Annotated in this window: 392 protein-coding genes and 5 pseudogenes (2 of these 397 cut by a window edge); 224 read left to right on the top strand and 173 right to left on the bottom strand. The window is 65.5% G+C overall.

Annotation, left to right across the window (positions count from 1 at the left end):
- The 10 genes from ACVIJ6_RS36915 to ACVIJ6_RS36870 form a co-directional block, all read left to right on the top strand.
- Window positions 1-1243, top strand: partial view of a CsoS2 family carboxysome shell protein gene (locus tag ACVIJ6_RS36915; protein WP_456776787.1) — the 3' portion only. The gene continues 455 nt to the left of window position 1, outside the view; 1243 of the gene's 1698 nt are visible here — the last part of the coding sequence; its start codon lies off the left edge, out of view; the stop codon is at window positions 1241-1243.
- Entirely contained in the window at window positions 1240-2769 is a 1530-nt protein-coding gene (locus ACVIJ6_RS36910) for a carboxysome shell carbonic anhydrase (RefSeq protein ID WP_456776786.1), read from the top strand. The genes ACVIJ6_RS36915 and ACVIJ6_RS36910 overlap by 4 nt, the downstream gene beginning before the upstream one ends.
- Window positions 2766-3056, top strand: a complete 291-nt coding sequence (locus tag ACVIJ6_RS36905; RefSeq protein WP_456776785.1) for a carboxysome peptide A — start codon at window positions 2766-2768, stop codon at window positions 3054-3056. Before ACVIJ6_RS36910 ends, ACVIJ6_RS36905 begins: the two co-directional genes overlap by 4 nt.
- Complete coding sequence (locus ACVIJ6_RS36900) at window positions 3046-3306, top strand: carboxysome peptide B (protein ID WP_008961423.1); 261 nt, start codon at window positions 3046-3048, stop codon at window positions 3304-3306. The genes ACVIJ6_RS36905 and ACVIJ6_RS36900 overlap by 11 nt, the downstream gene beginning before the upstream one ends.
- A gap of 87 nt (window positions 3307-3393) precedes the next feature.
- Complete coding sequence (locus ACVIJ6_RS36895; RefSeq protein ID WP_283813086.1) at window positions 3394-3702, top strand: BMC domain-containing protein; 309 nt, start codon at window positions 3394-3396, stop codon at window positions 3700-3702.
- Between the two features lie 143 nt (window positions 3703-3845).
- On the top strand, window positions 3846-4142 hold the full coding sequence (locus tag ACVIJ6_RS36890) for a BMC domain-containing protein (protein WP_011925335.1): 297 nt from the start codon (window positions 3846-3848) through the stop codon (window positions 4140-4142).
- A gap of 35 nt (window positions 4143-4177) precedes the next feature.
- Window positions 4178-4456, top strand: coding sequence for a hypothetical protein (locus ACVIJ6_RS36885; protein WP_456776784.1), 279 nt, complete (start codon window positions 4178-4180; stop codon window positions 4454-4456).
- A complete protein-coding gene (locus tag ACVIJ6_RS36880) occupies window positions 4453-5400 on the top strand; it encodes an NUDIX domain-containing protein (protein WP_456776783.1) in 948 nt (315 codons plus the stop codon). The genes ACVIJ6_RS36885 and ACVIJ6_RS36880 overlap by 4 nt, the downstream gene beginning before the upstream one ends.
- Complete coding sequence (locus tag ACVIJ6_RS36875) at window positions 5397-7025, top strand: NADH-quinone oxidoreductase subunit L (protein WP_456776782.1); 1629 nt, start codon at window positions 5397-5399, stop codon at window positions 7023-7025. The genes ACVIJ6_RS36880 and ACVIJ6_RS36875 overlap by 4 nt, the downstream gene beginning before the upstream one ends.
- Entirely contained in the window at window positions 7022-9562 is a 2541-nt protein-coding gene (locus ACVIJ6_RS36870) for a YbcC family protein (RefSeq protein WP_456776781.1), read from the top strand. The genes ACVIJ6_RS36875 and ACVIJ6_RS36870 overlap by 4 nt, the downstream gene beginning before the upstream one ends.
- Window positions 9563-9657: 95 nt before the next feature.
- Here ACVIJ6_RS36870 and fabI read toward each other — a convergent pair whose 3' ends face one another.
- The 4 genes from fabI to ACVIJ6_RS36850 are packed head-to-tail and all read right to left on the bottom strand — an operon-like array spanning window position 9658 to window position 15513.
- On the bottom strand, window positions 9658-10485 hold the full coding sequence (gene fabI / locus ACVIJ6_RS36865) for an enoyl-ACP reductase FabI (protein ID WP_456776780.1): 828 nt from the start codon (window positions 10483-10485) through the stop codon (window positions 9658-9660).
- 12 nt (window positions 10486-10497) lie between these two features.
- Window positions 10498-12855: a DUF3141 domain-containing protein gene (locus tag ACVIJ6_RS36860; RefSeq protein ID WP_456776779.1), complete on the bottom strand. Its 2358-nt coding sequence runs from the start codon at window positions 12853-12855 to the stop codon at window positions 10498-10500.
- 15 nt (window positions 12856-12870) lie between these two features.
- Window positions 12871-14088: an acetate/propionate family kinase gene (locus tag ACVIJ6_RS36855; RefSeq protein ID WP_456776778.1), complete on the bottom strand. Its 1218-nt coding sequence runs from the start codon at window positions 14086-14088 to the stop codon at window positions 12871-12873.
- A gap of 3 nt (window positions 14089-14091) precedes the next feature.
- On the bottom strand, window positions 14092-15513 hold the full coding sequence (locus tag ACVIJ6_RS36850; protein WP_456776777.1) for a bifunctional enoyl-CoA hydratase/phosphate acetyltransferase: 1422 nt from the start codon (window positions 15511-15513) through the stop codon (window positions 14092-14094).
- A gap of 214 nt (window positions 15514-15727) precedes the next feature.
- Here ACVIJ6_RS36850 and ACVIJ6_RS36845 point away from each other — a divergent pair, with 214 nt between their 5' ends.
- The 8 genes from ACVIJ6_RS36845 to ACVIJ6_RS36810 all read left to right on the top strand — a co-directional run bounded on the left by ACVIJ6_RS36845 (window position 15728) and on the right by ACVIJ6_RS36810 (window position 25602).
- Entirely contained in the window at window positions 15728-17356 is a 1629-nt protein-coding gene (locus ACVIJ6_RS36845) for an inorganic phosphate transporter (RefSeq protein ID WP_456776776.1), read from the top strand.
- 2 nt (window positions 17357-17358) lie between these two features.
- Window positions 17359-18366: a transporter gene (locus ACVIJ6_RS36840; protein ID WP_456776775.1), complete on the top strand. Its 1008-nt coding sequence runs from the start codon at window positions 17359-17361 to the stop codon at window positions 18364-18366.
- A gap of 10 nt (window positions 18367-18376) precedes the next feature.
- Window positions 18377-19735, top strand: coding sequence for a carbohydrate porin (locus ACVIJ6_RS36835; protein WP_456776774.1), 1359 nt, complete (start codon window positions 18377-18379; stop codon window positions 19733-19735).
- A 544-nt stretch (window positions 19736-20279) separates the two neighbouring features.
- Entirely contained in the window at window positions 20280-21428 is a 1149-nt protein-coding gene (locus ACVIJ6_RS36830) for a PepSY-associated TM helix domain-containing protein (protein ID WP_456776773.1), read from the top strand.
- An 8-nt stretch (window positions 21429-21436) separates the two neighbouring features.
- Window positions 21437-21655, top strand: coding sequence for a hypothetical protein (locus ACVIJ6_RS36825; RefSeq protein WP_456776772.1), 219 nt, complete (start codon window positions 21437-21439; stop codon window positions 21653-21655).
- A gap of 409 nt (window positions 21656-22064) precedes the next feature.
- The gene (locus ACVIJ6_RS36820) at window positions 22065-24425 is read left to right on the top strand and encodes a TonB-dependent receptor (RefSeq protein WP_456776771.1); all 2361 of its coding nucleotides are present in this window, start codon (window positions 22065-22067) and stop codon (window positions 24423-24425) included.
- A 375-nt stretch (window positions 24426-24800) separates the two neighbouring features.
- Window positions 24801-25145: a hypothetical protein gene (locus ACVIJ6_RS36815; protein WP_012042835.1), complete on the top strand. Its 345-nt coding sequence runs from the start codon at window positions 24801-24803 to the stop codon at window positions 25143-25145.
- A gap of 220 nt (window positions 25146-25365) precedes the next feature.
- On the top strand, window positions 25366-25602 hold the full coding sequence (locus tag ACVIJ6_RS36810) for a hypothetical protein (protein WP_456776770.1): 237 nt from the start codon (window positions 25366-25368) through the stop codon (window positions 25600-25602).
- 21 nt (window positions 25603-25623) lie between these two features.
- Here the strand turns inward: ACVIJ6_RS36810 and ACVIJ6_RS36805 are convergent, their stop codons facing one another.
- A complete protein-coding gene (locus ACVIJ6_RS36805) occupies window positions 25624-25974 on the bottom strand; it encodes a RidA family protein (RefSeq protein WP_456776769.1) in 351 nt (116 codons plus the stop codon).
- A 302-nt stretch (window positions 25975-26276) separates the two neighbouring features.
- Here ACVIJ6_RS36805 and ACVIJ6_RS36800 point away from each other — a divergent pair, with 302 nt between their 5' ends.
- The 5 genes from ACVIJ6_RS36800 (at window position 26277) to ACVIJ6_RS36780 (ending at window position 31475) form a co-directional block, all read left to right on the top strand.
- Window positions 26277-27254, top strand: a complete 978-nt coding sequence (locus ACVIJ6_RS36800) for an ABC transporter substrate-binding protein (protein ID WP_456776768.1) — start codon at window positions 26277-26279, stop codon at window positions 27252-27254.
- A 30-nt stretch (window positions 27255-27284) separates the two neighbouring features.
- Window positions 27285-28991 carry a dihydroxy-acid dehydratase gene (gene ilvD, locus ACVIJ6_RS36795; protein ID WP_456776767.1) on the top strand — a complete coding sequence of 569 codons (1707 nt, stop codon included), beginning with the start codon at window positions 27285-27287 and terminating at the stop codon, window positions 28989-28991.
- Between the two features lie 104 nt (window positions 28992-29095).
- Window positions 29096-29941, top strand: a complete 846-nt coding sequence (locus ACVIJ6_RS36790) for an ABC transporter ATP-binding protein (RefSeq protein ID WP_456776766.1) — start codon at window positions 29096-29098, stop codon at window positions 29939-29941.
- Window positions 29938-30714: an ABC transporter permease gene (locus ACVIJ6_RS36785; RefSeq protein ID WP_456776765.1), complete on the top strand. Its 777-nt coding sequence runs from the start codon at window positions 29938-29940 to the stop codon at window positions 30712-30714. The genes ACVIJ6_RS36790 and ACVIJ6_RS36785 overlap by 4 nt, the downstream gene beginning before the upstream one ends.
- Complete coding sequence (locus tag ACVIJ6_RS36780) at window positions 30711-31475, top strand: ABC transporter permease (RefSeq protein WP_456776764.1); 765 nt, start codon at window positions 30711-30713, stop codon at window positions 31473-31475. The genes ACVIJ6_RS36785 and ACVIJ6_RS36780 overlap by 4 nt, the downstream gene beginning before the upstream one ends.
- A gap of 13 nt (window positions 31476-31488) precedes the next feature.
- On the opposite strand, the gene ACVIJ6_RS36775 is transcribed toward ACVIJ6_RS36780, so the two are convergent.
- Both ACVIJ6_RS36775 and ACVIJ6_RS36770 read right to left on the bottom strand, forming a co-directional pair.
- Window positions 31489-32433, bottom strand: coding sequence for a 3-hydroxybutyryl-CoA dehydrogenase (locus ACVIJ6_RS36775; protein ID WP_456777171.1), 945 nt, complete (start codon window positions 32431-32433; stop codon window positions 31489-31491).
- A gap of 38 nt (window positions 32434-32471) precedes the next feature.
- Window positions 32472-33566 (bottom strand): NAD/NADP octopine/nopaline dehydrogenase family protein, encoded by a 1095-nt coding sequence (locus ACVIJ6_RS36770; RefSeq protein ID WP_456776763.1) that lies wholly within the window; start codon window positions 33564-33566, stop codon window positions 32472-32474.
- 285 nt (window positions 33567-33851) lie between these two features.
- Between ACVIJ6_RS36770 and ACVIJ6_RS36765 the strand changes: the two genes are divergently transcribed.
- From ACVIJ6_RS36765 to ACVIJ6_RS36750, 4 genes are all read left to right on the top strand, one after another.
- The gene (locus tag ACVIJ6_RS36765; RefSeq protein WP_456776762.1) at window positions 33852-34613 is read left to right on the top strand and encodes an SDR family NAD(P)-dependent oxidoreductase; all 762 of its coding nucleotides are present in this window, start codon (window positions 33852-33854) and stop codon (window positions 34611-34613) included.
- 36 nt (window positions 34614-34649) lie between these two features.
- Window positions 34650-35486, top strand: a complete 837-nt coding sequence (locus tag ACVIJ6_RS36760; RefSeq protein WP_456776761.1) for an enoyl-CoA hydratase family protein — start codon at window positions 34650-34652, stop codon at window positions 35484-35486.
- An 85-nt stretch (window positions 35487-35571) separates the two neighbouring features.
- Complete coding sequence (locus ACVIJ6_RS36755) at window positions 35572-37920, top strand: bifunctional salicylyl-CoA 5-hydroxylase/oxidoreductase (RefSeq protein ID WP_456776760.1); 2349 nt, start codon at window positions 35572-35574, stop codon at window positions 37918-37920.
- 54 nt (window positions 37921-37974) lie between these two features.
- On the top strand, window positions 37975-39222 hold the full coding sequence (locus ACVIJ6_RS36750; RefSeq protein WP_456776759.1) for a flavin-dependent oxidoreductase: 1248 nt from the start codon (window positions 37975-37977) through the stop codon (window positions 39220-39222).
- A 115-nt stretch (window positions 39223-39337) separates the two neighbouring features.
- Here the strand turns inward: ACVIJ6_RS36750 and ACVIJ6_RS36745 are convergent, their stop codons facing one another.
- Both ACVIJ6_RS36745 and ACVIJ6_RS36740 read right to left on the bottom strand, forming a co-directional pair.
- Window positions 39338-39796: a cupin domain-containing protein gene (locus ACVIJ6_RS36745; protein ID WP_172111799.1), complete on the bottom strand. Its 459-nt coding sequence runs from the start codon at window positions 39794-39796 to the stop codon at window positions 39338-39340.
- A 20-nt stretch (window positions 39797-39816) separates the two neighbouring features.
- The gene (locus ACVIJ6_RS36740; RefSeq protein ID WP_456776758.1) at window positions 39817-40989 is read right to left on the bottom strand and encodes an ABC transporter substrate-binding protein; all 1173 of its coding nucleotides are present in this window, start codon (window positions 40987-40989) and stop codon (window positions 39817-39819) included.
- 293 nt (window positions 40990-41282) lie between these two features.
- On the opposite strand from ACVIJ6_RS36740, the gene ACVIJ6_RS36735 reads away from it, so the two are divergent.
- From ACVIJ6_RS36735 to ACVIJ6_RS36720, 4 genes are all read left to right on the top strand, one after another.
- Window positions 41283-41777, top strand: a complete 495-nt coding sequence (locus ACVIJ6_RS36735; protein WP_456776757.1) for a MarR family winged helix-turn-helix transcriptional regulator — start codon at window positions 41283-41285, stop codon at window positions 41775-41777.
- Between the two features lie 177 nt (window positions 41778-41954).
- Window positions 41955-43658, top strand: a complete 1704-nt coding sequence (locus ACVIJ6_RS36730) for a benzoate-CoA ligase family protein (RefSeq protein WP_456776756.1) — start codon at window positions 41955-41957, stop codon at window positions 43656-43658.
- Between the two features lie 21 nt (window positions 43659-43679).
- Window positions 43680-44126, top strand: a complete 447-nt coding sequence (locus ACVIJ6_RS36725; RefSeq protein WP_456776755.1) for a RidA family protein — start codon at window positions 43680-43682, stop codon at window positions 44124-44126.
- 693 nt (window positions 44127-44819) lie between these two features.
- The gene (locus ACVIJ6_RS36720; protein ID WP_456776754.1) at window positions 44820-45095 is read left to right on the top strand and encodes a hypothetical protein; all 276 of its coding nucleotides are present in this window, start codon (window positions 44820-44822) and stop codon (window positions 45093-45095) included.
- Between the two features lie 411 nt (window positions 45096-45506).
- Here the strand turns inward: ACVIJ6_RS36720 and ACVIJ6_RS36715 are convergent, their stop codons facing one another.
- Entirely contained in the window at window positions 45507-46883 is a 1377-nt protein-coding gene (locus ACVIJ6_RS36715; protein WP_456776753.1) for a vWA domain-containing protein, read from the bottom strand.
- A 5-nt stretch (window positions 46884-46888) separates the two neighbouring features.
- Window positions 46889-47848, bottom strand: coding sequence for an AAA family ATPase (locus tag ACVIJ6_RS36710; RefSeq protein WP_456776752.1), 960 nt, complete (start codon window positions 47846-47848; stop codon window positions 46889-46891).
- 273 nt (window positions 47849-48121) lie between these two features.
- On the opposite strand from ACVIJ6_RS36710, the gene ACVIJ6_RS36705 reads away from it, so the two are divergent.
- The 10 genes from ACVIJ6_RS36705 (at window position 48122) to ACVIJ6_RS36660 (ending at window position 57256) form a co-directional block, all read left to right on the top strand.
- Window positions 48122-48535, top strand: a complete 414-nt coding sequence (locus ACVIJ6_RS36705; RefSeq protein WP_456777170.1) for a TspO/MBR family protein — start codon at window positions 48122-48124, stop codon at window positions 48533-48535.
- Window positions 48536-48783: 248 nt separating this feature from the next.
- Window positions 48784-49683, top strand: coding sequence for a LysR family transcriptional regulator (locus tag ACVIJ6_RS36700; RefSeq protein ID WP_456776751.1), 900 nt, complete (start codon window positions 48784-48786; stop codon window positions 49681-49683).
- 303 nt (window positions 49684-49986) lie between these two features.
- Window positions 49987-51363 (top strand): MFS transporter, encoded by a 1377-nt coding sequence (locus tag ACVIJ6_RS36695; RefSeq protein ID WP_456776750.1) that lies wholly within the window; start codon window positions 49987-49989, stop codon window positions 51361-51363.
- 60 nt (window positions 51364-51423) lie between these two features.
- Window positions 51424-52449, top strand: coding sequence for an amidohydrolase family protein (locus tag ACVIJ6_RS36690; RefSeq protein WP_456776749.1), 1026 nt, complete (start codon window positions 51424-51426; stop codon window positions 52447-52449).
- A gap of 15 nt (window positions 52450-52464) precedes the next feature.
- Entirely contained in the window at window positions 52465-53160 is a 696-nt protein-coding gene (gene ligK / locus ACVIJ6_RS36685) for a 4-carboxy-4-hydroxy-2-oxoadipate aldolase/oxaloacetate decarboxylase (RefSeq protein WP_456776748.1), read from the top strand.
- A 6-nt stretch (window positions 53161-53166) separates the two neighbouring features.
- On the top strand, window positions 53167-54105 hold the full coding sequence (locus tag ACVIJ6_RS36680; protein ID WP_456776747.1) for a DUF1932 domain-containing protein: 939 nt from the start codon (window positions 53167-53169) through the stop codon (window positions 54103-54105).
- 8 nt (window positions 54106-54113) lie between these two features.
- Window positions 54114-55028 (top strand): amidohydrolase family protein, encoded by a 915-nt coding sequence (locus tag ACVIJ6_RS36675; protein WP_456776746.1) that lies wholly within the window; start codon window positions 54114-54116, stop codon window positions 55026-55028.
- A 13-nt stretch (window positions 55029-55041) separates the two neighbouring features.
- Window positions 55042-55431 (top strand): protocatechuate 4,5-dioxygenase subunit alpha, encoded by a 390-nt coding sequence (ligA, locus tag ACVIJ6_RS36670; protein WP_009030426.1) that lies wholly within the window; start codon window positions 55042-55044, stop codon window positions 55429-55431.
- Entirely contained in the window at window positions 55432-56295 is an 864-nt protein-coding gene (locus tag ACVIJ6_RS36665) for a class III extradiol dioxygenase subunit beta (RefSeq protein WP_456776745.1), read from the top strand. It begins immediately after the preceding gene.
- A 1-nt stretch (window position 56296) separates the two neighbouring features.
- Window positions 56297-57256: a Gfo/Idh/MocA family oxidoreductase gene (locus tag ACVIJ6_RS36660; RefSeq protein WP_456776744.1), complete on the top strand. Its 960-nt coding sequence runs from the start codon at window positions 56297-56299 to the stop codon at window positions 57254-57256.
- A gap of 70 nt (window positions 57257-57326) precedes the next feature.
- Here the strand turns inward: ACVIJ6_RS36660 and ACVIJ6_RS36655 are convergent, their stop codons facing one another.
- Genes ACVIJ6_RS36655 through ACVIJ6_RS36645 form a run of 3 tightly spaced genes read right to left on the bottom strand, consistent with a single transcriptional unit; the run spans window position 57327 to window position 60223 of the window.
- Complete coding sequence (locus ACVIJ6_RS36655; protein ID WP_456776743.1) at window positions 57327-58481, bottom strand: ABC transporter substrate-binding protein; 1155 nt, start codon at window positions 58479-58481, stop codon at window positions 57327-57329.
- 24 nt (window positions 58482-58505) lie between these two features.
- Window positions 58506-59357: an amidohydrolase family protein gene (locus ACVIJ6_RS36650; RefSeq protein ID WP_456776742.1), complete on the bottom strand. Its 852-nt coding sequence runs from the start codon at window positions 59355-59357 to the stop codon at window positions 58506-58508.
- 23 nt (window positions 59358-59380) lie between these two features.
- On the bottom strand, window positions 59381-60223 hold the full coding sequence (locus tag ACVIJ6_RS36645) for a shikimate dehydrogenase (protein ID WP_456776741.1): 843 nt from the start codon (window positions 60221-60223) through the stop codon (window positions 59381-59383).
- Between the two features lie 261 nt (window positions 60224-60484).
- On the opposite strand from ACVIJ6_RS36645, the gene ACVIJ6_RS36640 reads away from it, so the two are divergent.
- Window positions 60485-62002 carry an AMP nucleosidase gene (locus ACVIJ6_RS36640; protein WP_456777169.1) on the top strand — a complete coding sequence of 506 codons (1518 nt, stop codon included), beginning with the start codon at window positions 60485-60487 and terminating at the stop codon, window positions 62000-62002.
- A gap of 48 nt (window positions 62003-62050) precedes the next feature.
- The gene (locus ACVIJ6_RS36635; RefSeq protein ID WP_456776740.1) at window positions 62051-63028 is read left to right on the top strand and encodes an MBL fold metallo-hydrolase; all 978 of its coding nucleotides are present in this window, start codon (window positions 62051-62053) and stop codon (window positions 63026-63028) included.
- Window positions 63029-63117: 89 nt separating this feature from the next.
- Here the strand turns inward: ACVIJ6_RS36635 and ACVIJ6_RS36630 are convergent, their stop codons facing one another.
- Window positions 63118-63441, bottom strand: a complete 324-nt coding sequence (locus ACVIJ6_RS36630; RefSeq protein WP_456777168.1) for a winged helix-turn-helix transcriptional regulator — start codon at window positions 63439-63441, stop codon at window positions 63118-63120.
- 181 nt (window positions 63442-63622) lie between these two features.
- On the opposite strand from ACVIJ6_RS36630, the gene ACVIJ6_RS36625 reads away from it, so the two are divergent.
- On the top strand, window positions 63623-64741 hold the full coding sequence (locus ACVIJ6_RS36625) for an NADH:flavin oxidoreductase (RefSeq protein ID WP_456776739.1): 1119 nt from the start codon (window positions 63623-63625) through the stop codon (window positions 64739-64741).
- Between the two features lie 209 nt (window positions 64742-64950).
- Here the strand turns inward: ACVIJ6_RS36625 and ACVIJ6_RS36620 are convergent, their stop codons facing one another.
- Window positions 64951-66114 carry a cytochrome P450 gene (locus ACVIJ6_RS36620; protein WP_456776738.1) on the bottom strand — a complete coding sequence of 388 codons (1164 nt, stop codon included), beginning with the start codon at window positions 66112-66114 and terminating at the stop codon, window positions 64951-64953.
- 134 nt (window positions 66115-66248) lie between these two features.
- Here ACVIJ6_RS36620 and ACVIJ6_RS36615 point away from each other — a divergent pair, with 134 nt between their 5' ends.
- The 10 genes from ACVIJ6_RS36615 to ACVIJ6_RS36570 all read left to right on the top strand — a co-directional run bounded on the left by ACVIJ6_RS36615 (window position 66249) and on the right by ACVIJ6_RS36570 (window position 79047).
- Window positions 66249-67166: a helix-turn-helix domain-containing protein gene (locus ACVIJ6_RS36615; protein ID WP_456776737.1), complete on the top strand. Its 918-nt coding sequence runs from the start codon at window positions 66249-66251 to the stop codon at window positions 67164-67166.
- A gap of 162 nt (window positions 67167-67328) precedes the next feature.
- Window positions 67329-68501, top strand: a complete 1173-nt coding sequence (gene pobA / locus ACVIJ6_RS36610; RefSeq protein ID WP_456776736.1) for a 4-hydroxybenzoate 3-monooxygenase — start codon at window positions 67329-67331, stop codon at window positions 68499-68501.
- A 94-nt stretch (window positions 68502-68595) separates the two neighbouring features.
- Window positions 68596-70263, top strand: a complete 1668-nt coding sequence (locus ACVIJ6_RS36605; RefSeq protein WP_456776735.1) for a tannase/feruloyl esterase family alpha/beta hydrolase — start codon at window positions 68596-68598, stop codon at window positions 70261-70263.
- 920 nt (window positions 70264-71183) lie between these two features.
- Entirely contained in the window at window positions 71184-72212 is a 1029-nt protein-coding gene (locus ACVIJ6_RS36600; RefSeq protein ID WP_456776734.1) for a LacI family DNA-binding transcriptional regulator, read from the top strand.
- 121 nt (window positions 72213-72333) lie between these two features.
- On the top strand, window positions 72334-73791 hold the full coding sequence (gene xylB, locus ACVIJ6_RS36595) for a xylulokinase (RefSeq protein ID WP_456776733.1): 1458 nt from the start codon (window positions 72334-72336) through the stop codon (window positions 73789-73791).
- A complete protein-coding gene (xylA, locus tag ACVIJ6_RS36590; RefSeq protein WP_456776732.1) occupies window positions 73788-75110 on the top strand; it encodes a xylose isomerase in 1323 nt (440 codons plus the stop codon). Before xylB ends, xylA begins: the two co-directional genes overlap by 4 nt.
- A 16-nt stretch (window positions 75111-75126) precedes the next feature.
- Window positions 75127-75912, top strand: coding sequence for an ATP-binding cassette domain-containing protein (locus tag ACVIJ6_RS36585; RefSeq protein WP_456777167.1), 786 nt, complete (start codon window positions 75127-75129; stop codon window positions 75910-75912).
- Complete coding sequence (locus ACVIJ6_RS36580) at window positions 75912-77009, top strand: ABC transporter permease (RefSeq protein WP_456776731.1); 1098 nt, start codon at window positions 75912-75914, stop codon at window positions 77007-77009. Before ACVIJ6_RS36585 ends, ACVIJ6_RS36580 begins: the two co-directional genes overlap by 1 nt.
- 87 nt (window positions 77010-77096) lie before the next feature.
- Window positions 77097-78032 carry a sugar-binding protein gene (locus ACVIJ6_RS36575; RefSeq protein WP_456776730.1) on the top strand — a complete coding sequence of 312 codons (936 nt, stop codon included), beginning with the start codon at window positions 77097-77099 and terminating at the stop codon, window positions 78030-78032.
- Window positions 78033-78174: 142 nt separating this feature from the next.
- Window positions 78175-79047, top strand: a complete 873-nt coding sequence (locus ACVIJ6_RS36570; protein ID WP_456776729.1) for a bifunctional helix-turn-helix transcriptional regulator/GNAT family N-acetyltransferase — start codon at window positions 78175-78177, stop codon at window positions 79045-79047.
- On the opposite strand, the gene ACVIJ6_RS36565 is transcribed toward ACVIJ6_RS36570, so the two are convergent.
- The 3 genes from ACVIJ6_RS36565 to ACVIJ6_RS36555 all read right to left on the bottom strand — a co-directional run bounded on the left by ACVIJ6_RS36565 (window position 79001) and on the right by ACVIJ6_RS36555 (window position 81080).
- Window positions 79001-79768, bottom strand: a complete 768-nt coding sequence (locus ACVIJ6_RS36565; protein ID WP_456776728.1) for an alpha/beta hydrolase — start codon at window positions 79766-79768, stop codon at window positions 79001-79003. The two genes, ACVIJ6_RS36570 and ACVIJ6_RS36565, sit on opposite strands and share 47 nt — an antisense overlap.
- Window positions 79769-79791: 23 nt before the next feature.
- A complete protein-coding gene (fabA, locus tag ACVIJ6_RS36560; RefSeq protein WP_456776727.1) occupies window positions 79792-80322 on the bottom strand; it encodes a bifunctional 3-hydroxydecanoyl-ACP dehydratase/trans-2-decenoyl-ACP isomerase in 531 nt (176 codons plus the stop codon).
- Between the two features lie 146 nt (window positions 80323-80468).
- Window positions 80469-81080, bottom strand: coding sequence for a helix-turn-helix domain-containing protein (locus tag ACVIJ6_RS36555; RefSeq protein WP_456776726.1), 612 nt, complete (start codon window positions 81078-81080; stop codon window positions 80469-80471).
- A gap of 179 nt (window positions 81081-81259) precedes the next feature.
- Here ACVIJ6_RS36555 and ACVIJ6_RS36550 point away from each other — a divergent pair, with 179 nt between their 5' ends.
- The 3 genes from ACVIJ6_RS36550 to ACVIJ6_RS36540 all read left to right on the top strand — a co-directional run bounded on the left by ACVIJ6_RS36550 (window position 81260) and on the right by ACVIJ6_RS36540 (window position 84403).
- Window positions 81260-82192: a pyridoxal phosphate-dependent decarboxylase family protein gene (locus ACVIJ6_RS36550; RefSeq protein ID WP_456776725.1), complete on the top strand. Its 933-nt coding sequence runs from the start codon at window positions 81260-81262 to the stop codon at window positions 82190-82192.
- A complete protein-coding gene (locus tag ACVIJ6_RS36545; RefSeq protein ID WP_456776724.1) occupies window positions 82110-82679 on the top strand; it encodes a pyridoxal phosphate-dependent decarboxylase family protein in 570 nt (189 codons plus the stop codon). Before ACVIJ6_RS36550 ends, ACVIJ6_RS36545 begins: the two co-directional genes overlap by 83 nt.
- Before the next feature lie 173 nt (window positions 82680-82852).
- Window positions 82853-84403, top strand: coding sequence for a L,D-transpeptidase family protein (locus ACVIJ6_RS36540; RefSeq protein ID WP_456776723.1), 1551 nt, complete (start codon window positions 82853-82855; stop codon window positions 84401-84403).
- Between the two features lie 170 nt (window positions 84404-84573).
- On the opposite strand, the gene ACVIJ6_RS36535 is transcribed toward ACVIJ6_RS36540, so the two are convergent.
- Window positions 84574-85251: a hypothetical protein gene (locus tag ACVIJ6_RS36535; protein ID WP_456776722.1), complete on the bottom strand. Its 678-nt coding sequence runs from the start codon at window positions 85249-85251 to the stop codon at window positions 84574-84576.
- Window positions 85252-85538: 287 nt separating this feature from the next.
- Between ACVIJ6_RS36535 and ACVIJ6_RS36530 the strand changes: the two genes are divergently transcribed.
- Window positions 85539-86444 (top strand): PaaI family thioesterase, encoded by a 906-nt coding sequence (locus ACVIJ6_RS36530; protein ID WP_456776721.1) that lies wholly within the window; start codon window positions 85539-85541, stop codon window positions 86442-86444.
- Between the two features lie 36 nt (window positions 86445-86480).
- Here ACVIJ6_RS36530 and ACVIJ6_RS36525 read toward each other — a convergent pair whose 3' ends face one another.
- Complete coding sequence (locus tag ACVIJ6_RS36525; protein WP_456776720.1) at window positions 86481-88013, bottom strand: serine aminopeptidase domain-containing protein; 1533 nt, start codon at window positions 88011-88013, stop codon at window positions 86481-86483.
- 173 nt (window positions 88014-88186) lie between these two features.
- Between ACVIJ6_RS36525 and ACVIJ6_RS36520 the strand changes: the two genes are divergently transcribed.
- The 4 genes from ACVIJ6_RS36520 (at window position 88187) to ACVIJ6_RS36505 (ending at window position 93085) form a co-directional block, all read left to right on the top strand.
- The gene (locus ACVIJ6_RS36520; RefSeq protein WP_456776719.1) at window positions 88187-88906 is read left to right on the top strand and encodes a RibD family protein; all 720 of its coding nucleotides are present in this window, start codon (window positions 88187-88189) and stop codon (window positions 88904-88906) included.
- The gene (locus ACVIJ6_RS36515; protein WP_456776718.1) at window positions 88899-90176 is read left to right on the top strand and encodes a flavin monoamine oxidase family protein; all 1278 of its coding nucleotides are present in this window, start codon (window positions 88899-88901) and stop codon (window positions 90174-90176) included. Before ACVIJ6_RS36520 ends, ACVIJ6_RS36515 begins: the two co-directional genes overlap by 8 nt.
- A gap of 331 nt (window positions 90177-90507) precedes the next feature.
- Window positions 90508-92553: an alkaline phosphatase family protein gene (locus ACVIJ6_RS36510; RefSeq protein ID WP_456776717.1), complete on the top strand. Its 2046-nt coding sequence runs from the start codon at window positions 90508-90510 to the stop codon at window positions 92551-92553.
- Between the two features lie 145 nt (window positions 92554-92698).
- A complete protein-coding gene (locus ACVIJ6_RS36505; protein ID WP_456776716.1) occupies window positions 92699-93085 on the top strand; it encodes a VOC family protein in 387 nt (128 codons plus the stop codon).
- 25 nt (window positions 93086-93110) lie between these two features.
- On the opposite strand, the gene ACVIJ6_RS36500 is transcribed toward ACVIJ6_RS36505, so the two are convergent.
- Window positions 93111-94043 carry a LysR family transcriptional regulator gene (locus tag ACVIJ6_RS36500; RefSeq protein WP_456776715.1) on the bottom strand — a complete coding sequence of 311 codons (933 nt, stop codon included), beginning with the start codon at window positions 94041-94043 and terminating at the stop codon, window positions 93111-93113.
- 121 nt (window positions 94044-94164) lie between these two features.
- On the opposite strand from ACVIJ6_RS36500, the gene ACVIJ6_RS36495 reads away from it, so the two are divergent.
- The gene (locus tag ACVIJ6_RS36495) at window positions 94165-94518 is read left to right on the top strand and encodes a protocatechuate 4,5-dioxygenase subunit alpha (protein ID WP_456776714.1); all 354 of its coding nucleotides are present in this window, start codon (window positions 94165-94167) and stop codon (window positions 94516-94518) included.
- Window positions 94519-94523: 5 nt separating this feature from the next.
- A complete protein-coding gene (locus ACVIJ6_RS36490) occupies window positions 94524-95360 on the top strand; it encodes a class III extradiol dioxygenase family protein (RefSeq protein WP_456776713.1) in 837 nt (278 codons plus the stop codon).
- Between the two features lie 241 nt (window positions 95361-95601).
- Here ACVIJ6_RS36490 and ACVIJ6_RS36485 read toward each other — a convergent pair whose 3' ends face one another.
- The 5 genes from ACVIJ6_RS36485 to ACVIJ6_RS36465 form a co-directional block, all read right to left on the bottom strand.
- A complete protein-coding gene (locus ACVIJ6_RS36485; RefSeq protein WP_456776712.1) occupies window positions 95602-95904 on the bottom strand; it encodes a DUF3861 domain-containing protein in 303 nt (100 codons plus the stop codon).
- A 29-nt stretch (window positions 95905-95933) separates the two neighbouring features.
- Window positions 95934-96632, bottom strand: a complete 699-nt coding sequence (locus tag ACVIJ6_RS36480) for a PadR family transcriptional regulator (RefSeq protein ID WP_456776711.1) — start codon at window positions 96630-96632, stop codon at window positions 95934-95936.
- Window positions 96633-96748: 116 nt separating this feature from the next.
- On the bottom strand, window positions 96749-99829 hold the full coding sequence (locus ACVIJ6_RS36475; protein WP_456776710.1) for an efflux RND transporter permease subunit: 3081 nt from the start codon (window positions 99827-99829) through the stop codon (window positions 96749-96751).
- Between the two features lie 28 nt (window positions 99830-99857).
- Window positions 99858-100973, bottom strand: coding sequence for an efflux RND transporter periplasmic adaptor subunit (locus tag ACVIJ6_RS36470; RefSeq protein WP_456776709.1), 1116 nt, complete (start codon window positions 100971-100973; stop codon window positions 99858-99860).
- A complete protein-coding gene (locus ACVIJ6_RS36465; RefSeq protein ID WP_456776708.1) occupies window positions 100973-102535 on the bottom strand; it encodes an efflux transporter outer membrane subunit in 1563 nt (520 codons plus the stop codon). The genes ACVIJ6_RS36470 and ACVIJ6_RS36465 overlap by 1 nt, the downstream gene beginning before the upstream one ends.
- 102 nt (window positions 102536-102637) lie before the next feature.
- Here ACVIJ6_RS36465 and ACVIJ6_RS36460 point away from each other — a divergent pair, with 102 nt between their 5' ends.
- Window positions 102638-103363 (top strand): TetR/AcrR family transcriptional regulator, encoded by a 726-nt coding sequence (locus ACVIJ6_RS36460; protein WP_456776707.1) that lies wholly within the window; start codon window positions 102638-102640, stop codon window positions 103361-103363.
- Between the two features lie 3 nt (window positions 103364-103366).
- On the opposite strand, the gene ACVIJ6_RS36455 is transcribed toward ACVIJ6_RS36460, so the two are convergent.
- The 4 genes from ACVIJ6_RS36455 to ACVIJ6_RS36440 form a co-directional block, all read right to left on the bottom strand.
- On the bottom strand, window positions 103367-104287 hold the full coding sequence (locus ACVIJ6_RS36455; RefSeq protein WP_456776706.1) for a PepSY domain-containing protein: 921 nt from the start codon (window positions 104285-104287) through the stop codon (window positions 103367-103369).
- A 247-nt stretch (window positions 104288-104534) separates the two neighbouring features.
- On the bottom strand, window positions 104535-105848 hold the full coding sequence (gene dctA / locus ACVIJ6_RS36450; protein WP_456776705.1) for a C4-dicarboxylate transporter DctA: 1314 nt from the start codon (window positions 105846-105848) through the stop codon (window positions 104535-104537).
- A 40-nt stretch (window positions 105849-105888) separates the two neighbouring features.
- Window positions 105889-106860 carry an amidohydrolase family protein gene (locus ACVIJ6_RS36445; protein ID WP_456776704.1) on the bottom strand — a complete coding sequence of 324 codons (972 nt, stop codon included), beginning with the start codon at window positions 106858-106860 and terminating at the stop codon, window positions 105889-105891.
- 94 nt (window positions 106861-106954) lie between these two features.
- On the bottom strand, window positions 106955-108403 hold the full coding sequence (locus ACVIJ6_RS36440; RefSeq protein ID WP_456776703.1) for an MmgE/PrpD family protein: 1449 nt from the start codon (window positions 108401-108403) through the stop codon (window positions 106955-106957).
- A 467-nt stretch (window positions 108404-108870) separates the two neighbouring features.
- On the opposite strand from ACVIJ6_RS36440, the gene ACVIJ6_RS36435 reads away from it, so the two are divergent.
- The 3 genes from ACVIJ6_RS36435 to ACVIJ6_RS36425 all read left to right on the top strand — a co-directional run bounded on the left by ACVIJ6_RS36435 (window position 108871) and on the right by ACVIJ6_RS36425 (window position 113618).
- Window positions 108871-110103, top strand: a complete 1233-nt coding sequence (locus ACVIJ6_RS36435; RefSeq protein ID WP_456776702.1) for an acetyl-CoA C-acetyltransferase — start codon at window positions 108871-108873, stop codon at window positions 110101-110103.
- A gap of 296 nt (window positions 110104-110399) precedes the next feature.
- Window positions 110400-112196 carry a chloride channel protein gene (locus ACVIJ6_RS36430; RefSeq protein WP_456776701.1) on the top strand — a complete coding sequence of 599 codons (1797 nt, stop codon included), beginning with the start codon at window positions 110400-110402 and terminating at the stop codon, window positions 112194-112196.
- Between the two features lie 90 nt (window positions 112197-112286).
- Window positions 112287-113618, top strand: a complete 1332-nt coding sequence (locus ACVIJ6_RS36425) for a PQQ-dependent sugar dehydrogenase (protein WP_456776700.1) — start codon at window positions 112287-112289, stop codon at window positions 113616-113618.
- A 153-nt stretch (window positions 113619-113771) separates the two neighbouring features.
- On the opposite strand, the gene ACVIJ6_RS36420 is transcribed toward ACVIJ6_RS36425, so the two are convergent.
- Window positions 113772-114494 carry a thermonuclease family protein gene (locus ACVIJ6_RS36420; RefSeq protein WP_456777166.1) on the bottom strand — a complete coding sequence of 241 codons (723 nt, stop codon included), beginning with the start codon at window positions 114492-114494 and terminating at the stop codon, window positions 113772-113774.
- A gap of 197 nt (window positions 114495-114691) precedes the next feature.
- On the opposite strand from ACVIJ6_RS36420, the gene ACVIJ6_RS36415 reads away from it, so the two are divergent.
- The 3 genes from ACVIJ6_RS36415 to ACVIJ6_RS36405 all read left to right on the top strand — a co-directional run bounded on the left by ACVIJ6_RS36415 (window position 114692) and on the right by ACVIJ6_RS36405 (window position 118518).
- A complete protein-coding gene (locus ACVIJ6_RS36415) occupies window positions 114692-115723 on the top strand; it encodes a S1C family serine protease (protein WP_456776699.1) in 1032 nt (343 codons plus the stop codon).
- Window positions 115724-116091: 368 nt separating this feature from the next.
- Window positions 116092-116778, top strand: a complete 687-nt coding sequence (locus ACVIJ6_RS36410) for a cysteine hydrolase family protein (RefSeq protein WP_456776698.1) — start codon at window positions 116092-116094, stop codon at window positions 116776-116778.
- Window positions 116779-116862: 84 nt separating this feature from the next.
- The gene (locus tag ACVIJ6_RS36405; RefSeq protein ID WP_456776697.1) at window positions 116863-118518 is read left to right on the top strand and encodes a regulator; all 1656 of its coding nucleotides are present in this window, start codon (window positions 116863-116865) and stop codon (window positions 118516-118518) included.
- A 52-nt stretch (window positions 118519-118570) separates the two neighbouring features.
- On the opposite strand, the gene ACVIJ6_RS36400 is transcribed toward ACVIJ6_RS36405, so the two are convergent.
- The 3 genes from ACVIJ6_RS36400 to ACVIJ6_RS36390 form a co-directional block, all read right to left on the bottom strand.
- On the bottom strand, window positions 118571-119062 hold the full coding sequence (locus ACVIJ6_RS36400; protein WP_456777165.1) for a TlpA family protein disulfide reductase: 492 nt from the start codon (window positions 119060-119062) through the stop codon (window positions 118571-118573).
- 106 nt (window positions 119063-119168) lie between these two features.
- Window positions 119169-119633 (bottom strand): DsrE family protein, encoded by a 465-nt coding sequence (locus ACVIJ6_RS36395; protein WP_456776696.1) that lies wholly within the window; start codon window positions 119631-119633, stop codon window positions 119169-119171.
- 61 nt (window positions 119634-119694) lie between these two features.
- Window positions 119695-120132 (bottom strand): DoxX family protein, encoded by a 438-nt coding sequence (locus tag ACVIJ6_RS36390; RefSeq protein ID WP_456776695.1) that lies wholly within the window; start codon window positions 120130-120132, stop codon window positions 119695-119697.
- 101 nt (window positions 120133-120233) lie between these two features.
- Here ACVIJ6_RS36390 and ACVIJ6_RS36385 point away from each other — a divergent pair, with 101 nt between their 5' ends.
- Window positions 120234-121193 carry a LysR family transcriptional regulator gene (locus ACVIJ6_RS36385; protein WP_456776694.1) on the top strand — a complete coding sequence of 320 codons (960 nt, stop codon included), beginning with the start codon at window positions 120234-120236 and terminating at the stop codon, window positions 121191-121193.
- A 219-nt stretch (window positions 121194-121412) separates the two neighbouring features.
- Here ACVIJ6_RS36385 and soxA read toward each other — a convergent pair whose 3' ends face one another.
- The 9 genes from soxA to ACVIJ6_RS36340 all read right to left on the bottom strand — a co-directional run bounded on the left by soxA (window position 121413) and on the right by ACVIJ6_RS36340 (window position 129697).
- Window positions 121413-122189: a sulfur oxidation c-type cytochrome SoxA gene (gene soxA / locus ACVIJ6_RS36380; RefSeq protein ID WP_456776693.1), complete on the bottom strand. Its 777-nt coding sequence runs from the start codon at window positions 122187-122189 to the stop codon at window positions 121413-121415.
- Window positions 122189-122509 carry a thiosulfate oxidation carrier complex protein SoxZ gene (gene soxZ, locus ACVIJ6_RS36375; protein ID WP_456776692.1) on the bottom strand — a complete coding sequence of 107 codons (321 nt, stop codon included), beginning with the start codon at window positions 122507-122509 and terminating at the stop codon, window positions 122189-122191. Before soxZ ends, soxA begins: the two co-directional genes overlap by 1 nt.
- Window positions 122509-122997, bottom strand: coding sequence for a SoxY-related AACIE arm protein (locus ACVIJ6_RS36370; RefSeq protein ID WP_456776691.1), 489 nt, complete (start codon window positions 122995-122997; stop codon window positions 122509-122511). The genes soxZ and ACVIJ6_RS36370 overlap by 1 nt, the downstream gene beginning before the upstream one ends.
- A gap of 6 nt (window positions 122998-123003) precedes the next feature.
- Window positions 123004-123450 (bottom strand): sulfur oxidation c-type cytochrome SoxX, encoded by a 447-nt coding sequence (soxX, locus tag ACVIJ6_RS36365; RefSeq protein WP_456776690.1) that lies wholly within the window; start codon window positions 123448-123450, stop codon window positions 123004-123006.
- Window positions 123434-124711: an FCSD flavin-binding domain-containing protein gene (locus tag ACVIJ6_RS36360; RefSeq protein WP_456776689.1), complete on the bottom strand. Its 1278-nt coding sequence runs from the start codon at window positions 124709-124711 to the stop codon at window positions 123434-123436. Before ACVIJ6_RS36360 ends, soxX begins: the two co-directional genes overlap by 17 nt.
- Before the next feature lie 55 nt (window positions 124712-124766).
- Window positions 124767-126950, bottom strand: a complete 2184-nt coding sequence (locus ACVIJ6_RS36355) for a molybdopterin cofactor-binding domain-containing protein (protein WP_456776688.1) — start codon at window positions 126948-126950, stop codon at window positions 124767-124769.
- Between the two features lie 10 nt (window positions 126951-126960).
- Entirely contained in the window at window positions 126961-127410 is a 450-nt protein-coding gene (locus ACVIJ6_RS36350) for a (2Fe-2S)-binding protein (protein WP_456776687.1), read from the bottom strand.
- A 140-nt stretch (window positions 127411-127550) separates the two neighbouring features.
- Window positions 127551-128945 carry an MFS transporter gene (locus ACVIJ6_RS36345; RefSeq protein WP_456776686.1) on the bottom strand — a complete coding sequence of 465 codons (1395 nt, stop codon included), beginning with the start codon at window positions 128943-128945 and terminating at the stop codon, window positions 127551-127553.
- 119 nt (window positions 128946-129064) lie between these two features.
- On the bottom strand, window positions 129065-129697 hold the full coding sequence (locus ACVIJ6_RS36340; protein ID WP_456776685.1) for a GntR family transcriptional regulator: 633 nt from the start codon (window positions 129695-129697) through the stop codon (window positions 129065-129067).
- A 122-nt stretch (window positions 129698-129819) separates the two neighbouring features.
- Between ACVIJ6_RS36340 and bioB the strand changes: the two genes are divergently transcribed.
- From bioB to ACVIJ6_RS36315, 5 genes are all read left to right on the top strand, one after another.
- Entirely contained in the window at window positions 129820-130872 is a 1053-nt protein-coding gene (gene bioB, locus ACVIJ6_RS36335; protein ID WP_456776684.1) for a biotin synthase BioB, read from the top strand.
- 90 nt (window positions 130873-130962) lie between these two features.
- Window positions 130963-132129 carry an 8-amino-7-oxononanoate synthase gene (locus ACVIJ6_RS36330; protein WP_456776683.1) on the top strand — a complete coding sequence of 389 codons (1167 nt, stop codon included), beginning with the start codon at window positions 130963-130965 and terminating at the stop codon, window positions 132127-132129.
- A complete protein-coding gene (bioD, locus tag ACVIJ6_RS36325; protein ID WP_456776682.1) occupies window positions 132111-132743 on the top strand; it encodes a dethiobiotin synthase in 633 nt (210 codons plus the stop codon). Before ACVIJ6_RS36330 ends, bioD begins: the two co-directional genes overlap by 19 nt.
- Entirely contained in the window at window positions 132740-134005 is a 1266-nt protein-coding gene (locus ACVIJ6_RS36320; protein WP_456776681.1) for an adenosylmethionine--8-amino-7-oxononanoate transaminase, read from the top strand. The genes bioD and ACVIJ6_RS36320 overlap by 4 nt, the downstream gene beginning before the upstream one ends.
- 85 nt (window positions 134006-134090) lie before the next feature.
- Window positions 134091-136034, top strand: coding sequence for an alkyl/aryl-sulfatase (locus tag ACVIJ6_RS36315; protein WP_456776680.1), 1944 nt, complete (start codon window positions 134091-134093; stop codon window positions 136032-136034).
- A gap of 59 nt (window positions 136035-136093) precedes the next feature.
- Here the strand turns inward: ACVIJ6_RS36315 and ACVIJ6_RS36310 are convergent, their stop codons facing one another.
- Window positions 136094-137164 (bottom strand): glycosyltransferase family 4 protein, encoded by a 1071-nt coding sequence (locus tag ACVIJ6_RS36310; RefSeq protein ID WP_456776679.1) that lies wholly within the window; start codon window positions 137162-137164, stop codon window positions 136094-136096.
- A gap of 275 nt (window positions 137165-137439) precedes the next feature.
- Between ACVIJ6_RS36310 and ACVIJ6_RS36305 the strand changes: the two genes are divergently transcribed.
- The 4 genes from ACVIJ6_RS36305 (at window position 137440) to ACVIJ6_RS36290 (ending at window position 143379) form a co-directional block, all read left to right on the top strand.
- Window positions 137440-139203: an ABC transporter ATP-binding protein gene (locus tag ACVIJ6_RS36305; protein WP_456776678.1), complete on the top strand. Its 1764-nt coding sequence runs from the start codon at window positions 137440-137442 to the stop codon at window positions 139201-139203.
- A gap of 68 nt (window positions 139204-139271) precedes the next feature.
- A complete protein-coding gene (locus tag ACVIJ6_RS36300) occupies window positions 139272-141473 on the top strand; it encodes an amylo-alpha-1,6-glucosidase (RefSeq protein WP_456776677.1) in 2202 nt (733 codons plus the stop codon).
- Complete coding sequence (locus tag ACVIJ6_RS36295) at window positions 141470-141961, top strand: PRC-barrel domain-containing protein (RefSeq protein WP_456776676.1); 492 nt, start codon at window positions 141470-141472, stop codon at window positions 141959-141961. The genes ACVIJ6_RS36300 and ACVIJ6_RS36295 overlap by 4 nt, the downstream gene beginning before the upstream one ends.
- A 98-nt stretch (window positions 141962-142059) precedes the next feature.
- On the top strand, window positions 142060-143379 hold the full coding sequence (locus ACVIJ6_RS36290) for an MFS transporter (RefSeq protein WP_456776675.1): 1320 nt from the start codon (window positions 142060-142062) through the stop codon (window positions 143377-143379).
- A gap of 26 nt (window positions 143380-143405) precedes the next feature.
- Here ACVIJ6_RS36290 and ACVIJ6_RS36285 read toward each other — a convergent pair whose 3' ends face one another.
- The 4 genes from ACVIJ6_RS36285 to fixL all read right to left on the bottom strand — a co-directional run bounded on the left by ACVIJ6_RS36285 (window position 143406) and on the right by fixL (window position 146818).
- A complete protein-coding gene (locus ACVIJ6_RS36285) occupies window positions 143406-144104 on the bottom strand; it encodes a helix-turn-helix domain-containing protein (RefSeq protein WP_456777164.1) in 699 nt (232 codons plus the stop codon).
- A gap of 110 nt (window positions 144105-144214) precedes the next feature.
- Entirely contained in the window at window positions 144215-144619 is a 405-nt protein-coding gene (locus ACVIJ6_RS36280) for a response regulator (RefSeq protein WP_456776674.1), read from the bottom strand.
- A gap of 77 nt (window positions 144620-144696) precedes the next feature.
- Window positions 144697-145314: a response regulator FixJ gene (gene fixJ, locus ACVIJ6_RS36275; protein WP_456776673.1), complete on the bottom strand. Its 618-nt coding sequence runs from the start codon at window positions 145312-145314 to the stop codon at window positions 144697-144699.
- Window positions 145307-146818 carry a sensor protein FixL gene (gene fixL / locus ACVIJ6_RS36270; protein ID WP_456777163.1) on the bottom strand — a complete coding sequence of 504 codons (1512 nt, stop codon included), beginning with the start codon at window positions 146816-146818 and terminating at the stop codon, window positions 145307-145309. The genes fixJ and fixL overlap by 8 nt, the downstream gene beginning before the upstream one ends.
- Before the next feature lie 281 nt (window positions 146819-147099).
- Between fixL and ACVIJ6_RS36265 the strand changes: the two genes are divergently transcribed.
- From ACVIJ6_RS36265 to ccoS, 10 genes are all read left to right on the top strand, one after another.
- The gene (locus tag ACVIJ6_RS36265) at window positions 147100-147933 is read left to right on the top strand and encodes a universal stress protein (protein ID WP_456776672.1); all 834 of its coding nucleotides are present in this window, start codon (window positions 147100-147102) and stop codon (window positions 147931-147933) included.
- A 36-nt stretch (window positions 147934-147969) separates the two neighbouring features.
- Window positions 147970-148395, top strand: a complete 426-nt coding sequence (locus ACVIJ6_RS36260) for a CBS domain-containing protein (RefSeq protein WP_012042947.1) — start codon at window positions 147970-147972, stop codon at window positions 148393-148395.
- 216 nt (window positions 148396-148611) lie between these two features.
- Window positions 148612-150258 carry a cytochrome-c oxidase, cbb3-type subunit I gene (ccoN, locus tag ACVIJ6_RS36255; protein WP_041750606.1) on the top strand — a complete coding sequence of 549 codons (1647 nt, stop codon included), beginning with the start codon at window positions 148612-148614 and terminating at the stop codon, window positions 150256-150258.
- Between the two features lie 11 nt (window positions 150259-150269).
- A complete protein-coding gene (ccoO, locus tag ACVIJ6_RS36250; protein ID WP_172236801.1) occupies window positions 150270-151004 on the top strand; it encodes a cytochrome-c oxidase, cbb3-type subunit II in 735 nt (244 codons plus the stop codon).
- 18 nt (window positions 151005-151022) lie between these two features.
- Window positions 151023-151187 (top strand): CcoQ/FixQ family Cbb3-type cytochrome c oxidase assembly chaperone, encoded by a 165-nt coding sequence (locus ACVIJ6_RS36245; RefSeq protein ID WP_041750607.1) that lies wholly within the window; start codon window positions 151023-151025, stop codon window positions 151185-151187.
- Window positions 151188-151194: 7 nt separating this feature from the next.
- Window positions 151195-152067, top strand: a complete 873-nt coding sequence (gene ccoP / locus ACVIJ6_RS36240) for a cytochrome-c oxidase, cbb3-type subunit III (RefSeq protein ID WP_456776671.1) — start codon at window positions 151195-151197, stop codon at window positions 152065-152067.
- Between the two features lie 112 nt (window positions 152068-152179).
- Window positions 152180-153661 (top strand): cytochrome c oxidase accessory protein CcoG, encoded by a 1482-nt coding sequence (gene ccoG / locus ACVIJ6_RS36235; protein WP_456776670.1) that lies wholly within the window; start codon window positions 152180-152182, stop codon window positions 153659-153661.
- 11 nt (window positions 153662-153672) lie between these two features.
- Window positions 153673-154173 (top strand): FixH family protein, encoded by a 501-nt coding sequence (locus ACVIJ6_RS36230; RefSeq protein ID WP_456776669.1) that lies wholly within the window; start codon window positions 153673-153675, stop codon window positions 154171-154173.
- Between the two features lie 13 nt (window positions 154174-154186).
- Window positions 154187-156388, top strand: coding sequence for a cation-translocating P-type ATPase (locus tag ACVIJ6_RS36225; protein ID WP_456776668.1), 2202 nt, complete (start codon window positions 154187-154189; stop codon window positions 156386-156388).
- Window positions 156379-156561: a cbb3-type cytochrome oxidase assembly protein CcoS gene (gene ccoS / locus ACVIJ6_RS36220; protein WP_456776667.1), complete on the top strand. Its 183-nt coding sequence runs from the start codon at window positions 156379-156381 to the stop codon at window positions 156559-156561. The genes ACVIJ6_RS36225 and ccoS overlap by 10 nt, the downstream gene beginning before the upstream one ends.
- Here ccoS and ACVIJ6_RS36215 read toward each other — a convergent pair.
- Complete coding sequence (locus ACVIJ6_RS36215) at window positions 156531-157760, bottom strand: MFS transporter (RefSeq protein ID WP_456777162.1); 1230 nt, start codon at window positions 157758-157760, stop codon at window positions 156531-156533. The genes ccoS and ACVIJ6_RS36215 overlap by 31 nt on opposite strands.
- Before the next feature lie 79 nt (window positions 157761-157839).
- Window positions 157840-158286: a cupin gene (locus tag ACVIJ6_RS36210; protein ID WP_456777161.1), complete on the bottom strand. Its 447-nt coding sequence runs from the start codon at window positions 158284-158286 to the stop codon at window positions 157840-157842.
- Between the two features lie 287 nt (window positions 158287-158573).
- Here ACVIJ6_RS36210 and ACVIJ6_RS36205 point away from each other — a divergent pair, with 287 nt between their 5' ends.
- Complete coding sequence (locus tag ACVIJ6_RS36205; protein WP_456776666.1) at window positions 158574-158858, top strand: hypothetical protein; 285 nt, start codon at window positions 158574-158576, stop codon at window positions 158856-158858.
- Window positions 158859-159295: 437 nt separating this feature from the next.
- Window positions 159296-160009, top strand: coding sequence for a peroxiredoxin-like family protein (locus ACVIJ6_RS36200; protein WP_456776665.1), 714 nt, complete (start codon window positions 159296-159298; stop codon window positions 160007-160009).
- A 48-nt stretch (window positions 160010-160057) separates the two neighbouring features.
- Here the strand turns inward: ACVIJ6_RS36200 and ACVIJ6_RS36195 are convergent, their stop codons facing one another.
- Window positions 160058-160954, bottom strand: a complete 897-nt coding sequence (locus tag ACVIJ6_RS36195) for a LysR substrate-binding domain-containing protein (protein ID WP_456776664.1) — start codon at window positions 160952-160954, stop codon at window positions 160058-160060.
- 187 nt (window positions 160955-161141) lie between these two features.
- Here ACVIJ6_RS36195 and ACVIJ6_RS36190 point away from each other — a divergent pair, with 187 nt between their 5' ends.
- The 3 genes from ACVIJ6_RS36190 (at window position 161142) to ACVIJ6_RS36180 (ending at window position 165548) form a co-directional block, all read left to right on the top strand.
- Window positions 161142-161963: a 3-hydroxybutyrate dehydrogenase gene (locus tag ACVIJ6_RS36190; protein ID WP_456776663.1), complete on the top strand. Its 822-nt coding sequence runs from the start codon at window positions 161142-161144 to the stop codon at window positions 161961-161963.
- Between the two features lie 66 nt (window positions 161964-162029).
- On the top strand, window positions 162030-163184 hold the full coding sequence (locus ACVIJ6_RS36185) for a DUF3734 domain-containing protein (RefSeq protein ID WP_456776662.1): 1155 nt from the start codon (window positions 162030-162032) through the stop codon (window positions 163182-163184).
- 240 nt (window positions 163185-163424) lie between these two features.
- A complete protein-coding gene (locus tag ACVIJ6_RS36180) occupies window positions 163425-165548 on the top strand; it encodes a methyl-accepting chemotaxis protein (protein ID WP_456776661.1) in 2124 nt (707 codons plus the stop codon).
- A 71-nt stretch (window positions 165549-165619) separates the two neighbouring features.
- Here ACVIJ6_RS36180 and glgA read toward each other — a convergent pair whose 3' ends face one another.
- Window positions 165620-167038, bottom strand: coding sequence for a glycogen synthase GlgA (gene glgA / locus ACVIJ6_RS36175; protein WP_456776660.1), 1419 nt, complete (start codon window positions 167036-167038; stop codon window positions 165620-165622).
- Window positions 167039-167376: 338 nt separating this feature from the next.
- On the opposite strand from glgA, the gene ACVIJ6_RS36170 reads away from it, so the two are divergent.
- From ACVIJ6_RS36170 to ACVIJ6_RS36160, 3 genes are all read left to right on the top strand, one after another.
- Window positions 167377-168444: a CaiB/BaiF CoA transferase family protein gene (locus tag ACVIJ6_RS36170; RefSeq protein ID WP_456777160.1), complete on the top strand. Its 1068-nt coding sequence runs from the start codon at window positions 167377-167379 to the stop codon at window positions 168442-168444.
- Between the two features lie 237 nt (window positions 168445-168681).
- Entirely contained in the window at window positions 168682-169749 is a 1068-nt protein-coding gene (locus ACVIJ6_RS36165) for an alcohol dehydrogenase (RefSeq protein ID WP_456776659.1), read from the top strand.
- A 122-nt stretch (window positions 169750-169871) separates the two neighbouring features.
- Complete coding sequence (locus ACVIJ6_RS36160; protein WP_456776658.1) at window positions 169872-170951, top strand: isocitrate/isopropylmalate dehydrogenase family protein; 1080 nt, start codon at window positions 169872-169874, stop codon at window positions 170949-170951.
- Here ACVIJ6_RS36160 and ACVIJ6_RS36155 read toward each other — a convergent pair.
- The 4 genes from ACVIJ6_RS36155 to ACVIJ6_RS36140 form a co-directional block, all read right to left on the bottom strand.
- Entirely contained in the window at window positions 170948-171769 is an 822-nt protein-coding gene (locus ACVIJ6_RS36155; protein ID WP_456776657.1) for an enoyl-CoA hydratase, read from the bottom strand. The two genes, ACVIJ6_RS36160 and ACVIJ6_RS36155, sit on opposite strands and share 4 nt — an antisense overlap.
- 349 nt (window positions 171770-172118) lie before the next feature.
- Window positions 172119-172514 (bottom strand): helix-turn-helix domain-containing protein, encoded by a 396-nt coding sequence (locus ACVIJ6_RS36150; protein WP_012042961.1) that lies wholly within the window; start codon window positions 172512-172514, stop codon window positions 172119-172121.
- A gap of 1 nt (window position 172515) precedes the next feature.
- Window positions 172516-173754, bottom strand: coding sequence for a LysR family transcriptional regulator (locus ACVIJ6_RS36145; RefSeq protein WP_456776656.1), 1239 nt, complete (start codon window positions 173752-173754; stop codon window positions 172516-172518).
- Between the two features lie 498 nt (window positions 173755-174252).
- The gene (locus ACVIJ6_RS36140; protein ID WP_456776655.1) at window positions 174253-174486 is read right to left on the bottom strand and encodes a hypothetical protein; all 234 of its coding nucleotides are present in this window, start codon (window positions 174484-174486) and stop codon (window positions 174253-174255) included.
- Window positions 174487-174851: 365 nt separating this feature from the next.
- Here ACVIJ6_RS36140 and ACVIJ6_RS36135 point away from each other — a divergent pair, with 365 nt between their 5' ends.
- Window positions 174852-175586 carry a cytochrome c biogenesis CcdA family protein gene (locus ACVIJ6_RS36135; protein WP_456776654.1) on the top strand — a complete coding sequence of 245 codons (735 nt, stop codon included), beginning with the start codon at window positions 174852-174854 and terminating at the stop codon, window positions 175584-175586.
- 16 nt (window positions 175587-175602) lie between these two features.
- Here ACVIJ6_RS36135 and ACVIJ6_RS36130 read toward each other — a convergent pair.
- Window positions 175603-177121 (bottom strand): annotated as a pseudogene (locus ACVIJ6_RS36130) (sensor histidine kinase).
- Window positions 177122-177360: 239 nt separating this feature from the next.
- Window positions 177361-178635, bottom strand: coding sequence for a serine hydrolase domain-containing protein (locus tag ACVIJ6_RS36125; protein WP_456776653.1), 1275 nt, complete (start codon window positions 178633-178635; stop codon window positions 177361-177363).
- A gap of 149 nt (window positions 178636-178784) precedes the next feature.
- Here ACVIJ6_RS36125 and ACVIJ6_RS36120 point away from each other — a divergent pair, with 149 nt between their 5' ends.
- From ACVIJ6_RS36120 to ACVIJ6_RS36075, 10 genes and pseudogenes are all read left to right on the top strand, one after another.
- Entirely contained in the window at window positions 178785-179705 is a 921-nt protein-coding gene (locus ACVIJ6_RS36120) for an intradiol ring-cleavage dioxygenase (protein WP_456776652.1), read from the top strand.
- Window positions 179706-180031: 326 nt separating this feature from the next.
- On the top strand, window positions 180032-181348 hold the full coding sequence (locus ACVIJ6_RS36115) for a CmpA/NrtA family ABC transporter substrate-binding protein (RefSeq protein ID WP_456776651.1): 1317 nt from the start codon (window positions 180032-180034) through the stop codon (window positions 181346-181348).
- Window positions 181349-181412: 64 nt separating this feature from the next.
- On the top strand, window positions 181413-182327 hold the full coding sequence (gene ntrB, locus ACVIJ6_RS36110; protein WP_456776650.1) for a nitrate ABC transporter permease: 915 nt from the start codon (window positions 181413-181415) through the stop codon (window positions 182325-182327).
- 10 nt (window positions 182328-182337) lie between these two features.
- Complete coding sequence (locus ACVIJ6_RS36105; RefSeq protein ID WP_456777159.1) at window positions 182338-183132, top strand: ABC transporter ATP-binding protein; 795 nt, start codon at window positions 182338-182340, stop codon at window positions 183130-183132.
- A gap of 87 nt (window positions 183133-183219) precedes the next feature.
- The gene (locus ACVIJ6_RS36100; RefSeq protein ID WP_456776649.1) at window positions 183220-183645 is read left to right on the top strand and encodes a globin family protein; all 426 of its coding nucleotides are present in this window, start codon (window positions 183220-183222) and stop codon (window positions 183643-183645) included.
- 5 nt (window positions 183646-183650) lie between these two features.
- Window positions 183651-184865, top strand: coding sequence for an NAD(P)/FAD-dependent oxidoreductase (locus ACVIJ6_RS36095; protein WP_456776648.1), 1215 nt, complete (start codon window positions 183651-183653; stop codon window positions 184863-184865).
- A gap of 17 nt (window positions 184866-184882) precedes the next feature.
- On the top strand, window positions 184883-187573 hold the full coding sequence (locus ACVIJ6_RS36090; protein ID WP_456776647.1) for a nitrate reductase: 2691 nt from the start codon (window positions 184883-184885) through the stop codon (window positions 187571-187573).
- A 213-nt stretch (window positions 187574-187786) separates the two neighbouring features.
- Window positions 187787-188626, top strand: coding sequence for an aldo/keto reductase (locus ACVIJ6_RS36085; RefSeq protein ID WP_456776646.1), 840 nt, complete (start codon window positions 187787-187789; stop codon window positions 188624-188626).
- 197 nt (window positions 188627-188823) lie between these two features.
- Window positions 188824-189778: pseudogene (locus tag ACVIJ6_RS36080) on the top strand (DMT family transporter).
- Between the two features lie 104 nt (window positions 189779-189882).
- The gene (locus ACVIJ6_RS36075; protein ID WP_456776645.1) at window positions 189883-191055 is read left to right on the top strand and encodes a fumarylacetoacetate hydrolase family protein; all 1173 of its coding nucleotides are present in this window, start codon (window positions 189883-189885) and stop codon (window positions 191053-191055) included.
- Between the two features lie 204 nt (window positions 191056-191259).
- On the opposite strand, the gene ACVIJ6_RS36070 is transcribed toward ACVIJ6_RS36075, so the two are convergent.
- Window positions 191260-192519, bottom strand: a complete 1260-nt coding sequence (locus ACVIJ6_RS36070; RefSeq protein ID WP_456776644.1) for a 2Fe-2S iron-sulfur cluster-binding protein — start codon at window positions 192517-192519, stop codon at window positions 191260-191262.
- A 55-nt stretch (window positions 192520-192574) separates the two neighbouring features.
- Entirely contained in the window at window positions 192575-193678 is a 1104-nt protein-coding gene (locus ACVIJ6_RS36065; protein WP_456776643.1) for a ferredoxin, read from the bottom strand.
- Between the two features lie 249 nt (window positions 193679-193927).
- Here ACVIJ6_RS36065 and ACVIJ6_RS36060 point away from each other — a divergent pair, with 249 nt between their 5' ends.
- The gene (locus ACVIJ6_RS36060) at window positions 193928-194233 is read left to right on the top strand and encodes a hypothetical protein (protein ID WP_456776642.1); all 306 of its coding nucleotides are present in this window, start codon (window positions 193928-193930) and stop codon (window positions 194231-194233) included.
- Window positions 194234-195142: 909 nt separating this feature from the next.
- Here ACVIJ6_RS36060 and ACVIJ6_RS36055 read toward each other — a convergent pair.
- Window positions 195143-195604 carry an Lrp/AsnC family transcriptional regulator gene (locus tag ACVIJ6_RS36055; protein ID WP_456776641.1) on the bottom strand — a complete coding sequence of 154 codons (462 nt, stop codon included), beginning with the start codon at window positions 195602-195604 and terminating at the stop codon, window positions 195143-195145.
- Between the two features lie 140 nt (window positions 195605-195744).
- Here ACVIJ6_RS36055 and ACVIJ6_RS36050 point away from each other — a divergent pair, with 140 nt between their 5' ends.
- The gene (locus ACVIJ6_RS36050; protein WP_456776640.1) at window positions 195745-198114 is read left to right on the top strand and encodes a transketolase; all 2370 of its coding nucleotides are present in this window, start codon (window positions 195745-195747) and stop codon (window positions 198112-198114) included.
- 510 nt (window positions 198115-198624) lie between these two features.
- Window positions 198625-200055 carry an aldehyde dehydrogenase family protein gene (locus ACVIJ6_RS36045; protein ID WP_456776639.1) on the top strand — a complete coding sequence of 477 codons (1431 nt, stop codon included), beginning with the start codon at window positions 198625-198627 and terminating at the stop codon, window positions 200053-200055.
- A gap of 127 nt (window positions 200056-200182) precedes the next feature.
- Here the strand turns inward: ACVIJ6_RS36045 and ACVIJ6_RS36040 are convergent, their stop codons facing one another.
- A complete protein-coding gene (locus ACVIJ6_RS36040; RefSeq protein ID WP_456776638.1) occupies window positions 200183-201151 on the bottom strand; it encodes an SMP-30/gluconolactonase/LRE family protein in 969 nt (322 codons plus the stop codon).
- 88 nt (window positions 201152-201239) lie between these two features.
- On the opposite strand from ACVIJ6_RS36040, the gene ACVIJ6_RS36035 reads away from it, so the two are divergent.
- A complete protein-coding gene (locus ACVIJ6_RS36035) occupies window positions 201240-202058 on the top strand; it encodes an NAD-dependent epimerase/dehydratase family protein (protein ID WP_456776637.1) in 819 nt (272 codons plus the stop codon).
- Window positions 202059-202160: 102 nt separating this feature from the next.
- Entirely contained in the window at window positions 202161-203867 is a 1707-nt protein-coding gene (locus tag ACVIJ6_RS36030; RefSeq protein WP_456776636.1) for an IlvD/Edd family dehydratase, read from the top strand.
- 8 nt (window positions 203868-203875) lie between these two features.
- Here the strand turns inward: ACVIJ6_RS36030 and ACVIJ6_RS36025 are convergent, their stop codons facing one another.
- Window positions 203876-204661, bottom strand: a complete 786-nt coding sequence (locus tag ACVIJ6_RS36025; protein ID WP_456776635.1) for an enoyl-CoA hydratase/isomerase family protein — start codon at window positions 204659-204661, stop codon at window positions 203876-203878.
- 113 nt (window positions 204662-204774) lie between these two features.
- On the opposite strand from ACVIJ6_RS36025, the gene ACVIJ6_RS36020 reads away from it, so the two are divergent.
- Window positions 204775-206010, top strand: coding sequence for an NAD(P)/FAD-dependent oxidoreductase (locus ACVIJ6_RS36020; RefSeq protein ID WP_456776634.1), 1236 nt, complete (start codon window positions 204775-204777; stop codon window positions 206008-206010).
- Here ACVIJ6_RS36020 and rbsK read toward each other — a convergent pair.
- The gene (gene rbsK, locus ACVIJ6_RS36015; RefSeq protein WP_456776633.1) at window positions 206007-206915 is read right to left on the bottom strand and encodes a ribokinase; all 909 of its coding nucleotides are present in this window, start codon (window positions 206913-206915) and stop codon (window positions 206007-206009) included. The two genes, ACVIJ6_RS36020 and rbsK, sit on opposite strands and share 4 nt — an antisense overlap.
- Window positions 206916-206944: 29 nt before the next feature.
- A complete protein-coding gene (locus ACVIJ6_RS36010; protein ID WP_456776632.1) occupies window positions 206945-207838 on the bottom strand; it encodes a sugar kinase in 894 nt (297 codons plus the stop codon).
- Between the two features lie 205 nt (window positions 207839-208043).
- Between ACVIJ6_RS36010 and ACVIJ6_RS36005 the strand changes: the two genes are divergently transcribed.
- The 4 genes from ACVIJ6_RS36005 to ACVIJ6_RS35990 all read left to right on the top strand — a co-directional run bounded on the left by ACVIJ6_RS36005 (window position 208044) and on the right by ACVIJ6_RS35990 (window position 212789).
- A complete protein-coding gene (locus ACVIJ6_RS36005) occupies window positions 208044-209303 on the top strand; it encodes a Glu/Leu/Phe/Val family dehydrogenase (protein WP_456776631.1) in 1260 nt (419 codons plus the stop codon).
- Window positions 209300-210148, top strand: a complete 849-nt coding sequence (locus ACVIJ6_RS36000) for a VOC family protein (RefSeq protein ID WP_456776630.1) — start codon at window positions 209300-209302, stop codon at window positions 210146-210148. The genes ACVIJ6_RS36005 and ACVIJ6_RS36000 overlap by 4 nt, the downstream gene beginning before the upstream one ends.
- A 306-nt stretch (window positions 210149-210454) precedes the next feature.
- Window positions 210455-211402, top strand: coding sequence for an NAD(P)H-binding protein (locus tag ACVIJ6_RS35995; protein WP_456776629.1), 948 nt, complete (start codon window positions 210455-210457; stop codon window positions 211400-211402).
- 694 nt (window positions 211403-212096) lie between these two features.
- Window positions 212097-212789, top strand: a complete 693-nt coding sequence (locus ACVIJ6_RS35990) for a hypothetical protein (RefSeq protein ID WP_456776628.1) — start codon at window positions 212097-212099, stop codon at window positions 212787-212789.
- 31 nt (window positions 212790-212820) lie between these two features.
- Here ACVIJ6_RS35990 and ACVIJ6_RS35985 read toward each other — a convergent pair whose 3' ends face one another.
- The 3 genes from ACVIJ6_RS35985 to ACVIJ6_RS35975 all read right to left on the bottom strand — a co-directional run bounded on the left by ACVIJ6_RS35985 (window position 212821) and on the right by ACVIJ6_RS35975 (window position 214830).
- On the bottom strand, window positions 212821-213195 hold the full coding sequence (locus tag ACVIJ6_RS35985) for a helix-turn-helix domain-containing protein (RefSeq protein ID WP_456776627.1): 375 nt from the start codon (window positions 213193-213195) through the stop codon (window positions 212821-212823).
- A 9-nt stretch (window positions 213196-213204) separates the two neighbouring features.
- Window positions 213205-213444, bottom strand: coding sequence for a type II toxin-antitoxin system RelE family toxin (locus ACVIJ6_RS35980; protein ID WP_456777158.1), 240 nt, complete (start codon window positions 213442-213444; stop codon window positions 213205-213207).
- A gap of 165 nt (window positions 213445-213609) precedes the next feature.
- Complete coding sequence (locus tag ACVIJ6_RS35975) at window positions 213610-214830, bottom strand: cytochrome P450 (protein WP_456776626.1); 1221 nt, start codon at window positions 214828-214830, stop codon at window positions 213610-213612.
- A 280-nt stretch (window positions 214831-215110) separates the two neighbouring features.
- Here ACVIJ6_RS35975 and ACVIJ6_RS35970 point away from each other — a divergent pair, with 280 nt between their 5' ends.
- The 3 genes from ACVIJ6_RS35970 to ACVIJ6_RS35960 all read left to right on the top strand — a co-directional run bounded on the left by ACVIJ6_RS35970 (window position 215111) and on the right by ACVIJ6_RS35960 (window position 220167).
- On the top strand, window positions 215111-215797 hold the full coding sequence (locus ACVIJ6_RS35970) for a TetR/AcrR family transcriptional regulator (RefSeq protein WP_456777157.1): 687 nt from the start codon (window positions 215111-215113) through the stop codon (window positions 215795-215797).
- 1 nt (window position 215798) lies between these two features.
- Complete coding sequence (locus ACVIJ6_RS35965; protein ID WP_456776625.1) at window positions 215799-216989, top strand: efflux RND transporter periplasmic adaptor subunit; 1191 nt, start codon at window positions 215799-215801, stop codon at window positions 216987-216989.
- Between the two features lie 79 nt (window positions 216990-217068).
- On the top strand, window positions 217069-220167 hold the full coding sequence (locus tag ACVIJ6_RS35960; protein WP_456776624.1) for a MexW/MexI family multidrug efflux RND transporter permease subunit: 3099 nt from the start codon (window positions 217069-217071) through the stop codon (window positions 220165-220167).
- Between the two features lie 78 nt (window positions 220168-220245).
- Here ACVIJ6_RS35960 and ACVIJ6_RS35955 read toward each other — a convergent pair whose 3' ends face one another.
- The 10 genes from ACVIJ6_RS35955 to ACVIJ6_RS35910 form a co-directional block, all read right to left on the bottom strand.
- Complete coding sequence (locus ACVIJ6_RS35955) at window positions 220246-221076, bottom strand: ABC transporter permease (RefSeq protein WP_456777156.1); 831 nt, start codon at window positions 221074-221076, stop codon at window positions 220246-220248.
- Window positions 221077-221140: 64 nt separating this feature from the next.
- A complete protein-coding gene (locus ACVIJ6_RS35950) occupies window positions 221141-222082 on the bottom strand; it encodes an ABC transporter permease (RefSeq protein ID WP_456776623.1) in 942 nt (313 codons plus the stop codon).
- Window positions 222083-222305: 223 nt separating this feature from the next.
- On the bottom strand, window positions 222306-223778 hold the full coding sequence (locus ACVIJ6_RS35945) for an ABC transporter substrate-binding protein (protein ID WP_456777155.1): 1473 nt from the start codon (window positions 223776-223778) through the stop codon (window positions 222306-222308).
- Between the two features lie 121 nt (window positions 223779-223899).
- The gene (locus ACVIJ6_RS35940) at window positions 223900-224610 is read right to left on the bottom strand and encodes a DUF1028 domain-containing protein (protein ID WP_456776622.1); all 711 of its coding nucleotides are present in this window, start codon (window positions 224608-224610) and stop codon (window positions 223900-223902) included.
- 13 nt (window positions 224611-224623) lie between these two features.
- Window positions 224624-226426, bottom strand: a complete 1803-nt coding sequence (locus ACVIJ6_RS35935; protein WP_456776621.1) for a gamma-glutamyltransferase family protein — start codon at window positions 226424-226426, stop codon at window positions 224624-224626.
- A 168-nt stretch (window positions 226427-226594) separates the two neighbouring features.
- Complete coding sequence (locus tag ACVIJ6_RS35930; RefSeq protein WP_456776620.1) at window positions 226595-227602, bottom strand: ABC transporter ATP-binding protein; 1008 nt, start codon at window positions 227600-227602, stop codon at window positions 226595-226597.
- Window positions 227599-228582 (bottom strand): ABC transporter ATP-binding protein, encoded by a 984-nt coding sequence (locus ACVIJ6_RS35925; RefSeq protein ID WP_456776619.1) that lies wholly within the window; start codon window positions 228580-228582, stop codon window positions 227599-227601. Before ACVIJ6_RS35925 ends, ACVIJ6_RS35930 begins: the two co-directional genes overlap by 4 nt.
- Before the next feature lie 30 nt (window positions 228583-228612).
- Window positions 228613-229581, bottom strand: coding sequence for an ABC transporter permease (locus tag ACVIJ6_RS35920; RefSeq protein WP_456776618.1), 969 nt, complete (start codon window positions 229579-229581; stop codon window positions 228613-228615).
- A gap of 2 nt (window positions 229582-229583) precedes the next feature.
- Entirely contained in the window at window positions 229584-230564 is a 981-nt protein-coding gene (locus ACVIJ6_RS35915; RefSeq protein WP_456776617.1) for an ABC transporter permease, read from the bottom strand.
- Window positions 230565-230670: 106 nt separating this feature from the next.
- Window positions 230671-232269, bottom strand: a complete 1599-nt coding sequence (locus tag ACVIJ6_RS35910; protein WP_456776616.1) for an ABC transporter substrate-binding protein — start codon at window positions 232267-232269, stop codon at window positions 230671-230673.
- Window positions 232270-232795: 526 nt separating this feature from the next.
- Between ACVIJ6_RS35910 and ACVIJ6_RS35905 the strand changes: the two genes are divergently transcribed.
- Together ACVIJ6_RS35905 and ACVIJ6_RS35900 are read left to right on the top strand one after the other, a co-directional pair.
- Window positions 232796-233056, top strand: a complete 261-nt coding sequence (locus ACVIJ6_RS35905) for a DUF6489 family protein (protein ID WP_012043007.1) — start codon at window positions 232796-232798, stop codon at window positions 233054-233056.
- 160 nt (window positions 233057-233216) lie between these two features.
- Complete coding sequence (locus tag ACVIJ6_RS35900) at window positions 233217-234221, top strand: alpha/beta fold hydrolase (RefSeq protein WP_456776615.1); 1005 nt, start codon at window positions 233217-233219, stop codon at window positions 234219-234221.
- A gap of 267 nt (window positions 234222-234488) precedes the next feature.
- On the opposite strand, the gene ACVIJ6_RS35895 is transcribed toward ACVIJ6_RS35900, so the two are convergent.
- A complete protein-coding gene (locus ACVIJ6_RS35895) occupies window positions 234489-235409 on the bottom strand; it encodes an alpha/beta fold hydrolase (RefSeq protein ID WP_456776614.1) in 921 nt (306 codons plus the stop codon).
- 147 nt (window positions 235410-235556) lie between these two features.
- Here ACVIJ6_RS35895 and ACVIJ6_RS35890 point away from each other — a divergent pair, with 147 nt between their 5' ends.
- The 8 genes from ACVIJ6_RS35890 (at window position 235557) to paaE (ending at window position 241908) form a co-directional block, all read left to right on the top strand.
- Entirely contained in the window at window positions 235557-236339 is a 783-nt protein-coding gene (locus tag ACVIJ6_RS35890; RefSeq protein ID WP_456776613.1) for a hypothetical protein, read from the top strand.
- A 152-nt stretch (window positions 236340-236491) separates the two neighbouring features.
- Window positions 236492-236965 carry a phasin gene (locus ACVIJ6_RS35885; RefSeq protein ID WP_456776612.1) on the top strand — a complete coding sequence of 158 codons (474 nt, stop codon included), beginning with the start codon at window positions 236492-236494 and terminating at the stop codon, window positions 236963-236965.
- A 93-nt stretch (window positions 236966-237058) separates the two neighbouring features.
- The gene (gene paaX / locus ACVIJ6_RS35880; RefSeq protein ID WP_456776611.1) at window positions 237059-237940 is read left to right on the top strand and encodes a phenylacetic acid degradation operon negative regulatory protein PaaX; all 882 of its coding nucleotides are present in this window, start codon (window positions 237059-237061) and stop codon (window positions 237938-237940) included.
- A 78-nt stretch (window positions 237941-238018) separates the two neighbouring features.
- On the top strand, window positions 238019-239008 hold the full coding sequence (gene paaA, locus ACVIJ6_RS35875; RefSeq protein ID WP_456776610.1) for a 1,2-phenylacetyl-CoA epoxidase subunit PaaA: 990 nt from the start codon (window positions 238019-238021) through the stop codon (window positions 239006-239008).
- A 16-nt stretch (window positions 239009-239024) separates the two neighbouring features.
- Window positions 239025-239312: a 1,2-phenylacetyl-CoA epoxidase subunit PaaB gene (gene paaB, locus ACVIJ6_RS35870; RefSeq protein WP_456776609.1), complete on the top strand. Its 288-nt coding sequence runs from the start codon at window positions 239025-239027 to the stop codon at window positions 239310-239312.
- A 134-nt stretch (window positions 239313-239446) separates the two neighbouring features.
- Window positions 239447-240223 carry a 1,2-phenylacetyl-CoA epoxidase subunit PaaC gene (gene paaC, locus ACVIJ6_RS35865; protein ID WP_456776608.1) on the top strand — a complete coding sequence of 259 codons (777 nt, stop codon included), beginning with the start codon at window positions 239447-239449 and terminating at the stop codon, window positions 240221-240223.
- Window positions 240217-240720 (top strand): 1,2-phenylacetyl-CoA epoxidase subunit PaaD, encoded by a 504-nt coding sequence (paaD, locus tag ACVIJ6_RS35860; protein WP_456776607.1) that lies wholly within the window; start codon window positions 240217-240219, stop codon window positions 240718-240720. The genes paaC and paaD overlap by 7 nt, the downstream gene beginning before the upstream one ends.
- Before the next feature lie 108 nt (window positions 240721-240828).
- A complete protein-coding gene (paaE, locus tag ACVIJ6_RS35855) occupies window positions 240829-241908 on the top strand; it encodes a 1,2-phenylacetyl-CoA epoxidase subunit PaaE (RefSeq protein WP_456776606.1) in 1080 nt (359 codons plus the stop codon).
- A gap of 389 nt (window positions 241909-242297) precedes the next feature.
- Here the strand turns inward: paaE and paaK are convergent, their stop codons facing one another.
- On the bottom strand, window positions 242298-243626 hold the full coding sequence (gene paaK, locus ACVIJ6_RS35850) for a phenylacetate--CoA ligase PaaK (RefSeq protein WP_456776605.1): 1329 nt from the start codon (window positions 243624-243626) through the stop codon (window positions 242298-242300).
- Between the two features lie 43 nt (window positions 243627-243669).
- Window positions 243670-244128 (bottom strand): hydroxyphenylacetyl-CoA thioesterase PaaI, encoded by a 459-nt coding sequence (gene paaI, locus ACVIJ6_RS35845; protein ID WP_456776604.1) that lies wholly within the window; start codon window positions 244126-244128, stop codon window positions 243670-243672.
- Window positions 244129-244334: 206 nt separating this feature from the next.
- On the opposite strand from paaI, the gene ACVIJ6_RS35840 reads away from it, so the two are divergent.
- Window positions 244335-245408, top strand: coding sequence for a YeeE/YedE family protein (locus ACVIJ6_RS35840; RefSeq protein ID WP_456776603.1), 1074 nt, complete (start codon window positions 244335-244337; stop codon window positions 245406-245408).
- A 221-nt stretch (window positions 245409-245629) separates the two neighbouring features.
- On the opposite strand, the pseudogene ACVIJ6_RS35835 reads toward ACVIJ6_RS35840, so the two are convergent.
- The 5 genes and pseudogenes from ACVIJ6_RS35835 to ACVIJ6_RS35815 all read right to left on the bottom strand — a co-directional run bounded on the left by ACVIJ6_RS35835 (window position 245630) and on the right by ACVIJ6_RS35815 (window position 251284).
- A pseudogene (locus ACVIJ6_RS35835) lies at window positions 245630-246848 on the bottom strand (bifunctional alpha/beta hydrolase/OsmC family protein).
- A 796-nt stretch (window positions 246849-247644) separates the two neighbouring features.
- Entirely contained in the window at window positions 247645-248010 is a 366-nt protein-coding gene (locus ACVIJ6_RS35830; RefSeq protein ID WP_456776602.1) for a hypothetical protein, read from the bottom strand.
- 192 nt (window positions 248011-248202) lie between these two features.
- The gene (locus tag ACVIJ6_RS35825; RefSeq protein WP_456776601.1) at window positions 248203-248865 is read right to left on the bottom strand and encodes a sulfite oxidase-like oxidoreductase; all 663 of its coding nucleotides are present in this window, start codon (window positions 248863-248865) and stop codon (window positions 248203-248205) included.
- Between the two features lie 138 nt (window positions 248866-249003).
- Window positions 249004-250428: an amidase gene (locus ACVIJ6_RS35820; RefSeq protein WP_456776600.1), complete on the bottom strand. Its 1425-nt coding sequence runs from the start codon at window positions 250426-250428 to the stop codon at window positions 249004-249006.
- A 79-nt stretch (window positions 250429-250507) separates the two neighbouring features.
- Window positions 250508-251284 (bottom strand): SDR family oxidoreductase, encoded by a 777-nt coding sequence (locus tag ACVIJ6_RS35815; protein ID WP_456776599.1) that lies wholly within the window; start codon window positions 251282-251284, stop codon window positions 250508-250510.
- A gap of 157 nt (window positions 251285-251441) precedes the next feature.
- On the opposite strand from ACVIJ6_RS35815, the gene ACVIJ6_RS35810 reads away from it, so the two are divergent.
- Complete coding sequence (locus tag ACVIJ6_RS35810; protein WP_456776598.1) at window positions 251442-252515, top strand: tartrate dehydrogenase; 1074 nt, start codon at window positions 251442-251444, stop codon at window positions 252513-252515.
- A gap of 317 nt (window positions 252516-252832) precedes the next feature.
- Here the strand turns inward: ACVIJ6_RS35810 and ACVIJ6_RS35805 are convergent, their stop codons facing one another.
- The 3 genes from ACVIJ6_RS35805 to ACVIJ6_RS35795 form a co-directional block, all read right to left on the bottom strand.
- Window positions 252833-253747 (bottom strand): NAD(P)-dependent oxidoreductase, encoded by a 915-nt coding sequence (locus ACVIJ6_RS35805; RefSeq protein WP_456776597.1) that lies wholly within the window; start codon window positions 253745-253747, stop codon window positions 252833-252835.
- A 209-nt stretch (window positions 253748-253956) separates the two neighbouring features.
- On the bottom strand, window positions 253957-255207 hold the full coding sequence (locus tag ACVIJ6_RS35800; protein WP_456776596.1) for an allantoate amidohydrolase: 1251 nt from the start codon (window positions 255205-255207) through the stop codon (window positions 253957-253959).
- Window positions 255204-256166, bottom strand: a complete 963-nt coding sequence (locus tag ACVIJ6_RS35795) for a LysR family transcriptional regulator (RefSeq protein ID WP_456776595.1) — start codon at window positions 256164-256166, stop codon at window positions 255204-255206. The genes ACVIJ6_RS35800 and ACVIJ6_RS35795 overlap by 4 nt, the downstream gene beginning before the upstream one ends.
- 113 nt (window positions 256167-256279) lie before the next feature.
- On the opposite strand from ACVIJ6_RS35795, the gene ACVIJ6_RS35790 reads away from it, so the two are divergent.
- From ACVIJ6_RS35790 to ACVIJ6_RS35765, 6 genes are all read left to right on the top strand, one after another.
- On the top strand, window positions 256280-257098 hold the full coding sequence (locus tag ACVIJ6_RS35790; RefSeq protein ID WP_456776594.1) for a putative hydro-lyase: 819 nt from the start codon (window positions 256280-256282) through the stop codon (window positions 257096-257098).
- A 79-nt stretch (window positions 257099-257177) separates the two neighbouring features.
- Window positions 257178-258422 carry an ABC transporter substrate-binding protein gene (locus ACVIJ6_RS35785; RefSeq protein ID WP_456776593.1) on the top strand — a complete coding sequence of 415 codons (1245 nt, stop codon included), beginning with the start codon at window positions 257178-257180 and terminating at the stop codon, window positions 258420-258422.
- 156 nt (window positions 258423-258578) lie between these two features.
- The gene (locus ACVIJ6_RS35780) at window positions 258579-259457 is read left to right on the top strand and encodes a branched-chain amino acid ABC transporter permease (RefSeq protein ID WP_041750618.1); all 879 of its coding nucleotides are present in this window, start codon (window positions 258579-258581) and stop codon (window positions 259455-259457) included.
- The gene (locus ACVIJ6_RS35775; RefSeq protein WP_456776592.1) at window positions 259457-260461 is read left to right on the top strand and encodes a branched-chain amino acid ABC transporter permease; all 1005 of its coding nucleotides are present in this window, start codon (window positions 259457-259459) and stop codon (window positions 260459-260461) included. The genes ACVIJ6_RS35780 and ACVIJ6_RS35775 overlap by 1 nt, the downstream gene beginning before the upstream one ends.
- Window positions 260458-261189, top strand: a complete 732-nt coding sequence (locus ACVIJ6_RS35770) for an ABC transporter ATP-binding protein (protein WP_456776591.1) — start codon at window positions 260458-260460, stop codon at window positions 261187-261189. The genes ACVIJ6_RS35775 and ACVIJ6_RS35770 overlap by 4 nt, the downstream gene beginning before the upstream one ends.
- Window positions 261173-261877, top strand: a complete 705-nt coding sequence (locus ACVIJ6_RS35765; RefSeq protein ID WP_456776590.1) for an ABC transporter ATP-binding protein — start codon at window positions 261173-261175, stop codon at window positions 261875-261877. The genes ACVIJ6_RS35770 and ACVIJ6_RS35765 overlap by 17 nt, the downstream gene beginning before the upstream one ends.
- Before the next feature lie 193 nt (window positions 261878-262070).
- On the opposite strand, the gene ACVIJ6_RS35760 is transcribed toward ACVIJ6_RS35765, so the two are convergent.
- The 7 genes from ACVIJ6_RS35760 to otnC form a co-directional block, all read right to left on the bottom strand.
- On the bottom strand, window positions 262071-262358 hold the full coding sequence (locus ACVIJ6_RS35760) for a GIY-YIG nuclease family protein (protein WP_456777154.1): 288 nt from the start codon (window positions 262356-262358) through the stop codon (window positions 262071-262073).
- A gap of 488 nt (window positions 262359-262846) precedes the next feature.
- The gene (locus ACVIJ6_RS35755; RefSeq protein ID WP_315714960.1) at window positions 262847-263749 is read right to left on the bottom strand and encodes an ABC transporter permease; all 903 of its coding nucleotides are present in this window, start codon (window positions 263747-263749) and stop codon (window positions 262847-262849) included.
- A 2-nt stretch (window positions 263750-263751) separates the two neighbouring features.
- The gene (locus ACVIJ6_RS35750) at window positions 263752-264687 is read right to left on the bottom strand and encodes an ABC transporter permease (RefSeq protein WP_456776589.1); all 936 of its coding nucleotides are present in this window, start codon (window positions 264685-264687) and stop codon (window positions 263752-263754) included.
- Window positions 264688-264782: 95 nt separating this feature from the next.
- The gene (locus ACVIJ6_RS35745; RefSeq protein ID WP_012043041.1) at window positions 264783-266072 is read right to left on the bottom strand and encodes an ABC transporter substrate-binding protein; all 1290 of its coding nucleotides are present in this window, start codon (window positions 266070-266072) and stop codon (window positions 264783-264785) included.
- Window positions 266073-266107: 35 nt separating this feature from the next.
- The gene (locus ACVIJ6_RS35740) at window positions 266108-267145 is read right to left on the bottom strand and encodes an ABC transporter ATP-binding protein (protein ID WP_456776588.1); all 1038 of its coding nucleotides are present in this window, start codon (window positions 267143-267145) and stop codon (window positions 266108-266110) included.
- Window positions 267146-267640: 495 nt separating this feature from the next.
- Entirely contained in the window at window positions 267641-267853 is a 213-nt protein-coding gene (locus ACVIJ6_RS35735) for a hypothetical protein (RefSeq protein WP_456776587.1), read from the bottom strand.
- Between the two features lie 23 nt (window positions 267854-267876).
- Entirely contained in the window at window positions 267877-268539 is a 663-nt protein-coding gene (otnC, locus tag ACVIJ6_RS35730; protein ID WP_456776586.1) for a 3-oxo-tetronate 4-phosphate decarboxylase, read from the bottom strand.
- 127 nt (window positions 268540-268666) lie between these two features.
- Between otnC and ltnD the strand changes: the two genes are divergently transcribed.
- The 16 genes and pseudogenes from ltnD (at window position 268667) to ACVIJ6_RS35650 (ending at window position 294533) form a co-directional block, all read left to right on the top strand.
- On the top strand, window positions 268667-269581 hold the full coding sequence (gene ltnD / locus ACVIJ6_RS35725) for an L-threonate dehydrogenase (RefSeq protein WP_456776585.1): 915 nt from the start codon (window positions 268667-268669) through the stop codon (window positions 269579-269581).
- Window positions 269582-269603: 22 nt separating this feature from the next.
- Window positions 269604-270386 carry a 2-oxo-tetronate isomerase gene (gene otnI / locus ACVIJ6_RS35720; protein WP_456776584.1) on the top strand — a complete coding sequence of 261 codons (783 nt, stop codon included), beginning with the start codon at window positions 269604-269606 and terminating at the stop codon, window positions 270384-270386.
- Complete coding sequence (gene otnK, locus ACVIJ6_RS35715) at window positions 270383-271660, top strand: 3-oxo-tetronate kinase (protein ID WP_456776583.1); 1278 nt, start codon at window positions 270383-270385, stop codon at window positions 271658-271660. Before otnI ends, otnK begins: the two co-directional genes overlap by 4 nt.
- Window positions 271661-271891: 231 nt before the next feature.
- Window positions 271892-273919: a methyl-accepting chemotaxis protein gene (locus tag ACVIJ6_RS35710; protein ID WP_456776582.1), complete on the top strand. Its 2028-nt coding sequence runs from the start codon at window positions 271892-271894 to the stop codon at window positions 273917-273919.
- A gap of 304 nt (window positions 273920-274223) precedes the next feature.
- Entirely contained in the window at window positions 274224-276248 is a 2025-nt protein-coding gene (locus tag ACVIJ6_RS35705) for a methyl-accepting chemotaxis protein (protein ID WP_456776581.1), read from the top strand.
- A 244-nt stretch (window positions 276249-276492) separates the two neighbouring features.
- On the top strand, window positions 276493-278184 hold the full coding sequence (locus ACVIJ6_RS35700) for a methyl-accepting chemotaxis protein (protein WP_456776580.1): 1692 nt from the start codon (window positions 276493-276495) through the stop codon (window positions 278182-278184).
- A gap of 219 nt (window positions 278185-278403) precedes the next feature.
- Window positions 278404-280110, top strand: a complete 1707-nt coding sequence (locus tag ACVIJ6_RS35695) for a methyl-accepting chemotaxis protein (protein WP_456776579.1) — start codon at window positions 278404-278406, stop codon at window positions 280108-280110.
- Between the two features lie 234 nt (window positions 280111-280344).
- Entirely contained in the window at window positions 280345-282051 is a 1707-nt protein-coding gene (locus ACVIJ6_RS35690) for a methyl-accepting chemotaxis protein (RefSeq protein ID WP_456776578.1), read from the top strand.
- A 221-nt stretch (window positions 282052-282272) separates the two neighbouring features.
- A complete protein-coding gene (locus ACVIJ6_RS35685; protein WP_456776577.1) occupies window positions 282273-283979 on the top strand; it encodes a methyl-accepting chemotaxis protein in 1707 nt (568 codons plus the stop codon).
- 328 nt (window positions 283980-284307) lie between these two features.
- Complete coding sequence (locus tag ACVIJ6_RS35680; RefSeq protein WP_456777153.1) at window positions 284308-285936, top strand: methyl-accepting chemotaxis protein; 1629 nt, start codon at window positions 284308-284310, stop codon at window positions 285934-285936.
- A 215-nt stretch (window positions 285937-286151) separates the two neighbouring features.
- Window positions 286152-287846 carry a methyl-accepting chemotaxis protein gene (locus ACVIJ6_RS35675; protein WP_456776576.1) on the top strand — a complete coding sequence of 565 codons (1695 nt, stop codon included), beginning with the start codon at window positions 286152-286154 and terminating at the stop codon, window positions 287844-287846.
- 253 nt (window positions 287847-288099) lie between these two features.
- Window positions 288100-289771, top strand: a pseudogene (locus tag ACVIJ6_RS35670) (methyl-accepting chemotaxis protein).
- Window positions 289772-290024: 253 nt separating this feature from the next.
- Window positions 290025-291710 (top strand): methyl-accepting chemotaxis protein, encoded by a 1686-nt coding sequence (locus ACVIJ6_RS35665; protein WP_456776575.1) that lies wholly within the window; start codon window positions 290025-290027, stop codon window positions 291708-291710.
- A gap of 259 nt (window positions 291711-291969) precedes the next feature.
- Window positions 291970-292965, top strand: a complete 996-nt coding sequence (locus ACVIJ6_RS35660) for an MBL fold metallo-hydrolase (RefSeq protein ID WP_456776574.1) — start codon at window positions 291970-291972, stop codon at window positions 292963-292965.
- A gap of 39 nt (window positions 292966-293004) precedes the next feature.
- Window positions 293005-294084, top strand: coding sequence for a tetratricopeptide repeat protein (locus ACVIJ6_RS35655; protein WP_456776573.1), 1080 nt, complete (start codon window positions 293005-293007; stop codon window positions 294082-294084).
- Window positions 294085-294194: 110 nt separating this feature from the next.
- Window positions 294195-294533 (top strand): hypothetical protein, encoded by a 339-nt coding sequence (locus tag ACVIJ6_RS35650; RefSeq protein WP_456776572.1) that lies wholly within the window; start codon window positions 294195-294197, stop codon window positions 294531-294533.
- A 49-nt stretch (window positions 294534-294582) separates the two neighbouring features.
- Here ACVIJ6_RS35650 and ACVIJ6_RS35645 read toward each other — a convergent pair whose 3' ends face one another.
- Complete coding sequence (locus tag ACVIJ6_RS35645) at window positions 294583-296097, bottom strand: acetyl-CoA acetyltransferase (RefSeq protein ID WP_456776571.1); 1515 nt, start codon at window positions 296095-296097, stop codon at window positions 294583-294585.
- A 183-nt stretch (window positions 296098-296280) separates the two neighbouring features.
- Between ACVIJ6_RS35645 and yghU the strand changes: the two genes are divergently transcribed.
- Entirely contained in the window at window positions 296281-297156 is an 876-nt protein-coding gene (yghU, locus tag ACVIJ6_RS35640) for a glutathione-dependent disulfide-bond oxidoreductase (protein ID WP_456776570.1), read from the top strand.
- Window positions 297157-297425: 269 nt separating this feature from the next.
- Here yghU and ACVIJ6_RS35635 read toward each other — a convergent pair whose 3' ends face one another.
- Window positions 297426-298037, bottom strand: a complete 612-nt coding sequence (locus ACVIJ6_RS35635; protein WP_456776569.1) for a flavin reductase family protein — start codon at window positions 298035-298037, stop codon at window positions 297426-297428.
- Between the two features lie 183 nt (window positions 298038-298220).
- Between ACVIJ6_RS35635 and ACVIJ6_RS35630 the strand changes: the two genes are divergently transcribed.
- The gene (locus ACVIJ6_RS35630) at window positions 298221-298514 is read left to right on the top strand and encodes a hypothetical protein (RefSeq protein ID WP_456776568.1); all 294 of its coding nucleotides are present in this window, start codon (window positions 298221-298223) and stop codon (window positions 298512-298514) included.
- Window positions 298515-298608: 94 nt separating this feature from the next.
- Here the strand turns inward: ACVIJ6_RS35630 and ACVIJ6_RS35625 are convergent, their stop codons facing one another.
- Both ACVIJ6_RS35625 and ACVIJ6_RS35620 read right to left on the bottom strand, forming a co-directional pair.
- A complete protein-coding gene (locus tag ACVIJ6_RS35625; RefSeq protein WP_456776567.1) occupies window positions 298609-299442 on the bottom strand; it encodes an alpha/beta hydrolase in 834 nt (277 codons plus the stop codon).
- A 169-nt stretch (window positions 299443-299611) separates the two neighbouring features.
- Window positions 299612-300391: an SDR family NAD(P)-dependent oxidoreductase gene (locus ACVIJ6_RS35620; protein WP_012043065.1), complete on the bottom strand. Its 780-nt coding sequence runs from the start codon at window positions 300389-300391 to the stop codon at window positions 299612-299614.
- Between ACVIJ6_RS35620 and ACVIJ6_RS35615 the strand changes: the two genes are divergently transcribed.
- The 4 genes from ACVIJ6_RS35615 to ACVIJ6_RS35600 are packed head-to-tail and all read left to right on the top strand — an operon-like array spanning window position 300384 to window position 302736.
- Window positions 300384-300560, top strand: coding sequence for a hypothetical protein (locus ACVIJ6_RS35615; protein WP_456776566.1), 177 nt, complete (start codon window positions 300384-300386; stop codon window positions 300558-300560). The two genes, ACVIJ6_RS35620 and ACVIJ6_RS35615, sit on opposite strands and share 8 nt — an antisense overlap.
- A 9-nt stretch (window positions 300561-300569) precedes the next feature.
- Window positions 300570-301364 (top strand): enoyl-CoA hydratase/isomerase, encoded by a 795-nt coding sequence (locus tag ACVIJ6_RS35610; protein WP_456776565.1) that lies wholly within the window; start codon window positions 300570-300572, stop codon window positions 301362-301364.
- The gene (locus ACVIJ6_RS35605) at window positions 301361-302350 is read left to right on the top strand and encodes a phosphotransferase family protein (RefSeq protein ID WP_456776564.1); all 990 of its coding nucleotides are present in this window, start codon (window positions 301361-301363) and stop codon (window positions 302348-302350) included. The genes ACVIJ6_RS35610 and ACVIJ6_RS35605 overlap by 4 nt, the downstream gene beginning before the upstream one ends.
- Window positions 302350-302736, top strand: coding sequence for a DUF6285 domain-containing protein (locus tag ACVIJ6_RS35600; RefSeq protein WP_456776563.1), 387 nt, complete (start codon window positions 302350-302352; stop codon window positions 302734-302736). The genes ACVIJ6_RS35605 and ACVIJ6_RS35600 overlap by 1 nt, the downstream gene beginning before the upstream one ends.
- A gap of 247 nt (window positions 302737-302983) precedes the next feature.
- On the opposite strand, the gene ACVIJ6_RS35595 is transcribed toward ACVIJ6_RS35600, so the two are convergent.
- On the bottom strand, window positions 302984-303763 hold the full coding sequence (locus ACVIJ6_RS35595) for an enoyl-CoA hydratase-related protein (RefSeq protein ID WP_456776562.1): 780 nt from the start codon (window positions 303761-303763) through the stop codon (window positions 302984-302986).
- 169 nt (window positions 303764-303932) lie between these two features.
- On the opposite strand from ACVIJ6_RS35595, the gene ACVIJ6_RS35590 reads away from it, so the two are divergent.
- Complete coding sequence (locus tag ACVIJ6_RS35590) at window positions 303933-305207, top strand: acyl-CoA dehydrogenase family protein (RefSeq protein WP_456776561.1); 1275 nt, start codon at window positions 303933-303935, stop codon at window positions 305205-305207.
- A gap of 149 nt (window positions 305208-305356) precedes the next feature.
- On the opposite strand, the gene ACVIJ6_RS35585 is transcribed toward ACVIJ6_RS35590, so the two are convergent.
- The gene (locus ACVIJ6_RS35585; RefSeq protein WP_456776560.1) at window positions 305357-306937 is read right to left on the bottom strand and encodes a fatty acid--CoA ligase; all 1581 of its coding nucleotides are present in this window, start codon (window positions 306935-306937) and stop codon (window positions 305357-305359) included.
- Between the two features lie 120 nt (window positions 306938-307057).
- Window positions 307058-307933: an SDR family oxidoreductase gene (locus tag ACVIJ6_RS35580; RefSeq protein WP_456776559.1), complete on the bottom strand. Its 876-nt coding sequence runs from the start codon at window positions 307931-307933 to the stop codon at window positions 307058-307060.
- 102 nt (window positions 307934-308035) lie between these two features.
- Between ACVIJ6_RS35580 and ACVIJ6_RS35575 the strand changes: the two genes are divergently transcribed.
- The 3 genes from ACVIJ6_RS35575 (at window position 308036) to ppc (ending at window position 313407) form a co-directional block, all read left to right on the top strand.
- Complete coding sequence (locus ACVIJ6_RS35575; RefSeq protein ID WP_456776558.1) at window positions 308036-308845, top strand: crotonase/enoyl-CoA hydratase family protein; 810 nt, start codon at window positions 308036-308038, stop codon at window positions 308843-308845.
- Between the two features lie 93 nt (window positions 308846-308938).
- Entirely contained in the window at window positions 308939-310483 is a 1545-nt protein-coding gene (locus ACVIJ6_RS35570; protein WP_456776557.1) for an acyl-CoA synthetase, read from the top strand.
- 137 nt (window positions 310484-310620) lie between these two features.
- A complete protein-coding gene (gene ppc, locus ACVIJ6_RS35565) occupies window positions 310621-313407 on the top strand; it encodes a phosphoenolpyruvate carboxylase (protein ID WP_456776556.1) in 2787 nt (928 codons plus the stop codon).
- Window positions 313408-313489: 82 nt separating this feature from the next.
- On the opposite strand, the gene ACVIJ6_RS35560 is transcribed toward ppc, so the two are convergent.
- The 4 genes from ACVIJ6_RS35560 to ACVIJ6_RS35545 all read right to left on the bottom strand — a co-directional run bounded on the left by ACVIJ6_RS35560 (window position 313490) and on the right by ACVIJ6_RS35545 (window position 317487).
- Window positions 313490-314605, bottom strand: coding sequence for an SMP-30/gluconolactonase/LRE family protein (locus tag ACVIJ6_RS35560; protein ID WP_456776555.1), 1116 nt, complete (start codon window positions 314603-314605; stop codon window positions 313490-313492).
- Window positions 314606-314731: 126 nt separating this feature from the next.
- On the bottom strand, window positions 314732-315646 hold the full coding sequence (locus tag ACVIJ6_RS35555) for an SDR family oxidoreductase (protein WP_456776554.1): 915 nt from the start codon (window positions 315644-315646) through the stop codon (window positions 314732-314734).
- A gap of 283 nt (window positions 315647-315929) precedes the next feature.
- The gene (locus tag ACVIJ6_RS35550; RefSeq protein WP_456776553.1) at window positions 315930-317069 is read right to left on the bottom strand and encodes a thiolase C-terminal domain-containing protein; all 1140 of its coding nucleotides are present in this window, start codon (window positions 317067-317069) and stop codon (window positions 315930-315932) included.
- Window positions 317070-317073: 4 nt separating this feature from the next.
- Window positions 317074-317487 (bottom strand): Zn-ribbon domain-containing OB-fold protein, encoded by a 414-nt coding sequence (locus tag ACVIJ6_RS35545; RefSeq protein ID WP_456776552.1) that lies wholly within the window; start codon window positions 317485-317487, stop codon window positions 317074-317076.
- Window positions 317488-317681: 194 nt separating this feature from the next.
- Between ACVIJ6_RS35545 and ACVIJ6_RS35540 the strand changes: the two genes are divergently transcribed.
- The 4 genes from ACVIJ6_RS35540 to alkB all read left to right on the top strand — a co-directional run bounded on the left by ACVIJ6_RS35540 (window position 317682) and on the right by alkB (window position 320856).
- A complete protein-coding gene (locus tag ACVIJ6_RS35540; RefSeq protein ID WP_456776551.1) occupies window positions 317682-318005 on the top strand; it encodes an AtuA-related protein in 324 nt (107 codons plus the stop codon).
- A gap of 6 nt (window positions 318006-318011) precedes the next feature.
- The gene (locus ACVIJ6_RS35535) at window positions 318012-319364 is read left to right on the top strand and encodes an amidase (RefSeq protein ID WP_456776550.1); all 1353 of its coding nucleotides are present in this window, start codon (window positions 318012-318014) and stop codon (window positions 319362-319364) included.
- Between the two features lie 89 nt (window positions 319365-319453).
- The gene (locus tag ACVIJ6_RS35530; RefSeq protein ID WP_456776549.1) at window positions 319454-320197 is read left to right on the top strand and encodes a 2OG-Fe(II) oxygenase; all 744 of its coding nucleotides are present in this window, start codon (window positions 319454-319456) and stop codon (window positions 320195-320197) included.
- Window positions 320198-320202: 5 nt separating this feature from the next.
- Window positions 320203-320856, top strand: coding sequence for a DNA oxidative demethylase AlkB (gene alkB, locus ACVIJ6_RS35525; protein ID WP_456776548.1), 654 nt, complete (start codon window positions 320203-320205; stop codon window positions 320854-320856).
- Window positions 320857-320862: 6 nt separating this feature from the next.
- On the opposite strand, the gene ACVIJ6_RS35520 is transcribed toward alkB, so the two are convergent.
- From ACVIJ6_RS35520 to hpaH, 5 genes are read right to left on the bottom strand one after another with little or no spacing between them, the layout of a single operon-like run.
- Complete coding sequence (locus tag ACVIJ6_RS35520) at window positions 320863-322488, bottom strand: thiamine pyrophosphate-dependent enzyme (protein ID WP_456776547.1); 1626 nt, start codon at window positions 322486-322488, stop codon at window positions 320863-320865.
- A 15-nt stretch (window positions 322489-322503) separates the two neighbouring features.
- Complete coding sequence (locus ACVIJ6_RS35515; RefSeq protein WP_456776546.1) at window positions 322504-323376, bottom strand: fumarylacetoacetate hydrolase family protein; 873 nt, start codon at window positions 323374-323376, stop codon at window positions 322504-322506.
- 13 nt (window positions 323377-323389) lie between these two features.
- Window positions 323390-324928 carry a 5-carboxymethyl-2-hydroxymuconate semialdehyde dehydrogenase gene (gene hpaE, locus ACVIJ6_RS35510; protein ID WP_456776545.1) on the bottom strand — a complete coding sequence of 513 codons (1539 nt, stop codon included), beginning with the start codon at window positions 324926-324928 and terminating at the stop codon, window positions 323390-323392.
- On the bottom strand, window positions 324921-325319 hold the full coding sequence (locus ACVIJ6_RS35505) for a 5-carboxymethyl-2-hydroxymuconate isomerase (protein ID WP_456776544.1): 399 nt from the start codon (window positions 325317-325319) through the stop codon (window positions 324921-324923). Before ACVIJ6_RS35505 ends, hpaE begins: the two co-directional genes overlap by 8 nt.
- A 47-nt stretch (window positions 325320-325366) precedes the next feature.
- Entirely contained in the window at window positions 325367-326173 is an 807-nt protein-coding gene (gene hpaH / locus ACVIJ6_RS35500; RefSeq protein WP_456776543.1) for a 2-oxo-hept-4-ene-1,7-dioate hydratase, read from the bottom strand.
- A 113-nt stretch (window positions 326174-326286) separates the two neighbouring features.
- Between hpaH and hpaR the strand changes: the two genes are divergently transcribed.
- The 4 genes from hpaR to ACVIJ6_RS35480 all read left to right on the top strand — a co-directional run bounded on the left by hpaR (window position 326287) and on the right by ACVIJ6_RS35480 (window position 330608).
- Entirely contained in the window at window positions 326287-326802 is a 516-nt protein-coding gene (hpaR, locus tag ACVIJ6_RS35495; RefSeq protein ID WP_456776542.1) for a homoprotocatechuate degradation operon regulator HpaR, read from the top strand.
- A gap of 167 nt (window positions 326803-326969) precedes the next feature.
- Window positions 326970-328055: a malate/lactate/ureidoglycolate dehydrogenase gene (locus ACVIJ6_RS35490; protein WP_456776541.1), complete on the top strand. Its 1086-nt coding sequence runs from the start codon at window positions 326970-326972 to the stop codon at window positions 328053-328055.
- Window positions 328056-328195: 140 nt separating this feature from the next.
- Window positions 328196-328975 carry an HpcH/HpaI aldolase family protein gene (locus ACVIJ6_RS35485; protein ID WP_456776540.1) on the top strand — a complete coding sequence of 260 codons (780 nt, stop codon included), beginning with the start codon at window positions 328196-328198 and terminating at the stop codon, window positions 328973-328975.
- A 109-nt stretch (window positions 328976-329084) separates the two neighbouring features.
- Window positions 329085-330608 (top strand): UxaA family hydrolase, encoded by a 1524-nt coding sequence (locus tag ACVIJ6_RS35480; RefSeq protein WP_456776539.1) that lies wholly within the window; start codon window positions 329085-329087, stop codon window positions 330606-330608.
- A 97-nt stretch (window positions 330609-330705) separates the two neighbouring features.
- Here ACVIJ6_RS35480 and ACVIJ6_RS35475 read toward each other — a convergent pair whose 3' ends face one another.
- Complete coding sequence (locus ACVIJ6_RS35475; protein WP_012043093.1) at window positions 330706-330903, bottom strand: hypothetical protein; 198 nt, start codon at window positions 330901-330903, stop codon at window positions 330706-330708.
- A gap of 436 nt (window positions 330904-331339) precedes the next feature.
- Here ACVIJ6_RS35475 and ACVIJ6_RS35470 point away from each other — a divergent pair, with 436 nt between their 5' ends.
- From ACVIJ6_RS35470 to ACVIJ6_RS35450, 5 genes are all read left to right on the top strand, one after another.
- Entirely contained in the window at window positions 331340-334651 is a 3312-nt protein-coding gene (locus ACVIJ6_RS35470; protein ID WP_456776538.1) for a transglutaminase family protein, read from the top strand.
- 30 nt (window positions 334652-334681) lie between these two features.
- Entirely contained in the window at window positions 334682-337216 is a 2535-nt protein-coding gene (locus ACVIJ6_RS35465; RefSeq protein WP_456776537.1) for a circularly permuted type 2 ATP-grasp protein, read from the top strand.
- Window positions 337213-338091 carry a transglutaminase family protein gene (locus ACVIJ6_RS35460; RefSeq protein WP_456776536.1) on the top strand — a complete coding sequence of 293 codons (879 nt, stop codon included), beginning with the start codon at window positions 337213-337215 and terminating at the stop codon, window positions 338089-338091. Before ACVIJ6_RS35465 ends, ACVIJ6_RS35460 begins: the two co-directional genes overlap by 4 nt.
- Before the next feature lie 102 nt (window positions 338092-338193).
- Entirely contained in the window at window positions 338194-338571 is a 378-nt protein-coding gene (locus tag ACVIJ6_RS35455) for a hypothetical protein (RefSeq protein ID WP_456776535.1), read from the top strand.
- 426 nt (window positions 338572-338997) lie between these two features.
- Complete coding sequence (locus tag ACVIJ6_RS35450; protein ID WP_456776534.1) at window positions 338998-339492, top strand: DUF2867 domain-containing protein; 495 nt, start codon at window positions 338998-339000, stop codon at window positions 339490-339492.
- Between the two features lie 3 nt (window positions 339493-339495).
- Here ACVIJ6_RS35450 and ACVIJ6_RS35445 read toward each other — a convergent pair whose 3' ends face one another.
- The 10 genes and pseudogenes from ACVIJ6_RS35445 to ACVIJ6_RS35400 all read right to left on the bottom strand — a co-directional run bounded on the left by ACVIJ6_RS35445 (window position 339496) and on the right by ACVIJ6_RS35400 (window position 350187).
- Window positions 339496-340389, bottom strand: a complete 894-nt coding sequence (locus tag ACVIJ6_RS35445) for an SMP-30/gluconolactonase/LRE family protein (RefSeq protein ID WP_456777152.1) — start codon at window positions 340387-340389, stop codon at window positions 339496-339498.
- Between the two features lie 148 nt (window positions 340390-340537).
- Window positions 340538-342583: a PQQ-dependent sugar dehydrogenase gene (locus tag ACVIJ6_RS35440; RefSeq protein ID WP_456776533.1), complete on the bottom strand. Its 2046-nt coding sequence runs from the start codon at window positions 342581-342583 to the stop codon at window positions 340538-340540.
- Window positions 342584-342591: 8 nt separating this feature from the next.
- Window positions 342592-343875 carry a sodium:proton antiporter NhaD gene (gene nhaD, locus ACVIJ6_RS35435; protein WP_456776532.1) on the bottom strand — a complete coding sequence of 428 codons (1284 nt, stop codon included), beginning with the start codon at window positions 343873-343875 and terminating at the stop codon, window positions 342592-342594.
- Window positions 343876-343975: 100 nt separating this feature from the next.
- Window positions 343976-345274: a cryptochrome/photolyase family protein gene (locus ACVIJ6_RS35430; RefSeq protein ID WP_456776531.1), complete on the bottom strand. Its 1299-nt coding sequence runs from the start codon at window positions 345272-345274 to the stop codon at window positions 343976-343978.
- A pseudogene (locus tag ACVIJ6_RS35425) lies at window positions 345186-345503 on the bottom strand (cryptochrome/photolyase family protein); the annotation flags it as partial. The gene ACVIJ6_RS35430 and the pseudogene ACVIJ6_RS35425, both read right to left, overlap by 89 nt.
- A gap of 10 nt (window positions 345504-345513) precedes the next feature.
- Window positions 345514-346110, bottom strand: a complete 597-nt coding sequence (locus tag ACVIJ6_RS35420) for an RNA polymerase sigma factor (protein WP_456776530.1) — start codon at window positions 346108-346110, stop codon at window positions 345514-345516.
- 188 nt (window positions 346111-346298) lie between these two features.
- On the bottom strand, window positions 346299-346949 hold the full coding sequence (locus tag ACVIJ6_RS35415) for a ChrR family anti-sigma-E factor (protein ID WP_456776529.1): 651 nt from the start codon (window positions 346947-346949) through the stop codon (window positions 346299-346301).
- Window positions 346946-347491 carry a sigma-70 family RNA polymerase sigma factor gene (locus ACVIJ6_RS35410; RefSeq protein ID WP_012043104.1) on the bottom strand — a complete coding sequence of 182 codons (546 nt, stop codon included), beginning with the start codon at window positions 347489-347491 and terminating at the stop codon, window positions 346946-346948. Before ACVIJ6_RS35410 ends, ACVIJ6_RS35415 begins: the two co-directional genes overlap by 4 nt.
- A gap of 203 nt (window positions 347492-347694) precedes the next feature.
- Entirely contained in the window at window positions 347695-348315 is a 621-nt protein-coding gene (gene folE, locus ACVIJ6_RS35405) for a GTP cyclohydrolase I FolE (protein ID WP_012043105.1), read from the bottom strand.
- A gap of 135 nt (window positions 348316-348450) precedes the next feature.
- Complete coding sequence (locus ACVIJ6_RS35400) at window positions 348451-350187, bottom strand: methyl-accepting chemotaxis protein (RefSeq protein WP_456776528.1); 1737 nt, start codon at window positions 350185-350187, stop codon at window positions 348451-348453.
- A 542-nt stretch (window positions 350188-350729) separates the two neighbouring features.
- Here ACVIJ6_RS35400 and ACVIJ6_RS35395 point away from each other — a divergent pair.
- Window positions 350730-352316, top strand: a complete 1587-nt coding sequence (locus tag ACVIJ6_RS35395; RefSeq protein WP_456776527.1) for a B12-binding domain-containing radical SAM protein — start codon at window positions 350730-350732, stop codon at window positions 352314-352316.
- Between the two features lie 359 nt (window positions 352317-352675).
- Window positions 352676-355033 carry an efflux RND transporter permease subunit gene (locus tag ACVIJ6_RS35390; protein ID WP_456776526.1) on the top strand — a complete coding sequence of 786 codons (2358 nt, stop codon included), beginning with the start codon at window positions 352676-352678 and terminating at the stop codon, window positions 355031-355033.
- Window positions 355034-355267: 234 nt separating this feature from the next.
- Here ACVIJ6_RS35390 and ACVIJ6_RS35385 read toward each other — a convergent pair whose 3' ends face one another.
- Window positions 355268-355762, bottom strand: a complete 495-nt coding sequence (locus ACVIJ6_RS35385; RefSeq protein WP_012043109.1) for a hypothetical protein — start codon at window positions 355760-355762, stop codon at window positions 355268-355270.
- A 471-nt stretch (window positions 355763-356233) separates the two neighbouring features.
- Between ACVIJ6_RS35385 and ACVIJ6_RS35380 the strand changes: the two genes are divergently transcribed.
- From ACVIJ6_RS35380 to ACVIJ6_RS35355, 6 genes are all read left to right on the top strand, one after another.
- Window positions 356234-356467: a hypothetical protein gene (locus ACVIJ6_RS35380; protein WP_012043110.1), complete on the top strand. Its 234-nt coding sequence runs from the start codon at window positions 356234-356236 to the stop codon at window positions 356465-356467.
- A 226-nt stretch (window positions 356468-356693) separates the two neighbouring features.
- The gene (hpnC, locus tag ACVIJ6_RS35375) at window positions 356694-357572 is read left to right on the top strand and encodes a squalene synthase HpnC (protein WP_456776525.1); all 879 of its coding nucleotides are present in this window, start codon (window positions 356694-356696) and stop codon (window positions 357570-357572) included.
- On the top strand, window positions 357569-358408 hold the full coding sequence (gene hpnD / locus ACVIJ6_RS35370) for a presqualene diphosphate synthase HpnD (protein WP_456776524.1): 840 nt from the start codon (window positions 357569-357571) through the stop codon (window positions 358406-358408). The genes hpnC and hpnD overlap by 4 nt, the downstream gene beginning before the upstream one ends.
- A complete protein-coding gene (hpnE, locus tag ACVIJ6_RS35365; protein WP_456776523.1) occupies window positions 358408-359658 on the top strand; it encodes a hydroxysqualene dehydroxylase HpnE in 1251 nt (416 codons plus the stop codon). The genes hpnD and hpnE overlap by 1 nt, the downstream gene beginning before the upstream one ends.
- A 348-nt stretch (window positions 359659-360006) precedes the next feature.
- Entirely contained in the window at window positions 360007-360771 is a 765-nt protein-coding gene (locus ACVIJ6_RS35360) for a phosphorylase (protein ID WP_374050100.1), read from the top strand.
- Window positions 360772-360938: 167 nt separating this feature from the next.
- Window positions 360939-362096 carry an IS481 family transposase gene (locus tag ACVIJ6_RS35355; protein ID WP_456771077.1) on the top strand — a complete coding sequence of 386 codons (1158 nt, stop codon included), beginning with the start codon at window positions 360939-360941 and terminating at the stop codon, window positions 362094-362096.
- 259 nt (window positions 362097-362355) lie between these two features.
- Here ACVIJ6_RS35355 and hpnH read toward each other — a convergent pair whose 3' ends face one another.
- Window positions 362356-363504: an adenosyl-hopene transferase HpnH gene (gene hpnH / locus ACVIJ6_RS35350; protein ID WP_456776522.1), complete on the bottom strand. Its 1149-nt coding sequence runs from the start codon at window positions 363502-363504 to the stop codon at window positions 362356-362358.
- Between the two features lie 34 nt (window positions 363505-363538).
- On the bottom strand, window positions 363539-364465 hold the full coding sequence (gene ispH / locus ACVIJ6_RS35345; protein WP_456777151.1) for a 4-hydroxy-3-methylbut-2-enyl diphosphate reductase: 927 nt from the start codon (window positions 364463-364465) through the stop codon (window positions 363539-363541).
- Window positions 364466-364953: 488 nt separating this feature from the next.
- On the opposite strand from ispH, the gene hpnN reads away from it, so the two are divergent.
- Window positions 364954-367542: a hopanoid transporter HpnN gene (gene hpnN / locus ACVIJ6_RS35340; protein WP_456776521.1), complete on the top strand. Its 2589-nt coding sequence runs from the start codon at window positions 364954-364956 to the stop codon at window positions 367540-367542.
- A 78-nt stretch (window positions 367543-367620) separates the two neighbouring features.
- On the opposite strand, the gene ACVIJ6_RS35335 is transcribed toward hpnN, so the two are convergent.
- Window positions 367621-368244 (bottom strand): DUF2147 domain-containing protein, encoded by a 624-nt coding sequence (locus tag ACVIJ6_RS35335; protein ID WP_456776520.1) that lies wholly within the window; start codon window positions 368242-368244, stop codon window positions 367621-367623.
- 101 nt (window positions 368245-368345) lie between these two features.
- Here ACVIJ6_RS35335 and hpnO point away from each other — a divergent pair, with 101 nt between their 5' ends.
- Window positions 368346-369737 (top strand): aminobacteriohopanetriol synthase HpnO, encoded by a 1392-nt coding sequence (gene hpnO / locus ACVIJ6_RS35330; protein WP_456776519.1) that lies wholly within the window; start codon window positions 368346-368348, stop codon window positions 369735-369737.
- A gap of 258 nt (window positions 369738-369995) precedes the next feature.
- On the opposite strand, the gene ACVIJ6_RS35325 is transcribed toward hpnO, so the two are convergent.
- The 4 genes from ACVIJ6_RS35325 to ACVIJ6_RS35310 form a co-directional block, all read right to left on the bottom strand.
- On the bottom strand, window positions 369996-370778 hold the full coding sequence (locus tag ACVIJ6_RS35325; protein ID WP_456776518.1) for an anti-sigma factor family protein: 783 nt from the start codon (window positions 370776-370778) through the stop codon (window positions 369996-369998).
- Between the two features lie 3 nt (window positions 370779-370781).
- Window positions 370782-371330 carry a sigma-70 family RNA polymerase sigma factor gene (locus ACVIJ6_RS35320; protein ID WP_456776517.1) on the bottom strand — a complete coding sequence of 183 codons (549 nt, stop codon included), beginning with the start codon at window positions 371328-371330 and terminating at the stop codon, window positions 370782-370784.
- A gap of 97 nt (window positions 371331-371427) precedes the next feature.
- Window positions 371428-371760, bottom strand: a complete 333-nt coding sequence (locus tag ACVIJ6_RS35315; protein ID WP_456776516.1) for a cupredoxin domain-containing protein — start codon at window positions 371758-371760, stop codon at window positions 371428-371430.
- A 12-nt stretch (window positions 371761-371772) separates the two neighbouring features.
- Window positions 371773-372717, bottom strand: coding sequence for a metallophosphoesterase family protein (locus tag ACVIJ6_RS35310; protein ID WP_456776515.1), 945 nt, complete (start codon window positions 372715-372717; stop codon window positions 371773-371775).
- Between the two features lie 190 nt (window positions 372718-372907).
- Between ACVIJ6_RS35310 and ACVIJ6_RS35305 the strand changes: the two genes are divergently transcribed.
- Window positions 372908-374113 (top strand): acyltransferase family protein, encoded by a 1206-nt coding sequence (locus tag ACVIJ6_RS35305; protein ID WP_456776514.1) that lies wholly within the window; start codon window positions 372908-372910, stop codon window positions 374111-374113.
- Window positions 374114-374360: 247 nt separating this feature from the next.
- On the opposite strand, the gene ACVIJ6_RS35300 is transcribed toward ACVIJ6_RS35305, so the two are convergent.
- The gene (locus ACVIJ6_RS35300) at window positions 374361-375980 is read right to left on the bottom strand and encodes a GMC family oxidoreductase (RefSeq protein ID WP_456776513.1); all 1620 of its coding nucleotides are present in this window, start codon (window positions 375978-375980) and stop codon (window positions 374361-374363) included.
- A 187-nt stretch (window positions 375981-376167) separates the two neighbouring features.
- Between ACVIJ6_RS35300 and ACVIJ6_RS35295 the strand changes: the two genes are divergently transcribed.
- Window positions 376168-377337, top strand: coding sequence for a M20 aminoacylase family protein (locus tag ACVIJ6_RS35295; protein ID WP_456776512.1), 1170 nt, complete (start codon window positions 376168-376170; stop codon window positions 377335-377337).
- A gap of 72 nt (window positions 377338-377409) precedes the next feature.
- Here ACVIJ6_RS35295 and ACVIJ6_RS35290 read toward each other — a convergent pair whose 3' ends face one another.
- A complete protein-coding gene (locus tag ACVIJ6_RS35290; protein WP_456776511.1) occupies window positions 377410-378909 on the bottom strand; it encodes a UdgX family uracil-DNA binding protein in 1500 nt (499 codons plus the stop codon).
- A gap of 105 nt (window positions 378910-379014) precedes the next feature.
- A complete protein-coding gene (locus ACVIJ6_RS35285) occupies window positions 379015-380253 on the bottom strand; it encodes a putative DNA modification/repair radical SAM protein (RefSeq protein WP_456776510.1) in 1239 nt (412 codons plus the stop codon).
- 173 nt (window positions 380254-380426) lie between these two features.
- Between ACVIJ6_RS35285 and ACVIJ6_RS35280 the strand changes: the two genes are divergently transcribed.
- The 5 genes from ACVIJ6_RS35280 (at window position 380427) to ACVIJ6_RS35260 (ending at window position 391496) form a co-directional block, all read left to right on the top strand.
- On the top strand, window positions 380427-381221 hold the full coding sequence (locus ACVIJ6_RS35280) for an ImuA family protein (RefSeq protein WP_456776509.1): 795 nt from the start codon (window positions 380427-380429) through the stop codon (window positions 381219-381221).
- A complete protein-coding gene (locus ACVIJ6_RS35275) occupies window positions 381115-382704 on the top strand; it encodes a Y-family DNA polymerase (RefSeq protein ID WP_456776508.1) in 1590 nt (529 codons plus the stop codon). Before ACVIJ6_RS35280 ends, ACVIJ6_RS35275 begins: the two co-directional genes overlap by 107 nt.
- Before the next feature lie 334 nt (window positions 382705-383038).
- Window positions 383039-386707 (top strand): error-prone DNA polymerase, encoded by a 3669-nt coding sequence (locus ACVIJ6_RS35270; protein ID WP_456776507.1) that lies wholly within the window; start codon window positions 383039-383041, stop codon window positions 386705-386707.
- Window positions 386708-387083: 376 nt separating this feature from the next.
- Complete coding sequence (locus ACVIJ6_RS35265; RefSeq protein ID WP_456776506.1) at window positions 387084-388334, top strand: efflux RND transporter periplasmic adaptor subunit; 1251 nt, start codon at window positions 387084-387086, stop codon at window positions 388332-388334.
- A gap of 39 nt (window positions 388335-388373) precedes the next feature.
- Entirely contained in the window at window positions 388374-391496 is a 3123-nt protein-coding gene (locus ACVIJ6_RS35260; protein WP_012043133.1) for an efflux RND transporter permease subunit, read from the top strand.
- Here ACVIJ6_RS35260 and ACVIJ6_RS35255 read toward each other — a convergent pair.
- The 7 genes from ACVIJ6_RS35255 to ACVIJ6_RS35225 form a co-directional block, all read right to left on the bottom strand.
- A complete protein-coding gene (locus ACVIJ6_RS35255; RefSeq protein WP_456776505.1) occupies window positions 391493-392194 on the bottom strand; it encodes an ABC transporter ATP-binding protein in 702 nt (233 codons plus the stop codon). The two genes, ACVIJ6_RS35260 and ACVIJ6_RS35255, sit on opposite strands and share 4 nt — an antisense overlap.
- Window positions 392191-393951: a branched-chain amino acid ABC transporter ATP-binding protein/permease gene (locus ACVIJ6_RS35250; RefSeq protein ID WP_456776504.1), complete on the bottom strand. Its 1761-nt coding sequence runs from the start codon at window positions 393949-393951 to the stop codon at window positions 392191-392193. The genes ACVIJ6_RS35255 and ACVIJ6_RS35250 overlap by 4 nt, the downstream gene beginning before the upstream one ends.
- A 46-nt stretch (window positions 393952-393997) precedes the next feature.
- Entirely contained in the window at window positions 393998-394834 is an 837-nt protein-coding gene (locus ACVIJ6_RS35245) for a branched-chain amino acid ABC transporter permease (protein ID WP_012043136.1), read from the bottom strand.
- Window positions 394835-394895: 61 nt separating this feature from the next.
- Window positions 394896-396059: a substrate-binding protein gene (locus ACVIJ6_RS35240; protein ID WP_456776503.1), complete on the bottom strand. Its 1164-nt coding sequence runs from the start codon at window positions 396057-396059 to the stop codon at window positions 394896-394898.
- 44 nt (window positions 396060-396103) lie between these two features.
- Window positions 396104-396979 (bottom strand): nitrilase family protein, encoded by an 876-nt coding sequence (locus ACVIJ6_RS35235; RefSeq protein ID WP_456776502.1) that lies wholly within the window; start codon window positions 396977-396979, stop codon window positions 396104-396106.
- Between the two features lie 240 nt (window positions 396980-397219).
- Window positions 397220-397843 (bottom strand): ANTAR domain-containing response regulator, encoded by a 624-nt coding sequence (locus ACVIJ6_RS35230; RefSeq protein WP_041751433.1) that lies wholly within the window; start codon window positions 397841-397843, stop codon window positions 397220-397222.
- A gap of 14 nt (window positions 397844-397857) precedes the next feature.
- Window positions 397858-399033 carry a transporter substrate-binding domain-containing protein gene (locus ACVIJ6_RS35225; protein ID WP_456776501.1) on the bottom strand — a complete coding sequence of 392 codons (1176 nt, stop codon included), beginning with the start codon at window positions 399031-399033 and terminating at the stop codon, window positions 397858-397860.
- Between the two features lie 443 nt (window positions 399034-399476).
- On the opposite strand from ACVIJ6_RS35225, the gene ACVIJ6_RS35220 reads away from it, so the two are divergent.
- The 4 genes from ACVIJ6_RS35220 to ACVIJ6_RS35205 all read left to right on the top strand — a co-directional run bounded on the left by ACVIJ6_RS35220 (window position 399477) and on the right by ACVIJ6_RS35205 (window position 406153).
- Window positions 399477-400556, top strand: a complete 1080-nt coding sequence (locus tag ACVIJ6_RS35220; RefSeq protein WP_456776500.1) for an AI-2E family transporter — start codon at window positions 399477-399479, stop codon at window positions 400554-400556.
- Between the two features lie 432 nt (window positions 400557-400988).
- On the top strand, window positions 400989-402113 hold the full coding sequence (locus tag ACVIJ6_RS35215; protein WP_456776499.1) for a fatty acid desaturase: 1125 nt from the start codon (window positions 400989-400991) through the stop codon (window positions 402111-402113).
- A gap of 730 nt (window positions 402114-402843) precedes the next feature.
- Complete coding sequence (locus ACVIJ6_RS35210; RefSeq protein WP_456776498.1) at window positions 402844-405015, top strand: DUF3141 domain-containing protein; 2172 nt, start codon at window positions 402844-402846, stop codon at window positions 405013-405015.
- A gap of 19 nt (window positions 405016-405034) precedes the next feature.
- A complete protein-coding gene (locus ACVIJ6_RS35205; protein ID WP_456776497.1) occupies window positions 405035-406153 on the top strand; it encodes a CBS domain-containing protein in 1119 nt (372 codons plus the stop codon).
- A gap of 110 nt (window positions 406154-406263) precedes the next feature.
- Here ACVIJ6_RS35205 and ACVIJ6_RS35200 read toward each other — a convergent pair whose 3' ends face one another.
- The 4 genes from ACVIJ6_RS35200 to ACVIJ6_RS35185 form a co-directional block, all read right to left on the bottom strand.
- A complete protein-coding gene (locus ACVIJ6_RS35200; RefSeq protein WP_456776496.1) occupies window positions 406264-407226 on the bottom strand; it encodes an amidohydrolase family protein in 963 nt (320 codons plus the stop codon).
- Between the two features lie 149 nt (window positions 407227-407375).
- The gene (locus ACVIJ6_RS35195) at window positions 407376-408785 is read right to left on the bottom strand and encodes a TolC family outer membrane protein (RefSeq protein ID WP_456776495.1); all 1410 of its coding nucleotides are present in this window, start codon (window positions 408783-408785) and stop codon (window positions 407376-407378) included.
- A gap of 452 nt (window positions 408786-409237) precedes the next feature.
- Window positions 409238-410017, bottom strand: coding sequence for an enoyl-CoA hydratase (locus ACVIJ6_RS35190; RefSeq protein WP_456776494.1), 780 nt, complete (start codon window positions 410015-410017; stop codon window positions 409238-409240).
- Between the two features lie 83 nt (window positions 410018-410100).
- A complete protein-coding gene (locus tag ACVIJ6_RS35185) occupies window positions 410101-410481 on the bottom strand; it encodes a hypothetical protein (protein ID WP_012043148.1) in 381 nt (126 codons plus the stop codon).
- Between the two features lie 342 nt (window positions 410482-410823).
- Between ACVIJ6_RS35185 and ACVIJ6_RS35180 the strand changes: the two genes are divergently transcribed.
- Both ACVIJ6_RS35180 and ACVIJ6_RS35175 read left to right on the top strand, forming a co-directional pair.
- Window positions 410824-411369, top strand: coding sequence for a sigma-70 family RNA polymerase sigma factor (locus tag ACVIJ6_RS35180; RefSeq protein ID WP_172236585.1), 546 nt, complete (start codon window positions 410824-410826; stop codon window positions 411367-411369).
- A gap of 3 nt (window positions 411370-411372) precedes the next feature.
- Window positions 411373-412011: an NrsF family protein gene (locus tag ACVIJ6_RS35175; RefSeq protein WP_456776493.1), complete on the top strand. Its 639-nt coding sequence runs from the start codon at window positions 411373-411375 to the stop codon at window positions 412009-412011.
- Between the two features lie 18 nt (window positions 412012-412029).
- Here the strand turns inward: ACVIJ6_RS35175 and ACVIJ6_RS35170 are convergent, their stop codons facing one another.
- Both ACVIJ6_RS35170 and ACVIJ6_RS35165 read right to left on the bottom strand, forming a co-directional pair.
- Window positions 412030-413139 carry a DUF2336 domain-containing protein gene (locus ACVIJ6_RS35170; protein ID WP_456776492.1) on the bottom strand — a complete coding sequence of 370 codons (1110 nt, stop codon included), beginning with the start codon at window positions 413137-413139 and terminating at the stop codon, window positions 412030-412032.
- A 15-nt stretch (window positions 413140-413154) separates the two neighbouring features.
- Complete coding sequence (locus ACVIJ6_RS35165; protein WP_456776491.1) at window positions 413155-414303, bottom strand: GGDEF domain-containing protein; 1149 nt, start codon at window positions 414301-414303, stop codon at window positions 413155-413157.
- 426 nt (window positions 414304-414729) lie between these two features.
- Between ACVIJ6_RS35165 and ACVIJ6_RS35160 the strand changes: the two genes are divergently transcribed.
- Both ACVIJ6_RS35160 and ACVIJ6_RS35155 read left to right on the top strand, forming a co-directional pair.
- On the top strand, window positions 414730-415299 hold the full coding sequence (locus ACVIJ6_RS35160; protein WP_012043153.1) for a sigma-70 family RNA polymerase sigma factor: 570 nt from the start codon (window positions 414730-414732) through the stop codon (window positions 415297-415299).
- A complete protein-coding gene (locus tag ACVIJ6_RS35155) occupies window positions 415296-416177 on the top strand; it encodes a hypothetical protein (RefSeq protein WP_456776490.1) in 882 nt (293 codons plus the stop codon). Before ACVIJ6_RS35160 ends, ACVIJ6_RS35155 begins: the two co-directional genes overlap by 4 nt.
- A 314-nt stretch (window positions 416178-416491) precedes the next feature.
- On the opposite strand, the gene ACVIJ6_RS35150 is transcribed toward ACVIJ6_RS35155, so the two are convergent.
- Entirely contained in the window at window positions 416492-417382 is an 891-nt protein-coding gene (locus tag ACVIJ6_RS35150) for an ATP-grasp fold amidoligase family protein (protein WP_456776489.1), read from the bottom strand.
- 486 nt (window positions 417383-417868) lie between these two features.
- Here ACVIJ6_RS35150 and ACVIJ6_RS35145 point away from each other — a divergent pair, with 486 nt between their 5' ends.
- A complete protein-coding gene (locus ACVIJ6_RS35145) occupies window positions 417869-418441 on the top strand; it encodes a TIGR03809 family protein (RefSeq protein WP_456776488.1) in 573 nt (190 codons plus the stop codon).
- 35 nt (window positions 418442-418476) lie between these two features.
- On the opposite strand, the gene ACVIJ6_RS35140 is transcribed toward ACVIJ6_RS35145, so the two are convergent.
- Window positions 418477-419853, bottom strand: coding sequence for a TIGR03808 family TAT-translocated repetitive protein (locus tag ACVIJ6_RS35140; protein ID WP_456776487.1), 1377 nt, complete (start codon window positions 419851-419853; stop codon window positions 418477-418479).
- Window positions 419854-420149: 296 nt separating this feature from the next.
- Here ACVIJ6_RS35140 and ACVIJ6_RS35135 point away from each other — a divergent pair, with 296 nt between their 5' ends.
- Window positions 420150-420437 carry a GlsB/YeaQ/YmgE family stress response membrane protein gene (locus ACVIJ6_RS35135; RefSeq protein ID WP_434902571.1) on the top strand — a complete coding sequence of 96 codons (288 nt, stop codon included), beginning with the start codon at window positions 420150-420152 and terminating at the stop codon, window positions 420435-420437.
- A gap of 17 nt (window positions 420438-420454) precedes the next feature.
- On the opposite strand, the gene ACVIJ6_RS35130 is transcribed toward ACVIJ6_RS35135, so the two are convergent.
- From ACVIJ6_RS35130 to ACVIJ6_RS35080, 11 genes are all read right to left on the bottom strand, one after another.
- Complete coding sequence (locus ACVIJ6_RS35130; RefSeq protein ID WP_456776486.1) at window positions 420455-421111, bottom strand: pyroglutamyl-peptidase I family protein; 657 nt, start codon at window positions 421109-421111, stop codon at window positions 420455-420457.
- On the bottom strand, window positions 421108-422100 hold the full coding sequence (gene meaB, locus ACVIJ6_RS35125; protein ID WP_456776485.1) for a methylmalonyl Co-A mutase-associated GTPase MeaB: 993 nt from the start codon (window positions 422098-422100) through the stop codon (window positions 421108-421110). Before meaB ends, ACVIJ6_RS35130 begins: the two co-directional genes overlap by 4 nt.
- Window positions 422101-422135: 35 nt before the next feature.
- Window positions 422136-422912, bottom strand: a complete 777-nt coding sequence (locus ACVIJ6_RS35120; RefSeq protein WP_456776484.1) for a DUF3298 domain-containing protein — start codon at window positions 422910-422912, stop codon at window positions 422136-422138.
- 122 nt (window positions 422913-423034) lie between these two features.
- Complete coding sequence (gene scpA, locus ACVIJ6_RS35115; protein WP_456776483.1) at window positions 423035-425191, bottom strand: methylmalonyl-CoA mutase; 2157 nt, start codon at window positions 425189-425191, stop codon at window positions 423035-423037.
- Window positions 425192-425210: 19 nt separating this feature from the next.
- Complete coding sequence (locus tag ACVIJ6_RS35110) at window positions 425211-425675, bottom strand: GFA family protein (RefSeq protein WP_456776482.1); 465 nt, start codon at window positions 425673-425675, stop codon at window positions 425211-425213.
- A 2-nt stretch (window positions 425676-425677) separates the two neighbouring features.
- Window positions 425678-427543 carry a methylmalonyl-CoA mutase family protein gene (locus tag ACVIJ6_RS35105; RefSeq protein WP_456776481.1) on the bottom strand — a complete coding sequence of 622 codons (1866 nt, stop codon included), beginning with the start codon at window positions 427541-427543 and terminating at the stop codon, window positions 425678-425680.
- 100 nt (window positions 427544-427643) lie between these two features.
- Complete coding sequence (folK, locus tag ACVIJ6_RS35100; RefSeq protein ID WP_456776480.1) at window positions 427644-428135, bottom strand: 2-amino-4-hydroxy-6-hydroxymethyldihydropteridine diphosphokinase; 492 nt, start codon at window positions 428133-428135, stop codon at window positions 427644-427646.
- Window positions 428136-428139: 4 nt separating this feature from the next.
- Window positions 428140-428508 carry a dihydroneopterin aldolase gene (gene folB / locus ACVIJ6_RS35095; RefSeq protein ID WP_456776479.1) on the bottom strand — a complete coding sequence of 123 codons (369 nt, stop codon included), beginning with the start codon at window positions 428506-428508 and terminating at the stop codon, window positions 428140-428142.
- Window positions 428505-429362: a dihydropteroate synthase gene (folP, locus tag ACVIJ6_RS35090; RefSeq protein WP_456776478.1), complete on the bottom strand. Its 858-nt coding sequence runs from the start codon at window positions 429360-429362 to the stop codon at window positions 428505-428507. Before folP ends, folB begins: the two co-directional genes overlap by 4 nt.
- Window positions 429363-429441: 79 nt before the next feature.
- A complete protein-coding gene (locus ACVIJ6_RS35085; RefSeq protein WP_012043168.1) occupies window positions 429442-429849 on the bottom strand; it encodes a DUF4332 domain-containing protein in 408 nt (135 codons plus the stop codon).
- Between the two features lie 38 nt (window positions 429850-429887).
- Window positions 429888-430124: a hypothetical protein gene (locus tag ACVIJ6_RS35080; protein ID WP_456776477.1), complete on the bottom strand. Its 237-nt coding sequence runs from the start codon at window positions 430122-430124 to the stop codon at window positions 429888-429890.
- A gap of 323 nt (window positions 430125-430447) precedes the next feature.
- Here ACVIJ6_RS35080 and ACVIJ6_RS35075 point away from each other — a divergent pair, with 323 nt between their 5' ends.
- Both ACVIJ6_RS35075 and ACVIJ6_RS35070 read left to right on the top strand, forming a co-directional pair.
- Entirely contained in the window at window positions 430448-432058 is a 1611-nt protein-coding gene (locus ACVIJ6_RS35075) for a helicase HerA-like domain-containing protein (protein ID WP_456776476.1), read from the top strand.
- A 145-nt stretch (window positions 432059-432203) separates the two neighbouring features.
- The gene (locus tag ACVIJ6_RS35070; RefSeq protein ID WP_456776475.1) at window positions 432204-433607 is read left to right on the top strand and encodes a M20/M25/M40 family metallo-hydrolase; all 1404 of its coding nucleotides are present in this window, start codon (window positions 432204-432206) and stop codon (window positions 433605-433607) included.
- An 18-nt stretch (window positions 433608-433625) separates the two neighbouring features.
- Here the strand turns inward: ACVIJ6_RS35070 and ACVIJ6_RS35065 are convergent, their stop codons facing one another.
- Complete coding sequence (locus ACVIJ6_RS35065; RefSeq protein ID WP_456776474.1) at window positions 433626-434843, bottom strand: diguanylate cyclase; 1218 nt, start codon at window positions 434841-434843, stop codon at window positions 433626-433628.
- Between the two features lie 149 nt (window positions 434844-434992).
- Window positions 434993-436090, bottom strand: coding sequence for a trypsin-like peptidase domain-containing protein (locus ACVIJ6_RS35060; protein WP_456776473.1), 1098 nt, complete (start codon window positions 436088-436090; stop codon window positions 434993-434995).
- A gap of 222 nt (window positions 436091-436312) precedes the next feature.
- Between ACVIJ6_RS35060 and groES the strand changes: the two genes are divergently transcribed.
- The 5 genes from groES (at window position 436313) to ACVIJ6_RS35035 (ending at window position 440101) form a co-directional block, all read left to right on the top strand.
- Complete coding sequence (gene groES, locus ACVIJ6_RS35055; protein WP_012043173.1) at window positions 436313-436627, top strand: co-chaperone GroES; 315 nt, start codon at window positions 436313-436315, stop codon at window positions 436625-436627.
- A 43-nt stretch (window positions 436628-436670) separates the two neighbouring features.
- A complete protein-coding gene (gene groL, locus ACVIJ6_RS35050) occupies window positions 436671-438293 on the top strand; it encodes a chaperonin GroEL (protein ID WP_456776472.1) in 1623 nt (540 codons plus the stop codon).
- A gap of 309 nt (window positions 438294-438602) precedes the next feature.
- On the top strand, window positions 438603-438785 hold the full coding sequence (locus ACVIJ6_RS35045) for a hypothetical protein (RefSeq protein ID WP_316197839.1): 183 nt from the start codon (window positions 438603-438605) through the stop codon (window positions 438783-438785).
- A gap of 217 nt (window positions 438786-439002) precedes the next feature.
- The gene (locus tag ACVIJ6_RS35040) at window positions 439003-439452 is read left to right on the top strand and encodes an Hsp20 family protein (RefSeq protein ID WP_456776471.1); all 450 of its coding nucleotides are present in this window, start codon (window positions 439003-439005) and stop codon (window positions 439450-439452) included.
- Window positions 439453-439540: 88 nt separating this feature from the next.
- On the top strand, window positions 439541-440101 hold the full coding sequence (locus ACVIJ6_RS35035) for a hypothetical protein (protein ID WP_456776470.1): 561 nt from the start codon (window positions 439541-439543) through the stop codon (window positions 440099-440101).
- 126 nt (window positions 440102-440227) lie between these two features.
- On the opposite strand, the gene ACVIJ6_RS35030 is transcribed toward ACVIJ6_RS35035, so the two are convergent.
- A complete protein-coding gene (locus ACVIJ6_RS35030; protein ID WP_456776469.1) occupies window positions 440228-441007 on the bottom strand; it encodes a class II aldolase/adducin family protein in 780 nt (259 codons plus the stop codon).
- A 293-nt stretch (window positions 441008-441300) separates the two neighbouring features.
- Here ACVIJ6_RS35030 and ACVIJ6_RS35025 point away from each other — a divergent pair, with 293 nt between their 5' ends.
- Window positions 441301-442692 (top strand): NAD-dependent succinate-semialdehyde dehydrogenase, encoded by a 1392-nt coding sequence (locus ACVIJ6_RS35025; protein WP_456776468.1) that lies wholly within the window; start codon window positions 441301-441303, stop codon window positions 442690-442692.
- Between the two features lie 76 nt (window positions 442693-442768).
- On the opposite strand, the gene ACVIJ6_RS35020 is transcribed toward ACVIJ6_RS35025, so the two are convergent.
- A complete protein-coding gene (locus ACVIJ6_RS35020; RefSeq protein WP_456776467.1) occupies window positions 442769-444421 on the bottom strand; it encodes a glycosyltransferase family 39 protein in 1653 nt (550 codons plus the stop codon).
- A gap of 443 nt (window positions 444422-444864) precedes the next feature.
- On the opposite strand from ACVIJ6_RS35020, the gene ACVIJ6_RS35015 reads away from it, so the two are divergent.
- Together ACVIJ6_RS35015 and ACVIJ6_RS35010 are read left to right on the top strand one after the other, a co-directional pair.
- Window positions 444865-445830 (top strand): hypothetical protein, encoded by a 966-nt coding sequence (locus tag ACVIJ6_RS35015; RefSeq protein ID WP_456776466.1) that lies wholly within the window; start codon window positions 444865-444867, stop codon window positions 445828-445830.
- A gap of 200 nt (window positions 445831-446030) precedes the next feature.
- Window positions 446031-446447 (top strand): MucR family transcriptional regulator, encoded by a 417-nt coding sequence (locus tag ACVIJ6_RS35010; RefSeq protein WP_012043182.1) that lies wholly within the window; start codon window positions 446031-446033, stop codon window positions 446445-446447.
- Window positions 446448-446456: 9 nt separating this feature from the next.
- Here the strand turns inward: ACVIJ6_RS35010 and ACVIJ6_RS35005 are convergent, their stop codons facing one another.
- A complete protein-coding gene (locus tag ACVIJ6_RS35005) occupies window positions 446457-446882 on the bottom strand; it encodes a SufE family protein (RefSeq protein WP_456776465.1) in 426 nt (141 codons plus the stop codon).
- Window positions 446883-446955: 73 nt separating this feature from the next.
- Window positions 446956-447417: a DUF5330 domain-containing protein gene (locus ACVIJ6_RS35000; protein ID WP_456776464.1), complete on the bottom strand. Its 462-nt coding sequence runs from the start codon at window positions 447415-447417 to the stop codon at window positions 446956-446958.
- Between the two features lie 455 nt (window positions 447418-447872).
- Between ACVIJ6_RS35000 and ACVIJ6_RS34995 the strand changes: the two genes are divergently transcribed.
- From ACVIJ6_RS34995 to ACVIJ6_RS34985, 3 genes are read left to right on the top strand one after another with little or no spacing between them, the layout of a single operon-like run.
- A complete protein-coding gene (locus tag ACVIJ6_RS34995; RefSeq protein WP_456776463.1) occupies window positions 447873-449636 on the top strand; it encodes a PAS domain-containing sensor histidine kinase in 1764 nt (587 codons plus the stop codon).
- Window positions 449629-450324 (top strand): peptidoglycan-binding domain-containing protein, encoded by a 696-nt coding sequence (locus tag ACVIJ6_RS34990; RefSeq protein WP_456776462.1) that lies wholly within the window; start codon window positions 449629-449631, stop codon window positions 450322-450324. Before ACVIJ6_RS34995 ends, ACVIJ6_RS34990 begins: the two co-directional genes overlap by 8 nt.
- 59 nt (window positions 450325-450383) lie before the next feature.
- Window positions 450384-450734 (top strand): DUF1491 family protein, encoded by a 351-nt coding sequence (locus tag ACVIJ6_RS34985; protein WP_012043187.1) that lies wholly within the window; start codon window positions 450384-450386, stop codon window positions 450732-450734.
- An 85-nt stretch (window positions 450735-450819) separates the two neighbouring features.
- Here ACVIJ6_RS34985 and ACVIJ6_RS34980 read toward each other — a convergent pair whose 3' ends face one another.
- A complete protein-coding gene (locus ACVIJ6_RS34980; protein ID WP_456776461.1) occupies window positions 450820-451785 on the bottom strand; it encodes a DUF2336 domain-containing protein in 966 nt (321 codons plus the stop codon).
- Window positions 451786-452183: 398 nt separating this feature from the next.
- Here ACVIJ6_RS34980 and ACVIJ6_RS34975 point away from each other — a divergent pair, with 398 nt between their 5' ends.
- Together ACVIJ6_RS34975 and ACVIJ6_RS34970 are read left to right on the top strand one after the other, a co-directional pair.
- Window positions 452184-452372, top strand: a complete 189-nt coding sequence (locus tag ACVIJ6_RS34975; RefSeq protein WP_456776460.1) for a hypothetical protein — start codon at window positions 452184-452186, stop codon at window positions 452370-452372.
- Between the two features lie 18 nt (window positions 452373-452390).
- On the top strand, window positions 452391-453152 hold the full coding sequence (locus ACVIJ6_RS34970; RefSeq protein WP_456776459.1) for a hypothetical protein: 762 nt from the start codon (window positions 452391-452393) through the stop codon (window positions 453150-453152).
- Window positions 453153-453265: 113 nt separating this feature from the next.
- On the opposite strand, the gene ACVIJ6_RS34965 is transcribed toward ACVIJ6_RS34970, so the two are convergent.
- From ACVIJ6_RS34965 to ACVIJ6_RS34945, 5 genes are all read right to left on the bottom strand, one after another.
- The gene (locus tag ACVIJ6_RS34965) at window positions 453266-454756 is read right to left on the bottom strand and encodes an acetyl-CoA hydrolase/transferase family protein (RefSeq protein WP_456776458.1); all 1491 of its coding nucleotides are present in this window, start codon (window positions 454754-454756) and stop codon (window positions 453266-453268) included.
- 109 nt (window positions 454757-454865) lie between these two features.
- Window positions 454866-455369 (bottom strand): CYTH domain-containing protein, encoded by a 504-nt coding sequence (locus ACVIJ6_RS34960; protein ID WP_456777150.1) that lies wholly within the window; start codon window positions 455367-455369, stop codon window positions 454866-454868.
- Window positions 455370-455490: 121 nt separating this feature from the next.
- The gene (locus ACVIJ6_RS34955) at window positions 455491-456075 is read right to left on the bottom strand and encodes a DUF1254 domain-containing protein (protein ID WP_456776457.1); all 585 of its coding nucleotides are present in this window, start codon (window positions 456073-456075) and stop codon (window positions 455491-455493) included.
- A complete protein-coding gene (locus ACVIJ6_RS34950; RefSeq protein ID WP_012043194.1) occupies window positions 456072-456653 on the bottom strand; it encodes a DUF1214 domain-containing protein in 582 nt (193 codons plus the stop codon). The genes ACVIJ6_RS34955 and ACVIJ6_RS34950 overlap by 4 nt, the downstream gene beginning before the upstream one ends.
- 14 nt (window positions 456654-456667) lie before the next feature.
- The gene (locus ACVIJ6_RS34945; RefSeq protein WP_456776456.1) at window positions 456668-458947 is read right to left on the bottom strand and encodes a transglycosylase domain-containing protein; all 2280 of its coding nucleotides are present in this window, start codon (window positions 458945-458947) and stop codon (window positions 456668-456670) included.
- 338 nt (window positions 458948-459285) lie between these two features.
- Here ACVIJ6_RS34945 and ACVIJ6_RS34940 point away from each other — a divergent pair, with 338 nt between their 5' ends.
- Complete coding sequence (locus ACVIJ6_RS34940) at window positions 459286-459798, top strand: YcgN family cysteine cluster protein (protein WP_456776455.1); 513 nt, start codon at window positions 459286-459288, stop codon at window positions 459796-459798.
- Between the two features lie 169 nt (window positions 459799-459967).
- Window positions 459968-460308: the 5' portion of an MDR family MFS transporter gene (locus tag ACVIJ6_RS34935; RefSeq protein WP_456776454.1), read on the top strand. Its footprint extends 1243 nt past the window's final position; only the first 341 of its 1584 coding nucleotides appear in the window; the start codon lies at window positions 459968-459970; the stop codon falls past the right edge of the window.

Here is a 460308-nt window from a genome sequence, read left to right as displayed (position 1 = left end):
TCAGATCACCGGTGATCTGCGCGGCGGCCGGCAGCCGGTGTCGGGGACGGCGTATTTCGGGCCGAGCTCCGGCGCGGCCTGCGCCGGCGGTGCAGCCAAGGTCGGGCTGTCGCGCACCGCCGGCGGACTCGTCGTGTCCGGCACGCTGACGCGCAGCGCCGTGACGATCACCGGCGACGAGCCCGGACATGGCGTGACGATCACCGGCGAGGTCGAGCAGACGCCCGACGACGATCTGACGCGCCGCCCGGCGCCGATGGCCGCTCGCGGCGCGCGTCAGCGCGTGCGGCCGCCGCGCATGGAGATGACTGAACTGGGGCAACCCGTCACCGGCGGCTCGCCTGGCTGCTCGCCGCGCATCACCGGCGACGACGTCGTTGCCGGTGGCCGACAGGTCACCGGCGTGCAGCATCTCAACCGCTGGGGCGTGCCACCCGGAGCCGCCGCGCGATCCAAGGTGGCGGTGGCGCAGAGCTGGGGCGGACAGCGCATCACCGGCTCGGATGTCGAGCACCATTCGCGCGTGACCGGTGACGCACCGGCCGCAGCCACGCTGCTGACCGGGAGCCAGTACCAGGGACCGGCGACGGCGGCGCAGTGGGCGGAGCCCGAGGCTGCCGCGCGCCGGCAGCGCCGCGCATCGGCGGCGGCCGTCACCGGCGACACGCCGCGGCCGGATCAAGGCGTCACCGGTACGGCGCGCGGGTCCACGCGTGACATCACCGGCACGCCGTATTACCGCGCCGACAGCCGCGGCACGACGGCGGATGCGGCGATCTCGGTCGACGCCATCGGCCAGCGCTTCTCGATCCGCTCGCCCCAACGTGCCGCGCAACTGCGCGCGGCCGGAACGGCCACAGCAGCAGCGAGCGAGCGCATCACCGGCGCGTTCGCAGCCGGCGGCAGCAAGGTGACCGGCAATCTCGAATTCGCCGGCCGGCCGCGGCTGCGGCAGGCCGGCGACATGGCCGGGCATGGCCGCCTCACGGGCGAAGGCATCAGCCACGGCCATGTCACCGGTGACGCCTGGAGCGAACAGTCGCGCGTCACCGGCACCGAAGGCGCCTTCGCCGCCGCGCGCAATCCGAGCGAGCGCGGCCCGCGCGCCAAGCCGTTTGCCGGCGCAGCCAGGTTCAAGCAGCAGGCGTCTCACGAGGAGGCCAAACAGCTCGTGACCGGGATGTTCGGCTATTTCTCCAAGACCGGCGCCCGCGTCACGCTATCCGGGGGAGCGCAAAGTTGAGAGGGACAGCACTCCATGCGGCGCGCCGCGCCGCCGCGGCTGGACCACGCCATCGCCCGCCGCCGCGCGGCTGGGACGGATGGCCGGCACGCCCCAGCGAGCCTGAGGCGGGACGCCATCCGCTCGCCGACCGCACCGTCAGCCAGACGCTGCGTCGCCGGGCCGACGAGATCGAAGCCGCCTTCGGCGCGATCGCGCCGACGCTGCAGGAGCTGGCGCCGCGCCAGTTCGCGCCTGATTTCGCCGCGCATGCCGCGGCGACGCTGCATGCGCGGCTGCAGCTCGACATTCCGCCCGCTGCGCTGGTGGCGAGCTGGACCGCGCCGCTCGACCTGCGCACGCTGCATGCGCGCTGCGTGCTCGGCACGTTCTGCCGCCTGATCGAGCGCGCCTTCGATCGCGGGCTGTCGCATCTCGTTGACGGCGAGCCGGCGGATGCGCTGATCCGCCGCTGGGGCTTCCATGCGATCGACATCACGCCCTGCGCCGACGGCCGGCTGAGCGGCGTCACCGACTACATCCTGCGGGTGCCGCCGAGCATCGTCGCTTTCCGCGAATCCCATGCCGGCGCGATGTTCGACGTCGCGCAGTCCGTGCGGCACTGGGAAAGCGTCGAGCTGCAGCGCTGGCGCAACGGCACGCCGAACGCCGCCGAGGCGCCGACGCGCTTCCTCAAGATCGGCGTCTATCATTTCAGCAGCATCGCGCCGCGGCACGAAGGCTGCGCCGCGCATGGCAGCGACGATGCGCGCGCCGCCGGCACGCTGTTGGAGCGGCTGAACCAGTTCGAGCAGGCGATGCGCACGCTGCACGGCGCGCGCTGTGCGGTGGCGACGCTGCTGATCGGCGTCGACACCGACACCGATGCGATCCGTGTCCACGTGCCCGACGCGGCCGGGCGGGTGGACATCCTGCGCCACGCCGGCAGCGCGATGCTGTACGACGCCACCGCGCACCTGCCGCGCGAGCACGCCAAGGAGGCGATCCGTGATGCGGTGGCGGGCTGCGCTGGCGTGACGGCTGACGATGTCGAGACCGAGGGCATGCGCTGGTTCTGCGGCTATCTCCTGAAGAACAATATCGGCCAGGTCGAGGCGGTGCGCGACTGGCACCGCGGCCGCTACGCCGATGCCGGGCATACCGAGCGCCTGATCGTGGTCGGCGATCCCGTCGACGATGTGCAGCTGCGCAATCTCGCATTCCAGGCGCAGATGCGCACCGTGGAGGAGGGCGCCGCCGATCTCGATGTCGGCATTCGCATTCTGCGCACGCATCACGCGCCGCAGCACCTGCCGGTGCCGGTGTTGGCGCATATCCGCTTCGATCCGCGCATTCCCGGCGCCGCGGTCGCTGCGGAGCAGCAGGCCCGGCGGCTGGCGGCCGCGATCCTGGCGCGTCATGCGGCGCTCGCCGCGCGCGGCGAACTCATCGTTGCGGCTGTGGTGCGTGCCGCGGATGGCAGCGCGCTCACCCCGATCGATCTGACGGCGTCGCATGGCGACGCTCCACCGGAGGCCCACCCATGAAGATCTGCCAAGTGGAAGGCACGCTGGTCGCCACCGCGCGCATTCCGGGATTGCTGAACCGGCGGCTGCTCGTGGTCAAGGAGCGCGGCAGCAGCGCCAAGCAGGTCGCGGTCGATCCTGTCGGCTGCAAGCCCGGCGACTGGGTGATTGCGGTCGGCAGCTCGGCCGCGCGCGACGCCGCCGGCAGCAAGGATTTTCCGAGCGACCTGACCATTGTCGGCATCATCGACTATTGGGACGATCCGGCCGGTCGGGCGGCGCAGAAGGTGGCCGCCAATGCAGATTAGCCGTGTCGTGCGCGACCTCGTCACCACCAAGCGGGTGTTCTGGCTCGCGTCGAAATCGCTGCGCGTGGTCGAGGACCCCGCCGGCAATCTGGACGTGGTGGTGGATCCGATCGGCACCAAGCCGGGCGATTACGTCATCACCATCGGCTACTCGGCGGCGCGCGCAGCCGCGGGCAATCCGAACATCACGACCGATCTCACCATCGGCGGGATCATCGACGATTGGAGCGAGGAACGCTGGCGCGCCTGACCAGCGGACGACCGACTGAACCATCAACAGCAGAGCAAGCGGAGGAGAGCACTGATGGCAACCGAGAAGATGGGAATTGCCTTGGGCATGATCGAAACGCGCGGCCTGGTGCCGGCGATCGAGGCAGCGGATGCGATGACGAAGGCGTCCGAGGTGCGGCTGATCGGCCGGCAGTTCGTCGGCGGCGGCTATGTCACGGTAATGGTGCGCGGCGAGACCGGTGCGGTCAACGCCGCGGTGCGGGCCGGCGCCGATGCCTGCGAGCGGGTCGGTGATGGCTTGGCCGCGGCGCATATCATCGCCCGCCCGCATATCGAGGTCGAGCACGTGCTGCCGAAGCCCGGCATGACCCGCCTCGAGGACCAGAGCCTGGCGCGCATTCCCGCAGCGGAATAGCGCCGACATCGTCGCGCGCTTCGCCGCCGCCACGGCATGCGGCAGACGCGTGCCGATAACGACGTGATGAATTGAATTCCCCTCACAGCAAGATCGGACAGGAGAGAGAGATGGCAAGCGAGCGGTTCGGGATAGCGCTGGGCATGATCGAGACACGCGGCCTCGTGCCGGCGATCGAGGCGGCGGATGCGATGACGAAGGCGTCCGAGGTGCGGCTGATCGGCCGGCAGTTCGTCGGCGGCGGCTATGTCACGGTGATGGTGCGCGGCGAGACCGGTGCGGTCAACGCCGCGGTGCGCGCCGGCGCCGATGCCTGCGAGCGCGTCGGCGACGGGCTCGCGGCCGCGCACATCATCGCTCGCCCGCACAGCGAGGTCGAGCACATCCTGCCGCTTTATCCGCAAGGCGAACTGCTGAGCGATGAAGTCGCTGCGCAATGACGCCGACAGCCGCTTGTTGATCACGGAGGCGAGAAATGCAGCCCACCATCGAACTGCCCGAGGCGTGGAAGGCCGTGAGCCAGCCGCCATCCTTGTTCTGTCGCTATGAGTTCAAATCCTACGCAGAGACGCGCGAGTTCCTGGATGGCCTGGCCGTGCTGTCCGAGGAGACGCGTCTGTTCCCCGATCTCGGCTTTGCCCGCACCTTCGTCAACATTACCCTGCGGGGCCGCGACGGCGCGGCGCCGGGGGCGGCCGAAATCGATTATGCGCGGCGCGCCGCGGTGCTCGCCGCGGCCTGGACCGGGCCATGATCGGCCTGTCGTCCCACCACGCCGCGCAGCGGCCGCGCGCGATGAGCTCGCCGGTGATCGAGGTCGCTGTTGCCGTCGTGCAAGACGATCGCGGCCACGTGCTGCTCGCCGAGCGTACGACGCGGCAGATGGCGGCGGGGTTCTGGGAACTGCCCGGCGGCAAGATCGACAGCGGCGAAAGCGCATCCGCCGCCGCGGTGCGCGAGCTCGACGAGGAGACCGGCATCCGCGCCACCGCGCTCCGCCCGTGGCTTTGCTACATGCATGCGTTTCCGACCAAGCGGGTGCGCCTGCATATCTTCCGTGTCGAGCGCTGGCGCGGCACGCCGGCCGGCCGGGAAGGTCAGCGCCTCGCCTGGGTCGACCCGGCTGCACCCGGCGTGGCACCGCTGCTGCCGAGCAATGCCCGCGCGATGTTCGCGCTTGGCCTGCCACAGTTGCTGGCCGTGGTCGATCACGACGATCCGGCGCGCGCCGCTGCGGCGGCCGTCGCGGCATGCGGTCGCGGCGCCGGCCTGATCGTCATCCGGGCGCAACGCTACGCCCCCGACCAGCGGATCGCGCTGACGCGGAGGATCATCGCTGCGGTCGCGCATGCCGGGCCGCGCGTACTGCTGCAAGGATCTGCGCTCGAAGCGCAGCGCGCCGGTGCGCATGGCGCGTTCGCCTGTTCCGTCGCCCTGCGGCGCAGCGCGGCGCGGCCGTCCGTGCGGCTCTGGGGCGTTGCCTGTGACGATGCCAGAGATCGTGCGCTCGCCGCGCAGCGCGACGCCGATTTCGCGATCGAGACGCCGCCGCTCTTGCTCGTGGCAAACAACCGGCGGGCAGGCCTGACGATGCTGCAGGCCGATCTCACAGCTGCGGAGCTGCCGCTGTTCAAGCCCGCCGCGACCGCCGCCCGTGACACATCTCGTTTTCCTGCGACAACGGGAGTCCTGACATGATGATCTCCTCGCTCTGGCTTGCAATGTCCGGCCCTGCGGCACTGCTGGCCGCCTCTCTCGCGCCCGCGATCAAGCCGGACCTATCGTACCAGGCCGTGAACCGGATGGCCGCGATGGCCTCCGGTGTCGCCGGCGCAGCAGCATTCGTCACCGCAATCGGGGTGGCGACCTCGGGCGCGCTGCATACGCCGGCGCTGGCCATCAGCGGCATCGGCTTCGGCCTCTATCTCGACAGCGTCAGCGCGACGATGTTCTGCTTGGTGTCGTTCATCGGCGCCATCGTGCTGCGCTACAGCTTCACCTACATGGATGGAGATCCCGGCCAGATCCGCTTCATCCGCCTGATGTGCCTGACCCTGGCCGCGGTGCTGACGCTGGCGATCTCGGGCAATCTCCTGCAGTTCACCTTGGCCTGGTCGGCCACCAGCCTGGCGCTGCATCGACTCCTGGTGTTCTACGCCGAGCGGCCGGCGGCGGTGATCGCGGCGCGCAAGAAGTTCCTCGCCAGCCGGCTCGGCGACCTGTTCCTGGTCGCGGCGATGCTCCTGCTCTACGCGGCGTTCGGCAGCCTCGACTATGAGAGCATGTTCTCGGCCGCCCAGGCGATGCGCGGGCACGGCGCGATACCGCTCGGCGTCCAGATCGCGGCGGTGCTGATGGTTTTCGCCGGCCTGTTGAAGTCGGCCCAGTTCCCCGTGCATGGCTGGCTGATCGAGGTGATGGAGACGCCGACCCCGGTCTCCGCGCTGCTGCATGCGGGCATCATCAATGCCGGCGGCTTCCTGGTGCTGCGCTTCACCGATGTCATCTCGCTGTCGCTCACCTCAATGGATCTGCTCGCGGTGATCGGCGGCTTCACCGCGCTGTTCGGCTCGGTGGTGATGCTGACGCAGACCTCGATCAAGGTCTCGCTGGCCTGGTCGACCATCGCGCAGATGGGATTCATGATGATGGAATGCGGCCTCGGCGCATTCGCGGCCGCGCTCCTGCACATCGTCGCGCACTCGCTCTACAAGGCACATGCCTTCCTGTCCTCGGGCAGCGTCATCGACATCGCCCGCGCGTCCTGGACGCCGAGCCCCGGCGGCAAGCCGCACCCGTTCCGGCTGATCTTCTCGATCGCCGGCGTGTTGCTGGTGACCTTGCTGTTCAGCGTGCTGACCGGGGCGACGCCGGCCCGCCAGCCCGGCGTGTTCGCGCTCGGCGCGGTGCTGCTGCTCGGCTTGATCCACCTCGTCGCCAACGGCATCGACGAACGGCCGAATGCCTATGTCGTCGTGCGCACGCTGGCGCTCGCGGCCGTGGTCGCGGCGGCCTATTTCGGCCTGCAACTCGTCGCCGAGCAGATGTTCGCGGGCGCGCTGCCGAAGACCGAGGCGCTGCGTGGGCCGCTCGGCATCGCCATCGTCGCGCTGATCGTGCTGTCCTTCGCGACCGTCACCTTCCTGCAGGGCATGGTGCCCAAGCACGCGACGGAGCCGCGCTGGCAGGCGCTGTACGTCCATGTCGCCAACGGCTTCTACGTCAACACGATCACCAACCGTCTCGTGCTGCATTACTGGCCCGGGCCGGCGCCGACATCCGTCCCCGTTCGTCTTCCAATCGTGCTGAGGGAACACCCATGAGCGATGTGATCGACCGTGAGGCGCCGGCCGCCGTCCTGGCCCCGACGCCGCTGCTGCGACACGCCATCGAACGCGCCTGCCGCCGTATCGCGCCGGTGTGGCCGCTCAAGAACTTCGTCGCCGTCAACCCGTTCCTGGGCTTCAGCGACCGCAGCTTCCACGCGACCTGCGCCATGCTGCATCGGGTCGCCCGCATCGATACGCTGATGCCGCGGGCGTTCTACCGCGAGGCCATTCGCAACGGCACGATCGAAACGGCGGATCTCGCGGCGGCGCTTGCCGCCGCGCCTGCGGATTGGCGTCTGCCGACCGAGGCCGCGGAACTGCTCAAGCTCGCTGACAACGACCGGATCGCGCGCAAGCCTCCGGCGGTGGTCGCGACAGTGGCCGAAGTGCTCAATGAGCTCGCGGCCGGCGATCGCCATGTGGCGCGCACCGCGTTCATGACCGACGAGATCTCGCGCTGGTGCGCCGCCTATTTCGACGAGGGCCAGTCGGTGTGGCGGATGCCGGCGCGCGGGCTGCGCCCCTATGCGGCCTGGCGCGCCTGGGTGCGCTACGACCGTAGTCCGGAGATGATGGGCATTGCGCGGTTCCGCGCCCTGGTCGCCGACATGCCCGACGACTACGTCGCCGCCATTGCCACGGTGGTCGAACGGCTCGGCATTCCCGCACGTGCGGTCGAGGATTATCTGCACCAGGCGCTGCTCGAGATCGGCGGCTGGGCCGCCTATGCGCGCTACCTGATGTGGAACCACGAGCTCGCCGGCGATCGCGATGACACGCTGGAGCAGCTGCTGGCGATCCGCGTGGTGTGGGGCTACACGCTGTTTGCGCAACGCACGGACACGGCGTTCCGCGAGGCTTGGCGCCGCGCGATGGAGCAGGCGGCGCTGCCGCCGCTCGACGATCAGCTCGGCGGCGATCCCGACTTCTGCATCAACGTGGTGCTGCAGGAAGCCTTTGAGATCGCGTTCCGACGCCGCCTGCTCGATCGTCTCGCCGGGGCGCCCGCGGCGCGCACCGCCGGCGCGCGGCCGGCGGTGCAGGCCGCGTTCTGCATCGACGTGCGTTCCGAGGTGTACCGGCGGACTATGGAGTCAGTCGGCGACGGCGTCGAGACCGTCGGATTCGCCGGCTTCTTCGGCTTCCCGATCGAGTTCGTGCCGATCGGTCATGTCACCGGCCGCGCTCATTGCCCGGTGCTGCTGCGGCCGCAATTCACGGTATGCGAGGCCGTCGGCGGAACGTCCGAGGAGGAGGACTCCGAGATCCTGGTCATGCGCCTGCTGCGCCGCCGCGTCAGGAAGGCCTGGAAGTCCTTCAAGCTGTCGGCGGTGTCGTCGTTCATCTATGTCGAGACGGCGGGGCTGCTGTTCGCCGGCAAGATCCTCAGCGACAGCCTTGCGGTGACCCGCACCGTGCACGACCCGAACACTGACGGGCTGGACGACGACCTCATCGGCAGGCTTGGCCCACGCATCGAGCCGCGCCCGGTCGGCGGTCGCGCCACCGGCTTCGATCCGGCTCAGCGGGTCGCGATGGCCGAGGCGGTGCTGCGGGCGATGTCGATGACCGGACCGTTCGCGCGCCTGGTGATGCTGACGGGCCATGGCAGCACGACGGTCAACAATCCGCATGCGTCAGGATTGGACTGCGGCGCCTGTGGCGGACATACTGGCGAGGCCAATGCGCGGGTCGCGGCGGCCATCCTCAACGATCGCGACGTTCGCGTCGCGCTGCGCCAGCGCGGCATCGACATTCCGGACGACACCGTCTTCCTCGGCTGCCTGCACGACACCACGACCGACGAGATCAGGCTGTTTGACATCGAGCAACTGCCCGCGTCTCACGCCGACGACCTGCGGCGCCTGCGGGCGCTGTTGGCCAAGGCAACCTCGCTGACGCGGCTCGAGCGCGCGGCGCTGCTCGGCATAGCTCGCGGCGCGGCGACGGAGCAGCAGGTGGTGACGCGAAGCCGCGACTGGGCCCAGGTCAGGCCGGAATGGGGCCTGGCCGGCAATGCCAGCTTCATCGCGGCGCCGCGCATCCGCACCAGAGGAATCGATCTCGGTGGCCGCAGCTTCCTGCATGATTACGACTGGCGCCAGGACAAGGACTTCGGCACGCTGCAGCTGATCATGACCGCGCCGATGGTGGTGGCGAGCTGGATCAACCTTCAATACTATGGCTCGACGGTCAACAATGCCGCGTTCGGCGCCGGCAACAAGGTGCTGCACAATGTCGTGGGCACGCTCGGCGTGCTCGAGGGCAATGCCGGCGACCTCAAGGTCGGGCTGCCCTGGCAGTCCGTGCATGACGGCAGCCGCTTCGTCCACGAGCCGCTGCGCCTCACGGTTCTGATCGAGGCCCCGCTCGAGGCGATCAACGGCGTGATCGCGAAGAATGACATCGTGCGCGAGCTCGTCGACCATCACTGGCTGCATCTCTACGCGATCTCGCCGCAAGGCCGGGTCTCGCACGCTTATCGCGGCCATCTGCTCTGGCAGCAACTCGATGAGCGGGCAGAAGCCTGAGCGTCGGAGGGGGATGCGCTGATGCCGCTTGGGGCGGCCCGCGCGGTAGCTTGCTTTTGCCGATGAATTGCGACCGAGATCAGCGCGGCCGATGCTCACGCGATATTGTGCAGCCCGGCGTCGACATAGATCGTGTCGCCGGTCATGCCAGAGGCGCCCCCGCCGACGAGGAACGCGACCACCCGGCCGATCTCGGCGATGTCGACCAGGCGGTGTCCCGGGCTGCGGTTCATGGCGGCCTCGATCAGCTCGTCGAAATGGGCGATGCCGCTGGCGGCGCGGGTCTGCAGCGGGCCGGGGGAGACGGCATAGACGCGGATGTTCTTCTCGCCGAGCTCCGCGGCGAGATAGCGCACGGCGGCCTGAAGCGAGGCCTTGGCGAGGCCCATGATGTTGTAGTGGTTCACGACCTTGTCGGCGCCGTAATAGCTCATCGTCAGCAGTGCGCCGCCCGCCGTCATCAGCGGCTCGGCGGCACGCGCGAGCTCCAGGAACGAATGGACCGAGATCCGCATCGCGCGGGCAAAGCCGTCAGCGGAGCAATCGATCACGCGGCCGTGCAGATCGGCCTTCGGCGCGAACGCGATCGAATGCACGACGAAATCGAGCCGGCCCCATTCGCGCTTGATGCGCTCGAACACCGCGTCCAGTTCGCCCGGCTGCTCGACATTCAGCGGCAGCAGCATGCCGGCGCCGATGTGCTCGGCGAGTGGCGCGACGAAGCCGCGGGTGCGGTCGTCCGCATAGGTGAGCGCCACCTCGGCGCCGAAGGCGCGCAGTTTGGCGGCGCAGCCGAAGGCGATCGAGTTCTCATTGGCCACGCCGAGCACGAGGCCGCGCCGCCCCTTCAGCATGTCGCCGATCCGGTCGTCGGGATTCCAGACGATCGGCAGCGGGTCGGGCGAGCGAGCGTTGTCCGGCATCGTACTCTCCTGTCAGGCGACGTCGCGGATCGCGCCGTTTTCCTTGAGCGGATCGGCCGCTACGGCGGCCAGCGCCAGCGGCGGCAGGCCGAGCGCCTCGCGCAGCCGCTGCAGGGTGCGGATCGTGTTCGGCTCCATGTCCTCGGCGCTGCCTGCGATGAACTCGACGACGTCGATGGCGCGATTGCGGTCGTCGACATCGGGCAGCAGCTCGACCAGGGTCGCAACAGCCTGGTCGGGCTCGAACTCGACGATGATCGATTGCTCGCGGATCAGCGCGGCGCGGCGCTCGGCGCCCAGCGAGGCAAACGGCTCGTCCTTGGTCAGCACCTTGGCGGAACGCTCCAGCCGGTCGCGGCGGACCGAGCCGCGGGAGTCCGCGAGCAGGACCAGCATCCGGATGACCGCTTCCTCGAAGCCGCCGCGCGCGATGCCGAGCAGGATTGCCTGCACCTCGGGGAGGAAGCGCAACTCCTTGGGCTCGCGGTGAACCCGCTGGAAGGCGTGGGTCGAGGCGATCGCATCCATCAGCGGCGAGCTGTAGATCGACAGGAACGTGGCCTCGTAGAGGCTGTCGCGGATGTCGCGGAACACGTCGAACGCCTGCACCGCGCTCTTGGCCCAGAACTGCTCGAGCGCCAGGAACGGATTCGACGGTTCTGCCGTCTTCCGTGCCGCGCGGGCCTCATCCGCTGCGTTCCGGATGGTGTGGGCCATGGCATTGTCGCCGCCGAAGCCGCGGCGCATCAGGCGTGCCGGATGCGCGTCGCTGATCAGCTTGGCCATTTCATCGGTCACCATCGACTGCACCAGCGGACGCGCGGTGAGGTCGTACAGCTCTGCGCCGAGCTCGGACAGGCGCGCGACTGCGGCAAAGCCGCGCTCCTCGCTGCGGTCATTGTCGTCGATCGCCAGGATGTCGGAGATCTTGCGCTCATGGAACGACACGTGGAAGCGCGCGGCGATGCCTTCACCGATCTGCTCGTCGATCGTCATCTCATAGAGACCGGGCGCCAGCGCCTCGATCGTCTTCATCGTCGAGGCGACCTCGGTGTGCTCCTTCTTCGCGATCGAGGACGATACGAAGATGCCGAGATGGCCGACCTTGTCATGCACCATGTAGATGATGCGCTGACCGCGGATGCGGATTTCGTGCTCGTCGGCATAGGTGTCGACGATCCAGTTCAGCGCCTGCTGCGGCGGCGTGATGTTGTCGCCCCAGCTCGCGAATACGATGATCGGCGAGCGGATCGCCTTGAGATCGAGCTGGCGGCCGCGCTCGATGCGCGCCTCGCCGCGCGACAGCCGGTTGCCGATGAACAGCTGCTCGACGATCCAGCGGATCTCCTGCTCGTTCATGAAATGGAAGCCGCCCCACCAGCGCTCGAATTCGAGAAAGCTCGCGCGGCCCTTCTCCGGATCGGCATAGAGGTCGAAATACTTTCCGAAATAGTTGCGGCCGGGATTGAGCAACTCGAAGTTGGAGACGAGGTGCACGCCGTCGAACTCGCCGCCGCCGAGATCGGACAGCATCAGCGCCGGCAGAATGCCGCCGAGCAGGCCGCCATTGTAGCGCATCGGGTTCTCGCCGAGCCGTCCGGACCAATAGGCGACCGGCGCGCCGTTGACGACCAGCGGCCCGGTGATGTCGGGATTTGCCGCTGCCAGGATCAGGGTCGCCCAGCCGCCCTGGCAATTGCCGACGATGATCGGCTTCGGCGCCTCGGGATGGCGGCGATGGACCTCCGCGATGAACTCCGCCTCGGCGCGCATGACGTCGGCGAGCGTCTGGGTGGGCTCCGGATGCGGCCTGAACACGACAAAATAGACGGAATGGCCGTCATGCAGGGCGACGCCGACCTGGCTGTCCTGCTTGAAGCCGCCGATCCCCGCGCCATGGCCGGCGCGAGGATCGATGATGACATACGGACGCTTCCAGTCGTAGGTGACCACGCCGGCCGGCGGCAGGATCTTCAGCAGCATGTAGTTGACCGGACGGCCCAGGCTGCGGCCATCGAGCGCGACCTCATGGTCGTAGATCAGCACCGGCGGAGTCCCCGCGGCCTCGTGTCGGGCATCATTGTCGGCGCGCTCGCGCAGCACGTCCAGCGTCAGGACCATGCGCTGGCCTGCGTCAATCCAATAGTCACGGGCCTGGTCGAATAGATTGCCTTGCGCGGCGCTGCTGAATGACCGTGTCAAGCCGGCGCTCTCGCTGATCAGGTCCTGCACCCGCTTGCCATGCTCGCGGGCGAACTTGTCAAGGTGCCGGCTGAGGCTCTGCGAAACGCGTTGCGTCTGGGTCGTGGTGATGCCGGCTGCGCCGAAGCTGCGGGCGAGGGCGGTCGCGGGGCTGTAGGGGGAAGACATTGACGGTCCCTTCGGTCAGGCTGTCAGGCGCGTCGAGTTCGCGGGGCTGTGCATCAGGCCCAGGATCTCGGCGGTGTGCTCGGCGATCATGCGATCTTCATCGGTCGGAATGACGAGCACGGCGACGCGGGAGTCCGGCAGGCTCACGGTCTGCGCGTTGCGCGCGTTGGCGTCCCGGTCGAGGCTGACGCCGAGCCAGCCCATGTCGCCGAGGATCTGCTCGCGCACGCGAAAGGCATGCTCGCCGATGCCGCCGGCGAACACGATGGCATCGACGCCACCGATAGTGGCCGCGAGCCCGGCGATCTCGCGGCGCACGCGCGCAACGAAATAGTCGATCGCCTCGCGCGCTGCCGGCGCGTCGGAGGCCTCGAGCTCGCGCATGTCGTTGGAGACGCCCGACAGGCCTTTCAGTCCGGAGTCGTGATACAGGAGATGGGTGATCTCGTCGGCGCTCATGCCCTTCTCGGTCAGGAGATAGAGCACGACGCCGGGATCGAGCTGGCCGCAGCGGGTGCCCATCGGCAGGCCGTCGAGCGCGGTGAAGCCCATGGTGGAGGCGACCGAGCGGCCGTCGTGCAGCGCGCAGACCGAGGCGCCATTGCCGAGATGCGCGATGATCGCGCGCCCCGACGCCAGCCCGGGGGCCACGCTGCGCAGCCGGCGCGAGACATATTCGTAGGACAGGCCGTGAAAGCCGTAGCGGCGCACGCCTTCATCATAGAGCCGCCGCGGCAGTCCGAACGTGTCGGCGATGAACGGGTGCTGGCGGTGGAACGCGGTGTCGAAGCAGGCCACCTGCGCGGCGTCGGGAAACGCATGCAGCGCCGCGGCGATCCCGGCAAGATTATGCGGCTGATGCAGCGGGGCCAGCGGCACCAACTTGCGCAGGCGCTGCAACATGCCGTCGTCGATCACCACCGGCTCGGCATGATCCGGCCCGCCATGCACGACGCGATGGCCGACGGCCACGACATGGCAGCCGTCCTCATGCCGGCGCAGCCAATCGACGGCGAGCTCCAACGCAGAGCGGTGATCGATCGCGCCCTTGGGCGCATCGATCGGCTGTCGCTCGGCTGGACCGTCGGCCGGACCGGCCGTGAACGTCGTGTCGTCGCCGATGTCGTCGATATGTCCCCTGGCCAGCGGGCGCAGCGCGGCGGTTGCGATCTCATAGGCCGCGAACTTGATCGAGGACGAACCGGCATTGATGGTCAGAATGGTGTCGGTCATCGGCTACTCCGCCGCCTTCGCCTGAGTCGAGCCGGCAAAGGCGCGGCCCTCGCGCCGCCAGTGATTGTAGAGCTGCGCGAGGGCGCAGGAGGCGAGCCGCGCGCGGTCGTTATCGGCTCGGCTGGTCAGCATCAGCGGCACGCGCGCGCCGATCACAAGCCCGGCGGCCTCGGCGCGAGCGATGAAGGTCAGCTCCTTGGCCAGCATGTTGCCGGCCTCGAGGTTCGGTACGATCAGCACGTTGGCATGGCCGGCGACCAGCGAGGCGATGCCCTTGGTCTTTGCAGCTTCCATGTCGATGGCATTGTCCATCGCCAGCGGACCGTCGACGATGCCGCCCTTGATCTGGCCGCGCTCGGCCATCTTCGACAGCACCGCGGCGTCCAAGGTCGAGGGGATGTTCGGGTTGATGGTCTCGACCGCCGACAGCACGCCGACGCGCGGCCGGTCCAGCCCGCAGGCACGTGCCAGATCGATGGCATTCTGGACGATGTCGACCTTCGCCATCAGGTCGGGCGCGATGTTGATGGCGGCGTCGGAAATGAACAGGATCTCGTCCAGCGTCGGCACGTCGAGGGCAAAGACATGGCTGATCCGGCCATTGGTGCGCAGCCCGCCATCCTTCTTCACCACCGCCGCCAGCAGCTCGTCGGAATGGATCGCTCCCTTCATCACCGCATGGGCGTCGCCGGCCAGCACCATCGCCACGGCGCGGGCGGCGGCAGCACGGTGGTCGGTCTCCGGCACCAGCGTCCAGCCGCTGATGTCGGCCTCGATCTCGCGCGCCGCGGCCGAGATGCGATCGGGATCACCGATCAGCACCGGGTGGATCAGGCCGCGGTCGGTGGAGAGCAGGGCGCCGCCAAGCGAGTTGCGGTCTTCAGGACAGACGATGACGGTCTTGAGTGGCGGCAGCTGCGCAGCGAGATCGACCAGCTTGGCGAAATGATCGGCATGATCGACGATCAGCGCCGGCAGCTCGCGCACCGGCGTCTCGATCGACACTGTCGGCGCATCGACCTCGGCGATCCCCGTGCAGACGAGATCGCCGGCCTGGTCGGTGATCTCGGCGCGAAACACCGCGACCGGCGCCTCGCGCTTTTCGCAGCAGGTCACCGTGATGCGCAGGCGGTCGCCGACATGCACACGTTTCTTGAAATCAAGCGATTGCGAGCGATACAGCGTGCCCGGACCGGGCATCACGTTGCCAAGCACGGCCGAGATCAACGATCCGACCCACATCGACGGCGCAATGACCTCTTTCGAACCATGGTCGGCGCTGCCGTCCGGCAGCATCATCGGATTGGTGTTGCCGGAGACATGGGCGAACAGGATCAGGTCCTGCACCGCGCATGTACGTTCGATCGCTGAGTTGTCGCCGACCTGCAGCTCCGCCCAGCTCTTGTTGCGTATGGTCTGGGTCATTTTGCGCTCCGTTGCCGAAATTTGCATCGTTTTGTTGCGCCTGCTGATCGACGGAGCGCAAGCGTGATACGACTGCACCATTATACGATCTGACCGTGACGACTTATTGACCCGATCATTTGTTATCCGCTCACACTGTTGCGAGCGCATGTCATCCACGCTTCAAATCTTCGTTCCACTATGGGGCTCCAAGTGGAGCGGTATGGGGAGCGACATGGCCGAAATCACAGTCAATCAATCGGTCGGCGACGAACGGCCAATTCAGCCGGCCGGACGGCCGAATCTCGACAAGGGCTTCAACCCGCTGACGATGATCCTCTTCTTCGGCGTCCTCGCCGCAGGATTGCTGTTCGTCGCCTACAGCATCTATGTCGACGTCGACGCCACCGGCGTGAAGGTGACGACATACCTGCCTTACATGCTGCTGTTCGTCGCGCTGCTGATCGCGCTCGGGTTCGAGTTCGTCAACGGCTTCCATGACACCGCCAATGCGGTGGCCACCGTGATCTACACGCATTCGCTGCCGGCCGAGTTCGCCGTGATGTGGTCCGGCTTCTTCAATTTCCTCGGCGTGCTGCTGTCGAGCGGTGCGGTCGCGTTCGGCATCGTCTCCCTGCTGCCGGTTGAGCTGATCCTGCAGGTGGGATCGAGCGCCGGCTTCGCCATGGTGTTCGCGCTGTTGATTGCCGCCATCGTGTGGAATCTCGGGACCTGGTATTTCGGCCTGCCTGCCTCGTCCTCGCACACGCTGATCGGGTCGATTATCGGCGTCGGCGTGGCGAATGCTCTCCTTCGCGGCCGCGACGGCACGTCCGGCGTGGACTGGAGCAAGGCGACCGAGATCGGCTATGCGCTGCTGCTGTCGCCGCTGGTCGGTTTCATCTGTGCCGCTGCGCTGCTCTATTTGCTCAAGTTTCTCGTTCGCAACCCCGCGCTCTACGCCGCTCCGGAAGGCCCGAAGCCGCCGCCGATCTGGATCCGCGGTTTGCTGATCCTGACCTGCACCGGCGTCTCCTTTGCCCATGGCTCGAATGACGGCCAGAAGGGCATGGGCCTGATCATGCTGATCCTGATCGGCACTGTGCCGACCGCCTATGCGCTGAACCGCACGCTCCCCGAGGCGCAGATCGCGAAATTCCAGGAGACCTCGCAGGCCGCCTCCAAGGTGATCGCAGCGAAGGCCGCCGGCCATAATGTGATCGGCGATCCCCGTCCTGCGGTCACTCTCTACGTCGCGCAGCGCAAGATCAACGAGGGCACCTATCCGTCCCTCGCCGTGCTGGTGAAGGATGTCGGCGACCAGGTCCGCACCTATGGCTCGCTGAACAAGGTGCCGGCGGAAGCCGTCGGCAACACCCGCAACGACATGTACCTGACCTCGGAGGCGATCCGCTTCCTGATGAAGGACAAGGAGAACGACCTCAACAAGGAGGAGGTCGCTACGCTGAACGCCTATAAGGCTTCGCTCGACAGCGCCACCAAGTTCATTCCGAACTGGGTGAAGATCGCGGTGGCGATCGCGCTGGGCCTGGGCACGATGATCGGCTGGAAGCGCATCGTGGTCACGGTCGGCGAGAAGATCGGCAAATCGCATCTGACCTATGCGCAGGGCGCCTCCGCCGAGCTGGTCGCCGCCGCGACGATCGGCGCGGCCGATGTGTTCGGCCTGCCGGTGTCGACCACCCACGTGCTGTCGTCCGGCGTCGCCGGCACGATGGCGGCCAACGGCTCCGGCCTGCAGATGGCCACGGTGCGCAACCTGCTGATGGCCTGGGTCCTGACCTTGCCGGCGGCGGTCCTGCTGTCGGGCTCGCTCTACGTCATCTTCAGCCGGATCTTCTGACGATGCGCGCAGACAGGGCGGCCCTCGCAGCGATGACGGCGCCGCCCCTGGAGGGGCTGGTGTGGGCCTTCCGCTTCACCGCGGACGGCAGACTCCAGCCGCTTGCGCATGACGAGCCGTTCCATCTCGGTCATGACGGATGGCACTGGCTGCATTTCAACCTCGCCGATGCGCGCGCCGTGCAGTGGCTGGCGAACGCCGAGCTGCCGCCTGCGGCACGAGCGCTGCTGTTGTCGAAAGACAGCTATCAGCAGCTCCACGGCTCCGACGACTGCGTGCATGGCGTGATCGCCGACCTGGCCCGCGATATCGGTGGATCCACCGAGGACACGGCGCTGCTCCGCTTTGTCATGACAGAGCGTCTGCTGGTCAGCGGACGCTATCAGGCGCTGCATGCGGTGGACGCGACGCGACGGGCGCTGGAAGGCGGCCAGCGCGCCCAGAGCGCGGCCGTGCTGTTCGAGCGGATCGTCCACAACGTCGCCGAGGGGATGGAGCACATCATCGACGGCTTCGAGCAGCAGCTCGACGAGATCGAGGAGAAGCTGCTGTCAAATGCCGGCGAAAATCAACTCTCGGCGCTCGGTCGTCTGCGCCGGACCTGCGTCAGGGTGCACCGGCATCTGTCGGAGCTGCGTGTCGTGCTGCATCGTTTCGACCGAAATGCCCCGACCGAGATCAAGCCGGCGCTGCAGCTGCGCACCCGTCGTCTCGCCGAGCGGCTCGACGGTCTCGACCACATGGTGGTCGAACTGCGCGACCGCAGCCGTCTGCTGCAGGAGGAGCTGCATCTGCAGATGGAGGAGCAGACCAACAACAGCCTCCGCGTCTTGTCGGTGTTGACCGCGCTGCTGCTGCCGCCGACCCTGGTCACCGGCATCTTCGGCATGAACACCAAGGGATTGCCGCTGACCGATACCGAAACCGGCTTCATGTGGGCGGTCCTGCTGATGGCCCTCACGGCGGGCGGCGCGTTCTGGCTGATGAAGCGCATCGGCCTGATCAGATAGCGAGCATCGCGTGACCGCCCGAACCTTGGTGAGAAGTCGGCTCGCATCATGTGCGCTGGCGCTGTCGATGGCGACGATGCTGCCGCTCGGGACGCGCGCCCAGGATCGAACCGGCGCGACCGGGCAGAAGGACGTGCGCCAGCAGCTGGCCGATTGGGGCGTGCAGTTCAACGTCACCTATATTGGCGAGACCTTCGCCAACCCCGTCGGCGGCGTCCGGCATGGCGCGATCTATACCGGTCGTCTCGACGTCGGCGCGACGATCGACCTCGAGAAGCTCGTCGGCTGGAGCGGCGCGACCTTCCATGCCAACGCCTTCCAGATTCATGGCGACGGCCTGTCGCGCAGCTATGTCGGCAATCTGATGCTGGTCAGCGGCGTCGAAGCCCTGCCGGCGAGCCGCTTGTACGAATTCTGGGTGGAGCAGGCGCTGCTCGGCGGCAGACTGCAAATCCGGGTCGGCCAGCAGCCATCCGACGTCGAATTCATCGACAGCAAATATGACGACCTGTTCGCCAATTCGGCGCTCGGATGGCCGGGGATCACCGGCATCATTCTGCCGAGCGGCGGACCGTCGCCGCCACTGGCGGTGCCCGGCATCAGGGTGAAGGCGCAGCTGTCTGACAGGATCACCGGCTATCTCGCCGTGTTCGATGGCGACGCGGCGCCGCCGGGACCTGGCGATCCGCAGCTCAAGAACCCGCACGGCACCCTGTTCCGCGTGCAGGACCCGCCATGGGTGGTCGGCCAGGTCAGGTATAAGTTCGAGCTTGGCGCCGCGGCCTTGCCCGGCACGATCGCGGCCGGCGCCTGGTATCATTTCGGCTCGTTCGATCACCAATATCTCGATAGCGGCGGCCGGTCGCTTGCCGATCCGCTCAGCTCCGGCGAGCCGGCGCAGATGCGTCGCAATCAGGGTGTGTTCGGCGTGTTCGAGCAGCTCGTGGCGCGCAGCCCCCTGGATCCAGCGAAGGGCGCCGGCCTGTTCATCCGGACGTCGGTCAGCCCGTCCGACCGCAACCTCATCCGTTTCTATCTCGATGGCGGCATCCAGGTCACCGGCTTCAGCGCTGCGCGTCCCGATGACAAATTCGGCATCGCCGCGACCTATGCGCGGATCTCGCATGACGTCCGCCGGTACGATCAGGATCTGCAGCTGTTCACAGGGATTGCAACGCCGATCCGCGACTTCGAAGCGATTTTCGAGGCGAGTTATTCGTTCCAGGTCACGCCGAATGTCGCGGTGCAGCCGATCGTCGAATATGTCATGCACCCCGGCGGCGGCAGCGTCGATCCCAACGATCCGACCCAGACGCGACGCATCCGCGATGCGATCGTGCTTGGCTTGCGTACCACCACGGCGTTCTGAACGGTGATGGCGGCATATCCCGAACCTGTGCCGCGTTCTGTCGCTTTCGCGCGCGAGGCATGTTTGTCGCCTGTTTCAGTCGGACGATGAGCCTACGTCCTGCAGGGCATTCGAGCGGCGAACTGCACGGCTTGCAATATTCGGCCGCATCGCCGCCACGTCGACGCTCGATCTGCGGCTGCGCGACGATCCGACATGCCGCAGCTCGTGCTCTACCTTAAAGATATTCCAGCATCGGTCCCGTCGAATTCGTTTGATGCAGGGAAGACGATCGGCGAGATAGGGATCTCGTTGCGGCCGCGATAGGTGTCGCCGCCACGGCTGCTTTAGCCCGACGGGTCATTGGGACTCGATGTCATGGTACACCGGAGCGTGGTGAAGCTCACGCGCTCGTCAGGGGGACCGCTCGCATTGTATTTGGCTCTTTCCGGCTCGATTGTATTTGAGCGAAGTCGAGATCGAAGCAGCGAGATGTGGTTGCGACATCGGCAGCGAGCAGATCCTGTCGGATGCAGGTCGCGACGTTGGAAAGTGGTGGTGAAGCATGGTGAGTGCGCGTGCGACCCGGATATGGCTGCAGATTCATACGTGGACGTCGCTGATCAGCATGGTCTTTCTGCTCATGCTCTGCGTGACCGGGTTGCCGCTGATCTTCCATCATGAAATCGACGAGCTGCTGGAACACCCGATTGTGGCGCCGCCGATGCCTGCGGATACGCCTGTGCTGTCCCTCGATCGCTTGATCGAATCAGCGCGCAATCAATTGCCTGGCCAGCATGCATTGTTTGTCACGCTCAAGGAGGCGGAGCCGCTGGTCACGGTCGCGATGTCAGCGACCCCGATTCCCGTTCCCGGCCAGTTTCATCGCATCACGGTCGATGCGCGCACGGGCGCTGTGCTCGGCGAGGAACCGCCGCACCAGGACGTGATGGATATCATTCTGCAGATCCATCGCGACATGTTCACCGGGTTGCCGGGCGAGTTGTTCCTCGGCTTGATGGGGCTCGTGTTCGTCGTCTCGATCGTGTCGGGGATCGTCGTCTATTGGCCCTTCATGCGCCGTCTCGACTTTGGCACGATCCGCGACCGCTCGTCGCGCGTCAAATGGCTCGACATGCATAATCTGCTCGGCATCGTCACGGTCAGCTGGGCGCTCGCGGTCGGGCTGACCGGAACGATCAACACGCTTGCCGTACCGCTGTCAGATCTGTGGCGTGCGCGGACCATGCCGGCGCTGCTCGCTCCCTATCAGGGCAAGCCGATCGCTACATCGGCTGCTGTCGATGCCGCTGTGACGGCGGTCCGACAGGCGTTTCCGGACCGGCGGGTCAGCTCGGTGACGATGCCCACGACAGCCCGTTTCGGCAGTCCGCAGCATCTGATCGTGTGGACCAAGGGCAGGACGGCGCTCACGGCGCGCATGTTCCAGCCTGTCATGGTCGACGCGCAGGATCATACCAAGCTGACGGCGCCGCCGGTCGCCTGGTATCTTTACGCCCTGCAGTTGTCGCGTCCGCTGCATTTCGGTGATTACGGCGGCCTGCCGCTGAAGATCATCTGGGCTCTGCTCGATATCATCACCATCATCGTGCTGAGCAGCGGCCTGTATCTGTGGACCGCCAAACGATGGGGCAGCAGGAAGAAGCCTGCTGTCGTTGTTGGTTCGACGGCTCCGGCCGTGGTTTCGCCATGAAAGGTCCGGTGAGCAGTGCGATCGCGTCGGATGGTGACGCGCGACGCTCGGCATGGCAGGTCTTCCGGGCGCCGCTGATGATCAGTGTTGTCAGCGCGGCGGGGTTGGCATTCGGGCTGTTCGGTGACGGTCTCTGGGACAGTCTGTGCTGGCTGGGCCTGTCAGTCCCGATCCTGCTGTCGTTGATCTATGGCGCGCCCTGGAAGCGGAGCGCCAAGCAGGCCTGACGCGCGCGGGAGACGGCGACGCTCGGAGGTCACGCGCGACCGTGAAGCACTCCGAAGGCTTGAACTACGAGGCCTGGTCGACATCGGAGCAGATGCCGCTGTGGCGGGATCGTGGTCGTGTTGTTGCTGTCCGTTAAAAAGCCCGCCATATGACCGAATGCTGTTAGTTGTAGTCGGACGATGCGATGCGTCGGTCGCGACTTCGCTTGAAGGATGTTGCGCTTCTTTAGAAAGCTTCAACGAAAGCCAGTCGCCGAATTTCTGCTGCGACGGCAAAAACTTGATGAGTGGATCGTGTCAAACCTGTCGTTCGTTAGATGGGTTCTATGATCGGCGACGCCATCCCCGGATACCCGTGTGTTAGGAGCGCCAAGGACCAGCGTGGAACTTGGTAGTACGGGGTGTCAAAATGGCTTGTCGCGATGCGGGCGGAAATGCCCGACGTTTGTTCTTGTTGACTGCTGTAAGCACAATTGCGTTGACGTTAGATTCGGGCGGAGTACGGCCGCTTTTTGCTCAAACCCAATTGCCGGATGTGACGGTGGACGCGCCCAAGCAGAAGCCGCGACAATCTGTCCAGCGCTCGCAAGCATCGCCGAGCCGGACCGTCCAGCGCCGCGCCGAGACCCGAAATCGCCCGCCGCCGGCGACGGCTCCCGTCCCCTATGTCACCCCCTCGACCGGAACGATCGGCGCGCCGCCGGCGCCCTATGCCGGTGGGCAGGTGGCGAGCGGCGGCGGACTTGGACTGCTCGGCAATCGCGGCGTGATGAACACGCCCTTCAATCAGACGAGCTTTACCGCGCAGTTGATCCAGAACCAGCAGGCGCGCACGATCCGCGACGTCCTCGTCAACGACCCGTCGGTGCGGGTGACCCAGGCCGCCGGCGGCGGCGCCGACGGTCTCTTCATCCGCGGCTTCTTCTACGACAGCGGCGACTATGCGCTGAACGGGCTCGCCGGGATCGCGCCCTATTATTCGACGGGGGCGAACTTCATCGAACGCGTCGAGCTGTTGAAGGGGCCGAGCGCACTTCTCAACGGCATGACCGTGGGCGGCACCGGTGCGTCCAGCGGTGGCGCGGTGGGCGGCAGCGTCAACCTGATCACCAAGCACGCGCCCGATGTCGACATCACGCAGCTGACGGGAACCTACGCCTCCAAATCGCAATTCGGCGAGCAGATCGACGTCAGCCGCCGCTATGGCGAGCACAAGGAGTGGGGCGTCAGGCTGAACAGCTCCTATTCGAACGGCAACACGCCCTGGAACCGGCAGACCGACGAACTGGGCAACGTGGCGCTTGGGCTCGACTACCGCGGCGAAAACGCGCGTCTGGCTGTCGACATCGGATACCAGGCCGACAATCTGAAGCCACCGCTCCGCTTCTTTGGCGTTGGTGCCGTCACCCAGATCCCAGACCCGCCAAAGGCCGGACTGAATTTCCAGGTGCCATGGGCCTATTACGCGCCGACCGATTTCTTCACCACCGTGAAGGGCGAAGTCGATCTCAGCGATCGCATCACGGCCTACGCCTCGTTCGGGTACCACGATAGCAATATCAACTATTCCTATCCTTCGCCGACCCTCAACTCCAACGCCGGCGCCTTGTCGGCGGTCCCAGGGCAGGGCAAGGAGACCTACGAGACATTTGCTGGCGAAGCCGGCGTCCGGATCAAGGTCGATACCGGACCGGTCAACCACGCCATCAATGTTGGCTATTCGATCGTTGACCGGACGTATAATCAGCGCGTCCTCTGGCCGGTCAGCAGGCCCGGCGCGGCGACAGCCGCATTGGCGGGGGCGATCTCGACGAGCTGGAATCTCTATACGGAGCCGGTGAACGCGCCTGCGCCAAACTACAATTACGTGCGTCTCAACCAGATGACCGGAGTTGATCTGTGGAGCGTCGGCGTATCTGACACCATGTCGCTGTTCAACGATCGTCTTCAGTTCGTCGTAGGCGCTCGACGTCAGACGGCGGGCACGGAGGTGACGGATTATCTGACGGCGGCAAACAGCAGGCCCTTCAAGGACGCGTCGGTGTGGACGCCGGCCTATGCCGTGATCGTCAAGCCGGTCGATCGCGTCTCGCTCTATGCCAATTACGTCGAGGGATTGCAGACGCCGGTCGTCGTTCCCGGAACGTTTGCCAATGGCGGAACCATATTCCCGCCGACGTCGACCAAGCAGACGGAGACCGGCATCAAGGTCGACTTCGGTCGTATTACGACGACCGCCAGTCTGTTTGACATCAGCCAACGTAACGCCATCACGGTCGTCAGCGGGAGCAGCTCGACGCAACAACTCGATGGCATGCAGCGAAATCGGGGCGCAGAGTTCAACATATTTGGCGAGATCACGCCGGAGTTCCGCGTGCTGGGCGGCGCGACCTACATCCACGCCGTGCAGGAGAAGACGACCAACGGGACCTATGACGGAAAGCGCGCCATCGGTGTTCCGCAACTGGCGGTGAATCTCGGGGCCGAATGGGATACGCCGTTCGTGCGCGACCTGACTTTGACGGGGCGGGTGATCTACACAAGTGCGCAATACGTCAATCAGGCGAATACGTTGTCGCTGCCGGACTGGACCCGGGTCGATCTGGGCGCCCGCTATACGTTCACCTCGCCGTGGAACGGCAAGCCGATCGTGGTGCGGGCTAGCGTCGAGAACGTATTCAACAAAGCCTATTGGGCGTCTGCCTATAGCGGCGTGATCACACTGGGGGCACCACGGACATATCTCGTCTCCACGACCTTCAACTTCTGAGGGATCGATCCGGCGAAAGAGCAATGATCCGCCGCGCGCCGGATGCGCGGCGGGGTCTTGCTTGTTGGGCATCATGCGAACTGAGTTTTTGTGGCGTGATGTCAAGTCGTGAACGATGCGGATCGGCTGCGCCGACGTGAATTCAGCTTGATGTTGGTCTCTCGCGATTGCGGCCCGCTGGCGCCCCCTGACTGATGCGCAGGGGCGGCCGGACAAGCCGAACGTCGGCCTGCAACCTTTATCCAAGCGGAGTTCGTCATCGGCGTTCGCCGAGGAGAGGCGGTCGCATGATCATCGGTGAACGTCGTGATGGCTCATGCCGGCGGCCCACAGGCCTGTCTCGGCGGGCACGCACGGCGGGTTTGGGAATGGAAGATGGGTAAGCCGGAGCTGCCTGAGAAGATTATAGATTTATTGCTTGCAAGCGATTACGCACAGCTCGTCGGCCGTACTCCGTCGGAGCGGCTCGACTACATCGTCGACATTGCATCGCTTCACACGCGTGATGAGCTGTCGCGCCGATTCGAGCTTGCTCGGGTCCATGTTCGACAGGTCGAGAGGTGGCTTGGGTTCCATGGTCGACGACTGCGGCTGCCGCATGAGAGCATCGATGTCGTGATGTGCGGCTTGGAGTTTCGAAAGCGCCGCATCCGCGGGTCACGGGTTGCGTCGAAGCGGCGTCGGACCGCTGTCAAGGCGTTTCCGAAGAAGGCTGATTGAAGAGTCGTTGGCCTCCGTATCTGCTGCGGCGAGGTGTCGCGATGATCTGTCACAGGGCTAAGGCCGCGCCGGCGCTCGCGTGGCTCCTCGTCCGAGGTTGGCCGCGATGTCCGGAGCGGAGCTTGCCACGCCGAACCCAGATTATGCGGTCGTGACTTTGGAGTGGTTTTGGTGGGCCGGCGACCAGGAACGACTGCGCGACCATGCTTGTTGAGAGGGCATGACAGGCAGAGACACGCGCGACCTGCGCTCCGGCGCCTACGACCCCGTCAGCAAGGACGGTCTGCCGCAGCCGCAACAGGTCAAGGACGACACGACGCCCCGCCAACGGGAGCAGTGGGGCGCCGATGTGCGCGCCGAACCGCTTCCGGGCACCGAGCCGGTGCTGCCGGAAGGGCTCACGCGCGAGCGGCGCGATCCGCTCAATCGCAACACCGGCCGCCGCGGCACCGACTGATGCCGCGGCCGCCGCAGCGGCTTACTTGGCCGCGATCACCATGATCTCGACCGTGTATTGCGGCGCCGCGAGCTTGGCCTCGACGGTGGCGCGCGCCGGGGTGTTGCCGGTCGACACCCAGCCATCCCAGACTGCATTCATCTCGCCGAACGTCTTGATGTCGGTGAGGTAGATGGTCGCGGACAGCAACTTCGACTTGTCGGTGCCGGCCTTGGCGAGATGACCGTCGATGATCGAGAGGATCTCCTCGGTCTGTTTGGTGACGCTCTCGCCGGCCGTCTTCTGCGCCACGACGCCCGCGAGATAGACGGTATTGCCGTGAACGACCACCTGGCTCATGCGCGGGCCGGTTTCAAAACGCTGGATCGACATCGAGAGAACTCCTGGAAGGATCAATTCGGGGCCTCTCCCTAGCGCGTGCGGCGCTGCAGCGCCAGTCGGCTGAACGGCCGGAATCGCCGGCCCTGTTCGGTTCGACGGTGTGCGACCCTGCGTTGCCGGAGGCGGTACGGCACACGGAGGGCGGCATTCCTGATGGCCGCAGCCTTGTCGCGCTGCGAAGCAGTTCTTGCTCACGGGGCAGGCAAGGCGAGGGCGTTTTCCGCGCTTGCACCGATATTTGAGACATGAAACATTCTCCGCGAGGTTCCTTGATGGATTGGCGGAGGGGCGTGATGCGGAAACAGGTGATGCTGGCAGCGCTGGCAAGTATAGCGCTGGCGACGAGTGCGGGGCCGACATTTGCTCAACAGACGATCCGCGTCGGCTGGACCATTCCGGCGGAGGAATCGAAGTACTGGATGATGAAGCGTCCCGCCGAGTTTCCCGACCTCGGCAAGACCTACACCATCGAGTGGACGCAGTTCCAGGGAACGGCACCGATGACCCAGGCGCTGGCCGCCGGTGCGCTCGACTGCGCCACGCAGGCGCCGCTGTCGCTGTCGAATGGTGTGGTCGGCGGCGGGCTCAAGGCCTACATCGTCGCCCAGCACGTCTACGAGAAGCCGGGCGGCTTCTCGGTGTATTGGGCGGTCAAGGATGATTCGCCGATCAAGACCATTGCCGATCTCAAAGGCAAGACGGTCGGCATCTCCGTGATCGGAGGCGGCACGCAGGGGCCGTTCAATCTGCTGTTGAAGCAGGCCGGGCTCGATCCCGCCAAGGATATCAAGCTCGTCGAGGTCGGCTTCGCCGTGGCCGAGGATGCGCTGCGCCAGGGCCGTGTCGATGCGGTCAACATGAACCAGCCGTTCGCGGCGCGCGCCGAGGCCAAGGGCGGCACGCGCAAGCTGTTCCAGCTCTCGGAGGCGATGCCGAACATCGTCCATATCCTCGAAGCCTGCCGCGCCGACTTTGTCGACAATAACCCGGATCTGGTGAAGGCCTATGTCCGCGACATCACCGCAGGCATGAAAAAGGCGCTGGCCAATCGCGACGAGACCTTGAAGGTCGTCTCCGAAGTGATGAAGGTGCCGGTGCCGGTGATCGAGACCTATCTCCTGAAGGACAATGATTTCGGCCGCGATCCCGTGGCCGCGCCGAACTTCCCGGCGATCCAGAAGATGCTCGACATCTACGCCGAGACCGGCATGCTGCCGAAACTCGACGTCGCCCAGTTCAAGCATCCCACCATCGTCGCGCCGATCCAGTAAAGAAGCGGACGCTCTGCGCGGAGGTCGTCGATGAGGAAGCTGCGCTCGCGCGTCACGGTGGAGGGGCTCGATCGTGCCCCGCACCGCGCCTTCATGCGCGCGATGGGGCTGGATGATGCCGACATCGCCAAGCCGATGATCGGCATCGTCAGCCAGAAGGGCGAGCAGACGCCCTGCAACATGACGCACGACTTCCAGGTCGATGCCGCCAAGACGGGCGTCTCCGAAGCCGGTGGCACGCCGCGTGAATTCGCGACCATCTCGGTGTCCGACGGCATCAGCATGAACCATGAGGGAATGAAGTTCTCTCTGTTCTCGCGCGAGCTGATCGCGGATTCGATCGAGGCCGTTGTCCATGGTCTGGCTTATGACGCGCTGATCGGCTTTGGCGGCTGCGACAAGACCTTGCCTGGCGTCATGATGGGCATGGTCCGTTGCAACGTGCCGTCGATCTTCATCTATGGCGGCAGCGCTCTGCCCGGCAAGTTCCAGGGGCGGACGCTCACGGTGCTCGATTCGTATGAGGCGGTCGGCAGCTACATGACCGGCGAGATCGATGCCGCAGCGCTCGAAGGCATCGAGCGGTCGTGCCTGCCGACCATCGGCGCCTGCGCCGGGCAGTTCACCGCCAACACGATGGGCATGCTGTCGGAGGCGATGGGCCTGTCGATGCCCAACGTCTCGATGATCCCCGGCGTCTATGCCGAGCGCGCCCATGTCGCGCGGCAGGCCGGCCGTCTGATCATGCAGATGATGGCTCGTGGCGGGCCGCTGCCGCGTGATATCGTGACCCGCAAGGCGCTGGAGAACGGTGCGGCGATCGTCGCGGCCACCGGCGGCTCGACCAACGCCGCGCTGCATCTGCCAGCGATCGCCAACGAAGCCGGCATCCGTTTCACCCTCGACGATGTCGGCGAGGTCTTCGCCCGCACGCCGCTGATCGGCAATCTCAGGCCGGGCGGCAAATATACGGCCAAGGATGTGTATGACATCGGCGGCGCGGCCGTGGTGATCCGCGCGCTGATCGAAAGCGGCCATATCGACGGCTCCTGCCTCACGGTGACCGGCCGCACGCTTGCCGAGGACTACGGAGCGGCCAATGCGCCCGATGGCGAGATCGTGTTTCATCCGGCCAGGCCGATCATGGCGGATGGGGGCGTCGCCGTGCTCAAGGGCAATCTCGCGCCTGATGGCGCGGTCATCAAGGTGGCCGGCTTGAAGAGCCTCGTCTTCGAGGGGCGGGCCCGCGTGTTCGAGGATGAGGAAGCTTGCGTCGCCGCCGTCCGTGCGCGCAACTATCAGGCTGGCGAGGTGCTGGTCATCCGCAACGAGGGGCCGGTCGGCGGTCCGGGCATGCGCGAAATGCTCGGCGTGACCGCACTGATCTATGGCCAGGGCATGGGCGAGAAGGTGGCGCTGATCACCGACGGTCGCTTCTCCGGTGCGACGCGCGGCATGTGCATCGGCTACGTTTCGCCGGAAGCCTTTGTAGGCGGTCCGTTGGCACTTCTGCGCGACGGCGATCCGGTTCGCATCGATGCAAAAGCGCGCAGGCTCGATGTTCTTCTCGACGACGCTGAGCTCGCGGCCCGTCGCGCCGTGTGGTCGCAGCGGCCGCCGCGGCATCGCGCCGGCGCGCTGGCGAAATATGCCAGGCTCGTCGGCCAGGCACCGCTCGGCGCCGTGACGCATGAAGGACCCGCGGACTGGCCGTGGTTCGACCAGGAGCAGGAATGAGCCGGGCCAGGGCGACGATTGGCAGGTTTCTTGCTAACCTAGCGGTCTGTCATGCCTGACATCATGGAGCGTTTGAGCGTGCCGCACCGAAAAGAGAAGCCGATATGGGCGTGACCCCGATTCGACCCGGCGAGCTCGCGGGCGTTCCGCTCGGTCGTCGTCCGGCCGAGCCGATCATCGAGATCGATAGCGTGTCGCAGGTGTTCAAGACGTCGTCGCGCCGCGACCATACCGCGCTGTCGAACATCTCGCTGTCAGTCGAGGACGGCGCCTTCGTCTCGATCCTCGGCCCCTCCGGCTGCGGCAAATCCACCTTGCTCTATATCGTCGGCGGCTTCGTCAGCCCGACCAGCGGCACGGCGAAGATGAAGGGAAAGGCGATCACCGGCCCTGGCACCGATCGCGGTCCGGTGTTCCAGGAATTTGCGCTGTTTCCGTGGAAAAGCGTGCTCGGCAACGTGATGTACGGTCCGTTGCAGCAGGGCATGAATTCCGCGAAGGCGGAGGCCCGCGCGCTGGAGCTGATCGCCATGGTCGGGCTGACCGGGTTCGAGAAGTTCTATCCGAAGGAGCTCTCCGGCGGCATGAAGCAGCGCGTCGCGCTGGCGCGCACGCTCGCTTATGGACCTGAAGTGCTGCTGATGGATGAGCCCTTCGGGGCGCTGGACGCGCACACGCGGACGCGCCTGCAGAACGATCTGCTGGAGATCTGGGAGCGCGATCGCAAGACGGTGCTGTTCGTCACGCATTCGGTCGAGGAAGCGGTGTTCCTGTCCGATAAGGTCGTGATGATGTCGCGCTCGCCCGGCCGCATCCGCGAGGTGATCGACATCGACCTGCCGCGGCCGCGCCGCCGCGAGGAGCTGCTGCTCGATCCGCGCTATCAGAACTACATCGTCGAGATCGAGCGCATGTTCGACGATTCCGGCGACAACGAGCTGCCGTCATGAAGGGCGCTCTGAAGCATTTGTCGCCGGCGTTGGCCTGCTGCGGCCTGCTGTTGGCCTGGCAATTGGCCTCGCTCGGGTTGAAGAATGACAGCTTTCCGACGGCGCTGGAATCGCTGCGCGCCATCCCGCCGATCCTCACCGACAAGGAAGCGCTGATCAACATCCTGGCCTCGCTGCGGCGAATGGCGATCGGCTTCGCGCTGGCGCTCGCGTTCTCGATTCCGCTCGGGCTGCTGATGGGGCGGAGCAGGGCGACCGCCGCCTTCTTCAATCCGCTCCTGATGCTGGTCTACCCGGTGCCGAAGGCGGCGCTGATGCCGATCATCATGCTGTGGCTCGGCGTCGGCGACATCTCCAAGACCCTGGTGATCTTTCTCGGCGTCAGCCTTCCCGTGATCTATCACAGCTTCGAGGGTGCCAAGGCCGTGGAGGAGAAGATGCTGTGGTCGGGCGCGGCCATGGGCCTGTCCGCCGGCGAACGCCTGCTGCGCATCGTCCTGCCGGCCGCGCTGCCGGAGATCCTGACCGGATGCCGCACCGGCCTCGTGCTGGCGCTGATCACGATGGTCACGAGCGAGATGATCGCGCGGCAATCCGGCGCCGGCAACATCCTGTTCAATGCGCTCGACATGGGACAATACGACACCGTGTTCGCGATGATCATCATCATCGGCGCGATGGGGATCTGCCTGGACGCGGTGTTCGAGACGATCCGGAGGTGGCTGGTGCGCTGGTCGGAGCCGCAATTCGACATGCCCTTGAGCTTCTCATGATCACGACCCGCGCCAACGAATGGCTGCTCGGCGCTGCACCGATCGTGCTGGTCCTGCTGCTGTGGCAGGGCCTCGTGTCGTTCGGCTATGCGCCGGCTACGCTGCTGCCGCCGCCGGTGCAGGTGTTCCTGCGCATGGGGCAGCAGCTCTCCAGTGCCACATTTCAGCAGGATATCGCGGCAACGCTGTTCCGGCTGTTCGCTGGCTTTGCCATCGCGGTGGTGCTCGGCGTGTCCATCGGCATTGCCGCGGCGGTCAGCCCGCCGGTCAATGCCGTGGTCAGGCCGATCGTGCGCGTGCTGGCGCCGCTGCCGAAGGTCGCGCTTTATCCGGCCTTCCTGTTGTTGCTCGGCTTCAACCACGAGTCCAAGATCATGCTGGTGGCGGCGGACGCGCTGTTCCCGATCCTGCTGTCGACCTATTACGGCGCGACCATCGTCGAACAGAAATTGATCTGGTCGGCGCTCGCGGCCGGTACGCCGCCGCGCGACGTGTTGTGGAAGGTGGTACTGCCGGCGGCGATGCCCTCCATCCTGACCGGCTGTCGCATCGGCCTCGTCATCTCATGCATCGTGGTGTTCCTGGCCGAAATGATCACCTCCACCGATGGGCTCGGCCATGTGCTGGTCACGGCCGCGCGGACCTTCCAGGCGGTCGACATGTTCGTCCCGCTGATCACCATCTCGCTGCTGGGGCTCATCCTCAACGGCCTGTTGCAGGGGCTGCGCGCCTACCTGCTGCGCGGGTTTCCGTCGGTGTGATCAGTCCGCGCGCTCAATCCACCACTGGCGGACGCGCCAGCTTGTGGTGGCGGAGCATGTCGACCAGCGCGCCGAGCCGCTGCTCGCGATAGGCCGTGACGTCCAGCCCGGAATAGTCAAGGAAGCCGGCACCGCTGCGCAGGCCGATGCGGCCCTCGGCCATGTTCTTCTCGATCACCTCGGGAGCGCGGTAGCGGTCGCTGTGCAGCGCGCCTTCGAGATAGCGGCTGGCGTAATAGAGAATGTCGCCGCCGCCCCAGTCGATGAATTCGAGCAGGCCGAGCACCGCGAAGCGGAAGCCGAAGCCATAGCGGATCGCCTTGTCGATCTCCTCGGCACTGGCGACGCCTTCGCCGACCATCCGCGCGGCCTCGTTCATCGCGAGCGCCTGAATGCGCGGCACGATGAATCCCGGCGTGGCGGCACAGACCACCGGCACTTTGCCGATCCCCTCGAGCAGCGTCTTCAGGCGTGCAGTGATGTCGGGATCCGTCGCCAGCCCCGGCGAGATCTCGACCAGCGGGATCAGATAGGCTGGATTGAGCCAGTGCGCATTGAGGAAGCGCTCCGGCCGCTCCACGGCGCCCGAGAGATCGTCGACCAGGATGGTCGACGTCGTCGACGCGATGATCACGTCGGATGCGACCGCGCGTGAGGCTGCAGCCAGCACCTCGCGCTTGAGATCGACGATCTCCGGGACGCCCTCGAACACCAGCGTCGTGCGCGCCAGGACATCGTCACCCGCGTCGGCGGGGGCGACGGCGACCTTGTGCATCAGCTTCGCGGCATCCGTGGCTTGCAGCAATCCCAGCCGTGTGAGCGTGGCGAACGTGGCCTCGATCTCGCCGAGCGCCTCGCGCTGCAGCCGCGCGAATTCCTCCGACGTCCGCTGCTTGATGTCGATCATCGTGACGGGATGGCCGGCATAGGCGAAGGCTACCGCAATGCCGCGGCCCATGCGGCCTGCACCGAGACAGGCAACGTGACCGCGCGGGATCATGCCGCATATCCTTCACGCAACAGCGCTTGCAATGCGGCGCGATCGAGACCGCCGAGGCCGAGGCTCGCGAGCGTCCGCCCCGTCGCCATGAAGTCCTCGCCGCAGATCGCGCCGCCGATGGCGAGAAAGGCGCGGGCGAGCGGTGCAGGCGTGCCGGTCAGTTCGGCGGCCGAGATCAGCAACGATAGGCCGAGCCGCAGATCTTCCCGCATATAGCGGTGCTGCGTGAGCACCAGCTGCTCGCGCCAATCGCCGGAATCCGTCAGCCGGTCATGCGAGCCGCGGCCATACATCCAGATCTCGCCCTCCTCGGCATAGTGATGCGCCAGCGGAAAATGCGGCGCGCCATAGCCGAGCGCCTCGCGCACCGCGATCCGTTCGTTGTCGAGCGCATCGGTCACGCGACGGATCGAGGGCTGCGTGCCTTCCTTGTGGATGTCCCAGCGCTCGAAATGTTCAATTGGCCCGGCATTCATCACGATCAGCGGCGGATGAATGATGCACCCCGCATTCATCAGTGCGCCCGACAGCGCGTCGCCGCATGGCTCGATGATTCCGGGAAAGGCGCGGCCGACGATCGCGAGCGCGTGCTCCGCCGTCTTGAGCGGGAACACGCCGACCGGGAGCCGCTTGGCCCGGATCGTGATCGCGACCTCGAACGGGCCGTGCTTGCGCGTCAGCCAAGGCAGGGTGCCGGTCTCTGCGTAGCTGACGACGGACCTGTTGCCGGCATCGCGCGCGGCCGCCGCGAAGATCATGGTGCCGAACGTGGCCGGCGGGAGGAACACGACCTGGCCGTCCGCGAGGTGCGGCGCGAGTTGGCGCGCAATGTCGGCTTGCGCGAAAGCCGGCGCGGGGCAGAGGATGAGCTCAGCCCCGCCAACGGCCGCACTGATGTCGGTCGTGACCAAAGCGAGCCTGGCCTCGTGCCGGCCGTTGACGTCCTTGACGATGATCGTCGATCCCGCCGCTCTGTGCTGGGCGACCAGCTCCGCATCACGGCGCCACAGCCGCACCTCGTGACCACCGAGGGCGAAATCGCCTGCGGCCGCAAAGGAGCCGTTGCCGCCCCCCAGCACTGCAATCTTCAAGATCGAGTCTCCCTGTCCAAACCGCAGCTCGCAGATCCGCCTGCCGCCGGAGCGCGTTCGACGCCGGTCTTCCAGCCGGCAGAACCCTCGTCTTAGAACCCGCGACAAGCACGCGGGGGCATGGGAAAGTGCGCGCCGATCGGCAGAGCTGTTCTTAGCAGACGCAGGAACGCTAGCCGGGGAGGCAAGGGAGTCAAGCCGCATCAGGCGCGTTGTTGCAAAAATTTGAAGGTTAAAATAAATTGCGGGGTGAGGCCTGCCAATGAAATCGGAGGAGACGCGCGCATGTCCGGACTTCCCCACGCCGCACATGCCATTGTGACGGGCGGTGGACGCGGCATTGGCCGCGAGATCGCGCGGGCGCTCAGGCAGGCCGGCGCAATTGTCACGATCGTCGGCCGCAACGGCGCGACTCTCGATGAAGCGGTCGCGGCTGGATGTGCAGATCACACAGCGGTCGCCGACGTGGCCGATCAGGCTGCGCTGAGTGCAGCGGTTGCCGTGGCTGCGGCACGTCAGCCGATTGACATCCTCGTTGCCAATGCGGGCAGCGCAGAATCGGCGCCGTTCCTGAAGTCGGACGCCGCGTTGTTCCGTCGCATGATGGACATCAACTTCATGGGCGTCGTGCATGCCGCGCAGGCGGTGCTGCCTGCCATGAAGAGCAGGCCCTACGGCCGCATCGTCGCAGTGGCGTCCACGGCAGGCTTGAAGGGATATCCTTATGTCAGCGCCTACACCGCGGCCAAGCACGCGGTGGTCGGTCTCACGCGCTCGCTGGCGCTGGAGTTGGCTGCCACGCGCGTCACGGTGAACGCCGTCTGTCCTGGTTTCACCGACACGGATCTCGTCGCGGATAGCGTCGACAACATCATGAAGAAGACCGGCCGCAGCCGCGAGCAGGCGATCGCTGAGCTCGCCAAGCATAATCCGCAAGGGCGGCTTATCATGCCGCAGGAAGTCGCCGACGCCGTCGTGTGGCTGTGCGGTGCCGGCGCGGGCGCCATCACAGGGCAGGCGATCGCGGTCGCAGGCGGCGAAGTCTGATCGGCAACACCCGACGATAACAGGAAGGAAACAATCATGTCGAAACCGGCCAATCCCGTCACCCTGCCGTTGGCGGACTACCAGCCCCATCATTTCCTGCTGGCGGTGAAGGACCGTGTCGCGACGGTCACTTTGAACCGGCCGGAGCGCAAGAATCCGCTGACATTCGACAGCTATCGTGAGTTGACCGACTTCTTCCGCGCCTGCGCTTTCGATGACGACGTCAAGGCGGTGGTCGTCACCGGAGCAGGCGGCAATTTCTCCTCCGGCGGCGACGTGTTCGAGATCATCGGCCCGCTGGTGAAGATGGATACTAAAGGCCTGACGGCCTTCACCCGGATGACCGGCGATCTCGTCAAGGCGATGCGCGCCTGTCCGCAGCCTGTCCTCGCCGCCGTCGAGGGCATCTGCGCCGGCGCCGGGGCGATCGTCGCGATGGCCTCCGATATCCGGCTCGCCGCGACCGGCGCCAAGGTGGCGTTCCTGTTCAACAAGGTCGGTCTCGCCGGCTGCGACATGGGCGCGTGCGCGATCCTGCCGCGCATTATCGGACAGTCCCGGGCCTCGGAGCTGCTTTATACCGGCCGCTTCATGAGCGCTGACGAGGGCGAGCGCTGGGGCTTCTTCAGTCGGATCGTCGCGCCGAGCGAGGTGCTGGCACAGGCCGTGGCGCTGGCCACGGAGATCGCGAACGGCCCGACCTTCGCCAACACGATGACCAAGCGCATGCTGGCGATGGAATGGGCGATGTCGGTGGAGGAGGCGATCGAGGCCGAGGCAGTTGCCCAGGCCTTGTGCATGACAACAGAGGATTTCACTCGCGCTTTCGAAGCTTTCGCCGCCAAATCCAAGCCGGTGTTTCAGGGGAATTGACCGGGCAAGGAACCGGAGGGGCTTGCCAGGATATATTTTAGGGTTAAAATAATTTCATTGGCTCGGCTCTCGTGCGGAGGCGTTCATGAAGATCGCGATCATCGGTGGCGGACCCGCGGGTCTCTATGCGGCAATCTTGCTCAAGAAGCAGCGGCCGAGCGCCGACATCGCGGTCTACGAACGCAACCGCCCCGATGATACGTTCGGCTTCGGCGTGGTGTTCTCCGACGCCACGCTCGATAATTTCGAGAAATACGACCTGCCTAGCTATCAGCGCATCACCCAGGAGTTCGCCTATTGGGACGATATCGCGGTGCACTTCCGCGGCACGGTGCACCGGGTCGGGGGCAACGGGTTCTGCGGTTGCTCGCGCCGCACGCTGCTGATGATCCTGCAGGAACGGGCTCGTGAGCTCGGCGTCACCCTGCAATTCGAGGTCGACATCGACAACGAGGCGCTGTTTGCGGGGGCCGATCTGATTCTGCTCTCCGACGGCATCAACAGCCGCTTTCGCGAGAAGCACGTCGACCATTTCCAGCCCGAGGTCGACTTGCGGGCCAACAAATTCGCCTGGATGGGATCGACCAAGCCGCTCGACGCCTTCACCTTCATCTTCCAGGAGACCGAATGGGGGCCGTTCATCGCGCATGCCTATCAGTATGAGGCGGGGCATTCGACCTGGATTTTCGAGACGGATCCGGCGACGTTCGAGCGGGCCGGCCTCACCGGCTTGGACGAGCGGCAATCCGCGGATCGCATGAAGGAGATCTTCGGCTGGTTCCTCGGCGATCATCCGCTGCTGATCAACCGCTCGATGTGGCGAAACTTCCCGATGATCCGCAACAAGCGCTGGGTCAAGGACAACATGGTCCTGCTCGGCGATGCCAAGTCGACGGCACACTTCTCGATCGGCTCGGGGACCAAGCTTGCGATGGAGGACGCGATCGCGCTCGCCGATGCGATGGCACGCGCGCCCAGCATCGCTGCCGCGCTCGAGCTTTACGAGAATGGCCGTCGCGAGGAAGTCGAGAAGATCCAGCACGCCGCGGACGTCTCGCTGGTGTGGTTCGAGCATGTCGATCGCTTCTGGGACTTCGATCCGGTGCAGTTCGCGTTTGGCGTGATGACGCGCTCGAAGGCCATCACCTACGACAATCTGACCCTGCGGGCGCCGGACTTCGTTGCCGAGGTCGACAAGGCCTTTGCGCGGCAGGTCCGTGCCAAGGGCTTTGACGTCGATGTCGACAAGCCGGTCGCGCCGATGTTCCAGCCGCTCAAGCTGCGCGAGATGACGGTGGCCAATCGCGCGGTGCTGTCGCCGATGTGCATGTACTCGGCCGAGGAGGGCATCCCCGGCGATTTTCACCTCGTGCATTACGGCTCGCGCGCGATCGGCGGCGCCGGCCTGCTGTTCACCGAGATGACCTGCGTCAGCCGCGATGCGCGTATCACGCCCGGCTGCGCCGGCCTGTGGAACGACGCGCAGGAGGCGGCCTGGACGCGCATCGTCGATTTCGTCCACGCCAACTCGCAAGCCAAGTTCGCGCTGCAGCTCGGCCATGCCGGCCGCAAGGGCGCGACCAAGCTGATGTGGGACGGCATGGACCGGCCGCTGGAGCAGGGCGGCTGGGACGTCGTGTCGGCGTCGCCCTTGCCCTATTTCCCCGATAGCCAGGTGCCGCGCCAGCTCGACCGCGCGTCGATGGATGCCATCAAGGCCGACTTTGTCGCCGCGGCCGAGCGTGGCCATCGTTGCGGCTTCGACATGCTCGAACTGCACTGCGCCCACGGCTATCTGCTGGCGAGCTTCATCTCGCCGCTGACCAACAAGCGCACCGATGCCTATGGCGGCTCGCTGGAGAACCGCTTGCGCTTTCCGCTGGAGGTGTTCGCGGCGATGCGCGCGGCGTGGCCGGCGCACAAGCCGATGTCGGTGCGCATCTCCGCCACCGACTGGGCCGACGGCGGGATCACCGGCGACGACGCGGTGCTGATCGCTCGCGCGTTCGGCGAGGCAGGCGTCGATCTCGTCGACGTTTCGACCGGCCAGACCGTGCGCGAGGCGAAGCCGATCTACGGCCGCATGTTCCAGACGCCGTTCTCCGATCAGGTCCGCAACGAGGCGCATGTCGCGACTATGTGCGTCGGCAACATCACCTCGGCCGACCAGGTCAACACCATCCTTGCCGCCGGCCGCGCCGATCTCGTCGCGCTCGGCCGCCCGCATCTGGTCGATCCCGCCTTCACGATGAAGGCCGCCGCCTGGTATGGCGCTGACATGTTCTGCCCGCCGCAATATCTGCCGGGAAAAGAGCAGATCTTCCGCAACAGCGTGCGGGACCGGCTGGATTTCGAGGAGCTGAAGATTAAGGCTAAGCCGAAAACGCGGGCGGAGCTGAGGGCCGAGGCTGCGAAGCCGCTTGCGGCGGAGTAAGCCTCCATGCGACGCTGCTGCCCTATGCGTTCGGCGCGAGTGGAGTAGAGGGCGATGAAGGCGATCATCGTTGGCGGCGGTATCGGTGGACTGACCACGGCCTTGATGCTGCGGGCGCGCGGCATCGACTGCGAGCTGTTCGAGCAGGCGGATGCGATCCGCGAGCTCGGCGTGGGCATCAACACCCTGCCGCATGCCATCCGCGAGCTGGCCCAGCTCGGGCTGCTCGACCGGCTCGATGAGGTCGCGATCCGGACCTACGAGCTGTTCTATCTGACCCGGCGGGGCCAGGAGGTCTGGCACGAGACCCGCGGCGTCGAGGCCGGCCATGACGTGCCGCAATTCTCGATCCATCGCGGTCGGCTGCAGAGCGTGATCCATCAGGCGGTGATGCAGCGGCTCGGGCCGGACAAGGTCCACACCGGCTGCCGGCTCGGCGCCTTCATCCAGGACGAGGGCGGGGTGACCGCCTATTTCTTCGACCGCAGCGGCGCCCATGTTCACACCGTCCGTGGCGACGTGCTGATCGGCGCCGACGGCATTCATTCCAAGGTCCGGCAGACGCTGTTCCCCAACGAGGGGGCGCCGTGCTGGAACGGCCTGATGCTGTGGCGCGGCGCCACCGACTGGCCGGTGTTCCTGACCGGCCGGTCGATGATCATTGCCGGCGGCCTCAACGCGAAGGCGGTGATCTATCCGATTGCCGAGGGCTCGAGCCACGCGACCCGCCTCACCAACTGGGCCGTGCTGGTGCGCATCGGCGATGCCAATACCACCCCGCCGCGGCGGGAGGATTGGTCGCGGCTCGGCAAGGCCGACGAACTGATGCCGCATGTCAACGGCTTCTCCATTCCCCAGGTCGACTTCGCCGCGATGGTGCGGGCGACGCCGGAGTTCTGGGAATACCCATGCTGCGACCGTGACCCGCTGCCCTATTGGTCGAGCGGCCGCGTCACGCTGCTGGGCGACGCTGCCCACCCGATGTATCCGGTCGGCTCCAACGGCGCCTCGCAGGCCATTCTCGATGCCCGCGCGCTCGCCGATGCCTTGGCCCGCTCCGAACATCCGCGCCAGGCGCTGATGGCCTATGAGCAGAAGCGGCTGCCGATGACCGCCGACATCGTGGCGTCCAACCGCCGTGGCGGGCCGGAAGGCGTCATCGACGCGGTCGAGCAGCTCGCGCCGCAGGGCTTCACCGACATCAACACCATCCTCAACTACGAGGCTCGCGAAGCCATCGTGCGCGGTTATGCCAACCGGGCCGGCTTTGCCGCGCGGATGGTGACGCGGCAGGCCTCGTAGCCGAGCCCATATACAACACCGTCGTTGGGGCTGCCCCTCACCCCGCCCCTCACCCCGTAAGGACGGGGAGAGGGAGTGCACCGCATGCCGCGCGATAGCCAAGTTCTCAGCCGAACTACGCTCCCGGAGGCGGCGGCAGGAAGTGGATGTTGTGCTCGGCGGCGAGCTTGACCACATCGTCCGGGTTCTGCTCGCGCATGTTGTGGATCGCCCAGAACAGCTCGTAGAGCCGCCGCGTCGGCGATACCCAGAACAGCGTCTTCGCGGTCTGCTGCGACTTGTTGAAGATGCCGTGCGGCTTGCCCATCGGCAGCCGCACCGTGTCGCCGGCAGTCGCATATTCCTCAGCGCCGTCGAGGAAGAAATCGAGCCGGCCCTCCAGGATATAGAGGTACTCATCCTGGTCGGGATGGATGTGCGGCGGCACGAAGGTGCCGACCGGGAAGGTTGCGTGCCAGGAGAAGCTGTGCTCGGTGCGATTCTTCGGCACATAGACCTGGCCAAGGATGTTCCAGGAGATGCCCTGGATGCCCTCATTGGCGCGGGTAATGCCGGCGATTTCAGGATGACTCATGGTGGTTTCGCTCCCTGTTGTTACTTGGCCACGCAGTCCTTGGCGTAGCGGTCGGCGTAGTTCTCGAACACCTTCTGCACGATCTCGGTCTGGAACTTGCCGTCCGGACGCTTGGCGACCTTGGTCAGATAGAAGTCCTGGATCGGATAGCCATTGGTGTTGAACTTGAAGTTGCCGCGCAGCGAGGTGAAATCGGCCTTCTTCAGTGCTGACGCCACCGCGTCCTTGTTGGCGAGATCGCCGCCGACCGCCTTCACGGCGCTCTCGATCAGCAGCGCCGCATCATAGGCCTGCATTGCGTAGGTCCCCGGCACGCCGTTGTAGGCGGCTTCATAGCCGGCGACGAACTTCTTGCTCTGCGGATTGTCGAGATTGGGGGCCCAGTCGGCGCCGCCGAACATGCCCACTGCCGCATCCTGCTGCGCTGGCAGCGTGGATTCGTCGACCGTAAAGGCCGACAGCACCGGAATGGTGTCCGCAAGGCCAGCCTGCTTGAACTGCTTGACCAGGTTCACGCCCATGCCGCCCGGCATGAAGGTGAAGACCGCGTCCGGCTTCTGCGAGGAGATCTTGGAGAGCTCGGGCTGGAAGTCGAGCGTGTTGAGCGGAACATAGGATTCCTCGACGATCTCGCCCTTGTAGTCGAGCTTGAACCCGGCGACGGAATCGCGCCCGGCCTGATAGTTCGGCACCAGCAGATACATCCGCTTGTAGCCGCGGTCCTGCGCGACCTTGCCGAGGATCGCATGGACCTGGTCGTTCTGATACGACGTGACGTAGAAGAACGGGCTGCACTCCTTGCCGGCATAGGAGGAGGGGCCGGCATTCGGGCTGATCAGGAAGGTCTTGTTCTCGGTGACCGGACGGTGGATTGCCTGGAGCATGTTGGAGAAGATCGGGCCGACGATGAAGTCGACCTTGTCGCGCTCGAGCAGGCCCTTGACCTTGGTGATCGCGGCGTCCGGCTTGAGCTCGTCGTCGGCGACGATCACCTCGACGTCCTTGCCGCCCATCTTGCCGCCGAGGTCCTTGATCGCGAGATTGAAGCCGTCGCGGACTTGGCCGCCAAGCGCGGCAGCCGGCCCGGACAGAGTGACGATGACGCCGATCTTGATCTTGTCGGCGGCCAGCGCCGGCTGCGCCAACAGGCTCGCGGCCAGGCCCAGCCCCGCCAGCTTCGAACTCACTTTCATGACAACTCCCCCGGATTCTGAAATTCAGGACGATGCGTTGTGCACCTGACCAGACGGCAAGTCCGGCTCAAGCCTAGTCTGATGCCGCCCCTGGCCGCAAGCGAGCTGCTCGTGCCGCAGGGCGGTTCAGGCGCGCATGCAAGCGCCGCGCCAATTGCTTGAAGGTTAAAGGAATTGTTGTGCCTCGGTCGGTGCCGTGGTGATGGTACGTTTTTCCTTGCTCCGGGAAGGCCCGAAAGGTCAAACTCCGAGGTCTCGCCCGTTCGGGCTGAACGTCCGCATGTGATTCCATCATGACTCTTGATTCCGAGACCAAGGCCGTCGAGCTGCCAGAGGACCATGCCGAGGAGTTGCGGCTGTGGCTGCGGCTCCTCACCTGCACCACGCTGATCGAGGGTGAGATCCGCACCCGGCTGCGCGAGCGGTTCGACGTCACGCTGCCGCGGTTCGACCTGATGGCTCAGCTCGACAAGGCCCCTGACGGCATGACCTTGTCGGACGTCTCCAAGCGCATGATGGTGTCGAATGGCAATGTCACCGGGCTGGTCGAGCGCCTGGTCGATTCCGGTCATCTCGATCGCCGGACCTCCGAGACCGACCGGCGTGTCCAGGTGATCCGCCTGACCAAGCTCGGCCGCGCCGAGTTTCGCAAGATGGCGGCCGAGCATGAAACCTGGATTGCCGATCTGTTCAGCGAGTTGACGCCCAAGGATGTGCGTGAGCTGATGCGGCTGCTCGCCAAGACCAAGGGATCGGCGCAAAGGGCCGTGCAGCGCCGGCAGAGTTAAGGCTCCGGCAGCGCGGTTGCCTGGCAGCGCCGCCGCGCCGGGCGGCAAACGCTCAAACAATTTGCGGGCAGTGCACAATCTTCAACTCTCCTCCGCTCTTGCGTCCAGATGTTTTAAGTCTAAAATGTTTAGGACTGAAACGTGCCGGGTGTCCTTTCCTTCAGACAGGAGCGTGAGATGGCCACTGCCGCCAGTGCTCAGATCCACGACGAGGCTCAACTTCCGGACGGAACGAAGGCGCATAGCGCCCACGTCGACACGTTCGCGCAGGACCATCTGCCGCCGCGCGAGCTGTGGCCCGACTTCGTGTTCAGCCGGCCGGAATACCAGTATCCGTCGCGCCTGAACTGCGTGACCCATTTCGTTGACCGCTGGGTCGACGAGGGGCGAGGCGACTCGCCATGCATCATCAGCACGGAGGTGAGCTACACTTATCGCGAGCTTCAGGCGCTGGTGAACAGGATCGCCAATGTGCTCGTCGGCAAGCTGGGCCTCGTGCCCGGCGGCCGAGTGCTGCTGCGCTCCGCCAACAATCCGATGATGGTGGCGACCTATCTCGCCGTCATCAAGGCGGGTGGGATCGTCGTCGCCACCATGCCCCTGCTGCGCGCGAAAGAGCTGTCCTATCCGATCCAGAAGGCGCAGATCGCGCTGGCGCTTTGCGACGGCAAGCTGTCGGACGAGATGGAAAAGACCCGCGCGGTCGCGCCCGCGCTGCAAAAGGTGGTGTATTGGGGCAGCGGCCAGCCCGATGGCTTGGAGGCATTGATCGCGGATGCGAGCCCCGAGTTCACGGCGGTCGATACGGCCTCCGACGATCTCTGCCTGATCGCCTTCACCTCGGGGACGACCGGTGATCCCAAGGGCACCATGCACTTCCACCGCGACATGCTCGCGGTGTGCGATGGGTACGCCCGCAACGTGCTGCGTGCGAACCAGAGCGACCGCTTCATCGGTACGGCGCCGCTGGCCTTCACTTTCGGCTTCGGCGGCGTGCTGTTTCCGATGCATATCGGCGCATCCTATGTGGTGCTCGAAAAGACCTCGCCGGACGATCTCCTCGCCGCCATCGAGCGCTACAAGGCCACGATCTGCTTCACCGCGCCCACGGCCTATCGGGCCATGCTCGCCAAGCTTGGAGGGCGCGATATCTCCTCGCTGCGCAAATGCGTCTCGGCCGGTGAGACGCTGCCAAAGCCGACCTTCGACGCCTGGCTCAAGGCGACCGGCCTGAAGCTGATGGATGGCATCGGCTCGACCGAGATGCTGCACATCTTCATCAGCGCCGTCGAGGACGAGATCCGGCCCGGTGCCACCGGCAAGCCGGTGCCGGGCTATGAGGCGAAGATCGTCGATGACGAGGGCCGCGACGTGCCGCCGGGGACGATGGGACGCCTCGCGGTGCGCGGACCAACCGGCTGCCGCTATCTCGCCGACGAGCGCCAGCGCAAATACGTCCAGAACGGCTGGAACGTCACCGGCGACACCTATGTCATGGATGACGACGGCTACTTCTGGTACCAGTCGCGGTCGGATGACATGATCGTCTCCTCCGGCTACAACATCGCCGGCACGGACGTCGAGGCGGCGCTGCTGACCCACCCGTCGGTGGCCGAATGTGGCGTGGTCGGCGCGCCGGACGAGGCCCGCGGCATGATCGTGAAAGCCTATGTGGTGCTGGCGCCGGGCGCGGCGGGCACCCCCGCGCTGGTGACCGAGCTTCAGGAGCATGTGAAACGCGAGATCGCGCCCTACAAATATCCGCGGGCGATCGACTTCGTGACGCAGTTGCCGAAGACCGAGACCGGCAAGCTCAAGCGGTTTGCTTTGCGGCAGATTGCGCAGGCCGCAGCCTCGCCGTCGTCCGGCACTGCCGCGTAGAATAGACAAGGAGAGACGTTTGTGAGCACGACCAAAGCGCCCATCGCGGCCGTGGCGAGGCAGGACGAGAGCGAAGGCCTGCGCGTGCTGCAGCCGAGCGGCTGGCCAATGCCGAAAGGCTACGCCAACGGCATCAGCGCCGAGGGCCGGATCGTGGTCACGGGCGGCGTGATCGGCTGGGACGAACACGAGAAGCTAGCTGACGGCTTCCTGGCGCAGGTACGCCAGACGCTGCAGAACATCGCAGCCATCCTGGCCGAGGGCCAGGCACGGCCTGAGCATCTGGTGCGGCTGACCTGGTACGTGGTCGACATGGACGAGTATCTCGGCAATCTGAAGGAACTCGGCAGGATCTATCGCGAGATCTTCGGCAGCCACTATCCGGCGATGGCGCTTGTGCAGGTGGTGCGACTGGTCGAGAAGGCGGCGCGGGTCGAGATCGAGGCCACCGCGGTGGTGCCGCGCTGAGCGTGGGGTCCGAAGGCGCAGGCCGACTGAGATCAGAACATGTGACATCGCGTTCTCGCGGCGCCGCTGCGTCCGAGCCTTGCTGATCGATGACCCCCGGTGAAATCGAGGGCGCAGGAAAGGCCGGGTGTCCACCACACCCGCGGCCCCCGTGCGATGAAAAATGCACGGGGCAGGAACCACAGGTGGGCCGAACATTCCGGCCTTCCCTGCGCGATGGTCTGACGGCTTATACGTGGTCTCCCTGGTGCGCCGGGCTTGTTGGCCACCATTGCGCGCGCCATGCGCCTGCATGGCTGCGCGCGTGACACCAGCATCGGGGTGTCAGGACATCACGACTTCACCGTACGCCACAGCACCACTCGTCCGCGCAACAAGCGCATGATGCAATGGCGTCCACCGCAGCCTGCCTCACGTCACGTGACGACGCGTACGCCCCTTTTCGTCGAGCCAGGTTGGGCGCAACCATCGTCGTGATTTGCCCGACGGTACAAGGCCTGATTGCTGCGACATGGTAACGCGACGGGCAATCACACAGGGATCACAGTTCTTGCGCCGTCCGCAATCACAGACCGCACAAATGTGGTCGGGGGGCGCGCTTGCTGCCGAACGAACGGCCCAGGATGGCCATGTGGCAGACACGAACCTGTTCGAGCGTGGCGGCGCAGTGGCGGATGAGAGCAGGGGGCCTAGGTGGACTGGAAACTATTTCTCACGACGGCGCTGGCGGCCGGCATCGGCGCTGCCGCCGGCGCATTCGCATTGGCGAGTGCCGGTGGCGGCGGCATCGAGCATCAGGCCGACGCCAAGATGCTGGAGATCGGCGTCGCCATCCTGCGCGAGCCGGCGCGGGTCGATGATGATCCGATGCGGTCATGGGCGGTGAAAGTGGTCGAGAAGAAGTCGGGCGTGAGCTTCACCGATCAGCAGCGAGCGGCGTTGTTGAAGCGGGCGGCGGGGGGACGGTAAACGAGCAGGCTCTGCTTGCATCGGGAAGTGAGATGTCGTCCCGGCGAACGCCGGGACCCATACCGCGTGATGATGCGAGGAATGTCACTGCCAGTTGCCTGTCACATTCGGGCCGGTGGCTATGGGTCCCCGCTTTCGCGGGGACGACCGTTGTGAGTGTGGCGCAGCGTGGTATGTCGCGCATGTCGCTGCGTGTAGGGTAGGCAAAAGCGCGCCCGCCTCGTTATGATTTCCCGCGCTGTCTGAGCGCGGCGTGCCCACCGTCCACGGATGTGGATCGCTGGTGGGCACTCCCTGCGGACTATACTGACCGCGTCATTGCGAGGAGCGCAGCGACGAAGCAATCCAGAATTTTTGCTTCAGCCCTGGATTGTTTCGCTGCGCTCGCAATGACGGGGTGAGAGCGGGGGCTTACTGATAGGCCGAGACGATGTCGCTGACGGCGCGCTCGAGTTGTTGCGCGGTGGCGCAGGGGCGGACGACGTTGCAGAAGGTCTGGTAGCGCGGCATTTCGGAGTCGCCCCAGCCCCAGGTCATGCGGCCCTCGGGATTGAGCCAGACCACGCGCTTGGCGCGTTCGGCGATGGCTTTCAGGATGTCGGCGCGCGGGTCGAGCTTGTTGCTGCGGGCGTCGCCGAGCACGATCACGGTGGTCTGCGGGGTCACCGAGGCCATGAACTGTTTCTCGAAATCCACCAGCGAAGAGCCATAGTCGGACGAGCCGAAGCCGACCTTGTGCATGATCTCGGCCATTGCCTCCTCGGCGGATTTCTGCTCCAGGATCTCGCTGACCTCGATCAGATGGCCGGAGAAGGCAAAGGAGCGGACGTCGCTGACGACGTCGTGCAGGCTGTGGATCAAGAGCAGGAAGAAGTCGGACACGCGAGCGACCGAGCCGGAGACGTCGCACAGCGCCACGATCTTCGGGCGATCGCGATGCCGGCGTTTCCACGCGGTGAGGAAGGGGACGCTGCCCCAGGCGGCGTTGCGGCGCAGCGTGCGGCGGACGTCGAGATGGCCGCGGCGCTGGCGCTTGCGCGGCTTGCTGTAGCGCTCGCGCAGCCGGCGGGCGATCTGCCGGATCAGCGCACGCATCTCGGCGACCTGGCGCGGCTCGATCCGCGACAGCTGCGCGTTGCGCAGGATCTCGTGACGCAGATTCTCGGTCTCCTCACGGCCGTACAGCGTCAGCGCCTGCGCGACCGCATCGCGCACGGTGTCGCGCAGGCCGTCGAGCGCGGCCTGCAGCCGCTCGGCCTGGGCCTGGTTGGTGTCGTTCAGCGCATCCAGATCGTCGCGCAGCCGCTGGATGCCCATCGTTTCCAGCATGCGGCTCGAGAACAAGCCGCGCTGGGTGAAATAGCGGATCTCGGACAGGCCGACGGCGCTGGAGGCGTTGGCGATGGCGGCCGAGATGTCGGCGCTGTTCTGCGCCAGCAGCATCTGGGCGAGAGGTCCGAGCTCGGCATTCGCTTCGTCTTGGACCGGCTGGTCTGATGGCTGCGCTGTCTGGGCCTCGCTGGACGCCGCGTCCTGCGGCGCCTCGTCGTCCTTGGCCTCGGGCTGCGCCGGGTCGATATGGGCGAAGAACAGGTCGAAGCAGGCGCCAAGCGCCTTCTTCTCGTCCTCGCTCTTGGCCAAGGTCAGCAGCAGGCTGTCACGCAGCACCGTGCGGTCGGACAGGCCGACGCTCGCGACCGCGCGCATGGCGTCGATGCTCTCGGCCGGCGAGACATGCACGCCGGCGCCGCGCGCCGCCCGGAAGAACCGATGCAGGTTCTCCTGCATGGCGCTTACCCGAAGATGTTCTGGCGCTGCGCCTTGGCGACGAAGGTCGTCACCTGCGGCAGCGCCACCTCAATGTCGGATTCGTATTTCAGCAGCACGTTGAGCGTGTCCTTCACCAGCTCATGGCCGAGCTCGGCCGCCTGCAACAGCACCAGCACGCGCGCCCAGTCGATTGTCTCGCTGACCGAGGGCTGCTTCTTCAGGTCGAGCGAGCGGATGTCATGGATGAAGGCCACGAGCTGCCGCCGCAAGGTCTGCGAGATGTCGGGCACGCGGCTCTCGACGATGCGCTCCTCCAGCCTCTGCTCGGGGAAGCCGATATGCAGATGCAGGCAGCGCCTTTTCAGCGCGTCGCCAAGATTGCGCTCGGAGTTGGAGGTGAGGATGACGGTCGGCGGCTTGGCCGCGGCGATGCTGCCGAGCTCGGGGATCGTGACCTGGAAGTCGGAGAGGATCTCCAGCAGCAGCGATTCGAACTCGGCGTCGGACTTGTCGATCTCGTCGATCAGCAGCACGCAGCCATTGGGCTCGAGCAGGGCCTGCAGCAGCGGCCGCGGCTCGACGAACTCCTTGGAGAAGAACACGTCGCCGAAATCATGCAGCTGGGCGAGCGCGGCATGCAGGGTCTGCGCGCCGCCCAGCACCTCGCCGAGCTTGTCCTTCAGGATCTGGGTGTAGAGCAGCTGCTTGGCGTATTTCCACTCGTACAGCGCCTTGGCCTCGTCGAGCCCCTCGTAGCATTGCAGCCGGATCATCTTCAGGCCGCGCCAGGCGGCGATCGCCTTGGCGAGCTCGGTCTTGCCGACGCCGGCCGGGCCTTCGACCAGGATCGGCTTGTCGATCGCCTGCGACAGGTAGACCGCGGTGGCGATCTGGCGGCTCGCGATATAGCCCTGCGCGGCGAGGCCGGCTTCGACGGCCGCGATCGAGGCGATGGCTGAAGAGGGAGCCGGGGAAGCAGCCACTGACGAAACTCCGTTCCTGGTCTCAGGACCCCGGCGCAGACGTGGTCGGCGTTCCGGTCCCTGGACGTAAGCGTCAGGCGAAAACCCTGACTTTTCCTCGCATTGTGTTATGTCCTGGCTACGCGCACCGGGCAGCCCTGTCCAGTGCGCGCGTGGGTGTCTCGGCCGCATGGCTGCCGATCGCCAGCGACGGGCCGAGACTCTCCTCCTGCAAATCACGCCGAGCGGAATATGAACCGATCCATCCTGCATCTCCTCGTCCTCCTGGCGCTCGTGGTCGGAGGCGGCTGGATCATCGGCGCCTCCAACCTGCCCGGAGCCTGGTACGGCTCGCTGAACAAGCCCTGGTTCACCCCACCGGGCTGGCTGTTTCCGATCGCCTGGACGGTGCTCTACATCATGATCGCGGTGGCGGGCTGGCGCACCTATGAGCGGGTGGTCAGCGGTGCCGTGATGCAGGTGTGGTGGGGCCAGCTGGTGTTGAACTTCGCCTGGTCGCCGGTGTTCTTCACGGCGCATCTGATGTGGCCGGCCTTCGTGATCATCGCCAGCATGTTCGTGCTGATCGTGACCTTCATCGTGATGCAATGGCGCGCGGATCGCATCGCGGCGCTGCTGTTCGTCCCCTACGCCTGCTGGGTCGGGTTCGCGTCGGTGCTGAATTTTGCGGTGAACGTGCTGAATTGAGATGGGGCGGCGTTGATGGGGCGGGGCTGGACACGATTGGGCACGGCGCGGCTCCACGCTCCGCTGTCGTCCCTGCGAACGCAGGGACCCATACCGCGGACGGCCGATTGTTGGAAAAGACTCCGTGTCACCTTCCTTTGCCAACAACCACGGCCGGTGGCTATGGGTCCCTGCGTTCGCAGGGACGACAGTCGGGGGTGGGGCGGGCAGCCGGGCAAACTGACGGGCAATATTCGGGTCCCCTGCCCATGAACCTCAAGCAGCTCGAATATTTCGTGCAGGTCGCCGAGCTCGGCTCGTTCAGCAAGGCCGCGAGCGTGCTCGACGTGGCGCAGCCGGCGCTGTCGCGGCAGGTGCGGGCGCTGGAATCGGAGCTGAAGCAGCAGCTGTTCGCGCGCAACGGCCGCGGTGTCGAACTGACCGAAGCGGGAAAGCGGCTGCTCGATCACAGCGTCGGCGTGCTGCAGCTGGTGGCGCATGCGCGCGAGGATCTCGGCGCCAGCCGCGATGCGCCGGTCGGCCGCGTCACCATCGGCCTGCCGCCGAGCATCGCGCGGCAATTGACGTTGCCGCTGATCGACCGCTTCCGGAAGGAGTATCCGGCGGCGCGGCTGGCCGTCGTCGAGGGGTTGTCGACGCATGTGGTGGAGTGGGTCACCACCGGACGCATCGATGTCGGCATGGTCTACAATCCGGAAGCCCAGGCCGGCATCGAGATCACGCCGGTGCTGCAGGAGCCGCTCGCGCTGGTGAGCCATGCGCCCAAGGGCAAGCGCCGCATCACCGCGCCGCTGCCGATGGCCGAACTGTCGCGCTACAGCCTGATCATGCCCGAGCGCGTGCATGCCATGCGCAGATTGCTGGAGACCCAGGCCGCACTCGCCGGGATCAAGCTCGACATCGCCTGGGAGGTGTCGAGCGTGCCCTCGATCATCGACCTCGTCTGCGCCGGCTACGGCCACGCCGTGCTGACGCCGAGCGGCGTCGCTGCCTCGGGCCGTGCCGGCGAACTCGCCATCCGCCCCCTGACCGAGCCCGCCCCGACCAGCGTGCTGTGCTTCGTCACCTCGGCGCACAAACGGCCGACCCCGCTGGCGCAGCAGACGATCAAGCTGGCGACCGCGCTGATCAGGAAGCTGCCGCGGTAGGCTGACTCGCTCGGCTTGGGCAGTGTCACCCTCCCCCTCCAGGGGAGGGTGGCACCTGGGGCGCCGCCGTCACGCGCAATCCGCGGTCCGGCGCGTTCAGACCCATTCTAAAATCAGCATGGCTCATTTGGTATCTTATGCCGATATGGAATAGCTGATAGAAGCCCCCCGGCGCTGGTGTGCCCTGGCGCGCTCGGTCACATAGCCGGTCAAGCCGCCGAAGCAGCAGGGCCGATTGCGCGAGGAGCGCGCCTGCAGACCTCGGTTGACGAGCCAGAAACAGCACCCAGGGAAGCAGAAGCGATGCCAACGACCGGCCGTGTCGACGTCCAGGCCTTTCTCGACGATCACCCGTTCTCCGCCTTCCAATGGCTGATCTTCGCCCTCGGCTTCAGCATCGTGCTGCTCGACGGCTTCGACACCGCGGCGATCGGCTTCATCGCGCCGTCGCTGTTGAAGGAGTGGGGCATCGAGAAGTCGGCGCTCGGGCCGGTGCTGAGTGCGGCGTTGTTCGGACTTGCCGCCGGCGCGCTGCTCGCCGGCCCCGTGGCGGACCGGCTCGGCCGCAAGCTGGTGCTGGTCGGCTCGGTCCTGGTCTTCGGCGTCGCCTGTCTCGTCTCGGCCTTCGCGACCAATCTGACGGAGCTCACCGTGCTGCGCTTCGTCACCGGTCTCGGCCTCGGCGCGGCCATGCCGAACGCCGTGACGCTGCTCAGCGAGTATTGTCCGGGCCGGCTGCGCGCCACCATGACCAACCTGATGTTCTGCGGCTTCCCGCTGGGCGCGGCCTGCGGCGGCTTCCTCGCGGCCTGGATGATCCCGCAATGGGGCTGGCGCAGCGTGCTGGTACTCGGCGGCGTCACGCCGCTGGTGCTGACCGTGCTGCTGATCGCGATCCTGCCCGAGTCCGTGCATTACCTGCTGTCGCGCGGCGCCGGTGTCGAGCGTGTCCGCAAGGTCATGCGCCGGATCTCGCAGGCCGCGAACGATGTCGGTCAGTTCGTGATGCTGGAGCCGGAGCATGCCGAGACGACGCGGCGCGTCAACGCGACCGGCATCGGCATGGTGCTGTCGCCGGTGCTGCGCATCGGCTCGCTGATGCTGTGGATCACCTATTTCATGGGGCTCGTGATCTTCTATTCGCTGATCAACTGGATGCCGATCCTGTTCAAGGATGTCGGGCTGAGCCCGCAGACGGCGACCTTGATTTCGGCGCTGTTCCCGCTCGGCGGCGTCGGCGCGGTGTTCTTCGGCTTCCTGATGGACCGCTTCAACGCCAACCGCATCGTCGCGGTCGGCTATGCGCTGACCGCGGTAACGATCTTCCTGATCGGTCAGGCCGCCGGCAATATGGGCTTCCTGGTGGTGATCGTGTTCGTCGCCGGCGTCGTCATGAACACCGCCCAGTCGTCGCTGCCGGCGCTGGCCGCCGCCTTCTATCCGACCCAGGGCCGCGCCACCGGCGTCGCCTGGATGATGGGCATCGGCCGTTTCGGCGGTATTGCCGGCTCCTTCCTGGTCGCCGAATTGACCGCGCGGCATCTGACCTTCAGCGAGATTTTCACCGTGATCGCAGTTCCCGGCTTGATCGCGGCGCTCGCCCTTGTGGTAAAGCAGGTCGTGGGACCGGGAGGCCGCGCCAGCGGCAAGGATGTCGGCGCCCCCGTGGCGGCGCATTGAGCGGATCGTTGCTGAGCCGATCGCTGCTGGCTCGCGAGACAATCTGAGGGAGAGACTGACGTGATCATCGACGTGCACGGCCATTACACGACGGCTCCGAAGGCGCTGGAAGAATGGCGCAACCGGCAGATCGCGGGCATCAAGGACGCTTCCGTGATGCCGAAGGCCTCCGAGCTCAAGATCAGCGACGACGAGCTGCGCGAGAGCATCGAGGCCAACCAGCTCAAGAAGATGAAGGAGCGCGGCAGCGACCTCACCATCTTCTCGCCGCGCGCGAGCTTCATGGCGCACCACATCGGCGACTTCCAGGTGTCCTCGACCTGGGCCGCGATCTGCAACGAGCTGTGCTACCGCGTCAGCAAGCTGTTCCCGGACCATTTCATCGGCGCCGCGATGCTGCCGCAGTCGCCCGGCGTCGACCCCAAGACCTGCATTCCCGAGCTGGAGAAGTGCGTCAAGGAGTACGGCTTCGTCGGCATCAACCTGAACCCGGATCCGTCGGGCGGTCACTGGACCTCGCCGCCGCTGTCGGACCGGCACTGGTATCCGATCTATGAGAAGATGGTCGAGCTCGACATCCCCGCGATGGTCCACGTCTCGACCAGCTGCAACGCCTGTTTCCACACCACGGGCGCGCATTATCTCAATGCCGACACCACGGCGTTCATGCAGTGCCTGACCTCGGACCTGTTCAAGGACTTCCCGACCCTGAAGTTCCTGATCCCGCATGGCGGCGGCGCGGTGCCGTATCATTGGGGCCGGTTCCGCGGCCTCGCCCAGGAGCTGAAGAAGCCGCTGTTGAAGGATCATCTGCTCAACAACATCTTCTTCGACACCTGCGTCTATCACCAGCCCGGCATCGATCTGCTGACCGGCGTGATCCCGGTCGACAACATCCTGTTCGCGTCGGAGATGATCGGCGCCGTCCGCGGCATCGATCCGGAGACCGGCTTCTATTACGACGACACCAAGCGCTACATCGAGGCCGCCAGGCTGACTCCCGAGCAGCGCCACCAGATCTACGAAGGCAACGCGCGGCGTGTGTTCCCGCGGCTCGACGCCGCGTTGAAGGCCCAGGGCAAGTGATTTAGGACCATCGCGATGAGCATTCCCATGAACAATCTCGGCATCGTCAAGACGAAGATCACCCGCGCCGACAAGGTGGCGGTGGAGAAGCTGTCCAAGTTCGGCGTCGCCACCATCCACGAGGCGATGGGCCGCGTCGGCCTGATGCAGTGCTACATGCGCCCGATCTATCCCATGGCGAAGATGTGCGGCACCGCGGTCACCGTGCTGCTGCAGCCCGGCGACAATTGGATGCTGCATGTCGCGGCCGAGCAGATCCAGCCTGGCGACGTCGTCGTCGCGGCCTGCACGGTCGAGAACACCGACGGCTTCTTCGGCGACCTGCTCGCCACCAGTTTTCGCGCCCGCGGCGCTCAGGGCCTTGTGATCGACGGCGGCGTGCGTGACGTCGCCGATCTCACCGAGATGCAGTTCCCGGTGTTCTCGCGTGCGATCTCGGCGCGCGGCACGGTCAAGGCGACGCTCGGCTCGGTGAACATCCCGATCGTCTGCGCCGGCGCGGCTGTCAATCCGGGCGACGTGATCGTCGCCGATGTCGACGGCATCGTCGTCGTGCCGGCCGCGGTCGCCCACCAGGCGGCGGATGCGGCCGCCGCCCGCGAGGCCAACGAGGCCGACAAGCGCGAGAAGCTGGCGTCCGGCGTGCTCGGTCTCGACATGTACAAGATGCGCGAGCCGCTGGCGAAGGCCGGGCTCAAATACATTGATTGATCCACGATGAGTGCGGCGTCCACCCCCAATCCTTCGAACCGATGGCATGTCGGGCTGATCGGCTATGGCGAGGTCGGCAAGATCCTCGCCGAGGATCTGCGCAAGGACGGCGTGCGCGTCTCGGCCTATGATGTGAAGCTCGCGGATTCGCGTGGCGACGCGATGCGCGGCCACGCCGAGAGCATCGGCGTGGCGCTCGCAGCCTCGCACGCCGAGCTGGCGGCGCAGGCCGACTTCGTCGTGTCCGCCGTCACCGCGAGCCAGGACGTCGCGGTCGCCGAGGCCTGCGCTGCGACCATCAAGCCGGGCGCCTGGTTCCTCGACTTCAACTCGGCCTCGCCCGGCGCCAAGCAGCGCGCCGCGGCGCTGATCGATGGGGCAGGCGGGCGCTATGTCGAGGGCGCCGTGATGACCTCGGTGCCGCCCTATCGCATCAAGGTGCCGCTCCTGCTCGGCGGCGCCGGCGCGCGCGAGCTGGCGCCGCTGCTCAACGAGCTCGGCTTTGCGGCGAAGCCTGCCAGCGACAAGCTCGGCGTCGCCTCGGCGACCAAGATGTGCCGCAGCATCATGATCAAGGGCCTCGAGGCGATGGTGATCGAGAGCTTCACCACCGCGCGCGCCTATGGCGTCGAGGATGCGGTGATCGCCTCGCTGCAGGAGACCTTTCCCGGCATCGACTGGGAGAAGCAGGGCGCCTATTTCTTCCAGCGCGTGATCGAGCATGGCCGCCGTCGCGCCGAGGAGGTGAGGGAGGTCGCCGAGACCGTGCGCGACATCGGGCTGAGGCCGTGGTCGGCGCAAGGCACCGCCGAGCGCCAGGCCTGGGTCGCCGATCTCGCCGATGACGGCCTGTTCGGTCCGCGTGGCACGAAAGAATTCGCGCGCAGCCCGGACTGGCGCACCGAGGCCGATCGCATTCTCAACAAGATCAAGTCCAAGGAGTAGGGAACCTCATGGAGTTCCAGAAGACCCCGGGATGGCTCGACTGGTACGACGGCCCGTCGAAGCCGCGCTTCAAGGTGCCGGCCGGCAGTGTCGACGCGCATTGCCACGTGTTCGGCCCGGGCGCCGAATTCCCCTATGCGCCCGAGCGGAAGTACACCCCCTGCGATGCTTCGAAGCAGCAGCTGTATGCGTTGCGCGACCATCTCGGCTTCGCCCGTAATGTCGTGGTGCAGGCGACCTGCCACGGCGCCGACAATCGCGCGATGGTCGATGCGCTCGTGCATTCCAACGGCAAGGCCCGCGGTGTCGCCACCGTCAAGCGCAGCGTCACCGACGCCGAGTTGCAGGCGATGCACGAGGCCGGCGTGCGCGGCGTCCGCTTCAACTTCGTCAAGCGGCTGGTCGACTTTACGCCCAAGGACGAGCTGATCGAGATCGCCAACCGCATCAGCAAGCTCGGCTGGCATGTCGTGATCTATTTCGAGGCGGTCGACCTGCCGGAACTGTGGGACTTCTTCACCTCGCTGCCGACCTCCGTGGTCGTCGACCACATGGGTCGCCCCGATGTGACCAAGCCGGTCGACGGTCCGGAGTTCGAGCTGTTCGTAAAGTTCATGCGCGAGCACCAGAACGTCTGGTCCAAGGTGAGCTGCCCGGAGCGTCTCTCGGTCAAGGGACCGCCGGCGCTGAATGGCGAGCAGAACGCCTATCGTGACGTGGTGCCGTTTGCGAAGCGCATCGTCGAGACCTTCCCGGATCGCGTGCTTTGGGGCACCGACTGGCCGCATCCGAACCTGAAGGACCACATGCCGGATGACGGCCTGCTGGTCGATTTCATTCCGCATATCGCCGTCACCGCGGAGCTGCAGCACAAGCTCCTGGTCGACAACCCGATGCGGCTGTACTGGCCCGACGAATCCTAAGAGGAGGGAAGCGATGTCGCTCGACAAACCCTATACCGACGTTCCCGGCACGACCATCTTCGACGCGGACATGTCGCGGATGGGCTATCACCTCAATCAGTTCTGCATGTCGTTGATGAAGGCGGAGAACCGCGCCCGCTTCAAGGCCAATGAGCGTGCCTATCTCGACGAATGGCCGATGAGCGAGGAGCAGAAGCAGGCGGTGCTCGACCGTGATCTGAACCGCTGCATTGCGCTTGGCGGCAACATCTACTTCCTCGCCAAGATCGGTGCGACCGACGGCAAGAGCTTTCAGCAGATGGCCGGCAGCATGACCGGCATGACCGAAGACCAATATCGCGAGATGATGATCAAGGGCGGCCGCTCCCCCGAGGGCAACCGCTACACCGGGGAGAAGAAGTAAATGGCCCATATCTCCGCAAGCGTTTTCACCTCGCACGTTCCGGCGATCGGCGCAGCCCTCGACCTCGGCAAGACCGGCGAGGACTATTGGAAGCCGGTGTTCGCCGGCTACGACTTCGCCAAGCAGTGGGAGAAGGAGCAGAAGCCCGACGTCGTGTTCCTGGTCTTCAACGACCACGCGACCGCCTTCAGCCTGGAGATGATCCCGACCTTTGCGATCGGCACCGCCGCCGAATATCAGCCGGCCGACGAAGGCTGGGGCCCGCGTCCCGTGCCGAAGGTGATTGGCCACCCCAGGCTCGCCGCGCATATCGCGCAGTCGGTGATCCAGGACGATTTCGATCTCACCATCGTCAACAAGATGGATGTCGATCACGGCCTCACCGTGCCGCTCAGCCTGATCTTCGGCGAGGTCGATGCCTGGCCGTGCCCGGTGATCCCGTTCGCCGTCAACGTCGTGCAATATCCGGTGCCGTCGGGCCGCCGCTGCTTCATGCTGGGCAAGGCGATCCGCAAAGCGATCGAGAGCTATGACGAGCCGCTCAACGTGCAGATCTGGGGCACCGGCGGCATGAGCCACCAGCTGCAGGGCCCGCGCGCCGGCCTGATCAATCGCGAATGGGACAACATGTTCCTGGATAAGCTCATCAACGATCCCGAAGGGCTCTCCAAGGTGCCGCATATCGATTACGTGCGCGAGGCCGGCAGCGAGGGCATCGAGCTCGTGATGTGGCTGATCGCACGCGGCGCCATGAGCGACGTCAACGAGACCAAGAAGGGCAACGCGCCGACCGTGCGTCACCGCTTCTACCATGTGCCGGCCAGCAACACTGCGGTCGGCCATCTGATCCTGGAGAACAACTGATATGGGCAAGACCATCAAGGTCGCGCTTGCCGGCGCCGGCGCCTTCGGCATCAAGCATCTCGACGGCATCAAGAACATCGACGGCGTCGAGGTAGTGTCGCTGGTCGGCCGCCGCTTTGACCAGACCAAGGAAGTCGCCGACAAATACGGCATCAAGCACGTCTCGACCGAGCTCGCCGACAGCCTCAAGCTGTCGGAGGTCGACGCTGTGATCCTCTGCACGCCGACGCAGATGCATGCGGCGCAGGCGGTCGACTGCCTCAAGGCCGGCAAGCATGTTCAGGTCGAGATCCCGCTCGCGGATTCGCTGAAGGACGCGCAGCAGGTCGTTGAGCTGCAGAAGGAGACTGGCTTGGTCGCGATGTGCGGCCACACCCGCCGCTTCAATCCCAGCCATCAGTTCGTGCACAAGAAGATCAAGGCCGGCGAGTTCCACATCCAGCAGATGGATGTGCAGACCTACTTCTTCCGCCGCACCAACATGAATGCGCTGGGCCAGCCGCGCAGCTGGACCGATCATCTGTTGTGGCACCACGCCGCCCATACCGTCGACCTGTTCGCCTATCAGGCGGGCTCGCCGATCGTGAAGGCCAACGCGATCCAGGGACCGATCCACCCGACGCTGGGCATTGCCATGGACATGTCGATCCAGCTCAAGGCCGCCAATGGCGCGATCTGCACCCTGTCGCTGTCGTTCAACAATGACGGCCCGCTCGGCACCTTCTTTCGCTACATCGGCGATACCGGGACCTACATCGCCCGCTACGACGATCTGGTGAACGGCAAGGAGGAGAAGATCGATGTCTCCAAGGTCGATGTCTCCATGAACGGCATCGAGCTGCAGGACCGCGAGTTCTTCGCCGCGATCAAAGAGGGTCGCGAGCCCAACGCTTCGGTGGCCCAGGTGCTGCCCTGCTACCAGGTGCTGCACGACCTCGACGAGCAGCTCGCCAAGGGCTGACACATTCCCTCCTCGCGCGCGTTGCGTGCGGCGCGGGGAGGGCGCTCTCAGACGTCGATCCCGCGATCGCCTACGGCGCCTTGGCCGGCTTCAGCTTCGGCAGCGTCGCTACGATCTTCTGCTTGCCGTCGACGATCTCGGCCAGGAAGCTTTCGCGGTCGATGTCGCCGTTCTGGTCCCAGCTCGCCTCCATCAGCATGCCCGGCGCCTTGTCCGGGGTCAGCGTCAGGCCCTTCATGGTGGCGCCGAAGGCGTGGCCATCGAACTTGCCGATCATCTCGGTCACGTATTTGACGAGATAGACCGCGGTATAGCCCTTGATGCCGTTATGGTCGGGCCAGTAGCGGTAGCGGTCGTTGAACTTCTTCGCAAAGGCCTGGATGGCAGGGACAGGCGCATCGGCGCTCAGGCCGACATGGCCGCGCACGCCGTTGGCCGCCTGGCCCGCGAGCTCGACGACCTTCTGGCTGAGCAGCGTCGTCTCGCCGAACAGCGGCACCGACAATCCCTGACGTTTTGCTTCGATCAGGAAGCGCGCGCTCTCCTCTTCATTGGTATAGACGAAGATCGCGTCCGCCTTCACGTTCTTCAGCTTGATCACGTCGGAGCCAAAATCGACCTGGCCCTGCTCCGTGGAGATATCGGACACCACTTCGATCCCGCGCGTCTTCATCTCCTTGACGAAGCTGTCGCGCCCGCCCTTGCCGAAATCATTGTTGACCCAGACCACCGCGACCGATGTCACCTTCAACTGGTCATGCAGATAGTTGGCGATCTTCGGCATGCTGAACTGCTGGCCGAAGGCGGTACGAAAGATCCAGGGATTGCCCTGCGTGGTGATATCGGCGGCCTCAGCACCGACGATCTGCGGCACCTCGGCCTGCTGGGTCAGCGCCATGTTGACCTTGACCGAGCCGGAATAGATCGGGCCCAGCACCACATAGGGCTCTCGGTCGAGCACCTTCTGGACCTGGGCGCGGGAGACGCCGGGATTGCTCTGGGTATCGAGGTGCTCGGTTGCGATTCTGCGGCCGAGAATGCCGCCGGCAGCGTTGATCTCGTCGACCGCGAGCGCGACGCCATCGCGCCAGTTCGTGCCCGATACGGCACCGGGGCCGGACAGTTCGACAACGTCGGGGATGTAGACCGTGTTCTCCGCCTGGGCCAGCCCCGTCCACAGTGACGCCGCGATCGCCACACTGCTCAGTCGCCCCAAATGCCTCATGACGTCCTCCCGATTGTTTTTTGCTTATGCTGATGAACTCATCGACGTCTCTGCAAAGCCCAGCAGTCGTGACGGGGTTCGCCACAGCAGCCGGTGCTGATCGTTCGGGTCTGGAAAAATCTCTGCGATGAGGGCCAGCAGCGGCCCGTAGTCGAGGCGTTCGGGCGCGCGCAGGAAAGGCCAGTCCGAGCCCCAGACGCAGCGATCGAGCGTGAAGGCCTCGACCAGCGCGGCGATGAACGGCCACGTATCCGCATGAGGGTAGGGCTGCCGGGCGAATTTGTAGGGACCGGACAGCTTCACATAGGCGTCGCGATTGCGGCCCAGCGCAAGCAGGGCCTGGAAGGACGGTGCCTGCAGCCCGCGTTCGATAGTGGGCCGGCCGCAATGATCGATCACCAGGCGGACCTTCGATCTTTCGATCAGCGGCAGCAGATCGAGCAATTGGTCATGCTCGACCTGGATCTGCAGGAACAGGTCGAGCTCGACGAGCTTGTCGAGGAGTGGCGCGGCGTCGGTGTAATAGTCGGTGCCGTGAAAGGGGGTGTTGAACGCGATGCCAATGACACCCGCGGCCTTCAACCGCGCGAGATCGTTGATGTCGACGTCCTTCTCGACGACCGCGACGCCCTTGAACCTGCCATTCGCGCGCGCGAGCGTATCGAGCAGAATGCGGCTATCGGACCCGTAGCCGGAATTGGTCGCGACGACGAGCGCGTGCCGGACGTCGAAGACGTCGAGAACGCGGATCAGATGCGCAGCGGGCGCGATCTCCTGCCCGCCCGGACGATAGGGCGTGTCCGCCGCGTAGGGAAACCGCGCGGGATCGATGACGTGGAGGTGGCAATCGATCCTGGGCCCTGTCGGAAGTACCATGCAAAGCCATGCCTAATCAGGGGTCAGAACGTCGCTTGAATGGCCTTGATCAGCTCGGGCGTCACGTCGGGCAGCACGCCGAACCAGGCCTGGAAAGCGAGACGCGCCTGGTTGAGCAGCAGGCCGAGCCCATTGACCGTCGTGCAGCCGCGCTTACGCGCATCCGCCAGGAATGGTGTCTCGAGCGGCGTGTAGATCAGGTCCGCGACCAGCGTCCGTGCGGAGAGTTGTGCGAGGTCGATCTCGAGCGCCGGCTTGCCGATCATGCCGCGATCGGTGCTGTTGATCAGCAGGGCGACATCGGCGACCGCGCGCGAGCGGTCGTCCCACGGCAACGTGCTGATCGCCGGTCCGAACTCGGCCGCGATGGCATGCGCCTTCTCGGCGGTGCGGTTGGCGATGCGGATGTCGCGGGCGCCGTTCTCCAGCAACGCAACGACCACCGCGCGCGCGGCGCCGCCGGCGCCAAGCAGCAGGATCGGGCCTTCGTCGGCGCGCCAGCCCGGCTTGGCGTCGCGAAGGCTCTGGACAAAACCATTGCCGTCATTGTTGAAGCCGCTCAGCGTGCCGTCGGCCTCGACGACGATGGTGTTCACGGCGCCGATGCGGCGTGCGGTCTCGTTGACGCGATCGAGCAGCGGCATCGCCGTCTGCTTGTGCGGCATGGTGACGTTGCAGCCGCGAAAGCCGAGGGCAACCAGGCCTGCGAGCGCATCCTTGAGCCGTTCCGGCTGCACCGCCAGCGGCACATAGGCGCCGCGCAGGCCATGCGCGTTCAGCCAGAAATTGTGAATGGTGGGGGAGCGGGAGTGCGCGACGGGCATCCCGATGACGCCGGCCAATCCAAAACCGTTTGCTTGCGACATGCGACGCAACCGCTCCTCACCTCTGGGCTTCGACCTGTGCCGGCCGATATTGAAACCGTCTTAAGCGGAACGGCCAACGCGGGCAATTGAAACGTTTAGGCATGATCTCCGCTTGCAGTATGTCTCTTCGCGATGCAGCGTATCCAAGGGATCGATGCCCCGTCCGTATTCAGCGTCGCGTGACGCATCCCCTGGGCAAAGCGAGGTGCAGTTTCTATGATCGTGCCGCGCCGCATCGAGCATCCCGGATCTGCCGGTGTCATGCAGATCGGGCCAGACAGCAAAGGATCGCCATTGACCGTGCAAGCCCCGCCACCTGTGGCAACCGAAGCCTTCACCGACGCCGCCGCCGCGGTGGCCCGCCTCGAAGAGATCTATGAGCGCAACACGGCATATCTGCGCGGCCATTTCGAGGCCTATGCCAACGGCGTCGTGCCGGCGACGCGGATCCGGGCGACCTATCCGTTCGTGCGGCTGACCACTGCGAGCCATGCCCGGCTCGACTCGCGGCTCGCCTATGGCTTCGTCGCCGGGCCCGGCGTGCACGAGACCAGCATCACGCGTCCGGACCTGTTCCGCTCGTATCTGACCGAGCAGATCCGCCTGCTGATCGAGAACCATGGCGTCCCCGTCGAGATCGGCGAGTCCGCCGAGCCGATCCCGGTGCATTTCGCCTATCGCCGCGACATCAACATCGAGACGGCGCTGCCGCATCACGAGAGTCCGCTGGTGACGCGCTCCCTGCGCGACGTATTCGATGCGCCGGATCTTTCGACGATGGACGACACGATTGCCGACGGCACGCTCGAGCTGAAGCCGGGCATGCCGGAGCCGCTGTCGCTGTTTCGTGCCGCGCGTGTCGACTACTCGCTGCGCCGGCTCTATCACTATACGGGCACCGATCCCGACCACTTCCAGAACTTCGTGATCTTCACGAACTATCAGTTCTATGTCGACGCCTTCGCGGATTGGGGCCGCCAGCAGCTCGCATCGGGGCAGGCCGGGCCCGAGGCCTTCGTCGAGCCGGGCAACGTCATCACCCGCAACGCGCGCCTCGGCGGCGGCACTACTGGCTCTCCGCCGGTGCGCACGCCGCAGATGCCGGCGCTTCATCTCATCGAGCCCGGGCACCAGGGCATCACGCTGATCAATATCGGCACCGGTCCGTCGAATGCCCGCAACGTCACCGACCACATCGCGGTGCTGCGGCCGCATGCCTGGCTGATGGTGGGCCATTGCGCAGGCCTGCGCAACACGCAGCGGCTCGGCGACTACGTGCTGGCGCACGGCTATGTCCGCGAGGATCACGTACTCGATCAGGAGCTGCCGCCCTGGGTGCCGATCCCGGCGCTGGCCGAGGTGCAGGTCGCACTCGAGGAGGCGGTAAAGACGGTCACCGGCTATTCCGGCTTCGAGCTCAAGCGGGTGATGCGCACCGGCACGGTGGCCAGCGTCGACAATCGCAACTGGGAGATCTCCGGTCCCGCCGTGATCCGGCGGCTGTCGCAGTCGCGCGCGATCGCGCTCGACATGGAATCGGCCACCATCGCCGCCAACGGCTATCGCTTCCGCGTGCCCTACGGCACCTTGCTCTGCGTCTCCGACAAGCCGCTGCATGGCGAGATCAAGCTCGCGGGCATGGCGAGCGACTTCTACCGGCAGCGCGTCGGGCAGCACCTCCAGATCGGCCTGAAGGCGCTCGAGCTCTTGAAGCAGCAGGAGTCGGAGCGGCTGCATTCGCGCAAGCTGCGCAGCTTCGCCGAGGTGGCCTTTCAGTAGAGATCTTGGCCCGGCCAAGAAGACTCACAAGAAAAGGGAAGAGACAGAATGAGAACCGTGTTGACGCTCATGGCGGTCGCCATGCTCGCATCCGGACAGACGGCGAGTGCCGATACGATGAAGGTCACGTTGCTCGGTACGGGAACGCCAACGCCGCGCGTGAATAGCTTCAGCGCATCGACGTTGATCGAGGCCGGTGCCGAAAAGCTGCTGTTCGACTTCGGCCGCGGCTCGACGATCAGGCTGTTTCAGAAGCGCGTCGCTCTCGGCTCCATCACCGCGCATTTCATCACCCATCTGCACTCCGATCACCTCGTCGGACTGCCGGACATGTGGCTGAGCGGCTGGATTGGAACGCCCTGGGCGTCGCGCAAATCTCCCATGATCGTCTTTGGTCCCAAGGGGACGGTGGCCATGACGGAGAACCTGACCAAGGCTTTCGCGGATGACATTCGGATTCGCGAGGACGACGAGCATCTTCCTCCAGAGGGAGTCGCCTTCGCTGCCAAGGATATCGAGCCCGGACCTGTCTATGACAAGAACGGCGTCAAGGTGACGGCGATCGAGGTCAATCACGGTGAGAAGATCAAACCATCCTTCGGCTATGTGATCGAGTATGACGGGAAGAAGGTCGTGCTCTCTGGGGACACCAGATACGACGAGCGGATCGCTAATGCGGCGAAAGGCGCCGATCTGCTCGTTCACGAGGTTGCCGTGATCGAGCCGGAGCTGTCGAAGAGCTATCCGTCCTATCGCGAGATCGAAGCGCACCACTCCTCTCCTGAAGAGGCGGGCAAGATCTTCTCGATCGCAGGCACGAAGCTTGCGGTCTACTCGCACATCGTCTTCGCGACGTTGAAGCCACTGCAAGACGTTCCTGAGGACACGCTGATCGCGCGGACGAGAACGACGTATCGCGGCCCGTTGGTCGTCGGGCACGACCTCGATTCGTTCGCGATTGGTGAGGATGTGCAAGGATCGGATGCCAATAATCAGGCCATCCGCCCGCTGCGTGCGGATCAGTAGGCTGCTGGCGTCGACAAGCTGGGTGCAGCTCCGGTGCCATTGGTTCTTCAACAGCAGCGGGAGCGCCCGGCGGGCGCTGTGTGCCGATATCAGCGGCCCCAGCGCTGGTCGAAAGCCTGCCGGGCCTGCTCGACCTCGGGCATCTTGGCGATGGTCCAGGCGTAGAGCGCGCGGAACGGCGGCTGCAGGGTGCGGCCGAGCGGCGTGATCTCGTATTGGACCGCCACGGGCGAATCCGCGATCACCTCGCGCGAGACGAGGCCGTTGCGCTCGAGACGGCGCAGGCACTGCGTCAGCGCCTTCTGGGTGACGCCTTCGAGCTGCTTCTTGATGGCGTTGAAGCGCAGCGGGCCGGAATCGAGCACGGCCAGCACCATCATCGACCATTTGTCGGCGATCTGGTCGATCAGCACCCGGCTCGGGCATTCCGACGAGAAATGCTGCGGCTTGCAGCGCGGCGGGGTGGTTTCTGCATTCGGCGCGGCCGTCACGGCAGTGGTTTCCTCGGATATACCTGAGCGACTTCAGGTGCCTGATTGACTTCAGGTTTACGAAGTATACTGGAGCGGTTCCGAACGCAATGGAGCCTTCTGAATGTCCGATCTCGATACCAGCGTGCTGTTTCGTCCCTTCCGCCTGAAGACGCTGGAGCTGAAGAACCGTATCGTCATGGCGCCGATGACGCGCAACGCGGCGCCGAATGGCATTCCCGGCGAGGCCAACGTCGCCTATTACCGCCGCCGCGCTGAAGGCGGCGTGGGGCTGATCCTGACCGAGGGCACGGTGGTCAACCGCCCGGCCTCCAAGAACGAGCCCAACATTCCCTTCTTCCACGGTGATGCCGCGCTGGCCGGCTGGCAGAGCGTGGCGAGCGCCGTGCACGCCGCGGGTGGCCGCATCGCGCCGCAGATCTGGCACACCGGCTCGACCAAGGGCATGAGCCGCTGGGAGCCGGATGCGCCGGTGGAGAGCCCGTCGGGCCTGGTCGCGCCGGACAAGCCGCGCGGCAAGGTGATGACCGAGAACGACATCGCCGACACCGTCGCGGCGTTCGCGCAGGCCGCGGCCGACGCCAAGCGCACCGGCTTCGACACCGTCGAGATCCATGGCGCGCACGGCTACCTGATCGACCAGTTCTTCTGGTCCGGCACCAACAAGCGCGAGGACCGCTATGGCGGCGCGTCCATCAAGGAGCGCTCGCGCTTTGCCGGCGAGATCGTCGCCGCCATCCGCAAGGCGGTCGGCCCGGACTTCCCGATCATCCTGCGCGTCAGCCAGTGGAAGCAGCAGGACTACGCCGCGCGTCTCACCGAGACGCCGGCGCTGATGGGCGACTGGCTGCAGCCGCTGGTCGATGCCGGCGTCGACATCCTGCACTGCTCGCAGCGCCGCTTCTGGGAGCCGGAATTCCCTGAGATCGACGGCGAGAAGGGGCTGAACTTCGCCGGCTGGGCGAAGAAGATCACGGGCGCGGCCACCATCAGCGTCGGCTCTGTCGGCCTGTCCGGGGACTTCTTCTCGGCGTTTGCCGGCAAGCCGTCGACGACGGCCGATCTCGACGCACTCCTGGAGCGGATGGCCAAGGACGAGTTCGACCTCATCGCCGTCGGCCGCGCGCTGATCAGCGATGCCGGCTGGGTCGCCAAGATCAAGTCCGGCGACAAGACGGACCTCAAGGGCTTCAACGCCGCGGATCTCGGCGCGCTGGTTTGAGCGCCTGCTTGTCGATCTATTCTCGCCTCTCCCCGCTCGCGGGGAGAGGCCGGATTGTATCGGAGATGCCATCCGGGTGAGGGGGACTCTCCGCGAGCCAGCTTTGCGGCGGCAGCCCCTCACCCCGACCCTCTCCCCGCAAGCGGGGCGAGGGAGCACGCTGTCAGCGCGGCGCGAGCTTGTGCCTGTCATCGATTCCTTGCGATCAACTAATGCACCGTCAGTTCGAGATAGAGCGGGCTGCGGAAGGTCGATGACGGCATCCAGGGCAGTTGCTCCTGGGTCCGGCGATAGTCCGGCACGACCTTGTGCAGTTCGTCAAAGGCTATTCTGATCGCCATGCGCGCGATCGCAGATCCCAGGCAGGCATGCACGCCGCCGCCGAAGCCGAGATGGCCGCGCGGCTTGCGCGTGATGTCGTAGACATCGGGATTGGGAAACTGCCGTTCGTCTCGATTGGCGGAGCCGTAAGCGAGGCAGACGAAGTCGCCTTCGCGCATGGTCTGGCCATGCAGGGTGACGTCCTTCTGCAGGCAGCGGCGGAAGCGCTGGGCCGAGGTGTTGAAGCGCAGCGACTCTTCCACCGCGTCGGCCAGGAGATCGGGATTGGCTACCACGGCCCGGCGCGCGTCGGGGTGATCGGCGAGATTGTAGGCGAGCATGCTCATGAAGCCGCCGAGCGACTCGATGCCGGCCATGATCAAGGTCGTCGTCGTCAGCAGCACCTCGCGCTCGTCGAGCCTGTCGCCATCGATCTCGGCCATGCTGAAATGCGAGATCAGGTCGTTCTGCGGCCGCGCGCGGCGCTCGGCGATGACGCACGCCGCATAGTCCTGCATCCAATTATAGGCGGCGATGTGCTGCGGTCCCTTGGCGCGGCTCACGGGATCGCTCTGCACCATCAGCACTGCCTTGTCGCGCACCGTCTGCTCATCGCCGAGCGGCAGGCCAAGCGCGGCGAACAGCACGCGCACGGTGAATTTCGAGGAGAACGCCTCGATGAAGTCGAAGCGCTCCTGGCCGCGCAGCGCTTCGGCGGCGGTGCGTGCGATGTCGCGGATCGGGCCGGACAGACTTTCCAGATTGCGCTTCATGAAAGCGTGCTGAACCAGGCCACGCAGCCGGTCATGGCGCGGCGGGTCGGTCGTGCCGAGCGTCGCGCCGGCGCGGTTCGGCAGCTCGGTCATCAGGTTGCCCTTGGCCGAGGAATAGGTCTGCCAGTTGGTGCCGGCCGCCGCGACATCGGCGTAGCGCGACAGGATCCACATCTGCGCTTGCTGGCTCCAAAAGCAGGGATGCGCGTCGCGCAAGATCTTGTAGAACGGGAACGGGTCGGCATCGACCGCAGCCGAATACGGGTCGAACGTGAACATCTCGGGGCCTCCTCTCCATTGAGTGTGGTCGTTGTTGTTCTTGTCACGAACCTATCCGGGCCACCGGCGCGGCGCGAGACACGAACCCCGGTCAAGACTTGTACTTTTCCGACATTCCGGTGTAGCTCTCGCTCATGCCGCGCTTTCGCACCAAGCCGTCGATCCCTGCCTTTGCGCTGTATGGCGAGGCCTCCGCCGCGCAGCCGGACATGCTGCACATCGAGCCGATCCAGGTGCGCAGCCGGCTCTATCGCTGGGAGATTGAGGCCCACACCCATCAGGGTCTGCACCAGATCCTCTGGGTCGGCTCCGGACCCGCCGAGATCGCCTTGGACGAAAGCCGCGAGCGTTGCACCGGCCCGGTCGCGGTGATCATCCCGCCCGGCGTGGTCCACGCCTTCCGTTTCTCGCGCGAGACCGACGGCTTCGTCCTCACGTTCAATCCGCGCGCTGTGGTCGAGGGCGATGTGCCGGCGACGGGCGAGGCGTTGCGCGACTTGTTTGCAACGCCGCAAATCCTGCATCTCGATCCCAAGGCCGTCGCGACGGTCCGCATCGGCGCGCTGTTCGTCGACCTCGCCGATGAGTTCGCTGCCGCGGATTCCGCAGCCTCGCCGGTGCCGCATTGGCTCGGGCGCTCGATCGTGTGGCGGCTGGCGCAGCAGAGCGCACGGCAGTCGCAGGGCGCGCGGCGCGGCAGCGGGCATGCGGCGCTGTTCACCCGGTTCATCGTGCTGGTCGAGGCGCACCACCGCGACCACTGGTCGGTGGCGCGCTATGCCGACGAGCTCGGCATGACGCCGGAGCGGCTGAACCGTCTGACGCGGGCCGAGACCGGCCAGTCCGCGCTCGACATCGTGCATGCGCGGCTCGCCCGCGAGGCCTGCCGCCGGCTCACTTATATTGCAGCGCCAGTGTCCAAGCTGGCGTTCGAGCTCGGCTTCAAGGATCCGGCCTATTTCTGCCGCTTCTTCAAGCGCCATACGGGGGCCAGTCCGCGCGACTACCGCCGCGCGATGGGCGTTTCGACCGAGGCCGGGGCGGCCGGCTGATCCGGCTGGGTCTGGATACCACTGTGCCGTTCCGGCGCGATGCCGGAAAAGTGCAAGAGAATCCTGCGTCCATCCAAGTGGGCGAGCGCAATCCTTGCTAAATTCCGCGACTGACAAGCAAACCCAAAAATCGGCCCTTCGCGAATCCGGGAGAGATGCCTCATGAAAGTCCAAGTCTGTATCATCGGCGGCGGCCCTTCGGGCCTGATGCTGTCGCAGCTCCTGCATCTGCAGGGGATCGATACGATCATCCTCGAAAAGTCCAGCCGCGACTACGTGCTGTCACGCATCCGCGCCGGCGTGCTCGAGCACGGTTTCGCCAAGCTGATGCGCGAAGCGCAGTGCGGCGAGCGCATGGACCGCGAGGGCGAGATCCATCACGGTTTCTACATCGCCCATGACGGCGTGCTCGATCGCGTCGACCTGCACAAACATTCCGGCGGCAATTCGGTGATGGTCTACGGCCAGACCGAACTGACCCGGGATCTCTATGAGGCGCGCGACAGGCTCGGCGGCAAGGTCGTGCACAATGCCCACGACGTGACCCCGCACGACATCGCCTCCGACGCGCCTTACGTGACCTACCGCAGTGGCGACGAGCTGATCCGCGTCGACTGCGACTACATCATCGGCGCCGACGGCTTTCACGGTGTCAGCCGCAAGTCGATCCCGCAGGACAAGATCAAGGAATATGAGCGAGTCTATCCGTTCGGCTGGCTCGGCGTGCTCTCCCGCACCAAGCCGGTGTCGCCGGAACTGATCTACGCCAAGCACGAGCGCGGCTTCGCTTTGTGCTCGCTGCGCTCGCAGGTGCTGAGCCGCTACTACATCCAGGTGCCGCTCACCGACAAGGTCGAGGATTGGAGCGACGACGCGTTCTGGGAGGAGCTGAAGCAGCGCCTGCCGGCGGAGATCGCGGCCAAGCTGATCACCGGGCCGTCGATCGAGAAGAGCATCGCGCCGCTGCGCAGCTTCGTCGCCGAGCCGATGCGCTACGGCCGGATGTTCCTCGCCGGCGATGCCGCCCACATCGTGCCGCCGACCGGCGCGCGCGGGCTGAACTCGGCCGCGTCCGACATCTATTATCTCTACCACGCGCTGGTCGATCACTACAAAAAGGGCGACGACCGCGGTATCGATGGCTATTCGCAGCGCGCCTTGGCGCGGATCTGGAAGGCGCAGCGCTTCTCCTGGTGGATGACGACCCTGCTGCATCGCTTCCCCGATCGCCTGCCTTATGAGGACAAGCTGCAGGACACCGAGTTCGCCTATCTGTTCTCGTCCGAGGCCGCGCAGCGGTCGCTCGCGGAGAACTATGTCGGGCTGCCGTTCTAGACATCGATCTGCTAGAGCACGACCAGGGAATCCGCGCCGCGACGGCGCGGATTCGAGATCCCGGCTCAACGGGACGGACAGTGAGGAAACAGACATGACGACATTCACGAGCTTGCCGCGCGCGAGCGTGCTCGCCGGCCTGCTGACGCTGACGACGATCGGTTCCGCGAGCGCTGCGGCCCTGGTCGGCGACGCCGCGGCGACCTGCAGCGGCTTGGCAAACCTCTCCGATGGCGCGATGCGGATCGACAGCGCCGCCATGCAGGCGCCGTCGCAACTGACTGTGGCGGAGAAGGCCGGATCGCCGGCGGCGCGGGTTGCGCCCGCAAATCCGGCGTTCTGCAAGCTGCTCGGCCATATCGCGCCGAAGGATCCTGCGGCGCCGCCGATTAAGTTCGAGGTCAATCTGCCAGCCGACTGGAACGGGCGCGCGCTGCAATATGGCGGCGGCGGCTTCAACGGCGTGCTGATCACCGGTCTCGGCCTGCCGCCGGCCTATCCGTTCGACAAGGCCTCGCCGCTCGCGCGTGGCTTCGTCACCTACGGCACCGACTCCGGCCACGAATCCAAGCAGGGCGAGCCGCCGCAGACCTTTGCGCTCAACGACGAGGCGTTCGAGAATTTCGCGCATGTCGCCTACAAAAAGGTGCGCGATGCGGCGGTCGGCATCGTCAAGCGCGCCTATGGCAAGGCGCCCGACAAGATGTACTTCATGGGCTCGTCGGAGGGCGGCCGCGAGGCGCTGACCATGGCGCAGCGCTACCCGGACGATTTCGACGGCATCTTTGCCCGCGTGCCGGTCATCAACTGGGTCGGGCTGCAGCATGCTGGCACGCGCGGCGGGCTGATGACGATGGGCGAGGGCTGGATCAGCCCGGCGCAGGTCAAGCTGGTGGCGGATGCGGTGCGCAGGGCCTGCGACAAGGCTGACGGTGCCGAGGATGGCCTGGTCGCGGACGCGGTCGGCTGCAAAGCGAGCTTCAAGCCGGAGAGCCTGCGCTGTCCCGACGGCAACAGCGGCGACGCCTGCCTCAGCGATGCGCAGGTGAAGGCGATCGCGACCTTGCATGCGTCCTACAAATTCCCGTTCCCGCTCGCCAACGGCCTCGACGACTATCCCGGATGGGGCCTCTCCGGCGAGGACACCGAGGGCTTCGCGTCGGCCGGCGGCTGGATCTCGTGGTGGCTCGGCAAGGCGGCGCCGACGCAGCCGCCGACGCCCGCGAACGGCATCGCCTGGGTGTTCGGCGCTGGCGGCACGCAATATGTGTTCGCCCGGGATCCCAAGCTCGACGTCACCAAATATCGCCCGGAGGACTACAAGGACCGCCTGCTGCAGGTCTCGCAGCTGATGGACGCCACCGATCCGGACCTGAGCCGCTTCCGCGCGCGGGGCGGACGGCTCGTGATCCTCGAGCACATGGCCGACTACGCGCAGAGCCCTTACGCCGGCATCCGTTATTTCGAGGCGGTCGAGCGCAAGCTCGGCAAGGCCGAGACGGCGGAGTTCGCGCGGCTCTACACCGCGCCGGGCGTCGACCATGTCGGCAATGGCGCGCCGGCCAATGTGGACATGCTCAGTGTGCTGGTCGACTGGGTCGAGAGCGGCAAGGCGCCGGGCGATCTGGAGGTCGTCGAGCAGGCGATCGAAGCGCCCGCGTTCACCGTGGCACGCAGCCTGCCGCTGTGTCGCTGGCCCTCCTGGCCGCGCTACAAGGCAGGCCCGGTCGCGCAGGCCGCAAGCTTCAGCTGCACGCCGTAGTCGTTTGAGGAGGGACGAGGGCCTTCGGACAACGCAGGCTCTCTCCTCCGTCATCGCATCTCTCCGTTGTCGCTGCGCTCGCAATAACGCGTGGCGAGACGGAACGCTCGCGCTACAAACCGCGCTGTCGTCCCGGCCTTGCGCCGGGACCCATAATCTCAGGGAGCGGCTTGGGGCACGCCGTCGGCAATACCTCATCACATAGGCCGCAGCCTATGGGTCCCGGGTCGGCGCCGCGACGCGCTTGCGCGTCACGGCTTGTGCGGGACGACAGCGGTGGGGAGGTCGGATTCACGGCTCAAACAGCGATCGACATGAAGACCTGTTCTCGCGGCCGATCAGGCCCGAGTTCTGCGATCAGTTCGTCCCTCGCGAATGGTGAGAGGGCGCAGGGAATGCCGGGTGAAGGCCTCACCCATGGCCCGCCTGCGAAAAAAGCAGGCGGCAGGTACCACAGGTGCAGCCGAGCATCCGGCATTCCCTGCGCGGTGTCTTCACGCTTATACGCAGTCGCCCTGGTGCGCCGGGCTGGTTGGCCACCATGATCCGCGCGGCGCCTCGGGCGCCGTGAACGTGACACCAGCTTCGGGGTGTCAGGCCGCTGCGATTTCGCGTCCGCAAGCGATCGTTCGTCCGCACCCTCTTGGAAGAGAATGCTGCGATCCCTCGCGGCCACCGCATCCCCGCCTCGCGTGTCGTGACGATCGCGCGCAACGCCCCTTGTTGAGGCGGGATGGCGAGAGATAAGCATGATTTCCGAAAAGACGAAGGCAAAATCTTCTGGAAAGCGGAAATTTCTCGATGGGACGAGGTCCGATCGCGTTCAATGCCATCCCTGCGGCCCATGATGGTCTCACCTCAGAAATGAGTTGCGCACCTCAAAAACCGCGCTAAGGTTATTCAACCATACGGGGAGGAGCATGAACGCGCCGCTGACATTGCGGGACATCGCGCGGCAGGCGGGCGTCAGCCTCGCCACGGTCGATCGCGTGCTCCACAACCGGCCGGGGGTACGACCTGATACGGTTCAGCGCGTCAAGGATGCGATGGCGCGGAGCGCGTTTCAGCCCCATGCGGCGGCGTCGGAGCTAGCCAGGGCGCGCTCGCGGCGCTTTGCCTTTGTAATGCCGGCCGGCATCAACCTGTTCATGCAGCAGATCCAGGCGCATCTCGGCGAGCTGGCGACCTGGATGGCCGCACGCCGGCTGTCGGTCGATATCGTCACCACCGATGTATTTGATCCAAGCGTGCTGGCCGGCAAGCTCGAAGATCTGGTTGGCCGCGTCGATGGCGTCGCCGTGGTCGCGCTCGATCATCCGAGCGTGCGCGCCGCCATCAATGACCTTGTCGAGGCCGGCGCTAAGGTGGTGACGCTGGTGTCGGATGTGCCCTCGTCGCGGCGGCACCATTATGTCGGGATCGACAACATCGCCGCTGGCCGCAGTGCCGGCGCGCTGGTGGGGCGCTTCGTCGGCGGCAGGACGGGACGGCTGGCGATCATGGCCGGCTCGCAAGGCCTGCGCGACCATGCCGAACGCATCTTCGGCTTCACCCAGGTCATCGCTGCCGAGCATCGGCAACTTGAGGTTTTGCCCGTTCTTGAGGGGCACGATGAGGATGATCGCTCAGAACACCTCATGGGCCAGCTGCTGGCCCGGCATGGCGACATCGTCGGTCTGTACAATGTCGGTGCCGGCACGGCTGGCGTCGCCAAGGCGCTGACCGACTCCGGCCGCGCCGGCGACATCGTGTTCGTCGGCCATGACGTGACCGCGGTGACGCGCAAGCTGCTGCTGAACGGCGTGATGGATGCGGTCATCTCGCAGAACCCGGGGCACGAGGCGCGGTCGGCGGTGCGCGTGCTGCTGGCGTTGGCGCGGGGCGAGCCGCTGCTGAGTGAACAGGAAACGATCCGCATCGACATCGTGATGCGGGACAATCTGCCCTGAGCCGGCCGCCGCTCCTGGCGCGGCGTCGCTGAGCACTGGGCAGAAAGAAAAGAGGGAACGCTGGTTTCGAAGCGACGCAGATCGCTCACGACCGGTGCACCGTGTGGGAGGAGTGAGTATCGTGTTTCTCGGACTGGATGTCGGCACATCCGGCGTGAAGGCCGTGTTGGAGGACGAGGCGGGCGCGCTGGTCGCGACTGCGTCGCGTCCGCTGGCGCTGTCGCATCCGAAGCCGCTGTGGTCCGAGCAGAATCCGGATGATTGGGTGGCGGCAAGCGTCGGCGCGGTCGATGACCTCGCCCGGCTTCATCCGCGCGAGACCGCATCCGTCCGCGGCATCGGCCTGTCCGGCCAGATGCACGGCGCGACCCTGCTCGGCCGCGACGGGCGTCCGTTGCGGCCGGCGATCCTGTGGAATGACGGCCGCTCGCAGACCGAATGCGCCGAACTCGAGCGCCGCTGTCCGGAGCTGCACGCCATTGCCGGCAATCTCGCAATGCCAGGCTTCACCGCGCCGAAGCTCGCCTGGGTCGCCAAGCACGAACCGGCGATCTTCGCCGAGGTGGCGACGGTGCTGCTGCCGAAGGCCTATGTCCGCTACCGGCTGTCCGGCGAGATGGTCGAGGACATGTCCGACGCGGCCGGCACGCTGTGGCTCGACGTCGGGGCGCGGCGCTGGTCGGAGGCGCTGCTCGCGGCGACCGGGCTCGATCTCAGCCACATGCCGCGGCTGGTCGAAGGCAACGAGCCGAGCGCGGTGTTGTCGCCCGAACTGGCGCAGCGCTGGGGCATGGCCGCCAATGTCGTCATCGCCGGCGGCGCCGGCGACAATGCCGCGAGCGCGATCGGCCTCGGCGCCATCACGCCGGGTGATGCGTTCCTGTCGCTGGGCACGTCGGGCGTGTTGTTCCGCGTCACCGACCGGTTTGCGCCGGCGCCGAAGGCGGCCGTGCATGCGTTCTGTCACGCGCTCGGCGGTCTTTGGCACCAGATGGGCGTGATGCTGTCGGCGGCCGCGTCGCTGACGTGGCTGGCGCGGATTCTCGAGGCGCCGGAGGCTGCGTTGCTCGCGCCGCTGGGGGCGACGGTCGAGCGGCCAAGCCCGGTGCAGTTCCTGCCCTATCTCGACGGTGAGCGCACGCCGCATAATGATGCCCATGCCGATGGCGCCTTTGTCGGCCTGCGCAGCGCGGCCGGCCGCGGCGATCTCGTGCAGGCGGTGCTCGAGGGCGTCGCCTTCGCCGCGCGCGACATGCTCGCTGCGCTCGGCCGCAGCGCCCAGCCGATCACCGAGGTCGATCTGGTCGGCGGCGGCTCGCGCTCCGTGGTGTGGGCGCAGATCATGGCCGATGTGCTCGGTGTCCGCGTCCATCGCGTCGAGGAGGGCGAGGTCGGCGCCGCAATCGGCGCCGCGCGGCTCGGCCGCCTTGCCGCGACCGGCGCTGCGCCGGCCGATGTCTGTCGCAAGCCGAAGCGGCTGCAGAGTTTCGAACCTCGCCCCGCCCAGCGCGCCGCCTATGACGATGCTTATGCGCATTGGCGCAAGCTCTATCCCGCTCTCAAGGAGTGCACCTCGTGAACGTCCAGCCTCCCTTCTTCCAGACCGGCGCGACCATTGCTTATGGCGGCGCCGACGCCCGCAGCCCGCTGGCGTTCCGCTGTTACGACAAGGATCGCATCGTCAGGGGCAGGCGGATGGAGGACCACCTGCGCTTTGCGGTCTGCTACTGGCACTCGTTCTGCTGGCCCGGCAGCGATCCGTTCGGCGGCGAGACGTTCCTGCGGCCCTGGCAGCATGGCGATGACGCCATGGCCATGGCGCGCGCGAAAGCCGATGTCGCGTTCGAGCTGTTCCGCCTGCTCGACGTGCCGTTCTTCACCTTCCACGACGTCGACGCGGCGCCGGAAGGCGCGACGCTGACGGAGTCCGTCGCCAACCTCAACGCGATCGCCGATCTGTTCGAGCAGAAGATGGCCGCGGCCAAGGTGCGGCTGCTGTGGGGCACGGCCAATCTGTTCTCGCACCGCCGCTACATGGCGGGCGCCGCGACCAATCCCGATCCGGACGTCTTCACCTATGCGGCCGGGCAGGTCCGCGCCGCGCTCGAGGTGACGCATCGGCTCGGCGGCGCCAACTACGTGTTGTGGGGCGGCCGCGAAGGCTACGAGACCTTGCTCAACACCGACCTCAAGCGCGAGCTCGACCAGCTCGGCCGCTTCGTCTCGCTGGTCGTCGAGCACAAGCACAAGATCGGCTTCAAGGGGCCGCTCTTGATCGAGCCGAAGCCGAAGGAGCCGACCAAGCACCAATATGATTTCGACGTCGCCACCTGCTACGGCTTCCTGCAGCGCTATGACCTGCTGGACGACGTCAAGCTCAACATCGAGCAGAACCACGCCATCCTCGCCGGCCATTCGTTCCAGCATGAGGTCGCGCTGGCGCAGGCGCTCGGCGTGTTCGGCTCACTCGACATCAATCGCGGCGACGATCTGCTCGGCTGGGACACCGACCAGTTTGCGATGAACGTGCCGGAGCTGGCGCTGGTGTTTCACGAGCTCCTCAAGGGCGGCGGCTTCACCACCGGCGGGCTGAATTTCGACGCCAAGATCCGGCGGCAGTCGATCGACCCGGATGATCTGCTGCACGCCCATGTCGGCTCGATGGATGCATGCGCGCGCGCGCTGCTCGCCGCCGATGAGATGCTCGCGGCCGGCGCGCTGACCGCGCCGCTCACGGCGCGCTATGCCGGTTGGGACGGCGAGGAGGGGCAGGCGATCCTCGCCGGCCGCCGCTCGCTCGCCGAGCTCGCCGACCGTGCCCTCACGTCCGGACTCGATCCGCAACCGCGTTCGGGCCGGCAGGAATATCTGGAAAGTGTGGTGAACCGTTATGTCTGATGACAATAGCCTGCGCATGTCGGTGAATGAAGGCGGCGGAGCGGCGATCAGCCCGGCCGCTCAGCCGGTCCTTGAGCTCAAGGGCGTTGGCAAGCAATTCGGCGCGATCCGCGCGCTGCAAGGCGTGGATCTTTCGATCGGCGCCGGCGAGGTGGTCGGCCTGATGGGCGACAATGGCGCCGGCAAATCGACCCTGGTGCGGATCATCGCCGGCAATTTTCCGCCGAGCCAGGGCACGATCCATTTTTGCGGCCGCGAGGTGCATTTCCATCGCCCGATGGATTCGCGCAGCGTCGGCATCGAGGTCGTCTACCAGGATCTCGCACTCGCCAACAATCTGACCGCCGCCGCCAACGTGTTCCTCGGCCGCGAGCTGAAGCGCAATTTCGGACCGCTGGTGCTGCTCGATCACAAGGGCATGGAGGCGCGCGCGCTGGAACTGTTCCGCGAGCTGCGCTCCGAGACGCGGCCGCATGACCTCGTCAAGGACATGTCGGGCGGTCAGCGCCAGGCGGTCGCGATCGCGCGCACCCGGCTCTCCAACGCCAAGCTCGTGATGATGGATGAGCCGACCGCCGCGATCTCGGTGCGTCAGGTCGAGCAGGTGCTGAGCCTGATCCATCGGCTGAAGGAGCAGGGGATCGCCGTGATCCTGATCTCGCACCGCATGCCCGACATCTTTGCGGTGTGTGATCGCGTCGTGGTGATGCGGCGCGGCGAGAAGAAGGCCGACAAGCCGGTCGGCGAGACAAGCCCGGACGAAGTCACCGCCCTGATCACCGGCGCCAAGGAGGCTGCGTGATGTCTATCCCGTCGGAGACGCCCGTGGCGAACAGCGAGGTTACCTTCACCAATGTCGGCGCCATCAGATGGTGGCATCGCGGCCTGTTCGCGTCGCAGACAGCCTATGTGACCCTGGCACTGATCGCTCTCATCATCCTGATGAGCTTCGCGAGTCCCTATTTCCTGACGGAAGGGAATCTGCAGAACGTCGCCAAGAACTTCTCCTTCATCGCCATCGCCACGCTCGGCATCACCTTCGTAATCATCACCGGCGGCATCGACTTGTCCGTCGGCTCGCTGATGTGCTTCGCGGCGATGATCACCTCGATGGTGATGACGACGCTGTCGACCCCCGGCGCGCCGCTGTCATCGCTGTTCGTGCATCTGGCCGCCGACGGAAAGACCGTGGTCGCCAATGTGCCCGGCCTGATCCTGGTCGTGTCGGTGCTCGCGGGCCTCCTGGTGTCGGTGCTCGTCGGCCTCGTCAACGGCATGTGCATCGCCATCCTCGGCCTGTCGCCATTCGTGACCACGCTCGGCATGCTGTCGATCGTGCGTGGCCTCTGCTACGTGATCTCCAACGGCAGGGGCAGCTTTCCCGGCGGTCCTGACGCCGAGTATTTCTACGCGCTCACCCAGGGCGACCTGTGGGGCCTGCCGGCGCCGTTCATCTATCTGGTCATGCTCGCGCTGGTGATGGCCGTGGTGCTGCATCACAGCGCGTTCGGCCGCCACGTGTTCGCGATCGGCGGCAACGAGAAGGCTGCGGAGCTCACCGGCATCTCGGTGACGCGGGTCAAGATCGAGGTCTATGTGATCGGCGCGCTCGCCGCCGGGCTGCAGGGCATCATCATCTCTGGCTGGCTCGGCTCGGCGCCGGCCAACATGGCGACGTCCTACGAGCTCAACGTGATCGCGGCCGCGGTGATCGGCGGCGCCAATCTGGCCGGCGGCATCGGTGGTCCGCTCGGCGCGATCGTCGGCTGCGTGCTGCTCGAAGTGATCCGCAACGGGCTGGTGCTGGCGCAGGTCAACTCCTACTGGCAGCAGACGCTGGTCGGCGTGATCATCATCGCCGCGGTGCTGGTCGACCGCATTCGCGCGCGGCTGATGTAACGAAATACTGTCCGGGATGTGACTGATCACGTCTATCCGCGCCCGGCACAGACAATCAGCAGGGATAGACATGGAGGAGGGAAGCTCATGAAGAAGTTGCTGTATGCGGTCGCGTCGCTCGCGATCATGCTGGCCCCGGCCCAGGCCGAGACCAAATATCGCTTCGCCGTCGTGCCGAAGGCGATGAACAACCCGTTCTTCGACGTCGCGCGCGACGGTTGCCTCAAGCGCGCCAAGGAGCTCGGCAATGTCGAGTGCATCTACAAGGGGCCGATCGAGCACGAGCCGGCCACGCAGGCGCAGATCATCCAGGATTTCATCACCCAGAAGGTCGACGGCCTTGCGATCTCGGTGGCCGATGTCGCGGCGATGTCCAAGTCGATCGACGCGGCGACGGCGGCGGGCATTCCCGTCATCACGTTCGACGCGGATGCGCCCGGCTCGAAGCGCCTCGCTTACATAGGCACCAACAACAAGGATTTCGGCCTCGCGCTCGGCAAGCAGCTGCTGCAGCTCAAGCCTGAAGGCGGCAAATACGCCGTCGTCTCGGGCGGCCCGGGAGCCAAGAATCTCGCCGAGCGCGTCGACGGCGTGCGTGAGGCGCTGAAGGGCTCGAAGTGGACGGAAGTGGCAGGCTCGCCGACCTTCTGCAACGACGATCCCGCGCTCGCCGTGCAGCAGATGGCCGATCTGCGCACCGCGACGCCCGACCTCGCCGCGATCGTGCCGGTCGGTGGCTGGCCGATGTTCGCGCCCGAAGGCTACAAGGCCTTCGTCAACAAGAACCGCAAGGACATCGACGCCGGCAAGCTGACGCTGGTCGTCGCTGATACGCTCAAGATGCAGCTCGAACTGCTGCGCGACGGCTATTCCAACGCGCTCACCGGCCAGCGCCCGTTCGAGATGGGTGAGAAGGCGATGGATACGCTGCTGGCGATCAAGAAGGGCGAGAAGGTGCCGGACGTGATCTATACCGGCCTCGATCTTGTCACCAAGGACAACGTCGCCAAGCTTCTGAACTGAGTTCCTCCCGGGGAAACCTGGCGGTCTGGCATCCGGCCCTGGCCGGCGGCCGGACCGCCTTTTTTGTCAAGGAGGCCGCCCCGGCGAGCGCGAGGGGCCAGCGCGCTTGACAGCAGCTAATGTCTGACTTAGGTCAGATATTATGCTCGATCCGATCTCCCGCGTCCGCCGCTTCAACCGCGCCGTCACATCGGAGGTCGGCGCGCTCGACACCTCCTTCCTCGGCCGCGGACGGCCGCTCGGCGCGGCGCGCGTGCTCAACGCCATCGGCCATGGCCGCAGCGACGTTGCCGAGCTGCGCGACTATCTCGCGCTCGATTCCGGCCTGATGAGCCGGCTGCTGCGCAGCCTGGAGGAGGAGGGGCTGGTGACGACCACGCCGCATCCGGAGGATGCGCGCCGCCGCATCACCAGGCTCACCGCCGCCGGCCGGCGCGAGTTCGAGGCCTATGAGACGCTCTCGAATGCGCAAGCGGAGTCGATGCTGGCGCGCCACAGCCAGCCCGAGGCGCTGCTGGCCGCGATGGACATGGTCGCCGCCGCGCTCGGCCGCAGCCGCATCAGCATCAACCTGGTCGACCCGCGGTCGGAGCAGGCGCGCTATTGCCTCGGCGAATATTACGCCGAGCTGTCGCGCCGGTTTGCGCGGGGCTATGACGTGGCGCTGTCGCGCGATCCCGACGCCACCGACATGGTGTCGCCGCGGGGCGCGTTCTTCGTGGCGCTGTCGGACGGGCTGCCGCTCGGCTGTGTCGGGCTGAAGGGCACCGGCGGCCAGCTCGCCGAGATCAAGCGGCTGTGGGTCGCGCCCGCCGCGCGCGGCCTCGGCGTCGCCCGCCGCCTGATGGACGCCGCCGAGGACGCCGCGCGCAAGCTCTCGATCACCACGCTGCGGCTCGACACCAACAGCGCGCTCGGCGAGGCGATGCAGCTCTATCGCCGCACCGGCTGGACCGAGATCGAGCGCTTCAACGACGATCCCTATCCGGATCTGTTTTTCGAGAAGCGTCTGTGAGATGCGTTCGGCCAGAGCCCGCATCGAGCTGATGGACCAGCGACATGATGGCTTGCGCGGTATCGGCTGGACAAAGCGTGGGGTGGAGATGAGTTCCGCCGAGTCGCGCGACCGGCCAGCCGCGCCGGAGCGCCTCGGCCGTCGCGTGATCATAGATCGGCGAGGCCTGGATGAAACCGGCTGGGACGTGATCCCAGCGCGCCAATTCGATCGAGTCGTCGAACCAGTCGATATGCATGACCGGCAGCCCGTCCTCGAACCTGGCGAGAGCAACAGGGTCCTGAGCCAGACGGTCCAGGCCGATCAGCGCGGCGCGCTGGGGATCGTGCAAGAACCAGCGTGACCAGACCGGAAGCGCTCCATCTGCGTCCGCCAGGTTGCGGATGACATCATGCAGTGCGGGCCGCACCGGCGACGCGCGGCCTTGCTCCGGCGGGATGTCGCCATCAACGATGATGAGACCGCCGGCCGGCAGCTTTGTCGCGAGATCGGCGACCAGCGCGCTCGCCGAACTATGGCCGACCAGGATCGGAGCCTCCGTTGGTGTGATGTGGTCCAGCAAGTGCCGGGACCAGGCGCGCCAGGCGGGAGGCGTCACGCGATGCGCGAGCAGATCCGGCACCTGGACCGACCAGCCGGCCTGACGCAGATGGGCGGCTGTGGGCTGCCAACTCGACGCCCGCACCATCGGACCCGCGATCAGCACGAGCTGTTTGCTCATGTCGCCTCCGACGGATCGGGGCGTCAACCCGCCGCTCCAACCAGCGCGACCTTCATGTCGCGGGCCTCGTAGACACAGCGGTCATTCGCCAGCACGCGGCCATCGGCGATGCCGAGCACCAGCCGGCCACGCTTCACCTGGCGGATGTCGACCTCGTAGCGCACGCAGCTGACATCCGGCGTGATGGCGCCTCGGAAGCGGACTTCGCCGACGCCGGTGGCGCGGCCCTTGCCGGGCGAGCCCGACCAGCCGAGCCAATAGCCGACCATCTGCCACATCGCATCGAGGCCGAGGCAGCCCGGCATGACCGGATCGCCGCGAAACAGACAGTCGAAGAACCAGAGCTTGGGCGTGATGTCCAATTCGCCGACCACGTGACCCTTGCGGTAGCGACCGCCATCCAGGCTGAGCGCGGTGATCCGATCCATCATCAGCATCGGCGGCGCCGGAAGTTGGGCGTTGCCGGGCCCGAAATAGCCGCCGTCGCTGGATCTGAGCAGGTCTTCCTTGGAATAGGACGGCTGCGGCTTATGGAAATCGTGGGGGTTGGGCACGGCCATCGCTCCGCTTTCGGCGATCGGGAGGTGAAGGGCTGCCGACCATCGGCCTTGCCCGGGCTACCATCACAGCATGGGAGCGCAGCACGGTGTGTTCAAGCCGGGTGGACCAAATAATTGGAGCACGATGCCCGCCGGCCGATCTAAGTCCTCTTAGATCGAGGAGCCTCGTCACAGCGGAAACAGCCGCTCGAACTCGCGCAGCCCGTTGTGACTGAACAGCACGGCTCGGCTGTGTGTTGATCTCGGCGCGCCCATTTGAGCGCGAAAATGCGGTCAAGATAGGCGCAGCCGAGCCGTCCCGCGAGATGATCGCGGCGCTCACTCCAATCGAGACAGCTGACGCAAATGGTCCGGTCCGCGGCGTGAAGTGTGCGGAGATCGATTCCGAATTGTTCGGTGAAGCGCCGTCCTGCGTTTGTCAGCGCGACATGGCCGTCGCGACATTCAACAAGCTTGCCGCGCGCCATGCTTTCGAACATCTGCACGCCGCGGGCGCCGGCGAGATGATCGTAACAGACGCGTGCCTCGCGCAGCGCCGGGTCACGCGGGCCGGTCCGCACCCGCCGGTGTCCGGTGCGCGCCGCGAGCAGCATGAGTGTCTCCAACGTGTGGACGACGTCTTCTCCGGACAGGCGCACATAGCGATGGCGTCCCTGTCTGACCGTCACGAGCAGTTCGGCCTGCTCCAGTTTGCTGACATGGGCACTGGCAGTCGGGAGGCCGATGCTTGCTGATTTGGCGAGCTCGCTCACGGTCAGTGCACGCCCATCCATCAGCGCGCTCAGGATGTTGGCGCGCGCTGGATCGCCGATCAGCGCAGCAATGGCTGCGAAGTTGGGACCATCTCTCATGGTGTGGTCGATAGCGAAGCATCGGGAGGGTTTCAACGCATATAAGGCTGCCTACGCAACGCAGACAGGATTGAATCTCAATGGGAGTTACCGATGAATGGACGGGCGCCTTGGAATTGGCGTTCAAACACGCCGTCGCGTACCTGCGCCATCGCGATATCCAGCCCATCGCCGCGACGGCGTCGCTCGACGATCTTCGCAGGCGGTTGAATCGCGCGCTGACGGATGACGGCGTCGCCGCAGAGAACGTGATTGGGGACATCGTTCGTGATGTGGACGGGGGAATCCTCGGCAGCGGCAGCGGGCGTTTCTTCGGCTGGGTCATCGGCGGGACACTGCCGGCGGCGCTCGCGGCCGATTGGCTGGTTGCTGCCTGGGATCAGAATGCCGCGATCCATGCCTGCGGTCCGGCCGAGGCGGTGATCGAGGAGATTGCCGGCGCGTGGCTCAAGCAGCTGTTCGGCCTGCCGAAGACGGCGAGCTTCGCCTTGGTGACGGGAACGCAGATGGCTCATGTCACGTGCCTCGGCGCAGCGCGTCATCGTTTGCTGGCGCGCTGCGGGTGGGACGTCGAGGATCAAGGGCTGTTCGGCGCACCCGCGCTGCGCGTCATCACCAGCACTGAGCGGCATGGCTCCGTCGAGCGCGCATTGCGCATTCTCGGTCTTGGCAAGAGTGCGGTTCAGCCGCTCCCCTGCAATCATGCGGGACAGCTCGAGCCCGCGGCGCTCGCGCGGGCCCTGGCGGGAGAGAAGAGGCCCACCATCCTGATCTTGCAGGCCGGTGATCTCAACATCGGCGCGTTCGACCCCTTCGCCGAATTGATCCCGATCGCTCATGCGCATGATGCATGGGTCCATGTGGACGGCGCCTTCGGCCTGTGGGCCCGCTGCGAGCCCCCGCTACAGGCATCTGCTGCACGGGTCCGAGTTGGCGGATTCCTGGACCTGCGACGGACACAAATGGCTCAACACCCCGTTCGATTGCGGCTATGCGTTCGTTGCCGATCCTGACGCGCATCGCGGCGCGTTCTCGCACCGAACGAGCTATACGATGCTTTCCGACGGCGCGCGTGATCAGATCGATTGGACTCCGGAATGGTCACGGCGTGGCCGCGCCGTGCCGACCTATGCCGCCATCCGTCAGCTCGGTCGGCGCGGCATTGCCGACCTCGTCGAGCGGAGTTGTGCTCATGCTCTCGCTTTGGTCACCCGGATCGGTGCATTGCCGGGCGCTGTTGTGGCCTGGATGCCGACCCTGAATCAGGGATTGGTGCGGTTCCTGGATCCGCAGCCCTCCGCCACCGAGGCGGATCATGACCGGCGCACCGACGCAGTGGTCGCCGCCATCGTCGCGACCGGAGAGGCGTTCTTCGGCGGCACGACCTGGCGAGGCAGGCGCTGCATGCGGGTGTCCGTGTGCAACTGGCAGACCAATGAGGCCGACGTGGACCGAGCGGTTGCCGCAGCGAGGCGGGTATTGGACGATCGATCATTTTGAACACCAGACGGCAAGCATCAGGGGGCCGCGCGCCGTGATTGTGGCGATTGGGGCGGCTGCGGACATCGGAGGCTTTCACCCAAAAAACACGATCCGGCGTATAACTGAGAACGCGATGCGGTCTTCGCGCGTTGCAGCCGGACCGGCATTGAACCAGGACACCGAGGCAGGACATGGCGAACAGAGTCACGGCGGCGCATTTCATTCCAGCCAGGCGGCATTGGGGAAGTTCCGTCTTCGTGATGCTGGCAACCCTGGCCGCGCTGACACTCTCTGGCCCTGCGGCGACCGCGCGGCAGGCGCGGCCTGCGCCGGTGACCGAGGCGACGGCGCCGCGGGCGCATGGCGAGCCGATCATGGCGATCGTGTCGATCAAGGCGCAGAAGGTGACGTTCTACGACGCGGAGGGCTGGATCTGGCGCGCGCCGGTCTCGACCGGCGTGGCTGGACGTGAAACGCCCGCCGGCGTGTTCGCCATCATCGAGAAGGACAAGGATCACCATTCGACGCTGTATGACGATGCCTGGATGCCGAACATGCAGCGCATCACGTGGAACGGCGTCGCGCTGCATGGCGGGCCGCTGCCCGGTTATGCCGCCTCGCATGGCTGTGTGCGGATGCCATATGGCTTCGCGGAGAAGCTGTTCGACCGGACCTGGATCGGCATGCGGGTGATCATCGCGCCGGGCGACGTAGCGCCGGTCGAGTTCTCCCATCCGGCCTTGTTCGTGCCGCAGGCTTCGGCGCTCGCCGCCGTGCCGTCGCGTGCTGCGACACTCGGCCGCGAGGCCGAGGACGCGGCCAAGAGCGCCGACGAGACCAAGGCGGCGGCCACCGCCGCCGAGCGGGACGCCAAATCGCTGAAGGCGTCGCTGCGCAAATTGGAGCAGGCCAAGGCCCGCACCGAGGCTGACCTCAAGATGATCGACCGCAAGCTGGCTGCGGCCAAGACCGAGGAGGCCAAGGCCCAGCTCGCGGAGGCCCGGCAGAAGCTGGCGACGCAGGCCGGCGACGCCGCGACGCAGCTCGACGCCGCCAAGGCGGACGCGGCGGCCAAGCTCGCCGCCGTCGCGAGCACGAAGGAGGCGGCCAAGGCCGCCGCCGCCCGGAAGGCCGACGCCACCAAGGCAGCGACCGATGCGCAACTCGCGACCGAGCCGGTGTCGGTCTATATCAGCCGCTCCACGCAGATGGTCTATGTCAGGCGCAACACGCACAAGCCGGCGCGTGACGGCGGCGGCGAGGTGTTCGACACCTCGATCGAGGCCCCGGTGGAGATCCGCGATCCGGAACGGCCGATCGGCACGCACATCTTCACGGCGGTGGCGCAGGGCAATGCGGGCCTGCGCTGGACGGCGGTGACGATCGACGACGGCGACGACGCCAAGGACGCGCTCGACCGGATCACGATTCCGACAGAGGTCCTGGACCGTATCGCGCCGACGGCGGTGCCGCGCTCGTCGATCATTGTCTCTGACGAGCCACTGTCGAGCGAGACCAATTATCGGACAGAGTTCGTCGCTGTGCTGAGCAATCAGCCGCAGGGCGGCTTCGTCACGCGCCGGCCGACGACGAATGTCGATGTCGTTGCGAGCGGCGACGAATATGACGACGGATTCGGCAATGTCTTCCAGCGCAGCTGGGACGGCCAGCCTGTCGCTCAGCCGCGTCGGCGTGGACCGCCTCCGACCTATTTCCGGCCGGTGCAACCGGGCTGGTGGTAACCTGCGTGGCGCCGACCGCGGCGCAACGCGCGGTCAGGTTCGCGGCTGTTGGATAGCAGAATGGGACAGATCATGATGCGGCTGCTGAGCGGCGCATCATGATCTGTCGGCTCGTTCACGCTCGATCTTCTCGAAAGACCGATGGCCGGTCTGCGGACCGCGCGTCAGGATCAGTTGCGGCCGGCAGGTGCTGCGGCCGGCCACTGGGCGAGGAGCGGCTGCACCAGCTGCGGCTCTGTCTCGGAGGCGCGGGCAATCCGCTTGACACGATGCTTGTGGGCGCGGCCGATCGAGCCGGTCGCCTCGCGTACGGTCTCGATGCGCGCGACGTGCTGACGAATTTCACCGGTGGTCGTGCGGAGCTGCTCGATGCCGATTTCGCTGTTGGCTGCGGCGGCGCGCAGCCCGCTCATCTCGGTCGACGCGTCCTCCTGCGCGGTCCGCAGACGAATGGTCTGGCGCTTCAGCAAGGCAATGTCGGACTCGATCTTGTCGGCCGTGTCGCGGCGGATCGCCTCGGTCACATCAGCCGCCGTGCGCAAGCTCGCCAGGCCCGTCTCGGCACTGGTCAGGGTCGCGCGCAGCTGCACGATCTCTCCGGACGTGTCGTTCTGCCGCTCGCGCAACTGCGCCGTCTCGGCCTTCAGCTGGGTGAGCTCCGAGCTCAGCGCGGCGACGCGGGTCTCCAGCGAGGGCGATCCGTCGTAGGCGAAGGACAGGCTCTTGGCTCCGCCGCTGCTCCACCATATCGCACCGGCGCTGGTGGCGAGGGCCAGGCTCATGACGATTCGTAAAGAGGCGGCGCCGCGGCTCGGCGGGACGTCCGGTGTCTTGATGGGCTTGCGCATCGGCAGGTCTCCGGGATTTGATTGAGACCATTATTCTCATAGCAAGGTTGCCAATGTTCTAAGTCCGCGCGACCCGCGAAACTTTTCGTCTACGTAGATTACCGGGGCGCGCGCAATCAGCATCACAAGATCCTGTCACGGACGGCGAATGCCATGACGGATATCAGCGCAACCTTCCACGGTGCGGCTGAGCGGACTGCCGCGCCCGCTACGCGATGGACGCAGGTCTTCCGTCGGCATCGGAAAACACTTCGCCCTGTCGGCGGATCATGCTCTAAACTCGCGCCATGACCGACACGCAACCGCCCACCGCACCACCATCCTTCGACGCACTCGCCGAGGCAATCAGGCATCGTCGCTCGGTGTACGGCCATCTCAGCGGGCTCAGGATGGATCGCTACGCCCCCGGTGAGGCCTGGTCGACCTTGCCCTATCGGCCGGTGTTCGTCGGCGACAGCGACACCGGCGTGATCCATGGCGGCGTCGTCACCGCGATGCTCGATGAAAGCTGCGGCATGGCGGTGCAGCTTGCGCTCGACGGCACGCGGGCCGTTGCGACCCTCGATCTGCGCATCGACTATCAGAAGCCGGCGACGCCCGGCCTCGATATCAAGGCGCATGCGGTATGCTTCCGTGTCACGCGCTCGATCGCCTTCGTGCGTGCGACGGCCTATCAGGAGCAGGAGAGTGAGCCTGTCGCGACCGCGACCGCCTGCTTCATGGTCGACGCCAACCGCACCAACATGCTCGTCGACCGGCCGGTCTTCGCCGGTGAACCGGCGCCGCTCGAAGCTCCCGAGGATGGCAGCGGGCTGTTTGCGTCCAGCCCGTTCGCGCGCTGTCTCGGGATCCGCGCCGGGGAGGGCGACACGCTGCTGATGCCGTTCTCGCAGCGGATCATCGGCAATCCGGTGCTGCCCGCGATCCATGGCGGCATGACCGGCGCATTCCTGGAAACCACGGCGATCATCACCGTCATGCGCGAACTCGGTGTGTCCGCGCCGCCCAAGCCGATCGGTCTCACCATCAACTATCTCAGGTCGGGCCGCGCGCTCGACAGCGTGGCCTCAGCCTCGATCGTCAAGCAGGGCCGCCGCGTCGTCGCGTTCGAGGCCCGTGCCTGGCAGGACGACGCATCCAAGCCGATCGCCACCGCCTTCGGCCATTTCATGCTGCGGCAGGAGCAGGACTGACGGAGCTGGGTCCTGCACGAGTGATCGGATCGCCGCTCACCCCGCGACGAACAGCGGGAACGTCACCCCGAGCGACCACGCCAGGATCAAGCCGAGGCCGATGCCTTCGGCCATGGGCGAGCCGGTCCTGCGACCGACGCAACCGCCGATCAGCCCGAACACGATGAAGAACAGCACGATCACGGGGATGATGATCAGCAGGAAGAACAGCCGCCGGACATCGAGCGCCACCGCGCCGCCGAGCGAGGCGAGGAATGCGGCGCGGATCCAGAGTGTGCGCCACAGCGCGGCGTGGCCGCCCTGATTGGCGATGCTGTCCGCCAGCATATAGGGCACCGCGCCCACAGCGATCGCCGCGATGATCGGCAGGCGGGCCGCGATCGGCATGAAGGAGGCGACATAGCGGTCGAGCGCGGTGCCGAATCCGATGATGCCATAGGCGGCGAGTGTCAGCGCGCCGAGCCAGGCGATGCGGCCGAACCGAACGGCTTGCAGCCGAAGCAGCGCCAGCGACAGCGCGCCATAGACGACCAGATGCGCGGCGAGATAATCCGCGACCAGCACCGGCAAAAACCGGGTGTCGACAAATCTCAGCACGATCGGCGTCACCACCGCCGGCACCAGCGTGGCGATGGCGAGGCTGCGCAGCGGAACCACAAGCGGGGCCGCACCGCCCTTCGGCAGAAATGCGGCCAAGGGCCAGGCCAGCAGCACGATGCCGGTGAGCAGCAGCGCGATCGGGCCGCCGGTCGCGGCCACCGGGCCGCTGCTGGCGCGGCCGAACACCCGGTCGAGCCAGTCGCGGGCCTCGCGCAGGGCGGCCGATGAATAGAGCACGCTGACATGCTCGACGCCCGGCGCCACGACGGCGCGGCGCCCGCCTTGGCCTGCGGGATCGCCGACCGTGTCGCCTTCCTGCGCGGCGGGATCGGCGAGCTTGAGATTGCGCAGGCCGTCCTGGCGCAGCGCGACCTCCCATTCGCCGGTGATGATCAGCAGGTTGCGCGGCGCGCTTGCCGTGACCGCTTCGGAAAACATCGAGATCGCGACCGTTGCGCCGATCCGCGGATCGGCGCTGGCCTGGCGTACGATGATGTCGGAGGCCATCGAATGACCGAGCAGTGCCACCCGGCCATCGGCGCCCGGCAACGACAAGGCGACGTCGGTGACGCGGCCGATCTCGCTCATCAGCTTGCTTGTCGTACCGTCGACGCGCGTGACGTCACCGGCCATCGGCGTAGGATTGCGGCCGTGGCCCTCGAAATCGAAAGTGACGGCGAGATAGCCTGCATGCGCCAAAGTCAGCGCATAGGCCTCCATGAACTGGCGTGAGCCGGCGAAGCCGTGGGCGATGACCACCACCGGCGAGGCTGCGGCGCCGTCGCGCCGATACACTGTGAGGGGCGTCGTCCCGGCCTGCAGCCGGGTGATCGTCACACCGGCGCGCGCGGCCTCGAGCCGCCAGATCCCGGCGAGGCAAAGCGCGAGGCCGGCGAGCGTCGCGATCAGCAAGGCTGCACCGCGCGTACCTATGCCATTACGCCATTTCGGCGCGATCCCGCGTGCCATGACTTGCTCCGTCTTCCGTCAAGTCTAGCGCAGCGATAGGCGGCGTGACAGCGCCTGGCGCACGCAGGCGTTCCAGGTCGCCGCAGCGTCGTCGAACGAAATCCGGCCCGCTTCGTTGACAACGCCGCGGGAGCGATATTCGGTGGCTCCCATCAGCGACGACAGGAGGATGCATGAAACCGGACGTCATCTGCCTGATGGCCTCGAGCGTCGATGGCCGGACTTTGCCGAGCCGTTGGCGACCAAAGGGCTCGGGTGATCTGTTCGAGCAGGTCCATGAGCAACTCGGCGGCGACGCCTGGCTGATCGGCCGCGTCACCGGCCAGGAATTCGCCAAGGGTACGGCCTATCCGGCAACGACCTCCGAGCGTTTTCCGCGCGAGAACTGGATCGCCCGGCGCGACGCCAGGGGCTATGGCGTCGTGCTCGATGCGCACGGCAAGATCTGCTGGGGACGCGCCGACATCGGCGGTGATCCGATCGTGGTCGTGCTCACCGAGGCGGTGTCGGATGCGCATCTTGCGGGCCTGCGCAGCGAGGGCGTGTCGTACATCTTCGCCGGCCGGTCGCAACTCGACCTGGCTGTGGTGCTCGACGTTCTCGCGCGCGAGCTCGGCGTGAAGCGGCTGCTGCTCGAAGGCGGCGGTGGCGCCAATGGCGCGTTCCTGCGCGCCGGGCTCGTCGACGAGTTCAACCTCGTTCTGTGTCCGGCCATCGACGGCGCCAAGGGCGCACCCAGCGTGTTCGATTCGCGCGAGAGCGAGTCGGATCAGCGAGCGCCGATCACTTCCATGACGCTGGAGAGCAGCACGGCCCTTGCGGGCGGCGCGCTGTGGCTGCGCTACAAGATCACCAACGGTCCGTCCGCGCCGGCTCAGGCCAGCCATGGCTGAGAGAAGAGATCATATCATCGTCGTCGGTGCCGGCGCTGCGGGCCTGATCGCGGCGCGTGAGCTCGCCTCCGCCGGCCGGAAAGTAACGGTCCTCGAAGCCCGCGATCGTTGCGGCGGCCGTATCCATCCGCTCGCCGAAAGCTCCTTCGGCTACAGAGCGGACGCCGGCGCGGAATTCATCCATGGCGAGGCGCCGGTGACCTATCAGCTGCTGGCCGAGGCAGAGCTGAAGGCGCAACCGGTCGATGGTGCGCGCTGGCATGTCGAGAACGGGACCTTCTCCTCCGACGATCCGTCCGACCGGGAGATGGCGAGACTGCACGATGTGCTCGCCAGACTCGATCACGATCTCACCGTGACCGCGCTGCTCGAGCGCCATTTCGCGGGCGCGCAGTTTGCCAGCCTGCGCAAATCCGTGCTCGGCATGGTGCAAGGCTACGACGCCGCCGACCCCGATCGCGCCAGCGTGTTCGCATTGCGCGACGAGTGGATGGGCGGCCACCGCGGCGGCCAGGCCCGCGTCGTCGGCGGCTACGGGGCCCTGGTCGATGACCTCGAAGCCGCGTGCCGCGCGCGCGGCGTCACGTTCGCGTTCGAATCCGTCGTGGCGGCGGTCGAGAGTGCAGATGGCGTTGCGATCGTGCATTGCGCCGACGGACGCACGTTTCGCGGCGATGCGGTCATTCTGACCGTGCCGCTGCCGCTGCTGCGGACCATCGCGCTGCCGGCGGCGATGCACGGGCAGGTGGCGGCTGCCGCCGACATCGGGTTCGGCAACGTGATCAAGCTGCTGCTCCGCTTCGAGCGCCGCTGGTGGATGGCGACGCCGGCGCGCGATCTCTCGGATATGCTGTTCGTCTTGTCCGATGCCGCGGTACCGGTGTGGTGGACGCAGCACCCGAGCGATCGTGACGTGCTGACCGGCTGGCTCGCTGGGCCGCCGACGCACGCGTTTGCGGCGCGCGATGAGCACGCGCTGATCGAGACCGGACTTGCGGCTCTTGCTGATATCTTCGCGAAGCCCGTGAGCCTTCTCAGGGAGGATCTCACCGCGGCGCATGCGACAGATTGGGCAAACGACCCGTTCGCGCGCGGCGCCTATTCCTATGCGACGCTCGCCACGCGGATCGCACAGGACGTGCTGACACGCTGGGATGGCGGACCGGTGCTGATATCCGGTGAGGCGCTCTATCGCGGGCGCGATATGGGCACCGTCGAGGCGGCCCTGGCGAGCGGGCGGCAGACGGCGCGAACGATCCTTGCAGGATAGATGCATGATGTCGCGCGAGCCGTTTGTCGCGCGACCGTCACATGTGTCGTGCGGACGTCACATGCGCGTCAGCCAAGGCCGATAAGCGGTACCCCCGTTAAGAATGAACGCGCGAAGGTTGCGCGACCTGGGGGGCCATCACATGCATTCGAAGAGTTGTCTCCGAGCGCTGTCGGGCGCGGCGCTCGCGGCTTTGCTTGCGGTTATTTCGACGCCGGCGTGGACGGCGGATCATGACGCACATGGTGATCGCGCATTCCATGATCATGACGACGATCGCGACCGTGACGATGACCGTGATCACGACCGGCAGGGCCGGAGATCGCCACGTGTGGTGCTGATCTCGCTCGACGGCGCGAAGCCCGACTTCATCGAGAAGTTCATCGAGGAGGGTGTGCTGCCGCGCGACGGCGGGCTGGCGCGGCTGAGCCGCCGCGGGGCCGTGGCCAAGCAGAACGTCACGGCGTCACCCTCGCTGACGGCGGTGTCGCATATCGAGATCGCGACGGGATCCACGGCGGTCCACAACGACATTCCCTCGAATACGTTCCAGGCGATTGCGGCTCCGATCACGTCCAGCATCAGCGGCTTCGCCGCGCCGATCGGCGGCTACCGCCTGAGTCCGCTCGGGCCGAGCCCGCAGCCGACCGCGCAGCCGCTTTGGGTGCAACTGCGTCAGCACGGCAAGAAGGTGGTCACTGCGACCTGGCCGGGCGGCGACGGCGCCGACATCTCGATCAACAACACGGTGGTGCAGCAGGCCGAGCCGACCCGCGTCACCGACTACACGGTGCCGTTCGGCGCGTTCGGCGGTCTCTCGGCCCAGGGCTTCTCGCTGTCGCGCAGCGATTTCGTGTCGGACCCGGCGATCGTCGCAGCACTGCAGTCGGCCGGACATTCCTCCTACAGCCCGGTGCTGGCCACCGCCGCGCCGATCGAGACCTTCTCCTGCGCGTCGGCCGCGCCGGCGACCTGCACGGCCGCAGCGACGCTCGACCTCAAATATGCGATCCGTGTCGCCGCGATCGATACCACCAATGACGGCAAGGTGAACTACGACACATTGGTATTCTTCGATGTGACGCGCGGCATCGCCGCGGGACCGTTCCAGGCTCCTTCCACTGGACCTGCCTTCGCCAAACTGGGCGGCGAGAATGCGCCGTTCTTCTTCGAAGGCAGCGGCGCCAAGGTCGGCACGGCCTATTTCGTCTCGGCGCTTGCTCCTGATCTGTCGGTGGTGCGCTTCGCCCGTTACGGCGCCAACTACATCCCGCGCAATGCCGCGGTTCTGGCCGATGTCGACGATATCAACACCAATATCGGCTTCTGGCGTCCGCAGGCCGACTTCCGCATTCCCGAGCGGCTCGGCCCGGGCTTCACCAGCTTCCCCGATGTCGAGATCGAGGCGATGTTCGAGGACATGGTGAAGACCTTCGTGCGCTATCAGGCGGCGATCGGCGAGCGCGCGATCCGCAAGCACCGCGATGCCGACCTCGTGATGATCTATATCGAGCAGCCGGACGGCTCCGAGCACCAGTTCCTGCTGACCGATCGTCGCCAGGGCACCAACCCGAAGGACCCGAACTCGATCGGTGCCAATCAGGATCCGGCCAAGGTCGCGCGCTACGCGTCCTATATTCGTGCGGCGTATCAAGCGGCTGACAAGGCGGTGAAGCGGATTGCCGACACGGCGGGCCGCGGCAGCAACGTCATCGTGGTGTCGGATCACGGCTTCGCCCCGTTCCATACGTCGGTGAGCATGCTCAACATCCTGCGCAACGCCGGCATCGATACGTCGAAGCTCGCGATCCGCACCTCGGGACCTGCCGTCAACATCTATGTCAACCTGCAGAATCGAGAGGCGGGCGGCACCGTCGATCCGGCGAGCTACAACGCGCTGGTGACGCAGGTCGCCAATGCCGTGAAGAACGCCGTCGATCCCAATCCGCGGTTCAACGCCTCGCTCAAGGACGGGCGACTGTTTACGGTGGTCGAGAGCCGGCCGCTGCAATGCGACGCCGGCACCGGCCTGTGCACCAGCAAGGCCATCGGCCAGGATTTCGGCGACGTCTTTGCGCTGATGGCTCCGGGCTACAATTTCGACGGCATCCAGAGCCCCGGCGTGGCCCGCCTCGGTGACGCCGCGTTCAACGCGACCACGACCGCGCTGTCGATGCCGAACTTCTATGGCGCCCATGGCCACGACCCTCTGTTGTCGGAAATGAGCGCGACGTTCATCGCCGCCGGGCCCGACATTCGCGACGGCGCGACGATCCGGCGCATGCGCAACATCGACGTGGCGCCGACCATCATGAGGATCCTGGGCGTCAAGCCGCAGCAGGTCGATGGCGAGGTGCTGCATCACATTCTGCGCTGAACGACGCGCAGCGTCGGTGCGGGGCGCATGTGCTCCGCACCGGCCACGGTCCTGCGCCGGCGCTGCCGGGGTGACCGCGTTGCGACCGCGGTGAAGCCGTCCTATCGTCGGCCGGTCTTCGCCTGATCACGCCAGGAGGATCGTCATGCTCGATCACGTCGGCTTCCCCGTCTCCGACTTTGCCCGCAGCAAGGCCTTCTATGCGGCCGCGCTTGCACCGCTCGGCTATGTGCTGATGATGGAGATCACCGACGCGCAGACCGGCGGCCATGGCGATCACGCCGGCTTCGGCGACGGCCGTCCGGATTTCTGGATCGGCACCGGCGGTACGGCGGCGACATCGACGCATATTGCCTTCCACGCCAAGGATCGCGCCACGGTCGACGCCTTCTACCGCGCGGCCATCGCGGCCGGCGGACGTGACAACGGCGCGCCGGGGCTGCGGCCGCATTACCACGCGCATTATTACGGCGCGTTCGTGCGCGACCCCGACGGCAACAATATCGAGGCGGTCTGTCACACCCCGGAGTGAGACCGGTGGATCGCACTGCCGCCGGTCACACCGTCACCGGCATGTATTCGGCGGCAGCGGCCAGGCTCGGCGCGACCACGATCTCGAGCTGCTGGCGCAGCCAGCGGTGCATCGGATCGTCGTGGTGGCGCAGATGCCAGACCATGTACATCGGCATGGGCGGGCAGGGGACCGGTACCGGTGCCACCGCCAGGCCGCGTAGCATATAGGCGCGCAGCAGGCTCGGCAGCGTCGCGATCATGCGGCTGCCGCGCAGGAACGGACCGACGCCGCCGAAGCCCGGCACTTGTGCAACGAAGCGTCGGACAATGCCCCGCTCGGCAAACACCTCGTCAATGTCGAGCCGACGCCGCGGCTCATACAGCACCGTGACGTGGTCGCTCGCCAGATAGTCCTCGAGGGATTGCGGCGGCTCGCGCTGGCTGGAATCGTAGAACACGCGGTAGCTGTCCTCGAACAACCGCTTCTGCAGGATGTCGCTGCCCTCGGGTGGGCGGGGGGTGATGATCAGCTGACAATGTTCCTCGCGCAGCATGTCCGGCGTGGGGGCGCCGGAGGGAATGACGCGCAGGCTCAGGCCTGGCGCCTGCGCGCGGGTGTAGCGGAGCAGGGACGGCAGCAGCAGGTCGCGCTGCAGGTCGTTGGCGGCGATCGTCACCTGCGCCGAGACCTGCGCCGGATCGAACGCCGCGGCATGCGAGAAGCTGCGGAGATCGTCGAGCAGAGCCCGCGCCCGCAGCGCCAGCAATTGCGCATGCGCTGTCGGCACGATGCCCCGTCCGGATTTGACGAACAGCGGATCGCCGGTGATCACCCGCAGCTTGTCGAGCAGGTGGCTGACCGCCGATTGCGTCACGCCAAGCCGCTGCGCCGCGCGCGTCACCGAGCCTTCTTCGATGACGGCGAGCAGCAGCTGCAGCAGGCGGCCGTCGAGGTCCAAATGATCGAATTGGCTCATGGATCGGATCGGGCGCGCGGCCTTTATTGATGCTGTCGGAGCGCGATACTGGCGGCACGACGCTGGCCGCCTTTGATCCAGATCAAACGCGGCCCGCCGAAACATCACAGGGGAGGTCAAGATGTCCGCCACGTCAGCCCGGCAGCCCGTGCCCGGCACCACCATCTTCGACGGCGAGCAGGCCCGCAAAGGCTACGCGCTCAACAAGATGTGCTACTCGTTCAATGACGCTGCCAATCGCAAGGCCTTTGTCGCCGACGAAGACGCCTATTGCGCCAAGTTCGGCCTCAACGCGCAGCAGCGCGCGGCGATCAAGCACCGCAACGTGCTGGAACTGATCGAAGCCGGCGGCAACGCCTATTACCTCGCCAAGTTCGCCGGCATCTTCGGCCTGGACATGCAGGATATCGGCGCGCAGCAGACCGGGCTCACCAAGGATCAGTTCAAGGCCAAGCTTCTGGCGGCCAAGGGGTAATCATCATGGCAAAGATCGTCGGCGCAATCACGACCTCCCACGTTCCGGCCATCGGCGGCGCGATCGCCAAGGGGCTGCAGCAGGATCCCTATTGGAAGCCGTTCTTCGACGGCTTCCCGCATGTGCGCGAGTGGCTCGCCAAGGTGAAGCCGGATGTCGTTGTGCTGGTCTATAACGACCACGGGCTCAATTTCTTCCTCGACAAGATGCCGACCTTCGCGGTCGGCGCCTGCGACAGCTACAGCAATGCCGACGAGGGCTGGGGCATTCCGCAGACCGCGCCGTTCAAGGGCGATAGCGAATTGTCCTGGCACCTGATCGAGCATCTGGTGAAGGAGGATTTCGACCTCACCACCTGCCAGGAGATGGTGGTCGATCACGCCTTCACCTTGCCGATGGCGCTGTGCTGGCCGGACCAGAAATGGCCGGTGCGCGTGGTGCCGGTGGTCGTCAACACCGTGCAGGCGCCGCTGCCCTCGGCCGCCCGCTGCTACAAGCTCGGCCAGGCGCTGGCGTGCGCCATCGAATCCTGGCCGAAGGACGAGCGGGTGGTCGTCATGGGCACCGGCGGCCTGTCGCACCAGCTCGACGGCGAGCGCGCCGGCTTCATCAACAAGGACTTCGATGAGAAGTTCATGGCCAGCATGGTCGACGATCCCGCCTGGGCGACGAAGTACTCGACCACCGAGCTGGTCGAGCTGTCGGGCACGCAGGGCGTCGAGCTCCTGAACTGGATGGTCGCGCGCGGCGCCCTGCCGCAGAAGGTGCGCAAGGAGCATTCCAACTATCACATCCCGATCTCCAACACGGCGACGGGATTGATGGTGCTGGAGCCGGTGTAGCGGCCGCGGTACTCTATCGGCTCACGCGGGCGGCTTGCTATTGCTCACCGCTTGCGACAACCACAACTGTCGTCCCCGCGAACGCGGGGACCCATACCGCGGATCCTATCGCGGGACGTTGCTGCCAGCGGCCTGCCTCGTCACGGCCGGTGGTTATGGGTCCCGGCTCAAGGCCGGGACGACAGGGGAGTGTGTGACGAGACGGCGCCCCACCAATGGGGGCCGTCTTCAACGTCCAGTGCTACGCCTGCACCTCCTGAGTCTTGGCGCCCGACTTCAACTTCTTCATGAACTCCTTGAACGCCGGGCCGAACTCGGCGAACAGCGGTTCGCCGCGATGGTTCAGCATCACGCCGCCGAGCAGCTTCAGCCCGGTGACGAACGCCTTGCTCTCGTTCTGGTCGAACAAGCCGCGGCGCTGGACGCGCGCGACGATCTCGTTGAGATCGTCATGGCTGGTGAAGGTGAAGTCGTAGCTGGGCCCGGCGCTGCCGTCCGCACTTGGGGTGATGTCGCTCACTTCGATGGCGTAGGCGTGGGGCATCTGTTGCCTCCTTGTGCAAGGGGTGTTGTTCAGGTTGCGGTGCCCTCGTCATCGCCCTGGATCTCGGCGATGGCGCGGGTGAGAATGTCGCTGACGCGCTTCGTTTCCGCATCGCTCCAGCCGGAGCGGTGCATCTTGAGCGCCATCTTCAGCGTCTGCACGGCCTGCAGCACCGGCTCCGGCGGCCGCATGCCGCCCATCGTGCGCGCCATGATGCGCATCCGGCTGAGCAGGCCCTCGATCGCGGCTGCATCGTCCTTCAGTGCCTGGCGTCCGGCGTCGGTGATCGCGAACAGCTTCTTGCCGCCCTCGGCCGACGCCGCTTCGATCTGACCCATGTCCTCGAGCAGGCTGAGGATCGGGTAGACCGAGCCGGGGCTCGGCGAGTAGGCGCCGCCGACCAGCTGCTCGACCGCCTTGATCAGCTCATAGCCATGGCGTGGTTTCTCGCCGATCAGCCACAGCAGCAGGCTGCGCAGGTCGCCGGGGCCGAAGAAGCGACCTCCGCCGCCCCGCCCGAACTCGTCGCGACCGCCGCGGCGGCCGTCGCCTTCGAACAGGCCCGGTCCGCGGTGGCGGCCGAAGCCCGGGCCACGGCCGGCAAGACGAACCTCTTCGCAGCTTTCGTCAGAACGATGCTGGCCGAGGCGATGGCCGCGATGGCCCCAGCCGCGGACCTCACGGTCGTCGTCAAAACCCGCGCGGCCGAATTTCCAATGATGTCTCATACGATATGATCTCCGTTTCTAACGAACGATATATCGAGATTGTGTATCGTTTGTCAATTCGCCGACTTGCGGCTGGCGAGACTGATATCAAGTATCTGATAAGATTCGATTTTTTATCATGAGGCCGCGGCAGGCGCCTCCTTGCTGTGCGCCGTTGCCTCGATCGCCGTGCCGCGATGGGCAATCAGCGCGTAGGCAACGGGGACCACGAACAGCGTGAACAGGGTGCCGATGGAGAGGCCGGTTGCGATGACCAGGCCCATGTTGAAGCGCGACACCGCGCCGGCGCCGCTCGCGGTGATCAGTGGGATCACGCCGAGCACCATCGCCGCCGTCGTCATCAGGATCGGCCGCAGCCGGATCGTCGCGGCTTCGATGATCGCCTCGGTGCGGTCCTTGCCCTGCTCGCGCTGCTCGTTGGCGACCTCCACCATCAGGATGCCGTGCTTGCTGACGAGGCCCATCAGGGTGACCAGGCCGACCTGGGTGTAGATGTTGATGCTGGCGCCGCCGATGCCGAGGCTGATGAAGATCAGCGCGCCGGCCAGCGACATCGGCACCGAGACCAGGATGATGATGGGATCGACGAAGCTGTTGAAGAGGGCGGCGAGCGCCAGGAAGATGATGATCAGCGCGAAGACGAAGGTGGTGACGAAGCCGCCGGATTCCTGTTCGAGCTGCCGCGAGGCGCCGCCATAATCGATCGAATAGCCGGATGGCAGCGACTTCCCGAGCTCCTTCAGCGTCGCCAGCGCATCTCCCATCGCGACACCTGGCATCGCGACGCCGGAGATGGTCGCGGCGTTGATCTGCTGGAAGTGGTTGAGCGACTCCGGGATGGTCTTGTGCTCGAGATGCGCGACCGTCGCCAGCGGCACCATGGTGCTGCTGCCGGCGCGGATCGAATAATCCAGGAGCTGCGCGTCGGTCAGGCGGTCGTTCTGTCTCACTTGGGGGATCACCTTGTAGGAGCGGCCCTCGAGGCTGAAATAGTCGAGATAATTGCCGCCCAGCATGGTGGCGAGCGCGCCGCCGAGATCGCTCATCTTGAGGCCGAGATCGGCGGCCTTGTCGCGGTCGAACACGACGGTGGTCTGCGGCTTGTCGATCTTGAGGTCGCTGTCGAGGAAGATGAACTTGCCGCTGGCGAGTGCCTTGCTCATGAGATCGCGCGACACGTCATTGAGCTCGTTGAAGGTGCCGGTACTGCCGATCACGAACTGGATCGGCAGGCCGTTGCTGCCCGGCAGCGGCGACGGCTGGAAGGCGACCGAGCGCGCGCCGGCAATGCCATTCAGCATCTGCTGGAATTCAGGCTGCAGGGTCTTCGTCGTTGCCTTGCGCTGATCCCAGGGCTTCAGCACCCAGCCGCCGATCACCTGCGTGGAGGCGTCGATCTGGAACACCGTGCGTGTCTCCGGCCGATCCGCGATCAGGTCATGCATTTGCTGCGCATAAAACTGGCGTTGCTCCAGCGTGGCCGAGGGGGCCGAGTTGGTCAGCGACAGCACCACGCCCTGATCTTCGTCCGGTGCGAGCTCGCTGGTGGAGCTGACATAGAGCCAGGGGATCATCGCGAGCAGCAGAACGGCGAACACCACGACGACAGGCTTGGTCGAGAACACGCTTTCTAGGCAGCGGCGATAGGCATGCGCGAGCCGCTCCAGCACGTGGTCGATCGCACGCACGAGCCGAGCCTCCAGCGTGGTCGAACCGCGCTCGGTCCGCCGCAGCAGCCAGGCGCAGTTCATCGGCGATAAGGTCAGCGCGATCACCGCCGAGACGGTGACCGCGCCGGCGAGGGTAAAGGCGAACTCGGTGAACAGCGCGCCGGTGAGGCCGCCCTGGAAGCCGACGGGCACATAGACCGCGATCAGCACCACCGTCATCGCGATGATCGGGCTCGCCAGGGCCCGCGCCGACTGGATTGCCGCCTCGACCGGCGACACACCCTCGTCGATCAGCCGATGCACGGCCTCGACGACGATGATGGCGTCGTCGACGACGAGGCCGATAGCGAGCACCAGGGCCAGCAAAGTGAGCAGGTTGATGGAAAAGCCCATCAAGAGCATCAGGCCGAAGGTGCCGATCAGCGACAAGGGAATGGCGATGACCGGGATCAGGACCGAGCGCCACGAGCCCAGGAACATGAACACGACGACGATGACGATCCCGATCGCCTCCGCCAGGGTATGCTCGACCTCGTCGATCGAGGAGTTCACGAAGTCCGTGGAATCGTAGATGATCTCGCTGCGGATGCCGTTGGGCAGCTGCTGCTGCAGATCCGGGAAGACGGCCTTCACGCCATTGATCACGTCGAGCAGATTGGCCGTCGGCGCCACCTGAATGCCGATATAGACCGCGGTCTTGCCGTTGAAGCGTGTCGCCGTGTCGTAGTCGTCATTGCCGAGGGTGACGCTGGCGACGTCACGCAGGCGGATGATGGCGCCGTTCACCTGCTTCACGACCAGGTTGCGATATTGCTCCAGCGAATGCAGGTTGGTTGCCGCGGCGAGGTCGACCTGCACCAGCCGGCCCTTGGTCGTGCCGAGACCGGAGATGTAGTCATTGCCGGACAACGCGGTCGACACGTCCGTGGCGGTCAGGCCATAGGCGGCGAGCTTGTCGGGATCGAGCCAGGCGCGGAGCGCGAACTTCTTGGCGCCGATCAGCTCGGCGGTCTGCACGCCCGAGACCGCCTGCAGCTTCGGCTGCACCACGCGGGTCAGATAGTCCGTGATCTGGTTGGGCGCGAGCACGTCGCTGGCAAAGCCAATATACATCGCATCGATGGTCTGGCCCACCTTGAGCGTCAAGGTCGGTTGCTGCGTGCCCGTCGGCAGCTGATTCAAAACCGAGTTCACCTTGGCGTTGATCTCGGTCATCGCCTTGCCGGAATCATAGTTGAGCCGCAGGTTCACCGTGATGGTGCTGCTGCCGGTGACGCTGGTCGAGGTCATGTAGTCGATGCCGTTGGCCTGGGCGATCGCATTCTCGAGCGGTGTCGTGATGAAGCCCGCGATGATGTCGGAATCGGCGCCGGCATAGGCGGTGCTCACCGTGACGATCGCGTTCTGCGTCCGCGGATATTGCAGGATCGAGAGCGTCGTCATCGAGCGCAGGCCGAGGACGAGGATCAGGGCGCTGACCACGAGCGCCAGTACCGGCCGGCGGATGAAGATGTCTGTGAAACGCATGGAAGTTCTCTGAACGAGGGCGCGGGGCTTACTGGTCGACGATGTTCGGCGCGGCCTCGGCCACCGGAACGTGCGAATTGTCGATCTTCACCAGGCTGCCATTGCGCAGCTTGAGCTGGCCCGCGATCACCACGGTCTCGCCTGGCTTGACGCCGTCGGTGATGGCGACACGGTCGCCCTTGGCCGGCCTGCTCTTGATGAACATCTGGCGTGCCTTGCCCTGGCCGTCCTTGAGATCGTCGACGATGTAGACGAGATCGCCATAGGGATTGCTGACGACCGCCGTCAGCGGCACATTGACCAGCTGCTCGGGGTTGCCGGTCGCGATCTCGACTTTGGCGAACATGCCCGGCAGCAGCCGGGCCTGATTGTTGCGCAAGGTGGCGCGGACCTGGACGTTGCGGCTGGTGGAATCGACCTTGGCGTTGATCGCCGAGATCTGGCCGGTGAAGCGCTCGCCCGGAAAGGCATCGACGGCGATGCCGACATCCTGGCCGATCCGGATCTCCGCGAGCGACTGTTGCGGCAAATAGAAATCGATGAAGATCGGATCGAGACTCTGCAGCGTCACGATCGTGGTGCCGGCACTGAGATACTGGCCGAGATCGACGGCGCGGATGCCAAGCCGGCCGGCAAACGGCGCCTTCAGCGTCTTCTGCTCGACGATCGCCTTCTGCTGGGTGACCAGCGCCTGGGCGTTCTTCAGATTGGCGCGGTCGCTGTCGAGCGTCGCCTGGCTGACGGCGTTGAACTTGATCTGCTCCTCGTCGCGCTTGACCACGATGGCGTAGTTCTCGGCCGTCGCCTGCAGCGATTGCAGCTTGGCGACGTCGTCGGTGGCGACCAGCTGCAGCAGCGGCTGGCCCGCCTCGACGCTGTCGCCGGAATTGAACTGGATGCTCTGCACGATGCCGGCGACCTGCAGCGCCAGGTCGGCACCGTTGACGGCACGCAGCGAGCCGACCGCGGTGAGATTGGTGCGCCAGGGCGCGGTCTCCGCGGTGACCGTCGAGACCGTCTGCGGCGGGTTCGCCATGGCGCCGATCGCCTTTGCGATCATGATGCCCTTGAAGGTCTGAAAGCCGTAGAGGCCGCCGAACAGAACAGCCATGGCGGCCAGCATGATGGTCATGCGCTTCTTCATTACATTGCTTCCTGGGTCGTCCGATTGGGGCCGGCGAAATAGCCGGGATTGGCGCGGGGCAGCGACGCTGGTGTCTCATCCTGGCGATGCCACCAGCCGCCGCCGAGCGCCTGGAACAGCGCTGCCGTGTCGGTGAAGCGCGTGGCCTGCGACTTGATGCGGGAAACGCGCGCGTTCAGATAGGATTGCTGCGCGTTGATGACGTTGGCATAGGGCACGGCGCCGCTCTTGAACTGCTCGATCGCCATGTTGAGGCTGTCGGCGGTCGCCTTCTCGGCGGCGGCCTGCGCCTTCAGGGCCTCGGCGTCGTACTGGATGGCGCGCAAGGAGTCGGCGACGTTCTGGAACGCCGTGATGACCGTACTCTTGTAGAGCGACAGGTCCTGCTCGAACGCCGCGACGTCGGCCTCCTTGGTGTGGTAGAGCGCGCCGCCGTCGATCAGCTTCTGGCTGACGCTCGCGGCGGCATCCCACACCAGCGTCGTCGGCGAGAACAGCCGCTCCGGTCCGCTCGCGCCATAGCTGCCAGACAGCGTGACCTGCGGCAGCAGATTGGCGATGCCGACGCCGACCGTCGCGGTGGCCTGATGCAAGGTCGCCTCGGCCTGGCGGATGTCGGGCCGCTGGCGGACCAGAGAGGAGGGCAGTGAGACCGGCAGCTTGCGCGGCAGCCGGAGCTCGGCGAGGCTGACATGCTCGCCGCGATCCTGATGCGGCAGCCGGCCGAGATAGGCCATCAGTTGATTGCGCTGCTGCGCCAGCTGCTTCTGCAGCGGGGCGAGCGTCGCCTTGGCCTGCGCCAGCGTTGCCTCTTGCGACAGCACGTCCGATTTGGAGATGGCGCCGACGTCGAACTGGCGCTGGATCCGTTCGAGCTGATCGGTCTCCGCCTTGATGATCTCCTCGGTCGCGGCGATCTGATCGCGCAGCGAGGCATCGGTGATCGCAGCGGTCACGACATTGGCGGTCAGCGAGAGATAGGTCGCCTCCATCTTGAACGCCTGGTAGTCGGCCTGCGCCTGCAGTGCTTCGACCTGGCGGCGCGTGCCGCCCCACATATCGAGCGCATAGCTGACGCTGACGGACGCACCGTAGAGTGTGTAGAGCGAGGTCTGGCCCGGCCATTGTCCGGACTGCGTGGTCGAGGCCTGCGTGCGCTCGGCCGATCCGCTCGCGCTCACCTGTGGAAACAGCGATCCCTGCTGCGACAGCGCATTCTCGCGCGCGGCCCGCAGCGCATATTGCGCAGCTTCAATGTCCGGATGGTTACGAATCGCCTCCTCGACAAAGGCGTTGATCTGCCGGGAATGAAACAGCGCCCACCAGGTGCCTGGCAAGTCGCTCCCGAAGGCAAAACCTTGCGCATTGCCGCCCGGTGTCGCGGCACTTCCGGTCGGAGCGAGCCGGCGCTCGGACGTGTAGCCGGTCGCGGGTGGCGCGTCCGGTGGCATGAAGTCCGGCCCGACAGCGCAGGACGCGAGCAGCACGCTGCAGCCGACGAGGCCGAGCGGCGTCGCCGCCTTGCCGCGTCTCGAGAGAATCCGTCGCGCCGCCGGAAACATTCGGACATCATTTGTCATAAAACTAAACCGTTTAGTTCTCGTTGAGGGAACATGCTGTGCATGTCATGCTTGAGTCAAGTCACGTTGATGCTAGGAGGGAGGATGACATCCTCTTCGAATTCAGATCTATCCCGCGTTGTTACGGACGCCAGCCGTACAGAACGAAAGCATACGCAGATCCTCGACAGCGCGCGGACGCTATTTCTGGAGAGCGGCTTCGATACCACCAGCGTCGATGCGATCGCGCGCCATGCTGGAGTGTCGAAGGCAACGCTCTATGCTCATTTCACCGACAAGGATGCATTGCTCCTCGCGCTTGTCGAGGAAGATTGCGAACGCCGGCGCGCTCCGTTGTGGATTCCGCATGATCGGGCGATCGATCTCGAACCTGATCTGCGTGAGATCGCGCGCCGATTCCTGTCGATGTTCCTGGACGGTGAAGCGCTGGCGATGCACCGGCTGATCATGTCCTGCGCCTCGCGCTATCCGGCGATCGCCGAAGCCTTCATGCGGGCGGGGCCTGACCGATGCGACGCCGAGGTCGCGGCTTTTCTGCGCGCGGCAAAGACCGAGGGATTGATCGATGTCTCCAATGTCAGGCTGGCCGCAACGCAGTTTCTCATGCTGATCCAGGGCCGGTTGCCATTGACATGGGCGCTGTCGCTGCAGGCGCCGAGCGCGGCGGAGTCGCGCGCCCAGCTCGAAGGTGGGATCAAGGTGTTCATCGCCGCCTATGGCCGCCGCAAGGTGGGACCAACGAGACAGGCGAGGCCGGTGACGAAGACGGCGTCGAAGCGCGCGCGCACGCCAGCGCCCCGGCGTCCCTGAGCATCAGGAACTCTGGGACGTCGCCACGACGGGCTTTGCCGGAAACGCTCGGGTCCGGTTCGGCCGTCGCAGCCGGCGCTGCGTCCAGATCAGCACGCCCGTGACCAGCAATGCCAGCAGCACGACCGAAATCAGCACGTTGGCCAGGCTGCCGATCAGCGACCAATTGCCCTCGTGGAGCAGGCGGGGCCAGTTGCGCGGCAGCGCGGAGAGACCGTCGGGCGTGATCGCATAGGCGCGCAACTCGTCGCCCTCGATGATTCGCGCCATCAGCCGTCCGCCGCGATTGCCGATGGAATTCACCTGCGCAAGATCATGATCTCGGGCGACGACGCTGATGGCGTCAGCCAGCGACAAGCTAGCGGACGCCGGTGCTGGCGCGCTGCCCGCGAAGGTCAGGCCAAGCTCGAGGCAGATCCCGGTCAACGGGCTGAGCAGGATCAAGGGCAGCGTGAACCAGGCCGCGCCCTTGTGCCAGCCGGACAGCGTGTTGCGCAGCCGCGGCAGCCCCATCAGGATGCCGAAGACCATGACCGTGACCATCGCGATGGTGGAGATCAGGGTGAGACCGGGGATGCCGATCAGGTGCTCATGGGTCATCCGCGCCCATTGGAAGATGCTCGCCAGGGCTGGCCGGTCTGTCACGGCGCCGCTCGCGAGATCGATCTCTGTGCCCGGACGGCCGAGCAGCGTGACGTGCTGCGCCGCCGGGTTGATCGACAGGCCGCGCGCCCTGCCGTCGGGATCATATTGCTTGACCAGCGCGACCACGCGTGCGGCATCGATGCCGCCGGGCTTGACCGCCGCAACCTGCGTCACCGGTTCGAAGGAGAGAATCAACCCCGTCACGATGATCACCAGCAAGGGCAGGGCGAAGACCAGGCTGATCCAGCGGTGGAGTTTGAGCAGCAGCTGCTTGTTCATGACCGTCTCCGAATGATCGTCACGCATGCGACGTGTTGCGACGAGATCGTTGCCCGCGGACGTTCACTCCGGAATTGTTTCTGATCGTTTCTTGTCCGGCGACGATGCAACGTGACTCGCTCGCCGTGCCGATGTCAGTAGCGGAGCGCGCCGGTCGAACGGAAGAACAGAACTATTAATTTTAGGTCATGGACGATTTGATCAGCATCATTGCGGCGAAGGGGAGTTTGCACCTGCTCCAATGATTTCAATTTGCAACAGATGCGCTGTTGTCGCCGTCGAGCACCTGTTTCAGGCGCGCGGCGTCCAACGCATTCTCCCATCGCGCGATGACGATGGTCGCCACCGCATTGCCGATCAGGTTGGTCGGCGTGAGCCCTTGCGACATCAGCCGATGGATGCCGAGCACCAGCGCGACGCTGGCCACGGGAATCGTGCCGGTGGCCGCAAGCGTTGCCGCCAGCACGACGAAGGCCGCGCCGGCGATTCCCGCCGCGCCCTTCGAGGTCACCAGCAGGATCAGCAGCAGCCCGATCTGGTGGCCGATGTCGAGCTGGGTGTTGGTGGCCTGCGCCAGGAAGACGGCGGCGGTGGCGAGGTAGAGGCAGGTGCCGTCGAGGTTGAAGGAATAACCTGTCGGAATGACGAGGCCGACGATACTGCGCTCGCAGCCGGCAGCTTCCAGCTTCTCCAGCATGCGCGGCAGCACGGTCTCTGACGAGGTGGTCGCGATGCAGACCAGAACCTCGTCGCGGATGTAGCGGATCAGCTTCCACAGGCTGAAGCCGGTGAGGGCGGCGATCGGGCCGAGCACCGCGGCGATGAAGATCAGGCAGGTCACGTAGAAGCTGCCGAGCAGCAGGCCGAGCTTGGCGAGGGAGCCCAAGCCGAACTTGCCGACGGTGAAGGCGATCGCCCCGAAGGCACCGAGCGGCGCTGCCCACATCACAATTCTGACCACGCCGAAGATCATCTGCCCGGCGACCTCGATCACGTCGGTCACGAGCTTGGCGCGGTCGCCGAGCCAGATCAGCGCGAAGCCGCACATCACCGAGATGAACAGCACCTGCAGGATGTTGCCCTCGGCGAAGGCGCCGACGAAGGTCTGCGGGATGATGTTGAGCAGGAACGGCACCAGGCCCACCGCCGCGGTCTGCTTGACATAGGGCTCGATGGTGGCGGAGTTGATGGTCGCCGGGTCGATGTTCATGCCCGCGCCGGGCTGGAACAGGTTGACGGCGGCGAGACCGATGATCAGCGCCAAGGTCGTGATCACCTCGAAATAGACCAGCGCCTTGATCGCGACACGGCCGACCTTGGCCATGTCGGCCATGTGGGCGATGCCGTTGACCACGGTGCAGAAGATGATCGGCGCGATCAGCATCCGGATCGCCTTGATGAAGGCGTCGCCCAGCGGCTGCATCTGGGCGCCGAGATCCGGCTTCACGGCGCCGAGCAGGATGCCTGCGGCCATCGCGACCATGACCTGGACCCACAGCTCCTTCCACCAGGCGCGGCGGGAGCCCGCCTTGCTGTCGGCAGTCAGCGTCGTGGTGGTCATGATCGGTCCTGTCGGTTGGCCTTGAGCAGGTGCTGGTGATTCAGCTCTTCGCGGCGAACTTGAACAGCCGTTCGGGATTGCTGACAAGCAGCTTCTGCTGGATCGCAGGGTCCGGGGCGTAGAGCGGGATCAGATCGACCAGATCACCGTCATTGGGCATGATCTTGACGTTCGGATGCGGCCAGTCGGTGCCCCAGATGACGCGGTCGGGCGCATTGTCGATCAGCTTCCGGGCGAACGGGACCGCGTCGTGGAACGGCGGCCCGGAGGCCGAAGCGCGCTCGGGACCGGTGATCTTGACCCAGCACTTCTCGTCGCTGGCCTGCAGGTCGAGCAGCGCCTTGAACTCGGCATCGTCGATGCCCTTGGCGGCGCTGATCGTGCCCATGTGGTCGATCACATAGGTGACGGGGAGCGCCTTCAGGACCGGCACGAATTCCTGGATCGTGCCGGCCTCGAGGTAGATGTCGACATGCCAGCCGATGGCCGCGACGCGCTCCACCAGGGTGCGGAACACCGTCATGTCGCCGACCCCGCCGAGCCGGCGCAGGAAGGCGAACCGGCAGGCGCAGATACCGGCCTTGCCGAGCGCTGCGAGGTCGGCGTCGGACATCGCGGCATTGATGTTGGCGACGCCTTTGTACCTGCCGTTGCTCTGCGCAATTGCGTCGGTGACGACGCGGTTGTCGGTGCCATGGACGGTGGCGTTGACAATGACGGCGCGCTCGATCCCGATCTTGGCATGAAGCGCCCGAAACATCTCCAGCGGCGCCTCCGGCGGGGTGTAGGGGCGGGTGGGCGAGAACGGGTACGTCGATGCCGGGCCGAAAATGTGGGTGTGGGTGTCGACGCTGCCTGGCGGCGCCTTGAAGCTCGGCGTCTTGGTCGCCGGATCCGGGCCGGGAATGCTGGGGATCTTGGTCTCATCAGCCCGCAGGCTCGCCGGGGCTGCGCCGAGCGCGGTCGCCGTTCCCAGTCCCGCCATGGTGGCCAGCAGATCTCGTCGTCGCATCGTGGGTCTCCTTCAAATGGCCGTCGTGACCGGCAGCATCACCTGCCGGGTCACAGCATGTCTCATCGCCGGAAGCGGCGGGCAGCCGATCCGCTCAGGCCGGCTTGCGGCCGGCCGCGACGATGTCGCCGGCGCTGGCCAGGGTTTCGACATTCCAGCAGCGCTCCATCACGGTCGCGATCTGCTGCGGGGGAATGATGCCCTCGGCGAGATCCTTGAACTTGCGCTCGAGATCGGCATTGCTCATCGGCCGCTCCAGGCTGCCGATCGCATGCTCAATCCGCTTGGTCAGCACGCGGCCATCGGTGAGCGTGACCGACATCTCGACCTGTTCCGGCTTGATCGTCGGATCGATCACCGGGTTGACCTTGCCGCGCAGCTCGATGATCGCGCCATCGCGCACCGCGCGGTCGGAAAACTGCTTCTCGCCCCCGGCGCCTTCGATCAAGGCCACCGCGACCGCGTGGTAGACGCTGAACTTGCCCTCCAGCCCTTCCTTCGGAGTCTTCTTGCCGGTCAGTTCGAGCACCAGCGGATTGACCTTCATGTCGATCGACTTGACCTGCGCCGCGGTGAGGTTGTTCTCGTTGCGCAGCTGGATCGCGTCATCGATCGCCGGATGCAGCACGATCCCGCAGGCGAACGGCTTATAAGTGTTGAGCGCGGCCTCGTAGCGCTGGCCGAGCTCGCCGGTGATCTCGCGGTAATCCTGCTTGGTGCTGATCGTGTTGGCCCAGCCGCGCTTGGCCTCGATCATCCCATCGGAGCTGGTGTAGTTCTTCGACGCGAGGATCGCCGCGAACAGGCCGTCGGCGGCGGCGCGGCCGGGATTGAAGCTCTTGTTCATCGAGCCGAAGGATTCCCGCAGGCCCACCGGCTGCGACGCGGCGAGTCCGAGCGCCCACATCATCTGCTGTTCGCTCAGGCCCATCAGCCGGCCCGCGGCGGCCGCCGCGCCGAACACGCCGGCGGTCCCGGTGATGTGCCAGCCGACGTCGTAATGATTGGGATAGACTGCGTTACCGATCCGGCATTCGGTCTCGACGCCGAGCACGAGCGCATTCAGGAAATCGCGGCCATTGACCGGCTTCAACTCCGCAAGCGCGAGAATGGCCGAGATCACGGGCCCGCCGGGATGAATGATCGTCTTCAGGTGGGTGTCGTCGTAATCGAAGATGTGGCTGGAGACGCCATTGATGAAGGCCGCGTTCATGATGTCGAGCCGCTCGGCGCGACCGAACAGCCCGGCCTGCGGCGGGCCGGAGAACGGCGTGAGCGCCGAGACCGCGATGTCCACAGTCTCATGGTGCGACCCGCCGATGGCCACGCCGACATAGTTCAGGAGCGTACGGACGCCTTCCTTGCGGACGTTCTCCGGCAGGTCCTCGTAGCGGGCGCTGACGAGATAGCGGGCGAGGGTCTTCGTGACGTCCTTGCTGTCGGACCTGGCCGCATCTGCCGCAATCGCCGGCACGCGGCAGAGGGGGGCCAGCGACAGGCCCGCGGCCCCTGCCATGAGTTGGCGGCGTGACATCGTGATCATGACGTCCTCCCGATCCGGCGCCTGTGGCGTCCGTGTTGCGCTTGGCCTGGCGCGATCCTGATCCCGGTTCGCCACTGGCATGCCACGATCCTGCACTCGTCCAGGCTTTACAAGAAGCCTTGGGTGAACGGTCAGTTCGCTTGATTGGACAATGCGCTGGGGCCTGCGCGGCGATGTTGCGGATGCGGTGGTTCGAAGTGCGCTGCAAGACGAGTGGCCAAGGCAGGATGGTCTTCAACGCGCATGTGAGAAGGGCAGTCCATCACGGCGCTCCGGTGAATTGTTCGCGTGACGGAAAGGCGAGTGACGTCAACACTATGCCGTGCGTTCTGGTCATGCGATGACAGCTCGAAGTGCCGTTGTGGACACCGCCGACGGAATGCTATGCGACAGCAAAGGCGGTCTTGGTGGCGCGGCGCTGCGGCCTGACGGCCGACCTGATAACAACAACGGGCAGAGGAAACACCATGGTCGACGCGCTCATCATCGACGCCTGCAGAACCCCGCGCGGCATCGGCAAGGCCGGCAAGGGGGCGCTGGCCGGGCTGCATCCGCAGCATCTCGGCGCCACGGTGCTGCGCGCCTTGGCGGATCGCACCGGCATCAACACCGCTGATGTCGACGACATCATCTGGGGCTGCTCCTCACAGCGCGGCCCGCAGAGCGGCGATCTCGGCCGCATGTCGGCGCTCGATGCCGGCTATGACATCCGCGCCTCCGGCGTCACGCTCGACCGCTTCTGCGGTTCCGGCATCACCAGTGTCAACATCGCGGCCGCCTCGATCATGGCGGGCCAAGAGGAGCTCGTCGTTGCCGGCGGCTGCGAGATGATGTCGATGGAAGGACGGCGTGGCGAGGGCCCGCTGATGATGGATGCCGGCAATCTGCATCTGCGCGCGCTGCATCCGCAGTCGCATCAAGGCGTGTGCGCCGACGCCATCGCGACCATGGAAGGCATCACCCGCGCCGATGTCGATGCGCTTGGGCTGGAGAGCCAGAAGCGCGCGGCGGCCGCGATCGCCGGCGGGCACTTCAAGAAGAGCCTGGTGCCGGTGCACCGCGATGACGGCAGCCTCGCGCTCGACCATGAGGAATATCCGCGGCCGCAGACCACTGCCGAGGCGCTGGCCGGGCTGAAGCCGGCGTTTCCGGCGGTCGCCGATTACGCGCTCGACGACAAGGGCACGACCTATCGCGGCCTGATCCTGCAGCGCTATCCCGGCCTCGAGATCGAGTTCATGCATCACGCCGGCAATTCGTCGGGCGTGGTCGACGGCGCCGCCGCGCTGCTGCTGGCCTCGCCATCCTATGCCAAGGCCCATGGGCTCAAGCCCCGCGCGCGCGTGGTGGCGATGGCCAATATGGGCGACGATCCGACCTTGATGCTGAACGCGCCGGTGCCGGCGACGCGCAAGGTGCTGGCCAAGGCCGGGCTCACGCTCGACGACATCGACCTGTTCGAGATCAACGAGGCGTTCGCGGTCGTTGCCGAGAAGTACATCCGCGACCTCAAGCTCGACCGCGCCAAGGTCAACGTCAATGGCGGTTCGATCGCGCTGGGGCACCCGATCGGGGCCACCGGCTCGATTCTGATCGGCACCTTGCTCGACGAGCTGGAGCGGCGCGACCTCAAGCGCGGCCTGGTCACGATGTGCGCGGCCGGCGGCATGGCGCCGGCGATCATCATCGAGCGCGTCTGAGGCGTTTGTCTATCGCCTGATCCCTATCGTTGCGCCCGCCGCGGATCCCCGCAGCGGGCGCCGTCGTTCGGGGCACGAGGATCAGGCGACCGGATGGCCCGGAAGCCCGCCGGAAACGGCTAAGCGAGCTTTGCGACTTTCCCGCCGCGATCGCGTTGGTGCAGTCGCTGCTCGCTGCAGGCCGCGGCGGTTCCACTTTCCGGACCAGTCAACCACGTTTCGACTGGAAAGGAATTCGCGCTTGTTCCGCAATTTGCGGCGGGTTATTGCCACCGAGAGGCCTCATCTTAGAAGAAATGGCTCTCGTGCTCTCGACGCTGTCGCATATCATCGATCGCAAGGCTTCGAACCGGGTGGTCACGCGGCTGCGGGCGCTGCTGCGCAGCAACGAGTTCTATCTGATACCGCTGGCGCTGGTGATCGGCGTTGCCACCGGCGCGATCGTGACGGTGATGAGCCTGATCGCGCAGGTCGCCCATGTGCTGATCTACGGCATCCCGATCGACGTGCGGCTCAGCGCCAATGCCTGGGTCAATCCCATCACCGCTTTGATCGCGCCGGCTTGCGGGGGCCTCATCCTCGGCGGGATGGAATGGCTGCGGCGGCGCTGGAAGATTGCGGCCGCTGTGGACCCGGTCGAGGCCAATGCCCTGCGCGGCGGCCGGCTGTCGATGCGCGACAGCATCGTGGTGAGCAGCCAGACGCTGGTCTCCAACGGCTCCGGCGCCTCGGTCGGCCTCGAGGCCGGCTATGCCCAGATCGGTGCCGGCGTCGCCTCGCTGCTCGGCCAATATCTCACGCTTCGCCGCAACGATCTCCGTCTGATCGTCGGCTGCGGCGCGGCCGCCGCCATCGCCGCGGCCTTCGGCGCGCCGATCACCGGCGCGTTCTATGCGTGTGAACTGATCGTCGGGGTCTATTCGGTGGCCAGCGCCGCGCCGATCCTGGCGGCCTCGCTGGCCGGGGCGTTGACCTCGCAATATCTCACCGGCGCGCCGTATTCGCTCGAGATCCAGAAGGTCGGCGCGGTCGGCTTCGAGCAATATATCGCGCTGTTCGTGCTCGCGCTCCTGGTCGCCGGCATCGGCATCGTGGTGATGCGCGCCTCGCCGGCGGTCGAGCGGCTGTTCGTCCGCATTCCGGTGTGGTTGCGTCCCGCGATCGGCGGTGTTTGCGTCGGGGCGATGGCGATCGTCACGCCGCAGGTGCTGGCGGCCGGTCACGGCGCGATGCTGCTCGACCTGCATCGCGAGATGGCGGTCGGCATGATCGCCACCATCATCGTGCTGAAGCTCGCGGCCTGCCTGATCTCGCTGGCGTCGGGCTTCCGCGGCGGCCTGTTCTTCGCCTCGCTGTTCATCGGCAGCCTGCTCGGCAAGCTGTTCGCAGGCCTGCTCGCGATGGTCGGACTGGGCGTCGCGCTGGATCCCCTCGTCGCGATGCTTACGGGCATGGCGACGCTCGGCGTCGCCATTGTCGGCGGGCCGCTGACGATGTCCTTCCTGGTGCTGGAGATGACGCGCAGCGTCGATGTCACCGCCGTGGTGCTGGCCGCCTGCATCGTGACCTCGGTGTGCGTGCGCGTGCTGTTCGGGCACTCGTTCTCGACCTGGCGCCTGCATCTGCGCGGCGAGACCATCCGCAGCGCCAATGATGTCGGCTGGCTGCGCAATCTCACCGTTGAGCGGCTGATGCGCTCCGACGTCGGCAAGGTGCCGACCACCACCTCGATCGCCGCCTGCCGGCGCGAATTCGCGCTCGGCACCCGCCAGGCGGTCGTGGTCGTCAACAACAGCGACGATTATTGCGGGCTGGTGTCGCTGCCCGATCTGTTCTCGGGCGAACTGGATTCGATCGCGGACGACATCCAGGTGGTGGAGCTCGCCAAATATTTCGATGTCGCGCTCTTGCCCGAAATGAACGTCAAGACGGCGATGAAGATCTTCGACGATTCTGGCGCCGAGGTGCTCGCGGTGCTGGAGTCGGAGAACAGCCGCAAGGTGGTCGGCTTCCTCACCGAGTCATTCGCGCGCCGCCGCTATGTCGAGGAAATCGATCAGGCGACGCGCGGCGTGCTCGGCGCGCTGTCGTAATCGCGTCACATCGCCGCGACACGGAATCTTCTCGCCGGGAACAGAGTAGGGTGCCGGCCGCTTGAGACGCGGGCGACGCGCGAGGACTGCATGACGATTTGGACGAGAATGACGGTTGCGGTGGCTGCCACTGCGATGGCGGCGACGTCGGCGGCAGCCGAGCCGGCGGTGCTGAAAGGCCGGGATGCCTTCGGCAGCTGGCAGGGCGACGCGCCCGGCACGATCCGGTTGATCCGTCCCGAGGATCTGCCGAAGCCCGGCGCCACCGCATCCGCCGCCAATGTCTCGCGCGTGGTGCAGCGGCCGGCCTCGGTCCTGCCCAGGGTCGTCGAAGGCTTCAAGATCGCGCTGTTCGCGGACGGGCTGAGCGGCCCGCGCATCATCCGCACCGCGCCCAATGGCGACATTTTCGTTGCCGAAACCCGGGCAGGGCGCATCCGCGTGCTGCGTCCGAGCGAGGACGGCAGCAAGGTTGCGTCAAGTGAGATGTTCGCCGAGCGGCTCGGCCATCCGTTCGGCATCGCATTCTATCCGAGCGTCGATCCGCAATGGGTCTATGTGGCGAGCACCGACCGCGTGCTGCGCTTTCCCTATCGGTCCGGCGACATGAAGCCGGCGGGAGTAATGCAGGTCGTCGTCGCGGACCTGCCCGCGGGCTATGGCCATTCGACGCGCGATCTCGTCTTCACCCCGGACGGCAAGCGCATGCTGGTCTCGGTCGGGTCGGCCGGCAATGTCGGCGAAGCTCTGGGCGAGCCGGATGGCGGCCTCGCCGCCTGGATCAAGGCGAATCCGCCGGGCGCCGCGTGGGGCGCCGAGACCGAACGTGCCGGCGTGCTGGCCTTCGATCCCGACGGCAAGAACCGCAGCCTGTTCGCCACCGGCATCCGCAATTGCGTCGGCCTGGCGATCCAGCCTGGATTGGGCACGCCCTGGTGTTCCACCAATGAGCGCGACGGGCTCGGCGACGATCTGGTGCCGGATTATGTCACACGGGTGAAGGAGGGCGGGTTCTATGGCTGGCCCTGGTACTATGTCGGCGACAACGAGGACCCGCGGCACGCCGGTGAGCGCCCTGACCTGAAGGGGCAGGTCACGATTCCCGACGTGCTGCTGCAGGCGCATTCCGCCTCGCTCGGCCTCACCTTCTATGACGCGGCCCTGTTCCCGCCGGAGTATCGCGGCGACGCCTTCGCCGCCGAGCACGGCTCCTGGAACCGCTCCAAGCGCACCGGTTACAAGGTGATCCGGGTGAGGCTGAAGGACGGCGTGCCCACCGGCGAATATGAGGATTTCGTCACCGGCTTCGTCGTCAACGACCGCGAGGTGTGGGGCCGGCCGGTCGGCGTCACCGTGGCGCGCGACGGCAGCCTGCTGATCTCCGAGGACGGCAACGGCACGATCTGGCGTGTCAGCCGTTAAGCGGTTCTTGGCGGCGCCTGGATCGCTGCGCTCGCGATGACGGTGGGTGTGGAGCGTTCGGTGCCCGCCACGACCGTCATCGCGAGCGCAAGCGAAGCGATCCAGGGGCCGCACGAAATCTCTGGATGACTCCGGCGCGCCAGCCCGCCGCCTTCACTTCTTCGGCGCCCGGCAGTTGAAGGCGCGGCGGAAGCCGGAGGCGCGGGCGTCGTCCTCGGAGCAGAACCAGCGGTCGGGCTCGGTGGTCGCGGGATAGCTCGGGCAGCCCTGCAGATGATAGATGCCGATATTGCCGGTGACGCGGGCGCGCACCGCGAACTTGCCCTTGATGCTGCAGCCCGGCGGTGCGCTCGGGGCGTCCGGGAACAGCACGTCACGGATCTCACGGTCGCGATCGCTGCGGCAGGACGCGCCGAGCAGGGCGCCGTCCTTCTTGTCGGTGCGAAACTCGCCCGGGGCGACAAAACAGCCCTTCCATATCCCGCGCAGCGCCTCCTTGGCGCTGGCGATATCGTCCTTGGCGCGATATTTGATCGCCGGGTCGGCGCTGACCGCGTAGCCGGCCCGTGCCATCTGCTGGTTGAGGCTGAGCTTGTCGCCGTCGACGGTGCAGAGGCCGATCCTGCGGCTCTTGAGCGGCTTATCCGGGCCGAGATCGTCGCAGCGCACCGCGCGGCCGGCGATCAGTCTGGTCAACTGCTCGCGCGCCTCGACACCGCAGCTCCAGGGGTCGGCGTGGTCGTCGATGCAGAGCTGATCGACCTCCGGCGCGTCGATGCCGTCCAGTCGATACACGGTCTCACCGAGCTGGAGGGTGTCGCCGCTGCGGGCCGAGGCGGTCGCGGCCAGCGACGCGTTCGCCAGGCCGGCTCCCATCACGATCGCCCCGCACAATGACAACAGCCGGTCTCGCAGCCGCATGCTTCCTCCCGCAGTTAAATGCGTCAAATACCCGGTCGAACTCCTACCACATCGCGCATGAGTCTCGCCAAGGGCCGCGGAACAGCACCGCCGACCGCCACCTTGCGCCGGAGGGGCCTGCTACCCATCTGGTGTTACAAAGGAATTACACCATGTTGGATTTCACTTCCGATGTCGCCGGCGACGCGCCGGCGCAAGCGTCTGGTGCTGACCCGGCCGATGATCGGGCGCTGCTCGACGCCTATTCCAATGCCGTCATAGACGTCACCGAGCGCGTCGGCCCGGCCGTCGTCCGCGTCGAGACCGGCCCGAAGGCCGGCTCCCGTGGCGAGCGCGGCGGCCTCGGCTCCGGCATCGTGATCTCGCCGGATGGTCTGGTGCTGACCAACAGCCATGTGGTCGGCGGCGCCAAGAGCATCCGGCTGCGCGATGTCGAGGGTGTCGTCACCGAGGCCCAGGTGCTCGGTGTCGATCCCGACACCGACCTCGCGCTGCTGCGCGCCATCCATGCGCGCGACCTGCGTTACGCCGCGCTCGGCAATTCCAAGAGCCTGCGGCGCGGCCAACTCGTGGTCGCGATCGGCAATCCGCTCGGCTTCGAATCGACCGTGACGGCAGGCGTCGTCTCGGCGCTGGGCCGCTCGATCCGCTCGGTCTCGGGACGGATGATCGAGGACGTGATCCAGACCGATGCCGCGCTCAACCCCGGCAATTCGGGTGGGGCGCTGGTGTCGTCGGCGGCCGAGGTGATCGGCATCAACACCGCCATCATCCAGGGTGCGCAGGGCATCTGCTTCGCGGTCGCCAGCAACACTGCGCAATTCGTGCTGTCGGAGATCATCCGCCACGGCTATGTCCGCCGCGCCTATGTCGGCGTCTCCGGACAGACCGCGCCGGTGCCGCGGCGCCACGCTGTGCTGGCCGGCGTCGAGAACAAGATGGGCGCGTTGTTGATGCAGATCGAGCCGGACGGGCCGGCCGCGCGTGCCGGGCTGTTGCCGGGCGATGTCGTGATCAGGCTCGACGGTGTCGACATCAACGGCGTCGACGACCTGATCCGTGTGCTGGACCGCGGTCGCATCGGCCGCACCGTGGCGATGGACGTGCTGCGGCTGGGACGGCTGCGCGGCATCGACATTCATCCTGTCGAGCGCAGGCCGGCGTCGCGGCAGCCGGCGGCATGATGAGCGTGAGACGCTGAGCTGCAGCCAAGGACACATCGCTGTCGTCCCGGCGAATGCCGGGACCCATAACCCCAGGGAGCAGTGCGAGGCAGGCAGGCCGTCAAGCACGCCACGATCTCCACGCGTGTTTCGCCTGGCTCACGGAGCAGCAAAGTGGTGACCGTTGCATGCAATGGCCGCTTACAAAATGAGCTGATCGCTCGAGTGTGGCACCTGCCCAGCAATCGGGCAGCGCCAGGCGGCTGTTTCAACCCATTGAATGAGTTATGACTTCGTAGTCCGTCGTGCTCGTCCGGCAATTGTACACAATGGCATAGCGCTTGCTTCGCTGGTTGCGAGACATTCTCGCGCGGAGGCAAGCGGCCGACATGGCGAACTCATCTGCAGCGGCAACCGCCACGGTCACAGCCGAGCCCGAGCCGATCACCCTCGACCTGTCGAGGACCGCGCTCGTCATTATCGACATGCAGCGCGACTTCATGGAGCCCGGCGGATTCGGCGAGACCCTCGGCAATGACGTGTCGCAGCTCGCCCGCGCCGTGGACCCGATCGCCAGGGTCCTCGCCGCCGCACGTACGCATGGCATGCTGGTCATTCACACCCGCGAGGGCCACGAGCCGGATCTGTCCGATGCGCCGCCGGCCAAGATCGAACGCGGTGCGCCGTCCTTGCGGATCGGCGATCCCGGACCGATGGGGCGCATTCTCATTCGCGGCGAGGCCGGGCACGACATCATTCCCGCGCTGTATCCTGTCGACGGCGAGGTGGTGATCGACAAGCCGGGCAAGGGCGCGTTCTACGCCACCGAGATGGACGAGGTGCTGAAGCATCACGGCATCGCCAATCTGCTGGTGTGCGGCGTCACCACCGAGGTCTGTGTCAACACCACCGTGCGCGAGGCCAATGACCGCGGCTATCGCTGCGTCGTCCTCTCCGATGGCTGCGCCTCCTACTTCCCCGAATTCCACGAGATGGGCCTGAAGATGATCAAGGCCCAGGGCGGCATCTTCGGCTGGGTCGCGGAGTCGGCGGCTGTGCTGAGGGCGATCGGCTGAGCCACAGAGAGATACGAGAGAGACACGGGTCGCGAGAGATGAGCTCGAAAATGTAGGCGTTCAACTCAACAGGGGAGCAAGGCGATGAGCGGAAGCGGGACGGCAAGCTCGACAAGTGCGGATTTCAAGCCGGTGCTCTGGACACCAGGAGACTGGAACGCGTTCTTCGGTTTCGGCACCAATATCCTCGTCAACATGCTCGTCCTCACCGGGCTGTTGCGTTTCGTGCTGAAGATGCCGGACAGTCTGGTGTTCGGCCGCATCCTGCCGGCGCTCGGCCTGATGATGTGCCTGTCGACCTTCTACTACGCGTTTCTCGCCTATCGGCTGGCGCAGAAGACCGGGCGCAGCGACGTCTGTGCGCTGCCGTCCGGCGTCAGCGTCCCGCATATGTTCATCGTCACCTTCGTGATCATGCTGCCGATCGCCTTGAAGACCGGCGATCCGCTGAAGGGCTGGTCGGCCGGGCTCGTCTGGGTGTTCTTCCAGAGCTTCATCCTGATGATCGGCGGCTTCGTCGCGCCGTACATCCGCAAGATCACGCCGCGCGCGGCGCTGCTCGGCACGCTCGCCGGCGTCTCCGTCACCTTCATCTCGATGCGGCCGGCGCTCGAAATGTACATGACGCCGCAGATCGGGCTGGTCTGCTTCGCGATCATCCTCGTCAGCTGGTTCGGTGGTGTGAAATATCCGAAGGGGCTGCCTGCGGGGCTCGTGGCGATCGCGGTCGGCATGATCATCGCCTGGGGCTCGACCCTGTTCGGCCTGGGTCTCGGCGACCTCAGCGTCAAGGGCCTCAGTGACGCCTTTGCGAGCTTCGGCTTCTCGGTGCCTTTGCCGGCGTTCGGCACGGTGTTCTCCGGCTTCGAATATCTCGGCATCATCCTGGTCACCGCGATCCCGTTCGGCATCTACGACCTCGTCGAGGCCATGGACAATGTCGAGAGCGCGGAGGCCGCCGGCGACGAATATCCGACGACGCGCGTGCTGACCGCCGACGGCGTCGTCAGCCTGATCGGCTGCATGATGGGCAATCCCTTCATCAACGCGGTCTATATCGGCCATCCCGGCTGGAAGGCGATGGGCGGGCGCATCGGCTATTCGGCGGCGACCGGCCTGATGGTGATCGTGCTGTCCTGGCTCGGCATCATCTCGGTGCTGCTGGCGCTGGTGCCGGTGGTCGCGATCTCGCCGATCCTGCTCTATATCGGCATGCTGATCGGCGCGCAGGCGTTCCAGACCACGCCGGTCAAGCATGCGCCGGCAATCGTGCTCGCCTTCACGCCGCATCTCGCCGCCTGGGCCAAGCTGCAGATCGACACCATGCTGGCTTCCACCGTGACGGCGGCGCAGAGCGTCGGCGGCCTCGCGGCCGACAAGGTCGATGCGGTCAAGACCGCCGCGATTGCCGCGCTGCCGCAGCAGGGCGTGCTGTATCACGGCTTGGAGGTGATGGGCGGCGGCTCCATCCTCGCCGGCCTCGTGCTCGGCGCGATCGGCGTGTTCGTGATCGAGCGCGACTTCACCAAGGCTGCGGCCTTCGCCTTGGCCGGTGCCGTGATGACCTATTTCGGCTTCATGCATGGCGAGGCGGTCGGCATCGGCGGCGGCTTCGGCGTCACGCCGGCGGTGGCGCTGGCCTATGCCGTGGTCGCAGGTGGGCTGTTCTCACTGGGGCGGCTCGGCACGTCCGAGAGCTACGTGGCGCATGCTGATATGCATGCGGCACCGGCAGAGTAGGTATCCTTCAACGAGAACGACGAACCGGCGGCATGGCCGCCGGTTTTGACTTTCACGCGCCCGGCAGATCGAGATAATAGCGCAGCAGCGCCTGCCCCGGCTCGGACAGCCATTCGGCGGCCCCGGTGACATAGCCTTCGATCAATCCTGTCGTGCCGATCAGATAGGTGATTGGCATCGCCGGCGTCGCGAACATCGAGGCATCGGCATTGGCCGGATTGGTCGCTTGCGCATGCGGATCGGCGAAGGAGGCGCGGGGCATCGCGATCGCCTCGGCATAGCGGCGGATGCTCTTGATGTCGCGCCGGTCGGTGCAGATGGTCCAGATGTCGAGCGCGGGAATCCGCATCCGCTCCAGCCCGGCCAGCGTCGGCAGATCGATCTTGCACGCCGCGCACCAGCTGGCCCAGAGATTGACCAGCGTGACATGGCCGGGCTTGGGCGCGAGCGTCAGGTCCTTGCCGCTGATGTCCTGCAGCTTCAACGGTGGCAGCGCTTGGCGCGGCCGCTCGACGATGAACTGGGTGCGGCCGCTGCGGAACACCGGCGGGCTCGGGTCCTGCGTTCCGGCGCAAGCAGGCCTGCTGGTCAGCAGCAGCAGGCTGGCCGCGGCCAGCAGCAGATCGCGCCGCGCCGGCGCGCGCGATGACTCAGCCATGGATGTAGGCCCAGCCCTTGCGCTGCAGCTCGACGACGCGGCCGATGCCGAACGGCACCAGCTTGGCGCCGTCGATCAGCTGGATCGTGACGTTCTCCTTGCTCTCCGCGATCGACTTCGACGAGGCGCACATGCTGAAGCCGATATGCGGATACATCTGTCGCAGTGCCGCGAGCGGCTCCTTGAGCGGTGATTTGTCGGCGCGAAACACATCGATGCCGGTGCCGTTGGCGACGACCTCGATCGCCGGGGTCTGTCCGAGACTGGCGAAATGCCGCGTCAGATTGCCGGAATAGCTGATGGCGTGACCCATCACATGGGGATCGTTGCGGTCGATCAGCACGACAATGCCGGCGTGGCGCGGGGCAGCGGCCGGCACGGCGGGGGCTGGCGCGCCGAGGGCCGTCGCGCCAGCCAGGAAGCCGCGGCGCGACACGTCAGGGATCGGTTCGCTCATCATGGCTTCCTTTAGCACGGAACGCGCCGGCGCTGGATGGCCAGCACCGGCGATGCTCGGATCAGCCGCGCGGCGCGATCGGCGCCTTGCTGTTGCGGCCCCACAGCACGAACAGCGACAGCGCCAGCAGCAGGATGTTCAAAGGCGTGACCGCCGCTTCGCCGCGCGAGATGTGAAAGGCGAACGCGAACACCTGCAGCGTGGCACAGCCGATCGCGGCCAGCACGGTCAGGCGCGGCAGGATGCGGGTCAGCGACGGCAGCAGGATGCCGAGCCCGCCAGCCAGATCGATCAGGCCGATGGTGCGGACGAAGGCCACCGAATATTCGCCGGTCCACGGCATCATCTGGGTCAGCTCATTGATCGGCGTGAAGACCTTGGTGATGCCGGCGAAGCAGAACAGGGCGAAGAGCAGGCTCTGGGCGACCCACAGGCCGATGCGCAGCGCCAGCGGGGGCTGGAGTGGGCTGAGGTCGGTGGTCGATGCGGTGCTGGACATGGTCGGAGCTCCAAATGAAAAGATGTCCGACATTGATGATTTCTTCTGGTTTGATCATTATGCTTGTCGTTGAAGCATCGTTTCCTGTGGGTTGATGACAAGTGGACACGCTGGTCAGTATTCGGGTGTTCTGCCAGGTCGTGGAGTTCAAGAGCTTCGCGGCCGCCGCGGATCGCCTGGGGCTCTCGCCGGCGATGGCCTCCAAGCATGTCATGCAGCTGGAGCAGCGGTTGTCGACCCGGCTGCTCAACCGCACCAGCCGGCGGGTGGGCCTGACCGAGGCGGGCCAGGTCTATTTCGACCAGGTGCGGCCGATGCTGGAGTCTCTCGACGAGGTCGAGGCCGTCGTCAGCAAGGCGACCGTGATCCCGCGCGGCACACTGAAGATCAGCGTGCCGGTGTGGTTCGCCAATCCGCTGTTTGCCGGCACGCTCGCGGCCTACCGCGCCCGCTATCCGGACGTGGTGCTCGACATCGATCTCAGCGGACGCCTGGTCAATCTCGTCGACGAAGGTTTTGATCTGGCGCTGCGCGTCTCCGCGGCACCGGGCGACGGGCTGATCGCGCGGCCGCTGACGCCTGTGCTGATGCAACTCGTCGCTGCGCCGAGCTATCTCGCCGCCGCCGGGCGGCCGAAGACGCTGTCCGATCTCAACGGCCATGCGATGCTCAAATATGCGCTGTACCCGCTCAGGACGATCACGTTGTCCGGTCCTGACGGCGAGGTGGCGCTGGCGTTAAAGGACGTGCTGATCAGCGGCAATGAGACTCTGCTGCATCACGCCGCCGTCGCCGGCATGGGCATGGCGGTGCTGCCGCGCTGGCTGATGGCCGACGATCTCGCCCGCGGCCGGCTCGAGACGGTGCTGCCGGACGCGATGACGATCAGGGCGCCGCTGATGGCGGTCTATCCCAGCCGCAAATATCTCTCCGCCAAGGTCCGCACCTTCATCGACTTCATCGCCGCCGATCCCCTGATGAAGCAGGCCTCGGAGGGACCGCCCCCGGTGATTGACGCGACGGCGGCGGGGGCGCGGAAGGGGCGGAAGGCTGGGCCTTGATCTGGGGTTGCGGAGGTCTCTCGGCCCTCATGGCCGGGCTCGTCCCGGCCATCCACGCCGTTGTTCCGGAAAGAAAGACGTGGATGCCCGGGTCAAGCCCGGGCATGACGAGTAGCTCATTAGGAGGCTCGCTCGAGGCGACGTCCTGCAAACGAGGCGAGGTGCAGCGCTGCTGTACTCTCGAACTACTCACATGATAGCTCGTGAGCCCTTGCCCGCTCACGGCCGCACCGCCGGCGCCTCCACCGGCAGGCCTTGCGCCCGCGACATCAGATAGAGCTCCAGCGCGATCATGTCGGGGGCGTCGAAATCGTAGGCCTGGGCGCGGACGCCGGTCATGCAGCCGCGGAGGCGCCGCTGCAACGAGCCCATGCCCTGCCATTCCAGCCGGTAGATCGGGTAGCCGGTCGGCTGGCCTTGCGTGATCGCGGAGCCCGCGAGATGCCTGTCCCAATGGTCGTCGTGGCAGTTGGTGCAGGCGAGATTGAGCTGGCCCTGCCGCTGCATGAAGATCGCGCGGCCGCGCGCGACCGACGCCGCCAGCCGCGGGTCGTCGCCGGCGGTGATCGGCATCCCCCGCGACTGCCTTGCGATCAGGGTCGTCAGCGCCAGCAATTCGCGGCTCTCGGGCGCCAATTGTTCAGCCTCCTGATGCTGCCTGCGGCAGTGGTTGACGCGTTGGCCGAGATCGATCGGCGCGCCGCTCGCGGCATCGAAGGCGGGATAGCGCGCGGCGACGCCTTTCATGCTGACGTCGACGGCGCCGTGACAATCGCTGCAGGATTTGCCGGCTGCGCCGGTTTTCGTCGTCCACAGCGCCTCGCCATCGAGCACCGACAGCATCGCGGGATTGACGGTGTCGTCATCCTGCATGGCCTTCGTGTCGGCCGACATGAACTCATAGCCGGAGCGGCGCGCGGATGCTGCGATCTCGCCGGCCTGACCAGGCAGCGCTGCGCCAAGCAGCACCAGGGCAGCGAGGACAACGCGCCGCATCATTCGACCGTGATCGCCGCCGAAGCGGTGGCGACAAAGCCATTGTCGCCGATCCACTCGAACGTGAAGCGCCCGCTCTCGCTCGCCGCGGTGAAGAACGACAGGAACGGATTGGCGGCGATGGCGGGAAACAAATCGGCCCGGAAGATCTCGGCACCGTTGAACTTGCAGGTGAAGCTGGTGATGATGTCGCGCGGCACGACCTCGCCGGCGGCGGTGTGGCGATAGCCCGGCTCCATCACATGGCTCATCAGGGTCTTGATCTCGATAACGGTGCCGCGCTTGGCCTTGGCGGGAACGTTGACGAGGGCGGCAGGCATCACGGCAGTTCCTCGGTGCAGGCGGCCAAGGTCACGATGACGTCGACGCTGACAGACCAGAACGAACCATCGGAGAGTCGTGCGATCGCCACGACCTTCTGGGTGTCGGCGAGCCGGATGCGGGTCGTGACCTGGGCGCGGCCGGCGCTCGGCGTCAGATGGAAGTTCGCCACGTTCGGCTGCGGGTTCTTCTCGTTGAAGACGTGGATGCTCTTGACGTGGGTGTCAGGCGTCATCGGGTGATCGACGCTGACGGTCATCGGCACGGTGTTGCCGTTCTCGACCAGCGGCGGAATGTCGAGGCGGACCTTGCCGGCCTGCACATGCGCTTCGCCGACGAGGTTGCGGATGGCCGAAGCGAGCATCGCCGGCGTGGCCCGCGCGGGCCGGACGGTGACCAGCGGCAGCGTGCCTGCGGCCGTGAGCGTGCCGGCGAACTGCAGCAGATGGCGGCGCGAGATGGGGGACGGGGCGAACATGCTGGCCATATGGGGTCACTCGCGCAGGGTCGCGAGATAGGCGATGATGTCTTCGATCTGTTCGGCCGACAGGATCGGCTTGCCGCGCCAGGCGGAACCCACGCGTGTCAGCCCGTCGACGCGGTAATAAGACGGCATGATCGTCTCCGGATTGATGCTGGATGCGTCGACCAGCCGCAGCCGGAGCTGCGCGATCGTGGAGCGCTGGCCCGCGCCGGTGAGGCTCGGCGCGAGATCGCCCTGGAAGCGCGCTTCCGGGAACGGGCCGGAATGACAGAGGATGCAGGTCGAGCTGCGCGCGAGGACGAGCGCGCGGCCCCGCGTCGCGTCGCCGGGCTGGCCGGTGAGCGAGTCGGGGATGCCGTCGCCGACGATCGTATACGGCTTCAGCTCCTGCGCAGCGATTGCTGCGGGCAGGGCGCTGATGATCATGGCGATGACCCGGCTAACCGAACGCATCATGGGTCAGCGCCTTGAACCAGGCCGTCGCAGCGTCCGCCTCGGCGGCCCGTGCGCTGCGCGGCGCGTCGAGAGAGCTCGTCCTGCCGCCCTCGACCTCGGCGAAGAGGTCCCCCTTCGGTTGATAGACGCCCGACAGTGAGAACGCGGTGTCCGGCGCGACGATGCTGTAACAGATGCCGGTCAGCGGCGGCGGCTCGGAGGAGCGTCCGGTCAGGTCGCGCACGATCACGGCCGCGCAGGCCTTGCCTTGCGCCTGCGCTGCGCCTGCGGATTTCGGGATGCCGCCGCCGAGGCAGGCGTCGCCGATGACGCGGACATCGGGCACGAGCTTCGAGGCGAAGGTTGCGGCATCGATCGGGCACCAGCCGGTACGGTCGGCGGCGCCGGCAAGTGCGGCGATGCGGCCGGCTTTCTGCGGCGGGATGATGTTGGCGACATCCGGATTGTAGTTGCCGAATTCGGTGATCACCGTGCGCGTGCCGACGTCGACGCCGGTGACGCGGCCTCCTTGTGACAACGGAATGCGCTCGATCATGCCGCCGTACAGCTCGTTCCACGCCTGCTCGAACAGCTTCTGCTGCGAAAAACTGTCCTTGGCGTCGAGGATCAGCACTTTCGACTTCGGCTTGTGCGTCTTCAGATAATGCGCGATCAGGCTGGCGCGCTCGTAAGGCGCGGGCGGACAGCGCGACGGATTGGCGGGAACGGCAATCGCGACCGTTCCGCCGTCGGCCATCGCCTCGATCTGCTGGCGCAGCAGCTGCGTCTGCGCGCCGGCCTTGTAGGCGTGCGGCATCATGGCGGAGGCGGCCTCGTCGTAGCCCTGCAGCGCGCTGAAATCGATGTCGATGCCCGGCGCCAGCACGAGGCGGTCATAGGCCAGCGTCGTGCCATCGGCGAGCGTCACCTTGTGCCCGGGCGCGTCGATCGCGGTGGCCGCCTGCAGAATGACGCGCACGCCTTCAGCGGCGATGTTGTCGTAGCCGAATTGCTGGGCGCCGATGTCGCGCAGGCCGGCGATGACCTCATTGCTGAGCGGGCACGAGGTGAAGATCCTGTTGCTCTCGACCAGGGTGACCTCGAGCTTCGCATCGGCCTGGCGCAGCGCGCGGGCGCAGCTGGCGCCGCCAAAGCCGCCGCCGATCACGACGATGCGCGCGGTTGTCTGCGCACGCAGCACGGTCGGCGCCGCGAGCAGGGCAGCGCTCGCCGCGATCAGGCCGCCGACCTCTCTGCGGGTGCGCTGCCGGGTGAATGTCATGGCTTCAGAATAGCACGGCGGCAGGCATTGTTCGGAACGCCTGCCGCCCCGCTGATCATGCGAAGGTGATGTTCTGGTCGCGCAGCGGCACCGAGCGGATGCGTTTGCCGGTGGCGGCGAAATACGCATTCAGCACGGCGGGCGCGGCAACGCCGATGGTCGGCTCGCCGACGCCGCCCCAGAAGCCGCCGCTCGGGATCATGATCGCTTCCACCTTCGGCATCTCGGCGATGCGCATCGAGTTGTAGCTGTCGAAATTGGTCTCAACGATGCGCCCGTCTTTCACCGTACAGCCGCCATAGAACAGCGCCGACAGGCCGTACACGAACGAGCCCGCGATCTGCCGCTCCACCTGCGCCGGGTTGACGACGTAGCCCGGGTCGGTCGAGGCGACGATGCGGTGGATCTTGATCTTGGTGCCGTCGATCACCGAGATCTCGGCGGCACCCGCGACGTAGCTGCCATAGCCGTGCAGCTGCGCCAGCCCGCGATAGACGCCTTCCGGCGCCGGCGAGCCCCAGCCGATCTTCTCGGCCACCGCGTCGAGCACCGCGAGATGCTTTGGATTTTTGCTCATCAGCTTGCGGCGGAATTCCAGCGGATCCTGGCCGGCCGCATCGGCGAGCTCATCCATGAAGCATTCGAGATAGATCGCGTTCTGGTTCACGTTGACGCCGCGCCAGAAGCCCGGATTGATGTGCGGGTTGCGCATGGAGTGCTCGACCAGCAAATTCGGCACGGAATAGCCGATCGTCGCTTCGCCTGATGGCGCCAGCCCCTGGAAGGTTGCCGGATCCTTGCCGTTGACCAGCGCGTCGGGGCGCAGGCTGAACAGGATCGACTGGCCGGAGATGCGCATGTGCAGCGCGGTCAGATTGTTGTCGGCGTCGAAGCCGCCGGTCAGCTTGCATTGCGTGATCGGGTGATAGCGGCCATGCGTCATGTCCTCCTCGCGCGACCACAGCAGCTTGACCGGCGTGCCCGGCATCGCCTTGGCGATCTGCACGGCCTGGCGGACATAGTCGGTCTGGCCGCGCCGGCCGAAGCCGCCGCCGAGGATCAGCTTGTGCACCTCGCATTTGTCCGCCGGCAGCCCCGAGGCTTCCAGCACGGCGGCGAACGCCGCCTCGCCATTCTGCGTGCCGCACCACACTTCGCAACGCTCCGGCGTGTAGAGCGCGGTCGCGTTCATCGGCTCCATCGTGGCGTGGTTCTGGTAGGGATAGTTGTAGACCGCCTCGACCTTCTTCGCTGCGCCGGCGAGCGCGGCCTTGGCGTCGCCGTTCTCGTTGCCGATGAAGGCCGGGCCGGACTCCAAACCCTCGGCCAGCCATTTGGCGATCGAGGCCGACGAGACCTTGGCGTTCTCGCCTTCGTCCCACACGATCGGCAGCGCATCGAGCGCCGTCTTGGCGTGCCACCAGGTGTCGGCGACGACGGCGACGGCGGTGCCGTCGACCGCCACGACCTTCTTCACGCCCTTCATGCCGGCGATCTTGGCTTCGTCATAGCTTTTCAGCTTGCCGCCGGTGACCGGACAATCCTTGATCGCCGCGTTGAGCATGCCCGGGAGCTTGATGTCGGCGCCGTAGATCATGGCGCCCGTCACCTTGTCGGCGGTGTCGAGGCGTTTCACGCCCTTGCCGATCAGGGTCCAGTCCTTCGGGTCCTTCAGCTTGACGTCGGCCGGCGGCGTCAGCTTGGCGGCGGCTTCGGCCACCTTGCCGTAGGTCGTGGTGCGCCCCGATTTCTTGTGGGTGATGACGCTGTTGGCGGCGGTGCATTCGGATGCCGGCACCTTCCACTCATCGGCGGCGGCCTGGATCAGCATCATGCGCGCGGCGGCGCCGCCCTTGCGGACATAGTCCTGCGACGAGCGGATGCCGCGGCTGCCGCCGGTGGAGAAATCGCCCCAGACGCGCTTGCGGGCGACGTTCTGGCCCGGTGTCGGATATTCGGTGGTGACCTTGCTCCAGTCGCAGGCGAGTTCCTCGGCGACGAGCTGGGCGAGGCCGGTCAGCGAGCCCTGGCCCATCTCGGAGCGGGCGATGCGGATCACCACGGTGTCGTCCGGACGGATCACCACCCAGGCATTGACCTCGGGCGAGCCGTCCGCGGCGCGCACGATCTGAGGGCCGCCGAAGGGAAGGTCGAGCCCGAGCGCGAGCCCGCCGCCGAGCGCGGCGGTGCCGATGACGAAGGAGCGACGGTTGAGGCGCGGCGAGACGTGCTGGTTCATGCCGACCTCCTCAGGCGTTGGCGGCGGTGTGGATCGCCTCGCGCACCTGCGCGAAGGTTCCACAGCGGCAGATGTTGCTGATGGCGTCGTTGATGTCCTGGTCGCTTGGCTTGGGGTTGTCCTTCAGCAGCGCGGCCACCGCCATGATCATGCCGCTCTGGCAGTAGCCGCATTGCGGAACATCGTTCTCGAGCCAGGCCTGCTGCACCTTGTGCAGGCCGCTCTCGTTGCCGAGACCTTCGATCGTGGTGATCTGCTTGCCCGCGGCCTCGGAGACGGTGACGCCGCAGGACCGAACGGCCGCGCCATCGAGATGCACGGTGCAGGCGCCGCATTGTGCAATGCCGCAGCCATATTTGGTGCCGGTCAATCCGGCATTCTCGCGGATCGCCCACAGCAGCGGCGTGTCGGGCTCGACGTCGAGATCATAAACTCTGCCGTTAATCGTGAGGTTTGCCATCGCAGATCCCTTTCGTTCAACTCGCCAGTTGAACTGCGGGCCGCACTGTGCCGCGAACGTTTGCATCCTTCAAATCAAGAATATGCGTTTGCTGCGCGGAAGAATTGTGATGGCACGGGGTCGTCGTTCGCTCGAACTCATCAGCTCCGCGGCGGCGCCACGGCAAGCCGCAGGAAGCTCATCACGCTGCCGAGCGCGGCGAAGCCTGCGCCGAGCGCCAAGGCCAGTGTCGCGCCTTCGCGCCCCGCCAGGCTGAAGCATAGCGCGGCCAGGGCCGCGCCCGTGGTCTGGCCGGTCAGCCGCGCGGTCGCGACGATGCCGCTGGCGCCGCCGCTGCGATGCGGCGGGGCGCTTGACATGATGGCCTTCATGTTCGGCGCCTGGAAGAAGCCGAACCCGATGCCGCAGATCAGCATGCGCCAGACGATGTTGGCGATGCTCGGATTTTCCGGCAGCATGGCGAGCAGCGCCATGCCGGTTCCGAGCATCACGAGGCCGATGCCGCCGAGCAGGCCGGCGGGGAAGCGATCCGACAGCCGGCCGGCGATCGGCGCCATGATCGTCACCGCGAGTGGCCAGGGCGTCATGAAGAAGCCGGTCTCGACCTGCGAGCGCTGCAGAATGTCCTCGAAATAGAACGGCAGCGACACGAAGCCGAGGCCCTGCACGGAGAAGGAGCACACGGCCGTCGCGGCCGAGAGCGCGAACACGCCGCGGCGGAACAGGTCGATCGGCAGCATCGGCGCGGGATGATCGGCCTGACGGCGGGTCAGGATGATGCCGAGCACCAGCGCGCCCACCAGTTCGGCCACGACCGCCGCCGGCGTCGCACCATGCGCGGCGCTGCCGATGCCGGTGATGAAGAGGCCGAGGCAAAGTGCGGCGAGGCCGGCGCCGAGAAAGTCGAAGCTGTGCTCGGCGCGCGGCGTCCGCGGCAGCATCTTCAGGCCGATGGCGATCGCAACCAGGCCGAATGGCAGGTTGATCGCGAACAACCACGGCCACGAGCCGAGCGAGAGAATGGCGGAGGCGATGGTCGGGCCGAAGGTGAAGGAGATGCCGACCACGAGCGCGTTGTGGCCGAGGCCGCGACCGAGCATCTTGCCGGGATAGACGAAGCGGACCAGCGCCGTGTTGACGCTCATGATGCCGCTGGCGCCGAGGCCCTGCAGGGCGCGTGCGATCACCAGGGTCGGCAGCGACCAGGCCAGCGCGCAGCCGACCGAGGCCAGCGTGAACAGCAGCAGGCCGCCGAGATAGATGCGCTGATGGCCCACGATCTCGCCGAGCGCGCCGAGCGGCAGCAGGGTTGCGACCAGCGCGATCTGGTAGATGTTGACGACCCAGACCACCTCGGCCGGCGAGACGTGGAGATCGGCCGAGATCGACGGCAGTGCGATGTTGGCGATGGCGACGTCGAGCGAGGCCATCGACAGCGCGGTGAAGATCGCGGCGATCGCCCAGGGCCGCTGGCTGGAAGGCAGGCCGTCGGCGCCGTCGCCGGCGAGCTTCGAAGCATGGTGGCGGTTGGACATGGGGACCTTCGGTTCGCGGACGCCGCTGCGATGAGCATGTACACAAGAGCGGGCCAGGGCCCCAGCCATCGCGGGCGCATGGGCTTATGCGCATGATCACTGGGAACGGGCCGAACCTTCTACACGCCCGGCCGCGCCAGCCGCTCGATGGTCTGGTTGTGACGGGTCAGCAGTTCGCAGGCATGGCCGATCTGGCGGGCGCGCAGGGCCTGCAGGATCAGCCTGTGATCCTGGTTGGTGCGTGGACGCCAGCCGGCGTTGCGCGCCATCGCGAGCACCAGCCGGGAATTGGCCAGCCGCAATCCATCCAGGCTCGCCAGCAACCGCGGCATCGCGCAAGGCGCGACCAGCGCGCGATGGAAGGCGCGGTTGGCGGTCTCGAACTCCTGGATGGTCTCGGCATTGTCGGCCTCGATCAGCGCAAGCTCGATCGCGGCGAGCTGCGTCGGCGTATAGCGCGGGGCGGCGTTGCGCAGCGCCACCACCTCGAGCGCCACGCGCATCTCGACAATTTCCTTGGTCGATTTCGCATCGAGCGGCGCCACCCGCACGCCGCGTCGCGGCGCTGCGACCACCAGATACAGCGCTTCGAGCTGTCGGAACGCCTCGCGCACCGGCACGTGGCTGGAGTTGAACTCGCGCGCAATGTGGTCCTGCCGCAGCGGGGCGTCCGGCGGCAGCGCGCCGCTGACGATCCGCTCGGTGAGCGCGTCGGCGATCCGATGGGCGGTGGTGAAATTCTCGTCCTGCATGGTGATAGATTATCTATCGAAAAACCGCGTGCCTCGGAAGCATCGATATTTTACGGTGCTTAAATACGCTTGATCATAGATTTTCGAACGGAAAATCTATGATTTGTAGACCGGAGTTTGAGATGAGTGAAGTGCGCGGGCCATCGTCGTCGCAACCTGCAGCGGATGGCGCCCTCCGTCACGACTGGACCAGGGCCGAGGCCGAAGCGCTCTATGCCCTGCCATTCCCGGATCTGATGTTCCGAGCCCAGTCGGTGCACCGCCGGCACTTCGATCCGACCCGGCTGGAGACGGCGAGCCTGCTCAGCATCAAGACCGGCGGTTGTCCGGAGGATTGCGGCTACTGTTCCCAGAGCGCGCATTACGACACCGGCCTCAAGGCGACCAAGCTGATGGATCGCGACGCTGTGGTCGCCACCGCACAGCGCGCCAAGGCGGCGGGGGCGGAGCGCTTCTGCATGGCCGCAGCCTGGCGCAGCCCGAAAGACCGTGATCTCGACCAGGTCTGCGACATGGTCAGCGCCGTGAAGGATCTGGGGATGGAGACCTGCGTCACCCTGGGCATGCTGACGCCGCCGCAGGCGCTGCGTCTGAAGCAGGCCGGGCTCGATTTCTACAACCACAATGTCGACACCTCGCCCGAATTTTACGACCGCATCATCACGACGCGGACCCTGCAGGATCGCATCGACACGCTTGCGCATGTGCGGGACGCCGGCATCAAGGTGTGCTGCGGCGGCATCATCGGCATGGGCGAGGCGGTCGATGACCGGCTCGGCATGATGGTGCTGCTGGCCAATCTCGACGCCCATCCCGACAGCGTGCCGATCAACATGTGGAACGAGGTCAAGGGCGTGCCGGTCAACGATACCGCCGCGCGCCCGGATCCGATCGCGCTGGTGCGGTTGATCGCGGTGACGCGCATCATGATGCCGCAAAGCGTCGTGCGGCTGTCCGCCGGCCGGCAATATATGAGCGACGAATTGCAGAGCTTGTGTCTGCTCGCCGGTGCCAATTCGATCTTCATCGGCGATGTGCTGCTGACCACGGCCAATCCGCAGGCCGATCGCGATGCGGCGCTGCTCGCGCGCCTCGGCATGACCTCGTCATTGTCGGTGCGTCCGGCCGCCGCGACGGCCCCAAAGGAAACGGCAGACGGTTCGTTCGTCGCCTGAGCTAGGCCGCGTCATCCCCTGACCGGCCCGGCGCAGCGCCGGTGCCGACGTTGCTCTGACAGAAGGCGTTCCGAAGAAGGGAGCTGATGCATGAATGCCGCTGCCGACAAGCTCGCCGGCTACGCCGAGCGGTTGCAGAGCCTCGCGGCCGACGACCGGCTGCGCCGGTTGAGCCCGAGATCCGGTCTTGATTTCTCGTCGAACGACTATCTCGGCCTGGCGCAGGCGCCGCGGATGAAGCGCGCGATTGCCGCCGCCATGGAGGCGGGCACGCCGGTCGGAGCCGGCGGTTCGCGCCTGCTGCGCGGCAATTGCGAGGAGCATGAGCGGCTGGAAGCTATGGCCGCGCGCTTCTTCGGCGCTGACAGCGCGCTGTTCTTCGGATCCGGCTACATCGCCAATTTCGCCGTGCTGACGACGCTGCCGCAAGCCGACGACCTGCTGGTGCTCGACGCGCTGGTGCATGCCAGCACGCATGAGGGCGCTCGCGCCGGGCGCGCCGAGATCTGTCAGTTCAGGCACAATGATCCGCAGTCCGCTGAGGATGCGATCCTGGCCTGGCGGAGGGATGGCGGTGTCGGCCGGCCCTGGATCGCTGTCGAAAGCCTGTACAGCATGGACGGCGACCTGGCTCCGCTCGACGATCTGATCGCGATCGCCGCGCGTCACGATGCGTTCCTGCTGATCGACGAGGCGCATGCGACCGGGGTGCATGGCGAGCAGGGGCGGGGTCTCGCCTCGGGCTTCGAGGGACGCGACAACGTCGTTGTCGTTCACACCTGCGGCAAGGCGCTCGGCTCTGCCGGCGCCCTGGTCACGGCCAGCCGGGTGCTGCGCGATACGCTCGTCAACCGTTGCCGTCCCTTCATCTTCGCGACCGCGCCCTCGCCGCTGATGGCGGTCGCCGTGCTGGAGGCGCTTGCGATCCTTCAGGACGAGCCGCAACGGCTGCAGCAGCTCTCACGGCTTGTCGCTTTCACCCATGGCGAGATCGCGCGCCGGTTCGGCACCACCTGGTCGTCGTCCCAGATCATTCCCTACATCGTCGGCGACAATGCTCCGGCGATGGCGCTGGCCTCGGCGCTGCAGGCGCGCGGCTTCGACATTCGCGGCATCCGTCCGCCGACCGTGCCCGCCGGCACGGCGCGGCTCCGGCTGTCGCTCACCTTGAACGTCGATGAGGCCGCGGTGGTGTCGCTGCTTGACGCGCTCGCCGAGGAAACCGGAGCCGGACAGCGATGGCGCAGCGCATCGTAGTCACGGGCACCGACACCGGCATCGGCAAGACCGTGTTCGCCGCGGCGCTCACGGGCCTGCTCGGGGCCTGCTACTGGAAGCCGGTGCAGGCGGGGCTTGCCGAGGAGACGGATTCGCGCTGCGTTCAGCGGCTCGCCGACCTCGCCGACGACCGTCTGGTCCCCGAAGCCTATCGCCTGGCCGCGCCGGCTTCGCCGCATCTCGCGGCACGGCTCGATGGCGTCAGCATCGATCCGCTGCGGTTGAACCCTCCCGACACCGGCGGCAGGCCCCTGGTGATCGAGGGCGCCGGCGGCGTGATGGTGCCGCTCACCGCGGATACGCTCTATCTCGACGTCTTCGCGCGATGGCAATGGCCGGTCGTGCTCTGCGCCCGCACCAGCCTCGGCACGATCAATCACTCGCTGCTGTCGCTGGCCGCACTGCGCAGCCGCGGCATCGCGGTGCTCGGTATCGCCTTCATCGGCGACGCCTGTGCGGACAGTGAGGAGACGATCTGCCGGCTCGGCGCGGTGAAGCGGCTCGGCCGGCTGCCCTGGCTTCCGGCGCTGAACGCGCGATCCCTGCAGCAGGCCATGGCGGCCGAATTCCGGCACGCGGATTTCGCGCCATGACGCGCAAGGCCGTCTCGCCGATCTGGCATCCCTTCACCCAGCATGCGCTGCAGCCGGAGATGACGCCGGTCGCGCGCGGCGACGGCGCGTATCTCATCACACGCGATGGCCGGCGCATCATCGATGCGATCGCCTCCTGGTGGGTGGTGACGCATGGCCATTGTCATCCGCCGATCGTGCGCGCGATCCAGGAGCAGGCCGGGCGGCTAGATCAGGTCATCTTCGCCGGACATACCCACGAACCGGCCGAGCAACTCGCTGCCGGCCTGCTCGATCTGGTCCCACCCACGCTGGCGCATGTCTTCTTCTCGGACAGCGGCGCCACCAGCGTCGAGGTCGCGCTGAAGATGGCGCTCGGCTATTTCAGGAATATCGGCGAGCCGCGCGCGCGCATTGCCGTGATGCAGCATTCCTATCACGGCGACACGATCGGCACGATGTCGGTCGGTGCCCGCGGCGTGTTCAACGCAGCCTATGAGCCGCTGCTGTTCGATGTCGCCGTGGTGCCGTTTCCAGCCGCGGGACATGAGCAGGCGACGCTCGACGCGCTTGCCGCGATCTGCGAAGGCGACAGGCCGGCCGCCTTCATCGTGGAGCCGCTGGTGCTCGGCGCTGGTGGCATGCTGATGTATCCCGCAGCGCTGCTGCGCGAGATGCACCGCATCTGCAAGGCGTCCGGCGTGCTGTTCATCGCCGACGAGGTCATGACCGGCTGGGGCCGGACCGGCACTCTATTCGCCTGCGAGCAGGCCGGCATCGCTCCCGATATCGCCTGCTACGCCAAGGGCCTGACGGGCGGGGCGATGCCGCTCGCGGTGACGCTGTGCAGCGCAGAGATCTTCGAGGCGCATTATTCGACCGACCGCAGGCGCACCTTCTTCCATTCCAGCTCCTACACGGCCAATCCGATCGCCTGCGCTGCGGCATGTGCCAATCTCGCACTGTGGCAGCAGCCGGAGACGCACGCCCGGATCTCCTCCGTCGCTGCAGCGCAGGAGCGTTGTGTCGCGCGCTTTCGAGACGACGAGCGATTCTCGGACGTGCGACGCTGCGGCACCATCACCGCGCTCGACCTTCATGCCGACGACGAGGGCTATCTCGCCGACATCGGACCGAAGCTGCAGGCGTTCTTTCGCGACAGCGACGTGCTGCTGCGGCCGCTCGGCCATACGATCTATGTGATGCCGCCTTACTGCGTCACCGCTGCCGATATCGAGGCGATCTACGCCACGATCGATGCGGCGGTCGATCACGTGATCTGAAAGCCGCTTTCCGGCTGCGATTTGCGCTCCAGGGTTCCGCGCATTAGCATCCCTCAAACAAGTGGGTTGCGGGAGGACGGAAGCCATGAATGCCTCGATCGACGGTGAACGCTTCAACGAGCCAAAGGAGGCCACGGCGGCCGTGGTTGCGGCGCAGAGGTCCGTGCTCGATGCGTTGCCCTTTGCGGACACGGCTGATTTCGCGGACGCGGCGCGCGGCTTTCTCGGCACGATCGAGGATGCCAAGGTCACGACCGTGCAGGGGCGGACCGTCTGGAGCCTCGCGCCCTACGGCTTTCTGAATGTGGAGGATGCGCCGCCGACCGTCAATCCGAGCCTGTGGCGGCAGGCGAAGCTCAACATGCATCATGGCCTGTTCGAGGTCGTGCCCGGCGTCTACCAGGTGCGTGGGCTCGATATCGCCAACATGACGCTGATCGAGGGCGAGACGGGGGTGATCGTGGTCGACACGCTGACCTCGATCGAGGGCGCGCGGGCGGCGCTCGAGCTGTATTATCAGCATCGCGGGGTCCGGCCGGTCACGGCTGTGATGTTCACCCACACCCACACCGATCATTGGGGCGGCGCGCGCGGCGTGGTCGACGAGGATGCGGTCGCCAGCGGCCGGGTGCCGCTGATCGCGCCGAACCTGTTCATCGAGCATGCGGTGTCTGAGAACATCATCGCCGGTCCCGCGATGCTGCGCCGGGCGCAATATCAGTTCGGTCCATTGCTGGCCAAGGGCGCGAAGGGGCATGTCGATTGCGGGCTCGGCAAGAGCATGGCGGCGGGATCCGTGGCGCTGCTGCGGCCGACCGACCTCATCATGGCGACGGGTGACACCAGGACCATCGACGGGCTCGTCTTCGAATTCCAGATGGCGCCGAACAGCGAGGCGCCGGCCGAGATGCATTTCTACGTGCCGCGCTACAGGCTGTTGAACCTCGCCGAGAACTGTACGCACAACTTCCACAATCTGCTGCCGTTTCGCGGCGCCGATGTGCGCGATGCGCTGGCCTGGTCGAAATATCTCGGCGAGGCGCTGCAATTGTGGGGCGGCAAGGCCGAGGCGATGTGCGGCCAGCATCATTGGCCGGTATGGGGTGCGAGCCGGGTCGACATTGTCATCCGCGAGCAGCGCGATCTCTACAAATTCGCGCATGATCAGACCGTGCGGCTGATGAATCACGGCCTGACCGCGAGCGAGATCGCCGAGACCATCGCGCTGCCGAAAAGCCTCGAAGGCGCGTGGCATGCGCGCGGCTATTACGGCCACATCCGGCACAATGTGAAGGCGATCTATCAGAAATATCTCGGCTGGTATGATGCTAACCCCGCCAATCTCGATCCTTTGCCGCCGGTCGAGGCCGGGCGGAAATATGTCGCGTACATGGGCGGCGCGGAGAGCCTGCTGGCGCGGGCGCGCGAGGATTTTGCAAGAGGCGAGTTCCGCTTCGTGGCGCAGGCTGTCAGTCATCTCGTCTTTGCCGAGCCTGACAATACCGCGGCGCGCGCGCTGCTGGCCGATACGCTGGAGCAGCTCGGCTACGCCGCCGAGAGCGCAACCTGGCGCAATGCCTATTTGTTCGGCGCGCAGGAGCTGCGCCACGGCATGCCGGATGTCCCCGCGCGCCCGGGCATGCCGCGCGAGACCCTGGCGGCCTTGCGCACGGAGCAATTATGGGACGTGCTCGGCGTCCGGCTGAACGGGCCGAAGGCCGAGGGCAAGCACATCGTGCTGAACTGGACCTTCACCGATTCCGGCGAGCAATTTGTGCTGACGCTGCAGAACTGCGCGCTGACCTATGCCGTGGGCGTGCAGGCCTGTACAGCGGACGCAGGATTTACGCTGGCGCGATCGACGCTCGACGAGATCATCGCGAAAGCTGTGACCTTTCCGGACGCGGTCGCGGCCGGAAAGATCAGCTTCGCCGGAAATCCGATGCGGCTTGCCGAGCTGATGTCCTTGATGGACGAGTTCCCTCGCATGTTCGAGATCGTCGCGCCGAAGCGTGCGAAGGTGACTTAGCAAGGGTGATCTAAATCGAGGCGGAGACCGGGCGGTGCAATCGCCCGGCCTCCATACTGTCATTCCGCGCTGCTGACCAACCTGATGCGCGGCTCGGCGCGGTCGATCAGGCTGCGATAGGCGGCGAGATAGTCGAGTGCCATGCGCCGCGCGGTGAAGCGCCTCTCGAACTGCTCGCGCACGCGGGCGCGGCTGAGATCGGCGAGGCGATTGACCGCGGCGACCGCGCTGAGCTCGTCCTCGACGATGAAACCGGTGATGCCGTCATCGATCACTTCGGGGACCGAGCCGCGATTATAGGCGATCACGGGTGTTCCGCAGGCCATCGCTTCGATCATCACGAGGCCGAAAGGTTCCGGCCAGTCGATCGGCAGCAACAGGCCGAGCGCGCCCGACAGGAACGCCGGCTTTTCATCGTCGCCGATCTCGCCGATATAGTCGACCAGCGGATTGCCATTGATCAGTGGATAGATCAGCTGATCGTAATAGTCCTGGTCGGCGCGATCGACCTTGGCTGCGATCTTGAGCGGCACGCCGCAGCGCATGGCAATCTTGATGGCGCGGTCGACGCCCTTCTCGGGCGCGATCCGCCCAAGCACGGCGAGATAGCTCGGCGTGATCGGCTTCGGCATCAATAGTGTCCCGGGCAATCCGTGCAGGACGGTGCGGACCCAGTTGGCATTCGGAACGGGACGGCGCTGCGCGTCCGAGATCGAGACGACGGGAACATCCTTGAACATGGAGAACACCGGCTGGTGCTCGGGCAGATCGAGGCGGCCATGCAAGGTGGTCAGGAACGGCGTCGGCTGGCGCTGAAAGAGGGAGAACGGATAATAGTCCAGATGGAAATGGAGGATGTCGAACGCTTCGTCGTCGCATTTCCGGCGCACGCCTTCCAGCATCACCATGTGCAGTGCGTTCGGGTCCCGCACCGAGCCGTCGAGGCGCAGCGCCTTCGGCCATGTCGGCGAGAGCTTTGCCGAGGTCTGGGAATCGCCGCTGGCGAACAGCGTGACGTCGTGTCCGAGGGCAACGAGCTCTTCGGTCAGCCAGTGCACGACCCGCTCAGTGCCGCCGTAGAGCTTCGGAGGCACGGCCTCCGTCAATGGAGCAACCTGCGCAATGCGCATCTCACCGTCTCCTATTTGTGATGTTCGCTGACGTCCCCGATCGAAGGCACCGGCACAGCCATAGCTGGAACGTTGTCGCATCTGCGAAGTTCCCTTCAGGCGATCACTCTTTATTCGAGACAACGTGTTGCTTCGCGTCTCAATGATGCCATCCACGATCTCCAACGCTGTCACCGCATGAACATGACGGCCGGTATGCCGGAACCGGAGAAACCGTTCATCGTTCATTGGCCGCAACAGGTGTCGCCACCACCAGCTCACTGCACAGGAAGACAATGGATCAGCTCTCAGGCTACGCGCACCGGCCGTTTCCGTTCGTCATGCGTTATCTGCGTAGGCGTCCGGCATCCCATCTCATCATTCTCTTATCCGTGACCGGTGCAGTGGCCTGCTCGGTGGGCACGCAATATGGCGTCAAGTCGCTGGTCGACAGCCTTTCGGCCGGGCCCGGCGGCAATAGCCGCGTCTGGGCGGCATTCGCCCTATTGATGGCGCTGATTGCGACCGACAACATCCTCTGGCGCGTCGCCAGCTGGATTGCGAGCTTCTCCTTCGTGCGCGTCACCGGCGATCTTCGGCGCGACATCTTCCGGCATCTCACCGGCCATTCGCCGAGCTATTTCGGCGACCGTCTCCCGGGCATGCTGTCGAGCCGCATCACGGCGACATCGAATGCGGTGTTCACGGTCGAGAACATGTTCGTCTGGAACGTGCTGCCGCCATGCCTCGCGACAGTGGCGGCGATCGGCCTGATTGGAACCGTCAGTGGGGCGATGGCGATCGCGCTGCTGCTGATCGCGGCCATGATGGTGCTGGCGATGTTCCGGCTTGCGGCGGCGGGCAAGCCGCTGCACGATGATTTCGCGGACAAGGCAGCGATGGTCGACGGTGAGATGGTCGATGTGATCTCGAACATGCCGCTGGTACGCGCATTCTGCGGTCTGCGTCACGAGCACGACCGGTTCGATGCGACCGTGAACAAGGAGTTGGAGGCCCGCGGCCGCAGCCTGCGTTATCTCGAGAAGCTGCGCATCCTGCACGCCACGGTGACGATCGTGCTGACGGTGGCGCTGATGGCCTGGGCGATCTCGCTGTGGCAGCGGGGCGGGGCGACCACCGGCGATGTGGTCCTGGTGTGCACGCTCGGCCTGAGCATTCTCAACGCCACCCGCGATCTGGCGGTGGCGCTGGTTGACGTCACCCAGCACGTCGCGCGCATGAGCGAGGCAATCGCGACTTTGCTGCAGCCGCATGAGCTGCGCGATCACCCGGAAGCCGAGCCGCTGGTCAAGAGCGGTGCGGCCATCGCCTTCGACAACATCACCTTCCATTATCCCGGCGGCAGCAAGCTGTTCGAGAACTTCTCGCTGCGGCTGCAGCCGGGGCAGCGTGTCGGACTGGTCGGGCAGTCCGGCGGCGGCAAGTCGAGCCTGTTCACCCTGCTGCAGCGGTTCTACGATCCGCAAACGGGCCGTATCACGATCGACGGCCAGGATATCGCCCGGGTGACGCAGCAGAGCCTGCGCGAGGCGATCTCGGTCGTTCCGCAGGACATCTCGCTGTTCCACCGCTCTATCCTGGAAAACATCCGCTACGGCCGTCCCAGCGCGACCGATGACGAGGTGCTGCGGGCCGCGATCGCCGCGCGTTGCGATTTCGTCGAGACGCTGCCGGAGGGATTGCAGACCATGGTCGGCGACCGCGGCGTCAAGCTGTCCGGCGGCCAGCGCCAGCGCATCGCGATTGCACGCGCCTTCCTCAAGGATGCGCCGATCCTGCTGCTCGACGAGGCGACGGCCGCGCTCGACAGCGAGTCGGAAGAGGCGATCCGCGAGGCGCTGAGCCGGCTGATGCGCGGGCGCACGGTGATCGCGATCGCGCATCGGCTCGCGACGTTGCGCAATTTCGATCGCGTGGTGGTGCTCAGATCGGGCAGGATCATCGAGGACGGCGCGCCCGACCGGCTGATGCAAAGCGAGGGACCCTATCGGGACCTCGTGACCCAGGAGATGAACCGGCTGGCCAAGTTCGCGGCCTGATCGTTGCGTCGCATCCCGCGCCGGCCGTTTCCGGTCGCGCGGGCACTCCAACATCGCACGAGGTCAACATGTCGGCCGAACCCGCAATTACACTCGCATCGATGCCGCGGATCGACGAGCCCGCCGAGCAGCCGTTCTACATTCCGATGACGGGGCCGGCCGCCCGGCCGCGGCGCTCGCTCAAGCACGACGACACCTTCATCGTGCTGGACGGCCATGGCGACATCGGCGCGTCGGCCGGCGGGCCGGACGGCCTGTTCAATGCCGATACGCGCTATCTCGCGCGGCTGGAGCTGACGCTCGACGAGGTCCAGCCGCTGCTGCTCGGCTCCAGCCTGCGCGACGACAATTCCGGGCTGACCGTCGATCTCACCAATCCTGACATCTATGAGCAGGGTCGGCTGGTGCTGCCGAAGGACGTGCTGCACATCGTGCGCACGATCTTCCTGTGGCGCGGCACCGCCTATCAGCGCATCGGCGTTCAGAATCACGGCGACCGGCGCGCCAGCTTCGATCTCAAGCTCGCTTTCGACAATGATTTCGCCGATCTGTTCGAGGTGCGCGGCGCCGTCAGGGCGCGGCGCGGCAAGGGCGCCAGCCGGCTGATCGGCCCGTCTGATGTGGTGCTGGACTATCGCGGGCTCGACGACGTGACGCGCACGACGGCGCTGCATTTCGATCCGCGGCCGACCACGCTTGCGGTCGATGTCGCGACCTATCATTTCGATCTCGCGCCGCAGGAATCGACCTCGCTGTTCGTGGCCGTGAGCTGCAATGCGAAGGCCGGCGAGCGGCCGGGCCGCTTCTTCCGCAGCCTGCTCGCGCATCGCCGCGAGATGCGCCGCTGCACCCATGGAGCGACCACGATCGAGACCTCCAACGACATCCTCAACGAGGTGCTGTGCCAGGCTGCGGCCGACCTCAACATCCTGATGACCGACACGCCGGAGGGGCGTTATCCCTATGCCGGCATTCCCTGGTATTCGACCACGTTCGGCCGCGACGGGCTGATCACGGCGATGCAGATGCTGTGGGTCGATCCGCGCATCGCCCGCGGCGTGCTGCGCCGTCTCGCCTCGCATCAGGCGCACGCCACCGATCCGCTCGCCGACGCCGAGCCGGGCAAGATCCTGCACGAGATGCGCGGCGGTGAAATGGCGGCGCTGCGCGAGGTGCCGTTCGCCTGCTACTATGGCAGCGTCGACTCGACGCCGCTGTTCGTGCTGCTCGCCGGCCTCTATGTCGAGCGGACCGGCGACATCGACACGCTGCGCGAGCTGTGGCCGGCGATCGAGGCGGCGCTGCACTGGATCGACGGTCCCGGCGATCCCGATCGCGACGGCTTTGTCGAATATCAGCGCGCCTCGGAGCAGGGCCTAGCCAATCAGGGCTGGAAGGATTCCTACGACGCCGTGTTCCATGCCGACGGACGGCTGGCCGAAGGTTACATCGCGCTCGCCGAGGTGCAGGGCTACGTCTTCGCCGGCAAGCAGCTGGCGGCGCGCTGCGCCCGCCGGCTCGGCAAGGCCGATTTCGCCGAACGGCTGCAGGCCGAGGCCACGCGGCTGGCGCAGCAGTTCGAGGACGCCTTCTGGTGCGAGGATCTCAACACCTATGCGCTCGCGCTCGACGGCAGCAAGCAGCCGTGCCGGGTGCGCACCTCGAATGCGGGGCAATTGCTGTTCAGCGGCATGGTGCGCGAGGACCGCGCCCGCAGGGTCGCCGCTGATCTGTTGCGGCCGCACTTCTTCTCCGGCTGGGGCATCCGCACCGTCGCCTCTGGCGAGGTGCGCTACAATCCGATGTCCTATCACGACGGCTCGATCTGGCCGCACGACAATGCGCTGATTGCGCTCGGCCTGTCACGCTACGGCCTGAAGCACGCGGTGGAGCAGGTGTTCGGGGGCCTGTTCGAGGCGGCGTCCTACATGGATCTGCGCCGGCTGCCGGAGCTGTTCTGCGGCTTCCGCCGTGAGAAGCATCGCGGGCCGACGCTGTATCCGGTCGCCTGCGCGCCGCAGGCCTGGGCGAGCGCAACGCCGTTCACTCTGCTCGAGGCGGCCCTCGGGCTCGAGTTCGACGCCGCCCGCGGCGAGATCCGCCTGCGCAATCCGCGGCTGCCGGCATTCCTGGACTGGGTGGTGCTGCGCGATCTCCGGCTCGGCAGCTCCACGATCGATCTGCGCATCCGCCGCCACGAAGAGGACATCTCCATGGAGGTGCTGCGGCGGCGCGGCCAGATCCAGGTCTCGCTGGTGCTGGCGCAATGACGCGGACTGTGCATCGGTTCCGCAACGCTCGCGCGCTCGGCGGCCTCGTCGGGGTGTCGCTGCTCGCGGGCCTGCAGATGAATGCCGGCCATGCCCAGCAGGCGTCGCCGATGCCGCCCACGAAGGAGCCGGCGCCGCCGCCTTCGGTGACGATCCTCGGCGCGCGCGATGCGCATGGCGTGCTCGGCCGCGACGTGCGCAGTTCGACCGGCGAGGACATGGGCCACATCGTCGATGTCATCGTCGATCTCACAGGCACGGTGCGGGCGGCGGTGATCGATTTCGGCGGCTTTCTCGGCGTCGGCAGCCGCAAGATCGTGGTCGATTGGACTGCGCTCGATTTCAAGCACATCGCCGACAAGAGCGACCAAGTCACGCTGGATCTCACCAAGGAGCAGGTGAAGGCCGCGCCCGAATACAAGGAGGACAAGCCCGTCGTCGTGCTCGGCGCGGCCGGCAAGCTGTCCCCCTGGATTTTCGATCATTGAGTTGATGCGTGAGACCGCCGGTCCGGCACGTCAGCGTGCTCCGGACAAGGTGGGCCTATTCTGTCCCGCGACCGTCATGAATTGAGACCGTGAGAGCGATGCCGATTGCACGGCCGTCCCTACCGCCCGACCGCGAGCCCGAGCCAGATGGCACGGACGCCGGCGCGCGCGCCGGCGCCGCGCAAGAGCACGGCCCTTCGGGAAAGCCGTCGCCATCGCAGCAGAGCCTGCGCGGGCTCGACTGGTTCATCTTCTTCCTGGCCGACGTGCAGACCGGATTCGGTCCGTTCATCGCCGTCTATCTCACGACGCAGAAATGGACCCAGGCGCAGATCGGCCTGGTGCTGTCGATCGGCGGCATCGTCGGCCTGATCGGACAGATGCCGGGCGGCGCGATCATCGATGCTGCGAAATCCGAGCGGCGTGTGGCGGGGCTCGCCGTCGCCGCCATCGGATGCTGCGCGCTGGCTTATGCGGTCTGGCCGATCTTTCCGGTGGTCGCAGGCGCGGCGACCCTCCATGCGGCCGCGAGCTGCGTGCTGGGCCCCGCGATCGCCGCGATCAGTCTCGGTCTGGTCGGACCGCGCGGCATGGCCGAGCGTCTCGGCCGCAACGCGCGCTTTGCCTCGCTCGGCAACGGCGTCGCCGCCGCCATCATGGGAACTTGCGGCTATCTGCTCTCGAGCCGCGCGGTCTTTCTCGTCACCTTCATTCTCGCCTTTCCGACCCTGATCGCCTTGTCGCGGATCCGCGAGCGCGAGATCGACATCGCGCGGGCGCATGGCCATGCCGTGCAGGAGGACAGGGAGATCGCGCGGCTGTCGAATCTGCTCGGCCTGCTGCGCCAACGGGCGCTGCTGGTGTTCGCGCTCGGCGTATTCCTGCTGCAATTCGCCAATGCGGCGATGCTGCCGCTGATGGCAGGGGTGGTGACGACGAAATCCAGCGAATGGGCGCCGATGCTGATCGCATTCTGCATCGTCGTGCCGCAGGCCATCGTGGCGCTGACCTCGCCGTCCGTCGGCGCGGTGGCACAACAATATGGCCGCCGGCCATTCCTGATGTTGGGATTTTCGGCGCTCGCGATTCGCGGCGCGCTGTTCGCCGTCGTGCACGACCCTTACATCTTGGTAGCCGTGCAGATCTTCGACGGCGTCACCGCCGCGGTGTTCGCCGTGATGATCCCGCTGACGGTGGCCGATGTCGCCTTCGGCAGCGGTCACTTCAATCTGGCGCAGGGGATCGTGGGGACCGCGACCGGAATCGGCGCCTCGCTGTCGACCGTGGTAGCCGGATTCGTCAGCGACAGGTTTGGCAGCGCCACGGCCTTTCTGGGATTGTCGGGCGTGGCGCTTGCGGGGCTGGTCCTGATCGCGCTGCTGATGCCCGAGACCGGGCAGCACGCGCGCAGGGCTTAAAGCAGGGCTTGGATTGGCTGGGCGCCTCAGGCGTCCATGCTGCGCAGGCGCTGGCGGTTGCGCAGCACGATCTGGCGGGCACCGGAAAAGCCGAGAACACCCTGGCTGTGCAGTTGCGACAGCGCGCGGGAGACGGTCTCCAGCGTCAGGCCGAGATAGTCGCCGATGTCGCGGCGGCACATCGGCAGTGCCATCATGCCGGCCACGGCGAGGCGGCGGTCCATTTCCAGCAGGAAGGTCGCGACCCGCTCCATCGCGGTCTTGCGGCCCAGCAGCAGCATGTGGTCTTCGGCATGGCGGAGGTCGCCGGCGGTCATCGTCCACAGCTTGCGGGCGACGGCGACGTCAACGCTGGCGGCCTGTTCGAGGCTGCGACGCTTCACCAGGCGTACATTGGTGTCGATGATGGCTTCGGCGGCCAGACGGTGCGAGGAGCCGAATTCCAGGCCGAACACGTCGCCCGGCAGGTGGAAGGCGCCGATCTGGCGGCGGCCGTCGGACAGCAGCTTGTAGCTGCGCACGGCACCGGAGATGACCTGGTAGACATATTCGGCCGGCTCGTCCTCGCCATAGATCTCCTCGTCCTTCTTGTACGAGAACTCGCTGGCGATCAGCCCGGCATGGCCGGTGATCTCGGCAAACGGATTGGCGGCAGGGGCGGCAGGAGAGGGAATGACGGTGGCGGTGGGGGTGACGACCGAATGTGTAACCGGCTGATTGAGCATGACCATCTCCTTGCGGCGGATGGCGATGTGGTACACGGCGGCTCCCGTTAAGGACATTTCGGCCGTTATCTTAAGGAGGGTCCCTTACGTAGATGTACGTAGGCAGCCCCTCAGCAGGCGCGCTTGGCGGTAGCCGAATGCTCGTTGGCGATCGCCTTGCGGATGCGCTTGACCAGATTGTCGTCGAGCAGCGGCTTGAGCAGGAAATCCTGGATGCCGACGGCTGCTGCGCGCGCCTCCAGCCGGTCGTCATAATGGCCGGTGATCAGCACCACCGGTGCGGTCGCACCTTGCTTGCGCAACCGTTCGGCGAGCTCGACGCCGTTGAGCTCGGGCATCTTGTAATCGACGACGAAGCAGTCGACTGGTGCATGATCCGATGCGTTGAGCAGCGCGATGCCGCTGCGGAACGTGCGGACGTCGAAGCCATCGGCCTCGAGCAGGAAGCGGAGCGAGCCGAGGACGTCGGCATCGTCATCGGCGACGTAGACCTTGGGTTTGGTGTGAACCGACATGGCACGTGCCGCGAGAATGTGATGTTGAACCGAGGCACAACGTTACATTCGATTCCGTCAAGCCCGCTTGATCTAGCTCAATCCTTCAAAGCGCCCGCGCGCATCGCCAGCCGCACCAGCTCGGAGAGGCTGTTCGCGCCCATCTTGGTCATCACGTTCGCACGATAGACCTCGATGGTGCGCGGACTGATGTCGTACTCGCGCGCGATCAATTTGTTGGAGAGGCCGGCCATCAATCCGTCCATCACCTGCCGCTCCCTCGGGCTCAGGCTGGCGATGCGGCCGAGGATGTCTTGCGTGATCGACTCGTTCTTCGCCGCCGGCTCGGCCTGTCGAATCGCCGTCTCGATCATCGCGACGAGGCGCTCGTCCTCGAACGGCTTTTCGAGGAAGTCCACCGCGCCGAGTTTCATCGCCTCGACTGCGAGCGGGACGTCGCCATGGCCGGTCATCACCAGGATCGGGAAGCTGCTGCCAGCCGCCTTCATGCGCTTCAGCAGTTCGATCCCGTCGATGCCCGGCATCCGCACGTCGGACACCACGCAACCGAAGCTGAGCGCGGGCAGGTGGTCGAGAAACGCCTGCGCTTGCTCGAACAGAATCACCTCGAAGCCGGAGGAATCGAGCAGGAAGTTGAGCGAATCCCGCATCGCCTCGTCGTCATCGATCACATAGACCTTGGCCCGTTCAGCCATCATGCTCAACCCTGGTTGGAGCCGCCGGCAGGGTGAAGCGGAATGTCGCGCCTCCGGCCTCGTTGTTCTCGGCCCACATGCGCCCGCCATGAGCCTCGATGATGGATCGGCTGATCGAGAGCCCGACTCCCATTCCGGTGTCTTTGGTTGTGAAGAAGGTCTTGAAAAGGTTGGGCATGACGTCGTCGTGGAAGCCTGTTCCCGTATCGGACACCGCGACCTCGATCAAGTCGTCGCTGATCCGGCGGTTTGTCGCGGCAAGTTCCCGTCGCGGAGCGTTCGACATAGCCTCCAGGGCGTTGCGGAACAGGTTCACGAGCACCTGCTGGATCTGCACGCGGTCGGCCAGAACCAGATCGGCATCCGGGTTGAGTTGGAAGCGTAGTTGGACGTTCTGTTCGCGGGCGCCGGCAAGGCCGAGCGCGCCGGCCTCCTCGATCAACTTGGACAGGCTCTCGACCCGCTTTTCCGATTCGCCGCGCGAGACGAAGTCGCGGAGCCGGCGGATGATCTGGCCGGCGCGAATCGCCTGCTCGGCAGCGCGGTCCATGGCGCTTTCGATCTTGCCGGTGTTCGGGTCGCTGCTGCCGGCGAGCAGCCGGCGCGAGCCCTTCATGTAGTTGCTGATGGCCGCCAGCGGCTGGTTCAGCTCATGCGCCAGCGCCGAGGCCATCTCGCCCATGGCGCTCAGCCGCGACACATGAACCAGCTCGGACTGCAATTCGCGCAGCCGTGCCTGGGTCTGCTGGTGCTCGGTGAGGTCATGGGCGAAGCCGGTGAAATAGGGCTTGCCGCCGGATTGCATCTCGCCGATCGACAGATGCATCGGGAAGGTCGTGCCGTCGCGGCGCCGGCCGGTCACGATCCGGCCGATGCCGATGATGTGGCGCTCGCGGGTCGAATGATAGCGGGTGAGATAGCCCGCATGACGCGACCGGTCCGGCTCCGGCATCAATTCGCTGACGTCGAGGCCGACCGCCTCTTTCTCGGTGTAGCCGAACATGCGCTCGGCGGCGGTGCTGAAGAACTGGATGATGCCGCCGCCGTCGATCACGATCATCGCGTCGGGCACCGTGTCCAGGATCGAGCGGAAATGCTGTTCCCGCAGCCGCAGCGCCTCTTCCAGTCGCTTCTCCTGGTCGATATCGAGTGCGATGCCGCGAAGATGTCGCGGCTTGTCGGTCGCGTCCGGCACCACGCCGGCCAGCACGCGAATCCAGTGGTCGCCGCCGGGCACCTTGAACGACATGTCGAAGCCGGTGCCCTGCTGGCGGGAATGCTCGATCGCCGCTTCGACAGCCGCACGATCTTCCGGCGCGAGCAGCGCAAGAAAGACCGCGAACGTGACCGGGTCATCGGCCCCCACTCCGAACAGCTTCCGGGTGGTGGCCGACCAATAGAAATCGCCGGTGGCCAGGTCGAGATCCCAGGCGCCGAAGCCGAGCGCATTGGCGTCCCCGGGCCGGGCCGCCGCATCGGGAAAAGGTTGGGTGACGCCGCGCACTTCTAGACTTTCAATCAATTCGCCGTAATGGCCGAAGCCGGATTGCCGTGAACAGGTGGTGCGGGGAGGGGGCCGCACCGGTATTCTACACGAGATTTAGCAGCCGCAACGCAGGGTTGGCGTAAACTTTGGATCGACAATTCAAGGGTTTCCCCGGTTTTCCGCGAGTTCCACGGTTCACCTCGACCAGCGGGTTCCGCAGCCGCACATTTGATCTATCTCATCACGGCGGGGGATTTCACCTCTATGAGCTGCATGGAAGCAATGTTTGGAGAGGCGGGATGACGTTCGCGACTGTCATGGTGAGCCTAGCGCTCAGCCAGCCGAATGAAGCCCGTCTCCAGGTCGCCGGCGACTTGGCGGCGCGCTTCGAGGCCGGGGTGATCGGCGTGGCGGCCGCGGAATTTACCCCGCCGCTGTACTTCACCACCGGGGAGCAGGCCCAGGATCTGATCGAGCAGGGCGAGGCAGCGCTGCAGACGCGGCTTGGTGAGCTTGAGCAGCACTTCCGCTCGGTGGTCGGGGGGCGCGCGGCGCCGTTGAGCTGGCGTGCCGCGCTGGATTTCCCGGTCCGCTACGTGCTGGCGCAGGCCCGCGCCGCCGACATCCTGGTGACCGGGAGCGTTCCTCCCGGGGTGTCCGACGCGTTCGCGATCGCCAGCCCGAAGGATCTCGTGATGCAGGCGGGGCGACCGCTGCTCGTGGTTCCGGACAATGCGACCTGGCTCGACCTCTCGACGGTCCTCGTCGCCTGGAAGGAGACCCCCGAGTCTCGTCGCGCGCTGGTCGATGCGCTGCCGCTGCTCGCCAAGGCGACCGACGTCGTCGTGACCGAGATCCTGGAAAACACATCGGAATACGATGCCTGCGAGGCGCGCCTGGATGACGTGGTCGCTTGGCTCGGCCGTCATCAGATCATCGCATCGGCCCGGGTCGAACAGCCCGGGCAGGGGCGTAACGTTGCGGCCAAGCTCGATGCCGTCGCCGCCGATGTCTCGGCGGGTCTTGTCGTTGCCGGCGCCTACGGTCATTCGCGCTTCCGCGAGCTCGTGCTGGGCGGCGTCACCGAGCATCTGGTGACGCGCACCGAGCGTTGCGTGCTGCTGTCGCACTGAAACTCAATCGCTTCATCCGAGAACAGGATTGCCGCCTTGTACAGATTTCTCGAGGAAACCGCCGGCACCTACATGACGCGGAACGTCACGACCGTGACCCGGGACACGACGATCCGCGAGTTGAGTGACATGTTCGACCGGGACGATTTCAACACCTATCCCGTCGTCGAGAACGACGAGGTGATCGGCATCGTCACCAAGTTCGACATACTGAGATGCTTCGCGTTCACGCCGAATCAGATGCTGCCTCGCTACAGCGATCTGATGGACCGCACCGTCGCCACCGTGATGACGTCCGAGTTCATCTATGTCCGGCCGGATACGAAGCTGACGCGGGTGCTGCAATTGATGGTGGAGCATCGCATCCGCAGTCTTCCGGTGACCGACGGCAACAATCGCCTGGTCGGGATCGTGGCCCGCGAGGATATCGTTCGGGCGCTGGCGGCGGCCGCGAAGGACTGACGGCGGCCGCTCGGCTGGAACTGATACGGAAGTCTAAGACCACATCGTCCCGCACGCTTGGCTGCGCGCGGGACGATGCGTTTGCGTGCCTTTTGTGTGCTTAATCGGTCAGCGCGCCGCCGGTTGTCGGCGAACCGGTCGCAAACTTGATTTCGATCAATTCCACGTGTGAACGATTATGGTTGCTGGGCTCGTGTTCTTTCAGCGAGATTCCGCATGAGCGCGTCCTCACCCACAAAATCAATGACCATCGGCGAAAGCGGCTTGTCGCTGACTTTCGCCGTCACCGCCTTCTTGTGCGTATTCGCTGCGGCGAAGGCACTGGATACGGCCTTCGCGTTCCACGCCTCGCTCGCGGCTGCCGCCAGCGCGGCGTCCGTTTTCTTCATCCTCAACCGCTATTTCGAGCGTGGCGAGCTGCCGCCGCAGGAGATCAACGGCCGGCCGAACTACAATCTCGGTCCGATCAAGTTCTCCTCCTTCATGGCCATGTTCTGGGGCATCGCCGGCTTTGCCGTCGGCCTCATCATCGCCTCGCAGCTTGCCTGGCCCGCACTGAACTTCGATCTGCCCTGGACCAGCTTCGGCCGTCTGCGGCCGCTGCACACCTCGGCGGTGATCTTCGCGTTCGGCGGCAACGTGCTGCTGGCGACGTCGTTCTACGTCGTGCAGCGCACCTGCCGCGTCCGGCTCGCCGGCGATCTCGCCCCCTGGTTCGTGGTGATCGGCTACAACTTCTTCATCCTGATCGCGGGCACCGGCTACCTGCTGGGCGTCACCGAGGGCAAGGAGTACGCCGAGCCCGAATGGTATTCGGATCTTTGGCTGACGATCGTCTGGGTGGTCTACCTGCTGGTGTTCCTGGTGACGGTCATCAAGCGCAAGGAGCCGCACATCTTCGTGGCGAACTGGTTCTATCTGGCCTTCATCGTCACGATCGCGGTGCTGCATCTCGGCAACAACCCGGCGCTTCCGGTGTCGTTCTTCGGTTCGAAGTCCTACATCGCCTGGGGCGGCGTGCAGGATGCGATGTTCCAGTGGTGGTACGGCCACAACGCGGTCGGCTTCTTCCTGACCGCCGGCTTCCTCGCCATCATGTACTACTTCATCCCGAAGCGGGCGGAGCGGCCGGTCTATTCCTACCGGCTGTCGATCATCCACTTCTGGGCGCTGATCTTCCTGTACATCTGGGCCGGCCCGCACCACCTGCACTACACGGCGCTGCCGGACTGGACGCAGACGCTGGGCATGACCTTCTCGATCATGCTGTGGATGCCCTCCTGGGGCGGCATGATCAACGGCCTGATGACCTTGTCGGGGGCGTGGGACAAGCTGCGGACTGACCCCGTGCTGCGCATGCTGGTCGTGTCGGTCGCCTTCTACGGCATGTCGACCTTCGAAGGTCCGATGATGTCGATCAAGGTGGTCAACTCGCTCAGCCACTACACCGACTGGACCATCGGTCACGTGCATTCCGGTGCGCTCGGCTGGGTCGGCTTCGTGTCCTTCGGCGCGCTGTACTGCCTCGTGCCGTGGATCTGGAACCGCAAGGGCCTCTACAGCCTCAAGCTCGTGAACTGGCACTTCTGGACGGCCACGCTGGGCATCGTGCTCTACATCTCGGCGATGTGGGTCTCGGGCATCCTGCAGGGTCTGATGTGGCGGTCCTACACGGCGCTCGGCTTCCTCGAATACTCCTTCATCGAGACCGTCGAGGCGATGCATCCCTTCTACATCATCCGTGCCGCCGGTGGCGCGCTGTTCCTGATCGGCTCACTCATCATGGCCTACAATCTCTGGATGACGGTCCGTGTCGGTGAGGAAGAGGTTCAGTCGCCCGTCGCCCTTCAGCCGGCGGAGTGAGGTATCCAACCATGTCATTCTGGCAACGACACCAAGTCTTCGAGAAGAACTCGATCATCCTGGTCATCGGCATCCTGCTGGTGATCGCGATCGGCGGCCTCGTCGAGATCACTCCGCTCTTCTACCTGAAGAGCACGATCGAGGCGGTCGACGGCGTGCGTCCTTACACGCCGCTCGAGCTGGCCGGCCGCAACATCTATGTCCGCGAGGGCTGCTATCTCTGCCACTCGCAGATGGTGCGTCCGCTGCGTGACGAAGTGGAGCGCTACGGCCACTTCTCGCTCGCCGCGGAGAGCATGTACGACCACCCGTTCCAGTGGGGCTCCAAGCGCACCGGTCCTGACCTCGCCCGCGTCGGCAACAAATACTCCGACGACTGGCATGTCACCCATCTGACCAACCCGCGCGCCATCGTTCCGCAGTCGATCATGCCCGGCTATCCCTTCCTGAAGGAGACCGAGCTGAACGCCGACAACGTCGCCGACCACTTGAAGACGCTGCGGGCGGTGGGCGTGCCCTACACCGACGACCAGATCGCCAACGCCGCCGCCGACTTGAAGGCGCAGGTCGATCCGGACGGCGCCGGTGCGGAGGCGCTCACCAAGCGCTATCCGAAGGCCGTGGTGCGCAACTTCGACGGCAAGGCGGGAGCGCCGACGGAAATGGATGCGCTGGTGGCCTACCTGCAGATGCTCGGCACGCTCGTCGACTTCAAGATCTACAACGAAAAAGCCAATCTGCGCTGAGATCGAGAGGCGAGCATCATGAAGCCCATCATTGCAGTCGAAAACATCGCGTCGTCACTCGTGACGACGCTGTGGACCCCAATCTTCTTCGCGATCTTCATTGCGATCGTGACCTATGCCCTCTGGCCTCGCAACAAGGCCGCTTTCGACGAGGCGGCGAGCATGCCGTTGCGGGAGGAGTAAACTCATCATGGCTGACCATACCGAAGTCGACAGCGTCTCCGGCACCGCCACGACGGGCCACGCCTGGGACGGCATCAAGGAGCTCAACACCCCGCTGCCGCGGTGGTGGGTGATCACCTTCTACATCACCATCGTCTGGGCGATCGGCTACTGGATCGTGTATCCGGCCTGGCCGACCATCTCCAGCAACACCAAGGGCCTGTTCGGCTACTCGTCCCGCGCGGACGTGGCGGTCGAGCTCGCCAATCTCGAGAAGATCCGTGGCGCCAAGATGGCGGCGCTGGCCACTGCCTCGCTCGCCGACATCGAGAAGGACCCGCAGATGCTCGCCTTGGCGCGCGCCAAGGGCAAGACCGTGTTCGGCGACAATTGCGCCGCCTGCCACGGCACGGGCGCGGCCGGCGCCAAGGGCTTCCCGAACCTGAACGACGACGACTGGCTGTGGGGCGGCTCGCTGGAGCAGATCCAGCAGACCCTGCTGTACGGCGTGCGCTCGGGCCATCCGAAGACCCGTGAAGGCCAGATGCTCGCTTTCGGCAAGGACGGTGTCCTGAAGCCGGCGGAGATCATCACGGTCGCCAACTACGTCCGCGAGCTGGCAGGTCTGCCGACCCGGCAGGGCTACGATGCCAAGGCGGGCGCGAAGATCTTTGCCGAGAACTGTGCGGCCTGCCATGGCGACAATGCCAAGGGCAATCCGGAGGTCGGCGCGCCGAACCTCACGGACAAGATCTGGCTCTATGGCTCGGACGAGGCGACCCTGATCGAGACCATCACCAATGGTCGCGCCGGCGTCATGCCGGCCTGGGAAGGCCGGCTCGACCCGACCACGATCAAGGCGATGGCGGTCTATGTCCACTCGCTGGGTGGAGGAAAGTAACGGAAATCCAACGGAACGTTCCCTTCAATTGAGCTGGATCAACTGAGCGGCCGGAGGTGGGCATACCTTCGGCCGCAACTGCGAGAAGACCCCCAGCCATGACCCGCCAGCCATGAACAAGACGGTAAAACCGGACGACCTGCAGCCCCAAGGTCTGCAACAGGTGGATGATTACGGTCCGCTCTATGCTGCGCACAAGAAGGTCTATCCGCAGAGCGTCTCGGGCACCTTCCGCCGGATCAAATGGGGCCTGATGGGCTTCTGTCTCGGCGTCTATTATTTCCTGCCTTTCGTGCGCTGGAATCGCGGCCTCGGCGCGCCGGACCAGGCGGTGCTGATCGATTTTCCCAATCACCGCTTTTACTTCTTCTTCATCGAGCTGTGGCCGCAGGAGGTGTATTATTTCACCGGCCTCTTGATCATCGCCGCGATCGGCCTGTTCCTGATGAACGCGATCGGCGGCCGCATCTGGTGCGGCTATCTCTGCCCGCAGACGGTATGGACGGACCTGTTCTATGCCGTGGAGCGCCTGATCGAGGGTGATCGCCGCGAGCGCATGAAGAAGGATGCCTCCAGCGATCCGATGAAGCTGGAGCGGGTCTCAGAGCTGGTGCTCAAACATTCGATCTGGCTGATGATCGCCTGGTGGACGGGCGGCGCCTGGGTGCTCTATTTCAGCGACGCGCCGACCCTGGTGAAGGAACTCGTCACCTTCCAGGGGCCGATGCTGGCCTATATCTGGATCGCCATCCTGACCGCCACGACCTATACGCTCGCCGGCTTCATGCGCGAGCAGGTCTGCGTCTACATGTGCCCCTGGCCGCGCATCCAGGCGGCGCTGACCGACGAATGGGCGCTCAACGTCACCTATCGCTATGACCGCGGCGAGAGCCGCATGTCGGTCAAGAAGGCGGCCGAACTGCGCGCGCTTGGCCAGCCCGCCGGCGATTGCATCGACTGCAAGCAATGTGTGGCGGTGTGCCCCACCGGCATCGACATTCGCGACGGTGCACAGATGGACTGCATTCAGTGCGGCCTGTGCATCGACGCCTGCGATACGGTGATGACCAAGATCGGCCGCCCGACACGGCTGATCGGCTACGACAATGACATCAACATCCACCGCCGCCAGGAAGGCAAGCCGCCGGTCTACAAGCTCGTGCGCGCGCGCACCGTCGCCTATGCCGCGATCATCGCCGTGGTCGGAGGCGCGATGGTCTACAAGCTCGCGACCCGCTCGCTGCTCGAGGTCAACGTGCTGCACGATCGCAATCCGGTTGCGATCAAGCTGTCCGACGGCTCGATCCGCAACGCCTATACGGTGCGCGTCCTCAACAAGCATGGCTTCGATCGCGTCATCGCCATCGACATCGAGGGGCCGGCGAATGCGACGGTTCATGTCGTCGGCGCCGATTCGGTGACGCCGGATCGGCCGATGATCGTGGTCGGGCGCGACCAGACCGAGGAGCTTCGCCTGCTAGTGACCGCGCCCGAGGAAAACAACCCCGAGAAGTCGATCCCGGTGAAGTTCCACGTCACCGATATTGGTCTCGGCGTCGTCGCCGCCGCCACCGACAATTTCGTCAGTCCTTAAGGAGCCCGCCAATGGCCAGCCGTTCCGATCGATCCAAGCCGCTGACCGGCCGCATGGTGCTCGCCATGCTCCTCGGCTTCTTCGGGACCGTGATCGGCGTCAACGTCTACATGATGAAGATGGCGATCTCGACCCTGCCGGGCACCGATGTCGACAGCGCCTATACTGCGAGCCTCGGCTACGAGAAGGAGATCGCGGCGGCGCGCGACCAGGAGGCGCGGCGCTGGCAGGTCGAGGCGCATATCGAGCGCGGCGCGAGCGGTGCCGCCGTGGTGCAGGTCAATGCGCGTGACGCCAGCGGCAATCCGCTCTCGGGCGTGAAATTCCAGGGCCGGCTCGAGCGGCCCGCCGACAAGCGCGCCGACCAGGAGGTCGAGCTCGCCGAGATCGGCATCGGCGTCTATCGCGGCACGGCTGAGGCGATCGCACCCGGCCAGTGGGACCTCGTGCTCGAAGGCGATTCCAGCGGCCGGCGGCTGTTCCTGTCCAAGAATCGCGTGCTGCTGAACTGAAGGACGTCCGACCATGCATGTGACGCGTGATTTCTCGCATTACGTCAAGGATCTTGGCGCCGGCCTCAAGCACATCGATCTTGCGGTCGAGGGCGTCAGCTGCGCCGGATGCATGGCCAAGATCGAACGCGGCTTGTCGGCGCTGCCCGACGTGACCCTGGCGCGCGTCAATCTCACCGATCGCCGCGTCGCCCTGGAATGGAAGCAGGGCACGCTGGACCCGGCCAAGTTCATCGATCGCCTCGCCGAGCTCGGCTACAAGGCCTATCCGTTCGAGAAGGCGAGCGCCGAGGCCACCGAAGCCGAGGAGTCGCGGTTTCTCTTGCGCTGTCTCGGTGTCGCGGCGTTTGCGACCATGAATGTGATGATGCTGTCGGTCCCGGTGTGGTCCGGCAATGTCAGCGACATGCTGCCCGAGCAGCGTGACTTCTTCCATTGGCTGTCTGCGGTGATCGCGCTGCCGGCCGTGGCCTATGCCGGCCAGCCCTTCTTCCGCTCTGCCTGGCGCGCGCTCAAGAACGGCAACGTCAATATGGACGTGCCGATCTGCATCGGCGTGATCCTGGCGCTCGGCATGTCGCTCGTCGAGACCTTCCATCACGCCGAGCATGCTTATTTCGACGCCGCGATCATGCTGCTGACCTTCCTTCTGGTCGGCCGCTATCTCGACCAGAACATGCGGCGGCGGACCCGTGCGGTTGCCGGCAATCTCGCGGCCCTGAAGGCGGAGACCGCGACCAAGTTCATCGGCGCCGACGAGATTTCTGAGGTGCCGGTCGCGGCGATCCGCGCCGGCGATCTGGTGCTGCTGCGGCCCGGTGAGCGCTGCGCCGTCGACGGCGTGGTCGTCGAGGGCCGCTCCGAGATCGACCAGAGCCTGATCACCGGCGAGACGCTCTACGTGCCGGCCGAGCAAGGCACCGCCGTCTATGCCGGCTCGCTCAATATCTCCGGGACCTTGCGCGTCCGTGTCTCCGCGGCGGCCGAAGGCACGCTGCTGGCCGAGATCACGCGCCTGCTCGACAATGCGCTGCAGGCCCGCTCGCGCTACATGCGACTGGCCGACCGCGCCTCGCGGCTCTATGCACCGGTGGTGCATGCGACCGCGGCGCTGACCGTGCTCGGCTGGGTGCTGGCGGGGGCGAGCTGGCATGATGCCATTGTTACCGGCATCGCCGTGCTGATCATCACCTGTCCCTGCGCGCTCGGTCTTGCGATCCCCACGGTGCAGACCGTCGCGTCTGGCGCGATGTTCAAGTCGGGCGTGCTGCTCAATGCGGGCGATGCCATCGAGCGCCTCGCCGAGGCCGAGCACGTCATCTTCGACAAGACCGGCACGCTGACCTTGCCTGAGCTTGAAGTGGTCAACGCGGCCGACATTCCCGCCGATGTCTTCGCTCTCGCGGGGCAGCTCGCGCTGTCGAGCCATCATCCGGTGGCCGCTGCCGTCGCCCAGGCCGCGAAGGCGCGATCGCCGCTGATGGGCGCGGTCGAGGAGCCGGGTCAGGGCGTGCGCGCCATGGCCGATGGCGTCGAGATCAGGCTAGGACGGCCGGCCTTCTGCGGCGCCGAGGTGCTCGCGGTTCAGAATGTCAATCTCGATCCCGAGGCCTCCGTCGTCGCCTTCCGCCGTGGCAGCGAGACTTTCCTGTTCTCGGTGCGCCAGGGGCTGCGTCCCGACGCCGCCAAGATCATCGCCGGCCTGCAGCGGCGTGGCATCAAGGTCGAGATTCTGTCGGGCGATCGCGAGGCGGCCGTCGCCGCCGCCGCCAAAGCGCTCGGCATCGATGAGTGGCGCGCCAGCGTCACGCCGGCCGACAAGATCGCACGCATCGAGGAGCTGAAGCGCGCAGGCGTCAAGGTGATGATGGTCGGTGACGGCATGAACGACGCCCCGTCGCTCGCCGCCGCCCATGTCTCGATGTCGCCGATCTCGGCCGCGCATCTCAGCCAGTCCACCGCCGATCTCGTGTTTCTCGGTCGTCCGCTGGCGCCGGTGCTCGCCGCTGTCGACTATGCGCGCAAGGCGCTGCATCTGATGCGCCAGAATCTGTGGCTCGCGGTCGGGTACAACGTCCTGGCCGTGCCGCTGGCGATCAGCGGTCTCGTCACGCCATTGATCGCGGCGGCGGCGATGTCGGGCTCGTCGATCCTGGTCATGCTGAATGCGCTGCGCGCCCGCAAGGTCGCCGGGGAGGCGGTGTCATGGAAGTGATGATCATTCTCGTGCCGTTGGCGCTCGCGCTCGGCCTGGCCGGCCTGGTCGGCTTCCTCTGGTCGCTGAAGAGCGGCCAATATGAGGATCTCGAAGGCGCGGCGTGGCGCGCCATCGCCGATGACGATGAGCCGGCGCCGGCTCAGCCGGAAGCCGCTCCGGGCTGGCCCTGAGCGCTCGGCGGCGTCAGCCTGCAAGCCAGGAGGGCTGCGATCCCGAGCGCCGCCGCGATGCCACCGACGCATGCGGTCCAGCCGAACCGATCGAACAGCTGGCCGAGCACGGCCGTGCCGGCGATGCCGCCGGCGAAATAGCTGGCGAGATAGAGCCCGCTGGCAACGCCCTGATCGTGCGTGGCGGCCTTGCTGACGAAGCCGGTGGTCACGGCCTGCGCGAAGAACGTGCCCGCGCCGACCAGCACCATGCCGGCCAGCACCGGGGCGAGCTGTGGCGACAGCATCAGGACGATGCCAAGCGCTGCGATGGCGAGCGATCCCCAGATCGCCGGCCGGGTGCCTGTCCGCGCCGCGATCCGGCCGGCGAGCAGGGTGGTGACAATCGAGGGCAGGAATACGAAGTAGACCAGCCCGACCTGCATCATGCCGAGCGACAGCGGCGGCCGCACCAGCACGAAGTTCACGAAGGTGAAGGCGCCGATGAAGGCGAACAGGATGCAGAAGCCGAGGCCGAAGGCCGCGCGCAGGCGGGCGTTGCCGAGGTGATCGAGAATCGCTGCGGTCCGTAGCGCGCTCCTGGCACCTGCCATCATGGCCCCGCGCCCGAGCGTGAGGCCGACCAGCAAGGCGCCACCGACATTGAGTGCGGCGAAGACGTAGAAGGTCGGCTCGAGGCCGAGCGTGCCGGTCAGGCTGGCCGAGACCAGACGCCCGACCAGGTTGCTCGCGACGTTGCCGGCGATGTAGGCCGCGAACGCGCCGCCGGCCTCGCTCATGCTGCACTGCTCGCCGAGATAGGCCAATGTGAGCGCGAAGGCCGAGGCCATGCACAGGCCCTGCAGGATGCGCAGTCCCGCGAACACCGCGAGGTTCGGCGCGCTGGCGAGCAGCGCGGTGAAGACGGAGAGCAGCGCGAGGCTGCAGATGATCCCGATGCGGCGATCGATCAGCGGGCTGAGCAGGCCGGTCGCCAGGCTCGATATCGCCATGCCGAGCGTGCAGGCATTGACCGCAAGTCCCATGGCCGCCGGGCTGACCTGGTAGTGCTGAATGAGTGCCGGCAGCATGGCCTGCGCGGCAAACAGATCGACAAGGCTGAAGAATGCGATCAGACCGATGACGACTGCGCGCCGCGTGGCGGGCGGCACAACAGTGGGACCGGCGTGGGCCACCGGCGTTGCGGGAACATCCGTCATGACAAATCCCTTCGACTGATGATCAGGCGGTGAGGGACCGGAACGCCAGGCCAGCGTTCCGATCCCAAGGATCGTCGAACTACATATTATGGTCGTGCGGATCCCTGCGAACGTCGCCGACATAGAGAATGACCGTCTCCTTGCCGTCGTTCTTCCACCAGTGCGAGGTGCCGAACAGCTCGGGCCTGATCTCGCCGGCCTTGTGCAGGATCGGTTCGGCGCAGTTGCTGGCATATTCGAGGATCTCGCCCTGCTGTATAAAGATCAGCGCCGGGCGATCGTCGTGACTGTGCCACGGCACGATGCCGCCGGGCGCGATGGTGAGCTTGCGGAAGCGCAGCTCGCGGTCCTTGATGTTGACGGGCTGCTTCTCGAGGTCGATGGCTCCCAGCGTCACGTCGGTGACGCCGACGGCCTTGACGTCGACCTTGTCCCGTACCCCGGCCTTGATCTTGTCGGCAGGGCATTCGCCGGCGTGTGCCGCAGATCCCGTCGCGACAAATCCGGCGAGCAGTGCGGTCGTCATCAGATGCGCCTTGAGCCCAAGTGGTCGAGATGGTCTTGCGTTCATGTCATGCCTCCTAAGGGTGCGCCGTTTCGTTCGGTGTTACGCGGAAGGCAGCATGCAGGCCGAAAGCCGCTCGCGGAAATATCAGTTGGCTTTCGTAACCATAGCGCTGCGCTATCTCCGTCGCCCGCGATACCCGGATGCTATTGGCTTCATCGCGTGAAGGCATTTCATGCCGATGCCGGTTTCATGTCTGATCGCTGCACGCCCTGTTTCAGAAGGGCATCAGCGAGAGGAGGAATATGATGAACCGGACATTGAAGACGATGATGATCGCCGCGTTGTTCGGCGCGGCAGTTTCGACGGCTGCAAGCGCGCAGGGCGGTTTTGGCCTGGCCCCGGGAATGGCCATGATCTACAGCTCTGGCCAGACCAGCATGATGGCCGTGGCGGCCGGCGAGACCAACCACAAGGCGATGATGCGTCGCGCCACCAGGGTGCCGAAGGATACGGTCTTCTTCATGAGCGACGGGCAATTGTATATGGCCCATGGACGGCTCGATCCGACCGGCAATTTCTACATCAACTGAACCGGTCTGGGCTCTGCAGTCGACCCGGAGGGTGGATTTGCAGCGGCGGACATGATGGTCCGATCGGCGCTGAGGGATCGTCGTCGACTTGGTTGCGTGAGCGTCGGAACCAGTGTGATGCAGATCGACATCATTCCCGCGACGGCGCATTGTTGACCTAAGACCGTCCCGCCGATCGCGGGACGGTGGCGAATCTGAAGCCGCTGATCTGGTCGGCTCTCGGGGTGTGTTCTCGCCGGGGGGATCCGGCGAGGCCGCCTGGAGCCACGGACAGGCTGTTTGCGGTCGTCACCTAAGCCACTCGGAATGCGGTTTTCGATGATCGATCGCGATGAATCTGGCATGCTCGGTTGGATGAGCGCGAGCAGACCAGTGAGGCGGATGCGCGAGACAGGTGGAGGGCCGACATCCGGCCCTCTCCAGCAGAGGAGCTGCACATGACGGCACTCTCTCCCGACGATGCCGAGCGCTTGCGGCAGGTGTTCCTGCAATGCCGCGGCACCGCAGCGACACTGCGCGAGCAGCTGGCGACCTACGCGGCCGCGGGCCGCGAGATCTTCCCGGCCTATGCGGAGGCGGTCGACCGGCTGGTGGCGCGGCTGCAGGCGAATGGCGGCGGCGAGAACGCGCCGCGTCCCGGTGAGGTGATGCCGCCTTTCGTTCTGCCAGACGACACCGGAAAGCTGATCGATCTGCCGTCGCTGCTCAAGTCCGGACCGGTCGCCGTGATGTTCTTCCGCGGCCACTGGTGTCCCTATTGCCGGCTCAGCGCCATCGCGCTGGTCCGTGCCCAGCACCGCATTCGTGAGAGCGGCGGACAGCTCGTCGCCATCACGCCGGAGCTGCAGTCCTTTGCGCGACGCTTCAAGGCCGAGACCGGCGCCGACTTTCCGGTGCTGAGCGATCTCGACAACGGCTACGCCTTGTCGCTCAACCTCGCGATCTGGCTCGGCAGCGAAGTCCGCGGGCTGCTGGCGCATCAGGACTTCGCGGCCTTCCACGGCAATGACGGCGGCCTGCTGCCAATTCCTGCCGTCTTCGTGGTTGGCCCGGATGGCCTCGTCAAGGCCCGCTTCATCGATCCCGATTTTCGTCGGCGCATGGAGGTCGACGATCTCGTCGCGGCGCTTGCGCAAGCCGCCCAGTTCTGATCCGCCCAGGTCTGATCCGCCCAGGTCTGATCATTCCGCTCAGCGAACTCAATTCGGCCGAGCGAGCCATTGCTGCCAGTCGCGTCCGCGCAACAGGCGCATGACCGCCGATGCAACGGCGGTCCGCTCGCGACCGGCCACGCCGTAGAGGTGGATCGTCCGCCGCGCGTCGAGGCCATCCAGCGCCGTCCGACGCAGCGTCGGCGGCAGGCTGGTGGTTTGCGGCACCACACCGATGCCGACACCGGCTTCGACCAGCGCGATCAGGTCGCGCTCGGAATGGACATCATGGCTGCGTTCAATCTCGACGCCGAGCTCGCGCAGCTGCGTGCGCAGCCGCTCGCCATGTTCGCAATAGCCGCGCGACAGGAACGCGTCCCGGCCGAGCTCCTCGATCGCGATCGTGTCCTGGGCGGCAAGCCGGTGCCCATCGCGCACCGCCACGTCGAAGTCCTCGGTGAACAGCGGCCAGACATCGAGCCGGTCCCAGTTCTCGCTGATCTCGGCGGCGATGCCGAGCTCGGCTTCGCCGTTCTTGAGATGGTCCGCAATGGCGCGGCTGCCGCCGCGCAGGAATCTGAATTCCAGCTTGTTGAACTGCCGCTGCAGCTGCTCGAGCACCGGCAGCAGCACGGCGATATCGACCGAATTGGCGAGCGCGATCCTGAGGGTGCCGATCTCGCCACTCTTGAACGACGATGCGAGGGATCGTGCGCCGGCGGCCGCTTCGTAGCACTGCTTGAGCAGCGGATACATGCGCTCGCCGAGTTCGGTCAGCTGTGCCGCCGGCCGCTCGCGCCTGAACAGGTCGCCGCCGAGCTCGGCTTCCAGCTGCTTGATGGCGCGGGTCAGCGAGGGTTGGGTGACGTTGCATTCCTCGGCCGCCCGCGTGAAGTGCAGCAGCCGGGCGACGGCAAGAAAATACCGGACCTGATGCATTTCCATGGATCGCTCCATTCGACCGGGCCAAGATGGCCGGAGTGCGAGATTGCAGGACGACTACCAACTGGCATCACCGATGGCGATAGCGGCATCCTATCGTGCGGCAAGCCAAACGGCATTTCCGTCGATCGGTCCGGCCCGGCAGATTACCCGGCGTCGAACACCCCACAAAGCGATCGAAGGATACACCATGGCTGCAGATACGCTGAAGATCGAGCCTTCGTTACGTCCGCTGGCTGGCCGGGTGGCCGTGGTCACGGGATCGACCAGCGGCATCGGCCTCGGCATCGCGCGGGCTCTGGCCGCGGCCGGCATTCATGTCGTCCTCAACGGCTTTGGCAAGCCTGAGGAGATCGGTCGGATCAGGTCCGAGATCACGACGCAGTTCGGTGTCAGGACCGGCTATGCAGCGGCCGACATGATGCAGCCTGTGGCGATCGAGCGCATGGTCGCCGATATCATGCTGGAGTTCGGCCGGATCGACATCCTGGTCAACAATGCCGGCATTCAGCATGTCGCACCGCTGGAGGAATTCCCGGCGGAGAAGTGGGATGCGATCGTCGCAATCAACCTGTCCTCGGCCTTCCACACCATGCGGCTCGCGCTTCCCGCAATGCGTCGCCACGGCTTTGGCCGCATCATCAATATTGCTTCCGCGCACGGCCTGGTCGCCTCGCCGTTTAAATCGGCCTATGTTGCGGCCAAGCATGGCATCATCGGCCTGACCAAGGTCGCCGCGCTGGAGGCGGCCGAAAGCGGCATCACCTGCAACGCGATCTGTCCGGGGTATGTCTACACACCGCTGGTCGAGGCGCAGATCGACGGGCAGGCGAGGGCGCACGGCATCTCGCGCGACCAAGTCATCCGCGATGTCCTGCTGGCGCAGCAGCCCAACAAGCGCTTCGCCACCGTCGAAGAGATCGGCGCGCTGACGGTGTTTCTCGCCAGCGAGGCCGCCGCATCGATCACCGGCGTCGCCCTGCCGGTGGACGGCGGATGGACCGCGCATTGACGACGCGGCACGTAACGAGCGACGCCGCAACGGCGAATAGACAAGACGCATCACAGGAGGGGAGACATGGCCGAGGTCAACGACACGACACGCATGATCAAGGATCGCAGCACGCTGCCCGGGCAAGTGGTCCTCGTACTCCAAGGCGGCGGCGCGCTGGGATCGTACCAGGCCGGCGTCTACCAGGCGCTGCACGAAGCGGGCCTCGAGCCGGACTGGGTGATCGGGACCTCGATCGGCGCCATCAATGCCGCCCTGATCGCCGGCAGTCCGGTGAGCGAGCGGATGGCGCGGCTGCGTGAGTTCTGGAAGCGGATGCACCACCGGCCGGCCTGGACGCCGCGCACGGCATTTCCGGATTTCAACGAGCGCCTGTCCTACTGGACGACCGTGACGCATGGGATCCCCGGCTTCTTCCGCCCCAACGCGCTGGCACATGCCGGCGAGGCGTATCCGCTGGGAGCGGAGAACGCTGGCTACTATTCGACCGCGCCGCTGCGCGAGACGCTGCAGCAACTGGTTGATTTCGATCTCGTGAATCGGGGCGGGCTGCGTCTCACCGTCGGTGCCGCGCATGTCCGGAGCAGCCGGATGCACTATTTCGACAGTCGCGACGGCGCGATCGATATCCGCCATATCCTCGCTTCCGGCGCGCTGCCGCCCGCCTTTCCGGCGGTCCGCATCGACGGCGAGCTGTACTGGGACGGCGGCATCCTGTCGAACACGCCGACCGAGGTGGTGTTCGACGACAACCCACGCAAGGATTCGCTGATCTTCGCAGTGCATCTGTGGAACCCTCATGGCGCCGAGCCGACGACGATGGCGGAGGTGTTCAACCGTCACAAGGACGTGCAATATTCCAGCCGCATCGCCAGCCATATTGCGCGGCAGCAGCAGACACACCGCTTGCGTCACATCATCAACCAGCTCGCCGCGCGCCTGCCGGAGCAGGTGCGCAACGATCCGGCCGTTCGCGAGCTTGCCAGCTATGGTTGTCAGACGCGGATGCATGTCGTCCGCCTCCTGGCGCCGCAGCTCGATCGCGAGAGCCATACCAAGGACATCGACTTCAGCGAGCGCGGCATCACCGCGCGTTGGAGTGCGGGCTATCAGCACACCCAGGCGGTGCTGGAGCGGATGCCCTGGGAGGGCGAGTTCGACCCGCTCTCGGGTGTGGTGCTGCACGATCCGGCGATTGCGACCGTGGCGGCGGCGGAGTAGCGGGCTGCGGTCCTGAGCCGAACCTTGGGATCTGAACGTCCATTCGAATGGCATTTCGATACCATTCATTCGTCTTGCTTTAAGGGATTAGTCGTAGTTCGTTCTTAATCATGAGCGCGGGCGGCAGCGGTGCCGCGATCCGTTTTGCTGACCGCATCGGACGTCTCCGCAGGCCTTCAGCGCGTGCGCTGCGGCTGCTCGCGAATCCGGCGCGCGCAATCATCTGATTAGGAACGGCCGATGTCCGAGCGTGGAACGATGCGAAGCGAGACATTTCAAGCGGAGACCGGGGCGGTCAGTCTGAAATGGAAGATCCTCGTCGGCAATCTGCTGACCGGACTGTTCGCGATGGTCTTCGCCTGCGTGCTGGCGTGGGGCGGGTGGGGCGATCTGCGCAAGCGCGAGCAGGCCGCCCGCGTCCTCAACGCCTTCGAGCTGGTGATGAAGGTGAACGCCCAGATCCCGCTGGAGCGCAGCCAATGGAATCTGCTCGCCGCCGGCGGGGCGGCCTCGGCCGACGATATCGCCAAGCTGGACAAGGCGATTGCGACCACCGACGAGGCGCTGGCGCAGGCCAAGACCGCCGCCCAGATCGCGAGCCTCTCGACCAACAACATCGACTCGGCCGAGCGGACGCTCCGTGATGTCCGATCAGCTGCGCGCGGCGCCGTTCCGTTGCCTGCCGCCCAGCGTCCCGCTAATATCCAGGCGGCCACCACCGACGGACTGGGGCGCGCTGCGGAAGCTCTCAATGCCTCCATCGACGAGACCGCGATTGAGCTGTCGCGCGTCGGCGGCGATGTCGAGAACCTGCTGCCGTCGGGTCAGCTGGCGCAATTGTCGCAATCGATGCGCACCGTCAACGGTGCACGCTCCGCGGTGCTGCGCTTCTTCATCCAGAACCAGAACTGGACGCCCGCCCGTCTGGCCGAGGTCACGGAGCAGAGTGGCCAAGTGACCCTGCTCTGGCAGCAGATCGAGCTCGCAGCGCGCAGCGTCCGTGACACGCCGGCGGTTGCCGCCGCGCTGGAGCATGTGCGTTCGACGCTGATGGGCGAGGGCGAGCGCCGCTATCGACAGATCGTCACGGCGGCGCGCGATGGACAGCCGTCCCCGGTCACCGCGGAGGAGTGGGGCCGCTGGACCACGCCGATGCTGAACAACGTCATCGTGCTGCGCGATGCGGCGCTGACATCGGCGCACCAGGCGATCGACAAGGCGATCGATGCGGCGCGGCTGCGCCTGTTCGGTGCGCTCGGCATCGTGCTTCTGGTCGCGATCGTGTCCGCGGCCGTGGTCGTCGGCGTCGTACGCGGCGTCATCGGGCCGCTGGTCGGACTGACCGGCGTGACGCTCCGGCTCGCCAATGGCGAATTGGGCGCGGACATTCCGAGCGAGTCCCGCAAGGACGAGATCGGCGCGATGGCGCGCGCGCTCAAGGTGTTCAAGGATGCCCTGATCGCCAAGAAGGAGTCCGATGAGGCGGCGCAGCGCGATGCGCAGGCGCAGATCGATCGCGCCCGTCGGCTCGATATGCTGACCCGCAATTTCGAAGCGACGATCGCCGACATCGTCAATACGGTGTCGTCGGCTGCCTCCGGACTCGAAATCTCGGCGGATACGCTGACCAACACCGCGAACCGCTCCAAGGAGCTCAGCACCGTCGTGGCGGCGGCTTCTGAGGAAGCCTCGTCCAACGTCCAATCGGTGGCCTCCGCCACCGAGGAGCTGTCCTCTTCCGTGACCGAGATCAGCCGTCAGGTCCAGGCCTCGGCCCGCATGGCCGGCGATGCCGTGCAGCAGGTGCGCCAGACCAACGGCCGCGTCGCCGAGCTGTCGCAGGCTGCCGCCCGCATCGGCGATGTCGTCGAGCTCATCAACACCATTGCTGGCCAGACCAACCTGCTGGCCCTGAACGCCACAATCGAGGCGGCGCGGGCCGGCGAGGCTGGCCGCGGCTTTGCCGTGGTGGCGACGGAAGTGAAGGCGCTGGCCGAGCAGACCGCCAAGGCGACCGACGAGATCTCGCAGCAGATCTCCGGGGTGCAGGCGGCCACCCAGGAATCGGTCAATGCCATCCAGTCGATCAGCACCACGATCGAGCGGCTGGCCGAGATCGCCTCGGCGATCGCTGCGGCCGTCGAGGAGCAGGGAGCCGCGACCCAGGAAATTTCCCGCAACGTGCAGCAGGCCGCCACCGGCACCCAGCAGGTCTCAGCCAACATCACGGACGTGCAGCGGGGAGCCGCTCAGACCGGCTCGGCATCGGCCGAAGTGTTGTCGTCGGCGAAATCGCTCGCCGGCGACTCCAACCGGCTCAAGCGCGAGGTTGGCAACTTCCTGGAGGCTGTCCGCGCCGCCTGAGATAGCTCCGCGGCGTCCGACAGGTCCGATCCACAAACAAAAGGCCCGGAGATCGTCCGGACCTTCGTGCGTTACGCGGATGTCAGCATCTTTCGGTACAGCGCGTTGTAGCAGGCGGCCGACAGATCCCAGCTGAAGGAGCGCGCCATCGCCGATAGTCGCATCGCGTTCAATTGCTCGGTCCGTGTGAAAGCCGAGAAGGCGCGTTTCACGCCGCCGAGGAACGACTCCGCCGACGGCTTTTCGAACAGGAAACCGGTCTCGCCGTCGGTGATCGTCTCAGCCAATCCGCCGGTCTGATGGCCGATCGGCAGCGAGCCGAACCGCTGTGCGTACATTTGGCTGAGGCCGCACGGCTCGAAGCGCGACGGCATCAGGGTGAAGTCGCTGCCTGCGAAGATGCGCCGCGCTTGCGCATCGTTGAACCCGATCGCAACCCCGATCGCATCCGGCCGGCGGCGATGGGCCTCCAACAATGCGCGCTCGATCGCCGGCTCGCCTGTTCCGGTGACGACGATCTGGCCTCCGGCCCCGACGATTTCGTCCGCGGCTTCCAACACCAGATCAATGCCCTTCTGATGCACGAGACGGGCGACGATGCCGAACATCGGTCCACGCGACACCGCAAGCCCAAACTGCTTGCGGACATAGTCCGCGTTGGCCTTCTTGCCTTCCCAATCCCCGGCGGCGAAGGGCTGCGCCAGCTGCTGGCAGTAGCGCGGATCCCAGCTCTCATCGATGCCATTGAGGATCCCGGTCAGCTCATGCGCGTTCGACCGCTGACGCAGCAGGCCCTCCAGACCGCAGCCCAGCTCGGAGGTGGTGATCTCCTGGGCATAGGTGGAGCTGACCGTGGTGAGATGCGACGCATAGACCAGGCCGCCCTTGAGGAACGACAGCTTGTCGTAGAATTCGAGGCCGTCGATGTGGAATGATGATTCCGGGGCGCCGATCCGCCGCAGCGACTCCCGCGGGAACAGGCCCTGATAGGCCAGGTTGTGGATGGTCAGGATCGAGGGAACCTCGACCCCGCGCCATGCGAGATAGGCCGGCACGAGGGCCGCCTGCCAATCATTGGCGTGGACCAGATCAGCTGCCCAGTTCTTGTCCAGAGTGCCTGCGGCGAGCTCGGCAGCAGCAGCGGCAAGGCGGCCGAAGCGGATGTCATTGTCCGCCCAGTCCCGCCCGCTCTCGTCGCCATAGGGGTTGCCGGGCCGGTCGTACAGCTCGTCGCAGAGCAGGACGTAGACCGGCAGGCCGTCGCGCGTCGATGATCGTCCGAGCGAGCAGGCCGGCATCTCGGCCAGAGCTGCGCATTGGCCGACGATCTCGATGTGAGTGAGATGTTCGATCACGTCCCGGTAGCCGGGCAGCATGATCCTGACGTCAGTGTGGGAGCGGAGTGCCCGGGGAAGTGCGGCTGAAACGGCCGCCAGTCCGCCCACCCGGACGAAATCGTCCATTTCGGTTGTAACGAACAGAACCCGCAAGAGATGTCCTCGATCAAGCCCCATGACCGTCCTATGCAAGAAAGGGTCCAAATATAGCCGTCAACGAAAGTCGTGCCGCACTGCGGCGAGAGGCGAAACGCTTTCGAGATCGAATGGTTCGATCTAGAAGCGAGGCGCACCGCGTTGCATGGCTTACGCTTCGTGAATCCGTGAGGGCGCGGCAGACTGTCCAACCGGCCATCAACGAGAAGAATCAGAACCAAGGAGCTGCGAGGGTGAGTCTAACTGGAAACGATGAGAGCCGTTTGACAGGATGCTTCGAGGGGCTCCGCATCCTCGACTTCTCGACCACGATCGCCGGCCCGCATTGCGCCCGCATGCTTGCTGATATGGGGGCGGAGGTGATCAAGATCGAGTCAGCGGAAGGTGAAACCATGCGCACCCGCCCGCCGGTCCGGCATGGCTGCTCCACGGCTTTCGGTCAGCTCAACGTCGGCAAGAAGAGCGTGGTGCTCGATCTGAAATGTTCAGCTGATGTCGAGGCGGTGCGTCGGCTCGTCGCAACGGCCGATATCCTGGTTGAGAATTTCCGGCCCGGAGTCATGCAACGGCTCGGCCTCGCTTATGCAACGCTGAGTGAGTTGAACCCGCGGCTGATCTACTGCTCGATCTCCGGCTACGGCCAGACCGGCCCATCGGCTGAACTCCCGGCCTATGCCCCGGTGATCCATGCCGCCTCCGGCTACGAGATGGCGCATCTCGCTTACCAGCCCGGCCGCAGCCGGCCGGACTATTGCGGCATCTACCATGCCGACGTGGTGACCGGGACCTACGCGTTCGGCGCCATCGCGTCCGCCCTCTATCAGCGTGAGCGTACCGGACGCGGCCAGCATATCGACTGTTCGATGCTCGAATCCATGCTCAGCCTCACCCTGAACGAGATCCAGGGCGCCCAGTTCGCGGTCGAGCCGCCGCAGCGCCCGCCGTTTGGTCCGGCTGAAACCCGCGACGGCTACGTGATGATTGCGGTTGCCAGCGAGAAGACGTTCCAGAACCTGATGGGCGTCATCGGACGGCCCGCCTGGGTCGAAGATCCCAGATTTGCCCGTTACGCCGACCGTCGCCGTCACTGGGGTGATCTCATGGATGGCGTCGAGGCTTGGTCCAGCCGGCTCACGACGGCCGAATGTGTCGCGACACTGAGCGCGGGCGGCGTCCCGAGCTCAGCCTATCGAAGCGTCGCCGATGCGCTTGCCGACCCGCAGCTCGCCCATCGTGACGCATTGGCCGAGGTGACGGACGCGGCCGGCAGCTTCAAGGTGGTCAACCTGCCGTTTCGGATGTCGGAAGCGAGGGTCGCGGCGGGAGCGCGGGCAGCGAGCCTCGGTGAGCACACGGCCGATGTTCTTCGTGAGGTCGGCGCGATCGACACCGGCCAAGGCTGAGACAAGGCCGAGCTTGGTGAGACGAAAGGCTGCAGGGCAGCCATGATCGCGCGCCATGCGCGCGGCCTTGCCGCTCTGCTCGTTTCCGGCCAATGTCGCGAGATTGCAAGAACGGTGCGGACCAGCCGGACGCGCGTCTGTCGGGAGGATCTGTCGAGGCCGCGCTGCCCGCGCGAGCCGTCGCCGCTCGTCCCGTGATGGCGCTGTCCGGTCATACCGGACCACGGGAGTGAAAGAATGAAGAGCTTCAAGGTCACCGATTTCAACGCGCCGCTGACCGAGGTCGACGAGCCGACGCCGCAGCCCTTCGGCAAGCAGGTGCTGATCAAGGTCAAGGCAGCAGGGGTCTGCCACAGCGACCTGCACATCTGGGAAGGCGGCTACGATCTCGGCCATGGCCGCAAGCCGCTGTCGCTCAAGGATCGCGGCGTCTCGCTGCCGCGGACCATGGGACATGAGAGCGCCGGGGAGATCGTGGCGTTCGGACCTGATGTCACCGAGGCGGAGAAGGGCGGACTGAAGGTCGGCGATGTCGCGCTGGTCTATCCCTGGATCGGCTGCGGCAAATGCGCGACATGTCTGGCCGGCGATGAGAACATGTGCCTGAAGCCGGCCTCGCTCGGTGTCTATTGCGATGGCGGCTATGCCGACCACATGACCGTGCCGCATCCGCGCCATCTGATCGACCTCAAGGGGCTCGATCCGGTGACGACCGCGCCCTATGCCTGCTCGGGCGTCACCACTTACAGCGCGCTGAAGAAGGTCGAGAAGGATCTGGATACCCCGATCGTGATCTTCGGCGCCGGCGGTCTCGGCCTGATGGCCCTGTCGCTGCTCAAGGCCATGGGCGGGAAGGGAGCGATTGTCGTCGACATCGATGCTCGCAAGCGCGAGGCGGCGCTGGCGGCGGGCGCGCTCGCAGCCGTCGACGGCAAAGCGCCGGATGCGCTGGAGCAACTGACCAAGGCGGCAGGCGAGCCGATCCGGGCCGTCATCGACCTGGTCGGCAATGCCGCCACCGCGCAACTCGGCTTCGATTGTCTGACCAAGGGCGGCAAGCTGGTCATCGTCGGCCTGTTCGGCGGCGGCGCGCCATGGGCGCTGCCGCTCATTCCGATCAAGGCGGTAACGATCCAGGGCAGCTATGTCGGCAATCTCAGGGAGACAAAAGAGCTGCTCGATCTTGTCCGTGCCAAGAACATCACGCCGATCCCGGTCACCCCGATGCCGCTCGACAAGGCCAACGACGCCCTGCGCGAGCTGCAGTCGGGCAAGCTGGTCGGCCGCGCGGTGCTGACGCCCTAAGTCTCGACTACTCTCGTCCTCGCGAGCAGCGAAGCGAAGCAATCCAGCGTCTCAAGCTGGGCTCTGGATTGCGTCCTTCGCTCGCAATGACGTCGCCAACTCACTCACATTGCGAAGAAAACATGTCCTCGACCAATTCACTTCACATCGCAGTTCTGCCCGGCGACGGCATCGGTCCAGAGGTCATGTCGCCCGCTCTTGAAGTTCTGCGCAAGGTCGAGGCGAAAGCGGGCCTGTCGTTCCGCTTCACCGAAGCCCAGGCCGGCGCCGGCAATTATCTGGCGACCGGCGTATCGATCGCCGAGTCCACGATCCGTCTCTGCGAACGGGCGGACGCGATCCTGCTCGGCGCCTGCGGCCTGCCGTCGGTGCGCTACCCCGACAACACCGAGATCGCGCCGCAGATCGAGCTGCGTTTCCATTTCGATCTTTATGCCGGGGTGCGGCCGGCGCGGCTGATCCCGGGCGTGCCGAGCCCGATCGTCGGCGCCGCGGAGCGCGGCATCGACTTCGTCGTCATCCGCGAGTCGACCGAGGGCCTGTTCGCCTCGATGGGCAAAGGTGTGGTGACACATGAGGAGGCGCGTGAGACGCTCGTCATCACCCGCAAGACCTCCGAGCGTCTCTTCAACTTCTCCTTCAAGCTCGCCGAGCGGCGTCGGGCCCGTGGCCGTTCCGGCACTTTGGGCTGCGTCGATAAAGCGAATGTCTTCAAGGCCTTCGCCTACTTCCGCAAGATCTTCGACGAGGTCGCTGAGCTCCATCCGAACGTGAAGGCGGAGCGGCTCTATATCGACGCCTGCGCGCTTATGCTGGTGAAGCGCCCCTGGGATTTCGACGTCCTGGTCACCGAGAACATGTTCGGCGACATCCTGTCCGACCTCGCCGCCGGCCTCATCGGCGGCATGGGGATGGCGCCCTCGGCCGACATCGGCGATCGCCATGCCGTGTTTCAGCCTTGCCACGGCACCGCGCCCGACATCATGGGGCAGGGCAAGGCCAACCCGACCGCCATGATCCTGTCGGCCGCGATGATGCTGGACTGGCTGGCGGACACGCGCGGCATCGATGGCGCGGCCGAGGCGGCGCAGCGGATCGAGCAGGCGGTCGACAAGGTCTATGCGTCCGGTCTCAAGCCGTTCGAATTCGCTGGCAATGCCGGTACGATCGAGGTGACCAAGGCGGTGCTTGAGGCGCTTTAGCGTCCCTTGAAGACCGGCTTGCGCTTGTCCATGAAGGCGCGGCGGCCCTCGCGGAAGTCCTCGGAATCCATGCAGGCGTCGCCGATCCGCTTGATGGCAGTCATGTCGCGGCCGCTCTCGTCCTTCAGCACTTCGGCGATCGTGATCTTCGCGGCCTGAACCGCCAGCGGCGCGTTGCCGGCGATGGTGCGGGCGATGTCGAGCGTGGCCGGCATCAGCTCCTCATTGCCCATCATCCGGTCGATCAGGCCGATCCGCAGCGCTTCATGGGCATCAATCCGCATCCCCGTATAGAGCAGCAGCCGCGCCTGCGACGGCCCCACCAGCGACACCAGATTGCGCAGGCCGTCATAGCCATAGGCGATGCCGAGCCTGGCCGCGGGAATGCCGAACCGGCTGTCCTCGGCGGCGAAGCGCATGTCCGCGAGCATCGCGATCTGCAGGCCGCCACCGAGGCAGAAGCCGCGGATGCAGGCGATGGTCGGCTTGGGGTAGGTCGCCAGCAATGCGCGCTGGGCGGCGCTTCGCTGCGCATAGGCCTCGGAGGCCGCGGCGTTGTGCCGGCTCTGTTCGAATTGGCTGATGTCGGCGCCGGATACAAACGCCTTGTCGCCAGCGCCGGTCAGCACCACAACGCGGATGTCGGCGCTGTCGCGCAGGGCGATCAGGGCGTGGCCGAGCCCCTCCCACATCTCCAGTGACATCGCATTGCGCTTGTCCGGATGGTTGAAGGTGACGAGGCCGACGCCATCTCCCGCATGGGTCATCAGGATCTTGCCTTCAGCGAAGGCAATGGAGTCCCCGGCGGCGATCGGCATGGCGTTTCCAGCACATTGGCGGCGGGCAGCCGCCTTCGGGACGCGACAAAATCGCCCGCGACAAAATCGGGCCGCCACTTCCTATGACGGCAGGGATTAAAAAGGTAAGCCCGCACGGCTCTCGCCGAGCGGAGATCAGGGCCGGATCATCCGGCCGCGTCGATCAATCATCGCACTCAAACGACGTTATCGACGTTGCACTCAGCTGACATTAACCACTGAGGCAATCCTCGGAGAGGCAGTGAACCCGCCCGAGCTGGCTGACCGCCTGGCGCCCCCAAGTTGCGCCCTCGAGCGATGATGGCCACGTCGACCAGCAGGCGCGTCTGACCCGGTCAGACGGCTGTGCCTATTCTTCGTTCGCTGCAATCGATTCCATGAGGGCAACGAGCTGACGCTGCACCGTCTGATCCTTGATCTTGCTGTAAGCGCGCAGCAGACGCAGGCTGAAGGCGCTGTCCAGGAAGAGCAGGCTCTCGACCTCACGGGCCTTGTTGTCGCCGTCGTAGAAGAAGGTCACGGGCACATCGAGCGCCGTCGCGATCTGCTGCAAGCGTGCCGCGCCGACGCGATTGACGCCCTTCTCGTACTTCTGCACCTGCTGGAAGCTCACGCCGAGCTTTTCACCGAGCTCTGCCTGCGAAATCTTCTGTTCAACCCGGCGCAGGCGAATGCGCTTGCCAAGCTCAATGTCCGGCTTGCCGGCACTGCGCTGCTTCATCTTCTTTGCCGCTGATTTGTTCATACTAGTCTTGCCGTCCTTCCATCGGAAAGCCCCCGAATAAATGGGTCAGGGGTTCACCCATATATACTGTTTTAAGTTGCCGTGGATGGATGAATTCGTCTTTAAACCACGGGTATTTGCCAGGGTTAAAAGCCTCCACCAACCAGTCAATCATATGGCGCACCCTCGGGATGCGGCCGGTGGTGGCATGGTAGGACAGCCAGATATCGTAAGACCACTTCAACTCAACCTCAAGCGGTATCATCTTTCCGCCGAGCGCGCTCGCATAGGTTGGGAATACCCCGATACCGGCACCGTGGGCGACGGCCCAATAGTTGGCGCTCGATACGTTGGTGGTCATCGCGATCAAGTCCCGCTGCTCGTAGCCGGGAAAGATGCTGGCAAATGCTTCGTTCGCAGCGGCTTCGTCGGCGACCTGCAGAACCAAGCGATGTTTCATCAAGTCGTCAATCGTGTTCGGAACGCCATACACGTCTAGATATTTCTCGCTCGCGAAACACATCAGATGCATGCGGCCAAGCCGCACCAGCTTGACATCGAGCGCGGACGGCCGCGAGAGGTGGATGGCCACGTCTGCCTCGTGGCGCGAGACATCCGCCGAGCGCATCGCGCAATACAGGTCGACCAGCATATTCGGAAAGCTCTGCTGAAATTCGACCAGGCGCGGCGCCAGCCAGAATGTCCCAAGACCCTCGGTGACCGCGACGCGGACCTCGCCGGATGCCGCACCGGCCAGCCCGTCGCCGGCGCGCAGCAATTCGAACGCTGCAGTCTCCATGCGCTCGACGGCGGACACGACCAGCGCGCCTTCATCCGTCAGCCGCGCCCCGTGGACGTCGCGCGTGAACAATGTGGCGCCGATCTGCCGCTCGAAATCGTCGATCCGCCGACGCACCGCGTTGATCGACAGCGTGAGACGTTCGGCGGCGGAACGGAAGCTGCCGGCCCGGACGACCTCGAGAAAGATCCGGGCCGCATCCCAGTCGGTGAGGCTCGCCAGCGCCGGCTTGCCTGCCGCGGCTTTCGCCGGGGCTGCCCGCCCAGACGGGCTTCGCGCCGCCGTCTTCATCGCCCGGGCGGCTGGTGCGCCCACCGCACCGGCATCACCGATCTGGTCGCCGCCTGGCCCCTGGAGCGCAACCGAGGCGTCGCTGATCTCTGCCGGCACGTCCGTCGCATGAGATCCCGCTTCCTCCTGGCGTTCCTTTTGAGGAACGCCCCGTTCCGCTGCAGCGCGCATACAAGCTTTCCTCGCCTGCTAGAGTATGACCGAGAAACTACGTGGTGGCCGGTTCGATGCCATCGGTTGGTTGAGACATTGGCGATTCATGATCCCTGCGACGTGCAGTCTCTGCAGCATGGTTTTACCAGCAGCAGAAGCTTGGCAGGAACTGCCGAGTATCACGAGGACACGCGCAGCGCGAGTCGACCGAAGCATCGACGGTTTTTGCCTCGGCCGCAATGAAATGGTAATCGAAGATGGCAAGGGGCCATGCTATCGTGGTGAACGCTGTGTGTTGTTGACTCAGCGGACTCCGATCTTCGATCATCGACCCTTGCGCGGCGATCTTGTGGGAAATCGGGGCGCCGATCGTCACAGCAGGGACGGAAGCGACGTGGAGTTCGCATACACGGCGTGGGGAGGAACGAGATGACGAATCAGGGTGCCATCCGCGGGGCGGGACTTTCCCAGCTCCATCTCGTCAGACGCTAGAACGGAACGACGCCTGTGGCCAATTCAGACGAACAAATGCTTGCCGTCCTCGCGACTCTGGAGCAGTGCCGCGCTGCGCTCACTGCTGCCGGGAATCGCGAATCGGCGCATATGGTCTCGGTTGCCATCCTCGACCTCCGCATGAAGTTGAACCGCCTCAGCGAAGACGATCTCAAGTCGCTCTGCAATGAAATGGTTCAGGCTGACAACCCCGAGAAATTGCGCGATCCGAAGCCGCAGCCAGGGCAGCGCCGGCAACCTTTGCTCAGGTTGGTCAAGTAGCACGGTGCGATGCGCGCACGGGAGGCGGTTCCAAGTCGTGATCTGCCGTGATCAAGCTGTGAAGCTGGTCAGCGGTGCAGGGCTAACCGGAGCGAACTGCTGCGGCGAGATGGGTACCGACCCTCCGCCAGGCCGATCTTCCTCAATTTGAGCGCTGAACGAAGCTCGTCAGATCGATGGATCGTCTCGGCAAGGGGGATCGCGGTCGCTGCGGACGTTCGAGATGTGCGCTGGTTCTGGCCGTAACCTGCGGGCCCTGTGTTGCGTATTCCTCATAACGGCGGCATGAAGCGGAGTGCCCTGGGCACGAGGCCGCCAAGAGGGTGTATCGCGGGACCCGCATGATCCAAAACGTATCGATACCGGCTGCGTTCGTTGCCGGACTGGTCAGCTTCCTGTCGCCCTGCGTCCTGCCGCTGGTTCCGCCCTATCTGGTCTATCTGACCGGCGCTACGATCGAGCATATCGAGAGCGACGAGGCGCCTGCCGCCTCGCGGCGCGCCGTCATGCTCTCGGCGGGGCTGTTCGTGCTCGGCTTCTCGACCGTCTTCGTGATGCTGGGGGCGAGCGCCTCGCTGATCGGCGGCCTGATCCGGGCCTGGTCCGAGCAATTGTCGATCCTCGCCGGCATCGTGATCATCGTGATGGGCCTTCACTTTCTGGGCCTTACCCGGATTGCGTTTCTGATGCGGGAGGGGAGGTTGCCGATCCCGAAGCCGGTCGGCCTGTGGGGGGCCTACGTGATGGGGCTTGCCTTCGCCTTCGGCTGGACCCCCTGCATCGGTCCGATCCTGGCTGCGATCCTGTCGATCGCCGCGGCCGAAGCAACGGTCGCCAAGGGCGCCGGCCTCCTGGCCATCTACTCCGCCGGGCTCGGTATTCCGTTCCTGGTCGCCGCCTTCATGATCGAGCAGTTCTCGGCGCTGTTCATGCGGATGCGCGGCCATCTGGTCAATGTCGAGCGGGCGATGGGTCTCCTGATGATCGTCACCGGCATCGGCTTTCTGACCGGCGCGGTCTCGACCTTCAGCATCTGGCTGCTCGAAACCTTCCCGGCGTTGCAGAGGTTCGGCTGAGCGGGCGGCGCTGCGGTCAATCGTCGAGCACGCAGGTGATCGTGTAGATCACGCCCGGCGGCAGGAAGTCGACCGTGGCTTCGCCGCCGAGCTGATCGCGCGCGCTGCGCTCGATCAGGCGCGAGCCGAAGCCGCGCTGGATCGGGGCCGAGACCACCGGGCCGCCGGTCTCCTGCCATGTCAGCTTGAGCCGTGCCGGCTGCTTCTTTGCCGTATCGGCGTGGTTCAAGAGCTTCCACGACAGATCGACTGTGCCGGTGTCGTTGGACAATGCGCCATATTTGGCGGCGTTGGTCGCAATCTCGTGCACGATCATCGACAGTACGACGGCGAGCCGCGGTGACAGCGCCACTTTGGGGCCGGTGATCCGGATGCGTTCCGGGGTGTTCAGCCGGTATGGCTTGAGCACGCGTCCGATCACGTCCTCCAGCTCGGAGCCCTGCCACTTCTCCTTGCTCAGGAGGTTGTGGGCCCTCGGCGAGGGCTCCCAGCCGGCCCTCGAATTTCTCGCGCTCGAAGCGGCTGGCGCTTCGGAAGGTCTGGACGGCGATGGCTTGCAGGATGGCCAGCGTGTTCTTGACGCGGTGATTGAGTTCCTCGATCAGCAGGTCGTGCAGCATCTCGGCGCGGGCGATCGTCGTCGCCATCCGCACCGCGAAGGCAAGGCCGATTGCAAGCATGATGCCGCCGATCAGGCTGGTGATGGCGAGGTTGCGCCAGAGCGGCGCCACCAGCGAGGTCTCGCTGATGCCGGCGCCGATGATCCAGCCCGTCAGGGGCGAATGCGTGAAGCTCGACAGCAGCGGCAGGCCTTCCAACGACACGCTCGACAGCGTCGCCTCGTGCTCGCTGATCATGCGTTCATAGACCGAGGGCGAGGCCGGCTTGCCGATCGTCTCGAGCGGATTCGGTACGCGCGCAAACACCACGGCCTGGCGGTCGAGCAGCGACAATGTCCAATCGGCGCTCGGGCGCTGCTTCTCGAGGATGGTCTGGAACATCTCGATCGGCGGACTGAAAGAGATATCGTAGATCACCTCGCCGTCGCGAAACACCGGCACCTCGACCGTGACGATCAAGCTCTTCTTCACGATGCCGTAGAACAGGTCGGAATATTGCGGCTGGCGCGTTTCGAAAACGCGTTTGGTGATCTCGCGGTTGCTCCGCAAGGGGAGATTGGCAGTGTCGGTGGTTGCCGACGAAAACAGCTGGTGTCCGTCGCGGTCAGCGACCAGGATCGTGCCGTGCTTGCCGTACTGCTCGAGGAAGCCCATCGCGATCGGGCGGAAGCGCTCGAAGTCGCCGGTCTTCAACGCATCCGTCAGTGCCAGCACCTGCACGCCGCCTGTCATCCGCTGCATCTCCGCATCGAGCGTGAGGCGGATGGCGCGCACCGTCTCGAGCACGCGCTGCCGGGCATCGGTGCGGTCCTGCATGTAGTTGTGAAATACGATGCCGCCGGCGAACAGGATGAGCGGCAGCGTGGTCCCTGCGACCAGAAGAGCAAGCCGGACCGGCAGGGAAAGCTTTGGCACGGATGCCCCGTTGAGAAGACGGTTCCAATGAGCGATAGGACCGCAATCGGCGGCAGGAAGGCTGGGCCCGGAGGCGATCGGCGATGACGGCCCGGTGTCAGGCCGCAAACGGCTGCATCCGCATGGCCCGGCGGCTGCAGCCGTTTGCATCATAAGCATAAGAGAGTGGCGCACCCGCGCCAAGCTCATTGCGCGGCGATCCCCGGTTCCATCCGCGGGCGCAGTGCCCGGTCTGGCTGCTACAGATTGCTCTCGGTGATGGCGGCATAGACCATGGTGCGCAGCTCGCGCCGGATCGGGTAGGCATTCGACGGCAGCACCTGGGTCATGAAGATCGTGATCAGCTCTTCCGCCGGGTCGATCCAGAACGCCGTGGAGGCGGCGCCGCCCCAGGCATATTCGCCGGGGCTGCCGGCAATCAATGTCTTCGCAGGATCCATCGTGACCGAGAAGCCCAGGCCGAAGCCGATGCCGTTATAGGCGGCCTCGGCGAACATCGACCGCGACAGCGCCGGCAGGTCGACGCCGCCGGGCAGATGGTTGGATGTCATTAGCTTCAAGGTCTTCGGTCCGAGCAGCCGGACGCCGCCGACCTCGCCGCCATTGATCAGCGCGCGGCAGAACGTCAGATAGTCGGCCGTCGTCGCGCACAGGCCGCCGCCGCCGGAGATGAACTCGGGCGGGCTCAGGAACGAGCTGGTCGCGGGATCATCCTGCAAGGTCAGCCCGCCTTTGCGGTCGGCGGCGTGAAACGACAAGGCGCCGCCGGCGTCAGCCGAATAGCAGGCCGCCAGCCGGTGCGCCTTCGCGGCCGGGACGTGAAAGTCGGTATCGGTCATGCCGAGCGGATCGAAGATGCGCTCCTTGAGAAATTGCTCGAACGGCTTGTCCGCGATCTTGCCGACGAGATAGCCGATCACGTCGGTGGAGACGGAGTAGTTCCAGGCCTCGCCGGGCGAGAACTCCAGCGGGATCCGCGCCAGATCGTCGATCATCGACTGCAGCGTGCCGGCCTTTTCGACCGCGCCGATCTTCGCCTCGCGATAGGCCGCATCGACATTGGAGCGCTGCTGGAAGCCGTAGGTGAGGCCGGAGGTATGGCGCAACAGGTCGACGATCAGCATCGGCCGCGTCGGCGGCCGGCTGATGAAGGCCGGCGCGGTGCCGGCGACGAACACGCCGAGATTCCTCCACTCCGGAATGTATTTGGCGACCGGCTCGTCGAGCGCGACCTTGCCTTGCTCGACCAGCATCATGAAGGCGACCGAGGTGATCGGCTTGGTCATCGAATAGATGCGATAGATCGTGTGATCTTTGACCGGCACTTTGCGCTCGACATCGGCGTAGCCGAGCGAACTCGCGTGCACGATCTTGCCGCGGCGGTAGACCAGGAGTTGAGTGCCGGGAAAGCGGCCTGCGTCGACATAGCGTTCCCTGAGATGGGCGTCGATGCGGTCGAGCGCGGCTTTGGACATGCCGACGGAGTCGGGCGAGGCGGGGGTGGGGGCGTGCATCGGGCGTCTCCGCTGTCGTTCGATTTTCGTGGCTCGCGCGCGTGGCGGCCTGGCGCAAGCGAGGAGTCGGGTGATAGCGGAAAATTGCCCGGTCTCCAATGGCAGCGCCTGCCGGGCTGATGTAGCGTCAGCCGCCGGGAGGACTGCCAATGACCCAATTCAATGAAGCCGAGCTTACCGACGCGGTCGTCGCAAGCTTCGACCAGACGCCCGACAGCCGCGTGAAATTCCTGCTGCAGGAGCTTGTGACCTCGCTTCACGACTATGTCCGCAAGACCAATCTGACCTTCGACGAATGGGCCGCCGCGATCGAATTCCTGACCCGGACGGGACAGACCTGCACCGCCAGCCGGCAGGAGTTCATCCTGCTGTCGGATGTGCTCGGCGTGTCCATGCTGGTCGACGCGATCAACCACCGGGAGCGCGCTGGCGCGACCGAGACCACGGTGCTCGGCCCGTTTTACGTCGGCGAGCATCGGCAGATGCCGCATGGCGCCGATATCTCCGCAAACCTGAAGGGCGAGAAGATGTTCGTTCAGGGGCGCGTCACCGATCTTTCCGGTGCGCCGCTCGCGGGCGCGGCTGTCGACGTGTGGCATGCCGATGATGAAGGCTTCTACGATTCACAGCGGCCGGCCTATGATGCGGACGGCCCGTCGTCGCGGGCGCGGTTCATCACCGATGCGGACGGACGCTTTTTCTTCCGCACCATCCTGCCCTGCAGCTATCCGATCCCGACGGATGGTCCGGTCGGCCAGCTGATCCTCGCGACCAAGCGACATCCGATGCGGCCGGCCCATGTCCATTTCCTGGTGGATGCCGCGGGCTATGAGCCGCTGATCACCCATGTCTTCATCGGCGGCGATGCGTATCTCGATAGCGACGTGGTCTTCGGCGTGAAGGACGAGTTGGTCGCGACGGTGAGTCAGCAGACCGATCCGGTGATGCCCGACGGCAAGCTGGCAGCCTCTCCGTGGCACCTGATGACCTACGAATTCCGCATGAAGCCTGGCGTCGGCACCGCTCCCAAACCGATGTTGGCGAAGCCCGCAACGGCCGCAGCGGAGTAGGACAAATGAAGGCGCCCACTTTTTGTGCAACGCACAGGAAGTGGGCGAATCGCAAATTTTGCGTGCGATTGCGGTGGTCCGCAGGCGCTGGTGATTTTGACTAAGCTATTGTTTTATCAGAAAGTCCTACTCATTCGATCGCTGGCACAAAGCTTGAATAGATGGCTCTGACGCCATCGATGCCGTCTGCGCAAACCCCATCCGACATCTGACGCTGCCCCTCCGAGGCATCCCTCGGAACGCGCCCCTGTGCGCGATCGATCGGCGACTGGCGGACGGGCCCTTCAACCCATCGAGCGCTTTTCAGACAAAGGACGACAGCACTCATGACGAAGACTGCCAATCCTGCTCGCCGCAACGGCCTCAGCCGTCGTCAGCTTCTCAAGGCCGGCGCCGGCACGGCTGCGCTGCTCGCCGCGGCGAAGCTGAACCTGCCTGGCGGAGCGTTTGCGCAAGGCGCAGGGCCGGAAGTCACCAGCGCCAAGCTCGGTTTCATCGCCCTGAGTGACGCCGGCCCGCTGTTCGTCGCCAAGGACAAGGGCATGTTCGCCAAATACGGCATGCCCGATGTCGACGTGCAGAAGCAGGCCTCGTGGGGGACGACGCGCGACAACCTCGTGCTGGGCTCCGAAGGCAATGGCATCGATGGCGCGCATATTCTGACGCCGATGCCGTATCTGATCTCGTCGGGCAAGGTGACGCAGAACAATCAGCCGACGCCGATGTACATCCTGGCGCGGCTCAATCTCGATGCGCAGTGCATCTCCGTCGCCAAGGAATATGCCGACCTCAAGCTTGGCCTCGACACCGCGCCGTTCAAGGCCGCTCTCGAAAAGAAGAAGGCTTCCGGCAAGGCCGTGAAGGCCGCGATGACCTTCCCGGGCGGCACGCACGATTTGTGGATCCGCTACTGGCTCGCGGCCGGCGGCATCGATCCCGACAAGGACATCGAGACCATCGTGGTGCCGCCGCCGCAGATGGTGGCCAACATGAAGGTCGGCACCATGGACTGCTTCTGCGTCGGCGAACCGTGGAATGCGCAGCTCGTCAACCAGGGCATCGGCTACACGGCGGTGACGACCGGCGAGATCTGGAACAAGCATCCCGAAAAGTCCTTCGCGATGCGCTCAGCCTTCGTCGACAAATATCCGAAGGCCGCGAAGGCGCTGACCATGGCGGTCATGGAAGCCCAGCAATGGTGCGACAAGATGGAGAACAAGCAGGAGCTTGCGACCATCATGGCGAAGCGGCAGTGGATGAACTGCCCGGTCGAGGACGTCGCCGGACGCTCGGCCGGCAAGTTCGACTACGGCACCGGCAAGGTGGTCGAGAACTCGCCGCACATCATGAAGTACTGGCGCGACTTCGCCTCCTATCCGTTCCAGAGCCACGATCTCTGGTTCATCACCGAGGACATCCGCTGGGGCAAGTACGAAGCGGGATTCGACGCCAAGGCGTTGATCGCCAAGGTCAACCGCGAGGACATCTGGCGCGAGGCGGCCAAGGAAATGAACGTCGCCGCCAGCGAGATCCCGACCTCCAAGTCGCGCGGCAAGGAGACGTTCTTCGACGGCAAGGTGTTCGATCCCGAAGATCCTGCCGCCTATCTGAAGTCGCTGTCGATCAAGCGCGTCGACGCCTGATCAGGACCTCATGCCGCGCGCGACCGGCGCGCGGCTCCTCTCATTGCACGGAGAAAGGCTTCCGATGTCCATGCCAGCGTTGATCAATGATAGCGCGCCCAAGGTCGTGCCGACCGCGTCCACGTCGACGTCCAGCTCTGCGTCGGTCGTGACGATGACGCCGAAGCAGCCGCCGAAGGCTGAGCGCTATGTGAAGATGGCCCGCGAGGCTGCGGTGCGCGTGGTGCCGCCGCTGATCGTGCTGGTGCTGTTCCTCGTCGTCTGGGAGCTGTTGTGCCGCCGCGCCGGCTCGGCGCTGCCGCCGCCATCGCGCGTGTTTTCGGATACGCGCGAACTGATCTTCGATCCGTTCTTCGACCATGGCGGCATCGACAAGGGCCTGTTCTGGCATCTTGAGGCGAGCCTCCGCCGTGTCGCGATCGGCTATGCCATTGCCGCCATCGTCGGCGTCGCGATCGGCACGCTGATCGGCCAGTCGGTCTGGGCGATGCGCGGGCTCGATCCGATCTTCCAGGTGCTGCGCACGATCCCGCCGCTCGCCTGGCTGCCGCTGTCGCTGGCGGCGTTCCGCGATGGCCAGCCGTCGGCGATCTTCGTCATTTTCATCACCTCGGTGTGGCCGATCATCATCAACACCGCGGTCGGCATCCGCAACATTCCGCAGGACTATCGCAACGTTGCCGCGGTGGTGCAGCTCAATCCGCTGGAGTTCTTCGCCAAGATCATGATCCCGGCGGCCGCTCCCTATATTTTCACCGGCCTGCGCATCGGCATCGGCCTGTCCTGGCTCGCCATCGTCGCCGCCGAGATGCTGATCGGCGGCGTCGGCATCGGCTTCTTCATCTGGGACGCGTGGAATTCCTCGCATATCAGCGAGATCATCCTGGCGCTGTTCTATGTCGGTATCATCGGCTTCGTGCTCGATCGCCTGATCGCGATTGTCGGCAAGGTCGTCACCCGCGGCACCGCGACGAACTGAGAGGGATTGGATCATGGCCTATCTGAAGCTCGATCACGTCGACAAGTCTTTCACCCGCGGCGCCACCACGACCGAAGTGCTGAAGGACATCAACCTGACGATCGAGAAGGGCGAGTACGTCTCGATCATCGGCCATTCCGGCTGCGGCAAGTCGACGATGCTCAACATCGTCGCCGGCCTCACGACCGCGACGTCAGGCGGCGTTCTGCTGGAGGAGCGCGAGGTCAATTCGCCGGGGCCCGACCGCGCCGTAGTGTTCCAGAACCACAGCCTGCTGCCCTGGCTGACGGTCTATGAGAACGTGCGCCTCGGCGTCGACAAGGTGTTCGCCAAGACCAAGACCCGCGCCGAACGCGATGCCTGGACCATGCACAATCTCAACCTCGTGCAGATGGCGCATGCCAAGGACAAGCGGCCCAACGAGATCTCCGGCGGCATGAAGCAGCGCGTCGGCATCGCGCGGGCGCTGGCGATGGAGCCGAAAGTGCTGCTGCTCGACGAGCCGTTCGGCGCGCTCGACGCGCTGACGCGGGCGCATCTACAGGATTCGGTGATGGCGCTGCATCAGAAGCTCGGTAACACCATCCTGATGATCACCCACGATGTCGACGAGGCCGTGCTGCTGTCGGACCGCATCGTCATGATGACCAACGGCCCGAGCGCGCATATCGGCGAGGTGCTCGAGGTCGCGCTGCCGCGGCCGCGCAAGCGGCTCGAGCTCGCGACCAACGCGACCTATGTGAAGTGCCGACAGCGGGTGCTCGAGTTCCTCTACGAGCGCCACCGCTTCGTCGAGGCCGCGTGACGCAGGAGACATTCGGAGAGTGGATCGAACCACTCTCCGCGTGAGACGACCAACAGGCTCTCGTCCATTTCAAGGAAGGTATTGCCGATGACCCCGTCTCAGATCACGCTCGTTCAGGAGAGCTTCGCCAAGGTCGCGCCGATCTCCGAACAGGCCGCCGTGCTGTTCTATGATCGCCTGTTCGAGGTCGCGCCGCCGGTGCGCGCGATGTTTCCCGTGGATTTGACCGAACAGCGCAAGAAGCTGATGGGCACGCTGGCGGTGGTGGTCGGCGGGCTGTCGAACCTGGACTCGGTGCTGCCGGCGGCAAGCGCACTCGCCAAGCGCCACGTGAACTATGGTGCCAAGCCGGAGCACTACCCGGTGGTCGGCGCCGCGCTGCTGTGGACGCTCGAAAAGGGGCTCGGCGAGGCCTGGACCCCCGAGGTCGCCGAGGCCTGGACCGCAGCCTACGCGACGCTGTCCGGCTACATGATTTCGGAAGCCTATGGCAACGCACAGGCAGCGGAGTAGGCCCGTTGAGTGAGCCGCTCGTCATCGTCGGCAACGGCATGGCCGCTGCGAAGCTGGTCGAGGAGCTGTCGCAGACCGCCCTCGGCCGCTATGCGATCGCCGTCATCGGCGAGGAGCCGCGGCTCGCCTATAACCGCGTGCTGCTGTCGTCGGTCTTGGCCGGCGAGGCGGCATCGCACGAGATCGAGCTCAAGCCTGCGACGTGGTGGCGCGAGCGCGGCGTGACGCTGAAATACGGCGCGCGGGTCACACGCATCGATGTCGGCCGCCGCGAGCTGGAGATCGAGAACGAAGAGAACATGGCGTTCTCACGCCTGGTTCTAGCCACCGGCTCGCTGCCGCTGCGGCTGCCGGTGCCCGGCGCCGATCTGGCGGGGGTGCATACGTTCCGCGACAGCCGCGACACCGACGTGCTGTTGAGCCTGGCTGCGAAGAAGTCGCGCGTGGTTGTGGTCGGCGGTGGACTGCTCGGGCTGGAAGCGGCCTATGGCCTGGCGCGTGCCGGCGCCAAGGTGACGCTGCTGCACCTGATGGACCGGCTGATGGAGCGGCAGCTCGATGCCTCGGCGGCGGCGCTGTTGAAAGTGCTGGTCGAGCGCAAAGGCATCGAGGTTCTGCTGCAGGCGAGCACGGCGGCGATCCATGGCGAGCTCCGCGTCGAGCGTGTCGAACTCGCCGACGGGCGGAGCCTGGCTGCGGATGCGGTGATCTTCGCGGCCGGCATCAGGCCCAACGTGGCGCTCGCCAAGGAGGCGGGGCTTGCGGTCAATCGCGGCATCGTCGTCGACGATGCTCTGCAGAGTTCGGTGCCCGGCATCTCCGCGCTCGGCGAATGCGCCGAGCATCGCGGCACCTGTTACGGGCTGGTCGAGCCCGCCTACGAGCAGGCGCGGGTGCTCGCGCGGCATCTCGCCGGCCGCAAGGCAGCCTATCAGGGCAGCGTGGTCGCCACCAATCTGAAGGTGTCCGGCGTCGCGGTGTTCTCGGCCGGTGACTTCGTCGGTGTCGAGGGCAGCGAGGCCATCGTGCTCAACGATGCCAGGCGCGGCATCTACAAGAAGCTCGTGATCGCCGACGGCCGCCTCACCGGTGCCGTGCTGATCGGCGACACTCAGGATGCGCTCTGGTATCGCGACCTGATCCGCAATCGCGAGCCGATTGCGTCGATCCGGACCGAGATGATGTTCGGCCGCGCGGGGGCGCGGCCAAGGGCCGCGTGAGGGGGATTCGCACGACGATGACCACTGTCGATCCGAAGCTGCGCACCGTGCGCACCGCCTGTCCTTATTGTGGCGTCGGCTGCGGCGTGCTCGCCACGCCCGATGGCAGCGGCGGCGCCGCGATATCCGGCGATCCGGTGCATCCCGCCAATCTCGGCCGGCTCTGCTCGAAAGGCTCGGCGCTCGGCGAGACGCTCGGGCTCGAGAGCCGATTGCTGTATCCGATGGTCCGCTGCAAGCACGGCCTGGAGCGGGTGGCGTGGAGCGATGCGCTCGACCACGTCGCGAGCCGTCTGAAGCACATCGTCGCCCGCGACGGCGAGGATGCGGTGGCGTTCTATCTCTCCGGCCAGATGCTGACCGAGGATTATTACGTCGCCAACAAGCTGATGAAGGGCTTTCTCGGCTCGGCCAATGTCGACACCAATTCGCGGCTGTGCATGGCGTCCTCGGTCGCCGGCCATCGCCGCGCCTTCGGCAGCGATACCGTGCCCGGGAGCTATGAGGATCTCGACCAGGCCGATCTGCTCGTCTTCGTCGGCAGCAATGCCGCCTGGTGCCACCCGGTGCTGTATCAGCGCATGCTGGCGAACAAGCAGAATCGCGGCGCCAAATTCGTCGTCATCGATCCGCGCCGCACCGACACCGCCAGCGAAGCGGACCTGTTCCTCGGCCTGAAGCCGGGCACCGATGCAGCGCTGTTCTCCGGCCTGCTGGTGCATCTCGCCGACAGCGGCGCGCTCGATCGCGACTACATTGCCCGCCACACCAGCGGTTTCGACGAGACGCTCGTGCGCGCCCGCAGCCTCGCGGGCAGCGCTGCCGCCACCGCGCTCGCGACCGGCCTGTCCGAGACGGACGTGGCCGCCTTCTTCAAGCTGTTCCGCGAGACGCCCAAGGTCGTCACGCTGTATTCGCAGGGCGTCAACCAGTCGGCGCAGGGCACCGACAAGGTCAATGCCATCCTGAATTGCCATCTCGCGACAGCGCGGATCGGCAGGCCGGGCATGGGGCCGTTCTCCTTGACGGGCCAGCCCAATGCCATGGGCGGCCGTGAGGTCGGCGGCCTCGCCAACCAGCTCGCCGCTCATATGAGCTTCACGCCGCCGGAGATCGATCGGGTCCGCCGCTTCTGGAAGGCGCCTGACATCGCCACCCATGAGGGCTTGAAGGCGGTCGCGATGTTCGAGGCGATCGCGCGCGGCCAGATCAAGGCGTTGTGGGTGATCGGCACCAATCCGGCGGTGTCGCTGCCGGACGCCGACCTCGTCCGCGCCGCGCTGAAGAAGCTCGAATTGTTCGTCGTCTCCGAGAATGTCCGCGCCAACGACACGGTCGATGCCGGCGTGCATGTGCTGCTGCCCGCGCAGGCCTGGGGCGAGAAGTCGGGCACCGTCACCAATTCGGAGCGGCGCATCTCGCGCCAGCGCGCCTTCATGGCGCCGGCCGGCGAGGCCAAGCCCGATTGGTGGATCCTGAGCGAGGTCGGCAAGCGGCTCGGCTTCGCCTCCGCCTTCAACTACAACTCCGCCGCCGACGTGTTCCGCGAGCACGCCGCGCTGTCGGCGTTCGAGAACGACGGCAGCCGCGATTTCGACATCGGCGCGCTGGCGACGCTGACGGATGAGGAATACGAGGCGATGGCGCCGGTGCAGTGGCCGGCGCGCGCCGGCAAGCCGCCCGAGCCGCGCGTCTTTGCCGACGGCAGCTTCTTTACCAACGACCGCAAGGCCCGCTTCGTCGCGCCTGACGTGCCGGCGCTGCGCAGCGAGACGACCGCCGCGCGGCCCTTGCGGCTGAATACTGGGCGTATCCGCGACCAGTGGCACACGATGACGCGCACCGGCCTCAGTCCGCGGCTCTCGGCGCATCTGCCTGAGCCGTTCGTCGAGGTGCATCCCGACGACGCGCTGCGCTATGGCCTGATGCATGACGGCTTCGCCAAGGTCACGACCGAGCACGGCCAGTGCATCCTCAAGGTGGTCGTCAGCGAGCGCCAGCAGCGCGGCATGCTGTTCGCGCCGATCCATTGGAACGCGAGCAATTCCTCGCATGGCCGGGTCGGCGGGCTGGTCGCCTCGCACACCGATCCGTTCTCCGGCCAGCCCGAGGCCAAGGCGACGCCGGCCGCGATCAGTCCCTATGAGTACGTGTTCCGCGGCTTCATCCTGTCGCGCAGCGAGTTGCCGTTGCCGTCCAGCCTGTGGTGGGTGCGCGCGACAGTGCCGGGCGGCTTCGGCTATCTGTTCGCCGACAATGGCGATCTCATGCGCTGGCCGGCCTGGTTCAAGGCGCGCGCCAGCGACGATGTCGCCGACTACATGGATGTCGGCGGCGGCGTCTATCGCGCCGCGTCCTTTGCCGGTGACCGCATCGAGACCTGCGTGTTCGTCGGCCCCGGCCATGACGCCGGCGACTGGAACGTCGTGAAGACGATGTTCGCGGCCGACAGCCTCGACGACGAGCAGCGCCGCATGCTGCTGTCCGGCCGCGCGCCGGACGGGACAGGCGGCGGGCCGATCGTCTGTGCCTGCTTCGGCGTCGGCCGTGACACGATCTGTGACGCGATCGCCTCCGGCGCGCGCACGCCCGCCGCAATCGGCGCGCAGCTGAAGGCCGGCACCAATTGCGGCTCCTGCATCCCCGAGATGAAGCGGCTGGTCGCGCAGACGCCGACCAACGCTCCGCCGATCGCGGCGGCGAGTTAGCCGGAGCGACGGTCAGGGGCGAATGGCGAGTAGGGAATAGAGAATAGAGAATAGAGAATAGAGAATAGAGGTTATCCCTATTCGCTCATTGCCATTCGCTCGCGGCATGACAGATGAGGGCGCGGCCCCCGTTTTGCTTCGTCGCCTGCGGCTCCTCGCAACGACGGAGTCAAGACGTCGACGCCACGTGCCTCATCCTCTATGCTCCCACCCATGAAGCACAAGACATTCGGAACCAACGGTCCTGCGGTCTCCGTGATCGGGCAGGGCACTTGGCATTTCGACTTCGGTGACCGCAGCCGCGCCATCGCGGCGCTTCGCCGCGGACTCGAACTGGGCGCCACCCACATCGACACCGCCGAGATGTATGGCGATGCCGAACTCATCATTGCCGAGGCCATCGCCGGGCGCCGCGACGAGGTGTTCCTGGTGTCCAAGGTGCTGCCGAGCAACGCCTCGCGCAAGGGCACCATCACCGCCTGCGAGCGCTCGCTGAAGCGGCTGAGGACGGACCGGCTCGACTGCTACTTGCTGCATTGGCCGGGGTCCTATCCGCTGGAGGACACCGTCGCCGCATTCGAGGAGCTCAAGGCCGCCGGCAAGATCGCCTCCTGGGGCGTCAGCAATTTCGACGTCGACGATCTCGACGAATTGCTGGAGGTCGCGGGTGACGGCAGGATCGCCTGCAACCAGGTGCTCTATCATCTGCAGGAGCGCGCCATCGAGCACGCGGTCATTCCCTGGTGCGGCCAGCACGGCGTCGCCGTGGTGGCCTATTCGCCGTTCGGCCATGATGATTTTCCGGAGCGCCGCAGCGCCGGCGGCGAGGTACTGCAGCGAATCGCGGAGCAGCACGGGGCCACGCCGCGCCAGATCGCGCTCGCCTTCCTGACCCGCGCCTCCTCGCTGCTCGCCATTCCCAAGGCCTCGCGCCCGGACCATGCCGAGGAGAATGCCGCTGCAGGGGACATCGCACTGACCGCCGCCGACATTGCGACGATCGATCGCGCTTTTCCGCGCGGGCCGAAGCCGCGCGGTCTGCCTATGTTGTAGTGCAGCATCACGGAAAATTACGGATGTTTGCGACCTGGGCGCGTGGGCAATGCATAGATGCTGCCCGCTTTCAATGGGTTGTCGCGACGGCCTGATTGGCGTTTTGTCGCCACTCACCGATTCGTTTCGCCTCGAGATCCCCGAGTTCGACCGTGACCCCGCCACCGAGCGCGGCAGCCGCCGCGCGGCTCGACGACGTGCCGACGTCCCTGCCACAGAAGCCGCCAGCGGCGCGCAAGCGTGCGCCCGCGCGCACGGACCGGCCGTTCCGCGGGATTGCCCTGATCCTGCTCTCGACCGTGTTCCTCGGCACCTCCGACGTGACCGCCAAATATCTGTCGAAGACGCTGCCGGCGATCGAAATCACCTGGATCCGTTTCACGGTGTTCGCGCTGATCATGGTGCCGGCAATGATCCCGGGCTCGCCGCTGTTTTGCGCTGCGTACGGAACGGCTGACATTCCAGCTCCTGCGCGGCGTCGCACTGCTCGGCTCGTCGATCTTCTTCATCACCGGTCTCGGCTATCTGCCGATTGCGGAAGCCTCCGCCACCGGCTTTGTCGCGCCGCTGTTCGTCACGGCGCTCTCGATCATCTTTCTCGGCGAGAAGGTCGGCCTGCGCCGTTGGATCGCGACCGCGGTCGGCCTCTGCGGCGTGCTGATCATTCTCCGGCCCGGCACCGGCGCGTTCCATCTCGCCGCTCTGTTCCCGATCGCCTCCGCCTTCTCCTGGGCCTGCACCCTGATCATGACGCGGATCATGAGCGGCCGCGAGCACGCCATCGCCATCATGACCTATTCCTCGATTGCCGGCCTGTGCCTGCTGTCGGCGATGGTGCCGTTCGTGTGGATTTCGCCATCATGGCAGGACATCGGCTTCGGCGTGCTGGTCGGCGTCGCCTCGACGATGGGGCAGTGGATCGTGGTGCTCGCGTTCCGCTACGCCGATGCCTCCGTGCTGGCGCCGTTCTCCTACACCCAGCTGCTGTGGGTCAGCCTGCTCGGCTTCTTCGTGTTCGGCGAGGTGCCGAGCATCTGGACCGTGGTTGGCGCCGCCTTCATCGTCTCCAGCGGCCTCTACACCGCCCATCGCGAGCGCGTGCGCCGCTCGCAATTGCTGCAGGTGGCCGGCGAGAGTTCGCCGAATCCCTGAGATCGTGACGATCCTTTCCGGCGCGAGGTCGAGCGGCTTGGAGCCGGCTTCCGCCGATGCTAGGTGTGCCCCGGACGAACAAGAACAACAGGGAGCACGCCGCCATGATCGATCTGACGCCCGAGACCATGCTGCCCGACGATGGCACCAGCGGCACGCTGGTCGGCCGGGTCTGGCGGCCTGATGTCGATGGACCAGCGGTCGTCGCCGTCCGCGACGATGGCGTGTTCGACGTCACCTCGGCATTCCCGACCGTCAGCGCGCTGTGCGAGCAGGACGATCCGGCTGCGGCCCTGCGCGCGATGAAAGGCGAGCGCATCGGCGCTCTCGCCGACATCCTCGCCAACACGCCGCCGGAGCGCCGCGATCCCGCAAAGCCCTGGCTGCTCGCCCCGATCGATCTCCAGGTGCTGAAGGCGGCCGGCGTCACCTTTGCGATCTCGATGCTGGAGCGCGTCATCGAGGAGCGCGCGCGCGGCAATCCGGCTTCGGCCGAGGCGATCCGCAAGGAGGTGGTGCGTCTGGTCGGCGACGATTTCTCCAAGCTCAAGCCGGGCTCGGAGCAGGCGATGCACCTCAAGCAGGTGCTGATCGAGCAGAATGCGTGGAGCCAATATCTCGAGGTCGGCATCGGTCCCGATGCCGAGGTCTTCACCAAGGCGCCGACGCTGTCGTCGGTCGGCACTGGCATGGATGCCGGGCTGCATCCGAAATCGACCTGGAACAATCCGGAGCCGGAGGTCGTGCTGGCGGTGTCGAGCCGCGGCAAAATCGTCGGCGCCACGCTCGGCAACGACGTCAATCTGCGCGACTTCGAGGGCCGCTCGGCCCTACTGTTGTCCAAGGCCAAGGACAACAACGCCTCCTGCGCCATCGGTCCGCTGCTGCGCCTGTTCGACAAGAGTTTTTCGCTCGACGACGTCAGGAAGATGGACGTCGCGCTCACCGTCACCGGCCGCGACGGCTTCGTGCTCGACGGCCATTCATCGATCTCGAAGATCAGCCGCGATCCGACCGATCTCGTCGCCCAGACCATCGGCGCCGTGCATCAATATCCCGACGGCTTCGCGCTGTTCCTCGGCACGATGTTCGCCCCCGTGAAGGACCGTGACGCGCCGGGCCAAGGCTTCACCCACAAGCGCGACGACATCGTCACCATCTCGGCCCCGCAACTCGGCCGCCTTGTCAACCGCATGCGCAACAGCGACGAATGCGAGCCCTGGACCTTCGGCTTGGGCGCCCTGATGCGCAGCCTGGCAAGGCGGAAGCTGATTTGAGGCGCGCCCTCTCTACACCCTCGGTGTCATTCCGGGGCGCGCGCAGCGCGAGCCCGGAATCAATACGCAGCAGCCGTCGTGAGTCCGACAGCTTGAGTTGCGATCGCGCTTCAGCACGGCGGTTCGTGGTTATGGACTCCGGGCTCGCTCGCTGACGCGAGCGCCCCGGAGTGACGGCGAGTTTGGAGCTGACAGCGTCACATCTCAGACATGCCCCGACGCCATCTGCCCTACGGCACGTCGCGGCCGCTCCTGCAATGGCGCTTGTTCGCCCAGCGCCCGCTCGCGCACCAGTGACAGCGCGTGGTCGCGTTCCGCCGCCGTGCTACGCCGCGGTTCAGGACGGCGCAGGCCCAGATCGTCGTCGATCGGATCCTTCGGTACCAGCGACAGCGCGCGCTCGAACGGATCGACCGAGGGCTCGCGGCTCTTGCCGGCGTCGCGGCTCGGCTCCGCCTCGGCCGGACGCCGCGCCACCAGCGTCTTGATGCGTCCGATCAGGCCGGACGGCGCCTCCGGCGGGGCGGAGTCGAACGGGTCGGCGTAGAACGTCGCGCCGGCCTTCTCGACCATCCCGGCGAGCGCGGTGACCATGCGCGGCGAGCCGCAGGCATAGACGACGTCGGAGGCCGTCAAGGTCGGCATGTGCGGCTCGATGCGGCCGGTGCGGATCGAGGGATGGTTGATCGGGCCTTCCTCCACCGTCGGAATGATCGTGATATTCGGCAGCCGCGCCAGCTGCGCCAGGATCGGCGTCATGTAGAGCTGCGGCAGCTTCTTGGCGCCGGCGATGATCACCATCGGGCGGCTGCGGTTCTCGCGCAGCGCCATGGCGGCGATGGCCCAGATCGGCGCGAAGCCGGTGCCGCTGCCGGCGAGGATCAGCCGGCCGGCGCCGCCTGGACGCAGGAACGCATGCCCATAGGGGCCCTGGACGCGCAGCCGGTGCCCAGGGCGGATGCCGCTGCCGAGCGCGGTCGTCACGCGGCCGCCGCGCACCTTCTTGATGTTGAGGTGGATGACGCGGCCGCCGATGCGGCCGTCGAACGAGGCGGTCGGGCTGTAGGCGCGCGCCGGATAGCCGGCGAAGGTGAACTTGAAGTACTGACCCGGCAGATAGCTGATGCTCTTCTCGGGTGCGATCATCAGCTCCATGATGTCGGGTGCGACCTCGCGCAGGCCGACGAGCCGCGCCTTGCTGATGTCGATCTCCGGCACGTCCTCCACCTCGACGTCGAGGTCCGACACCACGCGCGCCTGGCACGCATAGATCATGCCCTGCGTATGCGTCTCCCCGCACACGGTCTGGCCCTTGGCGACGTGAACCATGCAGGTGCCGCAGGTGCCGGCGCGGCAGTCGAACGGAATTTCGACGCCGTTGGCCAGCGCGCCGTCGAGCAGCACGTCACCCGCGCGGACGCGGAACTGGCGGCCTTTGACGGTGACGGTCCTGAAGTTCGACATGGGCTACTCCTCGATCGATGACGCTGAGACTGTGGGAAGGATTCAAGCCGCGGGATCACGCCTTGCCGGGTGAGACGCGGATCAGGTTCTTGTTGGCGGTGCTCTCGAACCGGCTCGACCAGTAGTTCGAAGCCATCACCGGCCGCTTCAGCCAGCTCACCTTCGGGTTGCGCAGCACCAGGAACCAGAAGAAGAACGGCGTCGTGACGAGATGTGAGACCAGCGGAAACCAGTCCGGCAGCAGCGAGGCCGGGCCGGGCAGGCGATACCAGTAGTAGGTGCTGATCGCGGCCGCCGCGAAGATGCGGTGCATCCGGGTGCGGCTGGCCGGCTTGTAGCGCAGCACGTGCTCGCCGATCTTGAAGAGGATGTAGCTGATGATGGCCGCCCCGAACGGCCAGACATAGGCGGTGACGATCTCGGCGCTGCCGACCTGCTGCGGCGGATAGTCCGGCACCTGGAACCAGCCCCAGACGAAGCCCGGAAAACTGCCGATCAGGAAGTTGCCGAGGAACTGTTGCACTTTGGTGGGCACGCCGGCGGTCGGCGTCAGCTCCGGTGTCGAGTCCGGGCATGGATTGCTGCAGGCCTCGCAGATGTTGCAGCGGGCGTTCTTGAAGGTGAGCGCCGGATTGGTGCCGTAGAGACGCTCGACCGGATGGATCGGACACAGCGAGGTGCACCATCCCGAACGCATCTCGAACACCGAGCCCATCGCGAATGCCATGAACGCGGCCGATAGCAGCATCAGCGCGGTCAGCGGCCCGTCGACATTGAGCCCGATGCGCCGCATCGGCACGACGATGAACAGCAGGGTCACGCCGATCACCGCCAAGGTCGCCGCGCCCCATTCCGGCATCCGGATGTTCTGCGAGATGCCCATCTTGTTCGGCAGCAGATGGAAGGTCGCCATCGGGCAGATGTTGCGCCACAGGCCCGGCGAGATCGTCACCAGCGCCGGTGCGATCGGAATCAGCAGATTCCACATCAGGGCGATGCCGAGCGGAGGAAAGAACAGCAGCAGGTTCACCAGGAGCACGCCGACGATCAACATGATCGTCTGCATCGTCAGCCAGAACCGTCGCTCGGCCCGTCCGGTGCTGCGGCTGCCGGGCTGTGCCGCCGGTTGATATCTGGCTGGAGCAACCTGCACGGCCACGTGGCTGAGCGGCCGGGCTTCTCGATAGTGTGACGCGTAGTCGTGTCGGGACGAACGTTGGACGCTGTTGTTTGGCATTGCTTTCCAGGACGCGTGTTGTTCTTCACGATCGCGCCGACCGCACGAGCCCCGGATCTGGACTTGTTAGTCCGGCGATCCCCTTCGCTCGTGTCTCAGCGCATGCTGTGGTGCAGAATCTGACGGCGAGATGTGGCGCTTTTTGACGGCCAATATGGACGTGTCTGGGCCATGCTGCGGTTGGCTTGCGGCCGTTTGATCTGGATCAAATCCAGGAACATCAAGGATTTGATCGAGGTCGATGTGCATATCCGCGAGCGTTTGATCTGGATCAATGACGGCCTCCGTTGTGACGCATCGCAGGCGCGACCAGGGCGCACACGCATCGGACCTCATCCTGACGAGCCCGCCGCAGGCGGGCGTCTCGAAGGATGGCTGCGAATGCAAGGGCGGCAGTCTGGCTGGTCGTGCGACGGCCCGTCGGGCAAATCAGGTCCCGCGCTCAAAATGCTGTCCAGTCCCTGCCGCCAAAAATAAAGCGCTTGTCGATTTCGTCAAATCAGCATTACAGTCCGCTCGTTCCGTTGCGTCGGAGGGGACGTATCGCGGTCGTCATGGACGTCGGCAGCGGAATGCGATGGGCGTGTCTCGCTGCAGCGTGATCAGTCGCGCGGACGAACGGCGATGCACGCACGGTCAAGTCGCGCGGTCCTGGCACCCCGATGCTGGTGTCCCGCGCAATGCGCGACAAGCGCGTTGCGCGCACGGTGGCCAAAAGCCGGCGCACCGGGGAGAACGCGAAGCAGCCGTTAAAACCGTTGCGCAGGGAGGGCCGGACGTGTTCGGCCAGACCTGTGGTACCTGCCGCCTGCATTCTTTTCCGCAGGCGGGCCACGGGCGCGGCCAGCGCCCGGCCTTCCCTGCGCCCTCTGTTTGGAGGAGGGCGATGCTGGAAATCAAAGCTCGGACGCAGAACGCGCCGCGAGATCGCGGTGGTGCATTCGCATGGTTCAGCACGTGCTGTCTGACGATGTGAGTACGAAAGCGACCTCGGGCGTCATTGCGAGCGCCGCGAAGCAATCCAGGATCTCTCTGCGGAGGAGGTCTGGATTGCTTCGTCGCTGCGCTCCTCGTAATGACGGAGGTCCGGGCGGGATGGGTACTACAAACTCTCCGCTTTCATCGTTCGCAGCGAAGCAATCCAACCGGTTAAAGCAAGCCAAACTCTTCGTGTGGCACTGGATCGCTTCGCTCGCGCTCGCGATGACGGAAGCGGAAAGCGACGCGGAGTTCTTCACTGTCGTCCCTGCGAATGCAGGGACCCATAACCCCAGGGAGATGTTGTTGCGCACGATGTTGGACCAGTCTTTCCTCACCACGCACGCTGCGGAGTATGGGTCCCTGCATTCGCAGGGACGACAGCTGAGATCGTGGCGATGGCTCCCCTCACACCGGCAGTGCGATCGAGTACTTCACCTGGCTCAGCGCAAAGCTCGACTCGATCGAGGCGATGCCGTCGAGTCGCGTCAGCTTCGATTTCAGGAATGCCTCGTAGGACGACAGATCCGCCGCCACCACGCGCAGCAGGTAGTCCCGATTGCCGGTCATCAGATAGCATTCCAGCACCTCGGGCCAGGCGGAGATCGCCTTCTCGAACCGCTTGAGATCCTCTTCCTTCTGCCGTGCCAGCTTGATCGAGATGAAGACGGAGACGTGCAGCCCGAGGGCCTTCTGGTCAACGGTCGCGAGATAGCGGGTGATGACGCCGCGCTCCTCCAGCAGCTTGACGCGGCGGTGGCAGGGCGAGACCGAAAGGCCGACCTTGTCGGCGAGCTCCTGCATGGTGATGCGGCCGTCGGCCTGGAGGTGGGCGAGGATCTTACGGTCGATGGCGTCGAGGTCGGGCATTGGGATCATTTTGCCGAAAATGGATGGCTGATGGGAAAATATCCCAATGACGTCGGCCTGTGCGCGAAAAATTGAGAATTTTGGCCGGGGCGACGGGATTAAGGTTGTCGAATCCAACACGCCCCGCCGGGAGCAGCGCCATGGCCAAGCCGTCAGCCTCGTCAGACCGTCTCGATATCCTGAACGCGCTGACCCGCAAGGTGCTCTGGCTGTCGTCCTGGACCATCCACCACGCCAACCACATCAGGCCCAACATCGACGGCCTGAAGGTCGGCGGTCACCAAGCCTCCTCGGCCTCGCTCGCGACCATCATGTCGGCGCTGTATTTCTCGGTGCTGCGCCCCGAGGACCGCATCGCCGTGAAGCCGCATGCAAGCCCGGTCTTCCATGCCATCCAATATCTGTTTGGCCGGCAGAGCCGCGAGAAGCTGGAGAACTTCCGCGGCTTCAAGGGCGCGCAATCCTATCCGTCACGGACCAAGGACGTCGATGATGTCGACTTCTCGACCGGCTCGGTCGGCCTCGGCGTGGCGCAGACGCTGTTCTCGTCGCTGGTGCAGGACTATGTGCAGGCGCATGGCTGGATGAAGGACCGCCGCGAAGGCCGCATGATTGCGCTGGTCGGCGATGCCGAGATGGACGAGGGCAATATCTTCGAGGCGCTGGCCGAAGGCTGGAAGCACGGCCTGCGCAACACCTGGTGGATCGTCGACTACAACCGTCAGAGCCTCGACGCCGTGGTGCGCGAAGGCCTGTGGGAGAAGTTCGAGACCATGTTCCGCAATTTCGGCTGGGACGTGGTGATCGTGAAATACGGCCGGCTGATGCGCGAGGCCTTCGCCGAGCCCGGCGGCGAAGCGCTGCGGCGCTGGATCGACAACTGTCCCAACGCGCTCTACGCCGCGCTGTGCTTCCAGGGCGGCGCGGCCTTTCGTAAGCACATCCAGGACGAGATCGGCGACCAGGGCGACGTGACGCGGCTGCTCGACAGCCGCAGCGACGACGAGCTGCTGGCGCTGATGTCGAATCTCGGCGGCCACGACATGGCCAGCATGCTGGAGGCGTTCGAATCCATCGACCACGACCGCCCGGTCTGCTTCATCGCCTACACCATCAAGGGCGTCGGCCTGCCGTTCCAGGGCCACAAGGACAATCATGCCGGGCTGATGACGGTCGCGCAGATGGAGACATGGCGCGCCCATCAGAACATCCGCCCCGGCCACGAGTGGGACAAGTTCGAAGGGCTGAAGCGGGATACGGCGACGCTGGAATCGTTCCTGGCGTCGGTGCCGTTCAACCGCGATGGTCGCCGCTTGAGCGATGCCGTGCTCGACGTGCCGGAGCGGCTGACCTTCACCGCCGCGGCGCAGATGTCGACGCAGCAGGGCTTTGGCCTCATCCTCAACGACCTCGCCCGCAGCGATAGCGCGATGGCCTCGCGCATCGTGACCTCGTCGCCCGACGTCACGGTCTCGACCAATCTCGGCGCCTGGGTCAACCGCCGCGGGCTGTTCGCCCGCGCCGAGAAGGCCGACCTGTTCCGCAGCGAGAAGATCCCGTCGACCTTCAACTGGGCGGCCTCGCCGAAGGGCCAGCACATCGAGCTGGGGATTGCCGAGATGAACCTGTTCATCATGGCCTCCGCGCTGGGTCTGTCGCATGCCATCAACGGCGCGCGGCTGCTGCCGATCGTCACGCTCTATGATCCCTTCATCGAGCGCGGCCTCGATGCGCTGAACTACGCCTGCTACCAGGATGCGCGCTTCATGGTGGTGGCGACGCCGTCGGGCGTGACCTTGGCACCGGAGGGCGGCGCGCATCAGTCGATCGCAACCCCGCTGATCGGCATGGCGCAGGACGGACTGTCGTCGTTCGAGCCGGCCTTCGTCGACGAGCTCGCCGCGATCATGAAATGGGGCTTTGCCCACATGCAAGCCGCGGCGGGCGAGGGCGGTTCGGTCTATCTGCGGCTGTCGACCCGCACCATCGACCAGCCGCAGCGGATCATGTCGCAGGAGCTGGAAGCCGACATCGCCGCCGGCGCCTATTGGCTGCGCAGGCCGGGCCCGAATGCGGAGGTGATCGTCGCCTATAGCGGCGCGGTTGCGCCGGAGGCGATCGAGGCGACCGGGCTGATCGGGGAGTCGCGGCGGGACGTCGGCCTGCTCGCCGTCACCTCGGCGGACCGGCTGCATGCCGGATGGACCGCGGCGCGCAGCCTGCGGCGGCATCGCCGCGGTATGCAGCATCTCAGCCATGTCGAGCAGCTACTGGCACCGCTGCCGCGCGATTGCGGCATTGTCACCGTCATCGACGGCCATCCGGCGACGCTGGGCTGGCTCGGCTCGGTCCGTGGCCATCGCGTCGAGGCGCTGGGGGTCGAGAAGTTCGGCCAGACCGGCACGATCGACGATCTCTATCGTCACAACGGCATGGATGCGAATGCCATCATTGACGCGGCGGAAAGCCTGACCGGCGCGCCGGTGCGCCATCGGAAAATGGCGGTGTAGCGGCACGCGGCACAAACAGATGCGCCGTCTCCCTCACCTGGATGAAGGAGACGGCGTCGCAACTTGGGTTAAAAGGGCTAGGTGCTAAAAAGCGGCTTCAATAAAACCTGACGAAGTCATTCGTCATGAAAGCGTTTCCGGCAACGTCTCGGTGAGCCGGCGTGTCCGATGGGGAGAGATTAGCCGGGACGATCGGGCCCGATTGTGAACCAGTTCACACATCGCAAAATGAATCTGCGGATGTTCGGCGACCGGCCGTGGTCGAACTGGAATTCTGGGAGCCGGAAAAACCTTCCAGTCAGGCCGTGTTTTGCTGCGGCGCAAAAGGAAATGGCGTCAAGATGCAGCGGGGGCTTGGCTTGCGCCGGTCGTGGCGTTGATCCTATATCCGAGCCATCCGCAACCCCGGTCCCCGCATGTGGCGGGTTCAACCTGGGGACCGTTCGTGCCAGGGTGCTGGCCCGCACGCTCCCGCCCTCCCATATGCTTCCGACGTGAAGAGGTTTTCCGATGGTCAATCGCCTGCAATTCTACATCGATGGCGCCTGGGTCGATCCGGTCGTCAAGAAGTCCACGCCGGTGGTCAATCCGGCCACCGAAGAGGCGATGTATGAGGTTGCGCTGGGCTCCAAGGCCGATGTGGACAAGGCGGTCGCCGCCGCCCGCCGCGCGTTCGAGACCTTCTCGCTGACCTCGCGCGAGGAGCGGGTCGCGCTGCTCGAGAAGATCATCGCGATCTACAAGGGCCGCATGAAGGAGATCGGCGCCGCCGTATCCGACGAGATGGGCGCGCCGCTGCCGATGGCCGAGAAGCTGCAGGCCGGCGCCGGCCTCGGCCACCTGATGTCGACGCTCGACGTACTGAAGAAGTACGAGTTCGAGGAGACGCTGCCCGCCTCCGTGGTGGTGCGCGAGCCGGTCGGCGTGGTCGGCATGATCACGCCCTGGAATTGGCCGCTCAACCAGATCGCCTGCAAGGTGGCGCCGGCGCTGGCCGCGGGCTGCACCATGATCCTGAAGCCGTCGGAGTTCACCCCGACCTCAGCGTTGATCTTCGCCGAGATTCTGCATGAAGCTGGCGTGCCGAAGGGCGTGTTCAACCTGATCAACGGCCTTGGGCCGGAGGTCGGCGCCGCGATGAGCGAGCATCCGGACATTGACATGATCTCGTTCACCGGCTCGACCCGCGCCGGCATCGACGTCGCCAAGCGCGCCGCGCCGACCGTGAAGCGCGTCAGCCAGGAGCTCGGCGGAAAGTCGCCGAACGTGATCCTGGAGGGCGCCGATCTGGTCAAGGCGGTGGCCGGCGGCGTCATGCACATGTTCAACAACTCCGGCCAGTCCTGCAACGCGCCGTCGCGCATGATCGTGCCGGCCGCGCGCATGAAGGAAGTGGCCGCGATCGCCAAGGGCGTCGCCGACAAGACCAAGGCCGGCGATCCCCGCGGGGAGGGCACCACGATCGGTCCGGTCGTCAATCGTGGTCAGTGGGAGAAGATCCAGGCGCTCATCAACAAGGGCATCGAGGAGGGCGCCACCCTCGTCGCCGGTGGTCCGGGCCTGCCCGAGGGCGTCAACAAGGGTTTCTATGTGCGGCCGACCATCTTCGCCGACGTCAAGCCCGACATGACCATCTCGCGCGAGGAGATCTTCGGACCGGTGCTCGTCATCATCGGCGCGCAGGACGAGTCTGAGGCGGTGAAGATCGCCAACGACACGCCCTATGGTCTCGCCGGCTACGTCTCCGCCCCAACCATCGAGAAGGCCCGCGAGGTCGGCCGCAAGATCCGTGCCGGCAACGTCAACCTGCAGGGCGTCCCGAACGACCGCACCGCACCGTTCGGCGGCTACAAGCAGTCCGGCAACGGCCGCGAATGGGGCAAGTTCGGTCTTGAGGAGTATCTCGAGGTCAAGGCGGTTGCCGGCTACAACGCGGCTTGACCGGTCTCCGTCATTGCGAGCGCAGCGAAGCAATCCAGGGCCAAAAAGGACGTCTGGATTGTTTCGCGGATCCCGCCCTTGGGCTCGCCGGAGGCGAGACCCGGGGACTCCTCGCAACGACGGCCAGTCATCCCCCCAGCGCCCCCTGCGTGTTCACGTAGAGCGCGTAGATCGACTGGCTTGCCGCCATGAACAGGCGGTTGCGCTTGAGGCCGCCGAAGCACAGGTTGGCGCAGCGTTCGGGCAAGGCGATGCGGCCGATCGGGGCGCCGTCGGGCGCGAACACCATAACGCCGTCGAGCTCGGGGCTGCCCATGCCCCAGCCGCACCACAGATTGCCGTCGACGTCGCAGCGCATGCCGTCCGGCGTGCTCGGCCCGGCATCGATGTGGACGCGCTTGTTGGCGAGCGTCGTGCCGTCGGCGGAGACGTCATAAGCGAGGATCTTGCGGTTGGGCACGCCGCGGGATTCGACGACGTAGAGGATGCGCTCGTCGGGCGAGAAGCACAGCCCATTCGGCCCCAGCACGCCCTCGGCGACAACAGCCGCTTTGCCGGTGGCACCGTCGATCCGGTACACGTTGGCGTCGATTTCGGGTTCGGCCTTGTAGCCCTCGTAATTGCCGAGCAGGCCGAAGGTCGGATCGGTGAACCAGATCGAGCCGTCGGATTTCACCACGACGTCGTTCGGCGAATTCAGCCGTTTGCCGTCGAAACCGTCGATCAGCACGGTGATCGACCCGTCATATTCGGTACGGGTGACACGGCGCCCGCCATGCTCGCAGGTGACGAGCCGGCCCTGCCGATCGCGGGTGTTGCCATTGGCGAAATTGGAGGGCTTGCGGAAGACCGAGACCGCCCCGGTCTCCTCCTCCCATTTGAGGATGCGCTGGTTGGGGATGTCGCTGCACAAAAGATAACGTCCGTCGCCGAACCACACCGGCCCCTCGGCCCAGCGCAGCCCGGTGGCCAGCCGTTCGACCGCCGAGAGCTTCAGCCAGTACTTTTCGAAGCGTGGGTCCAGCGTCTGGATCGCCGGGTCGGGATAGAAGGTGGCAGGGCGCCAGCCCTGGGCATCAGCGTTTCCGTCGGACATTTTCCCGTCCCGTTATTGCGCCTTTGCGATCTCTGCTATCATTGGACCGCCACGGCCGCAAACCTGCGGGCCGAAAACGAGGGATGAAATGCCACGTATCTTGATGACCGGTGCGAGCGGTGGAATCGGCAGCTCCTTGCGGAAGCTGCTGCCTCCGATCTATCCGGACCTTTTGCTCAGCGACCTCCGGCCGCCGGCCGACCTCTCCAGCCAGGAAACCTTCAAGGCGGCCGATCTTGCCGACCTCGCGCAGGTCGAGGCGTTGTGCGAGGGCGTCGATGGCATCATCCATTTCGGTGGCTACTCGGTCGAAGGCCCGTGGAACGACATACTGCAGGCCAATATTATCGGCGGTTACAACCTGTTCGAGGCTGCCCGCCGCAAGGGCGTCAAGCGCGTGGTGTTCGCGTCGTCGAACCACGCCGTTGGCTTCTATCCGCGGCATCGCAAGATCGACAACGACGTGCAGCCGCGCCCCGACGGCCGCTATGGCGTCAGCAAGGTGTTCGGCGAGGCGCTCGGTTCGCTCTATGCCGACAAGCACGGGTTGAAGGTGACCTGCATCCGTATCGGCAATTTCGGCGACAAGCCGCTCGACAAGCGCCGGCTGTCGATCTGGCTGAAGCCGGACGATCTGGTCCAGCTTTGCCGCATCGGGCTCGAGCATCCGGATATTCATTTCGAAGTGCTCTATGGCGCCTCGCTGAATGAGCGCGCTTGGTGGGACAATCAGCGCGCCTATGATCTCGGCTACCGCCCGACCGGCCGTGCCGAGGATTTCCGCGAACATGCCCTTGCCGAGCAGGCCAAGCTGCCCGCCGATCCGATCGGCGACTATTTCCAGGGCGGCGCGTTCTGCACCACCGAGTTCGATGGCGACACCAGCCGGATCATCGATTGGGGTTGATCCTCGCTTGCCGTTCCGGGGCAGCCGCGCCCCGGAATGGCTCCTACGACCAAGAACAATACGACCAAGAACAACAAGAACCGACAACGACACGAGACTGACATGACCGACGGCCTGCGCAAGGGACTGACCGCTTACGGCGACGCCGGCTTCTCGCTGTTCCTGCGCAAGGCCTTCATCAAGGCGGCCGGCTATTCCGACGACGCGCTCGATCGTCCTATCGTCGGCATCACCAACACCTATAGCGACTACAATCCCTGCCACGGCAACGTGCCGCAGATCCTGGAGGCGGTGAAGCGCGGCGTGATGCTGTCCGGCGCAATGCCGTTCGTGTTTCCGACCATCTCGATCGCCGAGAGTTTTGCGCACCCGACCTCGATGTATCTGCGCAACCTGATGGCGATGGAAACCGAGGAGATGATCCGCGCGCAGCCGATGGATGCAGTCGTGGTCATTGGCGGCTGCGACAAGACCTTGCCGGCGCAGATCATGGCGGCGGTGTCGGCCGATCTGCCCACGGTCGTCATTCCGGTGGGCCCCATGGTGGTCGGGCATCACAAGGGCGAGGTGCTCGGCGCCTGCACCGACTGCCGGCGTCTTTGGGCCAAGTATCGCGCTGGCGAGATGGATGACAGCGAGATCGAGGCGGTCAACGGCCGGCTGGCGCCGTCGGTCGGCACCTGCATGGTGATGGGCACGGCCTCGACCATGGCCTGCATCACCGAGGCACTCGGTCTGTCCTTGCCGATGAGCGCAACGATCCCGGCGCCCCATGCCGAGCGTTTCCGATCGGCCGAAGCGAGCGGCCGGGTCGCGGCTGAACTGGCCAAGGCCAAGGGGCCGAAGCCGAGCGAGTTGTTGACGCCGGCGGCCTTCAAGAATGCGCAGGTGGTGCTGCAAGCCATCGGCGGCTCCACCAACGGTCTGGTGCACCTGACCGCGATCGCCGGCCGGACCCCCCACAAGATCGACCTCGATGCGTTCGACCGCATCGGCCGCGAGGTGCCGGTGCTGGTCGATCTCAAGCCGTCCGGCGAGCATTACATGGAGCACTTCCACCACGCTGGCGGTGTGCCGAAGCTGATGAAGCAGCTTGGCGATCTCATCGATCTCGATTGCCGGTCGATCACGGGCCAGTCGCTGCGCGAGATCGTCGCCGCCGCCGAGGATGTGCCAGGGCAGGACGTGATCCGCGCGCGCGACGACGCGATCAAGCCGGAGGGCGGGCTCGCGGTGCTGCGCGGCAATCTCGCGCCGCGCGGCGCCGTCATCAAGCATTCCGCGGCGAGCCCAAAGCTGCTGCAACATACGGGGCGCGCCATCGTGTTCGAGTCGGTCGAGGACATGACGAGGCGGGTCGATGATCCCGATCTCGACGTCTCCGCCGATGACGTCCTGGTGCTGCGCAATGCGGGGCCCAAGGGCGCGCCCGGCATGCCGGAGGCCGGCTATCTGCCGATCCCGAAGAAGCTCGCACGCGGCGGCACCAAGGACATGGTGCGCATCTCCGATGCGCGCATGAGCGGCACCGCCTTCGGCACCATCGTGCTGCATATCACGCCGGAATCCGCCGTCGGCGGCCCGCTGGCGCTGGTGCAGACCGGCGACATGATCCGGCTCGATGTCGAAAGGCGCAGCATCGACCTGCTGGTCGATGACGCCGAGCTCGATCGGCGTCGGGCGGCGCTCACGCCTGCGACGACGCCGGACTGGGCGGAGCGCGGCTATGCGCATCTGTTTCATGAAACGATCCTGCAAGCCGACGACGGCTGCGATTTCGACTTCATGCGCCGGAAAGGGAGGGGGTGAGTGCAGTTCTACCTTCCTTTGCTGGTGAACCGCTTCACGGCGGCGCGGAATTCGTCGGTGTGCATGCAATTAACGATGGCGTCGCGTTCTGCGGCGAGCTGGTCTTCGACCGAGCTGGTCGGCGCGCGATGGATCAGCGCCTTGGTGGCTGCGATGCCGGCCGGCATGTTCTGCGCCAGACGTTGCGCAAGCGCCTCGGTGGCCGCGGCCAGCTCGGATGCCGGGACGACCTTGGCGACGAGCCCCCATTCATAGGCTTGCGCAGCTGTGAAGCTGTCCTCGGCCAGGAAGATCTGCAGCGCCCGCCTTACGCCTGCCGTCGCGACGACGCCGAGCGTGCCGCCGCCGTCGGGCGAGACGCCGAGCTTGGCATAAGCGGGGGTGAAGCGCGCTTCATCGGCGGCGATACACAGATCGGCGGCAAAAGCGAGCGACATCCCGGCGCCCGCGGCGGAGCCGTGCACGCTCGCCAGCACGATCTTGGGCATGCGGCGCAGGCTCGCGATGAAGGCGTGGTAGTGATGCAGCAGCTCGCTCACCACCGGCGTGATGGTGTCGGCCTCGGCCGCGGCGCCGATCGTCTGCAGGTCGCCACCGGCACAGAAGGCGCGGCCCTCGCCCTTCAGGACCAGCACCCGGATAGACGGATCAGCCTCGACCTGCGCCGCAAGCTGCTCCAGGCGCTGCGCGATGGCGAGGTTGATGGCGTTGAACGCCGCCGGCCGATCGAGTGTGATGGTCGCGATCGCGCCATTGATGCTGAAGCGGGCAGGTTCCGCTACTGCGTCCGACATTCATTCCTCCCGGGTATGGCTGGTGTTGCCGCATTTAAACCGTAGGCCGGGAACGGTGACAATGCCGGGGAAGTCTGCGACAACCCGGTTCCGTCGGCAGGGACGATGACAGAATGGGGCAGGGTACAGTGACGAACGGACCGGTTGTGATCGTGGGCGCGGGGCATGCGGGCTTCCAGCTCGCGACCTCGCTGCGTCAGGCAGGCTTTGCCGATCCGATACATCTGATTAACGACGAGCCGCATCTGCCGTACCAGCGCCCACCGCTGTCCAAGGCCTATCTCAAGGGCACTGGCGGTCCCGAGACCCTGATGTTCCGGCCACAGAAATTCTATGCCGACCAGACCATCGACCTGGTCTATGATCGCGTCGTTTCGGTACACCGCGACCAGCGCAAGGCGCTGCTCGCGTCGGGCAAGGCATTGGACTATGGGCACCTGGTGTTCGCGACCGGGGCGCGCAATCGCCTGCTCGACATTCCCAATGCCAATCTTCCCGCAGTGCGTTACCTGCGCATCCTCGACGACAGCGAGGCGCTGCGCGGTCTGCTCGGCGAGGCCAAGCGGGTGGTCGTCATCGGCGCCGGCTTCATCGGCCTCGAATTCGCGGCGACCGCGCGCATCAAGGGCCTCGAGGTCGATGTGCTCGAGCTCGGGGCGCGGGTGATGGCGCGGGCGGTGACGGCCGAGATTTCCGACTATTTCCAGAAGCAGCATGCTGAAGCCGGCGTGCGCATCCATCTCGGCGTGCAGGCCACCAGCATCGAGGCCGACGGCAACAAGGTCACCGGCGTCAGCCTGAGCGACGGCCGGCATATTCCGGCCGATCTGGTTGTGGTCGGCGTCGGCGTGCTGCCGAATATTGAGCTCGCCGCCGACGCGGGACTGCCCGTCGCCTCGGGCATCGTGGTCGACGAGTGCCTGCTGACCAGCGATCCGCACATCTCGGCGATCGGCGACTGTGCGCTGTTCGCCAGCCCGCGCTTTGGCGGTACGTTGCGGCTGGAGTCGGTGCAGAACGCGACCGATCATGCCCGCTGCGTGGCCGCGCGGCTGACGGGCGACGTCAAGCCGTATGACGGCCAGCCGTGGTTCTGGAGCGATCAAGGCAGCGACAAGCTGCAGATCGCGGGGCTCACCACGGGCTATGACCAGGTCGTGCTGCGCGGGGATCCGGCGCAAAAGGCATTCTCCGCATTCTGCTACAAAGAAGGTAGGCTGGTCGGCATCGAATCCGTCAACCGCGCCGGCGACCACATGTTCGGCCGCAAGCTGCTCGCGGCAGGCGGCACGGTGGACGCGGCCAAGGCCGCCGATCCCAGCTTCGACCTGAAGAGCGCTCTCGCCTAGAGCAGCGCGCGGACCTCCTCTGCGGTCGGCATCGACGGGCCGGCGCCCATCCGCTGCACCGAGATCGAGGCCGCGATGTTGGCGTAGCCGATCGCATCGGCAATCGGCGCGCCCTGCGAGAGCCGCGCGGCCAGCGCGCCGACGAAACAGTCGCCGGCGCCGGTGGTGTCGACGGCCGTCACGGCGCGGCCCTCGACCAGCCTGGCTTTGCCGCCCGTGACGGCCACCGCGCCGCGCGCGCCGAGCGTCACGCAGATCGTCTGATCGTCGCGCGGTTCCAGCGCGCGAACCGCGTCGCTCACCTGCGGCAGCGTGGGCGTGTCGCCGAGCTCGATGCCGGTCAGAAAACCAAGCTCTGTCTCGTTGAGCACCAGCATGTCGATCAGCGCGAACAGCGCGGTATCGAACCTGCTCGCCGGGGCCGGATTGAGGATCGTGGTCGCGCCGGCGGCCTTCGCGCTCCGAAAGAACGCGACGATCGTCGCTTGCGGAATCTCGAACTGGCTGACCGCCACGTCGCCCGCGGTCAAGGCGACCTGCGCGACATCATCAGCGGAGACCTCGGCATTGGCGCCCGGGATCACCACGATCGTGTTGTCGGCCTTCGCCAGCGTGATGAGCGCCGTTCCGGTCGCCGCGCCAGCGCTGTCCTTCACCGCGGTGAGATCGATGCCCTGGCTGGCGAGAAACGCGCGCAACTGCTCGCCGAAGGCGTCACGGCCGAGCCGGCCGATCAGTGATGTCGGCGCGCCGAGCTTGGCGGCTGACACCGCCTGGTTGGCGCCCTTGCCGCCGGGAAAATACATCACTGACTGGCCGGCGACGGTCTCACCGATGCGGGGATGCCGCTCGGCTGTCGCCACCACATCCATGTTGATGCTGCCGGCGACGACGACGCGCCCCATCGGTGTTCTCCCTTGTATCTGATCAGCCGCTAGACGCGTGCCTCGAATTCCTGCCTGACAAGCTCGATATCGGCGAGCGTCGGCAGGCCGGCCTCGTTGCCCAGCTTCTGGATCTTGAACGTCGAGGCCGCGCGGGCGAACTCGAAATGCTCCTTCCAGCCCTTCGCCGGATTGGCCAGATACGAATACACATAGGCGCCGTGGAACACGTCGCCGGCGCCGTTGGTGTCGATCACGCGCTCGCGCGGAATCGGGTAGGCCGGCAACGTATGCACCGCGCCGACCTCATCATACCACAACAGGCCCTTCTCGCCCTGGGTCACGCCGCCGATGCGGCAGCCGCGGCTCTTGAGGTAGTCGAGCATCTTCTCCGGCGTGAGGTCCATCTGCTCGCACAGCCGCTCGGCCACGATCGCGACGTCGATATATTCGAGCAGCTCGTGGGTGTTGGTGCGCAGGCCGCCGCCGTCGAGCGAGGTCAGAATGCCGGCCTCGCGGCACAGTTTGGCGTAATGGATGGCGGCATCGGGTTGGTGACCATCGACATGCAGCGCCCGGCAATTGCCGAGATTGAGCAGCGGGAAAGGGTGGATATGGGCATCGTCGCGGCAGCGCACGATGGCGCGCTTGCCGTCCTTCGGCATGATGAAGGACAGCGACGAGGCATTGACCTTCCGTGGATGTACGGAGATTCCGTATTTCGCCGTCATGTCCTGGAACATCCGCCCGAGCCAGTCATTCGCAACGGTGGCGATCAGGTCCGGCACGATCCCTAGTTTGGCGCAGCAAAATGCCGCAGTGACTGCATTGCCGCCGAACGACACGGCGTAGTCGGAGGCGACGTGCTTCTCGTCTCCGGTCGGCATGTGGTCGGTGATGAACGTAACGTCGATGTAGGTCTGTCCGATAAAAAGGGCCTGCATTGCCATTTCTGTCTCACTAAGGGGTGATCGCGGCCCCGGCGCCGCAGATTAGCAAGCGGTTAAGGCGGATCAACGCTGAAATTCTTCGTCAAATCGTCACCATGGTGGTTGAGATCACCTCCTTGCAACCGCCGGCCCCCTGCCGCCGGCAGCCGGGTCGCGCTATGGTTGCCGGCCTGCAGGAGCGCAGATTCGGGAGTGGAAGATGACTGTCTATGCGGGTCCGGTCTTCGAGATGGCCGCCAATCAGTTCAACGTGATCGCCGATCACCTTGGCATCCCAGCCGACGAGCGCGACCGACTGTTGCTCCCCAAGCGCGCGATCACCGTCTCGTGTCCGATCCACAAGGACGATGGCACCATTGCGGTCTATGAGGGCTACCGCGTCCAGCATCTGCTGACCATGGGGCCGACCAAGGGCGGCACGCGCTTTGCCCCGACCGTCGACATCGGCGAGGTCGCGGCGCTCGCGATCTGGATGAGCTGGAAATGCGCACTGGTCGGCCTGCCTTATGGCGGCGCCAAGGGCGGCGTGACCGTCGATCTGTCCAAGCTGTCGCGGCGCGAGCTCGAATCGCTGTCGCGCCGTTACATGCAGGAGATGATCCCGTTCGTCGGCCCGCGCACCGACGTGATGGCGCCCGACATGGGCACCAATGAGCAGGTGATGGCCTGGTTCATGGATACATATTCGATGTACCAGGGCCAGACCGTCACCGAGATCGTCACCGGCAAGCCGGTATTCTCCGGCGGCACGCTCGGCCGCCGCGAGGCGACCGGTCGTGGCGTCGCCCACGTCTCGCGCCGGGTGATGGATGTGCTCGGCATCGATCCCGCCAAGTCCACCGTGGTCGTGCAGGGCTTTGGCAATGTCGGCTCCTATGCCGCGCTCGGCTTCCACCAGATGGGCATGAAGGTGATTGCGGTCAGCGATCATACCGGGGCACTCCACGATGCCAGGGGCCTCGATATTCCCGCGCTGATGGCGCATGCAAGCAAGCACGGCAGCATCGCCGGCTTCTCCACCGAGCTCGCCTTCGACCCGAAGGAGATCCTGACGCTTGCCTGCGACATCCTGGTGCCGGCGGCGGTCGAGCGGGTCATTGATGCCAAGGTCGCGGCCAACCTGAAATGCCGGATCATCGCGGAGGCCGCCAACGGCCCGACCACGCCGGATGCCGACCGCGTCCTCGACCAGCGCCGCAAGGAGATCTTCCTCATTCCCGACATTCTCTGCAATTCCGGCGGCGTCATCGTCAGCTATTTCGAATGGGTGCAGGATCTGCAGCAACTGTTCTGGGAAGAAGAAGAGGTGATGCGGCGTGAGTACCAGATCCTCGACCGCGCCTTCGAGCGGATGGTGACGCGGGCCAAGGCCGACGACATCTCGCACCGGACCGCGGCGATGGCGATCGGCGTCGAGAAGGTGCGCAACGCCAAGAACACGCGAGGGCTGTTTCCGTGATCACCGGCCTCGACCACGTCGTCGTCCTGCTCGAGGACATCCAGGCCGGCAGCGCCGCGTTCGAGACGCTGCTGGCGCGCAAGCCGTCCTGGCAGAATTCGGGCGAGGGCGCCGACCGCGTGCTGTTCACGCTCGACAATATGAGTTTGGAGCTGATGGCGCCGGCGGGGCAGAGCCCCGCCGCCGACCGTATCCGCAATGTCATCAAGATCTGGGGCGAGGGGCTCGCCAGCATCTGCTTCGCCACCAATGACATCGGCAAGATGCATCGGCGCCTGGAGCGCGTGGCGCTGAAGCCGGACCCGATCGCCGAGGTCGACAACACCGACCGTGTCTCGGGCCAGACGCTGCACTGGAAGCGCACGCGCGCGATGACCGATCTGACGCGTGGCGTACGCATGTTCTTCCTCGAGCTCGCCGGGCCGCGACCGATGTCGGAGAAGACCGCCGATTCCGCCGTGCTCGGTCTCGACCACATCGTGGTTTCGACCGAGGACCCCGAGCGGGCCGCTGCGCTCTACGGCGCGCGGCTCGGCCTCGACATGGCGCTCGACCGCAGCCATCAGGAATGGGGCCAGCTGATGTTCTTCCGCTGCGGCGACCTCATCGTCGAGGTCGTCAAGCGCCCCGTGGCCGGCAACGACAAGGCCAACGACAAGCTGTGGGGCCTGAGCTGGCGCGTGGCGGACATCGAGGCGACGAGGGCGCGCCTGCTCGCCGCCGGCCTGCAGGTCTCCGAGCCGCGCGCCGGCCGCAAGCCGGGCACCCGCGTCATGAGCCTCTACAGCGGCACCTGCGGCATCCACACGCTGATTTTGGAGAAGACCGCGCGCGGGGTGGAGTGAGGTCGTCGTGCGGCGTTTGCCCCCGTCTGGAGCTGACGCTCGGACGGCTACATAGGAAGATCCAAGCTTGTGCCCAGATCTCTCCACCCCGTCATGGCCGGGCTTGTCCCGGCCATCCACGTCGCACCGCGCACGCTGAACCACGTGGATGCCCGGGACAAGCCCGGGCATGACGAGGACCAAATTGGCAGTCCCAAAGTCGCGAAAGTTCAGGCCGTGATATAGATCGGGACAGTTGTCAGAGCTACGCTCGATCCGATGAATTTTCCCTCCGCATCTCGCCCGCATGGTCCTTGCCGCGTTTTCATGCTTGGCGCGACCGGAACCATTGGCCGTGCCACCGTGCGGGCGCTTGTCGTGCGCGGGCATGAGGTGATTTGCTTCGTGCGTCCGCGCAGGGATGCCATGACGATCCCGGGCGCCACCGTCAGGACCGGCGACGTCACCGACCCCGTCTCGCTGGCGCGCGACGGCTTTCGCGGTGAGCATTTCGACGCCGTGGTGTCCTGCATGGCGTCGCGGACGGGCGTGCCCGCGGATGCCCAGGCGATCGACTACCAGGCCCATGTGAATGTGCTGGACGCGGCACGCCATGCAGGCGTCGCGCACTTCGTGCTGCTGTCCGCGATCTGCGTGCAGAAGCCGCTGCTGGCGTTCCAGAAGGCCAAGCTGGCGTTCGAGGCGCGGCTGATCGCGCAGGGGCAGGCGCTGATCTATTCGATCGTCCGGCCCACCGCGTTCTTCAAATCGCTGTCGGGGCAGGTGGCGCGGATGACGCAGGGCCGGCCGTTTCTTGTCTTTGGCGATGGCCGCCTGACGGCGTGCAAGCCGATCAGCGACGCCGACCTCGGCGATTACCTGGCCGGCTGCCTCGATGATGAGAGCCGCTGGAACCGTGTGCTGCCGATCGGCGGCCCCGGTCCCGCGATCACGCCGCTCGAGCAGGGCGCGCACCTGTTCGCGCTGCTCGGACGCAAACCGCGGTTCCGTCATGTCCCGGTGGCGCTGCTCGATTGCATCATCGGCGGGCTCGATGTCGCCAAGCATGTCTTGCCGTCGTTCGCCGACAAGGCCGAGCTCGCCCGCATCGGCCGCTACTACGCCACCGAATCCATGCTGGTGCTCGACCCCGTCACCGGCCGCTACGACGCCGATGCGACGCCGTCGACGGGAACGGACACGCTGTTCGACTACTACGCAAAGCTGATCCGCGGCGAGGCCACGGCCGAGCGCGGCGACCATGCGGTGTTCTGAGCCCATCTCTCTCCGCGTCATTGCGAGGAGCGCAAGCGACGAAGCAATCCAGAGTCGCGTGCGCGGCCCTGGATTGCTTCGCTTCGCTCACAATGACGGTGGTTAGGCTTGTGATAACGGTGGTGAAGCCCGCAATCACGGTGATGAGACATGTGTTCGCCATCTCGCGGCGCGTTTCGCGTCCGAGCCTTGCTGATTTGCCTGCCCTCTTTGGGAAGAGGGCACGGGGAATGCCGGGCGCTGGCCGCACCCATGGCCCGCCTGCGGAAAAAAATGCAGGCGGCAGGTACCACAGGTTCAGCCGAGAGCAACCCGGCATTCCCCGCGCAATGGTTTTAACGGCTGCTCCGCGTTCTCCCCGGTGCGCCGGGCTTTCTGGCCACCGTGCGCGCAATGCGCTTCTCGCGCATCACGCGGGACACCAGCATCGGGGTGCCAGGACCACGCGACTTGACCGTGCGCATCGATGCCGTTCGTCGGCGCAGGATCTCCTACGCTGCAGCACCAACACGCCCACCGCATCCCGCACCCGACGTTCGTGACGACCGCGAAGCGCCCCTCTTGTGGGGCGGGACGGCGAGAGCAAATCATGAATTCTGATAAGGCGAAATAGAAATATTTGGCGGGATGAGTTGGATGTGAGTATCTGTCTGAGCCGGCTGACGAAATCAGTTTTTCAACGCGGGCGAGTCCGATGGAGGCGTTTGTGAAGGGCCGGCCGATCGTGCATTCTGCGTCGAACGTAGCGCGGGTGAGCCAGCCGTCGATCGGTCGAGTGACGAGACGGGGTGAGTTCGAAGGCGAAGGAGTGGTGATGCTCGATTTCTGCTCGGATGATGTCTTGAAGAGGCTTCTGCACGGACAGTGCATTTCCGACCAATCGCCATGGTCCTCCAATGATAAAGAGGAGATCGTTCGTTTCTACAAGGCGATATGTGAAGATCTGTGCCGTGAGTTTGTCTTCTCGTCGGAGATCGAGTGGGAGGACTATGGTTCGGGATACGCGTCCTACATCGATGCGTGGTTCTATCGGGACAATGATCAGTTCAAAGTTTCTTCGAGTCCCGAATGTCGTCAATACACTGGTCTTTTCGTTCTATTCAGCCGGCTGTCGCCCTATTTCGTGGTCGGCGAAGGCATCAAATCATGGAACATCAACGGCGGCGCGAGGAGCTACCTGCCGTCGTTCGAGATGGTTGACCATTTCACTTATCAGCCCGTGGCTGATCTATTTGGAGAATTGGAGCCGCGCCTTATCCAAAGGGGCCTTGTTCGGCTGTGGAAAGATGATCTCGGGCAGCTACTGCCGGAGAACATTCGAGTACCGACGATACTATGTGATCCGCCGTATCGTGCATTCGATGCATTGTTTCACTGGGAAGACTAAGGGCGGATTAGCGGCACGTCCGTTCTGATCGTCAAATCAGATCGTCGACCTTGATCCGCAGGGCCTCCGCAATTTTCTTTAGGGTTGAGGCCGTGCCAGGCTTCTGTCCGGCTTCGATTTCGGAAAGAAAGCCTTGGGCCACGCCTGCGGCTTTCGCCAAGGCTGCCTGCGTCATGCCCCGCTTCTTGCGCCAGAAGGCGAGAGGCGTCTTGGCTCTCAGTAACTCCTTGATCTCGGCGTGGCTCAGAAGCTCCTCCTTGCCGGCCTCGATCTCAAGCCGTGATCGCTCCGCGATCGCGCTATCGCGCAGATCCTCAGCGGCCTCGACCAGGCGCTCGTACTCGGTCACAGACATCAGGATCATGTCCTCGCCATTCGGCGACTTGATCTTCTGCACCTTGTTCATGGTCGCCTCTCAATCGTAGATGCCGCCGCGTGGTCCGATATCGTGAATGGTGATCGTGTCTTCCGTCTCGGAGAACACGACCCGAAAATCTCCGACCCGTAAGCGATAGTCGGATCGTCCCCTGAGCTTCTTGATGTTGTTCGCTTGCGCTTCGGGTGTCGCCGCATACTGCTCGATTTTTGTCAGAATCAGATCGGTCCGGTTTGCATGCTCGCGAAGGGTGCGCCTCGCAGCAGCAGTGTAAACGATCGTCTTGATCTGAGCGATATCTCAATTTGAGATATTTGACAAGCTGATCTCGTGGGCACGATCGATCAGGGCGGGCGATTTCGACCGCAAGCGTATCGCAAACATCTATTTCTAGAAGGCGGATAAAGCCGGGAGAAGCGGCAGCTTCCGCGGATCGTGCGTGGATCACATCCCAGCCACGCACGGCACGCTCGCAAACCCCCGAAACCGCACGCGCCCGCCACGCACCGGCTCGCCGACGAGCTGATAGTTCGGAAATCGCGCCAGAAAGCGCGAGATCGCGATGGCGCCTTCGAGCCGCGCCAGCGCCATTCCGGCGCATTGATGTGCGCCGGTGCCGAAGGCGAGGTGGCGGTTGGCGAGGCGGCCGATGTCGAAGCGCTCGGGGTCTTCGAACTGCGCGGGATCGCGGTTGGCGGCGCCGATGCACAGCGTGACCGAGGTGCCGGCCTCCAGCCTGACCCCGCCGAGCTCGACCGTCTCGGTGGTCATGCGGTTGCCGAGCTGGTTCGAGCTCTCGTAGCGGAGGATCTCCTCGACGGCGGTGCGGATCAGGCCGGGGGCGTCGATCAACCTCTGCCGCTCGGCAGGATGCTCGCAGAGCAGCACGAGGCCGTTGCCGATCAGGTTGGTCGTGGTTTCGTGGCCGGCATTGAGCAGGAAGATGCAGTTGTGCAAGAGCTCCTTCTCGCCCAGGCGCTCACCATCCGCCTCGCCCAGGATCAGCCGCGTCAGAACGTCGCGCTCGGGATTGCCGGGCGCGGCGCGGCGGCGCGCCACGAGCCCTTCGAGATAGGCGAGAAACGCCTTCACGGCGCGATTGCCGCGCGACAGCTGCGCCTCCGACAACACCGGCTCCAGCGCGCCCAGAATGGCCAGCGACCAGTCGCGCAGCGGGGCGCGCTCCTCGTGCGGGACGCCGAGCAGATTGCCGATCACCTCGATCGGAATCGCGGCGGCAAAATCCTCGATCAGCTCGCACCGGTCCTTCGCGGCCATCCGGTCCAAGAGCCCGTCGACCAGCGCGATCAAAGCGGGCTCCATCTCGGCGATCGCCCGCGGCGACAGCGCGCCCATGATCAGGCGGCGCACGCGCGTATGCGCCGGCGGATCGTTGAAGACGAGACTCGTGGTGTGATGCTCGTACAGCAGCGATGCGCCGTATTTGGGCGCGAATTCGCGCGTCTTGTCCGAGGAGAACGTCTTGGTTGCCTTGTAGGCTGTCACCAGATCGTCGTAACGGGTGAGGACATAGGAGCCGTTGCGCAGGCGCTTGACCGGCGCATGTTGCCGCAGCGCGCGATAGGTGGGGTAGGGATCGGCATAGAAGGCGGGCGTCAGGCTCTCCAGATCGAAATCGGCGGCGAGCGCAGCGGCGTCATTCATCGATGGCCCTCCCGGCCGGTTCTTGCTTTTGTCGCTGCGACCGTCGCACGGTCCGCGACAGAAGAAAACGCGCGGCGCGGCGGTCTGCACAGCCGGGCTTGGCTGGCCTCGCAGGCCTTGCCGCACAACCGCCTTGTTTAAAGGTATATTATTGCCTTCGGTGGCGCCGTGATATGTCTTGAGATGTCAGGGACTTGGCCCAGGGTTGCTGCTGCGTTGCGGTAGGTTTCTTGACATAGATCAAGTGAGTATTTACTCACGCGAGATGTCCACTCTGCGCATGACCAGCGACCTGCGGCGGCAGTTGATCCTTGGCGCGGCGAAGCGTTGCTTCGCGCGGCATGGCTATGCCGGCACCACGACGAAGAGCGTCGCCGCGGCTGCCGCGATCTCGGAAGCCTTGCTGTTCAAGCACTTCTCGTCGAAGGCTGCGCTCTATGCGGAGATCCTGGCCGAAGAGTGCGAGGCCGATCCCGATTTCGAGCTGCTGCTGGGACAGGAGCCTTCGACGGCCACGCTGGTCAAGCTGATGGCCGGCATGGTCCGCCACTTTCTCAGCACGGCCGACGGCGCCAATGAGGAAGAGGAACAGCGGCTGCGGCTGATGATCACCAGCCATCTCGACGATGGCGAATTCGCCAGGCTGCTGTATACGAAAATCGATGATCTGATCGGCGCGAAGTTCGCTGACTCACTGGACAGCGCCGTGGCGTCAGGTGAGGCGATACGACTTGCGGCTGCACCGCGCGATCTGTTCTGGTTCGCGCATCACACTGTGTTGACGGCGGCGTTGACGCGGCTTCCATCGACCCCGTGTCTGTCTTATGGAACCGCAGCAAGCCTGGAGCGCCAGCTCAGTGAGTTCATCCTGCGTGGCATCGGACTGACCGACGCCGCGATTGCGTGCTATCTCGACCACGAATTGTCGCAACCTCCGGCTCGGCCGGCGACGGCAGAAAGTGCATGACATGAACATCGCGACGGAACCCAAGCTCTCTGGCAAGCCGATCGACGACAAGCCGCGCAAGCGCACCCGCCCGGTGCTCTGGTTCACCATCGTCGCCATCCTGCTCGCGGCGCTGGTCGGCGGCTTCGTGTGGTTCAACATGTTCCGCGACAAGATGATCGCGCAGTTCTTCGCGAACATGAAGCCGCCGCCGCTCAATGTCAGCATGGCAACGGCGACCGCGGAGGTTGTCCCGAACCTGCTGACCGCCGTCGGCGATCTCGCCGCCGTGCATCAGGTCAATGTGACCTCGGATGCCTCGGGCCGCATCACCGACATCATGTTCACGCCGGGCACCACCGTGAAGCAGGGCACCCCGCTGGTGCAGCTTTATGATGCGCCGGAGCAGGGCGACCTCGCCAATTTCAAGGCCCAGGTGACCGTGGCGCAGCTGTCGCTCGATCGCGCCAAGCAGCTCGCCTCGCGCCAGTTCGGACCACAGGCGACCGTCGATCAGGCTCAGGCCGCCTATGACCAGGCGCAGGCCGGCATCGCCAAGACCGAGGCGCTGATCGCGCAGAAGCTGGTGCGCGCGCCGTTCGATGGCGACCTCGGCGTCCGCAAGGTCGAGGTCGGCCAATATCTCAGCGCCGGCACCCAGATCGTGTCGCTGACCGATCTGTCGGAGCTGTGGGTCAACTTCACGGTGACCGAAAAGGACAGCGGTCAGTTGAAGGTCGGCCAGATCGTGCGCGTCGGCGTCGATGCTTATCCGGGCAAGGTGTTCGAGGGCAAGATCACCACCATCGAGCCGCAGATCGCGACCGACACGCGCAACATCCGGGTGCAGGCGACGATCGCGAATCCGGATCACATCCTCAAGCCCGGCATGTTCGCGACCACCACCGTGGTACTGCCGGACAAGCCGCCGGTGCTGACGGTTCCGGAGACGGCGGTCGATTATACGCTCTATGGCGACTCGGTCTTCGTGATCAACGAGAAGAAGACCGACGACGGCAAGACCACGCTGACGGCCGATCGGACCTATGTGCAGACCGGCGACCGCATCAACGGTCGCGCCGTGATCCTGAAGGGGCTCAAGGAAGGTGACCGCGTGGTTGCCGTCGGCCAGCTCAAGATCCAGTCCGGTGCCGCGGTCGCGATCTCGACCGATCCGCCGCCGCCGGTGCCCGCCAAGCCGCCGCGCTATTGATCGAACCAAATGCCCGCCGAGGCCGCTGTGAAGCGGCCCGCGCGGGCCTCATCTGCCTCCCGCTGACGAGATTGCCGCGATGCGTTTCACCGATATCTTCATCAAGCGGCCAGTGTTGTCGCTCGTGGTCAGTATGCTCATCCTGCTGCTCGGCCTGCGTGCCGCGTTCGAGCTGCCGATCCGGCAATATCCGAAGCTGTCGAACACGGTCGTGAACGTCACGACCGTCTATCCCGGCGCCTCCGCCGATCTGATCCAGGGCTTCATCACGACGCCGCTGGAGCAGGCGGTCGCCTCAGCCGAAGGCGTCGACTACATCACCTCGTCCTCGGTGCAGGGCACCAGCACGATCCAGGTCTTCATCAAGCTCAATTTCGATCCGAACCAGGCGCTCACCGAGGTGCTCGCCAAGGTGAACTCGGTCCGCTATTTGATCCCCCGGGAATCCAACGACCCGATCGTCACCAAGAGCACGGGGCAGACGACGTCGGTGATGTATCTCGGCTTCTCGAGCGAGGAGCTGTCGGGCTCGGCGATCTCGGACTATCTGACGCGCGTGGTGCAGCCGGTGCTGTCGACCGTCGACGGCGTTGCCGCGGCCAACATCCTCGGCGGCCAGACCTTCGCGATGCGGATCTGGCTCAACCCGGAAAAGATGGCCGGCCGTAACGTGTCGCCGGCCGATGTCGCCGCCGCGATCTCCGCCAACAACTTCCAATCCGCCGCCGGACAGGCCAAGGGCTACTTCATCGTCTCCAACGTCACGACCAATACCGGCCTGACCGACGTCAACCAGTTCAAGCGGATGATCGTCAAGGCCAAGGACGGCGGCTTTGTCCGCATGGAGGACATTGCCACCGTCGAGCTCGCGGCACAGAGCACCGACGCCAGCGTCGCCTTCAATGGCGAGCGCGCCATCTTCATCGGCGTCGACGCGACGCCGCAGGGCAATCCGCTCAACATCGTCAAGGGCGTGCGTGCGCTGTTCCCCGATCTCGAGCGCAATCTGCCGCCGTCGATGAAGATGAAGGTGGCCTACGATTCCACCAAGTTCATCCAGTCGTCGATCGACGAGGTCGAGCATACGCTCGGCGAGGCCGTGCTGATCGTCATCGTCGTGATCTTCCTGTTCCTGGCGTCGCTGCGCTCGGTGATCATCCCCGTGGTGACGATCCCGCTGTCGCTGATCGGCGTCTGCACCATGATGCTGGCGCTCGGCTTCAGCATCAATCTGCTGACCTTGCTGGCCATGGTGCTGGCGATCGGTCTCGTGGTCGACGACGCCATCGTGGTGGTCGAGAACATCCACCGCCATCTGGAGGAGGGCAGGGCGCCGGTCCAGGCGGCGCTGCAGGGCGCGCGCGAGATCGTCGGCCCGGTCATATCGATGACGATCACCCTGGCCGCGGTGTACGCGCCGATCGGCTTCCTCGGCGGCCTCACCGGCTCGCTGTTCCGCGAGTTCGCCTTCACGCTCGCGGGCTCCGTCATCGTGTCGGGCGTCATCGCGCTGACCCTGTCGCCGATGATGTGCTCGGTGCTGCTGCGCAGCGCCGAGGAGGGCCGCTTCGCGCGGATCGTCAACCGCGTGTTCGGCGCGATGACCCGCTGGTACGGCCGGCAGCTCGACCGCTCGCTCGACTACCGGCCGGTGACGGCGCTGTTCGCGCTCACGATCCTCGGCCTCGTCGGCTTCCTCTATATGCATACGTCCAAGGAGCTGGCGCCGGAGGAGGATCAGGGCATCGTGTTCTCGATCACCAAGGCGCCGAAATACGCCAATATCGACTACATCAACTTCTACACCGACAAGCTCGACAAGGTGTTCCAGAAGTTCCCCGAGACCGACCTGCGCTTCGTGCTGAACGGCATCAACGGCCCGCAGGGCGGCTTCGCCGGCATGCTGCTGAAGCCGTGGGACGAGCGCACGCGCTCCTCGATCAAGCTGAAGCCGCTGGTGCAGGCCGAGCTGTCCAAGATCGAGGGCATCAACGCCTTCGCCTTCAACCTGCCGGCGCTGCCGGGCGGCCCGGGCGGCCTGCCGGTGCAGATGGTGATCAGCTCGACCAGCGGGTTCCAGGCGGTCTATGAGCAGATGGCGAAGCTGAAGGACGCCGCGCGCAAGAGCGGCATCTTCATCGTCTCCGACAGCGACCTCGAATTCAATCAGCCTGTCGTCAAGGTCTGGATCAACCGCAGCAAGGCCTCCGACCTCGGCATCACCATGCAGTCGATCGGCAACACGCTCGCGGTGCTGCTCGGCGGCAACTACATCAACCGCTTCAATCTCGAGGGCCGCTCCTACCAGGTCATCCCGCAGGTGCCGCGCGACAAGCGGCTGTCGCCGGAATCGCTGTCGGGTTATTATGTGGCGACCGCCGCGGGCCAGCAGGTGCCGCTGTCGACGGTGGTCACCATCGAGACCGCGACCGATCCGAACTCGCTGACGCATTTCAACCAGCTCAACTCGGCGACCTTCTCGGCCGTGCCGATGCCGGGCGTCACCGTCGGCCAGGCGGTGGACTTCCTGGAGAAGCAGGCCAAGAACCTGCCGTCGGGCTTCAGCCATGATTACCTCGCCGACGCCCGTCAATACGTCCAGGAAGGCAATCAGCTCGCGATCACCTTCGGCTTCGCATTGATCATCATCTTCCTGGTGCTGGCGGCGCAGTTCGAGAGCCTGCGCGATCCGTTGGTGATCATGATCAGCGTGCCCATGGCGATCGTCGGCGCGCTGATCCCGCTGTTCTTCGGGCTTGCGACGATGAACATCTACACCCAGGTCGGTCTGCTGACGCTGGTCGGACTGATCACCAAGCACGGCATCCTGATGGTGGAGTTCGCCAATGAGCTCCAGCTCAAGGAAGGCGTGGACCGCCGGACCGCGATCGAAACCTCCGCGCGCATCCGTCTGCGGCCGATCCTGATGACCACGGCCGCGATGGTCACAGGCCTGATCCCGCTGCTGACGGCGTCCGGCGCCGGCGCGGCCAGCCGGTTCTCGATCGGCCTCGTCGTCGTCGCCGGCATGTCGATCGGCACGCTGTTCACGCTGTTCGTGCTGCCGGCCGTCTACACCGTCATCGCCACCGATCACCAGGCCGCCGCCAAGTCGAAGCGCGCCCGCGAGATCGCGCAGTTCGACGCCGAGCCGGAGCATGCGCTGAAGGCGGGCTGAGACGACTGACTGCTTGCTCGAAATCAACGGCGGCTGCATTCGCAGCCGCCGTTTTTGTTTGCGGCAAAGAGAGCCGCCTCACTGCTCCTGCTGCGGATCGAGCGCGTCGCGCAGGCCGTCGCCGAGCAGATTGAGCGAGAGCACGACGAGGAAGATCGCAAGCCCCGGCCAGATCGCCATCCACGGCGCGTTGGTGAGGAAGCGCTGGGCGGCGTTGAGTATGCTGCCCCAGGACGGCGCCGGCGGCTGCTGCCCGAGGCCGAGGAACGACAGCGCCGCCTCGGCGATGATGGCGGCGGCGACCGACAAGGTCGCCTGCACCAGCAGCGCCGGCATGATGTTAGGCAGGATGTGCCGGATCGCAATCTGCAGGTCGGTATCGCCGAGGCTGCGCGCGGCTTCGACATACTCCTCGACCTTGATGTTCATCACCTCGCCGCGGGTCAGCCGGACGAAGATCGGGGTCGCCGAGATGCCGATCGCGATCATCGCGTTGCCGAGGCTCGGACCGAGGAACGCGGCCAGCGCGATCGCCAGGATCAGGAACGGGCAGGCCAGCATCGCGTCGGTGATGCGGCTGATCAGGGCGTCGATGAAGCCGCCGCGGTAGCCTGCGATCATGCCGATCGGCACGCCGACCGACAGCGCGATGACGACCGAGATGGCGCCGGCCAGCAGCGAGGCGCGTGCGCCGTAGATGACGCGGGCGAGCACGTCGCGGCCGAGATCGTCGGTGCCGAACCAATGCGCCGCCGAGGGCGCCTTGCGGACCAGCGTCCAACTCGTCTTGATGGGATCGTAGGGCGCCACCAGCGGCGCGAACAGGGCGAGCAGGATGAAGGCCGCGATCAGGCCGAGCCCGACCATGGCCCCCCGGCGCTTGACGAGCTGGCGCCAGGCGCGCTGCATCGGCCGTTCGAGCGGGGCGAGGGCGCCGGCGCCTTGCGGAGCTGACAGCATCGTCTCGGCCATCTCAGCTCCTCAGCCGCGGATTGACGAGCACGTAGGCGAGATCGGCAATCAGGTTCAGCATGATGTAGACGGTGGCGGTGACCAGCACGACGCCTTGCACGACGGCGTAGTCGCGATTGAACACGGCATCGACGATCAGCTTGCCGAAGCCGGGGATCGAGAAGATCTGCTCGGTCAGCACGGCGCCGGACAGCAGCGTGCCGAGCTCGAGCGCGCCCAGCGTGATGACCGGCGTCAGGGCGTTGCGCAGCGCGTGGCGCAGGATGACCTGGCGCTCGGAGATGCCCTTGGCGCGCGCGGTGCGGATGTAGTCGCTGCCCAGGACCTGCAGCATTGCGCTGCGGGTGTGGCGCATCAGGATCGCGGCGATGGCGTTGCCGAGCACGAAGGCCGGCATGATGGTGGCGGCGAGGCTGGCGCGCCAATCCTCGGCCGGCGAGACATAGCCGGAGGCGGGCAGCCAGCCGAGCTGGATCGAGAACACGAAGATCAGCATGATGCCGAGCCAGAAGTTCGGCGTCGAGATCCCCCATAGCGCAAACAGGTTGGCGGCATAGTCCCAGCCTGTCCCGCGCTTCACGGCGGAGACGATGCCGGCGGGAATGCCGATCAGGAACGCGATCACGATCGCCATCGATGCGAGCTGCAGCGTCACCGGCAGCTTCTGCAGGATGAGGTCGCGCACCGGCATCTTGATGCGCAGCGACTCGCCGAAATCGCCGGAGAGCACGCCCTTGATCCAGTAGCCGTACTGGACGGGCAGCGGCTGATCGAGGCGGTACTGCTTGCGGATCTGCTCGATCACGGCGGGATCGCGCTCCTCGCCGGCCATCACCAGGGCAGGATCGCCGGGCAGCAATTGTTGCAGCGAGAAGATCAGGATCGAGACGAAGATCAGCGTCGGGACGATCTGGGCGATACGGCGGGCGAGGAAGGTCAGCATGAGCTGACCCCAGCGCAGCAGTGACTATGCTGACTAACGGATTCAGGCCGCACCCCCAGCGTTTCCTCCCCCCTTGTGGGGGAGGGACAGGGAGGGGGGTATCCCACGGGAGGTCGGAGTGCGTGGCACCCCCCACCCCAGCCCTCCCCCACAAGGGGGGAGGGAGCAGAGTGAGTGCGGGGCGCCGGCATCGCGTCCCAAAGAGAAGGGGCCACTTTACAGCTCACTTCAGCTTCAGCCCGACCACGCGCAGCAGGCCGTCCGGCATCGGCTTGAAGCCTTCGAGCCTGGTGGTCTGCGCGAACAGGAACTTGCGGTGATAGAGGTAGAGGATCGGCTCGTCGGCCTGCTGCTCGCGCACAAGGGTCTCGTAGATCGCCTTGCGCTTGGCCGGGTCGGACACCAGCCGCGCATCCTCGAGCGCCTTGTCGGCCGCGGTATTGCTCCAGGCGCTGTAGTTCAAGGCCGCGCCGCTGTGCAGATGGTTGTAGGTGTTGCCGTCGGGATCGCTGCGGCCGCTCCATTCCAGCGAGAAGGCCTGATACTCGCCGGCCTCGGCCTGCTTCAGCGAGGTGGCGAACTCGGTGACGCGGATCTTGAGGTCGAAACCGGCCTCGGCGGCCATCGCCTGCAGCACCTGGGCCGCGGCCTCGCTCTCGCTGTCCTTCGACACCATGAAGTCGACCGTGATCGGCGGCGTCACACCGGCTTCCTTCAGCAGCGCCTTGGCCTTCTCGATATCGCGGCCACGGACGGGGAAGGCGGTCTGGTAATAGGGATTTTCGGGGTTGACGAACTGATTGCCCGGCTTGAACTCGCCGTTGAAAACCACCTGGTTGAGCGCCTCGCGATCGATCGCGAGATCAAGCGCCTTCCGCACCTTGGCCGACTGGCTCAGCGGGCCCTTGGCCTTGTCCTTGCCGATGTTGAGCGTGAGGCCGCGATAGCCGAGGCTGGTCCCGGTCGACAGCTTCAGGCGCTTGTCGCTGGTGACGTCCTTGATGTCGGTGGCGAGCAGCCGCTCGATCATGTCGAGGCTGCCGGATTTGAGGTTCGCCAGCCGCACCGTGCCGTCGACGATCGGCTGATAGACGATCTTGTCGATGAAGACGTTGTCCTTGTTCCAGTAGTCGGCGAACTTCTCGAACACGATGCGGTCCTGCTGGACCCGCTCGACGAACTTGTAGGGGCCGGCGCAGACCGGGCGCAGGCCGAACTTGTCGCCGGCCTCCTTGGCCGCCTTCGGCGACACCATCATCCCGGCCCGGTCGGTGAGCTGGGCGAGCAGCGGCGAGAACGGTGTCTTCAGCACCAGCCTGATCGTCAGGGGATCGACCACGTCGACATGATCGAGCGAGGCGATCTCGGGCTTGCGGAACGAGCCGGGCATGCTGAGGTGGCGGTCGAGCGAGAATTTTGCCGCCTCGGCGTCGAACGGCTCGCCGTCGTGAAACTTCACGCCGGGGCGCAGCTTGATCGTGACTTCCTTGCCGTCGGCGGAGGTCTCGTGCGACAGTGCCAGCTGCGGCACGATGTTCAGCTTCTCGTCGATGTCGAACAGCTTGTCGCAGACAGCGGCGAAGACGATGCGGCCGACATAGGTCCGCGCCATGGTCGGATCGAGAATGTCGGCATCCTCGGCGAGTCCAATGCGCAACGTAGTCTGGGCCTGCGCGGCCGCCCCGCACGAGGCCATGACAGCAGCCGCGGTTGCGGCCAAGCACCAGTTCCTCATCATCCGATTACCCCTCGGCCATGCGGCCCGCGTTGTTGTAATATTCATACCAACCCCGGTGATGCGCCGTCCTTCCGGCCGCTCATGTCTGGCTCGCGAGCGCAGCCGCGATGCCGGCGTCGATCGTCGCGCGATCGGTGATGCCGGCCGGATTGTCGCGCGTCGGCATGAACTGCCGGAACACCGCCCAGTGCTTGCGGCTCACGCTCTCCAGCCGTTCGAGCTCGGCGAGCGGATCGGCATGGTCATCGACGCGCAGATCGAGCTCGGCCCATTCCTCTTTGCCGTGGATGACGAGCGCTGCCGACTGTCTGCCGCGCTTGTCGCCGCCGGCGGCCTCGCCGGCCTTCATCGCCGCGATCAGGCGCCGGGCGAAGGGGAGAGTGGCGTTGGCGAGAAAGGCGTTCGCGGTCTCGTTCAGCACCTGCGGACCAGCCAGCATGTTGCCCGCGATCGAGAAGCCGTCGCCCTCGAGATGGCCGCACCAATCGATACAGTCACGGCCGGTATGGGCGGCGATCTGGCCGTTGCGATCGAGGATGTGAAGCTGGCGGCTCTCGCGGCCTGGATCGGCCGCTGTCAGCAGCTGCACGATCTCGCGCGGATGCCGGCCCTCGTGCAACAGCTTGGCGCCGTCGATGCCGTAGTACGGATTGACCAGGGCCTGCGTGGCGATGCCGCCGTGGCCGGCGACGATGAACGGAACGCGTGCGCCGACGGCGAAGAACCGCGTGGCGACGGCGATGCCGATCTGGCCGGTTGTGTCGTCCTTGGCAATGATCGACCAGGTCATCGGCGTCTCGCTGTCATCGTCCGGCGGCGTAACCCTGCATGCCGCGCGGATTGGCGGCGGCGCGGCGGCGTCGGCCGACACGAGAGGCCGCGGTGAGGCGGCCCTCCGACCAGTCCGGCCCGACCTCGACGACATGGCCGCGGCGGCGCAGCTCCTCGACGGTCGTCTTGGGGACGCGGTTCTCGACCACGAGCACGCCGGGCCGCGCGGTGCGCGGCCAGAACGAGATCGGGAAATGCTCGGAGTGCCAGGCCGGCGCGTCGATCGCTTCCTGTAGGTTCATGCCGGCATGGACGTGGCGCAGGAAGAACTGCGTGTTCCACTGGTCCTGCTGGTCGCCGCCGGGCGAGCCCCAGGCCACGTAAGGCTCGCCGTCGCGCAGCGCCATGGTCGGCGACAACGTGGTGCGTGGCCGCTTGCCCGGGACCAGCGCGGCCGGATGATCCTCCTCGAGCCAGAACATCTGCGCGCGCGTGCCGAGGCAGAAGCCGAGCTCAGGGATCACGGGCGAGGATTGCAGCCAGCCGCCGGACGGGGTCGCCGAAATCATGTTGCCGTCGCGGTCAATGATGTCGAAATGCACGGTGTCGCCGCGCACCTCGCCGAAGCGGCCCACGGTGGGCTCGCCCGAGCCCATTGCACCGACGGCCTCGCGATGGCCCTGCGCCTCGCGCAGTTGCACCTTGGCGCCGTAGCCATCGAGCCTGCCGGGACGAAGCTCCAGCGACGCCTTGTCGGTGATCAGCTTGCGCCGCTCGTCGTTGTACGCATCCGACAGCAGCGTCTGGATCGGGATGTCGGCGAAGTTCGGATCGCCGTAGAACGCCTCGCGATCGGCAAACGCCAGCTTGGCGGCTTCGATCTGCCAATGGATGAAATCGGGGCCGGTCGGGTCGAGACCGTCGAGCGCGAAGCCCTTGAGCAGCGCGAGCTGCTGCAGCAGCACCGGGCCCTGGCTCCAGACGCCGGCCTTGCAAACGGAGTAGCGGCCGTACTCATAGGCCAGCGGCGCCTCGATGGTCGGCTGCCAGCGCGCCATGTCGTCGGCGGTCAGCACGCCCTTGTGGCGCGAACCCGAGACGTCCATGACCTCCTGTGTCCGGCAGAAGCGGTCGATCGCCTCGGCGACGAAGCCCTGCGACCATGCCTTGCGCGCCCGCTCGATCTGCGCGTCGCGGTCACCGCCCGCGCTCTCGCCTTCGCTGAGGATGCGCGCATAGGTCTCGGCGAGCTGCGGATTGGTGAACAGCGTGCCCGGCTTCGGTACCCCGCCATTGGGCAGATAGAGTGTCGCTGAAGTCGGCCAATGCGTCTTGAACAGCTGCTCGACGGTCTGGATCGTCGCCGAGATGCGCTCGACCAGCGGATAGCCATCGCGGGCATAGGAGATCGCCGGCTCCAGCACGTCGCGCAGCCGCATCGTGCCGTAGTCGCGCAAGAGCAGCATCCAGGACTCGAAGGTGCCGGGCACGCAGGCCGCCAGCAGCCCGGTGCCAGGCACCATGTCGAGCCCCTCGCGCTTGTAATGCGCGATGGTGGCGCCTGCTGGCGCCGGGCCCTGACCGCAGATCACCTCGGTGCGTCCGCGCTTCACGTCGTGCAGGATGATCGGCACGTCGCCGCCGGGGCCGTTGAGATGCGGCTCGACGACCTGCAGGGTGAAGGCCGCCGCAACGCCGGCGTCGAAGGCATTGCCGCCGCGCTCCAGCATCGCCATGCCGACCGCAGTGGCGAGCCAATGCGTGGAGGTGACGACGCCGAAGGTGCCGTCGATCTCGGGGCGGGTCGTGAAGGGATCGGGATTGATGAAGCTCATGGCGCCCTTTGATCGGTCCTATTAGTCGCCGTCATTGCGAGCCACCCGGTCCGCGCGAAGCGCGGCTGGATGACAGGCTCCGCGAAGCAATCCAGGGCTCCGTTGCGCCTCTGGATTGCTTCGTCGCTTCGCTACTCGCAATGACGACTTCATTTACGTCCCGACGCGTCACGCAACTGATGCCGTCACAACGGCTGTCTCAGCCGGCTGGTTCACCACATGGCAGGCTACGCCGCCGATCAGCTCCGGGGCCTGTTGACGGCAAAGATCGAACGCCATCGGACAACGCGGGTTGAAGGTGCAGCCCGAAGGCGGATTGATCGGGTTCGGAATCTCGCCCTTGACCGGAATGCGCTGGCGGCCGGACATCGACAAATCCGGGACCGCCCCGAGCAGCATCTTGGTGTAGGGCATGCGCGGGTCGTTGAAGAGCGTGCGTCCTTCCGCGATCTCGACGATGCGGCCGAGATACATCACGCCAATGCGGCTCGCCATGTGGCGCACGACCGCGAGATTGTGGCTGATGAACAGATAGGTCAGGCCGAACTTGTCCTGCAGATCGCGCATCAGATTGAGAATCTGCGCCTGCACGGACACGTCGAGCGCCGAGGTCGGCTCGTCGCAGACGATGAAGTCGGCCTCCGAGGCGAGGGCCCGCGCGATGGCGATGCGCTGGCGCTGGCCGCCGGAGAATTCGTGCGGGAATTTCTGCCCGTCATCCGGATGCAGGCCGACCAGGGTCAGGAGCTCGCCGACGCGATCCTTGATCTGGCGCTCGCCCTCGATGACGTTGAAGGCGCGGATCGGCTCGGCGATGATGCTGTCGACGCGGAAGCGCGGATTGAGGCTCGCATAGGGATCCTGGAACACCATCTGGATGCGGCGGCGCAGCTTGCGCCGCACCTGGGCCTGGCGCGCTTCGCTCATCGACACGCCGTCGATGATGACCTCGCCGGAGGTCGGCGCCAGCAGCCCGACCACCATGCGCGCGACCGTGGTCTTGCCGGAGCCGGACTCGCCGACCAGGGCAAACGTCTCGCCCTTCCGGATGCCGAAGCTGACGCCGTCGACCGCCTTGAGAAACTCCTGCGGCTGACGCTCGATCACCCGGTTCAGCCAGGGTTTCGAGACATCGAACACCCGGCGCAGATTCTTGACCTCGACGAAATCGCTCATGCCGCGGTCTCCGTCGCGCGATCGTACAGATGGCAGGCGACTGCCTGCGTGCCCTGGCGCAGCGGCTCCGGCCGGTCGATTCGGCAGCGGTCGAAGGCGGAGCTGCAGCGCGGGTTGAACGAGCATCCCTGTGGGATCGCAGACAGCCGCGGCATCGCGCCCGGGATCTGCACCAGGCGCTTGTCCTCGCCCGCGAGCGTCGGGATCGCACCCATCAGGCCCTTGGCGTAGGGGTGCAGCGGGTTCTTGATGACCTCCTGCACCGGGCCGATCTCGGCGACGCGGCCGGCATACATCACGGCGACGCGGTCGCAGGTCTCGGCGATCACGCCCATGTCGTGGGTCACCAGCATCACGGCGGTGCCGTGGTCGCGGCCGAGCCGCTTGATCAGCGAAATGATCTGCGCCTGCACGGAGACGTCGAGCGCGGTGGTCGGCTCGTCGGCGATGATCAGTTCCGGCTCGGCGCACAGCGCGAGCGCGATCACGACGCGCTGGCGCATGCCGCCGGAGAATTCGTGCGGATAGCCGTCGATGCGCTTCTCAGGGGCGGGGATTCCGACCTCGGCGAGCAGGTCGATGGCGCGCTTGCGCGCCTGCTGGTCGGTGAGGTTGGTGTGGGTCTTGATGGTCTCGATGATCTGGTCGCCGACCCGATACAGCGGATTGAGCGAGGTCAGCGGATCCTGGAAGATCATGCCGATGCGCTTGCCGCGCACCTTCCGCATCTCCTCCGGCGGGAGGTTGTCGATGCGCAGGCCGGACAGCAGGATCTCGCCGCCCGAGATGCGGCCTGGCGGATCGATCAGGCCGATCACGGCGAGGCCGGTGACGGATTTGCCGGCGCCGGATTCGCCGACCACGCCGAGCACCTCGCCCTTGGCGATGTCGTAGGAGACGCTGTCGATCGCGCGCAGCGTGCCGCGCCGGGTTTCGAACTCGACCTGCAGATTGCGCACGGACAGAACGGGGGCGGTCATGAGGTCAGACCTTCATACGCATGAACGGGATCATCGCAGTTTCGGGTTGAGGGCGTCGCGCAGCCAGTCGCCGAGCAGGTTGATGGCGAGGATCAGCCCGGCCAGCGCGAGGCCGGGAAAGGCGACGATCCACCATTCGCCGGCGAACAGGTAGTTGTTGCCGATCCGGATCAGGGTTCCGAGCGAGGGCATCGTTTCCGGCATGCCGGAGCCGAGGAACGACAAGGTCGCCTCGGTGATGATCGCAAGTGCCAGATTGATGGTCGCGATGACGAGTACGGGGCCGGTGGTATTGGGCAGCACGTGACGCAGCATGATGACCGGCGCGGGCAGGCCGATCAGTTGCGCGGCGGCGACATAGTCCTTGTTCTTCTCGACCATGACGGAGCTGCGCACCGTGCGTGCATATTGCACCCAGAACGACAGGCCGATCGCCAGCACCAGGACGGCCAGCATGCTCAACCATTCCAGATGATTGCCGGACACCGATTTGGCGATGCCGTTGACCAGGAGCGCGATCAGGATCGGCGGGAAGGTGAGCTGCACGTCGGCGATGCGCATGATCACGGTGTCGACGCGACCGCCGAAATAGCCGGCGATCAGGCCAAGCGCGATGCCGAGCGCGCCGGAGAACACCACGCCAAGAATGCCGACGATCAGCGAGATCCGCAGGCCGTAGAGGATGGCAGAAAGCACATCGCGGCCCTGCTCGTCGGTGCCAAGCAAGAACGGGCTCTGTCCGTCGGCGGTCCACAGCGGCGAGATGCGCGAGTTCAACAGCTGCAACTGCGCCGGGTCGAACGGATTCTGCGGCGACAGCACGGGCGCAAAGACAGCGAGCAGGAAGAAGATGAGCGTGATCACGGCCGCGACCACCGTCAGCTTCGACCGCCGGAACGAATAGAACAGGTCGCTGGCGAGCGCGCGTTTGAGCCAGCCATTCTTGACGGTGTGGGGGGCCTGGACGGGCGCGGGGTGGGGAAGGGCGGCGTCGCTCATGATCAGGCCGGGCGGCTGATGGTCGCGCGCAGGCGCGGATCGACCACGGTGTAGAGGATATCAACCACGAGATTGATGGTGACGAAGATCAGCGACACCATCATCAGGTACGCCGCCATGATCGGGATATCGACATTCTGCACCGCCTGCACGAACAACAGGCCCATGCCCGGCCATTGGAACACCTGCTCGGTGATGATCGAGAACGCGATCACCGAGCCGAATTGCAGGCCGACCACGGTGATGACCGGAACCAGCGTGTTGCGCAGAGCGTGGCCGAAATGGATGGCGCGGGTGGTCAGCCCGCGGGCGCGGGCGAAGCGGATATAATCGGTGCGCAGCACCTCGAGCATTTCGGCGCGGACCAGCCGCATGATGAGTGTCATCTGGAACAGGCCGAGCGTGATCGAGGGCATGATCAGCGCTTTCCATCCGGAGGCGGTGAGCAGGCCCGTCGTCCACCAGCCGAGCTTCACGACGTCGCCGCGGCCGAACGAGGGCAGCCAGCCGAGCGTGACCGAGAACAGGTAGATCAGCAGGATACCGATCAGGAAGGTCGGTAGCGAAATGCCGATCAGCGACACCATCTGGAACAGCTTGGCCATCAGCGAGTCGCGGCGCAGCGCCGAGAACACGCCCATGATGATCCCGAAGAACAGCGCGAGGATGGTCGCGCAGATCGCGAGCTCCAGGGTCGCCGGCATGCGCTCCTTGAGCAGATCGGAGACCGGCTGCCGGAACTGATAGGACACGCCGAACTTGAATTGCGCGGCGTCGAACAGATAGTGGCCGAACTGCACGATGAAAGGATCGTCCAGGCCCAGCGATTCACGGACGCGGGCGCGCTCCGCGGCGGAGGCGTCGATCGGCACGATCTGGCTGACCGGGTCGCCGGCGAAGCGGAACATGGCGAACGCGATGATCCCGACGGCGATCATGACGCCGATGGCCTGAATTGCTCGGCGAAGCGTGAAGGCGAGCATCTGGTCCTTTCAGTCCCTCAATCGCGCGGCGGGTAGCACCTGCCGAGAGAAATGAAAAGTCCCGAAAAGCGGTTCTGCTTTCCGGGACTCGTGGTCGTCTGGCGAACTACTCGGTCTTGGTGGCCCAGAACATCAGCACGGCGTTGTCGGCGCGCAGCGGGATCTTGACCTTTTTCGAGACGCCCCAGGCCACCGCCTGCTGGTGCAGCGGAATGTAGCCGTAGTCCTTGATGCCGATCTCGAACGCCTGCTTGATCAGCTGATCGCGCTTGGCGGCGTCGGTCTCGACCAGGACCTTGTCGGTGAGCGCGTCGAACTCCTTGTTGCAGTAATTGCCGAGATTGGCTTCGCCCCGGGTCGGATCCTTGGCATCGTCACGGCAGCCCATGATGTCGTGCATCACGTTGTGCGCGTCCATCGACGACGGCGTCCAGCCGAGCAGGAAGAACGACGTATTGTAGCCGCCGGGCTTCAGCACCTTGGCGAAATACTGCGCCTTCGGCTGGGCGTTCAGGTTCACCTTGACGCCGATGCGGGCCAGCATGCCGACCACCGCCTGGCAGATGGCGGCGTCGTTCACGTAGCGGTCGTTCGGGCAGTCCATGGCGACCTCGAAGCCGTCGGGATAGCCGGCCTCGGTCAGGAGCTTCTTGGCGGCGTCCGGATCATATTTCGGCCGGGTGAAGTCCTTCGACAGCGCATAAAGCTGCGGCGCGATCATCAGCGCCGACGGCGTCGACAGGCCGCGCATGACGCGGGTCTTGATCAGCTCGACGTCGATCGCCTTGTAGAAGGCCTCGCGGACCCGGATGTCCTTGAACGGGTTCTTGCCCTTGACGTTCGAATACAGCAGCTCGTCGCGGCTCTCGTCCATGCCGAGGAAGATCGTGCGCAGCTCGGGCCCCTTCAGGACCTGTGCGTTGGGACTCGAATCGACGCGGCCGATATCCTGCACCGGCACCGGCTCGATGATGTCGACCTCGCCGGACAGCAGCGCCGCGACCCGGGTGGCGTCCGAAGAGATGGTGGTGAACACGATCTCCTTGATGTTGTGCTCCGGCTTGCCCCACCAGTTCGGATTGACCTTGAACACCGTCTTCACACCGGGCTGATGGCTCTCGATGATGAAGGGACCGGTGCCGTTCTCGTGCAGCGCCGCGTAGCTCGGTGTAGTTGCTGAAACCGGCGTCGGCGCGACGGAGTTGTTTTCCTCGCACCACTTCTTGCTCATGATGTACCAAGTATCCCATTGCGAGATCAGGATGGGATTGGGCGCATCGAGCTTCACATCGATCGTGTAGTCGTCGATCTTGACGAACTTGGCGTCGGGCGGAACGTTGGAGAGGAAGTTGGAGCCGGTGGCGCGCACGCGATCGGCGGAGAAGATGACGTCGTCGGCGGTGAAGGGTTCGCCATTGTGGAACTTGACGCCCTTGCGCAGGTGAAAACGCCAGCGGGTCGGCTCGGGCGTTTCCCAGCTCTCGGCCAGCGCCGGAACGATCTTCAGATCCTTGTCGCGGGCGGTGAGACCCTCATAGACGTGGGCGTGGTGCGCGATCGTGGTCGATTCCTTGAAAGTATAAGGATCGAGCGATTTGAGGGTGCCCTGGTTGGCATAGCGCAGGGTTTGGGCCGAGGCCGGCAGCCCCGCGAGGCCAACGAGGATGGCGGCCGCCGCAATGAGCAGGGATTTGCGTCCCGACATATGTTCAAATTCTCCGCGTTTGACGCTTGTTTTCTCGGCAGGACGGATCACATCCGGACTGCGTTGTTTGAAGTTCGTGAGTTCTGCAGCGCCTCTTGCACGAACTTCAAGAAGCAACAGGACGCCGGGCGATGTGCTTGCAAGTCTGATGCCGCACCGGAAGAACTGCTTCCAAGGGCTGCGCCGAGCGGCGCCTTCGGACCCGCGGTACGTCGATGTCGGCATGTTGCCAGAGTTCAGCAGCGCCACACAAGTCCGGTTTGTTTAAGCCTAAACGATATGGTTAGTCCTCGCTCCTCCGCGTGCAGCGCACTCAAGAGTGGATATGCGGTCCCCAGGCCGGGAGGGCCGCGGATTGACCATGCCGCAGGAATTGAGCGGCTGCAGCAAAGCGCCGCTTGCTAGAGAGGGGCGAGCGCGGTGATACTGGTACCGTTCGCCATTGGCGACCGGGGCCGGTTCTGCCGCTTTGCGGGAAATCGGCCGAAGCGCCGACGGGGAAAGCCATGAACAGCGCGGAGCGGAAATGAAAGTCAATATCGAGATCGATTGTACGCCGCTCGAGGCCCGGCAGTTTTTCGGACTTCCCGATCTCGGCCCGATGCAGGCCGCCGTCATGGACCGGCTGCAGCAGCAGATGACGAGCAACATCGACAAGCTCACGCCCGAAGCCATTATGCAGAGCTGGTTCACCTTCGATCCGCGGCTTGCCGAGCGGTTCCAGGATCTGATGCTGACCATGACGGGGCTCGGCGGCAGCCGTTCGAACGACAAGAAGTCGGCCTGAAGCGAGCCCTCGGCTTGCCTCGGGTCTTGCGGCATCAGCTCGGAGTAAGAGCGGACGCCGCGTCGAGAATTGACGCCATTGGATCGGCGCATGGGGGCCTGCACCATGTGTGCGCTGGAGACCGGCGGCAAGCCGGCGATGACAGCTCAGGGGAGGATCGATGACCGATTCGGCTTGGATGCCGCCGTTGCAATTCGCCACGACGAACAGCATTCGCATGGGCTATTACGAGGCTGGCCCAGCGTCCGATCAGCCGCCCCTGATTCTTTGTCACGGCTGGCCGGAGCTGGCATTTTCCTGGCGGCATCAGATCAGGGCGCTGGCGGAAGCCGGCATACGCGTGATCGCGCCCGACCAGCGCGGCTATGGTGCGACCGACCGTCCGGAGCCGGTCGAGGCCTATGACCTCGAACAGCTCACGGCCGACCTGGTCGGCCTGCTCGATCATCTGAAGATCGATAAGGCGATCTTCGTCGGCCACGATTGGGGCGGCTTCGTCGTCTGGCAAATGCCGCTGCGGCACCCGGACCGCGTCGCCGGTGTGGTCGGCATCAACACGCCGCATCTGCCGCGCGCGCCGGCCGATCCGATCGCGATCATGCGCAAGCGCTTCGGCGACATGATGTACATCGTGCAGTTCCAGGATCCGGCGCGTGAGCCGGATCGCATCTTCGCGAACCGGGTCGAGCAGACCTTCGATGCCTTCATGCGCAAGCCGTTGCCGCGTCACGATGCGCCGCCGACCGAGCCGCCCGCCGGCGGCATCGCCGCGCCGCCCTCGCTCAATCTGGCGTTCCCGCAGATGATTGCCGCCTATGATGCCGCCAAGGATACGCGGCAGCCGATCCTGTCGGAGGCGGAGAAGCGGGTGTTCGTCGAGACCTTCACGCGCACCGGCTTCACCGGCGGCATCAACTGGTATCGGAACATGACCCGCAACTGGCAGCGCTCGGAGGGGCTCGACCATACGGTCCGCGTGCCGTCGCTAATGATCATGGCGGAGAACGATGCCGTGCTGCCGCCGTCGGCCGCGGACGGCATGGAGCGACTGGTGCCTGACCTGGAAAAGTATCTCGTCCGGGACAGCGGCCACTGGACCCAGCAGGAGCAGCCGGAGGAGGTCAGCGCCAAGCTGATCGAATGGCGGCGGCGGAGGTTTGGGTAGGGACTGGACGGCTCGCTGAGTACCCGCGGGCTATGAGACCGCCGGAGCAAGAGGCGACGGCCGGGCAAAACATTCGGTGTCGTCCCGGACAAGCCTGCCGACGCAACACGTCGGCGGGCGCAGATCCGCGATCCATCACCACCGAACGTCTTAAGTTGGGTGGAACGTGTCGCCTGCCCATTTCACAGATCACGCGGTATGGGTCCCGGCGTTCGCCGGGACGACAACTGAGCGCGTCGCTGTAGCTCGGCCTACCGAGCGCTTATCCTAAGCCGCCTGCGCGCTTGCGCCGTGGGCGTGGTCGACGATGGCGTCGATGATCTGCGGCCAGGTCGGGGTCGGGATGGCGTGGCCCATCTTCTCGATCATCAACAGCTTGGCATTCGGAATCGACTCCGCGGTGTCCGTGCCGGCGGCATGATGCACCAGCGGATCGACCTTGCCGTGGATCACGAGCGTGGGCGCCGTCACCTGATGCAGCCGCGGCTTGCGGCTGCCGGAGGCCAGGATCGCGCGGAGCTGGCGGCCGACACCGGCCGGATGGGGACCGCGGGCGAAGCAGCGTTCCGCCAGCACCACGTCGCGGGCCTCGTCCTCCGGAAACGAGCCGGCGCGCAGCACCTTCCAGGTCTTCTGGAAGCGTCGGACGTACTCGTCCTTGGTTTTCGGCGGCGGCGCCATCAGCAGCATCGCGACCTCGCGCGTCGGCGGCGGAAGCCGTGGATTGCCGGTCGTCGACATGATCGAGGTCAGCGAGCGGACGCGTTGCGGGAAGCTGAGCGCGATCTCCTGCGCGATCATGCCGCCCATCGAGGCGCCGACCAGATGCGCCGATTTGATGTCGAGCGCGTCCATCAGGCCGACCGTGTCCTTGGCCATGTCGATGAGCTTGTAGGGCGCCGCGACCGGGATGTTGAAGAAGCGCAGCTTGATCAGCTCGAACGGCGTCAGCCGGCGCCCGCCATGCATCTTGCTCGATTGGCCGATGTCGCGGTTGTCGAATCGGATGACGCGGAAGCCGCGTCTTGCGAGCTGTTCGCAGAACTCGTCGTACCAGATGATCATCTGGGCGCCGAGTCCCATGATCAGCAGGAGAGGGGGCGCCGCCGGGTCGCCGAAGGTCTCGTAGCAGATGTCGATACCGTTGGCGCGGATGATGTGCGGCGGCTGATGGGCGGTTGCAGTCACGTGATCCCTCTTTCAAGGCCAACGAGCCCTCTATGCCACGGTTCCGCGGATCGAGAGAAGCGGCCGCATGATCCTGCGGCAACGCAGCGAGGGCGTGCTATGATAGGTTGTACTCTGAGTCTTTGTGTGGCCTGAAGGAGCGTGCCGATGGTGAATAAATCCGGCGATCCGATCGCGTTCTGGCAACAGATGGTCGGCGAGATGCAGAAGAGCTTCACGGCCTTCACACGGCTGCGACCGATGGGCACGACGTCTCATCCATCCTCAGACGATTCCGCAACTGGTTCTGGAACCGGACAGAAGCCTATGGCCGATCTCATGGAAAACTACTTCGCCGGCATGAATGTGCCGAGCCGTGGTCAGCTCACTGCGTTGAATGATCGGCTGGCGTCGATCGAAAGTGAGCTTGCCGAGACGCGGGCGCTGTTGAAGGAACTCCTGGCAGCAAAGGCGCCCGTAGCGGCTCCGCAGCCGGCGGCCGATGTTGGTCAGCAGTTGAATGAGATCAAGGGCTTGCTCGATACGCTTGTCGCCGCATCAAAAGTTCAGCCTCACGCTCCGGTCGACCTCACGCCGGAACTCAATGAGATCAAGGCCTTGCTGGACGGGCTTGTTGCCGCGTCCAAGGCGCCGCCAGCGCCTACGGTTGATGTAACGCCTCAACTCGGCGAGATCAGGGGCCTGCTCGACAAGCTCCTCAACGCCACGCGGCCGTCTGACACGGCACCGCTCGAAGCGGAGTTGCGCGAGATCCGGACAGCGCTGGACACGTTGCTGAAGGCCTCGCAGCCAAGCGAAAGCGAGCCCACAGCAACCGAGGTGGTTCCGAGAGCGTCGGAGCGGCCCGGCAAGTCGCGCAACAAGAAGCACGGCGGCGCCCCGGCCGGCCCTGGCGCGCGTCCAGGCAATGACGTGCCGTCCGGCAGCTGACCGGGCACTCCTCCTTCCCTCATCCTTTCGCAATGGTGCATTGCAACATTAATGTTGCGACGCACCATTTCTGATGGTATAGTTGAGTTACTCCGGTTTCATGAGGGACGGAGCGAGCCCATAGCTCAGATGCATTGAGGATGGAGACAGCCATGAGCGAGACCAACACCGTGTTCGACACCGTCAAGGATGCCTTTGCGCCGGTGACCGACGCGTTCAAGAACCTGCAGACCATGGAAGTGCCGGAATCCGCGCGGGAGTTCGTCAAGAAGACCGCGTCGACCGCCAAGGAGCGCGCCGCAGAGGCCCTGGCCGGCACCGAGAAGGTGACCTCGGCGATCGAGACCGCCGTGTTCGACGGCGTGACCGAGGCCGGCAAGATCAGCCGCAACATCCAGCAGGCGCTCTACCAGGACACCGAAGCGTTCTTCGACGGCATCGATCGGCTGGCGTCCGCCAAGTCGCTCAGCGAAGCCGTTCAGATCCAGGGTGAACTGGCCCGTGCCCGCGGCGAGGCGCTCGTCGCCCGCGCCAAGTCGACCAGCGAGTATGTCGGCAAGCTCGTCACCGAGGGTGCCAAGCTCGCCCAGCAGAACATGGCCAAGGCCTACAACAAGACCGCCTGATCGCCTCCGGCGCATCAGTCGATCGACCTCCAAGGCCCGCCTCTCGCGGGCCTTTTCTTTTGTGATCAGGCGAAACCGGCTAAAGCGGAGGCCATGCCGCAGCCGCTGTCTCGCATCGTCAACCAGCTCAAGAGCGAGCCGTCGCGCACCGGCTCGCTGATCATCACCGTGTTCGGCGACGCCATCGTGCCGCGCGGCGGCAGCGTCTGGCTTGGCAGCCTGCTCGCCTTCTTCGACGGGCTGGCCATCGATGGCAGCGTGGTGCGCACGGCGATGTCGCGGCTGACGGCGGAGGGCTGGTTCGAGCGCAGCAAGAGCGGCCGCAACAGCTTCTACCGCCTGACCCGGCGCGGCGAGCAGACCTTTGCCGGCGCCACCCGGCACATCTACGACTCCCCACCGGCCGAATGGAACGGCAGCTTCGAACTGCTCTTGCTCGGCAGTGCCGACGATCGCGAGCGGGCGCGCACGGTGCTACGCGACGCCGGGTTCGGCAGCCCGCTGCCCGGGGTCTTCGTGGCACCCTCCAGCATCGCCGTCCCCGACGTCGTGGAAGGCGCGATCCGGCTGCAGGCCTCCGCCGGCTCTGACATGGCGCGACGGCTGGTGGCGGAGAGTTGGGCCCTGGAGCGGACGGCGGAGGCCTACCGCAAGTTCAGCGCCTCTTTCGCCCCCCTCAAATCCAGCATGGAACGCGGCGAGGCGCTGTCGGACGGGCAGGCCTTCACCGCAAGGATCCTGCTGATCCATCACTATCGCCGGATCGTGCTGCGCGATCCGCTGCTGCCGGCGGAACTGCTGCCGGGGAACTGGCCGGGCCGTCAGGCCCGCGCGCTGTGTGGCGAGATCTACCGGCTGCTGCTGTCGGGCTCGGAGCGCTGGCTCGATGCGCATGCGATCAACGAAGCAGGGCCGCTGCCCGCCGCCGCTGCGGCGCTGCTGCGGCGGTTCGCCGACGTTGATGAGGCGCCCTAATATATTACAAAATTCGATTGCACGAATAAAATTCCGTTATATATTGGTGACAACCAAGTCCTGGGAGGACGCCGCCGCATGTACACGCAGGCGCTTAATTCGCCCGAGGAGGGCAGCCTCGCCGAGGACGCCGTCCGCGCCTCGCGCTTTCAGGCCCGCATCGATGCCGAGGAGCGCATCGAGCCGAACGACTGGATGCCGGCGGCCTACCGCAAGACGCTGGTCCGGCAGATTTCCCAGCACGCCCATTCCGAGATCGTCGGCATGCTGCCCGAGGGCAACTGGATCACGCGCGCGCCGAGCTTGCGCCGCAAGGCGGCGCTGCTCGCCAAGGTCCAGGACGAATGCGGCCATGGGCTGTATCTCTACGCCGCCGCCGAGACGCTTGGCGCCTCGCGCGAGGAACTGGTCGACGCGATGCTGGCCGGCAAGGCGAAGTACTCCTCGATCTTCAACTACCCGACGATCACCTGGGCGGATATCGGCGTGATCGGCTGGCTGGTCGACGGCGCCGCGATCATGAACCAGATTCCGCTGTGCCGCTGCTCCTATGGCCCCTATGCCCGCGCGATGATCCGCGTCTGCAAGGAAGAGTCGTTCCACCAGCGCCAGGGCTACGAGATCATGCTGACCTTGTGCCGCGGCACGGCCGAGCAGAAGGCGATGGCACAGGATGCGCTGGATCGCTGGTGGTGGCCGGTGCTGATGATGTTCGGCCCGCCCGACCAGGCCAGCCAGCACAGCGACACATCGACCAAATGGAAGATCAAGCGCTTCTCCAATGACGATCTGCGCCAGAAGTTTATCGATGCCACCGTGCCGCAGGCGCAATATCTTGGGCTGGCCATTCCTGATCCCGAGATGACGCAGGACGAGCAGGGCCATTGGCGACACGGCTCGATCGACTGGAACGAGTTCAAGCAGGTGCTGGCCGGCAACGGCCCGTGCAACCGCGACCGGCTGGCCGCACGCCGCAAAGCGCATGCCGATGGCGCATGGGTGCGCGAGGCGGCGGCAGCCTATGCCGAGAAGCGCGCGCGCCGCCAGATGGCGCACGCCGCCGAATAGGACAGGGGAGAGCGAGATGGCGACGCCGAATACGCCGTTGTGGGAGGTCTTCATCCGTAGCCGCAACGGGCTCGCGCATAAGCATTGCGGTTCTCTGCATGCGCCTGACGCGACCATGGCGCTGCAGGCCGCGCGCGATCTCTACACCCGCCGCGGCGAGGGGCTATCGATCTGGGTGGTACCGTCGAGCGCGATCACGGCATCGGATCCTGCCGACAAGGCCATGATGTTCGAGCCGGCGGAATCGAAGATCTATCGCCATCCGACATTCTACGAAGTGCCTGAGGACGTCGGGCATATGTGATTGCGCGCGCCTGTCAGCCGTCGTCATTGCGAGCGCAGTGAAGCAATCCAGACTGCCTGCTCGGATGAATCCCTGGATTGCTTCGCTGCACTCGCAATGACTGAGGCTGCGGCGGGCTTGATCGGATTACAGCCATGACCGCATCCTCGATCACCGTCTCCGAAACGCCGCTGGTGCTGTACACGCTGCGCCGGGCTGACGACGCGCTGATCCTCGGTCACCGTCTCTCCGAATGGTGTGGCCACGCCCCGATGCTCGAAGAGGACATGGCGCTATCCAACATGGCGCTCGATCTGATCGGCCAGGCGCGTGAGCTGTATGGCTATGCGGCGAAGGTCGAGGGCCGAGGCAATGACGAGGACAAGCTCGCTTACCTCCGGGATGTCAGGCAGTACCGCAATCTGCTGCTGGTCGAGCGGCCCAATGGCGACTTCGCGCACACGATGGTGCGGCAGCTGCTCTACGCGGCGTTCGCCGATCTCTATTGGCGCGGCATGATGGGCTCGCGTGATGCGACCCTGGCGGCGATCGCGGCCAAGTCGGAGAAGGAATCCGCCTATCATCTGCGCCATGCCAGCGAATGGGTGATCCGGCTTGGCGACGGCACCGATGAGAGCCACGCCCGCGCGCAAGCCGCGGTCGACGAACTCTGGGCCTTTACCGGTGAGATGTTCGGCGCCGACGATGCTGAGCGCGGCCTGATCGATGCCGGTGTCGCGATCGATCCGACGATGCTGCTGCCGGAATGGCTGTCGATCGTCTCGCATGTCGCGCGCGAGGCGGCGCTGACCCTGCCGGAGAATGACTGGATGCATCAGGGCGGCCGTGACGGCCGTCACAGCGAGCATCTCGGCCATCTGCTCAGCGAGCTGCAATATATGCAGCGCAGCTTCCCCGGTGCGACATGGTAGTCGCGGACCTCAGCCCTGCCGAACTGCGCCAGCGCGCCTGGGATGCGGCGGCGTCGGTGGCCGATCCGGAGATCCCGGTGCTGACGATCGACGATCTCGGCGTGCTGCGCGAGGTCGAACTGGTCGGTGGTCGCGTCGAGGTCGCGATCACGCCGACCTATTCCGGCTGTCCGGCGATGAACATGATCGCGCTGGAGATCGAGCTCGCGCTGGATCGCGCCGGTTTCCGTGCGGCCAGGGTGCGGACCGTGCTGTCGCCGGCCTGGACCACGGATTGGATGAGCGAAGAGGGACGCCGCAAGCTGCGCGACTACGGCATTGCCCCGCCGCAGCCATCAAGCGGCCGGCGCGCGCTGTTCGGCGTCGCCGAGGTGGCATGCCCGCAATGCGGCTCCGTCGACACCGAGCAGCTCGCGGAGTTCGGCTCGACCTCGTGCAAGGCGCTGTGGCGCTGCAAATCGTGCCGCGAGCCGTTCGATTATTTCAAGTGTCACTGATGCTGCCATATCCGTCATTGCGAGCGCAGCGAAGCAATCCAGGGTCGTGCGCGCAGCCCTGGATTGCTTCGTCGCTGCGCTCTTCGCAATGACGCTGGGTGAGGTTCGATGTCGACAACGCCACGCTTCCACCGTCTCGCCGTCCGTGACCTGCGCCGCGAGGCGCCCGATGCGGTGTCGCTGACCTTTGCCATTCCGGATGAGCTGGCGGCGGACTACCAATTCGCGCCTGGGCAGTATCTCACATTGAAGACCACGCTCGGCGGCGAGGAGGTCCGGCGCTCCTATTCCATCTGCTCGGGCCCTGACGACAACGAGATCCGCATCGCGGTGAAGCGCGTCGATGGCGGCGCGTTCTCGAGCTTCGTGACCGACGAATTGAAGCGCGGTGACGAGATCGACGTGATGACGCCGACCGGGCGCTTCGGCGTGGCGCTGCAGCCCGAGGCCGCGCGCACGCATGTTGGTTTTGCGGCGGGCTCGGGCATCACGCCGATCCTCTCGATCGTCAAGGCCGTGCTGGCGCGCGAGCCGCACAGCCGCTTCTTCCTGTTCTACGGCAACCGCACCACCGCGGGCATGCTGTTTCGCGAGCAGCTCGAGGAGCTGAAGGACCGCTTCCTCGATCGCTTCTCGCTGTTCCACGTCATCTCCGGCGAGGAGCAGGATCTGCCGATCCTGCACGGCCGGCTCGACGGCGAGAAGGTCCGGATGCTGCTGCGCTCGCTGGTGCCGGCCGATAGCGTCGACCACCTCTTCATCTGTGGTCCGTCGGGCATGAGCGAGGACATCGAGGCGGCGTGTCGCGCGCTCGGCATCGCCGACGACCGCGTCCATATCGAGCGCTTCGTGTCCGGCGCCGGCGGCAAGCCGCGCCCCAAAGCTGTTGTGCCCGACACGGCGCCGCCGAAGGCGGTCGCCGCCTTGATCATCGACGGCAAGCGCCGCGAGGTGCCGGTTGCCGAGGGCGAAGCCATCCTCGACGCGGCGCTACGCGCCGGCGTCGACCTGCCGTTCGCCTGCAAAGGCGGCATGTGCTCCACCTGCCGCGCCAAGCTGGTCGAGGGTAAAGCGGAGATGGAGCTGAACTACTCGCTGGAGCCGTGGGAGCTGCAGGCGGGCTTCGTGCTGACGTGCCAGGCGAGGCCGGTGACGGAGCGGGTCGTGGTGGATTACGATCATATGTAGGTGAGGAGCGTGTGTTGGGGCCTCGTCCTTCGAGACGCCCGCCTTTGGGCGGGCTCCTCAGGATGAGGGGAGGCGGTTTCGCGTGCCGCGCAGAATAAGGAGTGATCGTTCGACATCGGCCTTTGTCGCTCGCATCCGCCGAAAATGACCTCTGCCCTCGCTCTTGACCCTCACCCTGAGGAGCCCGCCGCAGGCGGACGTCTCGAAGGGCGAGGCCCCCGACCTTGGCCTCATAGTTCGAGACGCGCCGCGTACGAGGGCTTCGCCTCGCATAGGCCCGATCGGCGCGGCGCTCCTCACCATGAGGATTTGACGCCGAGTGCGGCGTTGCACATTGACCATGAGCAGCGTGCTCATGGAGAGGGTCTGCATCGTGGCGCTCCGATCCGCTACCCCGCCGGCCGCTTGTCCTTGATCCGCTTCGCCTTGCCGGCCGAGCGCTCCAGCGTATCTGGCGGCACCACTTTCACCTTGGCGGTGACGCCGATCGTGTTCTTGATGTGGATGGAGATGCGTTCGGCGTGCGCACCCAGGCCGGTTTCGTCCCAATGTTCGGGGCGGGACTCCGCGTAGATGGTCAGCTCGTCCATGCGGCCCTCGCGCGTGAGCTCCAGCATGAAATGGCCGCCGCACCATTCGGTCGTCAGCAGGATCTCCTCGATCTGCGACGGGAACAGATTGACGCCGCGCAGGATGATCATGTCGTCGGAGCGGCCGGTGACCTTTTCCATCCGGCGCATCCCCGGCCGCGCGGTGCCAGGCAGGAGCCGCGTCAGATCGCGGGTGCGATAGCGGATGACCGGGAAGGCCTCCTTGGTCAGCGAGGTGAACACCAATTCGCCGATCTCGCCGTCGGGCAGCACCTTGCCGGTGTCGGGATCGACGATCTCCGGATAGAAATGGTCCTCCCAGATGTGCAAGCCGTCCTTGGTCTCCAGGCATTCCTGCGCCACGCCAGGGCCGATCACCTCGGACAGGCCGTAGATGTCGGTGGCGTCCATCGCGAAGGCATCCTCGATCTCGGCGCGCATCGCGTTGGTCCACGGTTCTGCGCCGAAGATGCCGATCTTCAGCGAGCTCTGCCGGGGATCCAGCCCCTGGCGCTTGAACTCGTCGAGGATCGCCAGCATGTAGCTCGGCGTCACCGTGATGATGTCGGGCCGGAAATCGTTGATCAGCTGCACCTGCCGTTCGGTCATGCCACCGGAGATCGGCACCACGGTGCAGCCGAGTTCCTCGGCGCCGTAATGGACGCCAAGACCGCCGGTAAACAGGCCGTAGCCATAGGCGTTGTGAATGATCATGCCGCTGCGGCCGCCGGCGGCGCGGATCGAGCGCGCCATCACGTCAGACCAGGTCGCGATGTCGTTTCGGGTGTAGCCGACCACGATCGGCTTGCCGGTGGTGCCCGAGGAGGCATGCACCCGCACCAATTGCTCGCGCGGCACGGCGAACATGTTGAACGGATAATTGTCGCGCAGGTCGGTCTTCACCGTGAACGGAAATCTGGCGAGATCGGCGAGCTCGCGGAAATCCGACGGATGGACGCCGGCCGTGTCGAAGGCGCGGCGGTAATGCGCGACATTGTCGTAGGCGTGCTTCAGCGACCAGGCGAGGCGTTGGGTCTGCAGCGCCATGATCTCGTCGCGCGAGGCGCGCTCGGTGGCGTCCATTTCGGGCACGTAGCTGCCGGCCGATTGAAGCTTGGGCGATGTCATGGCGTCGGATCCTCCGGCAGGGGCGCGGGCGAAAGGAAGCTGCTCAAGTCGCGTTGGCTCCACCGGACGACACCAGCGTGCCGCCGATGCTGCGCGAATGGCCGCGGAACTCAGCAATCACGGTGTCGCCCGCGGTCACGCGGACGTCGTAGATGCCGGAGCGGCCGCTGCGCGAGACCTCGCTCGCACGTGCCATCAGGACATCGCCGAGCTTGCCCGGCCGGATGAAGCTGATGCTGCCCTGCGCGGCGACGGTGCGGTCATTGTGCGAGTTGCAGGCGAAAGCGAAGGCGGAATCCGCGAGCGTGAAGATGAAGCCGCCATGGGCGATGCCGTGGCCGTTCACCATGTGCGGCTGGATCGTCATCTGCAAGGTGGCGCGTCCCGGGCCGATGTCGACGATCTGCATGCCAAGCCCCTGGCTGGCGCGATCGTCCTGCCACATCGCGTCGGCGCAGGCTCGGGCGAGCGCGTCAGGGGAGAGCGTCGCCGCGTCGCTCATCGCCGCGGCTCCCGGTCCCCAAAGGCCGGCTTCCCCGTCAAAAGGCGCGCTGGTGAAACCACGGCGTTCTCTCCCGCTGATGCTTGTTGGAACAAGCATTCTCATCTAGTTAGGGCCGACATCGTGGCAAAGTTTCCGTGCGCGTCAAGCGAAAGCGGTGCCCGCGTGTCGCCGCCGGTCGATCGCAACCAGAGGGAATTTGACCCGTGCCCGAAGCTGCCAATCTGGCCGTGACCGCCGGTCTCCTGATCGGCGTGATCTATGGCGTCGTCGGTCTCGTCAGCGGCTTCTGCATGATGAGCAGCCTGCGTGGCTGGTGGGCGGACGGTGACGGTCGTCTGGTACGAACCTATGCGCTGGCGATGGGGATCGCGCTCGTCGCCACCCAGCTGCTCGCGGCCAATGGCGTCGTCGATCTCGGCAAGTCGATTTATCTGCAGCCGAGCTTCTCGCTGCCGCTGATGCTCGCCGGCGGCGTGCTGTTCGGCTATGGCATGGTGCTCGCCAATGGCTGCGGCTCGCGCGCGCTGGTGCTGCTCGGCCGCGGCAATCTGCGTTCGTTCGTCGTGGTCGTGGTGCTGGCGATCGCGGCCGAGATGACGTTGAAGGGTCTGATCGCACCGCTGCGCATCGCGCTGCTGCAGGGTTCGCAGACCAGCGCGACGGCGACGTCGCTGCCCGCGCTGCTGTCGGGCGGAGGACTGCATGGCGCGGCGGCGCGACTCGTCCCGGCGCTCGTGCTCGGTGGCGCGCTGATCGTGTTTGCCTTCGTGCATGTGCCGTTCCGGCGCGCGCCCGGGCAGATGCTCGCCGGTCTCATCGTCGGCATGCTGATCGCGGCCGGCTGGTTCGCGACCGGCACTCTCGGCGCCGACGATTTCAACCCGGTGCCGGTGGCCTCGCTGACCTTCGTCGCGCCGATCGCCGATGGCCTGCAATATGTCATGCTGTCGACCGGCTCGACTGTGAACTTCGGCATCGCGACCGTGGCCGGCGTGCTCGCCGGCAGCCTCGTGACGGCGCTCATCACGCGCCGCTTCAAGCTCGAAGGCTTCCAGTCGCCGCAGCACATGCTGCGCTCGGCCGGCGGCGCAGCGCTGATGGGGATCGGTGGCGTGATGGCGCTGGGCTGCTCGGTGGGGCAGGGCCTCACGGGACTGTCGACCCTGGCGCTGCCGTCGTTCGTGGCCATTGCCGGGATCATGATCGGCACGGCCATGGGCCTGCGCGGCGGCTTGCGCGTGCGGCCGTTGAAGGTCGAGCCGCGGGCGGGGCTTTAGGTCTCGACGCCTTTGGCTTGAACGAGATGCTGGCCGCTCATTCACCTCTCTCCACCGGGAAGAGGTCGGCGCGAAGCGCCGGGTGAGGGGGCTTGGCTCCGCTGATCGATCACCGAAACCCCTCACCCGGATTGAATCTGGCGATGCAATCCGACCTCTCCCTTCGGGAGAGGTGGACGTCCCTCGACGTGCGACCTCGATCAAGTCGGGTCGCACGTTGATCACTCGGTCGCGCGCGTGACGATGCGGATCTCCGATGTCAGTGTCCGGTGCACCGGGCACTTGTCGGCGATCTCCATCAGCCGCTTGCGCTGGTCATCATCGAGCGCACCGTCGAGGTGGATCTCGCGCTCGAGCTGATCGATCAGCCCGACCTTGGTATCGCACTCCGCGCAGTCCACCGCATGGATCTTGCTGTGACGCAGAGTGACGGTGATGCGCTCGAGCGGCAGGACTTTGCGATCGGCATAGAGCCGCATCGTCATCGAGGTGCAGGCGCCGAGCGCGGCGAGCAGCAGGTCGTAGGGACCGGGGCCTGAGTCCTGGCCGCCGACCGAGAGCGGCTCGTCGGCGGTGAGATGATGCGGGCCGAGCGCGATGCTCTGCTGCAGCTTGCTCGACCGGGTCTCGCGCACCACCACGTCGCGCGGGTCCGTCCTTGGCTGCCGGCTCCGCGGCCGCCGGCGCGACATAGCGGCCGGCCCAGCTTGCGATCACCTCGGCGATATAGGCGGCGTCGGCCTTGCTGCTGATGAGATGATCGGCATGATCGAGCGAGATGAAGCTCTTCGGATGCTTGGCGGCGACGAAGATGTGGGTTGCGTTGTCGATCCCGACCGTGTCGTCGACAGGCGAGTGCATCACCAGCAGCGCCTTGTGCAGATGCTTGACCTTGTCGAGCAGGCGCTGCTCGGCGATGTCGTCGAGGAACGAGCTGCTGATGCGGAACGGACGGCCGGCGAGCGACACTTCCGCCGTGCCGTCGCGGCGGATCGCGTCGAGACGGTCCTTGAACATCGCGGTGACATGGGCTGGATCTGAGGGCGCGGCGATCGTCACCACGGCTTTCGCGTCCGGAATGTCGCCTGCCGCGGCCAGCACCGCGGCGCCGCCGAGGCTGTGGCCGATCAGGATGGTGGGCGCCTGCCTGGTCTCGCGCAGATGATCGGCCGCGCGGACGAGGTCGGCGACGTTGGAAGAGAACGTCGTATTGGCGAAGTCGCCTTCGCTGGAGCCGAGGCCGGTGAAGTCGAACCTGAGCACCGCGATGCCATGCGCCGTCAGTGCCATCGCGATGCGTCGCGCCGCATGCGTGTCCTTGCCGCAGGAGAAGCAATGCGCGAACAGCGCATAGGCGCGCGGCACGCCGTCGGGGAGATCGAGCGCGGCGGACAGTCTGTCGCCGCCTGCGCCTTCGAATTGGAAACGTTCGGTCGGCATGATGTGATCCCCCATCGTTGCGTCCGGGCGCGGCACTGACGCCGCACGGTCTCACATTGTCATATAACAGATCGGGCCTGCATGTGTCGGTGCGCTGAAGCTATCGGCACCTTTCGTGCGGCCCCTGGATTGCTTCGCTTGCGCTCGCAATGACGGCCGTGGCGGGCAGCGAACGCTCCACAAACTCCGTCATCGCGAGCGCAAGCGAGGCGATCCAGGGGCTCAGCAATAACTCGATGACATCAACAGCGACATCCCGTGCTGCATCTGCACCAACTGCACATATGATGACGCAGTCTCGCGGCCGGCACGGCCCGAGTTGTGCGGATCGTCGCGCCTCTCATAATCGAGAGGGCGCAGGGAAGGTCGGGAGCCTGCCGCCCCCATGGTCCGCCTGCGGAAAAAATGCAGGCGGCAGAACCACAGGTTCGGCTGAGGACATCCCGGCCTTCCCTGCGCAATGGTTGGAACGGCTTATACGTGCTCTCTCCGGGGAACGGCTGTCTTGCCCCCGTCATCGCGACGCGCGTCATCCGCACCGCGACTTGACGCCAGCGCCGCGGCGTCAAGACCACACGATTTCGCCGTGCGCACCGAATCGTTCGTCCGCATGGACAACCACGCTGCGACCCGTCGCGCCCATCGCATCCCGCGCTCCACGTCCGTGACGATCGCGATCCGTCCCTCTGCAACGAGGCGGGATGGCGGGGAGTAAATCACGATTTTCAGAAATCGACAAGAGGTAATATTTCTGGGCGGCGATTGGGCAAGCATCAATCGCGCGACGCAGCAATGATCACTCCCGCGGCGGCAACAGCTCGATCTCCTGTTCACCGTGCCCGATCGCCGTCGGCAGGTCTTGCGACACAAGATCGGAAATCCATCGGACGAGCGCCGGCAGCGCTTCGTCCTTTGCCTGTCGGCGAAGTGGGGGCAAGTCCCGCTCGTGCGCAGTGCCGACTTTGATGTTGAGACGCTCATAAGGAATGTCGCCGTCCGGCGGCCGATATCGTGCATCGAACAGACGCCTGCCGTGGCTGCGAACAAGGTGGATGCGAATGCCGCCGAGATCTCTTGCGGTCAGTGCGGCGAGGATGACGGACGGCTTCAAAAGATACCCATAGCCTTTCGGTATCTTGCCCGTCTCTGAGGTGAACTCCATGGTTGATCTCTGGCACGTTCTGATATCGCGGTCACCGCGCATCGGCGCTGAAGCGATACCATGCAGACCGTAGGCTGGGCAAAGCGAAGCGTGCCCACTACTCTTTGCGTTTTCGGCGAAAGACGGTGGGCACGACGCTCCGCGTCTTTGCCCAACCTGCGGCTGCGTTGGCCTGGCGTTGAGCGAAGCCGGTCAGTCCGAATAGCGCTGCTCGGCCCAGGGATTGCCGCGGTTGTGATAGCCGCGCACCTCCCAATAGCCGGGGGCATCGTGATCGAGGAATTCGATCGCCTTCAGCCATTTCGCGCTCTTCCAGAAATACAGATGCGGCACGACGACGCGCACCGGGCCGCCATGCTCCTGCGTCAACGGTGCGCCGGACCAACTGTGCGCCAGCAGCGCATCTTCGGCAGCGAAATCCGCAAGCGTCAGATTGGTCGTGTAGCCGTCGTAGGAATGCAGCACGACGAACTCGGCCGTGTCGCGCGGCCGGCAGGCGGCGAGCAGGTCGCGCGTGGCCAGCCCTTCCCATCGATTGTCGTAGCGCGACCAGGTCGTGACGCAATGGATGTCGGAGACGAACTGGCGCTGCTCCTGGGCCAGGAAGGCGGTGAAGTCCCAGAACAGCGGATTCTCGACCGCGCCATAGACATCGAGCCGCCAACGCTCTGATGTGACCGACGGCGTCAGGCCGAGGTCCAGCACCGGCCAGTCGCGGGTCAGATGCTGGCCCGGTGGCAGGCGCTGGTCCTCGGGCCGCACGATGCGGCCGGTCAGGAACTTGCCCTCGCGCGCCCAGCGTTCCTTGCTGCTGGTCAGCTTGCTCTCGGGCGGCAGTCCGGACTCGTCAGCCATCTCAGCACCTCGTCGGTCGGTTCTGCTCACGCCTGCCCTGCGACGGAGATCATAATAGAGCGAGGGCTTCCCCGCCCAATGCTTTTGAAGTGCCGTCAGCCCGGCCCTGGACGCCTGGCCGGGCTGCGGATGCGCCGCTCAGCCTTTCGGCGCGCGTGGATCGATCGGGGTCGAGTTGGCGACACCGAGCATGTCTTCCAGCACCTTGGCGCCGGCGAGCAGCTGGGCATCGGCGCGCGGCGCCGCGATCACCTGCAGGCCGACCGGAAGGCCCGACGCGGTGAAGCCGCAGGGCAGCGATAGCGCCGGGCAGCAAGCGAGCGTGATCGCGTAGACGATGCCGAGCCACTGCACGTAGTTGTCGAATTTGTGCCCGGCGCATTCGGCGACGTAGCGGTTCTCGACCGGGAAGGGCGGCACGATGGTCGCAGGTGCCAGCAGCAGATCATAGGTCTCGAAGAACCTGACGGCGCGCGCCGTGATCGCGACGCGCTGCGCCTCGGCGCGCGCGATCTGCGCCACCGTGAGCTTCAGCCCTTCCTCGATGTTCCAGATCACCTCGGGCTTCAACAGGTCGCGCTTGGTGCGCAGCAGCTCGGCCTTGCTCATCGCGAAGTCGAGCGCGCGCAGCACGTGGAAGCATTCATGCGCCTCGCTGAAATCGGGATGCGCCTCCTCGACGATGACGCCGAGCTCATTGAAGCGCTGCGCCGCCTTGCGGGTGACCGCGGCGACTTCGGGATCAACCGGCGTGATGCCGAGATCGGGCGAGTAGGCGACGCGCACCGGCTTCTTGCCGGAGCGGGCCGCGGCCAGGAACGAGGTCGCGGGCGAGGGCAGCGAGATCGGATCGGCGGCGTACTCGCCGCTCATCGCGTCGAGCAGCAGCGCGAGATCCGCGACATTGCGCGCCATCGGGCCCTGGACGCCGAGATTGCGGTCGACAGCGACGGCCGGCGTATGCGCGACGCGGCCGAAGCTCGGGCGCAGGCCGACGATGCCGCAGAAACTTGCGGGATTGCGCAGCGAGCCGCCCATGTCGGAGCCGTGCGCGAGCCAGGCCATGCCGGTCGCGAGCGCGACTGCAGCGCCGCCCGAGGAGCCCGCCGCCGAGCGGGACGTGTCCCAGGGATTGCGCGTTGCGCCAAACACCTCGTTGAAGGTGTTGGCGCCGGCGCCGAACTCCGGCGTGTTCGACTTGGCGTAGATCACGCCGCCATTGGCTTCGAGATGCGTCACCAGGAGATCGGAGTGTTCTGGAATCCGGTCCTTGAAGATCGGCGAGCCCTGCGTCGTCAGGACGCCCTGAACATCCGTAAGATCCTTGATCGGCACCGGCAGCCCGGCGAGTAGCCCGCGCTCCGCCGCTGGCTTCTGCATCAGCGCCTTGGCGTGATCGCGGGCGCGGTCGAAGCAGAGGGTCGGAAGCGCGTTGACCTTGTCGTCGACAGCTGTGATGCGCGCTTCAAGCGCGTCGAGGCAATCGAGCGGCGTGATGACGCCGGCCTTCAACTTGTCGACGACGGCGCAGGCGGTCTCACGGATCAATCCCTGGTCGGCCAAAGTGCAGTTCTCCTGATTGGAAGCGTCCCGGCGAAAGCTGGTAGATCACGTTTCGGTCGGCGTGGAAAGGTTGCGGCGATCAACCCCACCCTGCGCTGATGCCGCCGTCAACGGTATAGATCACGCCCGACGTGTAGCCGGCACGGTCGGAGGCCAGGAATGCCATGAGGTCGGCGATCTCGCGGACATGCGCGGGGCGGCCGAGCGGCAGGCCCTTCTGGAATTCCGTGTAGCGGCTCTCGTCGCCGAACTGCTGTTTCGCGCGGGTCTTCAGCAGGGTGACGTGGCGGTCGGTGCCGACCGGCCCGGGATTGATGCCGACGACGCGGATATTGTCGGCAAGGCTCTTGGAGCCGAGCGCGCGGGTGAACGCCATCAGCGCAGCATTGCCGGCGCTGCCGCAGATGTAGTTGGCGTCGAACTTCTCGCCGGCCGCGCCGATGTCGTTGATGATCACGCCCGATCCGCGTGCCTTCATCTGCGCGTAGACCAGCCGGGTGAGGTTGATGAAGCCGAACACCTTCAAGTCCCAGGCGCGCCGCCAGGCCGCCTCGTCGATCTTGTCGATCGGCCCGCCCGGAATGTCGCCGGCATTGTTGACGAGGATGTCGATGTCGGCGGCCTCTTGGGCCAGCCGGGCGACGTCCTCGGATTCGCGCAGATCCACCACATGCGCCGCCGCATCGATCTGGTGACTGGAGCGAAGCTGCTCCACCAGTGCCGACAGCCGGTCGGCACTGCGCGCCGCGAGCCGGACGTGGCAGCCTTCCTCCGCGAAGACTTCCGCTGCCGCGGCGCCGATGCCCTTTGAGGCGCCGGTGATGAGAACGCGCTTGCCGCGCAGATGAAGATCCATGGAGGTTCTCGCTGAAGGGGAGGAGACCCGATTGTCGGGCGCGTCAGCCATGCGGTCAATCTTGCACCGCAGCGTTGCGTCGGTCCGCCATTTGGTCCATTCAGGCGATCGACCATTTGAGCCGGGATAGCCGGCGCCACATCTGAGGATCCGCTCGATGAGCAAGAAGCCCTATCGCATCGCAGTCATCCCCGGCGACGGCATCGGCAAGGAGGTCATGCCCGAAGGGCTGCGCGTGATCGAGGCCGCGGCCAAGAAGCACGGCGTCGCCGTGCAGTTCGATCATTTCGACTTCTCGAGCTACGATTATTACGAGAAGCACGGCCAGATGATGCCGGACGACTGGAAGGCGCAGATCGGCAGCCATGACGCGATCTATTTCGGTGCCGTCGGCTGGCCGGCCAAGATCGCCGACCATGTCTCGCTGTGGGGCTCGCTGATCAAGTTCCGCCGCGAGTTCGACCAATACGTCAATCTGCGCCCCGTGCGCCTGATGCCCGGCGTGCCGTCGCCGCTGGCGGGCCGCAAGCCCGGCGACATCGATTTCTGGGTGGTGCGCGAGAACACCGAAGGCGAGTATTCGTCCGTGGGTGGCCGCATGTTTCCCGACACCGACCGCGAATTCGTCACCCAGCAGACGGTGATGACCCGCACCGGCGTCGATCGTATCCTGAAGTTCGCCTTCGAGCTGGCGCAGTCCCGGCCGAAGAAGCACCTGACCTCCGCGACCAAGTCGAACGGCATCTCGATCACGATGCCGTATTGGGACGAGCGCGTCGAGGCGATGGCCAAGAACTATCCGGGCGTGAAGTGGGACAAGTACCACATCGACATCCTCACCGCGAATTTCGTGCTGCATCCGGATTGGTTCGACGTCGTGGTCGGGTCCAATCTGTTCGGCGACATCCTGTCGGATCTCGGCCCCGCCTGCACCGGCACCATCGGCATCGCGCCGTCGGGCAACATCAACCCCGAGCGCAATTTCCCGTCAGTGTTCGAGCCGGTGCACGGCTCGGCGCCTGATATCGCGGGGCAGGGCATCGCCAACCCGATCGGCATGATCTGGTCGGGCGCGATGATGCTGGAGCATCTCGGCGAAAAGACCGCGGCACAGTCGATTGTCGGCGCGATCGAGCGCACGCTCGCGGAGCGGACCCTGCGCACGCGCGACCTCGGCGGCAATGCGGACACCGAGGCGTGCGGCAAGGCCGTCGCGGACATGGTGGATTAGTTGTAGCTGTTTGTTTCGCGCCCGGCCGGGTTTCATGACACCAGTACGTAGGGCGGGTTAGCGCAGCGGTAACCCGCCGGCTTCTCCATCGCTACTGGATGGCGCTGCGCTAATCCGCCCTACGCGTCTGCCACCGTCGGCCCACGATAGATCACGCGGTAGGGGTGTCCCGGCTTTCGACGGGACGACAGGGGTGGTTGGGCGACGGATGGAGCAACATTGTCGTTGCGAGGAGCGCAGCGACGAAGCAATCCAGGGCCGTCGCGGGACTCTGGATTGCTTCGCTGCGCTCGCAATGACGGAGGTGGGAGCTGGGGCTACGACGACTTCGCCACCCGCCGGCAATGCTCCCACGCCGCATGGATCAGGTTCTCGCTGGCTTCCGGCGTCCGGAAGGCGGAGTGGGCCGACAGCGTCACGTTCGGGATCGTCGTCAGCACGTGACCGGCCGGCAGCGGCTCGGTGTTGAAGACGTCGAGGCCGGCGTGGCGGATGTGGCCGCTGCGCAAAGCATCGATCATGGCGGCCTCGTCGACGATGGCGGCGCGGGCGGTGTTGACGAAGATCACGCCCTTGCGCATCTGCGCGATGCGCTGGCGGGAGAGGAAGCCGCGGGTCTCGTCGTTGAGCAGGAGATGGAGCGACACGACATGACTCTGCTGCAGCAGCGTGTCGAGATCCACGAACGTCACGCCCGGGTGGCTCTTCGGCGAGCGGTTCCAGGCGATCACCTTCATGCCGCTGCCCGAGGCGATGCGCGCGACTTCGGCTGCGATGCCGCCGAAACCGATCAGGCCGAGGGTCTTGCCGGTCAGCTGCATGCCGTCGTCACGCAGCCAGTTGCCGGCGCGCATCTCGCGATCCATCTGCGCGATGCCGCGGGCCGACGCCCACATCAGCGCAATGGCGGCTTCGGCGACAGCGGTGTCGCCATAGCCCTTGATCAGGTGCACGGTGATGCCGAGTTCGGCCAGTTCTTCGGGGTTCATGTAGCTGCGCGCGCCGGTGCCGAGGAACACGACGTGCTTGAGGCCCTTGCACTGCCTGGCGACATCCGTCGGCAGCGCGGTGTGATCGACCACGCCGATCTCGGCGCCGGCGAGGATGGCCGGCCAGTCCTCCGGCTTGATGTCGGGATCGAGATGCACGCGCACCTCGGGATCACCCGGTTGGCGCTGCCGCTCGAAGATCTCGGCAAGCGAGTCGTTGGCGTCGATGAAAACTCCGCGCACGTGTGGTCTCCTTCGGGTGTGCCGAGCATTCACGCCGACGAAGCTGTGCTCCCTCCCCCCTTGTGGGGGAGGGCTGGGGAGGGGGGCCTCCGGGCGACACCGCCGTTGTGGACCCCCACCCCCGACCCCTCCCCGCAAGGGGGAGGGGAGCGCAGCGCGCTCGGGGTCGTCAGCTCGATTGAATGATAAGATCAGCGAAAGAATAATAGTTACGACGCCACGCCCGCCAGCGACAGCACCGTGTGCAGCAGCACGTTGGCGCCGGCGGCGCAGTCGGATTGGGTGGCGTCCTCCAGCTCGTTGTGGCTGATGCCGTCCTTGCACGGCACGAACACCATGGCCGCCGGCATGATGGTGTTCAGATTGCAGGCGTCGTGGCCGGCGCCGGAGGTGATGCGGCGGTGCGCATAGCCGAGCGTGCCGGCGGCGCGCTCGACGGCATCGACCAGCTTGGGATCGAAATGCGTCGGCGGCTTGCGCCAGACCTGGTCGATCGCGATCTCGACCTTCCGCTTCTTCGAGATTTCACTCGCCGCGGCGCGCAGGCTGGCGTCGAGCGCTTCCAGCGTGTCGGCATCGGCGCTGCGGCAGTCGATGGTGAAGGCGATCTCGCCGGGGATGACGTTGCGCGAGGGATTGGCGATCACGGCCTCGCCGATGGTGGCGACCGCATTCGGCCCGAGCTTGAGCGCGATCTGCTCCAAAGTGAGCGCGAATTCCGACAGCGCCAGCAGCGCGTCGCGGCGCAGCGGCATCGGCGTCGAGCCGGCATGGCTCTCGAAGCCGGTGACCTTGCCGTCATACCAGAACACGCCCTGGCCGTGATCGACCACGCCGATGGTCTTGTTCTCGGCCTCCAGGATCGGGCCCTGCTCGATATGCAGCTCGACGAAGCCGGAGAATCTTTGCGTGCCGACTTCGGTCGCACCGCGATAGCCAATGCCGTCCAGCGCCTCGCCGACCGTGACGCCCTCAGCATCTTTCCGCGACAGGATGTCCTCGACGGTGAAGTCGCCGACATAGGCGGCGGACGCCATCATCGCCGGCGCGAAGCGCGAGCCTTCCTCATTGGTCCAGTTGACGATGCAGAGCGGTGCGTCGGTCTCGATGCCGGCATCGTTCAGGGTGCGGATCACCTCCAGCGCGCCGAGCGTGCCCAGAATGCCATCGAACTTGCCGCCGGTCGGCTGGGTGTCGAGATGCGAGCCGAGCCCGACCGGCGGCTTCGACATGTCGCGTCCCTTGCGAAGTGCGAACATCGAGCCGAGCGTGTCGACGTGAACCTCGAGCCCCGCATCCTCGCAGGCCTTGCGGAACCAGTCGCGAACCTGCTTGTCCTCCTGGCTCAGGGTCAGCCGGCGCACGCCGCCCTTCGCCGTGGCGCCGAACTTGGCGGTCTCGTGGATGCTGTCCCAGAGGCGGGCGGAATCGATCTGCAGATTGGTAGCGGCGCGGCTCATGCTTGAATTCCCTGTACTCCGGCATCCTGTCCATCGCGCGCCGCGACGATCGCGTCAACCGATGCCGAGGGATGGCTGGCCGTCTGCGCCGTCCTGGCTGCGAGCTCGGCGACGCGCTCGATCGCGACCATCTCCGGCGACGACAGCCAGCTTGCGGTGAAGGTCAGCGGCGGAATCCGCAGATCCGTTTTCAGCTCCTGCAAGCGTCCGCTCTCGATCTCGTTGGCGACGATCGCCGCGGGAATCACGGCGACGCCGAGGCCCTCGATCGCCATGTGGATGACGGTCGCCAGCGAGGCGCTGGCGTGCAGCCGCATCGGCGGCAGATGCGGCCGGTTGAACAGCGAGCGCACATTGTCATAGGGCTGGGTGTTGCGCGGGAAGGTGATGATCGGAAACCGCGCCATCTGCTCGGCCGTGACGAGGCCCTTGCCGAAGCCCAAGGCAGGGCTGGCCAGGAAGCTGATCGGGTAATCGCACAGCACCCGGCTGCGGATGCCGGACTCCGACGGCGCCCCCAGCGCGAAGGCGAGCTCGATCTCCTGCGCCAGCAGGCGCGCGTGCAGATTGGGCGTGACGTCGACCTCGATCTCCAGCGAGAGATTGGGATAGCTCTCGTTGACGCTCTTGATCAGCCGCGGCAGCCAGTCATGCACGATGGTCTCGGCCACGCCGAGCCGGAGCACGCCGCGCATCGCCGAGCGGTCGCCGACTTCGGCCAGCATCTCCGCACGCAGGCCGATCAGCTTCTCGGCATAGACCAGCATCTGCCGCCCGCTCGCGGTGGGCGAGGCCACGCGGTGATCGCGGTTGAGCAGCTTGACGCCGAGCTCGCGCTCGAGCTGGGCGATGCGCTGGGAGATCGCGGGCTGGGTGGTATTGAGGCGCTGCGCCGCGCCGCGGAAGCTGCCCAGCTTGACCACCCAGAGAAATGTCTCGATGGAACGGAAATCCAACATCGGCCCCACCTCGGATCAATTTGTTTTATCGATCCTGATTAAAAACGAAGATTAGACTTTATAGCATGGCTGATGTTGAGTGAGTTTGTCGAGATATTAGGCAAATGGCTCAAATGACTGTTTCCGCGGCAGTGCAGCAACAGGCCGGCGAGGCCGGGCTTCTCCCCAGCCACCAGGCCCGCCTGGACTATCGCGCCGGCAAGGGCTGGAGCACGGCGGGTGTGGCCAACGGCTTCGTGCAGGGCAATCTGGCGATCCTTCCCGAGCAATATGCCGGCGCCTTCCACCGCTTCTGCCAGCTCAATCCGAAACCGTGCCCGATCATCGGCATGTCCGATCCGGGCAATCCTTTCATTCCGGCGCTCGGCGCTGATCTCGACATCCGTACCGACGTGCCGCGTTATCGCGTCTGGCGTGACGGCGAGATGGTGGAGGAGCCGACCGATCTCCTGGCGCATTGGCGTGACGATCTCGTCACCTTCGTGCTCGGCTGCTCGTTTTCGTTCGAGGAGGCGCTGATGGCCGACGGCCTGCCGATCCGCCACATCGAGCAGGGTTGCCGCGTGCCGATGTACCGTACCAACATCGCCTGCACGCCGTCGGGTCCATTCTCCGGTCCGATGGTGGTGTCGATGCGCCCGTTCAAGCCGGCGCAGGCGATCCGCGCGGTGCAGATCACGACGCGCTTTCCCGCCGTGCACGGCGCGCCGGTGCATCTCGGCCATCCCGACCAGATCGGGATCGCTGATATCAACAAGCCGGATTATGGTGATCCGGTGCCGGTCGCCGCGGATGAAATCCCTGTATTCTGGGCCTGCGGGGTGACGCCGCAGGCGGTCATATCAGCCGCCAAGCTGCCCTTCGCCATCACCCACGCCCCGGGACTGATGCTGATCACCGATCTCAAGAACAAGGATCTCGCCGTCCTCTAATCAGGCAGCCATGCCTCCTTTTGAGCTTTCACGCCGACCTCAACTCTTCATCGACGCGCTTTCATCAGAGGATCTTGCCATGACCATCACGCGCCGTAATGTCCTGCTTGGAGCCACCGCTGCCGCCGCGCTCGGGCCGATTGCTGCCCGCGCCCAGACGTCGGAAGTGAAGATCGGCGTCATTTATCCGTTCTCTGGCGCCAGCGCCCAGATCGGCGTCGATGCGCAGCGCGCGTTCGAAACCGCGGCCGAGATCATCAACGGCAAGTTCGATTACGATCTCCCGCTCGCCCGTACCGAAGGCCTGCCGGGCCTCGGCGGCGCCAAGATCAAGCTGGTGTTCGCCGACCACCAGGCCGACCCGCAGAAGGGCCGCGCCGAGGCCGAGCGGCTGATCACGCAGGAAAAGGTCGTTGCCGTCATCGGCTCCTATCAGAGCGCGGTTGCGGTCACCGCGAGCCAGATCTGCGAGCGCTACCAGGTTCCGTATCTGTCAGCCGACAATTCCTCGCCGAGCCTGCATCGCCGCGGCCTGAAGTATTATTTCCGCGCCGCGCCGCATGACGAGATGTTCTCGCAGGCGATGTTCGACTTCTTCGATGCCATGAAAAAGAAGGGCACCAAGATCGAGACCCTGGCGCTGTTCCACGAGGACACCATCTTCGGCACGGATTCGAGCAACGCCCAGCTCAAGCTCGCCCAGGAGCGTGGCTACAAGGTCGTCGCCGACATCAAGTATCGCGCCAACTCGCCGTCGCTGTCGGCCGAGGTGCAGCAGCTCAAGGCCGCCAATGCCGACGTGCTGATGCCGTCCAGCTACACCACGGACGGCATCCTGCTGGTCAAGACCATGGCCGAGCTCGGCTACAAGCCGAACGCGATCGTGGCGCAGGATGCAGGCTTCTCGGAGAAGGCGCTGTATGATGCCGTCGGCGACAAGCTCGAAGGCGTGATCTCGCGCGGCTCGTTCTCGCTCGACCTCGCCGCCAAGCGGCCGATGGTCGGCAAGATCAACGACATGTTCAAGGCCAAGTCGGGCAAGGACTTCAACGACTACTCCTCACGCCAGTTCATGGGCCTGATCGTGATGGCCGACGCCATCAACCGCGCCAAGTCGACCGACGGCGAGAAGATCCGCGACGCGCTGGCCGCCACCGACATGCCGGGCAACCAGACCATCATGCCGTGGAAGCGGGTGAAGTTCGACGAGAACGGCCAGAACAACGATGCCGATCCGGTGCTGCTGCAATATGTCGGCGGCAAGTTCGTCACCATCTTCCCGACCCAGGCGGCCGTGGCGGAAGCCAGCTGGCCGATGAAGTAAGCACGCGCAGGGCGCCGGCCGCGCTCTGCATCGGACCATGGCGGAGCATCGGTCGTGCTCCGTCATTGCGAGGAGCGCAGCGACGAAGCAATCCAGGAGCCAAAGAGAAGGTCTGGATTGCTTCGCTTCGCTCGCAATGACGGGGGAGCAAGTGAAGTGACAGCAGAAACAATCATCCAAAGTCTCGCCAGCGGCCTGCTGATGGGCCTGCTCTACGGCCTGATCGCCGTGGGGCTGGCGCTCATCTTCGGCCTGATGGACGTCGTGAACTTCGCCCATGGCGAGTTCCTGATGATCGCGATGTACGCGACCTTCTTCCTGTTCGCGTTTTTCGCACTCGATCCGCTGCTGTCGGCGCCACTGGTCGCCGCCGCCTTGTTCATATTTGGCGCCGTGGTCTATCTCTTGATCGTCAGATTTGCGGTCCGGGCCAAGGCCAACACCGGCATGGTGCAGATCTTCTCCACCTTCGGCCTGGCCGTGCTGATGCGCGGCGTCGCGCAGTATTTCTTCACCCCGGACTATCGCAGCATTCCGCACTCCTGGCTCGGCGGCAAGACGATCTCGATCGCCGGCATCTATCTGCCGCAGCCGCAGCTGGTCGGCGCGCTGATCGCGATCGCGGCCTTCGCCGGGCTCTACTTCTTCATCCACCGCACCGATTTCGGACGCGCACTGGAGGCGACGCGTGAGGATGCCGGCGCGGTGGCGCTGGTCGGCATCGACAAGAACAAGGTGTTCGCGCTTGGCTGGGGCCTCGGCGCGGCGCTGGTCGGTCTCGCCGGCGCGGTCATGGCGATCTTCTTCTATGTCTTCCCGGACGTCGGCGCCTCGTTTGCGACCATCGCCTATGTCACGGTGGCGCTCGGCGGTTTCGGCAGCGTGTTCGGCGCTTTTGCCGGCGGCATCGTGGTCGGTCTCGTCGAGGCCATCACCACGCTGATCCTGCCGCCGTCGCTGAAGACCGTCGGCATCTATGGCGTCTATCTCCTCGTCGTCTTCATCCGCCCGCGCGGTCTGTTCGGATCGATCTGATGGACAAGGCATTCATTCAACGTCGCCGGCGCGACCTCATCGTCGCCGCCTTCCTCGCGGCCATCGCGGCGGCCGTGCCGTTCTTCGTCAAGGACGTCTATGTCCAGAACATCATGGTGCTGACCCTGATGTATGCGGCGCTGTCGCAGAGCTGGAACATCCTGTCCGGCTATTGCGGCCAGATCTCGCTCGGGCACGCACTGTATTTCGGGCTCGGGGCCTATACGACCGCGATCCTGTTCACGAAGTTCGGCGTGCTGCCGTGGTTCGGCATGCTCGCGGGCGGTCTCATCTCGGCGCTGATCGCGATGGCGCTTGGCTATCCCTGCTTCCGGCTCGGCGGCCATTACTTCGTCATTGCCACGATCGTCATCGCCGAAATCACGCTGCTATTGTTCCAGAACTGGGATTGGGCAGGGGCGGCGCTCGGTATCGACATTCCGGTGCGGCGCGACTCCTGGCTGACCTTCCAGTTCACCCGCTCGAAGCTGCCATATTTCTACTTCGCGCTGGCGCTCGCCTGCGTCGCCTGGTTCGTCACCTGGTGGCTGGAGGATTCGAAGTGGGGCTATTGGTGGCGCGCGGTAAAGGACAACCCGGTCGCCGCAGAAAGCCTCGGCGTCGACGTGTTCAACTCCAAGATGGGCGCCGCGGCCGTCTCGGCCTTCCTGGTCGCGATCGGTGGCAGCTTCTACGCGCAGTTCGTCTCCTACATCGACCCAGAAAGTGTCATGGGCTTCCAGTTCTCGCTGCTGATGGCGCTCCCGGCCGTACTGGGCGGCATCGGCACGCTGTGGGGACCGATGCTGGGCGCGGTGATCCTGATCCCGCTGACCGAGTTGACCCGCTCCTATATCGGGGGCTCCGGCCGCGGCGTCGATCTGATCGTCTATGGCGGCCTGATCATCGCGATCTCGCTGGCGCGGCCGCAGGGGCTGGTCAGCCTGTTCTCCCGCAAGCCGAAGCCGGCTGCAAACCAGGTCAGAGAGGCGGTGGCATCATGACCGCTCTGTTGGAAACCCGCAACATCACCCAGCGCTTCTCGGGCTTGACGGCGAACTCCGACGTGTCGATCACGGTCGGGCGCGGCGAGATCGTCGGCTTGATCGGTCCCAACGGCGCCGGCAAGTCGACCTTGTTCAATCTGATTGCCGGCGCGTTCAAGCCGACCGAAGGCACGATCTTCTTCGACGGCGAGGATGTCACGGCGCTGCCGGCAGCCGAGCGCTGCCAGCGCGGCATCGGCCGAACATTCCAGGTCGTGAAGAGCTTTGAGAGCATGACGGTGATCGAGAACGTCATCGTAGGCTCCCTGGTGCGCAGCACCAACATGCGCGACGCCCGTCGCAAGGCACATGAGGTGCTGGCCTTCTGCGGCCTCGATGCGCGGGCCGACGTGCTGGCGAGCGACCTCGTGCCGTCGGAGAAGCGGCGGCTCGAAGTGGCCCGCGCGCTCGCAACCGAGCCGAAGCTGTTGCTGCTCGACGAGGTGCTCACGGGCCTGACGCCGGTCGAATCGCAGAAGGGCGTCGAACTCGTGCGCCGCGTGCGCGACACCGGCATCACGGTGCTGATGGTCGAGCACGTCATGGAGATCGTGATGCCGCTGGTCGACCGCGCCATCGTGCTCGACCTCGGCAAGGTGCTGATCGAAGGCAAGCCCACGGACGTCGTCCGCGATCCCAAAGTCATTTCCGCTTATCTGGGAGACCGCCATGCTGTCGGTGCGTGACGTCACCACCGCCTATCAGGGGCTGGTTGCGATCTCGAACGTCTCGATCGACGTCGAGCAGGGCGAGATCGTCTGCGTCGCCGGCGCCAATGGCGCGGGCAAGTCGACCTTGTTGAAGTCGATCGCCGGCGCCGAGCGGCCGCGTGCTGGCAGCGTCACCTTCGACGGCAACCGCATCGACGGCATGGCGCAGCATCTGATCACGGCGAAGGGCATCGCCTATGTGCCGGAGAACCGCCGGCTGTTTCCGCGGCTCTCGGTGCGCGACAATCTCAGGCTCGGCAGCTATCTCTACCGCAGCGAAGCCAATCGCGAGGAGCCGCTCGACTTCGTGTTCAAGCTGTTCCCGCGCCTGTCCGAGCGGCTGGAGCAGCGCGCCGAGACCTTGTCGGGCGGCGAGCAGCAGATGCTGGCGATCGGCCGCGCGCTGATGACCCGGCCGCGACTGCTGATGCTCGACGAGCCGTCGCAGGGTATCATGCCGAAGCTGGTCGACGAGATCTTCCAGGCGGTGAAGCGCATCCGCGACGCCGGCATGACGGTGCTGATCGTCGAGCAGCGCATGGCCGAATGCCTTGAGATCGCCGACCGCGCCTACATCCTGCAGACCGGCCGCGTCCTGATGCAGGGCACCGCCGCCGAGATCAGCGGCAACAAGGACGTGAGGAAGGCGTATCTGGGGCTCTGATCTGCTTTGTGCTTTGCAGCCGTCCAGCCGCTGCAAAGCAATGGCAATTCAAAGTCTTTGCTGTGGCCCCTGGATCGCGTCGCTGCGCTCGCGATGACGGAGTATGTGGGACCGTTGGTGCTTGCCACAACCGTCATTGCGAGCGTAGCGAAGCAATCCAGGGCTGCTTGATCGGTTTACGTTGGGATTCGACTCAGATCAGCGTCTCGTAGAGATCAAGCCATTGCGGATTGAACGCCTCGATCAACAATAATTTCTTCGTACGGCTGCCGGCCTTGATCTGCTTTTCGCGTTCGATGGCGGTGATCATCGTTTCATGCGGCTCATACCACACGAGCAGCTTGCAACTGTATTTCTTGGTGAAGCCGGGGATAAGACCTTCGCGGTGCTCATAGGCCCGTTTAGGGAGATGGCTCGTCACGCCGACGTAGAGCGTACCATTACGACCGCTCGCCATGATGTAAACGTAAGGCTGTTTCATCAGGATACCCAACACAAGTGAACCAACGGGCCGCCGCTTGGAGTCTTTGTCGCGGCCCCTGGATCGCGTCGCTGCGCTCGCGATGACGGAGTATGTGGGAGCTTCGGTGCCCGCCACAACCGTCATCGCGAGCGCAGCGAAGCAATCCAGGATGCCGGGCCAGTAGAAGGTCTACCTTTCGTTCCTCGTTGTCTCGAAAGCACGATCACGAGCGTACCATTGCGACCGCTCGGCATGATGTAAACGTAAGGCTGTTTCATCAGGTCACCGAACACAAGTGAACCGACGGACCGCCGCTTGGAGTCTTTGTCGTGGCCCCTGGATCGCGTCGCTGCGCTCGCGATGACGGAGTATGTGGGATCTTGGGTGCCCGCCACGACCGTCATTGCGAGCGTAGCGAAGCAATCCAGGGGCCAAAGCAGAGGTCTAGATTTCTTCGACGCAATAATGTCAAGCAATGCTGGCGACGGAGCGATCAACCGTCCGCTCTACACCATGCCCTTGCCAGCGTCCGAGCCTTGGCGTCGCTGGCGGGCCTGCAGCACCAGGATCACTGACAGCGCCGCGAAGATGACGACGAACGACACCGCCGAGGTCAGCGTGCCAAGGGCGTAGATGTCGGGCTTGGTGACTGTCGTCGTCAGGCCCTGCAATTCCAGCGGCAGCGTATTCACGGAGCCGATCGCTTGGCTGGAGCGGGCGAGTTCGTCCCAGGACAGAGTGAAGCCGAACAGGCCGATGCCGACGACCGAGGGCAGGATGATCGGCAGCACGACATGGCGGAAGGTCTGCCACGGCGTGGCGCCGAGGTCGCGGGCGGCTTCCTCGAGCCGGCCGTCGAAGCGGTTGAAGATCGCGAACATGATCAGGAGGCCGAATGGCAAGGTCCAGGTCAGATGCGCGCCGAGACCCGACGTGAACAGGCCCATGGCGGTGGTATAGCCATCGGCGAGCCAGCCGAGGCCGACATCGGCGCCGTGCTTGTTGATGAAATCGTCGATCAGGCGGAATTCCAAGGCGATGCCGAGCGAGGTGATGATCGACGGCATGATGAGGCTGGCGATCGCGGTGTAGAACAGGATCGAGGCGCCGCGAAACGGCTTGCGGAACGCCATGCCGGCGGCCACCGACAGCACCACCGTGATAACCATCACCACGAGGCCGAGCGCCAGCGAACGCTTGAAGGCGGCGCCGATGTCGACGATGCCGCCGCCGGAAAACACCTTGCCGAACCAGGTCAGCGACACGCCGTTCATCGGGAACGTCAGGCCGCCATCCGGGCCCTGGAACGACAGGATGTAGATCGCGATCATCGGCCCGTACAAGAACAGCACATAGGCTGCGAAGAACGCCGCGAGGATGTAGAAGGAGCGGGGGCGCTTGTCTCCCATCGCTAGAGCTCCTTGCGCACGTCGACGATCCGCGTCAGCGCGGAGATGATGATGATGGTGATGCCGAGCAGGATCACGGCGTTCGCGGCCGCGGCCGGGAATTGCAGCGCCGAGAGCCTGGACTCGATGATCTTGCCGGCGGAGGCGATCTGCTGGCCGCCCATCACGCCGATGGTGACGAAGTCGCCCATCACGATGGTAATGACGAAGATCGAGCCGATCACGATGCCGGGCTTGGACAGCGGAATGACGATGTTGACCAGCGTCTGCCAGCCCGACGCGCCGGCGTCATAGGCGGCCTCGATCAGGCGCTTGTCGATGCGGATCATCGAATTGAAGATCGGCACCACCATGAAGAAGGTGAACAGGTGGACCAGCGCCAGCACCACCGAGAATTCCGAGAACAGCAGCCACTCGACCGGCTTGTTGATGAAGCCTGCCCCGATCAGCCCCTGGTTGACCAGGCCGTTGCGGCCGAGCAGGGGGATCCAGGCGATCATCCGGATCACGTTGGAGGTCCAGAACGGGATGGTGCACAGCAGTGACAGCACGATCTGCCAGGTCTTGCTGCGGACGTGAAAGGCGAGGAAATAGGCGACCCAGAAGCCGATCAGAAGCGTCAGGCCCCAGGTCAGCAGGCACAGTTTCAGCGTCTTCAGATAGGTCTTCAGGATCGTGCATAGCTCGGGCAGATTGGCGACGCAGCCCTCGAACGTGTCAGTATAGCCGCGAAAGCTGAAGGCCGGGATCATCTCATATTCGTTGTAGTCCCAGGCACTGACGATGACGACGAGCACCAGCGGCAACAGGAAGAACAGCGCGAACACCAGCATCATCGGCCCCGCCTGCAGCCAGGCGATCGAGCGCATGGTCAGCTTGCGCAAGCCGCTGTCCGCCGGCGCCAGAGTGTCAGGCGAGTTGTCGATCGTCACGGCCACGGCAGAAACCTGTCATCCGGTGCGGAGGCTTTGAAGCGTCAGAGATGCTCTGCCGCGCCCATGACGTCATGGGCGCGGCAGCAATGGTGGTCACGTCAGGCGGCGATGAACTCGTTCCACTTGCGTACCATGTAGTCGTTCTCGTCCATGACGGCGTTCCAGCAGACCACATTGCCCATGCGGTCCTCATAGGAGCCGCCGTCGCGCACCGCGCCCGCCTTTTCCATCAGGGTGCCGTCCGGCGCCTTGATGTCGTTCTTCGCCGGCTTGCCTTCCATCCAGTAGCCCCACTCGTCCTCGGTCATGTTGGCCTTGGCGGTGGACAGCACGGCCGAGTAGTAGCCCTGGCGGTTGAGATAGGCGCCGGCCCAGCCGGACAGGTACCAGTTGACGAACTCATAGGCCCAGTCGAGCTTCGGCCCGCCGGCGACCGCCTTGGAGACGCAGAAGCCGGAGGCCCAGGAGCGGTAGCCTTCCTTGAGCGGCTGAAACACGCAAGGGATGCCCATCGAGCGCACCTTGGTGACGGCCGGCGACCACATCGACTGGATCACGGTCTCGCCAGAGGCCATCAGGTTGACCGACTCGTTGAAGTCCTTCCAGAAGGCGCGGAACTGGCCGGCCTTCTTGGCCTCGGTCAGCACCTTCATGGTCAGGTCGATCTCGGCCTTGGTCATGTTGCCCTTGTCGGCATATTTGTACTGGCCGGTCGCCTCGACGACGAGGGCGGCGTCCATGATGCCGATCGAGGGGATGTTGAGGATCGAGGCCTTGCCCTTGAATTCGGGGTTGAGCAGCTCGGCCCAGGACGAGATCGGGCGCTTGATGAGGTCGGGGCGGATGCCGAGCGTATCGGCATTGTAGACCGTCGGGATCAGCGTGACATACTCGGTCGGCGTCGCCGAGAAGGTCTTGGAGTTCGCCCCCTCGAGATAGAGCACCTTCCACGGCGCGGTGCCCTGGCCGCCGATCTTCTTGCCGTTCGGCAGCTCGCCCTTGGTGAAGACGGGCGTGATATTGTCGAATTCCTTGATCTTGCGCGCATCGAGCGGGAAGATGTTGCCCGACGGCACCAGCTTCTTCAGCGAGAAATATTCCGTGTCGAGCACGTCGAAGGAGTTCGGCTGGGTGATGACGCGCTTGGTGACGTCGTCGGTCGTCGCCGTGATGTATTCGATCTTGATGCCGGTGTCGGCGAGGCACTTCTTCGAGATTTCGTCGCCTTCGTTCACGGCAGTGCCGAGATAGCGCAGCACCTTCGGATCGGCGGCGTGGACATAGGGCGCGCTGAGCAGCGTGCCCGAGCCGGCGAGACCGGCGACGCCGGCCGCGCCCTTGAGCAGCGAGCGGCGGCTGATGGATGTCTTTTTCGATCGATCAGTCATGATCATCTCCTTGGGATAAGAAAGAGCAGGCGAAGTCAGGCCACGAGTTCGGCAGCCGGCGCGGCTGACGTCGCAGGGCGGGGCGTCAGCGCGTCGGCGAGCGCCGGATTCCAGGTCACGACGACGCGTTCGCCGATCACGTGGGTCTCCGCGTCGAACTGGTCGTCGCTGAGCTGGGCCGAAATCTCCGGGCCGCCATCGGTGGCGACCGCGATGAGCACGTAAGTGCCCTGATATTCGATCTTGCTGATCGTGCCCGGTACGGCCGGGCCGTCGATCGCGGCATCCGGCGCCTTCAGCTGAATGCGGTCGACGCGCACCGCGAAGGTCTCGCCGTTCAGCGGGATCACGTTGTGGCCGCCGATGAAGCGGGCGGCGAATTCGGTGCGCGGATGGTTGAAGATCTCGCGTGGGCTGCCCTGCTGCTCAATGCGGCCGCCATTCATCAGCACCACGAGATCCGACAGCGCCATCGCCTCGTCCTGGCCGTGGGTGACGTGGATGAAGGTGAGGCCGAGCTCGCGCTGCAGCCGTTTCAGCTCGGCGCGCATGCGCAAGCGCAGGAACGGATCGAGCGCCGACAAGGGTTCGTCGAGCAGGAGGATCTGCGGCGAGGTGATCAGCGCGCGTGCCAGTGCAACGCGCTGCTGCTGGCCGCCGGAGAGCTGCGCCGGCAGCCGGCCGGCATAGCTCTGCATGTCCACGAGCTCGAGCAGCTCGCACGCGCGGGCGTGGCGCTCGGGCTTGGAGACGCCCTTCATCTTCAGCGCGAAGGCGACGTTGTCGATCACCGAGAGATGCGGAAACAGCGCGTAGGACTGGAACATCATTGCGGTGCCGCGCCCGGCGGGCGGCAGCTCGGTGACATTCTTGGCGCCGACGATGATGTCGCCGGAGGTCGCGGATTCATGGCCGGCGATCATGCGCAAGGTCGAGGTCTTGCCGCAGCCGGACGGGCCGAGCAGGCAGCAATAGGAGCCGGCGGGAATCCGCAGGTCGATCGCGTCGACGGCGGTGACGTGACCGTACATTTTCGTCACCTTCACCAGTTCCAAGCTCGCGCCCGCCGCCATCCGTCCTCCATATCGCCTGTCGTCAGCAAGAACCGGGCATGAGTCATCGTTCGCACGGTCGGGCGCCCAGCTCCCGACGGCGTGGTGTCTGCAACGGATATGCCAAGGGATCGGAGCCCGCGTTGCGCCGTGCATAAAGAGTGCGCTCAGCCCGCGATACGTATGCAATTGGTGCGCGTGAGCCGTCCGCCCCGGCTGCGGCGACCCTCGCGCCGAGCAAAGACCCAGGAAAACAGCTGCAACCACGGCGGTGTGGAGGCACTTTGTCCGTTCCCGTCTGTGCATCAGGCGTGTGGAGCGGACGCCGCTGCAATTGATGGTGGAAGATCCGAACGCGCTTCCGCACCGCAATGGGACGGGAGTGCCAGCATCTGCCTATCAATCGAGCGGCCGCTGATGGCCTGCGCAGCCATGTTCTGCCTTAACATTAGGCATCATTGCCGGCCGGAGGCAAGGCGGAACGACGAGCGACATGGCGGCGCAGGCGTGGCTCGGCTAGCGCAGCACCGCGCGCAGTTTGGCCTGGGCCGCCGCCATCAGCATGCGTTCGGCGATGCCGCGCAACTCGGCGACCCCGATCCGATCGGATTCGGCGAAGATCTCGTAGGAATCGGTCGTGATCGGAAACCAGCGATAGAAGCGCGCCTCCTCGAACAAAATGCGGGCGGCCGCTTCGATCTCGGCGGGCGATGGTGCAGGGTACTGCATGTGCGTCCACCGGGCCGGTTCGATCAGTGATGATCGGCGTGATCGGGCAGGGTGAGGCCGAACACCTTCACCAGATCGTCGACCTGCTGCGGCGACAGATGCCGCGGATTGAGCCCGCGCAGCAGCAGATAGAGTTTGGCGGTTTCCTCCAGCTCCTCCATCGCGAACACCGCCGCCTCCAGCGTGTCGCCGGACACCACCGGCCCGTGATTGGCGAGCAGCACCGAGGCGTATTGGCCGGCGAGGCCCTTGATTGCGTCGGCGACGGCCGGATCCCCGGGGCGATGATAGGGCACCAGCGCCGTCTGGCCGCAGCGCATCAAGTAATAAGGTGTCAGCGGCGGCAGCGCCATCAGCGGATCGATCTCCGGCAGCATCGAGATTGCCACCGAATGCGTCGAGTGCAGATGCACCACGGCGCGGGCGGCGGCGCGGGTCTGGTACAGCGCACTGTGCAGCGGCACCTCCTTGGTCGGCGCGTCGCCCGACACCAGCCTGCCGTTGGCATCGAGCCGCGAGAGCCTGCCAGGATCGAGGAAGCCGAGCGAAACATTGGTCGGCGTCACCAGCCAGCCGCCATCGTCGAGCCGCACGCTGATATTGCCGGACGAGCCCGGCGTCAGCCCGCGCTCAAACAGCGAGCGGCCGAACCGGCAGATGGCCTCGCGAATCGTAGTCTCCGCCACGGGTCTTTCCTCGTTCCTCACCTTTTGCCGCTTTGTCTCACGCTTTGGCAGCGTGGCCAAGCCGTGATACCCAGGGACCAGCCGGGCCAACCGGACAGGTTCAGGAAACGCTTCGAGGATTTGCCGCATGCCGCAGCCATCGCAATTGAACGTCGCCGTGATCGGGCTCGGCTCCATGGGATATGGCATGGCGACCTCGCTCAAGCGCGCCGGCTTCGCGGTGACCGGCTGCGACGTTTCGGCCGATGCCGTCGCGCGGTTCGTCGCCGATGGCGGCAAGGGCGCGAACAGCCCGGCTGAGGCCGCGGCAGGCGCGGACATCGTCGTCAGCGTCGTCGTCAATGCGGCGCAGACCGAGGCCATTCTGTTCGGCCCCGGCGGCGCCGCCGAGACCATGCCGAAGGACGCCGTGTTCGTCTCCTCCGCGACCATGGATCCGGACATCGCGCGCCGCCTCGCCAAACAGCTCGAAGCCACCGGCCGGCACTATCTCGATGCGCCGATCTCCGGCGGTGCGCAGCGCGCTGCGCAGGGCGAATTGACCATCCTGGCCTCGGGGAGCCCTGCGGCCTTCGCCAAGGCGCGGCCGGCGCTCGACGCGATGGCCGCCAAGCTCTACGAGCTCGGCGATGCCGCGGGGCAGGGCGCCGCGTTCAAGATGATCAACCAGTTGCTGGCCGGCGTGCACATCGCAGCCGCCAGCGAGGCGATTGCCTTCGCCGCCAAGCAGGGCCTGGACATCCGCAAGGTCTATGAGGTCATCACCGCCTCGGCCGGCAATTCCTGGATGTTCGAGAACCGCATGCCGCACGTGCTCGACGGCGACTACACGCCGCGCAGCGCGGTCGAGATCTTCGTCAAGGACCTCGGCATCATCCAGGACATGGCGCGCAACCACCGCTTCCCGGTGCCGGTCTCGGCCGCGGCGCTGCAGATGTTCCTGATGACATCGGCCGCCGGCATGGGCCGCGACGACGACGCGTCAGTGGCGCGGATGTATGCGCAGGTCACCGGCGCCACCTTGCCGGGCTCCTCCAAGTAACAACACGACGAGTTCTCACGCCATGCCGCGCTTCGCCGCCAATCTCTCGATGATGTTCACCGAGCATCCGTTCCTCGACCGCTTTGCGGCCGCCGCCAAGGCCGGCTTCACCGCGGTCGAATTCCTGTTTCCCTATGATCATCCGGCCGAGGAGGTCGGCAAAAGGCTGCGCGACAATGGTCTGATCCAGGCGCTGTTCAACCTGCCACCGGGCAATTGGGACGCCGGCGAGAAGGGCTTTGCCGCACTGCCGGAGCGTTTCGACGATCTCAAGGCGAGCCTGGAAACGGCGCTGCCTTATGCCAAGTCGACCGGCGTGAAGCGGCTGCATATGATGGCCGGCATCGCCGAGCGCAGCGATGCCAAGGCCGTCGAGGCCTATTACAAGTCCGTGGCCTGGGCGGCGGAATTCTTCGCGCCCCACGGCCTCGACGTCGTCATCGAGCCGATCAATCCGCGCAGCGTGCCCGGCTATTTCCTCAACGATTTCGGCTTCGCCCGCGACCTGATCCGCGAGTTGAAGATTCCGAACCTGAAACTGCAGTTCGACATCTATCATTGCCAGATCATCCATGGCGACGTCACGATGCGGCTGCGCGAGCTGATGGACATCATCGGCCATATCCAGATCGCCAGCATTCCCTCGCGCAACGAGCCGGATGGCGAGGAGCTGAACTATCCGTTCCTGTTCGCCGAGCTAGACCGGCTCGGCTATGCCGGCTTCGTCGGCTGCGAGTACAATCCGCGCGGCCGCACCGAGGACGGGCTCGCATGGTTCGCCCCCTACAAGGGAGTGAAGCCATGAGCCTGAAGCTCGGCTGCATCGCCGACGACTACACCGGCGCCTCCGACCTCGCCAACACCCTGACGCGCGCCGGCCTGCGCACGGTGCAGACCATCGGCGTGCCGGCCTCCGACCTCGCTTTGCCCGAGGTCGACGCCGTCGTGGTCTCGCTCAAGAGCCGCTCGATCGAGGCCTCGCAGGCGGTGGCCCGGTCGCGCGAGGCGGATACATGGCTGCGTGCCCGCGGCGCTGAGCATGTCTTGTTCAAGATCTGCTCGACCTTCGATTCCACCGATGCTGGCAATATCGGCCCGGTGATGGATGCGCTGGCGGCCGATGCCGGCGATCCGATCGTGCTGGTGACGCCGGCTTTCCCGGAGACGAAACGCACCGTCTATCAGGGCAACCTGTTCGTCGGCGCCGTGCCGCTCAATGAGAGCCCGCTCAAGGATCATCCGCTCAATCCGATGCATGATGCCAATCTGGTGCGCGTGCTCGGCCGCCAGAGCCGGAGGACGGTCGGCCTGGTCGATCTCGCCACCGTCGTGCACGGGCCCGAGGCGATCGGTCACCGCCTGCAGGAGCTGGCCGGGCAGGGTTTTGGCGCGGCGATCGTCGATGCGGTGTTCGATGCCGACCTGACTGCCATCGGCGCGGCTGCGTTGAAGAGCAAAGTCTCGGTCGGCGCCTCCGGGATCGGGCTCGGCCTGGCGCGTGCCCTCGTTGCGTCCAGGCAGGCGCATCCTCACGGCCTGACCCATCACGCCGGTGCGCCGGTCGGCGGCATGGCGGCCTGCCTCGCCGGCAGCTGCTCGCAGGCGACGCTGCAGCAGATCGCGCAGGCCGAGACGATCATGCCGGTGCTGCATCTCGATGCGGCGGCTCTGGTCGCCGGTCCCGATGAAGCGCAGCGGGCGATGGCCTGGGCAGGCGAGCGGATCGGCCGTGGTCCCGTGCTGATCGCCTCCAGCGCCACGCCAGATCAGGTCAGCGCCCTGCAGGCCAGGCACGGCCGCGAAGCGGCGGGACACGCCATCGAGCAGGCCATGGCCGATCTCGCCGAGGGGCTGATCGGGGCGGGGGTGCGGCGGTTGATTGTCGCCGGGGGCGAGACCTCCGGCGCGGTCGTTGATCGGCTCAGGATTCCCGGCTTCCTGGTGGGTCCGGAGATCGCCGCCGGCGTGCCCGTGCTGCGCGCGATCGGCGCTGAGGCAGGCGACATGCTGCTGGCGCTGAAGTCCGGCAATTTCGGCGGACCGCAGTTCTTTGCCGATGCGCTCGGGCTGATGCGCTAGCCGTTCGGTGACGGCGAGCTGATCTCGATTTCATCATCTGCATCCTTCGTGCGCCGGCCCGCGGCGTGCGGACGCCGGGTTGCCGCCTTAAGCGCCGGAACGCACACAGAAAAAGCAAAAGTTTTTCACGTGTAATGCACGTCGACACCCGTAAATTAACGGTCTCTAGGGACCTCACCTCTATACCTTCAGGATGGACCGCGGCGTGATGGTCCTTCTGTGGGTAGGGCAATGAAACTGAATCGGATCGGCTACAAACTCGGGCTCGCCGGCGCCATCGGCGCCACTCTCGCGGTCGGTATGATCGTAAATCAGATGATGGCCGAGAGTGCGGTCAGTGCGGCCAATCAGCGGGCCGAGCGTGCGCGGCGTGTGGTCGAGAGCGTCATGTCCGCCAGCATCAACATGCAGCAGACCCAGCTTGCTGGCCGCACGGCCCGGCTGGCGCGGGTGCCGGCCGATGCCGAGAAGGCGGCCGCCGAGATCCAACAATTCTCTACCGCCATGGTCACGGATATCGACGGGGCGCTGGCCAATGTCAGCACCGCCGAGAACCGCAACCGGCTGAACCGGCTGAAGGAGCTGATGAAGAGCTATGCTGCCGGCGCGGTCGAATTGGCGCAGGCCCAACAGGCGCTGCTGCTGCAGATCGACAAGCGCGGCGTGGTGTCCGCCGAATGGACCAAGGGACTCCAGGCCATCCTCGGCTCGCCGACCCTGCCGAACCTGGCGTTTCGTGAGCGCGTCGAGCGGCAGCTGCATGCCGCCGATGCCAAGCTGAACTTCATGCGCTCGCAGGCCTGGCGGTTCGGCGTCACTGGCGACGCCGGCGCGATTACCCAGCTGAAACAGACGGTGCCGATCCTGAAGAGCTCGCTGACCGACGCCCGCATGCTCGCCGACGACCGCGAGATCCAGGCCGCGATCACCAGGCTCAACGGCATCGCCTCGGACTTCGTCGTTGCCAATGACGAGGTCGTCAAGTTCGAGGGGATCAAGGAGGCGCTGCTGCGCGACCGCACTTTGGTTTATCTCGGCGAGGCGAGCGAGCTGATGACGGCGTCCATCCAGGATGCCCGCGCCCGCAATGCCAGCGCCCGATATGATGCCGATGAGGTCGCGGCGCAGGCGAGCCGCATCACGCAGATCGTCGGGCTGGCGGTGCTGCTTTCGGTGATCTCATCGGTGGTCTTCTCGTTCCTCGGTATCGCGCGGCCGTTGACCCGGCTGAATGCTGCGCTCGGCGAGATGGCGCGCGGCCGGCTCGACATCGTCATCCCTGGCGCCTCGCGCGGCGACGAGATCGGCGATCTCGCCAAGACCGTCACCGTGATCCGCGGCAACGCCGAGGAGCAGGCGCGCGCCGAGGCCGAGGCCAAGAACGCGCAGGATGCGATGGCCGAGCGCCAGCGCAAGGCCGACATGCAGCGCCTCGCGCAGCAGTTCGAGGCGGCGGTCGGTGAGATCGTGAACACCGTATCGGCCGCGTCCGGCCAGCTTGAGCAGTCTGCGACCACGCTGACCCAGGCGGCGACACGCTCGCAGGGCCTGACGACGGCCGTTGCCACGGCCTCCGAAGAGGCGACGACCAACGTGCAGTCGGTGGCCTCGGCGACCGAGCAGATGGCATCCTCGGTGACTGAGATCAGCCGTCAGGTGCAGGAATCCGCGCGGATCGCCAATGAGGCCGTCGGCCAGGCCCGCACCACCACGGGTCGCGTGAGCGAGCTGTCGAAGGCGGCAACCCGCATCGGCGACGTTGTCGAACTGATCAACACCATTGCCGGCCAGACCAACCTGCTGGCACTCAACGCCACCATCGAGGCGGCGCGCGCCGGTGAGGCGGGCCGCGGCTTTGCGGTGGTCGCCTCCGAGGTGAAGGCGCTGGCCGAGCAGACCGCCAAGGCGACCGGTGAAATCGGTCAGCAGATCTCGAGCATCCAGGTGGCGACCCAGGAGTCGGTCAGCGCGATCAAGGAGATCTCTGCGACGATCGAGAAGCTGTCGGAGATCTCCTCGACCATCGCGGCGGCGGTGGAAGAGCAGGGCGCGGCGACCCAGGAAATCTCCCGCAATGTGCAGCAGGCCGCCCATGGCACGCAGCAGGTCTCGGCCAACATCGCCGACGTCGAACGCGGCACCGCGGAGACCGGCTCGGCCTCGGCGCAGGTGCTCGCCGCGGCACAGGCGCTTTCCGGCGACAGCAGCCGTCTGCAGCAGGAGGTCGCAAGTTTCCTCGGCTCGGTGCGGGCGGCGTGATCTGAGATTGTCGCGATCGGTTCAAGCTGGTTTTGATCGTTGAACGAAGGCCGGGGCGGCGACGCCCCGGCCTTCAACTTTTCCGGCCGGGCGGGCCGCTTTGTCGAGGCTGTGCCTCCGTAGTCCTACGAATTTTGCGTCAATGTGCCGCGCCGAAACGGCCTTATCTCCGTAAATCTCCGGTGCTCGCCGTTAATCTTTCCCGTATGCGCCACGGCCAATTTGTAATTCTCAATTTGTACGCATTGGCGCAGCGTCCGCACATGAGCGTGATCTTGCAGCGCCCCACTCGGAAGCTGGAAAGATGAAGTTCAATCGTATCGGCTACAAGCTGGGCCTGGCCGGCTTAGGCGGCATGCTGCTGGCGGTGGCGGCGCTCGTCAATCAACAGATGTCGCAGAGCACGGTCGAGCAGGCGACCAAGATCTCGGATCGGCAGCTCGCCATCCGCAAGCTCGCGCTGACCGCAGACGCCGATCTGCGCAGCCTGCAATTCGTCAATCGCGGGGTGAGGCTTGCACGCAGTACGGCCGAGGTCGACAAGCTGCTGGAGGATGAGCACACGGTCGAAGCGCGCATCAAGACGGGGCTGGAAATGGCGCAGACCACGGCGGTCCGTCCGGCCACCAAGGAGCGCTTCGGCAAGATCCTCGCTCTGACATCCGACTACAAGAAGGGCGCGGAGGAGATCGTCAGGATGCAGAAGGAGCTGCTGGCGACCAACGTGCTGCGGGATACGCAGGCCGCCGACTGGAACAAGCAATTCGATCACCTGATCAAGCTGCCGGCGTTGAAGGCAGCTCCGGACGCCATCGCAATCGAACGCGACTTGCACGAGCTGAATGCAGCAGGCACGGCGATCCGCACCAATGCCTGGCGCTATCTTGCGACCGGCGACGTCAAATCGAAGGAGAGCATGATCGCACGCTCCAAGGATCTGGATCAGAGCTTTGTTCAGCTCTTGGACAAGGTGCCGCCTGCAGGGAAGCCGGATGTCGAAAAGCTTCGGGGTGATCTCAGGGTCTATATCGAAGCGTCAACCAAGGCCGCCTCGCTGGAGGAAGCCAAGACCAAGCTGCTCGCCGAGCGCATGTTGCCTGCGGCCGAGGAGGCCGGCAAGCTGATGGCCGAGGCCGTCCAGGCCGCCGACCAATTCTCTCGCGAAGCCAGGGAGCAGGCGGAGGTCGCGGTCGCGAGCGCCACGAAGGTGAACTTCTTGCTCTCGGTGGTTCTGGTGCTCGTGCTCGCCGGCTCGGTTGCGTTCGGCTTCCTTGGCATTTCTCGGCCGATCGTGGCGCTCAACGGCGCGCTCGGACGCATGGCCTCCGGAGATCTCGACATCCAGATCCCCGGTGCCAATCGTGGCGATGAGGTCGGTGACATGGCCAAGAATGTCGTGGTCATTCGCGAGAATGCCGAGGCCAAGGCGCGCGCCGAGGCCGAGCAGAAGGCACAGGCGGATGCGATCGCCGCCGCGCAGCGTAAGCGCGAGATGCATCAGCTCGCCGACTCGTTCGAGCGGTCGGTCGGCCAGATCATCGAAACCGTGTCGTCGGCCTCGACCGAGCTTGAGGCCTCCGCAGGTTCGCTGACCTCGACGGCTGAACGGTCGCAGCAGATGGCTGTGACCGTGGCGGCCGCGTCCGAGCAGGCCTCGACCAACGTCCAGTCGGTGGCATCCGCCACCGAGGAACTGTCGTCCTCGGTCACAGAGATCAGCCGCCAGGTGCAGGAATCGGCACGTATGGCCGGCGAGGCCGTCGACCAGGCCCGCAAGACCAACGAGCAGGTCAGCGAGCTGTCAAAGGCGGCGGCCCGGATCGGCGACGTCGTCGAACTCATCAACACCATTGCCGGCCAGACGAACCTCTTGGCGCTCAACGCCACCATCGAGGCGGCGCGCGCCGGCGAGGCAGGCAGAGGCTTCGCCGTCGTCGCCACCGAAGTCAAGGCGCTGGCCGAGCAGACCTCCAAGGCGACCGGCGAGATTGGCCAGCAGATCGCAAGCATCCAGTCTGCGACGCAGGATTCGGTGAACGCGATCCGGACCATTTCCGGCACGATCGAGCGGCTGTCTGAGATTTCCTCCACGATCGCAGCTGCCGTCGAGGAGCAGGGCGCCGCGACCCAGGAGATCTCGCGCAACGTTCAGCAGGCGGCGCAAGGCACGCAGCAGGTCTCGTCGAATGTCACCGAGGTGCAGCGCGGCGCCAGCGAGACGGGCACGGCGTCCTCGCAGGTGTTGTCGGCTGCGCAGACGCTGTCGACCGACAGCAGCCGCCTGAAGCTCGAGGTCAGCCGTTTCCTGGACACGGTGCGCGCCGCGTAGACGAACGCCGCCATCGAAAGCAGGCGCACGCAGACCAGGGGGCCGCGGCGAAAGCTGCGGCGCTTCTGGGTTTGGAGGAACGTCTTTGCGGCGCATGAAATCGTCTCCGTAACTCTACGGGCCGCGATGTTAACGATGTTCCATCGACGGAACGCGCACAATGCAACTCGATTTTAACCACACCGGCGGCTGCGCCTGGCGCTCGTAGCCTCGCAGCGGAGGGCGCCGCCTCGAGGGAGTTGCCATGTTCGCCAGCATGTCCATTCGCGCCAAGATCATCTCGGTCGTTGCGCTGCTTCTCGTCGTCCTGACCGCAATGGGCCTGCTCGGGGTCTCGAGCATGCGCATGATGAATGCCAATACGGTTGACATCACCAGCAATTGGCTGCCGAGCGTGCGTGTTCTCGGTGACCTCCGGGCCGCGACCATCACTTACCGGAATGTGGTTCGCGAGCATATGCTGGCGGAGACGCTCGATGAGAAGCTGGCCCAGGAGAAGACCGCGGCCACGGTGCTCGACACCATCAACAAGGCGGCCAAGTCCTATGAGACGATGATTGCCTTGCCGGAGGAGCGAACGATCTATCAACAATGGAGGGGCGTCTGGGACAAGTACCTCGCCGGCAGTCAGCAGGTGATGGAGCTGTCGCGCAAGGCGGCGGGGCAGGTGCCGCACGAGGCGCATGTGCTGAACCAGAATACGGTCAACAAGATCGGCCTTGAAGCTGACGAGGTGTTGCGCAAGAGCATCGAGTTGAACAATGGCGGCGCCGATAGAGCGTCCGCCGACGCGGCTTCGACCTATTCGACATCCTTTGCGATGCTCGGCGCTATCAATCTCGTCATGCTGATCGTCGGCGTGCTTGTCAGCTTCCTGATGGTGCGAAGCGTATCGCAGGGCATCGTTTCGATCGTGAAGCCGATGCAGGCTCTCGGCGAGGGCGACCTCTCGGTCGAGATCCCACATCGCGGCGAGAGCACCGAGATGGGGGCGATGGCCAATGCGCTGCAGATCTTCAAGGACGCGCTGATCGCCAAGAAGGCGGCGGACGAGGCGGCCGCCAAGGACGCCGACGCCAAGATCGAGCGCGGTCGCCGCGTCGATGCGGTGACCCGTCAGTTCGAGGCCGTGATCGGCGACATCGTCAACACGGTGTTCTCGGCCTCCAGCCAGCTCGAAGCCTCGGCCGGCACCTTGACCTCGACCGCCGACCGATCGCAGCGGCTGGCCACGACCGTGGCCTCGGCATCGGAAGAAGCGTCGACCAACGTGCAGTCGGTCGCCTCGGCGACCGAGGAGCTGTCGTCGTCGGTGACCGAGATCAGCCGCCAGGTGCAGGAGTCGGCGCGGATGGCGAGCGAGGCGGTGACGCAGGCGCGCACCACCAATGATCAGGTCGGCGAGCTGTCGAAGGCCGCCGCTCGCATCGGTGACGTCGTCGAATTGATCAACACCATCGCCGGGCAGACCAACCTGCTCGCGCTCAATGCCACCATCGAGGCGGCCCGCGCCGGCGAAGCCGGCAAGGGATTCGCCGTGGTCGCCACCGAGGTCAAGGCGCTCGCCGAACAGACGTCGAAGGCGACCGGCGAAATCGGGCAGCAGATCTCCGGCATCCAGGCGGCGACACAGGAATCGGTGAACGCGATCCGCACCATCTCGGGAACGATCGAACGTCTCTCCGAGATCGCCTCGGCGATCGCGGCCGCTGTCGAGGAGCAGGGCGCCGCAACGCAGGAAATCTCGCGCAACGTGCAACAGGCTGCGCACGGCACCCAGCAGGTCTCGGCCAATATCGCCGATGTGCAGCGCGGCGCCAGCGAAACCGGATCGGCGACGGCCCAGGTCCTGTCAGCGGCAAAGTCATTGTCGACCGACAGCAACCGGTTGAAGACCGAGGTCAGCCGCTTCCTGGAGACGGTGCGCGCGGCTTGAGCGCGACATGTCTGCCATGGCGGGTGACCCGTCACGCGAGCAGCGTGTCACCCGCAACCATGCGGCCGAAATTCTACGGGGTAGAAAATTAACGGAATCTCGGTGTGCCCGGCAGCAGACTTAGCGTGCTTTTCACGCCGCCAATGACGTCGGACAGGTGTTTCGCGGGGCGACCACAGCTTCCGCCTGTCCATCATGTGGCTCCAGACGAGGTCTCCGATGTCGCTGCTGTCCCGCTTTCGTGTGCTCACCAAGATTCTCGCGATCGTCATCCTGATGGCCGGCGTGGCCGGCACGATCAGCTGGTTCGCCATCGACGCGCTGGCCACCGTGGCCGAAGGCGCCGCCCTGATGAAGTCCGCCGCCAACCGCGCCCTCTTGGCGGCGCGCGCCAATCAGAACGTGATTGCGCTCAACCGCGCCGAATTCCGCGCCGCGCTCGATCCCCGCAACGAGAATCGCGAGGCGGCGCTGAAGGTGATCGAGGAGCAGCGCAAGCAATTCGCTGAGCGCCTGGAGGAGGTCGCCAAGACCAAGGATGATCAGGCGCGCGCCATGATCCCCGATGTCCGGGCGCTCTATGATGATTACGTCAAGGGCATGGAGGAGACGTTCCGCGTCATTACGACCGCCAAGGACATGCAGATCAACGAGCAGACGGAGAAAATGCGCGATGCCGCGATGAAGAGCCGCGCCAATTCCGAGAAGCTCCAGTTCAAGATCCGCGATGTCGCCGACCGCTTGAATGCGCGGGTCGAGAATCTCGCCAAGGCAGCGGATGAGCAATATCAGCAGACCTCGCGCATGCTGATGACCGTAGCTGTCCTCGGTATCTTGGTTGGCCTGTCGCTCGGCTTCGTCATCGGCCAGTTCGGTATCGCCAAGCCGATGCGGGCGCTGGTCGCGGTGCTGCAGCGTATGGCCAAGGGCGAGGAGGTCGCGATATCGGGCGAAGGCCGCGGCGACGAGATCGGCGAGACCGCCCAAGCCGTCAACCAGATCAAGATCATGCTGGCCGAGAAGGCGCAGCAGGAGGCCGAGGCCAAGATCGCGATGGACAAGCTGATCGCGGAGAAGCGCCGCGCCGAGATGCACCAGATGGCCAATGGCTTCGAGCAGGCGGTCGGTCAGATCGTCGAGACGGTGTCGCAGGCCTCGACCGAGCTCGAAGCTTCGGCCACGTCGCTGAGTTCGACTGCCGCGCGGTCGCAGACGCTGGCCACCACTGTGGCAGCCGCCTCCGAGGAGGCCTCGACCAATGTGCAGTCGGTGGCGTCGGCGACCGAGGAAATGTCATCGTCGGTCACCGAGATCAGCCGGCAGGTGCAGGAATCCGCCCGCATGGCCAGCGATGCTGTCGACCAGGCGCGCCGGACCAATGAGCGCGTCGGCGAGCTGTCCAAGGCGGCGACCCGCATCGGCGATGTCGTCGAGCTGATCAACACCATTGCCGGCCAGACCAACCTGCTGGCGCTCAACGCCACCATCGAGGCGGCGCGCGCCGGTGAGGCGGGCCGCGGCTTCGCCGTCGTCGCCTCCGAGGTGAAGGCGTTGGCCGAGCAGACCGCCAAGGCCACCGGCGAGATCGGCCAGCAGATCGGCAGCATCCAGGCGGCGACGCAGGAGTCGGTGGGCGCGATCCGCGAGATCTCAGGCACCATCGAAAAGCTGTCGGAAATCTCTGCTGCCATCGCCGCCGCGGTGGAGGAGCAGGGCGCCGCGACGCAGGAGATCTCGCGCAACATCCAGCAGGCGGCGATCGGCACCCAGCAGGTCTCGGCGAACATCGCCGAGGTCAAGCGCGGTGCCGGCGAGACCGGCTCGGCGTCCTCCCAGGTGCTCTCGGCGGCGCAGATGCTGTCGGGTGACAGCAGTCGGCTGAAGCTCGAAGTCGTCCGCTTCCTGGACACGGTGCGCGCCGCCTGAGTGCGACGCTCATCCCCACCGTTCGTCGACAGACAGGGCGTGGCCACAAGGCCGCGTCCTGTTCGTTTCGCCCTCATCTCCGTAGTTCATGGGAGAGCAAATTAACAAAATCGCTGATGTCGAGTTTGTAGGATGGTGTCGTTCCACATCGCCGATGATGCGGGAGAGACACTGCCGCCGCCTGTCATGGCAGGTCCTCGTCTGCCCATCCGGCACCAGACGAGGTTCATAATAATGTCATTCCTTTCGCACTTTCGCGTACTGACCAAGATTCTTGCCATTGTCATGCTGATGGCTGCCGTGGCGGTTACGATCAGCTGGTTTGCCATCGCCGCGTTGGAGACGCTGGCCCAGGATGGGAGCAAGATGGCGGCAGCCGCCAACCGTGCCCTGCACGCGGCGCGGGCGAATCAGAACGTCCTTGCGCTCAGCCGTGCCGAGTTCCGGGCCGCGTTGGATCCTCATGCGGAGAACCGCGATGCAGCGTTGAAGGTGGTGCAGGAGCAGCGCAAGCTTTTTGCAGAGCACATTGCAGAGGTTTCAAAGACCAATGACGATCAGGCGCGGGCGATGATTCCAGAGATCCGCAGCGCTTACGCCGAGTATGAGAAGGAGGCGGACGAGACGTTTCGGGTGATCAGCACAGCCAAGGATATGCAGATCAGCGAGCAAACCGTCCGGATGCGTGACGCCGCGATGAAGAGCCGGGGGGCGGCTGAGAAGCTCCAGGCCAAGGTCAAGGACGTGGCCGACCGGCTGAACGTCCGCGTCGAAAACCTGGCCGGAGAGGCGGAGGTGCAATACGAGCAGACCTCCCGCACGCTGATGATCATCGCTGGCTTCGGCACCGTACTCGGCCTGTCGCTCGGCTTTGTGATCGGGCAGTTGGGCATTGCCAAGCCGATGCGGGCGCTGGTCGCGGTGCTGCAACGGATGGCCAAGGGCGAGGACGTCGCGATCTCGGGCGAAGGCCGCGGCGACGAGATCGGCGAGACCGCCCAGGCTGTCAACGAGATCAAGATCATGTTGGCCGAGAAGGCCCGCCAGGAGGCGGAGGCCAAGGTCGCCATGGACAAGATGATGGCGGAGAAGCGCCGCGCCGACATGCACCAGATGGCCGACAATTTCGAGCAGGCCGTGGGACAGATCGTCGGGACCGTGTCCCACGCCTCGACCGAGCTCGAAGCCTCCGCCACCTCGCTGAGTTCGACCGCCGCGCGCTCACAGACGCTGGCCACCACCGTGGCGTCCGCCTCGCACGAGGCCTCGACCAATGTGCAGTCGGTGGCGTCGGCGACCGAGGAGATGGCTTCCTCGGTCAACGAGATCAGCCGGCAGGTGCAGGAATCGGCACGCATGGCCAGCGATGCTGTCGACCAGGCGCGCCGGACCAATGAGCGCGTCGGCGAACTGTCCAAGGCCGCCACCCGCATCGGCGACGTGGTCGAACTGATCAACACCATTGCCGGCCAGACCAACCTGCTGGCGCTCAACGCCACCATCGAGGCGGCGCGCGCCGGTGAGGCGGGCCGCGGCTTCGCCGTCGTCGCCTCCGAGGTGAAGGCGTTGGCCGAGCAGACCGCCAAGGCCACTGGCGAGATCGGCCAGCAGATCGGCAGCATCCAGGCGGCGACGCAGGAGTCGGTGGGCGCGATCCGCGAGATCTCAGGCACCATCGAAAAGCTGTCGGAAATCTCCTCGGCCATCGCCGCCGCGGTGGAGGAGCAGGGCGCCGCGACGCAGGAGATCTCGCGCAACATCCAGCAGGCGGCCATCGGCACGCAGCAGGTCTCGGCCAATATCTCCGAGGTGCAACGTGGCGCCGGCGAGACCGGCTCGGCCTCGTCCCAGGTGCTCTCCGCGGCGCAGATGCTGTCCGGCGACAGCAACCGGCTGAAGGTCGAGGTCGATCGCTTCCTGAGCACGGTGCGCGCCGCCTGAGTGCGGCGCTCATCCCCGCCGTTCGTCGACAGACAGGGCGTGGCCACAAGGTCGCGCCTGTTCGTTTCGCTCTCGTCTCCGTAGTTTACGGGAGAAAAAATTAATCAAATTACGTCGTTTGACCGCTCAGATTGGCAGCGTTCCACATCGCCGATGAGACATGGTTGGCTCGGGCCCAGACCGGTTCTCGTCGGTCATCAGGTATCAGACGAGGTCGTTCGATGTCTTTCCTGTCGCGCTTTCGCGTGCTCACCAAAATTCTTGCCATCGTCTTGTTGATGGCCGCTGTAGCCGGAGCGATCAGCTGGGTCGCGATTGGCGCATTGGAGACGGTCGCAGAAGGCGCCGCCAACATGAAGGCGGCCGCCAGCCGGGCCCTCGGTGCGGCACGCGCCAATCAGAGCGTGATTGCGCTCAATCGCGCCGAATTCCGCGCGGCGCTCGACCCGCGGCAAGATAATCGTGAGGCCACCCTCAAGGTGATCGAGGAGCAGCGCAGGCAATTCGCCGAGCGCCTTGAGGAGGTTGCCAAGACCAGGGACGATCAGGCGCGCGCCATGATCCCCGATGTCCGTGCCGCCTATGCCGAGTACGAGAAAGGGATTGAGGAGACGATCCGCGTCGTGTCCGCCGCCAAGGACGTCCAACTGAGCGAGCAGGCGGAGAGAATGCGCGACGTCGCGATGAAGAGCCGCGCCAGCGCCGAGAAGCTACAGGCGAAGATGAAGGATGTCGCCGACAGATTGACGACCCGCGTCGACAACCTCGCCAAGGCGGCCGAGGATCAATATCAGCAGACCTCGCGCATGCTGGTGACGATGGCCGCGCTCGGCATCGTACTCGGCCTGTCGCTCGGCTTTGTGATCGGGCAGTTCGGCATTGCCAAGCCGATGCGCGCGCTGGTCGCAGTGCTGCAACGGATGGCCAAGGGCGAGGACGTCGCGATCTCGGGCGAAGGTCGCGGTGACGAGATCGGCGAGACTGCCCAGGCTGTCAACGAGATCAAGATCATGTTGGCCGAGAAGGCCCGCCAGGAGGCGGAGGCCAAGGTCGCCATGGACAAGATGATGGCGGAGAAGCGCCGCGCCGACATGCACCAGATGGCCGACAATTTCGAGCAGGCCGTGGGACAGATCGTCGAGACCGTATCCCATGCCTCGACCGAACTCGAAGCCTCGGCCACCTCGCTGAGCACGACCGCCACGCGCTCACAGACGCTGGCCACCACCGTGGCGTCCGCCTCGCACGAGGCCTCGACCAATGTGCAGTCGGTGGCGTCGGCGACCGAGGAGATGGCTTCCTCGGTCAACGAGATCAGCCGGCAGGTGCAGGAATCGGCGCGCATGGCCAGCGATGCCGTCGAGCAGGCGCGCCGGACCAATGAGCGTGTCGGCGAGTTGTCGAAGGCTGCGACCCGCATCGGCGATGTCGTCGAGCTGATCAACACCATTGCCGGCCAGACCAACCTGCTGGCGCTCAACGCCACCATCGAGGCGGCGCGCGCCGGCGAGGCCGGCCGCGGCTTTGCCGTGGTCGCCTCCGAGGTGAAGGCGTTGGCCGAGCAGACCGCCAAGGCCACTGGCGAGATCGGCCAGCAGATCGGCAGCATCCAGGCCGCGACGCAGGAATCGGTCGGCGCGATCCGCGAGATCTCAGGCACCATCGAAAAGCTGTCGGAAATCTCCTCGACCATCGCCGCCGCGGTGGAGGAGCAGGGTGCCGCGACGCAGGAGATCTCGCGCAACATCCAGCAGGCGGCCATCGGCACGCAGCAGGTCTCGGCCAATATCTCCGAGGTGCAACGTGGCGCCGGCGAGACCGGCTCGGCCTCGTCCCAGGTGCTCTCCGCGGCGCAGATGCTGTCCGGCGACAGCAACCGGCTGAAGGTCGAGGTCGACCGCTTCCTGAGCACGGTGCGCGCCGCCTGAGCGCGGTCGTCAAGTCGAGTTTGCTTCGTCGTCGAACAAGGCGCGGCCGCAGGGCCGCGCCTTTTACGTGATGCACGCGCCCAGCACACGCCGCGGCCAGTCCGCATCGCAGCGTCAGCTCCGCCGCGTGGGGACTACGGACCCAAATATTAAGAGGAGTTTCAATTCGTTCTGGCGAATTGTTCGCAGTTGCCGGTCCGTCCGCCGGCTGCCCCGACTGCAGCCGGCACAGCTCCCCACAGGCCCCCCCCCCCAGAGAACGAACAATGCTCACTTCTTGATGAACATGAAGACGTCGCGCAAGATCGGCGCCGCGTTCCTGATGACGATGGTCGTTTCCATCATCGCCAGCGTGATCACGTGGCAGAACCTCACCACGCTGGCGCAGAACAATTCCTGGACGGTGCATACCTATCAAGTGATGGAGCAGGCCAAGGCGCTGGTCTCCGCGATGGTCGATGCCGAAACCGGCGTGCGCGGCTTCCTGGTCGGTGGCACCGACAACTTCCTCGAGCCCTACAAGAATTCTGATGCCGCCTTCAAGAAGGCGCTGACCGAGGTGAAGCAGCTGACCTCCGACAATCCGGGCCAGCAGCGCCGCTTCGAGCAGATCGAGAAAGCCGCCGCCGGCTGGCGACAGGATGTGGCGGAAAAGGAGATCGCGCTGATGCGCAATCCGCAGACCGTGCAGGAGGCGCGCAACCTCGAAGCCTCCGGCGCCGGCAAGAAGTACATGGATGGTCTTCGCGCGCTGGTGAAGGAAGCGGTCGACGTCGAAGCGGCGCTGCTGCAGACGCGTGCGGACGCGGCCGACGCCGCTCTGGCGTCGTCGAAGACGGCGATCGTGACCGGCGGCACCGTCATGGCAGTGATCGCGGTGATCGCGCTGCTGGTGCTGAATTCCGCCGTGACGCGCGGCATCACCAGCATGATCGCCGCCATGGGGCGGCTGGCCAACAATGATCTCAGCGTCACGATTCCCTATGCCGATCGCCGTGACGAAGTCGGCGAGATGGCCAAGGCGGTGCAGATCTTCAAGGATAATGCCATCCGCGTCCAGGCGCTCGAAGCCGAGCAGAAGGAGACGGAGCGTCGGCAGGCCGAGCAGCGCCGCCGGGAGATGATGGACCTTGCCGGCCGCTTTGAGCAGACCGTGGGCGACATTGTGAACGCTGTGTCCACCGCGTCGGGCCGGCTGGAGACGTCGGCCAATACGCTGAGCCGCTCCGCCGAGCGCGCGCAGCAGGTGACGACGACCGTGGCATCGGCGTCCGAACTGGCCTCCACCAACGTGCAGTCGGTGGCGTCGGCCACGGAGGAGCTGTCGTCGTCGGTGACCGAGATCAGCCGGCAGGTGCAGGAATCGGCCCGGATGGCGGGCGAGGCCGTCAACCAGGCCCGCCGCACCAACGAGCAGGTGAGCGAGCTCTCCAAGGCGGCCGCGCGGATCGGCGACGTCGTCGAACTGATCAACACGATCACCGGACAGACCAACCTTCTGGCGCTCAACGCCACGATCGAGGCGGCGCGCGCCGGCGAAGCGGGCCGTGGCTTCGCCGTGGTCGCCACCGAAGTGAAGGCGCTCGCCGAGCAGACCTCGAAGGCGACCGGCGAGATCGGTCAGCAGATTTCCGGCATCCAGAGCGCGACCCAGGAATCGGTCGGCGCCATCAAGGAAATTTCGGCGACCATCGAGCGGCTTTCGGAGATCGCGTCGACCATTGCCGCCGCGGTCGAGGAGCAGGGCGCCGCGACCCAGGAGATTTCCCGCAACGTCCAGCACGCCTCCCAGGGCACGAAGGATGTCTCGACCAACATCGTCGAGGTCCAGCGCGGCGCCAATGAAACCGGCTCCGCCTCCTCCGAGGTGTTGTCTGCGGCACAGGCTCTGTCGTCCGACAGCAACCGTCTCAAGGCCGAAGTGAGCCGCTTCCTCAATACCGTCCGCGCCGCCTGATTGCGGCGTTCGACTGGCGATCTCGTCCTAGGCGTGGCCGCTGGCCGCGCCCTTTCGCTTTGCGTGGGGCAACACGCACAGCAGCGCCATCGTGAGATGCATGAGCGCCATGCAATCCGCGAAACTACGGGCGCGGCGGCTTAAACTTTATCCTATGTTAAACTGATCAGGCGAATTTTAACTCTCTACAACTTTTGGAATGAGAGACATTCGCCGTGCTCAGCAATATTCGCATCGTTTTCAAGATCGGCCTGATCGCCCTGATCATGGGCGTCATCATGATCGGCCTGGTCAGCCATATGTCGAGCCAGATGTCCGGCATCGACCAGGGCTATACCGATGTCGTGAAGCGGATCGACAGTTCCACGGTGCTGCTGGCGCGGACCGGGCGCCGTGCCGAGACCTATCGGGCCTCGGCCTTCGAGCTCCTCGCGGAGACCACCGAGGCGGGCAATGCGCGCCTGCTCAAGGCTGCACAGGATGCTGCGGCCCAGGTGCGGAACGGTCTCGACAAGATCCGGACGGATCTGCCGGAAAAGGCCGATCAGATCGGCCGGATCGCCGATCGCTTCAAGACGGCTTTCGCCGCCTGCGAGCCGGGCATCCAGGCCGCGAGCGCTGCGATGACCCCGGAGCAGAACGCCAAAGCGGGACAGAAGTTGAACGACGAATGCCGGGATGTTCTCAATTCCGCGGTGAGCGTCCTGCTCGCCGCGGTGAACGATGTCGTCGCGTTCTCAGAGGCCAAGGCGAGGGAGCAGCACGAGGCGACCGTCAAAGGCACGCGCGACACGCTGATCATGGCGGTGCTGGCCACCCTTGTTGCCATCGGCGGCGCGCTCGCAACCGGCGTGTTCGGCATTGCGCGGCCGATGCGGGCGCTCGTCCGGGTGCTGCAGGGCATGGCGCGCGGCGAAGCGCCGGCGATGGTCGGTCTCGACCGCAAGGACGAGATCGGCGACACCGCGTGGGCGGTGGAAGGCGTCAGCCAGATGCTGGCCGAGAAGGCGCGCCACGAGGCGGAGGCCAAGATCGCACAGGACCAGATCGCCGCCGAGCAGCGCCGGGCCGAGATGCAGACACTCGCCGACGGCTTCGAGGCCGCGGTGGGGCAGATCATCGAGGTGGTGTCGTCGGCCTCCACCGAGCTCGAAGCCTCCGCCACGTCGCTGTCGTCGAGCGCGGACCGCGCCAGCCGGCTCGCCACCACCGTGTCGGCCGCCTCGGAGGAGGCCTCGACCAACGTCCAGTCCGTCGCCTCTGCGACCGAGGAGCTGTCCTCGTCAGTCAACGAGATCAGCCGCCAGGTGCAGCAATCGGCGCGCATGGCGGTCGAGGCTGTCGGCCAGGCGCGCTCGACGACCGATCGCGTCGGCGAGTTGTCCAAGGCCGCCACCCGCATCGGCGACGTGGTCGAACTGATCAACACCATTGCCGGCCAGACCAACCTGCTGGCGCTCAACGCCACCATCGAGGCCGCGCGTGCCGGCGAGGCCGGCCGCGGCTTCGCCGTGGTCGCTTCCGAGGTGAAGGCGCTGGCCGAGCAGACTGCCAAGGCCACCGGCGAGATCGGCCAGCAGATCGGCAGCATCCAGAGCGCGACACACGACTCGGTGACGGCGATCAGGGAGATCTCGGTCACGATCGAGAGGCTGTCGGAGATCTCGTCCACCATCGCGGCGGCCGTCGAGGAGCAGGGCGCGGCCACTCAGGAGATTGCGCGCAACGTGCAGCAGGCCGCCGCGGGCACCGGGGAGGTCTCGGCCAATGTTGGCAACGTGCAGCAGGGCGCGACCGAGACGGGCAGCGCGTCATCGCAGGTGCTTTCCGCCGCCAAATCGCTCGCCGCGAACAGCAACCGCCTGAAGCTCGAAGTGTCACGTTTCCTGCAAACCGTGCGCGCCGCCTGATCGCAGAACGCAAGCGCTGGGAGGCGTGGTGATCAGCTACGCCTTCTTGCGTTGCGGACGGACCGCGTTCTCGTCGGCTGGAGATCCCGTTTGGTCAGAAAGGAGCTGATCCCGCGCGACGGCTCGCCGGATCCGTAGGATTACGGCGACTTCAGTATCCTTTAACCAACGTTAATAGGACGCGCACAATCATTCCTTTCACGCAGCTTTTCATGCGCAACAGAGAGACGTCCTCGTGCTCAACAACATTCGTATGGTCTTCAAGGTCGGTCTGATTGCGCTTCTGATGGGCACCGCCATGATCGGTCTTGTCAGTTACATGTCCAGCCAGACATCGTCCATCGATCGCGCCTATGCCGATGTCGTGCAGAGGGTCGATGCCTCCACCTCATGGTTGATCCGCTCGACCCGCCGGGCCGAGACGTATCGCGCCGCTGCCTTCGAGATGCTGACCGAAACCACCGATGCGGGCAATGCGCGCCTGCTCAAGACGACGCAGGACATGTCGGCTCAGGTCATCGACGGTCTGAGCAAGGTCGATCTACCGGAGAAGGCCAGCGGCATCGCCAGGCTGAAGGGACTCTTCGGCAACGCATTTTCAGCCTGTGCTCCGGTGATCCAGGTCGCGGCGAGAGCCACTACGGCCGAGGAGAACGCGAAAGCCGCAGAGCGCATGCGGGCGGAATGCAATGACAAGCTCAGAGCCGCAGTGGACCTCTCGGTCGAACTTCAACGCGAAGCGATCGCGTTCTCGGAGGCCAGAGCAAAGGAGCAACACGAGCTGGCCGTCACGGGGACGCGCAATACGCTGATCATGGCGGTGCTGACCGCCCTTGCAGCCCTCTCCGGCGCGCTCGCGATCGGCGTCTTCGGCATCGCGCAGCCGATGCGGGCCCTCGTTCTGGTGTTGCAGGGCATGGCGCGCGGCGAAGCGCCGGCGATGGTCGGTCTCGACCGCAAGGACGAGATCGGCGACACCGCACGGGCGGTGGAAGGCGTCAGCCAGATGCTGGCCGAGAAGGCGCGCCACGAGGCGGCGGCCAAGATCGCACAGGACCAGATCGCCGCCGAGCAGCGCCGGGTCGAGATGCAGAAACTCTGCCGACGGCTTCGAAGCCGCAGTGGGACAGATCATCGAGGTGGTGTCGTCGGCCTCCACCGAGCTCGAGGCCTCCGCCACGTCGTTGTCATCGAGTGCGGACCGGTCACGGCGGCTGGCCACGACGGTGTCTGCGGCATCGGAAGAAGCCTCGACCAACGTTCAGTCCGTCGCCTCTGCCACCGAGGAGCTGTCGTCCTCGGTGACCGAGATCAGCCGCCAGGTGCAGCAATCGGCGCGCATGGCCGGCGAAGCGGTCGGTCAGGCGCGCTCGACCACCGATCGCGTTGGCGAGTTGTCCAAGGCCGCCACCCGCATCGGCGACGTGGTCGAACTGATCAACACCATTGCCGGCCAGACCAACCTGCTGGCGCTCAACGCCACGATCGAGGCGGCGCGCGCCGGCGAGGCCGGCCGCGGCTTCGCGGTCGTCGCCTCCGAGGTGAAGGCGCTGGCCGAGCAGACCGCTAAGGCCACCGGCGAGATCGGCCAGCAGATCGGCAGCATCCAGAATGCCACCCAGGAATCCGTGACGGCGATCAGGGAGATCTCGGTGACGATCGAGAAGCTGTCGGAGATCTCGTCGACCATCGCGGCGGCGGTCGAGGAGCAGGGCGCGGCCACTCAGGAGATCGCCCGCAATGTGCAGCAGGCTGCGGTGGGCACTGGAGAGGTGTCGTCCAACGTCGTCGATGTGCAACGCGGCGCGACCGAGACGGGCAGCGCGTCCGCCCAGGTGCTGTCGGCCGCCAAATCGCTTGCGGCCAACAGCAACCGGCTGAAGCTTGAGGTCGGCCGCTTCCTGCAAACCGTTCGCGCCGCTTGACGCGGCCGGGTCGCAGAAGCGAGCGCATCATTCCGGAGGACGGCGGCGAGGGGGCTGCCGTTCTTTCATTGGGCGGAGCGCTGCCCAGAACAGCGAACAACAGTCATGAGCGCAACGTGCCGTACTTCCACGGGGGTGGGGCTTTATCTTGGGTTAATTTACCCGTGCGATGTTCGAGCTCTTCATTGCCCTAAAAGTAGTCATGCCAACGCAGGTATGACGATTGACTGTCATTGTAGATCGGAAGTCCCGCATGCGTAAGAACCTGCCCGTCACCAATGTCGAATATCCGATCTCCGACGATACCCTGATCGTCTCGAAGACCGACACCAAGGGCAAGCTGACGTTCTTCAATGAGGACTTTGTCAAGGCGGCCGGCTTCACCGAGGCGGAGCTGATGGGGCAGCCGCACAACATCGTGCGCCATCCTGACATGCCGTCCGAGGCGTTCGACAATCTCTGGACCACGCTGAAGGCGAAGCGCCCCTGGGTCGGCGCGGTCAAGAACCGCCGCAAGAATGGCGAATATTACTGGGTTCTGGCGACGGCGTCGCCGATCTGCAAGGACGGCCAAGTCGTCGGCTACACGTCGGTGCGCACCAAGCTGCCGTCCGACCAGCGTGCCGAGGCCGAGCAGGTCTATGCTGCGATCCGCGAGAACAAGCCGCACAGCTACAAGATCGAGGACGGCATCATTCGCCGCCGTTCGCTGTTCGACCACCTCGCGATGTTCACCGGCACCATTGCCGCACGGCTGCGGACGCTGGTCGCGCTGCAGACGCTGTTTCTGATCGTGCTGGGCGCGATGTCCTTCGGTGCGGGCGGCGGCATGACGTCCGCGGCGATTGCGGCTCTTGGTGTCGTGCTCTGCGGCCTGGTCGGCTATCGTACGATGAGCGTCATCATCGGTCCGCTCGATCATGTCAACGAGACGATGGAGGCCATCACCCAGGGCAAGCTCGACACCCGCATGCGCATCGAGCGCGACGACGAGATCGGCCGCGCCTTGCGCAACCTGCAGACCGTGCAGACGATGGTGCGCTTCAACGCCCGGGAGCTCAAGGAGCAGGAACAGCGGGCGGCTGCGCTGCGCAAGCAGGAGATGTCCAAGCTCGCCGACAGTTTCGAGGGGGCCGTCGGCAACATCGTCGAGACTGTCTCCTCAGCCTCGAACGAGCTCGAGAGCTCTGCGAACTCGCTGTCGGGTACCGCGATGCGCGGCCAGGAGCTTTCGACGAGCGTCGCTGCGGCGTCCGAGGAGGCGACGGCCAACGTTCAGGCGGTTGCGTCGGCGACCGAAGAGCTCACGTCTTCGGTGAAGGAGATCAGCCGCCAGGTGCAGGAGTCCGCGCGCATTGCATCCGATGCCGTCGATCAGGCGCGTCGCACCAATGACCGCGTGGGCGAACTGTCGCGGGCTGCGACCCGCATCGGCGACGTCGTCGAACTGATCAACACCATCGCAGGCCAGACCAATTTGCTGGCCTTGAACGCGACCATCGAGGCGGCGCGCGCCGGTGAAGCCGGCCGGGGCTTTGCGGTCGTGGCGTCTGAAGTCAAGGCGCTGGCTGAGCAGACGGCGAAGGCGACCGGCGAGATCGCCCAGCAGATCTCGAGCATCCAGGGTGCGACGCAGGAATCGGTCAGCGCCATCAGGGAGATTTCGACGACGATCGAACGGCTGTCCGAGATCGCGGCCACCGTCGCCGCCGCAGTGGAGCAGCAGGGCGCGGCGACCTCCGAGATCTCTCGCAACATTCAGCACGCTGCGACCGGGACCCAGCAGGTCTCGTCCAACATCACAGATGTCCAGCGCGGCGCGAGCGAGACCGGGGACACATCGAACCAGGTGCTCAACGCAGCGCGCCAGCTCTCCGAGGATAGTCAGCGCCTCAAGCAGGAGGTCAGCCGCTTCCTGCAATCGGTTCGCGCCGCCTGATGTGAATGATGAGCGCGATCCGTACGGTGACGCCCCGGTGATGGCGGCTTTCGTCGGCTGCAGTATCGCCGGGCAGCGAACAGGTTGGCATGTGGTATGATGTAGCTGATCTACCAACGCGCTAGCGTTGCAGCGATCCCACACTGGCCGGCATCTGCCAGAAACGCCGCCGTCGCGCCTTAATCCCGCTAAGGTGCGCATGTCCTTTGCCGCCCGACTGGTCAATCAACCAGAGATTTGATTGGTGGCGGACGATGTGATGGCAGGCGAACCCTCCCGAAGGACCTTGGTGCTGTCGGCGGCGACCGCTGCCGTGGCCTTTGGTCTCGATGCGAGCCTTGCCATCGTGGCCGCCGGGCCGCGCCGCCGGACCGCGGACCCCGAGCCTGGTTATCGCCGGATCGCCATCGGTGAGGCTGAAATCATCGCGCTCTATGACGGCATGTGGGAGAAGCCGCATGAGGCGGGGTTCTTGAGCAATGCCAGCGTCGGCGACGTCAAGCAGGCGCTGCGCGCGGAGGGTCTCGACGCCAGCTTCGTCCCGGTGCCGATCTCCACCTTCGTGGTGCGGCTGAAGGGCAAGACCGTGCTCTGCGATGCCGGCGGCGGCGGCCAGGTGCAGGGCTACAATTCCGATTCCATCTTCGTCTCGGGGCGAATGCTGAACAATCTGAAAGCGGCTGGCATTCGCCCTGAGGATATCGACACCATCCTGATCTCACATTTCCATCCCGATCATATTTTTGGATTGCTGAGTGAGGACACCAACGCTCAGGTGTTTCCTCATGCCGAGATCATCGTCGCTGCGGCGGAATACAAATTCTGGACCGATTCATCATCGACCGCCCGCCTGCCGCCATGGCGGCAGTCGCTGGCACGGCGAATTCAAAGTGTGATCCCGAGCTGGAAAAACGTGCTGCCGGTCGAGGGCGAGGACGAGGTTGTGCCTGGCATTCGCTTCGTCAGCGTCTTCGGTCATACGCCGGGGCACACGGCATTTCATATCAGCTCAGGTGCGGAGCAATTGATGATCTCAAGCGATACTGCCTACGTTCCGGCGCTTTGCCTGCGCCATCCCGAATGGCACGGCGCCTATGACCAGGACGGCGCTGCCGCCGAGGTCAGCCGGCGCAGATTGCTCGACCGGGTGGTCGCCGAAGAGATGCTGATCTGCGGATCTCATTTTCCCTGGGCCGGGTTCGGCCGGCTCGTTCGCGATGGCGCCCATTATGCGCTCGACCTGCTTCCCGCCTGATCCTCCTCCGGCACCGGAGCAAGCGCAGGGCGTCGAGCCATGAAGACGCATTATCAGGTGCTCGGTGTTTCGCCGCGCGCCGATCTCGACACGATCAAACGGGCCTTCAGGCGGGCCGCCAAGGCTCATCATCCTGACCTCACCGGCGGCGGTGACGCGGCCGCGGATCATCAGCTCAAGGTGATCCTCGCCGCCTATAAGGTGCTGCGTGATCCCAATCTGCGCGCCGAGTACGATGCTCAACTCGCATCCGAACGCGAGTCCGTGCGGCGCGAGCGCTGGGATGCGGTTCTGCAGTTCGTCGCGGCGACCGCCGTGCTCAGCGCGATCCTGATCGGGCTCGAGATCCTGCTGCTGCCTTCGCTCGGAGACTGGATGAGCAGGCAGCCGCAGACCCGCTCGGCCACGGTCCAGCGCTTGCCGCCATTGCCATCCAGGCCACAGCCCGATGCCGGTGGCCTGACCGTGCCGGGGCCCGCAGCGCCGCAGGTGACCGGCGCGTTGCCTCCCACCAAGCCGCCTCAGGCCGCCAGCCTCCCGGAGGCGCCCGCATTGACGGATGCTGCATCCTACCTGAAGCGCGCGCTCGACCGCAGCCGTCTGGGCGATCTCGACGGCGCCATTGCGGATTTCGACGAGGCGGTCCGGCTCGCGCCGCGAAACGCAGATATCTACCGCTACCGCGCCCGTGATCTTGGCCGCCGGGGACGCTGGGAGCGTGCGCTCGCCGATTATGAGCGGGCGATCCGCCTGGACCCAAACAACCCCGCGCTGTTTCATGATCGCGGCCTGGCGCTCCAGCAGCAGGGCGAACTCGACGGTGCGCTGATCGATCTCGATCGCGCGGTGCGCATGAGCTTCAGCGATGCGCGGCTGTACAGCGACCGGGGCGCGGTATGGCTGGCAAAGGGGCGCTACGACCGCGCACTCGCCGATTTCAACCAGGCGCTCAAGCTCGATCCGGCCCTGGCGGTCGCCGCCGCGCGCCGCGACGAGGCGCTCGATCGCAAGCGTGAGCAGCGAATAGCGAACGACAGCAGCGCGCCGCCGGGAGCCTCCGGGAACGAGACGACAGGAACACTGCCGCCCAAGGCGCCGTCCAGCACGCCGCTGCGCTGATCTCGTCTCCGTCGCGGGAACCCGACATCCAAGCTGCGTTCAGCAGCGTTGCCCTCACAGCTGTCCGGGCGCGCAATCGCGACGCCTGCCAACCACGCGCAGGAGCCGCGATGAGTGTCTACGTCTCTGTGACGGGCTTCCGGCCCCATCGCGGTTGGGTCCGGCTCGTCCGCTTCTGGTGGCACGTGCTGCGGGCCGGCCGGCAGGCTCGCCGGGCGTCCGGCAATCTGCGGGTCGAACTGCGTCCCGTCGATGGCATCTATCACACGCTGACGGTCTGGACGGATGAGGCCAGCATGCGGGCCTATGTCCGGAGCGGTGCGCATCGCCGCGCGATGATGAATTTCCGCGATCTCGGCGGCGGCAAGACACTGGGGTTCGCCGCCGAAGCGGATCCCGGCTGGGACACGGCCTATGCGCGCTGGCAGCGCGAGGCGCGGGAGGTGTAGGCAATCCAGGGCGCATCGAAACAGGAGTTCGCTGGAGCGGCATCCGTCCTTAATGCGCGCGCCACTCCGGCACGCCGTCGGCGGCCATGGTCATCGCCCCGAGCGCACCCACCGGTGTCCGGTCGAGCTTCGTCAACTGCGCCAGCGTGGCCTGATCCTGCGCCGGCACACGCGCCAGGGTGCGCGTGTCCTGCTCGGTGCGCAGCATCACCACGCCGTGCTCGATCTCGCCGTTGCGATCATAGAGCGCGGTGAAGCTCTCGACCTTGCCGTTGCCGCGCGCTTCGCTGACAAAGTCCGGCGCGGCCGCGCGACGCCGGTCAGCATCCGCCTGGACGCTGACGTCCTGGGACAGGGAGGCCGGCGGCTCCCGCGAGATCACCAGCGCATGATGCTTGGTGACGAAGCCACCCTGGCCATAGAGCAGGCCGCGCTTGGCGCCGCCGCCGCGCAGCCGGCGGACCATCGCGCAGGCGGCGTGTGTCATGTAGGTGTTGAGGGGCGCGCCGAAGAAGGTCAGGCCGCCGGTGACGGTCGGCTCGACATCGGCGCCGAGCCCCAGTGTGCGCCGCGCCATCTTCGGCACACAAGGAAAACAGCTGTAGAGCTCGATGACGTCGAACGCCGTGCCCTTGCCGCCGACGAGATCCATCGCCGCCTGCAGCACCGCGTTCTGCGGATGACTTTCGGCGAACTGATCACGGGTGAGATAGTCGCGCGGATCCTCCGCCGAAGCGCCACCAAGCGGATAGATCATGCGTGCGTCGGCGATGCCGGAGGCGCGTGCCTTTGCGAGGCTGGTCAGAATGAGTGCGGCGCCCATGTTGACCATGGGATTGGCGACCATCAGCTTGGTATAGGGCCAGGCGATCGGCCGGTTGTCGGCCGATGCCGTCGTAATCTCATCCGGCGCGAAATATCGCTTCAGCCAGGCATTCGGATTGTAGGCTGCGACCGCCGAGAATCGCGACCACAGCTCGCCGGATTCGGCGAGCGCCTGCCGCGGCGTCTGGCCCCACTTCGCCGCGCTCGCGACTTCGTAGAACGGATAGACCGACACCGGGCGGAACACGCCGAGCTTCACCGCCAGCGGCTTCTGGAACGCCGCGCCGCGCTTCGGCTCCTCGACGTCGTGGGCGAACGGCGTCCACGGCAGCTGCACGCCGGCGCGTTCGGCCTTGGTCGCCGTTGACTGTGCCTCGGCGCCACAGACCACTGCGACCTCGCATTCGCCGCGCGCGATGCGCAGGGCGGCTTGATGCAGGTAGCGGATCGGGCTCTCGCCGCCGACCGGACCATAATAGCAGTGCGACGGTGTCACGCCGAGCCGCTGCGCCAACAGCTGCTCCGGATCGCGGTAGCGCCAGCTCAGGAAGTTGACGACGTCGAGCGAGCCGATGTCTTGGACCAGCTTGGCTCCGGCGTCATTTTCCGCGCGGCGGATCGCCTGTTCCAGGAGCGCCAGCGGCTCGAGCCCCTCCGCGATGTCCTTGGGACGGTCGACGATTTCGCCGACGCCGACGATGACGGGAATGCGGGCCGCGGGCAGGGCAGTTGCAGTCATGGGCGTTTCCGAACGGGCGGCCCGTGACGGACCACCATCTTGATCTTGTCTCCGTTCTGTCATCGCAGGTTCGGTGGCGCAATGCAGAAAATGCGGGCGCCGCACGCGCGCGGCATGGCTTCCGCTCCGCGGCATATCCGCCTAGAACATTCGCTCCTTTGCCGCTCACGCCGGAGTTTTTTCGTGTCCGAACAGAACAGCTATGTGCCGCCCAAGGTCTGGACCTGGAACAAGGCCAGCGGCGGCCGCTTCGCCAACATCAACCGTCCGATCGCGGGTCCGACCCACGACAAGGAATTGCCTGTCGGCCGTCATCCCTTGCAGCTTTATTCCCTCGGCACGCCAAACGGCGTGAAGGTCACGGTGATGCTCGAGGAGCTGCTGGCGCTCGGTCATGCCGGCGCCGAATATGACGCCTGGCTGATCCGCATCGGCGAGGGCGACCAGTTCGGCTCCGGCTTCGTCGCCATCAATCCGAACTCGAAGATCCCGGCGCTGTTGGACCGCAGCGGGCCCGAGCCGATCCGCGTCTTCGAGTCCGGAGCGATCCTGGTCTATCTTGCCGAGAAGTTCGGCGCCTTGCTGCCGACGGAGCCCGCCAAGCGCGCCGAGTGCCTGTCCTGGCTGTTCTGGCAGATGGGGGCCGCGCCCTATCTCGGCGGCGGCTTCGGCCACTTCTATGCCTATGCGCCGACCAAGATCGAATACGCCATCGATCGCTTCGCGATGGAGGTCAAGCGCCAGCTCGACGTGCTCGACCGCCGGCTTGCCGAAACCGAATATCTCGCCGGCGCCGACTACACCATCGCCGACATCGCGGTGTGGCCCTGGTATGGCGCGCTCGCCAAGGGGCTGCTCTATGAAGGCGGCGAGTTCCTGTCGGTGCAGGACTACAAGAACGTCCAGCGCTGGACCGACCAGATTGCGCAGCGCGCGGCCGTGAAGCGCGGCCGCATGGTCAACCGCGTCTCCGGCGACCCCGCCAGCCAGCTGCATGAGCGCCACGACGCCAGCGATTTCGACACCAAGACGCAGGACAAGGTCGGGCAGAACAAGTAGCTACTCGCGCTGCTGTTGTAGGGTGGGCAAAGGCGCGCCGAGCTCATTGTGGGGATGAAAAATTGTCTCGCGCGCCGTGCCCACCGCCCCAACCCACTGGCGCTGGTGGTGGGCACGCGTCGCCTGACGGCGCCGCTTTGCCCACCCTACGATTTTGTCGTCAGGATGAGCACCAACCGTCATTGCGAGGAGCGAAGCGACGAAGCAATCCAGAGTCGCGCGCGCAACTCTGGATTGCGTCACTTCGCTCGCAATGACGGAGAGTTACCTCACCCCATTCCCTTCGCCGGCGGGAAATCCATCCGATCATTCGTGCGGCAGTAGCGGTCGGCGAACATGCGGCCGACCGGGTGGAACAGCTCCATCTCGACGCGCATCTTCTCGGTGTCCCACAATTCGTCGCGGATGTGGAAGGCGAGGCCCTCACCGAGCACCAGGACGCGATCGCCATTGACGTCGATCAGCTGCCAAGTCTTGCACTCCATCGCGAACGGCGCATCTGCCAGCCGCGGCACGCCGATCATGTGTGACGGTGCGAGCTTGAGCCCGAGATGATCTGGCTCGCTGACCTCTGGCGGAAAGTCGCCGCCGGTCTCGTGCATGGCCTGCGCCAGCGGCTCGTCGGTGATGTGCACCACGAACTCGTTGCTATGGCGGATATTGACGAGCGTGTCCTTGACCCGGCCGTCGGGCCGCAAATTGATCGCGAACACGCAGAGCGGCGGGTCCTCGCCGAGCACGTTGAAGAACGAGAAGGGGGCGGCGTTGATGACCCCGCTCTCGCTCTTCGTCGTCACCCAGGCGATCGGCCGCGGCAGCACGAAGGAGGTCAGGATCTTGTAGCGCTCGCGCGGGCTGAGATCGGTGGAGAGGTATTGCATGGTCACGGCCTCTGATGCGTTGGTCGCCCGACCGTAGTGATACGTGACGCAATGCGGAAGGCGAGAAAGCGGGCAGGAGCTGCGCGTGTCCGCGGCGGTTGCCGGGTAAATTAGGTGTTCCCTGGAACGGCTCCGGGGACGCCACGTTCGAACAGCACAGCAACTACAAATGGAGGTCGCGCCATGAAGCGAATAATCAGCCTGATCGCCTGTGCGTTCGTCGTCTCGGCCAGTTCGGCTCATGCCCAAGGCACGCAGCAGCAGACCACCACGCCACCGAGCGCGCAGAATTCCGGCGCCGGCATCCAAGGCGCCCCCGGCAACAAGAACGGACCTGCGGCGACCGAATCCGGCACGGTTGGGTCCTCCACTACGTTCAACCGTCACAACCCGGACGTCAGCAATCAGGACACGTCGAACATCAAGGGCATGCCGGGCAACAAGAACGGCCCACCCGCGAAGAAGCCGCAGGACTGAGCGCTAAGGGGCGGCCGCGTTGGCGCGGTCGCCCCTTATATTTTGAGCCGTCGGTACCCGGCAGTCTCGAACCGGCAAGGCCCGGCTTACCTCGTCACGGCAGCGCCGCCGCGGCGTTGGTTACGATCAGATTATCCGTATCAGCCGGCGCCAGCTCGCTCGTGGTCTCGCCACCGAGATATTTGTCCAGCGTCGCCTGGATGCGCTCCCGCGCCGTATAGGGGCCGCGATCGCTCATCCAGGTGTGCTGGAACCCGGTCTTGATGATGTCGATGCCGCTCTTGGCTCCGACCTGCGAGGGCAGCACGCCCGGGTCGGTCTTGAACTGCGGATCGTCTGAGCGGAACGACAGGATCTTGAGCTTGTCCCTGACAACGAAAGGTACGCGCAGATTGTCCAGCGTCACGACCTGGGAGACGATGTTGGGATGCTCCTTGGCGAAATACATCGCGGTGTCGCCGCCATTGGAATGACCGACCAGGGTCAGATGATCATAATCGGCGTTGGGATGGCGCTGCTTCATTTCGTTCAAGACGCAGAGGATGTTGGCCTCGCCTTTCTTGTAGACGTCGAGCCGGCCGACATAAGGCAGTCCGACCTTGGTGACCAGCGGCGGATCGGTCGGCAGGTCCTGCTGCACGCTGGCCACGAGGTAGCCGCGGGCGGCAAAGACGTTAGCGAGGAAGGAGTACTCGGTGTTCTTGACGGTGTTGCCGTTCGAGATGACCGCGACCGGCAGTCGCCACAGCCCGGCATTGGCCTTCATCTCGTAGTCCTTGCGCACGGCGATATCGACGTTGATCGGCCGCTGCCGCGCTGCATCGTAGAACTCCCGGCTCTCGTGCTGGATGCCCCATTTGGCCATCGCAAAGTAACCGGCCACAGCCAGGGCAGACACACAGGCCAAAACCGTCGCACCGCGCTTCATGGCGTCCTTCCCCTTGGAATTCTCTCCGTCATGTGATGTGTGACAACGCGGGGGTCACGGGGGCGTGGCACCTGAAACCGGATTAAATTTCGGAAATCTTGGAATATGAGACGGGAACAAACCCGGGTTTCGTGGACCGGCGCGCCGGTCCACCTTGCGCCGGGGCGGGTCAGAAGGCGGTATAGCCGCCGTCGATCACGAAGCAGTCGGCGGTATGGTAGGACGACGCCTTGCTCATGAGGTACACGGCGATGCCGCCGAAATCCGACGGCTCGCCGAAGCGTCGCACCGGGATGCGCGGCATGACATTGGCGACGAACTTCTCGTTGCCCATGATGCCTGCGGTCATGTCGCTCTTGATCCAGCCCGGCAGGATCGCATTCGCGGTGACGCCATAGCGCGCGAGCTCGACTGCGAGCGCCCGACACAGTGCGTTGATGGCTGCCTTGGTGGCGGCGTAGTGCTCGTTGCGCGCGGTGCCGAACAGCGAGGCGAGACTCGAGGTCGCAACCAGCCGGCCGAACGGATCGCCGGCTTCGGCGCGCGCGGTCATGTGCTTGGCCGCCGCCTGGAAGGCGTGGAAGACGCCGTCGAGATTGGTGGCGAACATCGTACGCCACTCCTCCTCGCTGCGCTCGATGAAGGGCTTGCGGCCGCCGCCGCCGATGCCCGCATTGGCGAAGCAGCCGTCGACGCGGCCGAACGTGTCGAGCGTCGCCTTCATCGCCTCCGCCACGGAGGCGGGGCTGGTGACATCGCAGATGCGCGTGTCGACCTTGCCGGGCCCTGCGGCCATCGAGGCCGCAGCTGCCTTGTTCTTCTCGGCGTTGCGTCCCCAGATCGAGACGTTGCAGCCACTGGACGCAAGTGCCTGAGCGATGCCGAGGCCTATGCCTCCATTGCCGCCGGTGACGACGGCCACACGGCCGGTGAGATCGAACATGGTCATGATTGTTCTCTTTGGCGTTTCCGTGATGATGTCAGCGCGCATCGCGCCGCTTGGTTATTTGGATGACGCAACCATGGACAAGCGAAGCGCAAAAATCAAATATGCTGCACGAACCAGGCTGCGCTTCGAATTTCCGCCGCGAAGAATGCAGCGCTCCAAAAGCCATTGAGAGGAAACCATGCAGTTCAAGCACGTCACGCTCGATTTCGACGGACCCGTTGCCGTCCTCACCCTCGACCATCAGGAGGTGATGAACGCGGTCTCGATCGACATGCTCGGCGGCCTTGCCGAGGCACTCGACGAGATCGAGGAGAGAAAAGCGGAGGTGCGCTGCCTGGTGGTGACGGGGGCGGGACGCGCGTTCTGCACCGGGGCCAATCTGCAGGGCCGCAATGCGCAGGCCAAGCCGGGCCGCAGCAATGCGGGCGCCGCGCTCGAGACCGCCTTTCATCCGTTCCTGCGCCGTCTGCGCAACCTGCATTGCCCGATCGTGACGTCCGTGAACGGCCCGGCCGCCGGCGCCGGCATGAGCTTCGCCCTGATGGGCGACATGATCCTGTGCGCGAAGTCGGCCTACTTCCTGCAGGCCTTCCGCCGCATCGGCCTGGTGCCGGATTGCGGCTCGACATGGCTGCTGCCGCGTCTCGTCGGCAAGGCGCGCGCCATCGAGCTGTCGCTGCTCGGCGAGAAGCTGCCGGCCGAGACCGCGCTGCAATGGGGTCTCGTCAACCGCCTGTATGACGACGCCGCGCTGAAGGACGAGACGATGAAAATCGCCCATGAGCTTGCCAACGGTCCGACGGTGGCGCTGGCGCAGATCCGCCGTCTGTATTGGGAGAGCCCGGAGAACTCGTTCGAGGAGCAGCTCAACGAGGAGTTCCAGTCCCAGCGCATCGCGGGCGCGACCGCCGATTTCAAGGAGGGCGTCACCGCGTTCCTCGAAAAGCGTCCCGCCAAGTTCAAGGGCCAATGATCGAGACCGAACTGTCCCGCTGCGTCGCCGCGTTCATGCCGGGGGCGACCGGCGTGCGCGGCGCCGCAAAGCTTTCCGGCGGCGCCAGCCAGGAGACGTGGCGCTTCGACATCATGCATCCTGATGGCGCGATCGGCGCCATCCTGCGCCGCTCGCCGAGGGGCTATGGTGCAGCGCCCGGCCGCGCTGCCGGGCTCGACAATGAGGCGGCCTTGATGCGGCTCGCGCATGCGGCCAGCGTGCCGTCGCCCGAGGTGCTGCACGTGCTGACGCCGAAGGATGATCTCGGCACCGGCTTCATCATGCGCCGGGTCGACGGCGAGACCATCGCGCGCAAGATCCTGCGCGATGCCGAATATGCCGATGCGCGGCCTCGTCTTGCGCGCCAGCTCGGCGGCATTGCCGCCAGGATCCACGGCATCGCGCGCGAGGCGCTGCCGTCCTTGCGCGAGATGACCACGACCAGGGAGATCGCGGAGCTCGCGCGCGAGTCGCGCAGCTTCGACTGGCCGCGCCCGGTGTTCGATCTGGCGCTGCGCTGGCTGTCGCAGAACGATCCCGGCCCCTCGGAAGAGGTGACGCTGGTGCATGGCGATTTCCGCAACGGCAATCTCATTATCGGTCCCGACGGGGTGCGCGCGGTGCTCGATTGGGAACTCGCCCATCTCGGCGATCCGATGGAGGATCTCGGCTGGATCTGCGTCAATTCCTGGCGCTTTGGCGAGATCGACAAGCCGGTCGGCGGCTTCGGCTCCCGCGAGGACCTGTTCGCCGGCTACGAAGCCACAGGGCGTAACGTCGATCCTGACAGGGTGAAGTTCTGGGAAGTGATGGGCACGTTGCGCTGGGGCGTGATGTGCTGCGGCATGATGCAGCGGTTTCGCCTGGGTCCCGACCACTCGATGGAGCGCGCGATGATCGGCCGGCGCGCGTCGGAAACGGAGATCGACCTGTTGCGGTTGTTGGCGCCGCGAGGAGAGGGCTGATGCAGGACGAACCGACGCCGACCGAACTGGTGCAGGCCGTGGCGGATTTCCTGCGCACCGACATCGCGCCGCTGATCGCGGGCCACCAGGCGTTCAAGCTGCGCGTCGGTATCAACGCCCTCGATCTCGTGGTGCGGCAGCTGACACAGGCGTTGCCGGCGGAAGCGGAGGAGCTCGCGCGGCTGAAGCAACTGCTGGGACAGGATGGTGATTTGCTCGAACTCAATCGAGCGCTTGCTGCGCAGATCGCCAGCGGCATCGTTGGTCTCGAGACCCCGGGCCTGAAGGACCACCTCTGGCAGACCACGCTCGACAAGCTCGCCGTCGATCAGCCGAACTATGCGTCCTACAAGCGCGAGGCGGGAAGGGGGCGGAATGACGCCTAACTCTCCGCCGTCATTGCGAGGAGCGCAAGCGACGAAGCAATCCAGACTGCCTCGGCGGTGGGAGTCTGGATTACTTCGCTTCGCTCGCAATGACGGCGGTGGACGAGGCGGCACCGTCGCAAACAAAGGCTTCGTCATTCCGGGGCGCGACGCAGTCGCGAGCCCGGAATCCAGACGTCCGATCGTGGTTATGAATTCCGGGCCTGCGCCAGACGGCGCATCCCGGAATGACGAACGTCATTGGAGCTCACCGCCCCAGCCAGTTCGGCGGCCGCTTTTCCGAGAATGCCTTCGGGCCCTCGATATAATCCTGCGAATGGATCATCGCCTGCACCGCCGGGTAGTCGCGCTGCTCGGTGATCGCCTGCTGCAGCGACACCGCGAGGCCCTTCTCGATCGCCTGCTTGGAGGCGCGGATCGACATCGGCGAGTTCTTGGCGATCGTCTCCGCCCAGCGCTCAGCGGCGGCCAGCGCCTCGCCCTGCGGCACCACCTCGTTGACGAAGCCGAGCTCGTGACCCTCGCGCGCCCCGACATGGCGGCCGGTCAGGATCATGCCCATCGCGCGCTTCATGCCGATCTGGCGCGGCAGCCGCTGCAGGCCGCCCGCGAGCGCGGCAAGGCCGACGCGCGGCTCGGGCAGAGCGAAGGTCGCATTCTCGGCGGCGATGATCAGGTCGCAGGCCAGCGCGATCTCGAAGCCGCCGCCCATCGCGACGCCATTGACGGCCGCGATCAGCGGCTTGTCGCAGTCGAAGCGCGAGGTCAGTCCGCCAAAGCCGCTCTTGCCCCAGCCGCGCGCGCCGCCGGCCGCCTGCCATTTGAGGTCGTTGCCGGCGCAGAACGCCTTGTCGCCCTCGCCGGTGACGATCGCGACCCACTGTTCGGGATCGGCGGCGAAGGCATCGAACACGCGCTCGAGCTCGTAATGCGCCTCGATATGCAGCGCGTTGTAGACCTCGGGCCGGGCCAGCGTGACGATCGTGACCGGACCCTTGCGCGTGATCTTCGCGTATTTCAGCTCCATCGTCCGTTCCTCCTGTTTTCCGATGATTGGCAGCCCTGCGCGAGCTTAGCGGCTGCGCGGCATTCGCGGTCATCCAAATACGCAACCGCGCTGCGCGCCACAAGCACATGGCCGGAAGGTGCGCCGACCAAGATAACGAACAACAACAACACGCACAGGGAGACACGCCATGGATTTTTCCTTGCCGAAGGAACTGGTCGCCTATCTCGACGAGCTCGACCGCTTCATCGCCGCCGAGATCAAGCCGCTGGAGGAGGTCGACGACAACATCCGCTTCTTCGATCATCGCCGCGAATGGGCGCGCACCGATTTCGAGAATGGCGGTCTGCCGCGGCATGAATGGGAGCAATTGCTGCGCAAGGCCAAGGACCGTGCCGATGCGGCCGGCCATCTACGCTTTGCAATCCCGAAGCGCTATGGCGGCAAGGACGGCTCGAACCTCTGGATGGCCGTGATCCGCGAGCATTTCGCATCGAAGGGCCTCGGCCTGCACAACGACCTGCAGAACGAGCATTCGATCGTCGGCAATCTGCCGATCGTCACCATGCTCGACCGCTATGGCCGCGACGACCAGAAAGCGATGATCGACGGCTCGATCACCGGCAAGTACCGCATCACCTTCGGCCTGACCGAGCCGCATCACGGCTCGGACGCGACACATATGGAGACCAAAGCGGAGCCTGCGACCCGTGACAACGTCAAGGGCTGGCTGATCAATGGCGAGAAGATGTGGACGACGGGGATGCATGTCGCCACCCATTGTGCGCTGTTCGCGCGCACCTCGGGCAATGACGGCGATGCGCGCGGCATCACCTGCTTTCTCGTGCCGGCCAAGGCGGAAGGGGTGAAGGTCGAGGAGTATCTCTGGACCTTCAACATGCCGACCGATCATCCCCGCGTCAGCTTCACCGATGTGTTCGTACCTGAGGATGCGCTGTTTGGCGAGGTCGGGCGGGGGTTGTCGCTGGCGCAATGCTTCGTGCACGAGAACCGCATCCGGCAGGCGGCGAGCTCGCTCGGCGCCGCGGTGTTCTGTATCAATGAGAGCGTGAACTACGCGCGTGAGCGCAAGCCGTTCGGCAAGGCGCTGGCCGAGAACCAGGCGATCCAATGGCCGCTGGTGGAGCTGGCGACCCAGGCCGAGATGCTGCGGCTGCTGATCCGCAAGACTGCCTGGGAGATGGACCAGCTCACCCAGGCGCAGGTGGAGCACACGCTCTCCGACAAGGTCTCGATGTGCAATTACTGGGCTAACCGCCTGTGCTGCGAGGCGGCGGACCGCGCCATCCAGGTCCATGGCGGCATGGGCTATTCGCGCCACAAGCCGTTCGAGCACATCTATCGCCACCACCGCCGCTATCGCATCACCGAGGGCAGCGAGGAGATTCAGATGCGCAAGGTGGCAGGCTTCCTGTTCGGCTACATGGGGGCGAACAAGAGGTGAGGCGGTCTTGATTGGTGCGTCGTCATCGCGAACGCGGCGCCGCGATCCAGGGCGGCGTGCGCGGCCCTGGATTGCTTCGGCGCAAGGGCGCCTCGCAATGACGGCGGAGAGACAGTGCGTTCTCTACATTCTCTCGGCGCTCTCGGCGTTCAATTCACCTGCCGGTCCTTGCCCGCCCAATACGGGTCGCGCAGGTTTCGCCGCAGAATCTTGCCGGAGGGATTGCGCGGCAAGGCGTCGAGGAAGTCGACAGTCTTCGGGGTCTTGAAGCCGGCAATGCGGGTGCGGGTGAAATTGATGATGTCGGTCGCGGTGGCGCGCTTGCCCGGTTTCATCACGACGATGGCCTTGACGGCCTCGCCCCATTTGTCGTCGGGGATGCCGATCACGGCGGCCTCGGCCACGTCGGGGTGATCGCAGATCGCGCTCTCGACCTCCGCCGGATAGATGTTCTCGCCGCCGGAGATGATCATGTCCTTGATGCGGTCGTGGATGTAGACGTAGCCGTCCTCGTCCATGTAGCCGGCGTCACCCGTGCGCAGCCAGCCGTCCTTGCCGAGCGTGCGCGCGGTCGCCTCCGGCAGATTCCAGTAGCCGGCCATGTTGGAGCCGGAGCGGGTGGCGATCTCGCCGACCTCGCGTGGCGGCAATGGGTTGCCGAGTGGATCGATGATCGCGACCTCGACGCCCGGCAGCGGCTTGCCGGCCGAGCGCATCCGCTCGAGGCCCTCGACGTGGTCCTCGGGCGGCAGCGCGATGATGGTGCCGGTGGTCTCGGTCATGCCGTACATCTGCACAAAGCCGCATTTGAAGACGTCGATGCATTCCTTCAGGAGCGCCGCCGGAATCGGCGAGGCGCCGTACAGCATGTATTTCAGCCGCGAGAAATCCACCTCGCGCGCCCGCGGCTGCCGCACCACGAACTGCATCGCGGCGGGCACCATGAACAGCTTGGTGATGCCGGACTGCTCGAAGAAATCGAGGATCTTGGTCGGATCGAACTCGCGCGCGATGACGCCGCGGGCGCCGTGATAGAGGCTCATCAGGCCCCAGCCGGAGCCGCCGATGTGGAAGATCGGCATCGCGATCAGCGACACGTCCTCGGTCGACCATTTGTTCCAGTCGGGCTTGTCTTCGGGATTGCCGGTATTGACCAGATTGAGGAAGTTCGCATGCGACAGCATCGCGCCCTTCGGCTTGCCCGTCGTGCCCGAGGTGTAGAGCTGCAGCGCGATATCCTTCGGCGTGATCACGACGTCAGGATCATCCGCGCTCTGCGCGTCGCGCCAAGGCGTGTAATCCTGCCAGTCCGGCGCGCCGCCCTCGGTGGCGATGATGTGCCGGACGCTCGGGATCTGGTCGCGGATGTTGCGGATCATGGTGATGAACTCGGGCCCGACGAACAGGGCCGGCGCCTTGCAGTCCTCGACGATGAAGGCGACCTCCGGACCGGCGAGCCGCCAATTGACCGGCGCCATCACCACATTGGCCTTCATGGCCCCGACCAGCAGCTCGAAATAGATGTCGCTGTTCTTGCCGAAATAGGCGATCCGCTCGCCTGGCTGGAGGCCCAGCGCTTTCAGTGCGCGGGCGACCTGGTTGGTCTTGCGGTCGAACGCGGCAAAGCTCGTGACACGACCTTCGAACTCGTAGGTGGTCATGGAGCCCAGCCTGTGCGCCTGGTTGCGCACGACATCGACGAGCGTCGACGCTGCCGTCGTGACGGACATGTTTCCCCTCCGATTGTGTCTTGTTGTTTGTTCTTCGCCGTGTCGTCCTCGCCCCGGCGCGAGCCGAGGCGAACATCAGCCTACAACGCGATCACCGCCGATCAACAGCGGGTTGCGCCGTCAGCTCGTGCGGGTCGCGCGGTCCTTCTCGTTCTGCGCCTTGATCGACTCCTTGGCCTTGGTCCAGTCGTCATCGCTCCAGTCGCGCAGCTGATAGAAATTGCCACCCATCGCCAGCGCCTGGGCGCCGTCCATCGCGATGGTTTCGCCGTTGATCCAGTTGCAGCCGCCGGAGATCAGGAACACCGCGAGGTTCTGCAACTCCTCCATGGTGCCGACGCGGCCCATCGGGTTCATCGCCTTGGTCCGCGCACCGGCCTCGTCGCCGGGCTTGATGCGCTTGCTCATGCCTTCGGTCGGGATTTCGCCGGGCGCGATGGTGTTGAGGCGGATGCCGTAGCGGCCCCATTCGGTGGCGAGCGACATCGTCATGGCGTGGATCGCCGATTTGCTCATCGCCGAGGGCACGACATAGGGCGAGCCGTTGCGCACCCAGGTCACCGTGATCGACACCACGTTGCCGGGCTGCTTCGCGGCGATCCAGCGCTTGCCGACGGCATGCGTCACGTAGAACGTGCCGTGCATGACGATGTTGGCGACGGCATCGAAGCCGCGCGGGCTCAATTCCTCGGTGCGGGAGATGAAGTTGCCGGCAGCGTTGTTGACGAGATCGGTGAGGCCGCCTTCCTGGAAGATGGCCTCGATCATCTCCTCGACAGCCATCGCATTGCGGATGTCGACGCCGTGGCTGGTGACACGTCCGCCGTAGAGGTCCATCAGCTCTGTCGCGGTCTCGTCGCAGACGATTTTCCGCCGGCCGCAAATATGCACCTCTGCGCCCAATTGCAGGAAGCGTGCGGCCATCGCCTTGCCAAGGCCGGTGCCGCCGCCGGTCACCAGAATGCGTCGACCTTCGAGGAGATTGTCCTTGAACATGGGAGTTTCCGCCTGACATCTTGTGAGTTAATTGGTCGATTGACTAAATCGCTCCGACAGCCTTCTGTAAAGTCACAAAGACATCCGTAGGGAGACCGCTCCATGGACAACCGCCTCGCGATCGAGATCAAGGACGGCGTCGCCGATGTTCGGCTGGTTCGCGCCGACAAGATGAATGCGCTGGACATGGAGATGTTCGAGGCGCTGGTGGCGGCCACCGAACGGTTGTCAAAGGAGAAGGGCCTGCGGGCGGTGGTGCTGTCCGGCGAGGGCCGGGCCTTCTGCGCCGGGCTCGATATGGGGCGCTTTGCCGCGATGAAGGAGTCCGGCGGCAATGGTATTCCGGGCGGCGAGAAACGCGATCTCACCGTTCGCACCCATGGCAAGGCCAATTTCGCCCAGCAGGCCGTGTGGGGCTGGCGGCAATTGCCGGTGCCGGTGATTGCTGCGGTGCATGGCGTCGCCTATGGCGGCGGCTTCCAGCTCGCGCTCGGGGCCGACATGCGCTACGTCGCGCCGGATACCAAGATGTCGATCATGGAGATCAAATGGGGGCTCGTGCCTGACATGGCCGGCACGCCGATCCTCGCGACGCTGATGCGCGACGACGTTCTGCGCGAGCTGACCTATACCGGCCGGGTGTTCTCGCCGGAGGAGGGGCAGTCCTACGGCCTCGTCACGCGCATCTGCGCCGATCCGCGCGCGGCGGCGCTGGAGACCGCGCGTGAGATCGCCGGCAAGAATCCGGATGCGATCCGCGCCGCCAAGCGGATGCTGAACAATCTCTCGGTCGATCCGGGCCCGGCGCTGCTCGCGGAATCCGTCGAGCAGCAGAAGCTGATCGGCAGCCCGAACCAGCTGGAATCGGTGCGTGCCAACATCGAGAAGCGTACACCGAAATTCACGGATTGACCGGGTCATTGCTTCACACGGTCATTCACGGGGGGATGCGAGGCATCGCCCCCGTGTTGAAGTTGAACCGACGCCAGATCGGATAAAAAGAAAATGGAAACGTCCTCTTTGTTCTGCGGCATCATCTCCGGCGATCGCCGCCGCAGCCATGCCGACATCGCCGATCGCGCGGCGCGGATCGCCAGCGGTCTGGCGAAGCTCGGCGTGGGCCAGGGCGACTGCGTCTGCATTCTCATGCGCAACGACATCGCCTTCATCGAGGCGGCCTATGGCGCGATGCGGCTCGGCGCCTATGGCGTGCCGGTCAATTGGCACTTCAAGCCGGAGGAGATCGACTACATCCTGAACGATTCCGGAACCAAGGTGCTGATCGGCCATGCCGACCTGCTGCATCAGCTCGCCGGGCTGATACCCGCAGGTCTCACCGTTCTCAGCGTGACCACGCCGCCGGAGATCCTGTCGACCTATCGGATCGATGCGCATCTGCTCGCGACGCCGGAATCTGCCATCGCGCAGGAGAGCTGGCTCGCGCAGCAAAGCCCCTATGACGGTCCACAGGTGCCGCAGCCGCAGAACATGATCTACACGTCCGGCACGACCGGGCATCCCAAGGGCGTGCGCCGCAACGCGCCGACGGCAGAGCAGGCGGAATCGGCGGAACGGATGCGGGCGCTGATCTATGGGCTGAAGCCCGGCTCGCGCGCGCTGCTGCCGGGGCCGCTGTATCATTCGGCGCCGAATGCCTTCGGCTTACGCGCGGGCCGGCTCGGCGGCGCGCTGGTGCTGATGCCGCGCTTCGAGCCGGAGGCGTTTCTCGACATCATCCAGGCGGAACGGATCGACACCATCTTCATGGTGCCGACGATGTTCATCCGGCTGATGAGGCTGCCGGAGGAGGTTCGCCGCCGCTACGACATGTCGTCTTTGCGCCATATCATTCATGCTGCGGCGCCGTGCCCGGCCGATGTCAAGCGCGCGATGATCGATTGGTGGGGGCCGGTGCTCTATGAGTTCTACGGATCGACCGAATCAGGCGCGGTCACCTTCGCGACCTCCGAGGACGCGCTGAGGAAGCCGGGCACCGTGGGCAAGGTCTCGCCGGGGGCGGAGCTGCGCTTCGTCGGCGAGGACGGCCGCATCCTGCCGCAGGGTGAGATCGGCGAGATCTATTCGCGCATCGCCGGCAACCCGGATTTTACCTATCACAACAAGCCGGAGAAGCGCGCCGAGATCGACCGCGACGGCTTCATCACCTCGGGCGATGTCGGCTACATCGACGCCGAGGGCTACGTGTTCCTGTGCGATCGCAAGCGCGACATGGTGATCTCCGGCGGCGTCAACATCTATCCGGCCGAGATCGAGGCGGTGCTGCACGCCGTGCCCGGCGTGCATGATTGCGCGGTGTTCGGCATTCCGGATGCCGAGTTCGGCGAAGCCTTGATGGCCGTGGTGGAGCCGCAGCCCGGTCTGGAGCTGGACCCGGTGGAGATCAGGACCCGGCTCAAGGCCTCGCTGGCCGATTACAAGGTGCCCAAGCACATCGAAATCCAGCATAAATTGCCGCGCGAGGATTCCGGCAAGATCTTCAAACGGCGGTTGCGCGATCCCTATTGGGAGCAGGCAGGACGTCAGATCTGACGCAATGTTGCGCGCCCCATCGCGAGAGGACGACATCAGCATCGAATAAGGCAGGCGACGCCTCTTTCTTGATCTTGCGCTGCGGTACAGATACGGCAGACTGACCCCTAAATGGGCAGCAGCTGGAGAGATCATCCATGTCGCCGCAAACCATGCCGTCCGAGGACATCCGGCCCAGTCGCGCTGCTGACGCCCAGGCCATGGAGGAGGATGCCCGCCTCCGGGACGATATCCGGCTGCTCGGCCGCATTCTCGGCGACACCGTGCGCGACCAGGAGGGGGCCGACGTCTTCGATCTCGTCGAGCGCATCCGCCAGACCTCGGTGCGCTTTCACCGCGACGAGGACCGTCAGGCCAGGCGTGAGCTGGAACAGATCCTCGACGGCATGACGATTGCTGAAACCGTCCGCATCGTGCGCGCCTTCAGCTATTTCTCGCATCTCGCCAACATCGCCGAAGATCAGAACAATATCCGCCGCATGCGCGCCAGGAGCGACGCCAATGGCGGCGCGGGCATGCTGGCGGCCACGCTCGCCCATGCCAAATCCGCCGGCTTCGAGGCCGCCGACCTGCGCAAGTTCTTCTCGACCGCGCTCGTCAGTCCCGTCCTGACCGCGCACCCGACCGAGGTGCGGCGCAAGAGCACGATGGACCGCGAGATGGAAGTTGCCATGCTGCTCGACCGCCGCGAGCGGATGCAACTCACGCCGGACGAGCGCGAGGCCAATGACGAGGCGCTGCGCCGCGCGGTGCTGACCCTGTGGCAGACCAATTTGTTGCGCCGGACCAAGCTGACGGTGCTCGACGAGGTCACCAACGGACTGTCGTTCTACGACTACACCTTCCTGCGCGAGGTGCCGCGGCTGCTGTGTTCGCTGGAGGATCGGCTCAATGACGGCGCCGAGGTCGCGGGTGATCTCGCCTCCTTCCTGCGCATGGGCAGCTGGATCGGCGGCGACCGCGATGGAAATCCGTTCGTGACCGCCGAGGTGATGCGCGGAACGCTGAAGCTGCAATCCAGCCTCGCGCTGCATTATTACCTCGAGGAGCTGCATCTGCTCGGCGGCGAGCTGTCGATCGCGGCGCATCTCGCCGATGTCTCCGAGGAGCTGCGCGCGCTGGCTGAACGCTCGCCCGACACCTCCCCCCACCGCAGCGGCGAGCCCTATCGTCTGGCGGTGTCCGGCATCTATGCCCGGCTGGCGGCGACGGCGAAGAAGCTCGGCATCCAGATCAGCCGGCTGCCCGTGGGGGCGGGTGCGCCCTATGACAGCGTCAAGCAGTTCCAGGACGATCTCGACGTGCTGCACCGCTCGCTGATCGCCAACAATGCCGAGGTGATCGCGCGCGGCCGGCTGCGGCTGTTGCGGCGCGCGGTGGACTGTTTCGGATTCCATCTGGCGCGGCTCGACATCCGGCAGAACTCGACGGTGCACGAGCGCACGGTCGCCGAGCTGATCGATACCGCCATGCCCGGTATGTCCTACATGGCGCTCAGCGAGGATGCGCGGGTCGGGCTCCTGGTCAGCGAGCTGCGCAATACCCGGTCGCTGGTGTCGCAGTTCGTCAAATATAGCGACGAGACGGTCGGCGAGCTCGAACTGTTCCGCGCCGCCGCCGAGGCTCACGCCACCTTCGGCGCCGACGTGATTTCGCAATGCATCATCTCTATGTGCAAGGGCATGTCCGACATGCTCGAGGCCGCTCTGCTGCTCAAGGAAGTCGGCCTGATCGATCCGTCCGGCCGCTGCGCCGTCAACATCGTGCCGCTGTTCGAGACCATCGAGGATCTGCAGGCCTCCAGCGGCATCATGGACCGGATGCTGGCGCTGCACGATTATCGCCGCCTGGTCGACAGCCGCGGCGCCGTCCAGGAGGTCATGCTCGGCTATTCCGACAGCAACAAGGACGGTGGCTTCGTCACCTCCGGCTGGGAGCTGTACAAGGCCGAGATCGGCCTCGTCGAGATCTTTGAGCGCCACGGCATCCGGCTCAGGCTGTTCCACGGCCGCGGCGGCTCGGTCGGCCGCGGCGGCGGCCCCAGCTATGACGCCATCATCGCCCAACCCGGTGGCGCCGTGAACGGTCAGATCCGCATCACCGAGCAGGGCGAGATCATCTCCAGCAAATATTCGAATGCCGAGGTCGGCCGCAACAATCTCGAAATTCTCGCCGCCGCGACCCTGGAAGCCAGCCTGCTGCATCCGCGCCAGCCGGCGCCGAAGCGCGAATATCTGACCGCGATGGACCGGCTCTCCGAGCTCGCCTTCAAGGCCTATCGCGGCCTGGTCTACGAGACCGACGGCTTCGTCGACTATTTCTGGGCCTCGACCGTCATCAACGAGATCGCGACGCTCAACATCGGCAGCCGTCCGGCGTCGCGCAAGAAGACCCGCGCAATCGAGGACCTGCGCGCGATCCCCTGGGTGTTCTCCTGGGCGCAATGCCGGCTGATGCTGCCCGGCTGGTATGGCTTCGGCAGCGCGGTGGAGACCTGGATCGCGGAGAATCCGGAGCAGGGTATGCCGTTCCTGCGCGAGCTCTATCAGGAATGGCCGTTCTTCCGCATGCTCCTGTCGAACATGGACATGGTGCTCGCCAAGAGCTCGATCGCGATCGCCTCGCGCTATGCCGAGCTGGTGCCCGACGAGGCACTGCGCGAGAAGATCTTCGGCCGCATCCGCCGTGAATGGCATCTTGCGATCGAGACATTGCTCGACATCATGGGGCAGGAGCGTCTGCTGCAGGGCAACCCGCTGCTGGAGCGCTCGGTGCGCAACCGTTTTCCTTATCTCGATCCGCTCAACCATGTGCAGGTCGAGCTGTTGAAGGAGCACCGCGCGCAGAATCCGGACGAGCAGGTGCTGCGCGGAATCCAGCTGACGATCAACGGCATCTCGGCCGGTCTCAGAAATACGGGATAATGCGAGTAGCGAACAGCGAGTAGCGAATAGGTCTCACTATTCGCTACTCCCCATTCGCTATTCGCCTCTCTTTATTCGCTCATCAGCAGATATGCGCGCCCTGCGTCTCGACATAGACCGCATAGAGCGACTGGCTCGCGGTCATGAACAGGCGATTGCGCTTCTTGCCGCCGAAGCAGACATTGGCGCAGATCTCCGGCAGCTTGATCTGGCCGATGCGCTGGCCGTCCGGCGCGAAGATGTGGACGCCGTCATAGCCTTCGCCGACCCAGCCGGCGCCGACCCAGATGTTGCCGTCGATGTCGACCCGCAAGCCATCGGGGAAGCCCGACTTGCCGTCCAGGGTCATGTCGATGAACGCCTTGGGGTTGGCGAGCTTGTCGCCATTGATGTCGTACTGCCAGATCACGTTCTTGGCGTTCGGATAATGCGTGATGCCGGTGTCGCAGACATAGAGCTTCTTGTAGTCCTGGCTGAAGGCGATGCCGTTCGGCTTGAACGGCTCGTCGGCGACCTTGGTGATGGCGCCCGACTGCGCGTCGACGCGGTACACGGCCTCCTTCTGGAACGGCTGGTTGGAGCCGTTGCGGACGTTCTGCCCCTCATAGAGGTTGATCGAGCCGTAGCCTGGATCGGTGAACCAGATCGACTTGTCATTGGGATTGACGACCATGTCGTTCGGGCCGTTCAGCGGCTTGTCATTGGCCTTTTCGGCCAGAACGGTCACCGTGCCATTGTGCTCGAAGCGGACGAGGCGCGTGCGCTCGGCCGTGATCTGGCGTCCCTCATAGTCGAAGGTGTTGCCATTCGACTCGTTGGAGGGCTTGCGGAACTGCTGCGAGATGTGGCCGTCATCGTCGAGATAGCGCAGCTGACGATTGTTCGGGATGTCGCTCCAGACGAGATACTGGCCCTGTGTGTTCCAGGCCGGTCCTTCCGCCCAGAGGCAGCCGGTGAACAGGCGCTTGATCGTGGTGTTGCCGACCTTGGCCTTGAAGCGCTTCTCGTCGATCACGACGATGTCGGGATCGGGATAACGCTGCGGTTCCGCATGCGGGCCGAAATCACGCGCAAGCGCGGGCGATACGGCGGCGGCGGCCGCGGCAAAGCCTGCGACGCCCTTGAGCAGCCTGCGCCGGTCGAAGCCGTCAGCTCCGGCCGGCGAATCCTGTGCGATGTCGTGTCGTGGATTTGTCATGGTGTCCTCCCAGTTTCTTGTTGGGAGGCGATCCTACGACAAAATCGTGGCGGTCAGCGGGTCGTTTAGACAAAAAACAACTTCAGATGGTGTGCACTGCAAGCGGCGTTTTTGCGCGCTGCAATGTCAGATCGGATCCCAGCCGAACACGTCCGCCGAACGATCGAGCTTGTAGAATGACGGCTTCAGCGCCGGCATCGCGTGTTCGGCGATGGTCTGCGGCGTCCAGCCTTCGCCGCGGTGCACCGAACGCAGCGGACGCGACTGGCCCATCAGGAAGATCTCATTCATGCGCACCGCGAAGATCTGGCCGGTGACGTCCTTCGAGGCATCGCTCAGGAGATAGGCGACGACAGGCGCGATCTTCTCCGGCCCCATCCGCTTCATCCGCTCGACGCGCTCCTTCTCGGCCTCGGTCTCGGCCGGGATGGTGCCGATCATGCGGCTCCAGGCAAATGGCGACACGCAATTGGAGCGGACATTGAAGCGCCCCATGTCGAGCGCGATCGACTTCGACAGGCCGACGATGCCGAGCTTGGCGGCGGCGTAATTGGCCTGGCCGAAATTGCCGATCAGGCCCGAGGTCGAGGTGAAGTGGACGAAGGAGCCGCTCTCCTGCTCGCGGAACAGCCGCGCCGCGGAGTGGGCGACGTAGAACGAGCCCATCAGATGCACCTTGATGACCGCCTCGAAGGCCTCGATGCTCATCTTGTGGAAGATCATGTCGCGCAGGATGCCGGCATTGTTGACGACGCCGTCGAGCCTGCCGAAATGGTCGGTCGCGGCCTTCACGATCTTGCTGGCCGGGATCGCCTCGGACACGCTCTCGAAATTCGCCACCGCTGTGCCGCCGTGCTTCCGGATCTCCTCGACGACCTCTTCCGCGGGCGCGGCGCTGGTGCCGGAGCCGTCGGACGCAACGCCGGGATCGTTGACCACGACCTTGGCGCCTTCGGCGGCGCATAGCAGCGCGATCTCCCGGCCAATGCCGCGGCCGGCGCCGGTGACGATGACGACTTTGTCTTGAAGCGATTTGGTCATGACGGTTTCCTCAACGTGATGTGTGAACCTGGTTCGCCCGCTGGTCGCTGGCAATCGCATATGACGATCTGAGTGTTTCGCGACGCTGTCTCTGCGTCGTCATGCTCGGGCTTGTCCCGGCCATCCACGTCCGTCCCAGTTTGCCGACCGACGTGGATGGCCGGGACAAGCCCGGCCATGACGGCGTGGAGAAAGCCCAAATCCAATTTACATCATCATATGCGATCGCCGCGCAGTCAGGACGTCGTGACGGAGAAGAGAGCGCCCGGAATGACGAGCGTTGTTACCTTTCGTTCGTGAAGATGATCGTTCCCGACGCGGCGAACATGCCGCCGACGCCGTGGCACACGGAAATCTTTGCGCCCGGCACCTGTGCCGGCGCGATGCCGCGCATCTGGCGCACGCTCTCCTGCAGTGCATACATGCCGTACATGCCCGAATGCATGTAGGACAGGCCGCCGCCATTGGTGTTGAGCGGCAGCTTGCCCCCCGGCCTGGTGTGCCCGGCGGCGATGAACGGCCCTGTTTCCTCATGCGGCATGAAGCCGAGATCGCCGAGCCCGAACAGCGGCAGATGCGCAAACGCGTCGTAGATCATGAGATGATCGACGTCGGCATGGCTGATGCCGGCTTCCTTGAAGGCGAGGGGACCTGCCACCTTGAAGGCGCGCGACGAGTTGAACGTCTCCATCTGGCTGACCATCGGCGTCTCCACGCTCTCGCCGGTGCCGAGAATGTAGACCGGCTTCTGCGGAAAATCCTTGGCGCGGTCGGCCGAGGTCAGGATCAGCGCGCCGCCGCCATCGGTGACGAGACAGCATTGCAAGAGCCGGAACGGATAGGCGATCATGCGCGAGTTCAGGACGTCATCGACCGTGATCGGCTCCTTCATCATCGCGCGCGGATTTTTTGCCGCCCATTCGCGCTGCACCACGGCCACCATCGCGAGCTGCTCATGGGTGATGCCGTAGGTCTTCATGAAGCGCAGCACGGGAATCGGGAACATGCTGGGCGGCCCGTACACGCCGAACGGCGCCTCGAACTGGCCCTGCAGGCTGTCAGGCGCGATCGAGCGCGGCAGCTTGCCGATCATCGACCGGCCGCTCTCGGCATGGGTGATCAGCACCGTCTTGCACAGCCCGGCTTCGATCGCCGCGGCGGCGTGCCGGACATGCAGCATGAACGAGCAGCCGCCGACCGAGGTGCCGTCGACCCAGGTCGGCGTGATGCCGAGATAGTGGCAGATCTGCTGCGGCGTCTCGACCGCAGTGGCGAAGCCGTCGATGTCCGAGAGCTTGAGACCGGCATCAGCAATCGCGTTCAGCGCCGCGTCGGCATGCAGCTGGATCTGCGACATCGTCGGGATGACACCGAGCTCGGTGGTCTCGGCGGCGCCGACCACGGCAACCTGGTTTCGACGCATGGCGTTATACTTTCGCCGGCCGGAACAAAGGCAGGGTGATTTGCTCGTCGAGCGGCTCGAAGGTGACTTCGAGCGGCATGTCGAGTTCGAGCGCCTCGGGGGTCTGCGGGCAGCCGGTGATGTTGCTCATCATGCGCGGGCCTTCCTCCAGCGCCACCACGGCGATCGCGTAGGGCGGCGTAAAGCCGGGCGCGGCCGGACGATGGTTGATCACATAGCTGTACAGCGTGCCTTTCCCCGAGGCCTTGAACACGCTGACCTTGCGGCTGGCGCAGGCCGGACAGAACGGGCGCGGCGGGAAATAGACGTGGGCGCAGGCGTCGCAGCGCTGCAGCCGCAGCTCGCCGGCTTTGGTGCCGTCCCAGAAATGCTGCGTCTCCGGTGTCGGCTTGGGACGTGCGCGCATCGGCTCGGCCATCCGGATCGATCCTCCCGTCAGGCGGGCTCCGTCGCCCGCTCATTTGCCGGATGTGATGCGCCATTTGGCGCGGATGCGTCAACGGTCCATCACGCCGCGCATGCAGCTCTCCGGCAAGCGCAGAGGTGCCGGGGACGGCAATTGCCGCCTGATGAAAATTGGTCTTTGATGCGGCGCGTAGGATCGGAGACGAGATGAAGCTGCGCGACATTGCCCATTCCCGGACCGGCGACAAAGGGGACACCTCGAACATCTCCGTCATCGCCTATGACGCCAAGGACTATCCGCTGCTGGTTGCGCAAGTGACGGCGGAGCGGGTCAGGGCGCACTTTGCCGGCATTGTCCAGGGCGAGGTGGTCCGCTATGAGCTGCCCAACATTGCGGCGCTGAATTTCGTGATGAGCCGGGCGCTCGGCGGCGGTGTCACCCGCTCGCTGGCGCTCGATGCGCATGGCAAATCGCTGAGTTCCGCACTGCTCGATCTGGATATCGCGGCCGATGCCGCAGACATGCAATAGGACGCCATGACCGTTTCAAATCCGACCCTGGCCATGCTGGCCGGCGATCTTGCCGCCGGCCGCACCACGTCCCGCAAGCTCGTCGAGGCCTGTCTCGCCCGCATCGCCGATCCGGCCGGCGAAGGCCAGCGCGCCTTCATCCATGTCGACAAGGAGGCGGCGCTTGCGGCGGCCGACGGCATGGACGCGCTGCGCAAGGCGGGGGCCGCGCCGTCGCCCTATGCCGGCATTCCCGTCTCGATCAAGGATCTGTTCGACATCAAGGGCCAGGTGACCCGCGCCGGCTCGCGGGCGCTGGAGGATTCCGCGCCGGCCGAGGCGGATGCGCCCGCGGTGGCGCGGCTGCGCCGGGCCGGCTTCGTCGTGATCGGCCGCACCAACATGACCGAGTTCGCCTATTCCGGCATCGGCATCAACCCGCATTACGGCACACCGAAGAGCGCCTGGAAACGCGACGTTGGCTACGTGCCCGGCGGCTCGTCGTCGGGCGCGGCGGTGTCCGTCGTCGACCGCATGGCCTATGGCGCGCTCGGCACCGACACCGGTGGCTCCTGCCGCATCCCGGCAGCCTTCAACGGCATCACAGGCTTCAAGCCGACCCAGGCGCGCGTGCCGCTCGACGGCGGCGTGCCGCTGTCGTCCACGCTCGACAGCTTCGGTCCGCTGGCGAACACCGTCGCATGCTGCGCGGTGCTGGATTCCGTGCTGGCCGATGAGCCGATCCGGCCGTTGGCATCGCGGCCCGTGAAAGGCCTGCGGCTCGCGGTGCCCACCACGGTCGTTCTCGACGATCTCGATGCCGAGGTCGCCCAGACGTTCGAACGCGCATTGGACACCTTGGCGAAGCAGGGCGCACTGATCGCGCGCATCGAATTCCCCGAATTTCTCGACGTCGGCATGATCGGCGCGAAGGGTGGCTTTGCCGCCGCCGAGAGCTACGCTTGGCACCGCGTCCTGCTCACAGCCAAGGGCGACGTCTACGATCCCCGCGTATCGGTCCGCATCCTGCGCGGCGAGGCGATCACCGTGCCCGACTACATCGAGATGCTCGACGCCCGCCGTTCGCTGGTCACGCGCGCCGCGGCGCGGATCGCGCCCTACGACGCGCTGGTGATGCCGACCACCGCCAACGCGCCGCCCAGGATTGCCGATCTCGCCGACGACCAGGCGTTTGCTCGCGAGAACATCCGCGCTTTGCGCAACTGTACCTTCATCAACATGATCGACGGCTGTGCGATCTCGCTGCCGGCGCATCGCCATGGCGAAGTCCCGGTCGGCCTGATGCTGGCGCAATCCGGCGGCCAGGACCGCAAGCTGCTGGAGATCGCGGCAGGGGTCGAGAGCGTGGTGCGGGGTTGAGTTCATCTAACAGATTAGCGTTGCCTCGGAACACCTTGTTCATCTGGAAACGGGTGGCGTGACGAGGGTCTGAGGGCCACATTGCGTGGATGACGAACGTACGCAAATTGACCTCGGTTCCGCCAGTCCTTGGTTCTCCGTGTATCGACGCGATTGATTGGGCCATGGTCGAACACGAGCTCGACGCGCGCGGCTGCGCCGTGTTGACGCATCTGGTGTCACCGGACGCCTGCCGCGGGCTGGTGGCGCTGTATCCGGACGATGCGCATTTCCGGAGCCGTGTCGTCATGGCGCGGCATGGTTTCGGGCGCGGTGAGTACAAGTATTTTTCCTATCCGCTGCCGGATCCGATCGCGCAGCTGCGGCCGCTTCTCTATGCGCATCTGGTTGAGCTCGCCAATCGCTGGAACGAGACGATGGAGATCGCTGTCCGCTATCCCGCCGAGCACGCCGACTTCCTCGCGCGCTGTCATGAGGCTGGGCAGACGCGGCCGACGCCGCTGCTGCTGCAATATGTCGAGGGCGACTACAATTGCCTGCACCAGGATCTCTATGGTGAGCACGTGTTTCCGCTGCAGGTCGCGATCCTGCTGTCCGAGCCTGGGCGGGATTTCGAGGGCGGCGAGTTCGTGCTGACCGAGCAGCGGCCGCGCATGCAGTCGCGCGCCGAGGTGGTGCCGCTGCGGCAGGGCGATGCGGTGGTGTTCGCGGTTCACAATCGCCCGGTGCAGGGCACGCGCGGCAGCTACCGCGTCAACATGCGCCATGGCGTCAGCCGGCTGCGCTCAGGGCGGCGGCATACGCTGGGCGTGATCTTTCACGATGCGAAGTGAGGGGCATGACGGCTGATCTGTTCGATGGACTTGAGGTCGCCGGACCGGCGCGCGAGCACCTCGCCCCCGGCGCCGTGCTGCTGCGCGGCTTTGCGAAGCCTCGTGAGATGGAGCTGATCGCCGCGATCGAGGCGATCACCGCGCAGGCGCCGTTCCGCCGGATGGTAACCCCGGGTGGCCATCAGATGTCGGTGGCCATGACGAATTGCGGCGCGTTCGGCTGGGTCACGGATCGCAGCGGCTACCGCTACGATGCCCTCGATCCGGACAGCGGCCAGCCCTGGCCGGCGATGCCGCCGCTGTTTCGGGAACTCGCCGAGCGCGCCGCGGGTGAGGCCGGCTTTGCCGGCTTCGCGCCGGATGCCTGCCTGATCAACCGCTATGAGCCCGGCGCCAAGATGTCGCTGCATCAGGATCGCGACGAACGCGACATCGGCGCGCCGATCGTGTCGGTGTCACTGGGCTTGCCGGCGACGTTCCTGTTCGGCGGCCTCAATCGCACCGACAAGACGCAGCGCTATCGTCTCGTGCATGGCGACGTCGTCGTGTGGGGCGGCCCGGCGCGGCTCGCCTTTCACGGCGTCGCGCCGCTCGCCGACGGCGAGCACGCGCTCCTCGGCCGCCGGCGCGTCAACCTGACCTTCCGCCGCGCGCGCTGATCGCGCTCACGGCTTGGGCGGATGAATGAATGCCCAGGGCGAGACCTCGCTGTCGCGCGGCACCTCGATGTCGATCAGATAGGGGCCGCCATGGGCGAGCGCTGTCTCCAGTGCCGACTTGAACTGATCGGGCGACGTGACCTTGCTGGCGGCGACGCCGAAGGATTCGGCGAGCCTGACGAAATCCGGATTGACGAGATCGGAGGCAACGACGCGGCCGTCGAAGCGTTCGCGCTGGTCGCGCCGGACATTGCCATAGGCGTTGTTGTTGAACACCAGCGTGACCACGCCGATGTTGTACTGCACGGCGGTCGCCAGCTCCTGCACCGCAAACATGAAGCCGCCGTCGCCGGTGATCGCAACGACCGGCTTGTCGGGGTGCGCGACCTTGGCGCCGAGCGCGGTGGGGAAGCCGGCGCCGAGCGTGCCCTGATAGCCCGAGGTGATGAAGGTGCGCGGCTCGTAGACCGGAAAACCGTACCAGGAGGCGAAGCCAACCTGCGACAATTCGTCGGTGACGATGGCGTCAGGCGGCAGCACCGCGCGCAGCACGTTCAGATAGGCCATCTGCGGCTGCACCTGCTGGATCTCCTGCGCGCTCGCAGCGCTGGCCTCGCGAATGGTTGCGCGGCGGCCTGATGTCTTGCGATAGCCCGCCTTGCTGACCGCCGCGGCCAGTGCGGCCGTGCCGGCCTTGGCATCGGCGACGATACCGGCATCAACGATCAGGCGCCGCATCTCGGCCGGGTCGATGTCAATGCGGATCGACGTCAAGCCGTCCGGCTTGAATGGCCAGCGGAACGTGGTCGGCAGCTCCATGCGGGTGCCGATGCCGATCATCAGGTCGGTCGTCGGCCAGAGCTTATAGGCCGCCGCCATGGTGAGGCCGAGCTCATGCGCATTGGAGACGATGCCGCGCCCGGACCGGAACGCCACGACCGGCGCGTCGATCATCTCGGCCAGCTCCAGGATCTCCTCGCGCGCCTCGATCGCGCCGGAGCCGACGAAGATCATCGGTGCCTTCGCGCCCGCAATCAGCGCCGCCGCCTTGGCGATGCGATCGGGATCGGGCTGCGGCGGTGTGAACGGCGCCAGCGGCTTTGCGGCGGCCGTGGCGGCCCTCTGCGTGAACACGTCCCACGGCATTTCCAGTGCGGCAGGGCCGCGCCGTCCCGACAGCATCTCCTGGAAGGCGCGCGAGACCAGTGTCGGCGCCGAGTCCGGATATTCGATGCGCTCGGCCCATTTGACGAAGGTGCGCAAGGTGGCGAGTTGGTCGGGCATCTCATGCAGATGGCCGCGGCCGCGGCCGAGATAGTCTGTCGGCACCTGGCCCGTGAGGCACAGCACCGGCTCGTTGCAGCCGAAGGCGGTGAGCAGCGCAGCTCCAGCGTTGAGCACGCCCGGACCGGGCACCACGCTGAACACGCCGGGCTTGCCGCTGGCGCGGGCATAGCCGAACGCCATGTAGCCGCAGGCCTGCTCGTGGCGGGCGCCGACGACTTTCAACTGCGCCTGGTGGAAGGCATCGAACAGGCCATAGACCTGCGCGCCGGGCAGGCCGAACACGGTGTCGACGCCGTGGGCAACGAGCCCGCTGACGATGGCTTCGCCGCCGGTCATGGTGGTCATGCTGATATTCCGTTTCTACTGTGCTTCGTCGACGACGCCGTTGCGCAACGTGCCGACGCCTTCGGCCTCGATCTCGATGACATCGCCGGGCTTCAGAAAGCGCGGCGGATCGAACCGCGCACCGGCGCCGGTCGGCGTGCCCGTCACGATCACGTCGCCGGGGATCAGCGTCGTGAACGTCGAGATGTAATTGATGAGATAGCGGAACCCGAAGATCAGCCGTGAGGTCCGGTCGTCCTGGCGCAATTCGCCATTGACGCGCGTCGTCAGTCGGATGTCGGCAATCTGGCTCTCATCGGTGTAGGGCACGATCCAGGGCCCGAGACTGCCGGTGGAGTCGAAGTTCTTGCCCTGGGTGACATTGAATTTGGCGTGCCGCACCCAGTCGCGGATCGTGCCTTCGTTACACAGCGTCAGCGCGGCGATGTGGTCGAGGGCCTGGCTTTCCGGGATGTGGCGGCCGCCTTTGCCGATGATCAGCACGAGCTCGCCCTCATAGTCGAGCTGCGGCGAGGCGCGCGGGCGCACCAGCGGCGTCTCGTGGCCGACGAAGGAGCGCGGGGTGCGCATGAACATCGAGGGGTATTTCGGCGCGTCCTGGCCGTCTTTATACTCGGCATTGCGGTCGGGATAGTTGACGCCGATGCAGATGATCTTCTCTGGCGAGGGGATCGGCGGCAGCCAGGTGATGGCATCGAGGCCGTGATCGGGCGACAGGCCGGAGGCGGCGTCGGTCAGCCGCGGCAGGGCCCCGGCTGCGATCACCTCGCGCAGGGTCGGATAATCCTTGGCAAAGCGTGCCGAGAGATCGATGAAACCTTGATCGGTGACGAGGCCGTAGCGGACAACGCCGTCAACGGCATAGGTGGCGAGGCGAGGGGAGGTCATAGGTGTTTCTCCTTTACACGCCGAGACGCTGGATTTTGTGGGTGCCGCGCGCGAGCGAGACGTGCTTGGTCTCCATGTAGAAGTCGAACGAATAGTCGCCGCCGTCGCGGCCGATGCCGGACGCCTTCATGCCGCCGAACGGCGTCGGCAGATGACGGACGTTCTCGGAATTCAGCCAGATCATGCCGGCCTCCAGCGCGTCGGCCACGCGCAGCGCGCGGCCCATGTCGCCGGTCCAGACATAGCCGGTGAGGCCATACTGTACGTCATTGGCGATCGCGATCGCATCCGCCTCGTCGCGGAACGGGATCACTGTCAGGAATGGCCCGAACACCTCTTCCTGCGCCACGCGCATGGTCTGGCTCGCGCCCGTGACGAGCGTAGGCTCGACATAGTGGCCGCCGCCCGGGCCATCGAGCCGCTTGCCGCCGACGGCAATGATCGCCCCGTCCTGGCGCGCGATGTCGACGTAGGAGCAGACTTTGGCGAGATGCCGCTCATGGATCAGCGGCCCGATCTCGGTCGCGGGATCGAGCGGATGACCGACCTTCAGCGCACGCACGCGCGCCGCGAGCTTGGCCGTGAATGTCTCAGCAATGTTCTGCTGCACCAGCAGGCGGCTCGAGGAGGTGCAGCGCTCGCCGTTGAGCGAATAGATCATGAACACGACGGCATCGAGTGCGCGATCGAGGTCGGCATCGTCGAACACGATCACCGGGTTCTTGCCGCCGAGCTCGAAATGCACGCGTTTCAGGGTCGGCGCGCCCTGCGCCATGATCGCTGACCCGGTCGAGCTCTCGCCGACGAAGCCGATCGCCTTGATGCCAGGATGTTCGGTCAGCGCCCGGCCGGCCTCCTCGCCGAAGCCATGGACGGTGTTCAGCACGCCATCGGGGATACCCGCGTCCTTGGCGAGTTTCGCCAGCCATTGCGCCGTGATCGGCGACCATTCGGCCGGCTTGTGCACGACCGTGCAGCCCGCCGCGAGCGCCGGGGCGATCTTCCAGGTCGACAGCATGAACGGCGTGTTCCATGGTGTGATTACGCCGACCGGGCCGATCGGCACCCGCGTGGAGATGTTCCAATGCTCTTCGCTCGGCGTATTCAGCCCGTCGCGCGCTTCGGTGCATTTGTCGGCGAAGAAGCGGAAATTCTCGGCGGCGCGGATCGCCGCTTTGGCCATGAAGCGATAGGCCTGACCGGTGTCGATGCATTCGAGCACGGCGATGTCGTCGGCATGATCCTCGATCGCATCGGCCACGCGGTGCAGCAGCTTGCGCCGCATCGCCGGCGCCATCTCGCGCCATGATTTGAAGGCGAGCGCAGCAGAGGTCGCGGCGCGGTCGATGTCCTCGGCATTGCCGCGCGCTACTTTGGCCAGCACGGTGTTGTCGATTGGCGACTTCGTCTCGAACGTCGCGCCCGAAATCGCCGGCACCACCTTGCCGTCGATGAAGTGGCCGATGCCCTCGTCCTTGAGCTTGGCGAGCAGGGGGGCGGCGCGGTCGAGATTGGCCTTGTAGATGTCGGCTTTAGGAGTGGCCTTATCCATGGGATGCCTCCGCTTTCAGGGCGTCGTGGATGTTGTTGCGTTTCCAGCTGGTCGCTGCGTCGTTGATCTGCATGTCGAAGGACAGCGCGAACTTGCTGCTCGCGAAGATCGGGTCGAGATGCGCTGAGAGCGCCTTGAAGACGTGTTCCCCGGCGCGCTGCCTGGCCGCGAGATCCCGGCCTTCGCCGAGCCGCAGCAGCATCGCGAGGAAGCCATAGTCGGGCTTGCCGTCGGCGATCGCGTAATGCTCACAGCGGATGGCGCGTACGCGGATGCCGCCAATCGGAAAGATGCCGGTCTCGCCGGCGGCCTTGCGAACGATTTCACAGACCTCGGCCATGTTGAGGCGCTCGTCGAGATTGGCCGAGTATTCGATGCTGAAATGCGGCATGGTCTTTACTCTCGGTCTTTGCTCTCGGTTTTTGTCTCGCGTCGGCGTCAGCCGAAATAACAGCTTACCGTCCCGTACGGACCGTAGTCGGCTTGAATCGTATCGCCCTTGCGCGCCTCGATCGGCCGGATGAATGAGCCGGCCAGCACGACCTGTCCCGGTTCCAGGGCCAGCCCCTGCGCGGCGATCTTGTTGGCCAACCAAGCCACGGCCGTCGCGGGATTGTTGAGGACGCCGGCCGCGAGACCAGTTTCTTCGAGCTGTCCGTTCTTATAACAAAGTGCGCCGATCCAGCGCAGGTCGGCGTCGAGCGGTCGCAGCGGCCGGCCGCCGAGCACGATGCCGGCGTTTGCGGCATTGTCGGCGATCGTGTCAAAAATCTTGCGCGTGGCTTTGGTCGCGGGATCGACGCGCTCGATTCGGGTGTCGAGGATCTCCAGCGCCGGTACGACGTAATCGGTCGCATTCAGCACATCGAACAATGTGCAGTCCGGTCCCGAAAGCCGGTGCTTCATGACGAATGCGAGCTCCGCCTCGATCCGCGTCGCGATGAAGCGGTCGGATGGCACGATGCCGCCATCGGCGAAGAACATGTCGTCGAGCAGCACGCCCGAATCCGGCTCGTCGATGTTGAGCGCGCTCTGCATCGCCTTCGATGTCAGGCCGATCTTGTGGCCCTTGATGATCCGGCCGGCCGCGACCTTGATATCGATCCAGGCCTGCTGGATCGCATAGGCGTCGGCGATCGTGATATCGGGAAATTCCTGTGAGAGCTGTCGGATCTGGCTGCGGCTTTTCTCTGCCTGATCGAGGCGCAGGGCACAGCTATGGATCTGGTCGTGCGTCAGGGGCATGAGATGATTGCTCGGAAATAACGTGTCAGCACATGATTAACATGTTAAGTTTTGGCGAGCAAACCGAAACGATATTTGCTGCGCTGCAAATATTTGTGCGGGCGGGGAGAGGCATGGGCGAGACCAGAAGTAAGGGCGAAAAGCGGGCGGCGAAGGAGAGCCGCAAGGTGCCGATGCGTGGCTTCTCACAGTCCTTGCCGATGGCGCTGCTGCGCGCCCGCGAGGCGGTCATGCGTCAGTTCCGTCCAATCCTGCGGCAGCATGGGCTGACGGAGCAGCAATGGCGTATTTTGCGCGCACTGGCGGCCGTCGATGCCATCGAGGTGACCGAGCTGGCGCGGGTTGCGTTCCTGCTCGGCCCCAGCCTGTCGCGCATTCTGCGCGATCTGGAGACGCGCGGTCTCATCCAGCGCGAGGTGAATGCGCGCGATCTGCGGCGGGGCGTCCTCTCCATCTCAGCGAAGGGCCTGAGGCTGATCGCGCTGGTCGCGCCGAACTCCGAGGCGGTCTACGCGTCCATTTCGGAGCGTTACGGTGCGCGCAAGCTTGCCGCGTTGCACAAAATGCTCGATGAGCTCGAGCAGAGCGTTGGACCTGATCTCGAGCCGGATGACGGCCCCGATGAATGACATCGTGCAGAGGTCGGCTAATTTCATCCTTGCCCGATGCTCATGCTTGGCAGGCTCTTCAACAGTTTGATAAGAAGCGATGCAGTCGAGCGGAGATGGCGTGCGTCGCAGACATGGCAATCCATGCTAACTCTGGTTTCGCATTCTGATCGAACCTGCGAGTTGTCATGGTCATAATCAAGGTTTCCCGCCTTATTGATTTCGTTGCTGACATTTTCGAACATTCCCACTCCTCGTCCGAGGAGGCCCGCCGAATAGCCACCTACCTCACCACCGCGAACCTGACCGGCCACGACAGTCATGGCGTGATCAGGGTGCCCGTCTATATCCGCTGGCAGAAGATGGGCTTCATCGTGCCCAATCAGTCGGCCGAGCTCGTTGTCGACACGCCGTCGATGGTCGTCGTCGACGGCAGGTTCGGCTACGGCCAGACCGTTACGCCCCAGGCGGTGAAGATCGGCATCGATCGGTGCAAAAAGAGCGGACTCGCGGCGCTGGCGCTGCGCAACTCCGGGCATCTCGGCCGTGTCGGCGATTGGGCGGAAATGGCCGCCGCCGAAGGATTGGTTTCAATTCATTTCGTCACTGCTGCGGGCTCATTGCTGGTCGCGCCTTTCGGGGGGGTCGAGAAACGGTTCTCGACGGCGCCATATTGTGTGGGTATCCCGCGCCACGGGCAGGACCCTATTGTTCTGGATTTTGCAACCTCCATCGTCGCCGAGGGCAAGGTGCTGGTGGCAAGCCGTGGCGGCAAGAAACTCCCCAAAGGTGCCCTGATCGACGCCGACGGTACGCTCAGCGAGGATCCGTCGGTGCTCTACGGTCCATATGAGCCGGAGGGAACGCGGGATCATACTAAGGGAACGGGAGCCATCCGCGCTTTCGGCGAGCACAAGGGCTCAGGTCTGGCCTTCATCTGCGAGTTGCTCGGAGGTGCCTTGACCGGGACCGGCGCAACCTCGGCGGGTCGGCGCTTTGCCAACGGCATGCTCGCCATTTACATCGATCCCAAGGTGATCGATCCCGCCAGCTTCTTCGACGGCGAGATCGCCCGCTACACGGATTTCATCCGGGCTACCAAGCCGGTGTCCGGCGTCGATCAGGTGCTGGTGCCAGGTGATCCCGAGCGCAAAATGCGGGCGGAGCGGACCGCCAACGGCGTGCCCTTGCCCGATGACACCTGGGCGGCGATAGTGAGCACGGCCCGTGAAGTGGGTGTCAGCGAAGCGAGCATTCAGCGAGCCACATCGTGACATCAGCATGATCGCGGGGCGCGCGGAGCGACCCCGAACAAAATCGACGGGGTTGGGTCTCTTCGCGCCGCGCCCTCCGTGAGAGCGGAGGAGTTCGAAAAAGACAGTTCGATTGAACAACAAGGGAAGGAAACGCAGTCGTGGCGAACAATAAGGTCAAGCAGCTCTGGGCCGAAGGCAAGGCGGTGGTGAATGCCTGGCTCGCGATCCCCTCGGGATTCTCCGCGGAGGTCGTGGCGCAGTGCGGCTTCGACAGCGTCACCGTGGATATGCAGCACGGCGTGCAGGATTATCTGTCGATGGTGCAATGCTTCCAGGCGATGCATGGTCACCCGGTGACGCCGATGGTTCGGGTGCCCTGGAACGAGCCCGGGATCATCGGCAAGGTGCTCGACGGCGGCGCCTATGGCGTGATCTGCCCGATGGTCAATACGCCGCAGGAGGCGCGCAATCTCGTTTCCTACTCGAAATATCCACCGAAGGGCGTGCGTTCGAACGGCCCGATCCGCTCGGGCATGTATGGCGGCGCCGGCGAGTATCAGAAGACGGCCAATGACGAGATCGTGCTGCTGCCGATGATGGAGACCAGGACGGCGGTCGAGAACATGGAAGCCATTCTCGATGTCGAGGGCATCGACGGTGTCTATATCGGGCCGTCCGATCTCGGCTTTTCCTATGGGCTTGTGCCGAAGCTCGACCGCGACGAGCCGGAGATCCTGAAGATCTATGAGAAGATCGTGAAGGAATGCGGCAAGCGCGGCCTCAACCCCGGCATCCACTGCAGCGGCGCCGAAGGCGCTGTCCGCGCCATCAACATGGGCTTCAAGCTCGTGACCTTGTCGAATGAGGTCGGGCTGATGCAGGTCTATGCCCGCCAGCAGGTCGCCCAGACCCGGAAAGACTCGGGCGGCAAAGCCTGAGAGCGAATTGCGAATGGGGAGTAGCGAATAGGGATTGATTCAATCCGCTATTCGCACTCGCTGTTCGCGTATCTGTTACCGGTCGACGTCTCGAAACGAGAGAAACGCCATGGCTCCCACCCCCGTCATCCGTCTTCACCCAGAGGATAGCGTGCTGATCGCCCGTTCGAGCCTGCCGCCCGGGCTCACGGTTGCCGATGGGGTGGTGACGGTCGACCGCGTCCCGGCAGGCCATAAGGTCGCAGTGCGTCCGATTGCCTTGGGGGAGCCGGTCCGCCGCTATGGCCAGATCATCGGCTTCGCAACCGCGCCGATTGCACCGGGACAGCATGTTCACACACAGAACTGCGGCATGGGCGATTTCGACAAGGACTACGCTTATGGCGTCGACGTCAAGCCGACGCCGAACTTCGACCTTCCCGCAACCTTTGAGGGCATTCGTCGCCCCGATGGTCGCGTCGCGACGCGCAACTATATCGGCATTCTGACATCCGTGAACTGTAGCGCGCATGTCGCGGGCTTGGTCGCTGATGTCTTCAAGAAGAATCCATTTACGGGCGACAACCCACTCGCCGACTATCCGAATGTCGACGGTGTCGTGGCGCTGACGCACAAGACCGGCTGCGGCATGACGCTGGATGAGCCGCTGAAGTTGCTACGACGCACCCTCGGCGGCTACGCGCGGCACGCGAACTTCTCAGCCGTGATCGTCCTGGGCCTCGGTTGCGAGGCGAATCAGATCGGCGGACTGATGGAGGAGCAGAAGCTCGCCGGGCGGCTGCGTGCGATGGACATTCAGGAGGTCGGCGGCACCCGCAAGACGGTCGAAGCCGGCATCGCCTTCGTGAAGGAGGCGCTCGCTGACGCCAACAAGGCGAAGCGCGAGACGGTCCCGGCGAGCGAACTGACGGTCGCGCTGCAATGTGGCGGGTCGGACGGCTATTCCGGCATCTCGGCAAATCCGGCGCTGGGTGCTGCCAGTGATCTGCTGGTGCGACATGGTGGCACGGTCATTCTGTCCGAGACGCCCGAGACCTATGGTGCCGAGCACCTGCTGACGCGGCGCGCGGTCAGTCGCGAGGTCGGTGAGAAGCTGGTGTCGCTGATGCGCTGGTGGGAGGAGTATACGGCGCGCGAGGGCGCCGAGATGAACGCGAATCCCAGTCCGGGGAACAAGGCCGGCGGCCTGACGACCATCCTCGAGAAATCACTCGGCGCGATGGCCAAGGCCGGCAGCACCAATCTCGTGGATGTGCTGCATTACGCCGAGGCGGTCAGCAAGAAGGGCTTCGTCTTCATGGACACGCCCGGTTATGACCCGGTGGCCGCCACCGGACAAGTTGCGGGTGGTGCGAATCTCGTCTGCTTCACCACCGGGCGTGGCAGCGTGTTCGGCTGCAAGCCTGCGCCGTCCATCAAGCTCGCGACCAACACGCCGATGTACAAGCGGATGGAAGACGACATGGACGTCAACTGCGGCACCATCCTCGATGGCGAGGAGACGGTGCAGGAGTGCGGCCAGCGCATCTTCGAATTGATGCTGAAGACCGCCTCCGGGCAACCGACCAAGAGCGAGAGCTTCGATTTCGGCGGGGCCGAGTTCGCGCCCTGGGTTCTTGGCGCTACGATGTAGCTCGGACTGGAACTTTTCAGCTGCTGAGATTGATTTGCAACTGATGAGCGCCGCCGTTGCGTGGCCGCTGTCGCGCGCGACAGCGGCGCTGAACCGTTTACCGCTGGTGGCCGAGTCCGATGCCGAGTGCCAGCGCCTTCTGCCGGAGCGAGCCTTCGGTCCGCTTCATCATCTTGGCGATCTTGGCCACCGGGGTCTTGGACTTCGAGTGCTGCTTCAGCAGCTTGATGTCGGCCGGGGTGTAGGGTTTCCGCGCCAGTTTCTTGGTAGCTGCCTTCTTAGCTGTCTTGGCCAATTGATTCTCCTTTTGATAATTGGGGGTCCTAAATAGCATGTGTAGTCGAGCTATCAAGCGATTGCGGCGAGTGCAACGCTATTAGTTCTTGTTAGTTCACCTGTCGGGGTTAACCCGAACTGTAATGATCCGGTCAATCTTCCGTGAGCAAGTCACGGGGCTGGGTTGTGGACAACTCTGCGGAGAGACGCGCATCGCGAACCTTGTTCCGGACTCGTTCTCATGGAAGCGGGGCGGCTTGGCTCGTCCCGAGAAGCGAAAAACGACCTGATTAGGCAGTTGCACGACCAAACTGGGGCGAATAGGCCTGCTTTCGGGCTCGATACGGTCCTTTAAGCCCAGGATAGTTCATAGGCAGCTCTGCCCGTTGTTAGTGCTTGATCCCTGAGCATGGCAATGTTCTGCTCAAAAATGTTGCTGGAGCTGTGAACCCCCCGTGTCGATCTACGTCGCATTACATCACGTCACCCACTACAAATATGATCGTCCGGTCGAGTTGGGCCCCCAGACGATCCGTCTCCGCCCCGCACCACATACCAGGACGCCGGTGCTGAGCTATTCGCTCAAGGTCACGCCCTCCAACCATTTCGTGAACTGGCAGCAGGACCCCCAGGGCAACTGGCTGGCGCGCTATGTCTTCCCTGAGAAGGTCAACGAGCTCAAGATCGAGGTCGATTTCACGGCGCAGATGACCGTGATCAATCCGTTCGATTTCTTTGTTGAGCCTTACGCCGACAGCTTTCCCTTTGTCTATCCCGAGAGTCTGAAGGCCGAGCTTGCGCCTTATCTGGAGACGATCGAGCCGGGACCGCTGTTCACGGAGTACTTGAAATCCATTCCGCGGGAGGCTGACAACACCGTAAGTTACCTCGTTGCTCTCAATGCTGAGTTGCAAAGTAGGGTTCGTTATATAATCAGGATGGAACCGGGCGTTCAGACGCCGGAGGAAACCCTGGCGTCCGCAGCAGGGTCGTGCCGCGACTCCGCGTGGTTGCTGATTCAGACGTTGCGGCATCTTGGCCTCGCCGCTCGTTTTGTTTCTGGATATTTGATCCAGCTGCGTCCTGATATCGATCCGATCGAAGGGCCGCGCGAAGTTGAGAACGATTTCACCGACCTGCACGCTTGGGCCGAAGTCTATCTGCCGGGCGCCGGATGGATCGGCTTCGATGTCACCTCGGGGATGCTAGCGGGCGAGGGACATATTCCCGTCGCTGCTACGCCGCACTACCGTTCGGCAGCGCCGATCACCGGCAGTGCCGGCATTGCCGAGGTCGACTTCAACTTCGAAATGAACGTCAGGCGTATTCGCGAAGCGCCACGGATCACCCGGCCGTTCTCGGACGAGGCCTGGACCAAGCTCGACCAACTCGGTGAGGCTGTCGATGCCGATCTGGCCGCCCATGATGTGCGACTGACGATGGGCGGCGAGCCTACTTTCGTGTCGATCGACGACATGGAGTCGGCTGAGTGGAATACCGCTGCCGTCGGACCGACCAAGCGCGGACTGGCCGACAGCCTGATCCGGCGTCTGCGCTCCCGCTTCGCGCCCGGCGGTCTGCTGCATTACGGCCAGGGCAAGTGGTATCCGGGCGAAAGCCTGCCGCGCTGGGCGTTCGGACTTTATTGGCGCAAGGACGGCCAGCCGATCTGGCGCAATCCGGACCTGATTGCCCATGTTGATGGCCCGCGCGTGGCGACGATCGCGGATGCGCAGCGCTTTCTTGATACGACGGCGGAGGCGCTCGGCCTCGAGGCGGACTACGTGTTGCCGGCGTTCGAGGACCCCGCGCATTGGCTGCAGAAGGAAGCCGCGCTGCCGGAGAATGTCGACGCGCTCGATTCCAAGCTCGCCGATCCCGAGGAGCGCGCGCGCATGGCGCGGGTGTTCGACGAGGGACTTCATATTCCGCGCGGCTTCGTGCTGCCGATCCAGCGTTGGAACGCGCAGCCCAGGCGCTGGTACAGCGAACGCTGGGGTCTGCGGCGCAAGCGGCTCTTCCTGATTCCCGGCGACTCGCCGCTCGGCCTGCGGCTGCCGATCAATTCGCTGCTCTACATCCCGCCGGAGGATTTCCCTTATATTCACGAGCAGGACCCGATGGAGCCGCGCGGGCCGCTGCCGGTCTACACGCAGGGGCGCCCGGTCGTCGTGCCGCAGGTGCCGCCGCTGCCGAAGCTCAATCGGCCGACGCAGCAGCAGGACGTCCAATATCAGTATTGGAGCGGGCTCGGCGTCCGTACCGCGATGTCGGTGGAAATCCGCGACGGCATTCTCTGCGTGTTTATGCCGCCGGTGGAGACGATCGAGGATTACCTGGAATTGATCGCCACGGTCGAAGCGACGGCTGAGGCGATGCAGATCAAGGTTCATGTGGAAGGCTATGCGCCGCCGTTCGATCCGCGGATCGATGTGATCAAGGTGACGCCCGATCCTGGGGTGATCGAGGTGAATATCCAGCCGGCGCAGAGCTGGCGGCAGGCGGTCGACATCACCTTCGGCCTCTATGAGGACGCCGCCAAGGTGCGGCTCGGCGCCAACCGCTTCCTGATCGATGGCCGTCACACCGGCACCGGTGGCGGCAATCATGTCGTGGTCGGCGGCAACTCGCCGCCGGACTCGCCCTTCCTGCGCCGCCCTGATCTGCTGAAGAGTCTGGTGCTCTATTGGCAGCGGCATCCGTCGCTGTCTTATTTGTTCTCCGGCATGTTCATCGGGCCGACCAGCCAGGCGCCGCGTATCGACGAGGCCAGGCACGACAGCCTTTATGAGCTGGAGATCGCGCTCGCCAATGTGCCGCCCGCGGGCCAGAGCGTGCCGCTTTGGCTGGTCGATCGCCTGTTCAGGCATCTGCTGGTCGACATCACCGGCAACACCCATCGCAGCGAGATCTGCATCGACAAGCTCTATTCGCCGGAAGGGCCGACGGGACGTCTCGGACTGGTCGAGTTCCGCGCGCTGGAAATGCCGCCCGATCCGCGCATGTCGCTGGCGCAGCAACTCTTGATCCGGGCGCTGATCGCCAAATTGTGGCGCGAGCCGCAGCAGGGCAATTTCGTACGGTGGGGCACTGCGCTTCACGACCGTTTCATGTTGCCTCACTTCATCTGGGACGACTTTCTTGATGTGCTGGATGAGCTCAGGTCCTGCGGTTACGATTTCTCGCCCGAATGGTATCAGGCGCAGCTCGAGTTCCGTTTTCCGACCTTCGGACGCGTGCAGCATGGCGGCGTGACCTTGGAACTGCGGCAGGCGCTGGAGCCCTGGCATGTGCTGGGCGAGGAGGGCATGGCCGGCGGCACGGTGCGCTACGTCGACTCCTCGGTCGAACGATTGCAAGTGAAGGCCGAGGGCTTCATCGAAGGCCGGCATCTCATCACCTGCAATGGTAGGAGAATGCCGATGACGTCGACGGGGCGTTCGGCCGAAGCGGTTGCAGCGGTTCGCTTCAAGGCTTGGCAACCGGCCTCCGGCTTGCATCCGACCATCCCGGTGCACGCGCCGCTCACCTTCGACCTGATCGACACCTGGAATGGCCGGTCGCTCGGCGGCTGCGTCTACCACGTCGCCCATCCCGGCGGCCGCAACTATGACACCAAACCGATCAACTCCTACGAGGCCGAGGCGCGCCGGCTCGCGCGCTTCCAGGATCACGGCCACACCCCCGGACGAATCGCGTTGCCGCCGGAAGAACGCACAAATGAATTCCCGATGACGCTCGACTTGCGCAGGCCGCTCCTGCATTGATGGAACGGATTTTGTGCGGAGGATCAGGAAATGGACGGCCCGAGCGGCAAGGACCAGGGAGCGCGACCCGCCGGTCAGCCCGGGACCGCCCGCCGGGTCCTGCGCCGGGCCACGCAATGGGCGAGCGACTATGCAAGGCTGCCCGGAATTCCGGATGAGTTCATCGGTGCCGACGGTCAGCCACGCCCGGTCTGGAACCGCTTTGCCGACACTTTCGCAGCGCTCGCGCCGACCGATATCGACCGTCGCTTCGCCTCGGCTGACCGCCATTTGCGCGAGGCCGGCGTCACCTACCGCTCGCCGAGCGACAATGCCGAACGATCCTGGCCGCTGAGCCACCTGCCGCTGCTGATCGACGAGGCCGAGTGGGCGCAGCTCTCGCAAGGCATCGTCCAGCGCGCCGAACTGCTCGAACGTGTGCTGCAGGACATCTATGGCGAAGGGCGCCTGATCGCGAGCGGCGCGCTGCCCGCCGCGGCCGTCGCGGGCTCCAGCGAATATCTGCGTCCTGTCTGCGGCATCAAGCCGCCGGGGGGCCGCTTCCTCAGCATCTATGCCGCCGATATCGGGCGCGGCCCTGACGGACGCTGGTGGGTGCTGAGTGATCGCACGCAGGCACCATCCGGGATGGGCTATGCGTTGGAGAACCGGCTGGTGCTGTCGCGCGCCTTCTCCTCGATCTACAAGTCGATGAATGTGGAGCGGCTGGCGCCGTTTTTCGAGGCGTTTCGCGACGCGCTGCGGGCCAGCGCCGATCGCGACGAGCCGCGCATCGGCCTGCTGACGCCGGGCACCTTCAGCGAGACTTATTTCGAGCACGCCACGCTCGCGCGTTACCTCGGCTTCCTGCTGGTGGAGGGCGATGATCTCGCCGTGAGCGGCGACCGCGTCCATATCCGCACCGTGGCCGGCCTCAAGCGTGTCGACGTGCTGCTGCGCAGGCTGGACTCCAACTCGATCGATCCGCTGGAGCTCGATGCCGCCTCGCGGCTCGGCGTTGCCGGCCTGATGGACGTCGTGCGCAAAGGCGGCGTCGTGGTCGCGAACATGCCCGGCTCCGGCGTGCTCGAGGCGCGCGCATTGCTCGGCTTCCTGCCGAGCCTCTCGCGACGTGTGCTGGGCGAGGATCTGAAGATTCCGCACATCGCGACCTGGTGGTGTGGCCAGAAGTCGGCGCGTGACGAGGTGCTGTCGCGGCTGGACGAGTTTGCGATCGAAGGCGCCTATGGCCGCGCGGTGCCTGGTTTTGCCAATGCCGGCCCGGTGCTCGCCAGCGAGCTGCCCGCGGCCGAGCGTGAGCGGCTGCGCAACGCCATTGCCCAGCGCGGGATGGATTATGTCGGCCAGGAGGTGGTGCGGCTGTCGACCACGCCGGTGTGGCAGGATGGACGTCTGAAGCCGCGGCCCTTCGTGCTGCGCGTGTTCGCGGCCGCCACCTCGGAGGGGTGGACCGTGATGCCCGGCGGGTTCTGCCGCATCGCCGACGAGCCGGATGCCCGTGCGGTGTCGATGGGCGACGGCGTGCGGGCGGCGGATGTCTGGGTTCTCGCGGACAAGGCCGTGGCAGCGCGCAGCCTGCTGCCGGGCTCCGACAATGTCCGGATCCGCCGCATCGCCGGCGTGCTGCCGAGCCGCGCCGCCGACAATCTGTTCTGGCTCGGCCGCTATCTGGAGCGCGCCGAAGCGACGTTGCGGTTGATCCGGGTGCTCGCGGCTCAGCATCGTGATCCCGGCAAGGGCTCGCCCGCCCAGCTCAACACCGCTGAGCGCATTCAGCGCCTGCTGCTGGCCTGGGGCGCGATCGAGCAGACGTCGCGCGCGCGCGGATCGCAGGTCTCCGCGGAGGCGCTGCAGGCGGAGGCGCAGTTCGGCTCGGCGCTGTCGCTGCTGAAATCCGCGCAGCGCACTGCGACGTCGTTGCGCGAGCGGTTGTCGCCCGATGCCTGGCAGGTGATCACCGAGATGCCGGGCAGGTTGGCGCAGGACGCCGAGGACGAAGATGCCATCGTCAGCCTCGCCGAACTCACGCTCGAGAAGCTCGCGACCTTCGCCGGCCTCGCCCAGGAGAACATGAACCGCGCCGCGGGCTGGCGCTTCCTCGATATGGGCCGCCGCGCCGAGCGCGCCATCAATACCGTGCGTTTCGCGCGGCAATTCGGCTATGACGAGGCGACGCCCGAGGATCTCGATATCCTGCTCACCTTGGTCGACTGCCAGATCACCTACCGCTCGCGCTATTTGATCGGCCCGTCGCTGGCGCCGATCCGAGATCTCGTCGTGCTCGATCCCTATAATCCGCGCTCGGTCGCATTTCAGATCGAGGTGCTGAACGAGCACATCGCGAGCCTGCCGGCGCTGAAGGAGAATGGGCTGATCGAGCGGCCGCAGCGGCTCGCGGTGTCGCTGCAGGCCCGGCTCACCACCGCCGAGGCGGCCCATCTCGACGGCCGCGGCCTGTTCGCGCTGGAGCAGGACCTGCTCAATCTGGCGGAGGCGATCGGCCAGCATTACTTCCCGCACGGGCCGAATGCGACGCGGCCGGAAAAGCTGACGGGCCTCGCGTGATCTACGACATCAGGCATGTCACGACCTACGACTATGAGAGCGGGGTCAGCTTCGCGCGCTGCTCGCTGCGGCTGGAGCCGCTCAGTGGCGACGGTCAGGAGCTGATCTCGCACACCGTCGACATCCGCCCGCGCCCGTCGGAGCGGACGTCGCGGCGCGACTTCTTCGGCATCCTGACCGAGAGCATCGTCATCGACACCCAGCACCGCCATCTGCGCATCGACTCGCGCTCGCGGGTGAAGCTGTCGCGCAACTCGCCGGAGCGTGATGCGCCGAGCGCAGGCTGGGAAAGCGTGCGCGATGACGCCTTCGAGGCCAAAAGCCTCGGGCCGTCATCGCCGATCGGCTATGTCTTCGCCAGCTCGCTGGTGCCCGTGCTGGAGCCGGTGACGGCCTATGCTGCTGCGAGCTTCGCGCCCGGGACCGGCATCGTGGCCGGCGCTGCGGACCTGATGCGACGCATCCGCACCGAGTTCAAATACGACCCGAAGGCCACCGTGATCTCGACGCCGTTGCGCGAGGTGTTCGACAAGCGCCACGGCGTCTGCCAGGACTTTGCCCATGTCATGATTGCCGGCCTGCGCGGCCTCGGCCTGCCCGCGGCCTATGTCAGCGGCTATCTGCGCACGATTCCCCCCGAAGGCGAAAAGCCGCTGCAGGGCGCGGATGCGACGCATGCCTGGGTCTCGCTATGGTGCGGCGAGACGCTCGGCTGGGTCGGTTTCGATCCGACCAATGATCTCGTGGTCGGCAACGACCACATCATCCTCGGCATGGGCCGTGACTTCTCGGACGTCTCGCCTGTCGATGGCATCATCGTCGGCTCGCGCAAGCAGAAGCTTGGGGTCGCCGTCGACGTCGTCATGGTCGAGTAGGGCGGTTCCCCGACCTGGAACGGCCGGAACATTTTTCTCGCATCTCACTTGATCCGCCCGAGGGACCCGAATGGGGGCTGGCTGACCCTTTCGAGCGATGGAGTGATCGAGATGAAACGTGCTGCAATCCTCATTGGCCTCGTCGGCGCCTGTGTCGCCGGCACCGCCGCGGCCCAGCCGAGTGCGAACCTCACCGGCACCTATCGCTGCATCCAGATGTGCCGTGACGGCATGATCGGTGCGCCGGCCTTCGTCACCCAGAACGGCGATGCCGTGAATCTGACCACCGAAACCGGCGAATCCTATCGCGCCTGGCCGGACTGGTCGGCGCCGGACAGCCGGCTGTGGATCGACGCCCGCGACGAGGGCGCGGTGTATTCGCCGGACGGCATGCGCATCCAGTTCGACGACGGCCGCGTCTGGCAGCGCGACCTGCCGCCGCTGTTTGTCCGCCGCGCGCCGGTCGTGTACGGGCGGTAGGCGATCCTTGATGTCGTGAGACTCGTCCTCTCGACCGCGAGACTGCCTTGCGTGGGATGGAAGCTGCCTGCGTGTCATCCTTAGTGTCGTCCCGGCGAACGCCGCGACCCATAGGCACCGGCGGCTGTTGTTGTTGACGATGGTCACCACGTGCGTGCCTCACACCCGCATGTGTGGCTATGGGTCCCGGGTCGGCGCCGCGCCAACGCTGTCGCGTCGGTACGGCTTGCCCGGGACGACAGCGACGGTGTCAAGGCGTATCTCCCAAAGCCGTGATGTAGGCGCGTCAAATCGCCATCGGCGACGCGAGGGACTTGTGCAGGCAGGAGCAGATTGCTTGGATCGGCGCGGCCCGCTGAAGCCTAGGTAATCCGACCGATGACATCTGGACGATCCTCGACCACGATCCAGGAAACGTCGCTCCCGGTGGCATCGCTGATCGATCGCGCGTTGCTGCTGCGGTGTGACTACTGCGAGTCGATCCCGGTCACGCTCAGCCGTCCCGACCTGTCGGTCGTCGACGCCTTCTTCGCCATTTTCGGTCACCGGCCCGGCTGGATGAAGGCGATCCTCATTTGTCGCAACATGCTCGCCGCACCGTTCGGGTTGGAGGTGTCGCGCAGCCGCGACATTCTGTCTGTCGAGCGGCAGCCCATTTATTCAGCAGGCGACAGCATGCTCGGGTGGACGGTGTTCGTTCACACGCAAGATGAGCTCATCGTAGGGCGCGACAACGCGCATCTCGATTTTCGGGTGTCCCTTCTGCGCGAGGATCCCAACGCGCAAGCCCGCATGATGGTGTCGACCGTCTGCGATGCTCACAACCCCTTTGGCGTCATCTATCTGAAAACCGTGCTCCCCTTTCACAAACGCGGGTTTCGCTGGCTGATCAAGCGCGCACGCGCCTGCGGCCGGCTCTGACCTTCAACACGTGCGACGCTGCAGGCAGTGCTCGCGGCCCTCGACGTCGGTTCGGAACGATTCGATGAAGCCACCCTGGCGCTGGGTGACGTACACGGTCTTGCCGTCGCTGCCGCCGAAAGCGAGGTTGGTGGGCTCCTTGGCCTTGAGCAGGATCTCCCTGACGACGCGTCCGTCCGGCGCCAGCACGGCGATGCTGCCCTTGAGAATACGCGCGACCAGCAGGCGGCCGCTGCTGTCGGTGCGCAGGCCGTCGATCGTGTTCGGCTCGAACGCCTTGACCAGCCTCGGCCGCGTCAGCACTTCGCCCTCGATCGCGTAGGACCAGATCTCGCCACTGTTGGACTCGCCGACATAGAGCGTGCGGCCGTCGGGACTGAGATCGATGCCGTTGGTGGCGCCCATGGCGCGCGACGCGGTCATGCTCACGCCCTGCATCGCTCCATCCGGCCCCTTGACGATCCGCCAGATGCGGCCGCTGCGCGCCTTCCAGTTCGGGTCGCTCGCATAGATCGTGCCGTCGCGCGCCAAGGTGATGTCATTGGGCTGGCTCATCTCGTCGGCGTGGAAAACGACCCGGGGCTCCGTGGTGCCCGGAGCGATCGCGAAGATGTTGTGCTTCCTGTAGTCGGCGATGAACATCGTGCCGACCGCGTCGATCCGGATCGCATTGCCGATGCTGCCCTCCGGCAGCGCGGCGAATGGCTCCGAGGCCGTTGCTTCGGGGGCCAGCCGGCCGATCGTGCCGGTCTTGCCGAGATTGACGACGAACAGATTGCCGTCGCGGTCGACGGCCGGTCCCTCGATGCCGAACGTGTATTCGCCCGATGGGGTGAGCTGCGCACTCTCGAACAGCTTTGGCGCTGCGAGGGCAGGGACGGCGACGAGGGCGAGCATGACCAATGTCGCCAGATGCGTGATGCGTCGGGGGGAGGACGAGGCCTGTCTGATATCGCCGAGCCCGGCATCGCGGGCGGCGGCGGCCGGTCCGCACGCGCCGCCCTCGGTGACCGCCTTGCCCAGCCCGCCCCTTATTGCGGTGACATCAGAGCGGCACCAGAAACTGTTGTTGGATGTAATAGCCATTCTCGTCCGTGCAGGTGCCGTTGAGATGCGGATCGGCCGGCCGGAAGAAACGACTGAAGCCGGGCTTATTGACGGCAAACCGCTCCGTCACCACCACAACCTTGCCGAACGGAATATCACCGCATTCGCGGCCGTCGGCTGCGAAGAACTTGCGATGCGGCGGGCCGCCGGCTTTGACGCGCATGCGGCTGCCTGGAACCATGCGCGCCACGAACGTGTCGGCGACATCGAGCAGCTTGGCGTAGCCTGGTTCCGTCTTGATCAGGTTGCCGCCCGGCGGCATCCGCCGCTCGGCTCCCAATCCCCGCAAGCGTTGCCGCAGCCTGCCGTCCTCCGGATCGCCGGGATAGATCCAGCCGTCCTGGGCCAGCATGAAGCGCAGCACCGCCCGGTCCTTGTCCTGATCGGATTGTCCGGCCTTGAGGCCGAAATCCGAATGGCATCCGAGGCAATGTGTCTCGATCAGGGTCTTGCGCAAGGTCGTGAGGCGCGCGCGGTTCGCGGCATCGCTCTCGACATAGGCGGCAAGCTGCGCGATCAGCGCATCGCTTCGGGTGTCGCAGGGCAGTGGCTCTGGCGCTGTTCCGCTCGCGCGATCGATGCGGATCACGGTCTGGTTCTTGTCCTCGACCAGCCAGATGGCGCCGTCGTCCGACACGGTCATGCCCACCGGCGCGCCCTGCGGCCGGATGCCGTTGACGCGATGCCAGCCGGCAATGAGCTCGTCATAGGCTGCGGCCGGCACCTCTCCCGTCGCGGTCTGGAAGGCGCGCGTCGGCTCGGCGGCGCAGCTCACATGATAGCGCACCGGCGACGCGCTCAGCCTGGGGAAGCCGCGCTCATCGACCTCATAGGCGAGCAGGCGGCTGCCTGTCGGTCGATAGCCGTGCAGACCGACCAGCAGCCTGCCTTTCAGCTCCGCGAAGCGGTCGGCGTTGTAATAGAGCATGCCGAGCGGCGCGCCATGCGGCGGCAGCAGCGACAAGGGGGGCTTGTAGCGCGTCGCCGAGGTGCAGAAGTCCTTGTAGCTGCCCGCCTGCAGCACGCGCTTGAACTCCGGGCTCGCCGTGGTCAGATCGTAACAATAGGGCCAGCCATAATGGCGGCCCTGCTCGATGGCGTTGATCTCCTCGTTGGGCGTGAAGATGTCCTGCAGGTCGCGCGCATTCTCGCCCTGCAGGAACGCGGTGCCGGGCTCCGGGAAGCGCGGATGCAGCGCCAGCGCCAACGAGTTGCGCAGCCCGCGCGCGAACACCTCGTGCGGCGGGCTGGGGTTGCCGGGCTTCAGCGCCGGAAAGACGCCGCCCGCGGGCGGTGTGAACAGCCAGATGGACGCCAGAGACAAGGCGCCTTCGCCTGCCGCGCAGGGGCGCAGGATCGGGGCGGGTGACAGGCAATTGTCGCTGTGTGCGCCGATATTGACGAACAGCCGGCCGCTGCGGTCGAAGGCGAAGGCCTTCAGCGGATGGGCGCTCTCGTTGATGCGGGTCCCGTCCGGCAGCGTGAGGCGGCGTCCGGGCAGGTCACGAATGATGGTTTCGATGGTCGCCGCCGGATTGGCGGCGAGCGGATCGAAGCGGAAGATCGCGGTGTCGGTCGCGGCGTAGATCTTGCCGTCGGGACCTGCGGCGACACCGAACGGGTAGGACAGCCGCGTGATCGCCTCGCGGATGCGGCGGCCGGCAGGAGCCGTGGGATCGAGGATCAGCAGCCGCCCGTCGTCGTGGCCCCAGCTGCCCATATCGGCGATCACGAACAGCGGCTGGCCGGGGATCTGTACGATGCCGCGGGGAAATTTCAGCCCGTCCTCGCGGCTGGCGACGAGGCCGGCGCAGAAGCCGGGCTTCATGTCGATCTGCAGCCGCGGAAATCCGACAGCGCCGTCGCCGCAGCTGGTGCTCCCCAGCGCATAACCGCTGCGGCTCGTTGTGGTCTCGGTGTGACCGGTCCCGGCGCCGATCAGCAATGCGGTTGCGACAGCTGCAAGGATGCGCCACGGCGTCATCGGTCTGCTCAATGTGTCAGATGGTATTGCAGGATATAGGCGGCGGCGCCGGCAAAATAGCCGAGCAGGGCGATGGCGCTGATGCGGCGCAAGTACCAGAAGAAATGGATGTTCTCCAATCCCATCGCCGCGACGCCGGCCGCCGAGCCGATGATCAGGATCGAGCCGCCGGTGCCGGCGCAATAGGCGACGAACTCCCACAGGAAGCTGTCCGGCGGGTGCTGATCGAGGGCGTACATGCCCATCGAGGCCGCGACCAGCGGCACGTTGTCGATGACGGCGCTGGCAAGGCCAAGCACGATCACGATCAGGTCGAGCCGGCCGACGCTGCGGTCGAGCCATTGCGCGAGCGCCTGCAGGATGTGGGTGTGCTCGAGGGCTGCGACCGCGAGCAGGATGCCGATGAAGAACACGATCGAGGGCATGTCGATCCGCGTCAGCGCATGCACCAGCGTCAATCGCTGTTTCTGCTCGGAGCCCTTCTCGCGATGGATGATCTCGCCGACCATCCAGAGCAGGCCCAGTCCGAACAGGATGCCCATGAACGGCGGCAGGCCGGTGGCGGCCTTGAACGCCGGCACCAGCACCAGGGCACCGAGGCCGAGCACGAACATCAGATTGCGCTCGAATGGCAGGATCGGACTGATTGAGGCGAGGCCTGCTGCCGCCGGCGGCACGAGCTGCTTGCCGCGCAAACCCAGGCTCACGGCGGCGAGCGGGACCAGCAGGTTCAGCAGCGACGGGATGAACACCGATGTCATGATCGCAAGCGGCGTGATTTGACCGCCGATCCACAGCATGGTCGTGGTGACGTCGCCGATCGCCGACCAGGCACCGCCGGCATTGGCGGCGATGACGATGATCGCGGCGAACACCAGGCGATCCTCGTCGCGGCCGGACAGCTTCTTCATCAGCGACACCATCACGATCGCGGTCGTGAGATTGTCGAGCATGGCGCTGAGGAAGAAGGTGACGAAGCCGACCAGCCAGACCAGAGTGACCTGGCTCCTGGTCCTGATCAGCGAGGTCACGACCTCGAAGCCGTTATGGGCGTCGATCACCTCGACGATGGTCATCGCGCCGATCAGGAAGAAGATGATCTGCGCCGTCGAGGCCACGGATTCGTTGAGCTCGCCTGCGACTTGCGCCGCGGCATGGCCAGATAGCGCGTAGACCGTCCACATCAGCCCGGCACCGACCAAGGCGGTGGCCGCCTTGTTGATCCGCAATGGATGCTCCAGCGCCACGACCGCGTAGGCAAGGGCGAAGACGGCGACGATGGCCGTGGTCATTGCGGGAGGTATCCGGTCATGGATCTCGGCAGGGCGGGGTGGGACCGTCCGACATATGACCGATCGCCGCCCGGCCAGCAAGCTGGCCAAGGCGGGGGCGCTAGACCAGCGCGGCGGTGATCGTGTCGGCGTGGGCGCGGATGGCGCGGATCTCCGCTGCGCTGCGGCGATCGAGATTGACGTATTGGTTGCGCATGCGGCCGTTATTGGCGAAGCGGCGGCGGTGCTTGGCGAGGAAGCTCCAATACAGCGTCGTGAACGGGCAGGCCCGGTCGCCGGTCGCCTGCTTGGGATCGTAGCGGCAGTTGCGGCAATGGTCGCTCATGCGGTCGATATAGTGGCCAGACGCGGCATAGGGCTTGGTGCCGACCACGCCGCCATCGCCGTGCTGGCTCATGCCGAGCGTGTTGGGCAGCGACACCCAGTCGACGGCGTCGTGGAACATCGACATGTGCCACAGATGTACGTCGTAGGGCCGGACGCCGAGCAGCATCGCGAACAGGCCGAGCACCATCAGTCGCTCGATGTGATGCGCATAGGCGTGATCGATGGTGTGGCCGATCGCCTGCGCCAGGCAGCGCATGTCGGTCTCGCCGGTCCAATAGAAGCGGGGCATCGGCAGATCGGCGTCGAGCGCGTTCTCCTCGGCATAATCAGGCATGCGCTGCCAATAGACGCCGCGCACGAATTCGCGCCAGCCGATGATCTGGCGGACGAAGCCTTCCAGGGCATTCAGCGGCGCGTTGCGGTTGGCGAGCGCGGCTTCGACCACCTCCCGCGGATCGAGCATGTGCAGGTTCAGCGCGCCGGACAGCCGCGAGTGATACAGGAACGGCTCGTCGGACAGCATCGCGTCCTGATAGGTGCCGAACAGCGCCAGGCGCCAGGCCACGAAATCCGACAGCTCGGTCAGCGCGTCCACCCGCGAGACCGGCAGGTCGAAGCGGTCGAGCCTGCCCGGGCTGTTCGAGAACCGCGCCGCGACGAACTTGAGCACGTCGCGCGTGATCGCGTCGGGCGCGTAGGATCTGGCCACGGGAAGCGGCGGGCGGCTCTTGCCGAAGCCCTTGCGGTTCTCGGCATCGAAATTCCAGCTGCCGCCGACGGGGCGGCCGCCCTCGTCGAGCAACAGGCCGGTCTTGCGCCGCATCGCGCGGTAGAACGTCTCCATGATCGGGCGGGGGATGCCGCTCGGTGAACGCGTCGAATTCGTCCGCCGTGCACAGGAAGTGGCGGTCGGCGCGCAGCTCGACGCGCTGCGGCAGCTGGCGGAGCTTCTCGCGCACCCGAAACTCGCCGGGCTCCAGCACGATCGTCGCCTGGGGCTGCAGCGCCGCCTGATGGCGGGCGATCTCGCTGTCGAACGCGCCGGTATTGGCCGGATCGTCCAACTGCACATAGCGGACCGTGCGGCCGCGGTCTTCGAGCTCGGCGCGGAAGTGCCGCATCGCCGCGAAGAAATAGGCGATTCGCATCTTGTGCTGAGGGACATAGGTCGCCTCCTCGGCGACCTCCATCTGCAGCACGACATCCTGCGCCGGATCGAAGCCGTCGAACGCAGCCGAATCGGCGTCGAGCTGGTCGCCCAGCACGACGACGAGATGTCTCACGGCAGCTCTCTTGGTCATCGTATCCAGGTCAGGCGGCTGCGGCCGTCACGTCATGGGCGTTCCCGAGGCAGTCCTTGCGCAGCATGATCAGGCTGCGATGCAGCCAGGTCTTGATGGTGCCGACCGGCACACCGAACCGTTGCGACAGCCGCGTCCGGCTTTCGCCCTCAAGATAAGCGAGCGCGAGCAGTTGGCGGCGCTCCTCAGGCAGACGTTCAAGCGCCTCGCGCGCGATCGGTTCCGCCAGCGCATAATCGAACTCGTCATCCGGAGCCGTGGCGGCCGGATCCGGGATCGTCAAGGCCTCGTCCAGCTCCGAGGTCGGTAGACCCGTCGCACGGAGGGCGTCGATCGCGGTGTTGCGCATGATCGTGCACATCCAGGTGATGGGTGAGGCGCGGGCCGGATCGAAGCTCGCCGCGTGCCGCCAGATCTTCAGGTAGCCGTCCTGCAGGATGTCGTCGACATCCGCCGCCGACGGCATCACCGCACGTACGGTCTTGCGCATCTTCACGACGGTCGCGGCGTGGAGCTCAGCGAAGGCTTGCGCGTCACCGCGTCCGGCATGGGCCAGCAGACTGCTCAAATGCGCGACGTAGCTCTTTTGCGCGCCCGCTGATTGCATCATGGTCCTCCTTGCGCTTCCGATACGGAAACGGGTGGGGACCTGATGCGGATCACTCGCCGCGCACGCGGCCTGGCGGCGAACCGCCGGCAGACAACGCGATCCAGGCTATTGAGGCTCTGGATCGCTTTGACAGATCTTCAGTGTTAGGAGGACAGTTCGTTCCGCTGGCAAGCGCGAGCGGCGGGTCAGAGACGGACGAACGGACTGATCAGCCGGCCGAGCAGGCCATGCATGCGCAGGTCGCCGGTCATGGCGACGAGGCACAGGCAGGGGCCTTCATCGCCGACCACCGGACGATGATCGACCTCGTCGTCGCCATAGTCGAAGTCGCCGGGACCGTAGTAGCCGCCGAGATGGCTGAAGCTGCCCTTCAGGACGCAGGTCAGCTCACTGCCGGAATGGGTATGCTCCAGCATGCGAGCGCCGGGCTCCGAGCGGAGCAGGAAGGCGCGCGACTTGCCGGTGCCGGAGAGCATGATCGGACGCATGCTGATGCCGGGCGCCACGCGCCGCCGCTTGCCGATCTTGCAGCGCTTGACCATCTCGGGCAGGTCGGCGAGTTCGGGATCCTGCTCGGCGGCCTCGCTGACACGCGGCGCGGCTTGCGGGCGGCGGTCGATCAGGGCCATCACGGCGTCGAATGCATCGGCGGCCATCGCGACCGGCTCGGCCGCCTCGATCGAGGCGCCGGCCAGCCGCTCGATCGCACGCACGAAGCGCCGGCAGCGTGGGCAGTCGGCGACATGGACGCCGACCACCAGCTGCTCGGCCTCGTCGAGCGCACCAGTGGCATAGTCGGCCAGCAGGTCTTCCGGCGGGTGATGGCTGATCGTCATGTCGCGTCGTCCAACAGGTCTCTCAGGCGGTTCATCGCCAGTCTGATACGTGATTTTACAGTTCCGAGCGGCAGTCCAAGCACGGCCGCGATTTCCGAATGCGGTCGTTCCTCGATGAACGACAGCCGGATCACGGTGGATTGCTCGACCGACAATCTTTCGATCGCAGCCTCGACGCGTGTGGCATCTTCGACACGCGACAGGATCTGGTCGGCGGCGAGGGTCGGATCAGCCTCGTCGTCGAGCACGATTTCCTTGCTCAGCCGGCCCTCGCGGATGGCCTTGCGGGCCACATCGATGCGCTGATTGCGCGCAATCGTGAAGATCCAGGCGGCAGCGCCTGCCGTCGATGGATCGAACTGCCCGGCCTTGGTCCAAACCGCGACCATCGTGGATTGGGCAATCTCCTCGGCCTCGTCGGCATTGCAGCCGGACTTGATGAGGAAGCCTTTGATGCGCGGCGCAAAGTGCTCGAACAGGGCCTTGAACGCCTCACGGTCGCCGCGTTCGGCGACGCGTCCGATCAATTCCGCCCAGTCCACGGTTACCTTCGGCCCACTGCTCGCGTTGATCCGGATCGGGGCACCTGCGCGCACGACCCTGCGGCGCGACGATGCCACGTTCGAACGTGCGAATCCAGCAGCTCTCGGTCGTGCGCTCATGATCCCCGACACACATGCCCAATGCAGGACAACGCATGCGGTGTCGGGTTGGATCACTTCGGCTCCTGGAAGGTTCGGGAACCTCAATCCTTCAGGTCCGCATTGACCATGGCCAGGAACTCCTGCCGGCTCATCGGATCGTTGCGGAAACAGCCCAGCATGCGGCTGGTGGTGAGGTCGACCCCGTGCTTCTTCACGCCGCGCGAGCTGATGCAGTGATGGGCTGCCTTGATCACGACGGCCACGCCCTGCGGCTGCAGGACCTCGTCGATGATGTTGGCGATCTCGGCGGTCATGCGCTCCTGGATCTGCAGCCGGCTGGCATAGGCCTCGACGACGCGGGCGAGCTTGGAGATGCCGACGACACGGCTGCGGGGAACGTAGCCGACCCAGGCGCGGCCGATGATCGGCGCCATGTGATGCTCGCAATGGCTCTGGAACGGGATGTTCCGCAGCAGCACCATCTCGTCATAGCCCGCCGTTTCTTCGAAGGTCTTGCGCAGATACTCTTCCGGGTTCTGGTCATAACCGGCGAAGTAGCTCTTATAGGCGCGGGCGACACGCGCCGGCGTCTCGGAGAGACCCTCGCGCGAAGGGTCTTCACCGATCCATGTCAGGATGGTGCGAATGGCGTCTTCGACATCGTCCTGGGTAACGCGGACCGGGTCGCAGGCGAAGGGAAGCTTCTTGGCTGTGTTGCGCACGGGGGGCTCTCCGAAAGCAGGGTAACGGAACCCAAACCGGCGCGGATCACCGGGGATCAGGAAAATCCTCGGTGGACGTTTGTCGGAGCTTGTGGTCGGCGTGTGCCGTGACCGAGCACGTCGCAGTGAGGCCGGTCAGCTCGCCCGCCGCAGCGTTGGGGCGGTGGACGGGCCGGAGCGGAGGTTCTGGAAAAACCTCTCGACCTCATGGGCGAGCGTCTGTGCGGTCGAGTTGAGGTCGCCGGAGGCCGACAGCACTGACGCCGCGGCAGTCGAGGTTTCGCCGATCGCATCACGCAGCGAGCCGATGTTCATGACCAGCGTCTGATTGCCATGCGCGGTCGATTGCGCATTGACCGAGATCTCGCGCGTCGCCTGATCCTGCTGCTGGATGGCATTGGAGATGTTGGAGGTGATCTCGTTGATGCCGCGCACGGCATCGCCGATCTCCCGGACCGCGTCGACCGCGGTCTTGGTCGAAGACTGGATCAGTGCCACATTCTCGCTGATCTCCTCCGTGGCCTTGGCGGTCTGCCCCGCCAACGCCTTGACCTCATGCGCGACCACGGCAAAGCCCCGTCCTGCGTCGCCCGCTCGCGCCGCCTCGATGGTCGCGTTGAGCGCCAGCAGATTGGTCTGCTCGGCGATGGTCTGGATCAGCGTCAGCACGCCGTCGATGCGCTGGGTGGCGGCGGCCAGGCCCTCGATCTCGGTGATCGACTTCTCGGTGCGCTGGCCGGTCTGCTCCACGGCGCCGGCGGACTGCCGGATCTGGCGGCCAATCTCCTCGACGGACGCGGAAAGCTCCTCGGCCGCGCTCGCGACGGCAGAGACGTTGGTCGAGGCTCGCGTTGTAGCGCCGGCCGCGGTGGTGGCGCGCTCATTGGCGTCCGCCGTCAGTCGCGTGATCGTCTCGGCAGTGCTGCGCATCGCGGCGGCATTCTCGGTGACGGTCCGCATCACGCTGCTGATCGCCGTGCGAAAGTCTTCGACGGCCGCTTCGATGTGGCGTGCGCGGGCCTCGCGAATCTCCGAATCCTGCGAAACTTGGTTGTTGAGGTCGCGGTTGTGAGCCATCGCCTGTTGGAACACGCCGATGGCGCGCGCGAGCTCGCCGATTTCGTCGGCCCTGGAGGCATGCGGTACCTCGACATTCTCGGCACCGGTCGCGACTTGACGAATGGTATCGGTGATCTGCGACAGCGGGCGGGCGACCGACCGGGCGATGATGACGACGCCGGCGGCGACGAGCAGCAGCATCACCCCGCCCAGGCCGGTCAGGACCAGTGATAACCGGCGGTTGGTCACGGTATTCTCGCTGATCCTGCGGCCACGTTCCAGATAGACTTTCGACAGCTCGTCGAGATCCTTGTTGAGGGCCGAGCGAACCGAGCGGTTGGCGTCATTGTCGCCCCATTCGCGTCCCGCGGCAGGACTGATCTCGTTGGCGCGCCGCACCAGCTCCTTGCGAAAATCGACGAACTGCTCGATGCGCTTCTTGAAGGTGGCAAATTGTTGCGCGTCGTCAGCCTGCACGATCGCCTGCCACTTGTCGACGACCTTGAGGATCTCGGCATTGAACTTGAGCAACCCGTCGCCGTAGCGCTTCACCACCGCGGGGTCGGTCGACATGTAGACGCCGCGCGACTCCATCACGACGGCGTAGACGAGGCCGTTGACCAGCTGGACGTTGAGAGCCGCGAGGTTGGCCGTCTCGATCGTCTTGGTCAGCTCGGCGCCGCGCCGCGAATTGTAATCGGAAAGCCAGGTGATCGCGGACGTCAACAGGGCGAACAGCGCAAAGATCGCGTAGAGCTTCACAGCGATGGAATGACGTGTGGCCGTTGTCGTTGACGTCGAACGTGGAGTCATGAGGTGGATTACCGCAGGGTTGGGCTGCAACGCAGAAGCGATTATTTGTTAATAGTTATGCAAAACCTTCATGGAGAAAGCGTTAAGTGGCGCATCGCCAGTATGATGCAACCACCGCGGAATTGATCCACGATCTCAGAATATTAGGGGCGGCCTCGGAACCTGCTTCAACACCGCGGTCTCCGCGTGATTACGGATACCCCTCGGGCGGCCGGCGGCGCCTCATTCCGTCCGTCCTCTTTCTACGCGCCCTCATTGCAAATGCATCGCAACTCGTCGCCGGCAGCCTTTGCGATCCGAGGGACGAATCGCGCATGTCCTGAGCGGCCGCAGGTCAGTTTTGGATCTTGATGTCAGTCAGCGCAGGCCTGCAGCGCATCGGAACCTTTGAGCATCGGCATCGTTGTCGATCTTCGTCCGGCGGCTTGCTGTGTGTCGCACCGCGTGTGTGCGTGCGGACGCGACTCAACTTTTCTGGAAGTGGTGGCGCAATCGCGCCCGTCGCTCTATGGTATCATGGAGCCGTGACTGCGAGGGCGATCATGAGATTCGAAGGGGTCCAGACCGTACGCCGTATCCTCTGTGTGTTTCCGCGCTACACCTCCTCGTTCGGAACGTTCGAACATGCCTATCCGCTGACGGACGGCATCCAGGCCTTCATGCCGCCCCAGGGGCTGCTGCTGATCGCAGCCTATTTGCCGAGTTCATGGCAGGTACGTTTCATCGACGAGAACATCCGCGCTGCGCAGGCGGAGGATTTCGCCTGGGCCGAGGCCGTGTTCGTCAGCGGCATGCACATCCAGCGTCAGCAGATGAATGACATCTGCCAGCGTGCCCACGCCTTCGATCTGCCGGTTGCCCTCGGCGGACCCTCGGTCAGTGCCTGTCCCGACTATTATCCGAGCTTTGACTATCTGCATGTCGGCGAACTCGGCGATGCCACCGACGAGCTAATTGAGCGCCTCGCGCGGGACCCGTCACGGCCTGAGCAACAGGTCGTGCTACGCACCAAGGAGCGCGTGGCGATGACGGAATTCCCGGTGCCGGCCTATGAGCTCGCGGAGGTGAAGAAGTACTTCCTCGGCAGCATCCAATATTCCAGCGGCTGCCCCTATCAGTGCGAATTCTGCGATATTCCCGGGCTGTATGGGCGTAATCCGCGCATCAAGACGCCGCAGCAGATCATCGCCGAGCTCGACAAGCTTCGGGAATGCGGCGTCACCGGATCGGTGTATTTCGTCGACGACAATTTCATCGGCAACCGCAAGGCCGCGATGGAGCTGCTGCCGCATCTGATCGAATGGCAGAAGCGCACCGGCTACGTCATGCGACTGGCCTGCGAGGCGACGCTCAACATCGCGAAGCGGCCCGAGATTCTGGAGAAGATGCGGGAGGCCTATTTCATCACCATCTTCTGCGGCATCGAAACGCCCGATCCCGATGCGCTGACGGCGATGCAGAAGGACCACAACATGATGGTGCCGATTCTCGAGGGGATCAGGACCATCAACAGCTATGGCATGGAGGTGGTCTCCGGCATCATCATGGGACTGGACACGGACACGCCGCAGACCGCCGATGCGCTGCTGCAATTCGTCGAGGAGAGCCGGATTCCGCTGCTCACGATCAATCTGCTGCAGGCGCTGCCGAAGACGCCGCTGTGGGATCGCCTGGAGCGCGAAGGCAGACTGGTCCACGACGATGGACGCGATTCCAACGTCAAGTTCCTGATGCCCTATGACGAGGTGGTGTCGGCGTGGCGGCGCTGCATGGATGTGGCCTATGAGCCGGAGCGGCTCTATGCGCGCTATCAGCATCAATGCGACACCACTTATGCCAACCGCATCAAGGTGCCGGTCAGCGAGGAGATGAAGAGCTGGCCGAACATCCGGCGCGGGCTGGTGATGATGGCCAAGATCTTCTGGAAGGTCGGCGTGCTCGGCGACTACAAGCGGCCGTTCTGGCACTTTGCCTGGACCCAGCTCAGGCGCGGCGAGATCGAGAACTTCATCGCGGTGGCGATGATTGCGCATCACCTGATCATGTTCGCCCGCGCGGCCTCTCGCGGCCATCAGAACGCGTCGAACTATTCCATCCGACTGCGCGAGGCCGCCATCCCCGCGGCGTGAGGGCCTGACGGCCGCGCCGCCGGGCGGCGCGGGCGCTGCAGACCGGGCGTCCCGGCCAGATTGTTGAGCGCATCAGCTATTCAGGGCGCTCGACCCGCTGACCCGGCCTTTTCAAGGCCGCCAGAATCGTGGCGTGATCCGGTTCGGATGCTGGCTCCCGGTCTTGTGTGGGGTCGCATGGTTGCGGCCGGGGAGTGAACCCTGCTAGACCCTCGCCCGACGAATTTTCACGTATTTTCAAGGATTAGGTGCAGCTGCAGGCCACAAATCGGTCATGTCTGGCTCGCTGAGCAGCCTTAATTCTGCCCTATGCGCTCGAGCCTGCCGAATTGGGCCGCGCTTCAACCACTGGACACCGAATGCTGGAAGTCAGGCACGACAACGAAGTCCATGTCGAGAAGGTCGAGCAGCGGCCGGCCGACAGTATCGCGTTCGGGCTCGAACGCGTCGGCCTGTTCGCCGTCAAGGTGCCGATCCTCTCCTGCGTCGTTCTGCTGTTGCTGATCGTGGCGGCCGTCTTCGGCATCAAGCGCATCCAGATCGACGATTCGCTGAGCCAGCTGTTCCGCTCCGACAGCAAGGAATTCCACCAATATGAGGAGGTTACCAAGAAGTTTCCGGCCGAGGAGTTCGACGTCCTCGTCGTGGTCGAGGGCAAGTCGCTGCTCGCCCGGCCCAACCTGGAGAAGCTCCGCGAGTTCGTGACCGATCTGCAATTGGTGGAGGGGACGCGCGGCCTGGTCTCGCTGTTCTCGGCCCGCCAGGCCCCGGCACCGGGCAAGCTTCCCGCGGCGTTGTTTCCCTCCGATCTGCCGGAGGGCGAGGCCTATGACAAGTTCATCGAGACGGTGAAATCCAACGAAATCATCCGCGGCAAGCTGTTGTCGGAGGATGGCACGCTGGCGCTGATCGTGCTGTCACTCGAGCCCAAGGTGGTCGCATCGAACGACCTCGGCAAGGTGGTCGGCGACATCAGAAAGCTGATGACGGACGACCTGGCCGATACCGGGCTGAACGTGCAGCTCTCCGGTGTCCCGGTCATGCAGCTCGAGATCCGCAATGCGGTCGAGCGTGACGGCTTGACCTACAATGTGCTCGGCATTCTCGCCGGCTGCATCATTGCCATCATCTTCTTCCGCAAGGTCTCCTTCATGATCGCGGCGGCTTTCCCGCCGCTGATCGCGATCCTGCTCGCCCTCGGCGCGCTGGGCTGGGCCAATTTCAATCTCAACATGTTTCTGAACGTGATGACGCCGCTCATCATGGTCATCAGCTTCTCCGATTCGATGCAGCTCACCTTTGCCGCGCGGGACCGGCTGATCGCCGGGCAGGACAAGGTGACGGCGTTCAAGAACGCGGTGCTGGTCGTCGGGCCCGCCTGCGTCCTGACCCACGCCACCGCCGGCATTTCGTTCATCGCCCTGCAGTTCTCCGACAGTGACCTGATCCGCAAGTTCGGCGAGGCGGGGCTTGCCGCCACCATCATCGCGCTGCTCGCGGTGCTGTCGCTGGTGCCGGTGTTCGGCGTGTTGCTGGTGCGCAACGAAAAGACCTTCGCGGTCAAGTTCCAGGGCGCCGATGCCGGCGTCCAGGCGCTGCGCAATTTCTGCTACTGGATCGCGGTGCGCATGGTCGGCCGGCCCGGCCTGTTCAGCCTGATCGCGGTGGTGTTCGTCGGCTCGCTCGCGGTGGTTTATTCGACCTTGGAGCCGCGCTATCGCCTCGCGGACCAGGTGCCGGACAAGCAGCAGGCCGTGGCGGCGAGCAACCGGCTCGATGCCAAGCTGACCGGCGCCAATCCGGTCAACGTGCTGATCCAGTTCCCCAAGGGCGCATCGCTCTATTCGCCCGAAACCCTGCAAACCATCGCCGACGTCCATGCCACGGTCGAGAAGACCGCCGGCGTCGGCAATGTCTGGTCGGTCGAGACGCTCCGGCGCTGGCTCGCCGAGAAGGCCGGTTCATCTGATACCGCCACCCTGCAGGAATATGTCAGCCTGATCCCCGAGCATCTGGTGCGCCGCTTCATTGACAAGGAGCAGGATGCCGTGGTGGTCGCCGGCCGTGTGCCCGACCTCGATTCCAGCCAGCTGCTGCCGGTGGTTGACAAGCTCGATCGCGAGCTGGATGCGGTCAGGAAGAAGCATCCCGGCTATGAGGTCGCCGTGACCGGTCTTGCCGCCATCGCTGCGCGCAACTCCGCCGGCATGATCGAGAAGCTCAATCACGGCCTCACCATCGAGTTCGCGCTGGTGGCAATGTTCATCGGGCTCGCCTTCCGGTCCTGGGTCGTGATGCTCGCCTGCATCCTGCCTGGCATTTTCCCCGTCGTGATGTCGGGCACCGTGTTGTGGGCAATGGGGGAGGGGCTGCAATTCGCCAGCGTCGTGGCGCTCACGGTCTCGTTCGGCCTTGGCCTGTCGGCCACCATCCACTTCCTGAACCGGCTGCGCATGGAGAGCGCGCCCGGCGTGAGCGCGGCGGTGGCCGTCGAGCGCGCCACCGTGCTGGTCGGACCGGCGCTGATCCTCACCACGGTGGTGCTGGCCTGCGGCCTCGTCGTCACCGTGTTCTCGGATCTGCCCTCGTTGCGGCTGTTCGGCTGGCTCAGCGCCTTCTCGATGGTGGCGGCGCTGTTCGCCGACCTCTTCATCCTGCGCCCGACCGCGATGTTCCTGATCAACCTGGCCCAGAAGCTGAAGCGCAAGCCGGCGTGAGGCGTGGTCTGAGCGGAGTATACGACTGTCGTCGCCCGGCTTGACCGGGCGATCCAGCACGCCGCGGCTTATCGGCCCTATCACAACCGCCTCTGGAATACTGGATCGCCCGGTCAAGCCGGGGCGATGACAGCGGTGGTTTCAAGCGCGTCCGATTGCTGCGAAGGCACGGCAAAACAAAACGGCCCTGACATCGTCAGGGCCGTTCGCATGTTCAATTGCTAATGTAGCCGCTCAGGTCTTCGACATCGTGATGTTGACGCCGCGGATCTCGCCCTTGGACGAGATCTGAACCACCTGCTTGTTGCCGTTGGTCCTCAGCGTGATACTGGCGGCGAAGCCGGCGGCCTGGACGAAGACGTCGATCTGGCCATTGCCCGCAGTGCCCTGCAATTCGCCGTTCACATTGCGGCTCGCCTCGCTCCAATTGCCGGAGATGCGGTCGCCCTGGCTGGTGACATCACTGGACAGCAGGAACTTGTAGCTGTCGCTGGCGCATTGCAGGCTCTGCTTCAGATTGGCGCCGGCCACCTTGTAGCTGGCCTTGCAGCGGATGCGCTCGGTGGTTCCGTCCGACAGCGCGACCGTGCCGTTGCCCGACCACGAGCCGTCGAAGCCGGCGAACGGACCCGACTGCGCCTGAACTGCTGATGCCGACAGAATCAGCGCCGCGCCGAGTCCGGCTGCCTTGATGACACGGCCTGAGAGAGGTGAGCCGAACAGTTTCATAGTGAGTTTCCCATCCAGAATGACGCCGTTGTGCGGCCGCGTTTCACCGCTTCGAACACTTTAGTGTCCCCGCCAAAAGTGAGGTTCAAATGACAGCTGGCCGGGCGTGAGGTGCGGTCAGGTGCCATGATGCCGCGCGGTGATCGTGCGATCGGTCGCGCCGCTCGTGCAAATGGCTGTCGTCCCTCGCACCCCGATTGGCGCGCATCTAACGGTCCGCGCGGCATGCTTGCAACAGCCAAATGCGAAAAACGTGTTCCGAAAATAATGCCCTAGTATCAAAGCCTTGATTATGTCAAAGCTTGGCCCTGGGCTCGACCTGCCCAGAGATCCTAGGGCGTAAATTTGGCCGCAATTGGCAGCGTTTCTTTGACGCTGGGGGGCTGGCGGTCCTTGCAAACCAAACAGGTGTTTTCCCGGGCAGCATCGGCGATCCGGGAGGTCTCCTCTGCTGTCAAACGAAGGAACACGATGCGTAAGATTTTCCTGGCACTTTCTCTGCTCTCGCTGTCCGCCACCACCGCTGCGTTCGCGCAAGGCGCGCGGGGGACCGCAGAGGAGCAGGCGGCTTGCACCCGTGACGTTCAGAAGTTCTGCCGGGCCGTGATCGACCAGGGCGACTTCACGATCCTGGCGTGCCTGAAGGAGAACCGCCCCAAGATCAGCCCGGCTTGCGATCAGGTGCTGAAGAACCACAACCAGTGATGCGTGTCGACCGGGGCCAGCTGTGCTCCGGTCCATGCAATGGTTAACGGCTGCCGTCCCGCCGATTCGAGGTGGACGGCGGCCCGGCCGTGTTGCTTCCCCGAGATGGATTGCATTGGTTTTGGTCGGATCTTCGCCTATATGGAGGCCAGCGATCCGTTCGCATGAGCGAAGCGGCGGGCATCGTTTGTCGTAGCGCCCTTCAAACCTGATAGCTGTTTCGTCCATGACCACCGCGAGCGATTTGCGATCCGGCAAGACACACCGGGACGAGAACTTTCCGGTCGCGTCCTGGATCATCCGCCCCGAGCATCGGGCGCTGATCCTCGCCTTCTACAATTTCGTGCGCACCGCCGACGACATCGCCGATCATCCGAGCTTGCCGGGCGACGAGAAGTTGCGGCTGCTGGATCTGCTCGAGGCCGAACTCACAGGGACCGGCGAGACGCAGGACGTCGCTCTCGGCCTGCGCCGGGCGCTCGCCGCGCGCGGCATGTCCCCGCGCCATGCCCTCGACCTGCTGGTCGCCTTCCGCATGGACGTCACCAAGCTGCGCTACGAGAACTGGGACGAGGTCATCCACTACTGCCGCTATTCGGCGATGCCGGTCGGACGTTTCATGCTCGACGTGCATGGCGAATCCACCGCGACCTGGCCGGCATCTGACGCGATCTGCGCCGGACTGCAGATCAACAACCACCTGCAGGATTGCGCCAAGGACTACAAGGCGCTCAACCGCGTGTACCTGCCGCGCGATGCGCTGGCCGAGGCCGGCGCCACGGTCGAGATGCTCGGCGTGCCCAAGGCGCCGCCGCCGCTGCTGGCCTGCCTGCAGAAGCTCGCTGTGCGCAACGCGGCGCTGCTCGAGGAAGGCAGGGACCTCAACAGCGGCGTCAAGGACTTCCGATTCGGACTGGAGATTGCCGTGATCCAGGCTTTCGCCGATCGCATTGTCGCAATGCTCAAGGTGCGCGATCCGCTCAGCGAGCGGGTGCATTTGTCGCCGATGGGCATGATCGGTCTCACCGCCGCGGCGGTCGCCGGCGAGATCGGGCGCCGCGTCGCGGGGCGTCATCCCGTCAGCAAATCGGCGGCCGGCGCATGACCCTGGAGGCGACCGCAGGCAGCATCGACCACGGCACCGCCGCGTCCGGCAGCTCGTTTTATGCCGCCATGCGCATCCTGCCGCGGGCCCAGCGCGATGCGATGTTCCAGGTCTACAGCTTCTGCCGCGAGGTCGACGACATCGCCGATTCCGATGGGCCGCGCCCCGAACGGCTGGCGGCGCTGCAGCAATGGCGCGACGATATCGACGCGCTGTATCAGGGCAACCCGCCGCCGCGGCTGCGCGACTACGTCAGTTCGGTGAAGACGTTCGGGCTGAAGCGGGAAGACTTCCTCGCCATCATCGATGGCATGGAGATGGACGTGCCGCAGGAGATCCGCGCGCCCGATCTCGCCACGCTCGACCTGTATTGCGACCGGGTGGCCAGTGCCGTCGGCCGGCTGTCGGTTCGCATCTTCGGCATGCCCGAGGAGGACGGCATCCTGCTGGCTCATCATCTCGGCCGCGCGCTGCAGCTCACCAATATCCTGCGCGATATTGACGAGGACGCCGGCATCGGCCGGCTCTATCTGCCGCGCGAGGCACTGCTATTTGCCGGCATCACCGGCGACGATCCGGCGAAAGTGGTGCAGGAGCGTGCGCTACCCAAGGTGTGCAACTCGGTTGCCATACGGGCGAAAACGCATTTCGAAAAGGCCGACGAGATCATGCGGCGCAATCGCCGGCGCACCGTGCGGGCGCCGCGGATCATGGCGAAATATTACCGCGCCGTGTTCGACCTGTTGCTCGAACGCGGCTTTTCCCCGCCGCGCGAGCCGGTGCGCGTGAGCAAGCTCACGAAGATCGGCATCATCCTCCGCTACGCTTTCATCTGATGAACAAGATCGCTCACATTATCGGCGCTGGAATCTCCGGCCTCTCCGCCGGCGTACGGCTCGCCAATGCCGGCTACACCGTCCATGTCCACGAGGCGACGCAGCAGCTCGGCGGCCGGTGCCGCTCTTATTACGATGCCGCCACCGATCTCGTGATCGATAATGGCAATCATCTGCTGCTCTCGGCCAACCACCACGTGCTGGCCTATGCCCGGGGGATCGGCTCGGAGGCGGGGCTGGTTGGGCCGAAGGACGCGCAATTCGCCTTCGTCGATATCCGGACCGGGCAGCGCTGGTTGCTCGATCTCGGCAGCGGCCGGCTGCCGTTCTGGGTGTTCGACGAAAGCCGCCGCGTCCCCGATACCACGCTCGGTGACTATCTGGCGCTGTCGCCGCTGATCTGGGCCGGCACCGCCAAGACCATCGGCGATACGATTCCCTGCAAGGGCACGTTGTATGACCGGCTGGTGCAGCCGCTGCTGCTGGCGGCCTTGAACTGCGATCCGCCGGAGGGCTCGGCCGGCCTGGCCGGGGCGATCGTCCGGGAGACGCTGCTGGCCGGCGGCCAGGCCTGCCGTCCGCTGATTGCGCGCGACGGCCTCTCCGGCGTGCTGATCGACCCTGCCGTCAAGTTTCTGGAAGGCAAGGGCGGCAGCGTCCGGATCGGGCGTGAGCTGCGCGCCCTCGATCAGGCCGCTGGTCGCGTCACCGGGTTGCGCTTCGGCGGTGACGAGACCGTCGCGCTCGGGCCGGATGACGTTGTCGTGCTCGCGGTGCCGCCGCGGCCCGCGATGGCGCTGCTGCCGGGCCTGACGGGCCCGACGAAGTTTCGTGCCATCGTCAATGCCCATTTCCGCATCACCCCGCCGAAGGGCGCGCCGGCGCTGCTCGGCGTGGTTGGCGGACTGGTTGAATGGCTGTTTGCCTTCCCGGAGCGGCTGTCGGTCACGATCAGCAATGGCGACCGGCTGGTCGATATGCCGCGCGAGCAACTCGCCGCTGCGATCTGGGCCGACGTCTGCAAGGCCGCTGGCATCTCCGCCGAGCTGCCGCCCTGGCAGATCGTTCGCGAGCGCCGCGCGACCTTCGAAGCCACGCCGGAACAGAACGCGCTGCGGCCGGGCGTCAAAACCAGTTTTGCCAACCTCGCTCTGGCCGGGGACTGGACCGATACCGGCCTGCCGGCGACGATCGAAGGATCGGTGCGGTCCGGCGATCGCGCTGCGGATCTGTTGCTCGGCAAAGCCTGACGGACGACAGAAGCGCCGTTGCGGACGCCTGGCCTGGGGTGAGGCCGGGACGGGATTATCACATTTTCGTGGCGTGGTTTTTGCTTCGAGTTCCATGACCGGTGAGACCGGCCGGGCGATGTTCCACTCTGGAACGGCGTCAGCGGCACCAAATGGCAACACCGGGCAGAAAATGCATCGCTTGCGGGTGCAGTGCGGCGCAAACAGGGTTTCCTCGCGGATTTTTTCTGCGTAATCCTCGGTTTGTTAAGGTCTTTCCGCTCTGGCGCCGCCGCGCTCGAGGCATTGGAACAAGAGACGGAGACGTCGGCTTGCGCGACGTCCGATACAGGTGGCAGGGGTCGGATTGTGAAGTTGGGGATGGGGGACGAAACGTCCGCGGATCGCCCCATTGATCCGCGACCGGTTCTGGTTGTGACCGGTCTGGTGCAGGAGGCCCGGATTGCTGCCGGGCCCGGCATGATGGTTATCTGCAGTTCGAGCGATCCAAAGCAATTGCGCTCGCTGCTCACGGTGTTCGACCCGACGTCTATTCGCGGTGTCGTCAGCTTCGGCGTGGCCGGCGGCCTCGATCCCAGTCTCAAGGCCGGTGACATCGTTGTCGCGACCGAGGTGACCGCCGGGGACGCGCGCTGGCTGTCGGGCATGTCGCTCCGTGAGGAGCACATCGCGCGTGCCGCGCTGAAGAAGCGCCGGGTGGTGCGCGGCGTGCTCGCCGGGGCCGAGGAAGTGGTGGTGGCGCAGGCCCGCAAGGCGGCGCTGCGGATGAAGACCGGCGCAGCCGCCGTCGACATGGAGAGCCACATCGCAGCCGCCTACGCCGCTGAGTATGGACTGCCGTTCGCGGCCCTGCGGGTGATCTCCGATCCCGCGCATCGCACGCTGCCGTCGCTGGCCAAGGACGCCATCAAGCCGAACGGGGCTATCGACCTGCCGATGATCCTGCGCGGCGTGGCCCGCAATCCGACCGTGCTGGGCGGCCTGGTTTCCACCGGCATCGAGTTCAACCGCGCTTTGCGTTCGCTGCGCGGCGCCCGCGACCTGCTGCTGAGTGGCCTGCTCGCGGCGGAGCACTTCCTCGAGACCGAGACGCTGGCCGCGGCCGAGGCGTGAGGCCCGTCTCCGATCGCCAACTTCTATTATCGGCCAGGTTCGCCGCTCATTTGGCTTGCTCCGTCATTGCGAGCGCAGTGTTTAGCCCGGGGACATGGCTGACGGGTGTTCGGGGACATGGTTGACACGTCAAAATCGGCTCGATTCGTCAAACAAGGGGGCGAGCGATGCCGTGGCGAGAGGTGTCTGTCATGGATCAGCGACGAGAGTTTGTGATGCTTGCCAAGCAGGAGGGAGTAAACCGGCGGCAGCTGTGTCGGCAGTTCGGCATCAGCCCCCAGACCGGCTACAAGTGGATCCAGCGGGATGATGCTGGCGATACGACGCTGGCGGACCGATCGCGGCGGCCGCATCGGAGTCCGGAGCGCACGGCGGCTGCGACTGAGCAGCAGATTGTCGCGCTGCGCGATGCTCACCCGGCCTGGGGCGCGCGCAAGCTCGCACGTCGTCTCGAGCGCGATGGGCAAGCTGTCCCGGCGATATCCACCGTGCACTCCATCCTGCGCCGTTACGATCGCGTGAGCGAGCCTGCAGGCACGCCCGGGCAGCCCTACACGCGCTTCGAGAAGGATGCGCCCAATCAGCTTTGGCAGATGGACTTCAAGGGGCACAGCGCGCTGGAGAACGGCGTGTCCTGTCATCCGCTGACGGCGTTGGACGACCACTCGCGCTTCTCCTTGTGCCTGGCCGCCTGTGACAACGAACGAGGCTCTACGGTACAAGGCCATTTGGAGACGACGTTCCGCCGCTACGGACTGCCGGATGCGATGTTCGTCGACAATGGCGGCCCCTGGGGCTTCACCCTTGAAGACCCCTGGACCACGCTGACGGTGTGGCTTCTGAAGCTCGGCGTCCGAACGATCCACAGCCGGCCCTACCATCCTCAGAGCCGGGGCAAGAACGAACGCTTCCACCGCACCTTGAAGGCCGAGGTCTTTGCCCTCAAGCGCTATCGCGACCTGATCGACGTCCAGCGGGCGTTCGACGACTGGCGGGCCGTCTACAATCTCGACCGGCCGCACGAGGCGTTGGACTTCGATGTGCCCGCAAGCCGCTATCGACCCAGCCAGCGCACGATGCTGGATCGCCTTCCGACGGTGGAATACGACGATGGCGAGATCGTCCGTTCGGTATCCACCACCAAGGCCTATGTCAGTTTCAAGGGACGGCTCTGGAAAGTCCCGCAAGCCTTTCGCGGTGAGCGGCTCGCTATTCGTCCGCTCAGTTCCGACGGAAAATTCGGAATTTTCTTTGCCGCGCATCAGATCGCAGCGATCGATTTGCGCTGCCCGAAAAGTGTCAACTATGTCTCCGAACAGGTGTAAGCTATGTCCCCGGTCTGAACAGCAGCGAAGCAATCCAGAGTCCCGCAAACCCCCCTGGATTGCTTCGCTGCGCTCGCAATGACGTGTGGAGAAAGCTTCGTGTCAAGGCGGATGCTTGCGCCGGCTGGCACGGCGATGGACCGCTGCTGAAATACAGCAACCAGGTGCTGACGCCTCCAAGCGTTCTCATATCGCCCCAAACGAAACAGGCCGCCGATTGCTCGGCGGCCTTCTTGCTATCGGTTGACGGGGCTGCGGATCAGGCCGCGGTCGAGGCCTTCTGCTGCGCCTCGATTGCCTCGTCGCGGCGGATCTCGGAGAGGCGCTTCTGCACCTCGGACGAGAACACATACTGCGCCGGGCGCTGCTTGGAGAGGTCGATCTCCGGCGCCATCGGGCCTTCGGTCTTGATGCCGCGCAGCGACACCCACATCGCCTTCAGCGGATTGCTCAGCGCTGCGTCGGCCGCGGTGGCCTCGTAGCCGCAATGCGCCATGCAGTCGGCGCACTTCTCATACTTGCCGGTGCCGTAGGAGTCCCAATCGGTGGTCTCCATCAGCTCCTTGAAGGTCTTGGTGTAGCCTTCGCCGAGCAGGTAACAGGGCTTCTGCCAGCCGAAGATGTTGCGCGCGGGCATGCCCCAGGGCGTGCACTCGAACTCCTGGTTGCCGGCCAGGAAGTCGAGGAACAGGCCGGAATGCATGAAATTCCACTTCTTGCCCTTGCCGAGCGCGAACACGTCGCGGAACAGCTGCTTGGTCTTGGTGCGGTTCAGGAAGTGCTCCTGGTCCGGCGCGCGCTCATAGGCGTAGCCGGGCGACATGGTGACGCCGACGCCGAGCTCGGTGGTGAAGTCCAGGAATTTGGCGATCTCCTCGGCCGGATGGCCGTCGAACACGGTGGCGTTGACGTTCACGGTGAAGCCGCGCGCCTTGGCGGCCTTGATCGCCGACACGGCGCGATCGAACACGCCCTTCTGCGACACGGCCTTGTCGTGATGCTCGCGCAGGCCGTCGAGATGCACCGAGAAGAACAGATAGGGCGAGGGCTCGAACAGATCGAGCTTTTTCTCGAGCAGCAGCGCATTGGTGCAGAGCGAGACGAATTTCTTGCGCGCGACCAGGCCGCGTACGATCTCACCGATCTCCTTGTGGATCAGCGGCTCGCCGCCGGGGATCGCCACCATCGGCGCACCGCATTCGTCGGCCGCGTCCCAGCACTCCTGCGCCGTCATGCGGCGGTTGAGAATCGCGTCGGGATAGTCGATCTTGCCGCAGCCTGCACATGCAAGGTTGCAGCGAAACAGCGGCTCCAGCATGAGCACGAGCGGATAGCGTTTGCGGCCGAGAAGCTTCTGCTTCATCAGATAGGCCCCGATACGCAGTTCCTTATGGAAGGGGATTGCCATTACGTCTCTTCTTTCTGGACCAAACGAGGAGCGATCAGCCCGCGACCAATTCGGCCGGCAGGCGAAATTCGATGTTTTCTTCCCGCCCCGGGACCACCGCGACCTCAACCGGTCCGATGCGCCGCAAGGCTTCCATGACGTCGTCGACGAGCACTTCGGGAGCCGAGGCGCCAGCGGTGATGCCGACGGCCCGGGCGCCCTTCAGCCACTCCGGATTGAGCTCGCTGCCATCCGCGACCAGATAGCTTGCGACCCCGGCCTCGGTGCCGATTTCGCGCAATCTGTTCGAGTTGGAGCTATTGGCGGCGCCCACCACCAGGATAACGTCCACCAGCTTGCTTAAGTCCCTTACCGCAGATTGGCGGTTCTGTGTCGCATAGCAGATATCCCGGATATCGGGACCTTGAAGGTCTGTAAAGCGGGCTTGAAGGGCCGAAATGATGTCCTTGGTGTCGTCTACGCTCAGAGTAGTCTGGGTGATATAGGCCACGGGCGTGTCGCTGGGCAGGGGCAAAGCGGCCACATCGGTGACGTTTTGGACCAGATGAACGGGGCCGGGAACCTGGCCCATGGTGCCCTCGACCTCCGGATGTCCGGCGTGGCCGATGAGTACCAGGGTACGTCCCTTGGACATATAGCGTTTGCCCTGGTTGTGCACCTTGGTCACGAGGGGGCAGGTGGCATTCAGGACCGGCAGGCCCCGGGCGGCTGCCTCCTCCTCGACGCTGCGTGCCACGCCATGGGCGCTGAACACCGTCACCGCGCGCGGCGGGACTTCCGAGAGGTCCTCGACGAAGATCGCGCCCTTTGCCTTGAGGCTCTCGACGACGTATTTGTTGTGCACGATCTCGTGACGCACATAAACGGGCCGGCCGTACTTCTCCAGCGCGCGCTCGACGATGTCGATCGCACGCACGACTCCCGCACAAAAACCGCGCGGCTGCGCGAGATAGATCTGCAGTGGACGTCGGTCAGTCACGTTACCTCACTTTCGACCCGCACCTCCGTGCGCGTGATGAGCTGCAATATCCGCACCAAGCGAATGCCTCATTTGCGCGCTGCTCCGCATGGAAGCGCAGGGCTTTGTGTCAAAAATCGAGCACGGAGGAAAGCCGGTTTGCAACTCGCTCGCATGTGATCGAACGCACACGGGCCGCGAATCGATGGTGGTATTTTAGTAATTGCAAATTATCCTTGTTACCTGAGCTACTTAGGATCTCACTCGTTCGTCACTTTACCGCCGAGAACAGCCGCTATATCAGCCGCCCCGACGGTTCCGTGCATCGCTCGATCTGAGCCTCCGTCCAGGGACCATCCGACTCGTCACGGGTTTGGGCCAGGGCCGTGTCGGGGCCGCTGTGGACATGGTCCGCGGCTGGTCCTGGCCAGGGAACTCCGCCATGAAGCGGACGTTTCCGCCCAGCCCGTAAAACATTAGAAAGTCAAGAAGTGCTGACAACGATTGTCGTCTCCATCGTCAAGGCCTGCACGCGGTTCGCGTGGCCGACATTGATTGCGGGCCTGCTTTTGTCGGTGGCGGCGGGCGTCTACACCGCCGGTCATTTCGCCATCAACACTGACATCAACAAGCTGATTTCCCCGGAGCTCGATTGGCGCAAGCGCGATCAGCAATATGAGCAGGCGTTCGATCGCGACCGGATGATCCTCGGCGTGGTCGAGGCGGCGACGCCGGAACTGACCGGCGTGGCGGCGGATGCGCTCGCCAAGAAGCTCAAGGGCGACACCAAGAACTTCTCCTCCGTGGATCTGCTCGGCGGCGGTGAGTTCTTCGCCCGTAACGGGCTGCTGTTCCTGCCGACGGACGAGGTGAAGCAGTTGACCGGGCAGTTCGCTGCCGCGGCGCCGCTGATCGAGATCATGGCCGGTGACCCGTCGATCCGCGGTCTGACTGGTGCGCTGGAGACGGGTCTTGCCGGCGTCACGCGTGGCCAGGTCAAGCTCGACAGCACCGCACGGCCGTTCGACTACATCTCGCAAACGGTGGAGACCCTGCTCGACAAGGGCGATGCCACCTTCTCCTGGCGCCAGCTGATCTCGGACAAGCCGCTCACCGACGGTGACAAGCGGGCCTTCATCCAGTTCAAGCCGATCCTCGATTACCAGGCGCTCGAGCCCGGCAAGGCCGCGACCGACGCGATCCGCCAGGCGGCGGCCGAGCTCGATTTCCCCAACCGGTTCCATGCGCGTGTGAGGCTGACCGGGCCGGTCCCGATTGCCAACGAGGAATATGCCACGGTGCAGGAGGGGGCCGTCGTCAACGGCATCGGCACCGTCGTGGTCGTGCTGATCATCCTGTGGCTGGCGCTGCATTCGGCCAAGATCATCTCGGCCGTGTTCATCAATCTGTTCATGGGCCTTGCCATGACAACTGCGGTGGGACTGATGATGGTCGGTTCGCTGAACCTGCTGTCGGTCGCCTTTGCCGTGCTGTTCATCGGCCTCGGCGTCGATTTCGGCATCCAGTTCAGCGTCCGCTACCGCTCCGAGCGCTTCAAGAATGACGATCTGCCGGAGGCGCTCGCCGAGGCGGCGCGGCGCTCCGCGGTGCCGCTGTCGCTCGCGGCGATGGCGACGGCTGCCGGATTTCTCTGCTTCCTGCCGACCGACTACAAGGGCATTTCCGAGCTTGGCGCCATCGCCGGCGCCGGCATGATGATCGCCTTCCTGTCGTCGATCACGGTTCTGCCGGCGCTGCTGAAGATCCTCAATCCGCCCGGCGAGAAGGAGCCGGTCGGCTATGCCTTCCTGGCGCCGGTCGATCACTTCCTCGAAACGCACCGGGTGCCGATCATCGTCGGCACGCTTGGCCTCGTCATCGCCGGCCTGCCGTTGCTTTATTTCATGAAGTTCGACTTCAACCCGATGAACCTGCGCAATCCGCACGCTGAGTCGATTGCGACCTATCTGGACCTCCGCAAGGACCCGAACACCGGCGCCAATGCTATCGACGTGCTGACGCGCTCGGAAGCCGAGGCCAAGGCGATCGAGGCCAAGCTCGCCAAGCTGCCTGAAGTGGCGCGCGTGATGTCGCTGGACAGCTTCGTGCCGGAGGATCAGCCGGCCAAGCTGGCGATGATCGCGCAGGGCGCGAAGGTGCTCGGGCCTGCACTCAATCCGGATCAGGTCGATGCAGCGCCGACCGATAAAGAGAACATCGACGCGCTGAATTCGACCGTCAACAATCTGCGCCGCACGGCCGGTGACGGGCAGGGGTCTGGTGCGGTGGCCTCTCGGCGGTTGGCCGACGCGCTCGCCAAGCTTGCCGGCGCCAGCGAGAGCCTTCGCAACAAGGCGCAGGCCGTATTCGTCGAGCCGCTGCAGATCACGCTGGAGCAGCTCAACGCGACCTTGCAGGCGCAGCCGGTGACGCTCGCGAACCTGCCGCCCGAGCTCGTATCGCAGTGGAAGAGCAAGGACGGCCTGATTCGCGTCGAGGCCCAGCCGAAAGGGGATCCGAACGACAACGATAATCTCCGACGGTTCGCCAACGCGGTGCTGGCCGCGGAGCCGAATGCGATCGGAGGACCGGTCTCGATCCTGAAGTCCGGTGACACGATCGTGAAGGCGTTCATTCACGCCGGCATCTACTCGCTGGTCGTGATCAGCCTGTTGTTGTGGGTGACGCTGCGCCGCTTCTCGGACGTGCTCATGACGCTGGTGCCGTTGCTAGTGGCCGGTGCGGTGACGCTCGAAATCTGCGTTCTGATCAAGCTGCCGCTGAACTTCGCCAACATCGTCGCACTGCCGCTGCTGCTCGGCATCGGCGTGGCCTTCAAGATCTATTATGTCGTGGCCTGGCGTTCCGGCAGAACGAACCTGCTGCAGACCAGCCTGACACGGGCGATCTTCTTCAGCGCGCTGACGACAGCGACCGCCTTCGGCAGCCTGTGGCTGTCGAGCCACCCCGGGACATCCAGCATGGGCAAGTTGCTGGCGCTGTCGCTGGTCACCACGCTGGCCGCGGTGCTGCTGTTCCAGCCGGCCCTGATGGGCAAGCCGCGCGAGGTCAAGGAATAGGCGCGCACTGCGGATCTTGACGACGAAAAAAGCGGCCGAGCATCTCGGCCGCTTTTGTTTTGGAACGTCCGCCGTGCTTCAGCGGACCCGCGCGATCTCCGGCAGCAGGCAGATGTCGCCGACCTGGTCGGCGGGCTTCGCTGCCGGTTTCCCGGCCGCTGCCACCGCGCCCGTGGTTGTCTTCGGAGCCGGGGCCGCAGCCGGAGCGGGCGCGATCGGTTTCTGTGTACCTTTGGCCATGCTGTTCACGGGGCTCGACGGGATCGGTGGACCGACCCGCGTCCACGTCTCGCCCCCACACAGGAAGCCGAGCACGCATCCTTTGATCTCCAGATGATCTGGGTCGCTGGGTGTGATCGTGGAGCTATAGAGCTGACCGTCCTTGGCGTTGTAGACTTGGCCTTCCCATTGGTCGGCTCCGGCCTTCCTCTTCATGTCGATCAGGATCGGCATGCCGAGTGTCGGACGGCTCTGCTTGGCCGGATCGGGATTGTTGCTGTCACGCCCCCCCGGGGTCTTCTCCCAGGCCACGACGCCCCACATGCTGCCATTGCATTGTGCGACTCGGATGTTTGCGACACCGTCAGACACTCGCCAGTCGCCGGTCGGATCGGCTGCGAGCGCGGACGAAATTCCTGATGCGAACAAAACGCCCGAATATGTTATCATTGTTCGCATGAGGTTTTTGGAGCGATGCAACATTGGCAGAAACCCGTGCTTGCTTTGATGATGCGAATGAGGGCAAAACGCCGCATTGCGCGTTTTCAGTTGACGAAACGTCTCTCAACCGAAGTATGTAGCTGATGCTAAAACCAAATCTAGACGTTTCCGAGATGTTTGTGGAGCGCCAAGCGCAGCGCAGCACGATGCACTCTCGGCATCTGAACGAGCAGCTGGTTCGCGTTCTCAAGACGATCGGATACGATGTCGGGTTCCAAAAGGGACAAGGCCAATATCTCTACGATCGTGACGGCGCCCGCTACCTCGACCTGCTGAGCGGTTTTGGTGTCTTTGCAATCGGCCGCAACCATCCGACCCTGCGTGACGCGCTGAAGAGCGTGCTCGACAGCGATCTCCCGAACCTCGTCCAGCTCGATGTGTCGACACTTGCCGGCGTTCTGGCCGAGCGGCTGCTCGAATATGTCCCATACCTGGACAAGGTGTTCTTCGCCAATTCCGGCGCCGAGACCGTCGAGGCGGCGATCAAATTCGCGCGTGGCGCGACCGGCCGGCCCGGCATCGTCTATTGCGGGCATTCCTATCACGGCCTGACCTATGGCGCGTTGTCGCTGACCGATGATTCCAACTTCCGGAGCGGCTTCGAGCCGCTGCTGCCGGGTTGCACGGCCGTGCCGTTCAACGATCTGGCTGCTCTGGAGCAGGCGCTGTCGTCGCGCGAGATCGCGGCCTTCATCGTCGAGCCGATCCAGGGCAAGGGCGTCAACATGCCCTCCGACGAGTTCCTGCCCGGTGCCGCTGCGCTCTGCAAGAAATACGGCACGATCTTCATCGCCGACGAGATCCAGACCGGTATGGGCCGCACGGGGCGGTTCCTTGCCGTGGAACATTGGAACGTCGAGCCCGACATGGTGCTGCTGTCGAAGGCGCTGTCGGGCGGCCACGTGCCCGTCGGCGCTCTGCTGACGCGTAAGCACATTTTCGACAAAATCTTCAACCGCATGGATCGGGCTGTCGTACACGGCTCGACCTTCGCCAAGAACGACCTCGCAATGGCGGCCGGGATCGCAACGCTCGAGGTGATCAAGGCCGAGAAGCTGATCGAGGCCGCCGCCAAGCGCGGCGCCGAGCTGCGCCTGGCGCTGACGCGCATGGTGCCGGGCTATGAGCTGCTGAAGGAAGTGCGCGGCAAGGGCCTGATGATCGGCGTTGAGTTCGGCCCGCCGAAATCGCTGCGCCTGAAAGCCTCGTGGAATGTGCTGGAGAGCGCCAATAAGGGCCTGTTCTGCCAGCTGATCACGGTGCCGCTGTTCAAGGATCACAAGATCCTGACCCAGGTCGCCGGCCACGGCCTGCACACCATCAAGCTGCTGCCGTCGCTGACGATCACCGAAGAGGACTGCAGCTGGATCGAACGGGCCTTCGACGACGTGATCGCCCAGAGCCACAAGGTCCCCGGCGCGATCTGGTCGCTCGGCAAGACCCTGGTCGACAACGCGATCCGCAAATCGGCGTGAGCTGACCGGCTACGATCAACGTCGGCGCGACACGGCGAGCTGTCATCGCCCGACTCGACCGGGCGATCCAGTACGCCGGGACAGTTGTGATCATCTCGATGGGCCGCGGCGTACTGGATGCCCGCCTGCGCGGGCATGACATCCGAGGAATGCGGCTTCGCAGGGGGCAAAAGCGCGAAGCGCCGTGCCCACCATATCAGTTTCTCTCTCGCCATTGGCGGGCTCACTTCGCTTCGTTCGCAACGACTGAAGCTCGCCTCAGCCGCTCCCACCCATCGTGCGCTCGAACCGTTCGCCGAACTCATTGAGCTCGTCGGCGTTGATATCGCTCACCGCCCAATAGCTCAGGCTGCGGTCGCGCCAGCTGCGGATGTTGAATCCTTGGATCGTGTCGAGCCGCGGGCCGCGGCGCTCGGCGGATGATGTCTGCGCCACGAACAGATTGATGACGTGCTGGCGCCGGCGATAGACGACGGCACCGATCGGGCGCGCGTCGACGTAATCGAGCCGGCCACCGATCAAAGTGAAGCCCTGTGCCGTGAGGTCGATCACCGGCGGCGCGACGTCGAGCTTGCCGTTGAACCAGGGCTTGACGGTGTGCTGATCGGTCGAGATCACATCGGTCAGGTGACCCGCCTGCAGCGAGCGCAGATGCGCCGAGACGATCTCGGCCTCGATCCGCTGCTGGTCGTCGTTGTGCAACACGACCGCGACGAGACCGGTGGCGGCCAGCGCCGATACGGCCGAGCCCATCGCAAAGCCCTTCAGCAGTGTGCGCCGGCTCGGCACCGCGGCGAGCGGCGTGATCGACGCCGCAGCAGCGGCAGGCAGCGCAGCTTCGATGCGCTGCCGCAAGGCGGCGGGCGCCTTGATGGTCAGGTCAGCGCCGGCCAGCGCCTGCTTCATCTGCCTGATCGCAGTGAGCTCGGCCGCGCAGCGCGGGCAGGCGGCAATATGGGCCTCGACCTCCCGGGCATGGCCGGCATCGAGCTCGCCATCGGCCAGCGCGTGGATCAGGATTTCGACATCGTCGCAGGTCATGGCTTAGGGTTCCTCCTGCGCCAGCCAGGCGGCGCGCAGCATCGCGCGCGCCCGGGCGAGACGCGACATGACCGTGCCCACGGGCACGCCGGCGGCCTCCGCGATCTCGCGATAGGACAGGTTGTTGATCTCGCGCAGGACCAAGGTCTCGCGAAACGGCTCGGTGAGCGTATCGATCAGGCGCTGGATCGACGAGGCGTCGCGCTCGCGCAGCATGGCGCCTTCCGGCGTCTCGACGCTGTCCTGCCAAAGCGCTGCCTGCTCCGTGGTCTCCGGCGCATCGTCGAGCGCCTTGACCGGTGCGCCGGCGCGGCGTGCGAATTCGGCGTGGCAGACATTGCGCAGGATCGCGAACAGCCATGGCTTGATCGCCGGGCCGCGATAAGTGTCGAAATGCTTGTAGGCGCGCAAATAGCATTCCTGCACGGCATCCTCGGCGTCGGCCTGATGACGGAGCAGATAGCGCGCCAGCGTATAGACGTCGTCGAGATGCGGCAGCGCCGCCTCGCGGAAGCGCCGCGCCCTTTCGGGATCATCATGCGGTGTGGTCACCGGCTTCCTCTCCGGGTCGCTTCGCGGCATCACGGCCGGGTCCGCGCAACGCTGCCGGCTCGACCATGATGTGATGCTCATGCCCTGGTTTGCGGCGCTACTCAACCTTCACCAGCCCCGTCATGTGCGGATGCAGCGAGCAGAAGTATTTGTAGTCGCCGCTCGCCGCGAAGGTGAACGAAAAGCTGTCATCGGTGTCGAGCGTCTTCGATCGGTATTTGCCGGCCGACACCACCGTATGCGGAATGTCGTCATGGTTGGTCCAGGTCACGGTATCGCCGGCCTTTACCGTCACCTCGGCCGGGGTGAAGGTGAAATTGTCGATCGTGACCTTGATGGTCTCGGCGCGCAGCGGGGTTGCCGCGAAGCCGAGCAGGACAGCAGCGAGGGCCCAGCCGATGCTGCGGTCGAACGACACGAATCCTGTCATCGCGATCGATCCTCAGCCCGCCAGCGGCGTGTCGATGATCGCCAGGCGCTCCGCGCCGGGCTTGAAGTCGATGCTGGCGATGCCGAGCAGGCTGCGCAGCTTCGCATCCTCGACCTTCATCGGGCCGGGCGAGGGCGCTGTGCCCGGCGCTGGCTGCGGGAATGCGGTCGATCGCGCGGTGTGGAAGGTGACGTTGCCCTCGACCTTCTGCATCACCTGGTGGATGTGGCCGTTCAGCACCGTCACCGAGCCGAACTCCTTCAAGGCTTCCAGCGCGCGGCCGCCATCCTCGGTTCCCCATCCCCATTGCGCATACACCGTCCACAGCGGGATATGCGCGAACACCACGATCGGCGTCGAACGGGAGCGGCCCTTGAGGTCCTGCGCCAGCCATTCCAACTGATCCGCGCCGAGATTGCCAAGGCCGCCGGCCTTGAGATTGACCACGTTGACGAGGCCGATGAAGTGCACGCCGTTGGCGTCGAACGAATACCAGCCGGCGCCGCGCGTGCCCTTGCCATAGCGTTCCTTGTAGAGCTTGACGTCCTCGTCGAGGAAGTCGTGCTCGCCGGGCACGTAATGCACGTCGAGCCTGCTTTGCGAAATGATGCGGTCGGCATCGTCGAACTCGGCTGCCTTCGACAGATGCGAGATGTCGCCGGTGTGGATCATGAAGGCCGGTTTGACCGGCATCGCCTCGACCCGGTTGATGGCCTCTTCCAGCGTGCCGATCGCGTTCGGATTGGCCGGCTTGTCGAAGCCGACATGGCTGTCGCTGATCTGCAGGAAGGTCAGGCCGGAGGCCTGCTGCTCGGCGGCCTGGGCCGCGTCGACGAGGCCGAGCGAGCGTAGCACGCCGCCTGACAGCGTCCAGAGCACGCCTGTGCCGGCCCATGTCATGCATTCCAGCACCTTGCGGCGGCTGACGCCGCGCTCGTCATGATCATCGAAGCTCATCATGCTCTCCCGTTGCCCTCATTGGGCTTGCGGGTGAGGAGAGCGGAGAAGCGGACGGTTTATTCCCGGCCCTGCGCGGCCGAGCCTGCGATGACGCCTTCGTGATCGTGCCTGCTTTGGCGCACGGCTCGCATACGCAAGCAGGATATCGGCCGGGCGCTGCGCGAAATATATTGAAGCCCGGTGCCGCATGGCCGCGGCTGATCCACTGGACGCCATTCCGATGCATGACCGCGTGACCCAGAACCTGCAACAGGCCGAGACGGTCGCCGGCCGGATCGTCGCGCTCGACCGCGCCAGGACCTTCATCACGCTGTCGGTCGTGCTGTATCACTCCGCGATCAACTACACCTATTTCGGCCAGGGCGGCGATCGCATGCACTGGCTCGGCTTCGATCTCATCGCGCTGTTCAACGACAGCTATTTCATGTCCTGCATGTTCTTCATCTCCGGTCTGTTCGTGCCGGCGAGCCTGGCGAGGCGGGGACCGTCGGATTATGTCGGCCGTCGCGCGCTGCGCCTCGGCGTGCCCTATATCGTGTCGATCTTCGTGATCATGCCGATCGCCTATTATCGGTACTATGTGGCGGAGGACCACTTCACTACGGTGTGGTGGCGGATGGTCTGCGAAGGTCCGTGGCCATCGGGCTCGGCCTGGTTTCTCGGCGTGCTGCTGGCGTTCGATGCAGCGGCGGCGCTGTCATGGGCCATGGCGCCGCAACTGATCGGTCGCATCGGCCGATGGGCCGCAGCGTTGCTGCGCCGGCCCCTGTTGGGATTTGCCGTCTTCCTTCTGGTCGCGAACGCCGCCTATCTGCCGCCGCATCTCTGGTTCGGCGACGGCGTATGGTTCATGCCCGGGCATTTTCCGCTGCCGCTGCAGGCGAGCCGGTCTTTGCTTTATCCCGTCTTCTTCATTGCTGGTGTGGCGATGGGGGCGGCTGGACTGACAACCGGGCCGTTCGCCGCCCAGGGGGCGCTGGTGCAGCGTTGGCCGGTGTGGTTCGGACTGTCCTATGGCTGCTATGGTCTGATCCTGTTTCTCGCCTACGCGCATCACAATTGGATCGCCGATTTCGACTCGCCGCCGCTGTGGTGGCGTGCGGCCTACGGCATGGCGGTGGCGAGCTTCTGCGCTTCGATGGCGTTCGCAGTACCGACCTTCTTCCTGCGCTGGAGGAGTTCGCCGCTGGCGCTGGTGGATCGCATGCAGCCGTCGGCCTATGGCATCTATCTGCTGCACTTCCTGCCGCTGTTGTGGCTGCAATATCTGGTCTACGATCCGGCCTGGCCCGCGGCGGTGAAGTTCGCCATCGTCCTGGTCGGGACGCTGTCCGGAAGCTGGCTGGCGGCGGCGCTGTTGCGGCGCATTCCGCTGGTCGCGCGGATCATCTGAATGCCGTGTGCACAGTTTGACGACGGCAGCGTGACCCGCCGGGTCTTATCCCCATTGTCCTGCGCGGGCCCGCCGTCGTCTGCCTGTCAGCGAATTGTTAGTTTCGCGCGATAGCGTCCGCAGCAGTTCGCGCGGCGTCAAGCGCGCAGCCCGTAGCGTAAGCGTATCGTGTGCGAGATCGCGTCGTGCCGCTCGTGACAGGCGAGCGGCACGGGTCGCGATCAGCGCGCTTCCTCACCGGACTTCTTCACCGCGCATCGTCCAGGATCATCGCGGCCGCCTTCTCGGCGATCATCGCGGTCGGCGTGTTGGTATTGCCTGAAGTGATGGTCGGCATGATCGAGGCGTCGGCGATGCGCAGGCGCGCGATGCCGTGGAAGCGCAGCCGTTCGTCGACGACCGCCAGCGGATCGTCTGCGGTGCCCATCTTCGCCGTGCCGACGGGATGGAAGATCGTGGTGCCGATATCGCCGGCCGCCTTGGCCAGCGCCGCATCGTCGTCGCCGACGGCCGGGCCGGGCAGATATTCCTCGGGCCTGTAGGCTGCGAGCGCGCTCTGCTTCATCAGCCGGCGCGTGACGCGGATGGCGTCGGCCGCGACCTGGCGGTCGTCCGCGGTCGCCAGATAGTTCGGCGCGATCGAGGGCGCCTCGTCCAGCTTGGCGGAGCGGATGCGCACGGTGCCGCGCGAGGTCGGCCGCAGGTTGCAGGCGCTGACGGTGATGGCCGGGAAGCGGTGCAGCGGATCGCCGAACTTGTCGAGCGACAGCGGTTGCACGTGGAACTGGATGTTGGCGCGGTCGCGCGTCGCGTCCGAGCGCGTGAAGATGCCGAGCTGCGACGGTGCCATGGTCAGCGGTCCGCGGCGGCGGAACGCGTAGTCCAGTCCCATCAGGCCGCGCCGGACCAGCGAATAATAGGTCTCGTTCAGCGTCTTCACGCCGGTGACCTTGTAGATCGCGCGCTGCTGCAGATGGTCCTGCAGATTGCGCCCCACGCCCGGCTTGTCGAGGACGACGTCGATGCCGAGTTCGGACAGCCAGTCCGCCGGGCCGATGCCGGAGCGCTGCAGCACCTGCACCGAGCCGATCGAGCCGGCGCTGAGGATCACCTCGCCCCGGGTCCGGGCTTCGATGGTCTCGCCATTCTGCTGGAAGCGCACGCCTGCGGCGCGGCCGTTCTCGACGACCAGGCGATCGACCAGGACGTTGGTCTCGAGCCGGAGGTTTTGCCGGTGCAGCGCCGGCTTGAGGAAGCCCCGTGCGGAGGACCAGCGCCGGCCGCGCTTCTGGTTGACGTGGAAATAGCTGATGCCTTCATTGTCGCCGGTATTGAAATCGGGGATGCGGCGGATGCCCATCTGCTCGGCGGCATCGCCGACCGCATCCAGCACCGCCCAGGACAGCCGCGGCGCCTCGATCCGCCAGCCGCCGCCCACGCCATGGTGCTCGCTCTCGCCCAGGAAATGGTCCTCCAACCGCCGGAACACCGGCAGGACATCGGAATAGGACCAGCCGTCGAGGCCGAGCTGCCGCCAATGGTCGTAATCGGCGGCCTGGCCGCGCATCGAGATCATGGCATTGATCGCCGAGCAGCCGCCGATCACCTTGCCGCGGGGATAGGCCAGCGAGCGGCCGTTGAGGCCCGGCTCGGCCTCGGTGCGAAACATCCAGTCGGAGCGCGGATTGCCGATCGCGAAGAGGTAGCCGACCGGAATATGGAACCAGATCCAATTGTCCTTGCCGCCGGCCTCCAGGATCAGGACGCGCTTGGTCGGATCGGCCGACAGCCGGTTGGCGAGGATGCAGCCGGCGGTGCCGGCGCCCACCACGATATAGTCGTAATCGCCCTCGAGCTGTCTCGGCATCGGCATTCCCTTCCCATCTTCGGGAGGCTTTTAGTCAGCGGAGGCGGGGAGGGACAAGCGCCACGTTCATGGCTGGTTGACCGAGCCATGAGACAGGCGCAGCCCAGAACCTGGCGAGATCTTGGGCGGTGCGACTTTTGCATGCTAGAACGGCTCAAATATCCTTTCTGGAGCTACGAGAGTCCCCATGCCCATCGTCAACCGCGTCGCCGATCTGCAGCCCGATATCCAGGCTTGGCGGCGGGATATCCATTCGCACCCGGAGCTGCTCTACGAGGTGCACCGGACCGCCGCCTTCGTCGCCGACCGGCTGCGCGAATTCGGCTGCGATGAGGTCGTGACGGGTCTCGGCAAGACCGGCGTGGTCGGTGTCATCAAGGGCCGCAAGCCCGGGAATGGTGAGGTCAAGGTGCTCGGCCTGCGCGCCGACATGGACGCGCTGCCGATCGAGGAGGCGACCGGGCTGCCTTATGCCTCCAAGACCCCCGGCCTGATGCATGCCTGCGGCCATGACGGCCATACCGCGATGCTGCTCGGGGCCGCACGTTATCTCGCCGAGACCCGCAACTTCGCTGGCGAGGTCGCCGTGATCTTCCAGCCGGCCGAGGAGGGCGGCGGCGGTGCCGACGCGATGATCAAGGACGGGCTGATCGAGCGCTTCAAGATCGACCAGGTCTACGGCATGCACAACGGTCCGGGCCTGCCGGTCGGCGCCTTCGCGATCCGGCAGGGGCCGCTGATGGCCTCGACCGACTCGGTCGACATCACCATCGAGGGCCATGGCGGCCACGCCGCCAAGCCGCATAATTGCATCGACTCGCTGATGGTCGGCGCCCAGCTGGTCACGGCGCTGCAGCAGATCGTGGCGCGCAACGTCGACCCGCTGGAAGCCGCCGTGCTCTCGATCTGCGAATTCCACGCCGGCAATGCCCGTAACGTGATCCCGCAAAGCGCGGTGCTGCGCGGCACGGTGCGCACGCTGACGCCCAAGGTGCGCGAACTGATGGAGAAGCGCGTTCGCGAGGTCGTGACCGGCGTCGCGCAGATGACCGGGGCCAAGATCGATCTGAGCTATACCCGCGGTTATCCGGTGGTCGTCAATCACGCCGAGCAGACCGAGATCGCGATCCGCGCCGCCAAGGAGGTTGTGGGCGACACCAATGTGCACGAGATGCCGCCGATGATGGGCGGCGAGGATTTCGCCTACATGCTCGAAGCCCGCCCCGGCGCCTTCATCTTCGTCGGCAATGGCGACAGCGCCGGCCTGCATCACCCCGCCTATAATTTCAACGACGAGGCGATCGTCTACGGCACCTCGTTCTTCATCAAGGTGGTGGAGAACACGCTGGCGGCGTGAGGCGCCCCGCGCATCTGCTGTCTCGTCGTGATGGCCGGGCTCGACCCGGCCATCTGCGTTTCGGCCGCAGCGTCAGGCCGCATGCGCGCGCTTGAGCGCGGCCGCGGCGATCTTCAGGTCCTCCACGAAGAGCTCATACTCCCGCGCCTTGGCGTCGGCGTCGGGTAGCCTCAGCAGGTAGGACGGATGCACCGTGATCATCGCCTTGGTTGCGATCATGTTGGGACCATCGGGCAGGTCGACGACGTGGCCGCGATTCTTGGTGACCTGCGTGATCTTGCCGAACACCGATTGCGCCGCGGTCGCGCCCAGCGCCACCACCAGGGCCGGGCGGACGGCGGCAAGCTCGCGCTCGTACCATGGCCGGCAGGCCTTGATCTCCGGCGTGTTCGGCTTCTGGTGCAGCCGGATCTTGCCGCGGGGGACGAACTTGAAGTGCTTCACCGCATTGGTGACGTAGACCTTGCTGCGGTCGATGCCGGCCTCCTCCAGCGCCCGGTCGAGCATCTGGCCGGCCGGGCCGACGAAGGGATGGCCGGCGAGGTCCTCCTTGTCGCCGGGCTGCTCGCCGACCAGCATCAAGGGCGCATGCTCAGGGCCTTCGCCGAACACGGTCTGCGTGGCGTCCTTCCACAGCGGGCAGGCGCGGCAGACCGCGGCTTCTTCACGCAAGGTCTCAAGATCGGCCACGGCGACATCACGTGAGATCTCAGCAGCGGCGTGGGCGTGCGCCCTGGGCTTGCGGGTCATCGCGGTCTCCTCGACGCGTTTCTGCGGCTTGTGCGGTGAGGTGCCGGGCTCGGCGATCATGGCGGACATGCGCCGGCTGGCCTCCGCGATCAGCGGCTGGATCAGCTTCGCCTCGGGCAGGTTCTGCCAATATTTCTTCGGCATCTCCTTTTCCATCGCCTTCACTTTCAGCCGCGCCGGATTGAAAACGCTGGCGTAATAGCGCAGCCACACCTCCTCGAGCCGGTCTTCCGACGGCGCTTCGGCGCGGCTCACACCCGGTGTGAACGAGACGCGACTGCCGTCCCAATGCGCACAGAGCTCCGGCGTCAGGATCGACCAGGGCATGTCGGCGAAGCGGCGGGCGAAGAACGGCGCGGCGCGTTCGACGATGTGGTGCTCGGGCTCGAACCAGGCGACGTAGCGCGCCTCGCGCTCGCGGCCGACCTCCCGGAAGCGGACGAAGGCGTGCATCTTGTGGACGTCGCGGCGAACGGCGCGCGCCAGCGCGTTGGCTTGCGCGACATCCGGATCGGTCGCGATCTCCATCAGATCGTGGTTGGTCCTGAGACGCCACAACAGCCGATAGAGCAGGGCGAAGCGGTTGGGATCGCGATGCAGGATCGCGCTTTCGGCGAGCTCCATGAAGCTCGCCGGCACCGAAAAGGCGCCCTTGGGCACCTCGGGGAGCTGCGTGTCGGCCTGATCGTCGAACAGATCGGGTGCGGCGCCCTTCACGCGCCAAGAGACGTCGGCGGGCCGGACATCGTTCATCGCCAGCGCCCGCGACGCCGTCCGCCAGCCGTGGAAATCGGTGTCGCTGTCGAGGGTTACGACGTGCATTTGTCTCCTCACGTCATTGCGAGGAGCGCAGCGACGAAGCAATCCAGAATCGTCGTGTCGCCCCTGGATTGCTTCGGGGCTTCGCCCCTCGCAATGACGACCTGGTTAGAATCCAAATCCCAGCTGCTGCGGTTTCGGGCGCAGCCGCGCCGCCAAGCCGGCGCCGTCGAGCAGGGACGGCTGCGGCCGGTGGTCGGAGAGAACGATGAACGGCAGCGCCTTGTTCCGGATGACGTTGAGCCGGGCCAGATCCGCGAAGCGGATCGTGGTGGTGCGGCGGGTGGCGAGGATGCGCTGCACGGTGCGGGTGCCGAAGCCCGGCACCCGCAGCAGTTCCTCGCGGCTCGCGGTGTTGATGTCGAGCGGGAAGCGGTCGCGGTGGCGCAGCGCCCAGGCGAGCTTGGGATCGATGTCGAGCGGCAGCATGCCCTCGTTTTCCTCGACGATCTCCTCCGCATCGAAACCGTAAAACCGCATCAGCCAGTCGGCCTGGTACAGCCGGTGCTCGCGCACCAGCGGCGGCGCCTGCAGCGGCAGTGCGCGGCTGGCATCGGGGATCGGGCTGAAGGCCGAGTAATAGACGCGCTTGAGCTTGTAGGCGCCGTACAGATTGGCCGAGGTCGACAGGATAATGCGGTCATTGGCTTGGTCGGCGCCGATGATCATCTGTGTGCTCTGGCCGGCCGGCGCGAAGCGCGGCGGCCTGGCGCGGCGCACCGTCTTCTTCGCCTCCGCCGTCTCGTCGAGCTTGAGCCGGAGACGGCCCATGGTGTGGCGGATCGCGCGCTGGTCCTTCTCCGGCGCCAGCTTCGTGAGGCTCGCCTCCAGCGGCGTCTCGATGTTGATGCTGAGCCGGTCGGCATATTTGCCGGCCTCCGCGATCAGCGCCTCGTCCGCTTCCGGAATCGTCTTCAGATGAATGTAGCCGCGGAAACGGTGCTCCTCGCGCAGCTTGCGCGCGACGCTGACAACCTGCTCCATCGTGTAGTCGGGACTGCGGATGATGCCCGACGACAAAAACAGTCCCTCGATGTAGTTGCGGCGATAGAAGTCGATGGTGAGCTTCACCACCTCGTCGACCGTGAAGCGCGCGCGGGCCACGTTGGAGGAGGCGCGGTTGACGCAATACAGACAGTCGAAGTTGCAGGCATTGGTCAGCAGGATCTTGAGCAGCGAGATGCAGCGTCCGTCCGGCGCATAGGAATGGCAGATGCCCATGCCGGGCGCGGTCGAGCCGAGCCCCTTGCCGTCGCGGGAATCCCGCATCTCGGTACCGCTGGAGGCGCAGGACGCGTCGTATTTGGCGGCATCGGCCAGGATCTCGAGTTTGCGCAGCAGCTCCATGGCTCTGAATCCCTTTGATTCCATTCGTTGAATCAGATCCGGGGCAATCCCGATTGACTCTCGCGAAGGCGTTAGCTTTATATTAGAACGTATCATGAACAAAGAGGGTCGTCGCGGGTTCAACTGCAAACAACGGCAGCGCCCGCGCGATGGATTGAAAGGAGCGGCGACGGATGACCGGCGCACGCATGGAGACGCTCGCGCGGCTGCGCGGCCGCATTGCCCGCCTCGAAGCGGCCGATGGCGCGCATGATCTGCGCCGGGTCGCGCTCGGCCATGACGAGGCCGATGCGGTGCTGCAAGGCGGGCTTGCCACCGGCGCGCTGCACGAGGTGTTCGCCGAGACCGGCCGCCAGGCGGTGGCTGCGACCGGCTTCCTGTGCGGGCTCGCTGCGCGCGTCGCCGCGAACCGGCCGTTGATCTGGATCCGCCAGGATTTCGCCGAGCGCGAGGCCGGCGCGCTGTCGATGAGCGGGCTCGCCGAGCTCGGCCTCGACCCGCGCCGCATCGTGATGGTGCGCGCGCCCGATCTCGACCACGCCCTGCGCACCGCCGCCGATGCGCTCGCCTGCGATGCGCTCGGCAGCGTGATGCTGGAGGTGTGGGGCGAGACGCCAAAGCTCGATCTCGTCGCCAGCCGCAAGCTGACCTTGGCGGCGCAGGAGTCCGGCGTGACCGCGCTGCTGTTGCGCATCGCCGCTGAACCCGAGCCCTCGACCGCGGAGACGCGCTGGATCGTGCGCGCAGCAAAGTCGCCCCCCGCAGCACCCTGGATGGCGTGGGGCGCGCCGCGCCTCGACGCCGAACTCATTCGCAACCGTCACGGCCAGACCGGACGCTGGATCATGGAGTGGACCCCCGATGCGTGCCGTTTCAGCGAACCGGCGGCGGATCCTCAGCCTGTGGCTGCCGCGCCTGCCCATCGATCGCATCAAGCGCCAGCAGGCTTTGACAGGCGCTCCGCCTGAGGCCAAGCCGCAGGTCGTCGTCATCAAGGAGGCCAATGCGCTTGTCATCCATGCGCTCGACGAGGCCGCCGCGCGTCACGGCGTCAGCCTCGGTCAGCCGCTGGCGAATGCCCGCGCGGTCTGTCCCGACCTCGTCGTGCACGAGGCCGATCTCGCGGCTGACGCCAAGATGCTCGAAGGCATCGCCGATTGGTGCGACCGCTTCACGCCGCTGGTGGCGCTCGACCCGCCGCATGGGCTGTCGCTCGACATCACAGGCTGCGTGCATCTGTTCGGTGGCGAAGCCAAGCTGATGCAGCTCGTTTGCGACGCGCTGACCGCGCATGGCCTCACGGTGTCGGCAGCAATCGCCTCCAATGCGGTGTGCGCGGGCACCCTGAACCGGCAGGTGCATGGCCGCATCGTGCCTGACGGCGAGGAGGTGGCCGCGGTGGCGCCGCTGCCGGTGTCCGCGCTCGGCGGCAGCGAGGCTGTTACGCTCGGCCTGCGCCGTGCGGGCCTCAAGACCATCGGCGATGTCGCTTCGCGCGGGCGCAACGAGATCACCGCGCGGTTCGGCGCCGCCTTCACCCGCGTGCTCGCGCAAGCGCTCGGCGAGGCCGATGCGCCGATCAGCCCGCGCAAGGTGCCGCCGGACTACATTGTCGAGAAGCGTTTTGCCGAGCCGGTCGCGACCGACACGGTGATCGCCGCCAGCCTCTCCAGCCTCGCCGCGATGCTGGTGGCGGCGATGGCGCAGCAGGGCAAGGGCGCGCGGCGGCTGGAGGCCTGCTTCTTCCGCACCGACGGATTGGTGCGCATCATCGCGGTCGACACCGGCCAGCCGGTCACCGAAGCAGGGGTCGTCGACCGGCTGTTTCGCGAGCGCCTGGACGCCTTGAGCGATCCGCTCGATCCCGGCTTCGGCTTCGACATGATCCGGCTGTCGGCCAGCCGCAGCGAGATCGTGGTGCAGCAGCAGCGCGATCTCGACGCCCATGTCCACGACAATGACGAACTGTCGGCGCTGATCGACCGCATCGCCGCGCGCATCGGCGGCAAGCGCGTCATCGTGCATCTGCCGGTCGACACCCACATTCCGGAGCGCGTGGCGCTGCCGCTGCCGGCCCAGCACAATCTGGCGGTCACCAGCACGGCCGATTGGCCGGAACGCAGCGACGGCGAGCCGCCGCTGCGACCGCTGCGGCTGTTTGCGCGCCCCGAGGCCATCCAGGTGATCGCCGGTGTCCCGGACGGTCCGCCCGCGCGCTTCGTCTGGCGCCGCGCCGCCCATGCGGTGGTGCGCGCCGAAGGCCCGGAGCGCATCACGATGGAATGGTGGCGGCCGGACGGGCAGGGGCTGACGCGCGACTATTTCCGCGTCGAGGACGAGCACGGCCTGCGCTTCTGGCTCTACCGCGATGGTCTGTATGACCGCGAATTCGAGCCGCAGGACGGCCTGCCGGTGCAGCCCGCCTGGTACATGCACGGCCTGTTCGCATGAGGATGGGGGCGATGGCACACACTCCGCGCCGCCCTCGCTGCTCACCCTCCCCTGGAGGGGGAGGGTCGGCGCGCATGCGTGCATGCGCGCCGGGGTGGGGTGACAGACCATCCGCGGCTGCGGTGCTGAATTTTGCGAGAGTGGAGTCGCGCACAGTTCAGACGTGTCGACGTCATCACGACCATTTGCTGGGCTCACCCCACCCCGCCGCGCGCTTCGCACGCGTCGACCCTCCCCCTCCAGGGGAGGGTGGGCGGCTGCGCAAGCCGCTTTGTGAGCGTTCGTCTTCCGCATCGCACAGGCAACGCGTCGCTCCAATCTCTGTGGCCCCGTCATGAAGCTGATCCCCTATGCCGAGATCGGCGTCACCACCAACTTCTCGTTCCTGCACGGCGGCTCGCATCCGCAGGACTATGTGCACCAGGCTGCCGAATATGGCCTCATCGCGATCGGCATCGCCGATCACAACACGCTGGCCGGCATCGTGCGCGCCTATAGCGAGTTGAGTAACGACCGGCTGAGTTACAAGCCGAAGCTGATCTATGGCACGCGGCTGGTGTTCAGCTGCGGCACGCCGGATATCCTGGTCTATCCGCGCGACCGCGCGGCGTACGGCCGGCTGTGCCAATTGCTTACCCGCGGCAAGCGCGGCAGTGATCTCGACAAGGTCGCCAAGGGCGAGTGCCGCCTGAGCTTCGCGGATCTGTTCGACTTCATTGCGGGCCAGCTGCTGGTGCTGATGCCGCCGCATCGCTTCGACGAGGACGCCCTCGGCAACATCCTGGCACGGCTGAAAGACAGCCGCGCCGACGGCGTCTGGCTGGCAGCGAGCCTGCTGTATCGCGGCGATGACCGCCGCCGGCTGGCGCGGCTCGCGCGTCTGGCGGCTTCAAGCAAGGTCCCGCTGATCGCCACCAACGACGTGCTGTATCATCATCCCGGGCAGCGGATGCTGCAGGATGTGCTGACCTGCATCCGCGAGAAGGCCACGATCGAGAGCATCGGCCGCCGCCTGCAGGCCAATGCCGAGCGCCATTTGAAGCCGGGACACGAGATGGCGCGGCTGTTCCGCGATCATCCCGACGCTGTGACCGAGACCCTCCGCTTCGCCGACCGCATCGTGTTCTCGCTCGACCAGCTCAAATACCAATATCCCGACGAGCCGGTGCCGCCCGGCAAGACCGCGCAGGGGCATCTGGAGGACCTGACCTGGGCCGGTGCGAAAACCTATTTCGGCGATGACCTCGACGACAGGCTGCGCGCGGTCCTCAACAAGGAGCTGGCGCTGATCGCCGAGCTCAACTACGCGCATTATTTCCTCACCGTCCACGACATCGTCCGCTACGCCCGCAGCCAGGGCATTCTGTGCCAGGGCCGCGGCTCGGCGGCCAATTCGGCTGTGTGCTATCTGCTCGGCATCACCTCGGTCGATCCGACCAAGATCGATCTCTTGTTCGAGCGCTTCATTTCCAAGGAGCGGCTGGAGCCGCCGGATATTGACGTCGATTTCGAGCATTCGCGGCGCGAGGAGGTGATGCAATATGTCTACCGCCGCTACGGCCGGCACCGCGCCGCGATCATTGCGACCGTCATCCATTATCGCCCGCGCAGCGCCATTCGCGACGTCGGCAAGGCGCTCGGCCTGACCGAGGACGTCACGTCCGTGCTCGCCGACACCGTGTGGGGCAGCTGGGGCGACGGCCTCTCCGACATGCAGGTGCGCCAGGCTGGGCTCGATCCTGCCAATCCGATGATCCGCCGCGCGGTCGAGCTCGCCGCCGAGCTGATCAATTTTCCGCGTCATCTCTCACAACATGTCGGCGGCTATGTGCTGACCCAGGACCGGCTGGACAGTTACGTGCCGATCGGCAATGCCGCGATGGACGACCGCACCTTCATCGAATGGGACAAGGACGACGTCGACGCGCTCAGCATGATGAAGGTCGACGTGCTGGCGCTGGGCATGCTGACCTGCATCCGCAAATGCTTCGATCTGATCGCCGATCACAAGGGCAGGCGGTATGTACTCTCCGATATCAAGTCGGAGGATGATAACGAAGTCTACCAGATGCTGCAACGAGGCGAGTCGCTCGGCGTGTTCCAGGTCGAGAGCCGGGCGCAGATGAACATGCTGCCGCGGCTACGCCCTCGCACCTTCTACGATCTCGTCATCGAGGTCGCGATCGTCCGGCCCGGACCGATCCAGGGCGACATGGTGCATCCTTATCTGCGCCGCCGGAACAGGCTGGAAAAGGTGACCTATCCCTCGCCGTCACCGGATCATGGTCCGGCGGACGAACTCTACAAAGTGCTGCACAAGACGCTCGGCGTGCCGCTGTTCCAGGAGCAGGCGATGCGGATCGCGATCGAGGCGGCCAAGTTCTCGCCGGAGGAGGCCAACGGCCTGCGCCGCGCGATGGCGACGTTCCGCAACGTCGGCACCATCGGCTCCTACGAGGAGAAGATGGTCTCGAGCATGATCGCGCGCGGCTATGATCCGCAATTCGCCAAGAGCTGCTTCAACCAGATCAAGGGCTTTGGCTCCTACGGCTTTCCGGAAAGCCATGCCGCGAGCTTCGCGCAATTGGTCTATGTCTCGTCCTGGCTGAAATGCTTCCACCCGGATGCGTTCTGCTGTGCGCTTCTGAACTCGCAGCCGATGGGCTTCTACGCGCCGGCGCAGATCGTCGGCGACGCCCGCAAGAACGGCGTCGAGATCCGCAACATCGACGTCTCCCACAGCTTCGCCGACAACACGCTGGAGGAGACCGACGGCAAATACTGCGCCGTGCGCCTCGGCTTCCGCCAGATCGACGGCTTCCGCTGGATCGACCGCAACGAGGAGCAGATCAGGAAATTGTCGGAGGCGAGGCGGAGGGAGGCGAAGGCAAAATCGAATCTGGCCGACAATGTAAAAACTGTCTCCTCCCCACCAGTCGAAATTGATCCGCAAATCGTTTCCTCGTCGTCATTCCGGGGCGCGCGTAGCGCGAGCCCGGAATCCATAACCCCGACTCGTGGTTATGGATTCCGGGCCTGCGCCCAAGAGGGCGCATCCCGGAATGACGTCGTGGGGAGAGGCGTTGTTCACTCATCAACCGTTGAAGCGTTTCAAGCGCTCGACGCTGTCGAGTCGCCTCGTAATGACAACCCAAAACAAATTCACACGTCCTTCCAGGATGAGCACGACGACGATTGGGCCGACCGCATCGTCAAGGCGCGCGCACGCCGGCCTTTCACCTCGCTGGAGGACTTCGCCCGCGACACCGCGCTGCCCAAGCGCGCGCTGCTGCTGCTGGCCGATGCCGATGCGTTCCGCTCACTCGGGCTCGATCGTCGCGCCGCGCTCTGGGCCGTGCGCCGGCTGCCCGACGACGTGCCGCTGCCACTGTTCGAGGCCGCCATCGCCCGCGAGCAGCCGGACGAGGGCGCCCAGCCGCTGCCGGAGATGCCGCTGCCGGAACAGGTGGTCGCGGACTATCAGACCATCCGCCTGTCCTTGAAGGGCCACCCGATGGAGTTCCTGCGTCGGCGCTTCGCGGCCGAGGGCGTGCTGGCCTGCCGCGATGTGAACGACGCCAATGATCGCCGCCATATCCGTTGCGCCGGCGTGGTGCTGGTGCGACAGCGGCCGGGCAGCGCCAAGGGCGTCGTGTTCATGACCCTGGAGGACGAGACCGGGATCGCCAACATCGTGGTGTGGCCGAAGGTGATGGAGACCTTCCGCAAGGAGGTGATGGGCGCGCGCCTGGTGCTGGTCGAGGGCCGCATCCAGAGCAGTCCGGAGAAGGTGGTGCATCTCGTCGCCGAGCGTCTCGTCGATCGCAGCGCCGATCTCGCATTGCTGGCGGATGATCGCCTCGGCAGCAACCCCATCCCGCAAGGCCCGATGCCGGCAGAGCCGCTCAACGACGACCGCCGCGATCATCTCGACACTCCCTCACAGCGCGTCAGCCATCCCCGCAACGTCCGGATTTTGCCACGCTCGCGCGATTTTCATTGAGATGTCACATTGCATCGCGTCGCGCGCCACTGGCCGCGGCGCGGGCCCAAGCCCATCAGATGCCCGGCGATCCCGTCGTCCGAACGTCAGAGTAGCGTCGTACCTGCCGAGGTTGTCCTGATGTTGAGTCTCACCGCCAGCGCTATTTATGGTTCCCTCGATACAGGGATGGTGCGTTGCAACGAAATGACGATGGTCCAAAACCAGCTGAATGCAGGCTGAACGGCTGTCGTTGAAGTTTCAAATTTTTAAAGCAAAACAGAGGCGAGTTGGGCGATTTTTAGGTTGTTTAAAGTGTCAGTTCCGCACTAATAGCGCAGCAATCAACGGCCGATACCCGGGCGCTATCGTAAGGTGGGCGTAAGGTGGATGGGCTATGGCGTCGAACATGAACCAGTCTCCGCAGTTGCTGAGCACAAAACGGCTGATCATCGGTCTGGCGGCGCTGGCCGTGGCCGGCGGGGGCGGCTATGTCTACACCCAATCCCGTTCGATGCCGTCCACCAAGGACAATATCGAGCTGTCCAGCCAGTCGCGCCGCAATAGCACCACTTTCACGCCCTCGGCAGCGGAATGGGCGACGCTGACCATCGAGCCGGTCTGTGACAAGATCTTCCGCGCCGAGCACATCACCGAGGGCAAGGTCGCCGTCGACGAGGACCGTTCGACACCGGTTTTCTCGCCCTATGCCGGACGCGTGACCAAGTTGCTGGCGCGCCCGGGCGAGACCGTCCGCCAGGGCCAGCCGCTGTTCGTCATCGAGGCCGCCGATACTGTCCAGGCGCAGAACGATTTCATCACCGCGATCACCTCGATGAACAAGGCCAAGTCGGCGCTGGATCTCGCTGATATCCAGTACAAGCGCGCGAAGGATCTGTTCGAGGGCCGGGCGATCCCGCTGAAGGACTTTCAGCAGGCGGAGGCGACCTCCGTTCAGGCCCAGAACGACATGCGTTCGTCACAAACGGCGCTGGAGGCGGCCCGGAACAAGCTGCGCATCCTCGGCTTCACCGACGCCGCGATCGCCGATTTCCAGAACAAGGGAACCATCGATCGCGAGATCACGATCTACGCGCCGATCGGCGGCACGGTCGTGCAGCGCAAGGTCGGGCCGGGCCAGTACGTCAATGCCGGCGCCAGCGATCCCGTGTTCGTGATCGGCGATCTGTCGACCGTCTGGCTGACGGCCTTCGTTCGGGAGAGCGACGCCGCGCTGGTCGATGTCGGCGAGGAAATCCTCGTCAACGTGCTGGCGCTGCCGGGCCGTCCTTTGAAGGCCAGCATCAATTATGTCGCCACGTCGATCGACCCGGCGACGCGCCGGCTGCTGGTGCGCGCGACCATCGACAACAAGGACGGTCTGCTCAAGCCAGAGATGTTCGCCAACGTCACGATCTATTCTCCGGGCGAGAAGCCCGCCGTGGCCGTGCCGCGGCAGGCGCTGATCTATGAAGGCAACCAGGTTCGGGTCTGGGTCGCTCGTCCCGACAAATCGATCGAGCTCCGCAAAATCAAGACCGGCCTCGTCAACGGCGACCAGGTGGCCGTCGAGGACAATCTGAGCGCGGGCGAGCAGATCGTCACCAAAGGCAGCCTGTTCATCGATCGCGCTGCCTCCGGCAGCTGAGATGTGGTTCTGCCTGCCTTGCTGAAAGTGCCGACCTGAATGGATCGCCTCGTCGCCATCGCCGTGCAGCGGCGCTTCCTCATGGTCGGAATGTTTGTCGCCGTGCTGATCGGCGGCCTGATCGCGTTCCGCCAGCTCAACATCGAGGCCTATCCCGATCCGACCCCGCCGATGGTCGACATCGTGACGCAGAGCCCGGGACTGTCGGCCGAGGAGATCGAGCGTTACATCACGATCCCGATCGAGACCCAGGTCGCCGGCATCAAGAACCTGCGCACGATCCGAACGATCTCGCTGTACGGCCTTTCCGACGTCAAGCTGCAGTTCTCTTTCGACTACACCTATGACGAGGCGCTGCAGCAGGTCCTGAACCGGCTGTCGCAGCTGTCGCCGCTGCCGGGCAATGTCACGCCGCAGATCTCGCCATTGAGCGCCGTCGGCGAGATCTATCGCTACCGGCTGCGTGGTCCGCCCGGCTACAGCGTGCTCGACCTCAAGACCTTGCAGGACTGGGTGCTGCAGCGGCGCTTCCGCGCCGTGCCGGGCGTCATCGACGTCACCGGCTGGGGCGGCAAGACCAAGACCTATGAGATCCAGGTCGACTTCAACAAGCTGGTCGCCAACGGCCTGACCCTGCCGCAACTGTTGCAGGCGGTCGGCAACTCCAACATCAATGTCGGCGGCAACACGGTCGAGATCGGCACGCAATCGGCCGTGGTGCGCGGCGTCGGCCTGATCCGCTCGATGGACGACCTCGCCAACACCATGGTGTCGCAGAGCGGCGGCAATCCGGTGCTGGTCAAGGACGTCGCCAATGTCACGGTCGCCGAGAAGCCGCGGCTCGGCATCGCCGGCCTCAACAACAATGACGACATCGTCCAGGGCATCGTGCTGATGCGGCGCGGCGAGCAGAGCTCGCCGACCATCGCCCGCGTCGAGCAACTGGTCGATCAGATCAACAACTCCACCATCCTGCCGCCGGGCGTCCGCATCGAACGCATCTATGACCGCAAGGACCTGATCGACACCACGACGCACACCGTGCTGCACAACATGGTGGTGGGCATCGGCCTGATCGTGCTGCTGCAGTGGGTGTTCCTCGGCAATCTCCGCAGCGCGCTGATCGTCGGCGCCACGATTCCGTTCGCGCTGTTCTTCGCCGTCATCATCCTGGTGCTGCGCGGCGAATCCGCCAACCTGCTGTCGGTCGGCGCGATCGATTTCGGCCTGATCGTCGATGCCACCGTGATCATGGTCGAGGCGATCTTCCGCAGGCTGTCGCAGACGACGCCGCTGTCTGCCGCCGAGGAAAGTCACATCTCGCCGGAAACGATGATGGGCATGAAGAGCCACGCGATCCTGTCGGCCGCGGCCGACGTGTCGCGCTCGATCTTCTTTGCCGCCGCCATCATCATCGCCGCCTTCCTGCCGCTGTTCACCTTGAGCGGCGTCGAGGGCAACATCTTTGGACCGATGGCGCGCACCTATGCCTATGCGCTGGCCGGCGGCCTGCTCGCGACCTTCACGGTGACCCCGGCGCTGAGCGCCATCATCCTGCCGGCGCATGTCGAAGAGACCGAGACGCGGTTGATGCGGCTGCTGCACGCGATCTATGCGCCGGTGCTGCGCTGGGCCGTCGGCAACCGCAATCTGGTGATCACGGGGGCGATCGGCCTCGTGCTGCTCACCGTGGTGGTCGGCCGGCTGCTGGGGCTCGAATTCCTGCCCAAGCTGGAAGAGGGCAATCTATGGATCCGCGCCACCCTGCCGCCGACGATCTCGCTGCAGGAGGGCAACGCCTACGTCAACGAGATGCGCAAGATGATCCGCGCTCGGCCCGAGGTCGAGGCCGTGGTCTCGCAGCATGGCCGTCCTGACGACGGCACCGATGCCGCAGGCTTCTTCAACGCGGAGTTCTTCGCCCCGCTGAAGCCGGTGAAGGACTGGCCGGGCACCAAGGACAAGGACCAGCTGACGGCCGAGCTGCTGAAGCAGCTCGATGACCGCTTCCCCGGCGTCGAATTCAACTTCTCGCAATATCTGCAGGACAATGTCTCCGAGGCTGTGTCCGGCGTGAAGGGCGAGAACTCGATCAAGCTGTACGGCAACGACCTGCAGGCGCTGACTGACACCGCCAACAAGATCAAGCAGGTCCTGTCCACGGTGCAGGGCGTGACCGATCTTGCGGTGTTCACCTCGCTGGGCCAGCCGACCGTCCAGATCGACATCGATCGCGCCAAGGCGGCGCGCTATGGTCTCGCGCCGGGCGACATCAACGCCACCATCAAGGTGGCGATCGGCGGCGACACCGCGGGCGATCTCTACGAGCCGGGAAGCGACCGGCATTTCCCGATCATCGTCCGCCTCGCGCCGGAATATCGCAAGAGTGCCGAGGCGATCGAGAATCTGCGCATCGGCGCCCAGGGGCCGAACGGCGTCACCCAGATCCCGCTGAGCGAGGTCGCGACCATCAAGCTGGTCTCGGGCGCGGCCTATATCTATCGCGAGCAGCAGGAGCGCTATCTGCCGATCAAATTCTCGGTGCGTGAGCGCGATCTCGGCAGTGCCATCCAGGAGGCGCAGCAGAAGGTTGCCGAGCAGGTGCAGCTGCCGGCCGGCTCGCGCGTCGAATGGGTCGGCGAGTTCGGCAATCTGCAGGACGCGATCAAGCGGCTGTCGATCGTGGTGCCGATCAGCCTGGCGCTGATCGGCGTGCTCTTGTGGTTCAATTTCGGCTCGATGGCCGACACGCTGCTGGCGATGAGCGTGATCCCGATGGCGATCTTCGGCGGCGTCGTCGGCCTCGTGCTGTCGGGAATTCCGTTCAGCGTCTCGGCGGCGATCGGCTTCATCGCGTTGTTCGGCATTGCCGTGATGGACGGCATCATCATCCTGTCGCAGTTCAATCAGCTGATCGACGAGGGCGTCGACCGCATCGAGGCGGTGATCCGCACCGGAGAGCTGCAGCTGCGCCCGGTGCTGATGACCTGCGTCGTCGCCGGCATCGGCCTGTTGCCGGCGGCGCTGTCGACCGGCATCGGCTCGCAGGTGCAGAAGCCGCTCGCGATCGTCGTCGTCACCGGCATGATGCTGGCGCCGGTTGTCATCCTGATCACGCTGCCGGTGCTGATCTCGCTGTTCTCGCGGCGGCGGGTTCGCTAGATTCGCATGTGCGCGTCGATGCGTGCGGCAGCGCCGGCATCGACCGCGGCGGCATCGACGATCTCGCCGCGCTTGAACACGAGATAGCGGTCGCTGATCGACAGTGCGAACGGCAGATGCTGCTCGACCACGATCATCGAGGTGCCGATCTCGCGGCGGACGCGGACCAGCACCTCCGACAGGCGGTCGACCACGGAAGGCTGAAGTCCTTCCGTGACCTCGTCGAGCAGCAGCACGTCGGGCTTGGCCATCAGCGCCCGGGCGACGATCAGCATCTTCTGCTCGCCGCCCGACAAGGTTCCGGCGCGCTGATTCAGCCGCTTCGTCAACACCGGAAACCAGCTGCCGACCTGCTCGAAGAGGGCCTCGATGTCCTTGTCCGACAACAGGCCAAGCCTGAGATTGTCGCGCACCGACAGATCCTGGAACAGCGCATGCTCCTGCGGCACGTAGACCAGCCCCATCTTGCGCTTCAGATGCGGCGCCACCCGCGTCACGTCCTTGCCTGCGAGGGTGACGCTGCCGCGCCACGCCGGCAGAAAGCCCATGATCGCCTTGAGCAGCGAGGTCTTGCCCATGCCGTTCTTGCCGACGATCGCGAGCGTCTCGGCCTTCGCCAGCGCCAGGCCGACATTGCTGATGACCTCCGACGAGCCGTAGCCGCTGGCCAGCGCGTTGACCTCAAGGATCGCGGTCACGCCGGCTCCTCCGCATGCGGCACGTGCTGGCCGGTGTAGATCTCGCGCACCAGATCACTGTTGACGACCTCGTCGACCGAGCCGTCGAGCGCGAGCCGGCCCTGGTGCAGCACGATGATGCGCGAGGAGATATCGCGGACGAAATCCAGATCGTGCTCGACCAGCATAATGCAGAGGCGATCACGGCGCGCCAACGCGGTGAGAATATCGGCGAACCCCTGGCGCTCGGCGCGGGTGAGGCCGGCGGTGGGCTCGTCGAGCAGCAGCACGTCGGGCTCGAGCGACAGCACCATCGCAAGCTCGAGCGCCTGCTTCAGGCCGTGGCTGAGATTGCGCGCCTCTTCGTCGAGCCGCTCGCTGAGGCCGGATCGTTCGACCACCGACATGGCCGCGGGCGGCAGGGCGAGCGTCGCCGAGCGGGAGGTCAGCGACGGCGGATCGGCATGCGTCCGTGCGACGCGCAGGCATTCGGCGACGGTCAGGGTCTCGAACACCGAGGCGGTCTGGAACTTGCGCCCCAATCCGAAGCGCACGACGCGGTCCGGCGGCAGCCGCGCAATATCGTGCCCGGCGATCGCGACCTCGCCGGTGGAGCGTTCGCGTCCGTCCGACAGGCAGCGGATCAGGGTGGTCTTGCCGGCGCCGTTGGGGCCGACCAGGCTCAGCAGTTCGCCGCGATGCGCGGTGAACGCGACGCCGTCGAGCACCGAGAGGCTGCCGAAATGCTTGCCGAGCCCACGTACCTCGATCGCAACGGCATCCGGATTGCTGACGGCCGTCGCGGCCGGCGCCGGACAAAGCGTCGTCGCGGCGGCGCTGCCCGAACCGCGTGTGATCAGGCGCATCACGGCGCCGAGCAGGCCGTCGGGGAAGGCGAGGATGACGATGATAAGCGCGAGCCCGACGATCAGCTCCCACACATAGGGCAGGCTGTTGGCGAGATAGGCGCTGGCCACCTCGATGCACAGCGCGCCGAGGACAGGGCCGATCACGGTGCCGCGTCCGCCGAGCGCGACCATGATCACGAGGTTGGTGCCGAAGGTGAAGCTGGCGTTTTCGGGGGCGGCGACCGCGCCGAAGCCGGCATAGAAGAAGCCGGCGAGCGCGGAGACGATGGCGGACAGCGTCAGCACGATGATGCGCAGCCGCGAGGTGTCGATGCCGAGATAGCTGCAGCGCGCGTCATTGTCGCGCAGCGCTGACAGCAGACGCCCGGTGTCGCTGCGCATCAGCACGAGCGCGAGCACCGCGGTCGCGAGCAGTCCGAGGCCGGCGAGGCGCAGCCACGTCTCGATCTCCAGATCGAAGCTCTCGAAGCCGACGAGTCCGCTGGACGAGCCCGTGAAGGTGCCGCCGGAATACAGGATCTGCACCAGCACGATCGGCACCACCAGCGAGATGACCGAGGCGTAGAGCGGCGTCGAGCCCGGATAGAATGACAGCCAGCCGGTAAAGGCGGCCACAGCGGCTGCGACCGCCATCGCGGCGGCGATCGCGGCGCAGATCTGCCAGGGGCCGAAGCCATATTCGGTGAACATGATCGCGAGCGCATAGGCGCCGATGCCGAAGAAGGCGGACTGGCCGAAGGTCAGCGTGCCGCAATAGCCCCACATGATGTCGACGGTGATCGCGGCGATCGCGACGAAGCAGGCGCGCACCAGGATGTTCACGAGGTAGGTATCGAGCAGCAGCGGCGCGACGATGATCACGCCAGCCGCGATGGCCACGAGCACCGCCGGGACGATCAGGCGCGGCATCGCACGGCTCGTCGCGGGCGTCTCGGGAGAGGCGAGGGGACGCGCATCAGGCACGGGCAAAACCCTCCGGCCGGATCCGCAGCACGATCGCGGCGCAGATCGCGATGGTCAGTCCGCCAAGGATGGGGTTGACGAAGGTCGAGACCAGAACCTGCAAGGTCCCGAGCACGGCGCAGGAGCCGGCCAACGCCAGCAGCGACCCGCCGGACACCATCACCAGCATGAACGCGCCGATCAGCCAGGGCACGCCCATGTTCGGATCGACACTGGACAGCGGCGTGATCAGCGCGCCCGAGAGCGCCGCGAGGCCGCTGCCGAGCGCAAAAGTAATGAGCCGCACCCGCGACGAGTCGACGCCGAGCCCCTGCGCCAGCATCTCGTTCATGATGACCGCCTTGGTCGACAGGCCGAGCCGCGTGCCATTGAGCAGGCCGGTGAACAGCAGGCCGACCATCACCGCCGCGACGATCATCACCAGCCGGTAGGCGGAATAATCGACGCCGAACAGATGCACCGTGCCCGAGATCGGCGCCTGCACGAATTGCACCTCGCGGCCGAACATCAGCGTGATCAGCTGTCCCAGCACGATGCCGAGACCCCAGGTGGCGAGGATCGCATCGAGCGGGCGCTTGTAGAGACGGCGGACGATCACGATCTCCGTGACGCCGCCGCAAATCGCGCCGGCGACGAAGGCCAGCGGCAGGATCAGGAACCACGGCAGGCTCAGCTGCGCGCCGACCAGCGCGGCATAGGCGCCCACGGTGAGGAAGGCGGCGTGGGCAAAATTGATGATCTTCATGACGCCGAACACGATCAGCAGGCCGGCGGCGATGATGAAGAGCATGGCAGCCGTCGTGACGGCATCGAGGGCGACGGTCAGCATGGTCATTCCCAGTCGAGAGGTGCGAGGCGGACACAGGTCCGCCTCGCTCGATCATACGCGATCAGGACTTGCCCGGGCACTGCGCGCCGGGATCGACATTCTGGAAGCTCTGGATCACCTTCACGCTGCCGTCGGCCTGGACCTGGCCGAGATACATGGTCAGCGGTGCATGGCGCTGCTTGTCCATCTTGATGGTGCCACGCGGACCGTCGACCGAGACCTCGGCCAGCGCCTTCAGCACCTTGTCCTGGTCAGTGCTGCCGGCCTTCTCGACGGCGGCCTTGTAGGCGTAGACCGCTTCGTACTGCGGGACCGACAGATCGTTCGGCGTCTTCAGCTCGGCGCCGAACTTCTTGGCCATCGACGCCAGGAAGGTCTTGTTGGCCGGCGTGTCGATGCCGGTCACGTAGGACGCCGACAGGTAGATGCCGGCGGCGTCCGCGCCCATGCCCTTGGCCGTGCCTTCGTCGACCGCGAGATTGCCGTAAGGAAGGTTGACGCCGGCCGCGCGCAGCTGCTTGGTCAAGGTGACGTTGGGCGCGCCGCCCGCGGTCGAGGTAATCAGCGCGTCGGCGCCGGAGCCCTTGAGCTTGGAGATGATCGAGGTCCAGTCGGAGCCGTCCATCGGCAGATACTCTTCGCCGACGACCTTTCCACCGGTCTTCTCGATGTACGTCTTGGTGAAGGCGAGCATGCCGCGGCCGAAGGCGTAGTCGGAACCGATCAGGAAGTAGCTCTTCGCCTTCTTCTCCTTGTTGAAGTAGTCGACGATCGGCGGCACCTGCTGGTCCGGCACCCAGGCGTTGACGTAGAGATAGGGGCTGCAGGACTTGCCTTCGTAGAACGAGGTGTAGATGTAGGGCGTCTTGCCGCGGGCGACGATCGGCAGGCCGGCGTTGCGCGCCGCGCTGGTCTCCATCGAGATCAGCACGTTGACCTTCTTCTGGAATATCAGCGCGTCGAATGCCTTCTGGGCGCCGGCGGCGCCGGACGCGTCATCGGCGACCTCCAGCTCGAGCTTGCGGCCGAGCACGCCGCCCTTGGCGTTGATCTCCTCCACCGCGAGCTCGGCGGACTGCACCACCGACGGCGCGACGACCGAGTTGGCGCCGGACAGGCCGACGGGGACGCCGATCTTGATCGGATCGGCAGCCAGAGCAGGCGAGAGCGCCGCGCCCGCCGCAAGGGCGAGCGCCAGCGAGGTAGTCAGCAAACGCGACGTCATCGATTGTCCTCCATGAATGGTCAAAATGGAAAGGGCTTAAGCAGTCAATACCAGCCGCGCTTGACGTCGCTGCCGAGCATCTCGTCATAGACGTCGGAGCGGCGATCACGCAGAACCTGATTGAAGGCGTTCCAGTTGCGGGCGCGGCGGGCCTCGCCGAGCGCCACGTCGGCAATCACGATCTCCTCCTTGTCGCGGCTCGCAGGGCCGGCGACCGGCCAGCCGGTGTAGCTGACGATCAGGCTCTGCCCTTCGAAAGGCTGGCCGCGCTCGACGCCGACGCGGTCGGCGCAGGCGATGAAGATCGAGTTGGAATGCGCGGCCGCCATCGCCAGGATATTGGCCATCGCCTCGCGGCCGTCGGCCTGGCCGGGGATCGGCACCCAATTGGTCGGCACGCAGACGATGTCGGCGCCCTGCAGCGCGCTGAGCCGGTAGCTCTCCGGGAACCAGCCATCGTAGCAGATCGCCATGCCGATGCGGCCGATCTCGGTGTGGTAGACCGGGAAGCCGAGATTGCCGGGCTCGAAATACAGGTTCTCCTCGTTCCAGAGGTGGACCTTGCGGAAGGTGCCGACATAGCCCTTGGGCCCGATCAGCACCGCGCTGTTGTAGAGCTTCGTGCCGTCGCGCTCGCAGATGCCGGCGACGAGATGCAGGCCATGCTTGGCGGCGATCTCGCTCCAGGCGGTCACGGCCGGACCGCCGGGGATGGTCTCGGAGGCGGCGAAGGCTTCCTCGCGTGATTTGAACACGTAGCCGGAGGAGGCGAGCTCGGGCAGCACCACGAGCTTTGCTCCCATTGCGACCGCCTGTTTGATCAAATCGAGGCTGTGGGCGAGGTTGGTTGCCAACTCGCCGACCATCGGCTGCATCTGGATGCAGGCGATCCGCACTTTGCTGTCATCATCCGTCGTCAAGGCACGAGTCTCCGTTGCGTTCGCGAGGATCGCGCGCGCCAAACAAAAAGCCCCCGACTGCGCCTTGCGGCGCAATGCGAGGGCTGCATAGCCTGATGTGAAATGGCCGACCGGCCATTGGCGGACATCCGATGTCCGCGACGGCCTCAAGTAATTCCCATGCGCGAAACGAAGTCAACGCCGTCGCTTGCAAAAATTTGAGGCCGCCGCTGCCCAACCCGTGAGCGCGGCACGGCACGCTCAGCGCGAGACCGGCGCATCGAGCACCCCCAATCCGCCGAGCGTCTCCTGCGCATTGATGATCGAGATCGCGATGTCGGCCATCGCTACGCGCTTCTGCGTCGCCTGCGCGCGGATCAGCTCATAGGCCTCGACCTCACCGACCTGCTTCAGCCCCATCAGGATCTTCACCGCCTTGTCGACGTCGCGCCGCGCCTTCAACGTCTCCTCGAGCTTCTGCACCTTGCCCTCGAGCCGGCGCGTGTAGCCGCGCAGCGAGCGCGCGAGCACCAGCGACGACAGGATGCCGAATGAGCGGATCGGCTTGTTGACGACGCCATGGGCGTTGCTGTCGAGCAGGCGCTTGAGGATCGTCGGGTTTTCGTAGTCGACGATGGCGATGAAGGTGAGCGGATGATCGCTGGTGCCTTCGGGAAAGATCATCTCCTCCGAGGTCTCGATCAGCTGGAACACGGTGTCGATGTCGTGCGGGATCGCGGCCGGCGGCGGCCAGACGCCGCGGACGTTGCAGCCGATGCGCTTGAGCTGGTCGATCAGCGCGTCGCCCTCGGCATCGCGCGGATGGATCACCAGCACGCGCGCGCCGCGCAGATCCTCGATGAGGCGGCGCACGCCGGGCTTCATGCGGTCATCCGGCCTCATGCTGACAGCGCCTCCTCGCTCAGCCAGCGGCCGCCGATCGGTGACACCGAGAGGTAGGGATCCGGCTTGATCGGGCTCTTGCTCTCCCAGACGATGTCGAACTGGCCGTCGGCCCGCACGCGCCCGATGCGCGGCGTCACCCAGACATGGTTGTTGTCGGGATCGATCCGGATCGGCCCCTCCGGCGCCTCGAGGCTGAGCCCGAGCGCGGCCTCGACCAGCTTCTGCGTATCAAGGCTGCCGGCCTGCTCCAGCGCCCGCGCGAACAGCTTGATCTGCGCATAGGCCGAGGCGCTCCACATGCTGACCGGCGTCTCCATGCCGAAAGCCGCGGCGAACGCCGCCTTGAAGCGGTCGTTGCTGTCGCGCGCGAGCGTGCCGAAATAGCTCGCTGCCGTGAGGTGGCCGACGCAGTGCTCGGCGCCGATGGCGCGCACCTCGCCTTCGGCCATGGTCAGGCTCGCGATCGGCAGCCGCTTCGGGTCGAAGCCCGCGGCCGCATACATGCGATAGAAGCGCTGCGCAGTGCGGCCGACGATGGTCGAGAACACGACGTCGGGCGCGGCCTCCCTGATCGCGTCAAGGCCGCGCGTCAGCTCGGCGTCGCCCGCCTCCATCGTCACATATTGCTCGCCGACGACGCGGCCCGCATAGGACTCGACGAGGTCGCGCATGATGCGGTTGGACTCGCGCGGATAGATGTAGTCCGAGCCGATCAGGTAAACCCGTGGACCATGCTTGCGCACGATGTATTCGGCGAGTTGGAACGCGTTCTGGTTCGGCGCCGGTCCGGTGTAGATCACGTTCGGCGAGTATTCGAAGCCTTCGTAGAGCGACGGGTACCAGAGCAGGCCGTTGCGGCGCTCGATCGCCGGCAGCACCGCCTTGCGCTCGGCCGAGGTCGAGCAGCCGAAGATCACGGAGGCGCCGTCCTCGGTCAGCAGCCTGTCGGCGAGCTTGCGGAAGGTCTCGGGCTGCGAGCCCGGATCATAGGCGATGACCTCGATCTCGCGGCCGAGCACGCCGCCGGCCTTGTTGATTTCCTGGATCGCGAGCGCCGTACCGAAGAAGTGCTCGGACTCGGTGACCTCCATCAGGCCGCTGCGCGAGAACAGCACGCCGACGCGCCAGACATCCTTGTCGGATGATTTTGCGGTCGGTCTGGTCGTCATCATCATGCCTCCAGGTCGGCGGGCCGGTCGCGCCGGCTCGGAAAGCGCGGACTATTGCGGCTTGCCGTGCGCTTGGCAACGGGGCAGGGCCCGCAGAAAGGTTCCGTGCCAGGACGAGCCGCAGTCGCGGCTGAGCCTGGACCATCGTCACGAATGGCCCGGCGGAGATCGCGTGCGATCTGGCGGTCGGCCTCTGCGCGTTGCGAACTGGTAGAAGACATCGGAGGGCTTGCCGTCGGGTTCGGTCGCCCTGCGTTGAACGTTTATGGGCTGCGAATGCAGCGGTTGATGTGATGTAATTTTGCGGTATCGATCGCGACCGGCCTGGAGCCCGGATGCCGCGTTGCCGCGTTGACCGCTGTTGAATTCGGCGATACCCGGCTCGCGACGTCCGGAAGACCAAGGCGCGCGTCCAGATGTCGCGGCCAGACTGGAAAGTTGAAATGCGCAGCTTCGAAGATCGAGTGCTTCTGCTCCTGCTCGTCGCGATCACGCTGACGCTCGGCTGGATCCTGCTGCCGTTCTACGGAGCCGTGCTGTGGGGCCTCGTCGGCGCGGTCGTCTTCGCTCCGCTTCACCGCCGATTGGCGCGATCGATGCACGGCCGAGATGGCCTCGCTGCCGCCGTGGTGGTGCTGCTCGTCGTCCTGATCGTGATCATTCCGCTGTCGCTGATCGGGGCGGCGCTGGCGCAGCAGGCGACCGGTGTCTACGGACAGGCGCAGTCCGGCCAGCTGGATATCGGGCAGTACTTTCAGAAGATGATGGAGGCGCTGCCCACCTGGGTGGTTGACCTGCTCAACAGGTTCGGTCTCGGCAGCCTGGCCGGCCTGAAGGACAGGCTGTCCGCCATGCTGCTGCGAGGCAGCCAGATGATCGCAGGTCAGGCTCTCAACATCGGCCAGGGAACCTTCGAGTTCTTCGTCAATCTGTTCCTCATGCTGTATCTGCTGTTTTTCCTGCTTCGCGACCAGGACGCATTGTCGGAGCGCATCGCGACCGCCATTCCGCTGCGGACCGAGCAACGCAATGCGCTGCTGCACAAGTTCACGGTCGTCATCCGTGCGACCGTGAAGGGCAATCTGGTGGTGGCGCTGGCGCAGGGCGCGCTGGGCGGTCTGATCTTCTGGTTCCTCGGCATCACCGCGCCGCTGCTCTGGGCCGTCGTGATGGCGTTCCTCTCGCTGCTTCCAGCGGTCGGAGCCGGGCTGGTGTGGTTTCCGGTCGCGCTCTATCTGCTGGCCACCGGAGCGATCTGGCATGGCGTGATCCTGATCGCCTATGGCGCCCTGGTCATTGGCCTCGTCGATAATCTGCTGCGTCCGATCCTCGTCGGCCAGGACACCAAGATGCCTGATTATGTCGTTCTGATCTCGACCCTGGGCGGGATCGAGGCGTTCGGCCTCAACGGCTTCATCATCGGCCCGGCGATGGCGGCGATGTTCATCGCGATCTGGGGCATGTTCTCCGACGCACGACGCGATGGCGCATTCGTGCCGGAGACCACGCCCGGGCCGGGATGAAGGCGCGCGGTGCACGATTCGGTGGTCATGGCAAGCCCCAGGGGATCTGCTGCCTTCCTTCCGGACCAGCCAGGGCAGCGATCGAGCCCGAATGCGTTATCGTTCCCTGGCTCGCGCCCCGGAAAGATCCGGAGGAGGCACAGCAACGCCTCATTGACGCAGCAATTCAGGAGGGGATTAACGGAACGTAATCCGCCATCTCCTAGCAATGAGGAGGCCGGCGGGTTACCTTACATGATCCGCCCTGTGCGCTCTCTTACTCGCTCCTGACGGGGGTAGACGTCCCAGACTCCTCTTCCAGACCGGTTCATCGCCAGGGCGCATGGTGAACCATTTGGCTTCGACCACGGTTACACCAGCGAAGGCGCATGGTTTCGAACTCCTGCAGCCGGTTCGGCGGTGCTCAGGGGGCAATTGGCGCGCGGTCGCGACATGCGCGATCGCCAAGAACACAAGGTGGAGACGACATTGCAATTCGATCAGCCAGTCGCGATGGCGGCTGTGCAGCCCAAGGACTCCGCGCCCCCGCGTGCTGGCCATGACGAAGGCCGCGCGACGGCCGATGCCCGGTACTGGATGCAGATTCTCAGCAACTACCGCACGCCCAGCCGCATGCGAAGCATTACCGAGCTGGTGATCACGGCGGTGCCGCTGGTGGCATTGTGGACGGCAGCCTGGTTCGCGTTCTCGCTCGGCCATGCCTGGGCGTCGTTGCTGATTGCGATCCCGGCCGGCGGCTTTCTGGTGCGGCTGTTCATGATCCAGCATGATTGCGGCCATGGCACGTTCTTCGCCGGGCGCCAGGCGAACGACTGGGTCGGCCGCGTGCTGGGCGTGCTGACGCTGACGCCATATGACTGGTGGCGGCGCGCGCATGCGATCCATCACGCGACCAGCGGCAATCTCGACCGGCGCGGCATCGGCGATATCGATACGTTGACGGTGCGGGAATATCAGGCGCGGTCGGCCTTCGCGCGGCTGCGCTACCGGCTTTACCGCCATCCCCTGGTGATGTTCGTGGCCGGGCCCGCTTATTTGTTCTTCCTGCAGCACCGCCTGCCGTTCGGCTTCATGCGCGCCGGCTGGTCGCCCTGGATCAGCACGATGGCCACCAATCTCGGCATCGCCCTGGTCGTCGCGGGCCTGATGTGGCTGATCGGCATCCAGGCATTCCTGGTCGTGCATCTGCCGATCATGCTGCTCGCCGCCATGGCCGGCGTCTGGCTGTTCTATGTCCAGCATCAGTTCGAGCACACGGTCTGGGAGCGGGACGGGCGCTGGACCCAGCAGCAGGCCGCGCTTTATGGCAGCTCCCATTACGACCTGCCGGCCTGGCTGCACTGGCTCACCGCCAATATCGGCATCCATCACGTCCATCATCTGTCGAGCCGGATTCCGTACTACCGGCTGCCGGTCGTGCTGCGCGATCATCCCGAGCTTCGCGAGATCGGCCGCATCACGCTGCCCGAGAGCCTGCGCTGCGTCCGCCTGGTGCTGTGGGACGAAGCGCAAAGCCGCCTGGTATCCTTCCGCGACGCCAGGGCTGCGAGGCGATAAAATCGTACAGCCTCGCCATCGTCGTTCGGCGCAGGTCTATTGCATATGGCGGTCGACGTGGCGCGCCCAGGCGTTTCCACGTCGTCATGGCCGGGCTTGTCCCGGCCATCCACGTGGTCCGGCGCCCTCGCGACGATTTGGATGCCCGGCCTTCGCCGCGCCGAAGCGGCTTCGACCGTGCAGGCGGGACCAGCCCGCCATGACGGCGCAACTCATTGGCAGGCGTTCGCCCCACCCTTGCCCCATGCGACAGGCGCGATCGCGCAGCATTCGGGGAAGGCCGCAGGCCTTGAAGCCGCAATCCGAGATTGTCGCGCGTCCATTCCATCGGCGCAGCCGTCATCCGACGGGACTGCGCGAGAATTCATGACCAACACATGCAAGTTTCGCAGACGTCGCGCAGACGTCCTCCACCGTTTTGAAATCATATCGCTTCGCTCGCGATGACGTGGACGTCGTGCTGCGCCGCCTTCGGCAGGTTGTCGGCGAGGTGGCGTAGCTCAAATAGTCGTGAAGCTCCCGCGACGATCAAGTGCTTCTGTCCTGCACATGCTGGAATTTGCTCGGATGCCAATGGGATCTCCGTCCGCGGCACCGGGGTCTAAGGGAGCGGCGGGGCGCTGTCGCGCTCTTGCTTTTCGGGCGATGGTCATTTTATTAAAGAATGAAACTGTGTCGTTTTATAATGCCAGCGTGCAGACAGCTGCGCGGGTTCAAAGGAAATCGATCCATGTCAGTCGGAGAAGACCGGGCCTTCGGCATTGCGCCTTCGAACCCATTCGTCCTCGCGTTCGCCTATCTGCGCGATGCTGCCGAACGCAGCGTGTTGTTCTGGGACGTCATGCGTCAGCGCGCCGACGAACATCGCAAGCGCAGCCTGCAGACGGCCCCGCACGTTCTCGACTACGAGTTCGAGATTCTCCGGGACGGGCGCAAGTTCGAACGCCCGGTTAATTACGCGCTGCTTCGCATCGTCCCGCCAGCGGGAGAGGAGATCAGCACCACGCGCCGGCCTTTTGTCGTCATCGATCCACGCGCCGGACACGGTCCGGGGATCGGCGGCTTCAAGGCCGACAGCGAAATCGGCGAGGCCCTGAGGGCAGGGCATCCCTGCTATTTCGTGGGTTTCACGGCCGACCCGATGCTCGGCCAGACCATCGAGGACATCGTTCGGGCCGAAGCAGTCTTCCTGGAGCATGTCATATCGTTGCATCCTGGCGCGGATGGAAAGCCGTGCGTGATCGGCAACTGCCAGGCCGGCTGGGCTGTGATGATCCTGGCGGCGCTTCGGCCCGAGCTCTTCGGGCCGATCATCATCGCAGGAGCCCCATTGTCCTATTGGGCGGGCGTGCGCGGCAGAAATCCGATGCGGTACTCCGCAGGCCTGCTCGGCGGCAGCTGGCTGACCGCTTTCACCAGCGACATGGGGGGCGGCAAGTTCGACGGCAGCTGGCTGGTGCAGAATTTCGAAAACCAGAACCCATCCCACACGCTCTGGACCAAGCAGTACGACGTGTATTCGAAGATCGACACCGAAGCATCGCGCTATCTCGACTTCGAGCGTTGGTGGGGCAGACATGTCAACCTTAACGCCGAGGAGATGCAGTTCATCGTCGACGAGTTGTTCGTCGGCAACAGGCTCGCTGCCGGCCACATCCGGACCTCCGAGGGCAATGCAGTCGATCTGCGCAACATCCGCTCGCCGATCGTTGTCTTCTGCTCGAAAGGTGACAACATCACGCCGCCGCAGCAGGCATTGGGATGGATCCTGGATCTCTACAACGATGTCGATGAGATCAGATCCTACGGCCAGACCATCGTCTACACGGTCCACGAAACCGTGGGCCATCTCGGAATCTTCGTTTCCAGCGGCGTCGCGAAGAAGGAATACCGCGAGTTCGCCGGCAATATCGACCTGATCGATCTGCTGCCGCCTGGTCTCTACGAGGCGACGTTCGAGCACGCCGACGATGCCGCAGACGCGGCGCTCGTTTGCGGCGACTGGGTCATGCACTGCCGGGAGCGAACGCTGGACGACATCAGGGCGATGGGCGGCAATACGAGCGATGACGAGCGGCGCTTTGCCACCGTCGCCCGTGTGTCGGAGATCAACCTGTCGCTCTATCGGACCTTCGCCCAGCCCGCGATCAGAGCATCGATGACGCCACAGGCCGCCGAGTGGCTTCGCCAGGTTCATCCGCAGCGCATGCAATACGCGCTTTTCAGCAATCTGAATCCGTTGGTGAAGCCCATGGCCGAGCTTGCCGAGCAGATTCGAACGCACCGCTCTCCGGTATCTGCCGACAATCCCTTCCTGCTGGCGCAGGAGGCGGTCTCCGGGCAGATCGTGTCCGCGCTCGATGCTTGGCGCGACCACCAGGAGAAGCTCAGTGAATCGATCTTCCTGGCTGTCTACGGTTCACCCGTTTTGCAGGCCGCCGTCGGAATTGATCGCACGGCCACTTGCTCCAATCGTCCGGAGGAATCGCCGCTGCATCGCGAGCTGCTGCAACTGCGTGTCGCCGAGCTGAAGTTGCGCATATCGAGCGGCGGCCTGGCCGAGGCCGCCATTCGAGGGCTGATCTTCGTCGGGATGGCCCAGGGAGGCATCGATGAGCGCGCTCTCCACGCGCTGCGGCTCATCCGCCCGCGCACGGAAGGTGCGCTGCTGACGCTTACTCAATTCAAGGCGATGGCGCGCGAACAGTTTTACCTGCTGCTTCTGGATCAGGAAGCGGCGCTTGCCGCAATTCCGGGACTGTTGCCGGCTGATGCCGATCAGCGGAGCGAGAGCCTCGCGGCAATCCGCGACATCGTCAGCGCAGGCGGTGAGGTGACGCCCGAGGCTGACAGGCGACTGGCCCGGGTCCAGCAGCTGTTCCGGGCGGTCGGAACGAATTGAGCAGAGGAAGGAGCGATCCATGTCGGTGGCAGATACCGCGTCCTGGGACGGCAGCAGCCATATCGGAGGAACGTCGACGGCGACGGCTGTGCACGAAGCTGGAGGAAAGCGCCGGTTGACTACGGCCCGCGACATCATGACCGCGGCCGTCATATCGGTCTTCCCGGACACGCCGGTCCGCGAGATTGCGAGGCTGCTCCTCGACCAGGGCATCAGCGCGGTGCCCGTGGTCGATGCTGAAGGTTTGCCGCTCGGGATGGTCAGCGAAGGCGACCTGATGGGGCGAAACGATCTGGAGCGGGTGGCGGGCACAGAGTGGTGGCTTCAGCTGCTGACCGGACAGGAGGAGCTGCATCGTGATTGGCCGGCCAGCGCGCATGTCCTCGCGAGAACGGCCCGCGATGTCATGTCGGCACCGGTTGTTGCAGTCGGGGAGGAAACCAGCGTCCCCGAGATCGCGCGGCTCTTGACGGCCCACCGGATCAAGCGCGTACCGGTCGTCCGCGACGGCCGCATTGCTGGAATCGTCAGCCGCGCCAACCTTCTCGCAGTGCTGTTGTCGCAGGAGGAGAGCGCGATGTCCCGGCACGAGAGCGGCCTGCTATCACGCGCCCTTGCCAGTCTCGACGGGCAATTTCTGCATCGCCGGGGACCAACCGAAGCCCAGGAGGCGCGGCGCCCCGCCAGCCGATCGGAGGAGGACCTCCCGCTGGCGGCGGATTTCCGGGATCTGGTGGACGAATTCGAGCGCCATGAGGGGGAACAGCGCAATGCCCTTCGCGAGGCAGCTGCCGCACAGCGCCGGCAGCAGGTGAAGGACTTGATCGATCGGCATATTTCCGACGACAAATGGCGAACCCTGCTCCACCTCGCGCGCGAAGCAGCGCATCGCGGCGAGAAACAGCTCATGCTGTTGCGTTTTCCGAGCGGGCTCTGCATCGACGGCGGCCGCGCTGTCAACGTTGCCGAGCCGGGCTGGAATGCGACGTTACGCGGCGCAGCAGCGGAGATGTATCTGCGGTGGGAGCGGGATCTGAAACCACATGGCTTTCGGCTGACTGCGAGCGTGCTCGAATTTCCCGATGGCCTCCCGGGCGACATCGGGCTGTTTCTGATCTGGGGAGACGCGCAAGAGTGACCGGACCGGACTCTTAGCACGCCGCTCCGTCGCGCCATTGCAAGTCGATCAGCGGGACAGGCTTTGCCGATCGCGCCCTCCGAACGACAAATCGGTGGCGGTCACGCGCATCAAAACCCGTATAGTCGCGCCGGATTGTCGACCAGGATCTTCTTGCGGATCGTGGCGTCCGGGGCCCAGACCGGGAGCTGGTTCATCAGGCGGCCGTCGTCGATCGGATAGAACGGCCGGACATCGGTGAGCTTTAGCTCGGGATGCGGCGACGAATCCGGGTGCGGCCAGTCGGTGCCCCAGACGATGCGGTCGGGGTTGGCTGCGATCAGCGCCTGCGCGAACGGGATCACGTCGGCGTAGTCCGGGCCACGGGTCGAGGCGCGGTAGGCGCCGGAGATCTTCACATAGGCCTTGCCGGCGCGGACGAGATCGAGGAGATCGGAAAAGCCGGTCTGCTCGAGGCCGAGTTCGGCCTGCGCGCCGCCGAAATGATCGAACACCGCCGGCACCGGCGACTGCATCACGAGGTCCTTGATGGCCGCGATCATCGGCGTGTTGGTGTAGAGCTGGACATGCCAGCCGCGCGCTTTCATGCGCTCGACGGCGGCCTGGAAGCGGGCGCGGCCGACATTGGGATCGTTGATGCCGCCGGTCGCAAGGTTGAGGCGGATGCCGCGGAAGCCGTCCGCGTTCATCGTATCGAGTTGTGCCTCGGTGGTCTTGTCGTCGATCACGGCGACGCCGCGGGCGTCGTTGCCGCGCGCCTTCATGCCGAACAATGTCGCTGAATTATCCGTGCCGTAGACGCTCGGCGTGACGATGACGACGCGCTGGATGTGCAGCGCCTTGTGCAGCGCGGCCATCTCCTCGGGCGACGCCGGATCCGGCGTGTAGACGCGGTTGGCTGCGAACGGAAACTTCTCGGGATCGCCGTGGATGTGGGTGTGACAATCACAGGCGCCGGCCGGAACGTCGAAGTTGACGGGTGTCGCGGGTTGCGAAGGCTTGGCGCGGGCTGTGGTGGTCATCGTCACTCCGGCGGCGAGCGAGGTCAGCAGCAGGCTGCGGCGGTTGAGCATGGTGATCCTCCCCGGATGTCGCGCGTGCGTTGTGGGTGACGCGCGTGATGTCGAAGGATGAGCGTGAACCGGCGCGGCGCAGGGGGCAAGAGCGAAGAGAAGCGGCCGAGAAACTCGGCCCGCTCTCGAATGGCCCTTGATGACGATGGCTACTGCCCCGAGGGCGTGCGCAGGCCGTGCCAGGCGTCACGAACCTGATGGTAGTGAACCTCCGGCAGATAATCGGGAGTGTTCAGGTTGAGATTCTTGACGTCGAGCCGGCCGATCGCGCTCAGCAGCGTGTAGGAGGCGATGACGCGGTCGCGCTGGGCGCCGATCAGGCGCGCCTTGGCCTGGATCAGATCGGCCTGCGAGTTCAGCACATCAACGGTGGTGCGCTGGCCGCCTTGCGCCTCGCGCGAGACGCCCTGCAGCGCGACGGTCGCGGCTTTGACCTCGGCCTCGGAGGCGCTGACCGCAACCTTGGCGCCTTCATTGGCCACCCAGGCGCTGATCACGGCGGTGCGCGCCTGGTTGCGCACCTGGTCGAGGACGAGACGGCTCTGCGCCGCGACCTCCTTGGCCTGGCGGGTCTGCGAGGCCGCCGTGCCGCCATCATAGATCGGTGCGGTGACGTTGCCGAGGATCGAGGCTTGGTCGGTCCCGAACGTGCCGAGCGTCTGGTCCGAATCGCGGCTGCGGCTGACGCTGCCCTGAACGGTCACGCTCGGCAGCAGGGCGCCCTCGGCAACCTTGATGGCCGTCGAAGCCACGTCGACGTCGAAGCTCGCCGCGGCCACGGCCGGGTTCTCTTTGTTGGCCAGGGCGATCGCGTCTTCGCGGCTGCGCGGCAGCAGGCGATCGACCGGATCCGCGGCGCGCAATTGGCCGGGCGCCATGCCGATCACTTGCGCGTAAGTCGCCTGACTGATCGCGAGATTGACCTCGGCGGCGTTGAGATCGGAGAGTCCGCGGGACAGCCGGGCCTCGGCTTGGGATGCATCGGTCGGCGTCACGTCGCCGGCATTGAGACGGCGCTGCGTCACCGCCAGGGTTTCGCGCAGGAATGCGACGTTCGAGCGCTGCGCCTCGACCAGCGACTGGTTGGCCAGCACGTTGGTATAGGCGGTCACGGCATCGAGCAGGATGCCCTGGCCGACATTGCGCAGCGCCTCGCGCCCCGACTGCACCTGCAGCTCGGCCACCCGTACGCTGTTGGCGGTTCTAAACCCGTTGAAGAGGGTCTGCGTGACGGTCAGCCCGATGGTCCAGGGCTTCAGCGTCTGGCTCTGAATCGCATTGGTCGGAAGCAGATTGCGCACCGCCTGCAGGCCAGCCCCGAGAGTCGCGACAAGCTGGGGGCGATAGCCCGCCAGCGCCTGTGGTACGTTCTCATCGGTTCCGCGCTGCCGGGCGCGCTCGGCGTTGAGGGCCGGGTTGGTCTGGTAGGCCTTGGCCAGCGCGGCGGCGAGATCCTCGGCGCGGGACGGCGAGCAGAAGGCGACGAAGCCCGTCGCGATGGCCAAGCCAATGCCGAACCGCCGCGTCCTCCCGGTGAACTGCTCGCCCCGACCCACCATCTGACACCGCCGCGCCTCATGACCTTAACCGGTTGTTTACCTGTTTAGGGCGGACGGCTGCCACACACAAACCATCGGTGTGGATTCGGGTTGGCTTTTCCATGGTTTGTTGTGGCGGTCTCGCCACAGACGCGCCATGCGGGACCACGCAAATACATGCGATCAGGTCAGCCGATAGCGCCATCGCTTCATGCTGCTGTAAGCGAGGCATGATGCGCGGCTGAACCGTGAGACGCGCCGCACGCGGAGGCTGCGAATCGCACCGGCCTGTCGCGAACCATTGGCGAATTGCTCGCCTTGTATCTCTCCGCGTCCTCGCAAGGAGACATCGATGTGCATCGAAAGGTGCTATGCGGCTGAGGGAGCAGGGGGGACAACTGATCATCCCCTGCAGTCCTCAGACCAGCTCGCTCCGCCTGATCACGACGAGGCGGGCGTCTGCAGCGCTGCTCTCAGCGGTTCTTGTTGACCGGCTTGCGCTTCTCGATGAAGGCGGCCATGCCTTCGGCGCGATCCTCGAGCGCGAAGGTGGCGTGAAACAGGTTGCGCTCGACATTCATGCCTTCCGAGAGCGGAGTTTCGAAGGCGCGGTTCACGGCTTCCTTGGCCATGGTGGCCGCCGGGCGGGACATCGACGCGATCTTCTCGGCCGCTGCCATCGTCTCTTCCATCAGCCTGTCCGCCGCCACGACGCGGCTGACGAGGCCGGAGCGCTCGGCTTCCGCCGCATCCATCATGCGGCCGGTCAGGCAGAGGTCCATCGCCTTGGCCTTGCCGATGGCGCGCGTCAGGCGCTGGGTACCGCCGATGCCGGGGATGGTGCCGAGCGTGATTTCCGGCTGGCCGAATTTCGCGGTGTCGGCGGCGATGATGAAGTCGCACATCATCGCGAGCTCGCAGCCGCCGCCGAGGGCATAGCCGGCCACCGCCGCGATGGTCGGCTTGCGGCAGCGCGCGACCCGGTCGCCGCCGATCGCGGTGAAGTCGCTCGAGAACATGTCGATGAAGCTCTTGGGCTGCATCTCCTTGATGTCGGCGCCGGCGGCAAAAGCCTTCTCACTGCCGGTGATCACGATGCAGCCGATGGCGTCGTCGGCCTCGAGGTCGTCGACGGCCGCGGCAATCTCGCGGAAAACGCCGAATGACAGCGCGTTGAGCATCTTGGGCCGGTTCAAGGTGATGACCCCGACCGCGCCTTTTCCTTCAACGATGATGTGCTCGTAAACGCTCATGATCCTACCCCGCAAATCGAAACAGCGGGCAATGTGCCCGCTGGTGGGTTGCGCATCAAGTAGGAGCAGCGCCGCGCGGCGTCTCAGATCATGAACATCCGCGCCGCCGAGCCCAAGGTGAGCAGGGTGCCACAGGCGATGAAGATCTTGCCGATGATCGAGGCCTTGTCCCAGCCCGAACTGTCGTCATTGCTGACCGTCACGAGGTTCACTGTGACCGGTTCGGCCTGTGCCGGCTCGGCCGATGCCGCGTCGGTGGCCTGCGTCATCGGTGCGGGCGGCGCCTCCGCCTGCGGCGCAGGGGACACCTCCTGCTTGGCCGGCGCGCTCGTGTCAGACCCGACCGGAAGGAACGGGCTGAAAGTCTGAGTTTCGGCCGCGCGCGCCAATCCAGTGCCGGTGAGGCTGAGTACGAGCGCTGCGGCAATGATCAATGCTGAACGTCCACTGGCTTGGATCGTCATCGTCGGCCTTCTCCCCGTCCCGCCAGCCCAGCCGGGAGTGAGACCCCGACAGATGTCGAGAACGGGGCAGAACTTAGGTATCTTCCTGCCGCCCAAGGCAAAAGCAGGGCGAGGCCGCAACCATGCCGGCCCGTCCTTGATGATATGGTCCAGTGCCCGATCCTGCTCCGCGCAATTCGGTGCTATGGAAGCAGGGGTGAGACTTGCGTGCGGCCATGATCTGGGTATGGCGGAACTCGGCTGGTTCCAAGGCTGTGCGACCTGGTCACGAATTCGTGAATGTCTCGGCGGCGGAGTAACAGCGCGCGACGACGGGCGAATAATCGGGGGTGGAAGCGTCAGGTGCGCGAGCGTGACGACGAGTGGACGGCCTGGATGCGCCAGGCCATCGCCGGAGACGATGAGGTCTATCATCGGTTGCTGAAGGCGATCACGCCGGTGCTGCGCGCAGCTTCACGGCGCGGGCTTTCGCGCGCCGGTCAGCCCGTCGATCAGGCCGAGGACATCGTGCAGGACATTCTGTTGGCGGTTCACCTCAAGCGGCACACCTGGGACGTCGATGCGCCGTTCGCCCCATGGCTGTTCGCGATCGCTCGCAACAAGCTGATCGACGCGCTGCGACGGCGCGGCCGGCGGGTGTTCGTCGACATCGATGATTTCAGCGAGACGCTGGCCGACACGCCGCCAGCGCCGACCGTCTCTGCCGGCGAGGTCGAGGCGCAATTGAAGACGCTGCCGCAGCGTCAACGCGACGTGCTGCAGTCGATCGCGGTGGAAGCGAGTTCGATCAAGCAGACGGCGGAGAAATTTTCGATGACCGAGGGCGCGGTGCGCGTGGCGCTGCATCGCGCGCTCGCCAGCCTCACGGCCAAGCTACGGGACAATTGAGCCATGGACACCGATCAGCTTATCCGCTCGCTTGCGGCCGACAATGCCCAACGGGCGCAGCCCGTGGGCATCGTGCTGGCGTTGGCGCTGATGGCGGCGACGCCGGTATCGACCGCGATGCTGCTCATCGGCCTCGGCATCCGGCCCGACATCTGGCTCGCGGTGCGCAATCCGTTCTTCGATCTCAAATTCGTGGTGACCACCGCACTGGCGATTCCGGCGCTCATCATCAGCCTGCATCTGTCGCGGCCCGAAGCGTCGCTCCATGGCTGGAGCTGGCTCCTGATCGCGCCGGTCCTCGTCCTCGTCGGCGGCATTGCGGCGGAGATGATGGTGCCGCAGCGCGCGCCGATGATGGCGCGGCTGGTCGGCCATAACTCGATGCTGTGCGTCAGCGCGATTCCCGTCTTGTCGCTGCCGCTTCTGGCGGCCGCGCTGTTCGGGCTGCGCCATGGCGCACCGTCGCGCCCGGCGTTGGCCGGTGCGATCGCCGGCCTGGTTTCGGCGGGACTGGCCGCGACGCTCTATGCCGCGCACTGCACCGACGATTCGCCGCTGTTTGTCGCCACCTGGTACACGATCGCGGCGCTGGTCGTGGCCGCCCTCGGCGCCGGGATCGGTGCGCGGGTGCTGCGTTATTGATGCGCGAGCGTAGAGCGATCAGGCCTGCGCAGGCGTCGCGGCATCCTGAACCCGATGGAAGCGCAGCACCTGTTGTGCCGTTGACGGTCTGAGCCGATCGTAAGTGGCCTTGCTGGCGACGAGGTCAGTTGGTCCAGTGCCGGCGAGCTCATCCCGCATCAGGATGATCGACTTGACCGTGGGCCAAGACAGGCCTGCCACCTTGGCGAGGATCATCACGCCTTCGGCGCGGCTCTCCACCATGATGCTTTCGGCGACCGCGACCGGGACGTTGGCCATCGCTGCGACCGCGGCATTGGCCTCGTCGAACTTCCGGCTTTCGGTAAACTGGGCGACGAGCTGATCGTCGAGCCGGCCATCGGCGTGCAGCGACCGGATCAGCCGATGTGCAATTTCCGTCTGGCTGGTCAACGCCACCGTTGCCGAGCGGGCACGGCGGCCCGCGGTCCTTACCGCCTGCGACACTTCCTGCCCCAATTTGGGGTTCGCCGTTTCCAAACGCGCGCGGACCGCCGCGGAGGCCTTGGCCACAAGTTTCAGAAAGAGATGGCGCGGCAGATCAGGCCGCAACGCGAGACATGCAGCCAGATCGCCATCCTGTGCGGCGCGGTCCAGGAGCGCGTCGACGCTGCGTTCCGACAGATCGGCGCCGGGATTGCTGACGGTGCTGTGGACGACCTCGTCATTGCCGCGCCGGAGCAGGATGTCAGTCACGGCGCGGCTCAGGACCCGGCGGATGGAAATCGCGAGCAGATGCGCCTGGCTCTTGGTCTGGGCGGTCCTGATCAGCGCGGCCTCATCGAGCCGTTCCGATTTCGATAGTACCGGACCGGCGACCTCGATGGCATCGTTATCGGCCAGCCGGGCCAGCGTTTTCGGCGGTGCGCAGTCGATCGGTGCCAGCCGGCTGGCGAGCAGGGCGCGCGCCGATGTTTCGATATGCGCGATCAGGCATTCGAAGACGTCGTCGAACAGCGCGACCTGGTCGTCGGCGAAGTCTGGCGCGCCGTCGATGAACAGGTCGGTGACCCTGCGCAGGGTCTCGACGCGACGCGCAACGGTGCCGTTCGCGAGCGTGTCCTGTAGCTCGTCCAGCAGGCTCTCATTGGGCGCTGGCTTGCCGCTCATCCCGGCGCGCTCCCGTCAGGCGCTGGTGACGCGATTGCGTCCCTGGGCCTTCGATGCGTAGAGCGCACGATCGGCGCGGGACAACAGCGACTCGGTGGTCTCGTCGCCGCGCGAGGTCGCAACGCCGGCCGAGAACGTGACCTGCAGGCCGGCCGAGAATGCGCTCCAGTCGAGATCGGCGATGATCTGGCGCAGGCGCTCGGCGAGCCGGCAGGCCGGGTCCAATGGCGCGCCGGGCAGGACAAGCAGGAACTCCTCACCGCCATAGCGGCCGAACCGATCGCTGCTGCGGATATTGGCGAACATCGTGATGGCAAAGGTGCGCAGCACGTCGTCGCCGGTCGGATGCCCGTGCTCGTCATTGATGCGCTTGAACCAATCGAGGTCGATCAGCATCACCGAGCATGGCTTGCCGGTCTGCCGCGACCGCGTCAGCTCCTCCTCGAGCACATGCATGATGGATCGCCGGTTGAGCGCGCCGGTGAGCTCATCGAGCTCGGCGAGCTCCTCGATCCGGCGATAGGCCTCTTTCAGCTTCAGGCCGCGCTGATACAAGGACTCGCGCAGCGAACTCGAGAAGATGCCGAGGAACATGCAGCCGGCGATCGTCACCACGAAGACCAGCAGCGTGGCGAGCCGCTCCAGCGCACCGCCGGTTGGCATGCCGAGCGGCTTGTCGGTCAGCAGGAACAGTCCGGCGAGGCCGAGCGCCAGGAAGGTCCAGCAGATCGCGGTCTGGCGCGGCGTCGCCCGGAGCGAGCTGAAGCCGACGACGAGGTAGAGCGTGCACAGGAACACGATGCTGACCTCGGGCGCGACGTAGCAGAAGGCCACCGTGAACATCATGCTCACGATCGACTGCGGAACGACCAAATAATGGTCCCTGAAGCGTTCGTTGAAGCCGCTCTCCGACAACAAGGTCCACAGCGCGACGGTGGCTAGTCCGATGGCTGCGTAGACCGGCGCGATCGAGGCCGGCACGGTGCCGGCCTGCGCGTAGATCAGGAGGATGACGGCATCGATCAGGTAGCAGCCCGCGATCATGGCATAGATCTGCCGCCGCTGGCCGACGCGGCGAGCGCGAACGTCGCGAGACGGCGGCGGCTTGACGCCGCGCGCGTCGGCAACGATCGAAGGTGAAAGAGGCGGTGCCGTCGTGCCCATGTGCTCGCAATTCGTCGTCGCTGGCTGAAAATCTACGTGGGAAAGCCTTTAACTTTGGTATCTATGCACGTGCGGTGATGCGGTGGCGACGAACCGCCGCCGCGCGCCGCGACCGCAAAATCACGGGCTTTTCGTCGTGTAAGGCTCAGCGATCCCGGTGCCGTGCAGGAGCTGTCGACATCGGCGCTGGATGGGCGCTTGGAGCCGGAGGCCGGAAGAAGGTAGCGGAGGGGTATGAGCGACGATGGGTCTGAACAGGGGATGCGAGAACGCGCCGGCCGGGGCGCGCCGGGAGACCGCATGTCGGACGGCGGAACTGTGCGCCAGCTCACAGTCAGGGACGTATGTTTCCGGTATTTTGAAGAATTTTGCGGTTGAATTCGAACCGCGTCCTCATTCCTCCAGACCAACCTTGCGAGACGGCCATTGAGCGTGACAGCGGCGGCGTCGGATGAAGCCCTGATGGCCAGGATCGCCCAAGGCGATCGGCTCGCCATGCAGGTGCTGTATGGCCGGCACCATGTCAGGGTGTATCGTTTCGGGCTCCGGCTCGTACGGGACGAACAGGTGGCGGAAGACCTCATCAGCGAGGTCTTCCTGGATGTGTGGCGTCAGGCCGGCAAGTTCGAGGGCCGTTCTGCCGTCTCGACATGGCTGCTGGCGATCACGAGATTCAAGGCGCTGTCGGCACTTCGGCGCCGCAAGGACGTTGAGCTGGAAGACGAGGCCGCGAACGCGATCGAGGATACGTCCGATGATCCGGAAATAGCGGTCCAGAAGAAGAATACCGGGGAAGCCCTGCGCAAGTGCCTGACCGCGCTTTCGCCTGACCACCGGGAGATCGTCGATCTCGTCTACTACCACGAGAAATCCGTGGAGGAGGTGGCCGAGATCGTCGGAATTCCGGAGAATACCGTCAAGACGCGCCTGTTCTATGCGCGCAAGAAATTGGCCGAACTCCTGAAGGCGGCCGGCATTGAGCGAGGCTGGCCATGATGGCTTTGAGCAACAAGATGCTGGACCACGAGCCCAGTGAAATCGAACTGCTGCTGCCCTGGTATGCCGCCGGCACGCTGAACGCGCGCGACATGCGCAGGGTCGAGGAGGCGCTCGCCAGCGATCCCGATCTCGCGCGTCAATATGCCGAGATCCAGGGCGAATATGCTGAGACCATTGCGCTCAACGAAACCCTCGGGGCGCCGTCGTTGCGGGCGATGCAGAAGCTGTTCGCCGCGATCGATGCGGATCCGACGCAGAAGCCTGCCGTCGCGCCCGGCATCGGCGCCCGTCTTCTGGCGTTCTTCGAGAGCCTGTCGCCGCGCACATTGGCCTGGACGGTCAGCCTCGGTGGCCTGCTGGTGCTGATCCAGGCCGGGGTCATCGGCGCGGTGCTGATGCGGTCGCAGATCGCGAGCTTCGAGACGGCCTCGCTCAGCCAGGACAAGCTCGTCGCCAACGAGCCCATGAGCAAGTCAGCTCCGGCCCTGCCAGGTGCCGGCGCGCCTGCCTCAAGGATGGCCGCGCCGCCGCCGAGCCCCGCCGCACCAGCTGCGGCCGACCGGGCCGAGAGCATGGCCCGCTCGCGCGTGGCCGAGGCACCGGCGCCGGCGGCTCCGCTGATCCGCGGCCTCGGACCACAGGTGGCTGCACCGGCGGCACCCGTCTATGCGCTGGTCCGGTTCGCGCCGGATGCGCGGATGGCCGACATCACGGCGCTGCTCGATTCCTACCAGGGGACGATCGTCGAGAGCGCAAGAGGCGGGACCTTCAAGCTGCAGCTCGGCGACCGGCCGTTGTCCAAGGCCGAAGCCGACGGTCTCATCGGCCGGCTGGCGCGGGAGAAGATCGTCAGCCTTGCGGTGGCCGCTCAATAGGCCAGCTCAATAGGTCGGGGCGAGACGTTGGGGCCTCGGCCGGGGGCCGCAAACAGATCGTCAACGATTTCGTGAACATTCGAGAATTTTCCGCCCCGCTTTGAACGTGCCCGGCGGCGGCCTCGACAGAACAAATGTGGGAGCGGTGATCCCTCTCCCCAAAGCTATATAAGGCGCGAGCGCCCATCCACCCCAAGCGCCCATATGGCTCGAGCCGTCCGGTTGTCCCCCCGGACGGCTCTTTCATTTGCCCCGGACGGCTTGAGTCTGAGGTCGTCCGATGTGCCGGGGCGTAGCGGTCTCAAACACGGTGCTCACGGTGCAGGACAATCCGGACGCGTCTTGATCTCGGAGAGCAGGCGTCTGCTGAAACCCGGCTCAGAGAATGGCTCCATGCCGGCTCCCGGGGTGAAGGTGAACTCGCCAAAGAACACCTGTCCCGCCTTTTCATAGAGATCGACTCTGACAAAATCGAATGGTCGGGACAGGTCCTGTGCGGCGTGACAAAGCGCCTCAAACTGTTTGGGTCTGATCCATGTTGTCGTCGGCTTGAACGCGCCCAAGGTCAGGTTCAGCGGCTCGAAGTCGGGAGGTGAGAGCAGAATGCGCTCGTGCTCGATGAATCGATTGGCGTCGACCTGAACGAAGAGGATGCGTCCAAAGCTGCAGAAGAATTTGAAATCGCGCAGGTCCGAACCGTGTTCGGCGATGTTTTCTTCAATGATGATTTTGCGTTCCAGCGGCGCGTACTGACTTTCGCGAAAACTGTAGAAATAATTGTAGCGCCCGGCGCGATAGAGTTTCGTGAGATCGGGGCGGGCGTCCAGGAATTCCGTCGCTGCTGAACCGTGCGTCGGTTTGGCGACGAGATGCCGTCCCAGATGCGGTCCCATGGCCTCCGTAAAGCGATCGATGCTCATGCCTCGGATCGGGAGGATCGCGACCGTTTCGGCAGCCTGGATTGCGGGATGGAGCTTGCTCGCTTCAAGTTTTGCAAACTCCTTGTCGACGCATCGAAGCTGTGTGCTGCTCCAGCCGCCGCGGCTCATCCGATCGACCAGGAAATCATGATAGTCCGCCTCCGGATCCTGCGGCTGCCTTGGCCGCCGGCCGAACACGCGGTTGAAGTGTCGGGCAATGAAAATCGCGTTGATCGGGGCGACGTTGGGTGCCAAGCGGCTGGCGTAATGTTCAATTCGTGACATGGCGCAATTCCGGTTCGAGAGAGCCTGTGCTCCTTGCCGACATCGCCAGGACCGACCTGTGGGGTCTCGGGGTCAAAGGCCTGGGTAGTCGCTCCAAGAGGTTTGACGCTCAAACGCAACTATGAACTGCGCGCAGCCAGCTGCTTTCGACACCGTGAGTGATTGATCGCGGAGCCCGCATCAGGCGGCGGAGTTCGGGGCAATTCGAGTGGCGCGATGCTGTCGCAGCATGCGGAATGTTGAAAAAGGCAATGGTCGAGGGGGGACGCGAGAAACAGATGAGAGCCGGTGTCGGCTCTCACGCTCAAATTGTATCGGTGCAGATTGAGAGTGGAAAAACAGCCCGTAAAGTCCGCGAAACTACGGGCGGCAGCCGAAAGAAGATGGCGTCATCTAGACTTTGTTAACCTTTTCCACAAAATATTCACGTCACGTTGCGTTGATTCGTGCCGAGTGCGTCCGTCCCTTCTTCTTGCGGGCTCCCATATGACACATCGACTGGACGTGGCTTGCAGCCGCGAACTGGCTGAGCGCTGGTGCGCGCTTGCCGAAAGGCGGCTCGATCACCTCACCGAACTCTACGAGAGCGGCCGTTGGCGGCGCTATTACACCGAGCATTCCCTATTCGACGATCTCCGCAATGCCAAGGCGGCGGTGTTGGCTTGGCGGTCGCTGTCTGAAGCCCCGTTGCCGGCTCCGAAAGCCCGGCCGGTGATGGAGGCGCTGTCCGTCGCGCCGCGCGCGCCGACATCCTGGCTGCCGCCCGCGGCCGTCAAGGCGAAGCCGATCGAGCTGCCGTGCTCGCTGGAGACCGTTCTCGCCAAATCCGAGATCATCGTTCCGGTCGAGGATGAAGCCGCTGAGGACAGTCTCGACGCTGAGCTGGCTGCGGAGGACGATTTCGAGGTCGAGCTGACCCTGGCGGCGCCGCGCATCGACATGGCCGCCCTCGCGGAGGCTCTGAGCGTCGGCATCGAAGCCGATACTGATGACGACGAGCCCCTGGTCGAACTCGACACGATCGAACGCCGCTATCCGGCGCTGGCGGTCGCGTACTGACACGCACCGCGTTCGCGCGAACAACGCGAGGCGCCTCAGCTGCGTTGCACGGCGTTTGCGGTGACCACGAGCTGGCTGAATTGCTGCGTGCCGGCCTGCGTCAGATCCGCGGTCACCGGCTTGATGTGATCCAGCCCGATCACAGCGCCCCGCGGCGTGCCCGAGATCATGTTGTTGCTGACGAGAGCCGTGCCGGCGCCGCGGACGACGGACACGCCGACGCCGGCCAGCGCGTTGCGGATCACGTTGCCGGAGATGACGACGTCCCTGAGATAGCGGCCCCAGCCGGCGACGATGCCGTAGGATGGGGCATTCTCAATGACATTGCCGGTCACCGCGGAATCCGCCTCGACATAGATGCCGATCCCGGCGTCGTCGTCGGGCGCGGTGCCGATCGGACGCTTCGGGATCAGGTTGCGGATGATGTTGCCCTGGACGACGGCGATGCGGCCGCCTTCGTTGAAGTTGCAGACGGAGACGCCGAAGGCGGCGCCGTCCACCGTGTTGCCGCTGATCACCGCGCCCTCGAACGCGAACTCCGAATAGAGCGCGACCTCGCGCATATCGGTCACGCTGTTGCCGACGATCTGGATGTTCGAGGCTGAGTTGCCGCGTACGGCCGAGTAGTCGCAATTCTTGATCCGATTGCCGCGGATGATCACGTTGCCGGCGCGAAAGGCGTTGATGGCATTGCCATATTGGCCGGAGCCGCCGGGGCCGGCCTTGATGTCCTCGATGACGTTGTCGAGCACCATCGTGCCGTCGTCGCCGATCGCCGCGCGCAGGATCTCGATGCCGTTGTCGCGCGTGCCCTTGATGGTGTTGCGCGACACGATCAGCCCGAGCGCGTCGAATGACACGATCGCGGTGACCGCGATGCCGGTGAGGACGTTGCCGCTGACATCGCCGGAGACCTGCTCGAGCCAGATGCCGCTGCCGCCGGAACGGGTGATCTCGCAATCGATGACTCGGATATCGCGGGCGGCCGCGAGATGCAGCAGGCCGCGGCGCTGGGGCAGGGCGATGCTGCCGCCGTCGAGCGAGAGACCGTCGATGCCGGCGCCATCAGCGCCTTCGCCTGATAGCAGCGACGGGCCGCCGCCGGTGAAGACGAGCTTCGTTGCGCCGCGGACGCCGACCAGCTGGGTGCCCTTGGCGAGTCGCAGCATCGAGCTTCTGTAGCTGCCGGGCGGCAGTGCCAGCGGGGCCTGGACCCGTGCGGCCTCGTCGATCGCGCGCTGCAGCGCGCGGGTCTGGTCGTCGGGACTGTTGGGCTTCACGCCATATTGCGTGGCATCGCGGCCGAGCGTGGAGATCAGCGGTGCGGCCTGTGCGGCATCGACCGGCAAGGCCAAGGCCCCGGCGGCGCCGGCGGCCGATCCGGCCAGAATGCGGCGGCGATTGACATCCATGGTCAGCGTCTCGCGCAAAAGATGATGGGCTGCCACGACTTAAGCCGAAAGCCTCAAAGCTGATGCTGAGGATCAGCGCCGGCGCCTGGGATTGTTGCCGGTAGGGTTAAAGCTTCACATCAGGCCGTCGCGGGCGTTTGGCCTGCGTGCGGCGTGCGTGAGCCGGCCGAGGCGGATGTCATCGGACTGCGGACAGATGCGCCCCAAGCAGCTATTCGCCGGGACGACATCCTCCCGAGGGAACCATCGGGACTCGCCGAGATTGTTCCCGCGACGGATCAAAGGAGGAGAGGGTCATGCATTTGTCCAACGAGAGTCTGCTGGTCATTCTGTTCGTCGGCATCGTCGCCGGGTGGCTCGCGGGCCGCGTCATGGAAGGTGGGGGCTTTGGCCTGATCGGCGACCTGATCGTCGGCCTGCTCGGCGCCTTCGTCGGCAACTGGCTGCTGCCGCGGCTCGGCATTCACCTGGGCGTCGGACTGGTGGCCGCGATCATCAACGCGTTCATCGGCGCCGTGGTCCTGCTGCTCGTGCTGCGCCTGATCGGCGGCGGATTTGGCCGCCGGCGCCGCTGGAGCGCGTGATATCCAGTTGAAGGACGTCAGCCGGCGCGGCAGGACGCCTGTCGCGCGAGCTTGACTAGCTCCATCAGCATGGCTTCGCCGGCGTCGACCAGCGCCTCCAAGGTGATGCGCGGGCTGCCCTGCGGCAGCGCCATCCCGGCGCGTGGCAGCGGGGGAATGTGGATGAAGGCGGCGAGGTGCGGACCATCGGCGGCCCTGGTCGCCTCGATCGCGCGCCAGCTCAGATAGTTGCAGAGATAGCTGCCGGCATCGCGTGAGGCACGGGCATCGATGCCGGTGGCGCGCGCGGCGCGCAGCAGCCGCGCCATGTGCGGGCCAAACGGCGTCGGATGCGCGCCGGGCACGATCGTGCCCTTGCGTGCCACCTGGCGGTCGGCATCGGGGAAGCTGGTGGTGATGGCGTTGCGGGCGCGCGTCTCGATGCGCAGATACGATGTCCGGCCGGCGAGACCGAACATCAGCAGCGCATGCGGATGCCGCTCTGCGATCAGGGCCGGCAGCTCGCGATCGACGGTGGCGTAGGTGACGTGGAAGATGTGGCTGCTGATCTCGACATCGTCCAGCGCCGGCCGGCGCAGCGCCGACAGCCGCTTCACCAGCGGCATCGTCGGATTGAACGGCGCGCCGGGAAACGGGCCGAAGCCTGTCAGCAGGATGCGAAGCGGCTCGCTCATGTCAGCAGCTCCGCCAGCTGCTCGGCGGCGAGCGCCGGCGCCACGTGGCCCTCGGCGACGTCGGTCTCGAGCTTCTTCACTCTTGTGCGGATCGACGGATCGGTGCGCAGCCGCGCCATCAGCCGCTGCTCCAGCATGGTCCACATCCATTTCACCTGCTGGTCGCGCCGGCGCGCGGCGAACTCGCCGGAGGCGATCATGGCCTTGCGATGGTCGAGCACCTTCTGCCACAGCTCGGCAATGCCGGTGCCGGCCATCGCCGAGTAGGTCACAACCGGCGGATGCCAATGCTCGGAGCGCGGGGCGAGCAGGTGTAGCGCGCCGCGATAATCTGCCGCCGTGATGTTGGCGCGCTTGACGTTGTCGCCATCCGCCTTGTTGATCGCGATCATGTCGGCGAGCTCGACCAGGCCCTTCTTGATGCCCTGCAGCTCGTCGCCGCCGCCGGGCAGCATCAGCGCCAGGAAGAAGTCGGTCATGTCGCAGACGGCGGTCTCGGACTGGCCGATGCCGACGGTCTCCACCAGGATCACGTCGAAGCCCGCGGCCTCGCACAGCAGTATCGCCTCGCGCGTCTTGGCGGCGACGCCGCCGAGCGTGCCCGACGACGGCGAGGGCCGGATGAAGGCGTGCTCGTCGTGAGAGAGCCGCGCCATCCGCGTCTTGTCACCGAGGATGGACCCGCCGGTGCGCGCCGAGGAGGGGTCGACCGCGAGCACCGCGACCTTGTGGCCCTGTGCGATCAGATACATGCCGAGCGCATCGATCGTGGTCGACTTGCCGACGCCGGGCGAGCCGGTGATGCCGACGCGAAACGCGCTCCCGGTTTGCGGCAGTACCGCCTGCACGAGTTCGCGCGCCGCGGCCTGATGGTCGGCGCGGCGGCTCTCCACCAGCGTGATCGCGCGGGCCAGCGCCGCGCGGCTGCCGGCGCGGAGATTGTCGGCCAATGCCGTCGTGTTTGGCTGAGCGGGGGAGCGGGAGGACATGCGCCCGTTATAGCGGATGCGCGCGGCCGGGCCAGCTAGTTGTCTTCCGCGTCCCCCTTCGGCCTGACGCCGCCGAAGATCGCCTGGCCCTCGGGGCTGAGATAGGGCTTCAGCGTCTCCCAGGGCACGAAGGCGACATACTGGCCTTCGGCATAGGGGCCGACCGCATAGGGCGGATAATGGAAGGTGAGGCCGGAGCTCTTGCCGGTCTCCGTCGACGGCGCGAGCGTGACGGCGCCGATCTTCAAGAGAGCCGGTTCCAGTCCCTTGAACCATTCTGCCGTGGCCGTCTCCCCGGCATCCCGCTTCTTCTTCTCAGCTTTCAGCGACGTGATCACCGCCGCCAGCATCGCCTTCATCGTGGCACCATTGTCGGCGGTCTCGGTGAAGAACGGACGGATGCTGATCGGCTTGGTCTGGGCCTTGTCCCACAGGATGGTGTTGACGTCGCTGTTGGGATGCGCGGCGCGCGTGTCCATGTAGTCGTCTCTGACGATGCTGACGTAGCGGTCGGCGACCACCGAGCGCACGGAATATCTGCGCTCGAACGACCACTTGCCGTCGCGGAACGTTTCCGGATCCTCCTTGCGCTCCTTTGCGGCCTCGGCGGCGTTCTTGTCGATCCACTTCTTGCCGTCGGCGAGGCAATAGGCGGCGAGCGGCGCGTCGGCCTTGATCCGCGCATCGAGCGTGACGTTGGCCTCGACCGCCTTGGTGTTGATGGTGGCGTCCGGCTTGGGGTCGGCTGCAAGGGCAGGGGATACGGCGAGCAGGCCGAGGAGCGCAGCAATGCAGATCGAGGTCCGCGTCATGGCAATCGATTTATCCAATGGGTGAAGATGCGTATCGCGGGGAGACGCCGAGGTTCATGCCAACTCATTGGCGCGCGATCTGACGACCGCGTGCCGGTCCATGCGCCTGCGAATCCGAAGAACTACTCCGCCGCCTCGCTGTGGCCGAGGCGGGCGTTGAGCTTGTGGATCAGCTCCTCGGCCGCATCGGCGATCACGGTGCCCGGCGGGAAGATCGCCTCGGCGCCGGACTTATAGAGCGCGTCGTAATCCTGCGGCGGCACGACGCCGCCGACGATGATCATGATGTCCTCGCGGCCCTGCTTCTTGAGCGCTGCCTTCAGCTCCGGCACCGCGGTGAGATGGGCGGCCGCCAGCGACGAGACGCCGAGAATGTGCACGTCGTTCTCGACCGCCTGCCGCGCCGCCTCGTCAGCGGTGGCAAACAGCGGTCCGATGTCGACGTCGAAGCCGATATCGGCGAAGGCCGACGCGATCACCTTCTGGCCGCGGTCATGGCCGTCCTGGCCGATCTTGGCGACCAGGATGCGCGGACGCCGGCCCTCGGCCTCCTCGAACGCCTCGATCAGCGCCTGCAGCTTCTCGGCTTTGCCGGACATGGCGGCAATCTCCCGCTTGTAGACGCCGGTGATGGACTTGATCTCGGCGCGATGGCGGCCGAACACTTTCTCCAGCGCGTCGGAGATCTCGCCGACGGTCGCCTTGGCCCGCGCCGCATCGATCGCCAGCGCCAGCAGATTGCCATTGCCGTCGCCGGCCGAGCGCGTGAGCGCAGCCAGTGCGGCATCGACCTCGACCTGCTTGCGCTCGGATTTCAGCCTGGAGAGCTTGTCGATCTGCAGCCGGCGCACGGTGGAATTGTCGACTTTGAGCACGTCGAGCGGCGGCTCGTCCGTCGGCTTGTACTTGTTGACGCCTATCACCGATTGCCGGCCGGTGTCGATGCGGGCCTGGGTCTTGGCCGAGGCCTCCTCGATGCGCAGCTTCGGCACGCCGGCCTCGATCGCCTTGGCCATGCCGCCGAGCTCCTCGATCTCCTGGATGTGGCCCCAGGCCTTGGCGGCGAGATCACGGGTGAGGCGCTCGACGTAATACGAGCCGCCCCAGGGATCGATGATGCGGGTGGTGCCGCTTTCCTGCTGCAGGAACAATTGCGTGTTGCGGGCGATCCGCGCGGAGAAGTCGGTCGGCAGCGCGAGCGCTTCGTCGAGTGCGTTGGTGTGCAGCGACTGCGTATGGCCTTGCGTCGCCGCCATCGCCTCGACGGCCGTGCGCACCACGTTGTTGTAGACGTCCTGCGCGGTCAGCGACCAGCCCGAGGTCTGGCTGTGGGTGCGCAACGACAGCGAGCGCGGATCCTTCGGGTTGAACGGCTTCAAGAGCTTCGCCCACAACAGCCGCGCGGCGCGCAGCTTGGCGACCTCCATGAAGAAGTTCATGCCGATCGCCCAGAAGAACGACAGCCTTGGTGCGAAGCGGTCGACGTCGAGCCCGGCGGCGATGCCGGCGCGCAGATATTCGACGCCGTCGGCGAGCGTGTAGGCGAGCTCGAGATCCTGCGTCGCGCCGGCTTCCTGCATGTGATAGCCGGAGATCGAAATGGAATTGAACTTCGGCATCCGCTGCGAGGTGAAAGCGAAGATGTCGGAGATGATCCGCATCGAGGGCGTCGGCGGATAGATGTAGGTGTTTCGCACCATGAACTCTTTCAGAATGTCGTTCTGAATGGTGCCCGACAGCTTTTCCGGCGGCACGCCTTGCTCTTCGGCGGCGACGACGAACAGCGCGAGGATCGGCAGCACCGCGCCGTTCATGGTCATCGACACGCTCATCTGGTCGAGCGGGATGCCGGCAAACAGGGTGCGCATGTCGTAGATCGAGTCGATCGCGACGCCGGCCATGCCGACATCGCCGCCGACGCGCGGATGGTCGGAATCATAGCCGCGATGGGTGGCGAGATCGAACGCGACCGACAGGCCCTTCTGTCCCGCGGCGAGGTTGCGCCGGTAGAACGCGTTGGAATCCTCCGCAGTGGAGAAGCCGGCATATTGCCGGACCGTCCAGGGCTGGTTGACATACATGGTTGGGTAGGGACCGCGCAGATAGGGTGCGGTCCCCGGCCATGTCTCCAGGAAATCGATGCCGGCGAGGTCGCTCTCGCCATAGGCCGGCTTCACCGGAATGCCCTCGGGCGTCAGCCACGGCTCGGCGGCACCTGCGGGCACCGGGGCCGCCGTGGGTTCGAACGCGATGGCGCTGAAATCAGGAATGCGGCTCATGGCCTCGTGTCCTCATCGCTTAGTCATGATCCGGATGCTGATGGCTGACGATGGTCGCCATCTTCTCCGGTCCGTAGTTCTGTTGTGTGGTCTGGCTCGGCAGATTGGCGATCGCGACCACCCAGCCGAGCCGGGATTCCGAGCCGAACTGGCGGGTCGGCACGACGCGGTCGGGCCTGTCGAAGGTGCCAGTCATGATCTCGATCCGCGGCCCGTCGATGGCGCCGAAGCCGAGCGGCGTGCCGCAGGCGGGGCAGAAATACCGATCGGCGATCGAGGAGGAGCGGAACGTGGCAGGCGTGCCGCGCGTCCAGGTCAGGTTCTCGCGATTGATATCGGCAAGCGAGACGAACGGCGCGCCGGAGGCCTTCTGGCACATCCGGCAATGGCAGATGCTCACGCGCGTCGGCGCTGCGTTCAGCGCGAAGCGGATCGCGCCGCATTGGCAGCCGCCGGTCAGGACGGGTTTGCTCGCCTCGGTCATGCTCACTCCAGATGCGTATAGGCGTCTTCGAGTGTCTTCAGCGCGTCGCCGCCGGCGAACACGAAGCTGCCGATCCCGGCCTCGCGCAGCACAGTTTCCTGCTCGCCGCCGCGGCCCGCCAGATAGATATGCCGCGCGCCGGCGGCCTGAAGGGCCTTGGCGGCGGGAACCGCGGTTTCAGCATAGACCTTGTCCGACGAGCAGAGGCAGACGATGGCTGCGCCAGAGGCGCTGTAGGCGGCCGCGAGCGCGGTCGGATCGGCGCCGCCCGGGCCGTCGACCGCTGCGATGCCGCCGGCTTCGAAGAAGCTGCGGGCGAAGGTGGCGCGCGCGGTGAAGTCGGCGGCGCTGCCGAGATTGGCGAGGAAGATGGCCGGCCGCTGGCCCTTGCTCTTGAGCAGGGCATCAGAGCGGTCGCGCAGTCTTTCGAACGCGTCCGCGAGACGGATCGGCGCGAGCGCAGCAAAGGTAAGAGCAGCCTTGGCAGCTGGTTGCGGAGCCAGCGGTGCGACCGCGTCGACCGCGACCTCGGCCTCATGGAGGTTCGGAAACTCGCTGGCGCCGGTGAGCACGTCGCGGCGCTTGGCGATATTGGCGCCGCGCACCTGTTTCACCGCGGCGATCTTGGACTGGATCAAGCCGGCCTGCAGCGCGGCCACCACACCGCCGGCCTTCTCGATCTCCTGGAACAGCGCCCAGGCGGCGGTGCTCAGTTCGTTTGTCAGCGCCTCGATGCCGCCGGCGCCGGCGGCGGGATCGGCCACGCGGGCGAGATTGCTCTCTTCGAGCAGCACCAATTGGGTGTTGCGCGCGACGCGGCGCGCAAAGGCATCGGGCAGGCCGAGCGCCGCGGTGTGCGGCAGAACCGTGATCGCATTGGCGCCGCCGAGGCCGGCTGCGAAGGTCGCGATGGTCGCGCGCAGCATGTTCACATAGGGATCGCGCCTGGTGAGCATGCGCCACGCGGTCTCGCCGGAGATGAAGAGCGGCTTGGGTGCCAGCCCGCACGCGGCCTCGATGCGCGCCCACAGCCGGCGCAGGCTGCGGAACTTCGCCAGCGTCAGGAACTGATCGGTGTCGGCGGCGAGCCGCGCATAGATCATCTCGCGCGCAGTCTCCAATGCGACGCCGCCGGCTTCGAGCACGCGCAGATAAGCGACAGCGGAGGCGAGCACGAATGCGAGCTCCTGTGCTTCCGATCCGCCCGCATCATGCACGACGCGTCCATCGGCCGCGAGGAACGGGCCCTTGAAGCCGCCAGCATGCAACTGCTTGACGAGTTCGACGGCGCTGCCGGCGAGCTTCGCAGCATCATGCGCGCTGGCGCCACGGCTCGCCGCGTCGCCGATCGGATCGAGGCCGAAGCGGATGTCACAGGCCGCCGGCGCAAAGCCGCGTCGTTTGACGTCGTCGGCCAGCAGCGAGGCTGCCGATATCGAGGACTCGCCGAGCTGCAATTCAATGGCAATCGCAGCGTCGAGATGGACGCCCTCAAGCGCGCGCGCCAGCGCGTCGGCGGTGGCGGCGAGTCCGAAGCCATGCGCCGCATTGGCGCCGGCAAAGACCAGCGTCAATCCGGTCGCGCCATTTTCCAGGTCGAGCAGCGCCTGCGCGTTGGCCTTGGCCGGATCGGGATGATCGACGCGCTGCATGATCTGCCACGCGGCGGCCGGTGCACGTCCGACGACGGGGGCGGCGTCCTTGGCGCGCGGGTAGATCGGCTGGATCTTGAGCCCGTCATAGGTCTTGCCGACCAGTTTCTCGAACGCCGCGCCCTTCAACACGCTATCGACCAGCTTGCGCCAGTCCGCCTCGCTGGCTGGCGCGAAATCGGCGGCCAATCGCAGCTGTTCGGTGTCGGTCGTCATGCGGCTCGTATCTCCCGGGCGTCTGTTATCGCGATTATTGTGGCGCAAAATGCCACGTCGCGACGGCCAAGCCAAACGGTTGTTTGGCCGGAGATGTCAGCTATTCGGCTGACGGCAGGGCCCGGATTCCGTCGCGCGAAACGCCGTTCACGGCGTCATCAACCCGGCGGCCGGCGATCCGGCGATCCGGGACGATCTCCGCCAGCGGCACCAGCACGAAGCCTCGCTCGAACAGGCGCGGATGGGGCAGGGTGAGGTCGGGCGTGTCGAGGGTCAGGTCGTCATAGGCGATGAGATCGAGATCGAGCGTGCGCGGGCCCCAGCGGGTCTCCTGGGCACGGTTACGGCCGAACATGCGCTCGACCTCGTGCAGACTGGCGAGCAAAGCCTGCGGCGCAGCGGTGGTCTCGATGGCGATGCAGGCGTTGACGAAGGGCGGTTGCTGCTCCTCGCCCCATGGCGGGGTGACGTAGTCGGATGACCGCGCCACAAGGCGCGCGGAGGCGCGCCGGCAGATCTCCGGGATCGCCTGCCGGAAGGTCGTGCGGACATCGCCGACATTGCCACCGAGAGCAATCAGCGCGCTGGCCATCGCGTCACGGATGCCGCGAACGCGTCAGCACCACGCCGACATCCTCGAAAATGGCGGCGATCGGAGCATGCGGCTTGTGCACCGTGACCTTGACCGCGCGGATGCGGGCGAAGGTTGCCAGGATCGCATCGGCCACCGCGCCGGCGGCGCGTTCGAGCAGGCGGTAGTTCGTATCCTTGAAGGCGGCGGTAGCGGTCTCCACCACGTCGGAATAGGACACGGTATCGGCCAGACGGTCGCTACGCGAGGAGTCCGACAGGTCGGTGTCAAGCTCGAGGTCGATGACGAAGCGCTGGCCGACCTCGCTCTCATGCTCCATCACGCCGTGTCGCGCATGGATCAGGACGCCTTTGATGAAAATCCTATCGGTCATCGCTGTGCCTCGATTGCCGCGGCCACACGCACGGCTTGAACGGTTTCGGCGACGTCATGCGCTCGGATGATCGTCGCGCCGCGCTGAGCAGCCATCAGATGCGCCGCGATCGATCCGCCGAGCCGTTCTCGGGGCTCCGACTCCACGACGCTGCTGATGAAGCGCTTGCGCGAGGCGCCGACCAGCAGCGGCAGTCCGAAGCGCGCGAATTGATCGAGCCGCGCCAGCGCCGTCATGCTCTGTTGTGGCGTCTTGCCGAAGCCGATGCCGGGGTCGAGCACGATGTTGCCGGCGGCAATGCCGGCCTTGGCGGCGATCTCGAGCGAGCGCGTGAAGAAACGGAGCATGTCGTCGATGATGTCGATGTCCGGATCGACCGTGACGCGGTTGTGCATCACCACGACCGGCGCGCCGTGCGCGGCGACGATCTCGGCCATCGCGGGATCGAGCTGCAGTCCCCAGACATCGTTGGCGATCCGAACGCCCTGGTCCAGTGCGTAGACCGCAACTTCAGATTTCATGCTGTCGATCGACACGGGCACGCCGAGTGCAACGATGGCAGGAAGAACGGGACGCAGGCGGGCCATTTCCTCTGCTGCGGTCACGGGCTCCGCGCCCTTGTAGGGCCGGGTCGATTCGGCGCCGATATCGATGATCTCGGCGCCCGCCGCGATCATGCTTTTTGCCTGGGCGATGGCGCGGTCCGGTGCGTCAAAACGGCCGCCATCGGAGAAGGAGTCCGGCGTGACATTCAGGATGCCCATTACCGCCGGATAGGGGCGGGCCAGCCACGGCTGCAGCAGCGGGTGGCTTGATGCGAGGTCTGATGCGGAGTGCGGCGAAATGGCGCTCATGGGCGCCGCTTTGCGCGGTTGCTACGGGCGAGTCAAGGTGTCGCGCTGCAACAGCCGCGCGCATCCCGCCAGCCGCAGCTCAATAGCTGATCTTCGGCTCCAGCCGCCGCGCTTTTTCGATCAACTGCCCGACCGACTTCTCCGACGGCAGGATGCGAACCAGCTTCCGCCGGGTGTTCACTTCCTTGATGTTCTGCGCCAGCCGGGCGGGATTGCGGTGCGCCAGCTCGCGCACCGTGGTGACGCCGGCGGCGCGCACCAGGCAGACCTTGGCCCGGCCCATGCCGGGAATGCGCATGTAATCGGCGGCATTGGCCCAATCGAGCAGCAGCTGCTCGCTGATGCCGGTCTTGGCGGCGAGCGCCTTGCGGCCCTTGACCGTGCGGGCGGCTTCGAGGAACGAGTCGGTGGTCCGGATGCCCAAGGCTCTCAGCTTCGAGGCATAGAAGGACGTCATGCCTTCGAGTTCGGTGATTGGATATGTCATGAATACTCAGGCGAGAAGGTGCTGCGGACGACGATGCTTCAGGCGAAGCGGCCCAGGCTGGGCGCGCTTGCCGCCATCCTGCCGATCGGGACGGTTGCGCTGTGGCGGTGGTCGAGCTCGGATGGCTCAGCTGCGAGCAGTCGATGCGGCTGATGGTGCGATCCGTTGATGCGAAGACCCTCAAGCGAAACGCAGAAAGGCCATTCGATGGACCTTTCAGGCACGGCGCCATCGATGCCAGCCATTCTGGCCAGCGGCTCAATCAGCTCGCTCATGTGAACCCCGTCTTCATCCGGTCCCCCACGACCGGACGTCCTCGCTGAAAATCATCTTGATCGGACCAACCGTGAATTACAAGCGAGGAGCTGGCTCGCGTCGCGAATCGATTCGCGAACTGTTGCAGCGATGCAAGACCAGGTGGCGAGTCTACCGTTGAATGTGCAGCTTGCGTGCATCGCATGCTAAGAAGAGCACCAGAACTTTCGAAGAGGTGAAGCGGCTGGCGCTAGTTCCAAAACATGAAACTAAAGTATGTTAGTGCGCACGATGCTTGCAGCACAAGCGATGCAGCCGATCATATATAGAAAGACGGATCATCATGGCACCATCCGGAACGTCACTGGGCGATACCGACGACAAGATTTTCGTGGGTGGCGGCGAGCAGCCGGCGTGGTTGACACTTGCGTTTGCCAATCGCCATGGTCTCGTGACCGGAGCGACCGGAACGGGCAAGACCGTGTCGCTGCAGGTGATGGCCGAAGGCTTTGCGCGCGCAGGTGTTCCTGTCTTTGCCTCCGACATCAAGGGCGATCTCTCCGGGATCTCTCGGCCGGGTGAGCCCAAGGACTTCATCCTCAAGCGCGCCGGCGAGCTCGGACTGACCTATCAGGCCGATGAGTTCTCGACGGTATTTTGGGATGTGTTCGGCGAGCAGGGCCATCCGGTGCGCGCTACCGTCACTGAGATGGGCCCGCTGCTGCTTGCGCGCATGTTGGATCTCAACGATGTCCAGGAAGGGGTGCTCAACGTCGCGTTCCGCGTTGCCGACGAGAATGGCCTCGCCTTGATCGACATGAAGGATCTGCGCGCGCTGCTCGACGCCATCATTCCGGAGGCCGGAAAGAAGGGCGCGGATGCGGCAGAAGATCCGCTGGCGCCGATCCGCAAAGCGGCCCAGTCGTTCGGCAATGTGACGCGCGCCACCGTCGGCACGATCCAGCGTCAGCTGCTCGTGCTCGAGAACCAGGGCGGCACGAAGTTCTTCGGCGAGCCAGCGCTGTCGCTGAAGGACTTCATGAAGACCGACCGCGACGGCCGCGGCATGATCAACATCCTGGTTGCGGACAGGCTGCTGCAGAATCCGCGGCTCTATGCGACCTTCCTGCTGTGGATGCTCTCGGAGCTGTTCGAGGAACTGCCCGAGGTGGGCGATCTCGCCAAGCCGAAGCTGGTGTTCTTCTTCGACGAGGCGCATCTGCTGTTCAACGATGCGCCCAAGGCGCTGATGGACAAGATCGAGCAGGTGGTGCGCCTGATCCGCTCAAAAGGCGTCGGCGTCTATTTCGTCACGCAGAACCCGCTCGACGTGCCGGATCGCGTGCTCGGGCAATTGGGCAATCGCGTGCAGCATGCGCTGCGCGCCTTCACGCCGCGTGATCAGAAGGCTGTCGCTGCCGCCGCCGAGACGTTTCGTCCCAATCCCAAGCTCGACACCGCCAAGGTGATCATGGAGCTCGGCAAGGGCGAGGCGCTGGTGTCGTTCCTGGAGGGCAACGGGACGCCGGCGATGGTGGAGCGCGTCCTGATCCGGCCGCCGTCGGCGCGGATCGGACCGATCACGCCCGAGGAGCGCAAGGCGATCATGGATGCAAGCCCGGTCAAGGGCAAATACGACACCGAGATCGACGCCGAGTCCGCTTATGAGCTGCTGCAGAAGCGGATCGCTGGCACCGTGGCAACGGCGGACGCATCGTCCGGCAGCGTATTGGGCAAGATCGGTGACATCGCCGCGACCATCTTCGGCACCAACGTCAAGCGCGGTCAATTGTCGACCACGCAGGTGATCGCGCGCAATGTCGCGCGCCAGGTCACCGACAAGGTGGTGGGCGGCATCGCCGCCGATCTCGGCAAGCAGGTCGGCGGCTCGCTGGGCAGCTCGATCGGCCGCAGCCTGGTGCGTGGCGCGCTCGGCGGATTGCTGCGGCGCTGATGTCAGACCCGTTCCCGGTCGGCGCGATGTCATCGGCGCCGGCCGTGGACATGCTGCATTCTCCGCTGTCGCATGAGGCTGGCCCGGGCCGCGCAACGGAGCTACAAGCGGCCAATAGCCGTCACATGCGAAGGATCCGGTGGCCATGGCCAATGCGCAGCTTCAATCCGTTCTCGATCACATCGATGCCGATTTCGACAACAGTCTGGATCGGCTGTTCCAGCTGATCCGCATCAAATCGATCTCGGCCGATCCGGCCTTCGCAGAGGATTGCAAGGCGGCGGCCGATCACCTCGCCAAGGACCTGTCGACGCTCGGTTTCGCGACCGACGTGCGTCCGACCGCAGGCCATCCAGCCGTGGTCGGCAAGAGCAACGGCCATGGCGCGGCCAAGCCGCACGTCCTGTTCTATGGCCATTACGACGTGCAGCCGGTCGATCCGCTGGAACTGTGGCACCGGCCGCCATTCGAGCCTGTCGTCACCGATCACGCCGACGGCCGCAAGATCATCGTCGCGCGCGGCGCCGAGGACGACAAGGGCCAGTTGATGACCTTCGTCGAGGCCTGCCGCGCCTGGAAGAAGGTGACCGGGTCGCTGCCGCTCGACATCACCATGCTGATCGAAGGCGAGGAGGAGGTCGGCTCGAAGAATTTCGTGCCGTTCCTCGAAGAGAACAAGGACGAGTTCAAGGCCGACTTCGCGTTGGTCTGCGACACCGGCATGTGGGACCCCAACACGCCGGCGATCACCACCTCGCTGCGCGGGCTCTTGTACGAAGAGGTGAAGATCAAGGCGGCCAATCGCGACCTGCATTCCGGCGTGTTCGGTGGCGGCGCGCGCAACCCGATCCGCGTCCTGACCGAGGTGCTCGGCGGCCTGTTCGATGAGAATGGCAGGATCACGATCCCCGGCTTCTATGACGGCGTGAAGGACGTTCCGCCGGAGGTCCTGGAGCAGTGGAAGAAGCTGAACCTGACGCCGGAGAGCTTCCTCAAGCCTGTGGGTCTCTCGATCCCCGCTGGCGAAAAGGATCGCCTGCTGATCGAGCAGATCTCCTCGCGACCGACCTGCGACATCAACGGCATCTGGGGCGGCTATATCGGCGAAGGCTCCAAGACCGTGATCCCGTCGCTGGCGCACGCCAAGGTCTCGTTCCGTCTCGTCGAGGGCCAGGATCCGCTGAAGATCCGCAAGGCATTCCGCGACTACGTGTCAGCGCGCATTCCCGGCGACTGCTCCGTGGAATTCGGCGATCATTCGGCTGGAGCTGCGATCGCGCTCGATTGGACCATGAAGCCGCTGGCGGCTGCGAAGCAGGCGCTGACCGACGAGTGGGGCAAGGAGACCATCCTGATGGGCTCGGGCGCCTCGATCCCGATCGTCACCGACTTCAAGAAGACGCTCGGCCTCGATTCGCTGCTGGTCGGATTTGGTCTCGACGACGACAACATCCATTCGCCGAACGAGAAGTACGACCTCAAGAGCTATCACAAGGGCATCCGCTCCTGGGCCCGCATCCTCGCCGCGCTCGCGGAGATGCCGCGCTAGCAGGCGGGCGCGAACACCTCAGGCCGCGGTCAGCTTCTCGGCCGCGACCTGATCGATGCCGGCATATTTGCGCAAGGCTGCGAGATTGGCCTCAACCGAGGCCAATCTCCAGCACGATTTTCCGCTCGACTTGGCGTCATAGAGTGCGGCGTCGGCGGCAAACAGCAGAGCCTCGGCATCGCTGCCGTGCTCGGGCGCCGCCGCAATGCCGATGCTCATGCCGATATGCACGCGCGCGCCGCCCGGCAGCACCACCGGCGCAGTGATCATCTCGATGATGCGTTCGCCGAGCGCCAAAGCGTGGTCGATCGACGGATCGCTGACCAGCACGACGAACTCGTCGCCACCGATCCGCGCAATCAGGTCGGCCGGAGACACGACCTGCCGCAGCGTCCGGCCGACGATCTTCAGCAGTTCGTCGCCCGCCGCATGGCCAAAGGTGTCGTTCACCGGCTTGAAGCCGTCGAGATCGAGATAGAGCAAGGCGAAGCGCTGGTCCGCATCGGCCTTGCCCGCGAGCTTTCGTTGCAAGGCCTCGATCAGGCCGGCACGGTTGGACAGGCCCGTGAGCGGATCGCGCCGCGCCCGCTCATCGCTCTCGGTCTTGGCGCGCATGACCGCGACGAGCATCTTGTTCAGGCGGAATGCCGCGCCGGTCATCGCCACGAAGTACACCGGCATCTGCAGATACATCACGAACAGCAGCGGTTCATGGGATATCGCGACACCCGGGAGCACCGGGCCGATGCTGCACAGGATCATCGTGCCCACGAGGCGTGGCGCACTGAAATTGCGAAAGCAGATGCCGCCGACCATGGCCGCTGACGAAATGCAGGCGAGTGAAGCCGCGACCCAGTCGCCCGAGGCCAGGCTGATGCCGACACCGAAACCGACGCTGGCGCTCCAGGCCACCGAGAGCAGGATGTGGACATCGGTCGGTGTCGTGAGCTTGTTACGTGATCTGCGATAGGCGATCATCATCACGATCAGCCGCGACAGGCAGATCACGAGCTCCAGGGCGAACCAGCTGATGAAGAGGGCAGTCGGTGTGCGTAGCGCGAGCGCTGCCGCGACGGCAACGGTGTTGATGGCGCCACCGGCGAACACCGACCAGCAGCCATAGAGCTCGCCGATCAGAGCGAGGCGATTGTCGGGAGATACCTGATATCCCGGGTCTGCCAGCCAGCGCGTCACGCGCCAGCGTGGCAAACTGAAAGACAGACCGTCACCCCGCATGTCATTACCTCCGCCCTCGCGCTCACTAAGGGCAAGGCGCTTAACAGGCCTTTAGAGAGGTATCGGCGTCTCGTTCCATGCTTGATGAGCGGTAAAAAATTACTACACGTCGTGGGCGCTCCCCATTGTGGACTGAAGGTTGATCGTGCTCAGCCCGAGCTTCGCGCGCGGGCGCGTTCTTCGGTGACCGGCGCGACCTCGACCGTCGCATTGCCGAGCGCGCGGTCGCGCTCGAACACGAGGCGGACGCGTTGGCCGACCGGCGTCAGCCCAATGAGGTTGCGAACCTGCGTCGCGCTGCGCACCGGCATGTCGTTCGCCTTCACGATGATGTCGCCCTTGCGTAGTCCCGCACGTTCGGCCGGTGAGCCGACCGTCACATCGGCGACGCGGGCGCCCTGGACGCGGCCATCGGCCGGCGAATCCAGGTCGAGCAGGGTGACGCCGATGCGTCCGCGGTCGACGCGGCCGTTGGCGACCAGTTGCTCCATTACCCGTCGCGCCATGTTGATCGGCACGGCAAAGCCGATGCCGACATTGCCGCCGCCCGGCGAGATGATCGCGGTGTTGATGCCGACCAACTCGCCGCGGAGGTTGATCAGCGCCCCGCCGGAATTGCCGGGATTGATCGCGGCGTCGGTCTGGATGAAATCCTCATAGCCCTGCTTGCCGAGGCCGGTGCGCCCGAGCGCGCTGACGAGGCCGGAGGTGACGGTCTGTCCGAGGCCGAACGGGTTGCCGACCGCGATCACGAAGTCGCCGACCTCGAGCGCGTCGCTGTCGCCCATCACGATCGCCTTGAGTTCGGTGGGATCCTTGATCTGCAGCACCGCGATGTCGGTGGCGGGATCGCGCCCGACCAGGCGGGCGGAAAATTTGCGGCCGTCCTTGGTCCGGATCTGCGCGGTGCTGACATGCTCGACGACGTGATTGGCCGTCATGACGTAGCCGCGCTGCGCATCGACGATGACGCCTGAGCCGGTAGCGCTGATCTGCTTCTCGACCTGCTTGGGGACATCGAAGAACTCGCGAAACAGCGGGTCCTGGTACAGCGGATTGTCCTGCCGGACCTTGCCTTCGACCGAGATGTTGACGACGGCCGGGGTGACCTCCTTGACCAGTGGCGCCAAGGTCGGCACGCGGCCGAGCTTGAGGTCCGGGATCTGGGCGAAGGCAGGGGCAGCCAGGAGGGAGAGCACGATCGCCGGCAGCAGAACCAAAGGCCGGACACAACGCAGAATCTGCATCGTTTTTTCCTCGACGGAATCTGGACGGATTTGGCGACGGTGAAACTGGTCAGGACAGCCGGTGGGGTCAAGAGCCGTCCTGGCAATCGTTCCCGCCGAGTGCCAAAAATTTTCCGTGACCCTCTTGAACGAAAAGTTCGGCTTTCCTAGGTCGTTGTTCGCCCGGGGGCCTCATGGGACCCGGGTCCTATGACATCGCTGATCTTGTGAAGGAGGATGTGCATGCATTTCCGTCCATTGCACGACCGTGTGCTCGTGCGCCGCATCGATGCCGAAGAGAAGACCAAGGGCGGCATCATCATTCCCGACACCGCCAAGGAGAAGCCGCAGGAGGGCGAGATCGTCGCCGCGGGCCCTGGCGCGCGGAATGAGCAGGGCCAGCTCGTGCCGCTCGACGTCAAGCCGGGTGACCGCGTGCTGTTCGGCAAATGGTCCGGCACCGAGGTCAAGATCGACGGCAAGGATCTCCTGATCATGAAGGAGAGCGACCTGCTCGGCATCATCGATGCCCCCGTCGCGGCCAAGAAGGCTGCTTGATCCCCTCAACTGACAGTCATCGGTAGATAAGGAGACGACGAACATGGCTGCCAAGGACGTGAAGTTTTCCACCGACGCGCGCGACCGCATGCTGCGCGGCGTCGACATCCTCGCCAATGCCGTGAAGGTCACGCTGGGTCCCAAGGGCCGCAACGTCGTGATCGAGAAATCATTCGGCGCCCCGCGCATCACCAAGGACGGCGTCACGGTCGCCAAGGAGATCGAGCTCGAGGACAAGTTCGAGAACATGGGCGCGCAGATGGTGCGCGAAGTGGCTTCGAAGACCGCCGATCTCGCCGGCGACGGCACCACCACCGCCACCGTGCTCGCCCAGGCCATCGTCAAGGAAGGCACCAAGTCGGTCGCCGCCGGCATGAACCCGATGGACCTCAAGCGCGGCATCGATCTCGCGGTCGACGCCATCGTGGCCGACCTTAAGTCGCACGCCAAGAAGATCACCAGCAATGACGAGATCGCCCAGGTCGGCACCATCTCGGCCAATGGCGACAACGAGATCGGCCGCTTCCTCGCCGAGGCCATGCAGAAGGTCGGCAATGAGGGCGTGATCACGGTCGAGGAGGCCAAGAGCCTGGACACCGAGCTCGAGGTGGTCGAGGGCATGCAGTTCGACCGCGGCTATGTCTCGCCGTACTTCGTCACCAACACCGAGAAGATGCGAGTCGAGCTCGAGGATCCCTACATTCTGATCCACGAGAAGAAGCTGTCGGGCCTGCAGACCATGCTGCCGCTGCTCGAAGCGGTGGTGCAGTCCGGCAAGCCGCTGTTGATCGTCGCCGAGGACGTCGAGGGCGAGGCGCTGGCGACCCTGGTCGTCAACAAGCTGCGCGGCGGCCTCAAGATCGCCGCCGTCAAGGCGCCGGGCTTCGGCGATCGCCGCAAGGCGATGCTGGAGGACATCGCGATCCTCACCGGCGGCACCACGATCTCCGAGGATCTCGGCATCAAGCTGGAGAACGTGACCTTGTCGATGCTCGGCCGCGCCAAGAAGGTCGTCATCGACAAGGAGAACACCACGATCGTGGACGGTGCCGGCGCCCGGAAGGACATCGAGGCGCGGACGCAGCAGATCAGGCTGCAGATCGAGGAGACCACCTCTGACTACGACCGCGAGAAGCTGCAGGAGCGGCTGGCCAAGCTCGCCGGCGGCGTCGCTGTCATCCGCGTCGGCGGCGCCACCGAGGTCGAGGTCAAGGAGCGCAAGGACCGCGTCGACGATGCGCTGCATGCCACGCGCGCGGCAGTCGAGGAGGGCATCCTGCCCGGCGGCGGCGTGGCGCTGCTGCGCGCCACCAAGGTGCTCGACGGCGTCAAGACCGCCAATGCCGACCAGAAGGCCGGCGTCGACATCATCCGTCGCGCCATTCAGGTGCCGGTGCGGCAGATCGTGCAGAACGCCGGCGAGGACGGTTCGCTGGTGGTCGGCAAGCTCCTGGAGAAGGACACCTACAGCTGGGGCTTCAACGCCGCGACCGGCGAGTACCAGGATCTGGTACAGGCCGGCGTGATCGACCCGGCCAAGGTGGTCCGCACCGCGCTGCAGGATGCGGCTTCGGTCGCCTCGCTGCTGATCACCACCGAGGCGCTGGTTGCCGACAAGCCGAAGAAGGCGGAGGCCACCCCGGCCGCGCCGGCGATGGATTTCTGATCGCCAGCAACCGTGGCGGGCCGGCCCGGCCCGCCACGGTATTCGGTGCGCTTCGCAAAAAGAAAGCAGCTGATTGCCGCGGCTGGCCGTGGATCGGCCATAACGCGCAGCTATCACACAAGCTACGACCGCAATCCGTCCATGGCCGGCCACAATTGCCGCGGCCTCGGTGGAGCGACGGTCGACGGGAGGTGTGATTGGGGCGCTGTCGCGCCGCCCGGGGCTCGGTCGCAGCGCTTTCGCGTGTTTGCAGGGGCGATCATGCATGCCTGGCAGTACGATCATCCGCCACCCAATCCGGCCGCCGCCATGGCGATTGCCGATCCGCGGCGTTTGACTCGTTTTCTCATCGAAAGTGAGCAGCGCGTGGTCGCGCATTGCCAGACGGTGCTGTCGCGCGGCGATCTCGATGCGCGCGAGCGCGACCGGCTGGTCAGCGTACTGCGCGAGGCCACGATGCGGCTGCAACGGCTGTCGGCGGTGGCGGCCTGACCGGCCGAGCGACCGCATCGCGGATGCGGCAAAAAATCTGGCGGCAGCCTCTTGAAACCGGCTTCCGTTCTTCTAATTCGTTGTCTGCCGCTTCGGCGGTGCCGGGTGCCTTCGGGGCCCGGCTGTCATCTGGGCGCTGACCGCTTGTCTGGTACTCAGAGGTCCTGCATCGGCCAGCGCTCCTTCGTATCCATCTTGCTCTTTGGAGGACTTGGCTATGAGGACCTACGATTTCAGCCCGTTGTGGCGCTCCACCGTCGGCTTCGACCGTCTGTTCGACCTGCTGGATGAGACGCAGCGCGCGGTCGAGGACAATTATCCCCCTTACAACATCGAACGTCTCGGCGACGACCGCTATCAGATCTCGCTGGCGCTCGCCGGCTTCTCTCCGGACGAATTGGCGATCACGGCCGAGCATAATGTGCTTACGGTCGAAGGTCGCAAGGCCGACAAGGACGGCCGCGAATATCTCTACCAGGGCATCTCGTCGCGTCCCTTCAAGCGGCAGTTCAATCTCGCCGACTATGTGCAGGTCACGAAGGCGTCGTTCGACAACGGCCTGTTGCGGATCGAACTGGTGCGGGAAATTCCCGAGGCGATGAAGCCGCGCCGGATCGCGATCAACACCGCGCCGGTCGAGCAGATCGCGCAACAGAAGGCGGCGTGAGGCCGATGTCACGCGGCGCGCGGGCGGTGGTGCCCGCGCGCTTCGGCAGCAGTGTCCATGCGAAAGGAGCGTTAGGAGGAGACACGACATGAGTGAGCGCAGTGTTTCGATCACCACCGCAGGCGGGGGGACCTTCCACCCGGTCTCGCACTACGAATCCCCGGCCGATCTGCTCAACGACGCGAAACTGTCGCGGGCCGAGAAGCGGCTGATCCTGTCCTCCTGGGCATCAGACATGTATGCAGTCGAGTCACAGCCGCAGCTGCGCGACATTCCCGGCATTGCGCGGCCGCTGCGCCTGTCCGATGTCCTCGGCGCGCTGCGGCAATTGGATCGCGAGGATCAGCCGCCGCGGCCGCGCGGCGGCGCCGCGATGCGTGTCGTGCCCCGGGTCGATGTACAGGCGGACGGGGCCGCGCCGGACCATGCGCCCGGCGGGGCCGCTGGCCGGGTCAGGCCGGCCGCACGCCTGCGTTTCTCCCGCGAAGCCTTCTCCCGTGAAGCCAATGTGCGGCGCTATCGCAAGCTGCTGGCCACCCGGCTCGCCGACCACGAGCGCCGCTTCGTCGAGCGCCGGCTAGCTGAGGAACTGCGGCAGCTGCACGGCATGTCCGAGCATCAAGGCCTGGGCCGCGCAGGGCGCTGCTGACGCCCTCCCTCCTGTCGTCAGATCAACAAACCTGAACAAATCAAAACGCCGCCCGGAATTGGGCGGCGTTTCATTCCAAATAGCGTAGAGGGTGTTGACTTTTTCTACCCTCCGCGCGCGGGAAAATCAATTCCTGTAACCGGGATTGACGCGATCGAGCCTGCGCAGCAGCGGTGGCCAGACCAGCTGGTTCGAGCGCAGCTCAACGCGATCCTGATTGTCGAACAGCTTCGCGTTCTTGCCGACCACTTCGTCGCGGACCGGATAGGCCGTTGCGCCCAGCGTGCGCGTCCGAACCTGGATCGAGCAGGCGCGCTCGAGATGATACATGCGCTCGAAGGCGGAGGCGACCGAGCGCCCGACGGTCAGCGTGCCGTGATTGCGCAACAGCATGTGGTTCTTGGTGCCGAGGTCGCGCTGCAGCCGCGGCCGCTCGTCATGGTCCAGCGCCACGCCTTCATAGTCGTGATACGCGAGATCATGGGTGACATATTGGGCGATCTGGTTCAGCGGCAGCAGGCCGTCGGCGCAGCTCGACACGGCGACGCCGTCCAGCGTGTGCAGATGGATCACGCAGCCGGCATCCTCGCGCACCTCGTGGATCGCCGAATGGATGGTGAAGCCGGCCGGGTTGATGCTGTACTGGCTCTCCGACAGCTGATTGCCGTAGAGGTCGACCTTGATCAGGCTGGAGGCGGTGATCTCCTCGAACAGCAGGCCATAGGGGTTGATCAGGAAATGGTGCTCCGGGCCGGGCACGCGGGCGGAGATGTGGGTGTCGACGAGATCGTCCCAGCCGAACATCGCCACCAGGCGATAGGCGGCGGCGAGATTGACCCGCTGTGACCACTCGGCCTCGGTCATGTTCGAGGGCACGTCCTTCAGGCGAGCTTCCGCGGGCGACATGGCATTCTCCAATCTCGACATTGTGACCGAAGCCTAGGCGGCCCGCTTGCGGCCGACAAGACGCCGGGCGCAGAGGCGGCCATGCATGGATTGCGGCCTTTCGGCCGCCCATGCCGCCGCAACAGCAGGGGCGAGCACGGCGCGGCCCGTCGGTCTTGATTACCGTCAATGCGCACGGCGGCGTGCACCATAGCTTGGCGATCGACATGCTAGGCCGTGGCTCCGGCGCGCTCCGCAGGACCCTGCCGCAGGTGCATGTGCAGCGGGCGAGAGGGGTCCACGGAGTACGATCAATGACCTACCAGACCATCAATCCATATACGGGGGAAACCCTCGCTTCCTTTCCGGATGCGACCGACGACGAGGTGCGTGCGGCGATCGCCGCCGCGCATGATGCGTTTCTCGCCTGGCGGCAGACGTCCTTTGCCGAACGCGGCCGGATTCTGCAGACGGCCGCCGACATCCTGCGCCGGGACAGCGACTCCTATGCCCGTCTGTTGACGCTGGAGATGGGCAAGCTGTTCAGCGAAGCCAAGGCCGAGGTCGAGCTGTCGGCAAAGATCCTCGAATATTACACCCGCCACGCCGAGGCGCTGCTGGCGCCGGAAAAGCTTCCGGTTCTGGATCCGGCCGAAGGCGAGGCCATTCTCGTCTGTGAGCCGCTTGGCGTTCTGCTGGCCATCGAGCCGTGGAATTTCCCATATTATCAGATCGCACGCATCCTGGCCCCGCAGCTGTCGGCCGGCAACACGCTGCTCCTCAAGCATGCCTCGAATGTCCCGCAGTCGGCGGCGGCCTTCGAGAAGCTGATGGCCGAGGCCGGTTTGCCCCGCGGCGCGTTCAAGAATCTCTATGCCACACGGTCCCAGGTCGAGCTCATTCTCAACGACGACCGGGTTCACGGCGTGGCGCTCACCGGCTCCGAAGGGGCAGGCTCGGTGGTGGCGGCGCAAGCTGGCAAGGCGCTGAAGAAATCGACGATGGAGCTCGGCGGTGCCGATGCCTTCATCGTGCTCGCGGACGCTGATCTGGACAAGACCACCAGATGGGCGGTGTTCGGCCGGCACTGGAACGGCGGACAGGTCTGCGTGTCGTCCAAGCGGATGATCCTGGTCGATCCGATCTATGACGCGTTTCTCGCCCGCTACCGCAAGGGCGTGGCGGGCCTTGTCGCCGGCGACCCGTTCGATCCGAAGACGACGCTGGCGCCGCTGTCGTCGCAAGGTGCGGCTGACGAGGTAAAGGAGAAGATCCGGGCGGCGGTTCAGCTCGGCGCCAAGGCCGAGGAGGTGGGCCCTCCGGTGCCCAATCGTGGTGCTTTCGTGCAGCCGACGATTCTGACCGAGGTCGCGGACGACAATCCGGCACGTCATTGGGAATTCTTCGGCCCGGTGTCGATGCTGTTCCGCGCCAAGGACGAAGATGACGCGGTTCGTATCGCCAATGATTCACCGTTCGGTCTCGGCGGCTCCGTCTTCACCGCCAACCCGGCGCATGGTGCCGGGCTCGCGAGAAGGGTCTCGACCGGCATGGTGTTCGTGAACCATCCGACCAAAGTCGAGGCTGATCTGCCGTTCGGAGGCATCCGCCGCTCGGGTTATGGTCGTGAGCTGATCGGACTCGGCCTGAAGGAGTTCGTCAATCACAAGCTGATCGACGTCGTGGACATCGATGCGCGGTTCTAAGCCCGTCTGAAGACGCCAGGCTCATCGGGCGATCGTTCCTCATCGGGACGATCGCCCTGATCATATGGCCGATCGGCTAGGGAGCAGGGATCGACAGCAGGCTCGAAATACTGCGGCCGCGGATGTCGTAGACCCGTGCGAACACCACATCGTCGCGCTTGATCTCGACCATCACGGGAGCCGTCAGTCCCTTGCAGTAGAACTCGCCGAGGGTCATCGCGAAGTCGGCGGCATGACTGTCCCAGCCGATCGTGAAATCGGGACCGAGCGCGACCTGGGCAGGCCGCTGCGGACCGCAGACCGCGACTTTCCATTTGTGACCGATCGGCGGCACTTCCTGGCGCTCGTCGAGCTGCTCCTTCAGGCCGTCGGAGGCCTGCTTCAGCGCCAGACCCCAATAATCGAGCATGAAGCGGGCATCGGCCTCGCGCACCGTGCCGGCGATGAAGTTGAAATGCGTGTACTGGTAGGGGTGCAGGCGGATCATCTCCGCCAGAGGCAGCAGCAGGCCGAAGCAGAAGGCGGCGATCGCCACCGGCTGCCAGCTGCGGCGCTCGTCCTTGTTGAGCCAGGACAGCAGCCAGGAAAAGGCGACGCCGCCGAGCAGCGCCATCGGCGGGATCACGAACACGAAGTGGCGGATGCCGTTGTAGAGCGCCGGGCGTTTGACGATCGCGATCAGGATCGGCAGCGTCGCCGCCAAGGTCAGCATCAGCAGGATGCTCTTCTGCCGCGCCGGCATGTCGGGGCGCGACAACGACATCAGCGAGGCGACCACGCCGGCCACGAACAGCCCGATCATCAGCTCCGGCATCTGCAGCGCAAACAGCGTCGGCAGGTACGACCAGGGCATGTCCGGCACCGAGACCAGGGCCCCGTCGAACATCTCTTTCCACGGCTTCTCGAAGAAGTGCGAGAAATAGGTCAGGGCCCGGAATGGATTGGCCGGCTCGATGATCGACCACGGCCAGATCAGGCCCATGATCAGGTAGCCCAGGATCAGGCCGGGGATCAGCACATAGATCAGATGGGCGAAACGGCGGACGGCCTCGCGGGCGCCCTGCGTGCGGTATTCTTCCACGAACAGGGGCATGAAGCCGACGACGGCGTAAACCACCGCCATGCCGCCAAGGATGCGCGAGCCGATCGCAAATCCGGCGCCGAGCCCGATGATCAGGACGGTACGCGGCGAGGGGTAGGGATACTCCTCGGCCAGGCGCACCAGCCCCATCAGCAGCACCACCATGGCCACCGCGAAGGGCGCATCCTTCGGGTTCATGAACATGTGGCCGTAGAAGATCGGGCAGAGGGCCAGCAGCAGCAGGGCGGCCACGCCGGCCACGGCGCCGCCGATGCGGCGTGCCAGCCGCCACGTCACTGCGAGGCCGATCAACCCGACGATGGCGCCGACCAGCCGGCGCGTCTCGAACAATTCCAGGGGCAGGATCTTGTGCAGCAGGGCTGCAACCATGTCGAACCCGCCGCCGTACATATAGAGATTGGCGAACGACAGCGCCGCCGTGTCCCTGAATCCGGAGCCGTACATGCGTAGCAACAGATCGGCATACTCGGCATGGGTGTAATCGTCCCAGCCCAGGCCGTAATCGCGGAACGTCAGTCCGGCCACTACCGCGACCGCGGCGAGCACGAACATGGCGAGATCGTCACAAGTCCGCTCGAGGGTCCGCCGCGTCGGCGTCTCGAGGACCGAAGTGGTTATCGATGTCATGGCTGAGTGTGACCCGGCGTCCCCTAACGACCCCGCTCCCGCGCTTCAGGCCTGTGTTCCCCGCCTGGATATAGCGCGTCCTCGTTTCCAAGGTGTTGGAAAAGTCGCGTCATGCGTCCATCGCGGTGCAGCAGGGAGCCCGAATTTCGGCTGCTTGGTGCCATATTGGCATAGCCACATGAACGCGTCCTGAACCATCAGGCTCCGGGAAAACCCGGAGGAACCCGAGCCGGTTCCGTGGGTTAGCAGCGGGGAAATGTGGCGCGATCGTGGCGCGCTTGGCCGCTTCGACGTGGAGAGCCGGGAGACCGGCCGAAGTTCCGCTGCAAATTGTCGCGGATTTCGACTAGAACCGGATTCAAGGGACGCGGGCAACCGCAGGAAACTAGTGTGATATCGGTCGGGACGCGGTCCGGTACCGGCGCATTAGGGGATAGGTTCGAATGATGAGTGCGATGTTGGCCGCTGGGGCTCTGGCCGTGCTGGCTGGGCTTGGAGCGATAGCCTGGGGTATTCCGGTCAAAGAGTTCAGCGTCGGCAACACGCTGATCCTGTCTGGAACCCTCGGCGTCTGCAGCGGCCTGCTGATGCTCGGACTCGCGGCTGTGCTCGCCGAGTTGAAAGTGATCTCGCAGCGCTTGCGCACGCGCGGTCCGGCGGATGCAGAGATCCGGCCGCTGCAATTGCCGGGGGTGAACAAGCCTGACCTCGACGCGCCCGCGATGCCGCCGGCCGAGGATGCCTGGCGGGAGGGCGTGACGCCGCGCGCGCGTCCGCGCATGCCGGACCTGTCGGCGCCGTTGTCGTCGGCGCCCATTCCCGCCGCGCCAATATCCGCCGGGCCCCTGTCATCTCTGTCCACGCCGCCACCGCTTGCTTCGCCGCTGCGGCCGTCCGAGCCAGAGCCGACCCTTGGCGGACCGGAGACGGAGGCGTCCGAGCGTCCCAAGCGCAATCTGCTGTTCGCCTCGTCGTCCCGGCGGGATCGCGAACGGGCGGACAAGCGCGGCTCCGAGCCGTTCGGCAGCGATTTCCGGCAGCCTCCGCCGACCGAGCCTCCCGCCGAGCCGCTTGAGGCTCCGGCGCCGCCGGACCCTGCGCCGGGATTCGATGACGGCTGGCAGCGCTCCGAGCGGCCGCGGGCGGCAGAGGCGCCTCGGCCGCCATTCCCGCGTCGCTTCGCGCGCGCCGCGCCGGCTTTCGTCGAGCCGGAGCCCGAGCCCGCCCCGGAGCCTGAGATCGCGCCGGCCGAGGCGCCGGCAGCGATCAGCATCATCAAGTCCGGTGTTGTCGATGGGATGGCCTATTCGCTCTATTCGGACGGCTCGATCGAGGCGCAGATGCCGGAAGGCATGATGCGCTTTGCCTCGATCGACGAATTGCGCACCCACCTCGAAGGCCGCGGCTGAGCCGCGGACGGCCGACCTCACTGGTATACCGCACACATTACTTCGCCGTGGACAGATCTTCTCAAGAAGAAGTCCTCACCTTATTGTCATTTCGCCAGTCATTTGCCCATATTGCTTGAAGAATCGTAAGACAACAGGGGCGCTCGGCCAGAGCGATACTTGCTTACGAGAATCACCGGGTGGAAGACGGCGAGGGGGCAATGACGGACGGGGCCGGCAAGAGCTTCATCGATCTGACTGCCGACATCGTGTCGGCCTATCTCAGCAACAATCCGACGCCTGCGGCCGAGATTCCCTCGCTCATCAGCCAGGTCCACGCTGCGCTGACGCGCGTCGCTGCGGGACGCAGCGAGCCTGCGCCCGAGCCGGCGCGGCCCGCGGTGCCGGTGAAAAAGTCGATCCATCCGGACTATCTGGTCTGCCTCGAGGACGGCAAGCGCTTCAAATCACTGCGCCGCCATTTGCGCACCCAGTACAACATGACGCCGGAGCAGTACCGCGACAAATGGAACCTGCCGCCGGACTATCCGATGGTGGCGCCGAACTACGCGGTCACGCGCTCGCAACTGGCCAAGAAGATGGGGCTCGGTCAGCAGCGCCCCGAGCGCGAGAAATAGCGGAACCGATCAGCCGGCGGCAGCGAGTGCTTCGCGCGCGTCGGAGCGGATGCGCTCGACCATGGAACGCAGACCATTTGAACGCTGCGGCGTCAGATGCTCGCGGAATCCGAGCTCGTCGAACACGGCAGGCGCGTCGATGGCGAGGATCTCCTGCGGCGTGCGTCCCGAATACAGCGTCAGCAGGATCGCGATCAGGCCCCGCACGATGTGGGCGTCGCTGTCACCGAGATAGTTCAGGATCGGCCCGGCGCCGCCGCGATCGATATGGCGCGACAGCCACACCTGGCTGGCGCAGCCCTGCACTTTGTTGGCGGCCGAGTGCTCGTCCTCGGGCATCGGCGCCAAGGTGCGGCCAAGCTCGATGACATAGCGGTAGCGGTCGTCCCAGTCGTCCAGCAGGGCGAAATTGTCGCGGATTTCGTCGATCGTCATGGTGCTCTCAGATCCCGATACGCGCCCTCATATAGGCGTTCGGCGGGACGAAAGCGACAGCGCTGCGGTGGGGTCAGGGCGTCGGCGGCAGGTGCCATTCGGCTGCGAGGTCGTCGCTGGACAGCGTGTCAGCGGCAGCGTCTCCTGGCAGAGGCTCCTCGGCCGCGGGGCCGTCGATCGACCCGGTATGATCGTTGGCGCGCTTGTCGAGATTGGCCGGCTTCACCGGCCCGATCAACTTGTCCGCGGTGGCCGGCTTCTCGGCCGTCTCCGGCTTGTCGGTGATGATCTGATAGATCTTGCGCGCACCTTCCTGGGCACGATGACCGATCACGGTCGCCGCCTGGCCGCCGACCTCGCAGGCTTGCGGCTGACGCTTGCAGAACTGGCTCATGTCGGAGACCGCCGCGGTCGCCGCCTGCACGGCTTCGTGCGCATTGATCTGCGGCAGTTTGTCGGCGTCGGGGCTCTTCTCGCGCGGCAGCAGCACCAGCACGAGTCCGAGCCAGAATGCCATCCGAAGCAGAAAGAACATCACGCAACCCCGACCGTCCTGCCTGATCTCGCCTGTCTCTGAGAGGCGCGGCCGAGATCGGCGGATGCTTTGTTTTACGTCGCGACTGCTTGCTGTGAGCTTAATTGGTTGAGATTTCGCGAAGCCGGCCCGGGAACTTTTTTCGACCTAAACGTTTCGTTGGCGACAGCAGGGCGCGCCTTGCAACCAGCTGCGGATGGCGACGCTTTGGCGGTCGCACTGACAGGCGGAAACCATGCGTTCACCATCCCGGCCGAATGGCGCAGTCACCGCAGCGTGGCCCTTAGCGTTCGCTTAATGCGAGTCTGACAGGTTGACGCGTGACGACAGGGGGCGTCCCGGCACGTTCTTTATCACAGTGTCCGACAGGCCGAGGCGCGAGAGCCGTGAGTGTGTTGAGTATCATCCGCGATTGTCTTGATGCTTTGTTGCATCCATCGGCTCGAACTGATGCGATGACGCGCGCGCGCCACCGCGCCTTCATCGCGCCGCGCCTGCTCGGCAGCCTGGCGGCGTTCGCTGTCTTTCCCGCCTATCTCGCGATGCGCGGCGCGCCGAGTGCGCTCGAGGTCGGCGCGCTGGCATGGCTGATCGCGCCGATCCTGCTGTCCTGGTATCTGTCACGCACGGGCCGCTATGAGAGCGCCTGCGCGCTGTCGTCGCTCGCGCTCTCCGCCTTGATCATGTCGGTCTCGATCGAGACCGGCGGTATCGAATCCTTTGCGGCGGTCTGGCTGATCGTCGTGCCCCTGGAGGCCGCGTTCTCGGCGTCGCGTCGCGTCGTGGTGTTCTCGGCGGCGCTGGCGCTGTCATGCGCATTGCTGCTGATCCTCATCGGGCATCTCGGCTGGCTGCCGAGGCCGGAGATGCATCCGGCGTTGCGAATGGGTCTGCTCGCCTTCGGCGTCGCGTCTGCCACGCTCTATGCCGCCGTGCTCGCTTTTGCCGCCGACACGCTGGCGCGAACCGGCGTGACGTTGTTGTCGATGGAGGAGGAGCGTTACCGTCTGCTCGCGCGCAACATGAGCGACGTGATCTCCCGCCACCGGCGCAACGGCGCGGTGATGTTCATTTCGCCTGCAGCCGAGCATCTGCTTGGGACGTCTGTTGCCCAGTTGCAAGGCCATGGCCTGTTCGAGCGGGTTCATGTCGCCGATCGCCCCGCTTATCTCACGGCGTTGTCGGAAGCGGCGCGCGGCAGCGAAGCGTCGAGCGTCGAGTTCCGGCTCCGCCGCGATGTCGGGGGCGACTCGCGCGGCCCGCATCATGCGGTCGATTTCATCTGGGTCGAGATGCGCTGTCGGCCGCTCGATGCCGCCGTCCGGACACCGAGCGGCGCGGAGCAGGAGGTGGTCGCCGTCATGCGCGACGTTACCGATCGCAAGCTGCAGGAGCAGGCGCTCGAATTGGCGCGCAGCGCGGCGGAACGCGCCGATGCCGCCAAGACGCGATTCCTCGCGACCATGAGCCATGAGCTGCGCACGCCGCTGAACGCCATCATCGGCTTCTCCGAGATGTTGATGCAGGAGCAGGTGCTGGTGCTCAACGCCGCACGCCGCCGCGAATATGCCCAGCTGATCAATGATTCCGGTCAGCATCTTCTGTCGGTCGTGAACGGCATTCTCGACATGTCGAAGATGGAGTCGGGCAATTTCGAGCTGACGCCCGAGCCGTTCGCGCCGCGCGCAGCGCTGATCAATTGCTGCAATCTGCTGGCGCTGCGCGCCCGGGAAAACGGCGTCGATCTGTCGGCCGATGTGCCGCACGATCTCCCGACCATCACGGGCGATCCGCGTGCGTTCAAGCAGATCGTGATCAATCTGGTGTCCAACGCGATCAAGTTCACGGAGCGTGGCGGCCGGGTCACGGTGTCCGCCGCCATCGAGGGGCCGCAACTGCTGCTGCGGATCACCGACACAGGTGTCGGGATCGCGGCCGACGACCTGAAGCGTATCGGCGATCCATTTTTCCAGGCCGGCAAGACCTATCAGCGGCGGCACGAGGGAACCGGCCTCGGTCTCTCGATCGTGAAGAGCCTCGTGAACTTGCATGGCGGCGAAATGTCGATAGAAAGCAAGCTCGACGAGGGAACGACGGTCTCGATCGCGCTTCCCATCGATTGTGTTGCCGCGGAGGCGGCGGGCGCGACGATCACGGCGCTGTCGCCTTCGCGATCTGCCCAGGCAGGGCAGGTGATTCAGGTGAAGAAGAGTGCCTAGACGAGCTGCAGACGAGGATGAGGCGCCGGTCCGGCGCCGCCGCAAGCGCGCCGGTGCCGCTGCTGCCGCGGTCGAGGCGGTGGAGGAACGCGGCTGGCTGATGCGTGCCGTCCTCTACAGCCCGAAGGACATGTTCGCCGGTCTGCTGGCCTGCGCGGCCGGCAGCGCGATCATCGTCAACGCCGTCTTCCTGCAATCGGGTCCGCATCCCGCACCGATGTTCGGCTCGATCGTCACGATTCCTCCGGCGCTTGCCAATGCCAATCCGTTGCCGCGGCCGCGGCCGACGGAAGCCGATCTCTCTCCGTTCGATCCCAAGGTGACCGAGACCCGGCCGCCCGACACGCGGGTCGTGGAACCGAGGCCGGCGGAGCAGCGGACCGCCGATGCGCGGCCGGATCAGAAATACGCCGATCCGCTCGCCGATCTGGTGCGGTCGGTCAGCGGCGGCCAGGGCGCCTCGCGCGCCCAGCCCGCGCCGGGCGGCAATGCGCGTCGCGTCGCCGCAGTCCAGCGCGCGCTCACTGAATATGGCTATGGTCAGTTGAAGCCCACAGGGATGATCGGTTCCGAGACCCAGGCTGCGATCCAGAAGTTCGAGCGCGAGCGCAAGCTGCCGGTGACGGGCCAGCTGTCGGACCGCCTGGTGCGCGAGCTTGCGATTGTCATCGGCCATCCGATCGAATAGAGCAGGGCGTCCCTGGGCTGCAGCTTGCAGCGCGTCGTTCCGCCGGCCGTGAACCTTTCATGCGATTGAAGAGCAGCATCTGGGTGAGCGCCTATTTGCGCCGCTGCCAGTCGGCCGGCGCATTCAGCGCGATTCGCCGGCGTGGCGCCGAAGAGGCCGGTGCGGTGTTCATCAAGGTTGCCTTGATGGATGGCACCGCGCAGCTGTACATGCCGGCGCCGCAGACCGTCTATGACGACAGTCGCCCGATCGACCGCTTCTTTGTCCCGATCGCTCCGCAGCCGCAGCCCGAGACGCAGATCGAAGAGCGTCTGGTGAAGGAGGTGCGTTTCGATCCCGACGCCTGGATCGTGGAGACCGAGGACAAGCAGGGCCGCCACTTTCTCGACCTCGCCCGCGATCAGGCGTAGCCGCGATCGCGAGCGTCCCTGTGCGAGCGGCCATTTCGCGAGCGTCCCTGCCGAAACCGCTCAGCCAGGACGGCAGAGCGGCGCGTCAGCGCTTGAAGCCGTCGGTGCCGGTGCGCACGATCGGCCGCGGCGAGCCTTGCGTCCCGGTGCGGGACGAGCTCGCGCGGACATTCTGACGTTCGTCATCATAGAGAGCCGGGCGATGCTTCGCCCGGACCGCCGCGATCGCCGAGCCACGCCAAGCCGCCAGCATGATCAAGGCCGCCCGGTCGCTGAGGCGCTCGTAGAGCCGCGACAATCTGAAGACGGCCTCGACCGACTGGCCGATCTCGGGCTTGAGGAAGAGCAGCACGCGTTCGAATGCCGCTCCCGGCATGCCCAGCGCCTTTGCAGCGCAGGCGAGCGGCTCGCCGCTCGCATCGTTCATCACCTCCTGCGTGATGCGTGCCGGAAGCAGCAGGCTTTCGCCGAGTTCCAGCGTGAACGTCTCGACGTCGGCGTTGAAGGCCGCCATCTCCAAAGCCTCGATCGCATTCAGCGCGCGGTGCGGTGGCGTGGGCGCTGCAGGCCGCAGCGGCGCGGTGGCGAGGTTCTCCAGGATGGCGATGCGCTCCTTGACGCCGGCGCGCAGGAACATCTCGCTGAGCTCGGCCGCATCACGCGGCTGCATCGTCAATCCGGCGGACGGAGCGTCCTCGCGTGCGGGGACTTTGAGCGGAGATGCGCGGAGCGCCGGCGGAATGGGCCCGGCCAAGGGCAGCATCGCTTCATCCTGCGCCGGGCGCAGTCCGAGCTTTGTCAGGATCTCGATCGGCGTGCCCGGATAGATCGCGAGGCGGGCGCGGACGGCCGCGCGGGTCGCGTCATCGACGTCATCGACCAATCGCGAGACCAACTCGACGAATTGCCGCTCCTCATCCGCCGAATGGGTGCTCGCCTGGACATAGAGGTCGGTCAGGACACGCAGCAGAGTGGGCTTGATGTCGACGCCCTCGCGGCGCGACAGCGTCAGCAACCCGTCGAAGCCGGGGAACAGCGATGATCTTGTCATGTCGGGTACGCAACTTCGGCAATCGTTGCGTCGATTAGAGCCGAGTTGTTTTAATGGGCCGTTAAGGAAAACAATCGGTGAAGATGGGCCGAATTTTCCCGGTGAGACAAAGGCGCAACGCCCGCTTGCGATCACTCGCGCGGCTGCACGCGATCCGTGTTTCCTGTAGCGTGCATTAACACCCTCTTAACCACGTCCTGATCTTAATCGACCCGTTCGAGCATCGAGCCATGGCGTTGACACGATGCCGGCTCGATCCTGTCTCGCCGCGTCGCCGCTGCCTTGTCTCGTCAGGGCGCCGCATCGAAATCGTCAGTTGTGCGTGCCCTCTGGCCTGCGAAGTTCGGGCAAGGGGGAAAGTTTGGGGGTTCGAACTTCGGGCACGAAAGAGAGCTGACATGGCGACCATCATTCAATTCCCGACGGATGCAGCGCGTCGCGCGCGATCCCCGGTGACCGGCGCGCCGCGGGAGGGCATGGGGACGATCGTGATTCTTCCCGTTGTTCGCATCGAGCGGGACAGCAGCAGTGACGATCGCGGTCCCCGCGAGGGCGCCGCACCGAGCCGCCGCCGTCGTCGCCGCTGATTGCGCAGGGGAATGGGAATGCCGGACATGATAGTTCGGGTCCGGCGGGCAGCGCCGGCCGTCGCGCTTGTTGTTTCCAGCGCATTGCTCGGCGCCTGCAGCGGCGGCGATTTCGGCCGCACGCGCGCCGATATGCGCAACGACGACATGCACAAATGGATCGGGGCGGAAGCCACCGCCAGCGTGGGCGTTACGCCATCGCAGTTTCAGCTGACCGACAATGAGCGCCAGCTGCGCGATCTCGCTTATCCGCTGATCGAGCCGCCGCATTCGCGTCCGGCCTGGAAGGCGGTGTTCGGCGACTACCAGCCGTCAGCATCGCCCTGGCGCCAGAAGGTTTCGTTCGACCGTACCGCCTATGGCCGTGCACTGATTGACGAGCCGCACCGCTCGCATTCCTCGCGCTACGCGCAGCTGATCGACGACGTGCGCGACGACATCACCCGCTTCGAACCGTTCTTTGCATCGGCGATCCGCGTGATCGATCTCGACCGCAAGCGCGATGCCAGCATGCATTACATGAGCGAACTGTCGCCGCGCGAAAAGGCCGATGCCGTCGCGCGCATGCAGGAGAACTCGCTGATTGTGCAATGGGTGCAGATCTGCCTGGAGCAGCGCGTCTCGTCCTATCGCTGGGCGCTGGAGCGGCTGGTGCTGCAGGCGCCGGATTCGATCGCAGCCGAAGCGGATCGCCTGATCGGCGAGCTGGCCGCCCAGACCGCCAACCCGCCGGTGGCGGCGCGCCCGCTGATCCAGCGGCCGCTGACCTCCAAGGGCTAGAGCATGATCCGGAAAAGTCGAAACCGGTTTTCCGAAAAGATCATGCTCAAATAAGGAGGAAAGATCATGATGCGTTTCCGCGGAAACGCATCATGATCTAGCCGAGGTCAGTCTCATTCGGGCCTGAGCACGCGGAGCGCCTCGTCAAGCAGATGCGGCGTATGCTTGCCGCTCGAATCGCGGCAGGCCCGCTCGAAATAGTCCGACAAGGCCGGGCGAAATTTCGCATGCGCCGCCTTGTCGATGATGGCGCGGGCCCGCTGCTTCGGCGACAGGCCGCGCAGATCGGCCAGTCCGTGCTCGGTCACGAGGATCTGCACATCGTGCTCGGTGTGGTCGACATGGGTCACCATCGGCACGATGCAGGAGATCGCGCCGTTCTTGGCCGTCGACGGCGTCATGAAGATCGACAGATAGGCATTGCGGGCGAAGTCGCCGGACCCGCCGATGCCGTTCATGATGCTGCTGCCGCGGACATGGGTCGAGTTCACGTTGCCGTAGATGTCGGCCTCGATCAGCCCGTTCATGGCGATGACGCCGAGCCTGCGGATCACCTCGGGATGGTTCGAGATCTCCTGCGGCCGCAACACGATGCGGTCGCGCAGGAACTCGATTTCGCGGTTGAACTCGATCGCCGCCTCCGAGCTCAGCGACAGCGCCGTTGCCGAGGCGAGATCCATCCGCCCGGAGCGGATCAGGTTGAGCATGCCGTCCTGCAGCACCTCGGTGTACGCCGTCAGGTGGGGGAAGGGCCCCTCATCGAGCCCCGCCATCACGGCGTTGGCGACATTGCCCACGCCCGACTGCAGCGGCAGCAGATTGCGCGGCAGGCGGCCCTGCTTCACCTCATGTTCGAAGAACTCCAGGATGTGGCCGGCGATCGCACCGGAGACCTCGTCAGGCGGTGTGAAGGTGGTGTTGCGGTCCGGCGCATGGGTTTCGACGACCGCGATGATCTTGTCCGGATTGCAGCGATAGGTGGTCTCGCCGATGCGGTCGCCGGGGGCTATGATCGGGATCGGCTTGCGATGCGGCGGCAGCCGCGTGCCGTAATAGACGTCGTGCATGCCGAGCAGCGCCGGGTTCATCCAGGAATTGACCTCGATGATGACGCGGTCGGCCTGATCGAGCCAGGTCTTGTTGTTGCCGATCGAGGTCGACGGAATCAGTCGTCCATCGGGAAGGATGCCGGCGCATTCGATCACGGCGATGTCGAGATGGCCGAGAAATCCGAACCACACGAACTGCGCGACATGGCTGAGATGCAGATCGATATATTCCATGCTGCCGGCGTTGATGCGCTGGCGCGTGGTCGGATCGGACTGGTAGGGCAGGCGCAGGTCGATGCCATTGGCTTTGGCCAGCGCGCCGTCGAGCTCGGGCGCGGTCGATGCGCCGGTCCAGACGCCGATGCGGAACGGCTCGCCGCGCCCGTGCGCCGCCTCGATCCGGCGCGCCAGCGCCAGCGGCACGGCCTTTGGATAGCCCGAGCCGGTGAAGCCGCTCATGCCGACATGGCTGCCGGGCTTGACCAACGCGGCGGCATCGTCCGCCGACATGATCTTGGCGCGGAGCGCCTGCGACATCACCTGCGATGAACTCATCGTATCAGAAACTCCGTGCGCAGGCCCGTTCACGCCCGCCAAAACCCGCGCTGTTTAAGATGGGCTTCGCAAGGATGATTTGACACGGGTCAAGCGGCGGATCCGCGCATCACAGGCCTGCAAGACGCGCGTGTCGCAGCTCGCGAACGGTCGTCGCGCGCAACCGCTCCGTCAGCATGTTGGCCTTGCTGTAGCGCGGATCGCCGGTGACTTCGTCGCCGACCCAATCCGGGATCTGTACGACAGCCGTTTCGGTCGGCAGCTCGATTTCTGCGATGATGATTCCGTCCAGTGGCCCGTGATACTCGTCGACCTCCCAGAGGCCGCTGTCGCCGGGCACGTAATGGCGGGTCTTCTCGATGATGCGCCCCTCGCAATGCGCGAAGATCGCCTCGGCATGATCCCTGGGAATCTCATACTCGAATTCTTCCCGCGACAAACCCCGCCGGCCGCTCTTCACGCAGAGCGTCGTTCGATCGCCATAGCACCGGACGCGAACCTTGAGCCCATCCTGACGTGCGACGAGACCATCGCGAAGACGCTGATGATGCGTCGCCTGACCTCGCCAAGCCTCGGACTTGACGAGAAACTTCCGTTCGATTTCGAGGGGCATGACCTTGATATTGGGCGAAGCGCCGCCGTCCTGTGCCGTCATAGCAGCGAAGCGAGGTAACGACTATGCCACCAAGGATGAAGAGAGCGTTGTGGATTTGATTGAAGGTCCTCGTAACGCCTTACCGCTTGCCGCGCGGCTTTTCCGCCTTGGCGGGAGCCTCGGCCTGCAGGCCGCAACTGGCCGCTGCAAGGGAGGCCTGCGCCTGCGGCATGAGGCCGGGCTCGGCCGCGAGGGCCTTCAACACGATCAATCCGGTGCTAGTCGGCGAATCGATGATCAGCCGGTCGGCGGCGGTGATCTCTTCGTCCTCTGGAAGATCCTCGTGCTGGGCTTCGGTCATCAGATCGAGCTCGATCACGCGCTTGCCGGCGGAGCGATCATTGATCGCGTAATAGGCGATTTCGTTGCGAGTATAGAACGACACCGACGTATAGGCCTGGCTGACCGGAACGGTCAGCTTGAGCGGCCCCTCCGACAGGTCGTAGCGACAGATCGCCATCGCGAAGGCCGGGTCCATGAACGGCATCGGCGAGTTGTTGGGATCGGCAAGCGGCAGCTGCGTCACGGCATTGAGCTTGGTCATCGGCGTCAGCCGCGAATAGGCATCCTGGGTCGAGATTCGCGGCAGGGCCAGCACGCTGACGAGATGGACCACGCCGCCGAGCAGCACGCCGACGATCACGGTGAACAGCAGCCGGATCATGATGGGCAGCCCACTGTCGTAATCGCGGGCATCGGCGCGTCGCGCTGCGTGCGCGTGGCCACGCCCACCGGCGTGTCGTACAGCCGCAGCATCAGCGCGTAGCGCTCGATGCCGCCGGTCGGCAACCAGTTGCCGGAGCGTGAGCGCGATGCGACGCGAATCTCGAACGAGCCGTCGGCGCCACGCACGAGCTCCTGGCTGGTGAAGCCGTAGCGCTGCAGCGTGTTGGGCACGAGGTGGCCCTTGCGATCGTACAGAGTGAGCGTCCAGAAGCGGGCGGGGGGCGTCACGCCGCTGACGAGGATGTCGCAGCGGCCATCGAGCGGCTTTTTCTTGTCGTCGGTGGTGGCGGTGAACGCGACGCCGTCGCCGGTGCCGATCGGCAGCTCGCCGTTGCGGGTGATGGTGGCGCGTGCGTAAGGGTCGACATCGGCCGTGCCGGTCTTCGGGCGTGCCGTCCACGCCCCGATGGTCAAGGTGCCGAATTCGGTGCCGCGCGTGGTGGTCATCCAGGTTGCGCCGATGCCGACGCCGGTCGCGATCAGGAGGGCAATCAAGGTGATGAAGAGCAGCCGCACGGAGATCGCCGTCGTCAGTTCTTGCGCAAGGCGGGAGTGGTCACGCCATCGGCGGTTGCCGCGGCGTAGTTCTCGGGAAAGGCGAGCGCGCTCGACGACACCGGCTTGGCCGGCTTGCGCGGATCGACCGGTGCCGCCTTCTCGGCGACGCGGGCGGCATCGTCGAGCATTTTCTCGACCTGGACCAGGATCTCGGCGCCACGGCGGGTCAGCACCGGCGGCGGACCGGGCTTGATCTCGAGGGTTTTCGGCTGGCCTGCCTGGGCCATCGCGGCGGAGGCCGGCTGCGGCAGTTTCTCGCCCATGCCGACGCCGGGCAGCTCCTTGACCTCGACGCCCTGATGCGCGGCGACCATGATGTCGTGCCAGGTCTGCGCCGGCAGCGAGCCGCCGGTCATGCGGTTGGTCGGCGAATAGTCGTCATTGCCGTACCAGACGGCGCAGGTGAAGTTGCCAGTGTAGCCCACGAACCAGGCGTCACGATAGGCGTTGGTGGTGCCGGTCTTGCCGGCGGTCGGGATGCCGTCGAGTGCGGCGCGGCGTGCGGTTCCCTCGCTGACCACGTGGCTCATCATGCCCGCCATGTCGGCGGCCACCGAAGCCGGGATCGCCTGCTTCGGTTTTGGACCGTCGCGGTCCCAGCGCCAGACCAGGTCACCGGCGCCGGTGCGGACCTCCAGCACCGAATGCGGCGTGACGGCCTTGCCCTTGTTCGGGAAGGTCGCATAGGCGACGGCGTGTTCGAGCACCGTCACCTCGTCGGAGCCGATCGGCATCGACGGCGTGTCCGGCAGCGGCGCCTTGATGCCGAAGCGGCGGGCTACCTCGACAATCTTGGCGCGGCCCGCCTTCGGGCCCTCCTTGCCGCCGAGCGCGATCGACAGCTTCACCGGAACGACGTTGATCGAGCGGGTAATCGCCTGCGTCAGGGTCACCGTGCCGGAATAGGAATGGCCATAGTTCTGCGGACACCAATTGCCGATGCAGACCGGGCCGTCGACGATGGTCGAGGTCGGCTTGTAGCCGTTGAGCAGCGCCGTCGTGTACACGTACGGCTTGAACGATGAGCCCGGCTGCCGATAGGCGTCGGTGGCGCGGTTGAACTGGCTGGCGCCGTAGTCGCGGCCGCCGACCATGGCGCGGATGCCGCCGTCGAGGTCTGAGACCACGGTGGCGGCCTGGGTGGCATGGTAGTCGCGGCCGAACTGGCGCAGCTGGTTCTCGATCGCCTCGTCGGCGGCATGCTGCACGTTCATGTCGATCGAAGTCCGCACCACGAACACGCGCTCGGTGTAGGATTTCGGGAACGTGTCGACCAGCTTGCGCATCTCGTCGAAGGCATAGTCGAGGAAGTAGTTGGGCGAGCTTTCGTCGCGGCGGTCGACCGCGAAGGCCGGGTTGCGGCGGGCGCCGAACACCTGGCCCTCGGTCATGAAGCCGGCATCAACGAGATTGTCGAGCACCACGTTGGCGCGGGCGCGGGCGGCGGGCAGGTTGATGTGCGGAGCGAACTTGGTCGGCGCCTTGAACAGGCCGGCCAGCATCGCGGCCTCGGCCAGGTTGATGTCGCGCACCGACTTGTTGAAGTAGAAATGCGCCGCGCCGTCGACGCCGAAGGTGCCGCCGCCCATATAGGCGCGGTCGAGATAGAGCTTGAGGATCTCGTTCTTGGTCAGGCGTGTCTCGAGCCAGATTGCCAGGAACGCCTCGTTGACCTTGCGCTCGATGGTGCGCTCGTTGGACAGGAACAGATTCTTGGCGAGCTGCTGGCTGATCGAGGAGCCGCCCTGGCGGACGCCGCCGGCCTGGGCGTTGGTGACCAGCGCGCGCGCGAGGCCGGGGAAGTCGATGCCGAAATGGTCGTAGAAGCGGCGGTCCTCGGTGGCGAGCGTCGCCTTGATCAGATTATCCGGGAAGTCTTCCAGCGGGATCGAGTCGTTGTGCTTGATGCCGCGGCTGCCGATCGGGTTGCCGTAGCGGTCGAGGAAGGTGACCGCGAGGTCGGACTTCTTCAGCCAGTCCTCGTCCGCCGTTTCCCGGAACGCGGGGATCGCGAGCGCCAGCATCAGGACCAGGCCGCCGAGGCCGATCGTGGCAGCCTCCGACAGCGGCTCGACGAACACCCAGCGCTTCCAGCCGCCGACATAGAACCGGTCCATGAACGCCGAATAGCGCTCATACAGCTCGCGGGTGCCGCGCAGCGAGGAGAACAACGCCGAATCGAACCGGGCGTCGAGATCCAGGCGGAAATTGTTGATCCGCTTCTTCCAATCGTCTGGAATGATCTGCCGCACGGGAACCCTGGTCGTTTCGAAAGCGTGTCAGCTGGCTTCGAAAGCACTCAGCACACGGGGCTGGGGCTATCGAAGGGTCTTGCGCGATTGTTGCGGCAAACCCAAGGCAGCTCCAAGTTCAGGTCCCCCAACTTGGAGCAGCCTGCACCGAGTCGCAATGCCGCTGCCGGGGACGACTCGCCTTCATATCTAGCTGAGCGGGGGGCACAAACCAATGGTTCCGCTCATAATTTGATGCACAAAGCTAACGTGCCGCTTCAACCGGCCAAGCGCCCCTTGCGCCCGCTCGGCTGGGGCCACTAGATGGCGGCGATGCCGCGCCCGCTGGGATTCGTCTGATGACTGCTCCGCTCAAACGTCCCTCGGGCCAGGAGGGATTTTTCTGGAAAACCAAGGCCTTGGAGGAGATGTCCGAGGCCGAATGGGAGAGCCTGTGCGACGGTTGCGGTCGGTGCTGCCTGGAGAAGCTCGAGGACGAGGATACCGGTGACATCTACTTCACCCATATTTCCTGCAGGCTTCTCGATGCCGGTCTATGTGCCTGCAAGGATTACGTAAACCGCTCCGAACAGGTGACGGATTGCGTTCGCCTGACGCCTGAGAATGTCCGGACCATCACCTGGCTGCCGCCGAGCTGCGGCTACCGGCTGGTGGCGGAGGGGCGTGATCTCTATTGGTGGCATCCGCTGATCTCGGGGGATCCTCAGACTGTGCATGAAGCCGGGGTATCCGTACGCGGGCGGGTCGAGGGGACGGAGGACACTGTTCCGGACGACCAGCTTGAGAACCACATCGTCGCGTGGCCGGTGCTGCTGCCGAAGCGCGCCAAGCTGAAGCGCCGGCCGAAATAGGCCGGTCACTTCGCGCTCGCAGCAATTCAACTCGGCGCGACCGCACGTGCGCTGCCGGGATGCACCCATGCGCGCCGCCTGCTGCCGCAAGGGAAAATTATCCCTTAAGTAGTTGGCTATCTGGCGAATCTGCGCGGCGTTGGCCGCGCGCGGCATAGCATTTATCCCCATGAACAAGTTTGATCGGCAGAGCCATTATCCGGCTGCGTCCCAATCCTTGTCCGAAGAGATTGCGGCCGAGCTGGCGGCCATTCCGCCGCAGGTGCATGCGGTCGAGGACGCCCCCTCGATCGCGCCACCGGTGCCGCTGACCCAGGCCGAGGTCCGCACGATTCTGATGAGCCTGCTGCTGACGATGTTCCTGGCCGCGCTCGACCAGACTATCGTAGCGACGGCGCTGCCGACCATCGGCCGCGAGTTCCAGGACGTCACCAATCTCTCATGGGTGATCACCGCCTATCTGCTGGCCTCGACCGCGGTGGCGCCGGTGTTCGGCACGCTCTGCGACAT

It is taken from the genome of Bradyrhizobium sp. USDA 4369 (assembly GCF_054056435.1).
Note: the sequence above shows the minus strand (reverse complement) of the source record. Positions and strands in the feature narration are given on the sequence as shown.

Coding starts and splice junctions, on each gene's coding strand:
- ACVIJ6_RS36905 (WP_456776785.1), top strand. CDS start 2,766: ATGAAGATCTGCCAAGTGGAAGGCACGCTGGTCGCCACCGCGCGCATT.
- ACVIJ6_RS36900 (WP_008961423.1), top strand. CDS start 3,046: ATGCAGATTAGCCGTGTCGTGCGCGACCTCGTCACCACCAAGCGGGTG.
- ACVIJ6_RS36895 (WP_283813086.1), top strand. CDS start 3,394: ATGATCGAAACGCGCGGCCTGGTGCCGGCGATCGAGGCAGCGGATGCG.
- ACVIJ6_RS36890 (WP_011925335.1), top strand. CDS start 3,846: ATGATCGAGACACGCGGCCTCGTGCCGGCGATCGAGGCGGCGGATGCG.
- ACVIJ6_RS36885 (WP_456776784.1), top strand. CDS start 4,178: ATGCAGCCCACCATCGAACTGCCCGAGGCGTGGAAGGCCGTGAGCCAG.
- ACVIJ6_RS36880 (WP_456776783.1), top strand. CDS start 4,453: ATGATCGGCCTGTCGTCCCACCACGCCGCGCAGCGGCCGCGCGCGATG.
- ACVIJ6_RS36875 (WP_456776782.1), top strand. CDS start 5,397: ATGATGATCTCCTCGCTCTGGCTTGCAATGTCCGGCCCTGCGGCACTG.
- ACVIJ6_RS36870 (WP_456776781.1), top strand. CDS start 7,022: ATGAGCGATGTGATCGACCGTGAGGCGCCGGCCGCCGTCCTGGCCCCG.
- fabI (WP_456776780.1), bottom strand. CDS start 10,485: ATGCCGGACAACGCTCGCTCGCCCGACCCGCTGCCGATCGTCTGGAAT.
- ACVIJ6_RS36860 (WP_456776779.1), bottom strand. CDS start 12,855: ATGTCTTCCCCCTACAGCCCCGCGACCGCCCTCGCCCGCAGCTTCGGC.
- ACVIJ6_RS36855 (WP_456776778.1), bottom strand. CDS start 14,088: ATGACCGACACCATTCTGACCATCAATGCCGGTTCGTCCTCGATCAAG.
- ACVIJ6_RS36850 (WP_456776777.1), bottom strand. CDS start 15,513: ATGACCCAGACCATACGCAACAAGAGCTGGGCGGAGCTGCAGGTCGGC.
- ACVIJ6_RS36845 (WP_456776776.1), top strand. CDS start 15,728: ATGGCCGAAATCACAGTCAATCAATCGGTCGGCGACGAACGGCCAATT.
- ACVIJ6_RS36840 (WP_456776775.1), top strand. CDS start 17,359: ATGCGCGCAGACAGGGCGGCCCTCGCAGCGATGACGGCGCCGCCCCTG.
- ACVIJ6_RS36830 (WP_456776773.1), top strand. CDS start 20,280: ATGGTGAGTGCGCGTGCGACCCGGATATGGCTGCAGATTCATACGTGG.
- ACVIJ6_RS36820 (WP_456776771.1), top strand. CDS start 22,065: ATGGCTTGTCGCGATGCGGGCGGAAATGCCCGACGTTTGTTCTTGTTG.
- ACVIJ6_RS36815 (WP_012042835.1), top strand. CDS start 24,801: ATGGGTAAGCCGGAGCTGCCTGAGAAGATTATAGATTTATTGCTTGCA.
- ACVIJ6_RS36810 (WP_456776770.1), top strand. CDS start 25,366: ATGACAGGCAGAGACACGCGCGACCTGCGCTCCGGCGCCTACGACCCC.
- ACVIJ6_RS36805 (WP_456776769.1), bottom strand. CDS start 25,974: ATGTCGATCCAGCGTTTTGAAACCGGCCCGCGCATGAGCCAGGTGGTC.
- ACVIJ6_RS36800 (WP_456776768.1), top strand. CDS start 26,277: ATGCGGAAACAGGTGATGCTGGCAGCGCTGGCAAGTATAGCGCTGGCG.
- ilvD (WP_456776767.1), top strand. CDS start 27,285: ATGAGGAAGCTGCGCTCGCGCGTCACGGTGGAGGGGCTCGATCGTGCC.
- ACVIJ6_RS36790 (WP_456776766.1), top strand. CDS start 29,096: ATGGGCGTGACCCCGATTCGACCCGGCGAGCTCGCGGGCGTTCCGCTC.
- ACVIJ6_RS36785 (WP_456776765.1), top strand. CDS start 29,938: ATGAAGGGCGCTCTGAAGCATTTGTCGCCGGCGTTGGCCTGCTGCGGC.
- ACVIJ6_RS36780 (WP_456776764.1), top strand. CDS start 30,711: ATGATCACGACCCGCGCCAACGAATGGCTGCTCGGCGCTGCACCGATC.
- ACVIJ6_RS36775 (WP_456777171.1), bottom strand. CDS start 32,433: ATGGGCCGCGGCATTGCGGTAGCCTTCGCCTATGCCGGCCATCCCGTC.
- ACVIJ6_RS36765 (WP_456776762.1), top strand. CDS start 33,852: ATGTCCGGACTTCCCCACGCCGCACATGCCATTGTGACGGGCGGTGGA.
- ACVIJ6_RS36760 (WP_456776761.1), top strand. CDS start 34,650: ATGTCGAAACCGGCCAATCCCGTCACCCTGCCGTTGGCGGACTACCAG.
- ACVIJ6_RS36755 (WP_456776760.1), top strand. CDS start 35,572: ATGAAGATCGCGATCATCGGTGGCGGACCCGCGGGTCTCTATGCGGCA.
- ACVIJ6_RS36750 (WP_456776759.1), top strand. CDS start 37,975: ATGAAGGCGATCATCGTTGGCGGCGGTATCGGTGGACTGACCACGGCC.
- ACVIJ6_RS36745 (WP_172111799.1), bottom strand. CDS start 39,796: ATGAGTCATCCTGAAATCGCCGGCATTACCCGCGCCAATGAGGGCATC.
- ACVIJ6_RS36740 (WP_456776758.1), bottom strand. CDS start 40,989: ATGAAAGTGAGTTCGAAGCTGGCGGGGCTGGGCCTGGCCGCGAGCCTG.
- ACVIJ6_RS36735 (WP_456776757.1), top strand. CDS start 41,283: ATGACTCTTGATTCCGAGACCAAGGCCGTCGAGCTGCCAGAGGACCAT.
- ACVIJ6_RS36730 (WP_456776756.1), top strand. CDS start 41,955: ATGGCCACTGCCGCCAGTGCTCAGATCCACGACGAGGCTCAACTTCCG.
- ACVIJ6_RS36715 (WP_456776753.1), bottom strand. CDS start 46,883: ATGCAGGAGAACCTGCATCGGTTCTTCCGGGCGGCGCGCGGCGCCGGC.
- ACVIJ6_RS36700 (WP_456776751.1), top strand. CDS start 48,784: ATGAACCTCAAGCAGCTCGAATATTTCGTGCAGGTCGCCGAGCTCGGC.
- ACVIJ6_RS36695 (WP_456776750.1), top strand. CDS start 49,987: ATGCCAACGACCGGCCGTGTCGACGTCCAGGCCTTTCTCGACGATCAC.
- ligK (WP_456776748.1), top strand. CDS start 52,465: ATGAGCATTCCCATGAACAATCTCGGCATCGTCAAGACGAAGATCACC.
- ACVIJ6_RS36680 (WP_456776747.1), top strand. CDS start 53,167: ATGAGTGCGGCGTCCACCCCCAATCCTTCGAACCGATGGCATGTCGGG.
- ACVIJ6_RS36675 (WP_456776746.1), top strand. CDS start 54,114: ATGGAGTTCCAGAAGACCCCGGGATGGCTCGACTGGTACGACGGCCCG.
- ligA (WP_009030426.1), top strand. CDS start 55,042: ATGTCGCTCGACAAACCCTATACCGACGTTCCCGGCACGACCATCTTC.
- ACVIJ6_RS36665 (WP_456776745.1), top strand. CDS start 55,432: ATGGCCCATATCTCCGCAAGCGTTTTCACCTCGCACGTTCCGGCGATC.
- ACVIJ6_RS36660 (WP_456776744.1), top strand. CDS start 56,297: ATGGGCAAGACCATCAAGGTCGCGCTTGCCGGCGCCGGCGCCTTCGGC.
- ACVIJ6_RS36655 (WP_456776743.1), bottom strand. CDS start 58,481: ATGAGGCATTTGGGGCGACTGAGCAGTGTGGCGATCGCGGCGTCACTG.
- ACVIJ6_RS36650 (WP_456776742.1), bottom strand. CDS start 59,357: ATGGTACTTCCGACAGGGCCCAGGATCGATTGCCACCTCCACGTCATC.
- ACVIJ6_RS36645 (WP_456776741.1), bottom strand. CDS start 60,223: ATGTCGCAAGCAAACGGTTTTGGATTGGCCGGCGTCATCGGGATGCCC.
- ACVIJ6_RS36640 (WP_456777169.1), top strand. CDS start 60,485: ATGCAGATCGGGCCAGACAGCAAAGGATCGCCATTGACCGTGCAAGCC.
- ACVIJ6_RS36635 (WP_456776740.1), top strand. CDS start 62,051: ATGAGAACCGTGTTGACGCTCATGGCGGTCGCCATGCTCGCATCCGGA.
- ACVIJ6_RS36625 (WP_456776739.1), top strand. CDS start 63,623: ATGTCCGATCTCGATACCAGCGTGCTGTTTCGTCCCTTCCGCCTGAAG.
- ACVIJ6_RS36620 (WP_456776738.1), bottom strand. CDS start 66,114: ATGTTCACGTTCGACCCGTATTCGGCTGCGGTCGATGCCGACCCGTTC.
- ACVIJ6_RS36615 (WP_456776737.1), top strand. CDS start 66,249: ATGCCGCGCTTTCGCACCAAGCCGTCGATCCCTGCCTTTGCGCTGTAT.
- pobA (WP_456776736.1), top strand. CDS start 67,329: ATGAAAGTCCAAGTCTGTATCATCGGCGGCGGCCCTTCGGGCCTGATG.
- ACVIJ6_RS36605 (WP_456776735.1), top strand. CDS start 68,596: ATGACGACATTCACGAGCTTGCCGCGCGCGAGCGTGCTCGCCGGCCTG.
- ACVIJ6_RS36600 (WP_456776734.1), top strand. CDS start 71,184: ATGAACGCGCCGCTGACATTGCGGGACATCGCGCGGCAGGCGGGCGTC.
- ACVIJ6_RS36585 (WP_456777167.1), top strand. CDS start 75,127: ATGTCGGTGAATGAAGGCGGCGGAGCGGCGATCAGCCCGGCCGCTCAG.
- ACVIJ6_RS36580 (WP_456776731.1), top strand. CDS start 75,912: ATGTCTATCCCGTCGGAGACGCCCGTGGCGAACAGCGAGGTTACCTTC.
- ACVIJ6_RS36575 (WP_456776730.1), top strand. CDS start 77,097: ATGAAGAAGTTGCTGTATGCGGTCGCGTCGCTCGCGATCATGCTGGCC.
- ACVIJ6_RS36570 (WP_456776729.1), top strand. CDS start 78,175: ATGCTCGATCCGATCTCCCGCGTCCGCCGCTTCAACCGCGCCGTCACA.
- ACVIJ6_RS36565 (WP_456776728.1), bottom strand. CDS start 79,768: ATGAGCAAACAGCTCGTGCTGATCGCGGGTCCGATGGTGCGGGCGTCG.
- ACVIJ6_RS36550 (WP_456776725.1), top strand. CDS start 81,260: ATGGGAGTTACCGATGAATGGACGGGCGCCTTGGAATTGGCGTTCAAA.
- ACVIJ6_RS36540 (WP_456776723.1), top strand. CDS start 82,853: ATGGCGAACAGAGTCACGGCGGCGCATTTCATTCCAGCCAGGCGGCAT.
- ACVIJ6_RS36535 (WP_456776722.1), bottom strand. CDS start 85,251: ATGCGCAAGCCCATCAAGACACCGGACGTCCCGCCGAGCCGCGGCGCC.
- ACVIJ6_RS36530 (WP_456776721.1), top strand. CDS start 85,539: ATGACCGACACGCAACCGCCCACCGCACCACCATCCTTCGACGCACTC.
- ACVIJ6_RS36525 (WP_456776720.1), bottom strand. CDS start 88,013: ATGGCACGCGGGATCGCGCCGAAATGGCGTAATGGCATAGGTACGCGC.
- ACVIJ6_RS36520 (WP_456776719.1), top strand. CDS start 88,187: ATGAAACCGGACGTCATCTGCCTGATGGCCTCGAGCGTCGATGGCCGG.
- ACVIJ6_RS36515 (WP_456776718.1), top strand. CDS start 88,899: ATGGCTGAGAGAAGAGATCATATCATCGTCGTCGGTGCCGGCGCTGCG.
- ACVIJ6_RS36505 (WP_456776716.1), top strand. CDS start 92,699: ATGCTCGATCACGTCGGCTTCCCCGTCTCCGACTTTGCCCGCAGCAAG.
- ACVIJ6_RS36500 (WP_456776715.1), bottom strand. CDS start 94,043: ATGAGCCAATTCGATCATTTGGACCTCGACGGCCGCCTGCTGCAGCTG.
- ACVIJ6_RS36495 (WP_456776714.1), top strand. CDS start 94,165: ATGTCCGCCACGTCAGCCCGGCAGCCCGTGCCCGGCACCACCATCTTC.
- ACVIJ6_RS36490 (WP_456776713.1), top strand. CDS start 94,524: ATGGCAAAGATCGTCGGCGCAATCACGACCTCCCACGTTCCGGCCATC.
- ACVIJ6_RS36485 (WP_456776712.1), bottom strand. CDS start 95,904: ATGCCCCACGCCTACGCCATCGAAGTGAGCGACATCACCCCAAGTGCG.
- ACVIJ6_RS36480 (WP_456776711.1), bottom strand. CDS start 96,632: ATGAGACATCATTGGAAATTCGGCCGCGCGGGTTTTGACGACGACCGT.
- ACVIJ6_RS36475 (WP_456776710.1), bottom strand. CDS start 99,829: ATGCGTTTCACAGACATCTTCATCCGCCGGCCGGTACTGGCGCTCGTG.
- ACVIJ6_RS36470 (WP_456776709.1), bottom strand. CDS start 100,973: ATGAAGAAGCGCATGACCATCATGCTGGCCGCCATGGCTGTTCTGTTC.
- ACVIJ6_RS36465 (WP_456776708.1), bottom strand. CDS start 102,535: ATGTTTCCGGCGGCGCGACGGATTCTCTCGAGACGCGGCAAGGCGGCG.
- ACVIJ6_RS36460 (WP_456776707.1), top strand. CDS start 102,638: ATGACATCCTCTTCGAATTCAGATCTATCCCGCGTTGTTACGGACGCC.
- ACVIJ6_RS36455 (WP_456776706.1), bottom strand. CDS start 104,287: ATGAACAAGCAGCTGCTGCTCAAACTCCACCGCTGGATCAGCCTGGTC.
- dctA (WP_456776705.1), bottom strand. CDS start 105,848: ATGACCACCACGACGCTGACTGCCGACAGCAAGGCGGGCTCCCGCCGC.
- ACVIJ6_RS36445 (WP_456776704.1), bottom strand. CDS start 106,860: ATGCGACGACGAGATCTGCTGGCCACCATGGCGGGACTGGGAACGGCG.
- ACVIJ6_RS36440 (WP_456776703.1), bottom strand. CDS start 108,403: ATGATCACGATGTCACGCCGCCAACTCATGGCAGGGGCCGCGGGCCTG.
- ACVIJ6_RS36435 (WP_456776702.1), top strand. CDS start 108,871: ATGGTCGACGCGCTCATCATCGACGCCTGCAGAACCCCGCGCGGCATC.
- ACVIJ6_RS36430 (WP_456776701.1), top strand. CDS start 110,400: ATGGCTCTCGTGCTCTCGACGCTGTCGCATATCATCGATCGCAAGGCT.
- ACVIJ6_RS36425 (WP_456776700.1), top strand. CDS start 112,287: ATGACGATTTGGACGAGAATGACGGTTGCGGTGGCTGCCACTGCGATG.
- ACVIJ6_RS36420 (WP_456777166.1), bottom strand. CDS start 114,494: ATGGGAGCCGGCCTGGCGAACGCGTCGCTGGCCGCGACCGCCTCGGCC.
- ACVIJ6_RS36415 (WP_456776699.1), top strand. CDS start 114,692: ATGTTGGATTTCACTTCCGATGTCGCCGGCGACGCGCCGGCGCAAGCG.
- ACVIJ6_RS36410 (WP_456776698.1), top strand. CDS start 116,092: ATGGCGAACTCATCTGCAGCGGCAACCGCCACGGTCACAGCCGAGCCC.
- ACVIJ6_RS36405 (WP_456776697.1), top strand. CDS start 116,863: ATGAGCGGAAGCGGGACGGCAAGCTCGACAAGTGCGGATTTCAAGCCG.
- ACVIJ6_RS36395 (WP_456776696.1), bottom strand. CDS start 119,633: ATGAGCGAACCGATCCCTGACGTGTCGCGCCGCGGCTTCCTGGCTGGC.
- ACVIJ6_RS36390 (WP_456776695.1), bottom strand. CDS start 120,132: ATGTCCAGCACCGCATCGACCACCGACCTCAGCCCACTCCAGCCCCCG.
- soxA (WP_456776693.1), bottom strand. CDS start 122,189: ATGCGGCGCGTTGTCCTCGCTGCCCTGGTGCTGCTTGGCGCAGCGCTG.
- soxZ (WP_456776692.1), bottom strand. CDS start 122,509: ATGCCTGCCGCCCTCGTCAACGTTCCCGCCAAGGCCAAGCGCGGCACC.
- ACVIJ6_RS36370 (WP_456776691.1), bottom strand. CDS start 122,997: ATGGCCAGCATGTTCGCCCCGTCCCCCATCTCGCGCCGCCATCTGCTG.
- soxX (WP_456776690.1), bottom strand. CDS start 123,450: ATGATGCGTTCGGTTAGCCGGGTCATCGCCATGATCATCAGCGCCCTG.
- ACVIJ6_RS36360 (WP_456776689.1), bottom strand. CDS start 124,711: ATGACATTCACCCGGCAGCGCACCCGCAGAGAGGTCGGCGGCCTGATC.
- ACVIJ6_RS36355 (WP_456776688.1), bottom strand. CDS start 126,950: ATGAACCAGCACGTCTCGCCGCGCCTCAACCGTCGCTCCTTCGTCATC.
- ACVIJ6_RS36350 (WP_456776687.1), bottom strand. CDS start 127,410: ATGGCAAACCTCACGATTAACGGCAGAGTTTATGATCTCGACGTCGAG.
- ACVIJ6_RS36345 (WP_456776686.1), bottom strand. CDS start 128,945: ATGTCCAACCGCCACCATGCTTCGAAGCTCGCCGGCGACGGCGCCGAC.
- ACVIJ6_RS36340 (WP_456776685.1), bottom strand. CDS start 129,697: ATGCAGGACGAGAATTTCACCACCGCCCATCGGATCGCCGACGCGCTC.
- bioB (WP_456776684.1), top strand. CDS start 129,820: ATGAGTGAAGTGCGCGGGCCATCGTCGTCGCAACCTGCAGCGGATGGC.
- ACVIJ6_RS36330 (WP_456776683.1), top strand. CDS start 130,963: ATGAATGCCGCTGCCGACAAGCTCGCCGGCTACGCCGAGCGGTTGCAG.
- bioD (WP_456776682.1), top strand. CDS start 132,111: ATGGCGCAGCGCATCGTAGTCACGGGCACCGACACCGGCATCGGCAAG.
- ACVIJ6_RS36320 (WP_456776681.1), top strand. CDS start 132,740: ATGACGCGCAAGGCCGTCTCGCCGATCTGGCATCCCTTCACCCAGCAT.
- ACVIJ6_RS36315 (WP_456776680.1), top strand. CDS start 134,091: ATGAATGCCTCGATCGACGGTGAACGCTTCAACGAGCCAAAGGAGGCC.
- ACVIJ6_RS36310 (WP_456776679.1), bottom strand. CDS start 137,164: ATGCGCATTGCGCAGGTTGCTCCATTGACGGAGGCCGTGCCTCCGAAG.
- ACVIJ6_RS36305 (WP_456776678.1), top strand. CDS start 137,440: ATGGATCAGCTCTCAGGCTACGCGCACCGGCCGTTTCCGTTCGTCATG.
- ACVIJ6_RS36300 (WP_456776677.1), top strand. CDS start 139,272: ATGTCGGCCGAACCCGCAATTACACTCGCATCGATGCCGCGGATCGAC.
- ACVIJ6_RS36295 (WP_456776676.1), top strand. CDS start 141,470: ATGACGCGGACTGTGCATCGGTTCCGCAACGCTCGCGCGCTCGGCGGC.
- ACVIJ6_RS36290 (WP_456776675.1), top strand. CDS start 142,060: ATGCCGATTGCACGGCCGTCCCTACCGCCCGACCGCGAGCCCGAGCCA.
- ACVIJ6_RS36285 (WP_456777164.1), bottom strand. CDS start 144,104: ATGCTCAATCAGCCGGTTACACATTCGGTCGTCACCCCCACCGCCACC.
- ACVIJ6_RS36280 (WP_456776674.1), bottom strand. CDS start 144,619: ATGTCGGTTCACACCAAACCCAAGGTCTACGTCGCCGATGACGATGCC.
- fixJ (WP_456776673.1), bottom strand. CDS start 145,314: ATGGCTGAACGGGCCAAGGTCTATGTGATCGATGACGACGAGGCGATG.
- ACVIJ6_RS36265 (WP_456776672.1), top strand. CDS start 147,100: ATGACGTTCGCGACTGTCATGGTGAGCCTAGCGCTCAGCCAGCCGAAT.
- ccoN (WP_041750606.1), top strand. CDS start 148,612: ATGAGCGCGTCCTCACCCACAAAATCAATGACCATCGGCGAAAGCGGC.
- ccoO (WP_172236801.1), top strand. CDS start 150,270: ATGTCATTCTGGCAACGACACCAAGTCTTCGAGAAGAACTCGATCATC.
- ACVIJ6_RS36245 (WP_041750607.1), top strand. CDS start 151,023: ATGAAGCCCATCATTGCAGTCGAAAACATCGCGTCGTCACTCGTGACG.
- ccoP (WP_456776671.1), top strand. CDS start 151,195: ATGGCTGACCATACCGAAGTCGACAGCGTCTCCGGCACCGCCACGACG.
- ccoG (WP_456776670.1), top strand. CDS start 152,180: ATGAACAAGACGGTAAAACCGGACGACCTGCAGCCCCAAGGTCTGCAA.
- ACVIJ6_RS36230 (WP_456776669.1), top strand. CDS start 153,673: ATGGCCAGCCGTTCCGATCGATCCAAGCCGCTGACCGGCCGCATGGTG.
- ACVIJ6_RS36225 (WP_456776668.1), top strand. CDS start 154,187: ATGCATGTGACGCGTGATTTCTCGCATTACGTCAAGGATCTTGGCGCC.
- ccoS (WP_456776667.1), top strand. CDS start 156,379: ATGGAAGTGATGATCATTCTCGTGCCGTTGGCGCTCGCGCTCGGCCTG.
- ACVIJ6_RS36215 (WP_456777162.1), bottom strand. CDS start 157,760: ATGACGGATGTTCCCGCAACGCCGGTGGCCCACGCCGGTCCCACTGTT.
- ACVIJ6_RS36210 (WP_456777161.1), bottom strand. CDS start 158,286: ATGACGACCGCACTGCTCGCCGGATTTGTCGCGACGGGATCTGCGGCA.
- ACVIJ6_RS36205 (WP_456776666.1), top strand. CDS start 158,574: ATGAACCGGACATTGAAGACGATGATGATCGCCGCGTTGTTCGGCGCG.
- ACVIJ6_RS36200 (WP_456776665.1), top strand. CDS start 159,296: ATGACGGCACTCTCTCCCGACGATGCCGAGCGCTTGCGGCAGGTGTTC.
- ACVIJ6_RS36195 (WP_456776664.1), bottom strand. CDS start 160,954: ATGGAAATGCATCAGGTCCGGTATTTTCTTGCCGTCGCCCGGCTGCTG.
- ACVIJ6_RS36190 (WP_456776663.1), top strand. CDS start 161,142: ATGGCTGCAGATACGCTGAAGATCGAGCCTTCGTTACGTCCGCTGGCT.
- ACVIJ6_RS36185 (WP_456776662.1), top strand. CDS start 162,030: ATGGCCGAGGTCAACGACACGACACGCATGATCAAGGATCGCAGCACG.
- ACVIJ6_RS36180 (WP_456776661.1), top strand. CDS start 163,425: ATGTCCGAGCGTGGAACGATGCGAAGCGAGACATTTCAAGCGGAGACC.
- ACVIJ6_RS36170 (WP_456777160.1), top strand. CDS start 167,377: ATGCTTGCTGATATGGGGGCGGAGGTGATCAAGATCGAGTCAGCGGAA.
- ACVIJ6_RS36165 (WP_456776659.1), top strand. CDS start 168,682: ATGAAGAGCTTCAAGGTCACCGATTTCAACGCGCCGCTGACCGAGGTC.
- ACVIJ6_RS36160 (WP_456776658.1), top strand. CDS start 169,872: ATGTCCTCGACCAATTCACTTCACATCGCAGTTCTGCCCGGCGACGGC.
- ACVIJ6_RS36155 (WP_456776657.1), bottom strand. CDS start 171,769: ATGCCGATCGCCGCCGGGGACTCCATTGCCTTCGCTGAAGGCAAGATC.
- ACVIJ6_RS36150 (WP_012042961.1), bottom strand. CDS start 172,514: ATGAACAAATCAGCGGCAAAGAAGATGAAGCAGCGCAGTGCCGGCAAG.
- ACVIJ6_RS36145 (WP_456776656.1), bottom strand. CDS start 173,754: ATGCGCGCTGCAGCGGAACGGGGCGTTCCTCAAAAGGAACGCCAGGAG.
- ACVIJ6_RS36135 (WP_456776654.1), top strand. CDS start 174,852: ATGATCCAAAACGTATCGATACCGGCTGCGTTCGTTGCCGGACTGGTC.
- ACVIJ6_RS36125 (WP_456776653.1), bottom strand. CDS start 178,635: ATGCACGCCCCCACCCCCGCCTCGCCCGACTCCGTCGGCATGTCCAAA.
- ACVIJ6_RS36120 (WP_456776652.1), top strand. CDS start 178,785: ATGACCCAATTCAATGAAGCCGAGCTTACCGACGCGGTCGTCGCAAGC.
- ACVIJ6_RS36115 (WP_456776651.1), top strand. CDS start 180,032: ATGACGAAGACTGCCAATCCTGCTCGCCGCAACGGCCTCAGCCGTCGT.
- ntrB (WP_456776650.1), top strand. CDS start 181,413: ATGTCCATGCCAGCGTTGATCAATGATAGCGCGCCCAAGGTCGTGCCG.
- ACVIJ6_RS36100 (WP_456776649.1), top strand. CDS start 183,220: ATGACCCCGTCTCAGATCACGCTCGTTCAGGAGAGCTTCGCCAAGGTC.
- ACVIJ6_RS36090 (WP_456776647.1), top strand. CDS start 184,883: ATGACCACTGTCGATCCGAAGCTGCGCACCGTGCGCACCGCCTGTCCT.
- ACVIJ6_RS36085 (WP_456776646.1), top strand. CDS start 187,787: ATGAAGCACAAGACATTCGGAACCAACGGTCCTGCGGTCTCCGTGATC.
- ACVIJ6_RS36075 (WP_456776645.1), top strand. CDS start 189,883: ATGATCGATCTGACGCCCGAGACCATGCTGCCCGACGATGGCACCAGC.
- ACVIJ6_RS36070 (WP_456776644.1), bottom strand. CDS start 192,519: ATGTCGAACTTCAGGACCGTCACCGTCAAAGGCCGCCAGTTCCGCGTC.
- ACVIJ6_RS36060 (WP_456776642.1), top strand. CDS start 193,928: ATGCTGCGGTTGGCTTGCGGCCGTTTGATCTGGATCAAATCCAGGAAC.
- ACVIJ6_RS36055 (WP_456776641.1), bottom strand. CDS start 195,604: ATGCCCGACCTCGACGCCATCGACCGTAAGATCCTCGCCCACCTCCAG.
- ACVIJ6_RS36050 (WP_456776640.1), top strand. CDS start 195,745: ATGGCCAAGCCGTCAGCCTCGTCAGACCGTCTCGATATCCTGAACGCG.
- ACVIJ6_RS36045 (WP_456776639.1), top strand. CDS start 198,625: ATGGTCAATCGCCTGCAATTCTACATCGATGGCGCCTGGGTCGATCCG.
- ACVIJ6_RS36040 (WP_456776638.1), bottom strand. CDS start 201,151: ATGTCCGACGGAAACGCTGATGCCCAGGGCTGGCGCCCTGCCACCTTC.
- ACVIJ6_RS36035 (WP_456776637.1), top strand. CDS start 201,240: ATGCCACGTATCTTGATGACCGGTGCGAGCGGTGGAATCGGCAGCTCC.
- ACVIJ6_RS36030 (WP_456776636.1), top strand. CDS start 202,161: ATGACCGACGGCCTGCGCAAGGGACTGACCGCTTACGGCGACGCCGGC.
- ACVIJ6_RS36025 (WP_456776635.1), bottom strand. CDS start 204,661: ATGTCGGACGCAGTAGCGGAACCTGCCCGCTTCAGCATCAATGGCGCG.
- ACVIJ6_RS36020 (WP_456776634.1), top strand. CDS start 204,775: ATGGGGCAGGGTACAGTGACGAACGGACCGGTTGTGATCGTGGGCGCG.
- rbsK (WP_456776633.1), bottom strand. CDS start 206,915: ATGGGGCGCGTCGTCGTCGCCGGCAGCATCAACATGGATGTGGTGGCG.
- ACVIJ6_RS36010 (WP_456776632.1), bottom strand. CDS start 207,838: ATGCAGGCCCTTTTTATCGGACAGACCTACATCGACGTTACGTTCATC.
- ACVIJ6_RS36005 (WP_456776631.1), top strand. CDS start 208,044: ATGACTGTCTATGCGGGTCCGGTCTTCGAGATGGCCGCCAATCAGTTC.
- ACVIJ6_RS35995 (WP_456776629.1), top strand. CDS start 210,455: ATGCTTGGCGCGACCGGAACCATTGGCCGTGCCACCGTGCGGGCGCTT.
- ACVIJ6_RS35990 (WP_456776628.1), top strand. CDS start 212,097: ATGGAGGCGTTTGTGAAGGGCCGGCCGATCGTGCATTCTGCGTCGAAC.
- ACVIJ6_RS35985 (WP_456776627.1), bottom strand. CDS start 213,195: ATGAACAAGGTGCAGAAGATCAAGTCGCCGAATGGCGAGGACATGATC.
- ACVIJ6_RS35975 (WP_456776626.1), bottom strand. CDS start 214,830: ATGAATGACGCCGCTGCGCTCGCCGCCGATTTCGATCTGGAGAGCCTG.
- ACVIJ6_RS35970 (WP_456777157.1), top strand. CDS start 215,111: ATGACCAGCGACCTGCGGCGGCAGTTGATCCTTGGCGCGGCGAAGCGT.
- ACVIJ6_RS35965 (WP_456776625.1), top strand. CDS start 215,799: ATGAACATCGCGACGGAACCCAAGCTCTCTGGCAAGCCGATCGACGAC.
- ACVIJ6_RS35960 (WP_456776624.1), top strand. CDS start 217,069: ATGCGTTTCACCGATATCTTCATCAAGCGGCCAGTGTTGTCGCTCGTG.
- ACVIJ6_RS35955 (WP_456777156.1), bottom strand. CDS start 221,076: ATGCAGCGCGCCTGGCGCCAGCTCGTCAAGCGCCGGGGGGCCATGGTC.
- ACVIJ6_RS35950 (WP_456776623.1), bottom strand. CDS start 222,082: ATGCTGACCTTCCTCGCCCGCCGTATCGCCCAGATCGTCCCGACGCTG.
- ACVIJ6_RS35945 (WP_456777155.1), bottom strand. CDS start 223,778: ATGGCCTCGTGCGGGGCGGCCGCGCAGGCCCAGACTACGTTGCGCATT.
- ACVIJ6_RS35940 (WP_456776622.1), bottom strand. CDS start 224,610: ATGACCTGGTCGATCATTGCCAAGGACGACACAACCGGCCAGATCGGC.
- ACVIJ6_RS35935 (WP_456776621.1), bottom strand. CDS start 226,426: ATGAGCTTCATCAATCCCGATCCCTTCACGACCCGCCCCGAGATCGAC.
- ACVIJ6_RS35930 (WP_456776620.1), bottom strand. CDS start 227,602: ATGAGCGATTTCGTCGAGGTCAAGAATCTGCGCCGGGTGTTCGATGTC.
- ACVIJ6_RS35925 (WP_456776619.1), bottom strand. CDS start 228,582: ATGACCGCCCCCGTTCTGTCCGTGCGCAATCTGCAGGTCGAGTTCGAA.
- ACVIJ6_RS35920 (WP_456776618.1), bottom strand. CDS start 229,581: ATGAGCGACGCCGCCCTTCCCCACCCCGCGCCCGTCCAGGCCCCCCAC.
- ACVIJ6_RS35915 (WP_456776617.1), bottom strand. CDS start 230,564: ATGCTCGCCTTCACGCTTCGCCGAGCAATTCAGGCCATCGGCGTCATG.
- ACVIJ6_RS35910 (WP_456776616.1), bottom strand. CDS start 232,269: ATGTCGGGACGCAAATCCCTGCTCATTGCGGCGGCCGCCATCCTCGTT.
- ACVIJ6_RS35905 (WP_012043007.1), top strand. CDS start 232,796: ATGAAAGTCAATATCGAGATCGATTGTACGCCGCTCGAGGCCCGGCAG.
- ACVIJ6_RS35900 (WP_456776615.1), top strand. CDS start 233,217: ATGACCGATTCGGCTTGGATGCCGCCGTTGCAATTCGCCACGACGAAC.
- ACVIJ6_RS35890 (WP_456776613.1), top strand. CDS start 235,557: ATGGTGAATAAATCCGGCGATCCGATCGCGTTCTGGCAACAGATGGTC.
- ACVIJ6_RS35885 (WP_456776612.1), top strand. CDS start 236,492: ATGAGCGAGACCAACACCGTGTTCGACACCGTCAAGGATGCCTTTGCG.
- paaX (WP_456776611.1), top strand. CDS start 237,059: ATGCCGCAGCCGCTGTCTCGCATCGTCAACCAGCTCAAGAGCGAGCCG.
- paaA (WP_456776610.1), top strand. CDS start 238,019: ATGTACACGCAGGCGCTTAATTCGCCCGAGGAGGGCAGCCTCGCCGAG.
- paaB (WP_456776609.1), top strand. CDS start 239,025: ATGGCGACGCCGAATACGCCGTTGTGGGAGGTCTTCATCCGTAGCCGC.
- paaC (WP_456776608.1), top strand. CDS start 239,447: ATGACCGCATCCTCGATCACCGTCTCCGAAACGCCGCTGGTGCTGTAC.
- paaD (WP_456776607.1), top strand. CDS start 240,217: ATGGTAGTCGCGGACCTCAGCCCTGCCGAACTGCGCCAGCGCGCCTGG.
- paaE (WP_456776606.1), top strand. CDS start 240,829: ATGTCGACAACGCCACGCTTCCACCGTCTCGCCGTCCGTGACCTGCGC.
- paaK (WP_456776605.1), bottom strand. CDS start 243,626: ATGACATCGCCCAAGCTTCAATCGGCCGGCAGCTACGTGCCCGAAATG.
- paaI (WP_456776604.1), bottom strand. CDS start 244,128: ATGAGCGACGCGGCGACGCTCTCCCCTGACGCGCTCGCCCGAGCCTGC.
- ACVIJ6_RS35830 (WP_456776602.1), bottom strand. CDS start 248,010: ATGGAGTTCACCTCAGAGACGGGCAAGATACCGAAAGGCTATGGGTAT.
- ACVIJ6_RS35825 (WP_456776601.1), bottom strand. CDS start 248,865: ATGGCTGACGAGTCCGGACTGCCGCCCGAGAGCAAGCTGACCAGCAGC.
- ACVIJ6_RS35815 (WP_456776599.1), bottom strand. CDS start 251,284: ATGGATCTTCATCTGCGCGGCAAGCGCGTTCTCATCACCGGCGCCTCA.
- ACVIJ6_RS35810 (WP_456776598.1), top strand. CDS start 251,442: ATGAGCAAGAAGCCCTATCGCATCGCAGTCATCCCCGGCGACGGCATC.
- ACVIJ6_RS35800 (WP_456776596.1), bottom strand. CDS start 255,207: ATGAGCCGCGCCGCTACCAATCTGCAGATCGATTCCGCCCGCCTCTGG.
- ACVIJ6_RS35795 (WP_456776595.1), bottom strand. CDS start 256,166: ATGTTGGATTTCCGTTCCATCGAGACATTTCTCTGGGTGGTCAAGCTG.
- ACVIJ6_RS35790 (WP_456776594.1), top strand. CDS start 256,280: ATGACTGTTTCCGCGGCAGTGCAGCAACAGGCCGGCGAGGCCGGGCTT.
- ACVIJ6_RS35785 (WP_456776593.1), top strand. CDS start 257,178: ATGACCATCACGCGCCGTAATGTCCTGCTTGGAGCCACCGCTGCCGCC.
- ACVIJ6_RS35775 (WP_456776592.1), top strand. CDS start 259,457: ATGGACAAGGCATTCATTCAACGTCGCCGGCGCGACCTCATCGTCGCC.
- ACVIJ6_RS35770 (WP_456776591.1), top strand. CDS start 260,458: ATGACCGCTCTGTTGGAAACCCGCAACATCACCCAGCGCTTCTCGGGC.
- ACVIJ6_RS35765 (WP_456776590.1), top strand. CDS start 261,173: ATGCTGTCGGTGCGTGACGTCACCACCGCCTATCAGGGGCTGGTTGCG.
- ACVIJ6_RS35760 (WP_456777154.1), bottom strand. CDS start 262,358: ATGAAACAGCCTTACGTTTACATCATGGCGAGCGGTCGTAATGGTACG.
- ACVIJ6_RS35755 (WP_315714960.1), bottom strand. CDS start 263,749: ATGGGAGACAAGCGCCCCCGCTCCTTCTACATCCTCGCGGCGTTCTTC.
- ACVIJ6_RS35745 (WP_012043041.1), bottom strand. CDS start 266,072: ATGACTGATCGATCGAAAAAGACATCCATCAGCCGCCGCTCGCTGCTC.
- ACVIJ6_RS35740 (WP_456776588.1), bottom strand. CDS start 267,145: ATGGCGGCGGGCGCGAGCTTGGAACTGGTGAAGGTGACGAAAATGTAC.
- ACVIJ6_RS35735 (WP_456776587.1), bottom strand. CDS start 267,853: ATGCAGTACCCTGCACCATCGCCCGCCGAGATCGAAGCGGCCGCCCGC.
- ltnD (WP_456776585.1), top strand. CDS start 268,667: ATGCCGCAGCCATCGCAATTGAACGTCGCCGTGATCGGGCTCGGCTCC.
- otnI (WP_456776584.1), top strand. CDS start 269,604: ATGCCGCGCTTCGCCGCCAATCTCTCGATGATGTTCACCGAGCATCCG.
- otnK (WP_456776583.1), top strand. CDS start 270,383: ATGAGCCTGAAGCTCGGCTGCATCGCCGACGACTACACCGGCGCCTCC.
- ACVIJ6_RS35710 (WP_456776582.1), top strand. CDS start 271,892: ATGAAACTGAATCGGATCGGCTACAAACTCGGGCTCGCCGGCGCCATC.
- ACVIJ6_RS35705 (WP_456776581.1), top strand. CDS start 274,224: ATGAAGTTCAATCGTATCGGCTACAAGCTGGGCCTGGCCGGCTTAGGC.
- ACVIJ6_RS35700 (WP_456776580.1), top strand. CDS start 276,493: ATGTTCGCCAGCATGTCCATTCGCGCCAAGATCATCTCGGTCGTTGCG.
- ACVIJ6_RS35695 (WP_456776579.1), top strand. CDS start 278,404: ATGTCGCTGCTGTCCCGCTTTCGTGTGCTCACCAAGATTCTCGCGATC.
- ACVIJ6_RS35690 (WP_456776578.1), top strand. CDS start 280,345: ATGTCATTCCTTTCGCACTTTCGCGTACTGACCAAGATTCTTGCCATT.
- ACVIJ6_RS35685 (WP_456776577.1), top strand. CDS start 282,273: ATGTCTTTCCTGTCGCGCTTTCGCGTGCTCACCAAAATTCTTGCCATC.
- ACVIJ6_RS35680 (WP_456777153.1), top strand. CDS start 284,308: ATGGTCGTTTCCATCATCGCCAGCGTGATCACGTGGCAGAACCTCACC.
- ACVIJ6_RS35665 (WP_456776575.1), top strand. CDS start 290,025: ATGCGTAAGAACCTGCCCGTCACCAATGTCGAATATCCGATCTCCGAC.
- ACVIJ6_RS35660 (WP_456776574.1), top strand. CDS start 291,970: ATGGCAGGCGAACCCTCCCGAAGGACCTTGGTGCTGTCGGCGGCGACC.
- ACVIJ6_RS35655 (WP_456776573.1), top strand. CDS start 293,005: ATGAAGACGCATTATCAGGTGCTCGGTGTTTCGCCGCGCGCCGATCTC.
- ACVIJ6_RS35650 (WP_456776572.1), top strand. CDS start 294,195: ATGAGTGTCTACGTCTCTGTGACGGGCTTCCGGCCCCATCGCGGTTGG.
- ACVIJ6_RS35645 (WP_456776571.1), bottom strand. CDS start 296,097: ATGACTGCAACTGCCCTGCCCGCGGCCCGCATTCCCGTCATCGTCGGC.
- ACVIJ6_RS35635 (WP_456776569.1), bottom strand. CDS start 298,037: ATGCAATACCTCTCCACCGATCTCAGCCCGCGCGAGCGCTACAAGATC.
- ACVIJ6_RS35630 (WP_456776568.1), top strand. CDS start 298,221: ATGAAGCGAATAATCAGCCTGATCGCCTGTGCGTTCGTCGTCTCGGCC.
- ACVIJ6_RS35625 (WP_456776567.1), bottom strand. CDS start 299,442: ATGAAGCGCGGTGCGACGGTTTTGGCCTGTGTGTCTGCCCTGGCTGTG.
- ACVIJ6_RS35615 (WP_456776566.1), top strand. CDS start 300,384: ATGGTCATGATTGTTCTCTTTGGCGTTTCCGTGATGATGTCAGCGCGC.
- ACVIJ6_RS35620 (WP_012043065.1), bottom strand. CDS start 300,391: ATGACCATGTTCGATCTCACCGGCCGTGTGGCCGTCGTCACCGGCGGC.
- ACVIJ6_RS35610 (WP_456776565.1), top strand. CDS start 300,570: ATGCAGTTCAAGCACGTCACGCTCGATTTCGACGGACCCGTTGCCGTC.
- ACVIJ6_RS35605 (WP_456776564.1), top strand. CDS start 301,361: ATGATCGAGACCGAACTGTCCCGCTGCGTCGCCGCGTTCATGCCGGGG.
- ACVIJ6_RS35600 (WP_456776563.1), top strand. CDS start 302,350: ATGCAGGACGAACCGACGCCGACCGAACTGGTGCAGGCCGTGGCGGAT.
- ACVIJ6_RS35595 (WP_456776562.1), bottom strand. CDS start 303,763: ATGGAGCTGAAATACGCGAAGATCACGCGCAAGGGTCCGGTCACGATC.
- ACVIJ6_RS35590 (WP_456776561.1), top strand. CDS start 303,933: ATGGATTTTTCCTTGCCGAAGGAACTGGTCGCCTATCTCGACGAGCTC.
- ACVIJ6_RS35585 (WP_456776560.1), bottom strand. CDS start 306,937: ATGTCCGTCACGACGGCAGCGTCGACGCTCGTCGATGTCGTGCGCAAC.
- ACVIJ6_RS35580 (WP_456776559.1), bottom strand. CDS start 307,933: ATGTTCAAGGACAATCTCCTCGAAGGTCGACGCATTCTGGTGACCGGC.
- ACVIJ6_RS35575 (WP_456776558.1), top strand. CDS start 308,036: ATGGACAACCGCCTCGCGATCGAGATCAAGGACGGCGTCGCCGATGTT.
- ACVIJ6_RS35570 (WP_456776557.1), top strand. CDS start 308,939: ATGGAAACGTCCTCTTTGTTCTGCGGCATCATCTCCGGCGATCGCCGC.
- ppc (WP_456776556.1), top strand. CDS start 310,621: ATGTCGCCGCAAACCATGCCGTCCGAGGACATCCGGCCCAGTCGCGCT.
- ACVIJ6_RS35560 (WP_456776555.1), bottom strand. CDS start 314,605: ATGACAAATCCACGACACGACATCGCACAGGATTCGCCGGCCGGAGCT.
- ACVIJ6_RS35555 (WP_456776554.1), bottom strand. CDS start 315,646: ATGACCAAATCGCTTCAAGACAAAGTCGTCATCGTCACCGGCGCCGGC.
- ACVIJ6_RS35550 (WP_456776553.1), bottom strand. CDS start 317,069: ATGCGTCGAAACCAGGTTGCCGTGGTCGGCGCCGCCGAGACCACCGAG.
- ACVIJ6_RS35545 (WP_456776552.1), bottom strand. CDS start 317,487: ATGGCCGAGCCGATGCGCGCACGTCCCAAGCCGACACCGGAGACGCAG.
- ACVIJ6_RS35540 (WP_456776551.1), top strand. CDS start 317,682: ATGAAGCTGCGCGACATTGCCCATTCCCGGACCGGCGACAAAGGGGAC.
- ACVIJ6_RS35535 (WP_456776550.1), top strand. CDS start 318,012: ATGACCGTTTCAAATCCGACCCTGGCCATGCTGGCCGGCGATCTTGCC.
- ACVIJ6_RS35530 (WP_456776549.1), top strand. CDS start 319,454: ATGACGAACGTACGCAAATTGACCTCGGTTCCGCCAGTCCTTGGTTCT.
- alkB (WP_456776548.1), top strand. CDS start 320,203: ATGACGGCTGATCTGTTCGATGGACTTGAGGTCGCCGGACCGGCGCGC.
- ACVIJ6_RS35520 (WP_456776547.1), bottom strand. CDS start 322,488: ATGACCACCATGACCGGCGGCGAAGCCATCGTCAGCGGGCTCGTTGCC.
- ACVIJ6_RS35515 (WP_456776546.1), bottom strand. CDS start 323,376: ATGACCTCCCCTCGCCTCGCCACCTATGCCGTTGACGGCGTTGTCCGC.
- hpaE (WP_456776545.1), bottom strand. CDS start 324,928: ATGGATAAGGCCACTCCTAAAGCCGACATCTACAAGGCCAATCTCGAC.
- ACVIJ6_RS35505 (WP_456776544.1), bottom strand. CDS start 325,319: ATGCCGCATTTCAGCATCGAATACTCGGCCAATCTCGACGAGCGCCTC.
- hpaH (WP_456776543.1), bottom strand. CDS start 326,173: ATGCCCCTGACGCACGACCAGATCCATAGCTGTGCCCTGCGCCTCGAT.
- hpaR (WP_456776542.1), top strand. CDS start 326,287: ATGGGCGAGACCAGAAGTAAGGGCGAAAAGCGGGCGGCGAAGGAGAGC.
- ACVIJ6_RS35490 (WP_456776541.1), top strand. CDS start 326,970: ATGGTCATAATCAAGGTTTCCCGCCTTATTGATTTCGTTGCTGACATT.
- ACVIJ6_RS35480 (WP_456776539.1), top strand. CDS start 329,085: ATGGCTCCCACCCCCGTCATCCGTCTTCACCCAGAGGATAGCGTGCTG.
- ACVIJ6_RS35465 (WP_456776537.1), top strand. CDS start 334,682: ATGGACGGCCCGAGCGGCAAGGACCAGGGAGCGCGACCCGCCGGTCAG.
- ACVIJ6_RS35445 (WP_456777152.1), bottom strand. CDS start 340,389: ATGCTCGCCCTCGTCGCCGTCCCTGCCCTCGCAGCGCCAAAGCTGTTC.
- ACVIJ6_RS35440 (WP_456776533.1), bottom strand. CDS start 342,583: ATGACGCCGTGGCGCATCCTTGCAGCTGTCGCAACCGCATTGCTGATC.
- nhaD (WP_456776532.1), bottom strand. CDS start 343,875: ATGACCACGGCCATCGTCGCCGTCTTCGCCCTTGCCTACGCGGTCGTG.
- ACVIJ6_RS35430 (WP_456776531.1), bottom strand. CDS start 345,274: ATGTGCAGTTGGACGATCCGGCCAATACCGGCGCGTTCGACAGCGAGA.
- ACVIJ6_RS35420 (WP_456776530.1), bottom strand. CDS start 346,110: ATGCAATCAGCGGGCGCGCAAAAGAGCTACGTCGCGCATTTGAGCAGT.
- ACVIJ6_RS35415 (WP_456776529.1), bottom strand. CDS start 346,949: ATGACGATCAGCCATCACCCGCCGGAAGACCTGCTGGCCGACTATGCC.
- ACVIJ6_RS35400 (WP_456776528.1), bottom strand. CDS start 350,187: ATGACTCCACGTTCGACGTCAACGACAACGGCCACACGTCATTCCATC.
- ACVIJ6_RS35395 (WP_456776527.1), top strand. CDS start 350,730: ATGAGATTCGAAGGGGTCCAGACCGTACGCCGTATCCTCTGTGTGTTT.
- ACVIJ6_RS35390 (WP_456776526.1), top strand. CDS start 352,676: ATGCTGGAAGTCAGGCACGACAACGAAGTCCATGTCGAGAAGGTCGAG.
- ACVIJ6_RS35385 (WP_012043109.1), bottom strand. CDS start 355,762: ATGAAACTGTTCGGCTCACCTCTCTCAGGCCGTGTCATCAAGGCAGCC.
- ACVIJ6_RS35380 (WP_012043110.1), top strand. CDS start 356,234: ATGCGTAAGATTTTCCTGGCACTTTCTCTGCTCTCGCTGTCCGCCACC.
- hpnC (WP_456776525.1), top strand. CDS start 356,694: ATGACCACCGCGAGCGATTTGCGATCCGGCAAGACACACCGGGACGAG.
- hpnD (WP_456776524.1), top strand. CDS start 357,569: ATGACCCTGGAGGCGACCGCAGGCAGCATCGACCACGGCACCGCCGCG.
- hpnE (WP_456776523.1), top strand. CDS start 358,408: ATGAACAAGATCGCTCACATTATCGGCGCTGGAATCTCCGGCCTCTCC.
- ACVIJ6_RS35355 (WP_456771077.1), top strand. CDS start 360,939: ATGCCGTGGCGAGAGGTGTCTGTCATGGATCAGCGACGAGAGTTTGTG.
- hpnH (WP_456776522.1), bottom strand. CDS start 363,504: ATGGCAATCCCCTTCCATAAGGAACTGCGTATCGGGGCCTATCTGATG.
- ACVIJ6_RS35335 (WP_456776520.1), bottom strand. CDS start 368,244: ATGTTGCATCGCTCCAAAAACCTCATGCGAACAATGATAACATATTCG.
- hpnO (WP_456776519.1), top strand. CDS start 368,346: ATGCTAAAACCAAATCTAGACGTTTCCGAGATGTTTGTGGAGCGCCAA.
- ACVIJ6_RS35325 (WP_456776518.1), bottom strand. CDS start 370,778: ATGACCTGCGACGATGTCGAAATCCTGATCCACGCGCTGGCCGATGGC.
- ACVIJ6_RS35315 (WP_456776516.1), bottom strand. CDS start 371,760: ATGACAGGATTCGTGTCGTTCGACCGCAGCATCGGCTGGGCCCTCGCT.
- ACVIJ6_RS35310 (WP_456776515.1), bottom strand. CDS start 372,717: ATGAGCTTCGATGATCATGACGAGCGCGGCGTCAGCCGCCGCAAGGTG.
- ACVIJ6_RS35305 (WP_456776514.1), top strand. CDS start 372,908: ATGGCCGCGGCTGATCCACTGGACGCCATTCCGATGCATGACCGCGTG.
- ACVIJ6_RS35300 (WP_456776513.1), bottom strand. CDS start 375,980: ATGCCGAGACAGCTCGAGGGCGATTACGACTATATCGTGGTGGGCGCC.
- ACVIJ6_RS35295 (WP_456776512.1), top strand. CDS start 376,168: ATGCCCATCGTCAACCGCGTCGCCGATCTGCAGCCCGATATCCAGGCT.
- ACVIJ6_RS35290 (WP_456776511.1), bottom strand. CDS start 378,909: ATGCACGTCGTAACCCTCGACAGCGACACCGATTTCCACGGCTGGCGG.
- ACVIJ6_RS35285 (WP_456776510.1), bottom strand. CDS start 380,253: ATGGAGCTGCTGCGCAAACTCGAGATCCTGGCCGATGCCGCCAAATAC.
- ACVIJ6_RS35280 (WP_456776509.1), top strand. CDS start 380,427: ATGACCGGCGCACGCATGGAGACGCTCGCGCGGCTGCGCGGCCGCATT.
- ACVIJ6_RS35275 (WP_456776508.1), top strand. CDS start 381,115: ATGCGTGCCGTTTCAGCGAACCGGCGGCGGATCCTCAGCCTGTGGCTG.
- ACVIJ6_RS35270 (WP_456776507.1), top strand. CDS start 383,039: ATGAAGCTGATCCCCTATGCCGAGATCGGCGTCACCACCAACTTCTCG.
- ACVIJ6_RS35265 (WP_456776506.1), top strand. CDS start 387,084: ATGGCGTCGAACATGAACCAGTCTCCGCAGTTGCTGAGCACAAAACGG.
- ACVIJ6_RS35260 (WP_012043133.1), top strand. CDS start 388,374: ATGGATCGCCTCGTCGCCATCGCCGTGCAGCGGCGCTTCCTCATGGTC.
- ACVIJ6_RS35250 (WP_456776504.1), bottom strand. CDS start 393,951: ATGCCGCGCCTGATCGTCCCGGCGGTGCTCGTGGCCATCGCGGCTGGC.
- ACVIJ6_RS35245 (WP_012043136.1), bottom strand. CDS start 394,834: ATGCTGACCGTCGCCCTCGATGCCGTCACGACGGCTGCCATGCTCTTC.
- ACVIJ6_RS35240 (WP_456776503.1), bottom strand. CDS start 396,059: ATGACGTCGCGTTTGCTGACTACCTCGCTGGCGCTCGCCCTTGCGGCG.
- ACVIJ6_RS35230 (WP_041751433.1), bottom strand. CDS start 397,843: ATGAAGCCCGGCGTGCGCCGCCTCATCGAGGATCTGCGCGGCGCGCGC.
- ACVIJ6_RS35225 (WP_456776501.1), bottom strand. CDS start 399,033: ATGACGACCAGACCGACCGCAAAATCATCCGACAAGGATGTCTGGCGC.
- ACVIJ6_RS35220 (WP_456776500.1), top strand. CDS start 399,477: ATGCGCAGCTTCGAAGATCGAGTGCTTCTGCTCCTGCTCGTCGCGATC.
- ACVIJ6_RS35215 (WP_456776499.1), top strand. CDS start 400,989: ATGCGCGATCGCCAAGAACACAAGGTGGAGACGACATTGCAATTCGAT.
- ACVIJ6_RS35210 (WP_456776498.1), top strand. CDS start 402,844: ATGTCAGTCGGAGAAGACCGGGCCTTCGGCATTGCGCCTTCGAACCCA.
- ACVIJ6_RS35205 (WP_456776497.1), top strand. CDS start 405,035: ATGTCGGTGGCAGATACCGCGTCCTGGGACGGCAGCAGCCATATCGGA.
- ACVIJ6_RS35200 (WP_456776496.1), bottom strand. CDS start 407,226: ATGCTCAACCGCCGCAGCCTGCTGCTGACCTCGCTCGCCGCCGGAGTG.
- ACVIJ6_RS35195 (WP_456776495.1), bottom strand. CDS start 408,785: ATGGTGGGTCGGGGCGAGCAGTTCACCGGGAGGACGCGGCGGTTCGGC.
- ACVIJ6_RS35190 (WP_456776494.1), bottom strand. CDS start 410,017: ATGAGCGTTTACGAGCACATCATCGTTGAAGGAAAAGGCGCGGTCGGG.
- ACVIJ6_RS35185 (WP_012043148.1), bottom strand. CDS start 410,481: ATGACGATCCAAGCCAGTGGACGTTCAGCATTGATCATTGCCGCAGCG.
- ACVIJ6_RS35175 (WP_456776493.1), top strand. CDS start 411,373: ATGGACACCGATCAGCTTATCCGCTCGCTTGCGGCCGACAATGCCCAA.
- ACVIJ6_RS35170 (WP_456776492.1), bottom strand. CDS start 413,139: ATGAGCGGCAAGCCAGCGCCCAATGAGAGCCTGCTGGACGAGCTACAG.
- ACVIJ6_RS35165 (WP_456776491.1), bottom strand. CDS start 414,303: ATGGGCACGACGGCACCGCCTCTTTCACCTTCGATCGTTGCCGACGCG.
- ACVIJ6_RS35155 (WP_456776490.1), top strand. CDS start 415,296: ATGATGGCTTTGAGCAACAAGATGCTGGACCACGAGCCCAGTGAAATC.
- ACVIJ6_RS35150 (WP_456776489.1), bottom strand. CDS start 417,382: ATGTCACGAATTGAACATTACGCCAGCCGCTTGGCACCCAACGTCGCC.
- ACVIJ6_RS35145 (WP_456776488.1), top strand. CDS start 417,869: ATGACACATCGACTGGACGTGGCTTGCAGCCGCGAACTGGCTGAGCGC.
- ACVIJ6_RS35140 (WP_456776487.1), bottom strand. CDS start 419,853: ATGGATGTCAATCGCCGCCGCATTCTGGCCGGATCGGCCGCCGGCGCC.
- ACVIJ6_RS35135 (WP_434902571.1), top strand. CDS start 420,150: ATGCATTTGTCCAACGAGAGTCTGCTGGTCATTCTGTTCGTCGGCATC.
- ACVIJ6_RS35130 (WP_456776486.1), bottom strand. CDS start 421,111: ATGAGCGAGCCGCTTCGCATCCTGCTGACAGGCTTCGGCCCGTTTCCC.
- meaB (WP_456776485.1), bottom strand. CDS start 422,100: ATGTCCTCCCGCTCCCCCGCTCAGCCAAACACGACGGCATTGGCCGAC.
- ACVIJ6_RS35120 (WP_456776484.1), bottom strand. CDS start 422,912: ATGACGCGGACCTCGATCTGCATTGCTGCGCTCCTCGGCCTGCTCGCC.
- scpA (WP_456776483.1), bottom strand. CDS start 425,191: ATGAGCCGCATTCCTGATTTCAGCGCCATCGCGTTCGAACCCACGGCG.
- ACVIJ6_RS35110 (WP_456776482.1), bottom strand. CDS start 425,675: ATGACCGAGGCGAGCAAACCCGTCCTGACCGGCGGCTGCCAATGCGGC.
- ACVIJ6_RS35105 (WP_456776481.1), bottom strand. CDS start 427,543: ATGACGACCGACACCGAACAGCTGCGATTGGCCGCCGATTTCGCGCCA.
- folK (WP_456776480.1), bottom strand. CDS start 428,135: ATGGCCAGCGCGCTGATTGCTCTCGGTGGCAATGTCGGCGATGTCCGC.
- folB (WP_456776479.1), bottom strand. CDS start 428,508: ATGACCGATAGGATTTTCATCAAAGGCGTCCTGATCCATGCGCGACAC.
- folP (WP_456776478.1), bottom strand. CDS start 429,362: ATGAGCGCCATTTCGCCGCACTCCGCATCAGACCTCGCATCAAGCCAC.
- ACVIJ6_RS35085 (WP_012043168.1), bottom strand. CDS start 429,849: ATGACATATCCAATCACCGAACTCGAAGGCATGACGTCCTTCTATGCC.
- ACVIJ6_RS35080 (WP_456776477.1), bottom strand. CDS start 430,124: ATGAGCGAGCTGATTGAGCCGCTGGCCAGAATGGCTGGCATCGATGGC.
- ACVIJ6_RS35075 (WP_456776476.1), top strand. CDS start 430,448: ATGGCACCATCCGGAACGTCACTGGGCGATACCGACGACAAGATTTTC.
- ACVIJ6_RS35070 (WP_456776475.1), top strand. CDS start 432,204: ATGGCCAATGCGCAGCTTCAATCCGTTCTCGATCACATCGATGCCGAT.
- ACVIJ6_RS35065 (WP_456776474.1), bottom strand. CDS start 434,843: ATGCGGGGTGACGGTCTGTCTTTCAGTTTGCCACGCTGGCGCGTGACG.
- ACVIJ6_RS35060 (WP_456776473.1), bottom strand. CDS start 436,090: ATGCAGATTCTGCGTTGTGTCCGGCCTTTGGTTCTGCTGCCGGCGATC.
- groES (WP_012043173.1), top strand. CDS start 436,313: ATGCATTTCCGTCCATTGCACGACCGTGTGCTCGTGCGCCGCATCGAT.
- groL (WP_456776472.1), top strand. CDS start 436,671: ATGGCTGCCAAGGACGTGAAGTTTTCCACCGACGCGCGCGACCGCATG.
- ACVIJ6_RS35045 (WP_316197839.1), top strand. CDS start 438,603: ATGGCGATTGCCGATCCGCGGCGTTTGACTCGTTTTCTCATCGAAAGT.
- ACVIJ6_RS35040 (WP_456776471.1), top strand. CDS start 439,003: ATGAGGACCTACGATTTCAGCCCGTTGTGGCGCTCCACCGTCGGCTTC.
- ACVIJ6_RS35035 (WP_456776470.1), top strand. CDS start 439,541: ATGAGTGAGCGCAGTGTTTCGATCACCACCGCAGGCGGGGGGACCTTC.
- ACVIJ6_RS35030 (WP_456776469.1), bottom strand. CDS start 441,007: ATGTCGCCCGCGGAAGCTCGCCTGAAGGACGTGCCCTCGAACATGACC.
- ACVIJ6_RS35025 (WP_456776468.1), top strand. CDS start 441,301: ATGACCTACCAGACCATCAATCCATATACGGGGGAAACCCTCGCTTCC.
- ACVIJ6_RS35020 (WP_456776467.1), bottom strand. CDS start 444,421: ATGACATCGATAACCACTTCGGTCCTCGAGACGCCGACGCGGCGGACC.
- ACVIJ6_RS35015 (WP_456776466.1), top strand. CDS start 444,865: ATGATGAGTGCGATGTTGGCCGCTGGGGCTCTGGCCGTGCTGGCTGGG.
- ACVIJ6_RS35010 (WP_012043182.1), top strand. CDS start 446,031: ATGACGGACGGGGCCGGCAAGAGCTTCATCGATCTGACTGCCGACATC.
- ACVIJ6_RS35005 (WP_456776465.1), bottom strand. CDS start 446,882: ATGACGATCGACGAAATCCGCGACAATTTCGCCCTGCTGGACGACTGG.
- ACVIJ6_RS35000 (WP_456776464.1), bottom strand. CDS start 447,417: ATGTTCTTTCTGCTTCGGATGGCATTCTGGCTCGGACTCGTGCTGGTG.
- ACVIJ6_RS34995 (WP_456776463.1), top strand. CDS start 447,873: ATGACGCGCGCGCGCCACCGCGCCTTCATCGCGCCGCGCCTGCTCGGC.
- ACVIJ6_RS34985 (WP_012043187.1), top strand. CDS start 450,384: ATGCGATTGAAGAGCAGCATCTGGGTGAGCGCCTATTTGCGCCGCTGC.
- ACVIJ6_RS34980 (WP_456776461.1), bottom strand. CDS start 451,785: ATGACAAGATCATCGCTGTTCCCCGGCTTCGACGGGTTGCTGACGCTG.
- ACVIJ6_RS34975 (WP_456776460.1), top strand. CDS start 452,184: ATGGCGACCATCATTCAATTCCCGACGGATGCAGCGCGTCGCGCGCGA.
- ACVIJ6_RS34970 (WP_456776459.1), top strand. CDS start 452,391: ATGCCGGACATGATAGTTCGGGTCCGGCGGGCAGCGCCGGCCGTCGCG.
- ACVIJ6_RS34965 (WP_456776458.1), bottom strand. CDS start 454,756: ATGAGTTCATCGCAGGTGATGTCGCAGGCGCTCCGCGCCAAGATCATG.
- ACVIJ6_RS34960 (WP_456777150.1), bottom strand. CDS start 455,369: ATGCCCCTCGAAATCGAACGGAAGTTTCTCGTCAAGTCCGAGGCTTGG.
- ACVIJ6_RS34955 (WP_456776457.1), bottom strand. CDS start 456,075: ATGATCCGGCTGCTGTTCACCGTGATCGTCGGCGTGCTGCTCGGCGGC.
- ACVIJ6_RS34940 (WP_456776455.1), top strand. CDS start 459,286: ATGACTGCTCCGCTCAAACGTCCCTCGGGCCAGGAGGGATTTTTCTGG.